Below are 354,804 nucleotides of genomic sequence, written 5' to 3'. Positions count from 1 at the left end.
TCGGGGTAACGCCCACGCGCTCCTCTTGAAGCTGTTTTACCCAACGGCGCAGGGCCGACTCAACCACTCCCAGTGAACGAGCTGCTTCGATATGGCTGTAGCCCTGATCGAGCACCAGGCAGGCGGCCTCTCGTTTGAACTCGGGCGTAAAGGAACGACGTTGCTTGGTCATCAGACACCTCTCTATGGCGAGCATTCTCGCCCTAAATGGGTGTCCGGAATCAGTAGACCACTACAGGATCAGCACCGGCCAAAGCAGGAAAAGGAAGAGGCAACCCCACCCCGAGCTACCAAGTCAGTGGAGGGCGTCGAAGCCTAAGGCTTTGGTCGCAAGAGCGTGTAGGTCGGGCTGAGACAGCTTCATCGTCGAAGCCCAACAGGGCATACATTGAGCCTGGGCGCTGTTGGGCTTCGCTGCGCTCAACCCAACCTACGGTGTTCCTTTGGGAGCACGGATCGTAGGTTGGGCTGAGACGGTTCCATCGTCGAAGCCCAACAGAGCTTGTATCAAGCCTGGGCTCTGTTGGGCTTCGCTGCGCTCAACCCAACCTACATTGTTCCTTTGGCAGCGCGGATTGTAGGTTGGGCTGAGACAGCTCCATCGTCGAAGCCCAACAGGACCCGCACCGAGGCTAGGCACTGTTGGGCTTCGCTGCGCTCAACCCAACCTACATTGTTCCTTTGGCAGCGTGGATCGTAGGTTGGGCTGAAACGGCTCCATCGTCGAAGCCCAACAGGGCATGCACCGAGGCTGGACTCTGTTGGGCTTCGCTGCGCTCAACCCAACCTACGGTGATCCCTGAGGGCAGCCTGACGCTCAGTGCACCGCCACGATCTCCTGGCGGTGCACCTTGCCCTCCACCGTCACCGCCACCTCATCACCCTCCTCCCGACCGAGCAGAACCTGCCCCAGGGGCGCGCGGGGCGAGATCACCAGCACCTCCTGGCCGTCCAGCCTGACCTTGAGCCCCGCCGCATCCGGGCCAAGGAACAGCCAGCGGCTGGCCGTCGGGGTGGTCAGCTCGATCAGGGCACCGACGCGGATACCATCGGTCATGGCCACGGGCGTCAACGCCCGGTAGGCGGCCAGCGCCAGCTCGATCTCGTGCAGGCGGCGGCGTTGGCCGTCGGCCAGATAGGCCGCCTCCAGACCACGAGTGTCGTACTTGTTCTCGGCCTTGCTTTCGCTGTGGGTAGCCGCTTCGTGACTGGCCGTCAGCTGTTGGCTGATGACGTCCCGGTCGGCTTCCAGTGCCTGAAGAATGAGGGTGAGCAGTCGTGCCTTGTCCATGAACCGATCGCCGGGCAAAGGGTGCGAGCCTAAGGCCTAACGCCGCATCCTGCCAGCACTCTGGTGCGCCTGTCCGCCCGCCAGAACCCGCGCGCGGCCCATCGGTCAGTACAAGGCAGAATGTAACAGGACATAACAGATGCGCACCCGTACCGGACTTACTCTTCTGGCCCGCGGCGGCTATGCCGCCCGCGGTCTCGTCTATCTCATCATCGGCGTGCTGGCGTTGCTGGCCGCACGGGGCTCCGGCCAGCCGGCGGACAGCCATGACAGCCTGGAAGCCCTGCTCGCCCAACCCTTCGGCCACTTTCTGGTCGGCCTGGCGGTAATCGGCCTGGTCGCCTTCGCGGCCTGGCGCATCCTCCAGGCCATCCGCGATGTCGATGACCATGGCAGCAAGCCCAAGGGCCTGGTGATCCGCGCCGGCCTGCTGGTAGGCGGCATCACCTATGGCGCCCTCGCCTTCTTCGCTCTGGGCCTACTGGTCAGCGGCCTGCGCCAGGGCGGTGGCTCGGGTGGCGACACCAATGACTTTCTGCAGATGCTGCTTAGTTGGCGCTATTCCAACCTGCTGGTGTACATCGCCGCACTGATCCCCTTGGGAGTGGGTCTCGCCCATTTCGTGAAGGGCTGGAAGGCCAGCTTCGAGCGCTATCTCGAAGCCAGTCCGGAACAGCTGCGGCTGATCCGCCCCATCGGTCGCTTCGGCCTCATCGCCCGTGGGGTAGCCTTCGTCGAGATTGCCGTCCTGCTGGTGGTCAGCGGCTCGCGCTACCAGGCGCTGCATCCGCCGGGCATGAAGGACGCCCTGAACGGCCTGCAGAATCTGCCCTTCGGCGGACTGGTCCTGTCCGTGGTCGGCCTCGGCCTGATCGCCTTCGCCTGCTACAGCTTTGCGGAAGCCTGGTGGCGGCGCATCGAGATGGACCTGCCGGATGTGGGCGGGTCATTGCGCCAGGTATTGCCACGCTAGACCGGCGCCAGACATCAACGCCTGGCGCGCCAGTCCGAGCGGTACGCCGAGAGCCTCGATCTGATGCTTGACGCCTGCCACCGCCGTGCACTCGAACCGGATCACCCAACCGCGACGGGCCGCGGTCAGAAAGCGTTCGAGGGCGCCGTGGACGCGAAAACTGGCCTGGGTCCCGCTGTCACTAAGACAACGTCCGACCCGGGCCAGCGGTGGCTCCGATGAATGACCGCGCTAGGCTTCCACCTGGCTCCACTGCTTGTTCAGCCGCTTGTCCGACACCGGCATCCGCGTGCCCAGTTGCTGGGCCCAGAGCGACACCCGGTACTCTTCCAGCATCCAGCGATAGAGCTCCAGGTTGGCGTCGCGCTTGCCTTCCTGGCCGTGCTTGGCGGCGCGGGCACGATACTGCTCCCAGAGTCCGGCCAGCTCGCCGCTCCAGACGCGATCGCGCTGCACCTGGCCGCCGAGCTTGTCGAAGCGCTGCTCGATGGCCTTGAGGTAGCGCGGGTATTCCTTGAGCCACTCCAGCGGCGTATCCCGGACGAAGCCGGGATAGACCAGGCTGGCCAATTGCGCCTTGATGTCGTTCAGGGCCACCGCCTGGGCCAGGTCGATGCGGCCCTTGAATTTCTTCTGCAGGCCATGCCAGAGCTTGAGGATCTCCAGGGTCAGGCGTGCGATCCGTTCGGCCTGTTCGGTCAAGCCCGCCTTGCGTCGCTCGGCCAATGAAGCCAGGCCGGCGCCATCGCGGGGCAGCTCGGCTTCGTCGGCGAGGATGGCGGCGTCCAGGCTGGCCAACAGGATATCTTCCACCAGGGCTTCCGGCCGACCCAATTCGCGGTGCAGCAGACTCAGCTCGGTGAGGCCGGGCAACTTGCCGCGCAGGAACTTGGCCTGCTCCGTCAGTTGCTGCAGCAGCAGTCGCTGCAACGCGCGACGGTGCTGGTAGCGGGCCTCGGCCTGGGTGGCGAAGCGGCCTTCGCGTACGGTGCCCTGCTCGTCCACCAGCGCCGGATAGACCGTCATGGAAAGGCCGGCCACCTGCTGCTGGGTCTTGGCCGCCACCTCGGCGAAGGCCTTGGCCTCCACCGGGCGCTGCTCCTGGCGCTTCTGCGTCGGCAGCGCCAGGGCCGCCTGGCTTTCCTGAGCGAAGCGCGCCGTCACCTCGGCCAGGTCGCGGCCCTCGCCCAGCGGCTTGCCCTGGGCATCGACCACCTCGAGATTCATGCGCAGGTGCGGATCCAGGCCGGCTTCGGCCTCCGGCCAAGCGTCGTCGGGGATGCGGGCGCCGGTCATGCGCTGCAATTCGCGCCCCAGGGCCTCGTGCAGCGAGCCCTCGCCGAAGGGGATCTTGTCCAGCGCCGCGCGAACGAAATCCGGCACCGGCACGAAGTTCTTGCGCAGGGCCTTGGGCAGGTTGCGCACCAGGGCCACGCAGCGGTCATAGAGCAACCCCGGCACCAGCCAGTCGAGGCGCTGGGGCGGCAGCTGTGGCAACAGTGGCGCCGGCACCCGCAGGGTGACGCCGTCACGCGGATGGGTCGGGTCGAATTCGTAGGACAGCGGCAGGGTCAACTCGCCCAGGCGCAGGGTGTCCGGATACTGGGCGGCGGTGACCTCGCTGGCTTCGCGGGCAAGGACGTCTTCCTCGCGCATGATCAGCAGATCGGGCTGCTTGGCGCTTTCGCGGCGATACCAGCTGTCGAAGGTGGCGGTCTGGTAGACGTCCGCCGGCAGACGCGCGGCATAGTAGTCGAACAGCGTTTCCTCGTCGGCGAGGATGTCGCGGCGGCGGGCCTTGGCTTCCAGTTCGTCCAGCCGCTCCAGCAGCGCCCGGTTGGCGGCCAGGCACTTGGCGCGACTGTTGATCTCGCCACGTACCAGGCCTTCGCGGATGAACAACTCGCGGGCAGCGGGCGGATCTACGGGGCCGAAGTGCACCGGGCGACGACCGACCACGATCAGGCCATAGAGGGTGACCTGCTCATAGGCCACCACCTGGCCCCGCTTCTTCTCCCAGTGGGGTTCGAGGTGGGTCTTCTTGACCAGGTGCCCCGCCACCGGCTCGATCCAGTCCGGTTCGATCTTGGCCACCATGCGGGCGAACAGCTTGGTGGTCTCCACCAGCTCCGCGGCCATGATCCAGGTGGGCTTCTTGCGGCCGATGACGCTGCTGGGATGGATCCAGAAGCGTCGCTGACGCGCGCCCAGGTAGTCGCCATCCTCGCTCTTCTGGCCGATCTGGCTGAGCAGACCGGCGAGAATGGCCTTGTGCAGCGCCGCATAGCCGCGGGCACGCACCGCCGCCTCGCTGGCCTCGGCCTGTTGCTGAGCCTTGGCGTTGACGTGCTTGTCGGTGGTGGGCGCAGGTCTGTTGCCGACCTCCGCGGGTGCCGGCGCCGGACTTTCGGTCTTGCGCGCCTGGAGCCCCAGCTCGCGGCAGAGCAGGGTCAGCTGGCGATGGGCATCGCGCCATTCGCGCAGCCGCAGGTAGTTGAGGAAGTGCTTGCGGCACCAGCTGCGCAGGGCATTGGAGCCCAGCGCCTGGCGCTGCTCCTCGAAGCCGTGCCAGAGATTGACCAGGGCGGCAAAATCCGAATCCGGGTCCTTCCACTGGGCGTGGGCTTGATCGGCCTGGGTCTGGCGATCGGCCGGGCGCTCGCGCGGGTCCTGCACCGACAGGGCACTGGTGACGATCAGCACCTCGGCGAGACTGCCCTGCTCCGTCGCCTCCAGCAGCATGCGGCCCAGGCGCGGATCGACGGGCAGGCGCGCCAGCTGCCGGCCCAGGGGTAGCAGGCGGCCTTCGACATCGACCGCCGAGAGCTCCTGCAACAGGGTGAAGCCGTCCTTGATGGCCTTGCCATCCGGCGGCTCGATGAAGGGGAAGTCTTCGATGCGACCCAGGCGCAGATGCAGCATCTGCAGGATCACCGCCGCCAGGTTGGTGCGCAGGATCTCCGGATCGGTAAAGGTCGGCCGTCCCAGGAAGTCTTCTTCGCTGTAGAGGCGAATGCAGATGCCCGGCTCGACCCGTCCGCAGCGGCCCTTGCGCTGGTTGGCGCTGGCCTGGGAGACGGCTTCGATAGGCAACCGCTGGACCTTGGCTCTATAGCTGTAGCGACTGATGCGCGCGGTGCCGCTGTCGATCACGTAGCGAATGCCCGGCACGGTCAGCGACGTCTCGGCGACGTTGGTGGCCAGCACGATCTTGCGTCCGGGACGCGGCTGGAAGATCTTCTGCTGCTCGGCCGGGGTCAGCCGCGCATAGAGCGGCAAGACCTCGGTGAATTTCAGCTGGGCCTTGCGCAGCACCTCGGCGCAATCGCGGATCTCACGCTCGCCGGGCAGAAACACCAGCACATCGCCCGGGCGCTGGCCAACGCTGCGCTCGTGGGCCTCGATCTCGTCCAGGGCCTGGAGGATGCCCTGGTCCACCGAGAGGTCGTCCACCAGCCGCTCGCCGTCTTCGTCCACTTCGGCGCTGAGGGGACGGTACCAGGTCTCGACCGGATAGGTCCGCCCGGACACCTCGACGATGGGGGCACCGTCGAAATGCTGGGAGAAGCGCTCCAGGTCGATGGTGGCCGAGGTGATGATCAGCTTGAGATCGGGTCGGCGCGGCAGCAGGGTCTTGAGAAAGCCCAGCAGGAAGTCGATGTTGAGACTGCGCTCGTGGGCCTCGTCGACGATGATGGTGTCGTAGCGTTCAAGAAAGCGGTCGTGCTGGGTTTCGGCCAGCAGGATGCCGTCGGTCATCAGCTTGATCAGGGTGGCGTCGGTGCTCTGATCCTCGAACCGCACCTGATAGCCGACCAGTTCGCCCAGCGGCGAACCCAGTTCTTCCGCCACCCGGGCGCCCACGCTGCGCGCCGCCAGCCGGCGGGGCTGGGTGTGGCCGATCAGCCCTTGTACACCCCTGCCCAATTCCAGACAGATCTTGGGCAACTGGGTGGTCTTGCCCGAACCGGTCTCACCGGCGATCACCACCACCTGATGGCCTTCGATGGCGCGCTTGATTTCCTCGCGCTTGGCCGCGATCGGCAGGGCATCGTCGTAACGGATGCGCGGCACGCTGGCACGCCGCGCCTCGACCTTGGCGCAGGAGGCCTGAAAGCGTTCCAGCCACTGGGCCTCGCGGACTGGATCGGGCTGTTTCTGCAAGGCCTGGAGCTGGCGTCTCAGGCGATGGCGATCGGCGTTGAAGGCCTGATCCAGGTTGGCGGCAAGACGGGCAACGGAGGGGGTATCGGTCATGAAACTCTTTCGACGGCGGTCGTTTGGACCGGTAAGTGTAAAAGAGTTGGGGGGTCTGGCGGGGCTTTACAAGAACGGCGGGCGGAAAACCGCCGGGTTGCCTGCCTTTGCGCGACGCCTGGTCGCGCAAAGGCAACACGGGGTCAGAGGCTGTTCAAAGGCTAGCGAGCTAGAGACAAACAAGGCGAAAGTGGCTGAGGAAGCGGAGTCTACAATTAGTAGATGAGCATTCCGAAGCCACTTTCAACGCCGTTTGGCCGACGCGCAGCAGTCTTTGAGCAGTCTCTCAGCGCTTGGCCTGGACACTGGCCATGTTCAACCCGGCCGGCGGCGTGCGCAGCGCCATGTCGAGGGATTGCAGCGCCTTCCAGGCATCCTGCTGCAGATCGGCCGGATCGGCATGATCGAACTTGATCTTCTCGCCGGCGGCCGGCAGCGGCGGACGGGTGCCGTAGATCAGCGCATAGAACACCGAAGCGGTCAGGTAGGTGCCAGTAAAGGACGGGTGGCTGCCGTCGGGCAGGAACAGCCCCGGCTGCGGCTGATCGGCCAGGGCCTTCTGCCAGGCCTGGCCCACCGGGGCCAGCAGCGCGCCGGTTTCCTTGGCCAGGGGGGTGTAGACGCTGTCCAGCTGCGCCTGCATGGTCGGGTTGTTCTGCCGTGCCCAGGTCAGGTAAAGGATCGGCTGGGCGCCGTCCTTGCGCGCCAGATCGGCGATCAGGCGGACGTACCGACGGGTGAGGTCCGGATTCTTCACCGGCATCATGCTGTGATCCTGGATCACCACGTAGTCGTAGTTGGCCTTGGCCAGCTCGTCCTGCACGTCGTGGCGCTTCCAGTGTTCCTCAAGGCTGGCGCCGCTGAAGGTCACATGCTTGACGTCCAGCGGGCGGGGTTGACCGGCCTCGACGGACATTTGACGGACCATCGCCGGTAGATCGTTGACGAAGGTATAGCTGTTGCCCACGAACAGGACGCGGATGGGTTCACCCGCCTGGACCTGGCCGAGCATGCTGGAGCCCAGCAGGAAGAGGCCCAGCAAGGCCTGGCGTACGCAAATTCGCATGGTGTGTCCTCAAGGAGAGAGGTCGAAGAGATGACGGCAAAATGCCGCCTGCGGTTTATACCCGAACCTCTTGCGAAAACCATGCTTGGAGACCGGCGACACCGCTACCAGTCGACGAGAGGTAGCGGCGCGGGGGACATGGTGAAGCCCTGTTACGCCTTCTTGAGTTCGGCGTCACGCAGTTCGCGGCGCAGGATCTTGCCGACGTTGGTGGTCGGCAGGCTGTCGCGGAATTCCACCAGCTTGGGGCGCTTGTAGCCGGTGACGTTGTCGTGCATGTGCTTGAGCACCTGCTCGGTGGTCAGGGATGCACCCGGCTTGGGCACCACGAACACCTTGATCTTCTCCCCTGCCACCTCGTCGGGGATGCCGATGGCCGCGCACTGCAGCACCCCGGGTAACTGGGAGAGCACCTCTTCCAGTTCGTTGGGATAGACGTTGAAACCGGACACCAGGATCATGTCCTTCTTGCGATCGACGATGCGCAGATAGCCATCGGGTTCGATGACGGCGATGTCGCCGGTACGCAGCCAGCCTTCGGCGTCCAGGACTTCGGCGGTGGCCTCGGGGCGCAGCCAGTAGCCCTTCATCACCTGAGGCCCCTTGACGCACAGTTCACCGGGGGTGTCGAAGCCCAGGGCCACGCCATCGGCATCCACCACCTTGCAGTCGGTACCTGGTACCGGTACGCCAATGGTGCCCAGCCGGCGACGCTCCAGCGGATTGAAGCTCACCACGGGACTGGTCTCGGTCATGCCGTAGCCTTCGCAGATGCCGCAGCCGGTGACCTCTTCCCAGCGCAAGGCCACGGACTGCTGCAGCGCCATGCCACCGGAAAAGGTCACCTTGAGCTGGGAGAAATCCAGCTGGCGGAACTCCTCGCTGTTGCACAGGGCGGCGAACAGGGTGTTGAGACCAACGAAGCCGTTGAAGCGCCACTGCCTGAGTTCCTTGACCAGCGCGGGCAGGTCGCGGGGATTGGTGATCAGGACGTTGTGGTTACCCTGGATCAGCATGGCCATGCAGTGAATGGTGAAGGCATAGATGTGGTAGAGCGGCAGCGGCGCGATCATGACCTGGGCACCGCCGCCCAGGTACTTGGTCATCAGCACCTGGCACTGCAGCATGTTGGCCACGAGATTGCGGTGGGTCAGCATGGCGCCCTTGGCGATGCCGGTGGTGCCGCCGGTGTACTGCAGCACGGCGACATCCTCCGCCGCCGGGTCGGCGTCGACGAAATCGACGTGCTCGCCCTTGGTCATGGCATCGACGAAGCGGATGGAATGGGGAATGCGATAGGCCGGCACCATCTTCTTGACGTGGCGGACCACGGCGTTCACCAGCAGGCGCTTGAAGGTCGGCAGCAGGTCGCCGACCTCGGTGATGATGACGTGCCGGATGTCGGTCTGCGGCAGCACCTGTTCGGCCAGGTGCGCCATGTTGGCCAGGCACACCAGCGCCCGGGCGCCGGAATCCTTGAACTGGTGCTGCATCTCACGGGCGGTGTACAGCGGGTTGGTGTTGACCACCACCAGGCCGGCGCGCATGGCGCCAAACACCACCACCGGGTACTGCAGCACATTGGGCATCTGCACGGCGATGCGATCGCCGGGTTGCAGGTCGGTGTGCTTCTGCAGGTAGGCAGCGAACTGACCGGACAGCTCATAGAGTTCGCGGTAGCTCAGCGTCCGCCCGAGATTGCTGAACGCCGGGCGCTCGGCGTAGGTCTGGCAGGCCTCGCGGAATACCGCCAGGACGTTGCGATAACGGTCCAGGTCTATGTCTGTCTGGATGCCCTCGGGATATTTGTCACTCCAGAAATTCGGCATCATGCAGCCCGCTCCCGCTCTATGGTTATTGTTCGTTGGCGTGCCGTGATCAGCGCTGAACCGGCCCTGCGAGCCTAGCAGCTTTGCCCTGCCCGCAACAGCATCAATATCCGCCCTTAACGTCACCTAATGACCATAAAGTCATTTATGGTCACCTTCTCTACCGGCTTTTCCGGGCGTCGATTAGCCTCAGACGACCAGCCTGGGTAGAATGCCCGGCTTCGCGGCGTCTGCCGCCTTGTCACAGCTGCCGGAGCGCCTCATGAGCCTGACCGAAAACATCCCTTATGAAGCCCTCGAGATCGGCCAGAAGGTGACCGTGACCCGCACCATCGAGCAGCGCGACGTGCTGCTGTTCGCCGCCCTCTCCGGGGACTGCAACCCGTTGCACCTGGATGCCGACTTCGCCGCCAAGACGCTGTTTCGCGAGCCCATCGCCCACGGCATGCTTAGTGGCGCCCTGATCAGCGCCGCGGTGGCGTGCAACCTGCCGGGCCCAGGCACTCTTTATGTCGACCAGACCATGACTTTCGAAAAGCCGGTCAAGCTGGGCGATACCCTGACGGTGGAAATCGAGGTGCTGGAAAAGCTGCCGAAGTTTCGCGTGAACCTGGCCACCCGCGTGTTCAACCAACACGGTGACAAGGTCGTCGACGGCGTCGCCAAGGTGGTCGCGCCGCGCAAGGCGGTGCAGGTGCAGCAGGTAGAACTGCCCCCCGTCACCGTCGGCTGATGTTCAGCCACGATCTGCTGCGCGTCGGCCTAACTGCGTTAAAAACGCCTTCGGAATGCTCATTTACTATTTGTAAACTCCGCTTCCTCAGGCGTTTTCGCCTTGTTTGGCTCTAGCTCGCTAGATCGTAAAACATAGTTTAGCAACACCACCTCAACTCAGATCGGTCAGGCCGCGCTGCAGCGGGGCTTGCAGACTGAACTCGCTGAACGCCACTTCCATGCCGCCCCGCTCCGGGGTGCCACAGACCGGGCCGACCCGGTATTCCGCGGCGGCTGGCAAGCTGACCAGGCGCAGCAGCGGCCAGCGCTGACCGTCCAGCGAGGCCTGCACCCGCAGGCTACCCTGGGTCAGGGTGACCCTCAGCCACACCTCTTCCCGCTCGCCCAGCGGTGCGCCCACGGCCAGATCCGAACGGCCCTGGGTCAGGACGCTGAGCAGTTGCGGCGTGTCGTCGAAGTAGCCGATGCCAGCGCGCAGCCACTGCTGCTCGTCGATCCGCACCATCAGCCCGGCATGGTCACCCTGGTTCTTGCAGCGCGCCGCGACCCGCACCTGCGCGGTGAAACCACTGGTGACCCGGGCGCCGAAGAAGTGGCCGCTGTGGCGCTCGGCGCCGTCGTGGGTCTGACGCCAGAAGTCACTGTGGCGATCGGTGATGACCCGGAGCCGCTCGGGCTCGGCCAGCCAGGTCTCGGGTTCATTGATCCATTGGCAGATGTCGAACATGGGGCTCTCCTCGCGTGCTCGCGCTTGGAGTCCGGGCTGCCCCGCAAGTTCGTCTAGGCGCCGCCTTTGAGGATGGCGGCGGCGATCTGGTTGAGACCGATTTCCTGCTCCACGGCGCCGAGTTTCATGGCCTCCTTGGGCATGCCGTAGACCACGCAGCTGTCTTCGTCCTGGCCGAGGGTACGGCCGCCGGCTTCGCGTAGTTCCTTGAGGCCACGGGCGCCGTCGTCGCCCATGCCGGTCATGATGATGCCGAGGGCGTTGCTGCCGGCCGCCCGCGCCACCGAGCGGAACAGTACGTCCACCGAAGGTCGGTGGCGGCTCACCGGCGGGCCATCGACCACGTCCACGTGGTACTGGGCACCACTGCGCTTGAGCAACATGTGCCGGCCACCCGGGGCGATGAGCACCCGTCCCGGGGTGACGCGATCACCGTGCCGCGCTTCGCGGACCTCAAGGTCGCAGAGGCGATCCAGGCGCTCGGCGAAGGCGGCGGTGAAACGCTCGGGCATATGCTGCACGACGACGATGCCGGGACAGACCCGCGGCAGGGAGGTGAGCACGGCTTCCAGCGCCTGGGTACCCCCGGTGGAGGTGCCCAGTGCCACCAGCCGCTCGGTGGTCCGGGCCATGGCCGTGCCACCGGCGGGTAGGATGACATCGGCGCTGAGCTTGGGCGCTGCCACCACGGGCGCCGCCCGCGGCGCCAGGCGCTTGAGATTGGCGCGGGCTGCCGCCTTGATGGCATGCACCAGGTCCTCGGTCGAGCCCTGGAGGAATTGTTTGAGATTGGCCTGGGGCTTGGTGACGATGCTAACCGCACCAGCCGCCATGGCCTGCAGGGTGGTGGCAGCGCCCTTCTCGGTGAGAGTGGAGCAGATCACCACCGGGGTCGGCCGCTCGGACATCAGCTTTTTGAGAAAGGTGATGCCGTCCATGCGCGGCATCTCCACGTCCAGCACCAGGACGTCCGGCCATTGCTTGCGCATCTTGTCCATGGCGAACACCGGATCGGCCGCTACGCCGACCACCTCGATGCCCGGATCCAGGGCCAGGCTCTGTGCCAGCACCTGACGCACCACGGCTGAATCGTCGACGATGAGAACCTTGATCTTATTCATTAGGGGTAGTCCGGAGAGGAGGGATTTGCGCTCAGGGTCGCCTGCTGGAGAGAGACGGCGCCCGTGCGCAGATCGAGGATCAACTTGCGGTGCCCGATGCCTTCGACATGGGTCTTGTCGCACCTTAGACCATAGGCGGCCAGCAAGGCGCGCGCGGCCTCCACGTTGCGCTGCCCGATGGACGCCGCCGGCGTGCTCGGCACTCCGGGGAACATGGAGCCACCGCCATAGAGGTGAATGCGATACCCGCGTGGATCGCTGCCATGGCGCGCCATGGCCCTGAGGATCAGATAGAGGGCATCGTCGATGTAATGGCCGTCGCGCCGGGTGGTCTTGGCGCCACCCAGCCGACTGGGCAGCAGGGAGTGGGTCATGCCCCCCAACCGATCACCCGGGTGCCAGAAGACGAAGGACACGCAAGAGCCCAGTACCGTCCGCAGTTGCAGATCGCCACGACCGAAATACCAGTCGCCGGGGGTGAGGAAGCGTTCGCCCACCGCCACGGTGCTCAGATCGGCCGCTGATAGATGGAAGGCGACACCATGCGCAAGGCCTCGGTCACGCCATTGAGGGTTTCCGAATGGCTGATGAAGAAATAGCCACCCGGACGCAGATGGCGGACCAGCCGTTCGACGACCTGGCGCTTGGTGGGCAGATCGAAATAGATCATCACGTTACGCAGAAAGATGACGTCGAATTTGCCCACCTCCGGCAACCGGGTATTGAGGTTGATCTGCATGAAGGAGATGCGCGCCGCCAGTGCCGGATCGACCAGGAAGATGCCGGCGTTGTTACCCACGCCCTTGAAGCAGTAACGCCGCAGCAGCGCCGCGGGAATGCCCTCGGCCTCCTCCAACGGATACTGACCCAGGCGGGCCTTCTCCAGCACGCGCGTGCTGAGGTCAGAGGCGAGCATCTCCCAGGGCTTGTCACCGAGACCTTCGGCCAGGGTCATGGCCAGGGTGTAGGGCTCTTCGCCGGAGGAACAGGCACCGCTCCACAGGCGAAACGGCTGGCTGCCCTTCCAGTTCGGCAGCACCTGGTTGCGCAGGAAGTCGAAATGCTTCGGCTCGCGGAAAAAATAGGTCTCGTTGGTAGTGAGCAGATCCACCGCCATCTGGAATTCCCCCCGATCCTGCTGGATCAGGCGGAAGTAGGCACCGTAGCTGGGCAGCTGGCGCAGGCGGATGCGCTTGGCCAGCCGTCCGCCCACCAGCGGCTTCTTGGCATCGGACATGCTGATGCCCGCGACCTTGAAGATGAGGGAGCGGAATTGCTGGAACTCGGCATCGGTGAGCGCGAGGGCCTCGGACACGCTCATGCTCAGGCAGCCGGAATGGCAGCGAGCTGCTGGTAGTCGTCCTCACCGAGCACGCGCTCGATGTTGAGCAGGATGACGAAGCCGTCGCCTTGCTTGGCCATGCCGAGGATGAAATCGGTGCGCACCCGGGCGCCGAAATCCGGCGCCGGCTCGATGGCATCCGCACCGATTTCCAGCACCTCGCTGACGGCATCCACCACCACCCCCAGCACCTGGGTGCGCTGCCCGCCCTGCACCTCCAGCACCACGATGCAGCTGCGCCGGCTCACCTCGGTGGGCTGGCCATGAAATCGCACGCCGAGGTCCATCACCGGTACCGCGGCGCCGCGCAGGTTGATCACCCCACGGATCGATGGCGGCAGCATGGGTACGCTGGTCACCGCGCCGTACTCGATGATCTCGCGCACGCAGCCGGTACCCACCGCGTACATGTCACCTCCCAGCTGGAAGGTAAGAAACTGCCGGGGCAGATCTGCACTACTCATCAGACACTCTCCTCGAAGTGGGCGAAGCCGACAGGCGCCTTACCCCGGGTGGTAACGGTCAGGGGTGCGGAGCGGAAGGCGGATGCCTTGCGCTTGGTCTTGCCCTGGCTCGAGCCGGTATTCGGGGACAGGCCCGCGTTGGCGCCCGGCAGGGCATTGCCCAGGGTGAAGAATTCCATCAGTTGCTGCAGTTGCTCGGCCTGGCCGCTCATCTCCTCGGAGGTGGCCGCCAGCTCTTCCGACGCCGAGGCGTTCTGCTGGGTGAGCTGGCTCAGTTGCAGCATGGCGCTGTTGATCTGATCGACCCCGGCGCTCTGCTCTTCGGAAGCGGCGGTGATCTCCTGCACCAGATCCGAGGTCTTGTTGATCGAGGGGACCATCTCGCTGAGCAGAGTACCGGCACGCTCGGCCAGGGCGACGCTGTTCTTGGCGACCTCACCGATCTCCTGGGCGGCCACCTGGCTGCGTTCGGCCAGCTTGCGCACCTCGGCCGCCACCACCGCGAAGCCCTTGCCGTGCTCGCCGGCGCGGGCCGCTTCGATGGCGGCGTTGAGCGCCAGCAAGTTGGTCTGGTAGGCGATGGCGTCGACGATGCCGATCTTGTCGGCGATGGTCTTCATCGCCACCAGGGTATCGCGCACCGCCTCGCCACCCTCGCCCGCTTCCCGCGCGGCCTTGCCGGCCATGCCGTCGGTGACCCGGGCGTTCTCGGTGTTCTGGGCGATGGAGGCCGACATCTGCTCGATGCTGGCGCTGGTCTCTTCGACCGAGGCAGCCTGCTCGGTGCTGGCCTGGCTCATGCTCTGGGCGGTGGCCGAGACCTCTTCGGAGGCACTGGCCAGAGAATCGGCGTTGCCGCGTACCTCGCCGATGATCTGCCCGAGGCGTTCGGTCATGCCGCGGATGGCCGCCAGCATGCTGGTGGTATCGCCCTCGCGGGTCTCCACCACGACGCTCAGATCGCCGCGGGCGACCCGACTGACCACATCGGCGGCATAGGCCGGCTCGCCGCCCAGCTGGCGGATGAGGCTGCGGGCGATCAGGTAGCCCATGGCGACCGACATCAGCAACGCCACGGCACCCAGGACGATCATCAGGTTGCGGGCGTCCACATAGGCAGCGGTCGCGGCTTCGCCGGACTCGATCATGCGCTGGGCCTGGAGGTCATTGAGCTGATTGACCGCGGTGACCAGCTCGTTGTTGTTGGGGGCGAAGACGTTGAGCAGATAGTCACGCGCCTGCCCATGGTCGACGTCCAGCAGGCGGAAGAATTCGCTGTACTTGTCCTGCAGCCGCTGGCGACTTTCCAGCACGGCCTTGAGCTTCTGCTTGCCTTCGTCGCTCTGGATCTTCTTGCCCAGGTCGGTGAGGATGTCGCCGTTCTCGCCCCGAATGCGCTTGATCTCGTCGAGGGTCTTGGCACGCTGGTCAGCGCCGTCCTGCAGCAGCAGGTTACGCATCTGGCGGCCGGAATCCAGGGTGTTGCGGGCCAGGGTGTTGGCCTGCACCGTCATGGGAAAGCGATACTGCGACATGGAGTCAGCGGCTTCCCTCATCGTCCCCATGTTCAGCAGCGCCACGCCGATGGTCAGCAGCAGCATGAGGATGGCGGCGCCGAAGCCCAGCATCAATTTGGTCGAAACACGCATCTTGTTCAGCATGGAATGACTTCCTAATGGTTACTGTCCAGTTCTTCGGCCTAGCCCTGGCCTTCTTTAACCGTTCTGCTATCTAGCACTTACCGCGTGTCCGCTCTGGAATGCGCCTCATCCGTTGCTCGACAGGGCCTTGGCAGCGCGACTCAGCAATACCAAGGCCTAGCCTGGCTGGCGTGTGTGCCACTTCCTTTCCCCAAGGAAACGAAGCGTTACCCCTGGTCCGCAGCCGTCCATTCGGTTAGCACGGCGACCTAGCCAGCCGATCAATCGGTGGCATTACCTTCAAGGGGCGCGTCAGCCGGCGCAGCGGCGCCAGCCGATGGCTGTTCAGCCAGGCCACGGCATGGCGCCTAGGCGCTATTCACCGAAGCGTGTGAAACCTTCTGGAAAGCGGGCGATTGGCGCCTCGCCACGACTGGACCCCAGCGGATGATGGGACCTCGGCAACGACGGCCGGACGTGTTCCAGCGCGCGATCCAGGTCGCGCGGGGCGCGCCCTTCGCCGGTATGGAAGAAGTTCATGAGTCGTTGCAGCTGTTCGGCCTGGCCGCTCATCTCTTCGGCCGTGGCCGCCAGCTCTTCCGATGCCGAGGCATTCTGCTGGGTGATCTGATTGAGTTGCAGCATGGCGGCGTTGATCTGCCCTGCCCCGCCGCTCTGCTCGTCGCTGGCCGCGGCGATCTCCTGTACCAGGCTCGAGGTCTTGGTGATGGAAGGGACGATCTGGTCCAGCAGGGTGCCGGCGCGTTCAGCCAGAGCCACGCTATTCTTGGCCACGGCACCGATTTCCTGGGCCGCCACCTGGCTGCGCTCGGCCAACTTGCGCACCTCGGCGGCCACCACCGCGAAGCCACGACCGTGCTCCCCGGCCCGCGCCGCCTCGATGGCCGCGTTGAGCGCCAGCAGATTGGTCTGGTAGGCGATGTCGTCGACAATACCGATCCGGTCGGCGATAGTCTTCATCGCCACGGTGGTATCACGGACCGCAGCACCACCCTCTTGCGCCTCCTGGGCCGCCTTACCGGCCATGCCGTCGGTAACCTTCGCATGTTCCGAATTCTGCGCGATGGACGCCGACATCTCTTCGATGCTGGCACTGGCTTCTTCCACGGATGCCGCCTGCTCGGTGCTGGCCTGGCTCATGCTCTGAGCGGTGGCGGAGATCTCCTCCGAGGCACTCGCCAGGGCATCGGCCGACAACCGCACCTCTCCGATGATCTGGTTGAGCTTGTCGACGGTGCCGTTGATGGAATTCTTCAGCTCCAGCAACTGGCCCTGGTAGTCGCCCTGAACGGTACGACTCAGATCCCCCTCCGCTAGCCTGGCCATCACGCCCATGGCCTCGTTCACCGGGGCGACAATGGCGTCCAAGGTACCGTTGATGCCGGCGACGATTCGACGGAAATCGCCCTGATGCAGGCTGACATCGGCGCGTGTATCGAGGCGACCGGCCATGGCCGCCTCGCTGAGGTGTTGGGCGTCATCGATCAGACGCTGGATATTGATCCGAACCTGTTCGACGTTGTCGTTGATGAAGGCCTTCTTGCCGGGGAAGCGCTCCAGCGGCGCCGAGAGATCGCCTTCGCCGAAGGCCTTGATGCAGGCCATGGCCTTCTTCTTCACCGCGATATGACCGGCGACCATGGCATTGATGCCAGCGGCGATTTCGCGATAGGAGCCCTGGAAGCGTTCGGCGTCGATACTGACGTCGATGTCGCCGGCATCATGCTCCTGGGACATCCGCTGCATCTCCGCCATCAATCCCTGCAGATTGCCCCGCAGCTGCTCGATGTGGGCGTTGATGAAGGCTTTCTTGCCCGGGAAGGCCTCCAGCGGCGCCGTCAGGTCGCCCTCGCCAAAGGCCTTGACGCAGGCCATGGCCTTCTTCTTGACCTGGATGTGACTGTCGACCAGCGCGTTGATACCGCTGGCCATCTCGGCAAAGGCGCCCTGCAGGCCCTGGGCTTCGATGCAGACCTCGATATCGCCGATGGCATGCTCGTGGGACATCCGCTGCAATTCGCCCTGCAGGGTCTGCAGACTGCCGCGCAGTTCCTCGACACTGGCGTTGATGAAGCCCTTCTGCCCGGGATAGGGATCGAGCTTCGCCGTGAAATCGCCAGCGGCGATCGCGCTGACGCAGGCCATGGCACGTCTTTGCTCGTCCTGCTGCAGTTGCAGCGTGCCAGCGTACTGCTCCAACCAATCGCGATAGCAACCCGGAAACGCCCTGGCATTGGAGCGACCGTCGAGCTGACCTCGCGCCTGCTCCGTGTTGATGCGTCCCCACTCGGCATCCACTTCGCGCAGGGTCGCCACCAGCCCGGCCAGTTGCGCCAACAGGCTCTGGGTATCCCCTTCGCGCAACGGCAACTGGCGTGGAAACTCACCACGCGCGAGCTGCGCCACCACCTGGGCGGCAACCCGCGGATCGGCGCCAAGCTGACGCTGCAAGGTGTGCATGATGAACCGGCCACCGAGGACCACTACGCCCAGGGCAGCCAGGCCCAGCACGCCCACCAGCCACTGGGCCGAACCGACATCTGGGCCACCCAAAGCTTTCAGCTGATAACAGGCCGCCCCCACTACCAGAAGCAGGGCTACGGCCATGCCCAGTACCGACCACACCACTCGAGTCCGTAGCGAGAACATCAACTGCATGTTGCGCTTCCTTTTTCCTGTCTTTTCTGAGTCTTTGCATCAGGGGTCCAGCGGCGCTCAGCTGGTACTACGCGCGGCCAGGCCGGCCAGTTCTTCGATATCCAGCACCCGCGGGACATCGAGGACGACGACGAAGCCGCTGCCCGACTTGACCATGCCGGCGATGAAGTCCGGGCGCAGGCGACTACCGAAGCTGGGCGCCGGGCGGATGTCGCCGGGGGCGATCTCCAGCACCTCGCTGACCGCATCGACGACCACGCCAAGCACCTGCAGGTCATCGCCCGTGGGCACCTCCAGGATGACGACGCAGGTCCGTGGCCCGACCTGGGTCGGACTACCGCCGAAGCTTGCCTCCAGATCGATCACCGGCACCACCGCCCCGCGCAGGTTGATGACGCCGCGGATGCACGCCGGCATCCGCGGAACCTGGGTGAGCTGGCCGAACTCGAGAATCTCGCGCACGGCCAGGGTATCCACCGCATAGGTCTCTTCCTGCACGACAAAGGTCAGGTGCTGGTGACCCAGGGTGTCTTGCTCTAGATCGGAGATCGTCAGGGCGTTCATGGGTTACTCCGAGAAACGTACGTAGCCTTCCGGCAAGCGACCACCGGCGGCGGACTGGGAACGGACGGCGACTTGCGGACTGCGCGGAGCGGCTGGCCGAGCCCGCTCCATGGCCCGTTCCAGGTCCTGTACCGCACGGCCTTCACCGGTGTGGAAGAAGCCCATCAGCCGCTGCAGTTGCTCGGCCTGGCCGCTCATTTCCTCGGCAGTGGCCGCCAGCTCTTCCGAGGCCGAGGCGTTCTGCTGAGTCAGCTGATTCAACTGCAGCATAGCCCCGTTGATCTGACTTACCCCACTGCTCTGCTCTTCGCTGGCCGCGGCGATCTCCTGCACCAGATCCGAGGTCTTGCCGATGGAGGGCACGATCTGGTCCAGCAGGGTGCCGGCACGCTCGGCCAGGGCCACGCTGTTCTTGGCCACGTCGCCGATCTCCTGGGCCGCGACCTGGCTGCGCTCGGCCAGCTTGCGCACCTCGGCCGCCACCACCGCGAAGCCCTTGCCGTGCTCGCCGGCGCGGGCCGCTTCGATGGCCGCGTTGAGCGCCAGCAGATTGGTCTGGTAGGCGATGGCGTCGACGATGCCGATCTTGTCGGCGATGGTCTTCATCGCCACCGTGGTGTCACGCACCGCTTCACCACCCTCGCCCGCTTCCCGCGCGGCCTTGCCGGCCATGCCGTCGGTGACCCGGGCATTCTCGGTGTTCTGGGCGATGGAGGCCGACATCTGCTCGACGCTGGCACTGGTCTCTTCCACCGAGGCAGCTTGCTCGGTACTGGCCTGGCTCATGCTTTGAGCGGTGGCGGAAATCTCTTCTGAGGCACTGGCCAGGGCATCGGCCGACAACCGGACCTCGCCGATGATCTGGTTCAGCTTGCCGACGGTGCCGTTGATGGACGTCTTCAGCTCGTGCAACTGGCCCTGGTAATCACCCTGAACGGTGCGACTCAGATCGCCTTCGGCCAGCCCGGACATCACCGCCATGGCTTCATTGACCGGGGCGACGATGGCATCCAAGGTACCGTTGATGCCGGCGACGATGCGCCGGAAGTCACCCTGGTGGGCACTGGCATCGGCACGATTGTCGAGACGACCGGCCATGGCCGCCTGGCTCAGCTGGTTGGCGTCCTCGACCAGACGCTGGATATTGCCGCGCACCTGCTCGAGGTTGTCGTTGATCACCGCCTTCTGGCCGGGGAAGCGCTCCAGCGGCACCGACAGATCGCCTTCGCCAAAGCTCTTGACGCAAGCCATGGCCTTGGCGGAATCGCTGAGATGACCGGCAACCATGCCGTTGACGCCTTCGGCCATGCTGCGATAGGCACCTTGGAAACGGTCCGCCGGAATGCGGACCACGGTTTCGCCACGGTCATGGGCAGTCGACATGCTGGTCATTTCGGTGATCAGCCCGCGCAGGGTGGTAACCATGTTCTGCATGGCCGCCATCAGGCTGGTCTTGTCGTCGCCCCGCAGCTTGATGTCGTCGGGCAGATCGCCTGCAGCCACGCGGCCGGCTAAGGTGGCGACCACGGAGGGCTCACCACCCAGCTGACGCAGCAGATTGCGGGTGATGAAGAAACCCAGCAGGGCAACGGCCAGCAGGGTCGCCAGGGCGATGGACAGGGCCAGCCAGGTGGCCTCGACCTTGGTCTTCTGGGCGACTTGCACGCCCTGCTGCGCCAGGGTCTGGTTGTAACTGACGTGCTCGTCGAGGGCCTTGTTGATGGCGAGCATCACGTCGGTACGGCTGCGCATCAGGTTCTGGGCGTCGTCGTTGCGATTCTGCCGCGACAGGGCAATGACCTGCTCGCCCAGGCTGAACAGGGCATTGAAGGCGGCCTGATCGGTTGCCAGCAGTGTGCGATCGCGATCATCCGAAACCAACGCATCGTACTTGCCGAGGTTCTGGCCGATGCGCTCCTTGGCCGCGGCCAGGTCCTGCTCGGCGGTGGTCATGGCTTCGCTGCTGGTCGCTAGCACGTGACGATAGATGCCTACCACGTAATCGGAGCGGCTATCGTTGATCTCGCCGAGCGCCTTCAAACTGGGCACGGTATTGTCGTTGCCATAGTTGGCGGCCTGGAACACCTGGTCGATTTCATATTGGCCGGTGCCGGCCAGCACCATGATGCCCAATAGCGCGGACAGCACCAGCAGCAGCATTTTCTTGATGACAGTCATGTCGGTAGTCTCAAAAAGGCCACCCGCAGGTGGCCATAGGATAAGGGGTCAGGAATCGAAGGGGGCGTAGCCTTCAGGTACGCCACCCGCGGTGCCGTTGCGCAAGAGCTTGCCGGGGACCCGCGCCGTCCTTGGCCGTGTGGCTTCCAGCGCTCGATCCAGGTCCTGCACGACGCGGCCTTCGCCGGTGTGGAAGAAGCCCATCAGCCGCTGCAGTTGCTCGGCCTGGCCGCTCATTTCCTCGGCAGTGGCCGCCAGCTCCTCCGAGGCCGAGGCGTTCTGCTGGGTCAGTTGGTTTAGTTGCAGCATGGCGCCGTTGATCTGACTCACCCCGCTGCTCTGCTCTTCGCTGGCCGCGGCGATCTCCTGCACCAGCTCCGAGGTCTTGCCGATGGAGGGCACGATCTGGTCCAGCAGGGTGCCGGCGCGCTCGGCCAGGGCCACGCTGTTCTTGGCCACGTCGCCGATCTCCTGGGCCGCGACCTGACTGCGTTCGGCCAGCTTGCGCACCTCGGCCGCCACCACCGCGAAGCCCTTGCCGTGCTCGCCGGCGCGGGCCGCTTCGATGGCCGCGTTGAGCGCCAGCAGATTGGTCTGGTAGGCGATGGCGTCGACGATGCCGATCTTGTCGGCGATGGTCTTCATCGCCACCGTGGTATCACGTACCGCTTCACCACCCTCGCCCGCCTCTCGCGCGGCCTTGCCGGCCATGCCGTCGGTGACCCGGGCATTCTCGGTGTTCTGGGCGATGGAGGCCGACATCTGCTCGACGCTGGCACTGGTCTCTTCCACCGAAGCGGCCTGTTCGGTACTGGCCTGGCTCATGCTCTGGGCGGTGGCGGAGATCTCTTCCGAGGCACTGGCCAGGGCATCGGCCGACAGCCGTACGTCGCCGATGATCTGGTTCAGCTTGCCGACGGTGCCGTTGATGGAATTCTTCAACTCTAGCAGCTGGCCCTGGTAGGCGCCCTGGACGGTACGGCTCAGGTCACCCTGGGCCAGACCGGCCATCACGCCCATGGCCTCGTTGACCGGGGCGACGATGGCGTCCAGGGTGCCGTTGATGCCGGCGACGATACGGCGGAAGTCGCCCTGGTGGGCACTGGCGTCGGCACGGCTATCGAGGCGCCCGGCCATGGCCGCCTGGCTCAGCTGGGCGGCGTCTTCGACCAGGCGCTGGATGTTGCCGCGGACCTGCTCGAGGTTGTCGTTGATCACTGCCTTCTGCCCAGGGAAGCGTTCCAGCGGCACCGAAAGATCGCCTTCACCAAAGCTCTTCACACAGGCCATGGCCTTGCGCGAATCCTCCAGGTGCCCGGCGACCATGGCATTGACGCCTTCGGCCATGCTGCGGAAGGTACCCTGGAAACGCTCCACCGGAATGCGGGCGTCCGTCGCGCCGCGATCATGGGCCTCGGACAGCTGCACCATTTCCGCGACCAGGCGCTGGATGTTGCCGCGCACCTGTTCGAGGTTGTCGTTGATCACCGCCTTCTTGCCGGGGAAACGTTCCAGCTCGGCCGCCAGATCGCCTTCGCCAAAGCTCTTCACGCAGGCCATGGCCTTGTGGGAATCCTCCAGGTGACCGGCGACCATCGCATTGACCCCTTCGGCGACGTTGCGGAAGGCCCCCTGGAATCGCTCCTGCGGCAGGCGCGCGTCCGTCTCGCCGCGATCATGCTCGACGGCCATGGTGGTCATCTCCTGCACCAGGCCGCGCAGGGTCAGCACCATGCGCTGCATGGCGGCCATCAGGCTGGAATCGTCGCCAGCGCGTAGCTGCAGATCGTCGGGCAGGTCGCCTGCGGCCGTGCGGTTGGCGACCTTGGCCACCTCGGCCGGCTCGCCGCCCAGTTGGCGCAGCAGGTTGCGGGTAATGAAGAAACCGAGCAGGCCGACGGCCAGCAGGGTCACCAAGGCGATGCCGATGGAGAGGACGGTGGCCTGGCTCATGGTACGGCCGGCGACCTGCGCCTGCTCGCTGCCGAGCTTCTGGTTGTAACTGCGGTGCGCATCGAGGGCATCGCCGACATGGTCGATCACCTTGCGCTGCTCGCCGAGGATGCGTTTGACGTCCTCGTCCTGGCTCGCTCGCGACAGAGGCAACACCGTTGCCACCAGATCGTTCAGGGCCACGATGGCCTGGCGATCGTCCTGCAGCATGCGCCGATCGGCTTCGTCGGAGATCAGCGGCTCATAGTCCTTGAGCGCCTTTTCGGTCAGTTGCTGGGCCTCGGTCAGTTCCTTCTCGGCCTCGCGCGTGGCGACGTCGCCGTCCGCGGCCAGGTGGCGGTAGATGCCGGTGATGATGTCGGCCGAATGGGCATCGATGGCATCGATGCCCAGGATCGACGGTACGGTGTTGTCGTTGCCGTAATTGGCGCGGTCGTACACCTGGCTCAACTGCTGGTAGGCGATACCCGCGAGCAGGATGATGCCCAGCAGCGCGGAGAGCACCAGCAGGGACATGCGTTTGGTAACGGTCATGTATTCTTATTCCTTGTCGCTCAGGCCGGTACGGCGGCGTGGGCGGAGACGGTGGTGGACGAAGCCTCGCCGATCAACCCGGGCACGCTGAGGATCAGCGCCACGGCGCCGCTGCCGAGGATGGTGAAGCCGCCCAGGCTGCGGTTGTGGTCGAACAACGGACCGAGAGGCTTGATCACGGTCTGGAATTCACCGAGCAGCTGATCGACCACCAGACCGGCGCGCTGGCCGGCGTAGCGCACCACCACCACGTTCTGGCGCCGCGGCGGCGCTTCCTCGATGGCGAACAGCTGGCGCAGGCGCAGCACCGGCAGCACCTCGCCACGCAGGTCGAGATAGTCGTTGCCACTGGCCTGGACGCTGGCCGCCTCGGTCAATTCGATGCACTCCTCCACCGCTTCCAGGGGCACCACGTAGGCGGCCTTGCCAACGCCGATGAGGAAGCCGTCGATGATCGCCAGGGTCAGCGGCAGGCGGATCGTTACCGTGGTGCCCCGGCCCTCCTCGCTGGTGAGGTCGACGCTGCCGCGCAGGGCGGTGATGTTCTTTTTCACCACGTCCATGCCGACGCCGCGACCCGACAGGTTGCTGATCTGCTCGGCGGTAGAGAAACCCGGTTCGAAGATCAGGTTGAACACCTCCTTGTCGCCCAGCACCTGGCCTTCGCTGATCAGACCGCGCTCGGTCGCCTTGCGCAGGATGCGCTCGCGCGACAGGCCGCCACCGTCATCGGTGACCTCGATGACGATGCTGCTCGACTCGTGATAGGCGTTGAGGCCCACGGTGCCCTGGGTCGGCTTGCCGCGGGCCAGGCGCAATTCGGCGGATTCGATGCCATGGTCCATGGCGTTGCGGATCAGGTGGGTCAGCGGATCGCCGATCTTTTCCACCACGGTCTTGTCCAGCTCGGTATCGCCGCCGCTGATGCGCAGGGCGATGTCCTTGCCGATTTCCTTGGAGACGTCGCGCACCACGCGCTGGAAGCGGTTAAAGGTGGTGCCGATCTGCACCATGCGCAGGGTCAGGGCGGTATCCCGCACCTCCTCGACCAGGCGCGACAGCACCCCGGTGGATTCCACCAGGGTGGTCAGGCCGCTCTGCTGAGCGATCAGCTGGGTGCCGGCACCGGCGATGATGAGTTCGCCAATGAGGTCGATGAGCTGGTCGAGCTTGGTGGCGTCGATACGGATCAGTTGGCCTTCGCTGGCTGGCGCCCGCTGTTCCTTGATCTTGCGCTGCTTGTTCAAGGCCGCGTCCACCACCGGCGGATTGACCAGTTGGGCCTCGACCAAGACCTCGCCGATGGGCTTGCGCGGCACCGCCGGATCTGCCTGGCGGCGCAGCACCTCGTCCAGCTCGGTGGCGGTCAGGGTGCCGCAGCGCACCAGGATTTCGCCCAGGCGCAGGTCTTCCTCGGGCAGGTCGTCGATCAGCTGGCAATAGTCGCTGCTGCGGCTGTGCGGCGGCAGGATGCGGATCTGGCTGTCTTCGCGGACGAATTCGAAGGCCGCCTCGATGGTTTCCTTGTCGGCGTCGCTGTCGAAGGCGACCTCGAAGCCCAGGTAGCAGGTTTCCGGATCCATCTCGGCGGCGGTCGGAATGGCATCGAACAGGGTAACGATGTTGACGATGCGGCCGAAGGTATTGAGGTAGCGCACGAAGGCCAGCGGATCCATGCCATTGCGCAGCATGTCCGGGCCGAAGCGCAGCGACAGGTGCCAGTGGCCGGCGGCCACGCCATCCACCGGTGTCACCAGGGCGCGCGCCACGGCGGTCGGCTGGGCCGCCTGGGCGCTCGGCTGCAGATAATGCTCCAGGCGCTGCACCAGAGCGGCGCCCACGGCCTGGAAGTCGGCCTCCGGCTCGCTGCCGGACGACACCCGGGCAATCAGGCCATTGAGGTGGTCGCAAACCTCCAGGAACAGTGCCGACAGCGTCTCGTCGAAGGCCATTTCACCACTGCGGATGCGATCGAGCACGCTTTCGGCGACATGGGTGAAGGCCACCACATGGTCCAGGCCGAACAGCCCCGCCGAACCCTTGATGGTATGGGCGGCGCGAAAGATGGCGTTGATCAGCTCGGCGTCATCCGGCGCCTGCTCAATCTGCAGCAGGGCGGCCTCCATCTGCTGCAACAGCTCCTCGCTCTCGGCGATGAACGTCTTGAGGATCTCGTCCATGTTCATGCGGCAACACCTTCCGCGGCAGCCGCGGTAAAGAAGTCGGCGAGACCTGCCAGCTCCAGCAGTTCGGTGACGGCGGGGCTGGGATCGACCAGCTCGAGACTACCCCCCAACCGTTGCGCCTCCCGGTGGGCCAGCAGCAGCAACTGCAGCCCGGCCGAATCGAATTCATCGACCTCGGCCAGCTCCAACGCCACGGTGCCCCCGGCGGCCAGGGGCTCCATCAGCAGCGGCTTGCTGTCCGCCGCGGTGTAGATGGTCAGCGGCCCGGAGAAGGGCAACCGGGTACGAATGACGTCGTTCATGGGTAGCCTCCGGGGCTATCAGGGCATGATCAGCTTGGAAACCGCTGCCAGCATCTGTGCGGGCTGGAACGGCTTGACCATCCAGGCCTTGGCCCCAGCGGCCTGACCGGCGGCCTTCTTGGCGGCATCGGATTCGGTGGTGAGCATGATCACCGGAGTGAACTTGTACGCGGGCAGCTTCTTGGCCGCGGTGACGAAGGTGATGCCGTCCATGTTGGGCATGTTCACGTCGCTGATGATCAGGTGCACCTTGCGACCGTCCAGCTTGGTCAGGGCATCGCGACCGTCACAGCCCTCGATGACGTCGTAGCCCGCGCTTTTCAGCGTCATGGACACCACCTGGCGGATGGAGATGGAGTCGTCGACGATCAGAATGGTCTTGTTGCTCATGGCAGCTTTCCTTAGAAGAAGGTGATATCGGATTCGGCAGCGGCGGCGGCCGGTCGCTTGCCGTGGTGCACGGCGACCTGCTCGGCCATGGTGTAGGTACGGGCCAGCTCGGCGAGCCAGCCCTTGGTGTCGAGGGGCGGCAGCGGCTGGCCGCTGGCGGCCAGGGCGCGACGCTCGATCACCAGGCGCTCGAGGCGGGCCTGGTCGTCGCGGATGTGGCCGAGCATCTGGCTGACGCGATCCTGGAACTGCAGGGCGACCAGCACCTCGGCGATGGCGCCGCCCACGGCCGCGGCGTTGTCGGCCAGGGCATCGCTGCGCTCGACCACGTCGCGGGTGGTGCCGCCAAAGCTACCGATGACCTGTTCGATGGTCTCGCCGGACTGGTTCAGGGTGCCGGTGTCGCGCTCGGCGTGGCGTTGCGACAGCTCCAGGGTGCGGGCAATGGCGCCATTCACCGTTTCCACGGTTTCGCCGATCTTCTGCCCGGTGTCGCCGGACAACGTGGACAGCTTGCGGACCTCGTCGGCGACCACGGCGAAACCGCGCCCGGCTTCACCGGCACGCGCGGCTTCGATGGCGGCGTTGAGGGCCAGCAGGTTGGTCTGGCGGGCCACGTCGCCGACGTCCTTGGCCATGCTCTTGAGTTGCTCGGTCAGGCCGGCCAAGCCGTTGACCTCGGTGAGCAACGCCCCCTTGCTCGACAGCGCCTCACGCAGCGACTGCAGGATGCCGTCCAACTGGTTTTGGCTGCTGGCCATCAGGCTGACCAGGCGATCGCCACTGCCGTGATCGTTGCCAGCGACACTGTGGATACGGTCCGCCAGCTCGGCGAAGCGACTGGTCAGACTGACGATTTCCTGCTCGGTATGGACGCGCGCGGCTTCGATCTGCTCGGACCACACTGGCAGCACGGCTACACAGAGGGCTTCGAGAGCTTCGTCCCGGCCGCTGACCGGGCTCTGGTGGATGGCCTGGCCGGCAGACCGCTCGACCTGCCGTGCCTGAGCGCGACGCAGCTGCCAGAAGCCCAGGCCCATGGCCAGGACCACCTGGGTGGCGCTCAGGGCCAGGGTGGTCGCGGTGACACCGCCCGCGTACAGGATCGCGCCGGTGCCGCAGGCACCCAGCAATGCAGGGGTGAAGGTAAAGTCGACGAGCGAAGGCGAGGAAGGGGCGTGTTCCACAGGAAGATACCGGTCTAGACGCCAACGAAGGCGGGAAGGTGTGACCGGGTTATCAGCTCTGGAACGCTAAACTTTAGCCACGGACGGATAACTTATTGTAGTAGCTTAGTGCCACTACAAGTTTTTCCGCCAGCTTTTTTCAGAGTTCGTCGCGCCGTTTGGCCCGTGCTAGACGGCCTGCCATGGCTCCCGCCTCTTCCAGAACCTCTCGTACATAGCCCAGATGCAGGCTCGCTGCCTCGCGCGCGCGTTCGGCTTCACCCGCGACAATGGCTTGGTAGAGCGTCCGGTGCTGTTCCAGCAAGCGCTCGCGGGTTTCGCCACGCTGGGCCTGCATGCCGCCGATATTGGTCACCATGTGATGCCGCAGCAGTTCGAACAGGCTGCGAATGCTGTGCAGGTAGACGGCGTTGTGACTGGCCTCGGCGATGGCCAGGTGAAAAGCCGCATCGGCTTCACCCTCCTCTTCCCGAGCCAGGGTCTCCCGCCGCCGATAGCAATCTTCCAGTCGTTCCCAGGCTAGGGTCAGTCGCGCCAGATCAGGCTCGGTGGCCCGTTGCGCAGCGTAGTAGGCGCAGGCGCTTTCCAGGGTATGGCGAAATTCCAGCAGGTCGCGCCGGGTTTCCTCGCGGCTTTCCAACAGCGGCAGCAGCGGATCGGTGAAGGCACTGTTGAGCGCCTCGGTGACATAGGTACCGCCGCCCTGGCGGCTGAGCAGCAGTCCCCGCGCTACCAGTTTCTGGATGGCCTCACGCAGGGACGGTCGCGACACCCCGAAGCGCTCGGCCAGCACCCGCTCGGCTGGTAGGCGCTCGCCAGGTCGCAGGGAACCCTCGGCGATCAGCGCCTCAAGATTCTTGACGATGTCGTCCGACAGACGACGTTGCTTGACCGGTTCGAACCCCATGAAAAACCTCGAAAAATGCCGCGGACAGCAGCGGCCGTCCGCCGGGTGGAAGGGATGGGCCGACGAAAGTCGCACATCAAGGGGTTTGACAGAGGCAAAGACCCCGCTTAACGTGCGTGAAGTCGCCCTTGTAAATTGGTCTTACCAATTTTTGCCACAGGTCGCGATCTTGTGCAACCCCGTCCTGCCGCCTCCCTACAAAAACAATCAAGGAGCACCCGATGGAAACCTGGCAACAGATCTATCTCCCCCTTGGCAGCCTGGGCCTTTCGGCCTTCGTCGCCGCCTTGCCCATTCTGTTCTTTTTTGTCGCCCTCGCCGGCCTGAGACTCAAGGGCCACGTCGCGGGCGCCCTGACCTTGGCGCTCGCCCTGGCCATCGCGCTGCTCGTCTACCGCATGCCGGTGGACAAGGCGCTGGCCTCGGCCGGCTACGGTTTCCTCTACGGCCTCTGGCCCATCGCCTGGATCATCGTCACGGCGGTGTTCCTCTACAAGCTGACGGTCAAGTGCGGCCAGTTCGACATCATCCGCAGCTCGGTGCTGTCCATTACCGACGACCAGCGCCTGCAGGTGCTGCTGATCGGCTTCTGCTTCGGCGCCTTCCTCGAAGGAGCCGCCGGCTTTGGCGCGCCCGTGGCCATTACCGCCGCGCTGCTGGTAGGCCTGGGCCACAACCCGCTGAAGGCGGCCGGTCTCTGCCTGATCGCCAACACCGCACCGGTGGCCTTTGGCGCCCTGGGCATCCCGACCATCGTCGCCGGTCAGGTGACCGGCATCGACGCCTTCAAGATCGGCGCCATGACCGGTCGCCAGCTGCCACTGTTGGCGTTGCTGATACCGCTGTGGCTGATGTTCATGATGGATGGCATGCGTGGCCTGCGGGAAACCTGGAAACCGGCGCTGATCTGCGGTGGCACCTTCGCGGTGGTCCAGTACCTGACCTCCAACTTCCTCGGCCCAGAACTGCCTGACATCACCTCGTCTCTGGCTGCCATGATCGCCCTCACCGGCTACCTCAAGCTGAGCCAACCGCAGCAGGCCACTGCCGGTGCCAACACCGTGGTGAGCGGCGGCGGCGCAGCTGCGCTAGGCGGTGGTGCAGGCTTCGGCCAAGGCGGTCGCCTGCCACCGGAGCATTCGCTGGGCACCGTGATCAAGGCCTGGTCACCCTTCCTGATCCTGACCGTGATCGTCACCCTCTGGACCACCAAGGCCTTCAAGGCACTGTTCGCCACCGGCGGCGCTCTCTATGCCCTGGTGATCAACGTCCCAGTGCCCTATCTGGACAAGCTGGTGATCAAGACACTGCCGATCGTGGCCACCCCGACGCCCATGCCGGCGGTCTACAAGCTCGACCTGCTGTCGGCCTCGGGCACGGCCATCCTGATTTCCGCCCTGATCTCCATGGCCATCTTCCGCATCAAGCCCTCGACCGCCCTGGGTGTGTTCAAGGAAACCCTGGTGGAACTGCGCAAGCCGATCCTGTCCATCGGGCTGGTGCTGGCCTTTGCCTTCGTCGTCAACTATTCGGGCATGTCCACCACCCTCGCCCTGTTGCTGGCCGGCACCGGCGCGCTGTTCCCCTTCTTCTCGCCGCTGTTGGGCTGGCTGGGGGTGTTCCTGACCGGCTCGGATACCTCCTCCAACGCCCTGTTCGGCTCGCTGCAGGCGACCACCGCGCACCAGATCGGCGTTTCCGACACCCTGCTGGTGGCCGCCAACAGCTCCGGCGGCGTGACCGGCAAGATGATCTCGCCGCAGTCCATCGCCGTGGCTTGCGCTGCCACCGGGATGGTGGGCAAGGAGTCCGACCTGTTCCGCTTCACCGTGCGCCACAGTATCGGCTTCGCCGTCCTGGTCGGCTTCATCACCCTGGCGCAGGCCTATGTGTTCACCGGGATGCTGGTGCACTGATAGCACGTTTCCCGGCGGCGGCTCAGGCCATCGCCGGTCCTCTTATTACCGGGCTAACCCGGAGTGACGCCTGATGAACGATCTTTTCTACAACGCCGCCCCCAACGCCACCCGTACCGCGCCGCCCCTGACGCCGCCACGGACCTATCCGCAGCAGAAACCGACCCAGGTCTATCTGTTCGGCACCTGCGTGGTCGACCTCTTCTATCCCGAAGCCGGCCTGGACAGCATTCGCCTGCTGGAGCGCGAGGGTATCCGCGTGCATTTTCCCCAGGCGCAGAGTTGCTGCGGCCAGCCGGCCTACACCTCGGGCTATACCGAGGAAGCCCGTGCCGTAGCCCGCGCCCAGCTGGCGCTCTTCGCCGAACCCTGGCCCGTGGTGGTGCCCTCCGGCTCCTGCGCCGGCATGCTGCGCCATCACTATGCCGAGCTGTTCGCCGATGAGCCCGAGACCTTGCGCCAAGTACAGGATCTCGCTGAACGCACCTATGAACTGGCGGAATTCCTGCTCAACGTCTGCCAGGTCGACTACCAGGACCGCGGCGCCCCGACCAAGGTGGCCCTGCACACCTCCTGCAGCGCTCGGCGCGAGATGCAGACCCACCTGCACGGCCGCGCTCTGCTCAGCCAGTTGGCGGCCGTGGAGCGCGTCGACCATGATCACGAGAGCGAATGCTGCGGTTTTGGCGGCACCTTCTCGGTACGCATGCCGGACATCTCCGGTGCCATGGTGGCGGACAAGACCCGTGCCCTGCAGGACAGCGGTGCCGCCCAGGTGCTCACCGCCGACTGCGGTTGCCTGATGAACATCAACGGTGCCTTGGAAAAGCAACGCGCCGCCTTGCGTGGCGAACACCTGGCGAGCTTTCTCTGGCGCCGTATCGGAGGTGCAGCGTGAACGAGATGCTGAAGATTCCCCTTACCGACATCAGCGAGGCGCCGCCCTTCAAGACGCGTGCGCGTCAGGCCCTGGGCGACGACCAGCTCAGGCGCAACTTCCGCACGGCCATGGATTCGCTGATGACCAAGCGGCTGGCCAGCATGAGCGACGCCGACGAGCGCGAGCGCCTGCGCGAGTTGGGCAATCGCATCCGGGCCCGGGCGCTGTCCAAGCTGCCGGATCTGCTGGAGCGGCTGGAAGCCAATCTCAGACGCAATGGCGTCCAGGTGCACTGGGCCGAGACCACGGCCGAGGCCAACGCCATCGTCCAGGGGATCGCCGAGCGCCATGCGGCCAAACTGCTGATCAAGGGCAAGTCCATGGTCAGCGAAGAGATGGACATGAACCACGTCCTCGGCGCCCAGGGCATCGACTGCCTGGAGTCGGACATGGGCGAGTACATCATCCAGCTCGCCGGCGAGAAGCCGTCACACATCATCATGCCGGCCATCCACCTCAACCGGCAGCAGGTGGGCACCCTCTTCCACGAGCACCTGGCCGAGCCCTACACCACCGACGTCGATGAACTCATCCAGACCGGCCGGCGGGTGTTGCGGCAAAAATTCTTCGAGGCCGACATCGGCATCTCCGGGGTCAACTTCGCCGTGGCCGAGACCGGCACCCTGTTGCTGGTGGAAAACGAGGGCAACGGGCGAATGTCGACCACGGTGCCGCCCGTACATATCGCCGTGACCGGCATCGAGAAGGTGGTGGAAAACCTCAGAGACGTGGTGCCTCTGCTGTCGCTGCTGACCCGCTCGGCGCTGGGTCAGCCCATCACCACCTACGTCAACATGATCTCCGGGCCGCGCAAGGCCGAGGAATTGGACGGGCCGCACGAGGTGCACCTGGTGCTGCTGGACAACGGCCGCAGCCAGGCCTTCGCCGACAGCGAATTGCGCCAGACCCTCAACTGCATCCGCTGCGGCGCCTGCATGAACCACTGCCCGGTCTATACCCGCATCGGCGGCCACGCCTATGGCGAGGTCTATCCCGGCCCCATCGGCGCCATCATCACCCCGCATCTGGTCGGCCTGGAACGGGCGCCCGATCATCCCAGCGCCTCGTCGTTGTGCGGCGCCTGTGGTGAAGTCTGCCCGGTGAAGATCCCGATTCCCGCCCTGCTGCGCCGACTGCGCGAGGAAAACGTCAAGGCGCCCGCGGCAGAGCCGCAGCTTCTGCGCGGCCAGGGCAGCAAGTTTTCCGCCCGCGAGCGCTGGACCTGGCATGCCTGGCAGAGCCTCTTCACCTCGCCGCTGCTCTATCGCGGCTTCAGCTACCTGGCCACCCGCTTCGGCCGCTTCACCCCGGGCCAACTCGGGCCCTGGACCGAGCACCACAGCGCGCCCAAGCCAGCGAAGCGCTCGCTCCACGAACTGGCCCGCGAACACCTGGAGAACCGCCCATGAGCGCCCGCGACAACATCCTCGCCAAGCTGCGTGGCAGTCTGCAGGGTACCCAGCCCCTGGCCGACAACTTCGACGAAGCCCTGGTGACCGAGCCCTGGCGCTACCCACCCACGGAGCGCGTCGCCCGTCTGCGGACCCTGATGGAAATGGTGCATACCGAGACGCACCTGACCACCACGGCGGACTGGCCGGCGCAGGTGGAGCGCGTCCTCGCCGAACGAGGTCTGGATCAGCTGTTGATCGCCCCCGGCACGCCGCATGGCGCGCGCCTGGTGGAGCGCTGGCAGGACCAAGACCAGCCGCGCTGGAAGGCCTATGACCGCCCCGTGGAAGAGTGGAAGGCCGAACTGTTCAACGACACCCCGGCGAGCCTCACCGGCACCCTCGGCGCCCTGGCCTCCACCGGCAGCCTGGTGCTCTGGCCGGATCGCCAGGAACCGCGGCTGATGAGCCTGGTGCCGCCGTTGCATATCGCCCTGCTCAGGGCCAGCACCGTGGTCGACAACTTCTATGAGTTGCAGCAACAACACCGCTGGCAGGATGGCATGCCGACCAACGCCCTCCTGATCTCCGGACCATCCAAGACCGCCGACATCGAGCAGGTGCTCGCCTATGGCGCCCATGGGCCCAAGGACCTGGTGGTGCTGATCGTCGAGAACGAGTGAGGGTTTTGCCCCCTTACCCCAGCCCTCTCCCCAAGGGAGAGGGCGCGGTCCAGCTCACCGCGTAGGTTGGGTTGAGCGCAGCGAAGCCCGACAGAGCCCAGCCTCGATGCATACCCTGTTGGGCTTCGACGATGAAGCTGTCTCAGCCCAACCTACGGTCCTCGCTGCAAAAGGAACACCGTAGGTTGGGTTGAGCGTTAGCGAAGCCCAACAGAGCCTAGCTTAGTGCGGATCCTGTTGGGCTTCGACGATGGAGCCGTCTCAATCGACCTACAAGCATTATGGCCAAAGAGTCATCGTAGGTTGGGTTGAGCGCAGCGAAGCCCAACGATCTCCCTCTCACTCCAGCTGACCAACCCGCTGCGGATCCGGCCAGAACAACGCCGCCTGCCCTAACCGCTGTCCGTCGACATCGAGCAGATTCCAAACCACGCCGGCATGGATCTGGAAGGCCTCACCGTCTCGATCGACCCGCCAGCCTTCATAGCCACTGGCATAACCCTGGCGCCCCACCGCCTCCATCAGGCGCTGACGCTCGTCTCGGTCCTTGGGCGAGGCGCTGAAGCGCGACGGCATGCCGAGAAACTCGGCGCGGGGATAGCCGAAGCGGCACAAGGCCTGGTAGTTGGCATAGCAGAACAGCGGATCGCTTTCGGTGCCGTGGGCCAGCAGGGCATAGGGCGCCCTTTCGTGCAGCCACGTCAGAACGTCGGCCTGAGACAGGCCGGCAGGCCGCGGCAGCGGTTGGCCGAGCCAGTAGTGGTAGGAGGCGTCCAGCAGTGGAAGCAAACTGAGATCGGTAGCGGACAAACCGGTAGCTCCTTGGCGAGGGATCACCATTCAAGAGCAACCCGGCGGGCTTGGGAAGCCCAGGGCCACCGCGGCAGGACGCCACGGCAGCCCGCAGGCGCGGTTTACTTCACCGCGGTCAGGTCGATGCGCACCACGCTTTCCGGCGCGGTGTTCATGTATTCCTTGTCGAAGGGCGTCTTCACCGTCGCATACAGCGTCTGGCCATCCGGACTCACCAGCAGGCTGTTGGGATTGGGCTTGAGGTCGTAGGCCTTCTTCTCGGCGTAGGTGGTGGCGTCCAAGATCAGCAGCCGACCGGTCTCGCGCTGAGTGATGTACAGCTCGTTACGCGTGGTATTGAGCTTGATGGCCAGGGCATCGCCCACCGGCAGGCGCTTGATCACCTTGCCGCTGCGGATATCGAAGACCAGCACGGTCTTGGCTTCGGAATTGTCGGTGACGAACAACTGGTGGTTCGCGCGATCCTCGGCCAGATTCAGCAGCAGGTACTTGCCGCCATCGCCCGGGGTCCAGCGGTGCTCGATCTTGCGGGTACGCGGATTGATCACCAGCACTTCCCCGCTGCCATTGGCCGCATAGAGACGCCCGGTATCCTCGGAGTACAGCAGGCCGGTCACCCACTTGCCGGCATTGGGAATGCGCGCCTTGAGGGTCAGGGTCTTGGCGTCCACCACCCAGATCACGCCCGGATCGCCAACGCCGCCGACATACAGCAGACCGTCATGCAGGATGACCTGGCGCGGATTGACCGGATGGCCGTCGCGGCCCATCTCGTTGAATTTCAGGCGCTTCTCCACCTTGCCGGTGCGCAGGTCGATGCGGCTCAGACCACCATCCAGGGAGTTGGTGACGAACAGCGTCTCACCACTGGCGTCGGTGGTCAGGGCGAAATTCTTCAGATCGGTGTGGATCTGCCCGGTGATGGCCAGGGTCGCCGGGTCCAGCTGATAGATCACCCCGCCGGTGACGCCCTTGGTCAGTTGGGCGGTCGCAGCATAGACCGACTGCTTGGCCGGACTGTAGGCCAGTTCATAGACGCCGTAACCCAGCTCGATGCGCTTGAGCTCGGCGGGCGCCTGGGGCGCGGCTGGTTGCGCAGCCACGGGAGCCGGCGCGGGTGGCGGTGGCGTCGGTGCCTCCGGGCGATTGGAACAGGCGGCCACTGCCAGGGACAGTAGCGCCATGGCGCCCAGCGTCGAGACCTTGTTGAAAGACACCGCCATTTGCTTCTCCTAGGGACGAGGTACGAGAGATCAGGACAATCCTGAAATGATAAACGTTCGCACTATGCCCAAGGAGAACAGGTCAGACAAGGCCGAAAAATTTCAGCCTCTCACCTGATACGGGTCGTCATCCCCTGCCCCTCCGCTCTGGCCCAGGGTTTTCAGTCGTCCCTGACGATCCAGGCGAAAGCGCGAGAAATCCTCCGCCAGGTGCAGGTCGCCGCTATAGCAAGCCGCCGCCTCCTGGCGCAGCTCCTCGATGGAGGGCGAACGCCCCACAGCGGCCTGGTAGCGCGGACTGAAATGGGTGAGCAGCAAGGCGGGTAGCCCCTGCGCCTCGGCAAAGCGAGCGACCCCGGCCGCACTGCTGTGGCCCCAGCTCTGCCCGGTCTTGTCGATCTGCGCCTGGGCGTAGGTGGCTTCATGGACCAGCACCTGAGCGCCCCGGCAGGCCTCCGCCAGCAGCGCAGGATCGTCATTGTCCCCCGCCACCACCAGCCGCCGCTCCCCATGGGCCGCCTGCAGGAAGTCGGCGCTGCGCAGCAAGCGGCCCTCGTGCGGCACATCCTCGCCTCCATGCAATCTTCCCCAGAGTGGGCCGCGCGGTACCTGGGCAGCCGCCAGGGCTGCCGGATCCAGCCGTTGCGGTCGGCGGGTCTCGCGGAAGCGAAAGGCGTGGCTGGGCACCCGATGGGAAAGCGCGAAGGCGTCGATATCCCAGGCGCCCACGGCAAGCCCGGTGAAACCTTCCAGGGCATGGAACTGCAACTCGAAGGGCAGGTGCAGCGCGGTCAGGGCCTGGGTAGCGGCCAGCCAGTCCTGTACCGCCTGGGGCGCGATCAGCACCAGCGGCTGGCTGCGTCCGGTCATGGCGGCGCTGGCCAGCAGCCCCGGCAGGCCATAGCAGTGGTCGCCGTGCACATGGGTGATGCAGATGGCACGCAGGTCCGCCGCCGACAGCGGCGTGCGCAGCAGCTGGTGCTGGGTGGCCTCGCCACAATCGACGAGAAACCAGCCCTTGCCCTGGTCCTCGATCATGGCAAGGGCCGAGACATTGCGCCGCCGGGTCGGCACCCCGGCCGAGGTGCCGAGAAACAAGAGGTCCATGGAGGCTCCAGGCAAAAGACCAGTCTAGCGTGGCTGCCCCGCTGTCGCCCGAGCAACAGCGGCCGGGCACTCCTGCTGCCGGCCAGGCAGGCCAGGCCCGGCAAACGCCGAGAACGCGGGCTTTTTCGCCCTGGCAACGCTCTTGCAAAGCCTCTGGCGTCGCCCCTACATCCGCCGAGGACCACCATGAATCTGCCCATTAGCCACCTGCCGCCTGCCCGCACGGAAAGCCCGGACTACGAACAACTGGCTGCCCGCTTCCGCCCGATCTTTACCCGCATCGCCGAGGGTGCCCTGGAGCGCGAACGCAACCGCAACCTGCCCTATGCCCCCATCGCCTGGCTCAAGGAGGCCGGCCTCGGTGCCGTGCGGGTGCCCGTGGCATTCGGTGGCGCCGGCGCCAGCCTGCCGCAACTGGTCCAACTGCTGATCGAGCTGGCGGCTGCCGACAGCAATTTGCCCCAGGCCCTGCGCGGCCACTTCGCCTTTGTCGAGGACCGCCTCAACGCCCATGCCAGCACCTCCCAGCAGGTCTGGTTCGAGCGCTTTGTCGCCGGCGACCTGGTGGGCAACGCCTGGACAGAGATCGGCACGGTCAAGCTTGGCGAGGTCATCACCCGGGTCAGCCGTAAGGACGGCGAGTGGCGTCTCAACGGCACCAAGTACTACAGCACCGGCAGCCTGTTCGCCGACTGGATCGACGTCTACGCCCAGCGTGACGACACCGGCGGGGACGTCATCGCCGCCATTCGCACCGACCAACCGGGCGTGCGTCAGTCCGACGACTGGGACGGCTTCGGCCAGCGCACCACGGCCAGCGGCACCTCGGTGTTCGAGGATGTCGTCGTGGAACCCGACAACCTCATCGACTTCGCTACCCGCTTCAAGTACCAGACCGCCTTCTACCAGTTGGTGCTGCTGGCGGTGATCACCGGCAGCGGCCAGGCGGCCGTGCGCGAATTCGCCGGTGAAGTGCGCGGTCGTACCCGGGTATACAGCCACGGCAATGCCAGCGCGGCCAGTGCCGACCCTCAGGTGCAACAGGTGGTCGGCAAGGCCTCGGCCTTCGTCTATGCCGCCGAGGCGGCGACCCTGGCAGCCGCCGTTGCGGCCCAGGCCGCCTTCGAGGCCCGCTATGCCGGGGATGCCGCCGCCGAGCACGACGCCAACGTGGCGGCGGAACTGGAATCGGCCCAGGCGCAATCGGCGGTCGCCGAGCTGGTGCTGCGCGCCACCAGCGATCTGTTCAATGCCCTGGGCGCCTCGGCCACCAGCACCCGCAAGGGACTCGATCGCCATTGGCGCAACGCCCGCACCGCCGCCTCGCACAATCCGCTGATCTACAAGGAGCGCATCGTCGGCGTCTGGGAGATCGAGGGCAGCGAACCGCCCTTCGTCTGGCAGATCGGCGGCGGCAGCAAGCAGGGCTGACGTCGAGTGACCACCTGAATGCACAACGGCAACCCCAAGGTTGCCGTTGTGCATTCAGCGTGCTGGATCAGTTCGACAGCTGGCGGGCGAAGCGTCCCACGGCCCCAACCACCCGCTGGGCGCCGTCCTGGATCTCCACGATCACCTGCCCGGCCTGCCCGGCCAGTTCCAGACCCTGCTCGGCCTGGCGCCGGCCATTCTCGATCACTGTCACCGCTTCGCCGGCCAGTTGCTGGTTCTGCTGCACCACCCCGACGATCTCCTCGGTCGCCTTGCTGGTGCGCGAGGCCAGTTGCCTGACCTCGTCGGCCACCACGGCGAAGCCGCGGCCCTGCTCGCCGGCCCGGGCCGCTTCGATGGCCGCGTTGAGTGCCAGCAGGTTGGTCTGCTCGGCGATGCCGCTGATGGTCTTGATAATGGTGCCGATCACCTGGGACTGGTTATCCAGCGCCTCGATGCCCTTCACCGCCTCCTGCATCTGGGTAGCCAGGGCACGCATGACGTCCACCGTCTGCTGCGCCACTGCCGCGCCTTTACGGGCGGTGTCATCGGTATGCCGGGAAGTCTCGAAGGCCACGCTGGCGGCTTCGGACACCGCCTGTTCCTGCTGGACCTGATCGGTGATCACGGTGGCGAACTTGACCACCTTGTACAGCCGGTCATGGGCATCGATCACCGGGTTGTAGGAGGCTTCCAGCCAGACATCGCGGCCCTGGGCATCCAGGCGCTTGAAGCGATCCACGACGAATTCGCCGCGACGCAGGCGCGCCCAGAATTGCTCGTAGGCCTCGGAATTGGCCTCGGCCGGCTCGCAGAACAGCCGGTGGTGCTTGCCCTTGATCTGCGCCAGGGAATAACCCATGGCCTGCAGGAATCTGTCGTTGGCATCGAGCACCTCGCCCTGGAGGTTGAACTCGATGACCGCCGTGGAACGGCGCAGCGCCTTGAGCAGGCTTTCGTGCTCGCGCGAGGTCTCGATGGTTCGCGTCAGGTTGTTGCAGAACAGTCGGAAGCGCGTCACCTGGCCCTGGCTGTCATGGAAGGGGTGCAGGATGCCGCGCAACCAGGCTTCCTGACCGTCGCCACGCAAAAGATGCAGGGCACCGCTGTAGGGCTCACCGCGGCTCAGGGCCTGCTGCAGTCGGCGGCTGTATTCCTGGTTGCGGACGTGCGCCGGAATGAGCTCCGCCAGGGGGCGTCCCAGCAAATCCGCAGCGCGCACGCCCATCTCCTTTTCGAAGTTGGCGTTCACCGCGGAGATACACCCGCGGCCATCCAATTCCAAGCCCAGCATTTCCACGTCGAGCTCGGCCTTCAGCCGCTTGAAGGAGTCCACCTGCTCGCGGAGGCGCTGCAGTTCTTGTTTTAGGCCTTTGTTGAACATGACACGCCCCTGCTTGGGAGATTAAGTTACCGCTGTATCGACCGGGATTAGTCAGGCCTTTAATGCCGACAGCAGGACAATGACCAGACGTCCGGAATGAAAGATGGATGGCGGCGGGCCATTAACTAATAACAAAAAAATATTTCAACTCAGGGTTTGGCCGGCATTACGTTCTAACGCCTGTCTGCTCTCTCCACCGCAAGAGTCTTCCATGTCCGATTCCCTGCTGGACCCCCTCACTCCCCTGCTGGAGCGCTTCGCCGCCACCGCGGCGGAACGCGATCGTCAGGGCGGCACGCCCAAGGCCGAGCGCAATGCCCTGCGCCAGAGCGGCCTCCTGGCCCTGAGCATTCCCACGGAACTGGGCGGCCTCGGCGCCTCCTGGGATCAGACGCTGGAGGCGGTGCGGCGACTGGCCCGGGTCGACAGCTCGCTGGCCCACGTCTTCGGTTTCCATCACCTGCTGCTGGCCACCGCCCAGCTGTTCGGTCAGCCTGCGCAGTGGCGACCCTGGCTGGAGGGCACCGCGCGCGATGGCCTGTTCTGGGGCAATGCCCTCAATCCCCTGGATCGCCGTACCCTCGCCCGCCGCAGCGGCGATGCCTGGCGGGTGGATGGCCAGAAGAGTTTTTGCAGTGGCGCCCTGGATTCGGATCTGTTGCTGCTTTCCGCGCTGGAAAACGATGACAGCGGACGCCTGCTGATCGCCGTGGTACCCACCGGCCGTACCGGCATCCAGCTGTTCGACGACTGGGACAACAACGGCCAGCGCCAGACCGACAGCGGCAGCGCGCGCTTCGACGGGGTACGGGTCGAACACCAGGAATGGCTGCTCGACCCCGGCCCGCTGAGCACCCCCTTCGCCTGCCTGCGCCCGCTGCTGGCCCAGCTGATCTTCGCCAACATCTTTCTCGGCCTGGCCGAAGGCGCCTTCGCCGAGGCGCGCCGCTACACCACCACCCTGGCACGTCCCTGGTTCAAGTCCCCCGCCGCCAGCGCCAGCGAAGACCCCTACATCCTGCGCCACTACGGAGAATTCTGGGTGGCCCTGGAAAGCAGCCGGCTGCTGGTGGAGCGCGCCAACGGCGCCTTCGCCCAGGCCTGGCAGCAGGGCCCGGCACTGACCGCCGCGGCACGGGGCGAACTGGCCATCGCCATCGCCACGGCCAAGGTCGCCGCCAGTCGTCACGGCCTCGATATCGCCAGCCGCCTGTTCGAGGTCGGCGGGGCCCGCGCCACCGCCGGTGCCCTGCGCCTGGATCGCTACTGGCGCAACCTGCGCACCCAGACCCTGCACGATCCGGTCGATTACAAGCTGCACGAGCTGGGCGACTGGGCCCTCAACGACACCCTGCCCACCCCCAGTTTCTACTCCTGAGGAGCCCGCGATGACCCTGCTGACCCTGACGCGCACACCCGAGGTGCCCCGCTACCGGGCAACGGCCCAGGTGTTCGCCGATCCCAAGTCGCGCGACCTGCTCGCCCACCTGGAAAAGATCGCCCCGAGCGACGCCAGTGTGCTGGTGATCGGCGAAACCGGTACCGGCAAGGAACTGATCGCCCGGCATATCCATGCGCTCAGTCACCGCCATGCCGGCCCCTTCGTCGCCGTCAACTGCGGCGCCTTCGCCGAGAGCCTGGTCGAGGCGGAGTTGTTCGGTCATGAAAAGGGCGCCTTCACCGGCGCCCTGGCCGCGCGCGCCGGCTGGTTCGAGGAGGCCAACGGCGGCACCCTGTTTCTCGACGAGATCGGCGACCTGCCGCTGTCGGTGCAGGTAAAGCTGCTGCGCGTCCTGCAGGAGCGCGAGGTGGTGCGACTCGGCTCTCGCCGCAGCGTGCCGCTGAACGTGCGGATCATCGCCGCCACCAACGTCCCGCTGGAGCGGGCGGTGGCCGAAGGCACCTTTCGCGAAGACCTCTGGTACCGCCTCAATGTGGTCAGCCTGCCGCTGTTGCCGCTGCGCCAGCGCCAGGGCGATATCCTGCCGCTGGCCCGCCACTTCCTCCACGCCTATGCCCAGGCGCCGGTCGCCCTGACCCCGGCGGCGGAGCGACGTCTGCTGGAGCACCCCTGGCCGGGCAATATCCGCGAACTGGAAAACACCCTGCAGCACGCCCTGCTGCTCAAGCCCCAGGGCCTGCTGGATGCCGGTGACCTGTCGTTCGTCCAGCGTCCCAGCCTGGTCCCGGCGGCGCCGCGCCCGACTGAGGCGGCGCCGGTGGACAGCCTCCTGACCAACGCCTTCGCCCAGTTGTTCGAAGAGCAACCGGAGGCCCTGCACGAGCGCGTCGAAGATGCCCTGGTCCGCGCCGCCTACCGCTTCTGCCATCGCAACCAGGTCCACACCGCCCGCCTGCTGGGGCTGAGCCGCAACGTCACCCGTGCCCACCTGATCCGTATCGGCGAACTGGTGGTCAATCACCGCCGACCGCTCGCGCCTCGGCCGGAACGCGAGGTCCGCTTCTCCATCTGAAGGGGGGGCGTACCCGGCGGGGTACCGACAGGCCACGGGGCGCCTTACACTGGGGTTTTGTTCCGCGAGGCCTCCGCATGACCGCCCGTACCCTGCTGCACCGCCATCCCGCCCGGCGTGACGACATCGGCGACCTCCAGACCCGGCGGCCGCTACCCGGCCCCGGCCTGCCGCATCTGGACCCCTTCCTGTTCCTCAATCACCACGGTCCCCAGGTCTATCCGCCGCACAATGCCGGTCTGCCCTTTGGTCCTCATCCCCATCGCGGCTTCGAGACGGTGACCTTCATCCTCTCCGGTTCGCTGGCCCATCGTGATAGCGGCGGCCATGAGAGCGTCATCGAAGCCGGGGGCATCCAGTGGATGACCGCGGGCAGCGGCCTGGTGCATGCCGAACTCTCGCCCGCCGCCTTCAAGCGCGACGGCGGCGACCTGGAGATCCTCCAGCTGTGGGTCAATCTCCCCGCCCGCCTCAAGTTCACCCCGCCGGCCTACCACGGCGTTTCCGCCGCGGACCTGCCCCTGATCGAGGTCGATAGCGGCCGGGTACGCCTGCACCTGGCATCGGGTAGCCATGAGGGTATCCAGGGTGCCGTGGCCACCCCGACCCCCATCACCCTGATGACCGTCGAGATCGCCCCGGGTGGCCGCGTCGCCCTGCCCGCCCCGGCCGGCAACTCGGTGTTCTGCTATGGCGTGCGCGGCACCGTGCAGATCGCCGGCCAGGACGAAGCGCCGTGGCAGCTGTTCGAATTCGCCGATGATGGCGACCAGGTCGAAGTCGCCAGTCGCGACGGTGCGGTACTGCTCTATGGGCATGCGGCACCCTTTGCCGAACCCATCGTCGCCCACGGCCCCTTCGTCATGAACAGCGCCGAGGAGATCCGTCAGGCGATCCGCGACTACCAGGCCGGCCTGTTCGGTGACGTACCGGAGTGAGTCGCCCCGCCAGGACGCCGCGCCCAGGCTAGAATCCGGCTTTTGCCTGGAGCATGGCGATGAGTGACGAATTGCGGATCGAGGATCTGGTGGTAGGCGACGGCAAGGCGGTGGTCAAGGGCGCCCTGATCACCACCCACTACGAGGGCTGGCTGGACGACGGCACCCTGTTCGATTCCTCCCGCGCCAAGGGACGGCCCTTCCAGTGCGTCATCGGCACTGGCCGGGTGATCAAGGGCTGGGATCAGGGCCTGATGGGCATGCGGGTCGGCGGCAAGCGGCGCCTGGAGGTGCCGGCCGCCCTCGCCTATGGTGAACGCCAGGTTGGTGCGCTGATCAAGCCACATGCCAACCTGACCTTTGAAATCGAATTGCTAGAAGTCCTGACGCGAGACGATTGAGGGCTGGCCGACTCTAGCTCGGCGTCTTGGTATTGCGGCGCACCAGCTCGAGCTGGGCTTCGAGCACGCTCAGCCGGGCGAACTGGCGGGTGTAGATGACGAATTGCTCCTGAAAGCTCTGCCGGCTCCGGGCAAGGTCCTGTCGATGACTGCGGATCTGCTCTTCGAGAGTCTGCAGCCGCTCCTGGGTGGTTTGCGTCATGGCACCTACTCCTTGTGCTTGGGGTGTCAAATGGACTCTAACCGTGCCCTGACAAGTCAAGCTATAGCCGTTCGTCGTCCCTCAAACCGCCGCCACAGAGCCGTTTCGTCTCGCGAATGCGTCCTGGCCAGGCATGAAAGCCGGGTCTTTCCTTACCGAGCGGTCAAGAAAAAAGGCGACGAACCCCGGGAGGTTCGCCGCCTTCAGGACAGCCGCAGCGAAAACTAGCGCGGGCCTACCGCCGTGCAGCTGTTGCTGGCGTCGACGTATTTCTTCAGGGTCGGCCACTGCGGCCGCTCCACGCCATTGACCGGCTCCACCGCCAGCGCGGAAGCGCCCCAGCCCGGACCGGCCGCCCAGTAGGTCAGCGGCATGCAGTTCTGCTGCAGATAGGCCAGCATATTGTCGGTGGCGGTCAGCCAGCGGCTGTCGCCTGCGGGTACGCCGAACTCGGCAATCATGCCCCGCTTGCCGTTGCGCTTGAGCCATTCGACGAAGGGCTTGACCCGATTGACCCCGATCTGCGGATCGACGGTGCTCGGATTCTGGGTGGCATAGGTGCCACTGCCGTCCTCGTCGAGGTAGACGTTGGCCGCGTAGACGATGTTGTTGGCCGGATCCTTCAGATTGAGCAAGGCATTGCTCACCCCGGGCCAGTTGGCCGCGCTACCCCAGGCATTGCCCTGGACGATCACCGGGTGGGTGCGGTCCATGGTGCGGACGCCGTCGATGCCGGACTGGGCCGTCACCGGCCAGCTGCTGTCGGCGCCATTGGGCTTGCCCATGATGTCATAGCCATAGAGCGCGGCATGGTTGCCCCACTGGTAGGCCAGGCGGTACATCAGATCCCAGTAGTTGAAGTTGGTGACGGTACCGGTGCCGATCAGGGTGCCCTTGTAGCGGCCGCCGTTGTCCAGGGCCAGGATCACCTTCATGTTGTATTTCTTGGCCAGCTCCAGCACCTGGGTGACCTGCTGGGTGTAGGCCCCTTCCAGGCTACCGAAGAAGCGGGTCTGCAAGCGCTCCCAGATCACCGGGAAGCGGATCAGCCGCACGCCCTTGGCGCTCCACTGCTGGAAGTTGGCCTCGCCCGGCATGATGTAGTTGACGTTGAGAACCCCGGGCAGCGTCTGAGGTGCAAAGGCGGCACCCGAGAAATTCAGCCCCACCAGATTGAGCTTGGCGCTGTTGGCGGGCGTGCCGGTCGATGCCGTGGGTGTGGCCGTCGAACCGGTGGCGGGCGTAGTGGCACCCGAGGAGCCCGTGCTGCCGCTGCCGGTCGCAGGCTTCACCTCGGCCACTGGCGTCGTCACGGCCGGCGCCGCACCGCCCGAACTGCTGCCCGAACTGGCGCTGCCGGTACTGCCGGTACTGCCGGTGCTGCCCGTCGAGCCCGTCGTGGTCCCGGGCACCGTCGTCGACGTGCCGGAGGTGGTGGTCCCGGTCTTCAGGGTCTTGGGATAGCCGTAGGCATTGCCATCGAGCTGCGGACTCTCGATGAAGACACTCATGTTGCTGCCGACGACCTGGGCATAGGTCACCTTGTAGCTCTTGCCATCGGCCGGCGTGATCTGCGCGCCCACCTTGAAGGCGCCCACGTTGGCCGCCGACGCCGGAATGGAGAAGCCGGCCGCCTTGCGATAGACGCCGTGCAGCCAGTCCTCGTTGGTGAAATCGTTGATCGAGGTGGTTACCCCGGTCGTGGTCGAGCCGCCGGTGTTGCCGGTGCCCGCGGAGGCGCCGGTGCCCGAGCTGCCACCGCTGTTCGAGCCGGTATTGCCGCTGGTGGAGCCACCGCTGCCGCCGGTGGCACCAGTGCCGCCACCCGTGGCCCCGGTGCCGCTGGCCGGGGTGCTGCCGGTACTGCTGGCGAAGGGACCGATGGCGGTGCAGCTGCTGTCATCGATGTACTTGCGCAGGGTCGGCCACTGCGGCCGGTCGACGCCATTGATCGGCTCCACCGACAGGAAATAGTTGCCCCAGCCCGGGCCGGCGGCCCAGTAGGTGGCGGGAATGCAGTTCTGCTTGAGATAGGCCAGCATCCGGTCCATCAACGGCAGCCAACGGGGATCGTTATCCGGCACGCCGAACTCACCGATCATGCCCTTCTTCCTGTTCTTCTTCAGCCACTCGACGAACGGCCGAACACGCTCCACGCCGTAATCCTGGCTCAGCTTGCCGACATCAATCCCGGTGTAGTTGCCGCCGGCGCTCTCGTCGAAATAGGAATGCGCCTGGAAGATCAGGTTATCGGACGGATCCTTGAGCGCCAGCAGGGAGTCGTTCCACAGCGGCCAGCGGGTCGCCTCCGACCAGCCATTGCCCTCGATCATGATGGGCTTGGTCTTGTCGACCGCACGGACCCCGTTGATGCCGTACTGGGCGGCGATCGGCCACTGGGCCATGGAGTCGTGGGGCTCGTTCATGATGTCGTAGGCATAGAGCGAGGATTGGCTGCTCCAGCGCTGCGCGATCCGGGTCATGATCTCCTGATAGCGGTCGTAGGGAACCGCCGCGCTGCCGATCACCGATCCGCGATAGAAGGTGTAATTGTGCAGATCGAGGATGATGCGCATGCCGTACTTCTGCGCATTGGCGAAGGTCTGGTCCACCAGCGCCGCATAGGTCGGGTCCAACGGACCGCCCAGCACGGGTTGCAGGCGCTCCCAGATGATCGGGAAGCGAATCAGCTTGATGCCCTTGCCGCTCCACTGCTTGAAGTAGGCTTCGACGGGAAAGATGTAGTGGGTACCGTTGACACCCGGTAGTACCTGTCCGGCGAAACCGGCACCGGACAGATTGAGGCCCACCAGATTGACCTGATCGGCCTTGGCACCGGCAGCCAGGGTCAGGGCGGCAACGAAGGGCAGCACCCGGGCTGCCCTGCGGGAAAACTTCAGGAAGGATGGATTCATCATCACCAACTGCGCTAAATCGACAGCGCGCTCCCTGAACACTGGCCGATATGAAGTGAGAGAAGAGTCGCGCGCAGGAAATTTGGCACGACGTTGCCTCCAGGCAGGTTGACCTATACAAGCCACATGCCAACTTCATCAGCAATTATGATGGCCACTATTTAGACATCACGGCAGAATAATAAAAGCCTTTGTTTTTATTAAATTTTTTAAAATTTCCGCTCATCGAATCAGACGAGTGAATCCATTCACCTCTGTTTTCCCAGCATCACACTCCCGCCCGCCGTCAAATTTACTTCCGCCATATTGGAACAACCGCCAAAAAGTTCCCTAAGGTGCCAAAAAAAGTAAGTCACAAATTAATGCGAAGCTGATCACATAATGGTGCAAGAGGAACTGGCTACATCAACCCCGGGTCATGGCTATAACCGACTCAGGAGCGACCCATGACCGCCCTCACCCTTGCCACCTATAACGTCAATGGCATCCGCGCTCGGCTGCCCATCCTCTTGCAGTGGCTGGAGCGGGAGCAGCCCGACATCGTCTGCCTGCAGGAACTGAAGGCCAAGTCCGCCGACTTTCCCCAGGCGGAGCTGGAAGCGGCGGGCTACGGTGCGCTATGGGATGGACAGCCGTCCTGGAATGGGGTCGCTATCCTGGCGCGGGGCGACCAGCCCCTGGAGATTCGGCGCGGCCTGCCGGGACTGGCCGACGATCCGCAACGCCGCTATCTGGAAGCGGCGGTCAAGGGCGTGGTCGTCGCCAGCCTCTATCTGCCCAACGGCAACCCCTGGCCTGGTCCTAAATTCGACTACAAACTGGCCTGGTTCGAGCGCTTCATCGACCACGCTCAGAGTCTGTTGGAGAGTGGTCATCCGGTAGTGCTGGCCGGGGACTACAACGTGGTGCCGACCGACCATGACATCTACGATCCGAAGTCCTGGCACAAGGACGCCCTGCTGCAACCCGAGAGCCGTGCCTGTTTCGAACGCCTATTGCGTCAAGGCTGGCTGGATGCCCTCCGGGCCTGCCATCCGGACGAGGCGATCTACACCTACTGGGACTATTTTCGCCAACGCTGGCAGCGCAACGCCGGCCTGCGCATCGATCATCTGTTGCTGAGTCCGGCACTGCAGGATTCCTTGCAGGAAGCGGGCGTGCATCGCTGGGTACGCGGCCTGGAAAAGACCAGCGACCACGCCCCCACCTGGATTCGCTTCAAGGCCCCTGCCTGAGCGCGCTCAGGCGTCGCGCAGCAGATCGTTGGCATTGAGCAGCGCGAAGAGGACTTCCGGACGCTGGTTAAGACCACGGCGCACCGCCGCCGGTATCGACTGATGGAGCTTGCGGCACAGTCCCGGTCGCGGCTGCAATTCGATCAGCATGCCACGGGCGCTGCGTACCTCTCCGGGTCCCGGCCCGATCTCCAGGCGGATGCCAAGCTGTTCCTGCAGGCGCTGCTGCAGTCGCTCCAGCTCAGCTACGCTGGCGATGTTTTCCAGCCGTTCCAGTAGCCGCTGCTCTTCCTGGCGATTGAGCAACAGCGCTCGGGCATCACCGGCGGGGTCCGCCAGAATGGCGTCACGCTCGCAGGTGCAGACACCAGGTGGACAGGGAGCACGCAGGGAAGCCATCTGACCTCGATTCCTCTTCTTCAGGGGCAACAGGAATAGGCCCGTGGCTCCACCCTAGCGATAGTGGCAGCGGTCACGCAATGCAGCCTTGTTGGAAGAGGCAATTGCCGGTCTTCAGCAGACCTTCAGGTCACTACCCGGACTCCCAGGGCTGCGATCAATTCATACCCGATCCGTATAGATAACCAAACGAGCTAAAGGCACATCTAAAGCTTATTTTTTGGCATAACAACTACCACGTAGGATGATGCTTTGACTGCCTACGACCTCACCATGCCTACGCTCTCGTCCGATCTGCTGATCGTCCCTGCGGATCAGCAAAGTACCCTGACCATCCGCGCCAAGGCACTGGCTTTCGCCGATCCCCGCTCCCGACAGCTGCTCGAACAACTGGACGAGTGGGCACCCTTGCCAGGCCCTGTCGTACTGTCAGGCGAATGGGGAACCGGGCGCGAGCTACTGGCGCGTCGGTTGCACGAACGCAGCGGCCGAAGCGGCCTGTTCAGCAGCCTGAATTGCGCCTCGCTCAGTCGCCGACATGGCGCTGCCGAATTGTTTGGCTATGTCCCCCGGGCCTATGCCGGCACCTCTGGCAGCCGCCTGGGCTGGTTCGGCACCGCTCACGAGGGCAGCCTCTATCTCGACGAAATCGCCGACCTGCCTGGCGCGTTGCAGGAAGAGCTGGTGGAGGTCCTGCTGGACGGGAGCATCCTGCGCCTGGGCAGTAGCTTACGCACAGCCGTGGATGTCCGCCTGATCGCCGGCTCCAGCGTCGACCTGGCACAGGCGGTTCAGGCGGGTAACTTCTCTGCTCGCCTCTGGGCGCTGCTTGCGCCAGGTCTGGTGGCCGTCCCGCCACTCCGCGAGCGCCCGGCCGATCTGCTACCGCTGGCCCGGTATTTCCTCCAGCAGCACGCAGACCGCCTCGACCGCAGGGCGCCTGAGCTGACGACCCAGGACCAGGCTGCGTTGATCGCCTATCCCTGGCCGGGAAACATCCGCGAACTTGAACAGGTTCTCCATACCGCGCTGTTGACTGCCTCGACGTCAGGACTCCAGCTTGGCAAGCTGCTGCCACTGTCCATGGTACCCCGCTGAACTCTGCCGACAGACGGCAGTCCTAGCCGCGTACCCTTTTCGAGTCCCAGCATGACCATCCTGTCCATCCTGTCGATGCCCACTCCGCCATAGCCAGCGGCTGCCATCTTTCCCAGGAAAGATGACCGGAATCCTCGTTTTGTCGCCTCGCGCGGCAGACGTTGACTCGTGTGGGAAAAGCCCAGGGCTTTTCAGGAATCGACCGACAGGACGTACGTCTTCCGCTGAAGACGTTCAGGCATGCTTTCATGAATATTGTGATCACTGGCCGTTCCGGCCAAGTTTCGCGCGCCTTGCAGCGCGAGTTCGGCAGCACCCATCAATTGACCGTACTGGGTCAGACGGACCTCGACCTCGCCCAGACTGAGCAACTGCGCGCGGCCTTCGACCAGCTGGCACCCGACCTCATTCTCAACGCCGCCGCCTATACCGCGGTGGATCAGGCCGAAGAAGACGTCGAGCGTGCCGAGGCCATCAATGCCCGGGCGCCGCAGATTCTGGCCGAGCTGGCGCGCGAACGGGATATCCCTTTCGTGCACTACTCATCCGACTATGTCTTCGATGGCAGACGCCGCCAGCCTTACACCGAGAGCTGCATCCCAGCGCCTCTCAGTGTCTATGGCCGCTCCAAGCTGGCGGGCGAGCAAGGGGTGCTGGCGGCAGGGGGTCGCGCCCTGGTGTTGCGCACCTCCTGGGTCTACTCCCATGACGGCCAATGCTTCTTCAACACCATGCGCCAACTGCTGGCCGAGCGCGACGAATTGCATGTGGTGGAGGATCAGCTCGGCGCCCCCACCTGGGCCCCTACCATCGCCACGGCCACTCGCCAACTGGTCGAACGACTGCTGACGCACGACGACGTCGGTGGCCTCTATCACCTGACCAATGCGGGTCAGACCTCCTGGTACGGCTTCGCCGCCGCCATTGCCGAACGCCTGGATCAACGCGGCGAGCTGCGCGCGCGTCTCTATCCCACCACGACCGAACATTACCCCACGCCGGCGACGCGACCGCTTTACTCCTGTCTCGACTGCAGCAAGGTCGAGGCGGTCCTGCCAAGCGCCCTGCCGGACTGGCAGGCCGACTTCGACCGCTGCTGGGCGCGGTTAGAAAGCGATAGAACGCTGAATTGAGCGGGCCGGACCCCGGCGGCGCCTGTCCGCCGGGCCGCCTCGGTTTCAGCCGCAGGCGATGGCGCCCCCTCAACGGCTTTCCCGTTCCCCACCCTGGTAGGTGGCTTCCGCTACGTCCTCGTTGGGCGCAGGATGGCCCGGCAGATTCGGTAGCGCCTTGGCCCTTTCCAGGTCGATGCCGGCGCCCTGGGCCACCTGGGTGCCATAGTCCGGGTCGCAATGCCAGAAGTGCCAGACCATCCGCAGCTGGATGTCTTCGGGACAGGCCTGCATGTCGGCAACCAGATTGGCGATGAGATCGTCCCGTTCCCAATCTTCGAAGCTGCGATAGCGCGCGCCGGTCTGCTGGTAATCGGCAGCCGTCTTGCGAGATTGATAGCGCCCCAGATGGCCCTCGATCCACTGACGATACTCGTGCTGCGGCCGCGGCGCCTCGCGCAGGCCACCCTGGGAGCTGGGCTCGTAATTGACGTGGGGATTGCTCCCGCTGCGATCCACCTGCAGCGCCATCTGACCATCGCGCTGATTGGTGGCGTAGGGGCATTTGGGGGCATTGATCGGCAATTGCAGATAGTTGGCGCCGACCCGATAGCGCTGGGTATCGGAATAGGACAGGGTCCGCCCTTGCAGCATCTTGTCGTCGGAAAAGTCGATGCCCTCCACCAGCACCCCCGTGCCGAAGGCGGCCTGCTCGGTTTCGGCGAAGACGTTCGAGGGATTGCGATCCAGCACGAGCCGGCCCACCGGCAGCAGGGGAAATTGGTCCTCCGGCCAGCGCTTGGTGTCGTCCAGGGGATCGAAGGGCAATTCGTCGTGTGCCTCGTCCGTCATGATCTGCACGCACATCTCCCACTCGGGATGATCGCCGCGCTCGATGGCATCGTAGAGATCCCGACTGGCGTGGCCCACGTCGTACTTCTGGATCTCGGCTGCCTGCTCGCTGGTGAGATTCCTGATGCCCTGCTTGGGCTCGAAGGAAAACTTGCATAGCACCGCCACGCCCTGGTCGTTGACCAGCTTGTAGGTGTTCACGCTGGACCCCTGCATGTGCCGATAGTCCGCCGGGATGCCCCAGGGGCTCTTCACCCAGGTCACCATGTGCAGGGCTTCCGGGTGATGCTGGACGAAATCGTAGAAGCGCCAGGGCTCCTGGCGATTGGTGATGGGGTCGGGCTTGAAAGCATGGATCATGTCGGGAAACTTGATGGCGTCGCGAATGAAGAACACCTTCAGGTTGTTGCCCACCAGATCCCAGTTGCCGTCCTCGGTATAGAACTTGATCGCGAAGCCCCGCGGATCGCGCGCGGTCTCGGGCGACTCCTTGGCCCCGATGACGGTGGAAAATCTCAGAAAGACTGGCGTCTTCACCCCGGTTTTGGTCAGCACCTTGGCGCAGGTATAGCGGCTGGCGGGCTCGTCGCCGATGGTGCCATAGGCCTCGAACCAGCCATGGGCGGCGGTGCCCCGGGCATGCACCACCCGCTCGGGCACCCGCTCCCGATCGAAATGGGTGATCTTCTCGATGAACTGGTAGTTTTCCAGCGTGGCGGGGCCCCGCTCGCCCACGCTGCGCAGGCTTTGGTTGTCCCGTACCGGATGACCCTGGCGGGTCGTGAGAGTGATCTTGTCGTCGCTCATGGTGGTCTCCAGGCTAGTCACGTCGAACACTGCAGTGACCGGGCCTGTCCGCGGCAGTTGTCCGCCGTCAGACGAGCTGTCCGGAGACGAAACGGCGCCAGGGCCACTTGCGCTGACCATCCGGGGCTCTAGCCGCTACCTCTCGTCCGTTCGGCGGAAAAAATCGCTGATCGCGCTATCGATCCCATCCAGACTGTTCATCAGCAGTCGATAAGACTCACGGCGATACTCTCCAACAAGAACAGCAGCCGGAGCTTCCCATGCCAGAAGACTACGAAAGCGATCCGCACCCCTGCCCGAAACCGGCGGGGCACTCCGACTTCAACGAAATGGCTGCTGCCGTCGCCGCCGCCATTTCCGTCTGGGCGCTGACCACCCTGGTCGCCTTGCTCGCGGGTTATCACGGCAGCGGTCCGACCAATGCCATCAACCTGCTGGTGATCCTCGCAGGCGCTCTGGGGTTCGTTGGACGGCGCTGGCAACTGGGGCGTCGGTGTCGCTCCGTACAGCGCGCCAGATAGCCGGCGGAACCCAACAATCTGCCTACTGATTCTCACCGGAGGCGGAACTGGTTATCATCGCCGCCCTGAAATCAGGGCAGGGATGCTCATGTCTTATCTGGTCTTGACCCGTCGCACCGACGAAATCATCAATCTATCCCTGAAACCGGGAGCCGATGAAGAGCAGGTGCTGGATCTGCTGTTCAACGGCGGCATCAATATCCGCATTCTCAAGGTTCAGGGCGATCGCGTGCAGGTGGGCATTCAGGCCCCTGCCGACATCAGCATCATGCGCCAGGAGTTGCTGCCCTTCTGACTCGGCCGGTAGCTGGCGTAGCTACCGCGACCAGGGCGAATGGCGATTGCGCACGTACTCGAAGCGCCCGTCCAGCCCACGCCATTCCACCCCCTGCCAGAGCTCCGGTGCCAGCGTGCCTTCCGCCTGCAGATCCGCCCGGTAATGGGCGAAGAACGGTTGGCCATCGCGCAGCACGATGACGTTGTGGCGTTCTTCGATCTGGGCGATCAGATCCAGTACCGCTTCGGCCGAGCGCCCGCCGCTCAGGCAATAGCAACTCCCATACTGGTGAAGCATGCTTTCGAAGCGGTAACGATAGAGGGTGCAGCGATCGGTTTCGAGGTGAACGCTCTGCCCCTTGGCATCCTGCAGGGCATGATGAACGCAGTGATCGCAGTCTTCGAACTCCTGACGCGACTCCACCCACTCACCGAGAAACTGCTTCTTCCACCGCCACACCAGCAGCCCACGATCTTCAGGCCGTGAATACACGCTGACCTTGTAGAACATCGCTCGACTCCTCTTTTATTGTTATGCGCCGAAGTCACCTTCCAAGGTCTGCCGTTTGCCGCTCGCCCCTTGGGATCGCACGCGCTGTAGCGTACGTTTTCAGCATCGCTCCATTTGCCTGAGGCGTCCAGCCATTCCCAGGCGCCGGGCACTACCGCTCGACGGCGCGCAGTTTCGTCGACGCCATTGCGCTTGGCTGCCGAAAAAGTCGCGGCTTCGTCCAATTTCCATACAAGATGCAAGCGGCGGCACTTGCCGGATCAGCTGTTCCAGATCACGGCAAAACCCCACTCCAGAGCCGGATACAAGACAGGTACAGCTTTTCGTACCGCCTATCAGGCAACTCGATGTGGCCTGCTCAAGTTCTCTGCAGCGGACTAGTATTCAGCCAACATCGGCGCCTGGACCGATTCAAAGGCTCGCGTTAACAAGGACTTGGCAGGTCCTGACGTCATGCTGCCGACGCCAGACCGCGTTGCCGACGAGCAGTTGAAGAGGCGCTCCAGAGCGCTCGTCCTTTCGATAGTGATAAAGGCAAAGCTACTCGAAGAATCCCTTATCGACTCAAGGACTTTTTATGTCTGGTCTGGATAGCGACTTCAACGAAGCGCTTCATTACGCCATCAGAAACTGCCCTGCCCGTACGCCTGAGCAACGGGCCGCCATCGACCATGCCGAGAAGGTCATCCGCCAGGGGCCAGCCGCGCTCTCTCCGCTGGAGCGCAAGACCCTGGTCTTGGAACTGGGCTTCTGGCTGGACCGTTACCAGCGCCTGCAGGAATTCTCCGGCCAACGCCTGGTTGGTGCAGCGGCGGAGCCAAGCTGCTGCCTTGCGAACCAGGTCAGGGGCAAGGCTCGCTAGCCAAACGTCAGGCAATAAAAAACCCCGAGGTGCCTGGCACGCTCGGGGCTTCTGGATATGGCGGAGAGATAGGGACTCTACAAATCAATGCCGAAATCCCTTTAACTACCGTGGTTACTGGGCTTCCGCTACAGATTGGGTAGAATTTTTGGGTAGAATAGCTGGATAGAATCCTGAGTCCTACCCATGGCAGACAACCTCGTTTTGAAAGGCGGCACCTACCACGTTCGCCTAGACCTACCAGAAGACGTACAGACCGCTTTCGGCAATCGGAAGATTCTGAGCAAGAGCCTGAAGACTGGTAGCAGAGCTGAGGCCATGCGCTTGAGGTTGGCAGTGCTAGCTCAGTGGAAGAGTCAGATTCAGGACGTCCGTCAGGTAAAAACAGGTCAATCAGAGAAGTGGCGAGAGCAAGTCGCTGAATTCTCCAAAGACGTCAACGCTGGTATGGACACCTACTTTGTCCACGCGGCCAGACGCAAACCCCTTCCCCCTAACGAGTCAGCTTTCTCTGAAGAGAAGATGCACCAGCGCCTAATGCTGCTGGCTGAGCACGCCGATCCCGACGCTTTCATGAACCTCTTGAACGTTCTCAAAGGCATGAAGAATCAGGAGGTGTCAGACGTCGATTACCTGAATACCCTTCAAGAAGCTTGGCAGCCTGTGGTGGCCTCAATCGTAGCCGACGCCTACAGTCTGTCTTCTGATGAGAGAGAGGAAGCAAATGAAATCCTCTCGACTCCTGAGAGCTACAAGCCCAAGAGTCCCATTGGCACTGCGAAGCTCGACAGGTTCAAGGATCACCTTCTTACCCAGTCCGACAATGCGAAGACGGTTGATCAGCTCGTGTCTCGTGTCAGGCGAATCAGTAGCTACCTGACTGAGAAAGGCCTGCCGCTTGAATTCGATACGATCCACGAATTCCTGAAAGACATCAGCGACTCAGCCAAAACCCGTAGGCAGTACCTGTGGTCCGGCAAGAAATTCTGGACTTGGGCGGTACGCTACGACCAAGACTTCAGGAAGCGGTATGCAGCTCTGCCCTGTCCCTTTGAAGGGCATGAGCTACCGCGCAACAAGGCTGCTCAAGGCGAAAGCTACAACGCTTTCTCCAAGGTTGAGATCGAGCGACTACACCGAGCGGCGATAGACAAGGGTGACCAGGCGCTAGCCGATCTGATTCAAATGGCGGCGTTCACTGGTTGCAGACTTGAGGAGATGGGACGTCTCAAGGCAGAGCATACGATCTACGAAGGAGAGGTGCCTGTAGCGTTCGAGGTGCAGCAGGCCAAGACCAAAGCTGGAGTCCGTACCGTACCGATCCACCCCAACCTAGTGCCTCTGTACGAAAAGCTCGTGAGTGATGCTGGTCCCGATGGCTACCTATTCGCTGGTGGGAATAACAAATACGGTAACCGTCTGGACATGCTCAGTAAGCGTTTCGGTCGTCTGAAAGTCGCGGAAGGGTTTGATGAGGGCTACGTGTTCCATAGCGTTAGAAAGACAACTGCCACTGAGCTTCACCAAGCCGGGGCGGACGCTCTCACTATCCCAGCGATCCTCGGCCATGAGTTCGGGCACATCAGCTTCGACATCTATAGCAAGGGTCCGAGCCTTCAGCAGAAAGCTCAAGCAATTGGCTTGCTGTCCTTCGACTTCAATAACTGATCAAAAAACGAGTAATAACCCCAGATAAACATACAGTGCTGTAGGTATCTACCAGATGCGCTTCCAGTAACCATGCACCTTGTAGCACGTCTGTGGCCCGGTTATCGTTCCCCTCCCCCTTGTTTGCTAAGCGCTGGCATCACGTTTTCTGCAGACGCTTTACACGCCGTTGGCGCCCGCTGCCGTCGCTTATCAAAATTTACAATTCATCTGCCAATGTCGTGCGAACCGGTGCTTGAACAGATGTCTGATTACGCGCGCCTAGATAAGCATTCAGGAGTGACGTATGAGCAATGCAGCGAAAGCTTGCGATCAAAGCGGTAAAGGGATTGGCCTGCTGGAGAAGGAGCTGGCTGAGAGGAAGGAGCGCTTGGCGAAATCCAAAGCCGACCTACACCACCGCTTCGAGTCGTACGCGGATGAGAAAGCGTGTGTTGCAGCACTGGAGAAAGCGCTGGCAAAGGCGCACCACCTCCTCTGAGCACCACCAACCGATCTACAAACGCTTACATTTCATTCCTTCGTCGTTCGTCCAAGGTTTGTTAAATTGGACCTATGGCAGTATCCAAGGAATGTAAAATGAACGTCGTGGCCTACTATCGCGTAAGCACCAAAGCTCAAGGCAAGAGTGGACTGGGCCTAGAAGCTCAAAAGGAATACATCCGTATTGCCCAGGCTTCAGCAGACTGGCAGGTAGTCGCGACCTTCGAAGATCATCTGTCAGGCACGATTGCTCCCTTGGACCGGAAAGGGCTTAGGGCAGCCCTGGAGCTTTGCCGGAAGGAAGGCTATACGCTGGTGGTGGCGAAGCTTGATCGCTTGTCCCGTGACGTTGCAGACATTGCTCAGCTGATGAAGGTGGTGGACTTCAAGGTTGCCACCATGCCCGCTGCTGATAAATTCCAACTTCACATCTATGCGGCTCTCGCAGAACAAGAGCGCGACTTCATTTCTGTACGTACCAAAGATGCCCTGGCACGCCTGAAGGCCCGTGCCGAGGAAGGTAATGCGGATGCAGCTGAGAAGGTCGCTAACCGTAATGACAAATTAGTTCGCGGACGTACTGCCGACAGCCGGTTGAAAGCTCAAGAGGCCATCAGTAACCGGGTGTCAGCTTTCCATGCGACGGTAGAACCGCATATCCAAGCTTGCCTATACAAGGGCCTGGTCACTCTCCAGTCAATCGCAGACTGTTTGAATAAAACTCAGGTAAAGACCAGTCGGGGTGGTGAATGGAGTCCTATCCAGGTCAGCCGAGCAATGGTAGCGTTGAATCTATCTTTCTAACACTCGCCCAGTAACGAGCCACAAGCCCCTTTATGGGGCTTTCTCGTTTCTGGCTACTGCGCTACATCTTACCCCTGAGCGTTGCACCAAGAGGCTTACAGGTGGCTTAGGCTCGATATTTCCACAAAGTATAGCTTTCTATTCCTCTACCCCGTTCGCTTGCTTGATGCCGGGTCGCCCTCGACGATATTTACCCTATCTATGCATACCGACTATCGGATACTTAACATTAGTTATTTTAGCGGAGAATGGTTTCAACCAACAATACACTGCCGTCTGTCGGATTGATATGTAAGGACAAACGGCTACAACCCTTGCTATTACTGGGTTGCTATATAAACACTAACATTATGCTATGCAGCTAACTATATACAATACAGAAAATCCACGTTATAATAATGTTATAGGGAAGGGAAAAGTTATCGGCCCGACAGGTTTTAGATATGCATTTTATTAGTTGCAAAATAGCAACTTTGGCAGTATAATAGAGTGAAGGGAAAGAGATAAAATCAAAGCCCTCTAACATATAGCCAAATGCTTACAGATATTTAAGTTATTTGCAGTATTCAAGATTGACCTCCCTGCCTTATACTTAAAGAATAGACACCACTAATAGAACATCCTTGATTGGGTGTTTTTCTGTGTCTGCTAATCAGGCTTGGTTATTGCCGTTGTAAATAACCCGTGGATGTTCTGACTCATCCCGCTCGCTTATCTTGAAGATGTTCCTATTGCTTGTCCTCATGCCCCTTACCAGGCTCTTTCAGCAAGTGATATACAGCTTTACAGGATAATGAATCCGTGTGAGTGGTCAGTCATGTGTTCCCACAGAGCATAGAGACTGACACCTATACTCCTCCGCTGTTAAAACAGCCTTGCACAGTGCGGTGCTTTGTCCCCTGTGCTTTTTTACTAAATACACCCTTGCTGGTTGTCATTAACAGTGAGGGTTTTTATTGCCTATCAATCCTTATTCTTACAATACAAAAATAGGAAACACAATGATCATTATCAAGCAGTGCTGCTGGTGTAAGGCGGAAATGTATACCAGCAGGAGTAGTAAGAAACTCTGCCCTTCCAAATGCCACGTAGCATTCCATCGCTGGAGACAGAAAGCTTTACCAGGAGAAGGTCCAGCAAAAGGATTCGAATTGCTTAAACAAAGAGAAGAAAAGGAATGACAGCCAAGTGACTTGGGGTCAGTAGCCATGTGACTTCATGTCCAGAAACCATGTGACACCAAGTCACTATAGTAATAATGATTAAATAATAAAGATATAAGAATACCAAAGAGAGGAGAAAAAAAGTCATGTTTTAAATACTAAGAAGTTCAGGACTGCCTAGCTACGGTCTACCGACCTTCACACGCAGATCCTGATACAGAGAAAGACCAAAAGCAAAGGACGTTCTTTTTAATCTTAATATTCTTTCTGTGCTCACTCATGCTTCGTGCCTGCTGTGGTATTGGGGTTCTTAAGCCTTTATACATTATTGTTGTGCTGAAGCTCGATAGAGCCATAGAGAAATAGATACCCAGGTGACTTGGTGTCACATGGCTTTTAGATTTGATAATGAGGAATAGAAACGATGAATGACAGTATCAGAGTAAGGTTGAGCCCCAAAGCTACAGCCCAACTAATTAAGCTGATGGAAGTATTCGAAACCGATTCACCTAGTCATTGCGCCAATAAGCTAGTCAACAAATTATACAAACAACTTCGTCTCAATGAGGACACAAATGAACAAGACTCAACTATTCGCCAAATCTGAAAAAGAACTCTGCCCCTACCTACCTGCCTATAAAGCTATCCTATCTGCAACTGCTTGGGTAAACCCAAAGACAGGTGAAGCTAAACGGTTCTCAGCAGAACAGAAGCTAGTTTGGCATTACGTGCTCGACCGCTATAAGTTCTTCAAAGACAGCAATAAAGACTACTTTGACAATCAGGCAGATATTGCTATCGCCTGTGATGTAAGCGAGCGGACAGTGATTCGACTGTTCAAAGAACTGAGCATTGCTGGGTATCTGGAAATTCATCAGATCCGTGTTGGCGGTCATAAATCTAACAGCTATAAAATTATCAAAGACCTTATATTGGTGCAGCGTGAAAACATCGCTCAGAAGGCCCCTGCAAGCCCCGTAGTGCAGCGATCAGAGGAAAGCAATATCAATACTCAGCCTGACGTATTCGTTGAGTCCGAGGCTGCGGGCAAAGACTGGGTTAACGAATCGATCCCTTGTGAAGATTACGAAGGTATTCAATTTTCTATTGAAGCAGAGAGCAGCAGTTATGAGGACTGGGAGTCAACTGAGGTTGAAACCGCAGCAGCACCAGCGAAAGTAGAAGTCTCAGATATCAAGATCGACCTATCATCGATGCCGCTAAGTCGATGGAATCGGAATGGTCGCGAAATTAGTGATCAGCTTTTTGATTGGTTTGAAGATAACGGGTTTTACATCGAGGATTGCCGGACAGGACAAGTGCTTCATAACAGTAGTAAACAGCGCTATGTGATGAGCGGTAAAGACCTCATTCCGCTGCCTGATAACGCTGCAACTTTAGAACAACAAGAAGAAAGCTTTCTTCCCTTCTAAATATCACCCCAACCTAATCTAAACGAATTTGAACAATCCAGTTCAGATAATGGACGGTTTTTGTCCGAACAAAACTAAACTTAATATTGGAGTAATAGAACGATGTCATACCAAACCCTTAATTCATTTCGTAGCCAGTTTACCTTCCCCGTAAAAACTGAATCTTTCAAATATGACAGCAAAGAGTGTCGTCAGTTGATGGATGCTGCGATTGCACTCTATAGCAACCCAGCCTTTACTCATAGCAAAGTAAAGCTAAACGCTACTACTCTCAACACCTTTTCACAGGGCGTTCTACACCTTGCCTCTGAAGGCTATACCCTGCTTGATACTGAACGCTCTACAAGCTCTGGGCATGGTAGCTACGGTATAAATTTCTTGAAGCCTGCGAGTCTACAAGCGGAAGACAAGAAGTTCATTGAACAGATGATTCAAGATACTTATGTCGCAGCGGTAGAAGTAAATGCCAAGGCACTACAACAAAAGCTAAAGGCTGATCTACTGGCAGAGGATGCTGTTAAAGAAGCAGAGAAGCTACAAGCGCAACGGGCTAAGAAAGACGCCGATGCTCAGAAGAAAGCTATACAGCAATATGAGCAGATGCTTAAAGACCTAGAGGAACAAGAACAATGAGTATCAAAGAGAAGATTCTGAAAATGAAACCTGCTCAATATGTGGTAAAGGTAACCAAACCTACTCAAGGTCTGGAGCTTAAATCCAATCCTGAGACTCTCGCCAAAACAAAGAAGCTGATGGAGCAAGCTGGTATCACAAAAGCTAAAGCGATGCCACCAATGGTGGATGCATTTCTTGTTAGCTCTGATGGCCGTGTCACCATCACTACTATCAGTATGGATGTCTCCCCCATTCTCAAGAGTTTTGGTGTGACTCTGGTGGAAGCCGACGGCCTGACGATGCTCTCGTATAAGCTCGCTCAACAATACGGCAGCAAAGATGTAACCCTGGAACAAATGTTAAATGACCGCAACTTCAAAGCTGCTTACAACGCTGTTAAATAAAATAATCATATGCCAAGGACGGCACTTAAGGAGTATTCAATGTCATCTCAACCTATAGCTGATTACTTTGCCCGCTTGGGAATTTCTGTCAACAAGACGCAGTTCAAACAAGCTGAAGCTGCCCTTGACCGTATCCGCAATTCAATGCTCAAACTGAAAAGTGAATTCGGCAAAGGGATTGCCATCAATCCAAAGCTACAGTTCAACTCGCTACAGCTTCAAAAGCAAATTCAAAGGTCGCTAAACCAGATTTCCAAACTGACAGAATTCAGGATGGAAAAGTTTGTAATCGACAACGTTCAATTGAACCGAAGTCTTCAATCTGCCATTCAACGTGCCCAGTACAGTGCTAACAGCATAAAGTTAAAAGCTGTCATAGACCGGTCCTCTACAAGCCAGTCTGCGAGGGCTGTAGCTCGTCAGGTTGCAACAGGTGAGGCCGGTGGCGGCACCGGTGGTGTCGCGGGCCTTGTAGGGGCTTCCAGGGCCGGTGTAGCGGGTGTCGCAGGTTACGTCGGCTACGAAGCTGTCCAGGGCCTCCAGAATCAGATGGATGAGATTCAACGGCGTGTCGGTACGTACCAGATGCAACGTCTTCAGCTTGGTGCCGCGGTAGGTGGCGAGGCTGAACGTCGCTGGAACAATGCGGTGGCCTTACGGAATATCGCTGATTACACGGGCACCAAAGCAGAGGATCAGGTAGCGGCCTACACCAAGTTCGAGAAGCAGGCGATGCAGTCAGGGATGAAGGCTCGTCAAGCCATCAGTCTGTACCAAGACATGGCCGTTTCGACGCGTGGCAATGGTGGTGATCAACAGTCTATCGAGCGCCAAGCCTATGCCTTGCAGCAGGTCTTGGGCCTCGGATATTTGCGTGGTGAGGAACTAAATCAACAACTTGCAGATTCTAACCCCGCGATCAAATCTTACATCCAGAAGGCGTACCTGCAACGTGTTGGCTTCAAAGGAACGGATTCCGAAGGTACTGCTAAGTTTATGTCTGATCTGGGCAAGCGCTTGGTGCTGGTGCAGGACGTACTCAAGGGTTATGACCTCTCCGCCCGCAATGCTGCCCCTCGTGTTGAGGAGCTTGCGAACAGTATCGAAGGCGCTGCTGCTCGTCTTGATAACGTCAGATGGATGGAAAATCTTGAGCGGTCTGAAGGCCCTCTTACTGACGCCATCCGGGACAGGATTGAGGCTGAGAAGAACCTGTACAACGCAACCATCCCGCTTCAAGAGCAATTCATTAAGCTGGTGGAAATTCCATTCGTTCAAAAAATGACGGAATTCACCAACTCCCTGACTGGTCTTGCAGACTGGTACAACAAGTATCAAAAGCTACCAGAAGATAAGAAAACCGATGCTGCTATTGATGCCGGTGAGAATGTAGCTTGGTGGGCAGGTAAACGCCTTGCTAAGAACAACCTGATTGGTACTGCTGTTGATAATAATTGGCTTGGTATGGGCGACGGAGCCGACTGGTTAAAGCGCTTCATTCTTGGTCCACAGCAAGGAGAAGCGGGACGCCGCATTGTCCCAGACTTCAAACCCTACTCTTCATCGAACTTCAATTATCAGAGCCCCTACTCTGAATTTAAAATGCCAGCGGCATTGCCTTGGACACCGCCAGTGCATTTCGGCGAAAATCCGATTGTTCACACTCCAGACACTGATCAGATCATGCAGCAGATGACTCAGTCTTACGCCAGCACTGATAGTCGCAGCTATGACAATCAAATTACCTTCGAGCCTGGTGCATTCCAAATTGATGCTACAAACATGGACGTCAACCAGCTTAGCAATGAGTTGGAATCTCGAATGATGGAGGTCTCTCGCCGGATGCAAGAAAACTCCTGGTCAGACACCATGATTCAGTATCCCCAGATCGGACGATAGCGTTCACCAATACCTATTAATACAATCACTATACAGCGCCCCTTGATTGGGGCGTTCTACTTTCTGAGATATAAAAACAATGAATTATCTAATCATCCATAAATCATCAAATCTTATCACTGGCGCTATAACCACCAGCTTCAAACCCAAGAACAGCACCACTCACAAGCTCGTCAAAGTATCTGATGCTGTCCTCGAAAAATACTATGCACTGAAAGATAAGCTCCCTTCCTCACAAGCTGTTGATGCTGGTGAGCTGGCGAAGATATCGCCGAGTTTCCATGAGGCTCTTGGTGGTGTTGGAGAGTATCAGGAAGCGAACTACATCCCTCGCTCTCGCACCGCTATTTCTAAAGCTAAAGCAAGACTATCCGTATAACGTCGTAGAGCGGTTTGTAAGGGCTGTTTTAGCTTACCCCTATGACCCCTACAGGGCATCCCTTTTTGCGCCTCTACAACCCGCATAAACACTGCTTGAAATCATCCTATTTTGGCAATCCCGAGGTATCACATGCGTATATTCGTAAATTACGTCGTTCATGGCAAACGAAGTTCAATTCAACTCCCTGAAAAGCTGGTAGCAATCTTTCACAAGCAGTATCCCAACAAGAGTATTGGTAGCTTCATCAGCTCCCTTCTTAAAAACGAAAAAGCTGCTCGTATTGGCTCAAGCTTTGTAATGTCCCGCTTGGTTGAGGAGCTGCTATGAAGATCACCTTTCAGCACATCACTACTTTCACCAACGTGGCCTTGATTGGTGCTATCTGCTGGTCAATGAGCCAGAGCACTACTTGGCAACGGGAATTCAAACAAAGTATCAATGAGCTAACGATTGAGACATAGCGTAATCTTACCGCTATGCAAAGCAGGCTGGAAAACAAGATTAATAATCTGAATGAAAGTTTGGACCAGTACCAAATCAACACTGGTAGAAGCTTGCGGATTCTTGAACAACGCGTTGAAAGTCTTGAACGCCGCCCTGCTGTAATAATGAATGGCTTCCAGGGCTATAAGAACTCCGGCAACCAGAACAATAACAATCAATAAGAGGAATATGAAAACGCTAGCAAAGTTTTTGAAAAACAGACGTAAGATTAGGATCAAAAAGGAGGACTACGATTTATTAAGTAGCCTATACAGAGATGATGATTCATTCAGACTAATAGAATCAGAGCTTTTAAAACTTGCAAAGTCGACCACCAAGAACTTTGAAATTGCTCTTTTCATATCCTCCCTACTTTATCCCCAAAGCAACTTCCCTATCCCCCCAAAAACAACCGTACCACCTAAAGCGAAGATTAAGCTACGTTGATACTTCTCAATGCTACTGTTACGGCGGGTGTCGAGTGTAGTATATTTGTTGACTGCCATCAAAACACCTAATAGAGCAGAAGCAGCAGCCGGCACGAGTAGTTCGACATCCTCCCAATTGTTCCAATACCTGCCGGCATTAAACAATGCAATTGATCCCAAAAGACACTGAAAAGCCCAGACAAGCTGATAATGAAAAATAAAATTTAAATTAGAATGCTGCTTCAAAAGCTCAACCACGTCACTTATTATTCCTTGAGCTATCGCTTTGGCGTGAACCATTGAAACCACAACTGAAATTCTTGAACTGGATCGCGCGGGCCCAAATTTGATATTTATAGAAAATGATCTAGATGGACTCACCGCCTCGAATCCCAGACTTATAGAGCGCGTATCATTGGTAAATCTTGGATACTGATACTCATCTATACTTACAAGGCGCTCCATTCCAGCTTTATCAAATATGCTAAGCTGCATATCGACCTTGGAAGCTTCTTCTCCAGAGTCAGCATAGTATTTTTGTGCGAAGCTTTTGAACAACACCTCTAGACTTTTAATCAAAGCCTTATCGAGATAGACAGAAGGTATAAATTTAGAAGCAACATAACTAGCCAATCGAGCCTCCATGCCTTTCTTCGAATGAGTTAGATAAACTTTTTATTCACTATATTAGAAACTCTATAACAACCCAACTGCTACAGCTGAATGGAAGCACGATTTCGCTTGAACCAAGCTAGTGTAAGCGGCTTTTCCAGACGAAGCATACTGATCCTTAGCTTACCTCATAGAATAATAACTGAGTATAGATCAAGCTGAGACCTCTGCAAGATCAAAGCACTTCACAAAGCCTCATACTTGTGATAGAAGTATTTTTTACAAGGAGACAATTATGGCTTTGATTGTAGACGATGAAATTTTGGAGAATTTCCATAACGACCCAGAAGGCACCTTTCAAAAGGCATGGGATAAGCTTGCAAGGGACCTTCCGAATGGATCAGATGGATGGAGCGAGCAACTCACAGAGAAAATACTAGAAGTTTCAGCGCTTTTAGAGGTAATTATTGAAAGTGGAGATTTTCGTGCCACTCCCCCTACTCGGCCAGCTAAAGAATTGAATTCAGCAAAACCGGTCGATCTTATCACATACATATATGAAGCGAACCAAAACCTCAAAAACGACCAAACTGCAAGAAATTTCAAAAGCTTGAAGTCTAGACTTACCGAAAAACTCGGTAAGGGCTTTTACTATGAGTTCTCAGAAGGTGATCTGACACGAATTCAAACACTTATCAATGAACTCAGAGTACAGATATCTGCTGCAAAAGACTTTGATCCTGAACATCAACAGCGACTCTTAAAGCGTCTTGAAGCAGTTCAGAGAGAAATTCACAAGAAAGTCTCTGACATGGATCGGCTTTGGGGTTTGGTGGGCGATGCAGGTGTTGCAATAGGCAAGCTGGGTGAGAATGCAAAGCCCATCGTAGACCGCATTAAGGAGATCACTGAGATTGCCTGGCGCACCCAAGCACGTGCGGAAGAGTTACCGTCTGGCTCCGAATATCCCCTTCTCGGCTCCGATGCCGATGCCGATGGGAATGATAAATCTCAGTAGAAATCTTGGGTAGGAATGCTGGGTAGACCTAGAAAGCAAAAAGCCCCCTAAACCATTGATTTAGAGGGCTTTTCTGGATATGGCGGAGAGATAGGGATTCTCTCATTTGACCTCTGAAACCCTGTAAGCACTGGTATTGCTAGCTCTCAGAGCCAATAGTGGTCACAATCAGTGGACACATTGGGTGGTCATCAGGGGTAGATGGTATGTCAACGCACTTAGTTAGGAAGGCTAACGAATCTACGTGGTATGTCAGGCTCAACGTTCCCGCCGATGTGCGTGCTGCGTTCGGTGGCCGAACCAAGCTCATCCAGACCTTGAGGACAGCAGACAGGGCTGTAGCTCTGGAGCGTCGGCTACCAGTCTTGGCCCGCTGGAAGGCTGAGATCAGACTCGCCAGGGAAGGTAGTAGTGCTGCGAAAGTAGGTTGGCAATCAACGGTTGCTGCAGATGCTCGGGCCCATCGGGAACATGTAGATGCTGCTTTGGTAAAGGCTATGCGGAATCCCGTCAGGGAATCGACGATGACGGTAGCTGAGCTGGAGTCTGAGAAAGCTACCCTCCTGGCTGAGCTGGAAGCTCTGGGCATGACTGCCACGGTCAAGCACCTTCGGGAAAGCTTCGACTACATTCCAACGTCCCATGCCGATGCTGTGATGGTAGCCGATGACATCACTCAGCGATTCGCCGTTGAGAGTGCTCAGAAGCAATACCATCTGACAGCCTCAGAGACGCAGGAGGCAACCAATCTACGTCTCGATCCGAGCAGCTACAAACCAGTAAGTCCACTCACACCAAAGCGCCTGGAAGCTTTCAAAGCCTTCCGTGAGGCAGCTGGATTACCTGCCAAGACAATCGATGGTCAGCAATCCAAGCTTCGGAAGCTCTCGGCTTACCTCCAAACAGAGGGGGCTGCGTTGACACATGAGGTTGTCGGAGCGTGGTTAAAGAGCCTGGGCCTCAGCAGCAAAACTCAAATTCAATACCTGCTTGCGGGGTCCACGTTCTGGAAGTGGATTACAAAGAACGACGCGCTGTGGCAGAAAGACTTTTCAGGGGTAGCCAATCCATTTGTTGACCATGAGATGCCTGTGTTGCGAGGCAGAGCAAAGGTCGAATCCAAGCGACTGCCATTCTCTAGGGAAGATGTGGAACGTGTGTATGCTCAGGCTCGCTCTGAAGGTCTGGATGTGTTGGCCGATCTGATTCAGATTGCTGCAAGAACAGGTTTGAGAATTGAAGAGGCTTGCCAACTACGAACAGAGAGCATCATCACTGTTGAGGGTATTCTCTGTCTCGACATCAGTGACAGCAAGACAGCCGCTGGCATACGGCAAGTGCCAGTCCACCCTGCCCTACTCCCTGTGATAGAACGCCTCTCACAAGCCACTACAGACGGCTATTTGATAGCTTCCAACGGACACAACAAATACGGCATCCGCTCTGATTCATTTAGCAAGGCATTTGGTCGTCTCAAGACTTCTATGGGGTTCACTGGGAGACATGTATTCCATTCGTTGAGAATGTCGGCTATCACTAGGATGCTTCGTGCTGATGTACCGGGACCAACAGTCGCCGACATCGTCGGCCATGAAACCGGCCTCGTCACGTTCGACATTTACCACGGCGGTGCCAGCCCACAACAGAAGTTGGAGGCCATCCAACACCTCGCATACAACTTCGTCTAGAAGCCCCTACAAGGGCTTCGCAGGGGCTTAAAAGTGTCAACCTATACCTACCTACCACCAGTACACTTTCGCACCCCTGGAAGCCGCATTATACGCGGCTTTCAAACTCGGAATAGCGCAAATCCGAGACCATCTCTGACATCCCACGCCCCCGATCACACCATGTGAATAAAACAAATTAATAGATGGAAAAATAGTTACCATTTGACGCATGCATCTATTGACAAAATGGCAAACATCATGTAGAATTAGCTTTGTGAGTTGAGAAAGGTTTGTTGCCATTCCTGACCCTCACGAGGACACAGACGATGCCATTCCTTCATTGGGCTGTGTCAGTCAACACGCTACCTCCTTAGTTGTGTTGGCCCTATTCGAATTCAGCGGTCTTCCATGTCCCGCTGCATCTGGTTTGAGCCGCCAGGGTCTGATTAGTGGATTCTTCAGACTAAAGTGCTCCCTATTTCCGCAGACGCCATCTGCACCGACACAGGCAAAGTCGTTAAAGAGCCTCACACCTCGCAACGAGGTTGTGACAGTTCCAAAGTAAACTCCAACTTTGATCTGCCTCCCCCATTCTTGAACAGCGGATTGATCCCCGGTGTTCGGATGCGATGTCTCTTTCCTCAAAAAGACAGTAGATAACCTCATCCTCGGATGGGGTTTTTCTATGCCTTGAGGTTGTAAATTCGTTCACCTTGAACGGATAAGACATCGTGCTTTACCCAATAAATCATTTGAGGAAAAGACGATGCAACAAACACAACACTATTACCACACGGTATTCACGCTTGTACCTGAAGATCAGTTCTTCATGCTAGGTGGCGGGATCATCAGCCCGAAGAAACTCTCTCCTGATGAGGCTATGAGGCTGAACATCAAAGCCGATGGCTTGATGATTCGAGTTATAGAAGTCACTGAGCAAGAGTTCAACAAGATCGAGCGTCTAGCCGATGCAGGCTTGGTGCTAGTGCCCTACGGCGCTATCAGAAATGTCTACGTTGAACCAAAGATCATCGCTGAGGAAGACCTGCAATGGTAACTGCATTCTGCATTTTCTATGCAATCGGCATGTTGAAGGAATTGAAATGCTTTTAGTAGCCAAGGCAGACAACAGAGATAAACACGATGCTGAATACGAACAGGAAAAGCGTCAGTATCGCAAACAGACAAAGCAATTCAGACAGCAACGAAGAGACAGAGAATGGAAACGCAGCGACTAACGTATGTAGCCCTCCTATCAAGCTTAGACCTCTACGACGAAGACGCTGACCAACACTTCGAAACTCGATTGGTAATGTACTGCCAGCCCTCTGAAGACATCCAGAAAGAGCGACTAAAGCTTCAAAGATGTCTTGAGACGGCTGATGAAGAAGTTAAAGAGGTTGCCAACATGACCATCATCGAAGTGGACCAAGAGTTCTACGAAGCTTATCACCGAATCAGAAACACTATGGGCATAGACGCCCACATCCCCACAGACCACGTAAGAATGTTGGTCGCGATGTACAAACAACCAATTTACGCATAAGGAAAAAGATCATGACTACCCAACAGACCCGCACAACCTACTACCCTCAAGATCGCGTCGAACAAGTTAGCGAACAAGGCCACGTCATCAGTTCACAAACAGTGACACGCCCTGAAAGAGAAGTTCCTGTCTATGTGCGTCCAGAGAAGGTAAGCCCGCTCAAGGCCAATCACATCTTCGATGAGGCTGTGTTGCAAGCCCGTATTGAGATGGCACGTGCAACGGCCCGTCTGAGCCATCTAAGCCGTGAGCCCCTGAACGTCCACATTGGCGACCTGTTTGAGCCAGCTCTGAAAGCCAAGCTCGATGAAGGATACACAGTCAACTACGCCTTCCCTATCCGCCATCGTGACGGTGTCCAGGCAAGCAGCCATTGCACCCTCAACGTTCCAGAAGCTCGTTTGAACGAGCTGGCTGACGCTGCCGAGGCTGAAGCCCGCGAACAATACGCAGCAGACGTTGCAGCCGCTCAAGCTACCTTTATGGAAAGCGAGCTGGCCCGTCGAGTGGCTGAGCACCAAGAGGCTGTCCGCCGTGAGCGTGAACAAGCTGAAGCTGAGCTTGCTGATGTATTGCTGCGAGAGATTGCCGCTGAACTGGAAGCTGCTAACACACAGCCCGCTCCAACTACAGTCGCCAAGAAAACCACTACCAAATCCAAGACTGTTTGAGGAGAAAGACAAATGCACAACCAAGAAGCCTACATCGCTAAAGCCCAATCCATGATCTATGAAGGTGACATCAAACTCAGCGCTCAAGACCTACTATGGATCAGTGGAGCCCTTCGTGAAGATCGTCGCTCACGGCCTGAGATGTTCGATTACTACAGCGAAGTACTCCTTAAGATTCGTGCCATGAATGCTGAAATAGAGGAAGAGCTATGGAGCTGGCAAGTCAAGCAAGAGTTGGCAGAACAGAAAAGGGAGCTTGAAGAAAAGCTCCGTCAAACATCTTTAGAAATAGCTGAACTACGGTTTCAAGCCGCACAGAAGCGTCTGGCTGAAGCACTGAAGCAACAACTGAAGAAAGCACTGGAGCAACAACTGTGACTACCATTACAGCAGACGGCCTGACAACTGTAGTTCTCAAGCTAACAGACATTGAGCTGCGTGCCCTGCAAGATTCTATCGGATTTGGTGTGCAATACAGCCCCGGCATTGCCGGGGAGCTGGAAACCTTCATTCAGCTTGAGGCAAAGATCATCGATGCAATCGACTTCCCAGAAAAAGGAGAAGCGGCATGAGTATTCCACGTGAGAAAGACATGACAATCCATCTGATCCGCCTGAAATACGACGCTGAGTATGCCGGCCTACAGGCAGACCTAGACCAAGCTCAGAAAGTATTGGATCGTCGAGTAGCTGAGAAAGCCAAAGACACAGATGTACAAAAGGCCCTTTATCACAGCACAGAGCCTGGCGACATCACAGGAGCCGATCCCGAGATTTTGCAGGCTCTAGCGTCCACACTCGCTTCCATGGACCTAGTTAAGAATGGGGATCGAGTGCGGTACTTCCTACAGGCAATGCAGGATCAACTCTAATGGCCCTATCACCAGCAACAAGGGCGGAGAGTGTCAAATGAATTTCGCACAACAACAAGTGGTAGTCGTATGCCGTACACAGGATGACTTCCTCTCGGCAATTGAGACATGCAATGCGATGGGCTGGGGATGGGCTAATGGCTCCCCCGCTCGTTACTTCGCACCAATCACCAACAGTCGCCCTTACAGTCTGGTGATAGACAAGTTGATTGTCAGCTATGTCCTCTATGACGACGTACAAGGATTGATTGAAAAAGGCTACGTTTCTACAACAGCCGAAAATTTCCGCCAGTTTAGCAACGAGCTTGTAGCCCAAGGGTACAGAGCCCCTGAGCCTCAAACAGCATGGCACGCCTTCGATGTGCGAAGGGACAGAGATAACATTTATGACGATTGATGCCCTGGGATACCACACAGAATACTCAGATGTTTTGTACGCCATCCGTGACTTCCAATTCGATTGGCTCCCCAACCTTCCAGCCCAGCTAAAAAGTCGGACCGTCGCCCTCCTGAAGAAACATCCATTCCGCTCTGAAGTGTCCAAGACCATCGTCTTCCTTTCGAAAGCTCTAGAGAACAGTTCGGGACAAGACGCTTTCTACATCTGCCGGGACAACCCTGACATCTTGATTGAGAACGTCCTGTTCGCAGCTGACAGACGCCGCTCCACTTCCTTCAATGTTCTCAAGCGTGATGGCGTTGCAGTGGTAGCCATCGCACACGGGGCTATCCCTGACGATGTAACCACCTGCCCTCGCCTACCACATACGTTCCTAACGGAAGCTGTGGAGAACAGCGGTCTCACCATCCTGAGCAAACACACAAACACTCGTGAGGCTTTCGAAGCCTTGATCGATCTATTCACAGAGGAAGCACAATGACATTTGCTGACAAGCTACGCGACCTTCTCAAACAGCCACAAGGCGAAAAGAAGGTTGAAGAGTACATTCGTGAAGTATTGGCTGATCCCAATACACGCCACGAAGTTGCAGAGATTACCAACCTACAAACTTCGAACGAAGTTCCTAAGACGCTCTGATTGGGCGTCTCCCCTTTTCCCTACGGAGACCCCGATAGCATGAAAGCCGTACAGATTCGAAACTACAACGGTAAGATCATCCCGTTTGATTCGTATGACCCTCAAATTCTACAACGCCTTGAGCAAATCATCACAGCTGAAGGCGTCGGTTATGGATTCATCATCCAGCCAAACACAGATGCCGATGTTACACAGCTGCTTCGCAATTTCGAACGTAACGACTGCCCTGTTCATGCACTACGAATCTCCGTTGTAGCCGGGACAGTATTCATCATCACTATACCTGAGAGTCATCGGCGTCATCTTAGCTATCGACTACATGAAGTTATCGATTCCGAGATGATCACGGAATTCACTGATCTTGATTACATGTTCAAGATTGCTGCACCACTCACAGCAACGCGTCGTCTTGACAAGGGACGCCGTCCCAAGAGTCGGCTACTTCTGTCGGCAACGAAATGACACATACAGGAATTGACAGATAATGGCCGATAAACAAGTAGCCAATTTGATTGGTGGCGTAGAGTTTCGGGTAAACACCACTCCGCTAGAACAACTATTCGCACATCTCAAGAAGACAGAACTGAAGCTTCGCCAATTCGGCAGACTCGCTGAGAAGCCGATCAAGATTGCTATCCAGCTGGACACCAAAGCGCTCGATAAGCAGATGCGGGACCTTGAGGCCAAGATTCGTAAGTCGATTGGTATCACAGCCCCAGGGGCTCCAGCTCCACAGAACACCAAGACCCTTGATCGCGTTGTAGCCCAACAGCTACGTCTGGAGAAGCTGACGCAGCAGGCACGCCGTAGCACGTTCCAAGCTGAGCTGGCCCAGAGCAAGCTGAGCTTCGCAAACCAACGGGAAGATGTAGCCCTTAGCACGGCCAAGACACGCCAGCTACAGCAACAGGCTGTCCTACAGGCCAAGCTAGCCCTAGCCAGTCGCCAGGAGATCAACACACAGGCAGCGTCTGCCAAGTATCAAGCACAGCTGACAGCAGCCAAGACCATACAGGCACGCCTGGAGCAAATGCTTGTAGCAGCCCAACAGAAGGCCGCTCAAGCCGCCGCCAAGACATACCAACAACAGACCCTCCTCCAACGTGCTCAGCTGGCCCTGGACTCACAGAAACAGGCAGAGCGCCGCCGTGAGGTGAACCACGCCAACAAGATGCAGGATCGCCGTGAGCGGGCTGCCCGTGCTGAGTCTGGACAGGAACGCCAGCGGGAACGCTTCCGCTTCGCCCAAGAGCGTCATACGGTTTGGCAGGCTAAACAAGCAGAGCTTGCAGCTCGCAAGGCTGAAGGTGGTAACGGTGGATTCTCCATGCTCGGGGCCTTGGGTCGCTCAGGGTTGCCTATGGCTGGATTGGCTGCTGGTGGTTTGGTGGCTGGTATCCAACAGTTACTGTCCATGGCAGGCCAACGGATCGAGCAACGCCAACAAGGTGCTGACGATGCCCAGCAGTTCAAGAACGTGCTTGCTGCTGCTGCCAGCCAAGACCAAGGCAAAGAGGGGTACATCCAACAACGCTTTGTGGATTTCAGCCAGAAGTACGGCACTGAGATCAGCCTAGACACCGCCAAGGACTATCGTAACGGCCTCCTGAAGCAACGCGGCCAGGGTCGCAGCCTTGAGCAAGCGATGCAGCTGTACGAAACACAGGCGGCGGCTTTCCGTGGTGCCGGTATGACTCAGGACGAATCACGCCGCGCCAACCTCCAGCTCACTCAGGTGAGAACCAAGGGTTACGCCGACCGGGAAGACCTGAACACCTTCTCCGAAGCCGCGCCGATCCTTCGTGGATACATCGAGCGAGCTTGGGCAGAACGTAACAAGTTCACTGGTGATCCTGCAAAGCGGCAAGCTGCTGTCATCGATAGCACGACGAAAGGCAACCTGAAAGCTGCCGACTTCAACCGGGCTCTAGAGCTGTACTTCGCTGAAAACCAAAAGGTCATCGAGACACAAGCGAAGTCCATCCAGGCGAACGCTCAGCGTCTTCAGAATGATCAGTTCCTGCAAGCTGCGAGCATCAACGACAACGAGAAGCTTGTTCAGTCGGTCAACTCGAACATCGAAGCCCACCGCAACCTCACAGCAGCGATGGAGCCTCTGCGTACTCGGGTGATGGAGTTTGATACGGCCCTGACATCGGTAGCAGCCACCATGACTCAGCGTATCGCTGATGCCCTGGACCCCAAGAAATCTACCCCTGAGGGCATGGCAAATGCTCCTGATGCTGGTCTTGGTGGAAATGGTGGGATTGATCCTGCCGCATTCAACAAGCCAAAGGAAACAGGGGAAGTAGCGGTAGACCCCGTTGATCGATTCTGGCAACGCCTGTTCGGGATCGTGCCTCAGTCTGTGGAAGATCAACAGCTGGGCAAGAGTCCGATTGATCAGAACGCCTTGAGCTATCTGGCACCTACGAACTCTGGTGATTACAAGTTTGGCTTTGATCCGAAGAAGCTAAAGACGATGGTTGAGGGTATGAACGGGGCCAGCACCACAGCTGAGAAACAGCTCCAGAACATCACCAGCAGCACAAACAACACTGTCACTGTAGCAGGAAGCACATTCAACCTCGCCTTCCCTAATGTCGAGACATTTGACAAAAGTGTAGTTGAGCAAACTGTTCGGGACATCGGCGAAGCCCAGCGTAGACAGTATGAGGCAGACATTCTAGCTCGACTGACGACCGATAAAACTCCTCGCTAATCATCTGGCATAAATTGCCACCTTGTGGGGTTGTATAGCCTCCACTCTCATCACCTCACATAGACGCTCCTAGGGGCCTTACAGGCAATGTTTCGGCATAAGCCTACGGTCTGTCTCGCCCTTATTTAAGCCAAGATAAGGAACAACCATGCTTGCCATCATGAGCAAAAATAACGATCTGATCTGGATGGACGCAGTCCTTCAGTTTGATCAGCAATACCAATCAACAGTGACATCTCACGCTGTAGAAACTGGCGTGAACATCAGTGACCACGTTATTGAGACAAACGATAAATTCCGTGTACGCGGAGTTGTCACCAATGCTGACTTCAACCTTGATAGACCAAAAGTGCGGTTTGGCAGCCTATCAGATGAAGAGCTAGACGAAGAGATTCGCTACAAGGCCTTCTCCAACTTCAATCCAGTGTACGACAGCCCAACTATCACGATGGGGCCTCCTGCCCTAGCTGGTCTATTGCCAGCGAGCATCACTCAGTTCCTAGGCAGCAACACACCGACTGTAACTCTCACTCCGCGAGAGATGATCTTCCCTGCCACACAAGTGGCTACCACCCTGAAGACGATGCACAAGAGTCGTGACCTTGTGAAGATCATTGAGTATCGCCCAGACAATAGCTATGTAGTTCATGAGAACCTCATCATGACATCGCTCAGTGACAACATCGATCCAGATAGCGGAGACGCTATGTATCCTGACATGACATTCGAGCGTGTTCGGTATGCGGACGTTTCAACTACCAAGATTCCTCAAGAGCTGATGAAGAACAAGGTAGCGAAGAAGAAAGCTAAAGGGAAAGTGAGCACCAAGGATAGTGCGAAGACAGACGGCTTCATCACTGCCCAGCAACAAGAGAACGAGACACTAACTGCTAAAGAGAAAGCCCAGAGCGATGCTGAGGCAGCAGTGAAAAGAGGATCAGCACAGAAATGAGCATTATCACCCAACAGATTCCACTGGACACAGTGGCCCACTATGAACAATTGGTTGCGCTGGAAGGTAGCTTGTTCACGCTGACATTCACGTTCAGCGATCACTACGGCTCCTGGCACATGGACATTAAGACCTCAACAGGCGTGAAGGTTGTGGATGGTGTGCGGCTGGTGCCGATGTACCCAATGATCCTAGATTACGCCTTGGGCCATCTTGGTTTGTCTGGTGCGTTCTACCTGATGCCTATCACATCCGTCGATCTTCAAAGACTACCTGACACCACCACGAAGGTTGATCAGCTCGCCACCTACTACACGCTCCAATACATGTATGACGATGGAGCACCCACCTGATGGCTCAGCTGAAGAATCGTGAATACCGGCTAATCGTTGGAGATGTAACCACAGGCCAGGGCTTCGAAGTGACAGACCTCAACATGTCCTTCGATGTCAGCCGGACAGCAGACAACCGCCGTGGCGGCAATAGTGCCACCATCGAGATTTACAACCTCACGGAAGAGAAGCGCCGTCGCCTTGATCAGAACTTCCTGGCCTGCAAGCTTGAAGTTGGCTACCACGACACCGGGCTAAAGCTGCTGGTAGAGGGCGACATCACCGAGAGCGGCACACGTCGCCAGGGGCCAGACCTCGTCACTCAGCTGGTGCTGGGAGAAGGCTACGTCGCCTTGAACCACACTCGCATCAAGGCAACCACAGTTGGTCCAGGCCGCACAGTGGCTCAAGCGTTTGATGAAATCCTCAAGCAGATTCCAGGGATCGCCAAGGGGCCTTACGTTGGGACCGCCCTCAACAGCGTCCTGATTCGTGGATACACGCTCAAACCGGGGCCTGTACGGGATCAGCTGAACGCCTTGGCCCAGAGCTACGGTCTTGAGTACACCATTGCCAACAACGTCATCACCTTCACCGACCGGGGTAGAGCTACCAACGCTCAGGCTGAAGCTCTGGTGTTGAGCCCTGCTACCGGGTTGGTATCAACGCCATACCGCGTAGCTGCTGACAGTGGCAAAACCACCAAGGACAGTGCCCGCCAGTTCGGAATCATGGTTCGCATCCTGTGCGATGCCTCGGTGTACCCCGGTCAGCTCGTGAAGCTTGAATCGGAGATGTATGACGGCTGGTATCGGGTGCAAGAGGCCCGCTACTTCGGTGAGACGGATGGCAACAGCTGGTATGCCGACCTACTGCTACGTGATCCGCTGGCCGTCGATAACGTTCGTGCCACTAACAAGAAATCAGGGAACTAGGGCTAGAGCCCTCTTCCCCAAACATAAGGAATGGACCACAGATGGCCCTGATACAGAAGTTGGGCCAGTGGCTCAGCAACACCCTAGTTCCCCTCATCGCAGTCATTGCCCTCCTCGTCAGCCTCTGGACGTGCTTCAACGCATCCTCAGGATTCGACCAGATTGACCACAAGATTGATGGCATACACAGCGAACTCCAATCACTCCGCGATAGCCCATCCAGCAGCCTAGGCAACCTCTCAACACGCCTTGTACGCCTGGAAGGTTCCATAGACATGCTTCTGTCCGAAAGCTACCAACGCACACAGTTTGATCGACAGATAACCATGCTCGAACAAACCATAAAAGACCGCCAACAAATCCAATTCAACAACATGCACGGAGGTGAATGACAATGTTGGACATCCTAAGAACTGCAAGCCAACAAGCTGTTGATGCATTCGCTTCCAATCTACACACCTCAACCGTTGGTGTAGTGGAGCGTGTTGACCTTGAACGAATGAGGGTGGATGTTCGCCCTGTCATCAACAGAGCCTATGAGGATGGTGAACACGAGGAACACGCTGTTCTCTTGGACGTACCATTGATGATGCCAGGGTGTCAGCAGGCTCTGATTAGCCTTCCTGTTGCAGCTGGTGACAGCGTCACTCTGATCTTCGCTCAATCAGACATCGATACATGGAGTATCAGTGATACATCCCAGCCTGTTCCAGCTGCTACGCTACGTCAATTTGATAGTCAAGATGCCATCGCTATTCCTGGCATCTACACAGCTCCACGGAGCCTGAACAGGTCCTCCATTCGTAAGTATCCCCACAATCCTAAAGACCTCGTTGTCAGCATGAACACTGGCACAGGCCAAGAGTGTGAGGTTCGCCTTACTCAAACTGGCGAGGTGTTCATTAACACTGGAGCGAGGGTGACAGTGAATGCTCAGGATGTCGCAGTGAATGCTCAGACAGTAAATGTCACAGCACCACAGACCAACATCACTGGGAATGTGGCCATTACAGGCAACGTGCAAATCAGTGGCATCATGACCCTTGCAGGTATCAACATGAACACCCACAAACACATTGGTGTTCAGCCTGGAAGCGGCACAACTGGAATCCCCGTATGAAGTTCACCGCCGACTATCGAGAACTTAAATCTTTGATCAAGCGTATGGAAGCGCTGGACGGTACAAGAGTGGAAGCGGGATTCTTCGCTGAGGATCGGTATGGAGCAGAGAACGATTTCCTACAGGTTGCTCAGGTGGCCTATTGGAATGACCGGGGAATCGGAGTACCCCGCCGTGAATTCATGGCCCCATCCTTCCTGAATGCGGAGAACTACAACTGGTACGCGAACTTCATCTCTCAAGCTGTGCAAGCTGCTATCCATGGCAAGCCTGTACAGCCCATCCTCAAGCGCCTAGGTGAAGAGATGAAGGGTGTGATTCAGGTGAACATTGAAGACTATCCAGGCAGCAACAGCAGAGCTTGGGTTGCCATCAAGGGCTTCGATGATCCGCTGCTCTATACAGGCAAGATGCTCAGCAGCGTGAAATACAAGATACGGAAATGACAAAGCCCCGCTTATGCGGGGCTTCTCTATGCCTGCAACATCTCCGATTTTCAATGTCTGTGTGAGTTAATCGTTATGTATTATAACAATAGGCTTTACAATGTAACATAGGCATTCCTCAGGATTGTTCGTGGGCATTCAACCCTGTGCCAGATGGTGAAGAAATGAAGCTGCTGACATGGTTGGAAGCCAGATGTAGCACGTCAGTGGCCCACTTATCCACAGGCTGGCCTGTGAGGGGGAATTCCTACCAGAAACACCGCTACCCCCGGAGAGAGCACTGTTCTACGCGATTCTGCTCGACTGACGCTATGCAGGTGGTGTTTTGTTAAGCTTGCTCACTCTGCGATCATTTTTTGCAAATGCAATCCAGATACACCAGCTCGAATGTATGTGAGCATGTGATTTCTGTTCTCAAATCGTCAGATGGCCCCTTGTAGCACGTCTGTAGCCTTCTCTGCTGTCGCAGAGGTTAGCTGTCCCTTCGACGCAAGGCGTCAGCAAGCTACCTAATACTGCTGAGCCGAATGAGTTGCCCTGATGCTGGAGATTGTCTGTAGAGGGGGATGTCTTGAACGTACTCAAGCGACCAACAACCAACGGGGTCGCTACACTTCAAGCTTCTCTCTGATGGGCCACCTGTGGTTGGTAGGCCCTTGGTCAGCTCACTGCTGATGATGTAGAGGCATTGCCTCTAGGGGACACAGACGAGTCGTAGACGACTCAGATGTATAGATTTCTACCCCTCGCTTCGCTCGGGAACTTAAGCTCTAGGGTAACACACGCCTCGCTAATTGTCAAGGCAGTTGGCACGGTGCTTGCTTAAATCTACATACCCATTTGTTTCACAATCGTACAAATGAAGTGGCTCCCGATTTATCATTTAGTGGACGACCATCTAATTCATGATAAGATGCCCCTCAGAGGAACAAACGTCGCTCATCACAGGCAAGGGGACATCAATGCGAGTTGTAGCCTACTACCGGGTATCCACCGAAGCTCAAGGTAAGTCCGGCCTCGGCCTGGAGTCCCAGCAGGAGTACATTCGTATTGCGGCTGAACAGGCTAGCTGGGAAGTGATCGCCTCCTTTGAGGATCACCTCTCAGGCACGCTCCCGCCCATGGATCGTGAGGGCTTACGCAAGGCCCTGGAGCTATGCAAAACGGAGGGTGCCACCCTTGTAGTAGCCAAGCTGGATCGCCTGTCCAGGGACGTAGCTGACATCGCCCTGCTGATGAAGCTTGTAGACTTCAAAGTCGCCACCATGCCCTACGCTGACAAGTTTCAGCTCCACATCTATGCGGCCTTGGCTGAGCAGGAGCGAGACTTCATCTCCACCCGTACCAAGGTGTCTCTAGCAGCTCTCCAGAAGCGAGCTGACGAAGGGAATGCAGAGGCACTGGCCAAGGTAGATCGTCGCAACAGCGCCCTCCTGAAGGGCCATAAGACAGGGTTGCCAGCAAGCCTGAAGGCAAGGAAGGACAAGGCTGACCAATACGCCCGATCCATTGAGGATTCCATCCTGGCGTGCAAGGCACGTGGATTGAATACGCTGCAAGGTGTGGCTGATTGTTTGAACTCGAAAGGGCTGACTACTCCTCGTGGTGCATCGTTTACGGCTATGACTGTCAGTCGTCTGGTGACGAAGCTGAACATTGCTCTTTAATCGCCCCTCGGATGTGTCCACATGCGAGCGAAGCGAGGGACGTGAAGCATTGCTTCAGCTTCTGAATCATTTCAAAGGGTGCTGTCGGGTCCTGAAATTTCTAGCGTTTTCATCTGGTCAGTGTGTGGGTTGTTAAGAGCCTACGAGAGAGGTCGGAGATTTCCATTTTATACCGTCTACAAGCTCGTCAGAGAGGCGCTTGCTAAACGCTGTAGGTAGATACGGGTTTCCAGATTACACAGCATCTGAGAGCCTGCGAACGCAGTGAGTGCCCTACAGAGGCGCTTGCTTAATAGTTCTGGACAGGAGACGTTATTTTAAAATCAATCAGAGTCAGAGGTTCTAAAATCATACGCTGCTTGATGATGTAGGTAAGCCGCCTGCTTGGCAGCTGGAGTATCGAAGTGTTTTCCAGAATCCTACAGCTCAAGTTATCGCTGGAATGCTGGTGCTAAGTGTTCTGGATAAAGCTCGGTGCTTGACAGTCAAGACAGAGCGCTTGCTGGGCAACACAGATAGAATTCATATTCGAGAAATCCTACAGCTCCAGACGAATCAGACCGGGCAGTGTTAAACAGCCTGTGTAGAGGTCCCAAATTTTTGCGGGGCATTTGTTTGTGTTTGAAAAAGTGCTTCCCAAAATTTTAGGCGGGATTGTTATCAAGTTGAACGATGTCCAGCTCACCTTCTCGCCTGTCAGCAATGAACATAGAGCGAGGCCATCCCTACCGATTGACGCTTGTTAAACTCCTTAGTCAAAGAAGTTATCAAAGTATCCGCTCTACTTGTCAGCATTTGGATAGTCGGAAACTCATCTCTTTGCCCAAGCACATAGGCGTTATTACAAGCATCTGAGAAGTGAATCAATACAAGGGCAAACTGAAAGCTCTGCTTATGAATTTCCTGATGGATCAAGTCGGCTTCTTCTGTGAGCTTGACGCCCCAGAAGCTCAGCTCCCTTTTTCTCATTGCCATACGCTTAAGGGCTGCCTCCATCGCACCTGCGGCTTGATTGAGACCAATCACCAACGCCCCGCACTCCTTCGCGCTTGGTACAACTGTCCCTGGAGTCGCCATAACCCTCATCAACGGCGATAAGGCGGCAATCATGGTCTCGTGCAGCTCAACCACAGAGTTGACGTATGCCTTCGCTACTTCATAACCGTCATCCCTGATTTTCGACTTCTTCCATGTGAAGAACGCCGACACTGCGACGATCAATGCGAAAAAGGTAAACATGGCCGTCATCACGTCTGCCCACCCCGAAGGAGCCGCCATTCCAGGCATGAACATAGCGGCAATGAACGCACCAGCTAATGCGGAAAGAATTGCAACAAGACCAAATTTCCAGAAACTGCCTATCCACTTCAACATCTTCACAGCATCACTCCTCAGCCTTCAGGCGATTGTAGTTTCTTCTCAGATTTCTATCTATCAGCCTGACGATGATAGATTGAGCATACTCAGGCGAAACATTCGGACCGAAAGCTGAATAACTGTGATTACAGTCAACGCAGTACATCGCTATACTTCTTCCTAAGCCGAATTTTTTTGCTTCAAGGGCGCAGTCGCACTTTTTACAGTATGGAACTAGGCGTTCAATCTGCCCGTTACTATCATAGCCCCAACGCCATACCGCTCCTTCAAATTCATCTTCCCGGTAGCTCAGCCATGCGGGCGGCATTGGCAGTCTTCGCCTAATCATGAACGAACGAATCAGACCCAACGCAATCAAGACAATTATGAGAAATGGCAGAATGACAAAACCCATAGCTACTTGGACAGGTGCAGATAGCCAACTCCAGGCGAGCTTGATGTATTCCCACATAGGCATGAGATAGACAAACAGCACACTCCCTATTGCCGTGAGGACAACACCTGCAATGTTGTCGGCAATCTTCGCGCCCATCCACTTCACCAATCTCATGAGCCACTTCCGCAATACGGCCTGTCGATGAGCCAATGATAAGGGGTATTTTCGGGGGTTATCCACATGGTAAGAATTGGGGTTTTTCATCGGCAAAGAAAAAGCCCGCCGAAGCGGGCTTGGTTGACCATTTGGGAGCTATACGGCCTCCCCTGCTTGCTCAAAGTCATCGACGTGGCGCCTCCATTCTTCATGGGACAGCAGGCCGAGGTCCAAGAGACATCCCAGCGTCCCCATACCGCTATCTAGGGCAGATGACATAGCGTGGTCCGTCCGGGCATCAATGATCCGCTGGCGAGCTGCCTGGATGATGTCCGCCACGGGTGCTGCTCTCCGTGCATGCTCGAAGCAGGGGAACGCCTCGTTGCGGCTAGTAGAGTCCTAGCTTCATCAGCAGCCGTCTCACTTGTGTGGCGTGCCAAACGCTCGATCCCGTTGAGGTTGGCACTCGCATGTTGGTTAGCGACTGAGCCACATTCTTGAGGGTAGCGCCCTCCTCGGCCCAGAGCTTCCTGAGAGTGTCCTCAAGGTTCTTCGCCGTCGCACTGAAGTTCTCAGCAGCCTTCGCAGATGCCTTCACAGCATTGTTCCGGCTCACTGCATTGCTCAACAGCTTCTGCTGCTGTTGCTCAAACTGTATGAGCGTTATGGCGTCGTCCAGCGGCTTGCCTTCCATCCCTGGCAAGCTGGCTACGAACAACGGCGTCTCACCGATGATCTTCCTCAATTCCTTGGTGACATACAGCGGAGATGCCACCCAAACGCAAGAAGCCGGAAGCGAGGCTTCCAGCTCCTTGAGGGAATCAACTACTGTCATCACACCCTGCCCATCCCCTGCCATGTGCCGAATCCAAATCAGCTGCGATGGAACGGGGATTCTCTTGTCGTTGGGGATCAAATAGGCGATCGCCTTGACCAGACTGAAGGGTGATGACGCTGTGGGCTTATTGCCCTTCGGCATGTGCTCTACCCTGTTCGCCAATGAATCGGAAGAATGCTGCTCTCACCGCTTCGTCATACTGCTGTTGGGCAGCTTCCAAAGCTTCCTTGAGGCTAGACAGGGTTTCGTCAGCCTTGGCGAAGTCGTTGTATGCCGCTTCTATCTCAGCAGCGTCCGTACCTTGCATGTCGGCCATAGCGCCGATCATTGTTTGCTGTTGGAGGCTGAGACCACTCTTGGCCTTGTGTTGAACAGTAGCGCCTTGTTTCTTGCCGCCCTCTTCCTTCCCTTTAGTCTTACTCAGCCAACCCTTACCGTGGTCATCTGCATCCTGACGCAGGTTGATAAGCCACTCAGTGCCGGTATCGTAGTTGCTTGGGAAGGTGATGCCTTTTTCCTTCAGCTCGGCCACGAACTTGACGCGACTTTGAGCGCTGGAATCTTGCAGAGCCTCAAGCAAAGCTTCCTTGTGGTCTTGGTAGTTCAATTGTTTTGCCATGTTGGAGCCTCCCTTCGTGAATGTGAGGCCAACCTACAAGGACCCTCACACAATGTCAACTCAATCGTGTGTAAATTCTCAGCGCTGGAACAGAGAGTCCAGGGAGCCCCCGCTACGCAGGGTAGCTAGGACAGCCTCCATACTCACCGCTACGCCATCAATCGAGATGGCAACATCCTTCGGACCGATACGCTTCTTAGGCACCTTCACAATCACATGATGGGGGCTGAAGTGTTTATTCTCGTCTCTGTGGATGACGCCACCCTTGGGCACGTTGGCAAGATGCCATTCCCGATAGGTCGAATACCTAACCCACTCAGGGCAGATTGTTCCTTTGGCTGGCTGATGCTTGAAACAAACCTCCAACATCTTCACCCACATTCGGTAGATGGGATCGGCCTTGCCGTTGCGTGTTGATCCGCCTGGAACATCCATGATGCCCACGCCACACACTAAATTCTCACTCATTTGTCATTCCTCAAATCGTAGGCTGGCATTTGCCAATTTCCGGGCTTCAATACCCCGTATTTGCTGGGCTGTAGAGGGTGAAAAATGTACTCCCTAGGGGGTAGCCCCACCAGTACACTTTTCGCCACCTGCAACCCGCATTCTTCCGTTACAGCCCGAATCTCTCAACGTAGGCTTTCGCTACAACTTCGCCTGTCAGAAACTCATCAGCAATCTCTTGCCAAGTGGCGTAGGGATTGGCTACGAAGTATTCGCTGATTTGCTGGAGCCGTGGGTCCTCAACCTTTTCGTATTGGATGGCTCGTGGCCGTGGATTCTTTGGCGTGGCCACCCCTGATTTCGTGCTGACAATCTGGTCATGGATACCCGGACTAATCGCCATGATGTTTCCCACATCAATCTCACTACCGTGGGAATCTCTCAATCGCTGATGGCGATCAAGAATGCCGTCTGTGACGATGACGAATCTGTATTGGTCTGTGTCTTTGGGTTTGTAGCTTGATGCCACAATACCTGTGACAAGGTTGCTACCTCGGTGTACTACGAAAAAATTCATCTTTGGTCTTTCTCTTTGCATGTGTGGTTCCTCCTTCGTTTGGGTTAGTAATCTGGGTTCCAATCTTCAAAGAAATCTGCGTATTCGACTTCTTCTTCTTGGTATTCGTCGTCTTCATCCACAAGAGGTACAACACGGCGAGACTCCTTCGCTTCGGCTGTGTCGTCTTCAATCAAGTCATCAAGTGTTCCTGAATTGCGTGCCAGGGCTCGCTGTAGGGCTCTACGCTCTTTGGAAGACATACCCTCCTCCATCTCATCCCATAGATCGGCGTACAAGGCCCAGAGCTGGGCTTGACGAACTTCAGGGGCAAGAGGCTTAGGCTTGGGTCCAGGCTTCCTTCTATGCTTCACAGCGGGCGCTGTAGGAGCTTCGATGACAGTGTCATTTGCTGCTGGTTGAATCGGCACAGTTTCAACAGCTACCTTCTCAACAGTTGCCGTGGATAGGTCGGCCCATGAGATGGCATGTCGAAGCTTGTTGTAACTGACGATCAAAGGTTGTTGCATGGCTGGAACTGTTTGTGTATCGTTTGCAGACTGAGAGAGTAGTGCCCTCTCAAGTCTGCGTGCTTCTTTCCGTCTTGCTGCTTTGCCCATGATGGCAATGTCTCCTCTTAGAAAATGAAGTTTTCGTTGTGGCTTTCAGCGTCAACGAGCAGGGCGTAGAACTCGTCTTCTTCCTGCTGCTTGATGGCCCAATCTGTAGGACGCTTGCCACGGGCACGTTCCTGGCGCTCATCAGCACGTTGTTTAAACAGGTCGCGGATGGCTTGGGCGGTGGTTTCGTTGTGTTCGTAACGCTCATCGATTGACATGTCATCCACGAACTCTTCTGGCGTGTAGTCGTAGTCGGTATCAACGGCTTCGTAATTGATCAACGACTCATCGTCGTCAAGGTCGTCCAAGGAAAGTTCTGTCTCTTCGGCTACCACTTCCGTAACCACTTCAGTAGCTACAGGCCATTCAATGACAGCCAGGACTACAGCTTCAGCCAAAGGGGCTTTAGGCATTGGGGCTTCAACGATCATTTCTTCCTCCTCAGGTTCGTTGTCGGCTTGCTCACCAAACAACTCAGCATCGATGTCTGCCAAGTCGGCCAGGAACTCATCGGTGTGCTCAGTGACGGTTTCTACTGTTTCAACAGCTGGGGCAACTTGCTGTAGGGCATGGGCGGCTGTTGCAGCACGCTCGCAAAAGGCTTCAACACTCTCAGGGCGGTAGCCTTGGACGGCCATACCCTTTAGAGCTTGCTGTACGCTGTAGACAGACGCCTCTGGATAAACTTCGCGGAATTCGGCTACAGCCAGCTCAACGGCTTCGTGTACGCCTTGGGCGAGAGTCAGCATCAGTTGCAGGGAGTGTTCCGGGGCTTCACGAGAGATGAAGTCTTCGAAGAACAGAGCGGTTTTACCCTCACGAGCGGCAAGCTCTTTAACACGACGCCTGATGCCTTTCTTCTCTTCAAAGGTGCAATCAACAACATAACTGCCTGTATCTTCGTCGCGAACAACTCCGTACACAGCTTTGATGATGTCGTTGAATTCGCTCGTGTTGCAGCCTTCCGGGCTGCTGGCTTTCGCCAGAGCTTGAGTTACCGCGATGTCGCGCTTTGATGTTGCAACAGACTTTGTTGCACGGGTGTTGCGTGGTGTTGCATTTGTTGCAGTGGTGTTGCGGCTAACCCAGCTGTAATGCTTGCCGATTTGCTCGGCTACTTCCCGAACAGAGAAGCCTTCGTTACGCAGTTGTTGGGCTTGAGCTTGGATGTCGATGTGTTGCATTTGGATAGTTCCTTGTATTACGGGTCATTGGTGTTCTCCTCCTTCGTGCTCTTGCACGGTTATGATGTGTGTGGTGTTGCTAACAGATGATGCTCCTGCCTCCTCAAGCAGTGCGGGCTTTATCCCGCTTGAGCGTCATGTGCTGTGCGTAGACATCAAGCAATGCTTGTGTCCGCTCAAGTCCGGGGTGACGAGTACGCCGCCAGTGATCGAACTTGTTACGGCAACTCTTGGAGCAAAAGCCCCCGTCGCTGCGTAGGATTACAAAGTCAGTGTTACAGTGTGGACATACGCGGGTGTGCATTTTGTCTCCTATGAAATTCAGCCGTAGTTTCGTGAATCCAAAAGAAAAGCACTACACAGAACCCTTGCAGGTCAGGCGTAGTGCCGAATCCAATGAATCGCATACAAGCTTTCTCAAGCTCATAAGGGTACTTTACACCACAAAAGCTGATTTGTCTACCCCCTGTGAGTGTTATTTTTGAAAGTCCGACGAACGGTCATTTGCTACCATTAACGCCGCTTCAGGGAGTTTCGCTTATTGTGGCGGAAGGTAGGAAAGGAACAGAGCTACCCTCTCAGGATCGTCTGCAACACTTGCAACACTTGCAACACTTGCAACACTTGCAACACTTGCAACACTTGCAACACTTGCAACACTTGCAACACTTGCAACACTTGCAACACCTGTGCTGCAACACGTGGTCTGTTGCAAAGCTTGTTGCAATGCAACACCTTCGTTCTAGGGGGGTTTGCTGTTGCAGAGCTGTTTCTGTTGCATCCCGGCATCCTTGCAACACCTTCGTTCCCCTAAGTAATGGTAACTGTTGCAGAGCAACGTAATCACTACGTGTAGCCACGCTACACAGGGACAACCCGGCAAGCCGGAGGCGGGAATACCCAAAAGAAGAACAGCAGATTTTGATTGGCGACCCTTCGTGGTTCGCTTGTGGGTAAGCACAAGATTGCTCAGCTGAAGAAGTAACCAATTCCTCTGCGTCGCAGAGGTCTTATCATCTTTAGGTTGTCATCACAAAGCGACCACAAGTCGCCCATCACAGATGGTCTCTGTTGAGGTACTTAATTCCAATGCTGTCGCATTAGAAGGGGAAAGCATCATACACACCTCCAATAATCTTGTCAAGCAGTTCTTTCTGTTATGGTAGTGGCTCAGTGAACGTAGGTGGGTGGTCCCAATTTCATTCCTTATTATTGCGACCGAAATTGAACCTATCGATAAAGACAGGCTGATAGAGCCTGGCTATGGTAATTTGTCACTCATGGCCTACCCTGCCGATGACGTAACTCGGCCCTGAGTCCATGGACATCTGCCCCGGCCTGCTAAGGCCAATCCTCATGAACGGTCGTTATTGCGATACTACTGGAACCTTCCAACCACCGAAGGTCTGATACTGTATCGCCACCACCATGCACGGAAGCATGTCATGCCCTTTCGCAATCCCGAGCTATTCACCCTGAGTCAAATGCCCTTGGCCGAGCTGGAACGCGAGCTTGATCGCCGTAAGCGTACTATGGAGTCAAACCGACGCTGGCTTAGAAGGCAGCTGGATCGCTTAGCTCGACAGCAAGACGATGTTGCAGCGCTGGAAGCTATGATTCAGCTTCGGAAGGGAACAGTTCACTGATCGTACCGAGGGATAGCCAAGAGCCGTGTTCCAACTCCTCACGCATTCGATAGATTGCAGCGTCCAAGAGAATGGGCGTGGTAGCTTCGTAATCCCAGAGCTGCCACCTTAAACGGGCTCTGTAGTCTCCGTCGGCGTATAGGCGAATCTGAAGACTACCCGAGACGATTCGGTCTACTACTATCCGGTAGTCTGGAAAGGCTGTCGTAGCAGCGTGCGAAGCGTTTCTAATGGCTTCATCTATAGGCACTCCTGCCCTACTCCTGCTCATGGGGCTTGATCGTCCAGGCTCGCCCCTTTTATCTGCTCAAGCTCCTTTCGAAGCCGCTCTGTCTCAACAGACTGGTTGAAGTACGCTGTCCGCCATACGTTCGCGAGGTTACGGAAAGCGTCCCGCTCAGACTCCAACGATGCAATCAAAATCTCAACGAGATGATTGGGCTGTTCAGACATGCCGCCCCCTACCCGACATTCTATCTTGAGCTTTGGAGCCGTGATAGCTCTTGGAAGTGCCCTTTGGTTTCATCTCTGGACGATTGGAAGAGACTGCTCATGGCAAACCCGAGACCCCAGGCCTAAAGACCTTGGCGCCAATGCCGACATACAGTAATCTAAAAGGTTGCCATCGCCAGGAGAAGGACCGTGTACAAAGATGACCCCATCATTGGGACGTCCCAAAGGATAGAAAGTCTCCTAAGACAGCTTGGCGGTCAAGGAAATGGAATGCAGCAGCTTGCGATTAGTCTCGACAGCAAGTTGGACCAAACCCTGCGAGAGTTGATCAAAAGCCTGAACCATCGCCGGAACATCGCCGTTCACGATGAAAACGGAAGTATTGATCCTATTGTATTCAAATCTGATGCCTTAGTGATCATTGCCAAACTTGAAGCAATGTTGAATCAGACTTCAGCGAAGCTCAATCCGGGGAAGCCTTCCAATGCGCCAGGCGTAGCCGGGTTAGTGATCGGAGTAGGAATTGAAGCGGCGTTGGCTTTAAGATCGTACTTACGTGGCTTCAAGTAACCGACAGCATCCAAACGAGGTTTATCACATGCCCGAATGGATCACCGCCGCTGTGAGTTGGTACGAAGCAAACAAAACGTTAGCAGGATTTTTTGCGGGTGTGATTCCGACTGGTGTCGGCTGGATCATCTCATTCTGCCGCCATCGCCAGCAGCTGAAGGACAAGGCTCACGCCCTGCATCTGGAGACGCTTCAGCTTGCTGCTGATGCGGTGAAGACAAGTACGACGGTACTCAATCGAGCGGAGGCAGCTCAACGAGAGCTAAAGCCAAAGGCAGGCCCCCTTCCCCTCTCCGGTATCGACGACCTCAAGCACGGCATAGAAAAAATCATGCAACCTAATCTTGAGGACATGAAACGACTGTATGACACGGTGTCGGCTTCTGAAGGCCTGAGTCTGAAGGAGATCAAAGCCTTCCATCTGAGAGTGCTGCGGCAGAAACAGCTCTTGGACGTGGTACTGGAAGGCGTAGACGGCAAGATTGCCCCAATTGCCGAGATGCCAGCCTTTCCTCAGTTCATGACCCGTGAAGGGGGCCGGCCCGACCCTTATTCGCGCTGACACCTCTCAGCGGCCACTCCTCGTCCAGGCATCGCTGCTACGGTGGCTCTTCAAGTGGTCACATCGAGTGGTCACATCGGAAAGCAAAAAGCCCCCTAAACCATTGATTTAGAGGGCTTTTCTATAGATGGCGGAGAGATAGGGATTTGAACCCTAGGAGCCATTGCTGACTCAACGGATTTCGAATCCGTCCCGTTCGACCACTCCGGCATCTCTCCAACGCGGCGCATGATACCAGCCATGGGGGCAAAAGCGAACAAGCAATTGCAAAAAAAGCTCTGGTATCAGCGGCTTGCGTTTAGAGTGGGACGCCCAGGCGCTGGGCGACCTCTTCGTAGGCCTCGATCACGCCGCCCAGACCCTGGCGGAAGCGATCCTTGTCCATCTTCTTGCGGGTTTCCTTGTCCCAGAGACGGCTGCCGTCCGGGCTGAATTCGTCGCCCAGCACGACCTTGCCGTGGAACAGGCCGAATTCGAGCTTGAAGTCCACCAGCAGCAGGCCGGCGTCGTCGAACAGCTGCTTGAGGATGTCGTTGATGCGGAAGGTCAGCGCCTTCATCTCGGCCAGTTGGTCGAGGGTGGCCCAGCCGAAGGCCTGGACATGGCTTTCGTTGACCATGGGGTCGTGCAGCGCATCGTTCTTCAGGAAGAGTTCGAAGGTCGGCGGCGTCAGCTCCAGGCCCTCTTCCACGCCCAGACGGCGCACCAGGCTGCCAGCAGCGAAGTTGCGCACCACGCACTCCACCGGAATCATCTCGAGCTTCTTGACCAAGCACTCGTTGTCGCCCAGCAGTTGTTCGAACTGGGTGGGGATACCGGCGGCTTCCAGCTTCTGCATGACGAAGGCGTTGAACTTGTTGTTCACCATGCCCTTGCGCTCGAGTTGCTCGATGCGCTCGCCATCGAAGGCAGAGGTATCGTTGCGGAACAACAGGACCAGGCGATCGGGATCGTCGGTGGTGAATACCGACTTGGCCTTGCCACGGTAGAGTTCTGCGCGTTTTTCCATCTTGGACTCCGGTTCGAATGGCTTGCAGGCTGTGGACGAACGCAGGTGAGACGAGCGGTTCGGGACGAGTACAGCCGGGAAGCGCAGTTTACATAGGATCGTGGGTATTTTGGCCGTGCAGCAGCGCCTGGCCGCGAAAGAAAACCGGGTCAGCGCCTCAGGCGATGGCCTGCCACTCCAGTCCCTGCTGCTGATCGGCGATCTGCAGCCAGTCCGCGTCGCAGCCGAGCACGTTGGTAAAGCAGGCGCGGGCAAGCCAGGGGTTGTTGTTCTTTTCGCTCAGGTGGGCGAGCACCAGATGCTGCAGGCCCGGACAGGCCAGCTCCATCACCAGCTCGGCCGATTGCCGGTTGTTGAGGTGGCCACGCACCCCGCCGACCCGTGCCTTGAGGTGATAGGGATAGGGGCCCGCGGCGAGCATGTTGCTGTCGTGGTTGGCTTCGATCACCAGGGCATCAAGGTCCCGGTAATGCGCCAGCACCCCGGGGGTGGCCTCGCCGAGATCGGTGAGCACGCCCAGACGCTTGCGGCCATCGTCGAAGACGAACTGGGTCGGCTCGAGGGCGTCATGGGACACTTGCACCACGGTCACTTCCAGCGCGTCCAGCACCAGCCGTTCGCCGTCCACCAGCAGGCCCTGGGCGGCCACCGGCTTGCGCAGGCCACGACCGGTACCGGCGCTGTAATAGACCGGCACCCCGTGCTTGCGCGCCAGGAGCTCGACGCCCTGCACGTGATCGGAGTGTTCGTGGGTGACCAGGACGGCGTCCAGCTGGGCAGGTACCACGCCCAGCCGGGCCAGACGACGTTCGGCTTCACGCAGGGAGAAGCCGCAGTCGATCAGCACATAGCTGTTATGGCTGTGCACCAGGGTCGAGTTGCCCCGACTGCCGCTGCCCAGGATTGCGAAGCGCATACTGCATGCTCGTCTGAAGCTTTTTCAGCACGCCTTCGGCGATGTCCTGGGGTGCTGCGGTGTTGATGGTCTTGTCCAGGGTGACCTGGACGGTGTTGCCCACCGAGGTGAGGCGCACCTGGAAGCGCCGTGCGCGGGCGTCTTCCTCTTCCTTGGTCTCGCCCTTGCCGAACATGCGGCCGAAGAAGCCCGGCTTGCGCTCTTCGGGCTTCTGCGCGCCTTCGGCGATGTTCACGTAGTAGACGCCCAGGCTGCGATCCATGTCGTCGACGCGGATGTCGGCGCCTTCGATGGCGCGACCCACGCTGGACCAGGCGCGATTCAAATCGCTTTCCAGCACCAGCATGGGCACGCCGCTGCCGTCGACCTCGTAGGTCACGCGCTCGGGGGTGTCGTAGCCACCGGCGGCCAGCAGCGAGACCGAGCCACTGCCCTGCTCGCTACGGTCCAGGCCGGCCAGCACCTGATTCAGCAGGGCGTCATCGAGCGCCGAGCTGTTCTGGCTGCTGGACCAGGACGGCTCGCTGGAGCTGCCCTGGCTGCGGGTCTGGGTCTGGAGGAAGATCTCGCTGCTGCCCGATTGCACGCCCGGCTCGATGCGCAGGCGGGTGCGCAGCTCGGTGCCCGGCTGCAGGCGGCCATTGGTGCTCAGGCTGCGGGCCAGGGGCGTCGACAGCTCGGTCGGCGACTGCCAGGCGGTGATGATCTCACCGGTCTGCGGACGCTCTTCGGCGATGCGGAAGCCATTGTCGGTCAGGTACTGACGGGCCACCGGCCAGACGTTGGCCGGGACCTTCTGGGCGGCCAGCCAGCGGGCGTTGCCGCTGCGCTGCACGCTGAACTGCTCGTTGCCACTGCCCTGGACGGCCAGCGCCTGGGGTTTCGGCACTTCGAAGCCATAGGAGCGATTCTGGGTGTCGGCCACGTTGGCCGGGATCGGCAGCAGCGGATCCATAGGTTTGGCCTGGACATCGGTCGGCACCTGCATGGGGCCGGTTTCGCGGGATTCGAGATAGTCATTTCCGCGATCGCGGAAATAACCGTGCTCGCCCCACACCCAGCTGCAGCCACTGGCGGTGGCCACGGCCAGCCCCAGGGTGGTCAAACCCAGAACACGTTTCATCGACTGTTTCCTGATCACGCCAGCACTCCCGCCTGACGCAGGGCCTGACGTACCACTTCATGGCAGCGCGAGCTCAGCCAGGTCAGCGGCAGGCGGATACCGGCGTCGATCATGCCCATTTCGTGGAGGGCCCACTTCACCGGGATCGGATTCGATTCGATGAACAGATTCTTGTGCAGCGGCATCAGCTTTTCGTTGAGCGCGCGTGCGGTGTCGGCGTCGCCCCGCATGGCGGCGGCGCAGAGTTCGCTCATCGCCCTGGGCGCCACGTTGGCAGTCACCGAGATGTTGCCCTTGCCGCCCAGCAGCATGAGCTCCGCAGCGGTGGCGTCATCGCCCGAGTAGACCAGGAAGTCCTTGCTGACACGGGAGAGGATGTCGCGTGCGCGGGCCAGGTCGCCGGTGGCTTCCTTGATACCGATGATGTTCGGCACCTTGGCCAGGCGCTCGACGGTCTCGGCCAGCATGTCGCAGGCGGTACGGCCCGGCACGTTGTAGAGGATCTGCGGGATGGCGACGGTTTCGGCGATCATGCGGAAGTGCTGATATAGCCCTTCCTGGGTCGGCTTGTTGTAGTAGGGCACGACCAGCAGACAGGCATCGGCGCCCGCGTCCTTGGCGGCGCGGGTCAGGTCGATGGCCTCACGGGTGGAATTGCCACCGGTGCCGGCAATGACCGGGATGCGGCCCTTGACCTGCTCGACCACATGACGGATCACGGCCACGTGCTCGTCGACGTCGACCGTGGCGGATTCACCCGAGGTGCCCACCGCGACGATGGCGTCGGTGCCTTCGGCGAGATGGAAGTCCACCAGCTTGGTCAGGTTGTCCCAGTCGATACGCCCCTGGGCGTCCATAGGGGTGACCAGCGCCACCATGCTCCCCGCAATCATGCAACCGCTCCTGCCGGAAAAAGAGAGCGGTAATGGTACTGACGCCTCTGCGCCAGCACAAGCAACGTGCCCCCAACGGGCATTCCCCCCGCGGGCGCTTTTCGCTACCCTTTCGCCTTTGCCAGTCTGTATCTCCCCCTGCCAGGAACCCTAATGTCCGCTACCCCCCCGATTCGCGAACAATTTCTCGTCATCAGTGCGCTGGGCGCCAATCCCATGGAACTGACCAACGTGCTCTACCGCAGCTGCATGGACAACCGGTGCGCGGTGGTCAGCAGCCGGCTGAGCCGCCACGGGGAATACAGCGCGTTGATCCTGCAGGTCTCGGGCAACTGGGACGGTCTGGCGCGCCTCGAAGGGGGCCTCGCCGGCCTTGGCAAGCGTCACGGCTTCACCGTCGGCGTCACCCGCAGCGCCGCCCTGGAGAATCGCCCCCAGGCCCTGCCGTACGTCGTCTATGTCAGCGCCGCCTATCGTCCGGACATCCTCAACGAACTCTGCCAGTTCTTCGCTGACCACAAGATCGAGGTGGAGAACCTGGTCTGCGATTCCTACCAGGCGCCCCAGACCGGCGGCACCATGCTCAACGCCACCATCACCGTGACCCTGCCGGCTGGCACCCAGATCAGTTGGCTGCGCGACCAGTTCCTGGATTTCGCCGACGCCCTCAATCTCGATGCCCTGATCGAGCCCTGGCGCCCGCAGAGCAACTGACAGGACCCGCAAGGAGCTGCCCATGAGCGTGACCCTCGACCAACCGCTTCCGGATTTCCAGGCCCAGGCCACCAGCGGCCTCGAGGTCTCGCCCGCCAGCCTGCGCGGTCGCCAGGCGGTGCTGTACTTCTATCCCAAGGACAACACCCCCGGCTGCACCACCCAGGGCCAGGGCTTTCGTGATCTGCACGAGCAGTTCCAGGCGGCCGACACCCTGATCCTGGGCGTCAGCCGTGACAGCCTGCGCACCCACGAAAATTTCCGCACCAAGCAGGGCTTTCCCTTCGAGCTGATCAGCGACAAGGACGAGACCCTCTGCCAGCTGTTCGACGTGATGCGGCAAAAGAAGCTCTATGGCAAGGATTACATCGGCGTGGATCGCAGCACCTTCCTCATCGACCGGGAAGGTGTGGTGCGCCAGATCTGGCGCGGCGTGAAGGTGCCCGGGCACGTCGCCGAGGTGCTGGCCGCCGCCCAGGCGCTGAACGGAGCCTGATCAGGCCTTGCGCAGCCAGTAGCGGAAGGTCTCCCCTGCCACCTCTTCACCCACCAGAGCGTGTCCCGACAGCTTGGCGAAGGTGCGGAAGTCGCGTTGCGAGCCGGCATCGGTGGCCGTAACGGCGAGGACCTCGCCGGTTGCCAGACGGTTGAGTTCCAGCTTGGCTTTGAGCAACGGCATGGGACAGCTCAGGCCGGTGGCGTCCAGCTGGGCGGTCACCGCGCCGGTGTAGGGTTGGCTCAGGTCGGCCATGGGATTCTCCATTGTGGGGTACGCCAGTGTCAGGGTCGCTAGGCACCTAGACGGCGGGCCGCTAAAGTAGCCCTTTTGCGGCCACGAGTCATGCCATGAAAGTCCTGCGCCCTGCCCTGCTGTCCCTGGCGCTGCTCGCCGCGCCCTTCCTGGCGCAGGGGGCGAACGATCTGCCGTCGCTGGGCGATGCCAGCTCTTCGATCGTCTCGCCCGAGCAGGAGTTTCAGATGGGCCGCGCCTGGCTGAGCATGTTGCGCGGCCAGGTCCCGGCCATCAACGATCCGCAGCTCAAGCAATTCGTCGAACAGACCGTCTACAAGCTGGCCGAGACCAGCGACCTGCAGGACCACCGCATGGTCTTCATCCTGATCAAGGATCCGGAGATCAACGCCTTCGCCGCGCCCGGCGGGGTGATCGGGGTCAATGGCGGGCTGTTCCTGAAGTCGGAGACCGAAGCCGAGTACGCGGCGGTCATGGCCCATGAGCTGGGTCACCTCATCCAGCGCCACTTCGCCCGCGGGGTGGAAAACCAGCAGCGCATGCAGTTGCCGCTGATGGCCGCGCTGCTCGCCGGTATCGTAGCTGCGGCCGCGGGCGGTGGCGATGCAGGAATCGCCGCCATTGCCTCGACCCAGGCGGCGGCCATCCAGAGCCAGTTGCGCTTTTCCCGGCTCAATGAGCAGGAGGCCGACCGGGTCGGCATCGTCAATCTGGAGCGCGCCGGCTACGATCCGCGCGCGATGCCAGAGATGTTCGGCCGTCTCGCCCGCCAGTATCGCTATGACCGCACCCCGCCGGAATTCCTGCTGACCCACCCGGTCACCGACAGCCGGATCGCCGATACCCAGGCGCGTGCCGAGCGTTTTCCCAAGGGCGGCGTCGAGGACAGCAAGCGCTTCCAACTCATGAAGGTGCGTGCTCAGATGTATTTCGAGGAAACCGCCGGCCTGCTGGTGAAGCGCTATAGAGCCCAGCTGCAGGAAAACCCGGACAACGACGCTGTACGCTACGGCCTGGCCATGGGACTGACCAAGCAGGGTCAGCTCAACGAAGCGCGCGACACCCTGGCGCCGCTGCTGCGCAAGGCGCCGGACGATATCAGCTACAACCTTGCCCAGGTCGATCTGGACATCACCGCCAATCGCCTGCCCGACGCCCAGAAACGGGTGCAGCGGCTGCTGGAGCTCTATCCGGACGATCTGGCCGTGAGTCTGGCCCAGGTGGACATGCTCGGCCGCACCAAGCAGGCCAAGGCCGCCAGCCAACTGCTCGACAAGCTGCTCAAGCAGCGGCCGATCGATCCGGATCTGTGGAACCAGGCGGCGGACGTCCGCGGCCAGGCCGGTGATCTGGTCGGGGTGCACCAGGCGCGGGCCGAATACTTCGCCCTGACCGGCGACTACAACCAGGCCATCCAGCAACTGGGCTTCGCCAAGCAACGCGCGGCCAGCAACTATCAGCTGGCCGCGCGGATCGACGCCCGTCAGCAGGAGATGATCGCCCAGCGCAAGCTGAGCGAAGAGATCCTGCGCTAGCGTCCCAGGCAGCGCCTATTAGGCGTTGCCCTTGATCCTTAGCTGCAGCGCCTGGGTGAAGTCAAGCATGCGCTTGAGCGGCTTGACCGCCCGGGGGATGAGGGCTGGATCGACCAGCACCTCGCCGGAGCCGTCGAGCAGGCAGTTGAGGGTGCGCTCCAGGGTATTCATCGCCATCCAAGGGCAGTGGGCACAGCTGCGGCAGGCGGCGCCGTTGCCGGCGGTGGGCGCCTCGATGAAGGTCTTGTCCGGACAGGCCTGCTGCATCTTGTAGAAGATGCCGCGATCGGTGGCGACGATGAACTGGCGATTGGGCAGCGTCTGGGCGGCCTTGATCATCTGGCTGGTGGAACCGACATGGTCAGCCAGTTCGATCACCGCCTCGGGCGATTCCGGATGCACCAGAATGGCGGCCTCCGGGTAGAGCCGCTTGAGGTCTTCCAGCTGGCTGGCCTTGAACTCCTCGTGGACGATGCAGGAGCCTTCCCACAACAGCATGTCGGCACCGGTCTCGCGCTGGATGTAGCGACCCAGGTGACGATCGGGCGCCCAGAGGATGGTCTCGTCGTTGTCCATCAAGTGCTCGACGATATCCAGCGCGCAGCCGGACGTCACTACCCAGTCCGCGCGCGCCTTCACGGCGGCGGAGGTGTTGGCATAGACGACCACGGTGCGCTCGGGGTGCTGGTCGCAGAAGGCGGAGAATTCGTCCACCGGGCAGCCCAGGTCCAGGGAGCAGGTGGCTTCCAGGGTCGGCATCAGCACCCGCTTTTCCGGGTTGAGGATCTTGGCCGTCTCGCCCATGAACTTGACCCCGGCCACCACCACGGTGGACGCCGGATGGCGATTGCCGAAGCGGGCCATCTCCAGGGAATCGGCGACGCAACCGCCGGTCTCCTCGGCCAGGGCCTGGATCAGCGGATCGGTGTAGTAGTGGGCCAGCAGTACCGCGTTCTGCGCCTTGAGCTCGCGGGCGATGGCGGTCTTGTAGGCCGCGATCTCGTCCGGACCGAGCGCCTTGGGCTGCTTGGCGGCCAGATGGGCCTGGACCAGGAGACGTTCGGAAATCTGCACCATGGCGGGTACCTGAAAACGGGGGTCGTCAAGGCCGCGCATCATAGCAGCATCCTCGCCGACTCCCTATGGTCGCCCGCGGCTCCTCCGTGATGAGTGGCCATGTGCCGCTAATGTCTGGCAACACTTGGCTTTTCACTTCTCCAGCGGCCGGGGGTCCGACACAGGAACGCCCGGCGAGCGTCTCGCCGGCCCCTGCTGCTGGAGACCTATCGTGCCGCCCCGTTCGACCTCGCGCTCCCGGACCCCCGATCACGCTCTCGCCACCCTCCTCGATGAGCTACGCGCCCTGCACGGCGCTCTGCAACAGGCCAGCGCGGACCCACGGCTGGATCGGCAGGCGCTCAATCCCGCCTACCGGGCCAGCGCGCAGAACCTGCTCGCCTATCTGGCGTTGCGCGACGGCGATCTGCATGACCTGCAGCTGCAACTCTCCGCCCTGGGGCTGTCGTCCTTGGGGCGCTCCGAAGCTGCCGTGCTGCCGACCGTGGCGACCCTCATCAACACCCTGGAGCGCCTGCTCGGTGGCCGCCCGGCGGCGCGGCCGACAGCCAGGGCGGCCAATCCCCTGGCCGACCATGCGCGGGCACTGTTCGGCACGCCCGCCTCCGCGCGGGAGGTCCGCATAATGGTCACCTTACCAAGCGAGGCCGCCGAGGATTACTCGCTGGTACGCGACCTGCTGGCGGGGCATATGGATTGCGCGCGCATCAACTGCGCCCACGACGAACCGGCCAGCTGGACGCGCATGATCGAAAACGTGCGACGGGCCAGCGCGGAGCTGGACCAGCCCTGCAAGGTATTCATGGACCTGCCGGGCCCCAAGCTGCGCACCGGGCCCATCGCCACGGGCGTGGCGGTAAGGAAGGTGAAGCCCGAGCGCGACGCCCAGGGTCGCGTCCGCCAGCCGGCGCGGATCTGGCTGACCGGCCGCCGCCGGCCGCGACCGGCGCCCTCCCCGGCGGCTGCCAGTCTCCAGGTGGGCGAACGCTGGCTGGCGGGCCTGCAGGCGGGCGAGCGGATCCAGTTGCGGGACGCGCGCCAGGCGCAGCGCCGCTGGACGGTCGTCGAGGTCGGGGACCGCGGCTGCTGGGCGGAGGCGACCAAGACCTCCTACCTCGCGCCCGGGCTGCGCCTGAGCGTCGCGCGCGATGGACGTAAGCGGCACAGCCGCATCGGCGACTTCGCCCCGCAGCCGGGCGCCCTGCGGCTGGCCGAGGACGATCTGCTGATCCTGACCGCCGACCAGACGCCCGGTCGCCCCGCCAGCCAGGACAGCGGCGGCCGCCTGCTGACGCCCGCGACCCTCGGCTGCACCCTGCCCCAGGTGTTCGCCGACGTCCGTAGCGGCGAGCCGGTCTGGTTCGATGATGGCAAGATCGGCGGGCTGATCGAGCGCGCCGACCAGGATGCGCTGCAGATCCGCATCACCCACGCGCCGGGCGGCGCCAAGCTCAAGGGCGACAAGGGCATCAATTTTCCCCAGAGCACCCTGCGGCTGGCCGCGCTGGGCGACCAGGACCTCGCGGCCCTGGCCTTTGCCGCCGAGCATGCGGACGGCATCGAGATGTCCTTCGTCAACAGCGCGGACGACGTCCGCGCCCTGCTCGCGGAACTGGAGCGCCTGCAGGCCGAGCACCTGGGTGTGGTACTGAAGATCGAGACCCGCCGCGGTTTCGACAACCTTCCCGCACTACTGGTGGCGGGCATGCAGCGCGGTGGCTTCGGCGTGATGATCGCCCGCGGCGATCTGGCGGTGGAAGGCGGGTTCGAGCGCCTGGCGGCGCTGCAGGAAGACATCCTCTGCCTGTGCGAGGCGGCCCACGTGCCGGTGATCTGGGCGACCCAGGTGCTGGAGAATCTGGCCAAGAAGGGTTCGCCTTCGCGCGCCGAAATCACCGATGCCGCGACCGGGGTGCGCGCCGAGTGCGTGATGCTTAACAAGGGCCCGCACATTCTCAAGGCGGTCGCCACCCTGGATGAATTGCTGGTGCGGATGCAGGGCTACAACAGCAAGAAGCGCCAGTTGCTGCGCAAGCTGGAACTGGCCTCGCCCTGGGCGGACTGATCCGCCCGGGACTGGTCGGGCCTAGAGCACCTGCAGGCGTCCTGCTTCCAGGCGCACCCGGGCGCCATAGGGCCAGGCCTGGTTGTCCGGGCCATGGCCGCTGGGCAGGCCGCGATAGAGGGCGATGCCACGCGGCGCCAGCCATTCGGCGAAGATCTCTTCCAGCGACTGCTCGACGTTACGCTGCGGGCAGGCGGTGAAGGTGCCCAGGCAGACCGCGCCGATGCGGTGCTCGGTGAGGTTGCCGAGCAACTGGCAGAGGCTGCGTTCCAGTCGATAGTAGGGTTCGCCGACGTCTTCCAGCATGAGGATGGCGCCGTCATGGGGGCGCAGGGCGGCGGCGGTCCCGACCACGCTGGCCAGGGTGGTCAGGTTGCCGCCGATCAGTTCGCCGGCAGGTACCTGGGCCGGACCGGCCAGGCGCTCCAGCTGCCACGCCGGACGACTGCCCGCGCACAGTTCCAGGACCGATTCCAGCGAGCGGGTACGCGCCGCCTGGGTGGCCGGATCCTCGTCGCGGCGCCCCCAGTCCAGGGCGCCCGGGCCGTGGATGGCGGTGAGACCGCGGCGGTGGAAGGCCTCCAGCAGCACCGTCAGGTCGGAATAGCCGATCAGCGGCCGGCCCTTGCTGCTGGACAGGCGCGACCAGTCCAGCCACGGCAGCAGTTGCGCGGAACCGTAGCCGCCGCGCAGGCACCAGACGGCATCCACGTCTGCCTGGCTGAACGCCCAGTGCAGATCCGCGGCCCGCTCCTCGGCGGTGCCGGCGAGATAGCGATGGCGCCTGAGCGCCTGCTCGCCCAGGATCGCTTCGATACCGGCGGCCTGCAGGTGTTCGATCGCCGCCGTGACCAGCGCTTCCTTGACCGCACCCGCCGGACTGACCAGCGCCACTCGCCGCACGGGGTTCATTCCAGCACCTCCACCGGCATGCCGGCTTCGATCACGCCACGGCCCAGGGGGATGACGTTCATGCCGAACAACATGCGGTTGTCATTGAAGCGGTATTCGCGCAGCGCAGTCAGCGGTTGCCGATCCGGGTCCTTCTCGCCGGTCACCGGATCCTGGGTGATGACGATGCAGCGCGCGCAGGGACAGGCCACGGCGAAGTCCACCGCACCGATGCGCAGTCGCTTCCAGCCGTCCTCGGCATAGGCCGGAGTACCCTCCACCACCAGATTCGGCCGGAAGCGCAACATTTCCAGCGGCTTGCCCACGCGCGCCACCAGATCGGCCAGGGAGGCCTCGCTGGTCAGCAGCAAGGGAAAGCCGTCGGCGAAGTGGACCTTCTGCCCGGGCTCGGCGAAGTCGGTGTTGATCTGGCGGGCATGGCTTTCGGCGACGTGCACCAGACGGCAACGACGACCGAGGAAGTCGCTCAGCCAGGCATCGGCCTCGGCGGCCACCGGTGCCTGCAGGGTATCGCGCCAGATGGTCACGCCGAGTTGCTCGTCTGCCGCGCCCGGCACCGCCACCTCGATCGGCGTCCGTCCCGGTGCGCTCAGGCGCAGGCGGTCAGCGGCCAGCCAGCGCGCCTCGATCTGATTCATCTGCGCCAGTTGGCGCAGGGTCAGGAAGCGGCCGGTGTCGGCATCTACCACCATCCAGCGGCGATCACCCACCAGGCCCAAGGCGTCCACCTCGGCCTGCGCCAGGGATTCCACGGCCGTCGACTTGACGGGATAACGATAGAGGGCACTGAGGTGCGACATGGGCGCGGCTTCCTGGCGGCGGACAAAGGCCGCCAGTGTAAGGGAGGCGCCGGAGCGGCGAAACCGCGGGAACTACTCCTCGGCCAGCGCCAGGCGCCGGCGCACTTCCTCGACCAGTTGATCGGGCTGGAACTTGGAGAGGAAGGCGTTGCAGCCCACCTTTTTCACCATGGCTTCGTTGAAGCTGCCGGACAGCGAGGTGTGCAACACCACATAGAGGTCGGCGAGGCGCGGATCCTGGCGGATCTCGGTGGTCAGGCGGTAGCCGTCCATTTCCGGCATCTCGGCATCGGTCAGTACCATCAGCAGCTTCTCGGTCAGCACCACGCCTTCGTCAGCCCAGGCCTTGAGCTTACGCAGGGCCTGCAGGCCGTCGGTGGCGACGTGGAATTTCAGATCCAGCTGCACCAGGGTGTCGCGCAACTGGCCAATGGCGGTGCTGGAGTCGTCGACCAGCAGCACCTCGCGGCCGCGGGCCTTGGCCAGCAGCGGATCGGCCAGGCGCTCCTGGGAGACCTTGACGTTGTAGGGGGCGATCTCCGCCAGCACCTTTTCCACGTCGATCACCTCCACCAGGCGGTCTTCGATGCGGGTGATGGCGGTCAGGTAGTGCTGGCGTCCGGCGCCGCCGGGCGGGGCCTGGATGCTGTCCCAGTTGAGGTTGATGATGCGATCGACGCTACCGACCAGGAAGGCCTGCACCGAGCGGTTGTACTCGGTGACGATGATGGTGCTGTTCTCGTCGGGGGTGATGGGTCGCATGCCGATGGCGGCGGCCAGGTCGATCACCGGCAGGGTCTGGCCACGCAGGTGGACCACGCCGCAGATCATCGGATGGCGCTTGGGCATCTGGGTCAGGCGCGGCAGCTTGAGGACTTCCTGCACCTTGAACACGTTGATGGCGAACATCTGCCGGCTGGACAGCTGGAACATGAGAATTTCCAGACGGTTCTCGCCAACCAGCTGAGTGCGTTGATCGACGGTGTCGAGAATGCCGGCCATGGAAAGTCCACTCCAAAGATAAGTCAGGTCACAGGCTATCGGCGGCTGACGCCAGTTCTTGAGTCCCGGAAATAGGAAAGCCGCCCGAGGGCGGCTTCCAGAACGGACGCGCGGATCAGGCGCGCGGCAGGGTCACGCCGCGCTGGCCCTGGTACTTGCCGCCGCGATCCTTGTAGGAGACCTCGCAGGCCTCGTCGGATTGCAGGAACAGCATCTGGGCCACGCCCTCGTTGGCGTAGATCTTGGCCGGCAGGGTCGTGGTGTTGGAAAACTCCAGGGTGACGTGGCCTTCCCACTCGGGCTCCAGCGGCGTGACGTTGACGATGATGCCGCAGCGGGCGTAGGTGCTCTTGCCCAGGCAGATGGTCAGGACGTCGCGCGGAATGCGGAAGTATTCCACGGTGCGCGCCAGGGCGAAGGAGTTCGGCGGGATGATGCAGACGTTGCTGACCACATCGACGAAGCTCTTGTCATCGAAGTTCTTCGGGTCCACCACCGCGGAATGGATGTTGGTGAAGACCTTGAATTCGTTGGCGCAGCGCACATCGTAGCCGTAGCTGGACACCCCGTAGGAGATCACCCGGCTGTCGTCCGCGCCGCGCATCTGGCGCTCGACGAAGGGCTCGATCATGCCGTGCTCCTGGGCCATGCGGCGAATCCACTTATCCGATTTGATGCTCATGGCAGGTCTGGCTCCGGGGCGAAAAAATTGACCGCGCATTCTAGTGGATAGCCGCGCGGTCTCAAAGGCGAACGGACGAAATCAGTCGTCGCTGACGGTGATGGTGGGCATGCCGCCGCCGGCCTGACCGCCCTGGGCGATACGAGCGCCGACCTTGCGCGCCAGCTCCTGGTAGATCAGCGCGATCTGGCTGTCGGGATCGGCGATGGCGGTGGGACGTCCGGCGTCAGCCTGCTCGCGGATGGCCATTGCGAGCGGCAAGGAAGCCAGGAGATCCACGCCGTACTGCTCGGCCAGCTTGCTGCCGCCGCCTTCGCCGAACAGGTGCTCGGCGTGGCCGCAGTTGGAGCAGATGTGCACCGCCATGTTCTCCACCACCCCGAGCACCGGGATGTTGACCTTCTGGAACATCTCCACGCCCTTCCTGGCGTCCAGCAGGGCCAGGTCCTGGGGCGTGGTGACGATCACCGCGCCGGCCACCGGCACCTTCTGCGCCAGGGTCAGCTGGATGTCGCCGGTGCCCGGGGGCATGTCGATCACCAGGTAGTCGAGGTCATTCCAGGCGGTTTGCGTGATCAGCTGGATCAGGGCGCCAGAGACCATGGGACCGCGCCAGGCCACCGGGGTCTTGTCATTGGTCAGGAAGGCCATGGACATGACCTCGACGCCATGGGCCTGCAGCGGGATGAACCACTTCTCGTCGCGCACCTCGGGGCGGGTGCCCTCGGCGAAGCCGAACATGATGCCCTGGCTGGGGCCATAGATGTCGGCGTCCAGCACGCCCACCCGGGCACCTTCGCGAGCCAGTGCCAGGGCCAGGTTGGCGGCGGTGGTGGACTTGCCCACCCCACCCTTGCCCGAGGCCACGGCGATGATGTTCTTGACGTTGCCCATGGCCTCCAGCTGCGGCTGGGCCGCGTGGGGCGCGATGGTGCAATCGACCTGAATCTCGGCGGTCTCGACCCCGGGTACGTTCTCCAGCGCGGTCTTGAGCACCTGGGCCAGGCCACCCTTGAACAGCCCGGCGGCATAGCCCAGCTCGAAGCGGGCCCGCACCCGGCCACCGTCCAGCGCGAGGTCGCGCAGGGCGCCGGCGCTGAGCAGGTCCTGTTCGAGATAGGGATCGTGATACTGGCGCAGCGCGGCCTCGATGGCCTCGCGAGTCGGAGCGGTCATGCAGACTCCCGGAAACAGCGGATAGGAAAGAGAAGCTGCGGCCTATGCTACCCACTGTCCTTGCTAAAGCCTATCCACGCGGCGCTACACTCCCGGCTTTCCCCTCGCCCGTGGAGCCCTGCGTGAACGCCTCTTCCTTGCACATCAGTTCCACCTTCGACAGCGGCGCCGTCGAGGTGCTGTCCCTGGCCGATCACGCGGATATCCGCCTGCGCATTCGCCCGGACACCGCCTCGCCCTTCACCCAGTGGTTCCATTTCCGTCTCGAAGGCGCCCGCGGCCTACCCTGCCAGCTGAGCTTCGACAACGCCGGCGCGTGCGCCTACCCAGAGGGTTGGCGCGACTATGGCGTGGTCGCCAGCTATTGCGGGCAGGAGTGGTTCCGCATTCCCACCCGCTACGACGGCAAGACCCTGAGCTGGACCGTCACCCCGGAACACGACAGCCTGTTCTTCGCCTATTTCGAGCCCTATCCGGAGAGCCGTCACCTGGCCTTCGTTGGTGAGGCGCAACGCCACCCCGCCGTCCGTCTGGAAACCGTCGGCCGTTCGCTGCTGGGACGTTCGCTGGACCTGCTGCGCATCGGTACGCCGGGCGCTGGCAAGAAGAACATCTGGATCATCGCCCGCCAGCACCCCGGCGAGCCCATGGCCGAGTGGTTCGTGGAAGGCCTGCTGCGTAGGCTGCTCGGCCTGGGCGAACACCAGGGCGATCCGGTGGGCGCCAAGCTGCTGGAGCGGGCCGTGCTGCACGTGGTGCCCAACATGAATCCCGACGGCTCGGCGCTGGGCAATCTGCGCACCAACGCCGCCGGCGCCAACCTCAACCGCGAATGGCTGGAGCCGGACGAAGGACGCAGTCCCGAGGTGCTGGCGGTACGCCGCGCCATCGCCGCGAGCGGCTGCGACCTGTTTCTCGACATCCACGGCGACGAGGCCCTGCCCTATGTCTTCGTCGACGGCTGCAATGGCCTGCCCAACTTCGGTGAGCGCGAAGAGGCCGAGCAACAGGCCTTCCTGCAGCGCTTCCAACGTGCGAGCCCGGATTTCCAGACCCGGTACGGCTATCCCCGTGGTCACTTCGGCAGCGAAACCCTGAAACTCGCCACCAAGTATGTCGGCCATACCCATGGCTGCCTGGCCCTGACCCTGGAGCTGCCGTTCAAGGACAACGCCAATGACCCCCGCCCGGATGTGGGCTGGAACGGTGCCCGCAGCGCCGCCTTGGGCGCGGCCATGGTCAATGCCCTGTACTGGCAGCTGGCCGATCTCTAAATGCTCGAAGTCTGCTGCGCGTCGGCCAGACGGCGTTGGAAACTGCCTCAGAATGCTCATTTACCCGTTGTAAACTGCGCCTCTTCGGCAATTTCCGCCTTGCCTGGCGCTAGCTCGCAGGACTTCGCGCTTTTCAACGCCCATCCCCACGGATGAAACCGACCGGCCATTTCGCTATGATGGTCGGTCAACTTATCAGCGCCGCGATCCAGCCAAGACCATGACCGAGCCCCGCAAGATTCTCGTCACCAGCGCCCTGCCCTACGCCAACGGCTCCATCCACCTCGGCCACATGGTCGAGTACATCCAGACCGACATCTGGGCCCGCTTCCAGCGGCTGCGCGGCAACCAGTGCATCTATGTCTGCGCCGACGACGCCCACGGCTCGGCCATCATGCTGCGCGCCGAGCGCGAGGCGATCACGCCCGAGCAGTTGATCGACAACGTCAAGCGCGAGCACAGCGCCGACTTCGCCGACTTCGGCGTGGCCTTCGACAACTTCCACTCCACCCATGCGGAAGAGAATCGCGAGCTGTCGCGCGCCATCTACCTGAAGCTGCGGGAGAACGGCCACATCGCCACCCGTCCGGTCACCCAGTACTTCGACCCGGACAAGCAGATGTTCCTGGCCGACCGCTTCATCAAGGGCACCTGCCCCAAATGCGGCAGCGCCGACCAGTACGGCGACAACTGCGAGAAGTGCGGCGCCACCTATGCGCCCACCGAGCTGAAGGACCCCAAGTCGGCCATCTCCGGCGCGACCCCGGTGCTGCGCGAATCCGAGCACTTCTTCTTCAAGCTTCCCGACTTCGCCGAGATGCTCAAGGGCTGGACCCGCAGCGGCGCCCTGCAGGAATCGGTGGCCAACAAGATCGCCGAATGGCTGGACGCCGGCCTGCAGGAATGGGACATTTCCCGTGACGCGCCCTACTTCGGCTTCGAGATCCCCGACGCCCCGGGCAAGTACTTCTATGTCTGGCTGGACGCGCCCATCGGCTACATGGCCAGCTTCAAGAATCTCTGCGACCGTCGCGACGACCTGGATTTCGACGCCTACTGGGCCAAGGACAGCACGGCCGAGCTGTACCACTTCATCGGCAAGGACATCGTCAACTTCCATGCGCTGTTCTGGCCGGCCATGCTCGAAGGCGCCGGCTACCGCAAGCCCACGGCGCTGAACGTCCACGGCTTCCTCACCGTCGACGGCCAGAAGATGTCCAAGTCCCGCGGCACCTTCATCAAGGCGCGCACCTACCTGGATCACCTGAATCCCGAATACCTGCGCTACTACTTCGCCGCCAAGCTCTCGCGCCACGTCGAGGACATCGACCTGAACCTTGAGGACTTCGTGCAGAAGGTCAATTCCGACCTGGTGGGCAAGGTGGTCAACATCGCCAGCCGCTGCGCCGGCTTCATCCACAAGGGCAACGCCGGCCTGCTGGTGGATGCCCAGGCCGCACCCGAACTGGAAGCCGCCTTCCGCGCCGCCACGCCGAGCATCGCCGAGGCCTACGAGACCCGTGACTTCGGCCGTGCCATGCGCGAGATCATGGCCCTGGCCGACCGCGCCAACGCCTGGATCGCCGACAAGGCGCCCTGGGGCCTGGCCAAGCAGGACGGCAAGGCCGACGAAGTCCAGGCCATCTGCGCCCAGGGCATCGAGCTGTTCCGCCAGCTGGCGATCCTGCTCAAGCCGGTATTGCCCAACCTGACCGCCGCCGCCGAGGCCTTCCTCAACGTCGCCCCCCTGACCTGGGCCGACCTGGACACCCGCCTGGCCAATCATCAGCTCAACGCCTTCCAGCCCCTGCTCACCCGCATCGAACCCGCCAAGGTGCAGACCATGATCGACGCTTCCAAGGAAGACCTGGCCGCCCAGGCCGCGCCCGAGCCCGCCGGCAACGGCGAACTGACCAAGGCCCCGCTGGCCGAGACCATCGACTTCGATACCTTTTCCAAGGTCGACCTGCGCATCGCCCTGATCGAAAAGGCCGAATTCGTCGAGGGCGCCGACAAGCTCCTGCGCCTGACCCTGGACATCGGCGACGCCAAGCGCAACGTCTTCTCCGGCATCAAGAGCGCCTACCCGGAGCCGAGTCAACTCGAAGGCCGCCTAACCCTGTACGTCGCCAACCTAGCGCCGCGCAAGATGAAGTTCGGCGTCTCCGAAGGCATGGTCCTGGCCGCCGGCCCCGGCGGCAGCGAGATCCACCTGCTCAGTCCCGACAGCGGCGCCAAGCCCGGCCAGCGAGTGATGTGACAGCGACGGCGCCGAGAGCCTGCTCAAAGGCGAGCGAGCTAGCGACAAACAAGGCGAACATGGCTGAGGAAGCGGAGTTTACAAAGCGTAAATGAGCATTCCGAAGCCATTTTCAACGCAGTTTGGCCGACGCGCAGCCGACTTTGAGCAGGCTCTCAGGGCGCCGTTCTTCCCCCAGCCCCGACCCTGATCATGAACGCCCACGCTACTCTCATCACCGCTATCGACGCCCTGCTGCCGCAGACCCAGTGCGGCAAGTGCGGCCATCCCGGTTGCCAGCCCTATGCGGCGGGCATCGCCGCGGGCGAAGCGCACAACAAGTGTCCGCCCGGGGGCGCAGCCACCATCCTCGAGCTTTCAGCGCTGCTGCAGCGTCCGCCGCTGCCCCTGGATTCGCCCTATCCGGTGACGCCCAGCCAGCGCGCGGTGATCCGCGAAGCCGAGTGCATCGGCTGCACCAAGTGCATCCAGGTCTGCCCTACCGACGCCATCCTCGGCGCGGCCAAGCTGATGCACACGGTGATCGAGAGCGAATGCAGCGGCTGCGAACTCTGTCTGGCCCCCTGCCCCGTGGACTGCATCGATCTGGTGGCTGCACCCGCGCCGGTCGATCGCGTCGAAGAGCGCCAGCGCGCGCAGTACTATCGGCGCCGCTTCGATGCCCGCCAGGCGCGCCTGCAGCGGGACCGCGAGCGACTGGACGCCGAGCGCCAGCGCCGTCAGGTGCCACCTGCGACCGCCACGGTTGCAGAGCACCCCGCCACGGCGGAATCCTCGCTCAAGCCGCTGAAGATCGCTGCTGCCATGGCACGTGTCGCCCTGCAGAAGGCCGAACGGCAACTGGCCCAATACGGCACGCCCGCACTGGAAACCCAGGTGCAGCAGTTGCGTGAAGCCGCCCAGCAGGCCCAGGCGGCCCTCGACCAGGCGCAGCAAGCGCCCGCCACTGCCAGCGCACCTGCCCTGGCGACGCCAGCCGCCGATCCCGCCGCCCTCAAGCAGGCGCGGATCGCTGCCACCCTGGCGCGTGCCCAGCTGACCAAGGCCGAGCGGGCCTTTGGTACCGAGCCAACACCCGAGCAGAACGCGCAACTGGAAACCTTGCGCAGCGCCGCTCAGCAGGCGGCTCACCGCCTCGCGGCCCTGGAAGATCGAGTCGCCCGATGAACGCCGCCAAACGCCTGGAAATCTTTCGTCGCCTGCACGAAGACAATCCCGCCCCCAAGACGGAGTTGGCCTATGCCTCGCCGTTCGAGCTGCTCATCGCGGTGATCCTCTCCGCCCAGGCCACCGACGTCAGCGTCAACAAGGCCACTGCCCGCCTCTATCCGGCGGCCAACACGCCCCAGGCCATCCTGGATCTCGGGGTACAGGGTCTTTCGGAGTACATCAAGACCATAGGGCTCTACAACAGCAAGGCCAAGAACGTCATCGAGACCTGCCGGCTGCTGCTGGAACGCCATGGCGGCGAGGTACCCCAGACCCGCGAAGAACTGGAGGCCCTGCCCGGCGTGGGCCGCAAGACCGCCAACGTGGTGCTCAACACCGCCTTCCGCCAGCTCGCCATGGCGGTGGACACCCATATCTTCCGGGTCAGCAACAGAACCAATCTGGCCCCCGGCAAGAACGTGGTGGAGGTCGAGCTCAAGCTGCTCAAGGTGGTGCCGAAGGCCTACCTGCTGGATGCCCACCACTGGCTGATCCTACATGGTCGCTATGTCTGCCAGGCGCGCAAGCCCCGCTGCGGCAGCTGCCGCATCGAAGATCTCTGCGAATACAAGGCAAAAACCTCTGACGATTGAAAAAGGGCGTATCAAAGCCCTTCGGCGATTGAAAAAATCTTTTTTACCGGCCCCTGCTTTGTCGTTATAAGGTGCGCGAAAAGGTCCCGCCGCCCTGTCATGAGTGCGTGTGACCCTGTCCAGCCTTGCAGGAGTTACCAATGGCCGAAGACAAAAGCGATATCGATGTAGACGACGATTTCGAGACCGATAACGAGGCGCCCGAAACCGTCGATCCCGTCGAGCCCATCGTCAGCAAGACCAACCTGACCAAGCGGCGCCTGATCGACAACATGCTCGAAGAGCGCCGCCTGAAGCGGCAGCTCTCCGAGTACGACTTCGATCTGTAAGAGCCTGTTCAAAGTCTAGCGAGCTAGAGCCAAACAAGGCCTAGGCGGCCCCGCGAAAATAGCTGAGGAAGCGGATCGGACCCGCGCTCGGGTTTACGAGTAGTAAATGAGTATTCCGACCGGGCTGGCGACCCAGGCCATTTTCAACGCCGTTTGGCCGACGCGCAGCAGACTTTGAACAGGCTCTAAGCCATAAAAAACCCCAGCCTAGGCTGGGGTTTCGCGTTGCAGGGCCACCCTTACAGCAGGGTGCGACCCTTGCCGGCGGCGATCCGCATGCGCAGGGCGTTGAGCTTGATGAAGCCCGCCGCGTCCGCCTGGTTGTAGGCACCGCCGTCTTCTTCGAAGGTGGCGATGTTGGCGTCGAACAGCGACTCGTCGGACTGGCGACCGACGACGATGACGTTGCCCTTGTACAGCTTCAGCCGCACCACGCCGTTCACGTTGGCCTGGGAGGCGTCGATCATCTGCTGCAGCATCAGCCGCTCGGGACTCCACCAGTAGCCGGTATAGATCAGGCTGGCGTACTTGGGCATCAGCTCGTCCTTGAGGTGGGCCACCTCGCGGTCGAGGGTGATGGACTCGATGGCGCGGTGGGCCTTGAGCATGATGGTGCCGCCGGGGGTCTCGTAGCAGCCACGGGACTTCATGCCCACATAGCGGTTCTCGACGATGTCCAGACGACCGATGCCGTTCTCGCCGCCGATGCGGTTCAGTTCGGCCAGCACCGTGGCCGGGCTCAGCTCCTTGCCATCGATGGCGACGATGTCACCGTTGCGGTAGGTCAACTCGATGTAGGTCGGGGTGTCAGGTGCGGCTTCCGGGGACTTGGTCCAGCGCCACATGTCTTCTTCGTGCTCGGTCCAGGTGTCTTCCAGCACGCCACCCTCGTAGGAGATGTGCAGCAGGTTGGCGTCCATGGAGTACGGCGACTTCTTCTTGCCGTGGCGCTCGATCGGGATCTGGTGCTTTTCGGCGTAGTCCATCAGCTTCTCGCGGGACAGCAGGTCCCACTCGCGCCAGGGGGCGATCACCTTGACGCCTGGCTTGAGCGCATAGGCACCCAGCTCGAAGCGCACCTGGTCGTTGCCCTTGCCGGTGGCGCCGTGGGAGATGGCGTCGGCACCGGTTTCGTTGGCGATCTCGATCAGGCGCTTGGCGATCAGCGGACGGGCGATGGAGGTACCCAGCAGGTACTCGCCTTCGTAGACGGTGTTGGCACGGAACATCGGGTAGACGAAGTCGCGGACGAACTCTTCGCGCAGGTCGTCGATGTAGATTTCCTTGACGCCCATGGCCTGGGCCTTGGCGCGTGCCGGTTCGACTTCCTCGCCCTGGCCGAGGTCAGCGGTGAAGGTCACCACTTCGCAGTTATAGGTATCCTGCAGCCACTTGAGGATCACCGAGGTGTCCAGGCCGCCGGAATACGCCAGGACTACCTTCTTCACATCCGCCATGCCGTTCGCTCCCGTGTGTTGCGTTGAGTCGGAAAGCGACAAGTCTACTGGTCGCCTCGCCGCTTTTACAGGGGCGCGACGCACTCTGATGTCTGGGCGACATCCGGTCAGATGGATCAGCCCTTGGGTTTGGCGGGCGGTGCCGGGGTAGGCGCCGGCGGTTCGGCCGGATTGGCGGCGGTGCTGGTGGTTGGCGCGGCCGCTGGTTCGCTGCTTGCCGGCGCCCGCGAGAACACCAGGGTCACCCGGCGATTGAGCGAGCGATTGGCCTTGCTGGTGTTGGGTGCCACGGGATACTGCTCGCCAAAGAAGCGCAGCTCGATCTGCTCGGCGGCGAAACCCTTGCTCTTGAGGTACTCCATCACGGCGATGGCGCGCAGGCGGGATTCCTGGCGATTGTCCAACCGGGTGCCCTGGTTGTCGCTGTAGCCGGAGACGATGACGTGATTGACCGTCGGATCGGCCTTCAGGTACTCGTCGATGAGATCGAGCTTGGCCTTGGCGAGGTCGTCCAGGGTATCGCCGCCGCCTGGGAAGCCGACCTGGGAATGACGGATCTGCTCGAAGTTGACCGCCAGCAGCTTCTGGGTACAGGCCTGGAATTGCTGGTAGGCCGGCTCGAAGCGCACCGGCAGCAGCCGGACCTCGACCCGGTCGTCCAGGGCACCTGCCCTGCTCACCTGGGGCATACGCCCTTCCATCAGACCCGCCAGCAGGCGCTGCGCCTGCTGTGCGCTGGTGGCCAGCGCCTGTTCGCCCTCCACCACCTTGACCGAGCCGAGGCTGATGTCGCCGAGCCCCGGCTTCCAGGGCACTGCGGCCGCCTTGAGGTGGGCACTGCCCGCCGGCAGCCACTGGCCATTGGGCCGCAGCTCGAACACCGTGGCTTCGCCCGCGCGGCGCAGAAAGCCACCACTGCCGAAGCGCGGGATGGGCTGCAGCAGGCGACAGGCGAAGATGTCGCCCTCCACTTTCCATTCCACGCTCTCGAGCCGGCTCTGGAAGGTCATCCCCCAGGCCGGCACGGCGAGCAGCAGATAGGAAAGGAAGAGGTAACGCGGGCGCACGTCGGGCTCCGGAAAGAAAAAGTACCTGGGCTTCTTATCGGTCGAGGGCGCGGAAAACTTGAGCGCGGTCCCGCCGCACGGGTGCCGGCTACCCCCTTTTCCGGTAGCATTTCCCCACTTTCCCGCAGCCTGGAATCCCGCATGACCGACCGGATCACCCTTGCCCGTCCCGATGACTGGCACATTCACCTGCGCGACGGCGCCGCCCTGCCGCAGACCGTCGCCGACGCCGCCCGGGAATTCGGTCGCGCCATCGTCATGCCCAACCTGGTGCCACCGGTGCGCAACGCCGAACAGGCCGCCGCCTACCGCGAGCGCATCCTGGCCGCGCGTCCGGCCGGCAGTCGCTTCGAGCCGCTGATGGTGCTCTACCTCACCGACCGCACCAGCCCGGACGACGTACGCAGCGCCAAGGCCAGCGGCTTCGTGCACGCCGCCAAGCTCTATCCGGCCGGTGCCACCACCAACTCCGATTCCGGGGTCACCTCGCTGGACAACCTCTTCCCCACCCTGGAAGCCATGGCCGAGATCGGCCTGCCGCTGCTGGTGCATGGCGAGGTCACCCATGCCGAGGTGGATGTCTTCGACCGCGAGAAGCGATTCATCGACGAGCACCTGGTGCGTATCGTCCAGCGCTTCCCGACGCTGAGGGTGGTGTTCGAGCACATCACCACCGGTGATGCCGCTGCCTTCGTGCGCGAGGCCCCGGCCAACGTCGGTGCCACCATCACGGTCCACCACCTGCTGTACAACCGCAACCACATGCTGGTGGGCGGGATCCGGCCGCACTTCTATTGCCTGCCGATCCTCAAGCGCAACACCCACCAGAGCGCCCTGCTGGACGCCGCCACCAGCGGCAATCCCAAGTTCTTCCTCGGCACCGACTCGGCGCCCCATGCCCGTCACGCCAAGGAAGCGGCCTGTGGCTGCGCCGGCTGCTACACCGCCTATGGCGCCCTGGAACTCTATGCCGAGGCCTTCGAGAGCCGCAACGCCCTCGACCGCCTGGAAGGCTTCGCCAGCCATTTCGGTGCCGACTTCTACGGCCTGCCGCGCAATACCGAGACCGTCACCCTGGTGCGCGAGGACTGGCAGGCGCCGGCCTCCCTGCCGTTCGGCGACCATGAGGTGATTCCGCTGCGCGCGGGTGAAACGTTGCGCTGGCGGCTGGAGGTGGGCGTATGAGCATGGACGAGACCTTCAGCGACGAACTGGATGCCAGCCAGCCGATGTCCGACTCGCGCATCCCCATGGCGCGCCGCTTTCGCGGCTATCTGCCGGTGGTGGTGGACGTCGAGACCGGTGGCTTCAACGCCGCCACCGATGCCCTGCTGGAAATCGCCGCCACTACCGTGGCCATGGACGAGGAAGGGGTGCTCTATCCGGATCACACCTACTTCTTCCGTGTCGAACCCTTTGTCGGCGCCAACATCGAACCGGCGGCGCTGGAATTCACCGGCATCAAGCTCGACCATCCGCTACGCATGGCGGTGGGCGAAGAGCAGGCGCTGAGCGAGATCTTCAAGGGCGTGCGCAAGTCGCTCAAGGCCAGTGGCTGCAAGAGAGCCATCCTGGTCGGCCACAACAGCAGCTTCGACCTGGGCTTTCTCAATGCCGCGGTCTTGCGTTGTGGCCTGAAGCGCAATCCCTTCCACCCCTTCTCCAGCTTCGATACCGCTACCCTCGCCGGCCTGGCCTATGGTCAGACGGTATTGGCCAAGGCCTGTCAGGCGGCCGGTATCGAATTCGATAATCGCGAAGCCCACTCGGCCCGTTACGACACCGAGAAGACCGCCGAGCTGTTCTGCGGCATCGTCAATCGCTGGCGGGAGATGGGCGGCTGGGTCGACCTGGACTGATCGGACAACCGCCTGTCGCCCAGGACGCCTTTGATGAGATTTTGCCGCCTACAACTTTGACAATCATTCTCATTGTCATTAGCTTTGGCGGCACCTCCACTCATACAGCAGGCGATCCATGTACGTGTGTCTTTGCCGTGGCGTGACCGACAAGCATATTCGCGAAGCCATCTATGAAGGCTGCTGCAGTTATCGGGAAGTCCGGGAAAGCACGGGTTGCGCCACCCAGTGCGGCAAGTGCGCTTGCCTCGCCAAGCAGGTGGTCAAGGAAACCCTCGGTGAGCTACATGGTGCCCAGCAGCTCGCCTACGCTCTGGACGTCCCGCGCGTCTGAGCAACATCCCTGCAAAAAAAAGCCGGACCTTGCGTCCGGCTTTTTTATTGTCTAATCAAACGCTTACGGAAAGGATGGAAAAGCTTTCGATTACCGTTCGATTTTCGTCGATTTTTCAACAACTTAAGCTTTTGACAAAGGGCCCTTCCACGCTCAGACTGCCGGCAATCCCACCCGATTTGCAGGTCCGGCCATGAAAGGCGATATCACCGTCATCCAGCACTTGAACAAGATCCTTGGCAACGAACTGGTGGCCATCAACCAGTATTTCCTGCACTCGCGGATGTACAACGACTGGGGTATCCGCAAACTCGGCCATCACGAGTACAAGGAATCCATCGACGAGATGAAGCACGCCGATCGCTTGATCGAGCGCATCCTGTTCCTGGAAGGCCTGCCCAATCTGCAGGACCTGGGCAAGCTGATGATCGGCGAGAACACCCAGGAAATGATCCAGTGCGACCTGCGCCTGGAAATCAGCGCCGTGGCTGACCTGCGTGAAGCCATCACCTATTGCGAAAGCGTGCGGGACTACGTGAGCCGCGACATGCTCAAGAGCATCCTCGAGTCCGAGGAAGAGCACATCGACTGGCTGGAAACCCAGCTGAGTCTGATCGCCAGCGTCGGGATCGAGAACTACATCCAGTCGCAGATGCACGACGACGATTGATCGGGCAAACGCCCATAAAAAAAGCCCGCACGCTGCGGGCTTTTTCATGGGCCAAAGACTCAGGCGTCCTTGGTTTCCACGGCTTGCTTGATCAGGGTCTGCAGCTCGCCCTTCTCGTACAGCTCGGCCAGGATGTCGCTGCCGCCGACCAGCTCGCCGCCCACCCACAGCTGGGGAAAGGTCGGCCAGTTGGCGTACTTGGGCAGATTGGCGCGGATTTCCGGATTCTGCAGGATGTCGACATAGGCGAATTTCTCGCCACAGGCCATCAGCACCTGAGCGGCACGGGAAGAGAAGCCGCACTGAGGCGCGTTCGGCGAACCCTTCATGTAGAGCAGCACGGGATTGTTGGCAATCTGGTCTTTGATGGTATCGATGATTTCCACGATGCACCTCGCTAATACGGTGGGACGATTGTAACGGAAAGGCCGGTGGAACGCCGGGATTTCCGCGACGCCCAGCCCGTGACAGGCGCGGCTCGACCTGGCAATCGACCACGTTCCGACCCGGCCGTTCGCCACCGCCATGACCATTCGGAGCGGCGCCAGGCAAAACTTTGGCACCGGAGCCGTGGTCAGGTTAAGGGTAGGCGCCGCTCGGTGCGCCTGATCCAAGACCCAGGAGAATTCCATGAGCCTGTTCAGCAAGATCCTCTCGAAGCTCGGCATTGGTGAAGCCCATGCGGATACCCCCGCCGCTGCGCCCACCACCGGCGCGACCGATACCGCCGCACCCGCCGGCAGCCCGGCCGCCCCGACCGGCGCCACCCCCATGAGCCAGGTGGACGTCGCCGCCAAGCTTGACGGTCTGGCCGCCCAGAAAGGCGAACCGCTCAACTGGAAGACCTCCATCGTCGACCTGCTCAAGCTGCTCGACTTGGACAGCAGCCTGACCGCCCGCCAGGAACTGGCCAAGGAACTGAACTGCCCCGCCGACAAGATGGGCGACTCCGCCCAGATGAACATGTGGCTGCACAAGGCTGTTCTGCAGAAGCTGGCCGACAACGGCGGCAACGTCCCCGCCGACCTGCTGTAAGGCGCCTCCCCTACGCTACCCCGTCCCAGGCTAGCAGCCCGAAACGAAGGGCCTAGGCTGGGATGGTGGTAAAATGCGACATGAACTTATACCATTTCGCCTTTGGTCTTTCCGCCGTTTGAAACGGCATGCTCTCAGGTTCGCCGCGCCTTCCACGGACGGCCGTTACCGGGACGGGACGCTAGGGTAACGAAATGACGGTTCGCCACTTTCTCTCTTTCATGGATTGTTCCTCCGCGGAACTCCGGCAACTCATCGCACGGGGCATCGAGCTCAAGGCCCTGCGTAACCAGGGTGTGCTGCACGAACCCCTGCGCAATCGCGTCCTGGGCATGATCTTCGAGAAGGCCTCGACCCGCACCCGCCTCTCCTTCGAGGCCGGTATGATCCAGCTCGGCGGCCAGGCGATCTTCCTCTCCTCCCGGGATACCCAGCTCGGCCGCGGCGAACCCGTTCCGGACAGCGCCCGCGTCATGTCGAGCATGCTCGACGGCGTGATGATCCGCACCTACGCCCACGAGATGCTGACCACCTTCGCCGCCCATTCCCAGGTGCCGGTGATCAATGGTCTATCGGATGACCTGCACCCCTGCCAGCTGCTGGCCGACATGCAGACCTTCTTCGAACACCGGGGCGATATCCGTGGCAAGACCGTGGCCTGGATCGGCGACGGCAACAACATGTGCAACAGCTACATCGAGGCGGCCGAGCAGCTCGATTTCACCCTGCGCATTGCCTGTCCGGAAGGCTACGAGCCCAACCCGCGCTTTCTCAAACGGGCCGGCGACCGCGTGCGGCTGACCCGGGATCCGCGCAAGGCCGTGGCCCAGGCACACCTGGTCAGCACCGATGTCTGGACCTCCATGGGCCAGGAAGAAGAAACCCGTCTGCGCCTGGCAGCCTTCAAGCCCTACCAGGTCACCGCCGAGCTGCTCGATGGCGCCGCCCCCGAGGTGCTGTTCATGCACTGCCTACCGGCTCACCGCGGTGAGGAAATCAGCCATACCCTGCTGGACGATCCGCGCGCCGTGGTCTGGGACGAAGCCGAAAATCGCCTCCACGCCCAGAAGGCGCTGCTCGAATTCCTCATCAAGCCGCCGCTGCACGCCTGATCCTGGCGTAGGCCTCGGTTGCGCCAGGCAGCCGAGGCCTTTGGCTCACAGCAACAGCTGCCCGCGCATGACCGTCACCGCCCGCCCGGCGATACTGACCCGATCGCCTTCCAACCGACACCTGAGTTGCCCACCGCGAGCGGAGAGTTGCTGGGCGGTGAGCATCCGCTTGGCCAGTCGCCGCGACCAGTAGGGAATCAGGCTGCAATGCGCCGAGCCGGTGACGGGATCCTCGTCCACGCCCACTGCCGGGGCGAAGAAGCGCGAGACGAAGTCGACCTCCTGTCCCCGTGCGGTCACGATGACGCCCTGCCAGGGCAGCCGGGCAATGGCAGCCAGATCCGGCTTGCAGTCACGCACCGCCTGTTCCGACTCCAGCAGCACCAGCAGCTTGTCCGCCGCCAGGGCATCCACCGGCGAGACCTGCAGGGCTCGCTCCAGTTCGGGCGTCACCCCCAGCTCCGTGGGCACCAACGCCGGAAAATCCAGCGCCAGCAGGCCATCGCCCTCGCGAAACACCCGCAGCACGCCCGACTGGCAGATGAACTCCAGTCGATCTCCAGGCTCTCCATAGGCTTCAAACAGCACATGGGCGGCTGCCAGGGTGGCATGACCGCATAATGGCACCTCGGTCCGCGGGGTGAACCAGCGAATCCGCCAGGTCTCGCCCTCGCGCACCACGAAGGCGGTTTCCGAAAGATTGTGCTCGGTGGCGATTCGCTGCAGCAGCTCGTCGGCCGGCCAGCTATCCAGGCGGTAGACGGCAGCAGGATTGCCGCGAAAGGCCTGATCGGTGAAGGCATCGACCTGATGAAATTCTAGGGACATGCACGCTACCTGAGCAGAAGAAGAGAAACAGCAAGCGTCAACGTCGCGCGGGCACCCGGCCTCTGATGATCCCTGTAGCGACGGCTACAGCCTAAGACCGGCCAATGGACAGGTTGTCTTCACAAGTCCTATGACCAAAATAGCAGGCGGCGTCGCATCGGCAATGAATTGTCGAACGTCGTCACTGTTTTTGCGCTCAGGAGCTTTGACAGTTTTCATATTTGAAATTAGATTTTCGGTTGCGAACAAATGGCCCACCGGCCACCTATAAATACAACAACCACGAGGCTCCCCCATGAGTACTCTTCTCGCTCCAACACTACGCGGTCAATGCATCGCCGAATTCCTCGGCACAGCCCTGCTCATCTTCTTCGGTACCGGCTGCGTGGCGGCCGCGAAGGTCGGCGGCGCTACCCTCGGCCTGTGGGAGATCAGTATCATCTGGGGCGTCGGCGTGAGCATGGCGGTCTACCTGTCCGCCGGTGTCTCCGGCGCGCATCTCAGCCCGGCCGTCACCATCGCCCTCTGGCTGTTCGGTGGCTTCGAAAGACGCAAGGTTCCGGCCTACATCCTGGCCCAGGTCGCCGGTGCCTTCTGTGGCGCGGCGCTGGTCTACGGCCTCTACAGCAGCCTGTTTTTCGATTATGAACAGGCCCACAACATGGTCCGCGGCAGCCAGGCGAGCCTGGAACTGGCCGGCGTCTTCTCCACCTATCCCCATCCTTCCCTGTCGATCGGTCAGGCCTTCCTGGTGGAAGCCGTCATCACCGCCATCCTGCTGGCCATGATCATGGCCCTCACCGACGACGGCAACGGCCTGCCCCGTGGCCCGCTCGCTCCCCTGCTGATCGGCCTGCTGATCGCCGTGATCGGTGGTTCCATGGGTCCGCTGACCGGCTTCGCCATGAACCCGGCCCGGGATTTCGGACCCAAGCTGATGGCCTTCTTCGCCGGCTGGGGTGAAATCGCCTTTACCGGTGGCCGCGACATCCCCTACTTCCTGGTGCCCATCTTCGGCCCCATCGTCGGTGCCTGCCTGGGCGCCGCCGGTTACAAGGCGCTGATCTGCCGTCACCTGCCCGGCCTGGCTTCCGGTGCCTGCGACGTCCCGGCCAAGGCCGAGGACAGCGCCCGTACCGAAGTGAACTCCGCTTCCAAAGCGTCCTGATCGCCGCGAATCACAATAAGGAATACGACCATGACCGACCAGAACAAGCAGTACATCGTCGCGCTCGACCAGGGCACCACCAGCTCGCGTGCCATCGTGCTGGACCGCAATGCCAACGTGGTGACGATCGCCCAGCGCGAATTCGCGCAGATCTATCCCCAGGCCGGCTGGGTCGAGCACGACCCCATGGAGATCTGGGCCACCCAGAGCGCGGTGTTCGTCGAGGCCCTGGCCCAGGCCAGCATCAGCACCGAGCAGATCGCCGCCATCGGCATCACCAACCAGCGTGAAACCGCCATCGTCTGGGACAAGCTCACCGGTCGTCCCATCTACAACGCCATCGTCTGGCAGAGCCGCCAGAGCACCGCGATCTGCGACCAGCTCAAGCGCGACGGCATGGAAGACCATATCCGCAAGACCACCGGCCTGGTGATCGATCCCTATTTCTCCGGCACCAAGATCAAGTGGATCCTCGATCACGTCGAAGGCAGCCGAGAACGCGCCCGCCGCGGCGAGCTGCTGTTCGGCACCGTGGACACCTGGCTGATCTGGAAGATGACCCAGGGCCAGGCCCACGTCACCGACTACACCAACGCCTCCCGCACCCTGCTGTTCGATATCCACAAGCGTGAGTGGGATGCCACCATGCTCGAGGTGCTCGACATCCCGCGCGAGATGCTGCCGGAGGTGAAATCCTCCTCCGAGGTCTATGGCCAGGCGCACCTGGGCAGCGGCCAGACCACCGGCATCCCCATCGCCGGTATCGCCGGCGACCAGCAGGCGGCACTGTTCGGCCAGATGTGCGTGGAGCCCGGCCAGGCCAAGAACACCTATGGCACCGGTTGCTTCCTGCTGATGAACACCGGCGAGAAGGCGGTGCAGTCCCAGCACGGCCTGCTGACCACCATCGCCTGCGGTCCTCGCGGCGAGGTCAACTACGCCCTGGAAGGCGCCATCTTCAACGGCGGCTCCACCGTCCAGTGGCTGCGTGACGAGCTCAAGGTGATCAACGATTCCCTGGACTCCGAGTACTTCGCCACCAAGGTGACCGACAGCAACGGCGTCTACCTGGTCCCGGCCTTCACCGGTCTGGGCGCGCCCTACTGGGATCCCTATGCCCGCGGCGCGCTGTTCGGCCTGACCCGGGGCGTGAAGGTGGACCACATCATCCGCGCCACTCTGGAATCCATCGCCTTCCAGACCCGCGACGTGCTGGACGCCATGCAGCAGGATGCCGGCGAAGCCTTGAAGTCCCTGCGCGTGGACGGCGGCGCCACCGCCAACAACTTCCTCATGCAGTTCCAGTCGGATGTGCTCGGCACCCGGGTCGAGCGACCGGAAATGAAGGAGACCACGGCCCTGGGCGCGGCCTACCTGGCCGGTCTCGCCACCGGCTTCTGGAGCAGCCTGGACGAGTTGCGCAGCAAGAGCACCATCGAACGGGTCTTCGAACCGGCTTGCGATCCGAGCAAGAGAGACACCCTGTACAAGGGTTGGAAGAAGGCCGTCGAGCGTACCCGCGGCTGGGCGCTGGACTGAGTCGAATCCGACCGGGAGGCGGCCGGTACTTGCCGGGCCGCTTCCCGCAAGGCTCCCCCACGAGGCCGGCGTCTTCCGACGCCGGTCTTGCTTTGCGCGACAAGCGCTTTCCACCTTGAAAGAGCTACGGCATCCTCTGTGAATTTACTCGATCACCTCAAGGAAGCCGTAATGAGCCTGGCGCCTCGCCAACAGCAGATTCTCGAACTGGTCCGTGAGCGCGGCTACGTCAGCATCGAAGAGCTGGCCCAGCATTTCTCCGTCACCCCCCAGACGATCCGCCGCGACATCAACCAGCTCGCCGAAGCCGGGCTGCTGCGGCGCTACCACGGGGGTGCCGCCCACGACTCCAGCGTGGAAAACACCGAATACAGCATGAGGGCCGGACAGATGCGTGAGGAAAAGCGCCTGATCGCCGAAGCCGTGGCCGCTGCCGTGCCCGACCATGCCTCGCTGTTCATCAACATCGGCACCACCACCGAGGCCATCGCCCATGCCCTGCTCGGGCATCGCAGCCTCAAGGTCATCACCAACAACCTGCACGTGGCCAACATCCTCAGCGCCAAGGACGACTTCGACGTGCTGATCGCCAGCGGCAAGGTGCGCAGCGATGGCGGCGTGGTGGGCCAGGCCACGGCCGACTTCATCAAGCAGTTCAAGGTCGACTACGCCCTGGTGGGCATCAGCGGTATCGACGAAGACGGCACCCTGCTGGATTTCGACTACCAGGAGGTCTGCGTCTCCCAGGCCATCATCCACAATGCCCGCCAGGTGTTTCTCGCCGCCGACTCCAGCAAGTTCGGCCGCAACGCCATGATCCGCCTGGGCAACCTGGAGCAGATCGATCAGTTGTTCACCGAACAGGAGCCCTCTCCGGCCTTCGCGCGCTGCCTGCGCGAATGGCAGGTCAAGGTCGAGGTAGCGCGCCCGCGCTGACCTCCAGAGGCGACGACCATTCGTCGCCTCCCTCCTCTCCATATTCGTTTTTTTTCGTTTTAGCGGTCCTAAGACACAGACCTGGCTAGAACCTGAGTTTTTGCTGGGCTATTATGTTCGAAACCGAATAATTATGTTCGTTTCACAGGAGGCACCATGGCCCAGGCACCCGCAGCAACTCCCCGGACCTACGATCTCGCCGTCATCGGCGGTGGCATCAATGGCGTCGGCATCGCCGCCGACGCCGCCGGTCGTGGCCTGTCGGTGTTCCTCTGTGAACGTGACGACTTGGCGAGCCACACCTCCTCTGCCAGCAGCAAGCTGATCCACGGCGGCCTGCGCTACCTGGAACACCATGAGTTTCGGCTAGTGCGCGAAGCCCTGGCCGAGCGCGAGGTACTGCTGGCGAAGGCGCCCCACATCGTCAAACCGATGCGCTTCGTCCTGCCCCATCGCCCGCACCTGCGTCCGGCCTGGATGATCCGTGCCGGTCTCTTCCTTTATGACCACCTCGGCAAGCGCGAAAAGCTGCCGGGTTCGCGCGGCCTGAAATTCGATGCCCAGGGGCCGCTCAAGGCCGAGATCAAGCGTGGCTTCGAGTATTCCGATTGCTGGGTGGACGATGCCCGGCTGGTGGTGCTCAACGCCATGCAGGCGCGGGACAAGGGTGCCGACATAGTGACCCGCACCCGTTGCGTCAGCGCCCGCCGCGTCGAGGGTCACTGGGAGGTTGAGGTCGAAGGTCCTCAGGGGCGCCAGCAGATCCGTGCCAAGGGCCTGGTCAATGCCGCCGGCCCCTGGGTCGCCAGCTTCATCCGTCAGGACCTGCAGCAGAAGTCGCCCTATGGTATCCGCCTGATCCAGGGCAGCCATGTCATCGTGCCCAAGCTGTACGAAGGCGACCAGGCCTACATCATGCAGAACGAGGACCGCCGCATCGTCTTCGCCATTCCCTACCTGGGCCAATACACCATGGTCGGCACTACGGATCGCGAGTACCAGGGCGATCCGGCCAAGGTGGCCATCACCGAACAGGAAATCGACTATGTGCTGGGGGTGGCCAATGCCCACTTCCGCAAGCAGCTCAGTCGCGATGACGTCCTGCACACCTTCTCCGGTGTCCGCCCGCTGTGCGACGACGAGTCGGATAACCCCTCCGCCATCACCCGCGACTACACCCTGTCGCTGGCCGAAGAACAGGGCGCCCCACTGCTGTCGGTGTTCGGTGGCAAGCTGACCACCTACCGCAAGCTGGCCGAGTCGGCGATGGCGCAGCTGCAGCCCTTCTTCCCCCGGCTGGGCAACAGCTGGACAGCCTCGGCGCCGCTGCCCGGTGGCGAGAACATGACCACGCCCCAGGCCTTGACCCGCGAACTGCTGGACAAGGTCAGCGGCCTGACGCCGGCCCTGGCGCAGCGCTGGGCCACCACCTATGGCAGTCGGGTCTGGACCCTGCTGGGTGATTCGCGCTCGGTGGAGGAACTAGGTGCGGTAATCGGCGCTGACCTCCACGTGCGTGAAGTGGAATACCTGCAGCGCCACGAGTGGGTCACCCATGCCGATGACGTGCTCTGGCGGCGGACCAAGTTGGGACTGGTGTTCACCGCTACGGAGCGGGCCGCTCTGGAAAACCTCCTGGCGCATTCCGAACCCGCCCGGAGCACCAAGGACAGCAACGCGGCCTGACGCCTGCTGTTCCTGAGCGGGCAATCCGCTCAGGAACAGCGGTGTTCACCCTTGCAATAGACACTGAAACAACGCGCCAGGCGCGTTGGAGCATAGGCAGCACCATGAAAAGTCTTCATGATGCACCTTTACCTCCAGCGCCGACGCCATGTTCGAACTTCGCCACCTGAAAACCCTGCATGCACTCCGCGAATCCTCCAGTCTGGTGGAGGCTGCAGAACGCTTGCATCTGACCCAGTCCGCCCTCTCCCATCAGTTCAAGGAACTGGAAGAACGGCTGGGGACCCCGCTATTCATTCGCAAGACCAAACCCATCCGCTTCACCAGCGCCGGTTTGCGCCTGCTGCAGACCGCGGACGCGGTGTTGCCGCATCTGCGCAGTGCCGAACGGGATCTGGCGCGCCTGGTGGGCGGGACGGCGGGCCGGCTGCACATGGCCATCGAATGCCACAGCTGCTTCCAATGGCTGATGCCGACCATCGACCAGTTTCGCGATTCCTGGCCGGAAGTGGAGCTGGACCTGGCCTCCGGATTCTCTTTCGCACCCTTGCCCGCGCTAGCGCGGGGCGATCTGGACCTGGTGGTGACCGCCGATCCGGTGGACCTCTCGGGGGTCACCTATGTGCCACTGTTCACCTACGAAGCCCTGCTGGCGGTGGCCAACCAGCATCCCCTGGCACAGCGGCCCTATATCGTGCCCGAGGACCTCGCCCAGGAGACCCAGATCACCTATCCGGTGGAGCGCGATCGACTGGATATCTTCACCCGTTTTCTCGATCCGGCCGATGTCGAACCGCTCTCGATTCGCACGGCGGAGATGACGGTGATGATGCTGCAACTGGTGGCGTCAGGCCGTGGCGTCTGCTGCCTGCCCAACTGGGCGATCCACGAGTACAGCTCGCGCGGCTACGTGACGGCGCGCCGGCTGGGGGAGAAAGGCCTCTATGCGACGCTCCATGCGGCGATTCGCGAAGACATGCTGGAAGCGCCCTTCATGCAGGATTTCCTGCTGACCGCCAAGGACACCTCCTTCGCCACCCTCGAAGGGGTCAGCAGCGCGCGCTGAGCCGGCGCGCTGCCCGTGGCGCTTACTTGCTGTTGCCACCCGGGAAGCCGGCGAACTTCTTGTTGAAGCTCGAGACGCGGCCTTCGACCTTCATCTGGCGCTGCTCGCCGGTGTAGATGGGGTGGGAAGCGCTGGATACGTCGAGGCTGATGTAGGGATAGGTCTCGCCTTCGTATTCCTGGGTGCGGTCGCTCTCGGCCGTGGAGCGAATCAGGAAGTAGGTGTCCGAGGTGGTGTCGTGGAACAGCACGGGACGGTAGTTGGGATGGATACCGGGTTTCATGAGACGTCTCCTGGTCTGGGGCGCCGAAGACGAGATGCCTTCCGCGCGCCGATTAAAGATACATTATAACATATAAAGATCACTTTTGCAGTCCCGCCTGTGACGGTGGCGGCAGCCATGACCCTTGCGATGGAACCATCCGCCGCGCCTGGGGCTCGTAACCTGAGGCCCTGACCGGCGGTACCCCACTCTCTTTGAGACCAGCTGTCGGTCGGTGCGTGCGTTCAGGCCCACGGCGCCAGACAGACGAGCTGTCCGCCCCTGCCCTTTGCGCCCGCACGGCGCCCTGCATTGGCTTCTCAAGGATCGCGAGAAGTCCACACGCATTGGATGCGCACGCCGGGTTCGGGACTGAACTCGTTGCGCCGCATCCCAAGGATTCAAGAGGCACAGCACCATGTGCGGCATCGCCGGAGAGCTTCGTTTCGATCAACAACCTGCAGCCATCAGCGCGGTGGAGCGCATCACCCACCGCCTCGAACAGCGCGGACCGGATGCCTGGGGCTTCCATAGCCAAGGGCCGGTCGCCCTGGGCCACCGGCGGTTGAAGATCATGGATCTGGCGGAAGCCTCGGGCCAACCCATGATCGAGCCGGAACTGGGGTTGTCGATGGTGTTCAACGGCGCCATCTACAACTACCCGGAATTGCGCAGCGAGCTGGAAGCCAAGGGTTACAGCTTTTATTCCGGGGGTGACACCGAGATCCTGCTCAAGGCCTATCACGCCTGGGGTAAGGACATGCTGCCCAAGCTCAATGGCATGTTCGCCTTCGCCATCTGGGAGCGTGACAGCGGCCGGCTGTTCATCGCCCGGGATCGTCTGGGGATCAAGCCGCTGTATCTGTCGTTCACCGACAAACGCCTGAGATTCGCCTCCAGCCTGCCCGCCCTGTTGGAAGCCGGTGACATCGACACCCGCATCGATCCGGTCGCGCTCAACCACTACCTGAACTTCCACGCTGTGGTGCCGGCACCGCGCACCATCCTGCAGGGCGTGCAGAAGCTGCCGCCAGCGACCTGGATGACTGTGGATGCGTCTGGCCAGCAGCATCAGGAGACCTGGTGGAATCTGGACTACGGTCCCCGTGAAGACGAGCGTCGCTACACTCTGGACGACTGGGCCGAGCGCGTCCTGCACGGCCTCAAGGATGCCGTCGCAATCCGCCAGCGCGCCGCGCGCGAGGTGGGCGTATTGCTGTCGGGTGGCGTGGATTCCAGCCTGCTGGTGGGCCTGCTGCACGATTCGGGGGTCAAGGACCTGCTGACCTTCTCCATCGGCTTCGAGGATGCCGGCGGCGAGCGCGGCGACGAATTCCAGTATTCCGATCTGATCGCCAATCACTACGGCACCCGCCACCACCAGTTGCGCATCGCCGAGGACGAGATCATCCAGCAGCTGCCGCGCGCCTTCTCGGCCATGAGCGAGCCGATGGTGAGCCACGACTGCATCGCCTTCTATCTGCTGTCGCGCGAGGTCTCCAAGCACTGCAAGGTCGTACAGAGCGGCCAGGGCGCGGACGAACTCTTCGCCGGTTACCACTGGTATCCCCAGGTGCATGGCGCCGCCGATCCCTTCGCCGCCTATCGCGCCGCCTTCTTCGACCGCGACTATGCCCAGTATGCCGCCACCGTGCAGGCGGGCATGCGCCTGGAGGAAGACGCCGCCGAGGCCTTCGTCCGTCAGCACTTCGCCAAGCCGGGCGCCAGCGCCGGGGTCGACAAGGCCCTGCGCCTGGACAGCACCGTGATGCTGGTGGACGACCCGGTCAAGCGGGTCGACAACATGACCATGGCCTGGGGCCTGGAAGCCCGGGTGCCCTTCCTCGACTATCGCCTGGCCGAACTCTCGGCGCGCATTCCCGCCGAATTCAAGCTGGGCGACGGCGGCAAGCAGGTGCTCAAGGCCGCTGCGCGCAAGGTCATTCCCCAAGAGGTGATCGACCGGCCCAAGGGCTATTTCCCGGTGCCGGGCCTCAAGCACCTGGAAGGCAACACCCTCAGCTGGGTACGCGAGCTGCTGCTGGATCCCAGCCAGGATCGCGGCCTGTTCGACACCGCCGAGATCGATCGCCTGCTGACCAATCCGGCCGACCGCATCACGCCCCTGCGTGGCTCCAAGCTCTGGCAACTCGCCGCGCTCAACCTCTGGCTGAGCGAACACGGACTGTGAGGGTGCACGACGCATGAAAGCGACCAGCTACAACCAGCGCCTCCAGCGGGCCCAGACGCCCTCCTACGAACGGCTGCAGGCGCGCCTGGCGGAAGGCGACCATCCGACCTCCCAGCCGCTCTGCCTGCATTGCGGCTGGGGACGGCTGCTCGTCGGCCATACCTATCCCGACCCCGCCAGCCTGGCCAAGGAGCTGCTCACCGAAACGCCCGGCGAGCGCGACATCGCGCTCTACGTGGCCGCGCCGCATCAGGTGCTGGCCCAGGCACCCCAGCAGCTGTTCCTCGACCCCAGCGATACCCTGCGGATCTGGTTCAGCGACTATCGTCCGGCCCGCCGGATCTATCGCGGCTTTCGGATCCGCCGCGCCTGCTCCGCGCAGGACTGGAGCGAGATCAACCGACTCTATCAGCAGCGGCACATGCTGCCCGTCGATACCGAGCGGCTGACGCCCCGGCACAAGGGCGGCCCGGTCTACTGGCTGGCGGAAGACGACGACAGCGGCGCCATCATCGGCTCGGTGATGGGCCTCAATCACGTCAAGGCCTTCCAGGATCCCGATGGTGGCTCCTCGCTGTGGTGCCTGGCGGTATCGCCCGAGTGCAGCCGACCCGGTGTCGGCGAGGCGCTGGTGCGCCATTTGATCGAGCACTATGCCAGTCGCGGCCTGGCCTATCTGGACCTGTCGGTGCTGCATGACAACCTGCAGGCCAAGCGCCTCTACGACAAGCTGGGTTTCCGACCGCTGCAGACCTTCGCCATCAAGTGCAAGAACGGCATCAACCAGACCCTGTTCCTTGGTCCTGGGCCAGCGGCCGAGCTGAACCCCTATGCGCGGATCATCGTCGACGAAGCTCTGCGGCGTGGCATCGAGGTCCAGGTGGACGATGCCGAGGGCGGCCTTTTCACCCTGATCCAGGGCAACCGCCGCATCCGCTGCCGCGAATCCCTCACCGATCTCACCTCCGCCGTGACCATGACCCTCTGCGCCGACAAGGTGCTGACCAGCCGTACCCTGGCCCGGGCCGGGTTGAAGGTCCCTGAACAGCAACTGGCGGGCAGCGACGAAGACAACGCCGCCTTCCTGGAGAAGCATGGCGCTCTGGTGGTCAAGCCGGTCAATGGTGAACAGGGCAAGGGCGTGGCCGTGGATATCCGCGACGCCGAACACCTCGCCACCGCCATCCAGGCGGCGCAGCGTCATGACGACCGCGTGCTGCTGGAAAGCTTTCACCAGGGCCTCGATCTGCGGATAGTGGTCATTGGACACGAGGTGGTGGCTGCGGCCATCCGCCGGCCGGCGGAAATCGTCGGCGATGGCCAGCACAGTGTCCGGGACCTGATCGAAGCCCAGAGTCGCCGTCGCCAGGCCGCCACCGGCGGCGAGTCACGCATCCCGGTGGACGAGGAAACCGAACGCGCCATCCGCGGTGCCGGCTACGAGTGGGACAGCGTGCTTCCCACCGGCACCCACCTGGCCGTGCGCAAGACAGCCAACCTGCACACCGGCGGCATCCTGGAAGACGTCACCGACAGCCTCCATCCGGTGCTGGCCGACGCTGCCATCCAGGCGGCCCGGGCACTGGACATTCCCGTCACCGGTATGGACCTGCTGGTCCCGGCTGCCGACTCGCCCGACTACGTCATCATCGAAGCCAATGAGCGCCCGGGCTTGGCCAATCACGAGCCGCGCCCCACCGCCGAACGCTTCATCGACCTGCTGTTCCCGCTGTCCCGGGAGGTTCCGCTATGAATCGCTTGCCCGAGCCCGATCTGGATTACCTGCGCAAGGTCCTGCTGGACATGCTGGCCATCCCCAGCCCCACGGGCTTCACCGACACCATCGTCATGTACGTCGCCGAACGGCTCAACGAACTCGACATCCCCTTCGAACTGACCCGCCGCGGCACCATCCGCGCCACCATCAAGGGCCACAAGGAGAGTCCCGACCGGGCCGTCTCCGCGCACCTGGACACCATTGGCGCCATCGTCCGCGAGATCAAGGACAATGGCCGCCTGGGCCTGGCGGCAGTCGGCCACTGGTCGAGTCGCTTCGCCGAAGGCAGCCGGGTCAGCCTGTTCACCGATGACGGCACCCTGAGAGGCAGTGTGCTGCCGCTGCTGGCCTCGGGTCACGCCTTCAACACCGAGATCGACAAGATGCCGGTGACCTGGGACCACATCGAATTGCGCCTGGACGCCGTGACCAAGAGTCGCCACGAGACCGAGCAACTGGGCGTGCAGGTCGGCGACTTCGTCGCCTTCGATCCGCTGCCGGAATTCACCGACAGCGGCTACATCAGCTCGCGTCACCTGGATGATAAGGCGGGCGTCGCCGCCCTGCTCACCGCCCTGAAGATGCTCAAGGAAACCGGCCAGACGCCGCCGATCGACTGCCACCCGCTGTTCACCATCACCGAGGAAGTGGGATCCGGCGCCGCCGGTGCCCTGCCCTGGGACGTCAGCGAATTCGTCGGCATCGACATCGCCCCGGTTGCGCCCGGCCAGCGCTCCGACGAGCACCGCGTCAGCGTCGCCATGCAGGATTCCGCCGGCCCCTACGACTATCACCTGTCACGGCACCTGCTGCGCCTGGCGCAACGCAACGACATCCCGGTGCGCCGCGACCTGTTCCGCTACTACTACAGCGACGCCCACTCGGCGATCAGTTCCGGCCAGGACGTGCGGGTCGCCCTGCTGGCCTTCGGTTGCGATGCCACCCATGGCTACGAGCGCACCCATATCGTCAGCCTGGCGGCGCTCAGCCAGCTGCTGACCGGCTACATGCTCAGCCCGCCGGTGTTCGACAGCGATGCGCAACCGGCCGACAGTTCGCTGGATCGCTTCGGTCACCAGTTGCTGCCGGAAGACACCCAGATGGACAACCAGACGCACCTGCCGCCGCTGGAGGAGGTCGTCGGCGACGGCAGCAAATAGCGTTCGAACCAAGCGCCTGGGGTATCCTGGGCGCCTTTTTTCAGGCACCTCTCGATGATCATCCCCCACGACCAGCTCGCTGCCGCCACCCTAGACAACCTGCTGGAAGACTTCGTTACCCGCGACGGCACCGACAACGGTGACGAAACACCCCTGGCGACCCGTACCCAGCGCGCCCGACGTGCCCTGGAAACCGGCGAAGCCGTCATCCTCTTCGATCCGGACAGTGCGCTGTGCCAACTGGTGCTGCGCCGCGACGTGCCGCCCGAGTTGCTCGACGACTAGCGCGTCTCGCGCCTGTCAGGTACTGCCGCGCGGCGCCAACAGGATCACCAGCGCCCCGGCCACGCACAGCAGACCGCCCGCCAGATCCGTCCAAGTCGGCCGGGTGCGCTCGACCAGCGCCAGCCAGCCCAGCGACGCCACCACATAGATGCCGCCATAGGCGGCGTAGGCGCGCCCGGCGTAGGCCGACTCGATACGCGTCAGCAACAGGGCGAAGAGCACCAGGCTGGCAAGCCCGGGCGCTATCCACCAGGGACTGCGATCCAGCCGTAGCCAGAGCCAAAAGGCATAGCAGCCGGCGATCTCGAATAGCGCGGCCAAGAAGAACCAGAGATAGTTCAGCATGGTGCCGCGCCGTCTTCCTGGCGATAGGGCAAGGCCTCGGCGGCCCGGCGCGCATAGGCCTGGACCCCCTCTCGCTCCTGGTCGAGAAACTCCGCCACAGCGGCTCTCAGACCCGGATGCACCAGGTAGTGCCAGGAATGGGTCAGGGTGGGCTCGAAGCCCCGAATCAGCTTGTGCTCACCCTGGGCGCCGGCATCGAAGCGCTGCAGCCCTTCGGCGATGGCGTATTCGATGCCCTGGTAGAAACAGGTCTCGAAATGCAGCTGGTCGAATTCCTGCAGGCAACCCCAGTAACGGCCATAGAGGGTGTCACCGTCCTTGAGATAGAAGGCCATGGCCACCGGCCGACTGCCCTGGCGGACCAGCACTACCCGAATCGCCTCGGGCAGCCGTTCGGCCAGCAGACTGAAGAAGGCGCGGGTCAGATAGGGATCCTGGCCACGCACCTCGTAGGTGTTGGCGTAGCAGGCATAGACGAAGTCCCACTCCGCCTCGCTCAGCTCATCGCCCTTACGCCACTCGAAACTCACCCCCAGGCCGGCGACCTGGTCACGTTCCTTGCGCAGCTGCTTGCGCTTGCGCGAGGTCAGGGCGGCGAGGAAGTCGCCATAGTCGCGATAGCCACGGTTATGCCAGTGGAACTGGCAGCCAAGCCGCGCCAGCCAGCCCTCACGATCCTGGAGCAGGGCATCGGCCTTGGGATCGGTGAAGTTCACATGCAGGCTGGAGAGCTCCAGATCGGCCAGGCTGTTCGTGGTGGCGTCGAGCAGGGTCGCGCAGGCAGCCGGATCGCCCAGCAGGCGCGCGCCCTGCACCGGTGAAAAGGGCACGGCGGCCAGCAGCTTGGGATAGTAGTCGATCCCGGCACGGCGGCAGGCATCGGCCCAGGCCCAGTCGAAGACGTATTCGCCATAGGAGTGCGCCTTGAGATAGGCCGGCATCGCGGCCCGCAGTCGACCCTGTTCATCCTTGAGGATCTGGTGCGCGGGCTGCCAGCCGGTCCCCTGCCCCAGGCTGCCGCTGTCTTCCAGGGTGGAGAGGAATTCATGCCGCAGAAAGGGCTGGTCGTCCACCAGCAAACCGTTCCACTGCTCGGCAGACACCTGGGCCAGGCTGTAGAGATACTCGACGATCATCCCACTCCCCTTGCTTGGACTCGGCGTACAGGTCTAACACAATTCAATGCCCTGACGGGCACCTGGGAAAGACCCTGGTGAATGGCTTTCGTGCGGACGAAAAAAAACCGCCGTGAGGCGGTTTCTTTCGAGTGTGGCGTCCCCTAGGGGACTCGAACCCCTGTTACCGCCGTGAAAGGGCGGTGTCCTAGGCCACTAGACGAAGGGGACGTTACCCTGGTGCGACCCTTGCGGATCACGAAATTGGTGGAGCTAGACGGGATCGAACCGTCGACCTCTTGCATGCCATGCAAGCGCTCTCCCAGCTGAGCTATAGCCCCAAGTACAGCATCTTGCCACGCCTAGGATGCGTGACCGATATGGCGTCCCCTAGGGGACTCGAACCCCTGTTACCGCCGTGAAAGGGCGGTGTCCTAGGCCACTAGACGAAGGGGACGTTACCCTGGTGCGACCCTTGCGGATCACGAAATTGGTGGAGCTAGACGGGATCGAACCGTCGACCTCTTGCATGCCATGCAAGCGCTCTCCCAGCTGAGCTATAGCCCCGCGTACAACGCTCGCCACGTCTGGGATACGTGACTGATATGGCGTCCCCTAGGGGACTCGAACCCCTGTTACCGCCGTGAAAGGGCGGTGTCCTAGGCCACTAGACGAAGGGGACGAAACCTTCTACCGATTTCCCCCGAGGGCGAAACCGAAATTTGGTGGAGCTAGACGGGATCGAACCGTCGACCTCTTGCATGCCATGCAAGCGCTCTCCCAGCTGAGCTATAGCCCCGTCGGTCAGGACGGGGCGCATGTTAAGAGGCCCGGCCTCCCCTGTCAACACCAATCAGAAAAAAACCTGCTAGTAACAGACACTTAAGCCGGAAAAGGGTCAGATCGCCCGCGCCAGGGCCGCACGCTGGGCGCGGGCTGCCAGCAGGTAGGTGAACTTGCCATCGCTGGCGGAGAGCTTGCGCAGGACCTTCTTGTCCAGGGCGCGGTAGCCGCCCATCTCCAGCGCCGTACGCCCCGAGCTGCCGATCAGCATGCCGGGATTGGCCACCATCAGCCGGGCCGCCTGCTCCACGGCCTTGGCGTAGCTCTTGCGATCATTCAGGTCATAGCCTTGCAAGGGTAGCAGCATGCGCAGCCATTCGGCCCAGTAGAATTCGAGGAATTCCGAGGGCAGTACCCGGCCATCCGGCGTACGCGGCTTGTCGTAGCCGATCTGGCGGGTGAAATACACTAGGGCGCGGTAGGGATCGTCGGCCATGGCGGTGAGCCCCAGGGATTCGGGCAGCTGTTCGGGCAGGATCGGACGCCCCTGGGGGTCCTTGAGCCAGGCCTTGCGCTCGTCGAGCAGGCGAATCCAGAACTCGGCCATGCTCGCCGCGCCGCTGAAATCGTCGGTGACCCTGACCCACACCGAGGTCTCGGCGCCACCGCCGGGGTGTTCCCAGAAGGCGGAAAAGGTGTGGTGACCATCGGTGAGGTAGAGCTGCTGTCCGGGGCCGATGACCACGGTCTTCATTTCGTCTGGATAGGTGCCGGGTGGCTTGACGCCCAGGGCGTCGCCGGCCGAGCGCAGACTGGTGCTCGGCTGAAAACCGCCACTCAGATGCTGGCCGTTGGCTTCGCAGTAGTCGTCGAACAGCTTGCGTCGGTCGCAGGCGTACTTGCCAAGCTTGTACAGCACCTGGTCATGACCGATCGCGGGCTGGGTGGGGCGCAGCTGGCGCAATTGCACCCGGAGCAGGCTTCCTGGCGACACGGGGTCTTCCTTTCTCGAGAGGTCTTCCCAGGTCCGACAACGGTCCTCCCGGGAAGACTCCTGCCGTCGATCAGACCTTGCGCAGGACCACGCTGCCGATGGAGTAACCGGCGCCGAAGGAGCTGAGCACCCCCAGACTGCCACTGGCCAGATCCTCGTGGTGCAGATGCAGGGCGATGACCGAGCCGGCCGAGCTGGTGTTGCCGTAGGTATCCAGGATGACCGGCGCCTCGCCAGGCTCGGGTTCGCGCCCCAGCAGGCGCTTGACGATGAGGTGGTTCATCGCCAGGTTGGCCTGGTGCAGCCAGAAGCGCGAGACCCGCTCGACGGGGATATCCAGCTCGGCGAGGTGGTTGGCGATCAGTTCGGCCACCAGCGGGCAGACCTCCTTGAACACCTTGCGCCCTTCCTGGACGAACAGCTTGTCCGGGTGGGTCATGCCCTCCTCCGCCGCGCGGTTGAGGAAGCCGAAGTTGTTGCGGATGTTATTGGAGAACTGGGTGAACAGCCGGGTGCCGAGGATTTCGTAGCGGTGAGCCGAGGTCGCCTGGTCGGCGCGTTCCACCACCAGGGCGGTGGCGGCATCGCCGAAGATGAAGTGGCTGTCGCGGTCGCGGAAGTTCAGGTGCCCGGTGCAGATCTCCGGATCTATCACCAGCAGTGCCCGCGCCTGGCCCAGTTGCACGGCGTTGGCCGCCGTCTGCAGGCCGAAGGTGGCCGAGGAGCAGGCGACGTTCATGTCGAAGCCGTAGCCCTGGATGCCCAACGCGGCCTGGACCTCGATGGCCACTGCCGGATAGGGCCGCTGCAGGTTGGAGCAGGCGACGATGACACCGTCGATGTCGGCGGCGGTCCGCCCTGCCCGTTCCAGCGCCTCGCGCGCCGCGGCGACGCCCATCTCGCAGAGGATCGAGGGCTCGTCGTTGGAACGCTCGGGAATGCGCGGCACCATGCGCGCCGGATCGAGGATACCGGCCTTGTCGACCACATGGCGGCTGCGGATGCCGGAGGCCTTCTCGATGAAGGCGGCGCTGGATTCCGGCTGGGGCGCCAGACTGCCTTGGGCGATGGCGTCGGCATGCTCGGCATTCCACTGGCCAGCCCACTGGTTGAAGGACGCAACCAGCTCGTCGTTGGAAATGCTTTCGGGCGGCGTATAGAGCCCACTACCGCTGATGACCGCGTGCTGCACGGCTATTCCTCTTGTTGTCAGGATGAAGCCGTGCCAGTTTGCCGCAAATCCAGGGTGGACGCCCGTGCAATCTCAACGCCGATTGGCGGCCTCGGCGGCGCGCAGGACGTCGCTGCCTACTTCGCTTTCGTACCTCTTGAGCAACGGCGCCACGGCCGTGCGCCAGGCTTCCCGCTCGGCAGGCGTCGGCACCAGGATCCTGCTGGTATTGGCCGCGACCACCCGTTCGCGCGCCTTGGCGTTGATGGCTTCGGCATCGCGGTTCACCGACTGGGTCACTTCGTCGAGGATGGCCTCCAGCTCGCTGCGGATCTGGAACGGCAGGCCATTCCAGAAGGTGGTGTTGGTGATGAGCATATAGGTGAGGAAGCTGTGGTTGTCCTCGACGATATAGGGCTGCACGCTGTTGATCTTCTGTCCCAGCAGGTTCGACCAGGGATTCTCCGCTCCCTGCACCTTGCCGGTCCGGAGGGCGTCGTAGACCTGGGCGAACGGCAGCTTGACCGCCTCGGCACCCAGTTGCTGGTAGTAGGCGGCCAGCACCTCGGAGGATTCGACGCGGAAGGTCAGCCCCTTGAGATCGGCGGGAGTGTGGATTTCCCGCGTGGCCGAGAGCTGGCGGCCGCCGTTGTTCCAGTAGCCTAATCCGGTGATGTTGTGGCTGACCAGGCTGCCCAGCAGTTCGCGGCTCTTGTCGCGGCGCTGGAAGCGCTTGACCGCCTCGATGTTGTCGAACAGGAAGGGCAGATCGTAGACCCTGAGTGGTTTGGCCAGGGCGTTGAGCTTGGAAACCGAGGGTGCCAGCAGTTGGACCTTGTTGCTGCGCAGGGCTTCCAGTTCGTCGGCGTCGCCCACCAGGCTGGAATTGGGATAGACCTCCACCTTGACCTGGCCGGCCAGTCGCTCCTGCACCAGCTTCTGGAATTGCAGGGCACCACGGCCCTTGGGCGTATCGTCCGTCACCACATGGGCGAACTTGATGACGATCGGCTCGGCCACAGCGAAGGGCATGGCCAAGGCGATAAGCGAGCCGGCCAGGGTGGCGAAGAAGGTCTTGATCATGGAATTCCCTGCGTTGAACGATCCATCGGATCGCCTGCGCGACCCCGGTCACGCTGCGTGCGCGACGCGGTTACCTTAGCAGTCGCGAGGTGAATGGCTGGTCAGCACAGGGAGATGGCACGACGAATGTGCAAGAAAGTAGGATCAGGGGTAGGACCAGCGCCGTCGAAACGGCGCCAGGAAATCATCAAGGCGAAATGGGATCGCTTGCAGGAAAGGTTTCCTCGACGGATTCGTCGAGCTGCTCTTCGCTTACCTCGTCTTCATCGTCGGCGACGGGCGGATCGTTCGGCTGCTGTTGGGCATGGACGGCGTTCATGGCAAATCTCCAGACGCGGAAAGAGAAGGACTACAGGGCCGAAAGGGTTCGGCCCTGTACGTTAGTCATGGCGATGCAGGCGGACGTTCAGCTCGTCGACGATCGGTGCCCAATCGGCATCTTCCATGATCTCGTCCTTGAGGAACGCCTTTTGCGACGGTGACCAGAAATCGGCTTCCGAGACCTTCACCTCGTCGGGCAGCGGGGAATGGCTGGCGATGAAAGCATCGATGGCAGCCGGATCGGAATCCAGGCCCAGTTGCTCGAAAAGGGTCGTCAGATCGTGAACGGGAAGTTCCATAGGGGTCTCCAGGCAGGTATCGGTCGGTAACGGCAAGCATCTAGAAAGACGCCAGCCTTGAGGGGTTCCCTGGCCTTAATAAATCCTTCAGCGTCGGGCCTTAAGGTACGCCCACGTTTCGCCAACCAGGGCCTTCGCCATGTCGCTTCCCGTCTCTGCCATTCACTTCACCGCCGCACCGCGCCGCATTCTCGTCACCGGTGCCACCGGATTTCTCGGCGGCGCCGTTACCCTGCGCCTGCTGGAGCTGGGACATGTCGAGGGGCTGCAATTCCTGGTCCGGGCGGCCACTCCGGCGGAAGGTCTGGAGCGGCTGCTGCAGAATCTGCGCGTCCATGACGTCGACGAGCGCCTGGCGGCACTGCTCAAACCCGAGCAGATCCTCTGCGGTGATCTGCTGGACACCCATTGGATCGAGGCCGCCAAACCGCAACTGCTGGCGCTGGACGAGGTCATCAACTGTGCGGCAGTGGCCTCCTTCTCGCGCAATCCGAAAATCTGGCCGGTCAATGTCGAGGGCACCTTCGCCCTGGCCGAGGCCTGCGCCCAGTCCCGGCGGCTGAAGCGCTTCCTGCACGTCAGCACCGCCATGGCCTGCGGCCCGCAGCGCCAGTCACCGGTCGCCGAGACCTGGGACTTCCCCGAACCCGAACAGCAGCTGGTGGACTACACCGCCTCCAAGGCCGCCATCGAACTCAAGCTGCGTAACGAATTGCCGCTGCTGCCGCTGGTGGTGGCGCGTCCTTCCATCGTCGTGGGTCACCGTCGCTCGGGCTGCAAGGCCTCGGGCAGCATCTTCTGGGTGTTCCGCATGGGCTTCGCGCTGGAGCGCTTCACCTGCGGTCTGGATGAGCAGATCGATGTCATTCCGGTGGACTACTGCGCCGAAGCCCTGGTGGAGCTGGCGCTCAAGCCCAAGCTGAACCACAGCCTTTACCACATCTCGGCGGGCAATGCGGGTGCCTGCACCTTCGGCGAAATCGACGAGGCCTATGCCGGCGCCATGGGCGACGCCCCGGTGGGCGAGCGCTATCGCCAGGTGGACAGCGCCGATCTCAAGGAACTCGCCGCCGACTTCAACGAACGCATCGGCCCGGCCAATCCACGCCTGGTGCTGCGCGCGCTCAAGCTGTACGGCGGCTTCGCCGATCTGAATTATCTGTTCGACAACCAGCGGCTGCTCGACGAAGGCATCGCCGCCCCACCGCGCTTCACCGATTATCTGGATGTCTGCGTGCATTCCTCGCGGGACATCAGCATACCCGCGCAGATGCAGTGGGACTTCAAGTAAGGCCTACCCCGGTCCTGGCAATCGCCAGGGCCGGGTCTTGCTCAGACGGGGTCCTTTTCCGGCGAATTCAGCCGCGAATCCCGCACGATCTCGCTGACCGAAGCATAACCCCCGCGGGCATCGCGCAGCATGGTGCGCAGGTTGCCTTCGATGGTGTTGCAGATGGTACCCATGGTGATCTGGTGACGACTGCGCTGGAAGGGATTCTGCAGATCGGTGCCGACCTTTTCCATGGCCAGGAAGATGAAGCCCACCACGGTAGAGGCCAGCGGCGTATACCACTCCAGGCTTTCCACCAGGCCGATGGGCATCAGCACGCAGAACAGGAAGATGAACAGCCGCGGGAAATTCACATAGGGATAGGGCAAGGGGGTATTGGCGATGCGCTCCATGCCGCCCTGCCAGTTGGACATGTCGACGAAGGTGGCTTCCAGGCGCTCCAGACGGATGCTGTCCAGGCGACCGGCGCGGTATTCCAGGGCGATCAGGCTGGAGGAACCGCTGAGGATGGCGTTGGCGAAGTTGTTGGTCTCCTTGCGCATCGCCCACTCCTCCTTGCCCAGGTAGGTGCGCACCTCCTTGGGCAACGAATCGCCGCTGAGCTGGCAGGCCAGGCAGCGGACATAGGCGAGGTGACGCTCGATGAGCACCGTCTTGATCGCGTTGAAATGTTCGTCGCCGTCGTCGATGAGCGTCAGCGCTTGGCGGGCGAAGCTACGCGAGCTATTGACCATGCCGCCCCAGAGGGTGCGCGCCTCCCACCAGCGCTGGTAGGCACTGGTATTGCGAAAGCTGGTCAGCACGATCAGCGCCGAGCCGATCAGGGTCAGTGGAATGTTGGGCAGCTGCGCCCGATTGTCGACGAAAATCATGTAGTCGACGGTAACGGCGATGTCCCACAGCAGCAGCCAGAACACCGACCAGCCAACGTAGGTGAAGGTTTGCCGAAGGAAGGTCATTTTGCTGGTGAAAAAACCCAAGGTGATAGTCCTTAGCGCGAGAAAGGAGGGATGCAGCCATAGGAACCTGGGGTCGAAAACAGGTTCAAGGCAAGCCTCTAGAGCGCGGATCGCCGCCCATTTCACGTAATAGGCCCGGGACAATTGCGTTTCCAGATATGAAGAGGCCCGCCGCGCAGGCCGTTACCTCGCCAAGGCAGCAGCGCCTGGCTGGTTGCCACGTCACGGAGGATATCGACCCGTTCAGCGAACATCCGCGCCCAGGTGCGGTCCGACGGACACCACGCCCTTCCGGAGCACTGCCATGACCGCCACCCCGCGCGTTCGTCTGGATGTCTGGAGCGACTACGTCTGCCCCTTCTGCTACCTGGAGCTGCCCCAGCTGGCGCGCCTGCAGGAGGAATTCGGCGATCAACTGGCCATCGAGTGGCATGCCTTCGAATTGCGCCCCGAACCCACGCCCACCCTGGATCCCACCGGGGATTATCTGCGCCGGACCTGGGACCGGGCGGTCTATCCCATGGCGGCGGAATACGGCATGGTGCTGCGGCTACCACCGGTCCAGCCGCGCAGCCGTCTGGCCCTGGAAGCAGCGGAATTCGCCCGCGACCACGACCGCTTCGACGCCTTCCATACGGCGGTCTTCCAGGCCTTCTTCGAAGAGGGGCGCGATATCGGCGAGCGGGAGGTGCTGATCGATCTGGCGCGCCGCAGCGGTCTCGATGGCGAAGCCTTGCAGGCCAGCCTGGCGCGCGGTGACCACACCGACGTGGTGCTGCACGCCGAGGATCGCGCCGAAGCCCTGGGCATCACGGCCGTACCGACGCTGCTGCTGCGTTCCGCGCAGGCGCCCATCGAACAGGCGCGGGCTCTGGATGGAGCGGTACCCTTCGCCCAGTTGGCGGCAGCCGTCCGGGCGCAGCTGGACGCGATCCAAGCCTAGCGCTGGGCGGCCGGCGTCAACTCGGGGAACAGCACCTCGGTAAAGCCGAAGCGGGCGAAGTCCTGAATCCGCGAGGGATAGAGCCGACCGATCAGGTGATCGTACTCGTGCAGCACCACCCGCGCATGGAAGCCTTCGGCCTGCTGGTCCACCAGGTTGCCCGCGCCATCCACGCCTCGATAACGGATTCGCCGCGGCCGCGGTACCTCGCCGCGCAGCCCGGGGATCGACAGGCAGCCTTCCCAGCCCAGTTCTTCGCTGGCATCAAGGACCTCAATACGCGGATTGATCAGTACCTGCAGCGGTACCGGCGGCGCCTCGGGATAGCGGGCATTGCGCTCGAAGCCAAAGACCATCAGCTGCAGGTCCTCACCGATCTGCGGGGCGGCAAGACCCACGCCACCCGCGGCGGCCATGGTATCGAACATGTCCTGGATCAACGCCTGCAGCTCCGCCGAGCCGAGGCGCTCGGCGGCTATCGGCGGCGCCACCCGCAGCAGCCGGGGATCACCCATCTTCAAAATGTCGCGAATCATGCGAGGATTCCTTCTTTGCCAGTCACCGGCGTTTCGCCAGGAGCTTAAACCAGATGTCCTCCCTACTGCTCGCCAGCGCCCTCGGTCTCGGCCTGAGCGCTCCCCTCGTCCAGGCCGAGGAAGCCGCCCTCGCCGCGCGGCTGGATCCGATCCTGGAGCGCGCCATCGCCCAGCAGCGCATCGTCGGTACCGTGGTCATGGTCGCCCGTCAGGGCCGGGTGGTGTATCACCGCGCGGCGGGATTCGCCGATCGGGAAGCGCAGCGGCCGATGCAGGAAGACCAGCTGTTTCGCTTTGCCTCCCTGACCAAACCGCTGGTGGCGGTGACGGCGCTGCGCCTGGCGGATCAGGGGCGCCTGGATCTGCAGGCGCCGGTCAGTCGCTACCTGCCCTACTTCACCCCGCACCTGGCCGATGGCACTCCAGCCGTGCCCACGCTGGCCCAGCTCCTCAGCCACACCGCGGGCCTGCACTACGGCTTCGGCGAAGACCAGGACGGTCCCTATCACCGCGCCGGGGTATCCGACGGCCTGGATGGCGCCCCCCTGACCCTGGAAGAAAACCTGCGGCGCCTCGCCGGCGTACCGTTGGACTTCAAGCCAGGTACCCAGTGGCGCTACTCCCTCGGGCTGGATGTCCTGGGCGGCGTGCTGGAAGCCGCGACCGGCCTGCCCTTGCCTCAGGTCGTCCAGCAGCAGGTGGCGGCACCGCTCGACCTGCACGACCTGAGCTTTCACGTCAGCGACCCCAGCCACCTGGCCACGGCCTATCGCGACGGCTATCCACGCCCGGAGCCCATGAGCGAGCCCTATCTGCTGCCCCTGCCCAAGGGCGGCATCCTTTATTCCCCGGCGCGGGCACTCTCGGCCACGGCCTTTCCCTCGGGCGGCGGCGGCATGCAGGGCAGTGCGGGAGACTACCTGGCCTTCCTGGAGGCGCTGCGCCAGGGCCGGCTGCTCACCCCGACCAGCCAGCGTCTGTTCATGGAAGACCAGATCCCCGGGCTGCAACGCGACGACGCGCCAGGCTGGGGCTTCAGCCTGGGCGCGGCGGTGCTGCGCGATGCCCGGCTGGCGAAGACACCGCAGACGCCCGGTACCCTGCAATGGGGCGGGGTCTACGGCAACGCCTGGTTCATCGATCCGGCGCGCGAGCTGAGCGTGGTGATCCTCACCAACACGGCGATCGCTGGCATGAGTGGTCCCTTTCCCGACGCCATCCGCGATGCCCTCTACCGGGACTGATCGCTCAGCTGGATAGGACAGGAGCGGCCGAGCGTCCAGGCAACGGCCCGTCCTCGCCGCGAGAAAGCTGTGCCTGAATGACGGGAAAGGGCAATTCCAGCACGGCGCAACACAGCCTCAGCAGCTCCAGCTCGCGGATTCGTAAGGCTTGATCCGCCTCCACCAGGCGGATCAAGCCTTCCAGTACCAGGGTCCGCGCCTCAACGCCCAACCGGCCCAGGCCCATCAGGGCCACTTCGAGCGCGGGTAGCCAGGCCAGTGGCGGCTGGTAGGCACAGTGCAGTCCGGGAAAGGTGGTTGCCACGGCCAGGAGGAAGGCGCGCCGCGCCGCCAGGACGCTCTCGTGGGTCTGCTCGGCAGCGACCGCGTAAAGAGTGAGCACCGCCGTCCGCTCCTGGGCCAGGGTACGCCGCCCTGCAGGCTGCTGGCGTCCGGGCGCCAGGCTGCCGATCAGCTGGCGCTGGATGATCCGGGCGAGGCAATAGCGGGACAGATCCAGCTCCGCGGATCGCAGCTGCGTCTTGAGCGCGACCAGCAAGGCACGCAAGGCAGGCCGGGGCAACTGCCGGATGGCCGGAAAGGTCAGCTGGGCCAGCGGCAGGTGCAGCGCCGTGTCCAGGCTATCCACCCAGCGTCGCCCCTCCCCTGCAGCAGTCGGCGCGGAGGCACCGGCCAGGGCCAGCAGCACCTCGGCGGCCTGTTGCGGGTCTTGCAGGAAGAGGTACAGCGCTGGCGGGATGTCCGCCAGGCGCTCGTCGGCCATCGCGGGCGGGGCTGTTGGTTGACTCGCGGTCGGTTGTGCCGGCGCGGGTGGCGGACTGCCGGCGACATAGGCCACGCCCGTGGGCAGCAGCGCCTCCGCCCGCAGGCGCTCCAGCTGCCATTCGTCGAACCCCGGTTCGAGTTGCTGGATGCGTTCCAGGACCGGTGGATGGGTGGCGAACCAGGACGCGCCGGAGTCGCCCAGCACCATGTGGGCGACGCTGCGCGCCCGGCGATGATAGAGCCGCCCCTGCAGCGGATGGGCGGCGATCTTTTTCAAGGCATCGGCCAGCCCCTGGGGATGGCGGGTGAACTGCACGGCGGAGGCATCCGCCAGGCGCTCGCGCGAGCGCGTCGCCGCGGCCTGGATCAGATTGGCGAAGAACAGTCCGCAGCCGCCGATCGCCAGCAGCACGGTGCCCAGCAACCAGCCCAGCAGATGGTTGCCGTCGACCCGGGTGGTGGTCGAGGTGCGATCGGAAAACAGCTCCTGTCCCAGGTCGGCGATCAGGCTGATGCCATGCAGCCAGCCCAGCAGGCGCAGATTCAGGCGCATGTCGCCATTGAGCAGATGACTGAATTCGTGGGCGACCACGCCCTGCAACTCGTCCCTGTTCAGCTGCTGCAGGGCGCCGCGGGTCAGGCACAGGCTCGCATCGGCCGGCCCATAGCCACTGATGAAGGCATTGATGGCCGGTTCGTCCGGCAGCAGATACAGGCGCGGCACCGGTACGCCGGCGGCCAGCGCCATCTCCGCCACCACGTTGTGCAACTGGCGGGTCCGGGGATTGGCCTGATCGTCCAGCGGCACCGCGCCCAAGCGCCTGACCACCGCCTCTCCACCCTGACGGGCGAGTTGCCGGACCTTCCAGAAGGACGCTCCGGTGATGACGCCGACAAAGACCAAACCGCTCTTGACCAGCGTTGGCCCGCGTCCGCCCAGGTAGTCGACGACCTCCCGCGGCAAGAACACCAGGGCCAGTCCGGCACTGGCCAGCGCCATGAGCAGCACCACCAGAGCCAGCAAGGCGAGACACAGCCGGGTGCGCCGACGCGCCGCGGCCTGGTCGTCGAGAAAGCGCACGAACTCAGCTCAGGCTGATTCGCGGCACCTGGCGCGCGGCCCCATCCGGCAGCGCCAAGGGCTGCGCCAGGCGAAAGCCGAAGCGGCTGGCGAGCAGCGATCCGGGAAAGGTCTCGCAGCGATTGTTGTAGTCCATCACCGCATCGTTATGGGCCTGACGCGCGTAGGCCAGCCGATTTTCCGTGGAGCTCAGCTCTTCCATCAACTGGATCACCGTCTCGTTGGCCTTGAGCTCCGGATAGGCTTCGCTCACGGCGAACAGCCGCCCGAGAGCGATGCCGAGCCCCTGCTCGCCCTGCTCCAGGGCATGCAGCGCGACGGGATCCTCCGGCCGGGTCTTGGCCTGATGCAGACCGGATTGCGCCTGCTGGCGCGCCACCATCACCGCCTGCAAGGTCTCGCGCTCGTGCTGCAGATAGCCCTTCACCGCCTCCACCAGATTGGGGATGAGGTCGTGTCGGCGAGTGAGCTGGACATCGATCTGGGCGAAGGCATTGCGATAGGCGTTACGCGCCGTGACCAGGGCGTTGTAGAGGCTGATCGCGAACAGACCGATGGCGACCAGGGCAGCCAGCAGGAGCAGCAATTTCATCGAATCGTCCTTGAAGGTGGTGAGAGTGCCAGTCTAGGAGCAAGCCGCGCCGATCGCTGTTCAGCGCGACGGATGCGGCGGTTGGGGGGATGACTGGCGGAGCATGGGCCGACCATCGCTGCTCAGGGGGAGGATGGCGCGCCCGTGTCGGTCGGCTGCCGTGGCGCCGAATCCCCCTTGCGGCTGTGCTGCACCTCCACCAGCAGGGCGTCACGCTCCTGGCGCATCTGGGCGAGACTGGTCTGGGCTCGGGTCAGCTCTTCCTGCAGCCGCTGGGCCTGGGCCTCGGAGGCGCGCAATTCCCGATTCTGCGCGCGCAGCCCGGTCACCACCTTGTGCGCCCGGGTGAGCCGCATGACCATGTTGTCCACCTTGAGCTCCAGGGCTTCGCGGTGGGACAGCAGCTCCTCGACGTAGGGGTCGTCGCTTTTTTTCCATTCGGGGTAGTTTTCGTCGTACACCTCCTCCGGTCCCTCGTCGAAGAGGTCGACGTTGCGATTCGCCGCCGGGCCGGGGCTGACGAGAAGAGGTGGCGGCTGGGTATCGGCAGGCGGATTGGCCACCGCCTCGGGGAGGGCCGGCGCCTGCGCCTCGCTGGCCTCCTCGCCCTTGGCCGCGGCGTCGCCGGCGAAGTAGCGCTGCCACAGGAGAAACACCACCAGGGCGATCAGCAGGATGTTGCACAGGGTTATCAGGACGAATCCCCAATCCATCAGCTGTGCATGACTCATCTGCCGCTCCGCTCTCTTCCGGTGATAGGGCCTGGGTGCCGAGCGAGGCCACGCGCCTACCCTGACGGCGGCGCCTCTCTGCAGCTGATTTGAATACAGTTGTCAGCCTAAAGCATTTTCATCAGCCAGGCGGCGCCCGAGTGGGGACGAGTTGTCAGGCACGAGGATGTGCGAGATTTTTCAGCGGGCGGCAGAGGCGCTACAGGCTAGGGCCGCGCGGGAAAATCTGGGCAAAAAAAAGCCCGACGCTGGGCGTCAGGCTTGGCGGCGGGCGATGTTGGGCTTCGCGGGGCTCAACCCAACCTACGGGACGAGGTAGGTTGGGTTGAGACGGCTTTATCGTCGAAGCCCAACAAGCAGCCCAGTCGGCTCTCCTACGCCAGGCTCTTGCTCACCACCTCGTAGACGTCGCTGGACAGCTCGCCGCTGGCCAGGATCCGCTCCAGCTCGGCGCGCATCAGCGCCTGGCGCGCGGGACCGTACTTCTTCCAGCGGGTCAGGGGCGTCAGCAGGCGCGAGGCGATCTGCGGATTGAGCCGATTGAGGGTGATGATCTGATCGGCCAGGAAGCGGTAGCCGCTGCCGTCCTCGGCATGGAAGTTGACCAGATTGCTGTTGGCGAAGGCGCCGATCAGCGCCCGCACCTTGTTGGGGTTTTTCAGGGTGAAGACCGGGTTTTCCATGAGTGCCTGGACGCGGGCCAGGCCGCCCGGCAAGGGGCTGGACGCCTGGACGCTGAGCCAGGTGTCCATCACTAGCGGATCGGCCTTGAACTCCTCGAAGAAACGCGCCAGTACCTCCGCCTTTTCCTGCTCGAAACCGGAGTTGACCAGGGCGCTCAGCGCAGCCAGGCGCTCGGTCATGTTGTCGGCGTGCTCGAATTGCTCCAGAGCGGCGTCGCGCGCCTCCGGCTCTTCCAGCAGCATGAGGTAGCCCAGCGCAGCATTCTGCAGGCTGCGACGCGCGATATGGTCGGCGCTGGCCTGGTAGGGCGTGGCGCGCGATTCCTCCCGAGCGCTGCGATAACGCTGCCAGAGCACGTCGCGCAGGGCCTCGGCGATGGTCCGGCGGGCCTGGCGACGGGCACCGTGGATGGCACCGGGATCAGCCTGCTCGGACAGCTCCACCAGATAGGCCTCGGACGGCAGCGACAGCATCTCGGCGACCATGGCCGGATCGAGGGACTCATCCGCCGCCACGGTGCGCAGGGCCTCCACCAGCCGGGTGTCCAGCGGCTGGCCGGCGATCATCTCCTGCAGCACCTGCACCGCCAGTTGCTGACCGGCGTCCCAGCGATTGAAGCCGTCGCTGTCATGTTGCATGAGGAAGGTCAGCTGCTCACGGCTATAGGGGAAGCTGAGCTTGACCGGGGCGGAGAAGCCGCGCAGCAGCGAAGGCAGCGGGCGCTCGGGCACATCGACGAAGGTGAAGGTCTGCTCGGCCTGGGTGACCGACAGCACCCGGTCGGTACCCTGGGCAGCGGCTTCGCCCTCCAGGCGCAGGGGCAGCTCGCGGCCCTGGCCATCCAGCAGGCCCAACTGGACCGGGATGACGAAGGGCTCCTTGGTCGGCTGGCCTGGGGTGGGTGGGCAGCTCTGGCGGAAGGTCAGGCGATAGGTCTTGGCCGCCGCATCGTACTGCTCGCTGACCGCCAGGCGCGGGGTGCCCGACTGGCTGTACCAGCGCTTGAACTGGCTGAAGTCGGCGCCGTTGGCGTCTTCCAGGGCCTTGATGAAGTCGTCGCAGGTCACCGCCTGGCCATCGTGGCGCTCGAAATAGAGATCGGTGCCCTTGCGGAAGCCGTCCGGGCCCAGCAGGGTGTGCAGCATCCGCACCACCTCGGCGCCCTTCTCGTACACTGTCAGGGTGTAGAAATTGGAGATCTCGATGAAGTGATCCGGACGCACCGGGTGGGCCATAGGGCCGGCGTCTTCGGCGAACTGGTTGGTGCGCAGGAAGGCCACGTCCTCGATGCGCTTGACCGTCGGCGAATTCATGTCGGAGCTGAAGCCGGCATCACGGAACACGGTGAAGCCTTCCTTGAGCGACAGCTGGAACCAGTCGCGGCAGGTCACGCGGTTGCCCGACCAGTTGTGGAAGTATTCGTGGGCGACGATGGCCTCGACGCGCTGGTGGGCGGCGTCGGTGGCGGTGCGCGGGCTGGCCAGCACGGCGCTGGAGTTGAAGATGTTGAGCCCCTTGTTTTCCATGGCGCCCATGTTGAAGTCGTTCACCGCGACGATCATGAAGATGTCCAGATCGTATTCGCGGCCGTAGACCTCCTCGTCCCAGCGCATGGATTTCTTCAGGCTGTCCATGGCGTGCTGCAGCTTGCCGATGTTTTCCGGCTCGACATAGATACGCAGGGCCACGTCGCGGCCACTGCCGGTGCGGTAGCTGTCTTCGACGCACCAGAGGTCACCGGCGACCAGGGCGAACAGGTAGGCCGGCTTGGGGAAGGGATCTTCCCAGGTGGCCCAGTGGCGGCCGCCCTCGGCGTCGCCACTGGCCACGGGGTTGCCGTTGGAGAGCAGGATCGGGTACTTGGCCTTGTCGGCCTCCACCGTGGTGGTGAAGACGCTCATCACGTCCGGCCGATCCAGGTAGTAGGTGATCTTGCGGAAGCCTTCGGCCTCGCACTGGGTGCAGAACATGGTGCCGGAGACGTACAGGCCTTCCAGGGCGGTGTTGCTTTCCGGATGGATGCGCACCGAGGTCTTGAGCACGAAGGCCTCGCCCTGGGGTTGCAGGGTCAGGCTGCCCGCCTCGACCTGGTAGTCGCCGGCGGCCAGGGCCTGGTCGTCCAGGGCCACGGTCAGCAATTCCAGCTCCTCGCCATGCAGCACCAGCGGCGGCAGGCCGGCGCCACGCGCCGGATTACGCTGCAGCCGCAGCTCGGCGTGCACCAGGGTCTGGTCGTCGTGCAGCTCGAATCTGAGGCGGGTTTCCTCGATGAGGTACTCGGGCGCCTGGTAGTCCTTGAGGTAGATGGTCTGGGGCTGGTCGGTGCGCATGGGTTTACATCCTTACTCGGAAACGGACACGGCCAGCTGATAGGCCGTGTACTTGCGAATGTTGATCACGCCGGTGTCGAACATCAGGTATTGACCCTTGATGCCCAGCAGCGTGCCTTCCACCACAGGCGTCTTTTCCAGGTCATGACTGACCACCTTGGTGGGATAGACCGTGACCGGATAATGGATCTCGATGGGCGCCATGTCGACCACCGGCTGGATCGCCTGCAGGCCGAAACGGCCTTGGAGATCGTCCAGGCCCTGGGCGCAGGCATCGAAGATGCGCTCGCGTACCGCCACCAGGTCTTCCGGCGCGGCGACGCCCTTGAGCATGGCGCGCCAGTTGGTGCGGTCGCCCACCTGGCTACGCAACACGTCCTCCACCAGACCGGACTGCTGGCGGGTGGCGACCCTCAGGATCGGCAGCGCCTGGTAGGCGCCCTGGTCGATCCAGCGGGTGGGCAGCTGGGTGGCGCGGGTGATGCCGACCTTGAGGCCCGAGGAATTGGCCAAGTAGACCACGTGGGGCACCATGCAGTGGGCTTCGCCCCACTCCGGCTGGCGGCAGGTGCCGTGCTCGTAGTGACACTTTTCCGGGCTGACGATGCAGCTGTCGCACTGGGCCAGGACGGTGAAGCAGGGATAGCAGTAGCCCTGGCTGAAGCTCTTGCGGGTCTTGCGACCGCAGTGGGTGCAATGGATGGCACCCAGGTATTCGAGGCGCACGCGGCGGCCGATCAGCGGGTTGACCGGCACCTCCCGCTCATCGAGGCGGAAGGCATAGTTGACGGGGTCGGCCAGGGTCACGGCCATCTTGCGCAGGGCGCCACGGCCCAGTTCGGTCATCACGGTAGGAATTTCTCGATCTCTAAAAGACGCGAGGTGCCTCTTCGTCACCGAAGGGCACCTCGTCGGGTAGGGCGTAGTCGATCAGTGAATGGCGTCGGACTTGAACAGGATGTTCTCGATGGGCACCGACTTGGAGGCGCATTCCTGAGGGCCCATGTAACCGGTCCGCTGGTCTTCGGGGAGGTGCTTGGCCTCGTAGGCGATCACTGCCTGAAGACAGAGCTCGACCTGGTCGCGACTGAGCTTGCGGCCGTCCGGCCACTTGCCGATCTCCACGGCCAGCTTCAGGCCCTCGTAGATATCGGGGGTGATGTTTTCCAGCATCTGGGCGAAGGATGTCGACATGGGTCGCTCCGGACTCTAGTGAACCGCCAGTTTACCGGGCTGCCCGCCGCGGTGCACCTGGCCTGGCTCAATGGCGGTCATAGGGTGTGTTTCGGCTCGGGGCCCGGAGTCGCGGTAGGTTGGGTTGAGACGGCTCCATCGTCGAAGCCCAACGGTGGCGATACCGGATTGGGCTGTTGGGCTTCGCTGCGCTCAACCCAACCTACGCGGGTGCGTATGCCGTCGCGTAGAAAACGGCACAGCCTCTTTCTTCGAGTAGTTCGAGGCAAGGGTCGCCTTGGCGGACTGGCACAGCAACGAAAAAGTTTCTCGACCTCAGCGCTCGGCGAACGCCAAGATCACTTTGCCACGGTGTTTCGCTGCTACCAGCCCCCTGTTCGAGGTCCAGAAGACCGCCGGCGTCCAGCGCCTTACGCGTCTGATCCCACGCCGTGTTGCCCAACGTGCAACGCCGCTGAACCCTGGCACCCCGCCGCCATCAGAGCAGGAGGCCTTTTCTGGAGACCCCATGCCTGCCTATCACCCTCTCATCCTCGCCGGTGTCGAACTCTGGCTGCTCGCGGAAAAGGCCATCTACTGGCCGGCGCGCCAGGCGCTGCTGGTGGCGGACATCCATTTCGGCAAGGCCGCGGCGTTTCGGGCACTGGGTCAGCCGGTACCCCACGGCACCACAGCGGGCAATATCGCGCGACTGGACAGCCTGCTGGCGCGCTACGACTGCCGCGAGATCATCTTTCTCGGTGACTTCCTGCACGCGCCGGAATCCCGCGCGCCCCTGACCATGGACACCCTGGAGCGCTGGCGGGAACACCAGGCCCACCTGCGGCTGCTGTTGATCCGCGGCAACCACGACCGCCGCGCGGGGGATCCACCGGCCGCCCTGGGTATCGACGTGGTAGCTGAGCCGCTGGAACTGGACGGCCTGTCGCTGCAGCACGAACCCGATCCCCATCCGCGACTGCCGGTGCTGGCCGGACACATCCATCCGGCGTTTCGCCTGCACGGCCGCGGGCGTCAGGCGCTACGCCTGCCCTGCTTCTGCCTGGAAAACGATGAAGTGTTGATCCTGCCGGCCTTCGGGGACTTCACCGGCGGGCACCTGCTGGCGCCCGATCCGGCGCGACGGATCTTCGTGGTAGGGGATGGCGGTATCTGGCCCCTGCGCTAGGTTCTGTACGAAAAGTGCCTACGCTCGGTGATGCTTCGTTGAAAAAGGCCTGGATCGCCAGCCCGGTCGGAATGCTCATTTACCGCTCGTGAACTCGAGCGCGAGTCCGATCCGCTTCCTCAGCCTATTTCGCCTCGCCTGACCTTCGCTCGTCGACTTTTCGTACAGAACCTAGAACCAGATACCCCGGAGATCAGCCCTCTTCGGTGATCCCGGTGATGGTGATGCCGTGCCGCTCCAACAGGGCTACGGTAGGTTCGTCGTAATCCCGCGGGACCTCGCTGTCATCGTACTCTTCCAGGGCATCGTCGCGGACGATCTGGGCGACCCGCTCCATGTCCGGCTTCTGCTCGGCTTCGGTGGTGACCACCGAGGTGTTGCCGTCAACGTTGCTGTAAGCAATTTTCCACTTCGACATCTCAGGACTCCTCACACGGGAACAAGGCTATCGAGAGATTAGAGGGCCAGACGCCCAGTAATTCGCCCTAACGCGGACGAAAGACGATATCCAGCAATCCGGCCAGGGCACCATCGGCGCAATCGGCCACGGCCAGCGCCTCGCGGGCCTGCTTGAGGTGACTCTGCAACTGGCGTTGAGCATGGTCACGGCCGAGCAGGCTGACCAGAGTGGACTTGTCGCCATCCTTGCCGGCGTCCTTGCCCAGGCCCTTGCCGTCGTCGAGATCGTCGAGCAACTGGAAGGCCAGGCCCAGCTGGCAGGCAAAGACGTGGAAGGCTTCGCGCTGCGTGGCGCTGGTGACCAGGGTGGCACCGGCCATGCCCATGGCCGCGGAGAACAGCGCCCCGGTCTTGAGCTGGTTGGTGAGGGCGATGGCTTCGGCCGGACGCGTCTGGCGACCGTCGTGCAGGTCATGGTACTGGCCGCAGACCAGCCCGGCCGTACCGACCGCATCGGCCAGCTGGCAGACCATCTGGGTCCGGGTTTCCGCCGGCACCCCGGCGAGGCCGGCGACCAGCCGCAGGGCATGACTGAGCAGGGCCACCGCCGCCAGCATGGCGACGTCTTCGCCGAACTCGACATGCAGGGTCGGACGGCCACGGCGCAGGCGCGCATCGTCCATGCAGGGCATGTCGTCGAGGAACAGGGAGGCCGCGTGCACCATTTCCACCGCGCAGCCCAGATCGAGCACGGCTTCGTCGGACTGACCCAGGTCCTCGGCGGCCAGGACCATCAGCAACGGACGCAGTCGCTTGCCCGGGGCCATGACCCCACTGCGGATGGCGGCGGCGACCGGATCGGTCCCGGCCGGCAATAGCTCTGCCAGACGCTCGTCGATACGGGTACGCTGCCATTGCAGCGAAGCGGCAAAATTGTCTGTCGCGTTCGGCACTAATACGGTCGCCATGAGTCGAGATACTCCATATGTGGAACCGACGAACGGTCGCACCTCGGTGGATTAGGTCTTCGCAAAGCGAACCCGTCGTCCCCTACCAGACCACAACGACCGACGAAAGGTCATTCAGGGCGGACTCTAGAAGACATGGTGGATTGGGAACTGGCAAGCCGCAAGAACGATCATCTGGACATCGTGCTGGATCCCCACAAGGCCCGCAGCGCCGTCACCACGGGCTTCGACGCCTATCGCTTCACGCACTGCGCCCTGCCCGAACTGAATCTGGACGAGATCGACCTGGGTACTCGGCTGTTCGATCGCCCCCTGGCCGCGCCCCTGCTGATCAGCTCCATGACCGGCGGGCCAGAGCGGGCCGCGCTGATCAATCGCCATCTCGCCGAAGCGGCCCAGACCCTGGGTATCGCCCTGGCGGTCGGCTCCCAGCGGATCGCCCTGCAGCAGGGTGGCGACCAGGGCCTGACCGGCGAATTGCGGCGCCTGGCGCCGGACGTACCCCTGCTGGCCAACTTCGGTGCCGCCCAGTTGGTGGCCGGTTATGGCCTCGACGAGGCACGCCGCGCTGTGGAGATGATCGAGGCAGACGCCCTGATCGTGCATCTCAATCCCTTGCAGGAAGCCGTGCAGGCCGGTGGCGATCGGACCTGGCATGGCATCCTCGGCGCGCTGGAAAACCTGGTTACACATCTGGCCGTGCCGGTCGTCGTCAAGGAAGTCGGGGCCGGCCTTTCGGGCCGGGTCGCCCGGCAATTGCTGGAAGCAGGCGTGGCGGTGCTGGATGTCGCCGGGGCCGGTGGCACCAGCTGGGCCGCGGTCGAAGCCGAACGCGCCCGTGACGAGCAGCAGCGTGCCATCGCCCGCGCCTTCGCCGACTGGGGCATTCCCACCGCCGAGAGCCTGCGCCAGGTGCGCGCGGCCTGCCCGCAGGCGACGGTGATCGCCTCGGGCGGCATCCGCGACGGCATTGACGCCGCCAAGGCCATCCGCCTCGGCGCGGATCTGGCCGGCCAGGCCGCCGCGGCCCTGCCCGGCGCCACGGAATCCACCGAGGCGGTGATCGCGCATTTCCAGGTGGTGATCGAACAGCTGCGCATCGCCTGCTTCTGCACCGGCTCGGCCGATCTGGCCAGCTTGCGCCAGGCCGAGTTGCTGGACGCCACGCCGCTGCGGTGCCCATAGTGGCCGACACTCGACCGGACGCCGCCATGCATGTCGCCCTGATCTCGCCGCCGCTGCCGAGCCATTTGTCCACCCATCTGGTGCTGGGCGAGGCGCTGGTCGCCCTCGGCCACCGGGTCACCCTGTTGCACCAGGAGGAGGTGGGCGATCGGACGCTCCCAGCGGGTATCCAGTTTCAGGCCATAGGCGCGACCAGCCATCCACGTGGCAGCCTGGGCCCCTTGCTCGCCCGTACCGCCAGCAGCAAGCCCTGGTCGGTGTTCGGTGTGATCGCCGACATGGCACGCAATACCGAATTGTTCTGCCGCGAAGGCCCGACCGTCCTGCGCGACCTGGGTGTCGACTGCCTTATCGCCGACCAGATGGAGCCGGCCGGTGGCCTGCTCGGCGACCACCTGGGCCTGCCCTATGCCTCGCTGGCCTGCGCCGTGCCGATGAATCGCGAGCCCCATCTGCCGCTGCCCACCCTGCCCTTCGCCTATCCCGGCACCGAGCGGGAGCGGCAGATCGTCCAGGGCGCCACCCAGGTGTTCGACCTGATGATGCGTAGCCAGGGCGAGGTCATCCAGCGCCAGGCTCAGGCCTTCGGCCTTGGCGACCGGCGCACCCTCGACGACTGCTTCTCACCGTATCTGCAGTTGAGCCAATGCCTGCCGGGCTTCGACTTTCCGCGCCGCGCACCACCACCGCACTTCCACGAAGTCGGGCCGCTGCGCTCGCCGGCGGTGCGTGAGCAACGGCTGGAACTGGAGATCGATCCGCGCCGACCCTTCGTCTTCGCCTCCTTCGGCACCCTGCAGGGTGGCCGGCTACCGCTGTTCCGCCGCATCGCCCAGGCCAGTCGCCAACTCGGCGTCCAGGTGCTGATCGCTCACTGCGGGCGGCTGGACCCCAGCGCCGAGCGGCGTCTGCTGGACGATGGCGCCACCTGGGTGACCGACTTCGCGCCCCAGGAAGCGGCCATCGCCCGCGCCGATGCGGTCATCACCCATGGCGGCTTCAATACCGTGCTGGACGCCCTGGCGGCCGGCAAACCCATGCTTGCCCTGCCCATGGTCTTCGACCAGCCCGGCATCGCCCGGCGGTTGGAGCGGGTCGGCGCCGGCATCTGCCTGGCGCCGCGCCTGGCCAGCAAGGCACGCCTTACCCAGGCCCTTGGCGCCGTGCTGGCCGATCCCGGCTATCGCCAGGCAGCCGAACGCTTCGTGCCCATTACCCAGGCGGCCGGCGGTATCTCGGCTGCCGCCCGCCTGGTGGATGGCCTGGCCCGAAGAGGGCTCGACCGTGCGTCCTGATCTGTTGATCGTCGGCGGCGGCCTGGCCGGTGGCCTGCTCGCCCTGCACCTGGCGGAGACGCGGCCAGAACTGGATTGGCGCCTGGTGGAAGCCAGCCCACGCCTGGGCGGCAACCATACCTGGTCCTTCCACGAACCGGATCTCACGGTGCCGCAGCATGCCTGGATCGAGCCCCTGGTCGCCCATCGCTGGCCGGGCTACGAGGTGCGCTTCCCCAAGCGGCAGCGACAGCTCGGCAGCGGCTACGCCAGCATCAGCGCCGAACGTTTCCATGAGGTGCTGAGCGCGCGCCTGCCGGCCGAGCGCCTGCTGCTGGGCCGTGAGGTGCTGCGCCTGCAGGACGATGGCGTGGTGTTCGCCGATGGCTACACCCTGGCCGCCGGCGCGGTGATCGACGCCCGCGGCCCACGCTCCGATCCGGCGCTCTGGCTGGGCTATCAGAAATTCCTCGGCCAGGAGGTCCGCCTCACCCGCCCCCATGGCCTGGCCGAACCCATCGTGATGGACGCCACCGTCGATCAGCTGGACGGTTATCGCTTCGTCTACAGCCTGCCGCTGGCCCCCGACCGGCTGCTGATCGAAGACACCTACTACGCCGACGGCGAAAGTCTGCCGGTCGAACGCCTGCGCCAGCATTTGGCCGACTACGCCCGCCAACAGGACTGGCAGATCGCCGAGGTGCTACGCGAGGAACAGGGCGTGCTGCCCATCACCCTGGGCGGCGATCTCGACCGCTACTGGGACAACGTCGCCGCCGGGGCGCCCATCGGCCTGGCCGCGGGCCTGTTCCACCCCACCACCGGTTACTCGCTGCCGGAGGCGGTGCGTCTGGCGGAGCACCTGGCCGCCCAGCCCTTCACCTCCAGTGCCGTGCTGCGCGACACCCTGCGGCACTACGCCCAGGCACGCTGGCGGCAGCAAGGGTTCTTCCGCCTACTCAATCGCATGCTCTTTCTCGCTGGCCGCCCCGAACACCGGGTACGCGTCATGCAAAGGTTCTACGGCCTCGGCGAACCACTGATCCAGCGGTTCTACGCCGGCCGCCTCACCGCCTTCGATCGCCTGCGCATTCTCTCCGGCAAACCGCCGGTACCGCTGAAACCGGCCCTGGATGCCGCGTTGGCGCGTCCCCCTCAGTTCAAGGAAGCACCATGACCCAAGGTAACGGGCCCAAGCGGGCCATCGTCATCGGCGCCGGCTTTGGCGGTATCGCCCTGGCGATCCGCCTGCAGTCGGCCGGCATCGCCACCACCCTCATCGAGGGTCGCGACAAGCCCGGCGGTCGTGCCTATGTCTATGAAGACGCCGGCTTCACCTTCGATGCCGGCCCCACCGTCATCACCGATCCGTCGGCGCTGGAAGAGCTGTTCGCCCTGAGCGGCCGGCGGATGAGCGACTATGTGGAGCTCCTCCCGGTCAGCCCTTTCTACCAACTGTGTTGGGAAGACGGCACCCGCTTCGACTACGTCAACGACCAGGCCCGTCTGGACGAGCAGATCCGTGCCCTGGAACCGGACGACGTGGCTGGCTACCAGCGCTTTCTGGCCTATTCCCAAGCGGTGTTCGAAGAGGGCTACCTCCGTCTCGGCGCCAAGCCCTTCCTCAAGGTCGGCGACATGCTCGCCGCTGGCCCCAAGCTGGCCCAGCTCACCGCCTGGCGCAGCGTCTACACCCAGGTGTCGCGCTTCGTGAAGAGCGAGAAGCTGCGCCAGGCGCTGTCCTTTCACACCCTGCTGGTGGGCGGCAATCCCTTCGCCACCTCCTCGATCTATGCTCTGATCCATGCACTGGAGCGCAAGTGGGGCGTCTGGTTCGCCAAGGGCGGTACCCATCAGTTGGTCCTGGGTCTGCTGAAACTCTTTAGCGACCTCGGTGGCGAGCTGCGGCTGAATGCGCCGGTGGAACGCATCCTCACCGAAGGCAATCGCGCCACTGGCGTCTGCCTGGCCGATGGCAGCCAGATCCCGGCCGACCTAGTGGCCTCCAACGCCGACGTGGTGCACACCTATCGCAAGCTGCTCGGTCACCACACCCATGGCGTGGTCGAGAGCAACCGCCTCAAGCGCAAGAGACACAGCATGTCGCTGTTCGTCATCCACTTCGGCCTGAGCCAGCCGCCGGTGGGTCTCGAACACCACATGGTCTGTTTCGGCCAGCGTTATCGCGGTCTGATCGACGAATTGTTCAAGGGCCCGGGCGTCCCGGACGATTTCTCGCTCTACCTGCATTCGCCCTGCGTCACCGACCCCTCGCTGGCGCCACCCGGCCAGAGCGCCCACTACGTGCTGGCGCCGGTGCCTCACCTGGGCAATGCCGACGTCGACTGGAGCGTGGAAGGCCCACGCCTACGCGACAAGATCCTCGCCTATCTGGAAGAGCGCTACATGCCGGGCCTGCGAGCCAATCTGGTCACTTCGCGCATCTTCACTCCAGCCGACTTCCGTCAGGAGCTCAATGCCCACGTCGGCTCGGCCTTCTCCCTGGAGCCCATCCTCACCCAGAGCGCCTGGTTCCGCCCGCACAATCGCGATAAGGTCATTCCCAACCTCTACCTGGTCGGCGCGGGCACCCATCCCGGCGCCGGCGTTCCGGGCGTGGTGGGTTCGGCCAAGGCCACCGCCAGCGTCATCCTCGAGGAGCACGGTTAGCCATGACTGCCACCCATGACGTCGTCGACCACGCCGAGCAGAGCATCGCCGTCGGCTCCAAGAGCTTTGCCGCGGCCGCCAAGCTGTTCGCACCCGAGACCCGCGAGAGCGCCGTGCTGCTCTATGCCTGGTGCCGCCATTGCGACGATGTCATCGACGGCCAGGAGCTGGGCCACGGCCAGGTCGAGGGCGACCGCCGTGGCGGTCGGGAACGCCTGGCCGAGCTGGAACGGCTGACCCGCGCCGCCTATGGCGATGAGCTCCTGCAGGATCCGGCCTTCGCCGCCTTCCAGCGAGTCGTCAAGCGCCATGGCATCCCCCTGGCCCTGCCGCTGGACCACCTGGCCGGTTTTCGCATGGACGTCGAGGAGCGCGTCTATGTGGAGCTGGAAGACACCCTGGAGTACTGCTACCACGTCGCCGGCGTGGTCGGAGTGATGATGGCACGCATCATGGGCGCCGAAGACGAGGAGACCCTGGATCGCGCCTGTGACCTGGGCATGGCCTTCCAGCTCACCAACATCGCCCGCGACATCGTCGAGGACGCCCGCATCGGCCGCATCTACCTGCCACGGTTGTGGCTCGACGAGCTCGGCGTACCGGCCGAAGAGCTGGCCGACCCCCGCCATCGCGCAGCGGTCGCCCAATTGGCCGAGCGGCTGGTGCGCCTGGCCGAGCCCTACTACGATTCGGCGCGCCAGGGCCTCGCCGCCCTGCCCCTGCGCTCGGCCTGGGCCATCGCCACCGCCCGTGGCGTCTATCGCGAGATCGGCGTGCAGGTGCTGCACCTGGGCGCCCATGCCTGGGACCAACGCGTCAGCACCAGCACCGCCGACAAGCTGCGCCTGGTCTGCCGCGGCGCCGCGCGCGCCATGCTCTCCCGGCACCAGCGCGACGAGCCGCGCCCGGCCATGCTCTGGACCCGACCGCGCCGCTGACGCCAGCGATTACGCTTCGGTCACATTTGCGTGCATCTCAGGGATGCCCAACAGCAAACTTTTATGCGATAAACGGGTCGGATTAAAGCGACCCCTCGCGGGCCGCGGATGGATGGATGCCTGAGCCAGAGCGCTGCATCCGGTAGTCAGCCTACGAGTATGGGATTTGCACATGCACAAGACGGAAACGGCTGTTTCACACGATCGCTTCGCTGCCTCCTCGTCACTACTTGCCCTTGGCCTTTCCGCTAACGCGCAGTCCGGTTACAAGCCAGAATTCTTCAACGCCACCCAGTGGCGTACCCTGGTCGCCCTGTGCGCTCATCTGCAGGCCGACAGCCAGCAGGCCGATGCCCGCCTGCCCGAATTCATCGATCGCCACATGTTGACCCCCTACGCCCATGGCGACCGCTCCAACATCGTCGATCCCTTCGACGAACAGGCGCAGGTCCAGCAGGGCGCCAATCTGCGCGACCTGCTGCGTGACGGTCTGGCCGTGGTGGATAGCTATTGCACCGAGCGGCTGGGTGCTGGTTTCGCCGAGCTGGCGGCTGGCGAGCAGGCCCAGGTGGTCACCGCCGCCGAAGCGGGGACCCTCAATCCGCCGGCCAAGGAATTCATCGATCTGCTGCGCAACGAGAGCGAGCGCAGCCAGTACGCCCATTCGCTGTTCGCCGCTTACGACGACACCCCAGCCGTCGCCTGACCCCGGTTAGCGCCTCCCAGGAGGCGCTTCCGCTCCCGCCTAGTCCACGCCTTCCTGCACCTGATCCCGGGCCTTGCGCTCACGCGAGGAATCCAGGGCGCCGCCGTGTATCTCACGCAACTGCTGTTTGAGCTGCTGGGTGGTTGGCGCCAACAGGAAGCCGAAGGACACGCAGCCGTCCTTGCCGTCCACCGCATGGTGCATGCGGTGCGCCTGATAGAGCCGCTTCAGATAGCCAGTGCGCGGCACGTAGCGGAACGGCCAACGCTGGTGCACCAGCCCATCGTGGGCGATGAAATACAGCAGTCCGTAGAGGGTCATGCCGGCCCCTATCCACTGCAGGCGCCAGTAACCGGCATTGCCCAGGGCGATCAGCAGGATGGCGAGGCCGGCGAAAACAACCGCATAGAGATCGTTCTTTTCGAACCAGCCCGTGCGTGGGCGGTGGTGGGATTCATGCCAGCCCCACCCCCAGCCGTGCATGATGTACTTGTGCGACCACCAGGCGAAGGCTTCCATGCCAGCCACCGTGGCCAGCACGATTCCCGCATTGATCAGTAGCTCCAACGTTACCTCCGCACCCACCTGCTCAGGACGTCGCGACCGGCTCGGCCAGCGAGCCGGCGGTCTCGCCCAGCAGGGGCGAATCCACTGGTAGATAGACCTGCAGGATACCCGGACGCACCTCGAATCTCACCCGGTCGCGCTTGACCGGTTCGCCATCGAGGTTCATGTCCAGACCTTCGGCGGCTTCCAGCTCCACCCAGGGCAGGCGTGCGCGGATAAACATCTCTTCGGTGCTGAAGCCCTTGCTGAGGAATTCGCCGAGGGTACCGAGCACGTCCTGGGACGCTGGCAGGATGCCTACGTCGAGCAGGCCATCGTTGACCACGGCGGTGGGACAGAGCACATGGCCACCGCCCGCCTGACGACCATTGCCGATGCCCAGGGCGAGGAATTCACCCTCCCACTCGAAACCCGGCCCGCGGAAATGGCCGTGGGCCGAATGCACCTCGGCGAAGCGGGTCAGGCCGGTGAGCAGATAGGCCGCCCCGCCCAGCAGGCGCTTGAGTTCACCCGGGGTGTTGGCGGTGACCTGGGAGCCGAAGCCACCGGTGGCCATGTTGAGGAACAGTTGACCATCCGCCGCGACCAGGTCGATGGCGCTGGTCGGGCCGTCCAGCAGCGCCAGGGCCGCCGCGGGTTCTACCGGCACCCCCGCTGCGCGGGCGAAGTCGTTGGCGGTGCCCAGCGGCAGCAGACCGAGGCGCGCCTGGCTGTGGTTCTGGGCCATGGCTTCGGCCACGGCGCGCAGGGTGCCGTCGCCACCGGCCGCGACCAGGATGCCATAGCCCTCTCGGGTCGCCTGCTCGACGAAGCGCGCCGCATCGTCTTCTTCCCAGGTTACCCGCACATCGATGCGATGACCGGCGGCACGCCGTTCGAGAATGGCCTCTCGAACGTCCTCATTACCGGTTTCCTTGCCATTGAGAATGACCAGGGCTGCGTCAGCCAGGGTGCCTGTCGTCGTCATGTCTGTCGTCCAAGGTTGGCGCTGTGCGGCGAGATGCCGCGTCAGGTACCGGGCAGAGCCCGGCGTGCGATTCTGGAGACTAGGACTGTGGCCCAACGGCCACGTTCAGTCCTGACGATCGGTTGGCTAGGCCTTGAGCAATTCCGCGAGGGGAATGAAGCGCACCAAGTCACCGACGGCGAAGGTGCGGTCCTCGCGGATCTCCACCAGACCATGGGCCCAGGCCGCGGTTTGCAGCACATTGGAGCCCTGGTTGCGATGGGGCACCGCCCGGCCATTCTCCAGGCGCGCGCGCTGGTATTCACGGCGCGCCCCGGCTCGCGGCCAGTCGAAACCCGCCGGTACCTCGACGCTCAGCGGCGCCACGTCGATCTTGCCGGCCCGGCGCAGCAGATAGGGCCGCGCCAGCAGGCCGAAGGTCACCAGGGTCGAGGCGGGATTGCCCGGCAGGCCGATCAGCGGGATACCGCGGAAACGCCCACAGGTCAGCGGCTTGCCCGGCTTGAGCGCCAGCTTCCACAGGGTCAGCTCGCCCTCTTCGCGCAGTGCCTGGCCCAGATAGTCGGCCTCCCCCACCGAGACACCGCCGGTGGACAGGATCAGATCGGCCTGCAGCGCGCCGAGCCGCTGGCGGGTCTCGGCGAGGTCGTCCGGCAGGATGCCCTGGTCCGAAACCTCGCAGCCCAGCCGCCGCAGCCAGCTGATGAGCAGGGCACGATTGCTGTTGTAGATCTGCCCCGGTCCCAGGGGCTGCCCGGGCGCCACGAGTTCATCGCCGGTGGACAGGACCGCGACCTTGGGGCGGCGAAAGACGTCCAGCCGGGCACGCCCGAGGGAGGCCGCGACGCCCAGTTCGACCGGGCCCAGGGCCGTGCCGGCTGACAGGACCTCGTCCCCCACCTTGACCTCGTTGCCGCGGCGGCGGATGTTGCGCCCCGCTCGCAGTTGCTCGACGAAACGGACCCGACCGTCGTCCAGCACCTCGGTGTTCTCCTGCATTTCCACGCAGTCGGCACCCGCCGGCACCGGCGCGCCGGTAAAGATGCGCGCACAGGTGCCTGGCTCCAGCGGCGCCGGTGCCTGGCCGGCGAAGATACGCTGGGAAACCCGCAGCGGCTCGCCCTGCCAGTCATCCAGGCGCAAGGCATAGCCGTCCATGGCACTGTTGTCCCAGGGCGGCAGGTCCAGGTCGGCGATCAGCGGAGCGGCCAGGATGCGCCCGTCGGCGTCTTCCAGGGCGACGCGCTCCTGGGGCAAGGGACCGTCTTCGGCGGCCATGGCCAGCAACCGCGCCAGGGCCTCTTCCAGCGATAGCAGGCTCATCCGCGCGGCCCGCAGGGTTCGGCCTGCTTCAGATGCGGCACGAAATTGCAGGGGCGATGACGGTTGTCCAGCTGCTCGGCGAGGATGCCGTCCCAGGCGGTGCGGCAGGCATTGGTCGAACCGGGCAGGCAGCAGACCAGGGTGCCGTTGGCCAGACCGGCCAGGGCACGGGACTGCACGGTGGAGGTGCCGATGTCGGCCACGGAGATCTGGCGGAACAGCTCGCCGAAGCCGTCCACCTGCTTGTCTAGCAGGCAGGCCACGGCTTCCGGGGTGCTGTCGCGACCGGTGAAGCCGGTGCCACCGGTGATGAGCACCACCTGCACCTGGTCTTCGGCGATCCAGTGGGCGACCTGGGCGCGGATCCGGTAGAGGTCATCCTTGAGCAGCACGCGGTCGGCGAGGAAGTGGCCGGCGGCCTGCAGGCGGTCGACGAACAGCTGACCCGAGGTATCGGTCTCGAAGGTGCGGGTGTCACTGACCGTGAGGACGGCAACGTTCAGCGGTACGAAAACCGCCTCGGCTTTATGGCTCATCTGCTTGGGTTTCCGAAGAGTGCGAAAGAAAGGGTGCAGCGGAAGACCGCTGGACGGGCAGCGGGTTTCCCGTGGGTGAGGTGACCAGGGGTGGCCAGGAGGCGAGCGCTCCGGCAGGGAGGCTCGCTGTCGGCCACCAGGGTCAGGGAAGACATCCGCGCGGGCTGCATAGCGACAGCCTAGAGGAAAAGCCGACGCCCCTTCAACCCGCAGGGGCGCGACCGGCCATGGCTAGCGCTGGCGCTGTTCGCCCTCGGCATGGCTGTCCCACTTGATGGGTCGCGGATCGGCGATGTCGTTGGCGTCCTGGCTGAAGCGACCATATTGCGGCGCGATATCCGGGTCCTCTTCCCAGGTCGCCTGCTGGGTGAAGGTGCCGGCCTTGCGATCGAAGGTGAGGAAGTGCCGGGCCGTCTTGCCACCCCAGTCCGCAGACGGCAGCGAGATGAAATCCACCTGGTACTTATCGTCGGTCAGTTGGCCATGCACCACGTAGACGCCATAGTGCTCCTCGCCCGGCGAGATGATCTTGTAGACGCCATTGCTGTAGTAATAGAGGGTGGCGTCGGGATAGGGCTTCTTCTCGTAGAGCTTTTCGTAGAACAGCTTCTGCCGGATGGTCGGCTTGCCGAAGGTGACCTTGATCGAGGGCGGTTCGCCACCGCCTGCGCCAAAGGCGGGCAAGGCCGCCAGGGCCAGGGCGGAAAGCAGCATCGTCTTCATCGTTTCCAAACTCCTTCTGGGCAGGGACTCCCCTCCACCAGGCGGAGGGGGTCAAAGGTGTCTAGTACGCCCCTTTGCAGGACACGCCCGAGTCTAGTCCAGGGCGCCTACCCGAACAAATCCCGCCAGAGCCGGCAGCCAGGGCGGAAACCGGGCTAGGATGGGCGCCCGCTTCCCACGTCCTGACACCTGAGGTCTTCTGCATGTCTCTCCTGCCCGCTTCCATCCTGATCCTTGCCGGCGGGCGCGGCCAACGCATGGGCGGGCGCGACAAGGGCCTGGTGGAATGGCAGGGCCAGCCACTGGTGGCCCAGGTGCAGGCGGCGGTGCGAACACTGACCGATGACCTGGTGATCTCCTGCAACCGCAACGCGCTGCGCTATGCCCAATGGGCCGACCAGCTGGTGGCCGATGACCAGCCGGACTTTCCCGGCCCCCTGGCCGGCATCCTCGCCGGCCTCGCCGTGGCGCGGCATGACTGGGTGCTGCTGCTGCCCTGCGATGCGCCCCGTATCGATACCGCCCTCGCCCGGCAACTGCTGACCGCGGCCCAGGCGAGCGACGGCCCGGTGATGGCGCGCCAGGGTGGCTACTGGCAACCGCTGTTCAGCGCCCTGCCCCGGCGCCTGCTGCCGGCGCTGCGCCAGGCCTGGGCAGGCGGCGAGCGCAGTCCGCGAGGCGCCCTGCTGCCGCTGGGCCTGACCGCGGTGGATTTCGCCGAAGACGATATCCGCCTGGCCAACTTCAACGATCCCACAGCCCTGGAAAGCGCGATCCGACCCTAGGTTCTGTACGAAAAGTCGACGAGCGAAGGTCAGGCGAGGCGAAAAAGGCTGAGGAAGCGGAGTTTACGAGCGGTAAATGAGCATTCCGAAGCCTTTTTCAACGAAGCATCACCGAGCGCAGGCACTTTTCGTACAGAACCTAGCGACCCATCGAGCCAGAGGGTGTGACTCACCGGTTCCCGGACGAACTTGACCCCGCGCCAGCGGTCCTAAGGCCGCTTGGTTGCCAAGAAAGGAGACCGTCACATGAACAAGCACCTGTTCCCCGCCGTCCTGTTGGTCGTCGCCAGCGCCCTGCTCGCCGGCTGCTCCACGCCCAGCGTCATCACCCTCAACGATGGCCGCGAGATCCAGGCCACCGACACGCCGAAGTACGATGACGACTCTGGCTTCTATACCTTCAAGCAGCTCGACGGCAAGCCGACCCGCATCAACAAGGATCAGGTTCGCACCATCAAGGAGCTCTGATTACTGCCCGGCGCGATTTTTTTACCTAACCCCTTGTGCTTGCATGAGTTTTAGGTAGAATGCGCGCCATCCATTACGGAGCGTAGCGCAGCTTGGTAGCGCGTCTCGTTCGGGACGAGAAGGTCGCTGGTTCGAATCCAGTCGCTCCGACCAATCTGATCCGCCAGGATCACCCCAAGGCCCGCCTAGTGCGGGCTTTGTTGTTTCTGGGGTTTGGTTATTTGCTTTACCTGCGGTGGCGGCCGACGAATGAACAGGCCGAGCAGCGAATCCCCTCAGGCTGAATTGCCAGCGGGCCGAGGCCCAGGCACTGATCGAACAGCAAGGCCAGCCGCGCAATGCCTGGCGCTATCTGGGCCAACGACGAGCCGCCCCGTTACATGAGCCCCAGGAGGCTCAGTCCCGTTTTGCCACGTCCTTTCACACGTGCGCTGCGTGCTCGGCCGACTCTTCTTCCTTGTCTGCAAGCCCCACCGTCCAGTGCCCGCCGTTCTCTTGGATCAGGCGCAGCAGGTCGTAGGTTCTGATCATGTCGAGAAGACCAGAATGACCGTAAGCGTTTGGTGAGAATGCGGGATCGGTACGCTTGAGGTACTGCCCAAGGGCGCTCAGGGTAACCTTGCCTTCGCTGGTTCCACCTGCAAGCAGAGAGACGGCGTCCACCACAAATCTTGGTCGCCGTTTGACGACTGGCTTAGTGGGTTCGGGCTTAGTGATTTCCTGCTTGGAATTTGTTTCGGCTTTGGCCGCTGGCTTGTCGGCATGCTCCGAAGCAGGCTCCTTTAGGTGCTCCTCGCGGCGCCACTCAAAGAACTGGTCGCTGGCATTACGTAGTGCGTCTGGAGTCTTGGGTTCACCGACTATGCAGACGGTAGCGCCGCGCTCTCTGAGCTTGCGGCACAGGTAGGCAAAATCGGAGTCGCTGGTCACCAGGCAGAACGTATCCGCACGGTGATCAAAGAGCGCCTCCATTGCATCGAGAGCCAAGGCGATATCAGAGGTATTCTTACCCGCTGCATATTGGTACTGCAGGCATGGCGTAAAGGCCAATCGGACCAGGGCCTCCTGCCACTTATTGGCCAAGGTGCCGTGATTACCATACCCCCTTCTCAGAACGACACGTCCGAACTGCGCCACAACGCGCAACGCGTGCTCCAGAATCTCGGGCGATACGTTGTCGCAATCTACGAGTACCGCTACACGCGTTTCTCCAGCCGGAGTGAAAGCTCCCATCCCTGCTCCTATCGAGTGATCCACTGCTTGAAAGGCTTTATTCAAGCCAGTCCCATAAACCAACGATGCGCGGGGTGACGTGAGCAAGTCAACGAAACGCAGCTTGATCAGCAGCGCCAACCATATCGACACGGCCAACCCAAGCGGCAGCATTGCCGCAGCTGACCTCTCGCCAGTCACTATGGGCCCACGCATCCAAGCGCAGTACAGTTGATCGCGACGGAGAGTTGGCAGGCATGCTCGAAGCGCATCAGCCCGCTCCTCCTGGCCGGCGAAAGGCCTCAGGTAATCGCCCACGCCACGCCGACAAGCTGATCCCGGTCTCAGCCTACTAGGGGCCGCGCAGCACGGGGCTGCACCCGGCGCGCGCCGTTGTCCCCCCGCCACACCTGCGGGCTAAATGTGTGGGTTTTTCTGCACCCCTGTATCCGACCTCAAGCCGCGCCAGTAACGGCCGACAAGCTCAACAACGCCTATCAAAAAACCCTGCAAATCCCTGCACTAGCGGGGGTACACGTTCCGCTGACCCTACTGCCAGAATTCAAGGACGAAAAATGCTGATCCATCTTCAAGATTTCGCAAAAAGAGCTATCAAAGGAGAGTCGGACGCTTACCTATTTTCTCTATGGATAGCCTATAAAAATCTTAAACGTCCAGGAAGACTGAGCGATCGGATCAAGGAAAAACTTTCCGATAGAAAAGAAAAAATATTAGATATAGACATCAAAAAGCACAGAATCAATTACTTCAATATCCTAAACAAATTAAAGCCGACACAGATAGTAGAGGCGTCCAAACCACCCAGACTTGGAAGATTAAGGGCAAGAAACTTCCGCGGCTTCGGATGCCTTAGCGATGAAGACAAAGGAACTCAAATAATATTTAATGAGTTTAATAATATATTTTATGCACCTAACGGCGGAGGAAAAACGTCCCTATGCGAGGCAATTGAATTCCAAGTAACAGGATCAATAAAAGAATCTATAAGACGGAAGGAAAAAATCGCTGACTATATTCGCCGAGGTGAGGGTCGCCCCACGCTGTCTTTGCATGACATACATGGCGAAAATTTCCCAAAAACCGTTGCACTAAGCAGCTGCTTTATAGATAGAAATAGACTGCAAGAGTTCTCCTTGCTCGGTAGTAAAGATACAAAGTTCGAACAGGGAGATGTTTTAGCTCTCTTGCTTGGACTAGAAGACCTAGACGAACTAATTAGAAGATTTGTTCAACCAGTAAATTTTAATTTAAGCAGCCTACGCCTCCAAAGCCATCAGGACCGCCTTACAAATTTAGATCAAACAATCAGACTTCATAGCGAAGGAAAGCGATCAGCTCAAGAAGAAATATTAACTAAAAAATCATATATTGCGGAACTACTAGATTTAACCGCTTACACTTCTGGCGGCATTCATCTCAGAAGAAACTATTTCAACGCATTATTAAAACATAGAGAAAAGAAGCTATTAGAAGCAGTCGCAGAATCGAAAATTCATATCATGCGAAAGGTAGGAATAGCTGCGCTTTTCAGAAAGATCCGCCACACCTTAGAACAATACCAAAAAGCAAAAGCAACACTGATAGACAACGCCTCTAGCGTACACTATGAAGCGATCTACAATGCCATAGAGAGATTTGGGAAAGCCGCACAGGAAAAATCAGAGTGCCCGGCATGCTTAACCTCACTTGATAAGACGACTACCAACCCATTCGAAACAGCATCTGCAGAACTGCAGAAATTGCAGTTGATTTCTTCGACCAACACTCGAATTAGAACTTTAGAAAAGAACCTGGCATCTTATATAATTCTACTTAGACCCGCAGTTCAGCAGATAGAACAAAACAAGAAAGAAGGTGTTGATCTAGAGGCATACACCGGCTACTTCCTAGTGAACACCTTTAAGGAATGCACTGCAAATGTCGAACATGACACTACAACTATTGCGCGCCTCCTCGAAGCTTTAGATATACTTTACTTAGAGCACAAAGAAGCGATTGATAGATATTGCGACGAATGTCTTCAACAATTCCAACGACGTGCCTTCGCTGCTGCCGGAAAGGCTGAAGCCCAGACGAGAATTGGTAATCTAAGGGACAAAATAGCGCTAGTTGACGCAGAGCTAAACGCTCTGAGGCAACTTTATCGCCGATTTAAGGCAGAAAACAATTCGCTATATGCAGAGATCAAAATCGTCCAGACCTATACCATAGCGCACAGAGAGAGATTTATTTCAATAGCTTCTTAAGCGAAGTACAAGGCCAATACAAAAAGCTTTACGCAGACCTTATAGAATATAAGGTGGAACTTGAATGCTCTAAACTTAGCGGCATTGAGAGGAAGGCTACCGCCTATTACCAAGCAATCAACGACCACAATGATGATTCAGAAAAGATAGAATCAATAGCTTTTGTCAAAACAGACAGCTCCTACATCATTGAACTTCTATGCAAAAACAAAAACACTTTAAATGCGTTCTCCTGCCTCAGCGAAGGGCATTTAAGGTCACTGGGCCTATCCTTACTATTAGCACTAGCAGAGAAACACCAGTACCCTTTCATCGTCTTTGATGATGTGGTAAACGCCATTGACTCTGAGCATAGAGCTAACATAATTGCCCTATTTTTTTCCGATCCCTATTTGAGCAGCACTCAAAAGATCATAACAACTCACGACCGTCTTTTCTGGGAAAGGTACTGCAACAGCAACCAGAAGTTACACGGCACCAGCCAACTCGCAAGCAGAGTTTTGAAACACACAAATAGAGGAATCGTTTTAGTTGAGTACAACGTAGGATTCGAAGATAAAATAGGCGCCGCCCTCGAAATCTCTGACATTCGACAAGCGCTAATTTACTGCCGAATCTGGCTAGAAACGATGACATTGCAATTCTGTACATCAAGAAAAATATCAGTTACAGCCGAGTTCTCTGATAGACAACATCATAGACAAGGTAATCTATTAGAAATTTCTTTAGAAAAAATCTACGAAATAGCATACGCAGAAGTCATCAGAGATCAGGAAAACATCAACCTATTAAAAAGAGATCTTATTTATTGGAAGGCGCAAAACCAAGAGCATCATGCATTCGAAGAAAATAGCTTCAACTTCGCCCATGCAAAAACTAGCTCCGAAATATCCAACATTGTTAGGGCACTTCACAAACTCGACCTTCAGCTAAATGCAAAGGACAGGCTAGAGGAGCTACGCAAAAGAAGAATTAAAGCCGCCCAAAAACATGCTGCAGCGAATAGAGAGGTCAGCAATCCAATGTTCTTGGAGAACGCCCATTATCTCATCGCCCAAGAAAAGCAAAGACTTTTAGAAGAGCACGAAAAAACTCTAACGCTATTAGAAAGTGACATCCTATACGCGGAGCAATTTCTTGACGGCCCCTAAGCTTTATCGAGATTGTGTTCCAAGTTCAGTCCAGCCCAGAAAATAGATCATAGCTGCATGCGGGAATTTGAGCGTCCGGTGGTTTCTCGACGGAATTTCCAAACTCGCCAATACAGCGTCGCGACTACGAATGCCTTCCAGATTTCTCAGAGCTTCCAAGCCGAGAGATAGACTCGCCGCTGCCTCCAATCGAATGGCATACCGAATGGGTATGTATGCCAACGTGTATGCCAGCACTTTCCTCACCCGCTTGAGTACAGCAAGGAAGCGGCATACAGCACTCAGTGTTGACGTAGTCGCTTGACAGGATCACCTGTAAAAGCCCGCCTAGTGTGGGCTTTGTCGTTTCTGCCGTTCAGCTTTAGCGCCCCCAAAGCAGCACTACCCTCCCCCTACCGCCGACTCAACGCCAGCTTCGCCGCGAACAGCAGAAAGACGACCCCCGTCACCCCATCCAGCCAGCGGATCACTGCGGCCTTGCGCAGGGTCTCGCCCAGGGTGCGGGTGGCGCCGATCAGGATCAGGGACCAGAGCAGGCTCAGCAGCACATGGATGGCGACCAGGCCGAAGGTCCAGGCGATCAGGGGTTGGCCCTGGGGGATGAACTGGGGCAGGAAGGACACATAGAAGATGCCGATCTTGGGATTGAGGACATTGCCGAGCAGGCCTCTGAGAAACCAGTTGGAGGCCGTACCGCCCTCGCCTGTCGTGGGTGCGAGGGCGGTACGGGGGCGCAGCAGCAGGTTGAGGCCAAGCCAGCAGAGATAGGCGGCGCCGCAATACTTGAGCAGCGTATAGGCCAGTTCCGAGACCGCCAGCAACGCGCCCAGGCCAAAGGCGACGGCGGCGCCCCAGAGCAGGCAGCCGGCATTGATCCCCAGGGCCGCGCGCCAGGCCTGGGCGCGGCCTTCGGCCGCGGCGGTGCGCAGGATCAGGGCGGTATCGAGGCCTGGGGTGAGGGTGAGCAGGGAGGCGGCCAGGGTGAAGGCCAGCAGGTTGTCGGCGAGGGGCATGGTGGGGCCTGTTGCGGCGAGTGGCTCGCAACGGTAGCACGCGCCAGGACAGCGATCAGCCTACCCCTGTATCGAAAGGCCGCCCGCAGGCGGCCATGACGAGGCTCAGCCGGCGGCGCGGAAGGCCGGTTCCTGGTCGGCAATGTAGCGGGCGGCGGCGCGGCGGGCTTCCAGTTCGAAGGCCTGAGGATGGCGATCGACGATGCGCTCCAGGGTGCCACGGGGAATGCCGTCGGCTTCGAAGTCGGTACGGCATTGCAGGGCGCCGGCGTGGCAGACGTTGCGCTCGACGGCCTCGATCAGGCCTCCGGCGCGCAGGCTCTTGACGATGTTGTGGGGCAGACGACGACTGCGGCGCAGGGCGGCCGTGGCCGTGGCCAGAACGTCGAGGATCTCGTTTTCCACCTGGTTGAAGGGACCGTTGCCAAGCTTGCCCTTCTGCAGCAGATAACGACGGGAGAGCAGATTGCCTTGGCGTTCGAGGGCCTCTCTGGCCGCCAGGTCGAGGCGACCGCGACTTTCCAGGCTGCGCTCCAGCGCGATGAGAAATTCCCAATCGGTGATCTGAGAAATCTGGGTGATGACTGCGTCCATGAAGCGCTCCTTGCCAGTCGGGAATAGATGGCACATTGATAGCGTTCGGCGTATTTGGTTCCCTGCCAAAGGGGCTTGCCGACGGACGTCATATCATTTGGCCAGTGCCGCCGTAGTCGTGCCGACGAACGTCTTCTTTTCAGGCACCAACGGTGGGATCACTGATGTGGGTCGAGGGCGATTGGGAGATCGGCAGGCAGGGGGCGCTAGCGGCGCGGCAGCAGGTTTTCGACCAGCTGGCTGAGGTCGGCGACACTCCAGGGCTTGGGCAGGAAGGCCGCGCGACGCGGCAGGATGGCAAGGTCCTGGTCGATGTAGCCGGAGATGATGATGAAGGGCACCGTGGGCCAACTGACGGCGGCCAGCTGGGCGAAGGCCAGGCCGTCCAGCATGCCTGGCACGTTGACGTCGGCGATGACCATTTTGGTATCGCTGCCGCGGGCGTCCATGTGCGCCAGGGCCTCGTCGCTGGAAGCCACCGCCACGACATCCAGTCCCTGTTCGGTCAGAATCTCGGTCAGCAGCTCGCGCTGCCCCGGATCGTCTTCCAGAACAAGAATTTGTCTTTGTATATCAAGGCTTCTCGGCTTCATGGCAGCTCAGACATCGGATGCCGGAGAGGTTCTCCGCAAACTTACCTAACGGTCACCTGAGAGAGGTGAGCGGTACACTGGCAAATGGCCGCCAAAGCCGCGCCGCGCCTGGCTTTCAGCCTGGCAAAGGAGGATGCCAGACGGCCTCGGACGGCGCACCGGTGAAGTTTTTTCGCCGCTTGGCTGTCTGAGGACCATACCGCCCCATTTTGCCTGCGCAAGGATTCCGCCCCCCGTGAGCCGACAGCACCCACCCCGCAAGGCGCGGGTCGATAATTCAGCGACGAGCGATGTTTCGCACGAGGGCAAGAACATCTTCTTCGCCGCGGTGGAAACGACGCGGATGCCGATGCTGATCACCGATCCCAACCAGCCGGACAATCCGATCCTCTTCGCCAACAATGCCTTCACCGAGATGACCGGCTACCAGGTGGACGAGCTGCTGGGGCGCAATTGCCGGTTCCTGCAGGGGCCGGAGACGGATCGCTCGGTGGTCGCCCAGGTTCGCGAGGCGGTGGAGCAGGAGCGCGAGGTCTCGGTGGAGATCATCAATTACCGCAAGGATGGCTCGACCTTCTGGAATGCGCTGTTCGTCTCGCCGGTGTACAACGAAGCGGGCGAGCTGACCTACTACTTCGCGTCCCAGCTGGACGTCAGCCGCCGTCGCGACGCCGAGGATGCCCTGCGCCAGGCGCAGAAGATGGAGGCCCTCGGCCAGCTCACCGGCGGTATCGCCCACGACTTCAACAACCTGCTGCAGGTGATGATGGGCTATATCGACATCATCCAGCGCACCGCGGAAAAGCCCAGCTTCGACCAGGAGCGCATCGTTCGCAGCGCGACCCATGCCAAGTCCGCAGCCGAACGCGCCAGCACCCTCACCCAGCAATTGCTGGCCTTCTCGCGCAAGCAGAAGCTCGAAGGCCGGGTGCTGAATCTGAACAACCTGATTCGCTCCTCCCACGAACTGGCCGAGCGGACCCTGGGCGATGTGGAGATCCGCACCCAGCTGGATCCGAACCTGTGGAATTGCCGCATCGATCCGACCCAGGCCGAGGTGGCGCTGCTCAATATCCTGATCAATGCGCGGGACGCCCTGGCGGATCGAGCGCAACCCAGCCTGGGCATCGAGACGCGCAACGTCGAGGTGCGCGAACTGGCCAACATGTCCTACGACGGCCTCATGCCGGGCCGCTATGTCAGCCTGGCGATCACCGACAACGGCCACGGCATGCCGGCCAGCATCCGGGACCGGGTGATGGATCCCTTCTTCACCACCAAGGAGGAAGGCAAGGGCTCGGGGCTGGGTCTGTCGATGGTCTATGGCTTCGCCAAGCAATCCGGCGGCACGGTGCGCATCTATTCGGAAGAGGACGTCGGCACCACCCTACGCCTGTACTTCCCGGTGGACGACAGCCACATCACCCATCAGCAGGGCGAGCAGCGCTCGGAGCGCCGTAATGGCACCGAACGCATCCTGGTGGTGGAAGACCGCCCGGACGTCGCCGAACTGGCCAAGCTGGTGCTGGAAGACTATGGCTATACGGCGCAGATCGCCTTCAACGCCAGCGAGGCCCTGCGCGTGCTGCGGGAGACCGAACAGCCCTTCGATCTGCTCTTCACCGATCTGATCATGCCGGGCGGCATGAACGGCGTGATGCTGGCGCGGGAGGTGAAACGCCTGCATCCGGAGATCAAGGTGCTGCTCACCACCGGCTATGCCGAGAACTCCCTGGAGCGCACCGACATCGGTGGTTCGGAGTTCGATGTGATCTCCAAGCCCTATATCCCCAACGATCTGGCGCGCAAGATCCGCCGGGTACTGGATGGCCCGAACGGGATCGCCTAAGCATCGCGCCGCGCCAGCCGGTACCGACGTATCGGTATGGCCGGGTGACCGCCTGTCACAGTGGCCTGGCGCCGGCGACAGCATTAGACTGACCATTAACAAGGTGCGGGTCTTGCCGTCACCCTCTCCCGCCGAGGTCTTTCGGCGTGCTGCCGTCACTGCCTGCACCTTGCCGCCGCCCTGTCGAGTCCGCTCGGGGCGCAGGCTGGGCCGCGTATATCCTGTGTTTTTCGCTTCCGCCACCACGAGGTCCGGTCATCCATGAGCTCTCCCAGCCAGTCAATTATCGCGACAGGCAATGCCGGTCTGGATCAGGTGTTACGCGGCGGTTTGCCCAAGGACCGGCTCTATCTGCTGGAAGGCACCCCGGGGTCGGGCAAGACCACCCTGGGCCTGCAATTTCTCTTCGAGGGGGTGCGCCGAGGCGAGTCGGTGCTGTACATCACCCTGTCGGAAACCAGCGAGGAGCTGCAGAGCGTCGCCGAATCCCACGGCTGGAGCCTGGAGGGCATGCACCTGTTCGAACTGTCGGCTGCCGATGCGGTGCTGGGCGGCGCGCAGGAGCAGACCATCCTGCATCCCTGGGAATCCGAATTGGGCGATACCATCGAATTGATCCAGACCCGGGTGAATGAGCTCAAGCCAAGCCGACTGGTGTTCGACAGCCTGTCGGAGATGCGCCTGCTGGCCCAGGACCCGCTGCGCTATCGACGCCAGGTGCTGGCGCTCAAGCAATTCTTCGCCGGCCGCGGCCTCACCGTCCTGTTGGTGGATGACCTGACCACCAGCGGCGGCGAGCGGGACAATCACCTGCACAGCCTCTGTCACGGGGTGCTGACCCTGGAACGCCTGACCCTGGACTTCGGCGCCGCTCGTCGCCGCCTGCAGATCCAGAAGCTGCGCGGTCGGGACTTCGTCGCCGGCTATCACGACTTCACCATCCGCCATGGCGGCCTGGAGGTCTATCCGCGGATGATCGCCGCGGGGCGCTACCAGGATTTCGCCGGCGAACCGGTACCCAGCAGCATCGCCGACATGGATGCCCTGTTGCACGGCGGGCCCTTGCGTGGCACCAGCACCCTGATCACCGGGCCGGCCGGCACCGGCAAGACGACCCTGGCCCTGCAGTACGTGATGGCCGCCTGCGCCCGGGGCGAGAGGTGCGCCCTCTATGAATTCGACGAGCGCATCGGCACCCTGCTCAAGCGTGCGGAAAGCATGGGGATGCCGCTGCTGCGCCATATCGAGGAAGGCCTGCTGGTGGTTCACCAGATCGATCCCGCCGAGCTGTCTCCTGGTGAATTCGCCTGGCGCGTGCGGCGAGACGTCGAGGAGGACAACTGCCGGATGCTGGTGCTGGACAGCCTCAACGGCTACCTCGCCGCCATGCCCCAGGAACAGCAGTTGATCCTGCAGCTGCACGAATTGCTCTCCTATCTGAGCCAGTCCGGGGTCGTCACCTTTCTCATCAACCCCCAGCATGGCCTGGTCGGCTCGATGACCTCCAGCCTGGACATCTCCTATATCGCCGACACCGTGGTGCTGATTCGCTTCTTCGAGGCCCAGGGACGCCTGCGCAAGGCCATCTCCATCCTCAAGCATCGCGGGGGTGGCCATGAGGATGCGATTCGGGAATTGCGCATCGATACCCGGGGCATCCGCGTGGGCCAGCCCCTGGTGGACTTCCGCGGCGTGCTGACCGGGACCCCGGAATACTTCGGTGCCAAGCAACCCCTGATGGAAGAGCGCGATTGACCGAGACCACGACGCCGGCCTGTGAGCTGATCATCTGCGCCCCGTTGCGGGGTGACGCGGCCAGTCTGCAGCGCCTCTTCACCCAGGGCTACCACACGCGCTACCTGGCCAGCCTCGACGAGGTCGCCGCCGCGCTGGGCGACGAGACGGGCATCATCGTGTTCACCGAAGAGGCCCTGCGCCAGGACCTGCAGGCGCTGGCGGAGGCGCTGGAGCGGCAACCGACCTGGTCGGATATCCCGCTGGTGCTGCTGGCCTCCGACGCCAAGCGCTCGGGCCGCGGCAATGACCTCCTGCGTCGGCAGCTGCCGGCGGCGACCACCAATCTGGTCATCCTGGAGCGCCCGCTGAGCGGTGCCTCCCTGCTGAGCAGCGTGGCCGCGGCCTGGCGTTCGCGCCTGCGCCAGTTCGAGATGCGCGACCGCCTCGCCGAACTCGCCCAGGAACGCGAGCGCATGCAGACACTGCTGGAGAACCTGCCGGTCGGCGTGTGCTTCATGGACAGCGAAGGCCGCACCCTGGTCAGCAATCCCTTCTATGAGCAGCATGTGCCCGGTCAGCGCATCCCCTCCCAGCAACCCGAGGAAGCCACACGCTGGACCGCGCTCGACGACAGTGGACGCCTCTTGCCGCCCGAGCGCTTTCCGGGTGCCCGCGCCCTGGCTGGCGAGCGGGTCAAGGGCCAGGATTTCTATCACACCACCGCGACCGGCGAGGAATCCTGGTTGCGGGTAAGCGCGGTGCCCCTGCACGACGCCACCCAGCGGATCATCGGGGCGACCACGGTGATCGCCGACATCAGCGACGAAAAGCGCGCCGAACTGGCCTTGCGCCGCTTCAACGAAGAACTGGAATTCCAGGTCGAGGAACGCACCCGGACCCTGGCCCACACCCTCAGCGAGCTGCAACGGGAGACCGTCGAGCGCAGTCGCGCCGAGGAGCAGTTGCGCCAGTCTCTGAAGATGGAAGCGGTCGGCCAGCTCACCGGCGGCATCGCCCATGACTTCAACAACATGCTGACCGGGGTGCTGGGCGCGTTGGATCTGATGAAGATCAAGAACAAGGGCCAGTTGGCGGGCCTGGAGCGCTATATGGAAGCCGCCCAGCATTCGGCGCACCGGGCGGCGGCGCTGACCCAGCGGCTGCTGGCCTTTTCCCGGCGGCAATCGCTGGAATCCCGGCCGATGTCCGCCAATGAGCTGATCCTGGCGCTGCAGGACCTGCTACAACGCACGGTGAGCGAGCAGATCTCGGTGACCCTGGCGCTGGCCGATGACCTGCCCTGGATCCTGGCTGATGCTAACCAGCTGGAGAATGCCCTGCTCAACCTGGTGATCAATGCTCGCGATGCCATGCCGCACGGCGGTGTCATCACCCTGGAGACCTATCCGCTGACAGTCACCGAGCCGGGTAGCGGGGATGATGCGCTGGCCCTGGGCGATTACGTCTGCCTTGAAGTCCGGGACACCGGGACCGGCATCCCCGAGCGCCTGCTCGGCAAGGTGCTCGAACCCTTCTTCACCACCAAACCCCAGGGCCAGGGCACGGGGCTGGGTCTGTCGATGGTCTATGGCTTCGCCCGGCAGAGCAACGGCCGCCTGACCATCGCCAGCGACACGACGGGGACGCGGGTCTGCGTCTGCCTGCCGGCGGCCGAGCAGCGCGAACCCAAGCGGATCGAGCCGGCCGAATTCGTCCAGGGCGCTGGCGAGACCATCCTCCTGGTGGAGGACGACGATGCGGTGCGGTTGGTCAATCAGGAAGCGCTGGAAGCCCTGGGTTATCGCGTCTGGAGCGCAGCCGAAGGCAAGGCCGCGTTGCATCTGCTGGAGCAGATCCCGCGGCTGGATCTGCTGGTGACCGATGTGGGCCTGCCGGGCCTCAATGGTCGCCAGCTGGCGGAGGTGATCCAGCAGCTCAGGCCGCGGCTGCCGGTGCTGTTCCTCACCGGCTACGCCGAGGGCGCGCTCAGTAGGACCAGCTTTCTGGGTGGTAACATGGAGTTGATGACCAAGCCCTTCACCCTGGACCAGTTGGCCGCGCAGGTCGCCGCCATGCTGTCCGGGTCCGCCAATCGGGCCGTGGTGCCCTCCTGAGGTCGCCGCTGCCCCGCGACCTGACCAAGGCACCCATGACCACCCAGATCCGCCCCGCCCGCCGCACCGACGCCGCCCGTATCCATGCATTGATCATCGAACTGGCCGACTACGAAAAGGCCATCCACGAGGTCCTGGCCAGCCCGGCCCAGATCGAGGCCACGCTATTCGCCGCCGACACCCCGACCCGCGCCCTGGTCGCCGAGCAGGAAGGTGTGGTGGTGGGCTATGCCGTGTATTTCTACAGCTATTCCACCTGGTTGGGCCGCAACGGCATCTACCTGGAAGACCTCTATGTGAGCCCCAGCGCCCGCGGCACCGGCCTGGGCAAGGGCCTGCTGCGCGAGCTGGCCCGCGAGGCGGTGGCCAACGATTGCGGTCGCCTGGAATGGAGCGTGCTGGACTGGAACGCCCCCGCCATCGACTTCTACGAAAGCCTGGGCGCCCAGGCCCAGAGCGAATGGGTACGCTATCGCCTGGATGGCGCCGCGCTGCGGGATTTCGCCGAAAGCGGGCGATAGGCTTTCGTAGGTTGGGCTGAGCGCAGTGAAGCCCAACAGCTCTTGTCCCGGCGCCGGATTTGTTGGGCTTCGACGATAGAGCCGTCTCAGCCCAACCTACGCTGATCGCGGCCATGACATGGTCACGATAGCTGAACCGCCGTAGGTTGGGCTGAGCGCAGCGAAGCCCAACGGGCGATGCTTCGGGCGTGTGATGTTGGGCTTCGACGGTAGAGCCGTCTCAGCCCAACCTACGGTGATCGCGGCATGGTCACGATAGATGGACCGCCGTAGGTTGGGCTGAGCGCAGCGAAGCCCAACAGCTGTTGCCCCGGCGCCGGATTTGTTGGGCTTCGACGGTAGAGCCGTCTCAGCTCAACCTACGGTGATCGCGGCATGATCACGATAGCTGGACCGCCGTAGGTTGGGTTGAGCGCAGCGAAGCCCAACAGCTGTTGCCCCGGCGCCGGATTTGTTGGGCTGCGACGGTAGAGCCGTCTCAGCTCAACCTACGGTGATCGCGGCGTTGGCGGTCCGCTCCGACACCCTGGCTCCTCGTAGGAGCGGCCCATGGCCGCGATCCGTATCAGCCGGCGCGTGGAAACGGCGCAGCCTTTTCCGCTGGGGGCTTCGGCAGGGGGGCGCCCTCACCCTAGCCCTCTCCCAGAGGGAGAGGGGGTTGTCCGAGTGAGAATCAGATCTTTGCCATTCCTGAAAAATCGCAAGCGACCGGTACAAGCCGGACCGCTCTGATCAACACCTATTACAGATCCGCCAACTCCACCTGCGCCGGGCGGCGTTGCATCAGCACCTTGCCGTGGCGGATGGAATACAGCGGCAGGCCCTGGCTGCGGACCATCTCGTAGTCGCTCTCGGCGGACAGCACCAGCAGATTGGCGGGGCGCCCCTCCTCCAGGCCATAACGGTCGCCCAGGCACAGCGCCTTGGCACTGTTCACCGTGACCAGATCCAGCGCCGACTGCAGGTTGCGATAGCCGAGCATATGGCAGATGTGCAGCCCTGCTTCCAGCACCCGCAGGATGTTGCCGTTGCCCAACGGATACCAGGGATCGACGATGGAATCCTGGGCGAAGCAGACGTTGAGGCCGGCCTCCAGCAACTCATTGACCCGGGTCACGCCGCGGCGCTTGGGAAAGCTGTCGAAGCGGCCCTGCAGGTGAATGCTCTCGGTGGGGCAGGAGATGAAGTTGATGCCGGCGTGGGTCAGCAGGCGAAACAGCTTGGCGCAGTAGGCGTTGTCGTAGGAGCCCATGGCGGTGGTATGGCTGGCGGTGACCCGCGCGCCCATGCCGCGGCTGCGCGCCTCTTCGGCCAGCACCTCCAGAAAGCGCGAATGCGGATCGTCGGTCTCGTCGCAATGGACGTCCACCAGGCAACCAGTACGCTCGGCCAGGTCCATGAGGAATTTCACCGAGCTTACGCCCTGGTCGCGGGTGTATTCGAAGTGCGGAATGCCGCCGACCACATCGGCGCCCAGGCGAATCGACTCCTCCATCAGCTCGCGGCCGTTCTTGAAGGACTCGATGCCCTCCTGGGGAAAGGCGACGATCTGCAGATCGATCAGGTGGGCGGTTTCCTCGCGCACCTCCAGCATGGCCTTGAGTGCGGCCAGGGACGGATCGGTGACGTCGACATGGGTGCGCACGTGCTGGATGCCGTGGGCGGCCAAGGCGCGGATGGTGCGCTTGGCGCGGGTTTTGGTGTCTTCCTGGGTGATGGTGGCCTTGCGCTCGCCCCAGCACTCGATGCCTTCGAACAGGGTGCCGCTCATGTTCCAGCGTGGCTCGCCGGCGGTGAGGGTGGCATCGAGGTGGATGTGCGGCTCGACGAAGGGCGGCACCACCAGGTTACCAGCGGCGTCGATGTCGTCCGGCCCCACCGCGGGGGGCATCAACTGCTCGGCGATGGCAGCGATGCGCCCGCCTTCGAGGCGGATGTCGTACAGGCCTTCGCGGTCACGCAGGCGGGCGTTGAGGATGCGCATGGTGGATCTCCCTAGAGCGAGGCAGGAGCAGTAGTACGCCCCCGAGTCAGTCCATTGAACACGCCATAGGCCAGTGCCGCCACCCCGATACCCACCAGCGGTGCGACCCAGGGTGAGCCGAAGGCGGCGATGGTGCCCAGTCCATAGGCGGCCAGGCCCGGCCAGTTGTAGTGCGGCAGGCGGGCCTCGGCGAGCAGTGGATAGCGCCCGCGATGGCGCAGCCAGAAGTCGGCGACGATCACCCCGCCGATGGGCGGGATCACCGTACCGAGCAGGACCAGATAGGGCACCAGCAGGTCGTACATGCCCAGCACCGCCAGGGCGGTGCCGATCAGGGCGCCGGCCAGGGTCACGGTCTTGCGGCGATCGGTACGCACCAGGTTGCAGCCGGCCACGGCGAAGTTGTAGATGGTGTTGTCCTGGGTGCTCCAGATGTTGAGCAGCAGCATGGCCAGGGCGGCGGTGGCGAAGCCCTGCAGCATCAGCACCTCCACCACGTCGGGCTGCTGGTAGACGATGGCGCCATAGGCGCCGATCAGCACCATCAGGCCGTTGCCGATGAAGAAGCCGATCAGGCTGGCCAGCACCGCCACTCGCGTGGAGCGGGCGAAGCGCGTCCAGTTGGTGGCCTGGGTGGCGCCGCTGACGAAGGTGCCGAATACCAGGGTGATGGCGGTGGACAGGTCCAGGCTGCTGCTGGGTTGGATCGCCAGCAGGCCGGCCAGGCCGCCGGCCTTGGCGGTGGTCACGCTCATGGACAGGATCAGCAGCAGCGCCATGGCCGGCACGGCGATCCAGGAGAGGATCTCCAGGCCCCGGTAGCCGATGTAGGCGGTGGCGCAGAAGCCCAGGCCGAATACCGCCATCAGCGCCAGCACCGCGCCCTGCTCCAGGCCGAAGTATCTGCCTAGCACCACCGCGGCGGTGGCCGTACCCCAGGCGTACCAGCCGATCTGGGTGAAGCCGAGGATGAGGTCGCACAGCTTGCTGCCGCGCTCGCCGAAGGCGAAGCGCCCCATCAGCACCGAGTTGAGGCCGCTGCGACAGGCGATATGGCCGAGGGCCGCGGCATAGAGACCCAGCAGCAGATTGCCGAGGGCGATCACCAGCAGCAGGTCGGCGAAACCGAAGGCCACCCCCAGCTTGCCGCCGGCGAACATGGTGGCGGTAAAGAAGGTGAAGCCCAGCAGCACCATGGCCAGGGAGGCCAAGCCCCTGCGGGCCTCGGGCGGGACTTCGCTCAGGGGGTAGTCGTTGCCAGCGTTGCTCATGGCGATCTCCTCGGGATGGGCGTGTCTGTCCTTAGCAGTGCCCGTGCCAGGCATCGTCGAGCGGCGTGGCAGAGCCGTGGCGTAGCCGCAGGTCCGCAGCTGGGGCCCACCTTTGGTGCAAGGGAGCGCCCCCGTGCCTTGGCCGGGGGCGGTCAAGTGTGAGACGGTTGCCGCGGCCGTCTCACAAGGAAAAGATCATGACCACGCCACGCCTCGCCGTCCTGGGTTCCGGTCTCATGGGCATCGGCATCGCCGTGCATCTCGCCCGCCACGGCCATGCCGTGCGCCTGCAGGATGTCGACCCCGACCGTCTCGCCGAGGTGGCCGCCACCGCGCGCACCCTGCTCGCCGAGCTGGAAGAAGCCGACATTGCCGTGGACACCGAGGCGGTCGTCGCCCGCCTCACGACCACGACCGAGCTTGCCGATCTCGCCGACTGCGACCTGCTTTTCGAAGCCGTGCCCGAGCGCCTGGAGCTCAAGCACAGTCTCTATGCCCATCTCGAAGCCGTGCTGCGCCCGGACGCTCTGATCGCCAGCAACACCAGCGGCCTGCCACCAGACGAGCTGGCCGCGCACCTGCGCCATCCCGAGCGCCTGCTGATCGCCCACTTCTGGAATCCGCCACACTTCATTCCCCTGGTGGAGCTGGTGCCCGGCACGGCCACCCTGCCCACGCACCTGGAGTCCGTGCGCCAACTGCTGGAAGCCGCCGACCTGGAGGCCGTGGTGTTGCAGCGGGCCATTCCCGGCTTCGTCGGCAATCGCCTGCAATTCGCCCTGTTGCGCGAGGCCCTGCACATCGTGCAGAGCGGCGCGGCGGATGCCGAGACGGTGGATCGGGTGATGCGCGCTTCCCTGGGTCGGCGCTATGCCATGGTCGGCCCCCTGGAGGCGGCGGACATGGGCGGGCTGGACACCTTTCGCGACATCGCCCGGCATCTCTGGCCGACCCTGGCGCGGGACGAGGCCCCGCTGCAGCTGCTGGAAGACCAGGTGGCCGCCGGCCGTACCGGCCTGCGCAGCGGCCACGGCTTCCATGAGTGGGACGCCGCGCGGCGCGAGCGCATCGTCCAGCGGCGCCTGCACCAGCTGCGCCATGCGCTGAAGCCATGAGCCGCACCCCGCCGGGTCTGCCCGGGCTGGAAGACTACGCCGACATCCGCCAGCGGGCGATCCGCTCGCTGTTCGAGATCATCGAGCAGACCAGCAACGGCACGGTGATCGTCGATCGCGAGGCGCGCATCGTCTGGATCAACCAGAGATACGCCCAGCACTTCGGCCTGCCGGATGCCGCCGCCGCCATCGGCCAGCCGGTGGAGCAGATCATTCCCCACAGCCTCCTGCGCGAGGTGGCACGCAATGGCCAGCCGATCCTGCTGGACATGCTGGAGACCCGCAACGGACCGCTGGTGGTGATGCGCCTGCCGATCCATACCGACGAGGGCGAACTGATCGGCGCCATCGGCTTCGCGCTGTTCGACCAGTTGCAGCAACTGGCGCCGCTGGTGACCCGCTACCTTCGCATCCAGGAAGAACTGGCCACCACCCGGCGCTCGCTGCAGCATGCGCGCACCGCCAAGTACGGTTTCGGCCACTTCGTCGGCAGCGGTCCGGCCAGCCTGGAGGTCAAGCGCCGCGCCCGGCGCGCCGCCGCCAGCGAGGCCGCGGTGCTGCTGCTAGGCGAGACCGGCACCGGCAAGGAGCTGCTGGCCCATGCCATCCACGGCGCCTCGCCGCGGGCCGGGCGGCCCTTCGTCAGCATCAATGCCGCGGCCATCCCGGAAAGCCTGCTGGAAGCGGAATTCTTCGGCACCGCGCCGGGTGCCTTCACCGGCGCCGAACGACGCGCCCGCCCGGGCAAGCTGCAGATCGCCCAGGGCGGCACCCTGTTTCTCGACGAGATCGGCGACATGCCCCTGGCCTTGCAGGCCAAGCTGCTGCGGGTGCTGCAGGAAAAGGAGTACGAACCCCTGGGCTCCAACGAGGTGCTGGCCTGCGACGTGCGCATGATAGCCGCCACCTCCCGCGACCTGGAGACCGCCGTGGCCGAGGGGCGCTTTCGCGCCGATCTCTATTACCGCCTCAATGTGCTGCCGATCCGCATCCCGCCGCTGCGTGAGCGCCTGGACGACCTGGCGGTGCTGGCCGAGGCCATCCTCGACAGTCTGCCCCAGATAGGCGGACAGCCCACCCCTGAACTCACCGCCGATGGGCTGGCGCTGCTGCAGCGCCAACCCTGGCCCGGCAACGTGCGCGAGTTGCGCAACGTGCTGGAGCGCGCGGTGCTCTTGGGTGACGACAGCCAGCTGGACGCCAGGGCACTGGCCGCGGCGCTGGATGGGGCCCCCGCACCTGCCACAGCAGGTCAATCCCTCCCTGGCCCGAGCGGCGAAACCTATGCCGAAGCCCGCCAGCGCTTCGACCGCGAGCTGTTGCAGGACACCCTGGCCGCCTGCGGCGGCAAGGTGGACGAGGCCGCCCGGCGTCTGGGTCTGGGGCGGTCTACGCTGTACAAGAAACTAGTGGCCTTGGGGCTGACGTCTCAAAATTGAGATATATCTACATAAAGAGACAGCCTGTAGGAGCGGCCCATGGCCGCGATTGACGATCCATCGCGGCCATGGGCCGCTCCTACAGGGTCCACCCGTAGGTTGGGTTGAGACGGCTCTATCGTCGAAGCCCAACATTGCTGGCCTCGGGGCGATGTTGGGCTTCGCTTCGCTCAACCCAACCTACAGGGTCCAACTTTTGAGACAATTTATCGCTAGCCGGCGAAGATCGAAATAAAAATTCATGCAAAACAATAGCTTATAAAGCTGGCACGGTTCTGGCTCCTGTGTTCAGGCGATCCCTGTATCGCCCTATAACAACAAGAACCGCTTCGCCTCAGGCGAAGCTCTAGGAGAAGCCATGAGTGTCCTGATCGCACTCGCTGCCCTGGCGCTGCTGATGTTCGCCGCCTACCGGGGTTTCAGTGTCATCCTCTTCGCCCCCCTCGCCGCCCTCGGCGCCGTGTTGCTCACCGATCCCTCCGCCGTGGCGCCCGCCTTCACCGGGGTGTTCATGGACAAGATGGTGGGCTTTCTCAAACTCTACTTCCCGGTGTTCATGCTCGGGGCCCTGTTCGGCAAGCTGATCGAGCTGTCGGGCTTTTCCCGCGCCATCGTCGCCGCCGCCATCCGCCTGCTCGGTCGCGAACGGGCCATCCCGGTGATCGTCGCGGTCTGCGCCCTGCTCACCTATGGCGGCGTCTCGCTGTTCGTGGTGGTCTTCGCCGTCTATCCCTTCGCCGCCGAGATGTTTCGCCAGAGCGACATTCCCAAGCGACTGATCCCGGCCACCATCGCCCTGGGCGCCTTCTCCTTCACCATGGATGCCCTGCCCGGCACCCCGCAGATCCAGAACATCATCCCCACCAGCTTCTTCCAGACCACCGCCTGGGCCGCGCCCTGGCTGGGCCTGGCCGGGTCGCTGTTCGTCATCGCGGTGGGCCTCACCTACCTCGGCAGCGCTCGCCGCAAGGCCCGCAACAGTGGCGAAGGCTATGCCAGCGTGCCGCTGCGCAACGAACCCGAGACCGCCGCCGACCTGCCGCTGCCCAACCCCTGGCTGGCCCTGGCACCGCTGGTGCTGGTGGGCGTGCTCAACCTGCTGCTGACCCGCTGGATTCCCGATTGGTACGGCGCCACCCATAACCTGGCGCTGCCGGGCATGGCCAAGCCAGTGACCCAGGAGGTGGCCAAGCTGACCGGCATCTGGGCGGTGGAAGGCGCGCTGCTGGCGGGCATCCTGCTGGTGCTGGCCACGGGTTTCGGCGCCATCCGCGGGCGGTTGGCCGAGGGCAGCAAGACCGCCGTCTCCGGCGCCCTGCTAGCCGGGATGAACACGGCGTCCGAATACGGTTTCGGCGCGGTGATCGCCGCCCTGCCCGGCTTCGTGCTCTTCGCCCAGGGCCTCAAGGCCATCCCCGATCCGCTGATCAACGAGGCGGTGAGCGTGACCCTGCTGGCCGGCATCACCGGCTCGGCCTCCGGTGGCATGAGCATCGCCCTGGCCGCCATGAGCGACACCTTCATCGCCGCCGCCAATGCCGCGGGCATCCCGCTGGAGGTGCTGCACCGGGTGGCGGCCATGGCCAGTGGTGGCATGGACACCCTGCCGCACAACGGCGCGGTGATCACCCTGCTGGCGGTGACCGGCCTGACCCACCGCGAAGCCTATGGCGGCGTGTTCAAGATCACCCTGATCAAGACCGTGGCGGTGTTCTTCGTCATCGCCCTCTACTACCTGACCGGCCTCGTCTAAGGAGACAACCATGGACCTTACCGGCAAGACCGCCCTGGTCACCGGCTCCACCAGCGGCATCGGCCTGGGCATCGCCCAGCGCCTGGCCGCCGCTGGCGCCACCCTCATCCTCAACGGCTTCGGCGATCCCGCTGCGGCCCAGGCCAGCCTCCCCGGCCACTCAGGTTTCCACGGGGCCGACCTGTCCAGGCCGGAGGAGATCGAAGACCTCTTCGCCTACGCCAAACGCGACTTCGGCGGCGTGGACATCCTGGTCAACAACGCCGGCATCCAGCACGTGGCGCCGCTGGAAGACTTTCCGGTGGAGCGCTGGGACGCGGTGATCGCCCTCAATCTCTCGGCCGTCTTCCACACCACTCGCCTGGCGCTGCCGAGCATGCGCGAACGCGATTGGGGACGCATCGTCAACATCTCCTCGGTGCACGGCCTGGTGGCTTCCACTGGCAAGGCGGCCTACGTGGCCGCCAAGCATGGTGTGGTGGGCCTGACCAAGGTCACGGCCCTGGAGACCGCTCGCACCGGCATCACCTGCAACGCGCTCTGCCCGGGTTTCGTGCTCACCCCGCTGATCCAGCAGCAGCTGGACAGCCGTGGCAGCGATCCGGACCAGGCCCGTCGCGACCTGCTCAGCGAGAAGCAGCCCTCGCAGGAATTCGTCACCACCGACCAGCTGGGCGAGCTGGCGCTGTTCCTGTGCAGCGACGCCGCCGCCCAGGTGCGCGGCGCCGCCTGGACCATGGACGGCGGCTGGACCGCCCAATAACGACAAGAGGACCTCTGCCATGAACAAGCTCTATCCCAACGCCGCGGCCGCCCTCGACGGGCTGGTCAGCGACGGCATCACCCTGGCCGTGGGTGGCTTCGGCCTCTGCGGCATTCCCGAGGCGTTGATCGCCGCGCTGCGCGACACTGGCGCCCGCGAGCTGACCGCCATCAGCAACAACGCCGGGGTGGATGGTTTCGGTCTCGGCCAGCTGCTGGAGACCCGGCAGATCCGCAAGATGATTTCCTCCTACGTGGGCGAGAACAAGGAATTCGAGCGCCAGTACCTGGCTGGCGAGCTGGAACTGGAATTCACCCCCCAGGGCACCCTGGCCGAGAAGCTGCGCGCCGGTGGCGCCGGCATCCCGGCGTTCTATACCCGTACCGGTTACGGCACCCTGGTGGCCGAGGGCAAGGAGGTGCGCGACTTCAATGGCCAGCCCCATGTCATGGAACTGGCGCTGACCGCCGACGTGGCCCTGGTCAAGGCGCTGCGCGCCGACAAGGCCGGCAACCTGGTGTTCAACAAGACCGCGCGCAACTTCAATCCGCTGTGCGCCATGGCCGGTCGCGTCTGCGTGGCCGAGGTGGAGGAGCTGGTGGAAGTCGGCGAGCTGGACCCCGACCAGATCCACCTGCCCGGCATCTTCGTGCAGCGCCTGGTGGTCAACGCAAGCCCCGAGAAACGCATCGAAAAACGCACCCTGAGCGAGGAGAAGTAAGATGGCCTGGACCCGCGAACAGATGGCGCAACGCGCCGCCCGGGAGCTGCAGGACGGCTTCTACGTCAACCTCGGCATCGGCTTGCCGACCCTCGTCGCCAACTACATTCCCGCCGGCATGGACGTCTGGCTGCAGTCGGAAAACGGCCTGCTGGGCATCGGCCCCTTCCCCACCGCCGAGACGGTCGATCCGGACCTGATCAACGCCGGCAAGCAGACCGTCACCGCCCTGCCCGGCAGCAGCTATTTCGATAGCGCCACCAGCTTCGGCATGATCCGCGGTGGCCATGTGAACCTGGCCATCCTGGGCGCCATGCAGGTGTCGGAAAAAGGTGACCTGGCCAACTGGATGATCCCCGGCAAGATGGTCAAGGGCATGGGCGGCGCCATGGACCTGGTGGCTGGCGTACAGCGCGTGGTGGTGCTGATGGAACACACCGCCAAGGGTGCCCACAAGATCCTGCCGGCCTGCGACCTGCCGCTGACCGGGGTTGGCGTGGTCGACCTGATCATCACCGACCTGGCTGTGCTGGAGGTGACCGAAGGCGGCCTGAAACTGGTGGAGCTGGCCGAAGGCGTGAGCCTCGATGAACTGCGCGCCGCCACCGGCGCCCCCATCCAGGCCTGAGGAGATCCCAGCCATGCAAGACGTCGTCATCGTCGCCGCCACCCGCACCGCGGTCGGCAGTTTCCAGGGCTCCCTGGCCAATGTGCCCGCGGTGGAGCTTGGCGCCACCGTCATCCGCGCCCTGCTGGAACAGACCAACGTGGCGCCTGCTGCGGTGGATGAAGTCATCCTCGGCCAGGTGCTCACCGCCGGCGCCGGCCAGAATCCGGCGCGCCAGGCGGCGGTCAAGGCCGGCCTGCCCCACGAGGTGCCGGCCCTGACCCTGAACAAGGTCTGTGGCTCCGGCCTCAAGGCGGTGCAGCTGGCGGTCCAGGCGATCCGCTGCGGCGACGCCGAGATCGTCGTCGCCGGCGGCATGGAGAACATGAGCCTGGCGCCCTATGTGCTGCCCAAGGTACGCACCGGCTTGCGCCTGGGCCATGCCGAGTTGGTCGACACCATGCTCAGCGATGGGCTGTGGGATGCCTTCAACGACTACCACATGGGCCAGACCGCGGAGAATCTGGTGCAGAAATACGGCATCAGCCGCGAGGCCCAGGATGCCTTCGCTGCACGCTCCCAGCAGCGCGCCGCGGCCGCGGTGGAGTCCGGGCGGTTCCGCGAGGAGATCACCCCGGTGGCCATCCCCCAGCGCAAGGGCGAACCGCTGCTGTTCGACACCGACGAAGGCATTCGCGCCGACACCACCGCCGAAGGTCTGGCGCGCCTGCGTCCAGCCTTCACCAAGGACGGCAGCGTCACCGCGGGCAACGCCTCCAGCCTGAACGACGGTGCCGCTGCGGTACTGGTGATGAGTGCGGCCAAGGCCACTGCCCTGGGGCTCACGCCGCTCGCCCATATCGCCGCCTATGCCAGCGCCGGGGTAGACCCGGCGATCATGGGCATCGGCCCAGTCTCGGCAACCCGCAAGACGCTGGAAAAAGCCGGCTGGCAGCTGGCCGACGTCGATTTGATCGAAGCCAACGAAGCCTTCGCCGCCCAGGCACTGGCGGTGGGCCAGGAGCTGGGCTGGGATGACGAGAAGGTCAACGTCAACGGCGGCGCCATCGCCCTGGGCCACCCCATCGGCGCCTCGGGGTGCCGGGTGCTGGTGACCCTGCTGCACGAACTGCGTCGCCGTGACGGGCGTCGAGGCTTGGCGACCCTGTGCATCGGTGGTGGTCAGGGCGTGGCGCTGGCGGTGGAGCGGCGTTAAAGCCTATCGCGGCCATGGGCCGCTCCTACAGGTCCGGACACCACCGTAGGAGCGGCCCATGGCCGCGATCAATGCATCACCGTCCCGCACTACATTCCCACAAAAAACAACAACAAAAGGACCTCCCGTGAGCTCAACCCCTTCCCGCGATTCGCGCAGCGCGCGGTTCGCCCTGGCCTGTTCCAACTGGGCCGAACGCTGGTTTCCCGACTCCTGGGTGTTCGCTGTGCTCGCCGTGGCCGTGGTGGCCCTGGCCGCCCTTGGCATGGGTGCGCCGGCGGCCAAGACCGCCAAGGCCTTTGGCGATGGCTTCTGGAGCCTGATCCCCTTCACCATGCAGATGGCCTTCGTGGTCATCGGCGGCTATGTAGTCGCCAGCTCCGGGCCGGCGGCGCGGCTGATCGAGCGGCTGGCGCGGGTGCCCCGGACCGGGCGTGGTGCGGTGTGCTGGGTGGCCCTGGTCGCCATGCTCGCCTCCCTGCTCAACTGGGGCCTGAGCCTGGTGTTCGGCGGCCTGCTGGTGCGCGCCTTGGCGCGACGTGAAGAACTCAAGATGGACTATCGTGCCGCCGGTGCCGCCGCCTACCTCGGCCTGGGCGCGGTCTGGGCCTTGGGGCTGTCGTCTTCGGCGGCGCAGCTGCAGGCCAACCCGGCCAGTCTGCCCCCGTCGATCCTGGCCATTACCGGGGTGATCCCCTTCAGCCAGACGCTGTTCCTCTGGCAGTCCGGCGTCCTGCTGCTGGTGTTGCTGGTGGTCTCGGCGGTGATCGCCTATGTCACCGCCCCGGGGCCGGACAGCGCGCGCGATGCCCGCGCCTGTGGCGTCGATGTCACCCCGGCGCCCAAGCCGGCCGCCAGGCCGACCCGTCCGGGTGAATGGCTGGAATACAGCCCGATCCTGATCGTGTTGCTGGTGCTGCTGGCCGCGGGTTGGCTGGTGCAGGAATTCGCCAGCAAGCCGGCCATCGAGGCCATTTCGGGGCTGAACACCTACAACCTGCTGTTCATCTCCCTGGGCGCTTTGCTGCACTGGCGACCCCGGCACTTCCTCGACGCCGTGGCCCGCGCGGTACCGGCCACCACTGGGGTGCTGATCCAGTTTCCGCTGTACGGCTCCATCGCCGCCATCCTGACCAAGGTCAACGGCGCCGACGGCCAGACCCTGGCGCACCATATTGCAGCGTTCTTCACCCAGATTGCCACCCACGACACCTTCGCCCTGCTGATGGGCGTCTATTCGGCGCTGCTGGGGTTCTTCATCCCCTCGGGTGGGGGCAAGTGGATCATCGAGGCGCCCTATGTGATGCAGGTGGCCAACGACCTGCAGTATCACCTGGGCTGGGCCGTGCAGATCTACAACGCCGCCGAGGCCCTGCCGAATCTGATCAATCCCTTCTACATGCTGCCGCTGCTGGGCGTGCTGGGGCTGAAGGCGCGCGACCTGGTCGGCTTTTCCTTCGTGCAGCTGCTGGTCCATGCACCCCTGGTGCTGGTGCTGCTGTGGCTGTTGGGGGGAACGTTGGCGTATCTGCCGCCGGTACACCCGTAGCTCGGGTGGGGCGCAGACGATAAAGCGGGAGGGGTAAAGCGGAAGCCGGCTGAATCTCAGCCGGCGATGGCCAGGCGGGTGCTGTCGATGATGGCCTGCAGGCGGCTCGGGCTGCTGTATTCGTCACGATAGATCCGGCGGGTGTGCTTGGCCACGCCATGTTCGTTAACGACGATGAAGGAAAAACCCCGTTTGCTAGGGGCGTCGATGACGCAGCTCATCGGCGCGAAAGCGGCGCTGAGGGCATGCATGGCGTTCTGGGCTTGGGCTTGTATGTTCATGACTTCAGTTGTAAACCTCACGTGTGACGCTGCTATGACAAGGGTCCAGACCGATAGTGCCTAGTCCTTGAATTAATTGTTAGCAATAGACGTGCCGGAATGTAACAAGGCCTTCCGGCACGTCTTTTCCTTACTTGCCAGCCGTCTGCTGGCGACGCTTGGCCCGCCGCGACAGCATGTTCAGACCCTCGATCAGCGCCGAGAAGGCCATAGCCGCATAGATATAGCCCTTGGGCACATGGGCGCCAAAACCCTCGGCGATCAGGGTCATGCCGATCATGATCAGGAAGCCCAGCGCCAGCATCACGACGGTGGGGTTCCGGTCGATGAATTTGGCCAGGGGATCGGCCGCCAGCAACATGACGGTCACTGCCACCACCACCGCGATCACCATCACCGGCAGGTGTTCGGTCATGCCCACGGCGGTGATGATGCTGTCCACCGAGAACACCAGGTCCAGCAAGAGGATCTGCACGATGGCCGAGCCGAACGCCAGGGTCGCCGTCTCAGCGCCCTTGGTCAGGGCGCTGTCGGGCTCGGGATCGACGTTGTGGTGAATCTCCTTGGTCGCCTTCCACAACAGGAACAGGCCACCGGCGATGAGGATCAGGTCCTTCCAGGAAAAGCTCTTGCCGAACACCTCGATGATCGGCTCGGTGAGCTGGACGATCCAGGCCACGGTGCCGAGCAGGCCCAGGCGCAGGATCAACGCCAGGCTGATACCGATGCGGCGGCCCTTCTGCTGTTGATGGGCGGGCAGCTTGTTGGTGAGGATGGAGATGAAGATCAGGTTGTCGATACCCAGCACCACCTCCATCACGATCAGGGTAGCCAGGGCAGCCCAGACGGTCGGATCGGCAGCGAGTTGTAGCAGATAGTCCATTGCGGTGCGGTTCCAGTGGGAAGAGAAAGGCCTGACGCGGGGTTAGGCCGTAGGTCTCACCATCAGAGCCTTGGCGGTGTGAAATGCTCGTGAAGACCTCTGCTGCAATTGTTTCAAACTATCGCAGCAGTACGTCGCTGGACGAAGCGCGCCACGTAGTCGTCGGCCGGCTGGCCGAGGATGTCCGCTGGGGTGCCCACCTGTACCAGCCGACCGTCGCGCAGGATGGCGATGCGATTGCCCAGGCGCAGCGCCTCGTCGAGGTCGTGGGTGATGAAGACGATGGTCTTGTGCAGGCGCTGTTGCAATTCCAGCAGCTGCTCCTGCATCTCGGCGCGGATCAGCGGATCGAGGGCGGAAAAAGCCTCGTCCATCAGGATGATCTCGGTGTCCGCCGCCAGAGCGCGGGCCAGGCCGACCCGCTGGCGCATGCCGCCGGACAACTGGTGCGACCACTTGCGCTCGTAACCGGCCAGGCCGACTACCTCCAGCCAGTGCAGCGCCCGCTCCCGGCAGACCGCCTTGGGCTCGCCGCGCACCTTGAGGCCATAGGCGACGTTGTCCAGCACCCGCCGATGGGGCAAGAGACCGAAGCTCTGGAACACCATGCTGATGCGCTGGCGCCGTAACTCGCGCAACGCCGGCAGGGGCAGCTGGAGGATGTCCTGACCATCGATGAGGATGCGCCCGCTGCTCGGATCGATCAGCCGGTTGAAGTGGCGCACCAGGGTCGACTTGCCGGAACCCGAGAGCCCCATGATGACGAAGATCTCGCCTTCGGCGATCTCCAGGGAGAGATCGTCCACCCCCACCACGCAACCCGTGCGGGCGAGGATGTCGGCCTTGTCGTGCCCCTCACGGAGCAGGGCCAGGGCCGCCTGCTCGCGTTTGCCGAAGATCTTGGAGACCCGTTCGACGACGATCTTCATCGCTCCACCTCGTGACGCTGGCGGCCATAGGCCTGGGTGATGCGGTCGATGACCACGGCGAGGATGACGATGGCCAGTCCCGCCTGCAGGCCCTTGCCCACGTCCAACGTCTGGATGCCCACCAGGACCTCTTCACCGAGGCCGCGAGCGCCGATCATGGAGGCGATCACCACCATGGACAGCGCCATCATGGTGGTCTGGTTGATGCCGGCCATGATGCTTGGCAAGGCCAGCGGCAACTGCACGCCGAACAGCTGCTGCCAGCGATTGGCGCCAAAGGCGTTGACCGCCTCCATGACCTCGCGATCGACCTGGCGGATACCCAGGTCGGTGAGGCGGATCAGGGGCGGCGCGGCGTAGATCACCGTGGCGAAGATCGCCGGCACCTTGCCCAGGCCGAACAGCATCAGCACCGGGATCAGGTACACGAAGCTGGGCATGGTCTGCATGATGTCCAGCAGCGGCATCAGCACGAGGCGCAGGCGAGCGCTGCGGGCGCAGAGAATGCCCAGGGGGATTCCTATGATCACCGCGATGGCGGTGGCCACCAGCACCAGGGCCAGGGTCTGCATCAGCTTGTCCCACAGCCCCAGGGCGCCGACCAGGAACAGCAGTCCGGTGATCAGCAGGGTCGGCAACACCCGGCGGGTGGCATGGGCGGCCAGGGCCGCGACGATCAGCAGCAGCGCCCACCAGGGGGTGCCGCGCAGCAGGCCTTCGAGCCAGACGATGGCCTGCAGCAGGGTGTCGGAGATGGTCCGGAATACGTCGCCGTAGCGGGTCACCAGCCAGTCGACACCGCGATTGACGGCGTCGGCGAAGGAAAAGGTCAGACCTTCGGGAAACATCCTAGAGCGCCGCCTGGATCTTGCTGCGCGCCGCCGCGTCGGTCACCCAGGCCTGCCACAGTTCGGGATGGGCCTTGAGCAGCGCCTTGGCCGCGGTGGGGGCGTCCTGCTTGGCTTCGGCCTGTTCGGCCAGGGTGCGGTTGAGCAGCTCGATGGGCACATTGACGCGGCTCAACACGGCGACCAGTTCCGGTGCACCGTCGTGGAAAGGCTTGGAGAGACCGGCCTGCACCTGGATGCGCTTCTCTTCACCGGCGCGCGGCTTGAGTTGCACCATGTCCACGCGCCCCAGCAGCGGCGTCGGCGACCAGTAGTAGGTCAGGATCGGCTGCTTGCGCCGAGTGGCCGAGACGATGGCCGCATCCAGCGCCGGTCCGGTGCCGGGACGAAAGTTGGTGTACTTGTCGCTCAAGCCGTAACTCTGCAGCATCTGGGTGTTTTCCAACTCGCACGTCCAACCGGCCGGGCAGTTGTAGAAACGGCCCTTGCCTGGCTCCTCCGGATCGCGGAACAGCTCGGCATATTGTCCCAGGTCGGCGATGCTCTTCAAGTCGGGGGCCTTGGCGCCCTCGCCTTCCACCAGATAACGCGGCACATACCAGCCTTCGGTGGCGCCTTCGATGGGCGCGCCCACGCCGACCACCTTGCCGGCCGCGGCGGCCTTGTTCCAGGCCTCGCTGCGACCGATCCACTCCTCGGCGAAGACCTGAATGTCATTGTTGCCCAGCGCCTGCTCCAGGGTGATGGAGTTGCCAGGAATGCTGTCCACGGTGCAGTCATAGCCGTGCTGCAGGACGAAGCCCATCAATTCGGTGAGCAGCATGCCGCTTTCCCAGTTCACCCCGGCGAACTTCACCGGCTTGCTGGCGCACCAGCTGTCGGCCTGGGCAGTGCCGGCGGCCAGCAGGCCAAGGGAGAGGCCGGCGGCCAGGAGGGAACGGCGGGGAAAGGCTGTGGGCATGAGAGGCTCCGTCTGCACTGGGAGGGCCAGGACGGCAGAGCCGTTCCGCTGGCGATCCTACCTTGGTCAGCGGCGCGAGCCCAGGGTTCAGCCAAGGGCCCTGGCGCCGCCGCGGTGAGGCGCGCGGGTGCTGAATCCCGCCTCATGCTCTGGTCGATTGATTGCCGCCACTTCAGCACCAGCGACCGCTCCTGGCCCGTTGCGACACCCGCGTGGACGGCCGCTGCGCTCGAACTTTGCCCGCGCTCGGCTCTTCTACCAGGAACACCCACGCGGAGCCGATCATGCGTATCCATCACCTCAACTGCGGCTGCATGTGCCCCCTGGGCGGGGCGCTGTACGACGGTTTCAGCCATGGTCTTGCCGCCCACCTCGCCTGTCATTGCCTGCTGGTGGAAACCGACCGGGACGGTCTGGTGCTGGTGGATACCGGTTTTGGCGAAGCCGATCTGCGGGAGCGGGGCCGGCGGCTGAGTCCCTTCTTCCGGCTGATGAATCGCATCCAGTACGACCCCGAGCTCAGCGCCCTGGCGCAGATTCGCCGCCTGGGTTTTCGTCCGGGCGATGTTCGCCATATCGTGCTGACCCACCTGGACTTCGATCACGCCGGCGGCCTGGATGACTTTCCCCAGGCCCAGGTCCATGTGCTCCAGCGTGAATGGGACGCCCAGCGCCAGCGCCACGGCTTCATCGGCCGCCGTCGCTACAGCCCGGCGCAGTGGGAAGGGATCCGCCACTGGCATTTCCATGAACCCCGAGGCGAGCAGTGGAATGGCTTCGCCAGCGTGCGTGACCTGCCAGGCCTGCCGCCGGAAATTCTGATGATCCCCCTGCCCGGTCACACCCCGGGCCATGCCGGCATCGCCATCCAGCATGAGGGCGGCTGGCTGCTGCACGCTGGTGACGCCTACTTCTACCGCGACGAGATGCGACAGGCCGAACGCCACTGCACACCGGGCCTGAGGTTCTACCAGCGGCTGATGGAAGCCGACCGCACCAGTCGCCTGGACAACCAGGCGCGCCTGCGCGAACTTTCCCTGCGCCAGGATCTGGGGCTGACGCTGTTTTGCAGCCATGACCTGGTGGAGTTTCGGCAATTGCAGGAGGGTAAGCGAGCTTAGGTTGGGCTGAGCGCAGCGAAGCCCAACAGGACCCAGGCTGAGTTCCTCAATGTTGGGCCTCGACGCAGCCACGGCGGCAGGCGACGTAGGTTGGGCTGAGCACAGCGAAGCCCAACGGAATCAGTCCTCAATGTTGGGCTTCGACGGTGGAGCTGTCTCAACCCAACCTACGACGCGATCCGCCACTGCGGTCCCGTAGGTTGGGCTAAGCGCAGCGAAGCCCAACAGGACTTAGGCCGAACTTCTCAATGTTGGGCTTCGACGGTGGAGCCGTCTCAACCCAACCTACGACGCGACCCGCCACTGCGGTCCCGTAGGTTGGGCTGAGCACAGCGAAGCCCAACGGGATCAGTCCTCAACGATGGAGCCGTCTCAAGCCAATTTACGCAATCACCGGATAGCCCTGCTCCACCGCCTCGCGGCGCCAGTCCAGCAGGGGCAGATAGGTCGCCTCGTCTACTGCGGTGAAGCCCTCGATGGCGAGGCACTCGGCCAGCGTAGGATCAGCGACCAGGCTGTCGCTCAGCGCTCCACGCAAAGCCTCAACCTCTGCATCTGACCGGCTGGCGGCGGTGATGAAGGGCAGCGCCGGACTCGGGCGGGTGCGTTGCAAGAGGCGCAGACCGGCGACCCGCTCGGGTTGGGCGCGCTGCAGATAGCCATAGGTCACGGCATCCACCGCGGCCACATCGGCATGGCCTTGCTGCAACAGCGCCAGGCTATTGGCGTGGCTCTCGCTGACGATCACCTCGCCAAAGAAGCGGCCACGCTCGGCCAGGGGCGCCACGGCGAGGCGCAGGAGATTCATGCCGCTGTTGGAATCCAGGCCATTGAGCGCCACTCGCTTGCCGCGCAGATCGGCCAGGCTGGCCACATCCAGGGCGTCAGGCACCAGGATGAAGGCGCAGTGCTCGGCCTCATTGCAACCCTCGAAGCGATAGCGCGGCGCCGCCACCAGACGCACCTGACCGCGCAGGCGGGTCGCCCAGGGATAGCCGCAAGTCTGGGCCAGCAGCAGCTCCGGATGACTCCAGAGCGCTGGCAGTTCCTCGGGCGCGGATTCGAGGGTCGCCCCCAGGCGCAGCGCCACGGCCTCGGCGAGCTGGCGATAGGCGTCGCGCACCTCGGCGGGCTCGACGTACATGGTAAGGGCGGCGACGGTCATGGGCGGCTCCTGCACGGAAAACCGCCATTATCCCCTATCGCTGCGCCTAGAGCGCGGCCTTCACCCGCTCGGCATTTTCCGCCGGCAGCCAGGACGTCCAGACCTCGGGGTGCTCCTTGAGGAAACGCTTGGCCACGACCTGGGCATCTTCGCGTTTCTCGGCCATGCCGGCGAGGATGCCGTTGAACTGGTCGAGGGGAAATTCGACCTTCTCGAACAGGGCCACCAGGGCCGGCGCCTTGTCGTGCAGGTCGCGGGAGACGCCGATGGTGATCTTGGCCGGGAGCGAGCGCGACGGCAGCGGATCGGGGTTCTTCGGATCCGACAGGGTATCCCAGGCCTTCTGGCTGAACGGTGGTTCTTCCAGCTGGACCAGCTTGTAGCGGCCCATCAGCGGTGTCGGCGACCAATAGTAGAAGAGCACCGGTTCGCCGCGGCGCATGGCGGTGGCGATGGCGGCGTCCAGCGCGGGGCCGGTACCGGTGCGGAAGTTGGTGTAGCTGTCGGTGAGCTGGTAGGCCTTGAGCTTCTGGCTGTTGACGATCTCGCAGGTCCAGCCGGTCGGGCAGTTCAGGAAGCGGCCCTTGCCCGGCTCCTCGGGATCGCGGAACAGCTCTTTATAACGTGGCAGATCGGCCACGCTCTTGAGATCCGGCGCCTTGGCCTGGATGCCGCGCTCAGGATCGCCCTTGACCAGGTATTCCGGCACCCACCAGCCCTCGGTGGCGCCCTTGACCGTCTCGCCGACGGCGAACACCTTGCCGGCCTGTTCCGCAGCGCGCCAGGCCGGACTGCGCCCGGCCCACTGCTCGCCGGTGACCTGGATGTCGTTTTGCGCCAGGGCGTTTTCCAGAGTCACGGTGTTGCCCGGTACGCTGTCGGTCTGGCAACCGTAGCCCTTCTCCACCAGCAGGCGCAGGACCTCGGTGGTGAACATGCCGCTCTCCCAGTTGGGGCCGGCGAATTTCACCGTCTTTGGATAGGGACAGCCGCCATCGGCGGCAAAGGCCAGTGGCGCGATGGCGAAACTGGCGAGGGTCAGGGCGAAACGCAGGCGCATGGGCAATTTCTCCGACAAGGGACGTGGTCCTTTCGACCCAAGGTATGGCCATTCGTCGCCGCGGGCCAGAGCTATTTCACAGCGGACCGTTCTCGGCGGTCTTGCGCAGGCCGGCGATCACCGTTTCGCCGGTTTCCCGGGCCAGCTCGGCGTACCAGGCCTGGGTGGCCAGGGGCTCATGACCGTGGGTGATCTCGCAGCGCTTGCGCGCCCGCGCGACGATCCCGGCGACCCGCTCCAGACGGGCTGCTTCATAGGCTTGGAGCGCTGCCAGGGGATCCTGCTCGGCGTCCAGGCAGCGCGCCAGCACCCAGGCGTCCTCCATGGCCTGGCAACCGCCCTGCCCCAGATCCGGCGCCATGGCATGGGCGGAATCGCCCAGGAGCGCTACCCGGCCCTGTACCAGGGTCGGCAGCGGCCGGGTGTCATGGATTTCCACCCGCGCCACACCCTGGGGATCCAGCCGTTCGATCAGCCGTTGCACCGGCGGTGCCCAGCCGGCGAAGTGCTCGGCTAGCTCCGCGCGGTAACGGCTACGGTCGTTGGGTGTGCCCTTGGGCAGGGGTACATCGAAGAAGAAGTAGAATTCATCGCCGCCCATGGGCATCAGGGAGACTCGCTGATGCGCCCCGACGAATTGCGCCCAGTCGTGGGCCTCGGCTAGATCAGGCGCGATCCTCACCCGCCCGTTCCAGTTCACGTAGCCGCAATACTCACGGGTGATGGCCCGGCCCACCACCCGGTCGCGCAGGCGCGAGTGGGTACCGTCGGCGGCGATCAGCAGATCGGCCCGCTCGCGACGCCCGTCGCCAAGGTGCACCGTCACCCCGTCCGCGTCCTGCTCGAAGCCCTCGCAACCGATACCCAGGGTCACCTGATCGGCGCCCACGGCGTCCAGCAGGAGGCGCTGCAGGTGGGCACGGGCGATGGGCCGTGCCGGTCGGCCCACGGCTGTATAGAGCGGCAGCAGGCTGAAGTGGGTGAGCAACTGTCCCTGGTGGTCGCGGTAGCTCATGGTCTGCATGTCGCCACTGACCGCGGCGATGGCGGGCCCCAGTCCCAGGTGTTCGAGTACCTTGACGCCGTTGGGCCAGATGGAGATGGCCGCGCCGATGGGTGCGAGGTCCTGCGCCCGCTCGAACAGGCGGACCCGGTGTCCGGCCTGCTGCAGTGCCAGGGCAGCGGTGAGACCGCCCATGCCGGCACCGGCGATGATGATGTCGAGAGATGGCATGACGGACCTCGTTGGCCGGTAACAGATGCCTTGAGCAAGCAAATTCCTGACCAGGTGGTCAGGTATTGGAATCAGGCCGCTGGCGAAACGAGCGGGGGCGGAAAACGCACCAGCCTGGTGCCCTGCGACCACTCGTCGCTTCGTTTCTAGGCAGGCTGCCCTTCGTCGGCTCGCATGACGCATTCCAGAGCTCTTCTATACTCCTAAGGTAGTCGCCATTTGCGTTGTACCCAGCGTTCGCCATCCACAGAGGCCCGCTTGCGGCGACCACAGCGGGTGAGGAGCAGGATCATGATCAATCATGTCTGGGGCCTGCTGGCCCATCCCGATCGCGAGTGGCAACAGATTCGTCGCGAAGGGGAAACGGTCGGGCACTTCTTTGCCCATCATGTCGCCTTGCTGGCGGCCATTCCCGTCGTCGCGTCCCTGGTGGGCACCACCACCTTCGGCTGGCGCTTCGGTGGCGGTGAAGCCCATGTGCTGGATCTACCCACGGCGGCGGTACTGGCGGTCATCAGCTACGCGCTGATCATGGCAGCGGTGGTGGCCATGGGGCATGTGATCCACTGGCTGGCGCGGCGCTATCCGGATCGGCCCAGTGCCAATCGCTGCATTCTGTTCGCCGGCTACGTGGCCACGCCCATGCTGCTGAGTGGTCTGGTGGGTTTCTATCCGCTGGTGTGGCTGTGCGCCATCGGCGGCATCGTCGGCCTGGCCTATTCGGCCTATCTGCTCTATACCGGCATCCCCTCCTTCCTCAATATCGATCAACGGGAAGGCTTCATCATGTCCGGCTCCACCCTGGCCATCGGGGTGCTGGTGCTGGAGGTGCTGATGGCCACCACGGTGCTGATGTGGGGTTACGGCCCGGAGCTGTTCGGCTGATCGAACGTCGCTCTGCCGTTGGCAAAAAGCCCGGATCGGTCACCGATCCGGGCTTTTTGTTGGCAAGCGGCTAACGGCGGGAAAAGCCGTAGAGATCCATGGCCAGGATGCCATGGGCGATGCCGTCATGATGGACGCTGAGGGTGCCTTCGGGGTCCGCCGCGCCCAGGGCGACGAACAAGGGCAGCAGGTGCTCGTCGGTAGGATGCGCCTGGCGGGCCTGGGGCGCCTGGCGTCGGTAGTCGAGCAAGGCGTCCAGATCTCGCTCGCGCAAGCGATGTTGGATCCACTGCTGGAAGTCCCGCACATAGCCCGGGGACTCAGCGCCCCCACGACGGAAGTGACCGAGGTTGTGGGTCAGGCTGCCTGAACCGATCAGCAGGGTATCCGCCGGTAGCACCCTGGCCAGCGCCTGGCCCAGGGCATAGTGGTAGTCCGGCCCGCGGGTGGCGCTCATCGACAGCGGCACCACGGGGATTTGCGCGTCGGGATAGAGATAGCGCAACGGTACCCAGGCGCCATGATCCAGTCCCTGCGCCTCCGTCTCGGCCTCCCAGCCCTGGTCTCGCAAACCTTGAGCCAGTTGCTCGGCCAGCGCCGGGGCACCCGGCGCGGGATAATCCAGGCGGTAGAGGGCTTCGGGAAAGCCATGGAAGTCATGGATGGTGGCCGGCCGCTTGGCGCTGCCGAATACCGGTATCCGGGTATCGAAGTGCGCCGAGACCACCAGGATGGTGGCTGGGGTCGGCAGTGACCGCCCCAGGGCGCGCCAGGCCGCCCCTGCCGCGCCGGCGTCGAGCGCCTCCATGGGCGACCCGTGGGAAACGAACAGGGTGGGAAGCGACATGGTGGCGACCTCTCGAGTGGATGGATTCAGGCGCGCTTGCGGGCATCCCAGGAAAGCTGACCCGCGCCCAGCAGCGCCAGGGCGGCAGCGGTCACGGCGAGAAAGACCGGATATTCCCAGCCGCCGTCGGGATTGGAAAAGGACCAGCCGTTGCCGAAATGGACTGTCGCCGCGGCGAACAGTTGGACGGCGGCCACTGCCGCGACTGGACGCACCCAGACGCCCAGGATCAGGAGCACGCCCGCGCCCAACTCGAAGAAGGTGACCGGATAGGCCAGCCAGCCGGGAAAGCCCACCGAAGCGAAGAAACCCGCGGTGCCTGGCAAGGTGAACACCAGCAGCTTGGTCAGGCCATGGGCCAGGAACATGGTGCCCAGGGCCAGGCGCAGCAATAGGGCGGCATAGGACGAAGTACGATCGGTCATGCTGATTCTCGAGCAGGGGAAAGATGACCCATTGTCCTGTTTCCAACGCGCGAATAAAGGTGCACTCTGGGAATGAACTGTGCACGCTATGGAAACAATCCTTGGATACCCTGAGAGCCCTGCAGGCCTTCATCAAGATCGTCGAACTGGGTAGCCTGACCGCGGCGGCTGAACGGCTGGAGCTCTCGCGCTCGGCGCTCACCAAGCATCTGGCCGCCCTGGAGCGACACTACGGCACCCGGCTGCTGCAACGTACCACCCGCACCCTGAGCCTGACCGAGGCCGGACGCACCCTCCATGAAGGGCTGGTGCCCCTGCTGGGCGATCTGGAGGCCCTCGAACAGCGCCTGCAGGAAGGCCACGAGCGCCCGCAGGGACGCCTCAGGGTCAGTGCACCCCTGACCTTTGGCGTGCGCCACCTGGCACCGCTGGTGAGCAGTTTCCTGCACGAATACCCCGAGGTCGCCATCGATCTGGAGCTGAGCGATCGTCAGGTGCGCCTGGTCGAAGAAGGCTTCGATCTGGCCGTGCGCATCGGCGATCTCAGCGATTCCAGCCTGGTGGCTCAGCCCCTGGGGGCGGTGGAATTGTTCATCTGCGCCGCGCCCGCCTATCTGCAGCGCCACGGTCGTCCCGAGCACCCGGCCGAACTACGCGAGCACCGCTGCCTGCTCTACAGCTACGCCAGCGATGGCGATCTCTGGGAATTCCAGCGTGACGGTGAGCGCCTGCAGGTCAAGGTCAGTGGGCCCTTGCGCGCCAACAATGGCAGTGTCCTGCACCAGGCGGCGCTAGACGGCCATGGGATCATTCGCCAACCGGACTTCCTGGTGGGCGATGACCTGGCGACGGGTCGCCTGCAACGACTGTTCGCACCCTGGTACACCCAGGCCATCGCCATCCATGCGCTCTATCCCCATCGGCGTCTGGTGCCGGCCAAGGTGCGACTGTTCATCGCCTGGCTGCAGCGACATCTGGTCACAGCCGAGCACCTGAAAAGACTGCCGTAGGTCGCCGCCGAACGGTCGTTGCCGGGGGCTTCGCAGCCTGACGGGGCTTGCCTAGAATCCCTGCCTGTCCCGCCGGCACTGCCGGTTTCTGCGATGGCTGTCGTTCATGTCGACCGAGAATCCTTGCCTCAGCTGTGGCGCCTGCTGCGCCCACTTTCGCGTGTCTTTCTATTGGGGCGAATGCCAGTCGGCAGGCGGCCCGGTGCCCGATTACCTTACCGTCGCGGTCAGCCCCCATCTGGCGGCCATGCAGGGCACCGAGCAGAAGCCGGTACGCTGCGTGGCCCTGCTGGGCGAAGTGGGCTGCGGCACGCGCTGCACCGTCTACGAGAACCGTTCCAGCACCTGCCGCGAGTTCACCGCCGCCTGGGAGAACGGCGAAGCCAATCCCCACTGCGATGCCGCCCGCGCCGCCTATGGCCTGCCGCCGCTGACGCCGCCGTTGCAGCCCCATATCTCGCCCGACCGCGTAGCTTAGGCGCTGTACGAAAACTGCCTGCGCTCAGTGATGCTTCGTTGAAAGAACCTTTCGGAATGCTCATTTACCATTTGTAAACTCCGCTTCCTCAAGGTTTTTCGCCTCGCCTCACCATCGCTCGGCGACTTTTCGTTCAGCGCCTAGAGGAAACCAAACGGCCATCGCCGCTGCCCAAAAAGGCGACGGCTGGGCTGTGAAGCGTGGAAAATGCAGTGCGGATCAGGTTTTCACGTCCCTGCTAGATCGAATACCCTATCGTTCTTTCGCCCGCTATGCGTATCCTGTAGCGCCGAACAACAAGGCTGCTTCAACCGGCCACGTAGAGGCTTACAAAGGCTCTACGCAAGGCAAAGCTGCCGCTATACTGCCTGGCCAATACTCACACATGGAGTTTTTACATGAATAAAGCTGAGCTGATCGACGCCATTGCCGCGTCTGCCGACCTGCCCAAGGCCACCGCTGCCAAAGCCCTGGACGCCTTCACCACTGCGGTGACCGATGCCCTGAAGCAAGGCGACAGCGTCAGCCTGGTCGGTTTCGGAACTTTCGCAGTAAAAGAGCGCGCTGCTCGCGAAGGCCGCAACCCGCAGACCGGTGCCACCATCAAGATCGCCGCTGCCAAGCTGCCCGGCTTCAAGCCCGGCAAAGGCCTGAAAGACGCCGTCAGCTAAGACTGCGTTGGTCGATTCTTGTCTTCCGGGCGCTGCAGAGCGCTTCGGAAGACAGTCCTCCGCCCCACCCGCTCACGCCCCTTCCCTGCTTTTCCCCTCCGCGCCCTAGTGAAAATCCCGACTCGACACCAAGAGTTCGTCGAGCAGCGGACTCAAATCGGTCAAGCGACCGGCGATCAGGTGCTGCACCCCCGCCTCCCGTTCCAGATGCCCCTCGACCTGTAGCAGCCGTGCCTGCAACAGCGGTCGTCGCTGCTGTTCGCCCACTGCGCGCCAGACCACCACATTGAGCATGCCGTGCTCGTCTTCCAGGGTGACGAAGATCACCCCGCTGGCCGTGCCTGGACGCTGTCGTCCGCGCACCAGTCCGGCCACTCGCACCAGGGCGCCGGGCCTGATTTCGTCCAGCTGACGGAAGTCCCGGCAGCGCCGCGCCTGGAGTTCGCCACGCAGCAGGCTCAGCGGATGCGGCCCCAGGGTGGTGCCCAGCATGCGGTAGTCGGCATGGACCTCTTCGGCAACGCTGGGCGTGGGCAAGGCCAGGCGCTCCTCTTGAACGCTATCCGCCGCCGCGAACAGCGGCAGCTGGCGCTCCACCCCGGCCATGGCCCAGCGCGCCTGATGGCGATCACCGGCGAGCTCGGCCAGGGCGCCGGCCTCGGCCAGTTGCCCGCGGGCCCGGGCATCCAGTTCGGCCCGGCGGCAGAGGTCCTCGATGTCGCGAAAGGGCTGCGTACCCCGCGCCACCACCAGGCGGCGGCCGACCGCTTCCGCCAACCCTTGCACCAGGCGCAGGCCCAGGCGGATCGCCGGCTGATGGCCAGCGCTCGCCTCCAGCCGGCAGTCCCAGTCGCTGGCCTGCACGGTCACGGCGCGCACCTCGACGCCATGGCGTCGCGCGTCCTGCAGCACCTGGTCGGGACTGTAGAAGCCCATGGGCCAGCTGTTGACCAGGGCACAGGCGAAGGCGGCCGGTTCATGGCATTTGAGCCAGGAGCTGGCATAGGTCAGCAGGGCGAAGCTGGCGGCATGGGATTCGGGAAAGCCGTAGCTGCCGAAGCCCTTGATCTGCTCGAAGAGGCGCGCGGCGAATTCCGGGCGATAGCCGCGCTCGACCATGCGACTGTGCAACCGCTGACGATGAGGTTCGAGGCCGCCATGACGCTTCCAGGCGGCCATGGAGCGGCGCAGCTGATCGGCTTCGCCCGGGGTGTACTGGGCAGCGGTCATGGCGATCTGCATCACCTGCTCCTGGAACAGCGGCACTCCTAGGGTGCGCTCCAGGGCTGGCCGCAATTCGTCATGGGGATAGTCCGCCACTTCCTCGCCACTCCGGCGGCGCAGATAGGGATGCACCATGTCGCCCTGGATCGGCCCGGGCCGGACGATGGCCACCTCGATCACCAGGTCGTAGAGGGTTTGCGGCCGGAGGCGCGGCAGCATGGCCATCTGGGCGCGGGATTCGATCTGGAACACCCCCACCGTGTCGGCGCGGGAGATCATGGCGTAGGTGGGCGCATCCTCCTGGGGCAGGCTGGCCAGGGTCCAGCGCTGGCCACGCCAGTCAGCGACCAGGTCGAAGCAGCGGCGCAGGGCGCTGAGCATGCCCAGGGCGAGGATGTCGACCTTGAGCAGGCCCACGGCATCGAGGTCGTCCTTGTCCCACTGGATCAGGGTGCGCTCGGGCATGGCGGCATTCTCCACCGGCACCAGCGTAGCCAGGGGCGCCTCGGAGATGACGAAGCCGCCGGGATGCTGGGAGAGATGCCGGGGAAAACCGATCAGTTGACCGGCGAGGATGAGCACCCGCTGCAGCAGCGGGCTGTCGGGATCGAAACCGGCTTCGCGCAGACGTGCGGGGCCGGGGATCTCGTCGGTCCAGCGCCCGGCGCACCCGGACAGGGCGTCGAGCTGATCGCCCGGCAGGCCCAGGGCCTTGCCGACATCGCGCAGGGCGCCGGCGGCATGGTAGGTGCTGACCACCGCGGTGAGCGCGGCCCGTTCGCGGCCATAGCGGCGGAAGACGTACTGGATCACCTCTTCGCGACGCTCGTGCTCGAAGTCGACATCGATGTCGGGCGGTTCGTCGCGCTCGCGGGAGATGAAGCGCTCGAACAGCAGGTTGCCGGTGAGCGGATTCAGCTCGGTGATGCCCAGCACGTAGCAGACCACCGAGTTGGCTGCCGAACCGCGGCCCTGGCAGAGGATGTGCTGGCGGCGGGCATGGTCGACGATGTCGTGCACGGTGAGAAAGTAGTTCTCGTAGCCCTTCTCGGCGATCAGCGCCAGCTCCCTGGCTACCTGGTCGGTGACCTTTTGCGGCGGTCCCTCCGGCCAGCGCCAGGCCAGGCCGCGGCGGGTCAACTCGGCCAACCAGGAGCCGGCGGTCTGGCCGGCGGGTATCACCTCCTGGGGATAGCGATAACGCAACTCGCCCAGATCGAAGCGACAGCGGGCGGCGATCTTCAGGGTTTCGGCGCGCAAGGCATCGGGATAAAGCCCTTCGAGCACCGTCAGCGGGCGCAGATGCCGCTCCCCGTTGGGATGCAGGCGATAGCCGGCCTCGGCCACTGGCAGGTGGTGGCGGATGCTGGTGAGCACATCCTGCAGGGCACGACGACCGCGGGTATGCATGTGCACGTCGCCGCAGGCCACCGGCGGCAGCCCCAGTTGCTCCCCCAGTGCCTGCAACTGCATGAGCTGGGCGGCGTCATCGGCGCCGCGCAGCAATTCCACGCCTAGCCAGAGGCGTTCGGCGAAGACCTGCTTGAGCCAGGCGCCCTCCTCGGCCAGGGGTTCGCCGCCCGGCAACCAGATGGCCAGCAGCCCGGGCAAGGGGTGCTGCAAATCCGCGCGACCCAACTGGTAGCGGCCCTTGGGCGCACGGCGGCGCGCCCGGGTGATCAGGGCGCAAAGAGACTCGTAGCCCGGCAGATCCTCCACCAGCAGCACCAGGCGCAGGCCGTCGTCCAGGGTCAGCTCGCTGCCAACGATGAGCGGCAGTCCGACCTGGCGCGCCGCCTGCCAGGCGCGGACGATGCCGCTCAGGGTGCCTTCGTCGGTGATGGCCAGGGCGGCGTAGCCCAGCGCCTTGGCTCGCTCGAACAATTCCAGGGCGCTGGAGGCACCGCGCTGGAAACTGAAATTCGACAGACAGTGCAACTCGACATAGCCGCTCATGCGAACCAGCCCTGGATCCACCAGGGCGCCTCCTCGCCATAGCGGCGGAAGGCCCAGGCTTGGCGTCCGTCGGCCACCTCGATGCGGTAGTAGTCGCGGCGTTGGTCGCCGCCGTCCCACCAGCCGCTTTCGATGCGTTCAGGACCGGCCAGGATCCGGCGTGGCTGACCGTCGAGGGGGCGCGGTTCGCGCAGCAGCCAGCCCGGACGCAGGCCGGGCAGCACAGTCTCCAGGCGTCGCTCGTGGCGCCAGACCAGGGCGCGCTCGGGCCGATGATCCGCCTGAATGCCGAGGCCGAGCACGGCCTCCTCGCCCAGCCGGGCACGCAGACGCTCGCGCAGCACCTCCCAGCCCACGGCCTGGGCCGGGCGTTCGTCGAACAGGCCATGGCGTTCCGGCACGAAGAGCGGCAATTCCTCGCTTTCCAGGCGCAGCGCCAGAACCGGCGCCACCACCTGCAACTGTTCGAGGCGGCCACGGGCGAATTCGAACAGCAGGGCGGCATCGCGCTCGGGGGCCAGCAGGCCGATGGTGAGGGTGGTGGCCGGCCCCTGGCGATGTTCCAGCCAGAGCAGGAAGCGCTGCACGCCACGGTCACGACTGGCCAGCCAGGCGGCCAGGTCGGCGGTGAGGCGGCGCAGTGGAAACAGCAGGGCCTGGTGGGAGTCCACCTCGAAATTGAGTTCCACCCGCGCCACGAAGCGATCGGGCGGCCGATAGAACTCCAGCGCCAGACTGCGACTGCCGCCCAGCAGATCCAGCTGCTGCAGAAGCTCCGGCGCGAAACGCCGGGCCAGGGCGGCCCTGGGCAGGGCCTTGAGCTGCTCCAACCGGCGGATACCCATGCGCGTCAGCGCCTGGGCTTGCTGGGGGGCGAAACCGGCGCGCTCCACGGGCAGCCGATCGAGCAGGCGCGGCAGGTCATCCGGAGAGGCGATGAGACCATCGGCGACATTGGTCAGCATGCGCGCCGCCACCGGATTGGGTGCCAGGGCCAGCCGATGACGAAAGCCCAGGCCCTGGAGCTCCTGACGCAGGCGCCGCTCCAGCCGCGGCCAGGGACCCAGCAGCGGCAGGCTGGACTGGATCTCCAGCAGCAGCGCCCGCGGATAGTGGCGACTGACCTGGGAGCTGAAGCCATAGCCCCAGGCCGCCAACAGCGCCTCGGCCGTCTCGATGAGCGCCGGATCATGTTCCTGCTGCTCGAAGTCACGGGTCAGCGCCTGGGCGGCGGCCAGGGTCAGGCCAGGGCGCAGTCCCAGGGCTCGCGCGGCCGGATTGACCGCCCGCAGCAGGCGACGCTGGGGCGGACCGGAAAGCAGCACCAGCGGCTGCTCCGGCTGCGGATGGCGGCGCAGCACGGCATCCAGCGCCAGCTGCGGAAAGAGGATGCAGGCCCAGCGCATGGCCAGCTCAAGCGCCGCCGGCCAGATCGAGCACGCCGGGCTGACCGCCCCGGCATTTGCGGATATGTAGCCGTTCCAGCGGCGCCCTGAGTTCCAGGCGCAAGGCCGCCGGCGAGGGATTGTCCAAGGCGGCGGCCGGGCGCAGGGCGAAGGCCAGGGTGCGACCGCTCTCGGCGGCGACCTGCAGCCGGCGCAGTTGGCGATCATCGGCCCGCTCGGGCCAGCAGAGCACCGCGCCGAAGCATCCCGAACGCAGGCACTGCTCGGCGGCCCAGAGCACCTCGGCGCCCTGGGCGCGGATCACCACCAGGGAATCCAGCGCCACGCCGGCCGCCTGCCAGGCCAGGGGATAGGGCAACAGCGGCGGGCCGATCAGGGCGATGCGCTCGGCGGCCTGGCTCAGGCGCGCCAGGGTTGGCCAGAGCAGCCGCAACTCGCCATGGCCGGGGCCGGCGAGCAGCAATTCGGTCAGCGCCGCCTCGGGCCAGCCGGCGCCGGGCAGATGGGCATCCAGGGCGGCGACCCCGGTGGGCTGCCGGCTACGCCGGGCCTCGGGACTGGTCTGCCCCTTCCAGAGCCGCCGCTCCTCGAACAGCCGGGCCAGGCTGGCGCCGCCGCCGCTCATGCCGCCAGACCTGCAGGGGTGTTATCCATGGCCATCGCCTCAATCTGTATATGCATACAGTATTAGAGGCGATCCGCATCGGGGTCAAGTCGAACCGGTGTCCGCGTCGATGAGGGGATCGGTCAGATCCAGATCACCACGCCGATCAAGGCAGCCAGCAACAGCCACTGTTCGAGGTAGTAGCGGAAGCGGTTGCGCTTCTTCAGCGCCTTGCCGCGTTGACGGATGCGATAGAGGTGCCGGAAGGCACGGTTGAGGCCACCGGTGCGGTCGCTGGCGTCATTGGGCGAGGCCGCCGAGGCCAGCAGGGTACCGCTTATCCAGCGGTTGAAGGCACCGGCCCAGCGATAGCGCAGCGGTCGCTCGATGTCGCAGAACAGGATGATGCGATCCTGCTCGGTGGTGTTCTCGGCGTAGTGGATGAAGGTTTCATCGAACACCACTGCCTGGCCATCGCGCCAGTGATAGCGCTGGCCGTCCACCTCGATGAAGCAGCGTGGGTCGTTGGGCGTGGCCAGGCCCAGGTGATAGCGCAGGGAGCCGCCATAGGGATCGCGATGGCGCACCAACCGCGACCCGGGCGGCAACTCGGCGAACATGGCCGCCTTGACCGTGCCGATGCCCCGCAGCAATCCGGTGGTCTGCGGGCACAGCTGCATGGCGGAAGGATGGCTGTCGCCGTACCACTTCAGATAGAAGCGCTTCCAGCCGCTCTTGAAGAAGGAGTTGAAGCCGGCATCGTTGTGCTCGGCGGCTTTCTTGATCTGGCCGGCACGCAGCAGGGCCAGGGCTTCGTCACGAATGAGCTGCCAGTTGTCCTGCAGCACCTGGAGCTCGGGAAAGCGTTCCACCGGGTGATAGGGCTGGTTGGGTACCCGCGACGTCAGGAACATGAAGGTGTTCAGCGGTGCCAGCACCGTCGAATGATCACCTAGCTGACGCAGGAATCGATGACGCACCCGACCGCGAAAATGCACGTACAACACACAGAGAAAGAAACCGCCGATCACGAACCACTTCACGCGTCACTGTCCTGAAAAGAATGTTTCAAGATGTTATACGCTCCACCGGCATCAGACCTAACTCTAAGGTCTGACGATTAGCCGCAGGCTTGCACGGGGACGTGCACCGCCGCTGGGAGCCATGACGGGCATCTTGTATCCTGCAGGTGACACTTCGAGTGCCCGGAGGGCCTCATCATGCGTTCGCTACTCTATGGCCTGCTGCTCGCCAGTGGCGTCGTGGCCGCTCAGGATGTCTACAAATGCGTGGACGACCAGGGCCAGACGACCTATACCCAGGGCGCTTGTCCGACGAATAGTCAGATCACTACCATTCCGCTGCAGCGTTTGCCCGACAGCAACGGCTTCACTCCCCCGCCAAAACCCGCCACGCCACCGCCAGCCACTGCGCCGCGCGAGATCACCGTAGTCCCCGCGCCGGCCAGCAGCCGTCAGCGCCCGGTCGATGACGTCACCGTGGTCGGCAGCTCTTCCTCCTCTTCCAGCTTTCGCCAGGAAACCCAGGTGCGCAGCGGCGGCATCCTCTATCAGCCGGTGCCGATCTACATCGACCGCCGGCCGCGTGACGAGACCTGGCACATGGTGCCCCACCCCCAGGCGCAGCCGCCGGCTCCGCCTACTCAGCAGATTTACGGTATCCCTTTCAAACGCTGAAAGGCGGTAACCACTGCCTAAAGACGATGCAGGAAGTTGACGACGAACTTGCGTCCCTCGGTGCGGTTCTCGGCGTCCTGCTCGAAGTAGCTGTTGACGGTGACCAGGTTCTGTCTGGAAAAGGCGTAGGTGAAACCCGGACCCCAGGCCCAGACCTTTTCCCGGCGTCCGCTGACGTCATGGCCATCCACCTGGGTATCGGTGATCTGCCGGAGCCAATAGCCGCTCAGGCCGATGCTGAGTCGGTCGTTCAGCGCGTACTGGGTGGCGAAGTTGGCATGCAGTGCCTGGCCGGCCTGGGTGTCCGAGACAGCGCCGAAGCTACGCAGCGGCTGGTCGTTCTTGCCATTCCACAGGTACCAGAAGCGCCCGGTCACCGACCATTGGGGCGTCAGCCAGTAGGTGGTGGCGTAATAGGGATTGAAGGACCAGAAGTTGCTGCCCGGATTGATCGCTCGGTCGCGGTCGTAGCGGCCGGTGGGGGCGACGATCTCGGCCTCGATGCGCTGCGCCCAGCGCGGTCCGCCGTCGGGGCGGGTGGTGGTGGGTAACTGCAGGAAGGCGCCCAGGGTCAGGTCCCCTACCCCTTCGCGGGCGCTCAGCGCCTGGCCGCCGAGGCCATCGTCGACATCGGCATGGGCCAGCCAGGGCAGGATGGCGGTGAAGCCGGGCATGGCACCGTTGGCCAGCGGCTGCCCCAGGTAGATCAGCTGGGTGACCGGGGCGAAGGTGGTCAGGTCCTGCTTGGGCAGGGGCAGCTTGCGGCCATTCTGATCGTTGAAGCGACTGGTCTTGCCATAGATCAGGTATTCCGCCAGGTACCAGCCAGGGCCGTCCGGTGCCGGGGCACCATCATAGAAGCTGGTGGAACCGAGGTTGAGACCGGGCAGGTCGTAGGCCTGAGCCAGCGTGGAGGCGAGACTGGCCGCGGCCAGCAGACCGAATCGGGAAAGTGTGCGCATGACGTCGTCCTGGGATTGTTCTTGTTGTGGGAACACGCGATCACCGCACCTGGGCAGGCGCGGCGATCCGGGTCAGACGTAACTGGCGGCCAGGCCGCCATCCACTGGCAGATTGGCGCCGTTGATCCAGCGCGAGGCATCGCTGCAGAGGAAGGCGATCACCGCGGCCACCTCGTCGGCCAGCGCCGGACGCAGGATGCGCTGGCTGTCGCGGGCGACCCGCTCTTCACCCAGCATGCTGACGAAGTCACCGAGGATGGGCGTGAACACCGGGCCCGGCGCCACGCAATTCAGCCGCACGCCGAATTCGCGGAACCAGGTCTGGGACTGCACGAAGCTCCAGACGATGAGCGCCTCCTTGAAGTACTGGTAGCAGGTGGCCTGCTCCACCGGATGGGCCTCCAGCCAGGCCTGGGCCTGGGCGAAGTCGGCGATTTGCGCCAGTTCGCGGTGCCGCTCCAGGCGCTGCGGCCATTCGGCGCCGAGGATGGAGGTGACGTTGACGATGGCCCCGCCCTGCCCCAACCGCGCGACCAGTTGCTGGCTGAGCAACCGCAGGCCGAGGTAATTGACCCGGGCCACTGCCTCCCGGGGTGCCGTGCCCGGTACCCCGGCGATGTTGCACAGGCCGTGCAGGTGCGCCGGCAGGCGACCGACCAGGGCGGCGATGCTGTCGGGATCGCCCAGGTCGGCCTGGTGGAAGTCGTCCAGGCTGAACTGGGGCTGATTGCGGTCGACGCCGATCACAGTGGCGCCTTGGAAGCGTGCCAGGCGCGCCAACTCGGCGCCAATGCCGGAGGCCACGCCGGTGATCACTAGAGTCTTGCCATTCAGGGTCATGGGATTTTCCTCTTGTTGTTATTGGGGGTGAAACAAGGGTTTGGAGCCTGCTCAAAGGCTTGCGAGCTAGAGCCAAACAAGGCGAACACGGCTGAGGAAGCGGATCGGACCCGCGCTCGGGTTTACGAGTGGTAAATGAGCATTCCGATCGGGCTGGCGACCCAGGTCGTGTTCAACGCGGTTTGGCCGACGCGCAGCAGCCTTTGAGCAGGCTCTCAGAAGGGATAGCGTGGCGGCTCGTTATGCTCGGTCACCCATTGCCACTGGCTGTAGTCGTCCCAGTTGCACAGGCCACCGACGCTGCCGCCATTGCCGGACTGGCCACGGCCGCCGAAGGGATTGACCACCTCGTCGTTCACCGTCTGGTCGTTGAGGTGCAGCATTCCGCACTCCAGCCGTTCGCCCAGGGCCCGGGCCCGCGCCAGGGAGCCGGACAGCACACCGGCCGCCAGGCCATAGGGGGTGCGGTTGGCCAGGTCGATGGCTTCGGACTCGTCGGCGAAGGTCACCACGCTGGCCACCGGGCCGAAGACTTCCTCATCGAAGGCCCGCATGCCGGGGCGGACGTAGGCGAGCACCGTGGGGGCATAGAAGAGGCCTTCGTGATGACCGCCCTGCAGCAGCCGGGCACCGGCGGCCAGGCTGTCGGCGACGATGCCCTGCACCCGTCGCAACTGCCGGTCGTTGATCAGCGGGCCGAGTTGGGTGCTGGGCGCCAGGGGGTCACCCAGGCGCAGGGCGGCGGCGCGGGCGACCAGGCGTTCGCTGAAGGCGGCGGCGATGCGCTGGTGCACCAGGATCAGGCCGGTGGCCATGCAGATCTGGCCCTGGTGCAGGAAGCTGCCCCAGGCGGCGCAGCTGGCGGCGCGGTCGAGATCGGCGTCATCGAGCACGATCAGCGGATTCTTGCCGCCCAGCTCCAGCGCCACCTTCTTCAGATGGCGTCCGGCGCTTTCCGCCACCTGGCGCCCGGCCTGGGTCGAGCCGGTGAAGGCGATCATCCGCACCTGGGGATGGGCGCAGAGCGCTGCCCCGGTCTCGGCGCGACCGGGCAGCACCTGCAGCACGCCTTTGGGCAGGCCGATGGCCTCGAACAGTCGGGCGATCAGCACGCCGCCGCTCACCGGCGTCTGGTGATCCGGCTTGAGTACCACGGCATTGCCGCAGGCCAGCGCCGGGGCCACGGCGCGCAGGGAAAGGATCAGCGGGAAGTTGAAGGGCGAGATCACCCCCACCACGCCATGGGGCAGGCGGCGGGCATAGGACAGGGCACCACGCTCGCTGGGCAGAACCACGCCATGGGGCTGCAGCAACTGGCCGGCGACCTGCTGCAGGATGACTCCGGCTTCGCGCAGCTCCAGCTCGGCCTTGGGCAGGATGCCGCCGGTCTCCCGGGCGATCAGGGGTGCCAGTTCGGCGCGATTCAATTCGAGCTGCGCGGCGGCCGCCAGGAACAGCGCGGCCTTTTGCCGGGCCGTCCAGGCGGCCCAGGCCGGTTGCGCCTGGGCCGCCTTGGCGCAGGCCTGGTCGATGTCGGCGACGCTGGCGAGGCCCGTGCGATGCAGGGGCTGGCCGGTGGCGGGTTCGATGACCTCCAGGGTGCCGCCCTGGGCGGCGATCCAGTCGCCATCGAAAATCCGCTCGCGCCAGGGTGCGCCGTCCAGGAACGGCGTGGATGGTCTGCTCATAGCCTTCTCCTTGTTGTTATCGGGCCGCGGTGGGCACAGACAACGGAGCAAGGGCTGTGCCCAGCCCGGGCTGGCAGGAGAAAGAGCCGTTCAATCAGGGACTTGCTGATTTAGGTGGGCAAAGACACCCGGCCTACCCGGCAAACGCCTTGCTCAAAAGATAAAGTTATGAGGTATAACCTTTTTCTCGATTGCGCATTTGCGCAATTCACCTGGGAAGTCGTGCCATGGCCCGGTCCGAACGCCTGTCCCTCAACGCCTTGCAGCAGGTCACCCCTGGCCTGTACCGGGGCGACAGCGCCGCCTGGGACGGCAGCGCCAGCCCGACCCAGGCGGAACTGGCCGAGTGCCTGTTCTTCTCGCCCGGAGATGGGCGCATCTGGCTCAACGACCAGCGCATGCTGCTGGTGCACGCCTCCGCCTTTGGCGCCCTGCGGCGCGAGCTGATCGGCGCCCTGGGTCAGGAACGCGCCCGCGGCCTGCTGACCCGGGTCGGCTATCTGTCCGGGGTGCGCGACGCCGAGCTGGTGCGCAAGCGCTGGCCCCAGGCCGACGCCGCCGCCATCTTCGCGGCCGGCACCCGCCTGCACGGCCTGGAGGGGCTGGTGCGGGTCGAGCCGCTGCATTTCGAATTCGATGTCGACCAGGGCCGCTATGGCGGCGAATTCCTCTGGCACCACTCGGCCGAATGCGACGAGCACCAGATCGCCCATGGCCAGGGCAGCGATCCGGCCTGCTGGATGGAGATCGGCTATGCCATCGGCTACGTCAGCAGCCTGTTCGGCCGCCTGGTGATCTTTCGCGAGGTGGAATGCCGGGCCATGGGCCACCATGTCTGCCGGGTCGAAGGCCGCAATGCCGAACGCTGGCCCGACGTGGCGGAGGACCTGCGCTATCTCAATGCCGCGGGCGATGGTACCCCTGAGAGGACTGCCACCGAACGCCTGCCCGCGCCCCTGCCCCACGCCGTCGACGGCCAGCCGCTGGTAGGCGCCTCGGCGGCCTTCAACGGCGCCTTCCAGGCGCTACAACGGGTCGCCCCGACCCCGGCCACGGTGCTGCTCACCGGCGAATCCGGGGTGGGCAAGGAGCTGTTCGCCAGCCACCTGCACCGTCTCAGCCACCGCGCCGACGGCCCCTTCGTCGCCCTCAACTGCGCGGCCATTCCCGAGAATCTCATCGAAGCCGAATTGTTCGGCGTGGAGCGCGGTGCCTATACCGGCGCCAACCAGTCCCGCGCCGGGCGCTTCGAACGGGCCCAGGGCGGTACGCTGTTCCTCGACGAGATCGCCTGCCTGAGTCTGCCCGGCCAGGGCAAGCTGCTGCGCGCGCTGCAGGAGCGCGAGATCGAGCGGGTCGGCGGTAGTCGTACCCTCAGGGTGGACGTACGGGTAGTCGCCGCCACCAATCTGGACCTGCGCGACGCGGTGCGCCGTGGCGACTTCCGCGAAGACCTCTTCTACCGACTCAACGTCTATCCCATCGGCATCCCAACCCTGCGGGACCGCCGCGACGACGTACCGCTGCTGGTGGATCTGTTCCTGCGCCGCTTCTGCGCCGCCTACGAACGTCCGCCGGTAGGGCTGACCATGCGCGCCCTCAAGGCGCTGCTGCGCTACGATTTTCCCGGCAACGTACGGGAATTGCAGAATCTGGTGGAGCGCGGGGTGATCGCCAGCGATCCGGGTGAACTCATCGACCTGCCCCACCTGTTTCGCGGCGAGCCGCTGCCGGCCGACCTCCTGGAACCGGCGCCGCAGACAGCCGGCTGGCTGGAGCGCCTCGGCGTGGCTGGCGAACGCCCGCTGCACCTGGGCCAGCTGGAAGCCGAGCTGCTCGACGAAGCCCTGGCGCACAGCCACGGCAACGTGGCCGCCGCGGCACGACTGCTCGGCCTGAGTCGTGCCCAGTTCGCCTATCGCCATCGACGCGCGAGACGGGATCTGGACTAGAATGACCCCTCGATACCCTCCTCTCGCCATCTCCGACGGAAGCCCTTCCCGCCGATGAGTTCCCCCGACGACGCCACGCCCCTGGACCCTGCCGCCACTCCCTGGCTGGACACCGCCGTAGGCTATGCCCTGCGCCGCGCCCAGATGAAGATGTTCCAGCACCTGGTGGACAGCCTGGCTGAATACGACCTGCGCCCTGCCCAGTTCACCGCCCTGGTGATCCTCGAACAGGAACCGGGCCTGATGCAGGCCGACCTGGCCCGGCGCCTGGCCATCGAGCCGCCGCAACTGGTCCTGCTGCTGAACAAGCTGGAACGCCAGGGCCTGGCCGAGCGGGTGCGCGGCACCCAGGATCGCCGCGCCTACGCCCTGCACCTCACCGAGCAGGGCCGCGCCCTGGTGGGCGAACTTAAGGAACGCGCCGCTGCCAGCGACCGTGCCGCCAGCGCCCCGCTGGACGACGCCGAACGAACCGAGCTGTTGCGCCTGCTGCGCAAGCTCAATGGAGAGCTGGGCTGAAGGTTGATCGCCGGGTGTTGGGCTTCGCTGCGCTCAGCCGCAACCTACGAAAAGCCAGCTTGCACCGATCGCCCCCTCTCCCTCGGGGAGAGGGTTGGGGTGAGGGATACTGGCAGCGTCTGGGGCAGTACCCTGTTGGGCTTCGCTGCGCTCAGCCGCAACCTACGAAAAGCTAGCTTGCACCGATCGCCCCCTCTCCATCAGAGAGAGGGTTGGGGTGAGGGAGATTGGCAGCGTCTGGGGCAGTACCCTGTTGGGCTTCGCTGCGCTCAGCCGCAACCTACGAAAAGCTAGCTTGCACCGATCGCCCCCTCTCCATCAGGGAGAGGGTTGGGGTGAGGGAGATTGGCAGCGTCTGGGGCAGCGCCCTGTTAGGCTTCGCTGTGCTCAGCCGCAACCTACGGAAAGCCAACCTGCACCGAACGCCCCCTCTCCCTCGGGGAGAGGGCTGGGGTGAGGGGGACCCCGGTACCTATCGTCACGCCCTGATCAACAGCGGCGCCGTTCCGCGATAGCAGGCTTCCAGGCGTTCCGCGCGATGGGTCAGGACGCTGCGCTGGTTGAGCGAGCCCTTGTCGGTGATCTCACCACGGTCGGCGGATGGCGGTTCCTCCTGCAGGGCGATCCATTCCAGGCGGCTGGCGTTGCCCGAGGCCTCGCGATTGAGGCGCTTGAGCCAGGCGGCGAACCAGTCCTGCACCGGCGCGCTGGCCAGTACCGTGGCGGCATCGACGCCGTCGTCCAGCCCGGCCAGTTGCCGGCAATCCGCCAGGCGCGGGAAGACCAGCAGTCCCAGACACTCGCGATCCGGCGCCGCCACCACCACGTCCTGCACCAGCGGCGTGCCCTCCAGCACCGCGCGATTGCGTAGGGGACCGACGCTGACGAACACCCCGGACGACAGCTTGAAGTCCTCGGCGATGCGGCCATCGAACATCAGGCCCAGTTGCGGGTTGGCCGGATCGACCAGCTTGAGGGCATCGCCCGAGCAGTAGAACCCCTCTTCGTCGAAGCAGGCGGCGGTCTGGCCGGCATCGCGCCAGTAGCCAGGCATGATGTGCGGCCCGCGGAAGCGCCCTTCCAGCTTGCCGTCCACCGGCACCAGCTTGAGTTCGCACCCCGGCGCCGGTACCCCGACGTAGCCGGCCACCGACAGGGGTCCGGTGGTGAAGGTGCAACTGGGCGAGGCCTCGGTCATACCCAGGCCGGCCATCATGCGGATGCGTTCGCCGCAGTGGGCCTCGGCGATGCGATCCAGACGATCCCAGACGCTTTGCGACAGCCCCGCCGCGGCAAAGAAGAACAGCCGCATGCGGGCGAAGAAGCGCTCGCGCAACCTGGCGTCACTTTCCAGCGCATTGGCCAGCTCTTCCCAGCCGCGCGGCACCGTCAGGTAGGCGGTGGGTGATACCTCGCGCAGGTTGCGCAGGGTCTCGCCGAAGCCCTGGGGCGTCGGCTTGCCTTCGTCCAGATAGAAGGTGCCGCCGTTGTAGAGCACGATGCCCAGGTTGTGGCTGCCGCCGAAGGTGTGGTTCCAGGGCAGCCAGTCCACCAGCACCGGCGGCTCTTCGCCAAACACCGGAAAGGTCTGCAGCAGCATCTGCTGGTTGGCGCAGAGCATGCGCTGGGTGGTGGTCACCGCCTTGGGCAACTTGGTGGAACCCGAGGTGAAGAGAAACTTGGCGATGCTGTCCGGGCCGGTCGCGGCGAAGGCACGCTCGGCCGCGGCCAATTCACCGCGAGCGAGCAGCGACTCGAAGGCCAGGCTGATGCGCCCCTGTACCTGACCCCGGGTCGCGATCACCGGCACGTTGGCCGGCAGCACGGCGTCCAGCGCCTTCTGGAAGGCCGGACCATCGCTGACGAACACCAGTCCCGGCTGCAGCAGGCCGCAGACATGGCGCAGCTTGGCGTGATCCTGGGACAGCAGTGCATAGCCGGGTGACACCGGGCAGAAGGGAATGCCGGCGTAGAGGGCCGCCATGGCCAATTGCAGATGTTCGGGATCGTTGCCGGAGAGGATCGCCAGCGGGCGTTCGGCGGAGAGGCCGAACTCCAACAGCGCGGCGGCCAGCTGGCGCACCCGCTGCAGCATCTCGCCATAGGAGAAGTCGCGCCAGGCGCCGCCGGCTTCCCGTGCGGCGAAGAAGGTGCGGTCCGGGGCCACCGTGGCCCAGTGCAGCAGCCGGTCCAGCAGTCGCGGCGGCGGCGGAGTCAGGGCTTCCTGGGAGGCCATGTAGAGCAGTCCATCCCGCTCTTCCACGGTGACGCCGGGGTGGCCCAGGGTCACCGGGCGATAGCGCAGCGGCTGATCAGCGGGCGCGCGGGTGTGCGTGACGTGACTCACCTTGAATTCTCCTCTGGGCTGGCGCCCAAGGGCGCCTCTTATTGTTGTCGCGACAGGAGCGAGGGACGGCGGACGCGGATCAGATCGGGTAGTGGCGCGGCCCCGTCTGCAGCGTCACCCAGCGCAACTGGGTGAAGTGGTCGATGGAGGCGCGCGAACCGAAGCTGCCGTAGCCGCTGGACTTGACGCCGCCGAAGGGCATCTGCGCCTCGTCGTGCACCGTGGGGCCGTTGATGTGGCAGATGCCGCTCTCCACCCGCTGGGCCAGCGCCAGGGCGCGGGCGGTGTCGCGACTGAAGATGGCGGACGAGAGACCGAATTCGGAATCGTTGGCCAGGCGCAGCAGGGCTTCGTCGCCCTCGGCACGGATCACCACCGCGACCGGTCCGAAGGATTCCTCGGCATAGAGTTGCATCTCGGCGGTGACGCTATCCAGCAGGGTCGGCTGGAGGATACTGCCGTCGAGCCCGCCGCCACAGACCAGCCGGGCGCCCTTGCCCACGGCGTCGTCGATCATGGCCTTGATACGGGTGCCGGCGCTGGCGTCGATCAGCGAGCCCAGCACCGAGTCGGGCGCGCTGGGATCACCGGCCCTGAGGGTGCGCACCTTGGCCGCCAGGCGCTCGACGAAGGCGTCGGCGATGCGGCTGTCCACCAGCAGGCGCTCGGTGGACATGCAGATCTGCCCCTGGTTGAAGTAGGCGCCAAAGGCTGCCGCGGCGACCGCGGCATCCAGATCGGCGTCCTCCAGCACCAGCAGCGGTGCCTTGCCGCCCAGTTCCAGCACGGCCGGCTTGAGATGGCGCGCCGACAGTTCGCCGACGATGCGACCCACCCGGGTGGAGCCGGTGAAGTTGACGCGCCGCACCGCCGGGTTGGCGATCAGCCGCTCGACGATGGCCGGGGCATCCTCCGGAGCATTGGTGACGACATTGACCACGCCGTCGCCCAGGCCGGCATCCTGCAGCACCTGGCCGATCAACCGGTGCACGCCCGGGCTTTGCTCCGAGGCCTTGAGCACCACGGTGTTGCCGCAGGCCAGCGGCATGGCCAGGGCGCGGGTGCCCAGGATCACCGGGGCGTTCCAGGGGGCGATGCCCAGCACCACGCCGCAGGGCTGGCGCAGCGCCATGGCGAAGCTGCCAGGCACATCGGAAGGAATGACCTCGCCCTGGATCTGGGTGGTCATGGCCGCCGCTTCGCGCAGCATGTTGGCCGCCAGGTGGACATTGAAGCCGTACCAGTTGGCCATGGCGCCGGTCTCCCCGGCCAGGGCGACGAATTCGTCACTGCGTGCGGCCAACCCGTCGGCCGCGGCCAGCAGCCGGCGGCGCCGCTCGCCCGGCGGTAGCGCGGCCCAGGCGGGGAAGGCGGCCTGGGCCGCGGCGACGGCGGCGTCGGCATCCTCCGGGGTGGCGGCGGCCACGGTGGAGACCACCGCGCCGGTCACCGGATGGCAACGCTGATAGCTACGACCGTCGCCGGCCGGGCGGCTGGCGCCGCCGATGAGCAGGGATACCTCGACCATGACGCTACCTCTTGTTGTTGTACGGGTGGGCGGTGGCGGTTCAGCGCTTGTAGGTCTGCAGCCCAGGCTTGATGCTCTTGTCGTCGAGGAACTGCTTCATGCCCTGCTCGCGACCGCCCTCCGGATCCTGCAGCCGCGACTGGTCGAGCTTGGCATAGAGGTAGTCCTCGTTCTGCTCCCAGGTCAGTTCGCGGCAGCGCTTGAAGCCGACCTTGGCGGCACGCAGCACCACCGGATTCTTGTCCAGCAGCTCACGCGCCAGGGCGGTGGTCACCTCACGCAACTGGTCGCGCGGCACGCTCTGGTTGACCAGGCCCATGGCGGCAGCCTCGGGACCGCTGAAGGTCTTGCCGGTCATCACATAGTAGAGGGCGGTGCGATGGCCCACGGTGTCGGCCAGGGCCTTGCTCACCAGGTTGCCCGGGGGAATGCCCCAGTTGATCTCGGACAGGCCGAAGGTGGCCTCGTCGGCGGTGATGGCCAGGTCGCAGGCCACCAGCGGGCTGAAGCCGCCGCCAAAGCACCAGCCGTTGACCATGGCGATGGTCGGCTTGGCGTACATGCGCAGGAGCTTCCACTGCCACTGGGAGGCTTCGCGGCGAATCTTTTCCTGCAGGATCTCGGGGCCGGCATCGGTCTCGCGGAAGTATTCCTTAAGGTCCATGCCCGCGGTCCAGGCATCGCCGGCACCGGTCAGCACCAGCACGCCGGCGCTGGCGTCCTGCTCCAGGGTCTCCAGCACCTCGACCATCTCGCGGTTGAGGGTGGGACTCATGGCATTGCGTTTTTCCGGACGATTGAGCGTCACCCAGGCGATACCGTCCTCGATGTCCACTTTGACCGTCTGCCAACGTCCGTCGTAACTGCCCATGGCGTGTGCCTCTTGTTGTTGGGTGGGTATGGAGCCGAAGCTACGCCAGGGAATTAGTTAAGTCAATTAACTATTTTTGGCAAAACGATGACCTTGCCAAAAGCGGCTAGCCCAGCGCCTCGCCCTGCCGCCGACTCAGCTCCGTGGCGGTATGTCGTTGCTCGGGCCGGGTCAGCAGGAGCAGCAGCCCCGCCGCGACGAACACCCCGGCAAAGACCAGATACAGCCGCAGCGGTGGCCAACCCTGGTCGAGCAGCAACCCGGCCACCACCGGCGAGAGGATGGCGCCCAGGCGACCGATGCCGATGCCCCAGCCCACCCCGGTGGCCCGCACCTCGGCGGCATAGGCCAGCGCCGGTAGCGCATAGAGGCCGGCGACGCAGCCATTGGCGAACAGTCCGATCAGCAGCCCCATGGCCAGGGCACCCAGGTAGGAACTGCCCAGGTGGGCGAAGACCACCAGCAGCAGCGCGGTGGTCAGCATGAAGCCGCCCAGCGCCCGGGACAGTGGCAGGCGGGCGAACAGTAGACCCACCAGGGCGGCGCCAAAGATGCCGCCCACGCTCAGCAGGACGCCACCGGCCACCCCCTGCTGCTCGGACAGCCCCAGGGTGGTGAGCAGCTTGGGCGTCCAGCTCATGATGAAGTAGAAGCCGAACATGGCCAGGAAGAACAGCGTCCACACCAGCAGGGTCGTGCGCCGCAAGGCAGGCGCCAGCAGCCGGCCGACAGTACCGCCCGCTGTGGAGTTTTCCAGCCGCGGCGGCAGCACGGCGAGCTCGGGCTGGCCGAGTCTCCTGGCCAGGCGATTGACCCGCACCAGGGCGCCGGCTGGCTGGCGCGTGAGCAGGAAATCCAGGGACTCGGGCAGACCGACGAGCACCAGCGGGATGGCCCCCAGGGTGAGTAGACCGCCGGCACAGAAGACCGCGCGCCAGCCCCAGTGCGACAGCAGCCAGACCGCCAGCAGTCCACCCAGGGTCGCCCCCAGCGCATAGCCCATGCCCTGCAGGCTGACTGCCAGACCTCGCCAGCGGCGCGCCGAGTATTCGCTGGCGATCACGTTGCTGCTGGCCAGCACCCCGCCCACGCCCAATCCGGTCAGGCCACGCAGCAGCGCCAGTTGCAGAGGTGATCCGGCCAACGCCGAGAGCAGCATGCCGAGCCCCGAGAGCAGCAGGCAGACCAGGATCAGCCAGCGGCGGCCCCAGCGATCGGCCAGTGGCGCCAGCAGCAGCGAACCGGCCGCCATGCCCACCAGACCGGCGCTGAGCAGCAGCCCCACCTGGGCGCCGGAGAGCCCCCACTCGCGGGATACCGAGGCCGCGGTGAAGGCCATCACCAGCACATCGAAGCCGTCGATCATGTTGAGCAGGATGCAGACCAGCACCGCCAGGTACTGGAAACCACGCATGGATCCCTGGTCGATGATCTCGCGCAGGTCGGTCATAGCCCACCTCGCGCACTGAGCAGGTGACGGCGGCGACAGGTGCCGCGCCCGGGCGTGGACGGAAAGACGGCGACGAGTACTGACATGGCGAGCATCCTTGGGTTCTTGTTGTTGGAATCTCAGCCTGCTTAAGCTGGCAAATATGGATCCAATTCACAAGATGCCTCGGCCTATCCGAGTCCCACCCGTGGCGGTGTCACCAGCCGCTTCAACACTGGAAAACCCATTCAATCAAGGCCATTCGGGACCGGATTGGCTCTAAGCGACGGGTATTTACTGGGCGATTATCGAGCAGCAATCGCTCTTGGCTACCGACTAGCCGCATTGACACCCTGGATGACCTCAATCGATTATTGGATCCAATAGACAACAACAAGAGGTCCCGATCATGTACCCGAAGAATGCCTGGTACGTCGCCTGTACCCCCGACGAAGTCCAAGACAAACCCCTGGGGCGCCAGATCTGCGGCGAACCCCTGGTCTTCTATCGCGATGCCAACGGCCAGGTGGTGGCCCTGGAAGACTTCTGCCCGCACCGTGGCGCGCCGCTGTCCCTGGGCTTCGTCCGCGACGGCACCCTGGTCTGCGGCTATCACGGCCTGGAGATGGGCTGCGGCGGCAAGACCCTGGGCATGCCAGGCCAGCGGGTCGGCGTCTTTCCCGCGGTACGCCCCTATGCCGCCGTGGAGCGGCACGGCTTCATCTGGGTCTGGCCAGGTGACCAGGCCAAGGCCGATCCGGCCCTGATTCCCTATCTGGAATGGGCCGAAAGCCCCGATTGGGCCTATGGCGGCGGTCTCTACCATATCCAGTGCGACTACCGGCTGATGATCGACAACCTCATGGATCTCACCCACGAGACCTACGTCCATGCCTCCAGCATCGGCCAGAAGGAGATCGACGAGGCGCCGCCGGCCACCCGCGTCGAAGGCGACGAGGTCATCACCAGCCGGCACATGGAAAACATCTCCGCCCCACCCTTCTGGCGCATGGCGCTACGTGGCAATGGCCTGGCCGATGACGTCCCAGTGGATCGCTGGCAGATCTGCCGCTTCACTCCGCCCAGCCACGTGATGATCGAGGTGGGCGTGGCCCATGCCGGCCATGGTGGCTACGACGCCCCGGCGGCGGTCAAGGCCGCCAGCGTGGTGGTGGACTTCATCACCCCCGAGACCGAGACCTCCATCTGGTACTTCTGGGGCATGGCACGCAACTTCAAGGCGGAGGACGCCGAGCTCACCGCCAGCATCCGCGAGGGCCAGGGCAAGATCTTCGGCGAAGACCTGGAGATGCTCGAACGCCAGCAGCAGAACCTCTTGCGCTATCCCGAGCGCGGGCTGCTCAAGCTCAACATCGATGCCGGCGGCGTGCAGTCGCGGCAGATCATCGACCGCCTGCTGGCCGCGGAACAGGCCGCCACCGGCATCCCGGTCCGGCAGATCGCCTAGGAGACAGTCATGCTCGATCTGATCGTCACCGCCGTGCAACGCGAGGCCCCCACCATCCTGGCGTTCGACCTGGCCCGGGCCGACGGCGGCCCGCTGCCCGGCTTCGCCGCCGGCGCCCACCTGGAGATCACCCTGGGCGACGGCCTGGTGCGCCACTATTCGCTGTGCGCCACGCCCGAACCCGCCCCGACCCGCTATCGCATCGCCGTGCTGCTCGTCGCCGATTCCCGCGGCGGCTCCCAAGCCATGCATCGGCTGCAGGTAGGTGATCGCCTGCAGGTAAGCGAGCCACGCAACCTCTTCGCGCTGGTACCGAGTGCCCGCCGCACCCAGCTGCTGGCCGGCGGGATCGGTATTACCCCGATCCTGGCCATGGCCGAGCAGCTCTATCAGCAGGGCGCGCGCTTCAGCCTGCGCTACCTGGTGCGGGATCGCGACCACGCCGCCTTCATCCCCTGGCTCAAGGCGCGGCCCTATGCCGACCAGGTCAGGGTCCACTTCGACCAGCACGATCCGGCGCTGAGACCCAACTTCCAGCACCTGCTCGGCCCGGCGGCGCCGGACGACCACCTCTATGTCTGCGGCCCGGCCGGCTTCATGGCCGCCGTGGTGGACGCCGCCCAGGCCCAGGGTTGGCAACCCGGCCAGATCCATCGCGAATACTTCGCCGCCGATCCCGCGGCCCAGGGCGAGCAACGCCCTTTCGAGGTGGAACTGGCGCGCAGCGGTCGCCGCGTGCAGGTACCGGCCGAGCGCAGCGTGGTCGAGGTCTTGGCGGACCTGGGTGTCGTCCTGCCGGTATCCTGTGGCCAGGGCCTCTGCGGCACCTGCCTGACCCCGGTGCTGGCCGGTGAACCCGAACACCGCGACCTCTTTCTCTCCGCGGCCGAGCACGCCGCCAACGACCGCTTCACCCCCTGCTGCTCCCGCGCCAAGGGCGAGCGCCTGGTGCTGGATCTCTGACAAACCGAGCCCGCCCTACCCCTACCTCCCCCTCTCCCCTTGGGAGAGGGCCGGGGTGAGGGCCCGCCCTACACCAGCACCTTCATCGCCCCCGCCTCGCCCTCTTCCCCACCGAACCACCGCGCATAGCCCAGGGTCGCCTGGGCATGCTCGCGCATGATCCCCTCGGCGCGGGCGCCCTGGCCGCGCACCAGGGCGTCGAACACCGCATGGTGCTGCAGGTGGGCGAAATTGAAGCGGCGATACTCGCGCTCGAGATCCTCGGCATCCACCGCCAGGGCGCTCACCGAGGCGAAGGGCAGGTGCTCGTGGCGTCCCAGGGCCACGGCAATGGCCGGATTGCCGCTGGCCGCGACGATGGCCTGGTGGAACGCCCGATTGAGATCGTGATACTCCTCCAGGTCCTCCAGCCGCACATGCCCCTTGGCGAACAATCGATCGCCACGGCGCAGGCAGTCTTCCAGCGTGGCGCGCGTGGCCGCATCCAGGCCGCGCTCGGCCGCCTGGCGCGCGGCCAGGCCCTCCAGCACACCGCGCACCTCCACCGCGCCTTCCAGATCCGCGCCCGTCAGTGCCCTCACCTGATAGCCCCGGGCGCCGCTGCTTTCCAGCAAGCCCTCCTGGGCCAGGGTGCGCAGGGCCAGGCGCACCGGCATGCGCGACACGGCGAAGCGTTCGGCGGTGGGGATCTCCGCCAGCCGCTCGCCCGCCGTGAGCTCGCCGGAAAGAATCATCTGCCGCAGCGCGGCCAGTACCCGCTGTCCCGGCTTGCTCATGGCTGTCCCTCTCCTTCGTTGATCTCGGCCAGCAGCCACTGGCGAAAGGCCTGCAGCGACGGCAGCCCTTCGTTGCGCGGCGGATAGACCAGGTAATAGCTGCGCCGGCTGACCAGCGCCGGCCCGCAGGCCAGCAGCTCGCCCTGGGCCAGTTCGTCCTCCACCAGCACCCGCGGCACCAGCCCGATGCCGATGCCGGCGCGCACCGCCTGGATCAGGTGCGAGGTCAGCTCGAAACTCGGCCCCGGGCGCATGGCCCGATGGGGCAGCTCATGGTGGCGGAACCATTCACCCCAGGCCTGGGGATTGTTGGCCACGCCCAGGAGCAACTGGCTAGCCAGGGTCGCCGGCGTCGCCTCCGGTAACGCGGCCAGCGTCGTCGGGCTGGCAATCACCACAAGCTGCTCGGCCTGCAGCGGATGGGCACAAAGCCCTGGCCAGTCACCGCTGCCGACGCTGATGGCGGCATCGATCTCGCTGGCGGCGAAGTCCACCGCCTGGATGCGCGAGTGCAGGTGCACCAGCATGCCGGGGTGAGCGGCATAGAAATCGCCCAGGCGCGGCAACAGCCACTTGGAACCAAAGGTCGGCAGCACCGCCAGGCGCAGGGTGCCCTGCCCGGAGGCGAAGGCCATGGCCTGCAGGGTGGCGCTGCGGATCTGTCCCAAGGCCAGGCCCAGTTCACGGCTATAGGCCCGGCCCACATCGGTCAGGACGATCTGGCGGCCCTCGCGGCGGAACAGCGTCAGCCCCAGCAACTGCTCCAGCGCCTGCACCTGGCGGCCCACGGCGCTCTGGGTCAGCGACAGCTCTTCGGCCGCCCGGGTGTAGCTCTCATGGCGCGCCGCCGCCTCGAAGGCCAGCAGCAGCGACATGGAGGGCGTCAGGCGACGGTGATTCATTCAGGATCTTCCGGCATAGGCGGCGGAATCTTCGGTTGTGGCCCCGGCGCGCTGTGGTGAGAATGCCTACTATAGCCAGAAAAGGTCGATGCCATTCCTTCGTTCGCTGAAGGAAACGGCCATCCGCCGCCAGAGAGCCCGCCTGATGAACATGATCGCCCGCCTGCCGGCCCCGGCGCCCCTCGCCGCCGCCTACACCGACTTCCTCAGCGCCCTCGCCGCCAGCGGCTTCCAGGGTGAGATCGCACCGGACCATGCCAGCCGTACGGTCATGGCCACCGACAACTCCATCTACCAGCGCCTGCCGCAGGCCGCGGTCTTTCCCAAGGACAGCGCCGACGTCCAGCGACTGGCCCAACTGATGGGCGAGTCGCGCTTCCAGGGCGTGGTTCTGACCCCGCGCGGCGGCGGCACCGGCACCAATGGCCAGTCGCTCACCGACGGTATCGTGGTCGACCTTTCCCGCCACCTGAACCGGATCCTGGAGATCAACGCCGCTGAGGGCTGGGTGCGGGTGCAAGCAGGCGTGGTCAAGGACCAGCTCAACGCGGCGCTCCGGCCCCACGGCCTGTTCTTCGCCCCGGAGCTGTCCACCTCCAACCGCGCCACCATCGGCGGCATGATCAACACCGACGCCAGTGGCCAGGGCAGCGTGACCTACGGCAAGACCCGTAACCATGTGCTGGAACTGGACGCCTACCTGATCGGCGGCGAACGCCTGGAAAGTCGCCCGGTGGACAGCGCCGAGCTGGACGCCCTCTGTGTCCGCCAGGACCGCACCGGCGCGGTTTACCGTTGCGCACGGGACATCGCCGAGAACCAGGCCGCGCTGATCGAGGCGCGCTTTCCCAAGCTCAACCGCTGCCTGACCGGTTATGACCTGGCGCACCTGGTCGAGCCGGACGGCCGCTTCAACCTCAACAGCGTGCTGTGCGGCGCCGAGGGCTCGCTGGCCTTCATCGCCGAGGCCAAGCTCAACGTCCTGCCGATTCCCAAGTACTCGGTGCTGGTCAACGTCCGCTACGCCAGTTTCATGGACGCCCTGCGCGATGCCCGCGCCTTGATCGAATTGAAGCCGCTGTCCATCGAGACGGTGGATTCCAAGGTGCTCTTGCTGGCCATGCAGGACATCGTCTGGCACAGCGTGGCGGAATACTTTCCCGAGGACGTGGAGCGCCCCACCCTGGGCATCAACCTGGTGGAATTCAGCGGCGACGATCCCGAGGCAGTGGACGCCCGCGTCCAGGGCTTTCTGGAGCACCTACGCCAGGACCCCACCGTCGAGCGCCTGGGCCACACCCTGGCCATCGGCCGCAATGCCGTGACCCGCGTCTACACCATGCGCAAGCGCGCCGTGGGGCTCCTGGGCAATGTCCAGGGCGAGATCCGTCCGCAGCCCTTCGTCGAAGACACCGCGGTGCCGCCGGAGCGCCTGGCTGATTTCATCGCCGAATTCCGCGCCCTGCTCGACGGCCACAACCTGCAATACGGCATGTTCGGCCACGTCGACGCCGGGGTGCTGCACGTGCGTCCGGCGCTGGATCTCAAAGACCCGCGCCAGGCGGCGCTGGTGCGGCCGATCTCCGATCAGGTGGCCGCACTGACGCAGAAATACGGCGGACTGCTCTGGGGCGAACACGGCAAGGGCGTGCGCTCGGAATATGCGCCAGCGTTCTTTGGCGACCTCTATCCCGCGCTGCAGGCGCTCAAGGGTGCCTTCGATCCGCACAACCAGCTCAATCCGGGCAAGATCGCTACGCCCCTCGCCAGTGGCGCCGAGCTGCTCAAGGTCGATGGCGTGACCCTCAGGGGCGAACTGGACCGCACCCTCGACGAGCGCGTCTGGCAGAGCTACGGCACCGCCATGCACTGCAATGGCAACGGCGCCTGCTACAACTACGATCCCGACGACGCCATGTGCCCGTCCTGGAAGGCTACCCGCCAGCGCATTCACTCGCCGAAAGGCCGTGCCTCCCTGATCCGCGAATGGCTGCGCCTGCAAGGCCAGGCCGGCATCGATGTCCTGGCTCCGGCCCCGCGTGGCGCCCTGAACTGGCTCAAGGCTCTGCCCCAGCGCTGGCGCAACGGCCGCCAGGCCGAGGCAGATTTCTCCCACGAGGTCTACGACGCCATGGCCGGCTGCCTGGCCTGCAAGTCCTGCGCAGGCCAGTGCCCGATCAAGGTCAATGTGCCGGAATTCCGTTCGCGCTTTCTGGAACTCTATCACCGTCGCTACCTGCGCCCTCTGCGCGACTACCTGATCGGTTCGCTGGAATTCAGCCTGCCGGCGTTCGCCCGCGCCCCCGGTCTCTACAACGCCGTCATGGGCGCCACACCCATCCAGCGGCTGTTCGCCGAGCGCATCGGCATGGTCGACAGCCCCCTGCTCAGCCGTTTCGACCTGGTGCCGGTCATGCAGCAGTGGCAGGTACAGATCGCCACCCCCGAGCGGCTGCTGGCCCTGAGCGATGAAGAACGCGCCAAGACCATCGTGCTGGTGCAGGACGCCTTCACCCGCTACTTCGAGACGCCGCTCACCGCGGCCTTTCTCGAACTGGCCGCGCGGCTGGGCCAACGCGTCTTTCTTGCGCCCTATCGCGCCAACGGCAAGCCGCTGCAGGTGCAGGGCTTCCTCGGCGCCTTCGAGCGCACGGCGCGACGCAACGCGGCAGGACTCGCCAGCCTGGCCGGCTTCGGCGTCAGGCTGGTGGGCCTGGATCCAGCCATGACCCTGGTCTATCGCCAGGAATACCCCAAGGTCCCCGGCATCGCCCGGATGCCCGAGGTGCTGCTGCCCCAGGAATGGCTGCTGCAGGTGCTGCCGAAAGAGCAGCACGTAGTCGGTGACAAGGTCTATCGCCTGCTCGGCCACTGCACCGAAAAGACCAACGCCCCGGCCAGCGTCAGCCAGTGGCAGCAGGTGTTCGAACGCCTGGGTCTGGGCCTCAAGCCGGAAAGCACCGGATGCTGCGGCATGTCCGGCACCTACGGCCACGAGGCGCGGAATCTCGCGACCTCCAAGGTGATCTACGACCAGTCCTGGGCCCGCGCCCTGGCGGTACCGGCGGAACAGGGCGAAGCCCTGGCCACCGGCTACTCCTGCCGCAGCCAGGTCAAGCGCCTCGACGACCGCCGCCTGCGTCATCCGTTGGAAGCGGTACTGGATGCGGTAAGGGGCTGACCACCTTGTTGGGCTTCGCTGCGCTCAACCCAACCTACAAGGACGCCCCCTGTCGTAGGTTGGGTTGAGACAGCTCCATCGTCGAAGCCCAACAACCGAAGCTCGGCCCGGGGCAGTGTTGGGCTTCGCTGCGCTCAGCCAAACCTACAAGGACGCACTCCTGCCGTAGGTTGGGCTGAGACAGCTCCATCGTCGAAGCCCAACAACCGAAGCTTGGCCCTGGGCAATGTTGGGCTTCGCTACGCTCAACCCAACCTACAAGGACGCTCCCTGTCGTAGGTTGGGCTGAGACAGCTCCATCGTCGAAGCCCAACAGCCGGAGTTCAGCCCTGGGCAGTGTTGGGCTTCGCTGCGCTCAGCCCAACCTACAAGGACGACCTCTGTCGTAGGTTGGGTTGAGACAGCTTCATCGTCGAAGCCCAACAGCCGGAGTTCAGCCCTGGGCAGTGTTGGGCTTCGCTGCGCTCAGCCCAACCTACAAGGACGCACTCCTGCCGTAGATTGGGCTGAGACAGCTCCATCGTCGAAGCCCAACAGCCGAAGCTCGGCCCGGGGCAGTGTTGGGCTTCGCTGTGCTCAACCCAACCTACAAGGACGCACTCCTGCCGTAGGTTGGGCTGAGACAGCTTCATCGTCGAAGCCCAACAGCCGGAGTTCAGCCCTGGGCAGTGTTGGGGTTCGCTGCGCTCAGCCCAACCTACAAGGACGCCCCCTTTCGTAGGTTGGGCTGAGACGGCTTCATCGTCGAAGCCCAACAACAGCCGCAGGGTGGAAAACCGCACGGCGTTTTACACGCATCTACACACACGCTCGACCCGCCTGCTGGCAGATCGCTCGACCGGAGCGCTAGGAAAGGAAGGAAGACACCAGAGGACACGACCAGAAAAAATCGCGCCCAAACGAAAAAGCGGCCACTAGGGCCGCTCTTCGATGGCTGCTGGCGTTCAGGACCAGACAACCTTTAAATGGCGCAGCGGACGGGACTCGAACCCGCGACCCCCGGCGTGACAGGCCGGTATTCTAACCGACTGAACTACCGCTGCGCATTACCTCGAGTGGTGGGTGATGACGGGATCGAACCGCCGACCCTCTGCTTGTAAGGCAGATGCTCTCCCAGCTGAGCTAATCACCCGTTTGCTCTCGAAGTGGGGCGCATTCTACGGAGGGGTTTACGACCTGGCAACCCCTTTTTGAAAAAAAATTTCCCAGCACTTCCAAAGGCTTAGCGCTGCCCTTCCAGGCAACTGGAGAAAGCGCGCATTCCCGACGACCACCGCGATCCGGGGTTGGCCTCCGGGGCGAGCGACGCGGATAATGCGCGCTTCGTTTTTGGGAGTGACACCATGTGGTTCCGTAATCTGCTCGTCTACCGTCTCACCCAGGAAGTCGCCTTCGAGACCGAAGCCCTCGAAGCCGCCCTCGCCGCCAAGCCAGCGCGCCCCTGCGCCAGCCAGGAATTGTCCACCTATGGCTTCGTCGCCCCCTTCGGCAAGGGCCCGGACCTGCCGCTGGTGCACGAAAGCCAGGGCTTCTTCCTGATCGCCGCGCGCAAGGAAGAACGCATCCTGCCCAGCAGCGTGGTCAAGGAAGCCGTGCAGGAAAAGGTCGACGAGATCGAAAACCAGCAGATGCGCAAGGTCTACAAGAAGGAGAAGGAGCAGATCAAGGACGAGATCGTCCAGGCCTTCCTGCCCCGCGCCTTCATCCGGCGCCAGACCACCTATGCCGCCATCGATCCCAAGCAGGGCTGGATCCTGGTCGACGCCTCCAGCGCCAAGCGCGCCGAGGACCTGCTCTCCACCCTGCGCGATGCCCTGGGCTCGCTGCCGGTACGGCCGCTGGGCGTCAAGCAGGCGCCGATGGCCACTTTCACCGACTGGGTCAAGGCCGGTGACGCCACCCATGGCCTCTACATCCTCGACGAGTGCGAATTGCGCGATGCCGGCGAAGACGGCGGCGTGGTGCGCTGCAAGGGGCAGGACCTGACCAGCGAAGAGATCCAGAACCACCTGGGCGCCGGCAAGCTGGTTACCAAGCTGGCGCTGGCCTGGCAGGACAAGCTGGCCCTGCTGCTGGACGACAAGGTCACCATCAAGCGCCTGAAGTTCGAGGACCTCCTGCAGGATCAGGCCGAACAGGATGGCGGGGAAGACGCCCTCGGCCAGCAGGACGCCAGCTTCGTGCTGATGATGATGACCCTGGCGGAATTCCTGCCACAGCTGATCGAGGCCCTGGGTGGCGAAGAGTTGCCCCAGGGTCTGTAATGACGACCTGCGCGTGATCGCTTGAGTCACAAGGCTCATCCGATCACGTGGACAGCCTCCAAGGCCGGCAGAGACCGGCCTTTTTTCTGCCTTTTCGACAGGAGTTCAACCCATGCGCGCGCTCGCCGCCTTCAGCCGCTTCGTCGGCAATACCTTCGCCTTCTGGGTGCTGCTCGCCGCCCTGCTGGCGTTCTTCGCCCCCGCGGTGTTCAAGCCGCTGAGCGTAGCCATCGTGCCGCTGCTGGGGGTGATCATGTTCGGCATGGGCCTGACCCTCAAGGTCGAGGACTTCGCCGCCGTCGGTCGCCACCCCTGGCGAGTGCTGCTGGGTGTGGTAGCCCACTTCGTCATCATGCCGGGCGTGGCCTGGGCGCTCTGCCAGCTGTTCCACCTGCCGCCGGAGATCGCCGTGGGCGTCATCCTGGTCGGTTGCTGCCCCAGCGGCACGGCGTCCAACGTGATGACCTGGCTGGCCAAGGGCGATCTGGCCCTGTCGGTGGCCATCGCTGCCGTGACCACCCTGCTCGCCCCCCTGCTGACCCCGGCGCTGATCTGGCTGCTGGCCTCCACCTGGCTGCCGATCTCCTTTGGCGGTCTGTTCTGGTCGATCCTGCAGGTGGTGCTGCTGCCCATCGCCCTGGGCCTGGTCGCCCAGCGCCTGCTCGGTCATCGTGTCGGCGCCCTGGTGGAGGTGCTGCCGCTGGCCTCGGTGGTCAGCATCGTGGTGATCGTCGCCGCCGTGGTAGCCGCCAGTCAGGCGCGCATCGCCGAGTCCGGCCTGCTGATCATGGCGGTGGTGATTCTGCACAACGGCTTCGGCTTCCTGCTCGGCTATCTCACCGGCAAGTGCTGCAAGCTGCCGGTGGCCCAGCGCAAATCCCTGGCACTGGAGGTGGGCATGCAGAATTCCGGGCTCGGCGCCGCCCTGGCCACCGCGCATTTCTCACCGCTGGCAGCGGTGCCCAGCGCCCTGTTCAGCGTCTGGCACAACATCTCCGGGGCGCTCCTGGCCACCCTTTTCCGCCGCTTCAAGGACGACGACGCCCGCCCCTGAGGGCTCGTGCCACACCTGCCGGACCAGCGCCTGGCAGGTGTCCTCGGTGAAGGGCTGCGGCCGGGCGATGCCATAGCCCTGGGCATAGTCGACGCCCAGAGCGCCGAGGGCCGCGATCACCGCGGCGTTCTCGGCGAACTCGGCGATGGTCTTCTTGCCAGTGAGATGCCCCAGCCGATTGATCGCCTCGACCATGGCGCTGTCCACCGCATCTTCCAGCAGATGGCGAACGAAACTGCCATCGATCTTCAGGTAGTCCACCGGCAGATGCTTGAGATAGGTGAAGGACGACATCCCGGCACCGAAGTCGTCCAGGGAGAATCGCACCCCCAGGCCGCGTAACTCGTCCATGAATTGGCGTGCCGCATCCAGGTTGGCCACGGCGCTGGTCTCGGTGATCTCGAAGCAGATCCGCGTCGGCGCGATCTGCCAGCGCTGCAGCTGCTCCCTGACGAAATCCGCCAATCCCGCTTCGCCCAGGGAGTGCCCGGACAGGTTGATGGCCAGGGTATCGAGCAGTCCGCTGGGCAACTCGGCGAAACGGGCCAGCGCCGCGGCGATCACCCAGCGATCCAGGTCCGGCATCAGCCCATAGCGCTCCGCCGCCGGGATGAAGGCACCGGGTGCGATCAAGCGGTCGCCCTCCTCCAGTCGCAGCAGCACCTCCACATGGCGATCCGTGGCCGTCTCGCCACCCAGCCCGAGGATCGGCTGAACGTACAGGCGGAATCTGTCCTCGGCCAGCGCCCGGTGCAATCGCTGCACCCAGGCCATCTCGCCATGGCGCTGGTCCAGCTCCACGTCACCCGGCGCAAAGACCTGGATGCGATTGCGGCCCTTGTCCTTGGCCGCGTAACAGGCCAGGTCCGCCAGGCGCAGGGCTTCCTCCGGTGCGAGAGCCTGACCACCCAGATGCACCACGCCGATGCTCAGGCCAACGCGAAAGCCCTGCCCGGCCGCCTCGAACTGCAGCGCGCCCACGCAGCAGCGCAGACGCTCCGCCACGGCCTCGGCTTCAGCCGGCGCACGGTTCTCCAACAAGACGCCGAATTCATCACCGCCCAGGCGCGCCAGGCAGTCTTCCTCCCTCAGCTGCTGCCCGAGCAATTCGCACAGCTGGCGCAGCAGACGATCGCCATGGAAATGCCCGGAGGTGTCGTTGACGATCTTGAACTGATCCAGATCGATGAACATCAAGGAGGCTCGCGCCAGGTCCTGCCGGGCCAGCAGGCGTTCCAGCCGGGTCTCGAATTCACGGCGATTGACCAATCCCGTGAGGGCATCGTGACTGGCCTGCCAGGCCAGCTCATGCAGAAAGGCCCGCTCGCGGGTCTGGTCATGCATCACCAGCACCACGCCGGTACCCGATTCGCCCCGTGGCAGCGCGGTCACCGTGAGCGCCACCGGCACCCGGGTGCCATCGACGCGCACCAGCTGATGCGCCAGGGGTTCGTTGCCCGCCAACCAGTCCGGACTGCGCAGCCGCTCGGCCAAGGGCAGGTTCGAGGGCGGCTGGTCTTCGGTCTGGATATCGAACAGGTGGGTGACGGGCGTGCCTGCGACCAGCTCCCGCCGCGCCAGCAGGCGTTCGGCTGCCGGATTGTGATAGAGCAGCCGCCCCTGGGCATTGAGGGCCAGCACCGCATCGCCAAGGGAGGCCAGGATGACCTGGATGTGTTCCTTTTCGGCCTGCAGCGCCTGCTCGGAGCGCCAGCGCTGCTGCACCAGGCTGTGCATGCGCCAGAGCGCCAGCAGCACCAGCAAGGCGCCGACCAGGACATTGGCGATGAACAGCGCCGCGACCAGCTGGCGTGACGCCACCCCCAGACGCTCCGAGAAGGCCACCGTTTCCGGCATCATCCGGTCGTGCAGATCCAGCAGCTGGCGTTTCAGCGGAATCAGCGCCGGCCCCGGTCCATGCAGCTTGATCAACTCGAAGCCGGTGCGTGCCAGGGCCTGGAATTCGTCCATGTAGGGATCGGTGACCTGCCAACGGGCGATCACCCCTTCGAAGGGCTCCACATGGCGAGCCATCTGAAAGAGTGCGATGAGGCCGTCGATATCGTCAGGGTGATTGCCAGCCAGGCGCAGCAACCGCGCCGCCTCGGCAGGCGGGTCGCCGCTGTCGAGCGCCTCGCGCGCCGCGCGGTCGAGGTCATTGACGCTGATGGAGGCCAGGTAGTCGTGGTAGGCCTCGGCCTGCCCTTCGTCCAGGTAGGCACCCAGCGCCAGCATGGCGTTGCCGAGGCTCTTGCTCCACAGGCTTTCGGCCGAGACATAGGCACGCACCGTCGACAGCAGTTGCAGGCTGACGATGGCGACCAGCGCCTGGCAGGACAGGATGATGACGAAGGGCCAGACGACCCGCAGGGTGCGCAGCGCAGAGGAAGGCGACAGTGAAGACATACAGCGATCCGCAAAAGGAGACGGGCGAATTCTTGCCATTGAGCAGGCATGTCGGCCATTTCGCGGAAAACTGTTGGTCTGGAAGGACTTCGCGTTGGATTACTGACGCCAAACAAGCGACATAGGCCCCTCGCGGTCCTAGCGCTGCCGACGAGCGGTAGCCCAGGCCCTGTGCCTAATTGAAGGAAGCCTCCAGCCGCGCCTTCACCTCGGGCCATTCGCGGTCGGTGATGCTGTACATCACGGTGTCGTCCAGACGACCGTCGGCCAGCCGCCGATGATGACGCAGCAGGCCTTCACGGACCGCGCCCAGCTTCTCGATGGCAGCCTGGGATCTGAGGTTGGTCGCCGCGGTCTTGAGCTGTACGCGCACCAGCTGCCAGTGCTCGAAGGCATGGCGCAGCATCAGGTACTTGATGTTGCCGTTGAGCCCGCTGCCATGCTGCTCGCTGTCGAGCCAGGTCCAGCCGATCTCGGCGGCGGGCAGTGCCGGCAGGAAGTCGGCGAAGCGGGTAGTGCCCACCAGCCGGTCGGCGATCCGCACGGCGAAGGGCAAGGCGCGCCCCTCGCGCGCCTCGGCCAGCGCCTGACGATACCAATCCGGCCGCAGGGGGCCGCTCAGGTAGTGCAGCGCCTCGCGATTGCGCTCGGCCAGGCTGACCAGCTCCAGCACGTCGCCCTCCGCCAGGGGGTCCAGGCGCAGCGCACCACGTTGCAGGGAAATGGGCTGCGCTTGGAACATGACGGTCTCTCTCGCTTGAATCAGCCCGCCAACCTAACAGGGCCGGCCGTCTGGCTCAACCCACCGTCATCCCATCGCGCGCCAGAACTGACGTCTGGCACCCCAAGGTGCGACACTTTGTCCGGGCGCGATGGGCGCCTGGAATGTCTGGAGTCGCCATGTCCCTGCCCAGCGGGCTGATCATCACCGTTACCCTCGGCTACCTGGCCCTGCTGTTCGCCATCGCCTTCTATGGCGATCGCCGCCCACCGCTCAGGCCGCGCCTGCGGGCCTGGGTCTACAGCCTGTCGCTGGCCGTCTACTGCACCAGCTGGACCTTTTTCGGCGCGGTCGGCCAGGCCGCTGACCAGCTCTGGTCGTTCCTGCCCATCTACCTGGGCCCCATTCTCTTCCTGCTGCTGGCGCCGCAACTGGTCAAGAAGATGGTGCTGATCAGCAAGAAGGAAAACATCACCTCCATCGCCGACTTCATCGCCTCCCGCTATGGCAAGTCCCAGACCCTGGCCATCGTCGTCGCGCTCATCTGCCTGGTCGGCGTCCTGCCCTACCTGGCGCTGCAGCTCAAGGGCATCGTCATCGGCGTCAACCTGCTGACCGGCATCAATGCCGAATCCCTGAGCACCCGCGCCCAGGACACGGCGCTGTTCGTTTCCCTGGTGCTGGCGGTGTTCGCCATTCTCTTCGGCACCCGCAACCTGGATGTCACCGAGCACCATCGCGGGATGATGCTGGCGATCGCCTTCGAATCCCTGGTCAAGCTCGCCGCCTTTCTCGCCGTCGGCCTCTGGGTCACCTACGACCTGCACGATGGCTTCAGCGACCTGCTCGCCCGCTCCCAGCAGGCGCCGCAGCTGCAGGAATACTGGCGCGAGACGCTGGACTGGCCGGGCCTGCTGATCCAGACCGGCGTGGCCTTCATCGCCGTGATGTGCCTGCCGCGCCAGTTCCATGTCACGGTGGTGGAAAACACCGATACCCGGGACGTCAACCTGGCGCGCTGGGTGTTTCCGCTCTACCTGGCGCTGGCCGCCCTGTTCGTCATCCCCATCGCCCTGGCCGGCCAGCTGCATCTGCCCGGCGGCGTGCTGCCCGACTCCTTCGTCATCAGCCTGCCGCTGGCCCAGGAGCGGCCCTGGCTGGCCTTGCTGGCCTTTCTGGGCGGCGCCTCGGCGGCCACCGGCATGGTGATCGTCGCCTGCGTCGCGCTCTCCACCATGATCTCCAACGATATCGTCCTGCCCTGGCTGCTCAAGCGCCGGGGCCAGGTGGAGAGTCCCCATGCGGTGTTCAGCCACTGGATGCTCACGGTGCGCCGCGCCAGCATCGTGGTCATCCTGGTCCTGGCCTACTGCAGCTATCGCCTGCTGGGCTCCAATGCCAGCCTGGCCACCATCGGCCAGATCGCCTTCGCCGCCATCGCCCAGCTCGGACCGGCCATGGTCGGGGCGCTGTTCTGGAAGGCCGCCAATCGCCGCGGCGTCTTTGCCGGGCTCACCGCCGGGGCGCTGCTCTGGGGTTATCTGATGGTGCTGCCGGTGGTGGCCACCAGCCTGCAATGGCCACTGGGGGCCTTTCCCGGCCTGGCCTGGTTCGAGCAGCCCACGGGTGAGCGGACGTTGCAGCCGACCACCGTCGGCGCCCTGGTGTCCCTGGCCGGCAACTTCCTGCTGTTCGCCCTGGTATCGCTGCTCTCGCGCACCCGGGTCTCGGAATACTGGCAGGCCGGGCGCTTCATCGCCCAGTACGCCCTGCCCCGACCGCGCAATCGCGCCCTGCTGGCGGTCAAGCTGGAGGACCTGCGCCTGCTCGCGGCCCGGTTCGTGGGTGATGAGCGCGCCCGCCTGAGCTTCAGCCGCTTCGCCGAGCAGAGCGGCCTGACCTATCACCCCGGAATGAACGCCAACAGCGAATGGATCGCCCAGACCGAGCGACTGCTGGCCGGGGTGATCGGCGCCTCCTCCGCGCGCGCGGTGGTCAAGGCCGCCATCGAAGGCCGCGACATGCAGGTCGACGACGTGGTGCGCATTGCCGACGAAGCCTCGGAGGTGCTGGAATTCAACCGGGCGCTCTTGCAGGGCGCCATCGAGAACATCTCCCAGGGCATCAGCGTGGTCGACCAGTCGCTACGCCTGGTGGCCTGGAATCAGCGCTACCTGGAACTGTTCGACTATCCCGACGGCATGATCCAGGTTGGCCGGCCCATCGCCGAGATCATCCGCTACAACGCCCTGCGCGGCCTCTGCGGACCGGGCGATGCCGACGAGCACGTGGCCCGCCGGGTGGAACGGATGCGCCAGGGCATCCCCCACACCTCGGAACGCACCTTTCCCAATGGCCGGGTGATCGAGCTGATCGGCAGCCCCATGCCCGGGCGCGGCTTCGTGATGAGCTTTACCGACATCACCGCCTTCCGCGAGGCCGAGCGCGCCCTGCGCGAAGCCAACGAGGGCCTGGAGCAGCGCGTCGAGGAACGTACCCGCGAACTGTCCCAACTCAACCAGGCCCTGGAGGAAGCCAAGGCTCATGCCGAAGCGGCCAATCAGTCCAAGAGTCGTTTTCTCACCGCGGTCAGCCATGACCTGATGCAACCCCTGAGCGCCGCGCGCCTGTTCACCGCCGCCCTCGCCCACCAGGACGGCCTGGCCCAGGAGGCCCAGGAGCTGGTACGCAACATGGACAGTGCCCTGAGATCCAGCGAAGACCTGATCGCCGATCTGCTGGACATCTCTCGCCTGGAGAACGGGCGCATCCTGGCCACGCCGGCGCCCTTCCCGCTGGCCACTCTGTTCGACGCCCTGGGCGTCGAATTCAAGGCCCTGGCGCAGGATCAGGGCACCAGCCTGCGCATCCGCGGCAGTCAGCTGGTGGTCAACAGCGACAGCAAGCTGCTGCGTCGGGTACTGCAGAATTTCCTCACCAACGCCCTGAGATATGCCCATGGCCGGGTATTGCTCGGGGTGCGTCGTCAGGGCCAGAGCGTGAGCCTGGAGGTCTGGGACAGCGGCCCTGGCATCCCGGCGGACAAGCTCGAATTGATCTTCGAGGAATTCAAGCGACTGGACAGCCACCAGACCCGAGCGGAAAAGGGCCTGGGCCTTGGTCTGGCGATCGCCGACCGCCTCTGCCGGGTGCTCGGCCACGAACTCTCGGTACGCTCCTGGCCGGGCCACGGCAGCGTCTTCAGCGTCAAGGTACCCCTGGCGCCCGCCTTGGCCATCCAAGCCGCGACCGCCAGCGAAGCGGCCCAGCCCCTGGCCGGTGATCCGGTGTTGTGCATCGACAACGAGGACAGCATCCTGCTGGGCCTGCGCAGCCTGCTGGGTCGCTGGGGCTGCCAAGTCTGGACCGCGCGCAGTCGCGAAGAATGCTCCGCCCTGCTGGAACAGGGCCTGGTGCCGCGCCTGCTCATCGTCGACTACCACCTGAGCGACGCCGATACCGGTCCGGATGTCGCCGTATGGATCCGCCAGAGGCTGGGGCAGGATATCCCGGGCATCGTCATCAGCGCCGATGGCCGCCCGGAATGCCTGGCCAAGGTCCGCCAGGCGCGGCTGGATTTCCTGCCCAAACCAGTCAAGCCGGCCTCGTTGCGTGCCCTGTTGAGTCGTCAGCTGGCCCTGTCCGGTTGACCTGGACAGCACTGCTGAACGCTGCCTTGGATAGGTCTTTCGTTCAGCGTCGATTAAGGTTATGCGGCCCTCATCCCACGGAACAATCCACAGCTTCTGTTGATAACTTTGTTGAAAACATGGTGGAAAAGAACCCGGAGCCTTGCTCTGCGGGCGCCCCGAACAAGTTGATCATTTTTTAATCACTTTGATAAGTTCAACGTAATCAACAACTTAATTCAAAAGCAGGATTTTTGGTTGGGAAAACCCTGGCGTCGAGTGGGCTTGACAAGCGCTAGCACAGGTTGTGCACAACTCACTGAAAAAATGACCAACGGAAACCTGTCAGCGGTCGCACAATTGTCAAGTATTCGTGAAACAAATTTTTTCAGGCTCCTTCGTACCCGAGGCCCAGGGACAGCCCGCAGGCTAGAGCCACCGCTCAGAGCGGCAGGCAGGCCAAAGGCTAGCCTTGTCCTCTGCCGGTCATCGGGTAGACTGCCCCTTTTCGCTCAGGGCTGTCACGGCGACGCCCAACCGGTCAAACAGGCATGGACGCGTCAGCCTTCTGGAATAGCTCAGTCTCATGAACGTCTTCATCGCGGGTCAACACGGACAACTTTCCCAGGCACTGCAAGTGCTGCTGGCCGCCAAGGCCCAGGTCACCGTGGTTGGCCGGGCCCAGGTGGATTTCACCCAGCTGGACGCGCTTCATGACCGCGTCCTGGCAGCAAAGCCCGACGTCATCATCAATGCCGCTGCCTATACCGCCGTGGACGCCGCCGAGAACGATGCCCAGACCGCTACCCTGATCAACGAGCGGGTACCCCAGGTCTTCGCCCGGGCGGCCCAACAGCTCGGCATTCCGATGGTCCACTACTCCACCGACTATGTCTTCGATGGCAGCCAGGACGGCCGCTATCGGGAAGAGGATCCGACCTGCCCGCTCAATGTCTATGGGCGGACCAAGCTGGCCGGCGAGAATGCCGTGCGCGAACACGCCGAGCGTCACCTCATCCTGCGCACCAGCTGGGTCTATTCCTGGCAGGGCAACAACTTCCTGCGCACCATGGTACGGCTGCTCAGCGAGCGCGACGAATTGAACATCGTCGACGACCAGATCGGCGCGCCCACCTGGACGCGTACCATCGCCGATGCCACTGACCGCCTGCTGGCCCACAGCGACAAGGGCGATCTCTGGGGCACCTATCACCTGACCGCCAATGGCACCACTTCCTGGTTCGGTTTCGCCGAGCAGATCGCTCGGCGCCTGGGCGAGACCGGTCAGTTGAAGGCACGCCTCAATCCCATCCCCAGCAGCTCCTATCCCACCCCGGCCCATCGCCCGATCAATTCCCGCCTGTCCACCGAAAAGCTGGCCGCGGTGCTGGGCCAGCCGCTACCCGACTGGCAAGCGGCTTTCGAGCAGTGCTGGAACGAGCGCGAGCTTCAGGTGGGCGGCTGAAACGGGCCGCCGGTCATACTTCTGGGATCTCTCCCAGAACTACCCTTGTCCCTTGAAGTCAATGGCACTGACCCCGCTCACGCCAGTCAGGTACGTCATGGACAACCCCTTCCAACTCATCGCCGCAGCCTTCGAGCATGACTTCCGGGTCAATTTCCGCATCGAGCGCCTCGACGGCAGCGTCAGTCTGACGCTGTCGGACGACAGTGGCGTCAAGGTCAAGCGGTTGATCAGCAAGCAGCAGCTGCACGACCACAATCGCCTCGCGCGGCTGATCGACAGCATCCGGCTGGGTATCGCCATCGACGAAGGTCACGGCGTTACGGCCTTGCTGGCAGGCGGCAGCGGTACCGTCAACCGTCTGACCGTCGCGAACTGAGCAAGGATCTATGCAAACCATGGAAGGCCTGATCAGCAGTCCCGTGCAGACGGCGAATCCCACGACGTTACTGGATGGCGTGGAGACGGTACCGACTCTGCAATCCGCCCAGACTTCGCTGTACCAGCTGACCTGTGCGCGGCTCGACCAACAGCTGGCACCGCTCAAGGTCTGGCCGACCCTGCCGGACCGTACCGGTCGATTTTCCTTCACCCTGCTGGACAGATGCGGACGCATCCTCTATCGCTCGCCGGCCTTGCGCCAGGCGCTGTATCGAGAAGAGGATCTGCTCAATGGTGTGATCGCCAGTGCACGGCTGGCCGCCGTGCAGGCTGGACAGGGCTTTCCGTCCTGGGGTGTAGTGGACGTCACCTGCCCTATGTATGAGCTACCTGCCACTCAACTTCCCTGTGCGGGATGCCGCCTGTTGAAGTGCAAGAGCTAAGGGAAAAGTCGCGGGAAAAACGCTCAGGGCTTGTTTGCCCTCTTTAACTCTTCAACGTTCGAGACCAACGAATACCCAGGCATTCGTACTGCAAGTCTCGCGCTGAAGCGTTCTGATGCAGAATCTTTACTCGGAATATCTCAGCATATTGGCGCCGGTGGCACGCAGCACCGCCATGGACTGTGGCGCCAGGGCGCCGGCCCGCAGCGAAACATCCTTGCGAACCTCGTCAATCACCGTTTTCAGCAGCTGGCTCTCGCCCAGTTGCCGGGCACTGACCACTCGGTTCACGCGAGCGTCGTCACACTGCTGATCCTGCACCGTCAGCACGATACTGCCATCGGGGCGGGGTGCCGTAACCGAGCATTTATAAGTACTGAAAGCGGCGGTCAGTCTATCAATGGCGTTTTCCATTCTTCCCCCTGTTATTTGTCTAGAAGTGCATGGATGATCAAATACGACGCAACTGACAGTGATAGAAACAGCAAAGTTCTAGCGCTCTACTTGAATAAGACGACCAATGGCGCTAGCACGCCGTTTTGTGAGCCAGCTCTTCTAATTGACGATCAGCGGGGAACTTTTAAAGGGGCGAAATGGGTAAGGTATGACCATTCGTCCGCTGTGTGCCTGGACCTGTAGCGCCCTAGCGCGCCCTTGACGACGGCTCTGGCCCGCGGAACCTTTGGTCGGAGCCCTCACTCGAAAGGGCTGAAACGGATACCCATCGCCTATCAGGAGCGCGCCATGAACGACAAAACCCCTCCCGTGATCAAAGACGAGCTTGCTGCTGACATCCATGAGCAGGCACACAAGCAGAACACTGACCGGGTCCGTCGTCATCTGGGCGAGGCCGAGCAGGCGTTGACCGATGAATTCCACACTCTGTTGGCAGACGCCGAGCAATTGCTCAAGCACACCGCCAGCATGGCCGGTGAGCAGGCGGACGAACTGCGCGCCAAGTTGAGCTCCAGCCTGGAGCGCTCCCGCGACGTGCTCAAGACCAAGCAGGATGACCTCTACCGCCAGGGCGTCGCCGCCAAGGAGACCACCGAGGAATACGTGGTCGACAATCCCTTCAAGGCCCTTGGCATCGCCGCCGGCGTTGGCTTCCTGATCGGCCTGCTGGCCTCGCGCCGCTAAGCCTGGGGGATCATCATGGACACCTCCTCTCCTCCACGGGAGCTGCCTGACGAGGCGCCCAAGCCATCGGTCAAGCGTCTCGCCGGCGCGGTGGTAGGCCTGCTGCAGAGCCACCTGGAATTGCTGGGCATCGAGGTCCAGGAAGAGAAGGTCCGTACCTTCCAGCTGTTCCTCTTTACCGGCCTGAGTCTGATCTTCGGTCTGCTGGTGCTGGTAGGTGTTTCGGCGGCCATCATCATCGCCTTCTGGGATACCTACCGCATGACCGCGACCCTGGGTTTGTGCGCCTTCTATGCCGTGGCGCTGGTGATCTGCATCCTGCGGGCACTGAGCCTGGTCAAGGGTGCCGCCCCTTTCCACGCCACCCTGGAAGAACTCAATCGCAACCGGGAGCGCCTACTGCCATGAACCAGCCGCTCAGCTCCGCCACCAGCCAGGCCAAGCGCAAGGAACTGGTCAGGCTGCGCATGGAGATGTATCGCCAGCAGCTGATCTACAACGCTCAGCCCCTGCACAATCCCATCAGCCTCATCGGCGATCTGGTACGACCCAATCGGGACAAGGTGACCAGTTCAGCGAAGAAGCCCCTGATGTTGGGTGCCACGGTGTTCCTGTCGCTGTTCGGCAAGCGCCTCGGTGCCGTGGGTCGCTTGGCCCGTATCGGTCTGGCGCTCTATCCCATCGTCAATCGCCTGCAGAATCGGCACCGCGAACAGGCGGACCAGCCGCTGCCACCGCCTCGTTAGAACGAACGGCTCCCCAGGGAGCCGTTTTCACGGGTGGCATCCTTATCGCATGCTGGCTATCCCGCCACGCATTCCACTGCGGTCAGACGATAAGGAATCACCGTGCTACGAGGTCAACCCACTGCCTTCTTCCAACCCTTCATCGATACGGCGACTGGACGCATTGCCGGCGTCGAGGCACTTGGCCGACTGCGGCAGGCCGATGGCACCTACACCTCTGTCGGCCCGTTGTTTGCCGATCCCCATACCCCGACCCCGGATCTGCTGCAGCTGGACCGCACCCTGCGGGAAGACGCCCTGCAGCGCTTCGCCAGCGCCCCGGATGACTGGTTTCTCAGCCTCAACCTCTCGCCGCGCTGGATCAGTCAACTGGAACGCGGTGCCGAATTGCCGAGCCTGGCGCAGCTGGAGCGCTCCGGCATCGCGCCGACGCGCATCGTCTACGAGATCACCGAGGCAGCCGGCGATCTGCCGAGCCTGACCCAGGCCGTCGCCCGCTATCGCGAACGCGGCATCCGCATCGCCATCGACGATTTCGGCTCCGGCTATTCGCAACTGGATCGGGTGCTGGATCTGCAACCGGATATCCTCAAGCTGGACATGCGGTTATTCCAGGCCGCCGCGCGGGGTGGCCCCCGGGGCGAGGCGGTCAAGGCGCTGGCGCAGATGGCCGAGAAAACCGGTTGCTGGCTGATCGCCGAGGGCGTCGAGACCGAGACCGAACTCGACTTCGCCCTGGAGTGCGGTGCGCGCTATGTGCAGGGCTTCCTCTTCGCCGAGGCCACCGCCGAGCTGGGCGCAAGCGACAGCCATCAGCAGCGCTTCGCCGCCCTGCGCAGTCGCTTCGTCGACGGCAAGCTGGCCCAGCAGACCCGGCTGCTGGAGTTGCGCCAGCAGTTAGCCGAATTCGTCACCCAGCTCAGACCCTGGGCGGAACACGGCGGTCCCCTGAGCGCCCTGCCCGATCCCCAGGCGTTTCCCGGGCTGCTGCGCATCTACCAGTGCGACCGCACCGGCACCCAGATCACCCCGAATCTGGAGTGGAACGGCATGTTCTGGCGCGAGAATCGCCGCTACCTCAATCACAACTGGTCCTGGCGCCCCTACTTCTATGCCCTGCTGGCCGAAGGCTGGAACGAGCGCCGCCTGGCGCTTTCGACGGTCTATCGCGATGCCACCACCAACCAGTACTGCCTGACCGCCAGCCAGTTCCTGGAAAGCGGCCAGCGCCTGCTGCTGATCGACCTGGATGCCAGTCAATTGCCGGGCTTTGCCAAGTAAGGGGTGATGATCGTATGTTGCCGAGGTCAGAACGCAGAAGCGCCGAACGGCAATCGTCGGCGCTCCCCCTATCGGTGATAGCTCGAGGACGGCCTTGGACTGGCAGACACTTCTTATCCGCGAACGGCTGGGCAAACCCCTGCACAGCCCGGATGAACTGGGGCGCAGCCCCTTTCACAAGGACCACGATCGCATCATCTTTTCCGGCGCATTCCGCCGGTTGGGACGCAAGACCCAGGTGCATCCCGTCACCAGCAACGATCACATTCATACCCGCCTGACCCACAGCCTGGAGGTGAGCTGCGTCGGCCGCTCCCTGGGCATGCGCGTGGGCGAGAGTCTGAGAGGCGCCCTGCCCGAGTGGTGCGATCCGAGCGACCTCGGCATGGTGGTGCAATCCGCCTGCCTGGCCCATGACATCGGCAATCCGCCCTTCGGCCATTCCGGCGAAGACGCCATCCGCTACTGGTTCACCCAGGCCGCCGGCCGTGGCTGGCTGGACGACATGAGCGAGGCGGAGCGCCAGGACTTCCTGCACTTCGAGGGCAACGCCCAGGGCTTCCGGGTGCTGACCCAGCTCGAATACCACCAGTTCGACGGTGGCACCCGCCTGACCTACGCGACCCTCGGTACCTATCTCAAGTACCCCTGGACGTCACGCTATGCCGCGGCGCCCGGCTACAAGAAGCACAAGTTCGGCTGCTACCAGAGCGAGCTGCCGCTGCTGGAGCAGATCGCCGAGAAGCTTGAGCTGCCGCTGCTGGGCCCGGAGCGCTGGGCGCGGCATCCGCTGGTCTACCTCATGGAAGCCGCCGACGACATCTGCTACGGCCTGATCGACCTGGAAGACGGCCTGGAGATGGAATTGCTGGACTATGCCGAGGTGGAGGCCCTGCTGCTGGGCCTGGTCGGCGACGACCTGCCGGAAACCTATCGCCAGCTCGGCCCCAAGGATTCGCGGCGGCGCAAGCTGGCCATCCTGCGCGGCAAGGCCATCGAACACCTGACCAACGCCACCGCCCGCGCCTTCGTCGACCAGCAGGACGCCCTGCTCGCCGGCACCCTGGGCGATGACCTGGTCGAACACATGGCCGGCCCGGCCAAGCTCTGCGTGCAGCGCGCCAAGGCGCTGGCCCGGGAAAAGATCTTCCACGACAAGCGCAAGACGCTGCACGAGATCGGCGCTTACACCACCCTGGAAATCCTGCTCAACGCCTTCTGCGGCGCGGCCCTGGAACAACATCGCGGGCGCGAGCCCTCTTTCAAGAGTCGGCGCATCCTCGACCTGCTGGGCAACAGCGCGCCGGATCCCTCTTGGACCCTGCACCAGGCCTTCATGCGGGTGATTGACTTCATCGCCGGCATGACCGACAGCTACGCCACCGCCATGGCGGCCGAGATGACCGGGCGTTCGAACCCGGTCTAAGGAGCGCCACGATGGCCACCGTACCCCGTACGCGCAAGGGCCCCGGCAGTCGCTGGCTGGCCGCCCAGGGCTGGAAGGCCTTTCCCTTCCAGCGCGAGGTGGCCAAGGCCATCGCCGCCGGGGAGTCCGGCCTGCTGCACGCCACCACCGGCTCGGGCAAGACCTACGCCGTCTGGCTGGCCGCCCTGGATGCCTTCGTCGCGCCCAAGCCGATCACGGCCAAGGGCCTGCCCAGCAAGCGCAAGCAGGCGCCACCGCCGCTCACCGTGCTCTGGTTGACGCCCATGCGCGCCCTGGCGGCGGATACCCTGCGCGCCCTGGAGCGCCCGGTGCTCGACGAGGAGCTGGAATGGACCCTGGGCCTGCGTACCGGGGACACCGGCAGCAGCGAGCGCGCCCGCCAGAATCGCCGGCTGCCGACGGCCCTGGTGACCACGCCCGAGAGCCTGTCGCTATTGCTGTCCCGGGAGGACGCCCAGGAAGCCCTGGGCCAGGTTCGCCTGGTGGTCATCGATGAATGGCACGAATTACTCGGCAACAAGCGCGGCACCCAGACGCAACTCGCCCTGGCCCGCCTGCGCCGCTGGAACCCCGGCCTGCAGACCTGGGGCCTGTCGGCGACCCTGGGCAACCAGGCTCACGCGCTGGACGTGCTGCTGGCCGGAGAACCGGGACACCTGGTGCAGGGCCGCCAGGACAAGCGCCTGCAGGTGGATACCCTGCTGCCCCAGGGCGGCGTCGAGCGCTTCGCCTGGGCCGGGCACCTGGGCATGCGCCTGCTGCAGCAGGTGATCCGCGAACTGGAAGACAGTCCCACCACCCTGGTCTTCACCAATACCCGCGCCCAGACCGAACTCTGGTACCAGGCGCTGCTGCAGGCGCGTCCGGACTGGGCCGGCCTGATCGCCCTGCACCATGGCTCCATCGAGAAACAGGCCCGCGAGTGGGTGGAGAGCGGCCTTAAGAATGGCCAGCTCAAGGCGGTGATCTGCACCTCCAGCCTCGACCTCGGCGTGGACTTCCTGCCCGTGGAGCGGGTACTGCAGATCGGCTCGCCCAAGAGCATCGCCCGCCTCCTGCAACGCGCCGGCCGTAGTGGTCACGCCCCGGGGCGCGCTTCCCGCGCGACCCTGGTGCCTACCTACAGCCTCGACCTGCTGGATGCGGCCGCCACCCGCCGCGCCATCACGGCCGGGGAGATCGAGGCCCGCGCGGCCCCGGTCAAGCCCCTCGATGTCCTGGTGCAGCATCTGGTGACCGTGGCCCTGGGGGGCGGCTTCGAACCGGATGACCTGCTGCCGGAAATCCGCAGTGCCTGGGCCTATCGCCACCTCAGCGACGGCGAGTGGATCTGGGCACTGGCCTTCGTTCGCAACGGGGGCGCTTCCCTGTCGGCCTACCCGGATTACCGCCGCGCCGAACCGGACGCCGAGGGCATCTGGCGTGTCCCCGACAAGCAGCTGGCCAAGCGGCATCGGCTGGGCATCGGCACCATCGTCAGCGAGACCAGCCTCAATGTGCAGTTCTGGTCCAAGGGCGGCGGTGGCAATCGCCTGGGCAACATCGAGGAAGGCTTCATCGCCCGGCTGCGACCCGGCGATCACTTTCTCTTCGCCGGTCGCACCCTGGAGCTGGTGCGGGTGGAGAACATGACGGTGTACGTGCGCCGCGCCAGCGGGCGCAAGGCCGCCATCCCGCGCTGGAGCGGCAGTCGCATGCCGCTTTCCGACACCCTCGCCAAGCACGTCCTGGCGCTGTTGGAAGACGCCGAGGCGCAACGCTACGAGAGCCCGGAGATGCGCCTGCTGCAACCGTTGCTGGATGTGCAACGGCAGTGGTCGGCCCTGCCCAGCGCTCATTACCTGCTCGCCGAGACGCTGGAATCCCGCGAAGGCTCGCACCTGTTCCTCTATCCCTTCGCCGGGCGCCATGCCCACCTGGGGCTGGCCAGCCTGCTGGCCTGGCGCCTGGCGCAGCGGCGCCCCTGCACCTTTTCCATCGCCGTCAACGACTATGGCCTGGAACTGGTCTCGCCGGTCAGCCTGGACTGGCAGGAGCTGCTCGATGCCAGTCTCTTCACCACCGACAACCTGGTCAGCGATACCCTGGCCAGCCTCAACGCCGCCGAACTCGCCCAGCGCCGCTTTCGCGAGATCGCCCGCATCTCCGGGCTGATCTTTTCCGGCTACCCAGGGGCGCACAAGAGCAATCGCCAGTTGCAGGCCAGCAGCAGCCTCTTCTATCAGGTGTTTCGCCAATACGATCCCGACAACCTGCTGCTCGGCCAGGCCCAGACCGAGGTGCTGCGTCAGGAACTCGATGCCGACCGCTTGCAGCAGACCCTGACCCGGACCGGCGCCCTGCCCCTGCGCCTGGTTACCCTGGACCATCCCTCGCCCTTCGCCCTGCCACTCATGGTCGAGCGGTTACGCGAGAGCCTGAGTTCGGAAAAGCTGGCCGATCGCATCACCCGCCTGGTCGGCGACCTGGAGCGCGAAGCCGGACCGGACGAGCGCGCGCGCGCCTTCGATCCCGAATCCCTGGTGCAACCCAGCCATGACAGCGATCTGACACCCCGTCGGGGCGCTAGTCCGCGGCGTCCTCGCGTACAGAAATCCGGTCGTCCTCGATAACGATCCGGCCCTGGCGATAGAGATGGCCGATGGCCTTCTTGAAGTTGCCCTTGCTGACACCGAACAGCTGATGGATCAGGGCCGGCGGACTGCTGTCGCTGAGCTCCAGCACCCCTCCCCGCGCCTTGGCCAGGCTGATGATCTGCTCGGCGAGATCGGTACCGGCGGCAGCACCCTGGGGCTGCAGGGTCAGGCTGATCTTGCCGTCCGCCCGTATCTCGCGAATGAAGCCGCGCTCGCGCTGGCCCAGGCGCAGCGGCTTGAAGGCCTCGTTGCGATGCACCAGCCCCCAGTGCTTGTTGTCGACGATCACCTTATAGCCGAGGTCGGTCTGCTCGACGACCAGCAGCGGTACTGGTTGGCCGACCTTGTAGCGCGCCGGCTCGCGATCCAGATAGCGATCCAGCCGCGCGGTGGCGACGATCCGCCGGGTGCGAGTGTCCAGGTGCACGTGCACCACGCAGTGATCGCCCACCTGCAGCGGCCGCTTCTCTTCGGAGTGCGGCAACAGCAGGTCCTTGGGCAGACCCCAGTCGAGGAAGATCCCTACCCGACCCACCTCTACCACCCGCAGGCTGGCGAAGCCGCCGACCTGTACCTTCGGCTTCTCGGTGGTGGCGATCAGGCGGTCTTCGCTGTCCAGATAGAGGAAGACGTTGAGCCAGTCGCCTTCGGCGCAGGGTTCGTCCCTCGGCGCATAGCGACGCGGCAGCAGCACCTCGCCGTCGTTGCCGGCATCCAGGAACAGGCCGATGGGGGTATTGCGCAAAATCTGCAAGCTGTTGAAGCGACCCAACAAGGCCATGAGTGGAGACTCCTGTAGAAAGCGGTGCATTTTACCGCGATCAGCAAAGCCACTGCTTGCTCGCTACCCGGGCCCCTTGAAAGGATCGCTCAGCATCGTGCGAAGCCTTGATGGCCGCCGGGTGTCGCCCGGGTAGCAAACCTCGACCCGATGCGACGCTATCCCGGCACGGTTTGGCGCCATGCCCTGCTGGAGACCTACCTGCCGTTCACAGCAGATGGAGCCTGCTGACGTCCTGACAGCGCTGCTTGTATGAAAGTGATCGGCGCTTGCTCGATAGATGCCTTCCCACCGACTCAACCCGCATCCAGTGAGCGCCAGATTCAGGCGGTCAGGCAATCATCGGCGAGTGGAATCTCGATGAAGAGACCAACGGTGTCAGCCTCGACACGCATGGCTGCCACCACCGCATTCAGCAAGAACGGATTGGTAGCCTGCTCGTTGGTCACTATTCGCTGGGTCAGCTTGATCGACTGCTGGGCATGGTAGACAGCTACCAGTATTTCATTGAGGTTCAGGCGACGAAGCTCGACCCGGTATCCGGCGAGTCCGTGGCCCAATGCGCGTCCTGCGCATTCGAAACCGTTTTTCACGGTAAATCCTTGAACCCTTGCGGTTCGGGGTAATGAATCGAACGAAATAATAGCATCTAGCCACTACCCGCATTGAGCAGGCCGTCACCGTTTCGACACCACTGGCCTATGGCGACAGCGAAAACGAAAAGCCTTCGCCCGCGACCGCTGAGCGTCCGCTTCGACCGGCTGAAAACTTTCCCGTAGCCGGGACCCGCTCCTAGGTACCAACCGCGCTTGAGTACCATCCCGGTCACGAAAAGACTCTGGATAAACCTCAGCTGGCCGAATCGCGCCGCCTGGAACCCCGAACGATGGCCTTGGCAGAATGCTGGTGGGCAACACGATAGGGTGGAAGAGACAGATCCTCACAGGCTCCTGAAAACCTGAATAATCAGCCCTCACGCACTACTGATTGCCGGGCACGATGCACTGCCCAGCGACTCGGCCAACGACACCTTGCGTCAGGGAAACGATTCAGCACGGATCCTTTTCGGCAGCCGACAGGCCCATGCCCAGGATTGCGATACGCCTCCCCTGCGCCAACAGCCGTTTGCCCGCTCTAGCCACCACTTCGACCATGGTCGGTAAAGTCAACATCGGGCAGCTCAAAGGTCTTGTTTTGCGCAAGCCAGTCTGAGACCATCCATCGCTGTCAGGTGAGGCTGTCTCTACAAAGCGGCTCACCTGTCGAGAACCTGGAGTACATCAGGGCCAGCTTTCGCGGCATGGGTTTCTCCTCGTTTCAAAACTGTCGTCCTACGGACAACAACGTCATCTTATTCAAGGAGAAATCCATGTCTACTCGCCAAACTGGCACCGTCAAGTGGTTCAACGACGAGAAAGGCTTCGGCTTCATCACCCCCCAGAGCGGCCCGGACGTGTTCGTTCACTACCGTTCCATTCAGGGTAACGGCTTCAAGAGCCTGCAAGAAGGCCAGGCCGTTTCCTTCCTGGTCGTGCAAGGCCAGAAAGGCCTGCAGGCCGATGAGGTGCAGGTGATCTAATCACCCGCCTTCTCGAAAAAGCCCAACCCCCGGTTGGGCTTTTTTTTGCGCGGACGTCGGCCAACCAACGTTCGCAATAGCGACCTAGGGATGAGGTGCGTCTTGTGAAAACCTTCGCTGCCCTGCTCTGCCTGCTCCTGCTCGCCGGTTGCGCCGCCTTTCCCGGTGACGAACTCCCTTCCCAGCCGTTCCGCGCTCCCGCGAGCGAGCGACAGCAGCGCCCCAATGTCCTGGTGGAGTTCAATTTCTATCGAGGCGAGGTCGAAGACGCCAAGGAGGCGACCTCCATCGCCGTGGCCCGCGAAGGCCTGAAGCCCAGGCTGCGCCAGGTCCTGGAGCACTCCCAGCTGTTCGACCGTATCATCCTGGTGCCGGAGCCCGGCAGGCCGGACGATGCCTTGCTGCGCCTCAAGCTCTACAACAGCACCTCCTATGCCGCGGCCATTGCCAGCGGCCTGATCACCGGTGCCACCTTCTTTCTCGTCCCGGGTACCGCCAGGGACGACTATGTACTGACCGCCGAGTGGCTGGCGCCGGGGGGCAGCACGCCCACCCGCGTGCGCAATGCCAGCTCGGTGCGCACCTGGATGGGGGTCTGGTTCCTGCCCCTGGCCGCCAGCCATCAGGCCGGCACCGCCATCGAGGACACCTTCGCGCGCCAGGTCAACGAGGCCCTGCGGCAATTGCAGGCCGCCGGCATGTTCGCCGACCACTCCTCGCCCCAGGGGAACGGCGAAACGCCTGCACCGGTCACACCTTGACCGGCAATCAAGCAGACGAGGATCCCATGGCCGAAGAAAAGCGCAAAGCCGACGAACGCGAACTGCCCAAGGACGAAAAGCCCCTGCGCACCGAGCACGCCAAGACCGACGACGGACGCGATCCGCCCTCGCCCAACAGTCCGGACCGTACCAAGGACGCCACGGGCTACAACTGATCCCGCCCTTTCCAGACACGACCGCCAAAGCGGTCGTTTCTTTGTCTGCGTGCTGCCCCTTGGGATTGGCTCGTCCTGCCCTCCTTACTGCATAATGCCCGCACTCCTACGTCTATCGGCCCCTTTTCTCTTCAACTAGGCCGGTACCCTGCCAAGGTGTGTGTCCCGATGCGAAAGACTTTCCGATCTCTGGGCCTGCTGCTGAGCTGCTGCGCCCTGGGCTTTTCCCTGCCCGTCAGTGCCGATACCTCCTACCTGCCGCCGCGAATCGAAAAGGCGATGCAGACCAACAAGATTCCCGGTAGCGATCTGTCGCTGGTGATGCTGCCCCTCGACGGCCCGGGCGAGAACGACTACTACAACGCCGACGTCTCGGTGAATCCGGCGTCGACCATGAAGCTGATCACCACCTATGCCGCCCTGGAACTGCTGGGCCCCACCTACCAGTGGAGGACCGAGTTCTATACCGACGGCACCCTCAAGGACGGCATCCTCAACGGCAACCTCTATCTCAAGGGTGGCGGCGATCCCAAGCTGAACATGGAGCGCCTCTGGCTGCTCATGCGCGACCTGCGCGCCAATGGCGTGCTGGAGGTCACCGGCGACCTGGTGCTGGATCGCGGTCGCTTCGTGAAGCCCAATCTGCCGGCCTTCAACGACGACGGCGAAGACGAGAACAAGACCTTCCTGGTGGGCCCGGATTCGCTGCTGGTGAACCTGAAATCGGTACGCATGGTGGTGCGCTCGGCCGATGGCCGCGTCAGCGTCTCCATGGATCCACCGCTGACCAACGTCAACATCGATAACCAGATGCGTGCGACCGGCAAGAGCGGCTGCCCCGCCTGGCCGGACGTGCGTTTCAATCCGGTGCCCCAGGCCGATGGCAGCACCAGCCTCATCGTCAGCGGCCAGTTGCCGGACGGCTGCAACGCCCAGAGCTATCTGTCGCTGCTCGATCACCCGGCCTACACCGCCGGCGCGGTGCGGGCCATCTGGCAGGAGCTGGGCGGCAGCATCAAGGGCCGCACCCGCGAGGGCAGCGTGCCGCGCAACGCCGAGGTGCTGGCGCGGGCCTTCTCCCCCGATGTGGTGGAGATCATTCGCGACATCAACAAGTACAGCAACAACACCATGGCCCAGCAGCTGTTCCTGTCCATCGGCGCGCAATTTCGCACCTCGGCGGATGCCGACGACGGCAAGGCGGCGCTGCGGGTCATCCGCTCGTGGCTGGCGCGCAAGGGCATCAATGCCAGCCACCTGATCATGGAGAACGGCTCGGGCCTGTCCCGCGCCGAGCGGGTCAGCGCGCGGGAGATGGCGGAGATCCTCAGATCGGCCTGGCAGAGCCCCTATGGGCCGGAGTTCATCTCCTCGCTGCCGCTGGCCGGCATGGACGGCACCCTGCGCAAACGCATGAAGAATTCGCCGCTGACCGGCCAGGCGCACATGAAGACCGGCACCCTGAACAACGTGCGCGCCCTGGCAGGCTTCGTCCGGGACGCCAATGCCCGCAACTGGGTGGTGGTCGCCATCCTCAACAGCAGCCGTCCCTGGGGTGCCTCCTCCATCCTGGACGAGGTCGTGCTGGATCTCTATCTGCGCAGCCGCCAGGACGGCGCGGTCGCCAACTGACGCGCAAAACAAAACCGGCGTCTGCTCACGCAGACGCCGGTTTTGTTTACAGCACTCGGCAAGGCAGGCCGGAAAGCCGACGTTACCGCGCTGCACCGCATTGGGCAAGACCTTTGTCCAATGCACCCTTGTGGGGCATTTTCAGGCCGCGGCTACGGCCTAGATCATGCCGAGCAAGAGCAGCACCAGCAGGACCACCAGGATGGCGCCCACGATGCCGGACGGGCCATAGCCCCAGCTGCGCGAATGGGGGAACACCGGAAGTCCGCCGATGAGCAGGACCAGCAGCACCAGAACCAGGATGGTCGAGAGAGTCATCTGCCATTCTCCATGAAGGCCAGGGGTCGACCGCCGTCGTAACAGGTTGCTACGAAGCGACGGGCCTGTTCCATGGACCCGCGCCAGCGGCGGAAAATTCCGAAGTCGTCAGGCGACCTCTGCCATCCCTCGATCCACCGGTGTTCCCGGCAAAAAAAAGCCCGGATCAGGGATCCGGGCTCGGTCTTGGTGCAGGTATCTATCAGTGCGAGACGGCGCCGCTGGCCCCCAGGCCGGTCTGGGATCTCACGAACTGCGGGTAGAAGCGCGCGCGCTCTTCTTCGGCAGCCGCCGACTTGTCGGTGATGGAGAAGAACCAGATGCCGATGAAGGCCACGGCGATGGAGAACAGCGCCGGGTATTCATAGGGGTAGATCGGCTTGGCATGACCGAGGATGGTCACCCAGATGGTCGGGCCGAGCACCATCAGGGCCACCGCGGTGATCAGGCCGAGCCAGCCACCGATCATGGCGCCCCGCGTGGTCAAGCGCTTCCAGTACATCGAGAGCAGCAGGATGGGGAAGTTGCAGCTGGCGGCGATGGAGAAGGCCAGGCCCACCATGAAGGCGATGTTCTGCTTCTCGAAGAGGATGCCCAGGGCAATGGCGACTACGCCCAGCGCCACGGTGGTCATCTTGGAGACGCGAATCTCGTCCTTCTCGTTGGCCTTGCCTTTCTTGATCACGCTGGCGTAGAGGTCATGGGAGACCGCCGAAGCACCGGCCAGGGTCAGACCGGCCACCACCGCCAGGATGGTGGCGAAGGCCACCGCCGAGATGAAGCCCAGGAAGATGCTGCCGCCCACGGCGTTGGCCAGGTGCACCGCCGCCATGTTGTTGCCGCCCAGCAGGGCGCCGGCGGCGTCCTTGAAGGCCGGGTTGGTGCTGACCAGCAGGATGGCGCCAAAGCCGATGATGAAGGTCAGGATGTAGAAGTAGCCGATGAAGCCGGTGGCGTAGAACACGCTCTTGCGGGCTTCCTTGGCGTCGCTCACGGTGAAGAAGCGCATCAGGATGTGCGGCAGGCCGGCGGTGCCGAACATCAGCGCCAGACCCAGGGAGAAGGCCGAGATCGGATCCTTCACCAGGCCGCCGGGGCTCATGATGGCCTCGCCTTTCGGATGCACGGCGATGGCTTCGGCGAACAGTCGGTTGAAGTCGAAGCCGACGTGCTTCATCACCATGAAGGCCATGAAGCTGGCGCCGGACAGCAGCAGCACCGCCTTGATGATCTGCACCCAGGTGGTGGCCAGCATGCCGCCGAAGAGGACGTAGAGCACCATGAGGATGCCCACCAGCACCACGGCCAGGGTGTAGTCCAGGCCGAACAGCAGCTGGATCAGCTTGCCGGCACCGACCATCTGGGCGATCAGGTAGAGGGCGACCACCACCAGCGAACCGCAGGCGGACAGAGTACGGATGTCCTTTTGCTTGAGGCGATAGGACGCCACGTCGGCGAAGGTGTACTTGCCCAGGTTGCGCAGGCGCTCGGCGATCAGGAACAGGATGATCGGCCAGCCCACCAGGAAGCCGATGGAGTAGATCAGGCCGTCGTAGCCGGAGGTGAACACCAGGGCGGAAATGCCCAGGAAAGAGGCGGCCGACATGTAGTCACCGGCGATGGCCAGACCATTCTGGAAACCGGTGATGCGCCCGCCAGCGGCGTAGTAGTCCGCCGCCGAGCGGTTGCGCTTGGAGGCCCAGTAGGTGATACCCAGGGTGGCGCCGACGAAGGCCACGAACATCAGGATGGCGGAGACGTTCAGGGGTTGGCGCTGGACCGCGCCGCTGATGGCGTCGGCCGCCCACAGCGAAGGCGAGAGGGCCAGCAGTGCAGCGGCCAGGGAAAGACGTCTCATGGCTGCACCTCCCGGAGGATTTCCGCGTTGAGCCGATCGAATTCGCCATTGGCCCGGCGTACATAGATACCGGTCAGGACGAAGGCCGACAGGATCAGACCGACGCCCAGGGGGATACCCCAGGTCATGGCGGTCTCCGCATGGATACGGGTACCGAGGACCCTGGGGGCGAAGGCGATCAGGAGAATGAAGGCGGAATAGAGTCCGAGCATGATGGCGGAGAGCGTCCAGGCAAAGCGCCCGCGCTTGGTCACCAGTTCTTGGAAACGCGGACTGGCTTCAATCCGCCGGTAGGTGCTGTCATTCATTATTGTTGTTCCTTACAGCATGACGGGAGCGTCGAGCTCTACTCTAGGCCCGCCCGGTAAGGCTTCCAGACGACTTTAGTCGTACCTTCTCCGACCTCAGTAATCCCAGAGCCGACGCCAGCCCTGCAGCGGGTGGTGACCCTCGCCATCGAGCACCGAGACGCTCGCCGTCATCCCCGCGCTGAGGTGGATATCCGCCGGTACGTCCAGCAGTTCGATGCGCACCGGAATGCGTTGCGCCAGGCGCACCCAGTTGAAGGTCGGCTCGACGTTGGCCAGCAACTGGGCATCATTGGCCGCATTGCGATCGGTGATGCCGCTGCTGATGCTCGCCACCTGCCCCTGCAGCGGCGCCGCCTGGTTCATCAGGCGCACCCGTACCGCATCACCGGGGTGGATATGGGGGATCTTGGTCTCCTCGAAATAGGCCATGACGTAGAAGGACTTGGTATCCACCAGCGCCATCACCGCCTGGCCGGTCTGCACATAGTTGCCCTCGGCGAATCTGAGGTTGGTGATCCGCCCTTCCCGCGGCGCCAGCACCCGGCTGCGATCCAGGTTGATCTGGGCCAGGTTCACGTCGCTCAGGGCTTCCTGGTACTGGCTGCGGGCGACGGCCACATTGACCTGGGCGGTCTCGCGGTCCTCGGCGCTGATGGCGCTGGTACCCAGGCGCTGGCGCCGGGCCGCCTCGCTCTCGCGCAGACGCAGTTGTTGCTGGCGCGTCTCGGCCACCGCCTTGGCATGGGCGAGATTGGCCTGATAACGCTGCTGGTCGATCTGCAGGAGCAGATCGCCGCGCTTTACCAGCTGGTTGTCCACCACCGCCAAACGGGTCACCCAGCCGGACACGTCGGGCGCGACCACCACCACATCGGCCCGTACCCGCGCATCGCGCGTCCAGGGCGTATAGAGATAGAAATGCCACAGCCAGGTGCCGGCCAGGATGGCGAGCAGTACCACGATCAGGGTTATCGCCACACGCAGGGTCTTGTGCATCGCCTTTGCGATCCTCTTGTCATAGGGCTCAGGTGGCCAGCACGGCCACGATGCCGGCCAGCCAGAGCACGAACAGCGCGCAGCCGAACAGGGCGCCGTGCCAGAGATGGCGGCCGAGGCCGCTGCGCTGCAACAGCCACAGCGAGAGGGCCGTCAGCAATAGCGCCAGGACGCCATAGACGAACAGCGGCCCCAGGTAGACCCCGCCGATGGCCCATTCATGCAGATTCATCCGCGCCCTCCTCCACTACCGCCTCTAGACAACAGCTGCGCCAGGTCTGCTGGAGCTGGCCGATGGCACCGCGCGCCAGTCGATGCGGCTCATCGTCCGGCGCCTGGTCCAGCGCCTGGCGCAAACGCTCCGCTGCGGCGTCCAGCGCGCCCGGCTGGAGGTCACCGAAGCCCACTTCCAGCTGTTCGGCAAAGCGCGCGAGAAAGGCATCCCGCGCCCGCGCCACCTCGCCCTGGGCATCGGCCAGGCAGGCGCGCAGGTGCAGCAATTCGTTGCCCAGGTCCAGCGCCAGCAATCCCTGCTCCCAGCGCCCGCGCTCGCCCGCCGACAGCTGATCGATATGCCGCGCCAGCAGCAACAGGCGATCCGCCATGCGTCCACCGAACCAGGTCTCGGCATTGGCCAGAGGGACCCTGGTCAGTCGCTGCAGGTCGTAGGTGGTGGCCTCCAGGATCCGGCGACTGGTACGCCGCGGCGTCCGCAGGCTGATCAGCCGGAACATCAGCACCGCTGCGCCCACCCCGATCAGCAGACTCTGCAACTGGTTGAGCAAGGCGCCCATTTCCACCTGGCCGTGATTGTTGGGCGAAACCAGCACCAGCAGGTGGATGGCGAAGGCCGTCGCGGTGCCCACCACGCTGGGTGGACCGGCCATCCCCAGGGCGGCAAAGAACAGCGGAACCCCCAGTACCAGGCAAAGCAGCGGATAGCCACTGATCTGCGGCAACAGCACCTGGCTGACGAGGATGGCGACCGGTGCGGCATAGAGGATGCCGCGCAGGAACCCGAGACCTATGGTCGCGGCGTTGTCGCGATTGGCGAACAGACTGCAGATGACGCCGGCCATGAGCATGGCACCCGGCGCCGAGGGCCAGGCACTGGCCAGCCAGAAGACGCCCACGGCCAGCAGCGCACAGGCGCTGCGCAGGCCATAGAGCAGCGCCGTCTGGACATCGCGATGGCGGGCCAATGCCGAGGGCGCCACGGCGCTGAGCTGCGCCGTATGGACGCTGTCCAGGGCTCGACCGGCGAGCAAAATCTTGTCCAGCAGGATGGCGAAGCGGGCCAGCAGGTAGCGCTGGTCGTTGTCCAGCTCCGGGGCGGTGCCGGCAGCCTCTCGCAGACGCTGCAGGAGGGCCTCCAGAGCGGGAGCCTGGGGGTCGGCCAGGGTCACCAGCAGTTCGTCGCGCCAGGGCTGCAGCGCGCCCCTTCGCGACTCGTCCAGGCCACGCCACTGGCGCATGGCGCCGCGAGCGGTGCGCAGCAGGCTGAGCAGGTCGCGCGAGAGCAGGCGCAGCGCCCGGGCACGCTGCCGGCCACGCTGGCCTTCGAACCAGGCATGGTCGCGCTGGGCGTCCACCGCCACCACCTGGCCGAGCATGGCCAGCAGGCCCTGGGTGGCGTCCTGGGCCTCCGCCAGCTCCGCCCGGGCGGCAGCCACGCCCTGTTCCCAGGTGCGGCGTGCCTGGACAGCCAGATTCTGCTCCACCCGTTGCGGCCAGAACAGCGCACTCACCGCCGAGGCCACGACGATACCCAGGCAGATCTCGGTACAGCGGGCCACCGCCTGATCGAACACCGTCAGCGGATGGGCGATGGCGGGCAGGCCGATGATGGCGACCGTATAGCCGGCCAGCACGAAGCCATAGGCGACATGGTTGCGCAGCAGGGTCGAGGCGGCCGTGCAGAGGGCCATCCAACCCGCCAGGGCCAGCAGGAACAGCCAGGGGGTCTGGGCGAAGAAGCCCATGAGTACCACCGCCATGCAGGTGCCAGCGAGGGTGCCGAGCAGGCGGAACAATCCCTTGGCCAGCACCATGCCGGACAGCGGCTGGGAGACGATCGTCACCGTCATGCAGGCCCAGACCGGTTGCTCGAGGCTGAAACGAAAGGCCAGCCAGAGCGCCAGTCCGGCGGCGAACAGGGTCTTGCCGGCAAAGAGGAGCGCCGCCGGCGTGGGTGCGAGAAAGACCGTCCAGGGTAGGCGCACGTCGGCTCTCGGTCTGCAGGGGATCCAGCATAGGCCGCGCGACCCGGGCGAAGTTCCAGCGGGTCGCCCGGACGAAAAAAAGGCGACCCGGGGGTCGCCTGAAGTGCCTTGCGTGCTCGAGCGACGACGCTCCGTCGTCACCACTCCCTGCAGACTAGACGAGTTGCAGCCAGCGTTCTTGATCGAGATCAAGATCGGCCGGGTTTTGCCCGGCCATGCCGAGCAGGCGGTCGATCAGGGCGCAGTCGGATTCACGCCGCACCTGGGCGAACAGAGCCGCCGCCTCGGGATAGCTGCGCGTCAGCATGCCCAGCCACTGCTTGAGGCGCCCTGGGGCGTAGCGCGGCGCCAGCTTGCGCTGCGCCATGACCCAGAAGCGCTGCACTCGCGGCAGGATCTCGGCCCAGCTTTGCGCAGCCGTCTCCTCGCCGCGTACGGCAGCGGCGATCTGCAGCGCCAGATCCGGTCGCGAGACCAGGCCGCGGCCCAGCATGACCGAGGCCTGACCGCTGACACTGCGGCAGCGCCAGTAATCATCCAGGGTCCAGATCTCGCCATTGGCCAGCACCGGCACGGACACCCGGTCGGCCACCCGCGCCACCCACTCCCAGTGCGCCGGCGGCCGATAGCCCTCGACCTTGGTTCGTGCATGGACCACCAGTTGCGCCGCGCCGCCTTCCGCCAGGGCCTCGGCGCAGGGCAGGGCGCTGTTCGGACTGTCATAGCCCAGGCGCATCTTGGCGGTGACCGGAATGTGCGCCGGAACGGCCTGACGCACGTTCTCGACGATCCGGTTGAGCAGTTCCGGCTCCTTGAGCAGCACCGCGCCGCCGCGGGACTTGTTGACGGTCTTGGCCGGGCAGCCGAAGTTGAGGTCGATCACCGGTGCGCCCAGGGTGCAGGCGAAGGCCGCATTGTCGGCCAGGCAGGCCGGATCCGAGCCCAGCAGCTGCACGCGCATGGGGGTGCCCGATGGCGTACGCGCACCCTGCCCTAGCTCCGGCGCCAGCTTGGCGAAGGCTGCTGCCGGCAGCAGGCGATCGCAGACGCGGATGAATTCGCTCACGCACCAGTCGAGTCCACCGACTTCGGTCAGCAACTCGCGCAGGATGTCGTCGACGAGTCCCTCCATGGGCGCCAGGGCGATCTCCATGTCAGACGTCCTCGCCGGGCAGCGCCTGACCGTAACCGGCCAGGAACTCAGGTGGCATACGCTTGGGCTTGCCGGAAGACAGCTCGATGCAGACGAAGGTCGTCCGGGCGCGCAGCAGGGTCACGCCATCGGCGGGACGCTGCAGCTGGAATTGCCGGGTCATGCGCAGACGGCGATCCCAGTCCACCAGCCAGGTGCCGAGCACCAGCTCATCGTCCTGGTAACCGCTGCTGAGGTAGTCGATCTCGTGGCGCACCACGGCCATGGCGCGATCCAGGCGCTGGAAGGTGGCCAGGTCCAGGCCCAGGGCCGCCGAATGCTGCCAGGCGCACTGTTCGAGCCAGCTGACGTAGACGGCATTGTTGGCATGGCCCAGGCCGTCGATGTGCTCGGCACCGATGCGCAGCGGCAGGAGATGGGGCGTCGGTCTGTCCCACTGCATGATGAGACCCTCTCGTGGGCAAGGTCGAAAGACGGAAGGCCAGGCCGAACGGGATCCTGGCCAGGTCATCGGTCGCGGATACTGGCATGAATCCGCGGACAATAAAAAAGGGCCTGCATCGCTGCAGGCCCTTCTTCATGTTTGGCGCACTCGGGAGGATTCGAACCTCCGACCGCTCGGTTCGTAGCCGAGTACTCTATCCAGCTGAGCTACGAGTGCGTTTCGGTGAGTTTAGCCAGAACACCGCTGGTACTGCTGAAGCCAGAGGCTTCGTCGATTTGGCGCACTCGGGAGGATTCGAACCTCCGACCGCTCGGTTCGTAGCCGAGTACTCTATCCAGCTGAGCTACGAGTGCGTTGAAGCTGCGTATTCTAGCTTCCGTTTCTGACGTGTCAAGCAAATTTGCTTGTTTATCAGGTACTTACCTATCGGTCAGTACAGCGGAGCCAGTTTGAAGCAAATGGCGGTGAGGGAGGGATTCGAACCCTCGACACCCTTTTGAGGTGTACTCCCTTAGCAGGGGAGCGCCTTCGGCCACTCGGCCACCTCACCGCAACGGGGCGAAACTATATCGAAGGTTTGCCCGTTTGCAAAGAGAAAAATTCAAAAAAAATCAGTGGTTTGGTTCTTGGTCCTTTTCCTTCTGGATGCGCTGGTAGATTTCCTCGCGATGAACCGCGACTTCCTTGGGTGCATTGACGCCAATGCGGACCTGGTTGCCCTTGACTCCCAGTACCGTCACGGTGACTTCGTCACCCACCATCAGGGTCTCACCAACCCGACGAGTCAAAATAAGCATTCCATTCTCCTTAAGCTTTAACTCAGTCTGCACGTATGAACCGAAACGATCCCTGAATGGACCCTCTAGTCGCTATTGACCTCTGTCCATGCAAGTAAAGTTCCGCAAGAGCCGCGATAGATGAGGCCCCTGTGGCAGGGACCTCGCTTGGCGGGTCACTCGGCGCCGCGTGCGGGGGCGTCGAGCTCGAAAGCGGTGTGCAGCGCGCGAACGGCCAGCTCGAGGTATTTCTCCTCGATGACCACCGACACCTTGATCTCGGAGGTGGAGATCATCTGGATGTTGATGCTCTCCTTGGCCAGGGCTTCGAACATCTGGCTGGCCACGCCGGCGTGGGATCTCATGCCGACGCCGACGATGGAGACCTTGGCGATCTTGCTGTCGCCCACGGACTCGCGGGCCCCGATCTCGACGCCGGTGCGCTTGAGTATCTCCAGCGCCGCCTGGTAGTCGTTGCGGTGCACGGTGAAGGTGAAGTCGGTGGTGTTATCGTGCGCGACGTTCTGCACGATCATGTCGACTTCGATGTTGGCCGCGCTGATCGGGCCGAGGATCTTGAAGGCCACGCCGGGGGTATCCGGCACACCGCGAATGGTCAGCTTGGCTTCGTCACGGTTGAAGGCGATGCCGGAGATGATCGGCTGTTCCATGGATTCCTCTTCATCAAGGGTAATGAGGGTGCCCGGACCCTCCTGAAAGCTGTGCAGCACGCGCAGCGGCACGTTGTATTTACCGGCGAATTCCACCGAGCGGATCTGCAGCACCTTGGAGCCGAGGCTGGCCATTTCCAGCATTTCCTCGAAGGTGATCTTGTCCAGGCGCTGGGCCTGGGGCACCACGCGCGGATCGGTGGTGTAGACGCCGTCGACGTCGGTGTAGATCTGGCATTCGTCGGCCTTCAGCGCGGCCGCCAGGGCCACGCCCGTGGTGTCGGAGCCACCACGGCCCAGGGTGGTGATGTTGCCCTGCTCGTCGACGCCCTGGAAGCCGGCTACGACCACGACCTTGCGCGCCTTGAGGTCGGCGCGGATGCGGGCATCGTCGATCTGCTGGATGCGCGCCTTGGTGTGGGCGCTGTCGGTGAGGATGCGCACCTGGCTGCCCGTGTAGGAGACCGCCTGGACGCCGCGCTTGAGCAGCGCCATGGTCAGCAGACCGATGGTGACCTGCTCGCCGGTGGAGACCATGACATCCAGCTCGCGCGGATCGGGTTGCTCCATGATCTGCTTGGCGAGGCCGATCAGGCGGTTGGTCTCGCCACTCATGGCCGACACCACCACGACGATCTGGTCGCCCGCTTCATGGAAGCGTTTCACCTTGTCGGCGACCTGCTCGATACGCTCCACCGTACCCACCGAGGTACCGCCGAATTTCTGTACGATCAATGCCATTGCTTGCTGCCCGTCCGCAGAAAAATCTGATTCATGTTGTTGAGGGAGGAAGCGGGCCGCCCTCCCCGGCGACCCGCAGCGCTCTTAGAGGCTTTCCTCGGCGTACTGGCCGGCACAGGCCAGGGCCGATGCGAGCTGGCTGGCATCGGTGCCGCCGCCCTGGGCCATGTCAGGACGACCACCGCCCTTGCCCCCGACCACGGCCGCGGCGCGCTTCATCAGCTCGCCGGCCTTGAGCTTGGCGGTCAGGTCGGCGGTGACGCCGGCCACCAGCACCACCTTGCCGTCGGCTTCGCCACCGAGCAGGATCATGCCGCTGCCCAGCTTGTTCTTGAGCTGGTCGACCAGCGCCAGCAGCGCCTTGCCGTCGAGGCCGTCGAGACGCGCGGTGAGCACCTTGGCGCCCTTCACATCCTGCGCCTGGTCCACCAGGTCACCGGCCGAGGCACTGGCGGCCTTGGCCTTGAGCTGCTCGATTTCCTTCTCCAGCTGGCGATTGCGCTCGACCAGCGCGGCCAGCTTGTCCAGCACGTTGTCGCGACTGCCCTTGAGCAGGCTGGCGGCTTCGCGCAGTTGCTCCTCGGCGCCGTTGAGGTAGGCCAGGGCCGCGGTGCCGGTGATGGCTTCCACGCGGCGTACGCCGGAGGCCACGCCACCTTCGCTGACCAGCTTGAGCAGGCCGATGTCGCCGGTCTGGGCGACGTGGGTACCGCCGCACAGCTCGACGGAGAATTCACCGCCCATGCCGACCACGCGTACCACGTCGCCGTACTTCTCGCCGAACAGCGCCATGGCGCCACGGGCCTTGGCCTCGTCGATGGCCATGACCTCGGTGGTCACCGCGCTGTTCTTGCGGATCTCTTCGTTGACGATGGTCTCGATGCGCTTGAGCTCCTCGGGCCTGATGGCCTCGAAGTGGCTGAAGTCGAATCTCAGGCGCTGGTCGTTGACCAGGGAGCCCTTCTGGTGGACATGGTCGCCCAGCACCTGGCGCAGCGCGGCGTGCAGCAGGTGGGTACCGGAGTGGTTCAGGGCGATACCCTGGCGGCGACCGGCATCCACCTGGGCCATGAGCGCGGTGCCGACGTTGAGGCTGCCCTTGGTCACCACGCCATGGTGCAGGAAGGCGCCCTGGGTCTTGGTGGTGTCGCGCACGGCAAAGCCAACGCCGGCGCTTTCCAGGAAACCGGTATCGCCGACCTGGCCACCGGATTCACCGTAGAACGGCGTCTGGTCGAGGATGACCACGCCCTCTTCGCCTTCGGCCAGGCTGTCCACTGGCTGACCGGCACGGTACAGGGCGACGATGGTGCCCGAGGCGCTGGTGGTGTCGTAGCCGAGAAAACGGGTTTCGCCCTCGACCTTGACCAGGCTGTTGTAGTCCACGCCAAAGGCGCTCGCGGAACGGGCCCGCTCGCGCTGGGCCTCCATCTCGCGTTCGAAGCCGGCCTCGTCGAGATTCAGGTTGCGCTCGCGGGCGATGTCGTTGGTCAGGTCGACCGGGAAGCCGTAGGTGTCATAGAGCTTGAACACCACGTCGCCGGGGATGGTGTCGCCCTGCAGCTGCGCCAGATCCTGTTCGAGGATCTTCAGGCCCTGCTCCAGGGTCTTGGCGAACTGCTCTTCCTCGGTACGCAGCACACGCTCGATGTGCGCCTGCTGCTGGACCAGCTCGGGATAGGCCTGACCCATCTCGGCCACCAGGGCGGCGACGATCTTGTGGAAGAAGGTGCCCTTGGCGCCCAGCTTGTTGCCGTGGCGGCAGGCACGCCGAATGATGCGGCGCAGCACATAGCCACGGCCTTCGTTGGACGGCAGCACGCCATCGGCGATCAGGAAGCTGCAGGAGCGGATGTGGTCGGCCACCACCTTGAGCGACGGGGCGTCGTCGTTGGCGCAACCGATGGCCTCGGCGGAGGCTGCCAGCAGCTGCTGGAACAGGTCGATCTCGTAGTTCGAATGCACGTGCTGCAGCACGGCGCTCACCCGCTCCAGACCCATGCCGGTGTCGACGCTGGGCGCCGGCAGCGGATGCAGGACGCCATCGGCGGTGCGGTTGAACTGCATGAAGACGTTGTTCCAGATCTCGATGTAGCGATCGCCGTCTTCTTCCGGCGAACCGGGCGGGCCGCCCCAGATCTCGGGGCCATGGTCGAAGAAGATCTCGGTGCAGGGACCGCAGGGACCGGTGTCACCCATGGTCCAGAAGTTGTCCGACGCATAGGGCGCGCCCTTGTTGTCGCCGATGCGCACCATCTGCGCCGCGGGCACCCCGACTTCCTTGGTCCAGATGTCGTAGGCCTCGTCATCGGTGGCGTAGACGGTGACCCAGAGCTTTTCCCGGGGCAGACCCAGCCACTGGGGCGAGGTGAGGAATTCCCAGGCGAAGGTGATGGCGTCGCGCTTGAAGTAGTCGCCGAAGCTGAAGTTGCCCAGCATCTCGAAGAAGGTGTGGTGACGCGCCGTGTAACCGACGTTCTCCAGGTCGTTGTGCTTGCCGCCCGCGCGCACGCACTTCTGGCTGGTGGCGGCGCGGGTGTAGCTGCGCTTTTCCATGCCGAGGAAGCAGTCCTTGAACTGGTTCATCCCGGCGTTGGTGAACAGCAGGGTCGGATCGTTCGCGGGGATCAGCGAACTGGAGGCGACCCGGGTGTGCCCCTTCTCTTCGAAGAAGCGGAGGAAGGCTTCACGGATTTCGGCGCTTTTCATATTCATTCCAGACAATGGGCTTTTCGACGCGCGTGACGGGCATCCGACTGGATCGCAGACGAGACGAACGGAGCGGGCGCCGCAGACGCGGCACGTGCGGAAAACGGACACGCATGCCTGGGAGTATATCGACGCCTGCGCCCCGGTGTCGCCCCGGTTGCGCAGGAAAAACGTCGTCGGAAGACTTAGCGGTGGCGGTAGGCGGCGAAAGCGGCGATGACCGCCTCGATATCGGCAGCGTTGACGTCCAGATGGGTGACCAGGCGCAGGCGTGGGGCCAGACTGATGCGGATGCCGCGTGCGGCGAGGAAGGCCTGCAGGGCGGGCGCTTCGTTACCCATGGCGAGGTAGACCATATTGGTCTGCACCGGCTCCACCTGGTAGCCGAGTTCGGCCAGGGCAGTGCCGAGCTGGGCGGCATGGGCGTGATCTTCGGCCAGGCGCTCGACCTGGTGGTCGAGCGCATGCAACCCCGCCGCTGCCAGCATGCCGGCCTGGCGCATACCGCCGCCGACCACCTTGCGCCAGCGACGCGCCTTGGCAATCAGCTCGGCATCGCCGCAGAGTACCGAACCCACCGGTGCACCGAGACCCTTGGACAGGCAGATCGACACCGAATCGAAATGCTGGCTGATCTCGCGCACCGGCACGCCCAGCTTGACCGCGGCGTTGTACAGCCGCGCGCCGTCTAGGTGCAGGGCCAGACCGTGCTCCCGGGTGAAGGCGCGTGCCGCCGCCAGATAGGCCAGCGGCAGGACCTTGCCGTGCATGGTGTTTTCCAGCGCCAGCAATCGCGTGCGGGCGAAGTGGAAGTCATCGGCCTTGATGTAGCTGCGCACGAGGTCGAGGTCCAGACTGCCGTCGGCGGCCATCTCGATGGGCTGCGGCTGGATGGAGCCGAGCACCGCAGCGCCCCCGCCTTCGTACTTGTAGGTGTGGGCCTGCTGGCCGACCAGGTATTCGTCGCCCCGCTCACAGTGCGCCAGCAGGCCGAGCAAATTGCTCATGGTGCCGCTGGGCACGAAGAGTCCGGCCTCCAGGCCGAGATCGCCCGCCAGACGCTGCTCCAGTCGGGTAACGGTCGGGTCTTCGCCATAGACGTCATCGCCGAGTTCTGCGTCCAGCATCGCCTGGCGCATGGCCGGCGTGGGCTGGGTGACGGTATCGCTGCGCAGATCGATCATGCAAGTCGCTCCTTATGCCGGGACCACGATGAGCCCGGCCCGCAGGCCGACGGCGACCTTGGGGTTGGGGAAGATGATGCGTGCCTCGGCCTCGTCGACGATCCAGCGCTCGCTGCCGTCCTCGGCCAGCAGGGACCCCTGGCGCAGCGGTGAGAAGTTGGCCACGTCGTCGGCCAGGTGCAGCTGGAAGCGCGGACTGGACTTGTACACCTGGCGCGCGACCCGGAATCTCAGCAGCGAGGAATCCGGCGGCGGCAGTTCGGCTTCACGGCCTTCGATCAGGGCTTCGAGCAGCAACCGCAGGCGGCTCAGGTCGAGTTCGCTGTTCTCGCCGAAGGGACGCGCCTGGCCCAGCTCCAGGGTCAGGGCTTCGGCCTGGCACTCGGCGTAGGTGTAGGCACTGAAGGTGATACCGGGTTTGTCATAGAGCAGCACGGCTTCGATGCCGGCGGCTTCCAGACGCTGCAACTCGGCTTCCGAATGCTCGCGCCCGGCGCTCCACGGATAGAGGGCGAAGCGCGGCAGCGCCGAGGCGCGCAGCGCGGTGTGCAGGTCGTAGTGCAGTCGGGCCCGATCAGGCTTGCTGAAGAACTGCGCGGACAGGCGCTCGAGATCGTTGGCACGTTGTGCCTCGGAGCCTTCGGCCTGGGCATGGCGACCGTTAAACAAGCGATTCAGATCCTGCTCGACATAGCGGGTGCCGCGGCGCATGGCATCGGGATTGCCGAACATGAACAGCATTCGGCAGGCAGGACGCAGGGCTCCGCTGGCGATGCCGCCGAGCAACTCGTCGAGCAGTTCCATGGGCGCCGTCTCGTTGCCATGGATACCCGCCGAGAGCAGCAGGTCCAGGTGGTTGTCGCGCGCCACCGGCGGAGTGACTTCCAGCACGCCTTCGGTCAGCCAGTGGAGACGGGTGCCGTCGGCAGTCAGTTGAATCTTCTCGGTCGGCTCGCGGCCGGCCAGGGTCAGGTCCAGCAGGCGGCCAAGCGCCAACCGATAACGTTCAGATGCAGCCATGCTCTACTCCGCTGAGCGACGTGTCGGGGCTAGTGTGGCGTTTCAGAAGTTGTCTACACAATTTTGGCGGCGCTTTTTGCTTCCAAGCGGCGTTGCCCCTCCTCGCCATAGCCCTGCTATGACTCGTCGCGGCGCCTGGCCTGAAAGCAAAAATCACTCGCCAATTCTTGCGCGAACTTTCGAATCACCACACTAGATACTCAATGATCGTGGCCGCAACCGCAATCGGCGTCATGCACATGATTCTCATCGCCGTCGTCGGTGAAGGTATCCAAGGCGATGGACAGGCCCAGGGCATTGAGGGCCTGAGGGCGCAGCACCAGGACCGGGGTCTGCTCTTCGTCATCCTGGGAGTCGGCGAAGATGTTGAGACCGCCGCTGCCGTCGGCTTCCAGCCAGAGGTCGCGACCGGCCAGGCGGATGGCCAGGCGCTGGACCTGCAGCGTCTGCTGCTCGTCGGCGGTGGGTTCGAGGATGAGATCGAGACGGTTGCTCATGGGGGCTCCGGACGTCAGGGCAATTGAAAGGGATAGACCGAGCCGAGGCCCAGCAACTGGGTCAGCTCGTCGAGGGCGGTGCGGACTTCGCCCAGCAACTGGGGATCGGCAAGATCCGCAGGTGTCAGGCGGTCGCGGTAGTGGCGGTCCACCCAGTCGAGTAGTTGGGTGTGCAGCGTCGGCGTGAAGCGCACCCCTGGATTCACCGCCGCCAGTTCGTCGGGCTTGAGGGCCACCCGCAACCGCAGGCAGGCGGGTCCGCCGCCGTTCTGCATGCTTTGCTTGAGATCGAACACCTTGACCTCGCCCAGGGGCCCCGCGCTATTGACCTGGGCCTGCAGGTAGTCCCACACCGCCGGATTCTGCCGGCACTCGTCGGGTACCACCAGCAGCGCGCCCTGCCCCGGCCGATCCAGCAGCTGGCTGTTGAACAGGTAGGAACGCACGGCGTCGCCGACGCTGATCTCGCTACGGCGCACGCAGAGACGCTGCAGCTGGCCGCCGCGCCGGGCGAGCTTGGCCTGCAGTTCGTCGAGCACCCGGTCGCTGTCGAGAAAGGCATCCTCGTGGTGGAACAGCACCTGGGCGTTGCCCACCGAGATGACGTCGTTGTGGAAGACGCCCTGGTCCACCACCGCCGGATTCTGCTGGGCAAACACCACGCCCTCCTCGCTCAGCTCATGCAAACGGGCGATGGCCTGGGAGGCTTCCAGGGTCTGGCGCGCTGGATAGCGATGGGGCTCGGGATAGCGTGGATCGAAGGCGCTACGACCGAAGACGAAGAATTCCACGCCCGGGGCGCCGTGGTCGTGGCTGAAGCGGGTGTGGTTGGCCGCGCCCTCGTCGCCGAACTGGGCCACCGAGGGCAGCGGCGCATGGTGCTGGAAATGCGCAGGATCGCGAAACATCGCCTGGAGGATGCGCGCCGTGGTAATCGGTTCGAGGCTGCGGTGAAATTTGCAGGCCAGGTTGGCCGGGGTGAAATGCACGCGGCCATCGCGGGTGTCGGCGCTGGGGCTGACGGTGGCGGCGTTGGCCGTCCACATGGCCGAGGCGGAGCTGGCGGACAGCAGCAGCGGCAAGGCTTCACGCGCCGCACTTTCCAGCACCTGGGCATCGCTGCCGGCAAACCCCAGGCGCCGTAGCGAGGCGATGTCGGGCCTTTCGTGGGGGGCCAGCACGCCCTGCTCGAAACCCAGCTCCATCAATGCCTGCATCTTGGCCAGGCCCTGGCGCGCCGCCTCACGGGGATTCGAGCACTGCTGCTTGCTCGCCTGGGAGGCCACGTTGCCATAAGACAGGCCGGCATAGTTGTGAGTCGGACCGACCAGGCCGTCGAAATTGACCTCCCGAGCAGCGAGAGCGAGGTGACTCATAGGTGTAATCCTGGGGGCAATTGGGCAGGCAGGCTCAGGGCGTCACTCTCCAGCGAGGCGACCGGGAAGGCACAATAGTCCGTGGCGTAGTAGGCGCTGGGACGGTGATTGCCCGAGGCGCCGACGCCGCCGAAGGGCGCCGCGCTGGCCGCCCCGGTCAGGGGACGATTCCAGTTGACGATGCCGGCACGCACCCCCTGCCAGAACCGTTCGTAGGTGGCCGGATCGTCGGCCAGCAACCCGGCCGCCAGACCGAAGCGGGTGGCATTGGCCAACGCCACGGCCTGATCGAAGTCCGCATAGCGCTGGACCTGCAGCAGCGGCCCGAAGACTTCCTCATCGGGCAACTCGGAGATCCCCGAGACATCGAGGATGCCCGGGGTGAGCAGCGCGCCCGTCGCATCCAGCTGACGCATCTCCAGCAGCGCGCGGCCACCCTGCGCCAGGCGCTGGGCCTGAGTCCGCAGCAGGGCCTGGGCAGCGGCGAGGGAGATGACAGTACCCATGAAAGGCGCCGGATCGGCGTCGAAGCGACCGGTGCTGAGACCCGCGCTGACGCTTACCAGACGCGCCAGCAGCGCATCGCCCCAGTCACCCTGGGGCACGAGCAGCCGGCGCGCGCAGGTGCAGCGCTGCCCGGCGGAGAGAAAGGCCGACTGGACGATGGTCACCACGGCGGCGTCCAGATCGGCCACCGGTGCCACCACCAGCGGATTGTTACCGCCCATCTCCAGGGCCAGCAGCCGCTGCGGACGGTCCGCGCTGAGGCGGTGCAGGGCCGCGCCCGTGGCGCTGGAACCGGTGAAGAGGATGCCGTCCAGGCCCGGATGCGCGGCCAGGGCCTCGCCGGTGGTCCGACCGCCCTGCACGAGATTGAGCACCCCGGCCGGCAGCCCGGCGGCGATCCAGCATTCCAGGGTCAGGGCGGCGAAACGCGGCGTCAGCTCGCTGGGCTTGAACACCACTGTGTTGCCAGCCAGCAGCGCCGGGACGATATGGCCATTGGGCAGATGGCCGGGGAAATTGTAGGGACCGAAGACCGCCAGGACGCCGTGCGGTCGATGGCGCGTGACGCTGCGGGCGTCCGCCACGCTAGCCGAACGCTCGCCGCTACGGGCCGCTTCGGCCTGGGCCGAGATGGCCACCTTGGCGATCATGCTGCCGAGCTCGGTATCGGCCTCCCACAGCGGTTTGCCGGTTTCCTCGGCCAAGGCCCGGGCCAGCTCGGAGCGGCGTTGCTGCAGCGCCTGGGCGAAGGCCTGCAGGATCTCCAGACGCGCGGCCTGGCCGCGTCTTTCCCAGGCAGGAAAGGCCTGGCGCGCCGCGACGATCGCCTGGTCGACATCGCCGGCATCCGCAGCGGCGCCCTGCCAGAGCGAGATACCGTCGTACGGATCGAGCGAGCTGAACACCTCGCCCCTACCGGGGCGCCACTGGCCAGCTATGTACAGGCTATCCATGGACTCTCCTCAGGGCATCAGGCGCACGGCGCGCACCTGGGCGCCGGCCATCAGGCGCAACTCGCGGGCGGTGGCCAAGTCGACCACCAGGGTGCCGGCAGCCAGGCGCGCGCGGGCGCTGGTGATGCGGCAGTCCTGGCACTTGCGGTTGTGGATCAGATACACCTCGGCGTCATCGCCAGGCGTGCCCACCGCCAGCACCAGGCGCTGGCTGTCGCGGATCGCGCGCACCTTGGCGGTTTCCGCCTCCAGGGTCGGGCCGGCATCGAAGATGTCGACATAGCCCTGGTAGTTGAAGCCTTCGGCCTCCAGCAGGCGGCGGGCGGCTTCGGTGTCCGGATGTACCTTGCCAATCACCTGGCGCGCCTCTGGAGACAGAAAGCAGGTGTAGAGCGGAAAGCGCGGCATCAGCTCGGCGATGAAGCCGCGGTTGCCGATGCCGGTGAGATAGTCGGCCTGGGAGAATTCCATCTTGAAGAAGTGCCGCCCGAGGCCCTCCCAGAACGGCGATTGGCCCTGGTCGTCGGACATGCCGCGCAACTCGGCGATGAGGCGCTCGGCGAACAACTCGCGGAATTCGGCGATGAACAGGAAGCGCGACTTGGACAGCAGGCGCCCAGCCGCGCCACCACGCCGATCCGCGCGCAAGAACAACGAGCAGAGTTCGGAGCTGCCGGTCATGTCGTTGGCCAGGAACAGCGTGGGAATCTGCCGGTGGATGTCCAGTTCGCGCGAGGCGCTCACCGTCAGGCCGACCCGGTAGTTGTACCAGGGCTCGCGCAACCCCAGGGCGGCGGCGATCCCGGCGATGCCGATGACTTCGCCGTCCTCTTCGAGGGCGAAGAGATAGTCCGCATCGGCGGCTTCAACCTGCTGCAGGAAACTGCGCTCGGCATTTTCCACCCGCTGCGCCAGGCGTTCTTCGCTGGCCGGCAGGGTGGTGAGGCCGGCGCCGGCCGCCTGCGCCAGTTGCAGCAGCGCGGGCACATCGGCACGGGTGACGGGACGGACGATCATCGGACCTCCAAAGACGCTAGAATCGGCTACAGCGCTACCAGACGAACCCGGTCGCCTTCGGCGATCTCCAGGGTGGCGATCTGCTCGGGGGAAAGGACGACGGCTTCGCCAGGCGTCCAGCGCAGCGGCGTGGCCAGCGCCCGGAAGTTTTCCAGGCCGTCATTGGCGACCAGGAACCAGGGTGCCTCATCGCCGGCCGGAGTACCTTCTCTCACCGGCGCCAGGCGGCTCTCGGCGATGGAGCGGATGGCCGTGGTGCGGGCGTGCAGGGTCGGACCGCCATCGAAGATGTCGATGTAGTTGTCGGTCTCGAAGCCTTCACGGCTGAGGATGTCGAAGGTGATCTGGGCGCGCGGGTGCACCTGGCCCATGGCCTCCTGGGCGCTGTCGGGCAGCAGGGGCACGTAGAGCGGATAGGTCGGCATCAGTTCGGCCAGGAAGGTACGACTCTTCTGCCCCGACAGGCGCTCCGCGGCGGCGTAGTCCATGTCGAAGAAGTTACGCCCTACCCCGTTCCAGAACGGCGATTCGCCGTCTTCGTCCGCCAGGCCGACGATTTCCACCACCACCGTCTCTGCGAAGCGCGCCGGGTGGGCGGCCATGAACAGCAGGCGGGCGCGGGAATTGAGCTCGGCGTGGGGGGTGTCGAGTAACGGACGCTGGACGTAGAAGCTGCTCAGCACGCTGTTGCCGGTCAGGTCGTGACAGAGCGACAGCACATGCACCTTGTTGTGGATCTTCAGCTCGCGCGAGGCGTGGATGAAGGTCTCGTTGCGAAAGCTGTAGAAGGGCTCGGAGAAGCCCGCCGAGGCAACGATGGCCGAACAGCCCAGCAGTTCGCCGCTATTGGTGTCTTCGAGCACGAAGAAATAGCTCTCCTCGCCATGGAAGCCCACCTCGGCCGCCAGCGACGACTCCGAGGTGCGGATCTTGTCGCGCAACCGTTCGGGGTTGTCGGGCAGCGAGGTGACGCCAACCGGGCTATCCGCGGCGAGCCGCTGGACCAGGGGCAGATCCGCCGCGCGCGCAGGGCGCATTACCAGCATGAGAACTCCTTGTGTACGGATCCATCCCTGGATGCCAGCGGTACGCGTCCCGCGTCCGGAGATTAGCCTTGAGTGAGGCGCGCCAGAGCGCGATCCAGGCGGGCCAGGCCTTCGTCGATGTCCGCCTCGGGGATGATCAGGCTTGGTGCCATGCGCAGCACGTCCGGGCCGGCCTGGAGGATCATCAGGCCTTCCTCGTTGGCGGCGGTGACGATGTCCTTGGCACGCCCCTTCCAGCTGTCGTTGAGCACCGCGCCGATCAGCAGACCCAGGCCGCGAACCTGCTCGAACAGGCCATAGCGGGCGTTGAGCTGCTCCAGGCCGGCGACGAAGCGCTGATGACGCGCGGCGACACCGGCCAGGGTTTCCGGGGTGGCGACGATGTCCAGCAGCGCGGCGCCCACGGCGCAGCCCAGCGGATTGCCGCCGTAGGTGCTGCCATGCACGCCCGCGCTGAAATGCTGGGCGACCTTGTCGGTGGTCAGCATGGCCGCCAGCGGGAAGCCGCCGCCGATGCTCTTGGCGGTGGTGAGGATGTCTGGCACCACGCCATAGTGCTGGTAGGCGTAGAGATGACCGCTGCGACCGACCCCGCTCTGCACCTCGTCGAAGATCAGCAGCGCGCCCTGGGCGTCGCACAGGCGGCGGACGCCTTCGAGGTAGACCTGGTCGGCCGGCAGCACGCCGCCCTCGCCCTGGATGGGTTCGAGGATGACGGCGCAGGTCTTGTCCGACACCACGGCTTCGAGGGCGGCCAAGTCGTTGAAGGGCACATGGCGGATGCCTTCGATCTTGGGACCGAAACCATCGGAATACTTGGGCTGCCCCCCGACGCTGACGGTGAACAGGGTCCGGCCGTGGAAGCTGTTGGTGGCGGCGACGATCTCGTAACGGCTGCCGCCGCTGACGTCATGGCCATAGCGCCGGGCCAGCTTGCAGGCCGCCTCGTTGGCTTCGGCGCCGGAGTTGGCGAAGAACACCCGGTCGGCGAAGGTGTGGTCCACCAGCTTGCGCGCCAGGCGCAGGGCGGGCTCGTTGGTGTAGATATTGGAGACGTGCCAGAGCTTGCCGGCCTGCTCGGTCAGGGCATCGATCAGCGCCGGATGGCCATGGCCCAGGGCGCTGACCGCGATGCCGCCGGCGAAATCCACGTACTCGCGATCGGCCTGGTCCCAGACGCGGGAGCCCTCTCCTCGCACCGGAATGAACGCGGCAGGGGCGTAGGTCGGGACCATCACCTCATCGAAGGCGGCGCGTTGCACGTTGGGTTGAGAAGCGGACATCGGGATTTCTCCTGCCGATCACGGCGGTGACTGAGGGGGATTGTAGGACGACCTCCAGACGCGGCATTGCGCCCAGGCGACAACTATTTACGGGCGAAAACGCAAACGGGCGTCCGACTCGCAGTCTAGCGATTCGGACACCCGCTCTGGAAGGGCAAGGACGTACCTTCCGGTACGCCCGAGAAATCAGTTGGGCGCGACGCGGCTGGTGCCGTTGACGGTCAGGATGCGCACCCGCTCGCCGACGCGGAAGATCTCACCCTTGTTGACCGCCTGCACATAGGCACGCGAGCCGCCGTCATCTTCCTTCACGGTGATCTCGACGCCGTTGGCCTTGGTAAAGCCCTCTTCGGTGGCCGAGCCCAGCAGGCCGCCCGCCACCGCACCGATGATGGCGGTCACGAAACTGCCACGGCCACCGCCGATGGCACTCCCGCCAATACCGCCGACCACGGCACCAGCCCCGGCCCCGATGGGCGACTTGGTGCCCTCAATGGTGACCGGACGCAGGGCGGTGATGGTACCGGTACGGACCGTCTGCACCTGCCGGGCCTCGTCACGCGAATAGACGTCGCCGGACTGATCCGAGGCGCAGCCGGCCAGCAGGGCGACGGCGGTCAGGGAGGCGGCGAGCTGAAGGACTCTGTTCATGGGGCAACTCCAAGGGCAGTTGAAAGACACTGGCCGCACCCGCAGGGATGCAGGCGCAGATCGCTATTATCCTTGACCCAGGGCATCCAGGGAGGTTTCCGGTGACTGTAACCCGGGTACCTTGCGAACGCCTTAAGGCGCCAGGCGCTGGCGCTGCCACTCACCGTCGAGGCGCTGGTAGTCCAGCCGATCATGGAGGCGACTGGAGCGGCCCTGCCAGAATTCGATGCGCTGGGGCCTCAGGCGATAGCCACCCCAGAACGGCGGTCGGCTCGGCTCGCCGTCGGCGAAGCGCTGTTGCACCGAGGCCAGACGCTGCTCCAGTTCGTGACGGTCGGCGATGACCTGGCTCTGCGGCGAGGCCCAGGCTCCCAGGCGACTACCCAGTGGGCGGACCCGGTAGTAGGCGTCGGATTCCTCGGCCGACACCTGCTCCACCAGGCCTTCGATGCGCACCTGGCGTTCCAGCGCCGGCCAGAAGAAGGTCATGGCCGCGCGCGGCTGCCTGGCCATTTGCTGGCCCTTGGCGCTGTCGTAGTTGGTGTAGAAGACGAAGCCCTGGGGATCGACGCCCTTGAGCAACAGCACGCGGCAATGGGGCTGCCCCTCGTCATCGACGGTAGCCAGCCAGCAGGCGTTGGCTTCGACGGGCGGCTGCTCGGTGCGTACCGCCTCTTCGAACCACTGCCCGAACAGGGCATAGGGATCCGCGGGTGCCTGGGCTTCGGTCAGGCCGTCGCGGGTGTAGTCGCGACGCATATCGGCGAGGGACGGTGACATGGAAGTCTCCTGCTAGGTCGGTATCGACCTAGCTTAACCAAGTCCCGCCTGGCTCGCCTGCTTCAGGACAAGCTTTGTAGCTAGCGCGCCGCCAAGGACTGCAGGCTGGCCAGCACGGTTGCGCGCGGCTGGATCAGCACCTCGACCCGGCGATTGACGGCACGGCCGGCGGCGGTGGTGTTGTCGGCACGCGGATGAGCGGCGGCCAGACCACGCACGATCAGGCGATTGCCGCTGTAGCCGCTGAGACGGAAGATGGCCGCCACGGCCTGGGCGCGCTGCAGGCTGATCTTGTCGTTGAGCGCCGCGGCACCGGTGCTGTCGCTGAAACCGAGCACGATGACGGCGCTGTCTTCATCCACGCTCACCGACTTGGCCGAGCGCGACAGCGGGCCGAGCATCACCGGCAGCAGCATCTCGGCGCGATCCGGGTTGAAGGAGCTATCGACCGGCGCCACCAGCACCAGCGCATCATCGCGACGTTCGACCTTGACGTTGCTGCCGGCCACGGCCACGCGCAGCTTCTGCTCGTGCTCGTCCAGCCAGGCCTTGCTGACCTTGACCGGTACCGGCTTGAGCGCTTCCGCCTTGGCGACGGGCTTGACGTCTTCGCTGCCGAAGGGCCACCACCAGTGACCGCCCTTCTCACCCGCCGCATCGGCCTGCTCCGGCTTGGCCGCCGGCGCCTTCGCCACGACCTTGGTGTCGGCCTTGGGCTCGGCGGCCTTGGCCACCGGTTTGACCGGTTCGGCAGCCTTGTCGCTACCGCCGAACGGCCACCACCAATGCCCACCGTTGGCGGCGGTGCTGGCTTGAGCAGTGCCCGGCTTGGCAGGCGTGGTGGCCTGGTCGCCAGTGCCCTGGAAGGAACTGCAGGCAGATACGCCCATGCAGAGAATGAGGGTGGTGGATTTGATCAGCTTCATGCAAAGTTTCCCATCGGCGAGCCGGAGGACAGAGTGAATCAATGCCCCGGCCAGAGCCGGCGACATGAGTGAACTTAAAGTAGTTTCGAGATTGTGGCCGCAAACCTACGCCGGGCAAAGCGGTGGAGTCACGAAATTTGCGTGTATGCCGACCAGTGGCGTGTCCTTGCTCAAGACAAGGGGAAAATCCGCTCGGTCCTGCGTACCCCACTCGATGGTTCTCCGAGGGCCCGAAGCGACAAAAGGGGTCACCCGTGAGCCCGCATCCGTTTCCAGCAAAGGCACCAGGCCAGCAGGAGGCTTGATCATGGAAGGCTTCGTCGATGTCGCGACGCTCGAGGACCTGGCCGCCAGGTCCGACGCCATCACGCAGGCGTGCCGCTGCCAGCAGCGGGATCTTTCGGGATGGACCGCCTGGCCGGTGGGCTACCGGGAAACGGACTTTGCGCAGATCGGCACCCTGGGGCGCCACGCGCCTGAGGAGGCGATCCTCGAGGAGTATCATCCGGCAGGCACCCACTACTGGTCGAATGCCGCCCCCATCGCTCCGCGCTTCCATCCCTACAACCAGAGCACGCTATGGCGGTGCCTGGGCTGCCAGCGTCTCTACCTGAGGCATAACGACGACGGGGCCTACCATGTGGCACCACGAATCCGGCTGCTGCAGCCGGCGCTGATCGTCGATGCAGCCCACGCCAACGATGGGCGGGAAGCCACTGTGACGTGACCTCACCTATGCCAGTTGTCACCCGCGATGGCTAGGCGATCATGCGGGCGCTGGCGACCTGGCACGACGCAACCGGCGATCCAAAGGCCGCTCCCCCGTCCGCAGCCGCTCTAGCTCGCGGTATCGGAAGATGCCGCTCGTTAGCTGCAGCGAAAACCGGGAATTAAGCCCACAATAGACGCCGCGCATCCCGCGTGCGGGTGTGCGCCCATCAACGGTAAAAGACCTGGTCCCAGCAATACGATGGCAACTACAACTCGAACGGGCGTCGCCTGGTTTGTCGACGGTGCCTACGCCCTGAGCGCCTGGAACGGCTCGGTATACGGCGCCAAATTCGACTATCTCAAACTACGGCTCTTCATCGAAGAGGATGCGGGCGAACCCATAGGCGACGCCTACTACTTCAACTGCGATAGCGACCCGCCCACCGTCGCCCAGACCAACTTCAACAAGTTTCTCAGCTCGGCGCCGCCCAAGGGTGCAGGCCTGAGGGTCAAGCTCTACTGGCTGCAGAGCAAGGCCCACGAATGGCCTACCTCGGCGGGCGGAGGGCCGATCCTGCATCCGGTGACGGGCGAGCAGTACACCACCAAGAGCCAGAAAGGCGTCGATGTCGGCCTGGCCTTCAACCTGATGCGCTCCCATGCCAAGCGCGGCTGGAAGAAGCTCTACCTGGTAGCGGGCGACGGCGATTTCCACGAGGTGGTGCAATACCTGGTGGAAAACGAAGGCGTGGAGGTCACGGTGATCGGCGCGCACTTCTCCATCAGCGGCGAGATCGCGCCCTATGTCCGGGTGATCGAATTCAAGGACATCGAGACGGCCATCGCCCGCTAGCCGAGGGCCTCAAAGACACTCCCCTACCGCGCGTGCCAGGGCCTGGGCGCGCGGATCCATCAATACATAGGGTCCCAGGGTGTTGGTGACGAAGCCGAAGGCCACCTCGCGCTCCGGATCGGCGAAGCCGGTCGAGCCGCCCGCCCCCGGATGGCCGAAGGCCTGAGGCCCGAGGCCATAGGTGGCGTTGGCCTGGTCCGGTTGATCGAGCATGAAGCCCAGGCCAAAGCGGGTCGGCGTCAAGAGCGTACGGTCTTCGCCCTGACTGTGCTCCACTAAAGCCTCGCTCAAGGTCTCCCATTCCAGCAGATCGCCGGCCAGCAGGCCGGCATAGAAGCCTGCCAGGCTGCGTGCATGGCCGTGGCCGTTTGCGGCCGGCTGCTGGAAGCGGCGCCACTCCGCCTTGTTGGTGCTGGTGAGCACGCCGGATGGATTGCCAAAGGCCAGGGTCGGCAAGGCGCCCGGATCGCTCATGGTGGTCTTGAGCAGGCGCTGCGCGGCGGCATCACCCAGCACCCCCTTGCCGCGTACGATATGGGCGACGCGCTCGTCTTCGCTCGCCGGCAGACCGATGTGGAAATCCAGATCCAGGCGCTCGGCGGTCCGGGCCACGATGGCCTCGCCCGGGCCACGGCCGTCGGCGCGACGGATCAGTTCACCCAGCAGCCAGCCAAAGGTGATAGGGGCATAGCCATGGGCGGTGCCGGGCGTCCACCAGGGTGCCTCGGCGGCGACCGCGGCGGTCATGGTGTCCCAGTCGTACAGGGCGTCACCCGCCAGGCGTTCGCGCAAGGCGGAGACGCCGGAGCGATGACTAAGCAACTGGCGCAGAGTGATGTCGGCCTTGCCAGCCGCAGCGAATGCTGGCCAGCGTTCGGCGACCGGGGCATCGAGTGCCAGCTTGCCCTCCTCCACCAACTGCAACGCCGCCACCGTGGTGAAGGCCTTGGTGCAGGAGAACAGATTGAGCAGGGTATCGGTGTGCCACGGCGTCTCGCCGTCCTTGTCCGCCATCCCGCCCCAGAGATCCAGCACCGTTTCACCACCGACCTGGACACACAACGCCGCCCCGCGGGTCTGGCCGGCGGCCAGCAACTCGGCGAAGGCCTCGCGGACGGATTCGAATCTCAGGTCGTGATAGCCGTGGACGGTCATGGGTTTTCCTGGGTAGATGAGGTATTGCCGGGCACGGGGCCACGATCAGGCAGTTGATCATACCGCCAAGCGGGACGCCCTCACCCCAACCCTCTCCCCGAGGGAGTGGGAGCTGCCTGCGTAGGCGTTCAGCGGTAGGTTGGGTTGAGCGTAGCGAAGCCCAACGGCTATTGCCTCGGCGTCAGGCCTGTTGGGCTTCGACGATAGAGCCGTCTCAGCCCAACCTACGGCTTATCGTAGCCAGGGCCACCCCTTACTGGATCTCCCGCCGGAACGGCGGCAGCGCATTGAGGATGGCCTTGCCGTAGCGCTGGGTCACCAGGCGGCGATCCAGCAGCGAGATGGTGCCGCTGTCCTGCTCGGTACGCAGCAACCGACCGCAGGCCTGGATCAGCCGCAGCGAGGCATCGGGCACGGCGATCTCCATGAACGGATTGCCGCCGCGCGCCTCGATCCACTCGGCCAGGGCGGCTTCTACCGGATCGTCCGGCACGGCGAAGGGGATCTTGGCGATGACCACGTGCTCGCAGTAGGCACCGGGCAGGTCGACCCCTTCCGCAAAGCTGGCAAGACCGAACAGCACGCTGGCCTCGCCGTCATCGACGCGCTTCCTGTGCTTGTTGAGGGTCTCCTGCTTGGACAGGTTGCCCTGAATCAGCACCCGCTTGCGCCAGTCCCGTTCCAGGCCGTCGAAGACGTCCTGCATCTGCCGCCGCGAGGAAAACAGCACCAGGGCGCCACGCGCGCCCTCCAGCATGGCCGGCAATTCGCGGACGATGGCCGCGGTGTGCTCGGCCGCATTGCGCGGATCGGCCTTGAGATCCGGCACCCGCAGCACCCCGGCCTCGGCGTGGCGGAACGGGCTGGGGACCACGGCGGTGGCCGCCGAACGCGGCAGGCCTGATCTCATGCGGAAGCGGTCGAAGGTGCCCAGGGCGGTCAGGGTCGCCGAGGTCACCAGGGCGCCGTAGGCGACATTCCACAGGTGGCGGCGCAGCATCTCGGCGGCGAGGATGGGGCTGGCGTTGACCTCGATGTCGTACAGCGATCCCGTTTCCGCCAGGGTCATCCAGCGCGCCATGGGCGGGCTGTCTTCCGGGTCTTCGCAGGTAAAGGCCGTCCACAACTCCCAGTTGCCCTGGGATCTTGCCAGCAGACTGCCGAACAGCGGATACCACTCCTCGGCCTGGTAGCTGGCGAGGCCAATGCTGGACTCGCCGTCCATGGCCTGCTTGAGCATCTCGGTCAGGCGGGTGAACAGATCGGTGAGCTTGGCGAAGCCTTTCTTGAGCTCGATGCCCATTTCCCGCAGGTCTTCGGGAATGACCCCGCCGACGAAGCGGTGGCGCGGCCGTTCCCGGCCTTCCATGTCCTCGCCGGCGCGGAAATCGGCCAGAGCCTCGCAGGCGGTGAACATGAATTGCTGCTGGGTGCGGATTTCCCGCGCCAACTCCGGCACCTGCTCCACCAGCCGGCCGAGATCGCCCGGCAGGGGGTGCTGGGCCAACAGCTTGGTGAGGTTCTTAGCGATCTGCTCCAGCCACTCGGCGGTGGATCTCAGCCGGGTGAAATGGGCGAAGTGGCCGATGGCCTTGTCCGGCAGGTGGTGGCCTTCGTCGAACACATAGAGGGTGTCGCGCGGATCCGGCAGGATGGCGCCGCCACCCAGGGCCAGGTCGGCCAGCACCAGGTCATGGTTGGTGACGATGACATCGACCTTGGTCATGCCTTCGCGCGCCCGGTAGAAGGCGCACTGCTGGAAATTCGGGCAATGGCGATTGGTGCACTGGCTGTGGTCGGTGGTGATGCGCGACCACTGGACGTCCTCGATGGCTTCCGGCCAGCTGTCGCGATCGCCGTCCCAGCGATTGCCGGCCAGGCGCTCGATCATCTTGCCGAACAGTTCGTTGGACGCCTCGTCCACATCGATCTTGAAGCCATCCTCGGCGAACAGCTGGGCCGTGGCGTTCTGCGCCTGGCCCTCCTGCAGCAGCATGTCCAGCTTGGACAGGCACAGATAGCGCCCCCGCCCCTTGGCCAGGGCGAAGCTGAAGGACAGCCCGCTGTTGCGCAGGATGTCCGGCAGGTCCTTGTGCACGATCTGCTCCTGCAGTGCCACCGTCGCCGTGGCGATGACCAAGCGCTTACCAGCCGCCTTGGCCGCGGGGATGGCGGCCAGGGCGTAGGCCACGGTCTTGCCGGTACCCGTGCCCGCCTCCACCGCCACCACGGCCGGCTCACCTTCGCGATGGCCCTCCTCGTCCTGGGCGATGGCGCCCAGGCCCTTGGCGGTTTCCGCGATCATCAATCGCTGGCCGTAGCGCGGCTTGAGCGACTTGGCTTCGAGGAAACGCGTGTAGGCGCCCTGGATCTGGGTCTTGAGTTCGGTGCTGAGCATGCCTGGTTCCGGGCGATGGCAAAGCAGCGCCACGTCCGGCGGACGAGCGCTGTATGCATCTACAGTAATGGATCTTGGGCGCTATGATAACGCGCCTGTCGTCAGGATGCGCCCAACGTTGTGGTCGCAGGCCGATCAGGCGCTCGGCAGCTGAGGGGGCAGGCGATGAAAGGCGCCAAAGATCAACAGGCTCAGGCGGTCGAGCCAGGGGTGGCGACGCAGACGCAAGGCACGACGGCTGGCGAAGACTTCGCCTAAATGGAGCAGCAGCAGGGCCAGGGCGACCAGCGCGAGCAATTCGGGGAAAGGACGAGCGAGAGGCAGAGCGAGGGCGGCGGCCGCGGCGAGCCAGAACAGCAGGAGTAGAACTTTGCCGGTAAGGGACAGGGTTTTCATGGATTCCAGCAGGAGGACGAGATGGATCGGACCATAACGCCTATCGCCGGAAAAAGTAAAGGCGGCGGACCAGGGTCCGCCGCCGGTGCATCACTCGCGGTCGATCTGGATTTCGACGCGGCGGTTGGTGGCACGGCCTTCAGCGGTCTCGTTGGTGGCGATCGGCTGACGCTCGCCCATGCCCTTCACGGACACGACGCTGGCAGCCGGCACACCGGCCTGGATCAGGTAGTTGCTGACCGACTTGGCCCGACGCTCGGACAGACGCTGGTTATAGGCGTCGGTACCCTTGCTGTCGGTGTGACCGGTGATCGACAGGCGGGTGCTGGCGGCTTCGCCACGCAGACGGCCGGCGATACCATCGAGCTGAGCGCGATCCTGCGGACTGACCTCGGCCGAATCGAAGGCGAAGTGCAGGTCACGGGCGGTGATCACTTCCTGCTTGGGCAGCGGTGCCGGTGCGGGCGCCGGTGCGGGCGCCGGAGCCGGGGCCGGAGCGGGCTCCATGCGAGCGACCTGCTCGTTGCCCTTACCATGCACCCAGCAATAGGCGCCAGCGGTGGTGCCGATACCCAGGGCCGCCATGCCGGCGACGTTACCGCTCTGAGTAGCACCTGCCGCGCCGCCGACCAGGGCGCCGACCGCTGCGCACACCGGCCAATCGGATTTCTGTACGCCGCCCGCACAACCAGCCAGCACGGTGCTTGCCAGGATGAGGGGTAAAGCTGTCCTTGCGATGCTCTTGCTCATGAAGGGTCTCCTATAGACCGGGTGCCGCGAGTTAGGCTCGTCTTTCGTTTTATGGCGCTGTCAGACTAATGGTGGCGTACACATCTTGACAACGCTGGTTGCTTAGTCAATCGCGATTTGATTAGGGTTCCCTTAATGGCAAACATATTCTCCTCCCGCACCCCGCAACAGGCTCTGGCAAGCCTGCTCGAGCACCACCAGCCCAAGCGCCTGCTCTGTGTGGCGCGCGAGCCGCTGCCAGCGCTTGAGGCCTATGCCGAGGCCCATCCGCACTGCCAGGTGGTGCTGGCAGCGGTGCCCCTGGATGACCCGGCGCTGCTGGCCGAACGCTACGACCTGGTGATCGTCGCCGATTGCCTGGAACATCTGCCGCTGCGCCAGGGCCGCGAATTGCTCGGCGGCCTGCGCAACTTCAACACTTCGCGCCTGGCGGTGCTGGTGGACCTGGCCGCCAGCGACTGGCAGGTGACGGATTTCTACGCCCTCGCCCTGCAGGCCAGCGAGCGCTTCGCCCGCGAGGGCCAGGTGGTCACCCTGTTCAGCTATGATCTGCACGACTACAAGCAGGTCCCGGACTGGCTCAATGCCAAGTTCTGGGCCAATCCGCAGAATTTCGGCAAGTACTGGTGGTGAGATGCAACCCATGGCCCCCTGCCCCTGTGGCTCGGACCGCTCGCTCGGCGACTGTTGCGGAGCCTTTCATGCCGGTACTCCGGCGCCCGATGCCGAACGGCTGATGCGTTCACGCTACAGCGCCTATGTGCTGGGGCTGATCGACTACCTGGTAACCACCACGGCGCCTGCCCAGCAGGAGCAGTTGGACCGGGAGGCCCTGGCTGCCTGGAGTTTGGGCAGTCGCTGGCAAGGGTTGCAGGTGCTGGAGCATCGCCCCGAGCCGGGGGATCCCGCCCATGCCCGGGTCAGCTTCGTGGCGCGCTGGGAGGATGGGCGCGGCGCCCATCGCCATGAAGAGCACTCGGGCTTCGTCCAGCGCGAGGGACGCTGGTACTTCCTCGATCCGACCGTACGCCCCCTGCCGGGTCGCAACGACGCCTGCCTGTGTGGCAGCGGCGCCAAGTTCAAGAAGTGCTGCGCCGGCTTCCTGTAACGCCGGCCGCGCTCATTCCTTGACCAGCGTCAGGTGATCGGTATCCGGGACCGCTACGGGTAGCGGCTCGAACGCCGGCCCCAGGTCGCTACCCACCGGCGCCAGACTCAGGTGTGAGAGATCGACTCGCGGCGACGCCACCGGTGCGGCCTCATCCTGGAGATCGGCGCCCACCGGTGCCAGGCCGAAATCCGGTGCCTGGACATCGACGAAGGCCGCCATCACGGCATCCCTGGGAGCGACCGACAACGACCCGCGCTCGGTGGAAGACGCCGCAGTGGGCGCGGTGGCGGCTGGCTCCCGCGCCTCGACGGGTGCCGCAGCCGGCTCGCCCGTCTCGGCCATGGGCGCCACCTCGACCAACGCCCCGGCCTGGGCCAGGGTGGCGCGATAGCGCTCGGCGGTGGCGGCGTCGAGGCGATTCTTGATAATCATGCGGCGACCGGAGAAGAGCACGGCGATGCGCTGTTCATCCGCCTGAAACAGACGCATCAGATTCTGTCGGGTCTGCTGCGCATCGGCGCCAGCGACCAGTTCGCCCTGGAAGGCGATTTCATAGAGCACGGCGGACATGACGACCTCCTCGATCACGGCAAGAGGTGCAGGATGCAACGTCGCGCCGGGGCGGTCCAGTCCGCACGGTCGCCTGGCACAGGCGTTTTTTTGTTAGCCTGTGCCGAAGCGGCCCCGACTTGTGCAGCAATCGGTGCTTGTTAAACTGCGCAGAAAACGGGAGTGCCGCATGCTTCGCCAGGCCTTGTTCATCACCCTGCTCGGCGTCTTGCTCAGCAGTCTTGGCGGTTGTACCTATATCGGGCGCAACTATGACGAGCCTCAGGTCGAACTGACCGGCGTGGAGCTGATCCGTGCGCGGCTGTGGAGCCAGGATTTCGTGCTGCACTTCCGCGTCCAGAATCCCAACGACAGCGCCCTGCCCGTACGTAGCCTGGCCTACACCGTCTACCTGAACGATCTGCTGCTGTCCCAGGGCGTCGCCAACCTGCATGCGTCAGTTCCCGCCAACGGTCGACGCAGCTTCTCCGTACCGGTGCAGACCAATCTGTGGCGTTACGTGAAGGACGTGGGCCGCATGCTCGAAGACCCTGAGCAGCCGATCAGTTACCGCCTGCGTGGCCGGGTGAAGACCGGTTGGCTGTTCGGCCGCAGTGTCCATTTTTCTCGCCAGGGACAGTTCGTGCCTGGCGCCTACATCCCGGAGTTATGAGATGAACCAACACGTCCACGGTCCCGATTGCAATCACGACCACGATCACGACCATGGCCATGCGCACCACGTCCACGGCCCGCACTGCAACCATGGTCATGCCCAGGAGCCGGTGCGCAATCCGCTGAAGGAAGTGGGTCGCAACGATCCCTGCCCGTGCGGCAGCGAGAAGAAATTCAAGAAGTGCCACGGCGCCTGAGCCCGTTTCCGTAGGTTGGGCTGAGGCGGTTCTACCGTCGAAGCCCAACATAGCGGAGTCAGCCTGGACTGTTGGGCTTCGCTACGCTCAACCCAACCTACCCCTCCGCGACCCTGGCGCGTTACCAGGGCTGTCCGCCGCGTTGCGACTCCAGCCGCCGGATGAATTCCTCCAGCACCAGGGCGTAGAGATCGTCCTTGAGCACCAGATCCTCTACCCCGCAATCGATGTTGGGATTGTCGTTGACCTCGATCACCGCCAGCTTGTCGCCCGCCTGCTTGAGATCCACGCCATAGAGACCATCGCCGATCAGGTTGGCGGTGCGTACCGCCAGCTCGACCACCGCATGGGGCGCGTCCTGCACCGCCAGGGTGCGGAAATCGCCGCTGACCTCGGTGGCGCTGGCGCTGTGGTCGTAGATCTGCCAGTGGCCCTTGGACATGAAGTACTGGCAGGCGAAGATCGGCTCTTGGTTCAGCACACCGATGCGCCAGTCGTATTCGGTGTAGAAGAACTCCTGGGCCAGCAGCAGTACCGAGCGCTCGAACAGCTCGGCGCTGGCCTTGCGCAGCTGCGCCGCGTCCTCGACCTTAATGACGCCCCGGGAAAAGGAGCCATCGGGAATCTTCAACACCAGCGGAAAGCCCAGCCGCTCGCCGAGGCCTTCGAGTTGACCGGGATTGTCCTTGTAGAGGATCTCGGTCGCCGGCATGTCCAGCTTGTGGGCGCGCAAGAGGTCGGCCAGATAGACCTTGTTGGTGCATCTGAGGATCGAGCGTGGATCGTCCATCACCACCAGACCCTCGCTTTCGGCCTTCTTGGCGAAGCGATAGGTGTGGTGGTCGATGGCGGTGGTCTCGCGGATGAACAGGGCGTCGAATTCACCCAGCCGCGCGTAATCCTTCTTTTCGATCAGCTCCACGTCCAGCCCCAGGTGCTTGCCGACGCGCACGAAATTCTTCAGCGCCTTGGCATCTGACGGCGGAAAGGCTTCCTTGGGGTCATGCAGGATGGCCAGGTCGAAACGATATTTTTCGCGCCGCCCCGGCTTGAGCCATACGCGGCGACTGAAACCGTCAAGGGCGTTGGCGAATTGATCTTCCTGCTGTTCGTGCAGCTTGTGGATGCTGCCCAGCTTGAGGCCGCCGATGTGCCAGCCAGCGCGGTCGCGGCGGAATTCCACCAGCAGCAGCGGACAGGGAAAGGCCTCGAATACCTGGCGCGCCAGATCCTGCAGAGGCGCGATGTCGGTGTTGCCGAAATAGAGCGTGAGGGTGAAGCCGTCGGCGCTACCGTAGGGATGACCGGCCAGCGCCTTGGTCAGCAGCTTGTCCAGGTCCTCCAGCGCCAGGCCATAGAGCGACTTGCGCGCCAGTTCGCTGATGGTACGCACCGAGGGGATGACCTTGTGCCCCCGGGCTTCGGCGAGCAGCGAGCAGTAGTAGCCGTGGCCGAGGTACTTCTGGCTGCGGCAGAGGTTGATCACCTGCACGCGTTTGCCATTGTCCTGTTCGTTGGATTGTTCCAGGTATTCCTGGGCGGTGATGACGTCTTCGCTGGGATAGTAGGACGACCAGTCTTCCTTGCGTTCCACGACGATATACAGCTTGCTCACTGGACCTCCTGGTTGCGGGGCGTGGTCCCGGTGGAAACCCGGATGCCGCCGGACCACTCCAACTGTTGTAACGCGGGTGCTATTAACCGTTGCTTAACCATGCCAGGCTGCCCGCTCTGCTCCAGGAGAATCCTTCGCGATGAGTTTCATGCTCAGGTCCGCCGGGCTGGACGATCTGGCGGCACTGGTCGATCTGGAAGCCCGCTGCTTCAGCTATGACCGCCTTTCCCGGCGCAATTTCCACTACATGCTCACCCGTGCGAACGCGGTCCTGATCCTGGCGGAAAACGACCGCCAGGTGGCCGGTTACGCCCTGGTGCTGTTCCACCAGAACACTTCTCTCGCCCGGCTCTATTCCATCGCCGTCGATCCGGACGCGCGCGGTCATCGCCTGGGCCAGCGCCTGTTGGAGGCTGCCGAAGCCGAGGCGGTGGAGCGCGACTGCGCCTACCTGCGCCTGGAGGTCCGACCGGACAACGCCGCCGCCATCGCCCTCTACGAGCGCAACGGCTATCTGCCCTTCGCCACGGTGGAGGACTATTACGAAGACCACAGCCAGGCGCTGCGCTTCGAGAAGCGCATCCGCCAGCCGCGCGAGGGCCAGGCCCGACCGGTGCCCTTCTATCGTCAGACCACCGACTTCACCTGCGGCCCGGCCAGCCTGCTGATGGCCATGGGCGCGCTGCAGCCGGGCCGCCCGCTGGAGCGGCGCGAGGAGCTGCGACTGTGGCGCGAAGCCACGACCATCTACATGACTGCGGGCCATGGTGGTTGCGGCCCCCATGGCTTGGCCCTGGCCGCCCAGCGACGCGGCTTCAAGGTGACCCTGCAGGTCAATACGCGCGGCCCGCTGTTCCTCGACGGCGTGCGCAGCGAGGAGAAGAAGGAGGTCATGCGTCTGGTGCACGAGGACTTCAGCGCCGAGGTCAAGCAATCGCCCATCGAGCGGCTCTACCGTACCCGCCTGGACGTGGCCGCCTGGGTCGCCGAGGGCGCTTTTCCACTGGTGTTGATCAGCTCCTTCCGGCTGACCAAGGCCAAGGGACCTCATTGGGTGCTGGTCACCGACTGCGACGAGGACTTCGTCTACCTGCACGATCCCGATGTCGACCACAGCCAGCACCGTCGCGAACTGGACTGCCAGCACATTCCCGTGTCCCACGCCGAATTCGACAAGATGAGTCGCTTTGGTCGCGGCAAGCTGCGTGCGGCGGTAGTCCTGCGGGCAGGGTGAGGCGGGGTTGCACGGTGGCGCGAACAGGGCCAGGATCAGGACCAAGAACAATGACGGGGCGGTCCATGAGTCAGGCCTTGCGCAAGAACAACCCTTCCTACGAGTTGATGGAGGACCTGAGCGGTCACTCGGTCATCTACCGGGAGCATGGCTTTCCCTGCCCGCTGGTGCGCTGGCATTTCCACAAGGAATACGAGCTGCACCTGATCGTGGCCAGTTCGGGGACCGCCTTCATTGGCGACTATATCGGCAACTTCTATCCGGGCAGCCTGTTCCTGACCGGTCCGCATCTGCCACACAACTGGATCAGCCGCGTCGCCGAGGGCGAGGTGGTGGCCAAGCGCGACATGCTGGTCAACTTCACCAACGAGACGGTGGATAACGCCACGGCGGTGTTTCCCGAACTTAGCGGCCTGGCACCGCTGCTGGAACGTGCCCGCTATGGCATCGAATTCCAGGATCCGCAATTGATCGCCCGCGCCGAGGTGTTGCTGCAGCAGATCTCCGAGAGCGGCGGTGCCACCCGCCTCGGCCATTTTCTGGTGTTGATGGAGGCGCTGGCCACGTCGGAGCGCTATCAGCTGCTGTCCGGCAGCGTCGAACCGGCCACGGCCAGCGAACAGGCGGTGGATCGCACCAACCGGGCGCTGAATTTCATCTTCGATCACTACCAGCGTGACTTCACCCAAGAAGAAGTGGCCGAGCACCTGGGCATGACGCCCACCTATTTTTCCCGCTTCTTCCGTCAGGCTACCGGTCGCACCTTCGTCGAATTCGTCAACAGCCTGCGCATCAGCAAGGCCTGCGAGATGCTCTCCCACAGCAGCATGCCGGTTACCGATATCTGCTTCGAGGCCGGCTTCAACAACATCTCCAACTTCAATCGACGTTTCCACCAGCTCAAAGGCATGACCCCGCGGCAATACCGTAGCCTGACGGTGCAGCGCCTGACTGAACAGAATGCCTGATCCCGGGCTGCGCGGCGTCTGGACGGAGCGCTGATCTACCGATCACGCCTGCGCCGCAGGATCCGGTTTGTCGCCAGCTTGAGAGCCACTGAACAGACCCAATGTATAGTTCGGTTATGATCGAACTACCCATCCGTGTCGACCGAGGACAGAGCCACCATGAGCGAACCCTACACGCCCCCACGCGTCTGGACCCCTACTACCTCCGGCGGCAACTTCGCCAGCATCAACCGCCCCATCGCCGGCGCGACCCATGACCAGGAGCTGCCAGTCGGCGAGCACCCCTTCCAGCTCTACTCCCTGGGTACGCCCAATGGTATGAAGGTGACCATCCTGCTGGAGGAACTGCTGGCGCTCGGGCACACCGACGCCGAATACGACGCCTGGTTGATCCGTATCGGGGAAGGTGATCAGTTTTCCAGCGGTTTCGTCGAGATCAACCCGAACTCCAAGATCCCAGCCCTGGTGGATCGTCGCGGCGCCGAACCGCTGCGTGTCTTCGAGTCCGGCGCCATCCTGCTCTATCTCGCCGACAGCTTTGGAGCCTTCATCCCGAAGGATCACGCCGGTCGCACCGAGACGCTGAACTGGCTGTTCTGGCAGATGGGCTCGGCGCCCTTCCTGGGCGGCGGCTTCGGGCATTTCTATGCCTATGCGCCGGAAAAGCTCGAATACCCCATCAACCGCTACGCCATGGAAGCCAAGCGCCAGCTCGATGTCCTCGACCGCCTGTTGGCCGAGCGCCGCTATGTGGCCGGCGAGGACTACAGCATCGCCGACATCGCCATCTGGAGCTGGTACGGCAACCTGGTGCTGGGTCAGTTGTACAACGCCGCGGAATTCCTTTCCGTGCAGGACTACCAGCACGTGCAGCGCTGGGCCCAGGCCATCGCCGCGCGGCCGGCGGTGCAGCGTGGCCGTAGGGTCAATCGCACCTGGGGTGAGCCGGGCGAGCAACTGGCCGAGCGGCATTCGGCCAGCGACCTGGACTGACCCAACGAGCGGTGGCAGAAGGGGTCTGCTGCCGCTAGCGCCCCCAGTCCGCCGTGGCGGAGCCGAGTCGCGTCGCGGGGCGACGCCACTGCAGCTCGACCTCACCCATTCGGAGCGGCGCCCGCAAGCGCAACGCAGGCCCCCAGGCGGTGGGTTCCTGAGCGTCACCGTAGTCCTCCTCCGCTGGTCCTCGATACGCTGATCCGTCGCTCGCGCCTGGCCGCTCGGTCAGCAGCAAGGCGGTACGGGCCAGGGACAGCCGCGCCGTCAATGCCTGCCCTTCCCGTTGACGCCGTGCCAGCCCGCGCAGGGCAGCGGCTGCCAGGAGATAGCCAGTGGCATGGTCGAGCGCCTGCACCGGCAAGGGTACCGGCGTCTCCACCCCTTGCCAGGCACTGCCAGCCGCTGCGATGCCGCAGGACATCTGCACCAGGCTGTCGTAGCCCCGTCGTAGTGCCCAGGGACCACTCCAGCCGTAGGCACAGAGGGACACATCGATCAGGCTGGGATTGAGCGCGCGTCGCTGTACGTCTCCATAACCCAGCTGCTCCAGCGCATCAGCGCGATAACCGTGAACCAGGATGTCCGCCTCGGCCAGCAGCGCCGCGAACCTCCCGCGGTCGGCGGGCCGCCTGAGATCGAGCCGCGCGCAGCGCTTGCCCAGGGTGACCTCGGGCGCCTGGGCCGGTTCGTCCCACGCAGGCGGATCAATCCGCAGCACCTCGGCACCCAGGCCGGCCAGCAGGCGGGTGGCGATGGGCCCGGCGAGGATGCGGGTCAGGTCGAGGACGCGGATGTCCTGCAAGGGACGTTGTGGATCAGGTCGCCAGTCGCGCGCGGTGGCAATGGCGGTCCATTCCTGGGCGATCAGGGGTTCGGCGCGGACGGCCTGCCCCTGGGGATGTGCCTGCCACTCCACCTGGCTGCGCAGCCTCGCCGCGCAACCTCCGGCGTCGACGATGGCCGTCTCCAAGGCTTCGCCCGACCAGCCGGCCATGGCCTGTACCACGGCGTCATGGCGGTTGGCACAGCCCAGGACGGCAAGGGCACGCTCGCGGTGGTGGGGCGCATTGGCATGCAACCGTAGCCAGCCGTCACGGGTGCGGTAATCACCCGTGATGGGATCCCAGACGGCGGGCAACTCCCAGCCCAGGGGACGCAGGGATGTCTTGAACCAGGCCGCGGCGAGATGTCGGTCCACCTGTACCGGCAATCCGGGCGCCCCTTCGGCCAGCAGATCGGCGGTGGCCAGGCCGGCGACCCCGATCACCGCCGTGGCGAGATCGCTGACCGGGAAGCAGGAGGCCAGGCTGTCATCGCCCAGGACCTGCAGGTTTGTCGCCTGGGCGGCAGGCATACCAAGGGCGACCACGAGTTCGCTGAGCAAGGCGTGAAAGGCGGCAGGCGTACGGGACGGGTTGGCCAAGGCGAGGTCCTCCGCGGCAGCAGGCAGTGCTGCCACAGTACCCCTGCCTGTACGAGCAGGACACCAGCGTTCGTCCGCCTACCGTCCAGCCCGACGCGGGGACAAATCGCCCGGCACAAGGGTCTCCCCTTCATCGCCTCACCACACCCTATCGGAGACCCCATGACCGAACGACAGCTGCTCATCGCCGGTGCCAGCGGCATCATCGGCCAGGCCGTGCTGGAGGCCTTTGCCAAGGCCGGCTGGTCCATTACCACCGTTGGCCGCTCGAGACAGGGCCCAAGCCGCTTTCCTCATCTGACCGCCGACCTGCTGGACCAGGACAGCCTGGCAGCGGCCAAGGCCGATCTGGCCGGCGTGACCCATCTCTTCTACAGCGCCCTCAAGCCGAACCCCGATCCAGGCGTGGAGGCGGACGAAAACGCCGCCATGCTGGAGAACCTGGTGGGCGCGGTGCGTAGCGCCGGAGCACCCCTGGCCCGCATCACCTTCGTCCAGGGCGGCAAGATCTACGGCGCTCACCTGGGGGTCTACAAGACGCCAGCCCGCGAGGACGACAGTCGTCACTTCCCGCCCAATCTCTACTTCCGCCACGAAGACTTCGTCCGCAGTCTCGAAGGTGATGGCATTCGCTGGACGGCGCTGAGGCCCGACATCGTCATCGGCCATTCCCTGGGATCAGCCATGAATCTGGGCAACCTCATCGGCCTCTATGGCGCGCTCTGTCGCGAGACCGGCACGGCCATGCAGTTTCCCGGAACGGAGCAGGCCTATCGCGGTGCCCTGGTCAACGTCACCGCCGCGCCGCTATTGGGCGAGGCCGCGGTCTGGGCAGCGGAAGAAGAACGCGATGGCGCCTACAACCTCACCAATGGCGACGTCTTCCGCTGGAGTCACGTCTGGCCGCAGCTGGCCGACTGGTTCGGGCTGGAGGTGGGCGAGCCGCAACCCATCTCCCTGGCCCAGCGCCTGACCGCACTGAAACCGGTCTGGCAGGCGCTGGCAGAGCGCGAAGGACTGGCCGAGGCCGATCCCGAACGGATCGCACCCGGCGCTTTCGGCGACTTCATCTTCCATGTCGAGAAAGACGCCATCTTCGACGTGACCAAGGCGCGGCAGGCCGGCTTCGGGCGGATGATCCTGAGGTCCGACGAGGTCTTGCTCGCGCACCTGGAGGACATGCGTCGGCGTCGACTCATTCCCTGAGCCGTCTCGCGCCGTCCTGAACAGTCGAAAACGCCAGGGGCAGCGCATGGTCTCATTCGCACCGCCTCGCTCACTTCCGTTGGAGTTACACGATGTACGCCGACACCCTCACCTGGGGCCATGGCCCCCGCACCTTCGAAGTCTTTCTCGAGCCCACCTGCCCCTTTTCGGTCAAGGCCTTCAACAAGCTCGACGACCTGCTGACCCAGGCCGGCCCAGAGCGGATCACCCTGAAGATCCGCCTGCAATCCCAGCCCTGGCACCTGTTCTCCGGCGTGGTGGTGCGGTGCGTGCTGGCCGCCGCCACTCTCGAAGGTGGCAAGGAGAGCGCCAGGGCGGTGCTGGCCGCGGTGGCGGCCCATCGCGAGGAATTCGAGTTCAAGGATCACGCCACCGGCCCCAACCGCGACGCCACGCCCAATGACCTCATCACGCGCCTGGAAGGCTACAGCGGCCTGGCCCTGGCCGAGGCCTTCGCCAATCCGGACCTGCAGCACGCCATCAAGTGGCACTGCAAGTACGCCCGGCAGAACGGCATCCATGTCTCGCCGACCTTCATGATCGATGGCCTGGTGCAACCGGATATGAGCAGTGGCGACTCGGTCGCGGATTGGCTCGCCCGGCTGGAGTGAGCACCGGGGCTCAGGGTCGCGAGAAGGCGTAACCCCGTCACTCGCGCTATGCTCGGCAGCTTCCTCTCGCCCCGAGACAGACTCTTCATGACGTTCCCTGCCGGAGCTTCATCCTGGAAGCCCTGAGCGTCTACCTGGGCCTGGCCGCCCTCGCCTTTGGCGCGGCCACCCTGCTACCCCTACAGTCGGAAGCGGCCCTCGCCGGGCTGCTGCTTACCGAGCGCTATGCCACGGCGCTCCTGCTGCTGGCCGCGACGCTGGGCAATGTCGCCGGCTCGATGCTGAACTGGTGGCTCGGCACCCATCTCGAACGCTTTCGCCAACGCCGCTGGTTTCCGGTATCGCCGAAACGGCTTGTCCGCATTCAGGCGGCCTATCAGCGCTGGGGCTGGTGGTCGCTGCTGCTCAGCTGGACGCCCGTGATCGGTGATCCGCTGACCCTGGTCGCCGGCGTGATGCGCGAACCCCTGTGGCGCTTTCTACTGGTGGTGACCCTGGCCAAGACCACGCGCTATGTAGTGGTCTGGGGGCTTACCCAGGGTTGGCGCTGATCGAGCGCGCGAGGAAGGTCTTCCCGTCCTTACGTCCAGACTTCTCGGTACGCCACAGGAATACTGAACGCGCACTCTCAGCCGGCTTGACGGGTCCGCTGACCCAGCCAGGTCGCCTCGACGGAGGCCAGATCGGCGCGTGGGATGAGTTGCGCAGGAATGCAGCTGCAGCGCGACAGGTTGAAGACCTGACGGCCCTCGGCGGTCATGACGTCCTGCATGACCTTGAGCCCGGGCAGGATACGGCTGTACAGGTGCTCGTCCAGACCACAGGGCGATCTCGCGCCTGTGCTGCCTTCGTAGAAGCGTGGGGCCCGGGCATTGAGGTCGACACCGGCCAGATAGATCTTGCTAAAGCCCAGGTGATAGGCCAGTTGCAAGGCGATGAAGGCAACGGTCCGGACATCGAAGATGCCGTAGTCCATGTCTCGGCTGAAGCCGATGTCGCGCGCTCGGCGACTGAGCAAGGTGAGCGTGCGTTCGGCCTGATCACGCTCCAGCCCGAGGTAGTGTTCCAACCGGGTACTGGGCGCTCGTCGCAACGCGTGAGCCTTGGCCTGCCGGCTTTCCGGGAGCCGTTCGATTGCCGCAGGCCACAATGCCAGCCGTTGCGCCTGCTCGATCCCGCGCGCATAGAGCTCAGGTTGCTGCTCGGCAAAGCTCAGGTCGCTGCAGACGTAGAAGAGCGGACGGATGCCGCTCCCGCTCAGCTTGGCGATGGCACCGTTCATGGTGATGATCGGCACATCCTGCCAGGCGTCCAGGTTGAGTTCGGCAGCCGAAGGTCCGGAAGCCAGTAGGAGCACCGGGCCACGTTGACTGTTGCGCAAGGGCGCGAAGTCCTGGCTCACAGCGGCGAGCCACCTGGACGCGCGGCATCGAGGACCTTGGACAGGCAGTTTGAAAGCTGCTCGAGTGGCATACCACCAGCTCCCTGTACGGCAATGACGAAGGTTATTAGTCATACATATTCAACGGTACCGATAAAAAAGTAACCGGGCACCCTGGTGAATGACGCCACCAACGCTACGTTTTGCCGCTTAGGACTCACTTAAGGTGCCTGTACCGAATGTGGTGCCCATAGCAATTAAGAGACTTGTCTGTGAGCCAGCAGAAGCCGAGGCGGCCCAGGGCCTGGAACGATCCGGAGATCCGCCCTGCCCCCAGCGACATCGCGCCACTCGTGGGAGCTCGCGAGCGACCGATCGCCCCTTAACGGAGACACCGCTCCGACGATCAGGAATACCGCGCGGAGAGACGCCATTCGCGCAGGGCCTCGACCGCTCGCGAACGGCCCTCACCACGCATGGCAGGGTCACAGGCCTGGAATTTGCCGCCAACCGCACTGTGCTAGCACTAGCGCGGTGGGCAGGCGCGAGGACTGACGCCTCGCCGGCAAACTAGGAACCGCGGTAGGTGCTGAAGCCGTAGGGGCTGAGCAACAGCGGGATATGGTAGTGCTGCTCCGGCTGGGTGACGTCGAACACCACGGGGATTTCCGGGAAGAAGGCGCTGCGGCCCTGCTGGCGATAGTAGTCGCCGGTCTTGAAGACCACTCGGTATTCACCCTTCTCGAAGATCTTTTCCTGGGGAAACAGCGCCGGCACCCGTCCCTGCTCGTTAGTGACCTCCTCCGCCAGCGGCTGCCAGCCCTGCCCTACCTGGCGTTCCAGGGTCACATGCACCCCCGCCGACGGCTTGCCGTCTTCCAGGTTGAGCACATGGACGCTCAGGGGGTTGGGTGCAGCAATCGCGAAGCCGGACAGGGCCAGACCAGACAACAGGACGAACGTCTTCATGGAGATTTCCTTCAGGGATGGGAGGTGAAATTGAGGTGTTCGGCGGCCGCCAGCGCACAGCGCTCGTCCGCCCCGCCACCGCCGGCACCGGCGATGCCCAGGGCGCCGACCAGCTGGTCGCCTTCGTAGAGGGGGATGCCACCGCCGAGCAGCAGCAACTCGGGCAGGGTGACGAGATTGGCCGCATCCGGGTTCTGCCGGGCGCGCTCGGCCAACGCCTGCGACGGGGTACGGGTGGACAGTGCGGTAAAGGCCTTGCGCCGCGCCGCCTCGGCGTTGTGCGGCCCGACGCGGGTATCGCGTTGCAGGAGGATCAGTTGACCGCTGCGGTCGAGCACCGCGAGCGCGGCGCTGCAGGGCGCGGCCTGCGCCAGACGCTGGGCAGCCGCGAGGTCGAGATCGGGATGCTGCGGCAACGCCGCCTGCGCCTGACCGATGAACGCGGCGCCTAGCATGGCAGTGGAGAGAGAAAGAAAGCGCGACATGATTCGAGGTCCAGGAGATGACCTCGCCAACTTATCCTGATCTTTCGGTCAGGAGCGGGTACCGCAGGATGACAATTTTGTCAGGTTGTTCAGTGAGATAGCTGTCCAGACAAGATCAATAGGTGTCTCCGTAACGCGTGGTACTGCCTGCATGATCAAGACGTTTTCAGCTGACCGAGAGGATGTCCGGTAACTCCTGACCAGGCACTGGTCATCTCCACGCTTGTCATAGCCTGTACACCCATACGAGGAGAACTCATGGCTATCAATGCAGAACTCAAAGCTGAACTCTTGCGCCGGCTGTATCACTCGCACCCGGAAGGGCTGGGCAATGAAATCCTCGATAACCATCACGGCGAAGAGGCCGTGATGGATGTCCTCCAGGACCTGCAAGCGCATGGACTTATCCAGAAAGGCCATCTGTCCACAGACACTCAAGGAAAACGCGCTTTGGTACCGCCCGTTAAGCTGACGTCCGCGGGAGTAGACGTAGCAAAGGACGTTGAGTGATGAAAAGGGCCCATCGCCAGCGTTGGGCCCTTTCAATCAGGCTTCTAATACATCAAGACCAACTGATCCAAGAGACCTGATACCTGCAGCGTCACTGCAGTATTTCTGGACCCGACATCAATGTCAGTTGAGTTGCGGAGAGAAAGAAGGTATCGGTTGCCGCAACGGTACCATGCCGCACAGGGTGTCCTGCGCTATATGGATTAGACTCTGTACGACAAGTGCCTGCGCTCGGTGATGCTGCGTTAAAAGTCAGCTGGATCGCCAGTCCGATCGGAATGCTCGTTTACCACTCGTAACCTCGAGCGCGAGTCCGATCCGCTTCCTCGCCGATTTTGCCCTGCCTGACCTTCGCTCGACGACTTTTCTTACAGAGCCTAGGTCGAGATTGAGTAGAACTCGCTGGATCTACCAAGCCGGCTTGGTCACCGCCTGATCGCGTGATCATAGCGCGAGATTCTGGTTGGCCCCGTGGGGGACCCTTTGGGCATGCGCCAAACCACTGACCGATTCTGCTTGGATTTTGATTCTGTTTTGATCAGAGCCTAAAAACGAAAAAGGCCCAAGCCACTAAGTGCTTGAGCCTTCTCGTTGATTTGGTCGGGACGGAGTGATTCGAACACTCGACCCCTTGCACCCCATGCAAGTGCGCTACCAGGCTGCGCTACGCCCCGACTGTGTTCCTCTAGGGAACGGCGTGCATCTTACTGCAACACTTTGATTAATGGAAGCTTTTTTTCACTTTTTCAGTACGACGAGGACTTCTTCGAGTTCGCTGATCATCTGGCGGATGAGCTGGTGGTACTGCGAACCCTCATCGCGGGTCTCGTCGCCCTGGGTGAGACGCTGGCGCGCCCCGCCGATGGTGAAGCCTTCGTTGTACAGCAGAGAGCGGATCTGACGGATCATCAGCACGTCGTGACGCTGGTAATAGCGCCGGTTACCGCGGCGCTTCACCGGGTTCAGCTGGGGAAATTCCTGCTCCCAGTAGCGCAGCACGTGCGGTTTGACCAGGCAAAGGTCGCTCACCTCACCGATGGTGAAGTAGCGCTTGCCTGGTATGACCGGCAGTTCGTCGTTATGACTTGGTTCCAGCATAGGCCTCGACCCTGGCTTTGAGTTTCTGCCCGGGGCGGAAGGTCACCACACGGCGTGCCGTGATGGGTATCTCCTCCCCTGTCTTGGGATTGCGTCCGGGGCGCTGGCGCTTGTCGCGCAGGTCGAAGTTGCCGAAACCGGATAACTTGACCTGCTCGTTGCTTTCGAGCGCATGACGAATTTCTTCGAAGAACAGTTCGACCAATTCCTTGGCTTCACGTTTGTTCAGACCGAGCTCTTCAAACAGACGTTCGGCCATCTCAGCTTTCGTCAGGGCCCCCATGCGCTATTTCCTTAACGTGGCGTTGAACCTTCTTTCCAGAGAAACGAGGATTTTCTGCGTCGTTTCGTTGACTTCTTCATCGGTTAATGTGCGCGATGGATGTTGCAAGGTCAAGCCGATGGCGACGCTTTTTCTATGTGGATCAATACCTTTGCCTTGGTAGACGTCGAACAGACGCAGTTCCTTGAGGCCTTCTCCGGCGTTTCCGCGGATGTCGGCCAAGAGGTCGCCTGCGGCGACGGCTTCGTCCACCACCAGTGCCAGGTCACGCCGCACTTCCGGGAAGCGCGACAGCTCGCCAAAGCGCGGCAGGCTGCCGGTGGTCAGGGCATCCAGTGCCAGCTCGAAGAGGAACACCGGGCGATCCACGTCCAGCTCGCGCGCCACTTCCGGGTGCAGGGCGCCCAGATATCCGACTGGCTGCCCTGCCCTTTCGATCAGCGCGGTCTGCCCCGGGTGCAACGCCGGATGCTCGCCCGTGACGAAGCGGAAGTCGCTACCCGCACCAGACTGAGCCAGCAGCGCCTCGACATCGGCCTTGACGTCGAAGAAGTCCACCGCCTCACGTCCGGACGACCAGCTCTCCGGCAGACGCGAACCGCAGACGGCGCCGGCGAGGACGTTTTCCTGCACCAGGCCTTCCAGTTGACCGACGAATCTCAGACCCGACTCGAACAGCCGAACGCGGTCCTGCTGACGGTTAAGGTTGTACTGCACAGCCTTGACCAGACCCGGCCACAGCGACGAGCGCATGGCGGCCATGTCGGTGGAAATGGGATTGGCCAGCATTACCGGCTGGGCCTCAGGGGCGAACAGACGGAAGGTCTTTTCGTCGATGAAGCTGTAGGTGATGGCTTCCTGATAACCACGGGCCACCAGCAGGCGACGCAGCTGGCTCAGCTCGCCCTTGCTCTCGGGCAGGGGCTGCGGCGCCAGGCGGGCCTGGGGGAAACGGATCGGCAGCTGGTTGTAGCCATAGAGGCGCGCCAGCTCTTCGATCAGGTCCACTTCGATACTGATGTCGAAGCGGTGGCTAGGTACGCCTACCTGCCAGCGACCGGCTTCCAGGCGGGCCACGGCCAGACCCAGACCGCTGAGTAGACGCTCGACCTGGGCATCGTCCAGGGTCAAACCCAGGACGCGCTCGATGCGCTCGGCGCGCAGCAGGATCGGCTCGACCTGCGGCAGGTGCTCGTCACTGACCGCCTCGATCACCGGACCTGGTTCGCCGCCAACGATGTCGAGCAGCAGACGGGTCGCCCGCTCCATGGCCTTGCGTGCCAGCTCGAAGTCCACGCCCCGCTCGAAGCGGTGGGAGGAATCGGTGTGCAAGCCGTAGGAACGAGCCTTGCCGGCCACGGCGATGGTGTCGAAGAAGGCGCTTTCCAAGAACAGATCACGAGTACCGGCGGCGACACCGCTGTGCTCGCCACCCATGACGCCGGCGATAGCCAGGGCGCGTTCGTGGTCGGCGATCACCAGGGTGTCGTTGCGCAGTTCGATGTCCTGGCCATCCAGCAGCACCAGGCGCTCGCCGGCATCGGCCAGACGCACGCGAATGCCGCCCTTGATCTGGTCCAGATCGAAGGCATGCATGGGCTGACCGAGTTCGAGCATCACGTAGTTGGTGACGTCGACGGCGGCGTCGATGCTGCGCACGCCACTGCGGCGCAGACGCTCGACCATCCAGTCCGGCGTGGGACGGGATAGGTCGACGTTGTTGACCACGCGACCCAGGTAGCGCGGGCAGGCCTGGGGCGCCAGCACCTCGACCGGACGGGTCTCCTGGTGAGTAGCCGCCACGGCCTCGACCTGTAGGGGCTCGACGGTGGCGTTGTACAGGGCACCCACTTCCCGCGCCAGACCGGCGATGGACAGGCAGTCGCCGCGGTTCGGGGTCAGGTCGACGTCGATGATGGCGTCGTCCAGTTGCAGGTAGCTGCGGATGCTCTCGCCCACCGGCGCGCCGGCCGGCAGTTCCAGCAGGCCGCCGTTGTCGTCGCTGATCTGCAATTCGCTGGCCGAGCAGAGCATGCCGTGGGATTCCACGCCGCGCAGCTTGGCCTTCTTGATGGTGAAGTCACCCGGCAGCGTGGCGCCGACGGTAGCGAAAGGCACCTTGAGGCCCGCGCGCACATTGGGCGCGCCGCAGACCACCTGGAAGGATTCCTGGCCGTTGCTGACCTGGCAGACATTGAGCTTGTCGGCATCGGGATGGCGCTCGACGGAAACCACCTCGCCGACGATGACGCCCTGGAAGCGCCCGGCCGCCGCTTCGACGCCGTCCACTTCCAGGCCGGCCATGGACAGCCGGGCAACCAGATCCTCGTGCGTAGCCGCAGGGTTCACCCAGCTACGAAGCCATTGTTCACTGAATTTCATAGGACTCCCGTCTGGCAGCTAGCGGAATTGCGCCAGGAAGCGCAGATCGTTGTCGAAGAAGAGGCGCAGGTCGTTGACCCCGTAGCGCAGCATGGCCAGGCGCTCGGCGCCCATGCCAAAGGCGAAGCCCTGGTACTTCTCCGGATCGATGCCGGCCATGCGCAGGACGTTGGGATGGACCATGCCGCAGCCCAGCACCTCGAGCCAGCGCGAAGCCGGTTCGCCATCGCGACTCGGGCGGCGGATGTCCACCTCGGCCGACGGCTCGGTGAAGGGGAAGTAGGAGGGACGGAAGCGGACTTCCAGCTCTTCCTCGAAGAATTCGCGCAGGAAGGTCACCAGGGTGCTCTTGAGATCGGCGAAGCTGACTTCCTCATCGATCACCAGGCCTTCGACCTGATGGAACATCGGCGAGTGGGTCTGATCGCTGTCGCAGCGATAGACACGACCCGGGCAGATGATGCGGATCGGCGGCTGCTGGCTCTCCATGGTGCGGATCTGCACCGGCGAGGTGTGGGTGCGCAGCAGCATGTTGGCGTTGAAGTAGAAGGTGTCGTGCATCGCCCGCGCCGGGTGGTGGCCGGGGATGTTGAGCGCTTCGAAGTTATGGTAGTCGTCTTCGATCTCGGGACCGGTGGCGACGCCATAGCCGATGTTGGCGAACAGACGCTCGATACGCTCCAGGGTACGGGTGACCGGATGCAGACCACCCGAGGCCTGACCGCGCCCGGGCAGGGTCACGTCGATGCGTTCCGCGGCGAGGCGAGCGGCCAGCGCGGCCTGCTCCAGCGTCGCCTTGCGGCTGTTGATTGCGTCCTGGACACGTTCCTTGGCGGCGTTGATCAGCGCGCCAGCCTGGGGACGCTCCTCAGCGGTGAGGTGGCCCAGGGTCTTCATGATCTGGGTCAGCTCACCCTTTTTGCCCAGGTAATTGACCCGGAGCTGTTCCAGGGCATTGGTGTCTTCGGTGTGCCGCACGGCCTCCAGTGCTTGGGAGACCAGCGCATCCAGGTTTTCCATCTAGGGACTCCAGATACAAAATAGGGGAAGAGCTATGAGGCTCTTCCCCTATTGATAACGTTGCTTCGCGCCAGAGGCGCGAGATTGCCGGGGGGCTTAAGCCAGCGAAGCTTTAGCTTTCTCGACAATCGCAGCAAACGCCGCTTTTTCGTTCACGGCCAGATCGGCCAGTACCTTACGGTCGATCTCGATGGCCGCTTTCTTCAGGCCGGCGATCAGACGGCTGTAGGACAGACCGTTGATACGAGCACCAGCGTTGATACGAGCGATCCACAGAGCGCGGAACTGACGCTTCTTCTGACGGCGGTCACGGTAGGCGTATTGGCCTGCCTTAATTACCGCTTGCTTAGCGACGCGGAAGACGCGCGAACGGGCACCGTAGTAGCCTTTGGCGAGCTTCAGGATTTTCTTGTGACGGCGACGAGCGATGACGCCACGCTTAACACGAGCCATGGGTAACTTCCTTTAAATTCTTGACCAGGATTAACGAAGGCGCAGCATGCGCTCGACCTTTTGGACGTCGGATGCATGCATCAGCGACGTACCGCGCAGCTGACGCTTACGCTTGGTGGTCATCTTGGTCAGAATGTGGCTCTTGAAAGCGTGCTTGTGCTTGATGCCACCAGCAGTTTTCACGAAGCGCTTCGCAGCGCCGCTTTTGGTTTTCATCTTTGGCATGTTCGGATACTCCGCATTGAGTGATTACGCATAACAGCAAGGCCTGCCAGTGCCCTGGTAGTTACTTTTTCTTCTTGGGGGCGATGACCATGATGAGTTGGCGTCCTTCCATCTTAGGATGCTGCTCAACGGCGCCGTGTTCGACGAGGTCAGCTTCGACCCGCTTCAACAGCTCCATGCCCAGCTCCTGGTGGGCCATCTCCCGGCCGCGGAATCTCAACGAGACCTTGGCCTTGTCCCCCTCGGTTAGGAAACGTACCAGGTTGCGTAGTTTTACCTGGTAATCCCCTTCTTCCGTCCCTGGACGAAACTTGATTTCTTTGACCTGAGCCTGCTTCTGGTTCTTCTTCGCCGCCGCGACTTGCTTCTTCTTCTCGAAGACGTGCTTGCCGTAGTCCATGATCCGGCAGACCGGGGGTACGGCGTCGGCGGTGATTTCCACCAGATCCAGCTTGGCGTCTTCAGCAGCCTGCAGGGCCTCCTGGATGGAGACGATGCCTACTTGCTGACCATCGGCGCCAATAAGGCGAACTTCCCGGGCGGTGATATTTTCGTTGATCGGTGCCCGGGGTGCGGCTCGCTTGTCTTGTCTCATGTCACGCTGCTTGATAGTGATTACTCCGAATCTTGCCGGCCACGCCGGGAAACCGCTTGCGTGAGCAGCTCGCGGAAACGCTCGACGGGCATGGAGCCCAGATCTACGCCTTCACGGGTACGCACGGCAACGGATCGTGTCTCAACCTCCCGGTCTCCAATAACCAGGAGATAGGGAACCTTGAGCAAAGTATGCTCGCGGATTTTAAAGCCGATCTTCTCGTTTCTCAAGTCGGCTTTGGCCCGGAAGCCCTCAGCGTTCAATTCGCCGACGACCTGCTGGGCAAAATCGGCCTGTTTGTCGGTGATATTGAGTACCACCGCCTGGGTCGGAGCGAGCCAGGCCGGGAACAGACCGGCATAGTGCTCGATGAGCATGCCGATGAAGCGCTCGAAGGAACCGAGGATGGCACGGTGCAGCATCACCGGGCGCTGACGACTGTTGTCCTCGGAGATGTAGCTGGCATCGAGGCGTTCCGGCAGGTTGGGATCGTACTGCAGGGTACCACATTGCCAGTTACGCCCCAGGCAGTCCTTGAGGGTGAATTCGATCTTGGGCCCGTAGAAGGCGCCCTCGCCCGGCTGGTATTCCCACTCCAGACCCGAGGCGTCCAGGGCATCGGCCAGCGCCTTCTCGGCGCGATCCCACAGCTCTTCGGAACCGACGCGCTTGGCCGGTCGGGTGGAGAGCTTCATGATCACGTCGGTGAAGCCGAAGTCGGCATAGACCTGCAGGGTCAGCTTGATGAAGTCGGCCGCTTCCTTTTCCACCTGTTCTTCGGTACAGAAGATGTGGGCGTCGTCCTGGGTGAAGCCGCGTACGCGCATGATGCCGTGCAGGGCGCCGGACGGCTCGTTGCGGTGGCAGGCACCGAACTCGGCCAGGCGCAGCGGCAGGTCGCGGTAGGACTTCAGACCCTGGTTGAACACCTGCACGTGGCAGGGGCAGTTCATGGGCTTCACCGCGAAGTCACGGTTTTCCGACGCCGTGGTGAACATATTCTCGGCGTAGTTGGACCAGTGACCCGAGCGCTCCCAGAGGATGCGATCGACCACCTGGGGCGTCTTGATCTCCTGGTAGCCGTGGTCGCGCTGGACCTTACGCATGTACTGCTCGAGCACCTGGTAAACGGTCCAGCCATTGGCGTGCCAGAACACCATGCCGGGCGCTTCTTCCTGCAGGTGGAAGAGATCGAGCTGCTTGCCGATGCGGCGATGGTCACGTTTCTCGGCTTCCTCGATGCGCTGGATGTAGGCCGCCAGCTGCTTCTTGTCCGCCCAGGCGGTGCCATAGATACGCTGCAGCTGCTCGTTCTTGGCGTCGCCACGCCAGTAGGCGCCGGACAACTTGGTCAGCTTGAACGCCTTGAGGAAGCGGGTGTTGGGCACGTGCGGGCCCCGGCACATGTCGACGTATTCCTCGTGGTAGTACAGGCCCATGGCCTGCTCCTCGGGCATGTCGTCGATCAGGCGCAGCTTGTACTCCTCACCCCGGGCCTTGAACACCTCGATGACTTCGGCGCGCGGCGTCATCTTCTTGATGACGTCGTAGTCCTTGTCGATCAGCTCGCGCATCCGCGTCTCGATGGCCGAGAGGTCATCCAGGGTAAAGGGACGCTCGAAGGAGATGTCGTAGTAGAAGCCTTCGTCGATCACCGGGCCAATGACCATCTTGGCGGTCGGGAACAGCTGCTTGACCGCATGACCCACCAGGTGAGCGCAGGAGTGGCGGATGATCTCCAGACCGTCCTCGTCCTTGGCGGTGATGATCTGCAGGTTGGCATCCTGCTCGATGAGATCGCTGGCATCGCGCAGCTGGCCGTCGACGCGACCGGCAATGGTGGCCTTGGCAAGACCGGCACCAATGGACTGGGCGACTTCGGCTACGGTGACGGGCTTGTCGAATGGACGTTGGCTACCGTCGGGGAGAGTAATGACAGGCATGGCGCCTCCTCAACTCAGTGGTGACCCATACCAAGGGCCACATGGTGGGATTGGCCAGTAAGCAGCCGCACCGCTGGAAATCCCGCCGCACAGTGGCAGGGCCGCAAGGCATTCCGGGCGACGCGAAAGGATCACTGGAAAGTTTGGGACGGAAATCCTTTCAGAAACTGAGACCTGGCGCAACCTCGCAAGGGACGGTTGCCCGCTCAACGTGCCACGTCGGGGTACTTCTTGAGGAACTGCTTCTGCATTTCCTGGCAGTTTTCCATCAGCGCCTGGCGATCCGCCGGCGAGGTGTCCGCGGCATTGGCCCGCGCCAGGCACTGGTCGATGGCCTGCTGCTCGTTGGCGCGGCTGACCGGCGTGGCATTGTGGCGATAGACGTAGATGATGGAGCCGAAGACCACGACCGCGAACAGGATCGACAGCAGGATCAATCCCAGGCAACCACCCTTGCCGATCTGCCGGCCTTCACCACCCTGCGTCATCATTCGCTCCTCGTTGTGGCGGGCCCATGCTCGCGCCTGGCGAGGCAGTGGAGCCCCAGGAAAAATCGTCCGCCAGTCTACGTGAAAACCTGGATCGCCACGACCGAGGCAAGCGGTCACACCCCTACCCGCCTGAGGGATCCGTATAAACCTCAGACTTCCAAAAGTTCTTCCAGGTGAAACATATTCACACGAGATTCAACCAAAGGCGCCTTTGGTTAACGCCGGACAAGATTACCCGCATTTAACAGTGCAAGACTGTTCAGCGACTATTCAAGAAAAGCTCGGCTCCTATTAATCCAGTGTTAAGGGATCCGGCGGAGTATCGATTCTAGGCACTACAGAACAAGGTTCTGTTACCTGAGCGATAACCCAACTTCAATTGCATATCCGCTGGAGGCAGCACATGAACGTCAAGAATAAACTGGCAAAGAGCCTGCTGGTCGTCGCCGTCGTAGCCGCCTGCTCGTCTGCGGCCTTCGCCGCTACCCAAGCCCCCTCGCCCAGCGAACTGGGCAATTTCCAGGCGCTGTCCACTCAAGGCCAAAGAGCCTTCACCGATATATCCGCCGCACGCCTGGAACTCTTTCAAGGGCAAACGAAGAAAGCGGTAAGCCATGTCAAGGATGCGCAACAGGCACTCAAACTTGCACAGTCGGATAATACGGCGCTGAAAAAAGCCGCGAGTGAGTTGCAGGTCAAGGATAATCAGGGCAAGGCCGACACCAGCACGACCGTAACCTCCTGGCTACCGATTTGGGGTGACACCGTGGTGCAGGACAGTTATATGGCCAGCCCGCAAAAAGTGAAAGCAGTGGCGGACGCCAACAACAAGCTCAAACACGGCGACGCCAAGGGCGCCGCGGAAACCCTGCGTCTGGCCAACGTCGATATCGACACCGCCATCGCCCTGGCACCACTCAAGCAGACCATGACGGACGTCGATCAGGCGGCCAAGCAACTGGCCAGCGACAAGTTCTATGAAGCCAACCTGACGCTCAAGCAGGCTCAGGATGGCGTGCGCTACGCCTCGACGGCCCTGGACTTCACGGCGAACAAACACGGGCTGCAGCCGGCGGGCTCCTTCACCGAGACCGTTACCCCGAGCAGCTGATGGCTTGGGGCGGACAACAGGGCGATCGCGAGATCGCCCTGTTCGAACCCAGCACGCCTGGCTGACCAAAGGCTACCGAGCAGGTAAACGAAAACTGGATCGCCCTTCTTACCCACCAGCCGTGCGGCTTTGTCAGGCAAGATAGGATGCAAGCCAATACCCCTTCTGCAAGAAGCGTCGGCAAGACAGACCACCGCATTCAGCGCTCCCACCCTCAACGTACCCATTCAGCGGACGCAAGCTGTCGCTTAGAAGAGCCAGTAGGCCTGTGGCGGGCACCTAAGCCTGTCACCGGGTAAAGGCTTCGCTTTCCCAGCCTCGCATACGCCTTTCCCCCTTTCCTCTCAATAGCAGCTCTGCCAGGCCCTGCTGACACGCCCCAGCTGCCAAGTCGCCCGGTTCAGGCCTAGCCATTTCCTTCCGCGAACATCAGCCAGTGAATGCACGATTATGCGCGGTCTTGCTTAATCATGCCTGTTCGGCTAACACTGATATGAGGTGTGACAACCCTTTACCGTCGCCTTATTTCGGAGCACTCCCATGCAACACGTGCAACTCGCCACCCAACAACGCTCGGGAGCGACCGAGCAATGGGCGACCCGCGCCGGCTTTCTGATTGCAGGTTCGGCTATGGCCGCCTGGGCACCACTGGTGCCCGTTGCCAAGGCGAGGATCGGCGCCGATGATTCGACGCTTGGCCTTCTTCTGCTTTGCCTGGGCCTGGGATCCATCGTCGCGATGCCCATCGTCGGCATCCTCGCCAGCCGCTTCGGATGTCGCGCGGTGATCGCGACCAGCTCGGTGGCACTGGCCCTCGTGCTGCCTCTGCTGGCCGTCGCCGATTCGATTTTTGGTATGGCCATCGCCTTGGCTTTGTTCGGGGCAAGCGTTGGCGCTCTGGACGTCGCCATCAACATTCAGGCGGTGATGGTCGAGAAGGACAGCGGTCGCAACATGATGTCCGGCTTCCACGGCTTGTTCAGTGTCGGCGGCATTGTCGGCGCCGGCGGCATGAGCGTTCTACTGGGAGCAGGAATGCAACCTCTGGTGGCGACCCTGGCGTTCAGCGCGCTGCTGATCGCTCTACTCGCCACTTCCTTCAGGGGCCTGCTGCCCTACGGTAATCATGACGCGGAGCATACCCCGCTGTTTACACTGCCCCGCGGGATCGTTGCCTTCATCGGCTTGCTGTGTTTTCTGATTTTTCTCGGTGAAGGCGCGATCCTGGACTGGAGCGCCTTGTTCCTGATCGATGCCCATGACGTCGCCCCGGCACAGGCCGGCTTTGGTTACACGGTATTCGCGCTGGCCATGACCCTTGGTCGTCTGACCGGGGATTGGATCGTGAAGACGCTGGGCGGCCTGAAAGTGGTCGTAGGCGGCGGCCTACTCGCCGCGGCAGGCTTTCTGATGGCGGTGCTGGCACCCAGCCAGCCATTTGCCTTCGCCGGCTTTCTGCTCGTTGGCCTCGGGGCCTCCAACATCGTCCCGGTGCTCTTCAGTGCCGCAGGACGGCAGACCCGGATGCCTCCAAGCCACGCGATTGCCGCGATCACTACCATCGGCTACGCCGGCATTCTCATCGGTCCGGCAGCGATCGGTTTCGTGGCCCAGCATTGGAGTTTGAGTGCAGCGCTGGTGCTGGTGGGGGGCGGGATGGCGTTTGTTGCGCTCACCTGGCCGATGACAGCAAGACAGCAAAATATCTAGCGCTTCACCTTCGCCAGAGTCTGGCAGCCGCTATCGAGCCCTTGGCAACGGCGGAATGGCATAGTCGCCGGTCACTGCTCCTTCTTCCATGCGGATCGAGCACCAGGCTCTCGGCTCAGGCCCCTTCCCAGAGGAACACACCAGACGCCAGGGGATCATGTCGATCCGACAGGGTTTCGCTATCACCAAGAAGGCCAAGGCGAACAGGTCGTTGAGTATCAGGCCGCCGGGACGGATCAGCAGCCCTGACAGCTGAACGTCTTCCCATCGCATCCCCAAACGAAAAAAGGGCGACCCTTTCGGATCGCCCTTCTTCTTACCCGCCAGCAGTGCGGGTTTTGTTTGGTAGGCACGATTGGATTCGAACCAACGACCCCCACCATGTCAAGGTGGTGCTCTAACCAACTGAGCTACGTGCCTGCTGTGGGTGCGCATTCTACAGCGCGAGACTTTAGCGTCAAGCCCTTTTTTCAGCTAAACGCCTGAAAACGTGAAATTTTTTTGAGGTCTAGGAAAGACGCCGGGCTGGGCGCCGTGGATAGAGCAGGATGGAAAGCCAGAGCGCGAGGGTTTCCACTGTCACCGCCAGCGCCAATCCCAGCCCTATTCCCCAGCCGATGGCTTCGGGGGTAAGGACCACCTGATAGCGATATTGCCGCAGGGTCTCGTCACGCAGCTCCCCGTTGGGCCGTACCAGGATGTGCCAGGCCCGCTGGTACCAGGGGCCTTGCAAGGCCTGCCATTCTTCGTTGAACAGCGCGTTACGGCGCATCAGTACGCCAAGGCTGTCGGCGTCGCTGCGAAAGACCGGATCCTCGCTGGCCCGGTAATGCGCCAGCAGGCCGTCGAGGCTGCCCTCGAAATATTGCTGCGCGGTCCGCCTGAAACCGCTCAGGGCCTGATCGGACTCCAGGCGATGGGCATCCACGCGCTGCTCGTAGTCGAGCATGAAACCGGGGATCTGCACCCCTACCAGCAAGGCCAGGGTAAACAACAGCAGACGAATATAGCTGCGCAGCATCGTGAAGTAGGTTCCTGTCTAGACGCGACCCTGGGTGACGATCTCGCCATCCCACCAGAGATGCCATTCCCCCGGCTGATGCAGGGTCCAGACCTCGTCGCAGGTCAGCGGCTCGGTGGCGATGATGGTGACGACATCATTGGGCGTGGTCTCGGCCTTGAAGTCGATGCGTACTTCCGCATCACGCAACTGGGCCGGACCGAAGGGGGCACGGCGGGTGATATGGGCCAGCTTGGTGGTGCAGAAGCTGAACAGCCAGTCGCCATCGCTGAGCAGGCAGTTGAAGACGCCCTTCTTGCGAAAACCATCGCAGGCGTTCACCAGCTGCGGCAGCAGCATCTCCACCGGGACGGGTTCGGGAAAGCGCTCGCGAACCTGATCCAGCAGACTGCAAAAGGCCGTCTCGCTGTCGGTAGTGCCTACCGGTCGGTAGAAACGCGGCTCGGGATGAAAATCCTGCAGCTGGCCATTGTGGGCAAAGCTCCAATAGCGCCCGCCCAGCTCGCGCACGAAGGGATGGGTGTTGGCCAGATTGACCGCCCCGACATTGGCATGGCGGATATGGCCGATCACCGTGTGGCTCTTGATCGGATAGCCCTGGACCAGCTTGGCCACCTCGGAATCGGCGCCCGGCAAGGCATCCTTGAACAGGTGCAAGCCCCTACCCTCGTAGAAGGCCACGCCCCAGCCGTCTCGATGCGGACCGGTGCGACCGCCTCGCTGCATGAGGCCCTGGAGACTGAAGACCAGATCCGTGGGCACGTTGGCACTCATGCCCAGCAATTCGCACATGTCCGTCCCTCCGGGGTGGCTGCCTGGTTCAACGGCGGCTGCAGCCGCTGCCCTTCGCGGTCATGCTGAAGGGGTCACGGCCCAGGCGCAAGCCTGGATTACAGACGGGGTTCGACGCGCTCGCTGCGGCCACGGGGTTCACGGCGCTCCGCAGGTGCTGCCGGGCTGCGCAGTGCCGTCGGCGATTCCGGCTGCGGATCATCCGCCGGGCTTTCCGCGGCGACCGGCGCAGGACGCGGATGGGAGCGGCGGTACAACCAGCGACAAAGGACGAAGATCAGGTAGAGCACCACGCCGATGGTGCCGGCCGCCGCCAGATTGGCCACGGCCGACCAGGCACTGTTGCCGACCTTGAACACCAGGTCCAGCACCGTCACGGCGATGGCCGGAGCATAGAGGCCATGCTCGGCATCCACCAGGGACGGGGTCACCAGCAGCACGGCCACCACCAGGCGGATAGGTTCGCGCAACCAGCGCCAGAGCCAACCGGTGGCCTTGAAAGACACCACCAACAGCAGCAGCGCGGCGACGGCGTAGACGGCCCAGGCGATCAGGTACTCTTGCTCGGTCATTGCGATCCATGGCGATAGCGGAAAGGAGAAGCCTATGATAGCGGTTTTGCCCCGCCCGCGTGTCTTTGCGCGGCGCCCAAGGAGCCCGCATGACCCAAGCCCCCACCGCCCGCCGCGCCCCTGGCGACGATCCCTACGTCTGGCTGGAAAGCCGTGACGCTCCCGAGGTACTGGCGCACCTGGAAGCCGAGAATGCCTACCTGGAAGCCCAGCTGGCACCTGAGGCCGCCCTACGCGAGCAGCTGTTCGAGGAGATCCGGGCGCGCATTCGCGAGACGGACCTGTCGCTGCCCGTCCCCCGCGGCGACTACCTCTACTATCAGCGCACCCAGGCCGGTGACGAATACGGCCGCAACTATCGCTGCCGCCGTCCAGCCGACGGCGACCTCACGCCCGATCCGGCGACCGAAGAATTGCTGTTCGACGGCAACGCCATCGCCGACGGCGGCTTTCTCTCCGTCGGCCGCTTCACCATCAGCCCGGACCAGACCCGGCTCGCCTACAGCCTCGACCAGGTCGGTGACGAGACCTACCGGCTCTATGTGAAGGAACTGGCCACCGGCATAGTGACCGAACTGCCCTTCGAGGAGTGCGACGGCAGCCTGACCTGGGCCAATGACAGCCGCACCCTGTTCTTTGGCGAGCGCGACGAATCCCATCGTCCGCACAAGCTCTATCGCTACCACCTGGGCGATGCCGAGCCGCAACTGGTCTTCCACGAGACCGACGGGCGCTTCTTTCTCGGCTGCTATCGTTCGAGCTCCGAACGCAAGCTGCTGCTTTTGTCGCACAGCAAGACCACCAGCGAAGCCTGGGTGCTGGACGCGGATCGGCCGGACGAGGCCTTCGTCTGCCTGGCGCCCCGCGAAGAAGGTCATGAGTATTTCCCCGATCATGGCGTCGATGGCTGGTACATCCGCAGCAACCAGGACGGCATCAACTTCGCGCTCTACCAGGCCGCCGAGGAAAGTCCCACGCGCTCGCACTGGCAGCTGCTGGTACCTCACGATCCCGCGGTGATGCTGGAGGACGCCAGCCTCGGCGCCCAGGCGCTGGTCTTGAGCCTGCGCACCGCCGGGTTGCCGATCCTGGAGGTTCGCCCCTATGGTCAGGCCTCCTACCGGGTCGACCTGCCGGACGAGGTCTACAGCCTCGATGCCATGGACGTACTGGAATTCGACAGTCCCGTCATGCGCCTGCGCTACGAGGCGCTCAATCGCCCCGCCGAGATCCGCGAACTGGACCTGGTAAGCGGTACCCAGCGAGTGCTCAAGCAGGTGCCGGTGGAAGGCCCCTTCGACGCCGACGCCTACGAGAGCCGCCGCCTGTGGGCCACCGCCACGGACGGCACGCGCATTCCCATCAGCCTGGTCGGTCGGCGCGATCTGCCGCAGAGCGCCCCGCTCTACCTCTATGGCTATGGTGCCTACGGCCACAGCCTGGACCCCTGGTTCTCCCATGCGCGCCTGAGCCTGCTGGATCGTGGCGTGCGCTTCGCCATCGCCCATGTGCGCGGCGGCGGCGAACTAGGGGAAGCCTGGTATCGCAGCGGCAAGCTGGAACACAAGCAGAACACCTTCGATGACTTCATCGCCTGCACCGAGCATCTGCTGGAACAGGGCCTGACGACGCCGCAACAGGTGGTCATCAGCGGCGGCAGTGCCGGCGGTCTGCTGATCGGCGCCGTGCTCAACCAGCGGCCCGAGCTCTATGCCGCGGCCATTGCCGAGGTGCCCTTCGTCGACGCGCTCAACACCATGCTCAAGCCGGACCTGCCTTTGACCGTGACCGAGTACGACGAGTGGGGCGATCCGAACGAGCCCGAGGTGCGCGCGCGCATCGCCAGCTACGCGCCCTACGAAAACGTCAAGGCCCAGGCCTATCCGGCCATCCTGGCGGTGGCGGGCTATCACGACACCCGGGTGCAGTATTGGGAAGCCGCCAAGTGGGTGGCGCGGCTGCGCGAGCGGCGGACCGATCAGGCGCCCCTGCTCCTGCTCAAGACCGAATTCGGTGCCGGACACGGCGGCATGAGCGGGCGTTACCAGGCGTTGCGCGACGTGGCCCTGGAATACGCCTTCGTCTTCCGGGTACTGGGCCTGACCGGCTAGGGAACGGCGGGGGCTCTGGGCAGGTCTTTTCCACAGCTAAAGGAGAATCTGCCATGCACCTAGATGCCCCCACTCCCCCTCTCGCTCCCCCGCCTCGCAAAGCCGCTGCCATCCAGGGCGTGGAACGCCTGGCCTCCGTGGCCGGCGGTGGCTTGCTGCTCAGCCGCGGCCTGGCGCGTGGCGGTCTGCTCGGCCTGCTGACCGGCGCCACCGGCGCCTGGCTGCTGAATCGCGGCCTGCGCGGCCATTGCTCGATCAAGCGCACCCTGACCAAGGTGCGTTTCGAGCGCGACGTCCGCCGTTCGCTGGCCTGGCATTCGGCAGCCTCCCAGACCCGCCGGATCGTCATCGCCCGTCCCCGCGATGAGCTCTATCGCTTCTGGCGCGACTTCTCCAATCTGCCGATCTTCATGCGCCACATCGAACGCGTGGACGTGCTCAACGACCGCTATTCCCACTGGGTGGTCAAGGCGCCCATGGGCCGTTTCGAATGGGATGCCGAAGTCACCGACGACGTGCCGGGCCGCCTGATTGGCTGGCGCTCCTGTGGCTATGCCGGTCTGAACAACCTGGGTTGGGTCAGCTTCGAAGATGTGCCCGGTGGCACCGAGGTGACGGCCGTCATGGCCTACGAACCGCCGGCCGGCCGCCTCGGCCACCTGTTCGCCCGCCTGCTGCGCCGCGACCCTGGCACCCGCATCGCCCAGGACCTGGCCGAGTTGAAGGTGCTGCTGGAACGGGCCCACGCCGTCGGCGATCGCTATGGCGCCGTCGAGCGCACCTCGCACATGGAGTCGCCGCTGGGCTGATCTTCGGCTGTACCGCGGCGTCTCGCTCGGGACGCCGCCACCCTCCTCCCAAGCCATTCAGCCTGTACCGGCTTATCTCGTAACGACCCCAAACCCCGCTTTGCGACACCGCGGTGACAACCGGCGTGCAGCCGCTTGCGACGCCTGGAAAATCAATGTTAGCTTTCGAACAACAGAGCAGTTAATGACAACTCGATAACATTGCAGGCTATCCGGTGTGACCAAGCCACTCTTCTTCCAAGCCCTTGAAGGCGCCTTCGCAGACCTTACGCCCACCGGCAAACGCGTCGCGGGCTACCTGTTGGCCAATCCGGAGAAGCTGCCCTTCGAGACCGCCGACAGCATCGCCCAACGCACCAACACCACCGGCATTTCCGTGGGTCGGCTGCTGCGCTCGCTGGGCTATCGCAATCTCGACGACGTCAAGCAGAGCTTGAGAAACGAAGGCCTGGAAGGCTGGCGCATCACCGATCGCTTCAGTGCCTTTCGCCAGCAGAGCGGACGCAGCGACGCCCTGGACCGCTCTCTGGCCGCCGAGCTCGCCGCCATCGAGGACGTCTACCAGCTGGCCCGCGGTCCGGTGTTCGAACAGGTGGTCCAGCAGCTGACCGGTGCGGACGCCGTGTTCATCGCCGGTATCCAGACCACCCGCGGCGTCCTGGGTAGCTTTCACAGCCTGCTGGAATACATCCGCCCCAAGGCCTTCTACGTCGACGGTCTGTCGGGCACCTACGCCGACATCTTCAACAGCGGCTTCGCCCAGCCCTACCTGGTGGTGGCCGACTTTCGCGCCTATTCCAGCGTGACCCGCAAGCTCTGCGAAGCCGCACGCGATGCCCAGCTGCCCATGGCGCTGATCACCGACTACCACTGCCCCTGGGCACGGGATTACCCCGCCGACCTGCTGCAACTGCGCCTGGAAGTCGACCAGTTTTGGGACTCCCTGGCCCCGCTGGCCTGCCTGCTCAACCTGCTGGTGTCAGCGGTGGCGGATCGCTCGGGCGATGCCTTGGAACAGCGTCTGGCCAGCAACCGCGCCCTGCAGCAGCGCTTCGGGCAATTCGAATGAGCGCCGGCACCCCTCTTTACTCCAAGGAAGCATCCCGTACCGTGAACCATCCGGAACTCGTCGAGATCGACGCCCACCACTATGGTGTGGACATCCACCTGGTCTATGCGACCGCCGACAACCTGGCCGGCAAGGTGCTCTACCAGGACGCCCACTGCCTGCTGCACCGGGATGCCGCCGCCCGCCTGCAACGCGCCAGCGCGCTGGCGCAACAGGCCGGTCTGCGCCTGCAGGTGCTGGATGCCTACCGCCCGCCCTATGCCCAGCAACTGCTGTGGCGGGTGCTGCCCGACGCCCAGTACGTGAGCGATCCAGCGCAGGGTTCGCACCACAGCCGCGGCGTGGCCGTGGACGTGACCCTGCTCGACGAGGCCGGTGAACCGCTGGATATGGGTACCGGCTTCGACGACATGCGCGAGCTGTCGCACCTGTTCAATCCGGCGCTGCCCGCTGCCGCCCAGCGCAACCGCCTGCTGTTGCTGGGCATCATGCAGAGCGCCGGCTTCACCTTCATCCCCAGCGAGTGGTGGCACTTCGAACTGCCCGACGCCCGTCGTTATGCGCTGATCGACTACCACCATCTCAGCCAGGAGGAGCTCGCCGCCCTGCTGAACTGATCCTGCCGGCGACCGGGTCATTCGAATCCGGCGCCGCGAGCCCATCGCTCGACCGCCTTGCCCACTGCCGAAACACCCATAAACCCAAACAATCCGAGGTACCGGCATGTTCTCGTCTTCGCGCACCTGCGTTTCATCGGCGTCCCGCGTGCTCGCCCTGGTTTCCCTGCTGGGCCTCGGCGCCTGGCAACCAGCCAGCGCCGCCACCGCGACCGACACCCTGGTCATCGGTAAGCCTGCAGATCTGCAGACCGTCGATCCGGGCGTGACCTTCGATAACAACGACTGGACCGTGACCTATCCGGCCTACCAGCGCCTGATGCGCTACAAGGTGGAAGACGGCAAGGGCAGCACCGACGTCGAGGGCGACCTGGCCAGCGGCTGGACCGTCTCCCCCGACAACCTGGTGTGGACCTTCACCCTGAAGCCCGGCAACAAATTCGACGATGGCAGCGAGGTCACCGCCGAGGCGGTCAAGTTCTCGGTCGAGCGCCTGATGAAGCTCAAGCAGGGCCCGTCCAGCATCTTCCCGGCGGACATGGCGGTGACCGTGGTGGATCCGCAGACGATCAGATTCACCCTGCAGAAGCCCTTCGCGCCCTTCCTCTTCGCCCTGGCCCACGACGGCGCCAGCGTGATCAACCCCAAGGTGGCCAGCACCCACGGCAAGGACGTGGACGCCTGGCTGGCCGGCCATACCGCCGGCTCCGGCGCCTATCGCCTGGCCGCCTGGCAGAAGGGCCAGTCGCTGACCCTGGAGCCCAACCCGCACTACGCCGGCAAGGCGCCCACGCTCAAACAGGTGGTGATCCGCATCATCGCCGAGCCTTCGGTACGGCGCCTGCAACTGGAACAGGGCGATCTGGACATCATCGAGGACCTGCCCGAAGACCAGGTCAAGGCGCTGGCGCAGAAGTCCGGCTTCGTCACCACCGCCTACCCCTCGCTGCGGGTGACCTACCTCTACCTCAACAACAGGCGCGCACCCCTGAACGACGTCAACGCGCGCAAGGCCGTGGTCGACTCCCTCGACTACCAGGGCATCGTCGAAGGCATCGCCATGGGCAAGGCCAAGCTCATGAACGGCCCGATCCCGGACGGCATGTGGGGTCATGATCCAAGCCTGCCAATGCCCAAGCAGGACCTGGAAGCCGCCCAGGCCGCCCTGGGCAAGGCGCCCAAGGTGCGGGAGCTGCAATTCCTCTACTCGGACAAGGATCCGGCCTGGGAGCCCATCGGCCTGACCCTGCAGGCGGGCCTGGGCACCCTTGGCGTCAACCTGAAGATGGAGAAGCTGGCCAACGCCACCTTCCGCGAACGCCTGGGCAAGGGCGACTTCGACGTCGCCATCGGCAACTGGAGTCCGGACTTCGCCGACCCCTACATGTTCATGAACTTCTGGTTCGACAGCACCAATGCGGGACTAGCGGGCAACCGCGCCTTCTACAGCAATCCCAAGGTGGATCAGCTGCTACGCGACGCCGCCAGCGTCAGTGACGTGGCTCAGCGCAAGGCGCTGTACCAGGAGGCCCAGAAGATCGTGGTGGGCGACGCCGCCTACGCCTACCTCTACCAGAAGGCCTACACGGTGCCGATGCGCGCCGCGGTCAAGGGGTACGTGTTCAACCCCATGCTCGAGCAGGTCTTCAATTTCGCTGCGATGTCCAAGTAAGGGCGACGGGTGCCGGCGCGCTCCGGCACCCGCCTCGCGAGGTATGCCATGGCCTTCTTCCATCTGCTGCGCAAGCAGCTGACCGATATCCTCATCGTGGTGATCGGGGTATCCCTGATCACCTTCGTCATCTCCCACCTGATCCCGGGCGATCCGGCGCGGCTGATCGCCGGCGAGCGTGCCAGCGATGAAATCGTCGCCGGCATCCGTCAGCAGCTGGGTCTGGACCTGCCGCTCTACCAGCAATACTTCCGCTACATGGGGGACCTGCTGCAGGGCGATCTGGGCCAGTCGATCCGCACCCATCGCCCGGTGTTGGAAGACCTCCAGCTGTTCTTTCCGGCCACCCTGGAGCTGGCCCTGGCGGCGCTGCTGCTGTCGATCCTCATTGGCGTACCCCTGGGCGTGCTCTCGGCGGTCTACAACAACCGCTGGATCGATCACATCAGCCGTACCCTGGCGGTGGCCGGCATCTCCACCCCGGCCTTCTGGCTGGGCCTGGGGCTGATCGTGCTGTTCTACGGGCATCTCGGCTGGCTGCCGGGCGGCGGGCGGCTGGACCAGGGGCTGACGCCACCGCCGACGGTGACCGGCTTCTATCTGATCGATACCCTGCTGGCGGGCGATCTCACCGGCTTCGTCAGTGCGGCCAGACACCTGTTGCTGCCGGCGGTGACCCTAGCCTTCGTCAATCTCGGCGTCATCACCCGGCAGATCCGCGGCGCCATGCTCGAACAGCTGGGCGAGGACTATATCCGCACCGCCCGCGCCTATGGCCTGTCGCAGACCACCGTGGTGCTGCGCCACGCGCTGCCCAATGCGCTGATTCCCTCCATCACGGTAATCGGCCTGGCCCTGGGCGACCTGCTCTATGGGGCGGTGCTCACCGAGACCGTGTTCGCCTGGCCGGGCATGGGCGCCTATGTGGTCAAGTCGATCCAGGCGCTGGATTTCCCGGCGGTCATGGGCTTCGCCATCGTGGTGTCCTTCATCTACGTCCTGCTCAACCGCTTCATCGACCTGCTCTACCGGCTGGTCGATCCCCGCATCGGCAAGGTGAACTAGCATGACGACCCTGACCGCTACGCGCCCCCGCTGGCGCGAGCAGACCGCCTGGCTGGCCTGGCGGATCTGCCGCAATCCGCTAATGCTCACGGGGCTGGTGATCACCCTGCTGGTGCTGCTGTGCATGGTCGCCGCGCCCTGGCTGGCCCCCTATCAGCCCAACGCGCTGAAACTCACCGCCCGCCTGCAGGCACCCAGCGCCCTGCACTGGTTCGGCACCGACGAGGTGGGTCGCGACCTGCTCAGCCGGGTGATCTACGGCAGCCGCCAATCGGTGGGCGTCGGCCTGTTCGTGGCCTTTGCCGCCTGCGCCAGCGGCGGCCTGCTCGGCTGCCTGTCGGGCATCGTCGGCGGCGCCTTCGACCGGCTGATGATGCGCCTGATGGACATCATCCTCTCGGTGCCTTCGCTGGTGCTGATCATGGCCCTGGCCGCCGCCCTCGGGCCGAGTCTGTTCAACGCCATGCTGGCCATCACCTTGGTGCGCATCCCCTTCTATGTGCGCCTGGCGCGCGGCCAGACCCTGAGCATCCGCCAACTGGCCTACGTCCAGGCAGCACGCACCTTCGGCGCCGGCAAATGGCACCTGGTGCACTGGCACGTGGCCCGCAACGCCATGCCGCCGCTGCTGGTGCAATTCAGCCTGGACATCGGCAACGCCATTCTCATGGCCTCGGCGCTGGGCTTCATCGGCCTGGGCGCCCAGCCGCCCACCGCGGAATGGGGCGTAATGGTCGCCAGCGGCCGCAATTTCATCCTCGACCAGTGGTGGTACTCGACCTTCCCGGGCCTGGCGATCCTGGTCACCGCCATCGGTTTCAACCTGCTGGGCGATGGCATCCGCGATCTGCTCGATCCTCGCCAAAAGGGCAAATGACATGGGCCAGTCCGTTCTGCACATCGACCAGCTGAATCTGGAATTCCCCGGCTTTCGCAGCAGCGCCAAGGCGCTCAACGGCGTCAGCCTGAGTGTGGCCCCCGGCGAGATCGTCGGCGTGGTGGGCGAATCAGGCTCGGGCAAATCGGTCACCGCCATGCTCACCCTCGGCCTGTTGCCCCCCGGCAGCTACCGGGTCACCGGCGGCAGCGTTAACCTGGTGGGCCACGATATGCTCGCCTTGAGCGAGCGCCAGCTGATGGAAGTACGCGGCCGCGAGGCGGCGATGATCTTCCAGGAGCCGATGACGGCGCTCAATCCGACGCGGCGCATCGGTCGCCAGCTGCTGGACGTGATTCGCCGCCATACCGCGCTGGATGCCGCCCAGGCCCGCGCCAAGGCAATCGAGTTGCTCAAGGACATGCATATCGCCGATCCCGAGCAGATCCTCGAACGCTATCCCTTCGAGCTGTCCGGCGGCATGCGCCAACGCATCATGATCGCCCTGGCCTTCTCCTGCGATCCGCAGCTATTGATCGCCGATGAGCCGACCACCGCGCTGGACGTCACGGTGCAGCGCCAGGTGCTGCTCCTGCTGCGCGAAAAGGCACGGGCCCGGGGTACCGCCATCCTGCTGATCACCCATGACATGGCCCTGGTCGCGCAATTCTGCGATCGCGTCTATGTGATGTACGCCGGCGGCATGGTCGAACAGGGGGCTACCGCGGCGGTCATGCAGGCACCCCGGCATCCCTATACCCAGGGCCTGCTGGCCTGCCTGCCGGAAAAGGCGGTGCCCGGCAGCGACCTGGCCAGCATCCCCGGACAGGTGCCCAACCTGGCCCAGCTACCTGGCGGCTGCAGCTTCAAGGACCGTTGCAGTCGCCGCCATGAGCGCTGCGAGACGCGCCCCGCACTGCTGCCGACGGACACCCCCGATCACCTGAGCGCCTGCTGGCTGCAGGCGGAGGACGCCCCGGCATGAACACCTTTTCCCCGCCCGCCGTACCACTGCTGGAGCTCAGCGGCATCGAGGTACGTTATCCGGTGGGCCGCGACTGGCTCGGGCGTACTAAGGGCCAGGCCCATGCCCTCAACGGCATCGACCTGCGACTATTTTCCGGCGAGACCCTGGGCGTGCTCGGCGAATCCGGCTGCGGCAAGAGCACCCTGGCCCAGGTCCTGATGGGGCTGGTGGAGCCGGTGAGCGGCTCCCTTCAAGGCTCGGCCCGTGGCGAGCGCAACATCCAGATCGTCTTCCAGGACCCGCAGTCCTCGCTGGATCCGCGCCTGCCGGTGTGGAAGCTGATCACCGAGCCGCTGGTGGTGCGGGGTCGCAGCTCCTCTGTCGAATTGCGCGCCCTGGCCGAGCGCCTGGCGGCGCAGGTCGGTATCCGTCCCGAATACCTGGATCGCTACCCGCACCAGTTCTCCGGCGGCCAGCGCCAGCGCATTGCCATCGCCCGGGCGCTGTCGTCGGATCCGGACGTCATCATTCTCGACGAGCCCACCTCGGCCCTGGACATCTCGGTGCAGGCGCAGATCCTCAACCTGCTGGCCCAGCTGCAACGCGATCGCGGCCTGACCTTCGTACTGATCTCCCACAACGTCTCGGTGGTGCGCCACCTGGCCGACCGGGTGGCGGTGATGTACCTGGGGCAGATCGTCGAGCTGGGGGCGGCGGCAGAGGTGCTGGAGCAGCCCAGCCACCCCTATACCCGACTATTGCTGGAGGCGGTGCCGCGGCTGGATCAGCCGCTCACGGGCAATGCCGCGGCGCAGCGCACCGAGTTGCCGGGCAACCGGGTGCTGCCGACGGGCTGTTTCTTTCGGGATCGCTGTCCGCAGGCGGGCGCCGGTTGCGAGCGACCTCAGGCACTGCTGCCAGGCACGTTGGCGGAGGTACGCTGCCATCGCGCGGCGGACCTGGCCGTACCGCTGCGGGTCAGCCCCGCGGCGGTCTGAAGCCGTTATCAGCCCGCGCGGAAGATCAGATAGTCTTCCCAGTCGTCTTCGGCGACCTGGGTCTCGCTGAGCATGCGGCCGGACTGGGAGATGCCGGCCTTGTGCACCGCCTCGCGGTCGTCGCAGATCAGCGGGTGCCACTCCGGCAGATCCTTGCCCTCGGCCACCAGGCGATAGCCGCAAGTAGGCGGCAGCCAAGCGAACTGGTCGGCCTGGGCCGGGGTGAGCTGGATGCAGTCGGGGACGAAGCGGGTGCGCTCGGCGTAGCGACTGCACTGACAGGTCTTGAGATCCAGCAGCTTGCAGGCGATGCGCGTGTAATAGACGGCGCCGTCGTCCTCGTCTTCGAGCTTCTGCAGGCAGCACAGGCCACAGCCGTCGCACAGTGACTCCCATTCCTGGGCATCGAGCTGATCGAGGGTCTTGCGCTTCCAGAACGGCTGGGTGATGGCGGCCATGGCAGAGATCGTGGCAAGGAAAGGGGGCGCGCAGTCTAGTGCCGCACGCCGCGAGCGCCAAGCACCGTTCGCGCCCTTGTCGACGCCGCCCGACCGGATTACCGTGCCGGACTCCCCTTTCCTCCCGTGGTGAAGCCATGACCAGCAGCAGCCGTACGCCCCAGTATCCCGTAGATCCCCAGTTCGTCCAGCGCTGGTCGCCCCGCGCCTTCGACCCGGTCGCCATCGAGGAAGAGACCCTGCTCGGTTTCATCGAGGCCGCGCGCTGGGCGCCGTCAGCCTTCAATGCCCAGCCCTGGCGCTTCCTCTATGCACGTCGCGACGACGCCCATTGGGAGCTGTTCCTGTCGCTGATCAGTGAATTCAACCGCGGCTGGGCGCAGCACGCCTCGGCGCTGGTGATCATCCTGTCGAAGACCACCCTGCTGCGCGCCAGCAGTGGCGAGGAAGTCCCCTTCCCCAGCCACAGCTTCGATGCCGGTGCGGCCTGGGCCTACCTGGCACTGCAGGCGACCAATGCGGGCTGGCACGCCCACGGCATGGCCGGGATCGACCGCGAAGGCATCCAGCGCGAACTCAAGGTGCCGGCGGCGTTCAAGGTCGAGCTGGCGGTCGCCATCGGCAAGCTGGGCGACAAGGCCAGCCTGCCGGAGTCCCTGCAGGGGCGCGAGTTGCCCAGTCCGCGCCTGACCGTCGAGGAGCTGGCGGTGGCCGGCCCCTATACCTTCGACTGAGCGGCCAACTCGACGGCGCCACGCAGGGGCTGCCCCTGTTGCAGGCGCTGGAGATTGTCGAGAAACAACCGGACCGCCGCCGCCGGCGGCGTGGGCCCGGCGACATGGGCGGTGAGGTGCAGGTTGGGCGTCCGCCAGAAAGGGTGCTCGGCCGGCAACGGCTCCTGACGGAACACGTCGAGCACCGCCCCGGCCAGCTGCCCGCTCTCCAACGCGGCGATCAGCTCGGCGTCCACCACGCTGGTGCCGCGTCCGGCATTGATGAACAAGGCACCTGCAGGCAAGGCGGCGAAGAAATCCGCATCGTAGAGATCCCGGGTGCTGCCGCTGTCCGGCAACAGATTGACCACGAAGTCCGCATCCCGCGCCACCTGGCGCAGTTCCGCGAGCGGCACCACCCGGGCAAAGCCAGGCAAGGTTCGTGCACTGCGGGCGACGCCGGTGAGGATCATGCCGAACGGCGCGAGCAACCGGGCGATGTCCTGGCCGATGTCTCCCGCCCCGACCAACAGCAGACGCCGCCCGGATAGGGTGCCCGGCGCCCGGGTGTCCCAGTGCCCCTCGCGTTGGCTGAGCTGACGCGCGGCCACCTGGCGCTCATGCTGCAACAGATAGGTCAGGACGTATTCGCCGATGCTCTGGCCGAACAGCCCTACTGCTCTGCTGAAGCGATAATCGTCTGGCAGGTCCGCCGCCAGCAACGGCGCATAGCCGGCCCAGGTGGATTGCAGCCAGAGCGGCTTGACGCCCTCGCGCAGCAGGGCTGCGGCACGATCCGGCTGGCCAAGCCAGTAGCATGGCCGCTGGGCAAGACGCACGGCCTCGACCGGGTCCGCCGGCACCTGCAGTTCCAGCTCCGGCGCCAATTGTCGCCAGGCCTCGACATAGCCGGCCGCCGCGTCTTCCAGCAGCAGGACGGCGGTCATAGCGGATCGTTGAGACGCAGCAGTTCTTCGGGCAGGTGCTCGATGTAGTCGTCGCGCTCCAGCTCCGGCGGTGGCATCTGCAGGTGATAGCCCTGCTTGGCGATGTTCTCGAGGACCTTGGCGACGTCTTCCCGGGCCAGCGTGCGCTGCGGGGTGAGCACGAACTCGAAGGCCAGTGCCGGAGGCCCGAAAGCCGCGAGCAAGCCTTCAGGGACCAGAGTCAGGCCCTTGAGCTTGTCGACATAGAGGTACATTTCCGGCTTTCGCGGGCTTCGGTAGATGGAGCACAGCAGTTTCATGGGGTGTCTTCCAGGGGCGCCGGCGGAGTGCGCTGCGCCTGCAGGTGATCGAGAAGGGCTTGGCCGAAGCGTTCGCGGCGCCAACCGCGCAGGTTCGCCGGCAGTTGGTAGTCGCCATCGGGCCAACCGGTGAGCAGCAAGGCTTCGAGCACCTTCTTGCGCAGCATCAGTTCCGGCGCCATGCCCAGGGCCTCGGCATCGCGTTCGCCAATAGCGCGCAAGGCCTTGAGCAGCGCCGACGCCTCGTGGGGCAAGGGCTCGGCCTGCAGCTCTGGCCATTGGTCAGCCGGGGTGGCCGCACCTTCGGCGATCAGCGCCAGCAGGGTATCGCCGTCCTGGCGCACGGTGCGCGGATGCATGTCGTCGATGCGCGCCAGGGCCTGCTTGTCGGTCGGCTGGAAACGCGCCAGCGGCCACAGCGAGCGTTCGCGCAGGACATGGTTGCGCGGCTGATCGCGCTCGCGGGCACTGACCTCGCGCCAGTGGCAGAGCACCCGCAGCACCGCCAACTGCTGGCGCGACAGGCGCCAGGCCAGCTTGACGTCGCGGTAGGCTTCCCAGGGATCGCTGATGCGCCGCAGATTGGCGACCAGTTCAGCGCCATCTTCCAGTAGCCAGGTGCGCCGCTGATCATCCAGACGCGCGTTCAGGTAGTGGTAGACGTCGACCAGATAGGTCACGTCGGCTGCCGCGTAGCGCTCCTGCAACGGCGTCAGCGGCCGTTGCAGCCAGTCGGAGCGGGTCTCGTCCTTGGGGATGTCGATCTTGAGCACTTCGGCGACCAGCCGCGAATAACCCATGGAATGGGCCAGCCCCAGATAGGCCGCCGCCAGCTGGGTGTCGTACAGCGGCTGCGGCAGGCTGCCGGTCAGGCGCAACAACACTTCCAGGTCTTCGCTGCAGGCGTGCAGCACCTTGACCACCGCCGGGTCCTCCAGCAGCGCGGCGAAAGGCGTCCAGTCACCGATGCACAGGGGATCGACCAGGTAGGCCTTTTCGCCGTCGCCGATCTGGATCAGACCGGCCTTGGGATAGAAGGTGTCGACCCGCATGAATTCGGTGTCGAGGGCGATGAAGGGCAGGGTCTGGCAGCGCTCGCAGAGGGCAGCCAGTGCCGCATCGTCGCGGATCCAGTGAGGGGCAGAAGTCAAGGGCGCACTCCGAACAGATGAGCCGACAGTATAAGCCACCCGGGCCGGTTCTTCGGTGCCGCTTGACGCCCCTGTCACACACCGGGAAACGTGGCATTCAGCGGCTTTCCAGGCGGGTTCGTCGGATGAACGCCTGATGACCGCCCCGAACCAAACGTGACCGAATAGTTTTTTTTGTATTCGCAAGCAGGGCCTGCTAAAAGCTGAGTGTGCGCAGGTACTCACTCGGACTTGGGAATCCGCGGAGGTAAGCGCTTCTCGCCTTTCAATGGAGCTGCAAGAGCATGAAAACAATAAAACTGACCCTACTTGCATTGGCCGTTTCGAGCGCTTCCGGCTATGCCCTGGCGAACGGTCTGGCTATCAACGAACAGAGTGTCAGCGGGATGGGTACCTCCTTCGCCGGACGCTCTTCCTCCGCGCAGGACGCTTCCACCATCTATGGCAACCCGGCTGGCATGTCCCGCCTGGGCCGTGAGGTGTCCCTGGGTGGCGCCTATATCCACGCCAAGATCGACATCAAGGACGCCAGTGGTCGCTACGCCAACGGCCAGGCCGTGCAGGGCAGCAACGACGGCGACATGGTGCCCAACTCGGTGGTGCCCTTCGGCTATTTCGTGACGCCGGTGGATGACCGCCTGCACTTCGGCCTGGGTGTCTACGTCCCCTATGCGCTGATCAGCAACTACGAGCACGCCTTCCAGGGTCGCTACCAGGGTCAGGCGAGCAAGGTGGAAGTCATCACCATCCAGCCGACCGTCAGCTACAAGATCACCGACAAGGTGTCCGTCGGCTTTGGCCCGACCATCAACCGCATCGAAGGCAAGCTCAACAGCAACGTCAACTTCGGCAGCACCCAGGATGGCCAGGTCAAGATCGATGGCGACGACACCGCCTATGGCTTCAACGTCGGCCTGCTGGCGGACCTGACCGATGACCTGACCTTCGGCCTGACCTACCACTCCAAGGTCACCTACAAGCTCAAGGGCAACACCGAGGTGACTGGCGCCAACAGCCAGGCCAGCCCCATCACCAATGCCCTGGTCAGCCGCCTCAATGGCAAGTATGACGCCAGCCTCAACATCACCCTGCCAGAGAGCAGCGATGCCTCCTTCACCTATCGGCTGAACAACGACTGGACGATGTACGCCGGCGCCACCTGGACCCGCTGGAGTCGCCTGAAGTCGATCGACGTGGAGAACGAGGGCACCCCCACCCTGCCGGTGCTGGGCTCGCCCTTGGCAACCGTGACGGAAGAGCTCAACTGGAAGGACACCTGGTCCTACGCCATCGGCGCGGCCTATCAGCTGAATCCCCAGTGGGTGCTGCGTGCCGGCATGGCCATCGACCCCTCCCCGGCGGACAACGGCAACCGCAACGTGCGCATCCCGGTGGGCGATCGCAAGACCTTCTCGGTGGGCGCAGGCTGGTCGCCGACCAAGGACATGACCATCGATGTGGCCTATGCCTATCTGTGGGAAGACGATGTGTCGATCAATCGCCCCGCTACCTCGACCAAGGCAGGCTACAGCGCCAAATACGACAACAGCGCCCACGGCCTGGGTGCCCAGCTGACCTACCGCTTCTAAGAGCGCCAGGGTCCGTCTGCCGAAGCCGCCGCCAGGCGGCTTCGTGCTTTTCCGGATATAGAGCGAGCATCAGCTACCGGCTGCGATCACCAGCTTGACCTCTTGCCTAGGCCCGGAGCGCCCAGTAACCCTGCTCCTGCCCGGCATACCAGCGCTGGAAGTCGTCCAGCGACAGGGCACCTGCCACCAGTTGACCCTGGATCTGGTCGCAGCCGAGCTCGGTGAGGACCTGCAGCGCCTGGTGGGTCTCCACGCCTTCGGCCACCACCCGCAGGCCACGCAACTGGCCCAGCTGGACCAGCAGCCTGATCACCTCCTGATCGCCGGGTAGCTGGCAGTGCTCGATGAATTGCCGATCGATCTTCAGCTCGTCGATGGGAAAGCTGCTCAGGCAGGCCAGCGAGGAATGCCCGGCGCCGAAGTCGTCCAGCGACAATTCGAAGCCCATGGCCTTGAGCTGGCGCAGGCAGTCGAGCACCTGTACCGGATTGCTCATGGCCCGGGACTCGGTGATCTCCAGGCAGAAGCCGGCGGCCACGGCACCCGTCTCGTCCAGCAGCCGGCCGATGCGGGCGATGAAGGCTGGGTGCTCGAGGTCCAGCAGCGACAGATTGACGTTGAGTTTGAGGGCACCTAGTTGCCGCTCGCGCTGCAGGTGCATGCAACGTTCCAGTACCCAGAGCGTGATGTCGCAGATCTTGCGGCTCTGTTCGGCGATACCGACGAAGGCGTCCGGCTTGAGCAGGCCCAGTTCCGGATGCTGCCAGCGGATCAGGACTTCGGCGCCCTCGACCCGGCCATCCGGCAGCGCGATCTTGGGTTGCAGATAGAGCCGTAACTGGTCGTGATCCACGGCGAGGTCCAGGGCATCGAGCATGGCAATGCCGAGCTGCCGCTGGCGCTCCTGGTCCGGATCATGGAAGGCGAAGGGCAGCTGCCGCCGGCGCGCATCCTGCAGGGCGGTCTCGGCGTTGGCCAGCAGGGCCTCGGCGCTGGTGCCGTGTTCGGGGTAGCAGGCGATGCCGAAGGTGATGCGCAGGGATACCCGCTGATTGCCACTGACGAAGGGTTTCTCCACCAGGTTGCGCAGCGACAGCAGCGCCGCCTCCGCCGAGGCGCCGTCGAACCAGGGCAACAGCAACACGAAGGTGTCGGCGCCGATCCGCGCCACGCCGTTCTCTTCCGGCGCCGCGACCCTTAGCCGGCGGGCCAGATGACGCAGGATCTTGTCGCCGCCCTCCTGGCCAAGCAGTTCGTTGATGTTACGGAAGTTCGCCACGTCCAGCAGCAAGACGGCGAAACGCCCGGCTGCGGCGCGCTCGATGCGCTGGCGGATCTCCAGGACTAGCCGCACCTGGTTGGGCAGGCGGGTGAGCATGTCACGAAAGGCCAGCTGGCTAATGCGCCGCTCGCGCGCGGCGAGGGCGGCGCCCATCTGGTTCATGGCGCGACCCAGCCGACCGACCGGGTCCCGCCCTTCCTTGAGGCCCAGTTGATAGTCGCCATCGGCGATGCGTTCGGTGGCCTGCCCGAGGCGGGCCAGATAGCGGTTGAGGGCGCCTGCCAGTATTCGACTGACCAACGCCCCCAAGGCAAAGATGATCGCGCCTATCAGCAGCGAATCCAGCAGAGCCGACTGCTCTGCCGCTGCTATTCCTTCCATGAACATGTCCGCCCCTATGACGACTGCTTGCCCGTCCTGCCCGGGAATGGCCAGGAACAGGGAACGGAAACTGCCAAAGTTATCCTGGTATTCCGCGAAACGAGGTTGATGATCGGCAAACACGGCGCCGAGTTCCGGCGGGGCCTGATCGTAGAGCTGGCGATAGTCGCCGAAGTAGCCAACGCGGATTTCTTCCTCGTTGGCCGAATCCATGATGAAGCGAAAGCTCGAACCGTCCTTGACGAAGGCATAGAGCGACGCCAGCCCGGCCTTGCGGGCATAGCGATCCAGGGTGATCAGGGTTCGCTGGTAGCGTTCGGGATCGGCCTGGGCCGGATCCTGCAATTGGGCGAGATAGTCCTCGCCGAGAATTTCCGGCAGCGCCAAGGCCGCGCTCATCAAGCGATAGTCGATGCTCTGGCTGCTGGCATCGCGGGCCTGGCGATAGCTGTGCAGGGTAAACAACAGGGTGCCCAGGGCATCCACCAGGATGAACGCCAGAAAGAAGGTGGCGAACAGGCTGCGCGGTTTGAGGCTGAGCCGCGACGCGGGGGCGACTTCCCGGGGCGAGGCGGCGCTTTGGGGCGCATCGGGCATTGGGGCTCCTTGTCCAGTTGACGACGACTCCCTCTGGACCCGCACGTGCCGAGGTGGCTTCGCTGGGCGCGCAACCAGGCGCCTTCTTAACGGTTTAACCAGGGTCGTTCAAGGACGGAGATCGCAAAATCCCGGGTATCTCACGCTTGGGTCGATTTTTCAGCCCAGCGACAGGGCCAGCGCGACCAGCACCCCGCTCTCGGCGAGCTCCAGCAGCGCTCCGGCGGTATCGCCGGTGGTGCCGCCGAGACGCTGGCGCAGGGCACGACGCACCAGCAGCGCGACCATGGCGGTCACCAGCAGCGCGGTCACGCCCTGGGGTAGCAGGACCATACCAATGGCCCCCAGCAGCAGCACTCCCTTGAGCGCAGTCCGCGGCAGGTGGCGACTGAGCAGATCGCCGAGGCCACCGGGGCGCACATAGGGCGTGGTCAGCAACAGCCAGGGCAGCGCCAGGCGACCGGCCAGCGGCGCCAGCCACAGGCCAGCCGGCGCATGCGGTAGCAGGACGACCAGGGCGCTCCACTTGAGCAGCAGGGTCAACAGCAGCGCCAGCACGCCCATGGGGCCGCAGGCCGGATCCTTCATGATGGCCAGGGTCCGCTCGCGATCGCCATAGCCGCCGATCCAGGCATCTACCGTGTCGGCCAGGCCATCCAGGTGCAGGCCGCCGGTGAGGATCACCCAGCCGGCCAGCACCAGCGCCGCCTGCAGGAAGACGCCGCCCGCCGCGCTCAACCAGGCGATCAGGCTCAGGAGCGCGCCCAGCAGCAAGCCCACTGCGGGATACCAGAGCACCGAGCGGCCGACGGCCTCGGCGGGCGGCAGGCCGGGCAGCCGGATCGGCAGGCGCGTGAGAAACTGCACGGCGATCAGCAGCGGCAGTGGCATCAGCTCTCCTCCAGCGCCAGTGGCTGCAGGGTCGCATAGGGCGCCTCGACCTGCAGCAGGTCCTTGGCCGCCAGACCGCGCTGGCGAGCCAGCAACAGGCGGATGACGCCGCCGTGGGTGACGAGCAGGCTGCGCCGCCCGTGCAGGCGTGGACGCCAGCGTGCCACCGCTCCCAGCACTCGTTCGGCGAAGGCGGCCACGGGCTCGCCCCCAGGCGGGGTATAGGCATAGGGGTCGGCCCAGAACAGTCCCAGGGCCTCGGCCTGGTCCTGCATGAGCTCCGCGGCGCTGTGGCCTTCCCAGGCGCCGAAATCCAGTTCGCGCAGATCCGCCTCCACCATCAGTTCGGTGCCCTGCTCCGCCGCCAGCCACTCGGCGAAGTGCGCGCAGCGTTGCTGCGGCGACGTCAGGATGAGTTCGAACGGTGGCTGCGCGGCAACGGCGGCGCGCATTTGCTTCCACCCCTGTTCCGACAGGGGCGGATCGAGGCGCCCACGAAAGCCTTCGGGGCCCTCGGTGACGCCATGGCGCAGCAGCCAGCAATCAGTCATGGGCGCGACTGGAGACACTGGCTTCGGCGAAGGTCGCCATCTCGCTGTGCAGGCGGCAGGACAGTTGCAGCAGGGGAACCGCCAGGGCCGCGCCACTGCCTTCGCCGAGGCGCAGGCCGAGATCCAGCAGGGGTTCGCCGCCCAGGGCCAGCAACACCGCCGCATGACCGGGCTCGGCGCCGCAATGGGCGAACAGTAGCCAGTCGCGGGTGTCGGGTTGCAGGTGCTGGGCACAGAGCGCGGCCACCGAGCAGATGAAGCCGTCCACCAGGGTCGGCAGGCCCTGCTGGGCACAGGCCAGGTAGGCGCCGGTCAGGGCCGCCAGCTCGAAACCGCCCAGGCGGCGCAAGAGTTCATAGGGATCCTGCAGGGTATCGCCATGGCGCAACAGGGCGCGCTGGATGACCGCCACCTTGCGCGCCACGCCATCGGCGTCCAGCCCGGTCCCGGGTCCGGCCAGGGCCAGCGGCGAGGTATCCAGCAGCACACTGGCAATGGCGCTGGCGGCGGTGGTGTTGCCGATGCCCATCTCGCCGCCAATGAACAGATCGGCACCCCCGGCGCAGGCGCGCAGGACGGCGTCGCGCCCGGCCTGCAGCGCGGCCTGGCACTGGTCATGGGTCATGGCCGGGGTCAGGGTGAAGTTGGCTGTACCGCGTCCGAGCGGCAGGTCGATGACGCCGGGCAAGGCTTCCAGGGGCGTGACGGTGCCCAGGTTGATGACTTCCAGGGCCGCGTCCAACTGCCGGGCGAGCACGCTGATGGCCGCGCCGCCGCGCACGAAGTTGCGCACCATCTCGGCGGTGACGGCCTGCGGATAGGCCGAGACGCCCTCCTCCACCACCCCGTGATCACCGGCGAAGACGGCGATGGCGGTGCGCTGCAGCAGCGGCCGGGGCGTACCCTGCAGGGCGGCCAGCTGGATGGCCAGCACCTCCAGATCGCCGAGCGAACCGCTCGGCTTGGTCAATACCGTCTGCCGCTGGCGTGCGGCTTCGGCCGCGGCGGTATCGGGTTGGCGGCAGGGTCCTTGCCACCAGGGCATGCTCATAGCGGGGTTCCTTTGAGGGTCAGGGGGAGACCGGCGACGGTCAGCACCACGCGCTCGCAGCGCGCGGCCAGGGCCTGATGCAATTCGCCGGCGGCATCGACATAGCGCCGGGTCAGCTCGCCCAGCGGGACGACGCCCAGCCCGGTCTCGTTGCTGACGAAGATCAGGCGACCAGGCAACTGTGGCAAGGCGTCGAGCAGCTGGGTGCAGGCTTGCTCAAGGCGCCGGGGATCATCGAGCAAGAGCAGATTGGTCAGCCAGAGGGTCAGGCAATCCACCAGCAGGCAGGCATCCGGCGCCGCCAGAGCCTGCAGGCGTTCGGCCAGCGCCAGAGGTTCTTCCACCAGCGCCCAGTGCGCCGGCCGGCGGGCGGCATGACGTTCGATGCGCCGGGCCAGCTCGGCATCGTTGCCCCCGGCGGTGGCGATATAGGTGACGGCAAGGCCGGACTCGGCGGCCAGGCGCTCGGCCAGGGCGCTCTTGCCGGAGCGAGCGCCGCCCAGGATGAATTCGCGCATCTAGAGCTCGCAGAGGGCGCGCAGGCGCCCGGTGTCCAAGTGATGCTCGACCAGATCGGCCAGGCGCTCCAGATCCCGTTCGCGCAGGGCGTGGTAGTCCAGTTGCTGGGGTTCGGCGAGACCCGCCCAGCGCAGCAGGGCAACGCTGGCGGCGGGCGACTCGAACAGGCCGTGCAGGTAGGTGCCCAGCACCTGGCCGTCGTCGCTGAGGCTGCCATCGACGCGACCATCGGCGAAGCGCAGCACAGGACGCGCCAGCGCCGCACCCTGGCTGACACCGGCATGAATCTCATAGCCCGCGACCTCGGCCGCGCCGTCGCACAGCCAGCCGTGCACGTTGCGCAGCTGCTTTTCCGCCGCCAGTTCGGTGGTCATGGCCAAGAGGCCCAGACCGGCGCTGTCGCCGGGCGTGCCCTCCAGGCCGAGGGGATCGGCGATCCGCTCGCCGAGCATCTGGAAGCCGCCGCAGATGCCCAGCACCCGCCCGCCGTATCTCAGGTGACGGGCGATGGCCGCGTCCCAGCCCTGGGCGCGCAGGAAGGCCAGGTCGTTGCGCACGCTCTTGGAGCCGCCGAGGATGATCAGATCCGCTGCGGGCAGTTCCTCGCCCTGGCGGACGAAGAGCAGCTCCACCTGGGGATGCAGGCGCAGGGGATCGAAGTCGGTGTGGTTGCTCAGCCGCGGCATCACCGGTACCGCCACCCGCAGCCGCGGCCCCTGCTTGGTGACCTGGCCGGTGGCCAGGCGATCCTCGGCTTCCAGGTGCAGGTCGTGCAGATAGGGCAACACGCCCAGTACCGGCTTGCCGGTGCGGGCTTCGAGCCAGTCCAAGCCCGGTTGCAGCAGGGCCAGGTCGCCGCGAAAGCGATTGATGATGAAGCCGGCGACGCGCGCCTGCTCGCTGGGCTCGAGCAGGTCCAGGGTGCCGACCAGATGGGCGAAGACGCCGCCACGGTCGATGTCGGCCACCAGCAGCACCGGGCAGTCCACCGCCTCGGCGAAGCCCATGTTGGCGATGTCGCCCTGGCGCAGGTTGATCTCGGCCGGCGAACCGGCGCCCTCCACCAGTACCACCTGATAGCCCTCGGCCAGTCGGGCATGGGACGCCAGCACCGCCTCCCGGGCTATCGGCTTGTAGGCGTGATAGGCCTTGGCGTCCATGCTGGTGACGGCACGGCCATGGATGATCACCTGGGCACCGACGTCGGTGTTGGGCTTGAGCAGCACCGGATTCATGTCGGTATGGGGCGCCAGGCCACAGGCCTGGGCCTGGACCGCCTGGGCGCGGCCGATCTCGCCGCCATCGGCAGTCACGGCGCTGTTGAGCGCCATGTTCTGCGGCTTGAAGGGCACCACGGCCACGCCCTGGCGATAGAGCCAGCGGCACAGGGCGGCTACCAGGGTGCTCTTGCCGGCGTCGGAGGTGGTGCCCTGCACCATCAGCGTACTCATAGGGGGCTCCGGTATCCGGCTAGACCGGCGTCCAGCCGCTGCCAACCCGACTCGTCGCCGGGCAGGCCGACTCTCAGGGCGCCAAGCGCGGGGAACAGGCGGGTCAGGATGGCCTGGCGGGCCAGGTGTTCATGCAGGGCTGCGGCATCGGGACGCCGCAGCAATTGAAACAGGGCACAGCCGCCGCTGGGTGCCAGGGCGTGTCGGACGACCAACGCGGCCAGGCGCTCGCCCGCCTGCAGCAGCGCCTCGCGCTGACGCTGCTGGCCCTGCTGATCGGCCAGCAGTTGCCGGGCGAGATAGCGGCTGGGGCCGTTCACCGTCCAGGGCCCGAGGTGCTCGTCGAGGCGCGCCAAGAGTGCTGGCGCCGCCAGCACGAAGCCCAGGCGCATCCCGGCCAGCCCAAAGAACTTGCCAAAGGAGCGCAGGACGATCAGCCCGGGCAGATCGCTGAAAGGCGCCAGACTCGCCGCCGGAGTGGGATCCATGAAGGCCTCGTCCACCACCAGCCAGGCGCCACGGCGTTCGAGCCGGGCGTGCCAGTCCAGCAGGCGGGCTGGCGACAGGCGCTGCCCGGTGGGATTGTTGGGATTGACCACCACCACCACGTCCAGCTGGTCGAGGTGGGTCGCGATCTGATCTTCGCTCCACTCCAGCACCTCGTGCCCGGCGCGTTGCCAGGCCAGGGCGTGCTCGGCATAGCAAGGTGCCAGCACCGCGACCCGCGCGGACGGGCGCAGGGTCGGCAGCGCCTGGATGGCCGCCTGGGAGCCGGCCACTGGCAACAGCGCGGCGGCCCGGTAACGGGCACAGGCAGCTTCCACTAGGCCATCGTCAGGCTCCGGCAGCCGGGCCCAGGCGCTGGCAGGAATCTCCGGCAGCGGCCAGGCCCAGGGGGCCAGACCGGTGGACAGATCCAGCCAGTCGGCCAGGGGAATGTCGTAGGTGCGCGCCGCGCGCCTCAGGCGACCGCCGTGCTCAAGCAAGCAGCAGCCCTCCCAGGGCGATCAGCAGGGTCCACAGCCAGGCACCGCGCCGCACCAGCTTGAGGGCGCGGGTGATGGCCAGGAAGGTCGGCGCCGGGCCACGGCCCAGCACCGGGCGCTCGTGCCACTCGCCATGGTAGCGTGCCGCGCCGCCGAGGCTCACGCCCAGGGCGCCAGCACCGGCCGCCATCACCGGGCCGGCGTTGGGGCTGTCCCACAGCGCTGCCTGGGACCGCCAGCTTTCGATGGCGCTCCAGAAGCGGCCAAGGCCGGCATAGGTCAGGGCCACCAGGCGCGCGGGAATATAGTTGAGGACGTCGTCCAGACGCGCCGCGGCCCAGCCGAAACGCTCCAGGCGCGGCGTGCGATAGCCCCACATGGCGTCCAGGGTATTGGCCAGGCGATAGAGCACCACGCCTGGCGCCCCCAGCAGGGCGAACCAGAACAAGGCGGCGAAGACGGCGTCACTGCCATTCTCCAGCACTGATTCGGTGGCGGCGCGGGCCACGGCGGTCTCGTCCAGCTCGCCCGTTTCGCGACTGACCAGGTAACCGACGCGGCGACGCGCCTCGGGCAGATTGTTGCGTTGCAGGGCACGCGCTACCGGTTCGGCATGCTCGCCCAGACTGCGCAGTCCCACCGCCAGATACAGCGCCAGGGGCTGGATGATCCAGGCCAGCCAGCCGATCTGGCAGAGCAAGGCGGTGAGTAGCACCCAGGGCAGCACCGCCAGGCTCCAGGCCATCACCCCATGACTGCGCCAACCGCGGCCACCGGGATTGAAACGGGCTTCCAGGCTGTCGGCCAGGCGACCGAACAGCACCAGAGGATGGGCACGGCGGGGTTCGCCGAACAGTAGGTCAAGCAGCATGCCGCCGACGACCGCGAAGGCCAGCATCATGGCTTCTGGCCCCAGCGATTCTCGAAGACCAGTTCTTCCAGCGGCCGGCCCTGACGCCAGCCCTCCTCTTCCAGCATGGGTCGCGGATAGAAAGCTTCCACCGGCCCCAGGCAGAGGATGGCCGCCGGCTGGGAGCCTTCGGGCATCTCCAGCAGGTTGCGCACGGCTTCCGGTTCGAACAGCGACACCCAGCCCATGCCGAGGCCTTCGCAGCGCGCCGCCAGCCAGAGATTCTGGATGGCGCAGGACAGCGAGGCGAGGTCCATTTCCGGGAGGGTACGGCGACCGAAGACATGGGCTTCGCGGCCGTCCATGAGGGCCGCCACCAGCACCTCGGCGCAATCGAGAATGCCCTGCACCTTGAGCTTCATGAAGTCGTCGCTGCGCTCGCCGAGCGCTTCGGCGGTGGCGCAACGTTCTTCCTCCACCAGCTCGTGCAGGCGCTGGCGCAAGGCTGGATCGCTGATGCGCAGGAAGCGCCAGGGTTGCATCAACCCGACACTGGGGGCCTGGTGCGCAGCACCCAGCAGCCGGGCCAGTTGTTCGGGAGGTACCTCGCCACCGCAGAAATGGCGCATGTCGCGGCGCTCGGCGATGGCTCGGTAGACGGCGGCTTGTTCGGCGGGGGTATAGGGGGTCGTGGTCACGGCTTGAGCATCGCGGCGGCCGCGGCGGGTGCCGACGGCATGTAGAAGTGAATATAGCTGGCGGTGAGGCGACCGTCGCGGTAGACCGCCTCGGCGACCGCCTTGCCATTGGGACACAGCCCGCGCGCCCAGGGCGCCTCGGGCGACTCCAGGGCGGAGTGGTGATAGGTGTGGCCGCGCAAGGTGCCCTGCTCGAATTCCACCGATTGCAGCGCCAGCGCCGTCAGGCGCGTCTGCATTCGCGCGCTGCCGGGCAGCAGCCCGAGCAGGCTGGCGGATTCGCCGGCCTTGTCGGTGAGTTCGTCGAGCAGATAGAGCATGCCGCCGCACTCGGCGAGGATCGGCTTGCCGGCGGCGTGATGGGCGCGGATGGCCGCGCGCATGCCCAGATTGTTGGACAACGTCTGCAGGTGCAGCTCGGGATAGCCGCCGGGCAGATAGAGGCTGTCCACCTCCGGCAGCGTCGGATCAGCGAGCACGGAAAAGAACTGCAGCTCGGCGCCCAGGGCGCGCAGCAAGTCCAGATTGGCCTGGTAGAGAAACGCCAGGGCCGCATCGCGGGCCACGCCGATGCGCACCCCCGCCAGCAGCGGCTCGACCACGGCCGGTTCCGGCGCGGCGAAGGCCACCGGCGCTGGCAATTCGATGTCGGAACTGGCACCCAGGGCGTCGGCCGCCATGTCCAGACGGCGATCCAGGTCGGTGACCTCGTCGGCCTGGATCAGCCCCAGGTGACGACTGGGCAACTCGATGCCGGCATCGCGCGGCAGGCTACCGAAGAAGGTCATGCCCGCCGGCAGGCTGCCGCGGATCAACTGGGTCTGCCGCGGACTGCCACTGCGATTGGCCAGCACCCCGGCGAAGGGCAGGCTCGGCCGATAGTGGGCCAGGCCATAGGCCAGGGCACCAAAGGTCTGCGCCAGGCCCGCGGCGTCGATCACCCCCAGCACCGGTACGCCAAAGCGCTCGGCCAGGTCCGCCGCCGACGGCTGCCCGTCGAACAGCCCCATGACGCCTTCGATGAGGATGAGGTCCGCCTCCGCCGCCGCTTCCCATAACAGGCGCCGACTCTCGGCCTCGCCTATCATCCACAGATCGAGCTGGTAGACCGGTGCGCCGCTGGCGCGGGCCAGGATCATCGGATCGAGAAAGTCCGGACCGCACTTGAACACCCGCACCCGTCGCCCCTGGCGGGCATGCAGCCGGGCCAGGGCGGCGGTGACGCTGGTCTTGCCCTGCCCGGAGGCCGGAGCGGCGATCAGCAGCGCCGGGCAGTGCCGCGTATCCCCTACCATTCGATGCCCTGCTGGGCGCGGACGCCGGACTGGAAGGCATGCTTGACCAGACTCATGTCGGTCACGGTGTCGGCGGCCTCGATCAGCGCCGGCGGGGCGCCGCGGCCGGTCACCACCACGTGCTGGTGCGCCGGACGTCCGGCCAGATCGGCCAGCACCTGATCGACGTCCAGATAGCCGTGCTTGAAGGCGATGTTGAGTTCATCCAGCAGTACCAGGCCGATGGCTGGATCGCGCAGGAGCTCCACCGCCACCGCCCAGGCGGCAGCGGCCGACTGCAGGTCGCGGGCGCGGTCCTGGGTGTCCCAGGTGAAGCCCTCGCCCATGACGTGGTAGCGCACCTCGTCGGGGAAGCGCTTGAAGAAGAGTTGCTCGCCGGTGTCGCGACGGCCCTTGATGAACTGCACCACGCCCACCTGCATGCCATGGCCGAGGGCGCGCGCCGCCATGCCGAAGGCGGAGCTGCTCTTGCCCTTGCCGATGCCGGTATGCACCAGCAGCAGGCCGCGCTCGTCCTGGGCGTCGGCGATGCGGGCGTCGATCACCGCCTTCTTGCGCACCATGCGCGCGCGGTGGCGTTCGTCGCGCTCGGGACTGGTCGAATCGGGGGTGTCGGTCATGGGGCGGTTCTCCAGGTGCGGGCGCGGCGGAGAAACGGGCAGAGACGCCACCCGCGCAAGGCAGATGGCGACGCCGCGCGAAGCCCTCCGCATCGCCGAGATGAGCGCAAGCGTGGCCGGTCTCCGGGCTGGTGAGCCGATGCCTGGTGGCATCCGCCGCGCCCCTTCCCGGCCAGGGCCAGTGGGCATCGCGCAGCTACTGCTCAACTACCGTTGCGGGGGCAGTGCCGGCTCGACCGGCTTCCCTGTTTCACCCCGCTCCAGGCGGGGCACCACGTGCAAGGGCGCAGGGTACGGACTAGCCGGGAGAGCGTCAATCGATCGCACCCGCCGAACTCGGCGTCGAGCGGACGGGTCCACCCTAAGCACCCACCGCCAGGAGCTACCGGATGAACGATGCCACCCTCGCCGCCTGCATCAAGGCCTGCCTCGACTGCGCCGCCGCCTGCGAAACCTGCGCCAGCGCCTGCCTGGGCGAAGCCAATCTGGACATGATGCGCGACTGCGTCCGCCTGGATCGCGATTGCGCCGACGCCTGTCGCCTGGCCGCCACCTTCATGCAGCGCGACAGCGATCGCGTCGCCGAAGCCTGCGCCCTGTGCCTGGCCACCTGCCGTGCCTGCGCCGCCGAATGTGGCAAGCACAAGGCCGATCACTGCCAGGCCTGCGCTCGGGCCTGTGAAGCCTGCGCCGATGCCTGCGCGGCCATGGCCGCCTGAACCCCTTACCGCGCTGATACCCGCCCGATCCGGTCCGGCCGCTGGCGCAGCGCCGGATGCAGGGCGGTGCCCAGGCCCGGTGCGGTTGGCGGTAGCAGCCAGCCCTGCTCCAGTACCGGCAGCTCGGTGACCAGCTCACGATAGAAGCCCGCCAGATAGGCTCGCACCACTTCCTGAAAGATGGCATTGGCTGAGGCCAACCCCAGATGCAGCGAGGCCATCAGCACCACCGGTCCAGTGCAGTCGTGCGGGGCGATGGGCTTCTGATAGGCCTCGGCCAAGGTGGCGATCTTGCGCGCCTCGCTCAGCCCACCGCACCAAGACAGATCCACCATCACATAGTCCAGCGCATCGGCTGCCAACAGATCGCGGAAGGCGCCGCGCATCGCCAGGGTCTCGCTGCCGCAGACCGGAATACCCGCCAGCCGCCGGAAATCCGCCAACCCCTGAACGTGATCCATCTTGATCGGATCTTCCGCCCAGAAGATGTTGTAGTCCTTGAGTGCTCGGGCGATCTGCAGGGCGCAGGTTGGATTCCACAAGGAATGGAATTCGCACATCACCTCGATGCCATCGCCGACCGCCTCTCGGATGCGCGCAAAGGGCTCCAGACCCTGGCGCAAATCGGTGCTGGACAGATACTGACCGCCACTGGCCAGGGCGAAGGCATCGAAGGGCCAGATCTTCATGGCGGCAAACCCTTCGTCCACCAGACTCTGGGCCAGTTCACCGGGGTTTTCCACCGCCGCCACCTGATCGTCGTAGCGTCCGGCCACGCGGGCCTCGCCCTTGGCGATCAACCGGCGCTGCTCACCACCGGTATTGAAGTTGGGACTGGCGCAGGTGTTATAGGCGCGCATCCGCTCGTGGACCTGGCCACCCAGCAGCTGATGGATGGGCACGCCCATAGCCTGGCCGAACAGGTCCCAGAGGGCGATGTCCAGCGCCGAAGCCGCTCGGGTTTCCACGCCGCTGCCGTTGAAGCCCAGATAGCCACGCAGCAGCGCCCGGCTGTGGGCTTCGATCTGTAGGGGATCGCGACCCAGCAGCAGCGGCGCGCAAAGCGAGTGGATCTGCGCCTCCACCGCTTCGGCGCCACGAAAGGTCTCACCCAGGCCAATCAGGCCGCTGTCGGTGTGGATCTCCACCCAGAGCAGATTGGGCAATTGCGTGAGCCTGGTGGTTTCGATACGAGTGATGCGCATGGCGCCTCCTCTAGCGCGGTCCGTGGACCTGGTTGAGCAGCGTTTCGCCTCGCCGCAGGCGTTCGATGTTGGCGGCGATGAAGGCATAGCGGCGCGCGAACAGCCCATGGGTCCAACCCGAGACATGCGGCGTGCAGACGGCATTGGGCAGTTCTTCGAAGCGATGCCGTGCGGGTGCCACGAGATCGCCTTCGCCATTGGGGTAGCGGTACCAGACGTCCAGGTACGCCTTGGCGATGCGCCGGTCGGCGAGCGCCTGATAGAGGGCGTCTTCTTCCACCACCGCCGCTCGTGCCAGGTTCAGCAGCACGGCCTCCGGCCGCATGGCGGCGAATTGGGCAGCGCCGAAGCAGCCCCGGGTGGTCTCGTCCAGCGGACAGGCCAGCACCACGTAATCGGCCAGGCCCAGGGCCTCGTTCAGCGCCTCGGGCGCAAGGGCGGCATCGGCCCCAGAAGGCACCTGGCCGTCGCGAGCACTACGGGTGATGGCCAGGATGCGCATGCCGAAGGCCCGCGCCCGCTGCGCCACTGCCTGGCCGATCCTGCCAAAGCCCAGGATCGCCAGGGTCCTGCCCTGCAACTCACCGCGCGGCTGGCGCCCCAGATAGGCATTGGTCCAGCGCTCGCTGGAGAAGGCCGCCTGGGCCTCACCCAGGCGCACCTCGTGATCGAGCAGGCAGGCCAGGGCGTATTCGGCCATGGGAATCTCGTGCTCGAAGACGTTGCAGACGCGGCAGTCCGCTGCCAGCACCCTGAAATCGATGCCATCGAGACCAGCGCCAGGTACCTGCAGCAGCCGTACCCTGGGTGCCTGCGTTGAACGCTGCAGACGCATGGCGACCAGGACATCGGCGCCCTCGATTCGCTCGTCCCAGGCGGCTGATGCGTGGGCTTCCCGAGGCAAGGTAATAAAGGTGGCCGGGCTGGTCAGGTCCCTGGCGAGTGTCTCCTGGTGCGTGGCGGCTTCGCCAATCATCACGATCTTCATCCGGCTCCTCCCCCTGCTGAGAAAAAATGGTACCGCTACCATTTTTATTACCCTAGCGCCCAGGAAGTCGTCTGACAACCGCAATCTGTTCTTAGGCGCTAGCGCGCTCGACCCACTCGACACCCAGGTCGCGCTGCTGCGGCGCTCCATCACTACCCGCCAGACGGGCCAACAACAATTCCGCTGCCATGTGCCCCAAGGCCGTGGCATCCACCCGTATCGTGGTCAAGGCAGGCAGGGTATGGGCCGCGAAGGCCATATCGCCGAAACCGATCACCGCTACGTCGCCTGGCACCGCCAGCCCCTGCGCCAGGGCCTCGGTCAGCACGCCATGGGCTAGGGTGTCGGAGGTGCAGACCACCAGCAGCGGCCGCACCTTGGTTTGGGCGAGCAGCTGGCACAGGGCCTGGCGCCCCTGCTCCAGGCTGGGCAGTCCGGTGAATAGCGCCGGCGCCGTCTCGGCGATGCCGAGGGTGGCCAGGGCCTGACTCAATGACAGACGTCGCCGGGTACCGCGGGGATCGTCCACCGCCACCTGGGCGACCTGGGCATAACCGCCAGCGTTCGCCCGCTTGGCCAGCAGGGCACCCACTGCCTCATGGTGAAACCCTACCGCCTGATCGATGGGCTCAGCGCTGAGATCCCAGGTTTCCACCACCGGCACACCCGCCGCCTGGAGCCGGGCACGGCTGGCCGGCGTGTGATCAACGCCGGTCAGGATCAGGCCATCCGGCCGCCGACTGAGAATGGTCGCCAGCAGCGCCTCTTCATGCCTGGGATCGTGGCCAGTGACGCCCAGCAACACCTGATACCCGGCCTGGGCCAGTCGCTCGGCCACCGCCTGGTAGCTGTCGGCGAACAGCGGATTGGTCAGCATGGGCACCAGCACCGCCACCAGCCGACTGCGATTGGAGGCCAAGGCCCCAGCCACCAGGTTAGGCATGTAGCCGCTTGCTGCTATGGCGGTCAGTACCCGCTCACGGGTGGCCGCCTTGACGCTTGCGGGCGCGTTCACTACCCGCGAGACCGTGATCGGCGCGACGCCGGCCAGGCTGGCCACATCGCGGATGGTCACGCTACCGGAGCGGCTTCTCGTCTTGCCCGTCATCCTTCCACCCCTGCGCGCTCTGGTCGCAGCCAAAACCACCATGCTAACCGGCCCTCCTGGCGGCCACCATTGGCATTACCCGTCGACGCCAGGGATAATGCCCGCCCTTTCATCGATATCCAGGCCTTCGCCATGACCGATACCAACCAAGATCCCCGTTTGAGCCGCATGAAGCGTCGCCTGCGCAAGAAGCAGTACCTGGGTGAATTCCAGGAACTGGCCTTCGAAATCAAGGTGAGCTTCAAGAACGAACTCAGCGAAGACGACCTGGACACCTTCCTAGGCGACTTCATCGACTACGTCGAAGAGCGCAAGCTGGACTACATCGGTGGCTTCGACAACGCCTGGGTCGAAGGCACCATCATGGCCAACAAGCGCTACACCTCGCCCACCGCGGAAGACCGTACCGCCCTGCTGGACTGGCTCAAGGCCCGCGCCGAAGTTGGCGAAGCCAATGCCTCCGAGCTGCATGACGCCTGGCACCACGACGGCGAAGTCTAAGAGACTGTTCGAAGGCGGCTGCGTGTCGGCCAAACGGCGTTGAAAATGGCTTCGGAATGCTCGTTTACCACTCGTAAACGCTGCTTCCTCAGCCATTTTTGCTTTGTTTGGCTCTAGCTCGCGAGCCTTGGAACAGCCTCTGGGCAACCCTCGTCGGATAGCTTGGCGCCCGTTGCGGTCGTAAAGGGGAATCCGTTGGAAACCAGGTCCTCATGACGACCCTTCTGCAAATCTCCGATACCCACTTCGGCACCGAGCAACCTGCTGTGGTCGCGGCCCTGGAAGCCCATGTCCGCGAACACGGCGCCGATGTCCTCATCCTTTCCGGGGACATCACCCAGCGCGCCCGGCGCGAGCAATTCGCTGCCGCCAAGACCTTCGTCGAACGCCTGGAAAGCTACGGTATCCCGCGTACCCTGGTGATCCCGGGCAATCACGACCTGCCGCTGTACAACCTCTTCACCCGTTTCCTGATGCCCTATGGCAACTACCGCCGCCATTTCGGTCAGGAGTTGGAACCCAGTTTCGAGAACGACGAGCTGCTGCTGGTCGGGCTCAACACCACGGCCCCGCAACGCCACAAGGATGGCGCGGTGAGTGCCGAGCAGATCGAGCGGGTGGCCGAACGCCTGCGCCGCGCCGGTCCCGGCAAGCTGCGCATCGTCATCGCCCACCAGCCCTTCGGTGCCCTCGAACTCAGTGACCTGAGCAATCTGCAGCACAACGCCGATCACGCCCTGGCCACCTGGGCCGATGCCGGCCTGGATCTGGTGATGGGGGGGCATATCCACCTGCCCTATGTGCTGCCCTTGAGTCGCCAGTACCCCACCCTACCCCGCGAGGTCTGGATCGTTCAGGCCGGCACCGCGCTTTCTTCGCGCGTGCGGGGCACCTCGCCCAACTCCTTCAACCGCCTGTTGATCGGTGAAGGCGCGGAAAAGACCGTGGACGTGGAGCGCTGGGATTTCCAGGGCGATCGTTTCGTGGTCGGCGAGCGTCACGAACTGCGCTGGCATGCCGCCCAGGATGCCCTGGCGGAGACCTGAGGCGTCCACGCGGAGCGCCGATGCGCGCTCCTGCGCACTTCCAGCCAAGGAAATTGATTCAAGCTGTTGAAACGGCGGACAGACTGCGGGTGCCGCGTAGTCTTAGGACTTTTCGGCAAGAGTAGCCTCCCATGGAATCCCTGACGCAATCGCTGCTTGGCTTTATCGAAACCCACCAGGCCTGGGCGCCGCTGATCGTCGGCCTGCTCGCCTTCGGCGAATCCCTGGTGCTGCTGGGCGTCTTCATTCCGGCCACGGCGCTGATGCTGGTAGTCGGTGGCCTTGCCGGCTCCGGAGTCCTCGCGCCCGTGCCGCTGGTGCTGGCTGCCATCGTTGGCGCCATCCTCGGCGACATCTGCTCCTACATCATCGGCCGCTGGCTCGGTCCCAGCATCGTTCACCGCCCGCCCTTTCGCCGCTATCGCAAGCAGGTGGCCAAGACCCGGCTGTTCTTCCGCCGCTATGGCTTCTTCGCCGTGTTCGGCGGGCGTTTCCTGACCATGATCCGCAACACCGTCCCCCTGGTGGCCGGGATGATGGCGATGAACCAACTGCGCTTCCAGTCGGCCAACGTGTTGTCGGCCATCGTCTGGGCGCCGCTGATGATGGGCCCGGGCTACCTCGCGGCCAAGGGCGCCAACCATTTCAGTTTTGCCGGCAACGAACCCCTCTGGATCGGTGCGGGGGTCGTCGCCTTGCTGGGCGCCGGCGCCGTGCTGTTCTTCAAGCAGCGGCTGAAACGCGCCTAACGCCGGGCGGCCAGCGCCTCGCGCAGGCGCTCACGATTCAGCGGCACCTCGCGCAGCCGCAGACCGGTCGCCGCCGCCACGGCGTTGGCGATGGCCGCGGGGATGGCGGCAGTGGAGGCCTCCCCGGCACCCACCGCCGGCTCCTCGGGCCGATCGATCAGCTCCAGTTCCAGCTCGGGCAATTCATTGAAGGTCAGCGGCGGATAGGCGCCCCACTCCAGACTCGTCACCCCCTGGTGATCGAAGCGCACCGCCTGCTTGAGGGTCCGGGCGATGCCCTGCACCACGCAGCCCTCCAGCTGATTGCGCAAGCCGTCCGGATTGACGATCAGACCGCAGTCGTGGGCCACCACCACCCGCGTGACCCGGATACCCGTGGCCTCGCTCACCGCCACCTCCACCACCGCAGCCACATAGGCGTTCTCGTTTTCGTAGCGCAGGAAGGCCAAACCCTGCCCCTTCACCAACGCGCCGTCCCAGGCCTTTTCGTGCGCGGCGGGCGGTTGCCACCCGGCCTTGGCAGTGGCGGCCTGTAGCACCGCCCGCGCGCGTGGGTCCTGCAGATAGCGCAGGCGGAATTCCAGTGGATCGACACCTGCCGCTAGGGCCAGCTCGTCCATGAAGGATTCATTGGCGAAGGTGTTGCCGACTGCCCCCAGGGCACGCAAGGCCGACGGCCGCAACGGTGAATCCCCGGCTTCCAGCCAATGAGTGGCCACCTGGACATTGAGCAGATCGTAGTCCAGCGGCGCATTGCGATTGCCGCCGCCCCTACCGCCCTTGAGCGGCAGGCTGTAGGCCAACTGCCCGGCGAGCAGCGCCGCCTTGCCGGTCTGGCCATTGGGTCGGGTCAGATGGGTGGGCGTCCAGTTGGCGAAGCGCCAGGCCAGCAGATCGCCAGTCACACTCAGGCCGCCGGCCAGACGCATCAGCATCGCCGGCCCCTTGGGATTCCAGCCGTGCTCGTCGGCCCGACTCCATTGCACCCGCACCGGACGGCCGCACAACTTGGAGAGTAGTGCCGCATCGGCCGCCGCATCATCGGCGCCGTTGTGGCCATAGCAACCGGACGCCTGCTGATAGATGACATGGATACCGTCTTCCGGCAGCCCCAGCAGGTCCGCCAGTGCCGCCCTGAGCTGATAGACGCCCTGGGTGCCGCTCCAGACGGTAGCGCCCTCGGCCCCCACGTCCGCGACTGCGCAGGAGGGACCGATGGAATCGTGATTCTGATAGGGCCAGCGATACTCGGCCTTCAGGCGCTGCGCAGCGCTCGCCAGTTCGCCCGCGACATCGCCGGTCTCCTGCTGGATGTCGGCCGGTCCGGCCTTGGCTTCCAGTCGGGCATAGAGCTCGCCCGGCAGCGGCAGGTCCGGTACCAGGCTCCAGTCCACCCGTAGCGCCGCCGCGCCCTGTCGCGCCAGCCACGCCTGCTCGGCCACCACCGCGACGAAGGCGCCTTCGTAGACCAGTTGAGCGCCAGCCGGCAGTGCGCTGGCATCGATACCGCGAAGGCTCACCCCGGCCAACCGCGCCGAGCCGGTGCAGGGCGGTCGCACCACGCAACCGTGCAGCATGCCGGGCAGGCGCAGGTCATGGACATAGTCGAAATGGCCGAACAGCTTGGCGGGGATATCCTCCCGTGGCACCGAGGTGCCGACCAGACGGCAATCCTTGACGGCCCGGGTGCGCACGGCCTGATTGACCAGCCGCCCTAGGGGCCGTCCGCCCACCAGTTCGCCATAGCTGACATAGCGTCCGGTGGGATCGCCGCGATAGACCACGCGGCCGTCCACCGTGTCCACCACGGCCAGATCCAGCCCCAGGCGCCGCGATCCCTCCAGAAACAGGAATTGCCGCGCGCTGGCGGCGGCCTTGCGCAACTGGGCACCGCCTACCTGCAAGCTCTTGCTGCCAGCGGTGATGCCCTGGTCCGGCGTCAGCCGGGTATCGCCCTGGATCAACCGGGTGGCGGCGAAAGACACGCACAGCTCCTCGGCCACGATCTGCCGCAGCGCCGTGCTGACCCCGGTGCCCAGCTCCACCTTGCCGCTGTAGACGGTGACCTGGCCCTGGGCATCCACTGCCAGCCAGGCGTCCAGCTGGCGCTGATCGAGGGTCTTGGCCAGGTCCGCCGGGTCAGCCGGTGCAGGCAGCACCTGGGCGGCGACCGGTCGCTGCAGGCTGAAACCCAGCAGCAGCATTGCGCTGCCGCCGAGAAAGGCACGTCGCGACAGCGTCATGCCGGAGCCTGCCCGTCGCGCAGCAGCACCGCCGCGCGCTTGATCGCGCGCAGGATCCGATAGTGGGTACCACAGCCGCAGAAGTTGGCGGCCAATGCCTGACGGATCTGCGCATCGCTGGGATCCGCCACCCGTGCGAGCAGGGCCTGGGCGGTCATCACCATGCCAGGGATGCAATAGCCGCACTGCGCCGCCTGTTCCTCGATGAAGGCCTGCTGCAGCGCATGAGGGGCCTCGGGCGTGCCCAGACCTTCCAGGGTCAGCACCTCGCGACCGACGAAGGAGGCTGCCGGCAACAGGCAGGCGCGCACCGGCTTGCCATCCGCCAGCACCGTGCAGGCGCCGCACTCACCTAGGCCGCAACCGAATTTCGGTCCCTTGAGGCCCAGTTCATCGCGCAAGGCCTCCAGCAGGGGCATGCGCGGGTCGACGTCGAGCTGTCGCTGCTCACCGTTGACCTTCAATTCAATGGCCGCCACCGCTATTTCTCCGCGTTACGCGCCGCTGCCACATCCTCGGGGCGGATGTCGGCGGCATGACCGCCAAAGCGGCGGCCGATGTAGGTGGCCAGATCGGCGAGCTGCTGATCGCTGAGCATTTCCCGATAGGCTGGCATGAAGGCGTGCTCGCTACGCCCCTGGCGGTCGAGACCGTCGAGCAGGACGCGCACCAGGTTGGTCCCTGTGGGATCGCGCACCGCCGAGTAGTTGCTGAAGGACCGCGGATAGGGACCCGCCGGCCCCTGGTCATCCGGTGCGTGACAGCTGGCGCAAGCGGATTGCAGCAAAGCCGCGCTTTCCGCCTCCGCGGCCGTGAGAGGTCCGGCCTCTCCGGGCGGCTGCACCTCGGCGCGCGCCGGGACCGCTCCGGGCTGCGCCGGTAGGGTTCGCAGATAGGCGATCAGGGCACCGAGATCGGCGTCGTCCAGATGGCGGGTGCCACCACTTACCACCTCCGCCATGGGCCCGGCCGCCACGGCTTCGCCGCGTTGATGGCCTTCGCGCAGATAGCTGGCCAGCTTGGCATCGCTCCAGCCGCCGAGGCCACGCGGATCCGCGGTGAGATTCCAGGCGGTCCAGCCCTGCTGGGTCGCGCCGGCATAGGCCCGGCCGCTGTCGAGCCCCTGACTCCAGGTCCGCGGGGTATGGCATTCCTGGCAGTGCCCCAGCGCCTCCGCCAGGTAGGCGCCTCGCGCCACCTGCGCATCGGCCGTCGCCGGTAACGGACCTGGCGTGAAGTTGAGCCACTTCCAGCCACGGATCAGCGCGCGCTGGTCGAAGGGAAAGCGCAGCGCATTGGCCGGCGGCGCATAGGGCACCGGCCGCTGGATCTGCAGGAAGGCGAAGATGGCGGCGACGTCCTCGTCGCTCAACCGGGTAAAGGCGGTATAGGGAAAGGCGGGATAGAGCTGCTCGCCTTCCCGCCCCAGCCCGTCATGCAAGGCGCGGCGAAACTCATCCACCGTCCAGTCACCCAGCCCCTGCTGGCGATCCGGGGTGATGTTGCTCGAATAGAGACGACCGAACGGCGTGTCGAAGGCGACCCCGCCAGCGAAGGGCGCGCCATCCGGGCGGGTATGGCAACCCTGGCAGTTGCCCAGGCGCGTCAGATACTCGCCCCGCGCCTGGGTCGCCTCATCGGCGCCGGCCGATGCGACGCTAGACAGGAGCAGCATCCCCGCCAGCAGGGGCAGGGCAAAGGATCTCATCGGCCCTCCTCGTGAGATCGAACCGGACTGGCGGATGTCGCCGCGGCTTCGCCGTCATCCTAATCGCAGCGGCCAGCCGCGGTGGCGTTCACCCCTGGAGGTGAGATGCAGACGACAGTTTCGGCCAGCGCGTCAGCGGCGGCCTTTACATTACCGTGCCGGTCCGGCTGCGTTCTTATACGGCGCTATCGGAAGATTGACGCTGCCCAGTCCTGATTACCTGTACTCAGGACAGAAAGGATAGACGCACCTATTTGAGCACATACAGGGGTGGTATTACTTATCGCTTGGGCACGAAGCCATCGGGCTTGGCCGCCAGCCAGTCGACGAACTGTCGGATGCGCGCGTCGCTGAGCAGCAATTCGCGGCTGTTGTATTCCAGCGCCAGGGTCTTTTCGTCGAAGGTCTGGTGGATATGGTTGTGGCAGGGGCGGCAGACCCAGAGGGTGGCGGTGATCCGGCTGACGCGGTCGAATCTCTTGCGCACGTAGGCCTTGTCGTGCAGCGAGCGAGGGATCAGGTGATGGCGGGTGAGCGGCGCCGCCCGACCGCACAGCTCGCAACGAGCCGGCTGGGGCGGCAGACGTATCGCCTGAGGCATGATGGGCTCCGCACGGGCTGGATGCCCATTCGAGCGGCCCGGGCGGAACGGGGTTCAATAGCCGCCGGCGAGACTCGGCGTGACCAGCACCCGCTTGGCCTGCAGGTAGCTGTTCTGCCAGTAGGGCTTGGCCAGGCTGTCCAGGCGTACCGTGCCACCGGTGCGCGGCGCATGGACGAAGCGCCCCTCCCCTACATAGATGCCGGCATGGCTGACCTGACGGCCACCGGCAGTGGCGAAGAAGATCAGATCACCGGGCTGCAGGGCATTGCGCGCCACATTGGGCGAGCCCAGGGTGATCATCTCGCGGGTCGAACGCGGCAGGGTCACCCCAGCCGCATCGCGATAGACGTAGCCGATCAGGCCGCTGCAGTCGAAACCGCCGGCCGGGGTGTTGCCGCCATAGCGATAGGGGGTACCGACCAACCCGATGGCGCGAAACAGCACATCATTGGCGGCTTGGGCTTGGCTTTCCAGCAGGGGACGGGAAACGACCGGGGCGACCGGTGCGGGGGCCTGGGGCGGCCTGCCGGCACAGGCGGCCAGCAGTACAAAGGCGCAATACAATCCGAGGCGAGCCGCATGCGGCATTGGAGACATCCTTAGTTATCCATCGATCACCGTCGGCCTGCCACGCAGCCTCGACGGGTCCTCGAAGCGCACCGGCGAAGATCGCGGCGATACGCTTCAGCGCAATACGCGCTTGCCTTCCAGGAAACTCACCTTCCAGTACTGGTCGTTCAGGCTGTCCACCCGCACCCCGCCGCTCCGGCGACTGGAGGAATGGATGAACTTGCCCTCGCCCATGTAGATACCGGTGTGACTGACCCGGCCACGGCCGTTGCTATTGAACAGCAACAGGTCGCCAGGTTCCAGGTCGTTCTTGCTGACTACCGGTACTTCGAGATCGATGATCTCGCGGGTGGAGCGCGGCAGGGTCATGCCGGCCCGCTCGCGGAACACGTAATTGACGAAACCGCTGCAATCGAAACCGGCCAGGCTACTGCCGCCACGGCGATAAGGCGTGCCCACTAGCTGGGTCGCACGGTCGAGGATCTGGTCCGCCAGATTCGGCAGCGCCTGGCGCGGGCCGACCTCGCGCTCCCAGTCGAGCTGATGCGGCGACTGGGTATGAGGGAAGACCGGACGTTGCTGAGCACCCTCGGCCTCCACAGGCGCGGAGCCGTTGCCAGCGCCACCCAGGCCATGCAGCGAAGCGGTCTGGAACGTCCGGGAGGTAGCGGGCGAATCCTGGGTAATGGTGGTGTCGGGACTTTGCGGCGCACTCGCACAGGCGGCGAGCAGACAGACAAAAGACAGGGGCACGAGGGGTGCGAGGCGGTTCCTTGGCATGGGCACGACCGTGTCGTTTTTTCAAAGTTTCGACACCTTGCCGACCTGGATCACAGATGGCAAGTTTTTTTAGCCCTCGATGTGACTTAAAAGCCGAGGAAGGACGTCTACGGCCCTTTTTTTGAGTTGAACGGTCGCCAAGCCACTCAGCGACGAACGGTCCGGATTGATCTCGATGAGGTCACCACCCTGCGCCAGGGTCTGCCCGATCGGCGCCTGGATATAGCCGAAGGCCGCCGTGGTGCCGACGGCGATCACCAGATCGAAACCCTCCTCCGCTGCATCCTGCAGACGCTGCAGTTCGGTGATCGGCAGGGCTTCCTCGAACAGGACCACGGGTGGCCGCAGGATCCCGCCGCAAGAGTGACAGCGCGGTGGCAACGGACCTGCCAGACAGGCCTGGGCATCCGCTACTGCCTGGCCACACCTCATGCAGGCCAGCGGTTCGAGTTGCCCATGGATCTCGATCAAACGCTCCGCTGGAAATCCCGACTGTCGATGAAAGCCGTCGATGTTCTGGGTCAGCACCCAGCTGCCAGGGTGACGCACGCCGAAAGCGGCAATCGCCCGGTGCGCCGCATTGGGCACCGCCGCGGCGCAGGCCTTTCCGAGTTGAGCCAGGTAGCGCCAGCAGACGTCGGGACGCTGCCGCAACATGCTGCCCGACAGCGCCGCCTCGATGGGAACGCCCTCTTCGGTAAGGCCGTTGTACAGCCCACCCAGGCCACGATAGGTCGGCAAGCCCGAGTCGGCGGACAGCCCTGCCCCGGTGATGAACAGCACCCGCCCGGCCCGCGCGAGCAGACCCCGGGCGCGTGCCAGGGCGTCAGTCAATGATTCACCGTCAGAGCCAGCATCACCGACAGCTGGCAGAGCGGACGCCCGCTCTGTTCCTGCCAGAGGTTGAAGGCCTCCTGCATCTTCTGCCGATCGCGCTTGGCGGTGGGCGCCTTGTCGAGGATGTTCTGCGCCTTGAGGGCCGTTACCACGTCGTCGGTCGCCAGGAAGGTGTCCTTGCCGGCCATGCGCAGGAAGCGCTGCGCCGACAGGCCACCCAACTGATTGCCACGCTTGGTCAGCAGCTCCCACAGACCGACGATGTCCTGCCCCGGCCAATCGGCCAGCAACTGGCCGAAGCTGCCGTGGCTGCGCTGGAAATCGAGCACCATCTGGGCGTTGATGGGCACGCTACGCAGCTTGCCCAGGTGGCGGATCAGCCGCGCATCCTGCATCAACCGCTCCAGGCGTTCGCCGCCCATGAGCACCACCTTCTCCGGATCGAAGCCGAAGAAGACCTCCTCGAAGGCCGGCCACTTGGCATCCACCAGGCTGTGCTTGAGCCCGGCGCGAAAGATGCGGCGAGTCAGCAGCGACAGATAGCGGTCATCGCCCACGGACCTCAGGGTCGCGGCGTCCACCGGTTGCGGCAGCCGCGCCTCCAAGGCCGCGCGGGAGCCGCAGCGGTTGAGAGCGTATTCGAGCAGCCAGGCGTAATCCCGCATCAGAGATTCATCACCTGGACGAAGCGCGGCGTCGCGCTGTCATCGATCTTGAGACTGGCGAAGTCGAACAGCTCGCGATCCGCCAATTGCGACGGCACCACGTTCTGCAGGGCGCGGAACATGATCTCGGTACGCCCCGGCGTCTTGCGCTCCCACTCCAGCAGCATCTCCTTGACCACCTTGCGCTGCAGGTTTTCCTGGGAGCCGCAGAGGTTGCAGGGAATGATGGGGAATTCGCGCAAGACCGCGTAGGCCTCGATGTCCTTTTCGTTGCAATAGGCCAGCGGGCGGATCACCACGTTGCGGCCGTCATCGGCCCGCAGCTTAGGGGGCATGGCCTTGAGCGTGCCGCCATGGAACAAATTGAGGAAGAAGGTTTCTACCATGTCGTCGCGATGATGGCCCAGCGCCATCTTGGTCGCACCGATCTCGTCGGCGAAGGTGTAGAGGATGCCCCGCCGCAGGCGCGAGCACAGCGAACAGGTGGTCTTGCCCTCGGGGATCTTTTCCTTCACCACGGAATAGGTATCACGTTCCAGAATGTGGTACTCGACTCCCAGTTCCTTCAGGTACTGAGGTAAAACGTGCTCAGGAAAGCCCGGCTGCTTCTGGTCGAGGTTGACCGCCACGATCTCGAAGCGAATCGGCGCGACCTTCTGCAGATAGAGCAGCATGTCGAGCAGGGTGTAGCTGTCCTTGCCACCGGACAGGCAGACCATGACCTTGTCGCCGTCCTCGATCATGTTGTAGTCGGCGATGGCTTCGCCGGTAAGACGGCGCAGGCGTTTCTGCAGCTTGTTCTGGTTGACCGAAAGGGTGCCCATGGATGAATCCGCGAAAGGAAAAAACGAAAGGCCGGCATTTTACGCGCAAAGCGTCCGCCGCCCTACCCCGAACGTCAGTCCGCAGCGACCGGCAGCCATGAGCGAGACCCAGGCGCTCATGACGGCGCTCCATCAGGAACTGCTCCGGGCCAAGTCCGGCCTGTCGGAGTACGAGTTGCTGCAGGCCTTGCGCCGGGCGGGGTCGCCCCTGGTGCCCCCGCGCCCCGTGACCGACAACTACGAACTCTTCCGCCTGCACTTTCGCGTCTTCAACGCGCTCTACCGCCTGCGTGACCAACTGCGCGCCGAACAGCGCGCCGAACTCATCATCAGCGCCCTGCGCATCGAACTGCGGCCCTACCTGCGCGCCCGTGCCGGGCTGGTGGTGGCCGATCCGTTGCGCGCCTACTACCTGGATCTCACCCAGCTCGAAACCACCACCCCGGAAGACGTGGCCGATCTGCTCAATCACTTCTGGGCGCTGGTCAATGGCGAGTCGGAACTGCTGGAAGCCCTGCGCCTGCTAGGCCTGGATCGCTCGGCCGACTACGGCCAGATCCGCCGCCGCTATCGCCAGCTCGCCAGCCGTCATCATCCCGATCACGGCGGCAGCACCGGCCGGCTACAAGCCATCAACGCGGCCATGGATACGCTACGGCGGCACTACGGTCACCAGCCGACCGCGGACGCTAGGGCGCAGGCACGAGCTTCGGCATAATTGCCCGGTTCCCCAGAGGTTGCCCATGCCTGAACCACTCAAAGACCGGGTCGAAGACTGCTATCGCCAGGCCGAGGCCTTCTTCAAACGCCGCTTTCCTCGTCCCGACGTCAGCCTGGCCTTGCGTGGCCAGCGCGCAGGCGTTGCCCATCTCACCGAGAATCGGCTGAGATTCAACAAGCAGCTCTATCAGGAAAATACCGTCCACTTTCTCGAACAGACCGTCGCTCACGAGGTGGCGCATCTGGTGGCGCATCAGTTGTTCGGTGGCCGTATCAGGCCCCATGGCGAGGAGTGGCAGCTGATCATGCGGGGCGTCTATGGCTTGCCGCCGGATCGCTGCCATACCTATGAGCTGCCACAGCGCGCCCGAACGCTCTATCTATATCGCTGCAATTGCCCGGATGGTCGTTTCGAGTTCACCGCCCAGCGTCACGCGCTGGTGCGCAAGGGGCGCCGCTATCTATGCCGGCGCTGCCGTGGACCGCTGGCCTTCACCGACGAAGTGATCAGCGGCTGAGCCTGCCGGACCCGTTCTGGGTACCGGCAGGCAGGGAAAGCACTCAGCCCTGGGCAAAGACTTCGTCGAACAGGTTGTGCATCGCCAGGAAGGCGCGCTTGGCCACAACCGGGTGGTACTGCTGCTTGCCCGGATTGTTGGCTTCGGGATCGGTGAAGGAATGCACCGCGCCGCCATAGCTCAGCAACTGCCAATCCACCTGGGCGGCATCCATTTCTTGGCGGAAGCCAGCGAGCTGCTCGTCCGGCACCATGGGATCGGCGGCACCGTGCAGCACCAGCACCGGACCGGTGATACGCGCCGCATCGGCCGGGTTGGGCGTATCCAGATTGGCGTGGAAGGTCACCACGGCGCTCAGCGGGGCCCCGTCGCGCGCCAGTTCCAGAGCCGCGCAGCCGCCAAAACAGAAGCCGATAGCAGCGATCTGGTGGACGTCCACCGCCGCCGTCTCAGCCTGGGCGACCAGGGCCGCATAGGCTGCCTGCATGCGCTGGCGCAGCAGGGCGCGATCGCCGCGGATCGGCGTCATGGCCGCCAGGGCCTCGTCGGCGTTCTGCGGACGCACATTGCGACCGTAGAAATCCACTACCAGGTAAGCCAGGCCGTCGGCCTCGGCCAGCGCCTTGGCCTGCTCGACGGCGCCATGGGACACCCCCATCCAGTTGGGTGCAAACAATACGCCCGGACGGGTCGGATTACCGCTGGTGGCGTACACCAGCTGGCTCTCGAACGGTTCACCATCGATTTCGTAGGCAACGGGTTTTACAGTGACATCGACCATGGGGTCCTCCAAAGGGTGGATAGAAAGAAGCCCGCCGAGGCGGGCTTCTCTATCTTTAAGCGGACAATTCCACCAGCAGTTTGTTTAACCGGCGGACATAGGCGGCGGGATCCTTGAGGCTATCGCCCGCGGCCAGTGCAGCCTGATCGAACAGGATGTGCGACAGGTCGGCGAAGCGGTCCTCATCGGGCTCGCCATCGAGTTTCTCGATCAGCGGGTGCTGCGGATTGATCTCGAAGATCGGCTTGGAGTCCGGCGCCTTCTGGCCGCTGGCTTCCAGGATCCGGCGCATCTGCAGACCCAGGTCCTGCTCACCGATGGCCAGGATCGCCGGCGAATCGGTCAGACGATGGGAAACGCGGACTTCGCTGACCTGGGCGTCCAGGGCCTGCTTGAGGCGCTCGACCAGGCCTTCCTTGGTTTTGGCGACCTCTTCCTGGGCCTGCTTGTCTTCTTCGCTGTCCAGCTTGCCGAGGTCGAGATCGCCACGAGCGACGTCAACGAAGTGCTTGCCGTCGAATTCGGTGAGGTAGCTCATCAGCCACTCGTCGATGCGATCGGTCAGCAGCAGCACCTCGACACCCTTCTTGCGGAAGACTTCCAGGTGCGGGCTGTTCTTGATCTGGGCGTGGCTCTCGCCAGTCAGGTAGTAGATCTTGTCCTGACCTTCCTTCATGCGGCCGATGTAGTCGGCCAGGGACACATTCTGAGCGTCATCGCCGTTGTGGGTCGAGGCGAAGCGCAGCAGACCGGCGATCTTCTCGCGGTTGGCGAAGTCTTCCGCCGGACCTTCCTTGAGCACCTGGCCGAAGTGGCCCCAGAACGACTGGTACTTTTCCGGTTCGCTCTTGGCCAGCTTCTCCAGCATGTCCAGCACGCGCTTGGTCAGCGCCGACTTCATGGAGTCGATCACCGGATCCTTCTGCAGGATCTCGCGGGAGACGTTCAGCGACAGGTCGTTGGAATCCACCACACCCTTGATGAATCTCAGGTACAGCGGCAGGAACTGGTCGGCCTGGTCCATGATGAAGACGCGCTGCACATAGAGCTTGAGGCCCTTGGGTGCTTCGCGCTGATACAGATCGAAGGGCGCACGGGCCGGCACGTACAGCAGCGAGGTGTATTCGAGCTTGCCCTCGACCTTGTTGTGGCTCCAGGTCAGCGGATTCTCGAAGTCATGGCCGACGTGCTTGTAGAACTCCTGGTAGTCCTCGTCCTTGAGTTCGGTACGCGGACGGGTCCAGAGCGCGCTGGCACGGTTGACGGTTTCCCACTCGGCGGCGGTCGGCTGCTCGTCCTCGCCACCCTGCTGCTCCTTGGGTAGCTCGATGGGCAGGCCGATGTGGTCGGAGTACTTCTTGACCACGTTGCGCAGGCGCCAGCCATCGGCGAATTCGGTTTCCTCAGGCTTGAGGTGCAGCACGATGCGGGTACCGCGCTCGGGCTTGTCGATGTTCGCGACCTCGAACTCCCCTTCCCCCTTCGACGACCAGTGCACGCCTTCGGCGGCAGGCTGGCCGGCACGGCGGGTGTAGACGTCGACCTGATCGGCGACGATGAAGGCCGAATAGAAGCCCACGCCGAACTGACCGATGAGGTTGGAATCCTTCTTCTGGTCGCCGCTGAGATTCTTCAGGAAATCGGCGGTACCGGACTTGGCGATGGTGCCGAGGTGGGCGATCACCTCTTCGCGGCTCATGCCGATGCCGTTGTCTTCAAGGGTGACCGTACCGGCCTCCTTGTCGAAGCTCAGGCGAATCTTCAGCGTATCCCCGCCTTCGAGCAGTTCGGGCTTGGACAAGGCCTCGAATCTGAGCTTGTCGGCCGCGTCGGAGGCGTTGGAAATCAATTCGCGCAGGAAGATTTCCTTGTTGGAATACAGCGAGTGAATCATCAGGTGAAGCAGCTGCTTCACTTCGGTCTGGAAGCCTAGGGTTTCCTTTTGAGTCTCCACACTCATGCTACGAACTCCGCTATCGATAGGTACGCACCAGATGCCTGGCGATGTCGCCGAGATGGGGGCGCCCGGAGACATTTCAACCTTGGCGCGCTCGGTTCGCGATGCAGGTAGGAATTTGCGCGATGCTGGAGCTAGACGCGGAACTTAACTTTTAACGGTGCGCTCGAACGGCTGTCGTGTAGTTCATAAGGAGAAAACACATGAAAAAGCCCTTCGCCATCGCCCTGCTCTTCACTGCCGCCTTCGGCCTCGCTGCCTGTGACAAGCCTTCCGAAAACAAGGCTCAGGATGCTGCCAAGACCGAACAGAAAGCTCAGGAAAACCTGAACAAAGCCGCCGAGCAGAGCAACAAGGCTGCCGAGCAGCGTAACGAAGCTGCCAACGAGGCCGCCAAGGAGCAATCCAAAGGCGAAGCCACCTCGGTCAGCCCGGCTACCGGTACCGCCAACGGCAACGCGCCGGCTACCCAGCCCAAGCCGTAAGCTGTCTGGATACGAAAAAAGCCCGCTTATGCGGGCTTTTTTGTGGGCGGCTGATTCAGGAGCGCGAGGGATCCGGCTCGGCCTCGTCCGCTTGGACGCGTTCGCCAGGCCGCAGGCTTTCCAGCGTCAGGGCGACCAGGCCCACCACCACGGCCGGCAACAGCCAGCCCAGCCCCGAGTCGGCCAGCGGCAGCCACTGTACGGCACCGCTCAGATAGGGCACCGTCAGGTGCGCCGCCTGCAGGCCGTCGAGGATGCCGAAGGCCAGGGCGACCAGCAGCACCGGGCCGAGAATGCGTCCGGGCGCCGCCCAGCGGGCGGTGAAGAAGCTCAGCAC

340 protein-coding genes, 15 tRNA genes, 3 pseudogenes and 1 riboswitch (1 of these 359 running past the window's edge) are annotated in these 354,804 nt (G+C 63.9%); of the genes and pseudogenes, 158 read left to right on the top strand and 200 right to left on the bottom strand.

The window, feature by feature from the left end; all coding sequences use genetic code 11:
* Both FEZ61_RS02270 and FEZ61_RS02265 read right to left on the bottom strand, forming a co-directional pair.
* The coding region (locus FEZ61_RS02270) for a transposase (protein WP_173146999.1) at nucleotides 1–172 on the bottom strand (172 nt) is incomplete at its 3' end.
* A 645-nt stretch (nucleotides 173–817) separates the two neighbouring features.
* On the bottom strand, nucleotides 818–1,291 hold the full coding sequence (locus FEZ61_RS02265) for a GreA/GreB family elongation factor (RefSeq protein WP_026084046.1): 474 nt from the start codon (nucleotides 1,289–1,291) through the stop codon (nucleotides 818–820).
* A gap of 139 nt (nucleotides 1,292–1,430) precedes the next feature.
* Between FEZ61_RS02265 and FEZ61_RS02260 the strand changes: the two genes are divergently transcribed.
* Nucleotides 1,431–2,264, top strand: coding sequence for a DUF1206 domain-containing protein (locus FEZ61_RS02260; RefSeq protein WP_173146997.1), 834 nt, complete (start codon nucleotides 1,431–1,433; stop codon nucleotides 2,262–2,264).
* On the opposite strand, the gene FEZ61_RS24330 is transcribed toward FEZ61_RS02260, so the two are convergent.
* The 4 genes from FEZ61_RS24330 to FEZ61_RS02240 form a co-directional block, all read right to left on the bottom strand.
* Complete coding sequence (locus tag FEZ61_RS24330) at nucleotides 2,238–2,471, bottom strand: hypothetical protein (RefSeq protein WP_269084840.1); 234 nt, start codon at nucleotides 2,469–2,471, stop codon at nucleotides 2,238–2,240. The two genes, FEZ61_RS02260 and FEZ61_RS24330, sit on opposite strands and share 27 nt — an antisense overlap.
* Nucleotides 2,472–2,495: 24 nt before the next feature.
* On the bottom strand, nucleotides 2,496–6,521 hold the full coding sequence (gene hrpA, locus FEZ61_RS02250) for an ATP-dependent RNA helicase HrpA (RefSeq protein ID WP_173146995.1): 4,026 nt from the start codon (nucleotides 6,519–6,521) through the stop codon (nucleotides 2,496–2,498).
* Between the two features lie 286 nt (nucleotides 6,522–6,807).
* On the bottom strand, nucleotides 6,808–7,587 hold the full coding sequence (locus FEZ61_RS02245; RefSeq protein WP_064307172.1) for an SGNH/GDSL hydrolase family protein: 780 nt from the start codon (nucleotides 7,585–7,587) through the stop codon (nucleotides 6,808–6,810).
* Nucleotides 7,588–7,739: 152 nt separating this feature from the next.
* Nucleotides 7,740–9,419 (bottom strand): long-chain fatty acid--CoA ligase, encoded by a 1,680-nt coding sequence (locus tag FEZ61_RS02240; protein WP_017642764.1) that lies wholly within the window; start codon nucleotides 9,417–9,419, stop codon nucleotides 7,740–7,742.
* Nucleotides 9,420–9,678: 259 nt separating this feature from the next.
* On the opposite strand from FEZ61_RS02240, the gene FEZ61_RS02235 reads away from it, so the two are divergent.
* On the top strand, nucleotides 9,679–10,149 hold the full coding sequence (locus FEZ61_RS02235) for a MaoC family dehydratase (RefSeq protein WP_017642763.1): 471 nt from the start codon (nucleotides 9,679–9,681) through the stop codon (nucleotides 10,147–10,149).
* 153 nt (nucleotides 10,150–10,302) lie between these two features.
* Here FEZ61_RS02235 and FEZ61_RS02230 read toward each other — a convergent pair whose 3' ends face one another.
* From FEZ61_RS02230 to FEZ61_RS02160, 16 genes and pseudogenes are all read right to left on the bottom strand, one after another.
* A complete protein-coding gene (locus FEZ61_RS02230; protein ID WP_173146993.1) occupies nucleotides 10,303–10,878 on the bottom strand; it encodes a DUF1349 domain-containing protein in 576 nt (191 codons plus the stop codon).
* 53 nt (nucleotides 10,879–10,931) lie between these two features.
* The gene (locus FEZ61_RS02225) at nucleotides 10,932–11,999 is read right to left on the bottom strand and encodes a chemotaxis response regulator protein-glutamate methylesterase (protein WP_017642761.1); all 1,068 of its coding nucleotides are present in this window, start codon (nucleotides 11,997–11,999) and stop codon (nucleotides 10,932–10,934) included.
* Entirely contained in the window at nucleotides 11,999–12,496 is a 498-nt protein-coding gene (locus FEZ61_RS02220) for a chemotaxis protein CheD (RefSeq protein WP_231356310.1), read from the bottom strand. The genes FEZ61_RS02225 and FEZ61_RS02220 overlap by 1 nt, the downstream gene beginning before the upstream one ends.
* Before the next feature lie 11 nt (nucleotides 12,497–12,507).
* Nucleotides 12,508–13,320 carry a protein-glutamate O-methyltransferase CheR gene (locus tag FEZ61_RS02215; RefSeq protein WP_064307176.1) on the bottom strand — a complete coding sequence of 271 codons (813 nt, stop codon included), beginning with the start codon at nucleotides 13,318–13,320 and terminating at the stop codon, nucleotides 12,508–12,510.
* Between the two features lie 2 nt (nucleotides 13,321–13,322).
* Nucleotides 13,323–13,805, bottom strand: a complete 483-nt coding sequence (locus tag FEZ61_RS02210; protein WP_173146991.1) for a chemotaxis protein CheW — start codon at nucleotides 13,803–13,805, stop codon at nucleotides 13,323–13,325.
* Nucleotides 13,805–15,466 (bottom strand): methyl-accepting chemotaxis protein, encoded by a 1,662-nt coding sequence (locus FEZ61_RS02205; RefSeq protein ID WP_173146989.1) that lies wholly within the window; start codon nucleotides 15,464–15,466, stop codon nucleotides 13,805–13,807. The genes FEZ61_RS02210 and FEZ61_RS02205 overlap by 1 nt, the downstream gene beginning before the upstream one ends.
* Nucleotides 15,467–15,973: 507 nt before the next feature.
* Nucleotides 15,974–16,918, bottom strand: a pseudogene (locus FEZ61_RS24670) (methyl-accepting chemotaxis protein); the annotation flags it as partial.
* 51 nt (nucleotides 16,919–16,969) lie between these two features.
* Nucleotides 16,970–17,611, bottom strand: a pseudogene (locus FEZ61_RS24320) (methyl-accepting chemotaxis protein); the annotation flags it as partial.
* A 570-nt stretch (nucleotides 17,612–18,181) separates the two neighbouring features.
* Entirely contained in the window at nucleotides 18,182–18,688 is a 507-nt protein-coding gene (locus tag FEZ61_RS02195; RefSeq protein ID WP_173146985.1) for a chemotaxis protein CheW, read from the bottom strand.
* Nucleotides 18,689–18,691: 3 nt separating this feature from the next.
* Complete coding sequence (locus tag FEZ61_RS02190) at nucleotides 18,692–20,866, bottom strand: methyl-accepting chemotaxis protein (RefSeq protein ID WP_173146983.1); 2,175 nt, start codon at nucleotides 20,864–20,866, stop codon at nucleotides 18,692–18,694.
* 48 nt (nucleotides 20,867–20,914) lie between these two features.
* Nucleotides 20,915–23,353: a methyl-accepting chemotaxis protein gene (locus FEZ61_RS02185; RefSeq protein ID WP_093249238.1), complete on the bottom strand. Its 2,439-nt coding sequence runs from the start codon at nucleotides 23,351–23,353 to the stop codon at nucleotides 20,915–20,917.
* Nucleotides 23,354–23,373: 20 nt separating this feature from the next.
* Nucleotides 23,374–25,539, bottom strand: a complete 2,166-nt coding sequence (locus tag FEZ61_RS02180) for a chemotaxis protein CheA (RefSeq protein WP_017642752.1) — start codon at nucleotides 25,537–25,539, stop codon at nucleotides 23,374–23,376.
* On the bottom strand, nucleotides 25,536–25,841 hold the full coding sequence (locus tag FEZ61_RS02175) for an STAS domain-containing protein (RefSeq protein WP_017642751.1): 306 nt from the start codon (nucleotides 25,839–25,841) through the stop codon (nucleotides 25,536–25,538). The genes FEZ61_RS02180 and FEZ61_RS02175 overlap by 4 nt, the downstream gene beginning before the upstream one ends.
* A gap of 18 nt (nucleotides 25,842–25,859) precedes the next feature.
* Nucleotides 25,860–26,231 (bottom strand): response regulator, encoded by a 372-nt coding sequence (locus FEZ61_RS02170; protein ID WP_007162125.1) that lies wholly within the window; start codon nucleotides 26,229–26,231, stop codon nucleotides 25,860–25,862.
* Nucleotides 26,232–26,242: 11 nt separating this feature from the next.
* A complete protein-coding gene (locus FEZ61_RS02165) occupies nucleotides 26,243–27,418 on the bottom strand; it encodes a methyl-accepting chemotaxis protein (protein ID WP_173146981.1) in 1,176 nt (391 codons plus the stop codon).
* A 139-nt stretch (nucleotides 27,419–27,557) separates the two neighbouring features.
* Nucleotides 27,558–28,325, bottom strand: a complete 768-nt coding sequence (locus tag FEZ61_RS02160; RefSeq protein ID WP_064307183.1) for an FCD domain-containing protein — start codon at nucleotides 28,323–28,325, stop codon at nucleotides 27,558–27,560.
* Nucleotides 28,326–28,546: 221 nt separating this feature from the next.
* Here FEZ61_RS02160 and FEZ61_RS02155 point away from each other — a divergent pair, with 221 nt between their 5' ends.
* The 4 genes from FEZ61_RS02155 to FEZ61_RS02140 all read left to right on the top strand — a co-directional run bounded on the left by FEZ61_RS02155 (nucleotide 28,547) and on the right by FEZ61_RS02140 (nucleotide 33,255).
* A complete protein-coding gene (locus FEZ61_RS02155; RefSeq protein ID WP_068384870.1) occupies nucleotides 28,547–30,241 on the top strand; it encodes a lactate permease LctP family transporter in 1,695 nt (564 codons plus the stop codon).
* 73 nt (nucleotides 30,242–30,314) lie between these two features.
* Entirely contained in the window at nucleotides 30,315–31,139 is an 825-nt protein-coding gene (locus tag FEZ61_RS02150) for a (Fe-S)-binding protein (protein ID WP_160923062.1), read from the top strand.
* Nucleotides 31,140–31,144: 5 nt separating this feature from the next.
* Nucleotides 31,145–32,590, top strand: coding sequence for a LutB/LldF family L-lactate oxidation iron-sulfur protein (locus tag FEZ61_RS02145; RefSeq protein ID WP_173147012.1), 1,446 nt, complete (start codon nucleotides 31,145–31,147; stop codon nucleotides 32,588–32,590).
* The gene (locus FEZ61_RS02140) at nucleotides 32,587–33,255 is read left to right on the top strand and encodes a lactate utilization protein C (protein WP_017642745.1); all 669 of its coding nucleotides are present in this window, start codon (nucleotides 32,587–32,589) and stop codon (nucleotides 33,253–33,255) included. The genes FEZ61_RS02145 and FEZ61_RS02140 overlap by 4 nt, the downstream gene beginning before the upstream one ends.
* A 339-nt stretch (nucleotides 33,256–33,594) precedes the next feature.
* Here the strand turns inward: FEZ61_RS02140 and FEZ61_RS02135 are convergent, their stop codons facing one another.
* The 3 genes from FEZ61_RS02135 to FEZ61_RS02125 form a co-directional block, all read right to left on the bottom strand.
* On the bottom strand, nucleotides 33,595–34,065 hold the full coding sequence (locus FEZ61_RS02135; RefSeq protein WP_173146979.1) for an MEKHLA domain-containing protein: 471 nt from the start codon (nucleotides 34,063–34,065) through the stop codon (nucleotides 33,595–33,597).
* Nucleotides 34,066–34,169: 104 nt separating this feature from the next.
* On the bottom strand, nucleotides 34,170–35,291 hold the full coding sequence (locus tag FEZ61_RS02130) for a YncE family protein (RefSeq protein ID WP_160923060.1): 1,122 nt from the start codon (nucleotides 35,289–35,291) through the stop codon (nucleotides 34,170–34,172).
* Nucleotides 35,292–35,393: 102 nt separating this feature from the next.
* Nucleotides 35,394–36,398, bottom strand: a complete 1,005-nt coding sequence (locus FEZ61_RS02125) for a ribonuclease Z (protein ID WP_173146977.1) — start codon at nucleotides 36,396–36,398, stop codon at nucleotides 35,394–35,396.
* Nucleotides 36,399–36,584: 186 nt separating this feature from the next.
* Here FEZ61_RS02125 and FEZ61_RS02120 point away from each other — a divergent pair, with 186 nt between their 5' ends.
* Nucleotides 36,585–37,829: an acyl-CoA dehydrogenase family protein gene (locus FEZ61_RS02120; RefSeq protein ID WP_173146975.1), complete on the top strand. Its 1,245-nt coding sequence runs from the start codon at nucleotides 36,585–36,587 to the stop codon at nucleotides 37,827–37,829.
* 67 nt (nucleotides 37,830–37,896) lie between these two features.
* Here the strand turns inward: FEZ61_RS02120 and FEZ61_RS02115 are convergent, their stop codons facing one another.
* Nucleotides 37,897–39,213, bottom strand: coding sequence for a PAS domain-containing methyl-accepting chemotaxis protein (locus FEZ61_RS02115; protein ID WP_173146973.1), 1,317 nt, complete (start codon nucleotides 39,211–39,213; stop codon nucleotides 37,897–37,899).
* 211 nt (nucleotides 39,214–39,424) lie between these two features.
* Here FEZ61_RS02115 and FEZ61_RS02110 point away from each other — a divergent pair, with 211 nt between their 5' ends.
* The 4 genes from FEZ61_RS02110 (at nucleotide 39,425) to FEZ61_RS02095 (ending at nucleotide 43,026) form a co-directional block, all read left to right on the top strand.
* On the top strand, nucleotides 39,425–40,591 hold the full coding sequence (locus FEZ61_RS02110) for an acyl-CoA dehydrogenase family protein (RefSeq protein ID WP_173146971.1): 1,167 nt from the start codon (nucleotides 39,425–39,427) through the stop codon (nucleotides 40,589–40,591).
* Between the two features lie 10 nt (nucleotides 40,592–40,601).
* Entirely contained in the window at nucleotides 40,602–41,687 is a 1,086-nt protein-coding gene (locus FEZ61_RS02105) for a sigma-54 dependent transcriptional regulator (RefSeq protein WP_173146969.1), read from the top strand.
* 77 nt (nucleotides 41,688–41,764) lie between these two features.
* The gene (locus FEZ61_RS02100) at nucleotides 41,765–42,625 is read left to right on the top strand and encodes a pirin family protein (RefSeq protein WP_173146967.1); all 861 of its coding nucleotides are present in this window, start codon (nucleotides 41,765–41,767) and stop codon (nucleotides 42,623–42,625) included.
* A 59-nt stretch (nucleotides 42,626–42,684) separates the two neighbouring features.
* A complete protein-coding gene (locus FEZ61_RS02095; protein ID WP_007162786.1) occupies nucleotides 42,685–43,026 on the top strand; it encodes an FKBP-type peptidyl-prolyl cis-trans isomerase in 342 nt (113 codons plus the stop codon).
* A 13-nt stretch (nucleotides 43,027–43,039) separates the two neighbouring features.
* On the opposite strand, the gene FEZ61_RS02090 is transcribed toward FEZ61_RS02095, so the two are convergent.
* Together FEZ61_RS02090 and FEZ61_RS02085 are read right to left on the bottom strand one after the other, a co-directional pair.
* On the bottom strand, nucleotides 43,040–43,228 hold the full coding sequence (locus FEZ61_RS02090; protein ID WP_064307195.1) for a hypothetical protein: 189 nt from the start codon (nucleotides 43,226–43,228) through the stop codon (nucleotides 43,040–43,042).
* A 224-nt stretch (nucleotides 43,229–43,452) separates the two neighbouring features.
* Nucleotides 43,453–46,146, bottom strand: a complete 2,694-nt coding sequence (locus tag FEZ61_RS02085) for a cellulase family glycosylhydrolase (protein WP_173146965.1) — start codon at nucleotides 46,144–46,146, stop codon at nucleotides 43,453–43,455.
* A gap of 443 nt (nucleotides 46,147–46,589) precedes the next feature.
* On the opposite strand from FEZ61_RS02085, the gene xth reads away from it, so the two are divergent.
* A complete protein-coding gene (gene xth, locus FEZ61_RS02080) occupies nucleotides 46,590–47,378 on the top strand; it encodes an exodeoxyribonuclease III (RefSeq protein ID WP_173146963.1) in 789 nt (262 codons plus the stop codon).
* Between the two features lie 6 nt (nucleotides 47,379–47,384).
* On the opposite strand, the gene FEZ61_RS02075 is transcribed toward xth, so the two are convergent.
* Nucleotides 47,385–47,777, bottom strand: coding sequence for a hypothetical protein (locus FEZ61_RS02075; RefSeq protein WP_017640340.1), 393 nt, complete (start codon nucleotides 47,775–47,777; stop codon nucleotides 47,385–47,387).
* 252 nt (nucleotides 47,778–48,029) lie between these two features.
* Here FEZ61_RS02075 and FEZ61_RS02070 point away from each other — a divergent pair, with 252 nt between their 5' ends.
* Together FEZ61_RS02070 and rfbD (FEZ61_RS02065) are read left to right on the top strand one after the other, a co-directional pair.
* On the top strand, nucleotides 48,030–48,875 hold the full coding sequence (locus FEZ61_RS02070) for a sigma 54-interacting transcriptional regulator (protein ID WP_173146961.1): 846 nt from the start codon (nucleotides 48,030–48,032) through the stop codon (nucleotides 48,873–48,875).
* A 248-nt stretch (nucleotides 48,876–49,123) separates the two neighbouring features.
* Nucleotides 49,124–50,008, top strand: coding sequence for a dTDP-4-dehydrorhamnose reductase (rfbD, locus tag FEZ61_RS02065; protein ID WP_173146959.1), 885 nt, complete (start codon nucleotides 49,124–49,126; stop codon nucleotides 50,006–50,008).
* A gap of 69 nt (nucleotides 50,009–50,077) precedes the next feature.
* On the opposite strand, the gene FEZ61_RS02060 is transcribed toward rfbD (FEZ61_RS02065), so the two are convergent.
* Nucleotides 50,078–51,646 carry a catalase gene (locus FEZ61_RS02060; protein WP_173146957.1) on the bottom strand — a complete coding sequence of 523 codons (1,569 nt, stop codon included), beginning with the start codon at nucleotides 51,644–51,646 and terminating at the stop codon, nucleotides 50,078–50,080.
* A 260-nt stretch (nucleotides 51,647–51,906) separates the two neighbouring features.
* Between FEZ61_RS02060 and FEZ61_RS02055 the strand changes: the two genes are divergently transcribed.
* Together FEZ61_RS02055 and FEZ61_RS02050 are read left to right on the top strand one after the other, a co-directional pair.
* The gene (locus FEZ61_RS02055; protein ID WP_017640336.1) at nucleotides 51,907–52,167 is read left to right on the top strand and encodes a hypothetical protein; all 261 of its coding nucleotides are present in this window, start codon (nucleotides 51,907–51,909) and stop codon (nucleotides 52,165–52,167) included.
* 88 nt (nucleotides 52,168–52,255) lie between these two features.
* Nucleotides 52,256–52,462: a carbon storage regulator gene (locus tag FEZ61_RS02050; RefSeq protein WP_068384886.1), complete on the top strand. Its 207-nt coding sequence runs from the start codon at nucleotides 52,256–52,258 to the stop codon at nucleotides 52,460–52,462.
* Between the two features lie 21 nt (nucleotides 52,463–52,483).
* Here FEZ61_RS02050 and FEZ61_RS02045 read toward each other — a convergent pair whose 3' ends face one another.
* The gene (locus FEZ61_RS02045; protein ID WP_173146955.1) at nucleotides 52,484–52,954 is read right to left on the bottom strand and encodes a hypothetical protein; all 471 of its coding nucleotides are present in this window, start codon (nucleotides 52,952–52,954) and stop codon (nucleotides 52,484–52,486) included.
* Nucleotides 52,955–53,531: 577 nt separating this feature from the next.
* Between FEZ61_RS02045 and FEZ61_RS02040 the strand changes: the two genes are divergently transcribed.
* From FEZ61_RS02040 to FEZ61_RS01995, 10 genes are all read left to right on the top strand, one after another.
* Complete coding sequence (locus FEZ61_RS02040; RefSeq protein ID WP_173146953.1) at nucleotides 53,532–53,816, top strand: hypothetical protein; 285 nt, start codon at nucleotides 53,532–53,534, stop codon at nucleotides 53,814–53,816.
* A 186-nt stretch (nucleotides 53,817–54,002) separates the two neighbouring features.
* Nucleotides 54,003–55,484 carry a DUF6538 domain-containing protein gene (locus FEZ61_RS02035; RefSeq protein WP_173146951.1) on the top strand — a complete coding sequence of 494 codons (1,482 nt, stop codon included), beginning with the start codon at nucleotides 54,003–54,005 and terminating at the stop codon, nucleotides 55,482–55,484.
* Nucleotides 55,485–55,770: 286 nt separating this feature from the next.
* A complete protein-coding gene (locus tag FEZ61_RS02030) occupies nucleotides 55,771–55,965 on the top strand; it encodes a hypothetical protein (RefSeq protein ID WP_173146949.1) in 195 nt (64 codons plus the stop codon).
* A 98-nt stretch (nucleotides 55,966–56,063) separates the two neighbouring features.
* Nucleotides 56,064–56,771 (top strand): recombinase family protein, encoded by a 708-nt coding sequence (locus FEZ61_RS02025; protein WP_173146947.1) that lies wholly within the window; start codon nucleotides 56,064–56,066, stop codon nucleotides 56,769–56,771.
* Between the two features lie 1,738 nt (nucleotides 56,772–58,509).
* On the top strand, nucleotides 58,510–59,367 hold the full coding sequence (locus FEZ61_RS02020; RefSeq protein ID WP_173146945.1) for a hypothetical protein: 858 nt from the start codon (nucleotides 58,510–58,512) through the stop codon (nucleotides 59,365–59,367).
* Nucleotides 59,368–59,469: 102 nt separating this feature from the next.
* Nucleotides 59,470–60,000 (top strand): hypothetical protein, encoded by a 531-nt coding sequence (locus tag FEZ61_RS02015; RefSeq protein WP_173146943.1) that lies wholly within the window; start codon nucleotides 59,470–59,472, stop codon nucleotides 59,998–60,000.
* On the top strand, nucleotides 59,997–60,386 hold the full coding sequence (locus FEZ61_RS02010; RefSeq protein ID WP_173146941.1) for a hypothetical protein: 390 nt from the start codon (nucleotides 59,997–59,999) through the stop codon (nucleotides 60,384–60,386). The genes FEZ61_RS02015 and FEZ61_RS02010 overlap by 4 nt, the downstream gene beginning before the upstream one ends.
* A gap of 39 nt (nucleotides 60,387–60,425) precedes the next feature.
* Nucleotides 60,426–62,285, top strand: a complete 1,860-nt coding sequence (locus tag FEZ61_RS02005; protein ID WP_173146939.1) for a tape measure protein — start codon at nucleotides 60,426–60,428, stop codon at nucleotides 62,283–62,285.
* A 79-nt stretch (nucleotides 62,286–62,364) separates the two neighbouring features.
* The gene (locus FEZ61_RS02000) at nucleotides 62,365–62,664 is read left to right on the top strand and encodes a hypothetical protein (protein WP_173146937.1); all 300 of its coding nucleotides are present in this window, start codon (nucleotides 62,365–62,367) and stop codon (nucleotides 62,662–62,664) included.
* Between the two features lie 326 nt (nucleotides 62,665–62,990).
* Nucleotides 62,991–63,128, top strand: a complete 138-nt coding sequence (locus FEZ61_RS01995) for a hypothetical protein (protein WP_173146935.1) — start codon at nucleotides 62,991–62,993, stop codon at nucleotides 63,126–63,128.
* Nucleotides 63,129–63,524: 396 nt separating this feature from the next.
* Here FEZ61_RS01995 and FEZ61_RS01990 read toward each other — a convergent pair whose 3' ends face one another.
* Nucleotides 63,525–64,211 carry a hypothetical protein gene (locus FEZ61_RS01990; RefSeq protein ID WP_173146933.1) on the bottom strand — a complete coding sequence of 229 codons (687 nt, stop codon included), beginning with the start codon at nucleotides 64,209–64,211 and terminating at the stop codon, nucleotides 63,525–63,527.
* A gap of 274 nt (nucleotides 64,212–64,485) precedes the next feature.
* Between FEZ61_RS01990 and FEZ61_RS01985 the strand changes: the two genes are divergently transcribed.
* From FEZ61_RS01985 to FEZ61_RS01895, 19 genes are all read left to right on the top strand, one after another.
* Nucleotides 64,486–65,208, top strand: a complete 723-nt coding sequence (locus tag FEZ61_RS01985) for a hypothetical protein (RefSeq protein ID WP_173146931.1) — start codon at nucleotides 64,486–64,488, stop codon at nucleotides 65,206–65,208.
* 587 nt (nucleotides 65,209–65,795) lie between these two features.
* Entirely contained in the window at nucleotides 65,796–66,896 is a 1,101-nt protein-coding gene (locus tag FEZ61_RS01980) for a tyrosine-type recombinase/integrase (protein ID WP_173146929.1), read from the top strand.
* A 748-nt stretch (nucleotides 66,897–67,644) separates the two neighbouring features.
* Nucleotides 67,645–67,935, top strand: coding sequence for a hypothetical protein (locus FEZ61_RS01975; RefSeq protein ID WP_173146927.1), 291 nt, complete (start codon nucleotides 67,645–67,647; stop codon nucleotides 67,933–67,935).
* 500 nt (nucleotides 67,936–68,435) lie between these two features.
* Nucleotides 68,436–69,095, top strand: coding sequence for a hypothetical protein (locus tag FEZ61_RS01970; protein ID WP_173146925.1), 660 nt, complete (start codon nucleotides 68,436–68,438; stop codon nucleotides 69,093–69,095).
* 12 nt (nucleotides 69,096–69,107) lie between these two features.
* Nucleotides 69,108–69,473, top strand: coding sequence for a hypothetical protein (locus FEZ61_RS01965; RefSeq protein WP_173146923.1), 366 nt, complete (start codon nucleotides 69,108–69,110; stop codon nucleotides 69,471–69,473).
* On the top strand, nucleotides 69,470–69,667 hold the full coding sequence (locus tag FEZ61_RS01960) for a hypothetical protein (RefSeq protein WP_173146921.1): 198 nt from the start codon (nucleotides 69,470–69,472) through the stop codon (nucleotides 69,665–69,667). The genes FEZ61_RS01965 and FEZ61_RS01960 overlap by 4 nt, the downstream gene beginning before the upstream one ends.
* Nucleotides 69,664–69,966 (top strand): hypothetical protein, encoded by a 303-nt coding sequence (locus tag FEZ61_RS01955; protein WP_173146919.1) that lies wholly within the window; start codon nucleotides 69,664–69,666, stop codon nucleotides 69,964–69,966. Before FEZ61_RS01960 ends, FEZ61_RS01955 begins: the two co-directional genes overlap by 4 nt.
* Nucleotides 69,967–70,003: 37 nt before the next feature.
* Entirely contained in the window at nucleotides 70,004–70,363 is a 360-nt protein-coding gene (locus FEZ61_RS01950; RefSeq protein WP_173146918.1) for a hypothetical protein, read from the top strand.
* Nucleotides 70,353–70,847, top strand: a complete 495-nt coding sequence (locus tag FEZ61_RS01945; RefSeq protein WP_173146916.1) for a hypothetical protein — start codon at nucleotides 70,353–70,355, stop codon at nucleotides 70,845–70,847. Before FEZ61_RS01950 ends, FEZ61_RS01945 begins: the two co-directional genes overlap by 11 nt.
* A complete protein-coding gene (locus FEZ61_RS01940; RefSeq protein WP_173146914.1) occupies nucleotides 70,844–71,005 on the top strand; it encodes a hypothetical protein in 162 nt (53 codons plus the stop codon). Before FEZ61_RS01945 ends, FEZ61_RS01940 begins: the two co-directional genes overlap by 4 nt.
* A gap of 39 nt (nucleotides 71,006–71,044) precedes the next feature.
* Complete coding sequence (locus FEZ61_RS01935; protein ID WP_173146912.1) at nucleotides 71,045–71,467, top strand: hypothetical protein; 423 nt, start codon at nucleotides 71,045–71,047, stop codon at nucleotides 71,465–71,467.
* Nucleotides 71,468–71,489: 22 nt separating this feature from the next.
* Nucleotides 71,490–73,727 (top strand): tape measure protein, encoded by a 2,238-nt coding sequence (locus FEZ61_RS01930; RefSeq protein ID WP_173146910.1) that lies wholly within the window; start codon nucleotides 71,490–71,492, stop codon nucleotides 73,725–73,727.
* A 148-nt stretch (nucleotides 73,728–73,875) separates the two neighbouring features.
* Nucleotides 73,876–74,679: a phage baseplate protein gene (locus tag FEZ61_RS01925; protein ID WP_173146908.1), complete on the top strand. Its 804-nt coding sequence runs from the start codon at nucleotides 73,876–73,878 to the stop codon at nucleotides 74,677–74,679.
* A complete protein-coding gene (locus FEZ61_RS01920) occupies nucleotides 74,676–75,032 on the top strand; it encodes a hypothetical protein (protein WP_173146906.1) in 357 nt (118 codons plus the stop codon). Before FEZ61_RS01925 ends, FEZ61_RS01920 begins: the two co-directional genes overlap by 4 nt.
* Nucleotides 75,032–75,946, top strand: a complete 915-nt coding sequence (locus FEZ61_RS01915; RefSeq protein WP_173146904.1) for a hypothetical protein — start codon at nucleotides 75,032–75,034, stop codon at nucleotides 75,944–75,946. The genes FEZ61_RS01920 and FEZ61_RS01915 overlap by 1 nt, the downstream gene beginning before the upstream one ends.
* 41 nt (nucleotides 75,947–75,987) lie before the next feature.
* Nucleotides 75,988–76,338 carry a hypothetical protein gene (locus FEZ61_RS01910; RefSeq protein WP_173146902.1) on the top strand — a complete coding sequence of 117 codons (351 nt, stop codon included), beginning with the start codon at nucleotides 75,988–75,990 and terminating at the stop codon, nucleotides 76,336–76,338.
* 2 nt (nucleotides 76,339–76,340) lie between these two features.
* The gene (locus tag FEZ61_RS01905; RefSeq protein WP_173146900.1) at nucleotides 76,341–77,066 is read left to right on the top strand and encodes a Gp138 family membrane-puncturing spike protein; all 726 of its coding nucleotides are present in this window, start codon (nucleotides 76,341–76,343) and stop codon (nucleotides 77,064–77,066) included.
* Nucleotides 77,063–77,512 (top strand): hypothetical protein, encoded by a 450-nt coding sequence (locus FEZ61_RS01900; RefSeq protein WP_173146898.1) that lies wholly within the window; start codon nucleotides 77,063–77,065, stop codon nucleotides 77,510–77,512. The genes FEZ61_RS01905 and FEZ61_RS01900 overlap by 4 nt, the downstream gene beginning before the upstream one ends.
* Nucleotides 77,513–78,474: 962 nt before the next feature.
* The gene (locus FEZ61_RS01895; protein WP_173146896.1) at nucleotides 78,475–79,179 is read left to right on the top strand and encodes a recombinase family protein; all 705 of its coding nucleotides are present in this window, start codon (nucleotides 78,475–78,477) and stop codon (nucleotides 79,177–79,179) included.
* 696 nt (nucleotides 79,180–79,875) lie between these two features.
* On the opposite strand, the gene FEZ61_RS01890 is transcribed toward FEZ61_RS01895, so the two are convergent.
* From FEZ61_RS01890 to FEZ61_RS01855, 8 genes are all read right to left on the bottom strand, one after another.
* The gene (locus FEZ61_RS01890) at nucleotides 79,876–80,559 is read right to left on the bottom strand and encodes a hypothetical protein (protein ID WP_173146894.1); all 684 of its coding nucleotides are present in this window, start codon (nucleotides 80,557–80,559) and stop codon (nucleotides 79,876–79,878) included.
* A gap of 4 nt (nucleotides 80,560–80,563) precedes the next feature.
* Nucleotides 80,564–81,106 (bottom strand): hypothetical protein, encoded by a 543-nt coding sequence (locus FEZ61_RS01885; protein WP_173146893.1) that lies wholly within the window; start codon nucleotides 81,104–81,106, stop codon nucleotides 80,564–80,566.
* A 370-nt stretch (nucleotides 81,107–81,476) separates the two neighbouring features.
* Complete coding sequence (locus tag FEZ61_RS01880; protein WP_173146891.1) at nucleotides 81,477–82,067, bottom strand: hypothetical protein; 591 nt, start codon at nucleotides 82,065–82,067, stop codon at nucleotides 81,477–81,479.
* Nucleotides 82,051–82,545 carry a hypothetical protein gene (locus tag FEZ61_RS01875; protein ID WP_173146889.1) on the bottom strand — a complete coding sequence of 165 codons (495 nt, stop codon included), beginning with the start codon at nucleotides 82,543–82,545 and terminating at the stop codon, nucleotides 82,051–82,053. The genes FEZ61_RS01880 and FEZ61_RS01875 overlap by 17 nt, the downstream gene beginning before the upstream one ends.
* A gap of 78 nt (nucleotides 82,546–82,623) precedes the next feature.
* On the bottom strand, nucleotides 82,624–83,013 hold the full coding sequence (locus FEZ61_RS01870; protein ID WP_173146887.1) for a hypothetical protein: 390 nt from the start codon (nucleotides 83,011–83,013) through the stop codon (nucleotides 82,624–82,626).
* 148 nt (nucleotides 83,014–83,161) lie between these two features.
* A complete protein-coding gene (locus FEZ61_RS01865; protein WP_173146885.1) occupies nucleotides 83,162–83,590 on the bottom strand; it encodes a hypothetical protein in 429 nt (142 codons plus the stop codon).
* 23 nt (nucleotides 83,591–83,613) lie between these two features.
* Complete coding sequence (locus FEZ61_RS01860; RefSeq protein WP_173146883.1) at nucleotides 83,614–84,168, bottom strand: hypothetical protein; 555 nt, start codon at nucleotides 84,166–84,168, stop codon at nucleotides 83,614–83,616.
* 17 nt (nucleotides 84,169–84,185) lie between these two features.
* Complete coding sequence (locus FEZ61_RS01855; protein ID WP_173146881.1) at nucleotides 84,186–85,352, bottom strand: helix-turn-helix domain-containing protein; 1,167 nt, start codon at nucleotides 85,350–85,352, stop codon at nucleotides 84,186–84,188.
* A 2,288-nt stretch (nucleotides 85,353–87,640) separates the two neighbouring features.
* On the opposite strand from FEZ61_RS01855, the gene FEZ61_RS01850 reads away from it, so the two are divergent.
* Entirely contained in the window at nucleotides 87,641–88,021 is a 381-nt protein-coding gene (locus FEZ61_RS01850) for a hypothetical protein (RefSeq protein ID WP_173146879.1), read from the top strand.
* A gap of 28 nt (nucleotides 88,022–88,049) precedes the next feature.
* On the top strand, nucleotides 88,050–88,583 hold the full coding sequence (locus FEZ61_RS01845; RefSeq protein ID WP_173146877.1) for a hypothetical protein: 534 nt from the start codon (nucleotides 88,050–88,052) through the stop codon (nucleotides 88,581–88,583).
* A gap of 128 nt (nucleotides 88,584–88,711) precedes the next feature.
* On the opposite strand, the gene FEZ61_RS01840 is transcribed toward FEZ61_RS01845, so the two are convergent.
* The 5 genes from FEZ61_RS01840 to dapA all read right to left on the bottom strand — a co-directional run bounded on the left by FEZ61_RS01840 (nucleotide 88,712) and on the right by dapA (nucleotide 92,524).
* A tRNA-Ser gene (locus FEZ61_RS01840) sits at nucleotides 88,712–88,801 on the bottom strand.
* A gap of 80 nt (nucleotides 88,802–88,881) precedes the next feature.
* The gene (purC, locus tag FEZ61_RS01835) at nucleotides 88,882–89,592 is read right to left on the bottom strand and encodes a phosphoribosylaminoimidazolesuccinocarboxamide synthase (RefSeq protein ID WP_007162774.1); all 711 of its coding nucleotides are present in this window, start codon (nucleotides 89,590–89,592) and stop codon (nucleotides 88,882–88,884) included.
* Between the two features lie 157 nt (nucleotides 89,593–89,749).
* On the bottom strand, nucleotides 89,750–90,508 hold the full coding sequence (locus FEZ61_RS01830) for an MBL fold metallo-hydrolase (protein ID WP_068384812.1): 759 nt from the start codon (nucleotides 90,506–90,508) through the stop codon (nucleotides 89,750–89,752).
* On the bottom strand, nucleotides 90,447–91,631 hold the full coding sequence (gene bamC, locus FEZ61_RS01825) for an outer membrane protein assembly factor BamC (RefSeq protein WP_017640331.1): 1,185 nt from the start codon (nucleotides 91,629–91,631) through the stop codon (nucleotides 90,447–90,449). Before bamC ends, FEZ61_RS01830 begins: the two co-directional genes overlap by 62 nt.
* Before the next feature lie 14 nt (nucleotides 91,632–91,645).
* The gene (gene dapA / locus FEZ61_RS01820) at nucleotides 91,646–92,524 is read right to left on the bottom strand and encodes a 4-hydroxy-tetrahydrodipicolinate synthase (protein WP_017640330.1); all 879 of its coding nucleotides are present in this window, start codon (nucleotides 92,522–92,524) and stop codon (nucleotides 91,646–91,648) included.
* A gap of 153 nt (nucleotides 92,525–92,677) precedes the next feature.
* Here dapA and FEZ61_RS01815 point away from each other — a divergent pair, with 153 nt between their 5' ends.
* Both FEZ61_RS01815 and FEZ61_RS01810 read left to right on the top strand, forming a co-directional pair.
* A complete protein-coding gene (locus tag FEZ61_RS01815; RefSeq protein WP_007162770.1) occupies nucleotides 92,678–93,238 on the top strand; it encodes a glycine cleavage system protein R in 561 nt (186 codons plus the stop codon).
* A gap of 22 nt (nucleotides 93,239–93,260) precedes the next feature.
* Nucleotides 93,261–93,734 (top strand): peroxiredoxin, encoded by a 474-nt coding sequence (locus tag FEZ61_RS01810; protein ID WP_017640329.1) that lies wholly within the window; start codon nucleotides 93,261–93,263, stop codon nucleotides 93,732–93,734.
* Here the strand turns inward: FEZ61_RS01810 and FEZ61_RS01805 are convergent, their stop codons facing one another.
* Entirely contained in the window at nucleotides 93,735–93,989 is a 255-nt protein-coding gene (locus FEZ61_RS01805) for a sulfurtransferase TusA family protein (protein WP_017640328.1), read from the bottom strand.
* A gap of 95 nt (nucleotides 93,990–94,084) precedes the next feature.
* On the opposite strand from FEZ61_RS01805, the gene FEZ61_RS01800 reads away from it, so the two are divergent.
* A complete protein-coding gene (locus FEZ61_RS01800) occupies nucleotides 94,085–95,524 on the top strand; it encodes a M48 family metalloprotease (RefSeq protein WP_017640327.1) in 1,440 nt (479 codons plus the stop codon).
* A gap of 18 nt (nucleotides 95,525–95,542) precedes the next feature.
* On the opposite strand, the gene nadA is transcribed toward FEZ61_RS01800, so the two are convergent.
* Complete coding sequence (nadA, locus tag FEZ61_RS01795) at nucleotides 95,543–96,601, bottom strand: quinolinate synthase NadA (RefSeq protein ID WP_026083760.1); 1,059 nt, start codon at nucleotides 96,599–96,601, stop codon at nucleotides 95,543–95,545.
* 211 nt (nucleotides 96,602–96,812) lie between these two features.
* Between nadA and FEZ61_RS01790 the strand changes: the two genes are divergently transcribed.
* Nucleotides 96,813–98,666 carry a pyruvate kinase gene (locus tag FEZ61_RS01790; RefSeq protein WP_173146875.1) on the top strand — a complete coding sequence of 618 codons (1,854 nt, stop codon included), beginning with the start codon at nucleotides 96,813–96,815 and terminating at the stop codon, nucleotides 98,664–98,666.
* A 21-nt stretch (nucleotides 98,667–98,687) separates the two neighbouring features.
* On the opposite strand, the gene FEZ61_RS01785 is transcribed toward FEZ61_RS01790, so the two are convergent.
* From FEZ61_RS01785 to apbC, 5 genes are all read right to left on the bottom strand, one after another.
* Nucleotides 98,688–99,578, bottom strand: a complete 891-nt coding sequence (locus FEZ61_RS01785; protein ID WP_064307205.1) for an LD-carboxypeptidase — start codon at nucleotides 99,576–99,578, stop codon at nucleotides 98,688–98,690.
* A complete protein-coding gene (locus FEZ61_RS01780; RefSeq protein ID WP_173146874.1) occupies nucleotides 99,575–100,378 on the bottom strand; it encodes an MOSC domain-containing protein in 804 nt (267 codons plus the stop codon). Before FEZ61_RS01780 ends, FEZ61_RS01785 begins: the two co-directional genes overlap by 4 nt.
* A 72-nt stretch (nucleotides 100,379–100,450) precedes the next feature.
* Nucleotides 100,451–101,380 carry a chemotaxis protein CheV gene (locus FEZ61_RS01775; RefSeq protein WP_017640322.1) on the bottom strand — a complete coding sequence of 310 codons (930 nt, stop codon included), beginning with the start codon at nucleotides 101,378–101,380 and terminating at the stop codon, nucleotides 100,451–100,453.
* 115 nt (nucleotides 101,381–101,495) lie between these two features.
* On the bottom strand, nucleotides 101,496–102,062 hold the full coding sequence (gene dcd, locus FEZ61_RS01770) for a dCTP deaminase (protein ID WP_017640321.1): 567 nt from the start codon (nucleotides 102,060–102,062) through the stop codon (nucleotides 101,496–101,498).
* Between the two features lie 81 nt (nucleotides 102,063–102,143).
* A complete protein-coding gene (gene apbC, locus FEZ61_RS01765) occupies nucleotides 102,144–103,238 on the bottom strand; it encodes an iron-sulfur cluster carrier protein ApbC (protein ID WP_093249286.1) in 1,095 nt (364 codons plus the stop codon).
* A 122-nt stretch (nucleotides 103,239–103,360) separates the two neighbouring features.
* Here apbC and FEZ61_RS01760 point away from each other — a divergent pair, with 122 nt between their 5' ends.
* The 5 genes and pseudogenes from FEZ61_RS01760 to FEZ61_RS01740 all read left to right on the top strand — a co-directional run bounded on the left by FEZ61_RS01760 (nucleotide 103,361) and on the right by FEZ61_RS01740 (nucleotide 108,903).
* Complete coding sequence (locus FEZ61_RS01760) at nucleotides 103,361–104,512, top strand: M14-type cytosolic carboxypeptidase (RefSeq protein ID WP_017640319.1); 1,152 nt, start codon at nucleotides 103,361–103,363, stop codon at nucleotides 104,510–104,512.
* A gap of 220 nt (nucleotides 104,513–104,732) precedes the next feature.
* Nucleotides 104,733–106,772, top strand: a complete 2,040-nt coding sequence (gene metG, locus FEZ61_RS01755; RefSeq protein ID WP_068384796.1) for a methionine--tRNA ligase — start codon at nucleotides 104,733–104,735, stop codon at nucleotides 106,770–106,772.
* Nucleotides 106,773–106,943: 171 nt separating this feature from the next.
* Nucleotides 106,944–107,939, top strand: a pseudogene (locus FEZ61_RS01750) (RnfABCDGE type electron transport complex subunit B); the annotation flags it as partial.
* A complete protein-coding gene (gene nth, locus FEZ61_RS01745) occupies nucleotides 107,936–108,574 on the top strand; it encodes an endonuclease III (RefSeq protein ID WP_068384791.1) in 639 nt (212 codons plus the stop codon). The pseudogene FEZ61_RS01750 and the gene nth, both read left to right, overlap by 4 nt.
* Before the next feature lie 140 nt (nucleotides 108,575–108,714).
* Nucleotides 108,715–108,903: a hypothetical protein gene (locus FEZ61_RS01740; protein WP_068384788.1), complete on the top strand. Its 189-nt coding sequence runs from the start codon at nucleotides 108,715–108,717 to the stop codon at nucleotides 108,901–108,903.
* Between the two features lie 239 nt (nucleotides 108,904–109,142).
* Here the strand turns inward: FEZ61_RS01740 and FEZ61_RS01735 are convergent, their stop codons facing one another.
* Entirely contained in the window at nucleotides 109,143–110,360 is a 1,218-nt protein-coding gene (locus FEZ61_RS01735; protein WP_017640314.1) for an argininosuccinate synthase, read from the bottom strand.
* Between the two features lie 116 nt (nucleotides 110,361–110,476).
* The gene (locus tag FEZ61_RS01730; protein WP_068384786.1) at nucleotides 110,477–111,427 is read right to left on the bottom strand and encodes an OmpA family protein; all 951 of its coding nucleotides are present in this window, start codon (nucleotides 111,425–111,427) and stop codon (nucleotides 110,477–110,479) included.
* A 141-nt stretch (nucleotides 111,428–111,568) separates the two neighbouring features.
* Here FEZ61_RS01730 and pyrC point away from each other — a divergent pair, with 141 nt between their 5' ends.
* The 4 genes from pyrC (at nucleotide 111,569) to bfr (ending at nucleotide 114,290) form a co-directional block, all read left to right on the top strand.
* Nucleotides 111,569–112,612, top strand: coding sequence for a dihydroorotase (gene pyrC / locus FEZ61_RS01725; RefSeq protein ID WP_064307216.1), 1,044 nt, complete (start codon nucleotides 111,569–111,571; stop codon nucleotides 112,610–112,612).
* Nucleotides 112,609–113,286: a ribonuclease T gene (gene rnt, locus FEZ61_RS01720; protein WP_017640311.1), complete on the top strand. Its 678-nt coding sequence runs from the start codon at nucleotides 112,609–112,611 to the stop codon at nucleotides 113,284–113,286. The genes pyrC and rnt overlap by 4 nt, the downstream gene beginning before the upstream one ends.
* A gap of 118 nt (nucleotides 113,287–113,404) precedes the next feature.
* On the top strand, nucleotides 113,405–113,620 hold the full coding sequence (locus tag FEZ61_RS01715; RefSeq protein ID WP_064307217.1) for a bacterioferritin-associated ferredoxin: 216 nt from the start codon (nucleotides 113,405–113,407) through the stop codon (nucleotides 113,618–113,620).
* Nucleotides 113,621–113,813: 193 nt separating this feature from the next.
* Nucleotides 113,814–114,290: a bacterioferritin gene (gene bfr, locus FEZ61_RS01710; RefSeq protein ID WP_017640309.1), complete on the top strand. Its 477-nt coding sequence runs from the start codon at nucleotides 113,814–113,816 to the stop codon at nucleotides 114,288–114,290.
* A 59-nt stretch (nucleotides 114,291–114,349) separates the two neighbouring features.
* Here the strand turns inward: bfr and grxD are convergent, their stop codons facing one another.
* Nucleotides 114,350–114,676 (bottom strand): Grx4 family monothiol glutaredoxin, encoded by a 327-nt coding sequence (grxD, locus tag FEZ61_RS01705; RefSeq protein ID WP_017640308.1) that lies wholly within the window; start codon nucleotides 114,674–114,676, stop codon nucleotides 114,350–114,352.
* Between the two features lie 244 nt (nucleotides 114,677–114,920).
* On the opposite strand from grxD, the gene FEZ61_RS01700 reads away from it, so the two are divergent.
* Together FEZ61_RS01700 and argF are read left to right on the top strand one after the other, a co-directional pair.
* Entirely contained in the window at nucleotides 114,921–115,325 is a 405-nt protein-coding gene (locus FEZ61_RS01700) for a DUF3597 domain-containing protein (protein ID WP_068384782.1), read from the top strand.
* A gap of 194 nt (nucleotides 115,326–115,519) precedes the next feature.
* Entirely contained in the window at nucleotides 115,520–116,437 is a 918-nt protein-coding gene (argF, locus tag FEZ61_RS01695; protein ID WP_173146870.1) for an ornithine carbamoyltransferase, read from the top strand.
* A gap of 45 nt (nucleotides 116,438–116,482) precedes the next feature.
* Here argF and FEZ61_RS01690 read toward each other — a convergent pair whose 3' ends face one another.
* Nucleotides 116,483–117,265, bottom strand: a complete 783-nt coding sequence (locus tag FEZ61_RS01690) for a PhzF family phenazine biosynthesis protein (protein WP_017640305.1) — start codon at nucleotides 117,263–117,265, stop codon at nucleotides 116,483–116,485.
* Between the two features lie 295 nt (nucleotides 117,266–117,560).
* On the opposite strand from FEZ61_RS01690, the gene FEZ61_RS01685 reads away from it, so the two are divergent.
* The 5 genes from FEZ61_RS01685 to metR all read left to right on the top strand — a co-directional run bounded on the left by FEZ61_RS01685 (nucleotide 117,561) and on the right by metR (nucleotide 123,660).
* Nucleotides 117,561–118,433, top strand: a complete 873-nt coding sequence (locus FEZ61_RS01685; RefSeq protein WP_017640304.1) for an MIP/aquaporin family protein — start codon at nucleotides 117,561–117,563, stop codon at nucleotides 118,431–118,433.
* Nucleotides 118,434–118,463: 30 nt separating this feature from the next.
* Entirely contained in the window at nucleotides 118,464–119,972 is a 1,509-nt protein-coding gene (glpK, locus tag FEZ61_RS01680; protein WP_017640303.1) for a glycerol kinase GlpK, read from the top strand.
* A gap of 171 nt (nucleotides 119,973–120,143) precedes the next feature.
* Nucleotides 120,144–120,908 (top strand): DeoR family transcriptional regulator, encoded by a 765-nt coding sequence (locus FEZ61_RS01675; protein ID WP_064307220.1) that lies wholly within the window; start codon nucleotides 120,144–120,146, stop codon nucleotides 120,906–120,908.
* A gap of 156 nt (nucleotides 120,909–121,064) precedes the next feature.
* Nucleotides 121,065–122,594 carry a glycerol-3-phosphate dehydrogenase gene (gene glpD, locus FEZ61_RS01670; RefSeq protein ID WP_064307221.1) on the top strand — a complete coding sequence of 510 codons (1,530 nt, stop codon included), beginning with the start codon at nucleotides 121,065–121,067 and terminating at the stop codon, nucleotides 122,592–122,594.
* A 148-nt stretch (nucleotides 122,595–122,742) separates the two neighbouring features.
* Nucleotides 122,743–123,660, top strand: a complete 918-nt coding sequence (gene metR / locus FEZ61_RS01665) for a transcriptional regulator MetR (RefSeq protein ID WP_064307222.1) — start codon at nucleotides 122,743–122,745, stop codon at nucleotides 123,658–123,660.
* Nucleotides 123,661–123,682: 22 nt separating this feature from the next.
* Here the strand turns inward: metR and FEZ61_RS01660 are convergent, their stop codons facing one another.
* Nucleotides 123,683–123,943, bottom strand: coding sequence for a type B 50S ribosomal protein L31 (locus FEZ61_RS01660; RefSeq protein WP_007162739.1), 261 nt, complete (start codon nucleotides 123,941–123,943; stop codon nucleotides 123,683–123,685).
* A gap of 397 nt (nucleotides 123,944–124,340) precedes the next feature.
* Here FEZ61_RS01660 and FEZ61_RS01655 point away from each other — a divergent pair, with 397 nt between their 5' ends.
* Genes FEZ61_RS01655 through FEZ61_RS01640 form a run of 4 tightly spaced genes read left to right on the top strand, consistent with a single transcriptional unit; the run spans nucleotide 124,341 to nucleotide 129,335 of the window.
* The gene (locus FEZ61_RS01655) at nucleotides 124,341–126,113 is read left to right on the top strand and encodes an N-acetylglutaminylglutamine amidotransferase (RefSeq protein ID WP_064307223.1); all 1,773 of its coding nucleotides are present in this window, start codon (nucleotides 124,341–124,343) and stop codon (nucleotides 126,111–126,113) included.
* A 13-nt stretch (nucleotides 126,114–126,126) separates the two neighbouring features.
* A complete protein-coding gene (gene ngg, locus FEZ61_RS01650; protein ID WP_173146868.1) occupies nucleotides 126,127–127,866 on the top strand; it encodes an N-acetylglutaminylglutamine synthetase in 1,740 nt (579 codons plus the stop codon).
* Nucleotides 127,863–129,050 carry an osmoprotectant NAGGN system M42 family peptidase gene (locus FEZ61_RS01645; protein WP_017640298.1) on the top strand — a complete coding sequence of 396 codons (1,188 nt, stop codon included), beginning with the start codon at nucleotides 127,863–127,865 and terminating at the stop codon, nucleotides 129,048–129,050. The genes ngg and FEZ61_RS01645 overlap by 4 nt, the downstream gene beginning before the upstream one ends.
* A 54-nt stretch (nucleotides 129,051–129,104) precedes the next feature.
* Nucleotides 129,105–129,335, top strand: coding sequence for a YheU family protein (locus FEZ61_RS01640; protein WP_007162735.1), 231 nt, complete (start codon nucleotides 129,105–129,107; stop codon nucleotides 129,333–129,335).
* A gap of 15 nt (nucleotides 129,336–129,350) precedes the next feature.
* Here the strand turns inward: FEZ61_RS01640 and FEZ61_RS01635 are convergent, their stop codons facing one another.
* The 13 genes from FEZ61_RS01635 to FEZ61_RS01580 form a co-directional block, all read right to left on the bottom strand.
* Nucleotides 129,351–129,680: a YnfA family protein gene (locus FEZ61_RS01635; protein ID WP_017640297.1), complete on the bottom strand. Its 330-nt coding sequence runs from the start codon at nucleotides 129,678–129,680 to the stop codon at nucleotides 129,351–129,353.
* The gene (locus FEZ61_RS01630) at nucleotides 129,674–130,816 is read right to left on the bottom strand and encodes a GNAT family N-acetyltransferase (RefSeq protein WP_173146866.1); all 1,143 of its coding nucleotides are present in this window, start codon (nucleotides 130,814–130,816) and stop codon (nucleotides 129,674–129,676) included. Before FEZ61_RS01630 ends, FEZ61_RS01635 begins: the two co-directional genes overlap by 7 nt.
* 134 nt (nucleotides 130,817–130,950) lie before the next feature.
* Nucleotides 130,951–131,026: transfer RNA gene (locus tag FEZ61_RS01625), tRNA-Glu, on the bottom strand.
* 34 nt (nucleotides 131,027–131,060) lie between these two features.
* Nucleotides 131,061–131,136 (bottom strand) — tRNA-Ala (locus tag FEZ61_RS01620).
* Nucleotides 131,137–131,176: 40 nt separating this feature from the next.
* Nucleotides 131,177–131,252, bottom strand: a tRNA-Glu gene (locus FEZ61_RS01615).
* 34 nt (nucleotides 131,253–131,286) lie between these two features.
* Nucleotides 131,287–131,362, bottom strand: a tRNA-Ala gene (locus FEZ61_RS01610).
* A 39-nt stretch (nucleotides 131,363–131,401) separates the two neighbouring features.
* Nucleotides 131,402–131,477: transfer RNA gene (locus FEZ61_RS01605), tRNA-Glu, on the bottom strand.
* 41 nt (nucleotides 131,478–131,518) lie between these two features.
* Nucleotides 131,519–131,594 (bottom strand) — tRNA-Ala (locus tag FEZ61_RS01600).
* Nucleotides 131,595–131,693: 99 nt separating this feature from the next.
* Nucleotides 131,694–132,572 carry a ParB/Srx family N-terminal domain-containing protein gene (locus tag FEZ61_RS01595; RefSeq protein WP_026083922.1) on the bottom strand — a complete coding sequence of 293 codons (879 nt, stop codon included), beginning with the start codon at nucleotides 132,570–132,572 and terminating at the stop codon, nucleotides 131,694–131,696.
* Between the two features lie 70 nt (nucleotides 132,573–132,642).
* Nucleotides 132,643–133,764: a beta-ketoacyl-ACP synthase III gene (locus FEZ61_RS01590; RefSeq protein WP_017641792.1), complete on the bottom strand. Its 1,122-nt coding sequence runs from the start codon at nucleotides 133,762–133,764 to the stop codon at nucleotides 132,643–132,645.
* Nucleotides 133,765–133,836: 72 nt separating this feature from the next.
* Entirely contained in the window at nucleotides 133,837–134,826 is a 990-nt protein-coding gene (locus FEZ61_RS01585; protein WP_017641793.1) for a DctP family TRAP transporter solute-binding subunit, read from the bottom strand.
* A gap of 187 nt (nucleotides 134,827–135,013) precedes the next feature.
* Nucleotides 135,014–135,145, bottom strand: coding sequence for a hypothetical protein (locus FEZ61_RS24565; RefSeq protein ID WP_007162893.1), 132 nt, complete (start codon nucleotides 135,143–135,145; stop codon nucleotides 135,014–135,016).
* A 61-nt stretch (nucleotides 135,146–135,206) separates the two neighbouring features.
* On the bottom strand, nucleotides 135,207–135,446 hold the full coding sequence (locus tag FEZ61_RS01580; RefSeq protein ID WP_017641794.1) for a DUF2789 domain-containing protein: 240 nt from the start codon (nucleotides 135,444–135,446) through the stop codon (nucleotides 135,207–135,209).
* 139 nt (nucleotides 135,447–135,585) lie between these two features.
* Here FEZ61_RS01580 and cprA point away from each other — a divergent pair, with 139 nt between their 5' ends.
* On the top strand, nucleotides 135,586–136,737 hold the full coding sequence (gene cprA, locus FEZ61_RS01575; protein ID WP_017641795.1) for a cationic peptide resistance protein CprA: 1,152 nt from the start codon (nucleotides 135,586–135,588) through the stop codon (nucleotides 136,735–136,737).
* Nucleotides 136,738–136,778: 41 nt separating this feature from the next.
* Here cprA and FEZ61_RS01570 read toward each other — a convergent pair whose 3' ends face one another.
* A complete protein-coding gene (locus FEZ61_RS01570) occupies nucleotides 136,779–137,696 on the bottom strand; it encodes a bestrophin family ion channel (RefSeq protein WP_051226173.1) in 918 nt (305 codons plus the stop codon).
* Between the two features lie 304 nt (nucleotides 137,697–138,000).
* Between FEZ61_RS01570 and FEZ61_RS01565 the strand changes: the two genes are divergently transcribed.
* On the top strand, nucleotides 138,001–138,639 hold the full coding sequence (locus FEZ61_RS01565) for a DsbA family oxidoreductase (protein WP_173146864.1): 639 nt from the start codon (nucleotides 138,001–138,003) through the stop codon (nucleotides 138,637–138,639).
* Here FEZ61_RS01565 and def read toward each other — a convergent pair.
* Nucleotides 138,636–139,175 carry a peptide deformylase gene (gene def / locus FEZ61_RS01560; protein WP_017641798.1) on the bottom strand — a complete coding sequence of 180 codons (540 nt, stop codon included), beginning with the start codon at nucleotides 139,173–139,175 and terminating at the stop codon, nucleotides 138,636–138,638. The two genes, FEZ61_RS01565 and def, sit on opposite strands and share 4 nt — an antisense overlap.
* Nucleotides 139,176–139,228: 53 nt before the next feature.
* Here def and FEZ61_RS01555 point away from each other — a divergent pair, with 53 nt between their 5' ends.
* The gene (locus FEZ61_RS01555) at nucleotides 139,229–140,419 is read left to right on the top strand and encodes a serine hydrolase domain-containing protein (RefSeq protein ID WP_173146862.1); all 1,191 of its coding nucleotides are present in this window, start codon (nucleotides 139,229–139,231) and stop codon (nucleotides 140,417–140,419) included.
* Between the two features lie 4 nt (nucleotides 140,420–140,423).
* Here FEZ61_RS01555 and FEZ61_RS01550 read toward each other — a convergent pair whose 3' ends face one another.
* The 6 genes from FEZ61_RS01550 to FEZ61_RS01525 form a co-directional block, all read right to left on the bottom strand.
* Nucleotides 140,424–142,265 (bottom strand): M48 family metallopeptidase, encoded by a 1,842-nt coding sequence (locus FEZ61_RS01550; RefSeq protein WP_173146860.1) that lies wholly within the window; start codon nucleotides 142,263–142,265, stop codon nucleotides 140,424–140,426.
* Between the two features lie 4 nt (nucleotides 142,266–142,269).
* On the bottom strand, nucleotides 142,270–142,857 hold the full coding sequence (locus tag FEZ61_RS01545) for a LemA family protein (RefSeq protein ID WP_064307230.1): 588 nt from the start codon (nucleotides 142,855–142,857) through the stop codon (nucleotides 142,270–142,272).
* A gap of 122 nt (nucleotides 142,858–142,979) precedes the next feature.
* The gene (locus tag FEZ61_RS01540; protein WP_173146858.1) at nucleotides 142,980–143,588 is read right to left on the bottom strand and encodes a hypothetical protein; all 609 of its coding nucleotides are present in this window, start codon (nucleotides 143,586–143,588) and stop codon (nucleotides 142,980–142,982) included.
* Nucleotides 143,589–143,962: 374 nt separating this feature from the next.
* Nucleotides 143,963–146,602 carry an aminopeptidase N gene (pepN, locus tag FEZ61_RS01535; RefSeq protein WP_173146856.1) on the bottom strand — a complete coding sequence of 880 codons (2,640 nt, stop codon included), beginning with the start codon at nucleotides 146,600–146,602 and terminating at the stop codon, nucleotides 143,963–143,965.
* 12 nt (nucleotides 146,603–146,614) lie between these two features.
* The gene (locus FEZ61_RS01530; protein ID WP_064307233.1) at nucleotides 146,615–147,448 is read right to left on the bottom strand and encodes a DUF2797 domain-containing protein; all 834 of its coding nucleotides are present in this window, start codon (nucleotides 147,446–147,448) and stop codon (nucleotides 146,615–146,617) included.
* Between the two features lie 84 nt (nucleotides 147,449–147,532).
* A complete protein-coding gene (locus FEZ61_RS01525; protein WP_007162881.1) occupies nucleotides 147,533–147,796 on the bottom strand; it encodes a DUF1315 family protein in 264 nt (87 codons plus the stop codon).
* 508 nt (nucleotides 147,797–148,304) lie between these two features.
* Between FEZ61_RS01525 and pdeM the strand changes: the two genes are divergently transcribed.
* Nucleotides 148,305–148,964: a ligase-associated DNA damage response endonuclease PdeM gene (gene pdeM / locus FEZ61_RS01520; RefSeq protein WP_017641805.1), complete on the top strand. Its 660-nt coding sequence runs from the start codon at nucleotides 148,305–148,307 to the stop codon at nucleotides 148,962–148,964.
* Nucleotides 148,965–149,157: 193 nt separating this feature from the next.
* On the opposite strand, the gene FEZ61_RS01515 is transcribed toward pdeM, so the two are convergent.
* Together FEZ61_RS01515 and FEZ61_RS01510 are read right to left on the bottom strand one after the other, a co-directional pair.
* Entirely contained in the window at nucleotides 149,158–149,382 is a 225-nt protein-coding gene (locus tag FEZ61_RS01515) for a hypothetical protein (RefSeq protein ID WP_017641806.1), read from the bottom strand.
* A 67-nt stretch (nucleotides 149,383–149,449) separates the two neighbouring features.
* A complete protein-coding gene (locus tag FEZ61_RS01510; protein WP_173146854.1) occupies nucleotides 149,450–150,331 on the bottom strand; it encodes a polyprenyl synthetase family protein in 882 nt (293 codons plus the stop codon).
* 135 nt (nucleotides 150,332–150,466) lie between these two features.
* Between FEZ61_RS01510 and fni the strand changes: the two genes are divergently transcribed.
* The 6 genes from fni to FEZ61_RS01480 all read left to right on the top strand — a co-directional run bounded on the left by fni (nucleotide 150,467) and on the right by FEZ61_RS01480 (nucleotide 157,104).
* Nucleotides 150,467–151,516, top strand: a complete 1,050-nt coding sequence (gene fni / locus FEZ61_RS01505) for a type 2 isopentenyl-diphosphate Delta-isomerase (RefSeq protein ID WP_017641808.1) — start codon at nucleotides 150,467–150,469, stop codon at nucleotides 151,514–151,516.
* A 26-nt stretch (nucleotides 151,517–151,542) separates the two neighbouring features.
* A complete protein-coding gene (locus tag FEZ61_RS01500) occupies nucleotides 151,543–152,811 on the top strand; it encodes a glycosyltransferase (protein ID WP_178121236.1) in 1,269 nt (422 codons plus the stop codon).
* The gene (crtY, locus tag FEZ61_RS01495; protein ID WP_173146850.1) at nucleotides 152,774–153,967 is read left to right on the top strand and encodes a lycopene beta-cyclase CrtY; all 1,194 of its coding nucleotides are present in this window, start codon (nucleotides 152,774–152,776) and stop codon (nucleotides 153,965–153,967) included. The genes FEZ61_RS01500 and crtY overlap by 38 nt, the downstream gene beginning before the upstream one ends.
* A complete protein-coding gene (locus FEZ61_RS01490) occupies nucleotides 153,964–155,460 on the top strand; it encodes a phytoene desaturase (protein ID WP_064308033.1) in 1,497 nt (498 codons plus the stop codon). The genes crtY and FEZ61_RS01490 overlap by 4 nt, the downstream gene beginning before the upstream one ends.
* A 2-nt stretch (nucleotides 155,461–155,462) precedes the next feature.
* Nucleotides 155,463–156,398: a phytoene/squalene synthase family protein gene (locus tag FEZ61_RS01485; protein WP_064308032.1), complete on the top strand. Its 936-nt coding sequence runs from the start codon at nucleotides 155,463–155,465 to the stop codon at nucleotides 156,396–156,398.
* A 172-nt stretch (nucleotides 156,399–156,570) separates the two neighbouring features.
* The gene (locus FEZ61_RS01480; protein WP_064308031.1) at nucleotides 156,571–157,104 is read left to right on the top strand and encodes a gluconate 2-dehydrogenase subunit 3 family protein; all 534 of its coding nucleotides are present in this window, start codon (nucleotides 156,571–156,573) and stop codon (nucleotides 157,102–157,104) included.
* A 39-nt stretch (nucleotides 157,105–157,143) separates the two neighbouring features.
* On the opposite strand, the gene FEZ61_RS01475 is transcribed toward FEZ61_RS01480, so the two are convergent.
* The 5 genes from FEZ61_RS01475 to FEZ61_RS01455 form a co-directional block, all read right to left on the bottom strand.
* Nucleotides 157,144–157,671, bottom strand: a complete 528-nt coding sequence (locus FEZ61_RS01475; protein ID WP_017641814.1) for a sterol desaturase family protein — start codon at nucleotides 157,669–157,671, stop codon at nucleotides 157,144–157,146.
* A gap of 22 nt (nucleotides 157,672–157,693) precedes the next feature.
* Nucleotides 157,694–158,638, bottom strand: coding sequence for a lipid kinase YegS (yegS, locus tag FEZ61_RS01470; protein WP_017641815.1), 945 nt, complete (start codon nucleotides 158,636–158,638; stop codon nucleotides 157,694–157,696).
* 126 nt (nucleotides 158,639–158,764) lie between these two features.
* Nucleotides 158,765–159,961: a gephyrin-like molybdotransferase Glp gene (gene glp / locus FEZ61_RS01465; protein WP_017641816.1), complete on the bottom strand. Its 1,197-nt coding sequence runs from the start codon at nucleotides 159,959–159,961 to the stop codon at nucleotides 158,765–158,767.
* Entirely contained in the window at nucleotides 159,958–160,497 is a 540-nt protein-coding gene (gene moaB, locus FEZ61_RS01460; protein WP_017641817.1) for a molybdenum cofactor biosynthesis protein B, read from the bottom strand. The genes glp and moaB overlap by 4 nt, the downstream gene beginning before the upstream one ends.
* A 231-nt stretch (nucleotides 160,498–160,728) precedes the next feature.
* Nucleotides 160,729–161,220, bottom strand: a complete 492-nt coding sequence (locus FEZ61_RS01455; protein WP_017641818.1) for a hypothetical protein — start codon at nucleotides 161,218–161,220, stop codon at nucleotides 160,729–160,731.
* A 203-nt stretch (nucleotides 161,221–161,423) separates the two neighbouring features.
* Here FEZ61_RS01455 and mobA point away from each other — a divergent pair, with 203 nt between their 5' ends.
* The 3 genes from mobA (at nucleotide 161,424) to FEZ61_RS01440 (ending at nucleotide 162,626) form a co-directional block, all read left to right on the top strand.
* Nucleotides 161,424–162,005 carry a molybdenum cofactor guanylyltransferase MobA gene (gene mobA / locus FEZ61_RS01450; RefSeq protein ID WP_017641819.1) on the top strand — a complete coding sequence of 194 codons (582 nt, stop codon included), beginning with the start codon at nucleotides 161,424–161,426 and terminating at the stop codon, nucleotides 162,003–162,005.
* A 246-nt stretch (nucleotides 162,006–162,251) separates the two neighbouring features.
* Nucleotides 162,252–162,473, top strand: coding sequence for a YgdI/YgdR family lipoprotein (locus FEZ61_RS01445; protein ID WP_017641820.1), 222 nt, complete (start codon nucleotides 162,252–162,254; stop codon nucleotides 162,471–162,473).
* A 76-nt stretch (nucleotides 162,474–162,549) separates the two neighbouring features.
* Nucleotides 162,550–162,626, top strand: a tRNA-Pro gene (locus tag FEZ61_RS01440).
* Nucleotides 162,627–162,893: 267 nt separating this feature from the next.
* On the opposite strand, the gene FEZ61_RS01435 is transcribed toward FEZ61_RS01440, so the two are convergent.
* The gene (locus FEZ61_RS01435; protein WP_026083927.1) at nucleotides 162,894–163,706 is read right to left on the bottom strand and encodes an NYN domain-containing protein; all 813 of its coding nucleotides are present in this window, start codon (nucleotides 163,704–163,706) and stop codon (nucleotides 162,894–162,896) included.
* Between the two features lie 554 nt (nucleotides 163,707–164,260).
* Here FEZ61_RS01435 and FEZ61_RS01430 point away from each other — a divergent pair.
* Together FEZ61_RS01430 and FEZ61_RS01425 are read left to right on the top strand one after the other, a co-directional pair.
* On the top strand, nucleotides 164,261–165,952 hold the full coding sequence (locus FEZ61_RS01430; protein ID WP_173146848.1) for an AAA family ATPase: 1,692 nt from the start codon (nucleotides 164,261–164,263) through the stop codon (nucleotides 165,950–165,952).
* 53 nt (nucleotides 165,953–166,005) lie between these two features.
* Nucleotides 166,006–167,103, top strand: a complete 1,098-nt coding sequence (locus FEZ61_RS01425) for a hypothetical protein (protein WP_173146846.1) — start codon at nucleotides 166,006–166,008, stop codon at nucleotides 167,101–167,103.
* A gap of 392 nt (nucleotides 167,104–167,495) precedes the next feature.
* Here FEZ61_RS01425 and FEZ61_RS01420 read toward each other — a convergent pair whose 3' ends face one another.
* The 3 genes from FEZ61_RS01420 to FEZ61_RS01410 form a co-directional block, all read right to left on the bottom strand.
* Entirely contained in the window at nucleotides 167,496–168,116 is a 621-nt protein-coding gene (locus tag FEZ61_RS01420) for a LysE family translocator (RefSeq protein WP_173146844.1), read from the bottom strand.
* Between the two features lie 105 nt (nucleotides 168,117–168,221).
* Nucleotides 168,222–168,710, bottom strand: a complete 489-nt coding sequence (locus FEZ61_RS01415) for a hypothetical protein (RefSeq protein WP_173146842.1) — start codon at nucleotides 168,708–168,710, stop codon at nucleotides 168,222–168,224.
* A 206-nt stretch (nucleotides 168,711–168,916) separates the two neighbouring features.
* A complete protein-coding gene (locus tag FEZ61_RS01410; protein WP_017641825.1) occupies nucleotides 168,917–169,303 on the bottom strand; it encodes a response regulator in 387 nt (128 codons plus the stop codon).
* A 235-nt stretch (nucleotides 169,304–169,538) separates the two neighbouring features.
* Here FEZ61_RS01410 and FEZ61_RS01405 point away from each other — a divergent pair, with 235 nt between their 5' ends.
* The 4 genes from FEZ61_RS01405 (at nucleotide 169,539) to FEZ61_RS01390 (ending at nucleotide 175,524) form a co-directional block, all read left to right on the top strand.
* Entirely contained in the window at nucleotides 169,539–171,152 is a 1,614-nt protein-coding gene (locus FEZ61_RS01405; protein ID WP_026083928.1) for a hybrid sensor histidine kinase/response regulator, read from the top strand.
* Between the two features lie 261 nt (nucleotides 171,153–171,413).
* Nucleotides 171,414–172,907, top strand: a complete 1,494-nt coding sequence (locus tag FEZ61_RS01400; protein WP_026083929.1) for an ATPase domain-containing protein — start codon at nucleotides 171,414–171,416, stop codon at nucleotides 172,905–172,907.
* Nucleotides 172,904–175,003, top strand: a complete 2,100-nt coding sequence (locus tag FEZ61_RS01395; RefSeq protein WP_173146840.1) for an ATP-binding protein — start codon at nucleotides 172,904–172,906, stop codon at nucleotides 175,001–175,003. Before FEZ61_RS01400 ends, FEZ61_RS01395 begins: the two co-directional genes overlap by 4 nt.
* A 35-nt stretch (nucleotides 175,004–175,038) precedes the next feature.
* Complete coding sequence (locus FEZ61_RS01390) at nucleotides 175,039–175,524, top strand: GNAT family N-acetyltransferase (protein ID WP_173146838.1); 486 nt, start codon at nucleotides 175,039–175,041, stop codon at nucleotides 175,522–175,524.
* A gap of 742 nt (nucleotides 175,525–176,266) precedes the next feature.
* Here FEZ61_RS01390 and codA read toward each other — a convergent pair.
* A complete protein-coding gene (gene codA, locus FEZ61_RS01385; protein ID WP_017641830.1) occupies nucleotides 176,267–177,508 on the bottom strand; it encodes a cytosine deaminase in 1,242 nt (413 codons plus the stop codon).
* 11 nt (nucleotides 177,509–177,519) lie between these two features.
* Nucleotides 177,520–178,785, bottom strand: coding sequence for a cytosine permease (gene codB, locus FEZ61_RS01380; RefSeq protein WP_173147008.1), 1,266 nt, complete (start codon nucleotides 178,783–178,785; stop codon nucleotides 177,520–177,522).
* Between the two features lie 191 nt (nucleotides 178,786–178,976).
* Here codB and FEZ61_RS01375 point away from each other — a divergent pair, with 191 nt between their 5' ends.
* The 8 genes from FEZ61_RS01375 to FEZ61_RS01340 all read left to right on the top strand — a co-directional run bounded on the left by FEZ61_RS01375 (nucleotide 178,977) and on the right by FEZ61_RS01340 (nucleotide 187,942).
* A complete protein-coding gene (locus tag FEZ61_RS01375) occupies nucleotides 178,977–179,894 on the top strand; it encodes a 3-hydroxyacyl-CoA dehydrogenase family protein (protein ID WP_173146836.1) in 918 nt (305 codons plus the stop codon).
* Complete coding sequence (locus FEZ61_RS01370) at nucleotides 179,891–181,333, top strand: sigma 54-interacting transcriptional regulator (protein ID WP_017641833.1); 1,443 nt, start codon at nucleotides 179,891–179,893, stop codon at nucleotides 181,331–181,333. Before FEZ61_RS01375 ends, FEZ61_RS01370 begins: the two co-directional genes overlap by 4 nt.
* 358 nt (nucleotides 181,334–181,691) lie before the next feature.
* The gene (locus FEZ61_RS01365; RefSeq protein WP_017641834.1) at nucleotides 181,692–183,086 is read left to right on the top strand and encodes a GntP family permease; all 1,395 of its coding nucleotides are present in this window, start codon (nucleotides 181,692–181,694) and stop codon (nucleotides 183,084–183,086) included.
* Nucleotides 183,087–183,096: 10 nt separating this feature from the next.
* Nucleotides 183,097–183,849, top strand: a complete 753-nt coding sequence (locus FEZ61_RS01360; protein WP_017641835.1) for a 3-hydroxybutyrate dehydrogenase — start codon at nucleotides 183,097–183,099, stop codon at nucleotides 183,847–183,849.
* 19 nt (nucleotides 183,850–183,868) lie between these two features.
* Complete coding sequence (locus FEZ61_RS01355) at nucleotides 183,869–184,570, top strand: CoA transferase subunit A (protein ID WP_017641836.1); 702 nt, start codon at nucleotides 183,869–183,871, stop codon at nucleotides 184,568–184,570.
* Nucleotide 184,571: 1 nt separating this feature from the next.
* Nucleotides 184,572–185,198, top strand: a complete 627-nt coding sequence (locus tag FEZ61_RS01350; protein ID WP_017641837.1) for a CoA transferase subunit B — start codon at nucleotides 184,572–184,574, stop codon at nucleotides 185,196–185,198.
* 13 nt (nucleotides 185,199–185,211) lie between these two features.
* On the top strand, nucleotides 185,212–186,393 hold the full coding sequence (locus FEZ61_RS01345) for an acetyl-CoA C-acetyltransferase (protein WP_173146834.1): 1,182 nt from the start codon (nucleotides 185,212–185,214) through the stop codon (nucleotides 186,391–186,393).
* A gap of 127 nt (nucleotides 186,394–186,520) precedes the next feature.
* Nucleotides 186,521–187,942, top strand: a complete 1,422-nt coding sequence (locus FEZ61_RS01340) for a TIGR00366 family protein (protein ID WP_173146832.1) — start codon at nucleotides 186,521–186,523, stop codon at nucleotides 187,940–187,942.
* Nucleotides 187,943–187,998: 56 nt separating this feature from the next.
* Here FEZ61_RS01340 and FEZ61_RS01335 read toward each other — a convergent pair whose 3' ends face one another.
* The 5 genes from FEZ61_RS01335 to FEZ61_RS01315 form a co-directional block, all read right to left on the bottom strand.
* Nucleotides 187,999–188,223: a hypothetical protein gene (locus FEZ61_RS01335; RefSeq protein WP_017641840.1), complete on the bottom strand. Its 225-nt coding sequence runs from the start codon at nucleotides 188,221–188,223 to the stop codon at nucleotides 187,999–188,001.
* Between the two features lie 130 nt (nucleotides 188,224–188,353).
* Complete coding sequence (locus FEZ61_RS01330; protein WP_017641841.1) at nucleotides 188,354–189,106, bottom strand: TerC family protein; 753 nt, start codon at nucleotides 189,104–189,106, stop codon at nucleotides 188,354–188,356.
* A gap of 113 nt (nucleotides 189,107–189,219) precedes the next feature.
* Nucleotides 189,220–190,035, bottom strand: coding sequence for a betaine/proline/choline family ABC transporter ATP-binding protein (locus FEZ61_RS01325; protein WP_173146830.1), 816 nt, complete (start codon nucleotides 190,033–190,035; stop codon nucleotides 189,220–189,222).
* Nucleotides 190,032–190,883: a proline/glycine betaine ABC transporter permease gene (locus tag FEZ61_RS01320; protein WP_017641843.1), complete on the bottom strand. Its 852-nt coding sequence runs from the start codon at nucleotides 190,881–190,883 to the stop codon at nucleotides 190,032–190,034. The genes FEZ61_RS01325 and FEZ61_RS01320 overlap by 4 nt, the downstream gene beginning before the upstream one ends.
* A gap of 1 nt (nucleotide 190,884) precedes the next feature.
* Nucleotides 190,885–191,844: an ABC transporter substrate-binding protein gene (locus tag FEZ61_RS01315; RefSeq protein WP_173146828.1), complete on the bottom strand. Its 960-nt coding sequence runs from the start codon at nucleotides 191,842–191,844 to the stop codon at nucleotides 190,885–190,887.
* Between the two features lie 284 nt (nucleotides 191,845–192,128).
* Here FEZ61_RS01315 and FEZ61_RS01310 point away from each other — a divergent pair, with 284 nt between their 5' ends.
* Entirely contained in the window at nucleotides 192,129–192,965 is an 837-nt protein-coding gene (locus FEZ61_RS01310; RefSeq protein ID WP_173146826.1) for an MBL fold metallo-hydrolase, read from the top strand.
* 382 nt (nucleotides 192,966–193,347) lie between these two features.
* Here the strand turns inward: FEZ61_RS01310 and FEZ61_RS01305 are convergent, their stop codons facing one another.
* The 3 genes from FEZ61_RS01305 to hpxO all read right to left on the bottom strand — a co-directional run bounded on the left by FEZ61_RS01305 (nucleotide 193,348) and on the right by hpxO (nucleotide 196,424).
* The gene (locus FEZ61_RS01305; RefSeq protein ID WP_173146824.1) at nucleotides 193,348–194,130 is read right to left on the bottom strand and encodes a PhnD/SsuA/transferrin family substrate-binding protein; all 783 of its coding nucleotides are present in this window, start codon (nucleotides 194,128–194,130) and stop codon (nucleotides 193,348–193,350) included.
* A 46-nt stretch (nucleotides 194,131–194,176) separates the two neighbouring features.
* On the bottom strand, nucleotides 194,177–195,190 hold the full coding sequence (locus FEZ61_RS01300; RefSeq protein WP_173147006.1) for an ABC transporter substrate-binding protein: 1,014 nt from the start codon (nucleotides 195,188–195,190) through the stop codon (nucleotides 194,177–194,179).
* A gap of 76 nt (nucleotides 195,191–195,266) precedes the next feature.
* Complete coding sequence (gene hpxO, locus FEZ61_RS01295) at nucleotides 195,267–196,424, bottom strand: FAD-dependent urate hydroxylase HpxO (protein WP_173146822.1); 1,158 nt, start codon at nucleotides 196,422–196,424, stop codon at nucleotides 195,267–195,269.
* Nucleotides 196,425–196,715: 291 nt separating this feature from the next.
* Here hpxO and FEZ61_RS01290 point away from each other — a divergent pair, with 291 nt between their 5' ends.
* Nucleotides 196,716–197,309: a Yip1 family protein gene (locus FEZ61_RS01290; RefSeq protein WP_173146819.1), complete on the top strand. Its 594-nt coding sequence runs from the start codon at nucleotides 196,716–196,718 to the stop codon at nucleotides 197,307–197,309.
* Between the two features lie 70 nt (nucleotides 197,310–197,379).
* Here the strand turns inward: FEZ61_RS01290 and FEZ61_RS01285 are convergent, their stop codons facing one another.
* Both FEZ61_RS01285 and FEZ61_RS01280 read right to left on the bottom strand, forming a co-directional pair.
* Nucleotides 197,380–198,156 (bottom strand): class III extradiol ring-cleavage dioxygenase, encoded by a 777-nt coding sequence (locus FEZ61_RS01285; protein WP_017641850.1) that lies wholly within the window; start codon nucleotides 198,154–198,156, stop codon nucleotides 197,380–197,382.
* Between the two features lie 26 nt (nucleotides 198,157–198,182).
* Nucleotides 198,183–198,581 (bottom strand): DoxX family protein, encoded by a 399-nt coding sequence (locus FEZ61_RS01280; protein WP_017641851.1) that lies wholly within the window; start codon nucleotides 198,579–198,581, stop codon nucleotides 198,183–198,185.
* Nucleotides 198,582–198,682: 101 nt separating this feature from the next.
* On the opposite strand from FEZ61_RS01280, the gene FEZ61_RS01275 reads away from it, so the two are divergent.
* The 3 genes from FEZ61_RS01275 to FEZ61_RS01265 all read left to right on the top strand — a co-directional run bounded on the left by FEZ61_RS01275 (nucleotide 198,683) and on the right by FEZ61_RS01265 (nucleotide 200,740).
* Nucleotides 198,683–199,591: a LysR family transcriptional regulator gene (locus FEZ61_RS01275; protein WP_017641852.1), complete on the top strand. Its 909-nt coding sequence runs from the start codon at nucleotides 198,683–198,685 to the stop codon at nucleotides 199,589–199,591.
* A gap of 106 nt (nucleotides 199,592–199,697) precedes the next feature.
* Nucleotides 199,698–200,069, top strand: a complete 372-nt coding sequence (locus FEZ61_RS01270) for a YkgJ family cysteine cluster protein (RefSeq protein WP_017641853.1) — start codon at nucleotides 199,698–199,700, stop codon at nucleotides 200,067–200,069.
* A gap of 398 nt (nucleotides 200,070–200,467) precedes the next feature.
* On the top strand, nucleotides 200,468–200,740 hold the full coding sequence (locus FEZ61_RS01265; RefSeq protein WP_007159052.1) for an HU family DNA-binding protein: 273 nt from the start codon (nucleotides 200,468–200,470) through the stop codon (nucleotides 200,738–200,740).
* Between the two features lie 105 nt (nucleotides 200,741–200,845).
* Here the strand turns inward: FEZ61_RS01265 and FEZ61_RS01260 are convergent, their stop codons facing one another.
* From FEZ61_RS01260 to lpxO, 4 genes are all read right to left on the bottom strand, one after another.
* Nucleotides 200,846–203,920: an error-prone DNA polymerase gene (locus FEZ61_RS01260; RefSeq protein WP_173147005.1), complete on the bottom strand. Its 3,075-nt coding sequence runs from the start codon at nucleotides 203,918–203,920 to the stop codon at nucleotides 200,846–200,848.
* Nucleotides 203,917–205,326: a DNA polymerase Y family protein gene (locus FEZ61_RS01255; RefSeq protein WP_068385555.1), complete on the bottom strand. Its 1,410-nt coding sequence runs from the start codon at nucleotides 205,324–205,326 to the stop codon at nucleotides 203,917–203,919. The genes FEZ61_RS01260 and FEZ61_RS01255 overlap by 4 nt, the downstream gene beginning before the upstream one ends.
* Before the next feature lie 7 nt (nucleotides 205,327–205,333).
* Nucleotides 205,334–205,951 (bottom strand): translesion DNA synthesis-associated protein ImuA, encoded by a 618-nt coding sequence (gene imuA, locus FEZ61_RS01250; protein ID WP_173146817.1) that lies wholly within the window; start codon nucleotides 205,949–205,951, stop codon nucleotides 205,334–205,336.
* Nucleotides 205,952–206,073: 122 nt separating this feature from the next.
* On the bottom strand, nucleotides 206,074–206,973 hold the full coding sequence (gene lpxO / locus FEZ61_RS01245; protein ID WP_017641857.1) for a lipid A hydroxylase LpxO: 900 nt from the start codon (nucleotides 206,971–206,973) through the stop codon (nucleotides 206,074–206,076).
* A gap of 177 nt (nucleotides 206,974–207,150) precedes the next feature.
* Here lpxO and FEZ61_RS01240 point away from each other — a divergent pair, with 177 nt between their 5' ends.
* A complete protein-coding gene (locus FEZ61_RS01240; RefSeq protein ID WP_017641858.1) occupies nucleotides 207,151–207,627 on the top strand; it encodes a DUF4124 domain-containing protein in 477 nt (158 codons plus the stop codon).
* A gap of 17 nt (nucleotides 207,628–207,644) precedes the next feature.
* Here FEZ61_RS01240 and FEZ61_RS01235 read toward each other — a convergent pair whose 3' ends face one another.
* The 3 genes from FEZ61_RS01235 to FEZ61_RS01225 all read right to left on the bottom strand — a co-directional run bounded on the left by FEZ61_RS01235 (nucleotide 207,645) and on the right by FEZ61_RS01225 (nucleotide 211,117).
* Nucleotides 207,645–208,589 carry a transporter gene (locus FEZ61_RS01235; protein ID WP_064307988.1) on the bottom strand — a complete coding sequence of 315 codons (945 nt, stop codon included), beginning with the start codon at nucleotides 208,587–208,589 and terminating at the stop codon, nucleotides 207,645–207,647.
* A gap of 72 nt (nucleotides 208,590–208,661) precedes the next feature.
* Nucleotides 208,662–209,429, bottom strand: a complete 768-nt coding sequence (locus FEZ61_RS01230) for a coniferyl-alcohol dehydrogenase (RefSeq protein WP_017641860.1) — start codon at nucleotides 209,427–209,429, stop codon at nucleotides 208,662–208,664.
* Nucleotides 209,430–209,644: 215 nt separating this feature from the next.
* Entirely contained in the window at nucleotides 209,645–211,117 is a 1,473-nt protein-coding gene (locus FEZ61_RS01225) for a benzaldehyde dehydrogenase (protein ID WP_173146815.1), read from the bottom strand.
* Nucleotides 211,118–211,344: 227 nt separating this feature from the next.
* Here FEZ61_RS01225 and FEZ61_RS01220 point away from each other — a divergent pair, with 227 nt between their 5' ends.
* Both FEZ61_RS01220 and FEZ61_RS01215 read left to right on the top strand, forming a co-directional pair.
* Nucleotides 211,345–213,069 carry a sigma-54-dependent Fis family transcriptional regulator gene (locus FEZ61_RS01220; RefSeq protein ID WP_173146813.1) on the top strand — a complete coding sequence of 575 codons (1,725 nt, stop codon included), beginning with the start codon at nucleotides 211,345–211,347 and terminating at the stop codon, nucleotides 213,067–213,069.
* 54 nt (nucleotides 213,070–213,123) lie between these two features.
* Complete coding sequence (locus FEZ61_RS01215) at nucleotides 213,124–213,588, top strand: MarR family transcriptional regulator (protein ID WP_017641863.1); 465 nt, start codon at nucleotides 213,124–213,126, stop codon at nucleotides 213,586–213,588.
* A gap of 478 nt (nucleotides 213,589–214,066) precedes the next feature.
* On the opposite strand, the gene FEZ61_RS01210 is transcribed toward FEZ61_RS01215, so the two are convergent.
* The 4 genes from FEZ61_RS01210 to FEZ61_RS01195 form a co-directional block, all read right to left on the bottom strand.
* The gene (locus tag FEZ61_RS01210) at nucleotides 214,067–215,935 is read right to left on the bottom strand and encodes a feruloyl-CoA synthase (RefSeq protein ID WP_068385547.1); all 1,869 of its coding nucleotides are present in this window, start codon (nucleotides 215,933–215,935) and stop codon (nucleotides 214,067–214,069) included.
* Between the two features lie 79 nt (nucleotides 215,936–216,014).
* Complete coding sequence (locus FEZ61_RS01205) at nucleotides 216,015–217,463, bottom strand: aldehyde dehydrogenase (protein WP_173146811.1); 1,449 nt, start codon at nucleotides 217,461–217,463, stop codon at nucleotides 216,015–216,017.
* Between the two features lie 40 nt (nucleotides 217,464–217,503).
* A complete protein-coding gene (locus tag FEZ61_RS01200) occupies nucleotides 217,504–218,334 on the bottom strand; it encodes a p-hydroxycinnamoyl CoA hydratase/lyase (protein WP_058792502.1) in 831 nt (276 codons plus the stop codon).
* 106 nt (nucleotides 218,335–218,440) lie between these two features.
* Nucleotides 218,441–219,784, bottom strand: coding sequence for an MFS transporter (locus FEZ61_RS01195; protein WP_173146809.1), 1,344 nt, complete (start codon nucleotides 219,782–219,784; stop codon nucleotides 218,441–218,443).
* Nucleotides 219,785–220,172: 388 nt separating this feature from the next.
* Between FEZ61_RS01195 and FEZ61_RS01190 the strand changes: the two genes are divergently transcribed.
* Nucleotides 220,173–221,231 (top strand): aromatic ring-hydroxylating dioxygenase subunit alpha, encoded by a 1,059-nt coding sequence (locus FEZ61_RS01190; RefSeq protein WP_059314320.1) that lies wholly within the window; start codon nucleotides 220,173–220,175, stop codon nucleotides 221,229–221,231.
* A gap of 9 nt (nucleotides 221,232–221,240) precedes the next feature.
* Nucleotides 221,241–222,194 (top strand): PDR/VanB family oxidoreductase, encoded by a 954-nt coding sequence (locus FEZ61_RS01185; protein WP_064307981.1) that lies wholly within the window; start codon nucleotides 221,241–221,243, stop codon nucleotides 222,192–222,194.
* 68 nt (nucleotides 222,195–222,262) lie between these two features.
* On the opposite strand, the gene FEZ61_RS01180 is transcribed toward FEZ61_RS01185, so the two are convergent.
* Entirely contained in the window at nucleotides 222,263–222,970 is a 708-nt protein-coding gene (locus FEZ61_RS01180) for a GntR family transcriptional regulator (RefSeq protein WP_173146807.1), read from the bottom strand.
* Complete coding sequence (locus FEZ61_RS01175) at nucleotides 222,967–223,872, bottom strand: LysR substrate-binding domain-containing protein (protein ID WP_064306566.1); 906 nt, start codon at nucleotides 223,870–223,872, stop codon at nucleotides 222,967–222,969. The genes FEZ61_RS01180 and FEZ61_RS01175 overlap by 4 nt, the downstream gene beginning before the upstream one ends.
* 151 nt (nucleotides 223,873–224,023) lie before the next feature.
* Between FEZ61_RS01175 and FEZ61_RS01170 the strand changes: the two genes are divergently transcribed.
* Complete coding sequence (locus FEZ61_RS01170) at nucleotides 224,024–227,053, top strand: FAD-binding and (Fe-S)-binding domain-containing protein (RefSeq protein ID WP_173147002.1); 3,030 nt, start codon at nucleotides 224,024–224,026, stop codon at nucleotides 227,051–227,053.
* Between the two features lie 966 nt (nucleotides 227,054–228,019).
* Here FEZ61_RS01170 and FEZ61_RS01165 read toward each other — a convergent pair.
* Both FEZ61_RS01165 and FEZ61_RS01160 read right to left on the bottom strand, forming a co-directional pair.
* Nucleotides 228,020–228,096 (bottom strand) — tRNA-Asp (locus FEZ61_RS01165).
* Nucleotides 228,097–228,109: 13 nt separating this feature from the next.
* Nucleotides 228,110–228,185, bottom strand: a tRNA-Val gene (locus FEZ61_RS01160).
* A gap of 211 nt (nucleotides 228,186–228,396) precedes the next feature.
* Here FEZ61_RS01160 and rdgC point away from each other — a divergent pair.
* Together rdgC and FEZ61_RS01150 are read left to right on the top strand one after the other, a co-directional pair.
* Complete coding sequence (gene rdgC / locus FEZ61_RS01155; RefSeq protein ID WP_007159072.1) at nucleotides 228,397–229,317, top strand: recombination-associated protein RdgC; 921 nt, start codon at nucleotides 228,397–228,399, stop codon at nucleotides 229,315–229,317.
* 112 nt (nucleotides 229,318–229,429) lie between these two features.
* Complete coding sequence (locus FEZ61_RS01150; protein ID WP_173146805.1) at nucleotides 229,430–230,371, top strand: bile acid:sodium symporter family protein; 942 nt, start codon at nucleotides 229,430–229,432, stop codon at nucleotides 230,369–230,371.
* Here the strand turns inward: FEZ61_RS01150 and FEZ61_RS01145 are convergent.
* Together FEZ61_RS01145 and FEZ61_RS01140 are read right to left on the bottom strand one after the other, a co-directional pair.
* Complete coding sequence (locus FEZ61_RS01145) at nucleotides 230,261–232,777, bottom strand: EAL domain-containing protein (RefSeq protein WP_173146803.1); 2,517 nt, start codon at nucleotides 232,775–232,777, stop codon at nucleotides 230,261–230,263. The two genes, FEZ61_RS01150 and FEZ61_RS01145, sit on opposite strands and share 111 nt — an antisense overlap.
* Nucleotides 232,778–232,952: 175 nt before the next feature.
* On the bottom strand, nucleotides 232,953–233,519 hold the full coding sequence (locus FEZ61_RS01140) for a GNAT family protein (RefSeq protein WP_173146801.1): 567 nt from the start codon (nucleotides 233,517–233,519) through the stop codon (nucleotides 232,953–232,955).
* Nucleotides 233,520–233,677: 158 nt separating this feature from the next.
* On the opposite strand from FEZ61_RS01140, the gene FEZ61_RS01135 reads away from it, so the two are divergent.
* From FEZ61_RS01135 to FEZ61_RS01120, 4 genes are all read left to right on the top strand, one after another.
* The gene (locus FEZ61_RS01135) at nucleotides 233,678–237,148 is read left to right on the top strand and encodes a PAS domain-containing hybrid sensor histidine kinase/response regulator (protein WP_093249527.1); all 3,471 of its coding nucleotides are present in this window, start codon (nucleotides 233,678–233,680) and stop codon (nucleotides 237,146–237,148) included.
* Nucleotides 237,149–237,713: 565 nt separating this feature from the next.
* Nucleotides 237,714–238,592 carry a dTDP-4-dehydrorhamnose reductase gene (gene rfbD / locus FEZ61_RS01130; protein ID WP_064306570.1) on the top strand — a complete coding sequence of 293 codons (879 nt, stop codon included), beginning with the start codon at nucleotides 237,714–237,716 and terminating at the stop codon, nucleotides 238,590–238,592.
* A 97-nt stretch (nucleotides 238,593–238,689) separates the two neighbouring features.
* The gene (locus tag FEZ61_RS01125; RefSeq protein ID WP_017639725.1) at nucleotides 238,690–238,971 is read left to right on the top strand and encodes a DUF3509 domain-containing protein; all 282 of its coding nucleotides are present in this window, start codon (nucleotides 238,690–238,692) and stop codon (nucleotides 238,969–238,971) included.
* Nucleotides 238,972–238,990: 19 nt separating this feature from the next.
* Entirely contained in the window at nucleotides 238,991–239,416 is a 426-nt protein-coding gene (locus tag FEZ61_RS01120; protein WP_173146799.1) for a hypothetical protein, read from the top strand.
* Nucleotides 239,417–239,542: 126 nt separating this feature from the next.
* Here the strand turns inward: FEZ61_RS01120 and FEZ61_RS01115 are convergent, their stop codons facing one another.
* The gene (locus tag FEZ61_RS01115) at nucleotides 239,543–239,830 is read right to left on the bottom strand and encodes a DUF3509 domain-containing protein (RefSeq protein WP_007159080.1); all 288 of its coding nucleotides are present in this window, start codon (nucleotides 239,828–239,830) and stop codon (nucleotides 239,543–239,545) included.
* Between the two features lie 330 nt (nucleotides 239,831–240,160).
* On the opposite strand from FEZ61_RS01115, the gene FEZ61_RS01110 reads away from it, so the two are divergent.
* The 6 genes from FEZ61_RS01110 (at nucleotide 240,161) to FEZ61_RS01085 (ending at nucleotide 246,642) form a co-directional block, all read left to right on the top strand.
* Nucleotides 240,161–240,556 (top strand): DUF883 family protein, encoded by a 396-nt coding sequence (locus tag FEZ61_RS01110; RefSeq protein ID WP_017639722.1) that lies wholly within the window; start codon nucleotides 240,161–240,163, stop codon nucleotides 240,554–240,556.
* Between the two features lie 15 nt (nucleotides 240,557–240,571).
* Nucleotides 240,572–240,964 (top strand): phage holin family protein, encoded by a 393-nt coding sequence (locus FEZ61_RS01105; RefSeq protein WP_017639721.1) that lies wholly within the window; start codon nucleotides 240,572–240,574, stop codon nucleotides 240,962–240,964.
* Nucleotides 240,961–241,302 (top strand): hypothetical protein, encoded by a 342-nt coding sequence (locus FEZ61_RS01100; RefSeq protein WP_017639720.1) that lies wholly within the window; start codon nucleotides 240,961–240,963, stop codon nucleotides 241,300–241,302. The genes FEZ61_RS01105 and FEZ61_RS01100 overlap by 4 nt, the downstream gene beginning before the upstream one ends.
* A gap of 102 nt (nucleotides 241,303–241,404) precedes the next feature.
* Entirely contained in the window at nucleotides 241,405–242,583 is a 1,179-nt protein-coding gene (locus tag FEZ61_RS01095; protein WP_173146798.1) for an EAL domain-containing protein, read from the top strand.
* Between the two features lie 94 nt (nucleotides 242,584–242,677).
* Nucleotides 242,678–244,009: a deoxyguanosinetriphosphate triphosphohydrolase gene (locus FEZ61_RS01090; protein ID WP_027596852.1), complete on the top strand. Its 1,332-nt coding sequence runs from the start codon at nucleotides 242,678–242,680 to the stop codon at nucleotides 244,007–244,009.
* Nucleotides 244,010–244,020: 11 nt separating this feature from the next.
* Nucleotides 244,021–246,642 (top strand): ligase-associated DNA damage response DEXH box helicase, encoded by a 2,622-nt coding sequence (locus FEZ61_RS01085; RefSeq protein ID WP_173146796.1) that lies wholly within the window; start codon nucleotides 244,021–244,023, stop codon nucleotides 246,640–246,642.
* On the opposite strand, the gene FEZ61_RS01080 is transcribed toward FEZ61_RS01085, so the two are convergent.
* Both FEZ61_RS01080 and FEZ61_RS01075 read right to left on the bottom strand, forming a co-directional pair.
* Nucleotides 246,596–247,447 (bottom strand): S1-like domain-containing RNA-binding protein, encoded by an 852-nt coding sequence (locus FEZ61_RS01080; RefSeq protein ID WP_068385518.1) that lies wholly within the window; start codon nucleotides 247,445–247,447, stop codon nucleotides 246,596–246,598. The genes FEZ61_RS01085 and FEZ61_RS01080 overlap by 47 nt on opposite strands.
* A gap of 323 nt (nucleotides 247,448–247,770) precedes the next feature.
* A complete protein-coding gene (locus FEZ61_RS01075) occupies nucleotides 247,771–248,040 on the bottom strand; it encodes a hypothetical protein (RefSeq protein ID WP_346342854.1) in 270 nt (89 codons plus the stop codon).
* A gap of 776 nt (nucleotides 248,041–248,816) precedes the next feature.
* On the opposite strand from FEZ61_RS01075, the gene FEZ61_RS01070 reads away from it, so the two are divergent.
* From FEZ61_RS01070 to dacB, 4 genes are all read left to right on the top strand, one after another.
* Nucleotides 248,817–249,026, top strand: coding sequence for a cold-shock protein (locus FEZ61_RS01070; protein WP_007159089.1), 210 nt, complete (start codon nucleotides 248,817–248,819; stop codon nucleotides 249,024–249,026).
* A gap of 104 nt (nucleotides 249,027–249,130) precedes the next feature.
* Complete coding sequence (locus FEZ61_RS01065) at nucleotides 249,131–249,787, top strand: hypothetical protein (protein WP_173146794.1); 657 nt, start codon at nucleotides 249,131–249,133, stop codon at nucleotides 249,785–249,787.
* A 26-nt stretch (nucleotides 249,788–249,813) separates the two neighbouring features.
* Entirely contained in the window at nucleotides 249,814–249,963 is a 150-nt protein-coding gene (locus FEZ61_RS01060) for a hypothetical protein (RefSeq protein ID WP_017639713.1), read from the top strand.
* A 168-nt stretch (nucleotides 249,964–250,131) separates the two neighbouring features.
* The gene (gene dacB / locus FEZ61_RS01055) at nucleotides 250,132–251,595 is read left to right on the top strand and encodes a D-alanyl-D-alanine carboxypeptidase/D-alanyl-D-alanine-endopeptidase (RefSeq protein WP_017639712.1); all 1,464 of its coding nucleotides are present in this window, start codon (nucleotides 250,132–250,134) and stop codon (nucleotides 251,593–251,595) included.
* A gap of 159 nt (nucleotides 251,596–251,754) precedes the next feature.
* Here the strand turns inward: dacB and FEZ61_RS01050 are convergent, their stop codons facing one another.
* From FEZ61_RS01050 to FEZ61_RS00930, 25 genes are all read right to left on the bottom strand, one after another.
* A complete protein-coding gene (locus FEZ61_RS01050) occupies nucleotides 251,755–251,913 on the bottom strand; it encodes a DUF3309 family protein (protein ID WP_007159093.1) in 159 nt (52 codons plus the stop codon).
* Nucleotides 251,914–252,115: 202 nt separating this feature from the next.
* Nucleotides 252,116–253,771: a cation acetate symporter gene (locus FEZ61_RS01045; RefSeq protein ID WP_017639710.1), complete on the bottom strand. Its 1,656-nt coding sequence runs from the start codon at nucleotides 253,769–253,771 to the stop codon at nucleotides 252,116–252,118.
* Nucleotides 253,768–254,079: a DUF485 domain-containing protein gene (locus tag FEZ61_RS01040; RefSeq protein ID WP_017639709.1), complete on the bottom strand. Its 312-nt coding sequence runs from the start codon at nucleotides 254,077–254,079 to the stop codon at nucleotides 253,768–253,770. The genes FEZ61_RS01045 and FEZ61_RS01040 overlap by 4 nt, the downstream gene beginning before the upstream one ends.
* 96 nt (nucleotides 254,080–254,175) lie before the next feature.
* The gene (locus FEZ61_RS01035; RefSeq protein WP_173146792.1) at nucleotides 254,176–255,078 is read right to left on the bottom strand and encodes an HlyD family secretion protein; all 903 of its coding nucleotides are present in this window, start codon (nucleotides 255,076–255,078) and stop codon (nucleotides 254,176–254,178) included.
* Between the two features lie 28 nt (nucleotides 255,079–255,106).
* Entirely contained in the window at nucleotides 255,107–255,310 is a 204-nt protein-coding gene (locus FEZ61_RS01030; RefSeq protein ID WP_017639707.1) for a DUF1656 domain-containing protein, read from the bottom strand.
* A complete protein-coding gene (locus FEZ61_RS01025; RefSeq protein ID WP_173146790.1) occupies nucleotides 255,297–257,300 on the bottom strand; it encodes an FUSC family protein in 2,004 nt (667 codons plus the stop codon). The genes FEZ61_RS01030 and FEZ61_RS01025 overlap by 14 nt, the downstream gene beginning before the upstream one ends.
* A 154-nt stretch (nucleotides 257,301–257,454) precedes the next feature.
* Nucleotides 257,455–258,453 (bottom strand): tRNA-dihydrouridine synthase, encoded by a 999-nt coding sequence (locus FEZ61_RS01020; RefSeq protein ID WP_173146788.1) that lies wholly within the window; start codon nucleotides 258,451–258,453, stop codon nucleotides 257,455–257,457.
* A gap of 1 nt (nucleotide 258,454) precedes the next feature.
* A complete protein-coding gene (locus tag FEZ61_RS01015) occupies nucleotides 258,455–258,895 on the bottom strand; it encodes a thioesterase family protein (protein ID WP_017639704.1) in 441 nt (146 codons plus the stop codon).
* Between the two features lie 142 nt (nucleotides 258,896–259,037).
* Nucleotides 259,038–259,114: transfer RNA gene (locus tag FEZ61_RS01010), tRNA-Arg, on the bottom strand.
* A gap of 60 nt (nucleotides 259,115–259,174) precedes the next feature.
* Nucleotides 259,175–259,251 (bottom strand) — tRNA-Arg (locus tag FEZ61_RS01005).
* Nucleotides 259,252–259,357: 106 nt separating this feature from the next.
* Nucleotides 259,358–259,448 (bottom strand) — tRNA-Ser (locus FEZ61_RS01000).
* Between the two features lie 61 nt (nucleotides 259,449–259,509).
* Nucleotides 259,510–259,695: a carbon storage regulator CsrA gene (csrA, locus tag FEZ61_RS00995; RefSeq protein ID WP_007159101.1), complete on the bottom strand. Its 186-nt coding sequence runs from the start codon at nucleotides 259,693–259,695 to the stop codon at nucleotides 259,510–259,512.
* A gap of 155 nt (nucleotides 259,696–259,850) precedes the next feature.
* On the bottom strand, nucleotides 259,851–261,086 hold the full coding sequence (locus FEZ61_RS00990; RefSeq protein ID WP_017639703.1) for an aspartate kinase: 1,236 nt from the start codon (nucleotides 261,084–261,086) through the stop codon (nucleotides 259,851–259,853).
* 84 nt (nucleotides 261,087–261,170) lie between these two features.
* Nucleotides 261,171–263,795: an alanine--tRNA ligase gene (gene alaS, locus FEZ61_RS00985; protein WP_173146786.1), complete on the bottom strand. Its 2,625-nt coding sequence runs from the start codon at nucleotides 263,793–263,795 to the stop codon at nucleotides 261,171–261,173.
* A 185-nt stretch (nucleotides 263,796–263,980) separates the two neighbouring features.
* Entirely contained in the window at nucleotides 263,981–264,979 is a 999-nt protein-coding gene (gene ltaE, locus FEZ61_RS00980) for a low-specificity L-threonine aldolase (protein ID WP_173146784.1), read from the bottom strand.
* Nucleotides 264,980–264,991: 12 nt separating this feature from the next.
* Nucleotides 264,992–265,999 (bottom strand): succinylglutamate desuccinylase, encoded by a 1,008-nt coding sequence (astE, locus tag FEZ61_RS00975; RefSeq protein WP_037063295.1) that lies wholly within the window; start codon nucleotides 265,997–265,999, stop codon nucleotides 264,992–264,994.
* Between the two features lie 200 nt (nucleotides 266,000–266,199).
* Nucleotides 266,200–266,496, bottom strand: a complete 297-nt coding sequence (locus tag FEZ61_RS00970) for a GTPase (protein WP_173146782.1) — start codon at nucleotides 266,494–266,496, stop codon at nucleotides 266,200–266,202.
* A 14-nt stretch (nucleotides 266,497–266,510) separates the two neighbouring features.
* Complete coding sequence (gene astB, locus FEZ61_RS00965; protein WP_173146780.1) at nucleotides 266,511–267,872, bottom strand: N-succinylarginine dihydrolase; 1,362 nt, start codon at nucleotides 267,870–267,872, stop codon at nucleotides 266,511–266,513.
* Nucleotides 267,869–269,332 (bottom strand): succinylglutamate-semialdehyde dehydrogenase, encoded by a 1,464-nt coding sequence (gene astD, locus FEZ61_RS00960; RefSeq protein WP_173146778.1) that lies wholly within the window; start codon nucleotides 269,330–269,332, stop codon nucleotides 267,869–267,871. Before astD ends, astB begins: the two co-directional genes overlap by 4 nt.
* A 9-nt stretch (nucleotides 269,333–269,341) precedes the next feature.
* Nucleotides 269,342–270,349: an arginine N-succinyltransferase gene (gene astA / locus FEZ61_RS00955; RefSeq protein ID WP_017639696.1), complete on the bottom strand. Its 1,008-nt coding sequence runs from the start codon at nucleotides 270,347–270,349 to the stop codon at nucleotides 269,342–269,344.
* A 26-nt stretch (nucleotides 270,350–270,375) separates the two neighbouring features.
* Nucleotides 270,376–271,395: an arginine/ornithine succinyltransferase subunit alpha gene (gene aruF, locus FEZ61_RS00950; RefSeq protein ID WP_173146776.1), complete on the bottom strand. Its 1,020-nt coding sequence runs from the start codon at nucleotides 271,393–271,395 to the stop codon at nucleotides 270,376–270,378.
* A gap of 62 nt (nucleotides 271,396–271,457) precedes the next feature.
* The gene (locus FEZ61_RS00945) at nucleotides 271,458–272,678 is read right to left on the bottom strand and encodes an aspartate aminotransferase family protein (RefSeq protein ID WP_173146774.1); all 1,221 of its coding nucleotides are present in this window, start codon (nucleotides 272,676–272,678) and stop codon (nucleotides 271,458–271,460) included.
* Nucleotides 272,679–272,864: 186 nt separating this feature from the next.
* The gene (locus tag FEZ61_RS00940) at nucleotides 272,865–273,329 is read right to left on the bottom strand and encodes a membrane protein (protein WP_017639693.1); all 465 of its coding nucleotides are present in this window, start codon (nucleotides 273,327–273,329) and stop codon (nucleotides 272,865–272,867) included.
* 132 nt (nucleotides 273,330–273,461) lie between these two features.
* Nucleotides 273,462–274,109, bottom strand: a complete 648-nt coding sequence (gene pdxH / locus FEZ61_RS00935) for a pyridoxamine 5'-phosphate oxidase (protein ID WP_026083687.1) — start codon at nucleotides 274,107–274,109, stop codon at nucleotides 273,462–273,464.
* A gap of 80 nt (nucleotides 274,110–274,189) precedes the next feature.
* On the bottom strand, nucleotides 274,190–275,035 hold the full coding sequence (locus FEZ61_RS00930) for an OmpA family protein (protein WP_173146772.1): 846 nt from the start codon (nucleotides 275,033–275,035) through the stop codon (nucleotides 274,190–274,192).
* Between the two features lie 307 nt (nucleotides 275,036–275,342).
* On the opposite strand from FEZ61_RS00930, the gene FEZ61_RS00925 reads away from it, so the two are divergent.
* A complete protein-coding gene (locus tag FEZ61_RS00925; RefSeq protein WP_173146770.1) occupies nucleotides 275,343–275,762 on the top strand; it encodes a hypothetical protein in 420 nt (139 codons plus the stop codon).
* 243 nt (nucleotides 275,763–276,005) lie between these two features.
* Nucleotides 276,006–276,599: an NYN domain-containing protein gene (locus tag FEZ61_RS00920; RefSeq protein WP_017639689.1), complete on the top strand. Its 594-nt coding sequence runs from the start codon at nucleotides 276,006–276,008 to the stop codon at nucleotides 276,597–276,599.
* Nucleotides 276,600–276,608: 9 nt separating this feature from the next.
* Here FEZ61_RS00920 and FEZ61_RS00915 read toward each other — a convergent pair whose 3' ends face one another.
* The 4 genes from FEZ61_RS00915 to FEZ61_RS00900 form a co-directional block, all read right to left on the bottom strand.
* Nucleotides 276,609–277,754: a serine hydrolase domain-containing protein gene (locus FEZ61_RS00915; RefSeq protein WP_173146768.1), complete on the bottom strand. Its 1,146-nt coding sequence runs from the start codon at nucleotides 277,752–277,754 to the stop codon at nucleotides 276,609–276,611.
* Nucleotides 277,755–278,007: 253 nt separating this feature from the next.
* Entirely contained in the window at nucleotides 278,008–280,152 is a 2,145-nt protein-coding gene (gene dinG / locus FEZ61_RS00910; RefSeq protein ID WP_173146767.1) for an ATP-dependent DNA helicase DinG, read from the bottom strand.
* Nucleotides 280,153–280,287: 135 nt separating this feature from the next.
* On the bottom strand, nucleotides 280,288–280,548 hold the full coding sequence (locus tag FEZ61_RS00905) for a DUF1145 domain-containing protein (protein ID WP_017638810.1): 261 nt from the start codon (nucleotides 280,546–280,548) through the stop codon (nucleotides 280,288–280,290).
* Nucleotides 280,549–280,638: 90 nt separating this feature from the next.
* Nucleotides 280,639–281,298: an OmpA family protein gene (locus tag FEZ61_RS00900; RefSeq protein WP_064306594.1), complete on the bottom strand. Its 660-nt coding sequence runs from the start codon at nucleotides 281,296–281,298 to the stop codon at nucleotides 280,639–280,641.
* Nucleotides 281,299–281,433: 135 nt separating this feature from the next.
* Here FEZ61_RS00900 and FEZ61_RS00895 point away from each other — a divergent pair, with 135 nt between their 5' ends.
* Complete coding sequence (locus tag FEZ61_RS00895) at nucleotides 281,434–281,931, top strand: DUF6231 family protein (protein WP_173146765.1); 498 nt, start codon at nucleotides 281,434–281,436, stop codon at nucleotides 281,929–281,931.
* 10 nt (nucleotides 281,932–281,941) lie between these two features.
* A complete protein-coding gene (locus FEZ61_RS00890; protein ID WP_173147001.1) occupies nucleotides 281,942–282,406 on the top strand; it encodes a YchJ family protein in 465 nt (154 codons plus the stop codon).
* 12 nt (nucleotides 282,407–282,418) lie between these two features.
* Here the strand turns inward: FEZ61_RS00890 and FEZ61_RS00885 are convergent, their stop codons facing one another.
* Nucleotides 282,419–282,979 (bottom strand): hypothetical protein, encoded by a 561-nt coding sequence (locus FEZ61_RS00885; protein WP_017638814.1) that lies wholly within the window; start codon nucleotides 282,977–282,979, stop codon nucleotides 282,419–282,421.
* 169 nt (nucleotides 282,980–283,148) lie between these two features.
* On the opposite strand from FEZ61_RS00885, the gene FEZ61_RS00880 reads away from it, so the two are divergent.
* Both FEZ61_RS00880 and FEZ61_RS00875 read left to right on the top strand, forming a co-directional pair.
* Complete coding sequence (locus FEZ61_RS00880; RefSeq protein WP_064306598.1) at nucleotides 283,149–283,631, top strand: LEA type 2 family protein; 483 nt, start codon at nucleotides 283,149–283,151, stop codon at nucleotides 283,629–283,631.
* Nucleotide 283,632: 1 nt separating this feature from the next.
* Nucleotides 283,633–283,830, top strand: a complete 198-nt coding sequence (locus FEZ61_RS00875) for an SEC-C metal-binding domain-containing protein (protein ID WP_058762382.1) — start codon at nucleotides 283,633–283,635, stop codon at nucleotides 283,828–283,830.
* 121 nt (nucleotides 283,831–283,951) lie between these two features.
* Here FEZ61_RS00875 and FEZ61_RS00870 read toward each other — a convergent pair whose 3' ends face one another.
* Nucleotides 283,952–285,445, bottom strand: coding sequence for a RimK family protein (locus tag FEZ61_RS00870; protein WP_064306599.1), 1,494 nt, complete (start codon nucleotides 285,443–285,445; stop codon nucleotides 283,952–283,954).
* A 139-nt stretch (nucleotides 285,446–285,584) separates the two neighbouring features.
* Here FEZ61_RS00870 and FEZ61_RS00865 point away from each other — a divergent pair, with 139 nt between their 5' ends.
* The 3 genes from FEZ61_RS00865 to yghU all read left to right on the top strand — a co-directional run bounded on the left by FEZ61_RS00865 (nucleotide 285,585) and on the right by yghU (nucleotide 288,640).
* Nucleotides 285,585–286,679, top strand: coding sequence for a GNAT family N-acetyltransferase/peptidase C39 family protein (locus FEZ61_RS00865; RefSeq protein WP_173146763.1), 1,095 nt, complete (start codon nucleotides 285,585–285,587; stop codon nucleotides 286,677–286,679).
* Between the two features lie 65 nt (nucleotides 286,680–286,744).
* Complete coding sequence (locus FEZ61_RS00860) at nucleotides 286,745–287,647, top strand: AraC family transcriptional regulator (protein WP_017638820.1); 903 nt, start codon at nucleotides 286,745–286,747, stop codon at nucleotides 287,645–287,647.
* A 159-nt stretch (nucleotides 287,648–287,806) separates the two neighbouring features.
* Complete coding sequence (yghU, locus tag FEZ61_RS00855) at nucleotides 287,807–288,640, top strand: glutathione-dependent disulfide-bond oxidoreductase (protein ID WP_017638821.1); 834 nt, start codon at nucleotides 287,807–287,809, stop codon at nucleotides 288,638–288,640.
* Between the two features lie 34 nt (nucleotides 288,641–288,674).
* Here yghU and FEZ61_RS00850 read toward each other — a convergent pair whose 3' ends face one another.
* A complete protein-coding gene (locus tag FEZ61_RS00850; protein ID WP_173146761.1) occupies nucleotides 288,675–290,066 on the bottom strand; it encodes a CoA transferase in 1,392 nt (463 codons plus the stop codon).
* 162 nt (nucleotides 290,067–290,228) lie between these two features.
* Between FEZ61_RS00850 and FEZ61_RS00845 the strand changes: the two genes are divergently transcribed.
* The 3 genes from FEZ61_RS00845 (at nucleotide 290,229) to FEZ61_RS00835 (ending at nucleotide 292,455) form a co-directional block, all read left to right on the top strand.
* Nucleotides 290,229–291,272 carry an SDR family oxidoreductase gene (locus FEZ61_RS00845; RefSeq protein ID WP_173146759.1) on the top strand — a complete coding sequence of 348 codons (1,044 nt, stop codon included), beginning with the start codon at nucleotides 290,229–290,231 and terminating at the stop codon, nucleotides 291,270–291,272.
* A 92-nt stretch (nucleotides 291,273–291,364) separates the two neighbouring features.
* Nucleotides 291,365–291,904 carry a thioredoxin gene (locus FEZ61_RS00840; RefSeq protein ID WP_160922943.1) on the top strand — a complete coding sequence of 180 codons (540 nt, stop codon included), beginning with the start codon at nucleotides 291,365–291,367 and terminating at the stop codon, nucleotides 291,902–291,904.
* A 113-nt stretch (nucleotides 291,905–292,017) separates the two neighbouring features.
* Nucleotides 292,018–292,455 carry a YqaA family protein gene (locus FEZ61_RS00835; RefSeq protein WP_160923225.1) on the top strand — a complete coding sequence of 146 codons (438 nt, stop codon included), beginning with the start codon at nucleotides 292,018–292,020 and terminating at the stop codon, nucleotides 292,453–292,455.
* A gap of 77 nt (nucleotides 292,456–292,532) precedes the next feature.
* Here the strand turns inward: FEZ61_RS00835 and FEZ61_RS00830 are convergent, their stop codons facing one another.
* The 3 genes from FEZ61_RS00830 to FEZ61_RS00820 all read right to left on the bottom strand — a co-directional run bounded on the left by FEZ61_RS00830 (nucleotide 292,533) and on the right by FEZ61_RS00820 (nucleotide 294,739).
* Nucleotides 292,533–293,306, bottom strand: coding sequence for a lipopolysaccharide biosynthesis protein (locus FEZ61_RS00830; RefSeq protein WP_160922942.1), 774 nt, complete (start codon nucleotides 293,304–293,306; stop codon nucleotides 292,533–292,535).
* Between the two features lie 549 nt (nucleotides 293,307–293,855).
* Nucleotides 293,856–294,254: a hydroxyisourate hydrolase gene (gene uraH / locus FEZ61_RS00825; protein ID WP_160922941.1), complete on the bottom strand. Its 399-nt coding sequence runs from the start codon at nucleotides 294,252–294,254 to the stop codon at nucleotides 293,856–293,858.
* A gap of 11 nt (nucleotides 294,255–294,265) precedes the next feature.
* The gene (locus tag FEZ61_RS00820) at nucleotides 294,266–294,739 is read right to left on the bottom strand and encodes a heme-binding protein (RefSeq protein ID WP_173146757.1); all 474 of its coding nucleotides are present in this window, start codon (nucleotides 294,737–294,739) and stop codon (nucleotides 294,266–294,268) included.
* Between the two features lie 258 nt (nucleotides 294,740–294,997).
* Here FEZ61_RS00820 and FEZ61_RS00815 point away from each other — a divergent pair, with 258 nt between their 5' ends.
* Nucleotides 294,998–295,249, top strand: coding sequence for a hypothetical protein (locus FEZ61_RS00815; RefSeq protein WP_081594562.1), 252 nt, complete (start codon nucleotides 294,998–295,000; stop codon nucleotides 295,247–295,249).
* Nucleotides 295,250–295,846: 597 nt separating this feature from the next.
* On the opposite strand, the gene FEZ61_RS00810 is transcribed toward FEZ61_RS00815, so the two are convergent.
* The 10 genes from FEZ61_RS00810 to FEZ61_RS00765 form a co-directional block, all read right to left on the bottom strand.
* A tRNA-Pro gene (locus FEZ61_RS00810) sits at nucleotides 295,847–295,923 on the bottom strand.
* A 64-nt stretch (nucleotides 295,924–295,987) separates the two neighbouring features.
* Nucleotides 295,988–296,347: a MerR family transcriptional regulator gene (locus tag FEZ61_RS00805; RefSeq protein ID WP_007159195.1), complete on the bottom strand. Its 360-nt coding sequence runs from the start codon at nucleotides 296,345–296,347 to the stop codon at nucleotides 295,988–295,990.
* Entirely contained in the window at nucleotides 296,328–296,630 is a 303-nt protein-coding gene (gene ihfA / locus FEZ61_RS00800) for an integration host factor subunit alpha (protein ID WP_007159196.1), read from the bottom strand. The genes FEZ61_RS00805 and ihfA overlap by 20 nt, the downstream gene beginning before the upstream one ends.
* A gap of 3 nt (nucleotides 296,631–296,633) precedes the next feature.
* Entirely contained in the window at nucleotides 296,634–299,012 is a 2,379-nt protein-coding gene (gene pheT, locus FEZ61_RS00795; protein ID WP_173146755.1) for a phenylalanine--tRNA ligase subunit beta, read from the bottom strand.
* 18 nt (nucleotides 299,013–299,030) lie between these two features.
* Nucleotides 299,031–300,032: a phenylalanine--tRNA ligase subunit alpha gene (gene pheS / locus FEZ61_RS00790; RefSeq protein WP_017638834.1), complete on the bottom strand. Its 1,002-nt coding sequence runs from the start codon at nucleotides 300,030–300,032 to the stop codon at nucleotides 299,031–299,033.
* 96 nt (nucleotides 300,033–300,128) lie between these two features.
* Nucleotides 300,129–300,485, bottom strand: a complete 357-nt coding sequence (rplT, locus tag FEZ61_RS00785; protein WP_007159199.1) for a 50S ribosomal protein L20 — start codon at nucleotides 300,483–300,485, stop codon at nucleotides 300,129–300,131.
* Between the two features lie 30 nt (nucleotides 300,486–300,515).
* Nucleotides 300,516–300,710, bottom strand: coding sequence for a 50S ribosomal protein L35 (rpmI, locus tag FEZ61_RS00780; protein WP_007159200.1), 195 nt, complete (start codon nucleotides 300,708–300,710; stop codon nucleotides 300,516–300,518).
* Nucleotides 300,711–300,771: 61 nt separating this feature from the next.
* Nucleotides 300,772–301,305 carry a translation initiation factor IF-3 gene (gene infC, locus FEZ61_RS00775; RefSeq protein WP_017638835.1) on the bottom strand — a complete coding sequence of 178 codons (534 nt, stop codon included), beginning with the start codon at nucleotides 301,303–301,305 and terminating at the stop codon, nucleotides 300,772–300,774.
* Nucleotides 301,306–301,325: 20 nt separating this feature from the next.
* Nucleotides 301,326–303,248, bottom strand: a complete 1,923-nt coding sequence (gene thrS, locus FEZ61_RS00770; protein WP_017638836.1) for a threonine--tRNA ligase — start codon at nucleotides 303,246–303,248, stop codon at nucleotides 301,326–301,328.
* Nucleotides 303,249–303,454: 206 nt separating this feature from the next.
* Nucleotides 303,455–303,739 (bottom strand): hypothetical protein, encoded by a 285-nt coding sequence (locus FEZ61_RS00765; RefSeq protein ID WP_173146753.1) that lies wholly within the window; start codon nucleotides 303,737–303,739, stop codon nucleotides 303,455–303,457.
* A gap of 403 nt (nucleotides 303,740–304,142) precedes the next feature.
* On the opposite strand from FEZ61_RS00765, the gene FEZ61_RS00760 reads away from it, so the two are divergent.
* Together FEZ61_RS00760 and FEZ61_RS00755 are read left to right on the top strand one after the other, a co-directional pair.
* Nucleotides 304,143–304,850 carry a YfdX family protein gene (locus tag FEZ61_RS00760; RefSeq protein ID WP_173146751.1) on the top strand — a complete coding sequence of 236 codons (708 nt, stop codon included), beginning with the start codon at nucleotides 304,143–304,145 and terminating at the stop codon, nucleotides 304,848–304,850.
* A 540-nt stretch (nucleotides 304,851–305,390) separates the two neighbouring features.
* Nucleotides 305,391–306,560, top strand: coding sequence for an MFS transporter (locus FEZ61_RS00755; protein WP_173146749.1), 1,170 nt, complete (start codon nucleotides 305,391–305,393; stop codon nucleotides 306,558–306,560).
* 343 nt (nucleotides 306,561–306,903) lie between these two features.
* Here FEZ61_RS00755 and FEZ61_RS00750 read toward each other — a convergent pair.
* The 4 genes from FEZ61_RS00750 to FEZ61_RS00735 all read right to left on the bottom strand — a co-directional run bounded on the left by FEZ61_RS00750 (nucleotide 306,904) and on the right by FEZ61_RS00735 (nucleotide 308,945).
* Nucleotides 306,904–306,980 (bottom strand) — tRNA-Val (locus tag FEZ61_RS00750).
* Nucleotides 306,981–307,068: 88 nt separating this feature from the next.
* On the bottom strand, nucleotides 307,069–307,581 hold the full coding sequence (locus tag FEZ61_RS00745) for a DUF2937 family protein (protein WP_064306609.1): 513 nt from the start codon (nucleotides 307,579–307,581) through the stop codon (nucleotides 307,069–307,071).
* 18 nt (nucleotides 307,582–307,599) lie between these two features.
* Nucleotides 307,600–308,373 carry a class II glutamine amidotransferase gene (locus tag FEZ61_RS00740; RefSeq protein WP_160922889.1) on the bottom strand — a complete coding sequence of 258 codons (774 nt, stop codon included), beginning with the start codon at nucleotides 308,371–308,373 and terminating at the stop codon, nucleotides 307,600–307,602.
* Between the two features lie 98 nt (nucleotides 308,374–308,471).
* Nucleotides 308,472–308,945, bottom strand: a complete 474-nt coding sequence (locus FEZ61_RS00735; RefSeq protein WP_173146747.1) for an MFS transporter — start codon at nucleotides 308,943–308,945, stop codon at nucleotides 308,472–308,474.
* An 89-nt stretch (nucleotides 308,946–309,034) separates the two neighbouring features.
* Between FEZ61_RS00735 and FEZ61_RS00730 the strand changes: the two genes are divergently transcribed.
* The 9 genes from FEZ61_RS00730 (at nucleotide 309,035) to FEZ61_RS00690 (ending at nucleotide 319,130) form a co-directional block, all read left to right on the top strand.
* Nucleotides 309,035–311,056 carry a S9 family peptidase gene (locus FEZ61_RS00730; protein WP_173146746.1) on the top strand — a complete coding sequence of 674 codons (2,022 nt, stop codon included), beginning with the start codon at nucleotides 309,035–309,037 and terminating at the stop codon, nucleotides 311,054–311,056.
* A 53-nt stretch (nucleotides 311,057–311,109) separates the two neighbouring features.
* Nucleotides 311,110–311,865: an SRPBCC family protein gene (locus FEZ61_RS00725; protein WP_093249606.1), complete on the top strand. Its 756-nt coding sequence runs from the start codon at nucleotides 311,110–311,112 to the stop codon at nucleotides 311,863–311,865.
* A gap of 217 nt (nucleotides 311,866–312,082) precedes the next feature.
* Complete coding sequence (locus FEZ61_RS00720; protein ID WP_017638845.1) at nucleotides 312,083–312,934, top strand: MurR/RpiR family transcriptional regulator; 852 nt, start codon at nucleotides 312,083–312,085, stop codon at nucleotides 312,932–312,934.
* A gap of 41 nt (nucleotides 312,935–312,975) precedes the next feature.
* Nucleotides 312,976–313,551 carry a D-alanyl-D-alanine dipeptidase gene (ddpX, locus tag FEZ61_RS00715; protein WP_017638846.1) on the top strand — a complete coding sequence of 192 codons (576 nt, stop codon included), beginning with the start codon at nucleotides 312,976–312,978 and terminating at the stop codon, nucleotides 313,549–313,551.
* 106 nt (nucleotides 313,552–313,657) lie between these two features.
* Nucleotides 313,658–315,223 carry an ABC transporter substrate-binding protein gene (locus FEZ61_RS00710; protein WP_173146744.1) on the top strand — a complete coding sequence of 522 codons (1,566 nt, stop codon included), beginning with the start codon at nucleotides 313,658–313,660 and terminating at the stop codon, nucleotides 315,221–315,223.
* A gap of 48 nt (nucleotides 315,224–315,271) precedes the next feature.
* Complete coding sequence (locus tag FEZ61_RS00705; protein WP_068385385.1) at nucleotides 315,272–316,288, top strand: ABC transporter permease; 1,017 nt, start codon at nucleotides 315,272–315,274, stop codon at nucleotides 316,286–316,288.
* Between the two features lies 1 nt (nucleotide 316,289).
* Nucleotides 316,290–317,165, top strand: coding sequence for a D,D-dipeptide ABC transporter permease (ddpC, locus tag FEZ61_RS00700; RefSeq protein WP_064306616.1), 876 nt, complete (start codon nucleotides 316,290–316,292; stop codon nucleotides 317,163–317,165).
* Between the two features lies 1 nt (nucleotide 317,166).
* On the top strand, nucleotides 317,167–318,150 hold the full coding sequence (locus tag FEZ61_RS00695; RefSeq protein WP_064306617.1) for an ABC transporter ATP-binding protein: 984 nt from the start codon (nucleotides 317,167–317,169) through the stop codon (nucleotides 318,148–318,150).
* Nucleotides 318,147–319,130 carry an oligopeptide/dipeptide ABC transporter ATP-binding protein gene (locus FEZ61_RS00690; protein WP_064306618.1) on the top strand — a complete coding sequence of 328 codons (984 nt, stop codon included), beginning with the start codon at nucleotides 318,147–318,149 and terminating at the stop codon, nucleotides 319,128–319,130. The genes FEZ61_RS00695 and FEZ61_RS00690 overlap by 4 nt, the downstream gene beginning before the upstream one ends.
* Before the next feature lie 8 nt (nucleotides 319,131–319,138).
* On the opposite strand, the gene FEZ61_RS00685 is transcribed toward FEZ61_RS00690, so the two are convergent.
* Entirely contained in the window at nucleotides 319,139–319,588 is a 450-nt protein-coding gene (locus FEZ61_RS00685; protein ID WP_058762427.1) for a YcgN family cysteine cluster protein, read from the bottom strand.
* A 137-nt stretch (nucleotides 319,589–319,725) separates the two neighbouring features.
* Here FEZ61_RS00685 and FEZ61_RS00680 point away from each other — a divergent pair, with 137 nt between their 5' ends.
* On the top strand, nucleotides 319,726–320,322 hold the full coding sequence (locus FEZ61_RS00680) for a nitroreductase family protein (protein WP_017638852.1): 597 nt from the start codon (nucleotides 319,726–319,728) through the stop codon (nucleotides 320,320–320,322).
* Here FEZ61_RS00680 and FEZ61_RS00675 read toward each other — a convergent pair.
* The 3 genes from FEZ61_RS00675 to rnd are packed head-to-tail and all read right to left on the bottom strand — an operon-like array spanning nucleotide 320,307 to nucleotide 322,698.
* Complete coding sequence (locus tag FEZ61_RS00675; protein ID WP_173146742.1) at nucleotides 320,307–321,248, bottom strand: D-2-hydroxyacid dehydrogenase; 942 nt, start codon at nucleotides 321,246–321,248, stop codon at nucleotides 320,307–320,309. The two genes, FEZ61_RS00680 and FEZ61_RS00675, sit on opposite strands and share 16 nt — an antisense overlap.
* Nucleotides 321,245–321,547 (bottom strand): YcgL domain-containing protein, encoded by a 303-nt coding sequence (locus FEZ61_RS00670; protein ID WP_017638854.1) that lies wholly within the window; start codon nucleotides 321,545–321,547, stop codon nucleotides 321,245–321,247. The genes FEZ61_RS00675 and FEZ61_RS00670 overlap by 4 nt, the downstream gene beginning before the upstream one ends.
* Nucleotides 321,544–322,698, bottom strand: coding sequence for a ribonuclease D (gene rnd / locus FEZ61_RS00665; protein WP_173146740.1), 1,155 nt, complete (start codon nucleotides 322,696–322,698; stop codon nucleotides 321,544–321,546). Before rnd ends, FEZ61_RS00670 begins: the two co-directional genes overlap by 4 nt.
* A 284-nt stretch (nucleotides 322,699–322,982) precedes the next feature.
* Between rnd and FEZ61_RS00660 the strand changes: the two genes are divergently transcribed.
* Nucleotides 322,983–324,287: an outer membrane protein transport protein gene (locus FEZ61_RS00660; RefSeq protein ID WP_064306621.1), complete on the top strand. Its 1,305-nt coding sequence runs from the start codon at nucleotides 322,983–322,985 to the stop codon at nucleotides 324,285–324,287.
* Between the two features lie 106 nt (nucleotides 324,288–324,393).
* Here the strand turns inward: FEZ61_RS00660 and FEZ61_RS00655 are convergent, their stop codons facing one another.
* The 11 genes from FEZ61_RS00655 to cobO all read right to left on the bottom strand — a co-directional run bounded on the left by FEZ61_RS00655 (nucleotide 324,394) and on the right by cobO (nucleotide 335,459).
* Entirely contained in the window at nucleotides 324,394–326,547 is a 2,154-nt protein-coding gene (locus tag FEZ61_RS00655; RefSeq protein ID WP_068385370.1) for a bifunctional diguanylate cyclase/phosphodiesterase, read from the bottom strand.
* 159 nt (nucleotides 326,548–326,706) lie between these two features.
* The gene (locus FEZ61_RS00650; RefSeq protein ID WP_068385367.1) at nucleotides 326,707–327,438 is read right to left on the bottom strand and encodes an adenosylcobinamide-GDP ribazoletransferase; all 732 of its coding nucleotides are present in this window, start codon (nucleotides 327,436–327,438) and stop codon (nucleotides 326,707–326,709) included.
* Nucleotides 327,438–327,989, bottom strand: a complete 552-nt coding sequence (locus tag FEZ61_RS00645) for a histidine phosphatase family protein (RefSeq protein WP_173146738.1) — start codon at nucleotides 327,987–327,989, stop codon at nucleotides 327,438–327,440. Before FEZ61_RS00645 ends, FEZ61_RS00650 begins: the two co-directional genes overlap by 1 nt.
* The gene (gene cobT / locus FEZ61_RS00640; protein ID WP_068385365.1) at nucleotides 327,982–329,040 is read right to left on the bottom strand and encodes a nicotinate-nucleotide--dimethylbenzimidazole phosphoribosyltransferase; all 1,059 of its coding nucleotides are present in this window, start codon (nucleotides 329,038–329,040) and stop codon (nucleotides 327,982–327,984) included. The genes FEZ61_RS00645 and cobT overlap by 8 nt, the downstream gene beginning before the upstream one ends.
* Nucleotides 329,037–329,558: a bifunctional adenosylcobinamide kinase/adenosylcobinamide-phosphate guanylyltransferase gene (cobU, locus tag FEZ61_RS00635; protein ID WP_093249642.1), complete on the bottom strand. Its 522-nt coding sequence runs from the start codon at nucleotides 329,556–329,558 to the stop codon at nucleotides 329,037–329,039. The genes cobT and cobU overlap by 4 nt, the downstream gene beginning before the upstream one ends.
* Nucleotides 329,559–331,010, bottom strand: coding sequence for a cobyric acid synthase (locus tag FEZ61_RS00630; protein ID WP_173146736.1), 1,452 nt, complete (start codon nucleotides 331,008–331,010; stop codon nucleotides 329,559–329,561).
* The gene (gene cobD / locus FEZ61_RS00625) at nucleotides 331,007–331,996 is read right to left on the bottom strand and encodes a threonine-phosphate decarboxylase CobD (protein WP_173146734.1); all 990 of its coding nucleotides are present in this window, start codon (nucleotides 331,994–331,996) and stop codon (nucleotides 331,007–331,009) included. The genes FEZ61_RS00630 and cobD overlap by 4 nt, the downstream gene beginning before the upstream one ends.
* Entirely contained in the window at nucleotides 331,989–332,897 is a 909-nt protein-coding gene (gene cbiB, locus FEZ61_RS00620; protein ID WP_173146732.1) for an adenosylcobinamide-phosphate synthase CbiB, read from the bottom strand. Before cbiB ends, cobD begins: the two co-directional genes overlap by 8 nt.
* Nucleotides 332,894–333,544 (bottom strand): 5,6-dimethylbenzimidazole synthase, encoded by a 651-nt coding sequence (bluB, locus tag FEZ61_RS00615; RefSeq protein ID WP_017638865.1) that lies wholly within the window; start codon nucleotides 333,542–333,544, stop codon nucleotides 332,894–332,896. The genes cbiB and bluB overlap by 4 nt, the downstream gene beginning before the upstream one ends.
* The gene (locus FEZ61_RS00610; RefSeq protein WP_068385352.1) at nucleotides 333,541–334,839 is read right to left on the bottom strand and encodes a cobyrinate a,c-diamide synthase; all 1,299 of its coding nucleotides are present in this window, start codon (nucleotides 334,837–334,839) and stop codon (nucleotides 333,541–333,543) included. Before FEZ61_RS00610 ends, bluB begins: the two co-directional genes overlap by 4 nt.
* The gene (cobO, locus tag FEZ61_RS00605) at nucleotides 334,833–335,459 is read right to left on the bottom strand and encodes a cob(I)yrinic acid a,c-diamide adenosyltransferase (protein WP_064306628.1); all 627 of its coding nucleotides are present in this window, start codon (nucleotides 335,457–335,459) and stop codon (nucleotides 334,833–334,835) included. Before cobO ends, FEZ61_RS00610 begins: the two co-directional genes overlap by 7 nt.
* A gap of 96 nt (nucleotides 335,460–335,555) precedes the next feature.
* Nucleotides 335,556–335,751: riboswitch (cobalamin riboswitch) on the bottom strand.
* 97 nt (nucleotides 335,752–335,848) lie between these two features.
* Here cobO and FEZ61_RS00600 point away from each other — a divergent pair.
* Nucleotides 335,849–336,178: a four-helix bundle copper-binding protein gene (locus FEZ61_RS00600; protein WP_093249668.1), complete on the top strand. Its 330-nt coding sequence runs from the start codon at nucleotides 335,849–335,851 to the stop codon at nucleotides 336,176–336,178.
* A gap of 5 nt (nucleotides 336,179–336,183) precedes the next feature.
* On the opposite strand, the gene FEZ61_RS00595 is transcribed toward FEZ61_RS00600, so the two are convergent.
* From FEZ61_RS00595 to FEZ61_RS00585, 3 genes are all read right to left on the bottom strand, one after another.
* Nucleotides 336,184–337,383 carry a mandelate racemase/muconate lactonizing enzyme family protein gene (locus FEZ61_RS00595; protein WP_173146730.1) on the bottom strand — a complete coding sequence of 400 codons (1,200 nt, stop codon included), beginning with the start codon at nucleotides 337,381–337,383 and terminating at the stop codon, nucleotides 336,184–336,186.
* A 10-nt stretch (nucleotides 337,384–337,393) separates the two neighbouring features.
* Entirely contained in the window at nucleotides 337,394–338,371 is a 978-nt protein-coding gene (locus FEZ61_RS00590; RefSeq protein ID WP_173146728.1) for a 2-hydroxyacid dehydrogenase, read from the bottom strand.
* Nucleotides 338,372–338,462: 91 nt separating this feature from the next.
* Nucleotides 338,463–339,479 carry a LacI family DNA-binding transcriptional regulator gene (locus tag FEZ61_RS00585; protein ID WP_173146726.1) on the bottom strand — a complete coding sequence of 339 codons (1,017 nt, stop codon included), beginning with the start codon at nucleotides 339,477–339,479 and terminating at the stop codon, nucleotides 338,463–338,465.
* Between the two features lie 132 nt (nucleotides 339,480–339,611).
* Between FEZ61_RS00585 and FEZ61_RS00580 the strand changes: the two genes are divergently transcribed.
* The 3 genes from FEZ61_RS00580 (at nucleotide 339,612) to FEZ61_RS00570 (ending at nucleotide 341,775) form a co-directional block, all read left to right on the top strand.
* Nucleotides 339,612–339,980 carry a YggL family protein gene (locus tag FEZ61_RS00580; RefSeq protein ID WP_007159230.1) on the top strand — a complete coding sequence of 123 codons (369 nt, stop codon included), beginning with the start codon at nucleotides 339,612–339,614 and terminating at the stop codon, nucleotides 339,978–339,980.
* Between the two features lie 212 nt (nucleotides 339,981–340,192).
* Entirely contained in the window at nucleotides 340,193–341,026 is an 834-nt protein-coding gene (locus FEZ61_RS00575) for a metallophosphoesterase (protein WP_160922871.1), read from the top strand.
* Nucleotides 341,027–341,157: 131 nt separating this feature from the next.
* Nucleotides 341,158–341,775, top strand: a complete 618-nt coding sequence (locus tag FEZ61_RS00570; protein WP_017638873.1) for a DedA family protein — start codon at nucleotides 341,158–341,160, stop codon at nucleotides 341,773–341,775.
* On the opposite strand, the gene FEZ61_RS00565 is transcribed toward FEZ61_RS00570, so the two are convergent.
* The 9 genes from FEZ61_RS00565 to ttcA form a co-directional block, all read right to left on the bottom strand.
* Nucleotides 341,772–344,018 (bottom strand): molybdopterin cofactor-binding domain-containing protein, encoded by a 2,247-nt coding sequence (locus tag FEZ61_RS00565; protein ID WP_173146724.1) that lies wholly within the window; start codon nucleotides 344,016–344,018, stop codon nucleotides 341,772–341,774. The two genes, FEZ61_RS00570 and FEZ61_RS00565, sit on opposite strands and share 4 nt — an antisense overlap.
* Nucleotides 344,015–344,497 (bottom strand): 2Fe-2S iron-sulfur cluster-binding protein, encoded by a 483-nt coding sequence (locus tag FEZ61_RS00560; RefSeq protein ID WP_173146722.1) that lies wholly within the window; start codon nucleotides 344,495–344,497, stop codon nucleotides 344,015–344,017. Before FEZ61_RS00560 ends, FEZ61_RS00565 begins: the two co-directional genes overlap by 4 nt.
* Nucleotides 344,498–344,499: 2 nt before the next feature.
* Nucleotides 344,500–345,726, bottom strand: a complete 1,227-nt coding sequence (locus tag FEZ61_RS00555; RefSeq protein WP_173146720.1) for a cytochrome c — start codon at nucleotides 345,724–345,726, stop codon at nucleotides 344,500–344,502.
* Nucleotides 345,727–346,006: 280 nt separating this feature from the next.
* On the bottom strand, nucleotides 346,007–346,327 hold the full coding sequence (locus FEZ61_RS00550) for a hypothetical protein (protein WP_007159236.1): 321 nt from the start codon (nucleotides 346,325–346,327) through the stop codon (nucleotides 346,007–346,009).
* A gap of 54 nt (nucleotides 346,328–346,381) precedes the next feature.
* Nucleotides 346,382–346,918 carry a C40 family peptidase gene (locus FEZ61_RS00545; RefSeq protein ID WP_017638877.1) on the bottom strand — a complete coding sequence of 179 codons (537 nt, stop codon included), beginning with the start codon at nucleotides 346,916–346,918 and terminating at the stop codon, nucleotides 346,382–346,384.
* Between the two features lie 96 nt (nucleotides 346,919–347,014).
* The gene (locus tag FEZ61_RS00540) at nucleotides 347,015–347,686 is read right to left on the bottom strand and encodes an NlpC/P60 family protein (RefSeq protein WP_026083582.1); all 672 of its coding nucleotides are present in this window, start codon (nucleotides 347,684–347,686) and stop codon (nucleotides 347,015–347,017) included.
* Nucleotides 347,687–347,749: 63 nt separating this feature from the next.
* Nucleotides 347,750–348,514: an NAD-dependent protein deacylase gene (locus tag FEZ61_RS00535; RefSeq protein WP_017638879.1), complete on the bottom strand. Its 765-nt coding sequence runs from the start codon at nucleotides 348,512–348,514 to the stop codon at nucleotides 347,750–347,752.
* Entirely contained in the window at nucleotides 348,511–349,182 is a 672-nt protein-coding gene (locus tag FEZ61_RS00530) for a DNA-3-methyladenine glycosylase I (RefSeq protein WP_017638880.1), read from the bottom strand. The genes FEZ61_RS00535 and FEZ61_RS00530 overlap by 4 nt, the downstream gene beginning before the upstream one ends.
* Nucleotides 349,182–350,006, bottom strand: coding sequence for a tRNA 2-thiocytidine(32) synthetase TtcA (gene ttcA, locus FEZ61_RS00525; protein ID WP_007159241.1), 825 nt, complete (start codon nucleotides 350,004–350,006; stop codon nucleotides 349,182–349,184). Before ttcA ends, FEZ61_RS00530 begins: the two co-directional genes overlap by 1 nt.
* Nucleotides 350,007–350,103: 97 nt before the next feature.
* On the opposite strand from ttcA, the gene FEZ61_RS00520 reads away from it, so the two are divergent.
* Together FEZ61_RS00520 and FEZ61_RS00515 are read left to right on the top strand one after the other, a co-directional pair.
* Complete coding sequence (locus FEZ61_RS00520; RefSeq protein WP_017638881.1) at nucleotides 350,104–350,724, top strand: DNA-J related domain-containing protein; 621 nt, start codon at nucleotides 350,104–350,106, stop codon at nucleotides 350,722–350,724.
* Between the two features lie 25 nt (nucleotides 350,725–350,749).
* A complete protein-coding gene (locus FEZ61_RS00515) occupies nucleotides 350,750–351,244 on the top strand; it encodes a SprT family zinc-dependent metalloprotease (RefSeq protein ID WP_017638882.1) in 495 nt (164 codons plus the stop codon).
* Nucleotides 351,245–351,287: 43 nt separating this feature from the next.
* Here the strand turns inward: FEZ61_RS00515 and FEZ61_RS00510 are convergent, their stop codons facing one another.
* Nucleotides 351,288–352,025, bottom strand: coding sequence for a dienelactone hydrolase family protein (locus FEZ61_RS00510; RefSeq protein ID WP_068385307.1), 738 nt, complete (start codon nucleotides 352,023–352,025; stop codon nucleotides 351,288–351,290).
* 55 nt (nucleotides 352,026–352,080) lie between these two features.
* A complete protein-coding gene (gene htpG / locus FEZ61_RS00505; RefSeq protein ID WP_064306644.1) occupies nucleotides 352,081–353,985 on the bottom strand; it encodes a molecular chaperone HtpG in 1,905 nt (634 codons plus the stop codon).
* A 200-nt stretch (nucleotides 353,986–354,185) separates the two neighbouring features.
* On the opposite strand from htpG, the gene FEZ61_RS00500 reads away from it, so the two are divergent.
* Nucleotides 354,186–354,467: a hypothetical protein gene (locus tag FEZ61_RS00500; RefSeq protein ID WP_007159246.1), complete on the top strand. Its 282-nt coding sequence runs from the start codon at nucleotides 354,186–354,188 to the stop codon at nucleotides 354,465–354,467.
* A gap of 55 nt (nucleotides 354,468–354,522) precedes the next feature.
* Here the strand turns inward: FEZ61_RS00500 and brnQ are convergent, their stop codons facing one another.
* A protein-coding gene (brnQ, locus tag FEZ61_RS00495; RefSeq protein ID WP_064306645.1) for a branched-chain amino acid transport system II carrier protein crosses the window boundary here: on the bottom strand, nucleotides 354,523–354,804 show its 3' portion. It continues 1,062 nt past the right edge of the window; the window shows 282 of its 1,344 coding nt (coding positions 1,063–1,344); its start codon lies off the right edge, out of view — the gene reads right to left on this strand; it ends in the stop codon at nucleotides 354,523–354,525.

Source organism: Pseudomonas sp. MS15a(2019), from assembly GCF_013277805.1.
In the GTDB taxonomy this organism is placed as follows: domain Bacteria; phylum Pseudomonadota; class Gammaproteobacteria; order Pseudomonadales; family Pseudomonadaceae; genus Chryseomonas; species Chryseomonas benzopyrenica.
This window is presented reverse-complemented; position numbering and strand designations above follow the sequence as displayed.

Coding starts and splice junctions, on each gene's coding strand:
- dapA (WP_017640330.1), bottom strand. CDS start 92,524: ATGATTGCGGGGAGCATGGTGGCGCTGGTCACCCCTATGGACGCCCAG.
- FEZ61_RS02130 (WP_160923060.1), bottom strand. CDS start 35,291: ATGGCGGTGTCTTTCAACAAGGTCTCGACGCTGGGCGCCATGGCGCTA.
- FEZ61_RS01860 (WP_173146883.1), bottom strand. CDS start 84,168: ATGGGCAAAGCAGCAAGACGGAAAGAAGCACGCAGACTTGAGAGGGCA.
- pdeM (WP_017641805.1), top strand. CDS start 148,305: ATGCCTGCCTATCACCCTCTCATCCTCGCCGGTGTCGAACTCTGGCTG.
- apbC (WP_093249286.1), bottom strand. CDS start 103,238: ATGACCGCTCCGACTCGCGAGGCCATCGAGGCCGCGCTGCGCCAGTAT.
- FEZ61_RS01290 (WP_173146819.1), top strand. CDS start 196,716: ATGATCAATCATGTCTGGGGCCTGCTGGCCCATCCCGATCGCGAGTGG.
- FEZ61_RS00805 (WP_007159195.1), bottom strand. CDS start 296,347: ATGCTGGAACCAAGTCATAACGACGAACTGCCGGTCATACCAGGCAAG.
- dcd (WP_017640321.1), bottom strand. CDS start 102,062: ATGAGCATCAAATCGGATAAGTGGATTCGCCGCATGGCCCAGGAGCAC.
- pepN (WP_173146856.1), bottom strand. CDS start 146,602: ATGCGCACCGACCAGCCCCAGACCATCTACCTCAAGGACTACCAGGCG.
- FEZ61_RS00815 (WP_081594562.1), top strand. CDS start 294,998: ATGGCTATCAATGCAGAACTCAAAGCTGAACTCTTGCGCCGGCTGTAT.
- FEZ61_RS01375 (WP_173146836.1), top strand. CDS start 178,977: ATGACCACGCCACGCCTCGCCGTCCTGGGTTCCGGTCTCATGGGCATC.
- FEZ61_RS01735 (WP_017640314.1), bottom strand. CDS start 110,360: ATGGCGGATGTGAAGAAGGTAGTCCTGGCGTATTCCGGCGGCCTGGAC.
- FEZ61_RS00520 (WP_017638881.1), top strand. CDS start 350,104: ATGAGCGAGACCCAGGCGCTCATGACGGCGCTCCATCAGGAACTGCTC.
- FEZ61_RS01080 (WP_068385518.1), bottom strand. CDS start 247,447: ATGGCCTTGTTGGGTCGCTTCAACAGCTTGCAGATTTTGCGCAATACC.
- FEZ61_RS01235 (WP_064307988.1), bottom strand. CDS start 208,589: ATGCGCACACTTTCCCGATTCGGTCTGCTGGCCGCGGCCAGTCTCGCC.
- alaS (WP_173146786.1), bottom strand. CDS start 263,795: ATGAAAAGCGCCGAAATCCGTGAAGCCTTCCTCCGCTTCTTCGAAGAG.
- FEZ61_RS02210 (WP_173146991.1), bottom strand. CDS start 13,805: ATGAGTAGTGCAGATCTGCCCCGGCAGTTTCTTACCTTCCAGCTGGGA.
- FEZ61_RS01140 (WP_173146801.1), bottom strand. CDS start 233,519: ATGTTCCAAGCGCAGCCCATTTCCCTGCAACGTGGTGCGCTGCGCCTG.
- FEZ61_RS01230 (WP_017641860.1), bottom strand. CDS start 209,429: ATGACCCTGAATGGCAAGACTCTAGTGATCACCGGCGTGGCCTCCGGC.
- FEZ61_RS01805 (WP_017640328.1), bottom strand. CDS start 93,989: ATGGCCGACCTGAGCCAACCCTACACCGGCGCGGTGACCGCCCAGCTG.
- ngg (WP_173146868.1), top strand. CDS start 126,127: ATGAAAGCGACCAGCTACAACCAGCGCCTCCAGCGGGCCCAGACGCCC.
- FEZ61_RS01365 (WP_017641834.1), top strand. CDS start 181,692: ATGAGTGTCCTGATCGCACTCGCTGCCCTGGCGCTGCTGATGTTCGCC.
- nth (WP_068384791.1), top strand. CDS start 107,936: ATGAACGCCGCCAAACGCCTGGAAATCTTTCGTCGCCTGCACGAAGAC.
- FEZ61_RS02125 (WP_173146977.1), bottom strand. CDS start 36,398: ATGGACCTCTTGTTTCTCGGCACCTCGGCCGGGGTGCCGACCCGGCGG.
- htpG (WP_064306644.1), bottom strand. CDS start 353,985: ATGAGTGTGGAGACTCAAAAGGAAACCCTAGGCTTCCAGACCGAAGTG.
- FEZ61_RS01305 (WP_173146824.1), bottom strand. CDS start 194,130: ATGACCGTCGCCGCCCTTACCATGTACGTCGAGCCCGCCGAGGTGCGC.
- rplT (WP_007159199.1), bottom strand. CDS start 300,485: ATGGCTCGTGTTAAGCGTGGCGTCATCGCTCGTCGCCGTCACAAGAAA.
- FEZ61_RS01715 (WP_064307217.1), top strand. CDS start 113,405: ATGTACGTGTGTCTTTGCCGTGGCGTGACCGACAAGCATATTCGCGAA.
- FEZ61_RS00685 (WP_058762427.1), bottom strand. CDS start 319,588: ATGGCCGCCATCACCCAGCCGTTCTGGAAGCGCAAGACCCTCGATCAG.
- FEZ61_RS24565 (WP_007162893.1), bottom strand. CDS start 135,145: ATGAACGCCGTCCATGCCCAACAGCAGCCGAACGATCCGCCCGTCGCC.
- FEZ61_RS00530 (WP_017638880.1), bottom strand. CDS start 349,182: ATGCGGGATTACGCCTGGCTGCTCGAATACGCTCTCAACCGCTGCGGC.
- astD (WP_173146778.1), bottom strand. CDS start 269,332: ATGGATAGCCTGTACATAGCTGGCCAGTGGCGCCCCGGTAGGGGCGAG.
- csrA (WP_007159101.1), bottom strand. CDS start 259,695: ATGCTTATTTTGACTCGTCGGGTTGGTGAGACCCTGATGGTGGGTGAC.
- rfbD (WP_173146959.1), top strand. CDS start 49,124: ATGAATATTGTGATCACTGGCCGTTCCGGCCAAGTTTCGCGCGCCTTG.
- metG (WP_068384796.1), top strand. CDS start 104,733: ATGACCGAGCCCCGCAAGATTCTCGTCACCAGCGCCCTGCCCTACGCC.
- rpmI (WP_007159200.1), bottom strand. CDS start 300,710: ATGCCAAAGATGAAAACCAAAAGCGGCGCTGCGAAGCGCTTCGTGAAA.
- codA (WP_017641830.1), bottom strand. CDS start 177,508: ATGCGCATCCTCAACGCCCGCCTGCGTGACCGCGAAGGCCTGTACGAC.
- yghU (WP_017638821.1), top strand. CDS start 287,807: ATGAGCGAACCCTACACGCCCCCACGCGTCTGGACCCCTACTACCTCC.
- FEZ61_RS02020 (WP_173146945.1), top strand. CDS start 58,510: ATGAACAAGACTCAACTATTCGCCAAATCTGAAAAAGAACTCTGCCCC.
- FEZ61_RS00590 (WP_173146728.1), bottom strand. CDS start 338,371: ATGAAGATCGTGATGATTGGCGAAGCCGCCACGCACCAGGAGACACTC.
- yegS (WP_017641815.1), bottom strand. CDS start 158,638: ATGACGACGACAGGCACCCTGGCTGACGCAGCCCTGGTCATTCTCAAT.
- FEZ61_RS01810 (WP_017640329.1), top strand. CDS start 93,261: ATGAGCGTGACCCTCGACCAACCGCTTCCGGATTTCCAGGCCCAGGCC.
- FEZ61_RS01800 (WP_017640327.1), top strand. CDS start 94,085: ATGAAAGTCCTGCGCCCTGCCCTGCTGTCCCTGGCGCTGCTCGCCGCG.
- glpD (WP_064307221.1), top strand. CDS start 121,065: ATGGCCCAGGCACCCGCAGCAACTCCCCGGACCTACGATCTCGCCGTC.
- FEZ61_RS00755 (WP_173146749.1), top strand. CDS start 305,391: ATGCAACACGTGCAACTCGCCACCCAACAACGCTCGGGAGCGACCGAG.
- astA (WP_017639696.1), bottom strand. CDS start 270,349: ATGATCGTCCGTCCCGTCACCCGTGCCGATGTGCCCGCGCTGCTGCAA.
- FEZ61_RS02095 (WP_007162786.1), top strand. CDS start 42,685: ATGAGTGACGAATTGCGGATCGAGGATCTGGTGGTAGGCGACGGCAAG.
- FEZ61_RS00645 (WP_173146738.1), bottom strand. CDS start 327,989: ATGACTGATTGCTGGCTGCTGCGCCATGGCGTCACCGAGGGCCCCGAA.
- FEZ61_RS00575 (WP_160922871.1), top strand. CDS start 340,193: ATGACGACCCTTCTGCAAATCTCCGATACCCACTTCGGCACCGAGCAA.
- FEZ61_RS02160 (WP_064307183.1), bottom strand. CDS start 28,325: ATGGGGTTCGAACCGGTCAAGCAACGTCGTCTGTCGGACGACATCGTC.
- infC (WP_017638835.1), bottom strand. CDS start 301,305: ATGAGACAAGACAAGCGAGCCGCACCCCGGGCACCGATCAACGAAAAT.
- crtY (WP_173146850.1), top strand. CDS start 152,774: ATGGCCTGGCCCGAAGAGGGCTCGACCGTGCGTCCTGATCTGTTGATC.
- FEZ61_RS01910 (WP_173146902.1), top strand. CDS start 75,988: ATGGCCCTGATACAGAAGTTGGGCCAGTGGCTCAGCAACACCCTAGTT.
- FEZ61_RS00865 (WP_173146763.1), top strand. CDS start 285,585: ATGAGTTTCATGCTCAGGTCCGCCGGGCTGGACGATCTGGCGGCACTG.
- FEZ61_RS01320 (WP_017641843.1), bottom strand. CDS start 190,883: ATGTTTCCCGAAGGTCTGACCTTTTCCTTCGCCGACGCCGTCAATCGC.
- FEZ61_RS00585 (WP_173146726.1), bottom strand. CDS start 339,479: ATGACGGGCAAGACGAGAAGCCGCTCCGGTAGCGTGACCATCCGCGAT.
- aruF (WP_173146776.1), bottom strand. CDS start 271,395: ATGCTGGTAATGCGCCCTGCGCGCGCGGCGGATCTGCCCCTGGTCCAG.
- FEZ61_RS01855 (WP_173146881.1), bottom strand. CDS start 85,352: ATGCAACACATCGACATCCAAGCTCAAGCCCAACAACTGCGTAACGAA.
- FEZ61_RS02025 (WP_173146947.1), top strand. CDS start 56,064: ATGAACGTCGTGGCCTACTATCGCGTAAGCACCAAAGCTCAAGGCAAG.
- FEZ61_RS01645 (WP_017640298.1), top strand. CDS start 127,863: ATGAATCGCTTGCCCGAGCCCGATCTGGATTACCTGCGCAAGGTCCTG.
- rdgC (WP_007159072.1), top strand. CDS start 228,397: ATGTGGTTCCGTAATCTGCTCGTCTACCGTCTCACCCAGGAAGTCGCC.
- moaB (WP_017641817.1), bottom strand. CDS start 160,497: ATGAGCCATAAAGCCGAGGCGGTTTTCGTACCGCTGAACGTTGCCGTC.
- FEZ61_RS01310 (WP_173146826.1), top strand. CDS start 192,129: ATGCGTATCCATCACCTCAACTGCGGCTGCATGTGCCCCCTGGGCGGG.
- FEZ61_RS02105 (WP_173146969.1), top strand. CDS start 40,602: ATGACCCTGCTGACCCTGACGCGCACACCCGAGGTGCCCCGCTACCGG.
- ttcA (WP_007159241.1), bottom strand. CDS start 350,006: ATGGGCACCCTTTCGGTCAACCAGAACAAGCTGCAGAAACGCCTGCGC.
- FEZ61_RS00875 (WP_058762382.1), top strand. CDS start 283,633: ATGAACCAACACGTCCACGGTCCCGATTGCAATCACGACCACGATCAC.
- cobO (WP_064306628.1), bottom strand. CDS start 335,459: ATGACCGACACCCCCGATTCGACCAGTCCCGAGCGCGACGAACGCCAC.
- FEZ61_RS00730 (WP_173146746.1), top strand. CDS start 309,035: ATGACCCAAGCCCCCACCGCCCGCCGCGCCCCTGGCGACGATCCCTAC.
- FEZ61_RS01285 (WP_017641850.1), bottom strand. CDS start 198,156: ATGTCGCTTCCCACCCTGTTCGTTTCCCACGGGTCGCCCATGGAGGCG.
- FEZ61_RS01700 (WP_068384782.1), top strand. CDS start 114,921: ATGAGCCTGTTCAGCAAGATCCTCTCGAAGCTCGGCATTGGTGAAGCC.
- FEZ61_RS00735 (WP_173146747.1), bottom strand. CDS start 308,945: ATGACCGAGCAAGAGTACCTGATCGCCTGGGCCGTCTACGCCGTCGCC.
- FEZ61_RS01980 (WP_173146929.1), top strand. CDS start 65,796: ATGACTGCCACGGTCAAGCACCTTCGGGAAAGCTTCGACTACATTCCA.
- FEZ61_RS01895 (WP_173146896.1), top strand. CDS start 78,475: ATGCGAGTTGTAGCCTACTACCGGGTATCCACCGAAGCTCAAGGTAAG.
- FEZ61_RS01215 (WP_017641863.1), top strand. CDS start 213,124: ATGAGTTCCCCCGACGACGCCACGCCCCTGGACCCTGCCGCCACTCCC.
- pheT (WP_173146755.1), bottom strand. CDS start 299,012: ATGAAATTCAGTGAACAATGGCTTCGTAGCTGGGTGAACCCTGCGGCT.
- FEZ61_RS01690 (WP_017640305.1), bottom strand. CDS start 117,265: ATGTCCCTAGAATTTCATCAGGTCGATGCCTTCACCGATCAGGCCTTT.
- FEZ61_RS00740 (WP_160922889.1), bottom strand. CDS start 308,373: ATGTGCGAATTGCTGGGCATGAGTGCCAACGTGCCCACGGATCTGGTC.
- FEZ61_RS01345 (WP_173146834.1), top strand. CDS start 185,212: ATGCAAGACGTCGTCATCGTCGCCGCCACCCGCACCGCGGTCGGCAGT.
- pdxH (WP_026083687.1), bottom strand. CDS start 274,109: ATGTCACCGTCCCTCGCCGATATGCGTCGCGACTACACCCGCGACGGC.
- FEZ61_RS01390 (WP_173146838.1), top strand. CDS start 175,039: ATGACCACCCAGATCCGCCCCGCCCGCCGCACCGACGCCGCCCGTATC.
- FEZ61_RS00695 (WP_064306617.1), top strand. CDS start 317,167: ATGGGCCAGTCCGTTCTGCACATCGACCAGCTGAATCTGGAATTCCCC.
- FEZ61_RS01190 (WP_059314320.1), top strand. CDS start 220,173: ATGTACCCGAAGAATGCCTGGTACGTCGCCTGTACCCCCGACGAAGTC.
- FEZ61_RS01370 (WP_017641833.1), top strand. CDS start 179,891: ATGAGCCGCACCCCGCCGGGTCTGCCCGGGCTGGAAGACTACGCCGAC.
- FEZ61_RS02265 (WP_026084046.1), bottom strand. CDS start 1,291: ATGGACAAGGCACGACTGCTCACCCTCATTCTTCAGGCACTGGAAGCC.
- cobT (WP_068385365.1), bottom strand. CDS start 329,040: ATGAGCATGCCCTGGTGGCAAGGACCCTGCCGCCAACCCGATACCGCC.
- FEZ61_RS01195 (WP_173146809.1), bottom strand. CDS start 219,784: ATGACCGACCTGCGCGAGATCATCGACCAGGGATCCATGCGTGGTTTC.
- FEZ61_RS01785 (WP_064307205.1), bottom strand. CDS start 99,578: ATGAACCCCGTGCGGCGAGTGGCGCTGGTCAGTCCGGCGGGTGCGGTC.
- cbiB (WP_173146732.1), bottom strand. CDS start 332,897: ATGATGCTGGCCTTCGCGGTCGTCGGCGGCATGCTGCTTGACCTACTG.
- FEZ61_RS02150 (WP_160923062.1), top strand. CDS start 30,315: ATGAACGATCTTTTCTACAACGCCGCCCCCAACGCCACCCGTACCGCG.
- FEZ61_RS01420 (WP_173146844.1), bottom strand. CDS start 168,116: ATGCCCCTCGCCGACAACCTGCTGGCCTTCACCCTGGCCGCCTCCCTG.
- FEZ61_RS01240 (WP_017641858.1), top strand. CDS start 207,151: ATGCGTTCGCTACTCTATGGCCTGCTGCTCGCCAGTGGCGTCGTGGCC.
- rnt (WP_017640311.1), top strand. CDS start 112,609: ATGAGCATGGACGAGACCTTCAGCGACGAACTGGATGCCAGCCAGCCG.
- FEZ61_RS01525 (WP_007162881.1), bottom strand. CDS start 147,796: ATGTCGACATCCTTCGCCCAGATGCTGGAAAACATCACCCCCGATATC.
- ddpC (WP_064306616.1), top strand. CDS start 316,290: ATGACGACCCTGACCGCTACGCGCCCCCGCTGGCGCGAGCAGACCGCC.
- FEZ61_RS02155 (WP_068384870.1), top strand. CDS start 28,547: ATGGAAACCTGGCAACAGATCTATCTCCCCCTTGGCAGCCTGGGCCTT.
- FEZ61_RS01480 (WP_064308031.1), top strand. CDS start 156,571: ATGCACAAGACGGAAACGGCTGTTTCACACGATCGCTTCGCTGCCTCC.
- FEZ61_RS01060 (WP_017639713.1), top strand. CDS start 249,814: ATGGCCGAAGAAAAGCGCAAAGCCGACGAACGCGAACTGCCCAAGGAC.
- ihfA (WP_007159196.1), bottom strand. CDS start 296,630: ATGGGGGCCCTGACGAAAGCTGAGATGGCCGAACGTCTGTTTGAAGAG.
- FEZ61_RS01315 (WP_173146828.1), bottom strand. CDS start 191,844: ATGCCCACAGCCTTTCCCCGCCGTTCCCTCCTGGCCGCCGGCCTCTCC.
- FEZ61_RS00680 (WP_017638852.1), top strand. CDS start 319,726: ATGACCAGCAGCAGCCGTACGCCCCAGTATCCCGTAGATCCCCAGTTC.
- bamC (WP_017640331.1), bottom strand. CDS start 91,631: ATGAAACGTGTTCTGGGTTTGACCACCCTGGGGCTGGCCGTGGCCACC.
- FEZ61_RS00660 (WP_064306621.1), top strand. CDS start 322,983: ATGAAAACAATAAAACTGACCCTACTTGCATTGGCCGTTTCGAGCGCT.
- FEZ61_RS01815 (WP_007162770.1), top strand. CDS start 92,678: ATGTCCGCTACCCCCCCGATTCGCGAACAATTTCTCGTCATCAGTGCG.
- FEZ61_RS00725 (WP_093249606.1), top strand. CDS start 311,110: ATGCACCTAGATGCCCCCACTCCCCCTCTCGCTCCCCCGCCTCGCAAA.
- nadA (WP_026083760.1), bottom strand. CDS start 96,601: ATGGTGCAGATTTCCGAACGTCTCCTGGTCCAGGCCCATCTGGCCGCC.
- metR (WP_064307222.1), top strand. CDS start 122,743: ATGTTCGAACTTCGCCACCTGAAAACCCTGCATGCACTCCGCGAATCC.
- FEZ61_RS01515 (WP_017641806.1), bottom strand. CDS start 149,382: ATGTCGAAGTGGAAAATTGCTTACAGCAACGTTGACGGCAACACCTCG.
- hrpA (WP_173146995.1), bottom strand. CDS start 6,521: ATGACCGATACCCCCTCCGTTGCCCGTCTTGCCGCCAACCTGGATCAG.
- FEZ61_RS00840 (WP_160922943.1), top strand. CDS start 291,365: ATGTACGCCGACACCCTCACCTGGGGCCATGGCCCCCGCACCTTCGAA.
- FEZ61_RS01015 (WP_017639704.1), bottom strand. CDS start 258,895: ATGCAGTGGGACAGACCGACGCCCCATCTCCTGCCGCTGCGCATCGGT.
- FEZ61_RS01270 (WP_017641853.1), top strand. CDS start 199,698: ATGTCGACCGAGAATCCTTGCCTCAGCTGTGGCGCCTGCTGCGCCCAC.
- FEZ61_RS02030 (WP_173146949.1), top strand. CDS start 55,771: ATGAGCAATGCAGCGAAAGCTTGCGATCAAAGCGGTAAAGGGATTGGC.
- FEZ61_RS02085 (WP_173146965.1), bottom strand. CDS start 46,146: ATGATGAATCCATCCTTCCTGAAGTTTTCCCGCAGGGCAGCCCGGGTG.
- FEZ61_RS01900 (WP_173146898.1), top strand. CDS start 77,063: ATGAAGTTCACCGCCGACTATCGAGAACTTAAATCTTTGATCAAGCGT.
- FEZ61_RS01655 (WP_064307223.1), top strand. CDS start 124,341: ATGTGCGGCATCGCCGGAGAGCTTCGTTTCGATCAACAACCTGCAGCC.
- FEZ61_RS02180 (WP_017642752.1), bottom strand. CDS start 25,539: ATGAACATGGACGAGATCCTCAAGACGTTCATCGCCGAGAGCGAGGAG.
- FEZ61_RS00820 (WP_173146757.1), bottom strand. CDS start 294,739: ATGTCGCGCTTTCTTTCTCTCTCCACTGCCATGCTAGGCGCCGCGTTC.
- FEZ61_RS01360 (WP_017641835.1), top strand. CDS start 183,097: ATGGACCTTACCGGCAAGACCGCCCTGGTCACCGGCTCCACCAGCGGC.
- mobA (WP_017641819.1), top strand. CDS start 161,424: ATGTCTCTCCTGCCCGCTTCCATCCTGATCCTTGCCGGCGGGCGCGGC.
- FEZ61_RS01185 (WP_064307981.1), top strand. CDS start 221,241: ATGCTCGATCTGATCGTCACCGCCGTGCAACGCGAGGCCCCCACCATC.
- FEZ61_RS02050 (WP_068384886.1), top strand. CDS start 52,256: ATGTCTTATCTGGTCTTGACCCGTCGCACCGACGAAATCATCAATCTA.
- FEZ61_RS00550 (WP_007159236.1), bottom strand. CDS start 346,327: ATGCCTCAGGCGATACGTCTGCCGCCCCAGCCGGCTCGTTGCGAGCTG.
- FEZ61_RS01225 (WP_173146815.1), bottom strand. CDS start 211,117: ATGAGCAGACCATCCACGCCGTTCCTGGACGGCGCACCCTGGCGCGAG.
- FEZ61_RS02015 (WP_173146943.1), top strand. CDS start 59,470: ATGTCATACCAAACCCTTAATTCATTTCGTAGCCAGTTTACCTTCCCC.
- FEZ61_RS02225 (WP_017642761.1), bottom strand. CDS start 11,999: ATGAATAAGATCAAGGTTCTCATCGTCGACGATTCAGCCGTGGTGCGT.
- FEZ61_RS00905 (WP_017638810.1), bottom strand. CDS start 280,548: ATGAAAACCCTGTCCCTTACCGGCAAAGTTCTACTCCTGCTGTTCTGG.
- cobU (WP_093249642.1), bottom strand. CDS start 329,558: ATGCGCGAATTCATCCTGGGCGGCGCTCGCTCCGGCAAGAGCGCCCTG.
- FEZ61_RS01125 (WP_017639725.1), top strand. CDS start 238,690: ATGGACAACCCCTTCCAACTCATCGCCGCAGCCTTCGAGCATGACTTC.
- FEZ61_RS01775 (WP_017640322.1), bottom strand. CDS start 101,380: ATGGCCGGCATTCTCGACACCGTCGATCAACGCACTCAGCTGGTTGGC.
- FEZ61_RS00670 (WP_017638854.1), bottom strand. CDS start 321,547: ATGAAACTGCTGTGCTCCATCTACCGAAGCCCGCGAAAGCCGGAAATG.
- FEZ61_RS01255 (WP_068385555.1), bottom strand. CDS start 205,326: ATGCGCTGGGCCTGCATCCTCTTTCCGCAGCTGGCGCTGGATGCCGTG.
- FEZ61_RS01100 (WP_017639720.1), top strand. CDS start 240,961: ATGAACCAGCCGCTCAGCTCCGCCACCAGCCAGGCCAAGCGCAAGGAA.
- FEZ61_RS01070 (WP_007159089.1), top strand. CDS start 248,817: ATGTCTACTCGCCAAACTGGCACCGTCAAGTGGTTCAACGACGAGAAA.
- FEZ61_RS00510 (WP_068385307.1), bottom strand. CDS start 352,025: ATGGTCGATGTCACTGTAAAACCCGTTGCCTACGAAATCGATGGTGAA.
- FEZ61_RS00895 (WP_173146765.1), top strand. CDS start 281,434: ATGGCAAACATATTCTCCTCCCGCACCCCGCAACAGGCTCTGGCAAGC.
- FEZ61_RS01830 (WP_068384812.1), bottom strand. CDS start 90,508: ATGCGCTTCGCAATCCTGGGCAGCGGCAGTCGGGGCAACTCGACCCTG.
- FEZ61_RS02100 (WP_173146967.1), top strand. CDS start 41,765: ATGACCGCCCGTACCCTGCTGCACCGCCATCCCGCCCGGCGTGACGAC.
- FEZ61_RS01845 (WP_173146877.1), top strand. CDS start 88,050: ATGCCCGAATGGATCACCGCCGCTGTGAGTTGGTACGAAGCAAACAAA.
- FEZ61_RS01955 (WP_173146919.1), top strand. CDS start 69,664: ATGAGTATTCCACGTGAGAAAGACATGACAATCCATCTGATCCGCCTG.
- FEZ61_RS01410 (WP_017641825.1), bottom strand. CDS start 169,303: ATGAAGCCGAGAAGCCTTGATATACAAAGACAAATTCTTGTTCTGGAA.
- FEZ61_RS01920 (WP_173146906.1), top strand. CDS start 74,676: ATGAGCATTATCACCCAACAGATTCCACTGGACACAGTGGCCCACTAT.
- FEZ61_RS01400 (WP_026083929.1), top strand. CDS start 171,414: ATGAGCTCTCCCAGCCAGTCAATTATCGCGACAGGCAATGCCGGTCTG.
- FEZ61_RS01555 (WP_173146862.1), top strand. CDS start 139,229: ATGTCCTCCCTACTGCTCGCCAGCGCCCTCGGTCTCGGCCTGAGCGCT.
- FEZ61_RS01685 (WP_017640304.1), top strand. CDS start 117,561: ATGAGTACTCTTCTCGCTCCAACACTACGCGGTCAATGCATCGCCGAA.
- FEZ61_RS02090 (WP_064307195.1), bottom strand. CDS start 43,228: ATGACGCAAACCACCCAGGAGCGGCTGCAGACTCTCGAAGAGCAGATC.
- FEZ61_RS02190 (WP_173146983.1), bottom strand. CDS start 20,866: ATGACTGTCATCAAGAAAATGCTGCTGCTGGTGCTGTCCGCGCTATTG.
- FEZ61_RS02040 (WP_173146953.1), top strand. CDS start 53,532: ATGTCTGGTCTGGATAGCGACTTCAACGAAGCGCTTCATTACGCCATC.
- FEZ61_RS01335 (WP_017641840.1), bottom strand. CDS start 188,223: ATGAACATACAAGCCCAAGCCCAGAACGCCATGCATGCCCTCAGCGCC.
- rfbD (WP_064306570.1), top strand. CDS start 237,714: ATGAACGTCTTCATCGCGGGTCAACACGGACAACTTTCCCAGGCACTG.
- FEZ61_RS01930 (WP_173146910.1), top strand. CDS start 71,490: ATGGCCGATAAACAAGTAGCCAATTTGATTGGTGGCGTAGAGTTTCGG.
- FEZ61_RS01145 (WP_173146803.1), bottom strand. CDS start 232,777: ATGTCTTCACTGTCGCCTTCCTCTGCGCTGCGCACCCTGCGGGTCGTC.
- FEZ61_RS01035 (WP_173146792.1), bottom strand. CDS start 255,078: ATGCACAAGACCCTGCGTGTGGCGATAACCCTGATCGTGGTACTGCTC.
- FEZ61_RS01485 (WP_064308032.1), top strand. CDS start 155,463: ATGACTGCCACCCATGACGTCGTCGACCACGCCGAGCAGAGCATCGCC.
- FEZ61_RS01940 (WP_173146914.1), top strand. CDS start 70,844: ATGACATTTGCTGACAAGCTACGCGACCTTCTCAAACAGCCACAAGGC.
- FEZ61_RS01865 (WP_173146885.1), bottom strand. CDS start 83,590: ATGCAAAGAGAAAGACCAAAGATGAATTTTTTCGTAGTACACCGAGGT.
- FEZ61_RS02185 (WP_093249238.1), bottom strand. CDS start 23,353: ATGACCGTTACCAAACGCATGTCCCTGCTGGTGCTCTCCGCGCTGCTG.
- FEZ61_RS02195 (WP_173146985.1), bottom strand. CDS start 18,688: ATGAACGCCCTGACGATCTCCGATCTAGAGCAAGACACCCTGGGTCAC.
- FEZ61_RS01925 (WP_173146908.1), top strand. CDS start 73,876: ATGCTTGCCATCATGAGCAAAAATAACGATCTGATCTGGATGGACGCA.
- xth (WP_173146963.1), top strand. CDS start 46,590: ATGACCGCCCTCACCCTTGCCACCTATAACGTCAATGGCATCCGCGCT.
- FEZ61_RS01975 (WP_173146927.1), top strand. CDS start 67,645: ATGCAACAAACACAACACTATTACCACACGGTATTCACGCTTGTACCT.
- FEZ61_RS01040 (WP_017639709.1), bottom strand. CDS start 254,079: ATGAATGACAGCACCTACCGGCGGATTGAAGCCAGTCCGCGTTTCCAA.
- cprA (WP_017641795.1), top strand. CDS start 135,586: ATGTCGCTTCCCGTCTCTGCCATTCACTTCACCGCCGCACCGCGCCGC.
- FEZ61_RS01220 (WP_173146813.1), top strand. CDS start 211,345: ATGGCCCGGTCCGAACGCCTGTCCCTCAACGCCTTGCAGCAGGTCACC.
- FEZ61_RS00925 (WP_173146770.1), top strand. CDS start 275,343: ATGGAAGGCTTCGTCGATGTCGCGACGCTCGAGGACCTGGCCGCCAGG.
- FEZ61_RS01510 (WP_173146854.1), bottom strand. CDS start 150,331: ATGGCGACCGTATTAGTGCCGAACGCGACAGACAATTTTGCCGCTTCG.
- FEZ61_RS02110 (WP_173146971.1), top strand. CDS start 39,425: ATGTCCGATTCCCTGCTGGACCCCCTCACTCCCCTGCTGGAGCGCTTC.
- fni (WP_017641808.1), top strand. CDS start 150,467: ATGGTGGATTGGGAACTGGCAAGCCGCAAGAACGATCATCTGGACATC.
- FEZ61_RS01875 (WP_173146889.1), bottom strand. CDS start 82,545: ATGGCAAAACAATTGAACTACCAAGACCACAAGGAAGCTTTGCTTGAG.
- glpK (WP_017640303.1), top strand. CDS start 118,464: ATGACCGACCAGAACAAGCAGTACATCGTCGCGCTCGACCAGGGCACC.
- thrS (WP_017638836.1), bottom strand. CDS start 303,248: ATGCCTGTCATTACTCTCCCCGACGGTAGCCAACGTCCATTCGACAAG.
- FEZ61_RS00710 (WP_173146744.1), top strand. CDS start 313,658: ATGTTCTCGTCTTCGCGCACCTGCGTTTCATCGGCGTCCCGCGTGCTC.
- FEZ61_RS01870 (WP_173146887.1), bottom strand. CDS start 83,013: ATGAGTGAGAATTTAGTGTGTGGCGTGGGCATCATGGATGTTCCAGGC.
- FEZ61_RS01205 (WP_173146811.1), bottom strand. CDS start 217,463: ATGGTCGAGGTATCCCTGCTCATCGGCGGCGCCAGCCGCCCGGCCGGC.
- FEZ61_RS00940 (WP_017639693.1), bottom strand. CDS start 273,329: ATGAACAGAGTCCTTCAGCTCGCCGCCTCCCTGACCGCCGTCGCCCTG.
- FEZ61_RS01110 (WP_017639722.1), top strand. CDS start 240,161: ATGAACGACAAAACCCCTCCCGTGATCAAAGACGAGCTTGCTGCTGAC.
- FEZ61_RS00860 (WP_017638820.1), top strand. CDS start 286,745: ATGAGTCAGGCCTTGCGCAAGAACAACCCTTCCTACGAGTTGATGGAG.
- FEZ61_RS01630 (WP_173146866.1), bottom strand. CDS start 130,816: ATGATCGTCGAGTATCTCTACAGCCTGGCCCAGGTGTCTGCCGAGCAG.
- FEZ61_RS02075 (WP_017640340.1), bottom strand. CDS start 47,777: ATGGCTTCCCTGCGTGCTCCCTGTCCACCTGGTGTCTGCACCTGCGAG.
- pheS (WP_017638834.1), bottom strand. CDS start 300,032: ATGGAAAACCTGGATGCGCTGGTCTCCCAAGCACTGGAGGCCGTGCGG.
- hpxO (WP_173146822.1), bottom strand. CDS start 196,424: ATGCCATCTCTCGACATCATCATCGCCGGTGCCGGCATGGGCGGTCTC.
- FEZ61_RS01965 (WP_173146923.1), top strand. CDS start 69,108: ATGCACAACCAAGAAGCCTACATCGCTAAAGCCCAATCCATGATCTAT.
- FEZ61_RS01580 (WP_017641794.1), bottom strand. CDS start 135,446: ATGGAACTTCCCGTTCACGATCTGACGACCCTTTTCGAGCAACTGGGC.
- FEZ61_RS01030 (WP_017639707.1), bottom strand. CDS start 255,310: ATGAATCTGCATGAATGGGCCATCGGCGGGGTCTACCTGGGGCCGCTG.
- FEZ61_RS00580 (WP_007159230.1), top strand. CDS start 339,612: ATGACCGATACCAACCAAGATCCCCGTTTGAGCCGCATGAAGCGTCGC.
- FEZ61_RS00630 (WP_173146736.1), bottom strand. CDS start 331,010: ATGAGTACGCTGATGGTGCAGGGCACCACCTCCGACGCCGGCAAGAGC.
- dacB (WP_017639712.1), top strand. CDS start 250,132: ATGCGAAAGACTTTCCGATCTCTGGGCCTGCTGCTGAGCTGCTGCGCC.
- FEZ61_RS00990 (WP_017639703.1), bottom strand. CDS start 261,086: ATGGCATTGATCGTACAGAAATTCGGCGGTACCTCGGTGGGTACGGTG.
- FEZ61_RS00930 (WP_173146772.1), bottom strand. CDS start 275,035: ATGAAGCTGATCAAATCCACCACCCTCATTCTCTGCATGGGCGTATCT.
- FEZ61_RS01430 (WP_173146848.1), top strand. CDS start 164,261: ATGCTGATCCATCTTCAAGATTTCGCAAAAAGAGCTATCAAAGGAGAG.
- FEZ61_RS01635 (WP_017640297.1), bottom strand. CDS start 129,680: ATGCTGAACTATCTCTGGTTCTTCTTGGCCGCGCTATTCGAGATCGCC.
- FEZ61_RS02205 (WP_173146989.1), bottom strand. CDS start 15,466: ATGCTGAACAAGATGCGTGTTTCGACCAAATTGATGCTGGGCTTCGGC.
- FEZ61_RS01640 (WP_007162735.1), top strand. CDS start 129,105: ATGATCATCCCCCACGACCAGCTCGCTGCCGCCACCCTAGACAACCTG.
- FEZ61_RS00600 (WP_093249668.1), top strand. CDS start 335,849: ATGAACGATGCCACCCTCGCCGCCTGCATCAAGGCCTGCCTCGACTGC.
- FEZ61_RS01995 (WP_173146935.1), top strand. CDS start 62,991: ATGAAGATCACCTTTCAGCACATCACTACTTTCACCAACGTGGCCTTG.
- FEZ61_RS02240 (WP_017642764.1), bottom strand. CDS start 9,419: ATGATGCCGAATTTCTGGAGTGACAAATATCCCGAGGGCATCCAGACA.
- ltaE (WP_173146784.1), bottom strand. CDS start 264,979: ATGATCGATCTGCGCAGCGATACCGTCACCCAGCCCACGCCGGCCATG.
- FEZ61_RS01280 (WP_017641851.1), bottom strand. CDS start 198,581: ATGACCGATCGTACTTCGTCCTATGCCGCCCTATTGCTGCGCCTGGCC.
- FEZ61_RS00500 (WP_007159246.1), top strand. CDS start 354,186: ATGAAAAAGCCCTTCGCCATCGCCCTGCTCTTCACTGCCGCCTTCGGC.
- FEZ61_RS01045 (WP_017639710.1), bottom strand. CDS start 253,771: ATGAGACGTCTTTCCCTGGCCGCTGCACTGCTGGCCCTCTCGCCTTCG.
- FEZ61_RS02045 (WP_173146955.1), bottom strand. CDS start 52,954: ATGTTCTACAAGGTCAGCGTGTATTCACGGCCTGAAGATCGTGGGCTG.
- astB (WP_173146780.1), bottom strand. CDS start 267,872: ATGAGTCACCTCGCTCTCGCTGCTCGGGAGGTCAATTTCGACGGCCTG.
- FEZ61_RS01170 (WP_173147002.1), top strand. CDS start 224,024: ATGATCGCCCGCCTGCCGGCCCCGGCGCCCCTCGCCGCCGCCTACACC.
- FEZ61_RS02000 (WP_173146937.1), top strand. CDS start 62,365: ATGAATTATCTAATCATCCATAAATCATCAAATCTTATCACTGGCGCT.
- FEZ61_RS01350 (WP_017641837.1), top strand. CDS start 184,572: ATGGCCTGGACCCGCGAACAGATGGCGCAACGCGCCGCCCGGGAGCTG.
- FEZ61_RS01780 (WP_173146874.1), bottom strand. CDS start 100,378: ATGTCGCACCTCAGTGCCCTCTATCGTTATCCCGTCAAGTCGACGGCC.
- FEZ61_RS00890 (WP_173147001.1), top strand. CDS start 281,942: ATGGCCCCCTGCCCCTGTGGCTCGGACCGCTCGCTCGGCGACTGTTGC.
- FEZ61_RS02060 (WP_173146957.1), bottom strand. CDS start 51,646: ATGAGCGACGACAAGATCACTCTCACGACCCGCCAGGGTCATCCGGTA.
- FEZ61_RS00745 (WP_064306609.1), bottom strand. CDS start 307,581: ATGCTGCGCAGCTATATTCGTCTGCTGTTGTTTACCCTGGCCTTGCTG.
- FEZ61_RS02115 (WP_173146973.1), bottom strand. CDS start 39,213: ATGTTCAACAAAGGCCTAAAACAAGAACTGCAGCGCCTCCGCGAGCAG.
- FEZ61_RS01200 (WP_058792502.1), bottom strand. CDS start 218,334: ATGGGCAGTTACGACGGACGTTGGCAGACGGTCAAAGTGGACATCGAG.
- FEZ61_RS01675 (WP_064307220.1), top strand. CDS start 120,144: ATGAGCCTGGCGCCTCGCCAACAGCAGATTCTCGAACTGGTCCGTGAG.
- FEZ61_RS00760 (WP_173146751.1), top strand. CDS start 304,143: ATGAACGTCAAGAATAAACTGGCAAAGAGCCTGCTGGTCGTCGCCGTC.
- FEZ61_RS01325 (WP_173146830.1), bottom strand. CDS start 190,035: ATGAAGATCGTCGTCGAACGGGTCTCCAAGATCTTCGGCAAACGCGAG.
- uraH (WP_160922941.1), bottom strand. CDS start 294,254: ATGAAGACGTTCGTCCTGTTGTCTGGTCTGGCCCTGTCCGGCTTCGCG.
- FEZ61_RS00885 (WP_017638814.1), bottom strand. CDS start 282,979: ATGTCCGCCGTGCTCTATGAAATCGCCTTCCAGGGCGAACTGGTCGCT.
- FEZ61_RS01660 (WP_007162739.1), bottom strand. CDS start 123,943: ATGAAACCCGGTATCCATCCCAACTACCGTCCCGTGCTGTTCCACGAC.
- FEZ61_RS02170 (WP_007162125.1), bottom strand. CDS start 26,231: ATGAGCAACAAGACCATTCTGATCGTCGACGACTCCATCTCCATCCGC.
- astE (WP_037063295.1), bottom strand. CDS start 265,999: ATGGCTGCATCTGAACGTTATCGGTTGGCGCTTGGCCGCCTGCTGGAC.
- FEZ61_RS01355 (WP_017641836.1), top strand. CDS start 183,869: ATGAACAAGCTCTATCCCAACGCCGCGGCCGCCCTCGACGGGCTGGTC.
- FEZ61_RS00675 (WP_173146742.1), bottom strand. CDS start 321,248: ATGACCGCCGTCCTGCTGCTGGAAGACGCGGCGGCCGGCTATGTCGAG.
- FEZ61_RS02215 (WP_064307176.1), bottom strand. CDS start 13,320: ATGAGCGTGTCCGAGGCCCTCGCGCTCACCGATGCCGAGTTCCAGCAA.
- FEZ61_RS01300 (WP_173147006.1), bottom strand. CDS start 195,190: ATGCGCCTGCGTTTCGCCCTGACCCTCGCCAGTTTCGCCATCGCGCCA.
- FEZ61_RS01540 (WP_173146858.1), bottom strand. CDS start 143,588: ATGAGTCATGCACAGCTGATGGATTGGGGATTCGTCCTGATAACCCTG.
- dinG (WP_173146767.1), bottom strand. CDS start 280,152: ATGCTCAGCACCGAACTCAAGACCCAGATCCAGGGCGCCTACACGCGT.
- FEZ61_RS01950 (WP_173146918.1), top strand. CDS start 70,004: ATGAATTTCGCACAACAACAAGTGGTAGTCGTATGCCGTACACAGGAT.
- FEZ61_RS00650 (WP_068385367.1), bottom strand. CDS start 327,438: ATGCCACTGCCGCTGCTGATCGCCGTGCAGTTTCTCACGCGCCTGCCG.
- FEZ61_RS01880 (WP_173146891.1), bottom strand. CDS start 82,067: ATGCCGAAGGGCAATAAGCCCACAGCGTCATCACCCTTCAGTCTGGTC.
- FEZ61_RS02245 (WP_064307172.1), bottom strand. CDS start 7,587: ATGCGAATTTGCGTACGCCAGGCCTTGCTGGGCCTCTTCCTGCTGGGC.
- FEZ61_RS01415 (WP_173146842.1), bottom strand. CDS start 168,710: ATGGACGCAGTCATCACCCAGATTTCTCAGATCACCGATTGGGAATTT.
- FEZ61_RS00705 (WP_068385385.1), top strand. CDS start 315,272: ATGGCCTTCTTCCATCTGCTGCGCAAGCAGCTGACCGATATCCTCATC.
- FEZ61_RS01120 (WP_173146799.1), top strand. CDS start 238,991: ATGGAAGGCCTGATCAGCAGTCCCGTGCAGACGGCGAATCCCACGACG.
- FEZ61_RS01150 (WP_173146805.1), top strand. CDS start 229,430: ATGCGCGCGCTCGCCGCCTTCAGCCGCTTCGTCGGCAATACCTTCGCC.
- FEZ61_RS00920 (WP_017639689.1), top strand. CDS start 276,006: ATGGCAACTACAACTCGAACGGGCGTCGCCTGGTTTGTCGACGGTGCC.
- FEZ61_RS00845 (WP_173146759.1), top strand. CDS start 290,229: ATGACCGAACGACAGCTGCTCATCGCCGGTGCCAGCGGCATCATCGGC.
- FEZ61_RS02010 (WP_173146941.1), top strand. CDS start 59,997: ATGAGTATCAAAGAGAAGATTCTGAAAATGAAACCTGCTCAATATGTG.
- FEZ61_RS01970 (WP_173146925.1), top strand. CDS start 68,436: ATGACTACCCAACAGACCCGCACAACCTACTACCCTCAAGATCGCGTC.
- FEZ61_RS00610 (WP_068385352.1), bottom strand. CDS start 334,839: ATGGTAGGGGATACGCGGCACTGCCCGGCGCTGCTGATCGCCGCTCCG.
- FEZ61_RS00880 (WP_064306598.1), top strand. CDS start 283,149: ATGCTTCGCCAGGCCTTGTTCATCACCCTGCTCGGCGTCTTGCTCAGC.
- FEZ61_RS01085 (WP_173146796.1), top strand. CDS start 244,021: ATGGCCACCGTACCCCGTACGCGCAAGGGCCCCGGCAGTCGCTGGCTG.
- FEZ61_RS02175 (WP_017642751.1), bottom strand. CDS start 25,841: ATGAACGACGTCATTCGTACCCGGTTGCCCTTCTCCGGGCCGCTGACC.
- bfr (WP_017640309.1), top strand. CDS start 113,814: ATGAAAGGCGATATCACCGTCATCCAGCACTTGAACAAGATCCTTGGC.
- FEZ61_RS01260 (WP_173147005.1), bottom strand. CDS start 203,920: ATGAGCGGCTATGTCGAGTTGCACTGTCTGTCGAATTTCAGTTTCCAG.
- FEZ61_RS00545 (WP_017638877.1), bottom strand. CDS start 346,918: ATGCCGCATGCGGCTCGCCTCGGATTGTATTGCGCCTTTGTACTGCTG.
- FEZ61_RS01105 (WP_017639721.1), top strand. CDS start 240,572: ATGGACACCTCCTCTCCTCCACGGGAGCTGCCTGACGAGGCGCCCAAG.
- purC (WP_007162774.1), bottom strand. CDS start 89,592: ATGGAAAAACGCGCAGAACTCTACCGTGGCAAGGCCAAGTCGGTATTC.
- pyrC (WP_064307216.1), top strand. CDS start 111,569: ATGACCGACCGGATCACCCTTGCCCGTCCCGATGACTGGCACATTCAC.
- argF (WP_173146870.1), top strand. CDS start 115,520: ATGACGGTTCGCCACTTTCTCTCTTTCATGGATTGTTCCTCCGCGGAA.
- FEZ61_RS01935 (WP_173146912.1), top strand. CDS start 71,045: ATGAAAGCCGTACAGATTCGAAACTACAACGGTAAGATCATCCCGTTT.
- FEZ61_RS01050 (WP_007159093.1), bottom strand. CDS start 251,913: ATGACTCTCTCGACCATCCTGGTTCTGGTGCTGCTGGTCCTGCTCATC.
- FEZ61_RS00690 (WP_064306618.1), top strand. CDS start 318,147: ATGAACACCTTTTCCCCGCCCGCCGTACCACTGCTGGAGCTCAGCGGC.
- FEZ61_RS00565 (WP_173146724.1), bottom strand. CDS start 344,018: ATGACGCTGTCGCGACGTGCCTTTCTCGGCGGCAGCGCAATGCTGCTG.
- FEZ61_RS01545 (WP_064307230.1), bottom strand. CDS start 142,857: ATGAAATTGCTGCTCCTGCTGGCTGCCCTGGTCGCCATCGGTCTGTTC.
- FEZ61_RS02055 (WP_017640336.1), top strand. CDS start 51,907: ATGCCAGAAGACTACGAAAGCGATCCGCACCCCTGCCCGAAACCGGCG.
- FEZ61_RS02140 (WP_017642745.1), top strand. CDS start 32,587: ATGAGCGCCCGCGACAACATCCTCGCCAAGCTGCGTGGCAGTCTGCAG.
- FEZ61_RS00655 (WP_068385370.1), bottom strand. CDS start 326,547: ATGCCCGATGCGCCCCAAAGCGCCGCCTCGCCCCGGGAAGTCGCCCCC.
- FEZ61_RS01585 (WP_017641793.1), bottom strand. CDS start 134,826: ATGATCAAGACCTTCTTCGCCACCCTGGCCGGCTCGCTTATCGCCTTG.
- FEZ61_RS01885 (WP_173146893.1), bottom strand. CDS start 81,106: ATGAGATTGGTGAAGTGGATGGGCGCGAAGATTGCCGACAACATTGCA.
- FEZ61_RS01445 (WP_017641820.1), top strand. CDS start 162,252: ATGAACAAGCACCTGTTCCCCGCCGTCCTGTTGGTCGTCGCCAGCGCC.
- FEZ61_RS01740 (WP_068384788.1), top strand. CDS start 108,715: ATGGCCGAAGACAAAAGCGATATCGATGTAGACGACGATTTCGAGACC.
- glp (WP_017641816.1), bottom strand. CDS start 159,961: ATGAGCCTGCTATCGCTGGAAGAGGCCCTGGCGCGGTTGCTGGCCATG.
- FEZ61_RS00595 (WP_173146730.1), bottom strand. CDS start 337,383: ATGCGCATCACTCGTATCGAAACCACCAGGCTCACGCAATTGCCCAAT.
- FEZ61_RS01265 (WP_007159052.1), top strand. CDS start 200,468: ATGAATAAAGCTGAGCTGATCGACGCCATTGCCGCGTCTGCCGACCTG.
- FEZ61_RS00945 (WP_173146774.1), bottom strand. CDS start 272,678: ATGTCCGCTTCTCAACCCAACGTGCAACGCGCCGCCTTCGATGAGGTG.
- FEZ61_RS00570 (WP_017638873.1), top strand. CDS start 341,158: ATGGAATCCCTGACGCAATCGCTGCTTGGCTTTATCGAAACCCACCAG.
- FEZ61_RS00900 (WP_064306594.1), bottom strand. CDS start 281,298: ATGAGCAAGAGCATCGCAAGGACAGCTTTACCCCTCATCCTGGCAAGC.
- FEZ61_RS02230 (WP_173146993.1), bottom strand. CDS start 10,878: ATGTTCGACATCTGCCAATGGATCAATGAACCCGAGACCTGGCTGGCC.
- FEZ61_RS01905 (WP_173146900.1), top strand. CDS start 76,341: ATGTTGGACATCCTAAGAACTGCAAGCCAACAAGCTGTTGATGCATTC.
- FEZ61_RS01530 (WP_064307233.1), bottom strand. CDS start 147,448: ATGACCGAACTGGGCCGTGGCGCCCTGCGCAAGATGGCCGTGACCCTG.
- FEZ61_RS01330 (WP_017641841.1), bottom strand. CDS start 189,106: ATGGACTATCTGCTACAACTCGCTGCCGATCCGACCGTCTGGGCTGCC.
- FEZ61_RS02035 (WP_173146951.1), top strand. CDS start 54,003: ATGGCAGACAACCTCGTTTTGAAAGGCGGCACCTACCACGTTCGCCTA.
- FEZ61_RS02005 (WP_173146939.1), top strand. CDS start 60,426: ATGTCATCTCAACCTATAGCTGATTACTTTGCCCGCTTGGGAATTTCT.
- FEZ61_RS01570 (WP_051226173.1), bottom strand. CDS start 137,696: ATGACCTTCCTTCGGCAAACCTTCACCTACGTTGGCTGGTCGGTGTTC.
- FEZ61_RS00765 (WP_173146753.1), bottom strand. CDS start 303,739: ATGATGACGCAGGGTGGTGAAGGCCGGCAGATCGGCAAGGGTGGTTGC.
- FEZ61_RS01490 (WP_064308033.1), top strand. CDS start 153,964: ATGACCCAAGGTAACGGGCCCAAGCGGGCCATCGTCATCGGCGCCGGC.
- FEZ61_RS02260 (WP_173146997.1), top strand. CDS start 1,431: ATGCGCACCCGTACCGGACTTACTCTTCTGGCCCGCGGCGGCTATGCC.
- FEZ61_RS01915 (WP_173146904.1), top strand. CDS start 75,032: ATGGCTCAGCTGAAGAATCGTGAATACCGGCTAATCGTTGGAGATGTA.
- FEZ61_RS01115 (WP_007159080.1), bottom strand. CDS start 239,830: ATGGAAAACGCCATTGATAGACTGACCGCCGCTTTCAGTACTTATAAA.
- FEZ61_RS01945 (WP_173146916.1), top strand. CDS start 70,353: ATGACGATTGATGCCCTGGGATACCACACAGAATACTCAGATGTTTTG.
- FEZ61_RS01565 (WP_173146864.1), top strand. CDS start 138,001: ATGACCGCCACCCCGCGCGTTCGTCTGGATGTCTGGAGCGACTACGTC.
- FEZ61_RS00970 (WP_173146782.1), bottom strand. CDS start 266,496: ATGAGCAACCGTCTCGATCTCATCCTCGAACCCACCGCCGACGAGCAG.
- FEZ61_RS02120 (WP_173146975.1), top strand. CDS start 36,585: ATGAATCTGCCCATTAGCCACCTGCCGCCTGCCCGCACGGAAAGCCCG.
- FEZ61_RS02235 (WP_017642763.1), top strand. CDS start 9,679: ATGAGCCTGACCGAAAACATCCCTTATGAAGCCCTCGAGATCGGCCAG.
- FEZ61_RS00515 (WP_017638882.1), top strand. CDS start 350,750: ATGCCTGAACCACTCAAAGACCGGGTCGAAGACTGCTATCGCCAGGCC.
- FEZ61_RS01435 (WP_026083927.1), bottom strand. CDS start 163,706: ATGGGAGCTTTCACTCCGGCTGGAGAAACGCGTGTAGCGGTACTCGTA.
- FEZ61_RS01175 (WP_064306566.1), bottom strand. CDS start 223,872: ATGAATCACCGTCGCCTGACGCCCTCCATGTCGCTGCTGCTGGCCTTC.
- def (WP_017641798.1), bottom strand. CDS start 139,175: ATGATTCGCGACATTTTGAAGATGGGTGATCCCCGGCTGCTGCGGGTG.
- FEZ61_RS01455 (WP_017641818.1), bottom strand. CDS start 161,220: ATGAAGACGATGCTGCTTTCCGCCCTGGCCCTGGCGGCCTTGCCCGCC.
- FEZ61_RS00555 (WP_173146720.1), bottom strand. CDS start 345,726: ATGAGATCCTTTGCCCTGCCCCTGCTGGCGGGGATGCTGCTCCTGTCT.
- FEZ61_RS01500 (WP_178121236.1), top strand. CDS start 151,543: ATGCATGTCGCCCTGATCTCGCCGCCGCTGCCGAGCCATTTGTCCACC.
- FEZ61_RS01180 (WP_173146807.1), bottom strand. CDS start 222,970: ATGAGCAAGCCGGGACAGCGGGTACTGGCCGCGCTGCGGCAGATGATT.
- FEZ61_RS01020 (WP_173146788.1), bottom strand. CDS start 258,453: ATGGAGATCGCCCTGGCGCCCATGGAGGGACTCGTCGACGACATCCTG.
- FEZ61_RS01985 (WP_173146931.1), top strand. CDS start 64,486: ATGGCTTTGATTGTAGACGATGAAATTTTGGAGAATTTCCATAACGAC.
- FEZ61_RS02145 (WP_173147012.1), top strand. CDS start 31,145: ATGCTGAAGATTCCCCTTACCGACATCAGCGAGGCGCCGCCCTTCAAG.
- FEZ61_RS00915 (WP_173146768.1), bottom strand. CDS start 277,754: ATGACCGTCCACGGCTATCACGACCTGAGATTCGAATCCGTCCGCGAG.
- FEZ61_RS01135 (WP_093249527.1), top strand. CDS start 233,678: ATGTCCCTGCCCAGCGGGCTGATCATCACCGTTACCCTCGGCTACCTG.
- imuA (WP_173146817.1), bottom strand. CDS start 205,951: ATGAGCGGCGGCGGCGCCAGCCTGGCCCGGCTGTTCGAGGAGCGGCGG.